This window comes from Mesorhizobium oxytropidicola (assembly GCF_056174625.1).
Map to the genome: position 1 here is coordinate 5,203,592 of NZ_CM149692.1, position 447,941 is coordinate 5,651,532.

Annotated in this window: 421 protein-coding genes, 4 tRNA genes, 40 pseudogenes and 1 riboswitch (1 of these 466 cut by a window edge); of the genes and pseudogenes, 207 read left to right on the top strand and 258 right to left on the bottom strand. The window is 63.1% G+C overall.

Going from position 1 to position 447,941, the window contains the following annotated elements; translation table 11 throughout:
- The first annotated feature begins 194 nt into the window (after window positions 1–194).
- A complete protein-coding gene (rplM, locus tag AC0V8S_RS26200) occupies window positions 195–659 on the top strand; it encodes a 50S ribosomal protein L13 (protein WP_010915638.1) in 465 nt (154 codons plus the stop codon).
- A 1-nt stretch (window position 660) separates the two neighbouring features.
- The gene (rpsI, locus tag AC0V8S_RS26205; RefSeq protein WP_027042360.1) at window positions 661–1,143 is read left to right on the top strand and encodes a 30S ribosomal protein S9; all 483 of its coding nucleotides are present in this window, start codon (window positions 661–663) and stop codon (window positions 1,141–1,143) included.
- Between the two features lie 63 nt (window positions 1,144–1,206).
- Here the strand turns inward: rpsI and AC0V8S_RS26210 are convergent, their stop codons facing one another.
- The 3 genes from AC0V8S_RS26210 to AC0V8S_RS26220 form a co-directional block, all read right to left on the bottom strand.
- Entirely contained in the window at window positions 1,207–2,595 is a 1,389-nt protein-coding gene (locus AC0V8S_RS26210) for an MFS transporter (RefSeq protein ID WP_475434308.1), read from the bottom strand.
- Between the two features lie 81 nt (window positions 2,596–2,676).
- Window positions 2,677–3,735 (bottom strand): glycerophosphodiester phosphodiesterase family protein, encoded by a 1,059-nt coding sequence (locus tag AC0V8S_RS26215; protein ID WP_475434309.1) that lies wholly within the window; start codon window positions 3,733–3,735, stop codon window positions 2,677–2,679.
- 96 nt (window positions 3,736–3,831) lie between these two features.
- A complete protein-coding gene (locus AC0V8S_RS26220; protein WP_475434311.1) occupies window positions 3,832–5,040 on the bottom strand; it encodes an acyltransferase family protein in 1,209 nt (402 codons plus the stop codon).
- Window positions 5,041–5,163: 123 nt separating this feature from the next.
- Here AC0V8S_RS26220 and speB point away from each other — a divergent pair, with 123 nt between their 5' ends.
- From speB to AC0V8S_RS26240, 4 genes are all read left to right on the top strand, one after another.
- A complete protein-coding gene (gene speB, locus AC0V8S_RS26225) occupies window positions 5,164–6,171 on the top strand; it encodes an agmatinase (protein WP_095201550.1) in 1,008 nt (335 codons plus the stop codon).
- Window positions 6,172–6,201: 30 nt separating this feature from the next.
- Window positions 6,202–7,128, top strand: a complete 927-nt coding sequence (argC, locus tag AC0V8S_RS26230; protein WP_183458494.1) for an N-acetyl-gamma-glutamyl-phosphate reductase — start codon at window positions 6,202–6,204, stop codon at window positions 7,126–7,128.
- Window positions 7,125–7,967 (top strand): aminoglycoside phosphotransferase family protein, encoded by an 843-nt coding sequence (locus AC0V8S_RS26235; RefSeq protein WP_183458492.1) that lies wholly within the window; start codon window positions 7,125–7,127, stop codon window positions 7,965–7,967. The genes argC and AC0V8S_RS26235 overlap by 4 nt, the downstream gene beginning before the upstream one ends.
- A gap of 82 nt (window positions 7,968–8,049) precedes the next feature.
- Window positions 8,050–8,373: a hypothetical protein gene (locus AC0V8S_RS26240; protein ID WP_183458490.1), complete on the top strand. Its 324-nt coding sequence runs from the start codon at window positions 8,050–8,052 to the stop codon at window positions 8,371–8,373.
- A 19-nt stretch (window positions 8,374–8,392) separates the two neighbouring features.
- Here the strand turns inward: AC0V8S_RS26240 and AC0V8S_RS26245 are convergent, their stop codons facing one another.
- Window positions 8,393–9,478, bottom strand: coding sequence for a COX15/CtaA family protein (locus AC0V8S_RS26245; RefSeq protein WP_475434313.1), 1,086 nt, complete (start codon window positions 9,476–9,478; stop codon window positions 8,393–8,395).
- 153 nt (window positions 9,479–9,631) lie between these two features.
- Here AC0V8S_RS26245 and AC0V8S_RS26250 point away from each other — a divergent pair, with 153 nt between their 5' ends.
- The gene (locus AC0V8S_RS26250) at window positions 9,632–9,847 is read left to right on the top strand and encodes a DUF2842 domain-containing protein (RefSeq protein WP_023764097.1); all 216 of its coding nucleotides are present in this window, start codon (window positions 9,632–9,634) and stop codon (window positions 9,845–9,847) included.
- A gap of 13 nt (window positions 9,848–9,860) precedes the next feature.
- On the opposite strand, the gene AC0V8S_RS26255 is transcribed toward AC0V8S_RS26250, so the two are convergent.
- Window positions 9,861–10,910 (bottom strand): polysaccharide deacetylase family protein, encoded by a 1,050-nt coding sequence (locus AC0V8S_RS26255; RefSeq protein ID WP_475434315.1) that lies wholly within the window; start codon window positions 10,908–10,910, stop codon window positions 9,861–9,863.
- A 100-nt stretch (window positions 10,911–11,010) separates the two neighbouring features.
- Between AC0V8S_RS26255 and AC0V8S_RS26260 the strand changes: the two genes are divergently transcribed.
- Entirely contained in the window at window positions 11,011–12,240 is a 1,230-nt protein-coding gene (locus tag AC0V8S_RS26260) for a GNAT family N-acetyltransferase (protein ID WP_475434317.1), read from the top strand.
- A 3-nt stretch (window positions 12,241–12,243) separates the two neighbouring features.
- On the opposite strand, the gene AC0V8S_RS26265 is transcribed toward AC0V8S_RS26260, so the two are convergent.
- Window positions 12,244–12,957 carry a GntR family transcriptional regulator gene (locus AC0V8S_RS26265; RefSeq protein WP_475434319.1) on the bottom strand — a complete coding sequence of 238 codons (714 nt, stop codon included), beginning with the start codon at window positions 12,955–12,957 and terminating at the stop codon, window positions 12,244–12,246.
- 58 nt (window positions 12,958–13,015) lie between these two features.
- Between AC0V8S_RS26265 and AC0V8S_RS26270 the strand changes: the two genes are divergently transcribed.
- From AC0V8S_RS26270 to AC0V8S_RS26300, 7 genes and pseudogenes are all read left to right on the top strand, one after another.
- A complete protein-coding gene (locus AC0V8S_RS26270; protein ID WP_475434320.1) occupies window positions 13,016–13,219 on the top strand; it encodes a hypothetical protein in 204 nt (67 codons plus the stop codon).
- A pseudogene (locus tag AC0V8S_RS26275) lies at window positions 13,220–14,309 on the top strand (ABC transporter ATP-binding protein).
- Window positions 14,310–14,343: 34 nt separating this feature from the next.
- Window positions 14,344–15,630: pseudogene (locus AC0V8S_RS26280) on the top strand (ABC transporter substrate-binding protein).
- A gap of 250 nt (window positions 15,631–15,880) precedes the next feature.
- Window positions 15,881–16,792: an ABC transporter permease gene (locus tag AC0V8S_RS26285; RefSeq protein ID WP_183458478.1), complete on the top strand. Its 912-nt coding sequence runs from the start codon at window positions 15,881–15,883 to the stop codon at window positions 16,790–16,792.
- Between the two features lies 1 nt (window position 16,793).
- Entirely contained in the window at window positions 16,794–17,612 is an 819-nt protein-coding gene (locus AC0V8S_RS26290; RefSeq protein WP_183458476.1) for an ABC transporter permease, read from the top strand.
- A gap of 2 nt (window positions 17,613–17,614) precedes the next feature.
- Entirely contained in the window at window positions 17,615–18,361 is a 747-nt protein-coding gene (locus AC0V8S_RS26295; RefSeq protein WP_475438700.1) for an aspartate/glutamate racemase family protein, read from the top strand.
- A 4-nt stretch (window positions 18,362–18,365) separates the two neighbouring features.
- Entirely contained in the window at window positions 18,366–19,202 is an 837-nt protein-coding gene (locus AC0V8S_RS26300) for a GNAT family N-acetyltransferase (protein ID WP_475434322.1), read from the top strand.
- Window positions 19,203–19,218: 16 nt separating this feature from the next.
- Here AC0V8S_RS26300 and AC0V8S_RS26305 read toward each other — a convergent pair whose 3' ends face one another.
- A complete protein-coding gene (locus AC0V8S_RS26305) occupies window positions 19,219–21,501 on the bottom strand; it encodes a GumC family protein (protein ID WP_475434323.1) in 2,283 nt (760 codons plus the stop codon).
- Window positions 21,502–21,757: 256 nt separating this feature from the next.
- On the opposite strand from AC0V8S_RS26305, the pseudogene AC0V8S_RS26310 reads away from it, so the two are divergent.
- From AC0V8S_RS26310 to AC0V8S_RS26330, 5 genes and pseudogenes are all read left to right on the top strand, one after another.
- Window positions 21,758–22,320 (top strand): annotated as a pseudogene (locus AC0V8S_RS26310) (polysaccharide biosynthesis/export family protein).
- A gap of 10 nt (window positions 22,321–22,330) precedes the next feature.
- Window positions 22,331–23,461 (top strand): glycosyltransferase family 4 protein, encoded by a 1,131-nt coding sequence (locus AC0V8S_RS26315; protein ID WP_475434324.1) that lies wholly within the window; start codon window positions 22,331–22,333, stop codon window positions 23,459–23,461.
- An 89-nt stretch (window positions 23,462–23,550) separates the two neighbouring features.
- Window positions 23,551–25,086, top strand: coding sequence for an undecaprenyl-phosphate glucose phosphotransferase (locus AC0V8S_RS26320; protein ID WP_183458469.1), 1,536 nt, complete (start codon window positions 23,551–23,553; stop codon window positions 25,084–25,086).
- Entirely contained in the window at window positions 25,083–26,342 is a 1,260-nt protein-coding gene (locus AC0V8S_RS26325) for an O-antigen ligase family protein (protein WP_183458468.1), read from the top strand. Before AC0V8S_RS26320 ends, AC0V8S_RS26325 begins: the two co-directional genes overlap by 4 nt.
- A gap of 54 nt (window positions 26,343–26,396) precedes the next feature.
- A tRNA-Pro gene (locus AC0V8S_RS26330) sits at window positions 26,397–26,473 on the top strand.
- Window positions 26,474–26,547: 74 nt separating this feature from the next.
- On the opposite strand, the gene AC0V8S_RS26335 is transcribed toward AC0V8S_RS26330, so the two are convergent.
- A complete protein-coding gene (locus tag AC0V8S_RS26335) occupies window positions 26,548–27,033 on the bottom strand; it encodes a YbaK/EbsC family protein (RefSeq protein WP_475434326.1) in 486 nt (161 codons plus the stop codon).
- A 184-nt stretch (window positions 27,034–27,217) separates the two neighbouring features.
- The gene (locus tag AC0V8S_RS26340; protein WP_475434328.1) at window positions 27,218–27,502 is read right to left on the bottom strand and encodes a helix-turn-helix domain-containing protein; all 285 of its coding nucleotides are present in this window, start codon (window positions 27,500–27,502) and stop codon (window positions 27,218–27,220) included.
- A 276-nt stretch (window positions 27,503–27,778) separates the two neighbouring features.
- Here AC0V8S_RS26340 and AC0V8S_RS26345 point away from each other — a divergent pair.
- A pseudogene (locus AC0V8S_RS26345) lies at window positions 27,779–28,356 on the top strand (hypothetical protein).
- A 196-nt stretch (window positions 28,357–28,552) separates the two neighbouring features.
- On the top strand, window positions 28,553–28,756 hold the full coding sequence (locus tag AC0V8S_RS26350) for a hypothetical protein (RefSeq protein ID WP_183465325.1): 204 nt from the start codon (window positions 28,553–28,555) through the stop codon (window positions 28,754–28,756).
- Between the two features lie 221 nt (window positions 28,757–28,977).
- Here the strand turns inward: AC0V8S_RS26350 and AC0V8S_RS26355 are convergent, their stop codons facing one another.
- From AC0V8S_RS26355 to AC0V8S_RS26385, 7 genes are all read right to left on the bottom strand, one after another.
- A complete protein-coding gene (locus AC0V8S_RS26355; protein WP_475434330.1) occupies window positions 28,978–29,280 on the bottom strand; it encodes a hypothetical protein in 303 nt (100 codons plus the stop codon).
- 105 nt (window positions 29,281–29,385) lie between these two features.
- Window positions 29,386–29,925, bottom strand: a complete 540-nt coding sequence (locus AC0V8S_RS26360) for a MerR family transcriptional regulator (protein WP_027042329.1) — start codon at window positions 29,923–29,925, stop codon at window positions 29,386–29,388.
- Between the two features lie 211 nt (window positions 29,926–30,136).
- Window positions 30,137–30,460 (bottom strand): integration host factor subunit alpha, encoded by a 324-nt coding sequence (locus tag AC0V8S_RS26365; RefSeq protein WP_095808290.1) that lies wholly within the window; start codon window positions 30,458–30,460, stop codon window positions 30,137–30,139.
- A 102-nt stretch (window positions 30,461–30,562) separates the two neighbouring features.
- Window positions 30,563–31,534 (bottom strand): beta-ketoacyl-ACP synthase III, encoded by a 972-nt coding sequence (locus AC0V8S_RS26370; protein WP_475434331.1) that lies wholly within the window; start codon window positions 31,532–31,534, stop codon window positions 30,563–30,565.
- 9 nt (window positions 31,535–31,543) lie between these two features.
- Complete coding sequence (gene plsX / locus AC0V8S_RS26375) at window positions 31,544–32,614, bottom strand: phosphate acyltransferase PlsX (RefSeq protein ID WP_096457025.1); 1,071 nt, start codon at window positions 32,612–32,614, stop codon at window positions 31,544–31,546.
- Between the two features lie 113 nt (window positions 32,615–32,727).
- Window positions 32,728–33,276 (bottom strand): YceD family protein, encoded by a 549-nt coding sequence (locus AC0V8S_RS26380; protein WP_183458410.1) that lies wholly within the window; start codon window positions 33,274–33,276, stop codon window positions 32,728–32,730.
- Window positions 33,273–33,821 (bottom strand): ubiquinol-cytochrome C chaperone family protein, encoded by a 549-nt coding sequence (locus AC0V8S_RS26385; RefSeq protein WP_183465242.1) that lies wholly within the window; start codon window positions 33,819–33,821, stop codon window positions 33,273–33,275. Before AC0V8S_RS26385 ends, AC0V8S_RS26380 begins: the two co-directional genes overlap by 4 nt.
- Before the next feature lie 114 nt (window positions 33,822–33,935).
- Here AC0V8S_RS26385 and AC0V8S_RS26390 point away from each other — a divergent pair, with 114 nt between their 5' ends.
- Complete coding sequence (locus AC0V8S_RS26390; protein ID WP_095201576.1) at window positions 33,936–34,451, top strand: outer membrane protein assembly factor BamE; 516 nt, start codon at window positions 33,936–33,938, stop codon at window positions 34,449–34,451.
- Window positions 34,452–34,643: 192 nt separating this feature from the next.
- The gene (locus AC0V8S_RS26395) at window positions 34,644–36,161 is read left to right on the top strand and encodes a glycosyltransferase (RefSeq protein ID WP_475434334.1); all 1,518 of its coding nucleotides are present in this window, start codon (window positions 34,644–34,646) and stop codon (window positions 36,159–36,161) included.
- Between the two features lie 78 nt (window positions 36,162–36,239).
- Here the strand turns inward: AC0V8S_RS26395 and AC0V8S_RS26400 are convergent, their stop codons facing one another.
- The gene (locus tag AC0V8S_RS26400) at window positions 36,240–38,381 is read right to left on the bottom strand and encodes a sodium-translocating pyrophosphatase (protein WP_475434335.1); all 2,142 of its coding nucleotides are present in this window, start codon (window positions 38,379–38,381) and stop codon (window positions 36,240–36,242) included.
- Here AC0V8S_RS26400 and AC0V8S_RS26405 point away from each other — a divergent pair.
- The gene (locus AC0V8S_RS26405; RefSeq protein ID WP_183458404.1) at window positions 38,374–38,601 is read left to right on the top strand and encodes a hypothetical protein; all 228 of its coding nucleotides are present in this window, start codon (window positions 38,374–38,376) and stop codon (window positions 38,599–38,601) included. The two genes, AC0V8S_RS26400 and AC0V8S_RS26405, sit on opposite strands and share 8 nt — an antisense overlap.
- 41 nt (window positions 38,602–38,642) lie before the next feature.
- On the opposite strand, the gene AC0V8S_RS26410 is transcribed toward AC0V8S_RS26405, so the two are convergent.
- The 19 genes from AC0V8S_RS26410 to AC0V8S_RS26500 form a co-directional block, all read right to left on the bottom strand.
- A complete protein-coding gene (locus tag AC0V8S_RS26410; protein ID WP_183458402.1) occupies window positions 38,643–39,392 on the bottom strand; it encodes an ABC transporter permease in 750 nt (249 codons plus the stop codon).
- Window positions 39,389–40,327, bottom strand: coding sequence for an ABC transporter ATP-binding protein (locus tag AC0V8S_RS26415; protein WP_183458400.1), 939 nt, complete (start codon window positions 40,325–40,327; stop codon window positions 39,389–39,391). The genes AC0V8S_RS26410 and AC0V8S_RS26415 overlap by 4 nt, the downstream gene beginning before the upstream one ends.
- The gene (locus AC0V8S_RS26420) at window positions 40,324–41,487 is read right to left on the bottom strand and encodes an ABC transporter permease (RefSeq protein WP_475434338.1); all 1,164 of its coding nucleotides are present in this window, start codon (window positions 41,485–41,487) and stop codon (window positions 40,324–40,326) included. The genes AC0V8S_RS26415 and AC0V8S_RS26420 overlap by 4 nt, the downstream gene beginning before the upstream one ends.
- 55 nt (window positions 41,488–41,542) lie before the next feature.
- Window positions 41,543–42,454: a glycine betaine ABC transporter substrate-binding protein OsmF gene (gene osmF / locus AC0V8S_RS26425; protein ID WP_475434339.1), complete on the bottom strand. Its 912-nt coding sequence runs from the start codon at window positions 42,452–42,454 to the stop codon at window positions 41,543–41,545.
- 179 nt (window positions 42,455–42,633) lie between these two features.
- Complete coding sequence (locus tag AC0V8S_RS26430; protein WP_475434341.1) at window positions 42,634–43,851, bottom strand: MFS transporter; 1,218 nt, start codon at window positions 43,849–43,851, stop codon at window positions 42,634–42,636.
- On the bottom strand, window positions 43,848–44,348 hold the full coding sequence (nusB, locus tag AC0V8S_RS26435; protein ID WP_019857616.1) for a transcription antitermination factor NusB: 501 nt from the start codon (window positions 44,346–44,348) through the stop codon (window positions 43,848–43,850). Before nusB ends, AC0V8S_RS26430 begins: the two co-directional genes overlap by 4 nt.
- Window positions 44,345–44,839 (bottom strand): 6,7-dimethyl-8-ribityllumazine synthase, encoded by a 495-nt coding sequence (ribH, locus tag AC0V8S_RS26440; protein ID WP_096456999.1) that lies wholly within the window; start codon window positions 44,837–44,839, stop codon window positions 44,345–44,347. The genes nusB and ribH overlap by 4 nt, the downstream gene beginning before the upstream one ends.
- A 245-nt stretch (window positions 44,840–45,084) precedes the next feature.
- Window positions 45,085–45,702: a riboflavin synthase gene (locus tag AC0V8S_RS26445; RefSeq protein WP_183458392.1), complete on the bottom strand. Its 618-nt coding sequence runs from the start codon at window positions 45,700–45,702 to the stop codon at window positions 45,085–45,087.
- 126 nt (window positions 45,703–45,828) lie between these two features.
- Window positions 45,829–46,959, bottom strand: coding sequence for a bifunctional diaminohydroxyphosphoribosylaminopyrimidine deaminase/5-amino-6-(5-phosphoribosylamino)uracil reductase RibD (gene ribD, locus AC0V8S_RS26450; protein WP_475434344.1), 1,131 nt, complete (start codon window positions 46,957–46,959; stop codon window positions 45,829–45,831).
- 2 nt (window positions 46,960–46,961) lie between these two features.
- Window positions 46,962–47,441 (bottom strand): transcriptional regulator NrdR, encoded by a 480-nt coding sequence (gene nrdR / locus AC0V8S_RS26455; RefSeq protein WP_013895995.1) that lies wholly within the window; start codon window positions 47,439–47,441, stop codon window positions 46,962–46,964.
- A 79-nt stretch (window positions 47,442–47,520) separates the two neighbouring features.
- On the bottom strand, window positions 47,521–47,850 hold the full coding sequence (locus AC0V8S_RS26460; protein WP_183458390.1) for a GlpM family protein: 330 nt from the start codon (window positions 47,848–47,850) through the stop codon (window positions 47,521–47,523).
- A gap of 30 nt (window positions 47,851–47,880) precedes the next feature.
- Entirely contained in the window at window positions 47,881–48,459 is a 579-nt protein-coding gene (locus tag AC0V8S_RS26465) for an invasion associated locus B family protein (protein WP_475438701.1), read from the bottom strand.
- A 94-nt stretch (window positions 48,460–48,553) separates the two neighbouring features.
- Window positions 48,554–49,867, bottom strand: coding sequence for a serine hydroxymethyltransferase (glyA, locus tag AC0V8S_RS26470; protein WP_095201590.1), 1,314 nt, complete (start codon window positions 49,865–49,867; stop codon window positions 48,554–48,556).
- A gap of 185 nt (window positions 49,868–50,052) precedes the next feature.
- A complete protein-coding gene (locus AC0V8S_RS26475) occupies window positions 50,053–51,696 on the bottom strand; it encodes a Na+/H+ antiporter (protein ID WP_475434346.1) in 1,644 nt (547 codons plus the stop codon).
- Window positions 51,697–51,938: 242 nt separating this feature from the next.
- The gene (locus tag AC0V8S_RS26480) at window positions 51,939–53,192 is read right to left on the bottom strand and encodes a L,D-transpeptidase family protein (protein WP_475434348.1); all 1,254 of its coding nucleotides are present in this window, start codon (window positions 53,190–53,192) and stop codon (window positions 51,939–51,941) included.
- A 335-nt stretch (window positions 53,193–53,527) separates the two neighbouring features.
- The gene (locus AC0V8S_RS26485; RefSeq protein WP_475434350.1) at window positions 53,528–53,809 is read right to left on the bottom strand and encodes a hypothetical protein; all 282 of its coding nucleotides are present in this window, start codon (window positions 53,807–53,809) and stop codon (window positions 53,528–53,530) included.
- Between the two features lie 256 nt (window positions 53,810–54,065).
- The gene (gene ldtR, locus AC0V8S_RS26490; RefSeq protein WP_095201593.1) at window positions 54,066–54,581 is read right to left on the bottom strand and encodes a transcriptional regulator LdtR; all 516 of its coding nucleotides are present in this window, start codon (window positions 54,579–54,581) and stop codon (window positions 54,066–54,068) included.
- Window positions 54,582–54,819: 238 nt separating this feature from the next.
- Entirely contained in the window at window positions 54,820–55,242 is a 423-nt protein-coding gene (locus AC0V8S_RS26495) for a DUF6163 family protein (protein ID WP_095201594.1), read from the bottom strand.
- Complete coding sequence (locus AC0V8S_RS26500; RefSeq protein WP_475434352.1) at window positions 55,239–56,282, bottom strand: enoyl-CoA hydratase/isomerase family protein; 1,044 nt, start codon at window positions 56,280–56,282, stop codon at window positions 55,239–55,241. The genes AC0V8S_RS26495 and AC0V8S_RS26500 overlap by 4 nt, the downstream gene beginning before the upstream one ends.
- A 228-nt stretch (window positions 56,283–56,510) precedes the next feature.
- On the opposite strand from AC0V8S_RS26500, the pseudogene AC0V8S_RS26505 reads away from it, so the two are divergent.
- From AC0V8S_RS26505 to hemB, 3 genes and pseudogenes are all read left to right on the top strand, one after another.
- Window positions 56,511–56,885, top strand: a pseudogene (locus AC0V8S_RS26505) (DUF2066 domain-containing protein); the annotation flags it as partial.
- 112 nt (window positions 56,886–56,997) lie between these two features.
- Window positions 56,998–57,291, top strand: coding sequence for a hypothetical protein (locus AC0V8S_RS26510; RefSeq protein WP_475438767.1), 294 nt, complete (start codon window positions 56,998–57,000; stop codon window positions 57,289–57,291).
- 124 nt (window positions 57,292–57,415) lie between these two features.
- Window positions 57,416–58,447 carry a porphobilinogen synthase gene (hemB, locus tag AC0V8S_RS26515; RefSeq protein WP_475434354.1) on the top strand — a complete coding sequence of 344 codons (1,032 nt, stop codon included), beginning with the start codon at window positions 57,416–57,418 and terminating at the stop codon, window positions 58,445–58,447.
- Between the two features lie 25 nt (window positions 58,448–58,472).
- Here hemB and AC0V8S_RS26520 read toward each other — a convergent pair whose 3' ends face one another.
- Window positions 58,473–59,153, bottom strand: coding sequence for a glutathione S-transferase family protein (locus tag AC0V8S_RS26520; RefSeq protein WP_475438702.1), 681 nt, complete (start codon window positions 59,151–59,153; stop codon window positions 58,473–58,475).
- A 139-nt stretch (window positions 59,154–59,292) separates the two neighbouring features.
- Here AC0V8S_RS26520 and AC0V8S_RS26525 point away from each other — a divergent pair, with 139 nt between their 5' ends.
- The 3 genes from AC0V8S_RS26525 to AC0V8S_RS26535 all read left to right on the top strand — a co-directional run bounded on the left by AC0V8S_RS26525 (window position 59,293) and on the right by AC0V8S_RS26535 (window position 61,545).
- Complete coding sequence (locus AC0V8S_RS26525; RefSeq protein ID WP_475434355.1) at window positions 59,293–60,501, top strand: polyhydroxyalkanoate depolymerase; 1,209 nt, start codon at window positions 59,293–59,295, stop codon at window positions 60,499–60,501.
- A 113-nt stretch (window positions 60,502–60,614) separates the two neighbouring features.
- A complete protein-coding gene (locus tag AC0V8S_RS26530) occupies window positions 60,615–60,713 on the top strand; it encodes a hypothetical protein (RefSeq protein WP_475434356.1) in 99 nt (32 codons plus the stop codon).
- A gap of 184 nt (window positions 60,714–60,897) precedes the next feature.
- Complete coding sequence (locus AC0V8S_RS26535) at window positions 60,898–61,545, top strand: dihydrofolate reductase family protein (RefSeq protein ID WP_475434357.1); 648 nt, start codon at window positions 60,898–60,900, stop codon at window positions 61,543–61,545.
- Window positions 61,546–61,811: 266 nt separating this feature from the next.
- On the opposite strand, the gene ppk2 is transcribed toward AC0V8S_RS26535, so the two are convergent.
- Window positions 61,812–62,732 (bottom strand): polyphosphate kinase 2, encoded by a 921-nt coding sequence (gene ppk2, locus AC0V8S_RS26540; RefSeq protein WP_044550210.1) that lies wholly within the window; start codon window positions 62,730–62,732, stop codon window positions 61,812–61,814.
- A gap of 281 nt (window positions 62,733–63,013) precedes the next feature.
- Between ppk2 and AC0V8S_RS26545 the strand changes: the two are divergent.
- Window positions 63,014–64,055 (top strand): annotated as a pseudogene (locus AC0V8S_RS26545) (aldo/keto reductase).
- A gap of 18 nt (window positions 64,056–64,073) precedes the next feature.
- Here the strand turns inward: AC0V8S_RS26545 and AC0V8S_RS26550 are convergent.
- Complete coding sequence (locus AC0V8S_RS26550) at window positions 64,074–65,045, bottom strand: glycosyl transferase family 90 (RefSeq protein ID WP_475434359.1); 972 nt, start codon at window positions 65,043–65,045, stop codon at window positions 64,074–64,076.
- Between the two features lie 195 nt (window positions 65,046–65,240).
- Here AC0V8S_RS26550 and AC0V8S_RS26555 point away from each other — a divergent pair, with 195 nt between their 5' ends.
- Complete coding sequence (locus AC0V8S_RS26555; protein WP_475438768.1) at window positions 65,241–65,465, top strand: hypothetical protein; 225 nt, start codon at window positions 65,241–65,243, stop codon at window positions 65,463–65,465.
- Here the strand turns inward: AC0V8S_RS26555 and AC0V8S_RS26560 are convergent.
- Both AC0V8S_RS26560 and AC0V8S_RS26565 read right to left on the bottom strand, forming a co-directional pair.
- The gene (locus AC0V8S_RS26560) at window positions 65,443–65,703 is read right to left on the bottom strand and encodes a DUF982 domain-containing protein (protein WP_027028494.1); all 261 of its coding nucleotides are present in this window, start codon (window positions 65,701–65,703) and stop codon (window positions 65,443–65,445) included. The two genes, AC0V8S_RS26555 and AC0V8S_RS26560, sit on opposite strands and share 23 nt — an antisense overlap.
- A 103-nt stretch (window positions 65,704–65,806) precedes the next feature.
- Window positions 65,807–66,472 (bottom strand): GntR family transcriptional regulator, encoded by a 666-nt coding sequence (locus tag AC0V8S_RS26565; RefSeq protein WP_183458360.1) that lies wholly within the window; start codon window positions 66,470–66,472, stop codon window positions 65,807–65,809.
- Window positions 66,473–66,589: 117 nt separating this feature from the next.
- Between AC0V8S_RS26565 and AC0V8S_RS26570 the strand changes: the two genes are divergently transcribed.
- Complete coding sequence (locus tag AC0V8S_RS26570; protein ID WP_475434360.1) at window positions 66,590–67,843, top strand: multidrug efflux MFS transporter; 1,254 nt, start codon at window positions 66,590–66,592, stop codon at window positions 67,841–67,843.
- A gap of 36 nt (window positions 67,844–67,879) precedes the next feature.
- The gene (locus AC0V8S_RS26575) at window positions 67,880–68,239 is read left to right on the top strand and encodes a DUF423 domain-containing protein (RefSeq protein ID WP_475434362.1); all 360 of its coding nucleotides are present in this window, start codon (window positions 67,880–67,882) and stop codon (window positions 68,237–68,239) included.
- A 12-nt stretch (window positions 68,240–68,251) separates the two neighbouring features.
- On the opposite strand, the gene AC0V8S_RS26580 is transcribed toward AC0V8S_RS26575, so the two are convergent.
- Window positions 68,252–68,401 (bottom strand): hypothetical protein, encoded by a 150-nt coding sequence (locus AC0V8S_RS26580; RefSeq protein ID WP_183458354.1) that lies wholly within the window; start codon window positions 68,399–68,401, stop codon window positions 68,252–68,254.
- A 350-nt stretch (window positions 68,402–68,751) separates the two neighbouring features.
- Between AC0V8S_RS26580 and AC0V8S_RS26585 the strand changes: the two genes are divergently transcribed.
- Window positions 68,752–69,828 (top strand): LacI family DNA-binding transcriptional regulator, encoded by a 1,077-nt coding sequence (locus AC0V8S_RS26585; protein WP_475434363.1) that lies wholly within the window; start codon window positions 68,752–68,754, stop codon window positions 69,826–69,828.
- An 11-nt stretch (window positions 69,829–69,839) separates the two neighbouring features.
- On the opposite strand, the pseudogene AC0V8S_RS26590 reads toward AC0V8S_RS26585, so the two are convergent.
- Window positions 69,840–71,103 (bottom strand): annotated as a pseudogene (locus tag AC0V8S_RS26590) (OpgC family protein).
- 201 nt (window positions 71,104–71,304) lie between these two features.
- On the opposite strand from AC0V8S_RS26590, the gene AC0V8S_RS26595 reads away from it, so the two are divergent.
- The 5 genes from AC0V8S_RS26595 to AC0V8S_RS26615 all read left to right on the top strand — a co-directional run bounded on the left by AC0V8S_RS26595 (window position 71,305) and on the right by AC0V8S_RS26615 (window position 76,540).
- A complete protein-coding gene (locus AC0V8S_RS26595) occupies window positions 71,305–71,964 on the top strand; it encodes an alpha/beta hydrolase (RefSeq protein ID WP_183458348.1) in 660 nt (219 codons plus the stop codon).
- 175 nt (window positions 71,965–72,139) lie between these two features.
- Entirely contained in the window at window positions 72,140–73,219 is a 1,080-nt protein-coding gene (locus AC0V8S_RS26600; protein WP_475434365.1) for a toxic anion resistance protein, read from the top strand.
- A gap of 11 nt (window positions 73,220–73,230) precedes the next feature.
- Window positions 73,231–74,802, top strand: coding sequence for a substrate-binding domain-containing protein (locus AC0V8S_RS26605; RefSeq protein ID WP_475434366.1), 1,572 nt, complete (start codon window positions 73,231–73,233; stop codon window positions 74,800–74,802).
- Window positions 74,803–74,816: 14 nt separating this feature from the next.
- Window positions 74,817–75,434 (top strand): 5-bromo-4-chloroindolyl phosphate hydrolysis family protein, encoded by a 618-nt coding sequence (locus AC0V8S_RS26610; protein ID WP_475434368.1) that lies wholly within the window; start codon window positions 74,817–74,819, stop codon window positions 75,432–75,434.
- On the top strand, window positions 75,434–76,540 hold the full coding sequence (locus AC0V8S_RS26615) for a type 2 periplasmic-binding domain-containing protein (RefSeq protein ID WP_475434370.1): 1,107 nt from the start codon (window positions 75,434–75,436) through the stop codon (window positions 76,538–76,540). Before AC0V8S_RS26610 ends, AC0V8S_RS26615 begins: the two co-directional genes overlap by 1 nt.
- Before the next feature lie 3 nt (window positions 76,541–76,543).
- Here AC0V8S_RS26615 and sthA read toward each other — a convergent pair whose 3' ends face one another.
- On the bottom strand, window positions 76,544–77,932 hold the full coding sequence (gene sthA, locus AC0V8S_RS26620; RefSeq protein WP_183458340.1) for a Si-specific NAD(P)(+) transhydrogenase: 1,389 nt from the start codon (window positions 77,930–77,932) through the stop codon (window positions 76,544–76,546).
- 215 nt (window positions 77,933–78,147) lie between these two features.
- On the opposite strand from sthA, the gene AC0V8S_RS26625 reads away from it, so the two are divergent.
- The 3 genes and pseudogenes from AC0V8S_RS26625 (at window position 78,148) to AC0V8S_RS26635 (ending at window position 80,548) form a co-directional block, all read left to right on the top strand.
- Complete coding sequence (locus AC0V8S_RS26625; RefSeq protein WP_183458338.1) at window positions 78,148–78,618, top strand: RDD family protein; 471 nt, start codon at window positions 78,148–78,150, stop codon at window positions 78,616–78,618.
- Between the two features lie 139 nt (window positions 78,619–78,757).
- Entirely contained in the window at window positions 78,758–79,522 is a 765-nt protein-coding gene (locus tag AC0V8S_RS26630; RefSeq protein WP_095201618.1) for an arginyltransferase, read from the top strand.
- 128 nt (window positions 79,523–79,650) lie between these two features.
- Window positions 79,651–80,548: pseudogene (locus AC0V8S_RS26635) on the top strand (DMT family transporter).
- Between the two features lie 35 nt (window positions 80,549–80,583).
- On the opposite strand, the pseudogene AC0V8S_RS26640 reads toward AC0V8S_RS26635, so the two are convergent.
- Together AC0V8S_RS26640 and parC are read right to left on the bottom strand one after the other, a co-directional pair.
- A pseudogene (locus tag AC0V8S_RS26640) lies at window positions 80,584–81,827 on the bottom strand (AI-2E family transporter).
- A gap of 223 nt (window positions 81,828–82,050) precedes the next feature.
- The gene (parC, locus tag AC0V8S_RS26645; protein ID WP_475434373.1) at window positions 82,051–84,303 is read right to left on the bottom strand and encodes a DNA topoisomerase IV subunit A; all 2,253 of its coding nucleotides are present in this window, start codon (window positions 84,301–84,303) and stop codon (window positions 82,051–82,053) included.
- Between the two features lie 338 nt (window positions 84,304–84,641).
- Here parC and AC0V8S_RS26650 point away from each other — a divergent pair, with 338 nt between their 5' ends.
- Complete coding sequence (locus tag AC0V8S_RS26650; RefSeq protein ID WP_183458330.1) at window positions 84,642–85,832, top strand: hypothetical protein; 1,191 nt, start codon at window positions 84,642–84,644, stop codon at window positions 85,830–85,832.
- Window positions 85,833–85,947: 115 nt separating this feature from the next.
- Here AC0V8S_RS26650 and aspS read toward each other — a convergent pair whose 3' ends face one another.
- Both aspS and AC0V8S_RS26660 read right to left on the bottom strand, forming a co-directional pair.
- Window positions 85,948–87,738 (bottom strand): aspartate--tRNA ligase, encoded by a 1,791-nt coding sequence (gene aspS, locus AC0V8S_RS26655; RefSeq protein WP_475438703.1) that lies wholly within the window; start codon window positions 87,736–87,738, stop codon window positions 85,948–85,950.
- A 2-nt stretch (window positions 87,739–87,740) separates the two neighbouring features.
- Window positions 87,741–88,634 carry a DeoR/GlpR family DNA-binding transcription regulator gene (locus AC0V8S_RS26660; RefSeq protein ID WP_475434375.1) on the bottom strand — a complete coding sequence of 298 codons (894 nt, stop codon included), beginning with the start codon at window positions 88,632–88,634 and terminating at the stop codon, window positions 87,741–87,743.
- 58 nt (window positions 88,635–88,692) lie between these two features.
- Here AC0V8S_RS26660 and AC0V8S_RS26665 point away from each other — a divergent pair, with 58 nt between their 5' ends.
- Window positions 88,693–89,382, top strand: a complete 690-nt coding sequence (locus AC0V8S_RS26665) for an MFS transporter (protein ID WP_475434376.1) — start codon at window positions 88,693–88,695, stop codon at window positions 89,380–89,382.
- A gap of 21 nt (window positions 89,383–89,403) precedes the next feature.
- Window positions 89,404–89,979, top strand: a complete 576-nt coding sequence (locus AC0V8S_RS26670; RefSeq protein WP_475434378.1) for an MFS transporter — start codon at window positions 89,404–89,406, stop codon at window positions 89,977–89,979.
- Between the two features lie 18 nt (window positions 89,980–89,997).
- Here AC0V8S_RS26670 and AC0V8S_RS26675 read toward each other — a convergent pair whose 3' ends face one another.
- Both AC0V8S_RS26675 and AC0V8S_RS26680 read right to left on the bottom strand, forming a co-directional pair.
- A complete protein-coding gene (locus AC0V8S_RS26675; protein ID WP_475438704.1) occupies window positions 89,998–91,278 on the bottom strand; it encodes a D-tagatose-bisphosphate aldolase, class II, non-catalytic subunit in 1,281 nt (426 codons plus the stop codon).
- On the bottom strand, window positions 91,278–92,258 hold the full coding sequence (locus AC0V8S_RS26680; protein WP_475434380.1) for a tagatose kinase: 981 nt from the start codon (window positions 92,256–92,258) through the stop codon (window positions 91,278–91,280). The genes AC0V8S_RS26675 and AC0V8S_RS26680 overlap by 1 nt, the downstream gene beginning before the upstream one ends.
- 293 nt (window positions 92,259–92,551) lie before the next feature.
- Here AC0V8S_RS26680 and AC0V8S_RS26685 point away from each other — a divergent pair, with 293 nt between their 5' ends.
- The 4 genes and pseudogenes from AC0V8S_RS26685 (at window position 92,552) to AC0V8S_RS26700 (ending at window position 97,160) form a co-directional block, all read left to right on the top strand.
- On the top strand, window positions 92,552–93,871 hold the full coding sequence (locus AC0V8S_RS26685) for an ABC transporter substrate-binding protein (RefSeq protein ID WP_475434382.1): 1,320 nt from the start codon (window positions 92,552–92,554) through the stop codon (window positions 93,869–93,871).
- 315 nt (window positions 93,872–94,186) lie between these two features.
- Complete coding sequence (locus tag AC0V8S_RS26690; protein ID WP_475434383.1) at window positions 94,187–94,957, top strand: L-iditol 2-dehydrogenase; 771 nt, start codon at window positions 94,187–94,189, stop codon at window positions 94,955–94,957.
- A gap of 31 nt (window positions 94,958–94,988) precedes the next feature.
- Window positions 94,989–96,002 carry a zinc-dependent alcohol dehydrogenase family protein gene (locus tag AC0V8S_RS26695; protein ID WP_475434385.1) on the top strand — a complete coding sequence of 338 codons (1,014 nt, stop codon included), beginning with the start codon at window positions 94,989–94,991 and terminating at the stop codon, window positions 96,000–96,002.
- A gap of 151 nt (window positions 96,003–96,153) precedes the next feature.
- Window positions 96,154–97,160, top strand: a pseudogene (locus tag AC0V8S_RS26700) (LacI family DNA-binding transcriptional regulator).
- 32 nt (window positions 97,161–97,192) lie between these two features.
- Here the strand turns inward: AC0V8S_RS26700 and AC0V8S_RS26705 are convergent.
- Window positions 97,193–98,059, bottom strand: coding sequence for a LysR family transcriptional regulator (locus AC0V8S_RS26705; RefSeq protein ID WP_475434386.1), 867 nt, complete (start codon window positions 98,057–98,059; stop codon window positions 97,193–97,195).
- A gap of 93 nt (window positions 98,060–98,152) precedes the next feature.
- On the opposite strand from AC0V8S_RS26705, the gene AC0V8S_RS26710 reads away from it, so the two are divergent.
- From AC0V8S_RS26710 to rnd, 3 genes are all read left to right on the top strand, one after another.
- Entirely contained in the window at window positions 98,153–99,058 is a 906-nt protein-coding gene (locus AC0V8S_RS26710; RefSeq protein WP_475434388.1) for a DMT family transporter, read from the top strand.
- Window positions 99,059–99,167: 109 nt separating this feature from the next.
- Window positions 99,168–100,409, top strand: coding sequence for an MFS transporter (locus tag AC0V8S_RS26715; RefSeq protein ID WP_475434389.1), 1,242 nt, complete (start codon window positions 99,168–99,170; stop codon window positions 100,407–100,409).
- 78 nt (window positions 100,410–100,487) lie between these two features.
- Window positions 100,488–101,639, top strand: a complete 1,152-nt coding sequence (gene rnd, locus AC0V8S_RS26720) for a ribonuclease D (protein ID WP_475434390.1) — start codon at window positions 100,488–100,490, stop codon at window positions 101,637–101,639.
- Window positions 101,640–101,682: 43 nt separating this feature from the next.
- Here rnd and AC0V8S_RS26725 read toward each other — a convergent pair whose 3' ends face one another.
- The 3 genes from AC0V8S_RS26725 to guaB are packed head-to-tail and all read right to left on the bottom strand — an operon-like array spanning window position 101,683 to window position 104,210.
- Window positions 101,683–102,102 carry an MAPEG family protein gene (locus AC0V8S_RS26725; RefSeq protein WP_183458316.1) on the bottom strand — a complete coding sequence of 140 codons (420 nt, stop codon included), beginning with the start codon at window positions 102,100–102,102 and terminating at the stop codon, window positions 101,683–101,685.
- Between the two features lie 28 nt (window positions 102,103–102,130).
- Window positions 102,131–102,757: a hypothetical protein gene (locus tag AC0V8S_RS26730; RefSeq protein WP_475434392.1), complete on the bottom strand. Its 627-nt coding sequence runs from the start codon at window positions 102,755–102,757 to the stop codon at window positions 102,131–102,133.
- The gene (gene guaB / locus AC0V8S_RS26735; RefSeq protein ID WP_183458312.1) at window positions 102,708–104,210 is read right to left on the bottom strand and encodes an IMP dehydrogenase; all 1,503 of its coding nucleotides are present in this window, start codon (window positions 104,208–104,210) and stop codon (window positions 102,708–102,710) included. The genes AC0V8S_RS26730 and guaB overlap by 50 nt, the downstream gene beginning before the upstream one ends.
- 302 nt (window positions 104,211–104,512) lie before the next feature.
- On the opposite strand from guaB, the pseudogene AC0V8S_RS26740 reads away from it, so the two are divergent.
- A pseudogene (locus tag AC0V8S_RS26740) lies at window positions 104,513–105,895 on the top strand (MFS transporter); the annotation flags it as partial.
- Between the two features lie 97 nt (window positions 105,896–105,992).
- On the opposite strand, the gene AC0V8S_RS26745 reads toward AC0V8S_RS26740, so the two are convergent.
- Both AC0V8S_RS26745 and AC0V8S_RS26750 read right to left on the bottom strand, forming a co-directional pair.
- Window positions 105,993–106,784, bottom strand: a complete 792-nt coding sequence (locus tag AC0V8S_RS26745) for an RlmE family RNA methyltransferase (RefSeq protein ID WP_475434393.1) — start codon at window positions 106,782–106,784, stop codon at window positions 105,993–105,995.
- The gene (locus AC0V8S_RS26750; RefSeq protein ID WP_475434395.1) at window positions 106,781–108,193 is read right to left on the bottom strand and encodes a Ppx/GppA phosphatase family protein; all 1,413 of its coding nucleotides are present in this window, start codon (window positions 108,191–108,193) and stop codon (window positions 106,781–106,783) included. The genes AC0V8S_RS26745 and AC0V8S_RS26750 overlap by 4 nt, the downstream gene beginning before the upstream one ends.
- Before the next feature lie 355 nt (window positions 108,194–108,548).
- Between AC0V8S_RS26750 and AC0V8S_RS26755 the strand changes: the two genes are divergently transcribed.
- Window positions 108,549–109,481, top strand: a complete 933-nt coding sequence (locus tag AC0V8S_RS26755) for a lysylphosphatidylglycerol synthase domain-containing protein (protein WP_475434397.1) — start codon at window positions 108,549–108,551, stop codon at window positions 109,479–109,481.
- 242 nt (window positions 109,482–109,723) lie between these two features.
- Window positions 109,724–109,797, top strand: a tRNA-Gln gene (locus tag AC0V8S_RS26760).
- A gap of 439 nt (window positions 109,798–110,236) precedes the next feature.
- Here the strand turns inward: AC0V8S_RS26760 and AC0V8S_RS26765 are convergent.
- Both AC0V8S_RS26765 and AC0V8S_RS26770 read right to left on the bottom strand, forming a co-directional pair.
- Window positions 110,237–110,437 (bottom strand): hypothetical protein, encoded by a 201-nt coding sequence (locus tag AC0V8S_RS26765; protein WP_475434398.1) that lies wholly within the window; start codon window positions 110,435–110,437, stop codon window positions 110,237–110,239.
- Between the two features lie 8 nt (window positions 110,438–110,445).
- Window positions 110,446–111,012, bottom strand: coding sequence for a DpnI domain-containing protein (locus tag AC0V8S_RS26770; RefSeq protein WP_475434399.1), 567 nt, complete (start codon window positions 111,010–111,012; stop codon window positions 110,446–110,448).
- Window positions 111,013–111,481: 469 nt separating this feature from the next.
- On the opposite strand from AC0V8S_RS26770, the gene AC0V8S_RS26775 reads away from it, so the two are divergent.
- From AC0V8S_RS26775 to AC0V8S_RS26785, 3 genes are all read left to right on the top strand, one after another.
- Window positions 111,482–112,102 (top strand): hypothetical protein, encoded by a 621-nt coding sequence (locus AC0V8S_RS26775; protein WP_475434401.1) that lies wholly within the window; start codon window positions 111,482–111,484, stop codon window positions 112,100–112,102.
- 126 nt (window positions 112,103–112,228) lie between these two features.
- Complete coding sequence (locus AC0V8S_RS26780; protein ID WP_475438705.1) at window positions 112,229–113,908, top strand: hypothetical protein; 1,680 nt, start codon at window positions 112,229–112,231, stop codon at window positions 113,906–113,908.
- Window positions 113,909–113,957: 49 nt separating this feature from the next.
- Complete coding sequence (locus AC0V8S_RS26785; protein ID WP_475434402.1) at window positions 113,958–114,131, top strand: hypothetical protein; 174 nt, start codon at window positions 113,958–113,960, stop codon at window positions 114,129–114,131.
- Window positions 114,132–114,559: 428 nt separating this feature from the next.
- Here the strand turns inward: AC0V8S_RS26785 and AC0V8S_RS26790 are convergent, their stop codons facing one another.
- Entirely contained in the window at window positions 114,560–115,342 is a 783-nt protein-coding gene (locus AC0V8S_RS26790) for a YciC family protein (protein WP_475434404.1), read from the bottom strand.
- Between the two features lie 149 nt (window positions 115,343–115,491).
- Between AC0V8S_RS26790 and AC0V8S_RS26795 the strand changes: the two genes are divergently transcribed.
- Genes AC0V8S_RS26795 through AC0V8S_RS26825 form a run of 7 tightly spaced genes read left to right on the top strand, consistent with a single transcriptional unit; the run spans window position 115,492 to window position 121,417 of the window.
- Window positions 115,492–116,118: a DUF4129 domain-containing protein gene (locus tag AC0V8S_RS26795; RefSeq protein ID WP_183458300.1), complete on the top strand. Its 627-nt coding sequence runs from the start codon at window positions 115,492–115,494 to the stop codon at window positions 116,116–116,118.
- Complete coding sequence (locus AC0V8S_RS26800; protein WP_475434405.1) at window positions 116,115–116,513, top strand: hypothetical protein; 399 nt, start codon at window positions 116,115–116,117, stop codon at window positions 116,511–116,513. The genes AC0V8S_RS26795 and AC0V8S_RS26800 overlap by 4 nt, the downstream gene beginning before the upstream one ends.
- Window positions 116,510–117,307, top strand: coding sequence for a hypothetical protein (locus AC0V8S_RS26805; RefSeq protein WP_475434407.1), 798 nt, complete (start codon window positions 116,510–116,512; stop codon window positions 117,305–117,307). The genes AC0V8S_RS26800 and AC0V8S_RS26805 overlap by 4 nt, the downstream gene beginning before the upstream one ends.
- Window positions 117,294–118,250, top strand: a complete 957-nt coding sequence (locus AC0V8S_RS26810; protein WP_475434408.1) for an AAA family ATPase — start codon at window positions 117,294–117,296, stop codon at window positions 118,248–118,250. The genes AC0V8S_RS26805 and AC0V8S_RS26810 overlap by 14 nt, the downstream gene beginning before the upstream one ends.
- Entirely contained in the window at window positions 118,247–119,551 is a 1,305-nt protein-coding gene (locus AC0V8S_RS26815; protein WP_475434410.1) for a DUF58 domain-containing protein, read from the top strand. The genes AC0V8S_RS26810 and AC0V8S_RS26815 overlap by 4 nt, the downstream gene beginning before the upstream one ends.
- Entirely contained in the window at window positions 119,548–120,567 is a 1,020-nt protein-coding gene (locus tag AC0V8S_RS26820) for a stage II sporulation protein M (protein ID WP_475434411.1), read from the top strand. The genes AC0V8S_RS26815 and AC0V8S_RS26820 overlap by 4 nt, the downstream gene beginning before the upstream one ends.
- Entirely contained in the window at window positions 120,554–121,417 is an 864-nt protein-coding gene (locus tag AC0V8S_RS26825; protein ID WP_475434413.1) for an RDD family protein, read from the top strand. The genes AC0V8S_RS26820 and AC0V8S_RS26825 overlap by 14 nt, the downstream gene beginning before the upstream one ends.
- A 22-nt stretch (window positions 121,418–121,439) precedes the next feature.
- Here the strand turns inward: AC0V8S_RS26825 and AC0V8S_RS26830 are convergent, their stop codons facing one another.
- Window positions 121,440–122,126, bottom strand: coding sequence for a D-lyxose/D-mannose family sugar isomerase (locus AC0V8S_RS26830; protein ID WP_183458288.1), 687 nt, complete (start codon window positions 122,124–122,126; stop codon window positions 121,440–121,442).
- A gap of 187 nt (window positions 122,127–122,313) precedes the next feature.
- Here AC0V8S_RS26830 and AC0V8S_RS26835 point away from each other — a divergent pair, with 187 nt between their 5' ends.
- Entirely contained in the window at window positions 122,314–123,372 is a 1,059-nt protein-coding gene (locus AC0V8S_RS26835; protein WP_183458286.1) for a D-TA family PLP-dependent enzyme, read from the top strand.
- Window positions 123,373–123,406: 34 nt separating this feature from the next.
- Here AC0V8S_RS26835 and AC0V8S_RS26840 read toward each other — a convergent pair whose 3' ends face one another.
- The 10 genes and pseudogenes from AC0V8S_RS26840 to hutI form a co-directional block, all read right to left on the bottom strand.
- Entirely contained in the window at window positions 123,407–125,038 is a 1,632-nt protein-coding gene (locus AC0V8S_RS26840; RefSeq protein WP_475434415.1) for a tetratricopeptide repeat-containing sulfotransferase family protein, read from the bottom strand.
- Between the two features lie 40 nt (window positions 125,039–125,078).
- Complete coding sequence (locus AC0V8S_RS26845; RefSeq protein ID WP_183458282.1) at window positions 125,079–125,759, bottom strand: outer membrane protein; 681 nt, start codon at window positions 125,757–125,759, stop codon at window positions 125,079–125,081.
- 193 nt (window positions 125,760–125,952) lie between these two features.
- Window positions 125,953–126,713: pseudogene (locus AC0V8S_RS26850) on the bottom strand (heme ABC transporter permease).
- A 270-nt stretch (window positions 126,714–126,983) separates the two neighbouring features.
- The gene (locus AC0V8S_RS26855; protein WP_475434417.1) at window positions 126,984–128,756 is read right to left on the bottom strand and encodes a glucan ABC transporter ATP-binding protein/ permease; all 1,773 of its coding nucleotides are present in this window, start codon (window positions 128,754–128,756) and stop codon (window positions 126,984–126,986) included.
- A 372-nt stretch (window positions 128,757–129,128) separates the two neighbouring features.
- Window positions 129,129–137,732, bottom strand: a complete 8,604-nt coding sequence (locus tag AC0V8S_RS26860; protein WP_475434418.1) for a glycoside hydrolase family 94 protein — start codon at window positions 137,730–137,732, stop codon at window positions 129,129–129,131.
- A 288-nt stretch (window positions 137,733–138,020) separates the two neighbouring features.
- Window positions 138,021–138,599 carry a HutD/Ves family protein gene (locus AC0V8S_RS26865; RefSeq protein ID WP_475434420.1) on the bottom strand — a complete coding sequence of 193 codons (579 nt, stop codon included), beginning with the start codon at window positions 138,597–138,599 and terminating at the stop codon, window positions 138,021–138,023.
- A 4-nt stretch (window positions 138,600–138,603) separates the two neighbouring features.
- Window positions 138,604–140,277 carry a urocanate hydratase gene (hutU, locus tag AC0V8S_RS26870; protein WP_475434422.1) on the bottom strand — a complete coding sequence of 558 codons (1,674 nt, stop codon included), beginning with the start codon at window positions 140,275–140,277 and terminating at the stop codon, window positions 138,604–138,606.
- 23 nt (window positions 140,278–140,300) lie between these two features.
- The gene (gene hutG / locus AC0V8S_RS26875) at window positions 140,301–141,113 is read right to left on the bottom strand and encodes an N-formylglutamate deformylase (protein WP_475434424.1); all 813 of its coding nucleotides are present in this window, start codon (window positions 141,111–141,113) and stop codon (window positions 140,301–140,303) included.
- Window position 141,114: 1 nt separating this feature from the next.
- Window positions 141,115–142,653, bottom strand: coding sequence for a histidine ammonia-lyase (hutH, locus tag AC0V8S_RS26880; RefSeq protein WP_475434425.1), 1,539 nt, complete (start codon window positions 142,651–142,653; stop codon window positions 141,115–141,117).
- Complete coding sequence (hutI, locus tag AC0V8S_RS26885) at window positions 142,650–143,879, bottom strand: imidazolonepropionase (protein WP_475434426.1); 1,230 nt, start codon at window positions 143,877–143,879, stop codon at window positions 142,650–142,652. Before hutI ends, hutH begins: the two co-directional genes overlap by 4 nt.
- Before the next feature lie 97 nt (window positions 143,880–143,976).
- On the opposite strand from hutI, the gene AC0V8S_RS26890 reads away from it, so the two are divergent.
- Together AC0V8S_RS26890 and hutC are read left to right on the top strand one after the other, a co-directional pair.
- Window positions 143,977–145,332 (top strand): formimidoylglutamate deiminase, encoded by a 1,356-nt coding sequence (locus tag AC0V8S_RS26890; RefSeq protein WP_475434427.1) that lies wholly within the window; start codon window positions 143,977–143,979, stop codon window positions 145,330–145,332.
- Between the two features lie 5 nt (window positions 145,333–145,337).
- A pseudogene (gene hutC, locus AC0V8S_RS26895) lies at window positions 145,338–146,083 on the top strand (histidine utilization repressor).
- Window positions 146,084–146,224: 141 nt separating this feature from the next.
- Here the strand turns inward: hutC and AC0V8S_RS26900 are convergent.
- Complete coding sequence (locus AC0V8S_RS26900) at window positions 146,225–146,569, bottom strand: RidA family protein (RefSeq protein WP_183458265.1); 345 nt, start codon at window positions 146,567–146,569, stop codon at window positions 146,225–146,227.
- Window positions 146,570–146,791: 222 nt separating this feature from the next.
- Between AC0V8S_RS26900 and aztA the strand changes: the two are divergent.
- The 4 genes and pseudogenes from aztA to AC0V8S_RS26920 all read left to right on the top strand — a co-directional run bounded on the left by aztA (window position 146,792) and on the right by AC0V8S_RS26920 (window position 150,023).
- Window positions 146,792–147,609 (top strand): annotated as a pseudogene (aztA, locus tag AC0V8S_RS26905) (zinc ABC transporter ATP-binding protein AztA).
- Window positions 147,609–148,484, top strand: coding sequence for a zinc ABC transporter permease AztB (aztB, locus tag AC0V8S_RS26910; RefSeq protein ID WP_475434429.1), 876 nt, complete (start codon window positions 147,609–147,611; stop codon window positions 148,482–148,484). The pseudogene aztA and the gene aztB overlap by 1 nt, the downstream one beginning before the upstream one ends.
- 29 nt (window positions 148,485–148,513) lie before the next feature.
- Complete coding sequence (aztC, locus tag AC0V8S_RS26915) at window positions 148,514–149,455, top strand: zinc ABC transporter substrate-binding protein AztC (protein ID WP_475434431.1); 942 nt, start codon at window positions 148,514–148,516, stop codon at window positions 149,453–149,455.
- A gap of 229 nt (window positions 149,456–149,684) precedes the next feature.
- Window positions 149,685–150,023 (top strand): protein tyrosine phosphatase family protein, encoded by a 339-nt coding sequence (locus AC0V8S_RS26920; protein WP_475434433.1) that lies wholly within the window; start codon window positions 149,685–149,687, stop codon window positions 150,021–150,023.
- Here AC0V8S_RS26920 and AC0V8S_RS26925 read toward each other — a convergent pair.
- Window positions 150,020–150,487 carry an Lrp/AsnC family transcriptional regulator gene (locus AC0V8S_RS26925; RefSeq protein ID WP_475438706.1) on the bottom strand — a complete coding sequence of 156 codons (468 nt, stop codon included), beginning with the start codon at window positions 150,485–150,487 and terminating at the stop codon, window positions 150,020–150,022. The two genes, AC0V8S_RS26920 and AC0V8S_RS26925, sit on opposite strands and share 4 nt — an antisense overlap.
- 138 nt (window positions 150,488–150,625) lie before the next feature.
- On the opposite strand from AC0V8S_RS26925, the gene hppD reads away from it, so the two are divergent.
- Both hppD and AC0V8S_RS26935 read left to right on the top strand, forming a co-directional pair.
- Complete coding sequence (gene hppD / locus AC0V8S_RS26930; RefSeq protein ID WP_475434435.1) at window positions 150,626–151,741, top strand: 4-hydroxyphenylpyruvate dioxygenase; 1,116 nt, start codon at window positions 150,626–150,628, stop codon at window positions 151,739–151,741.
- Window positions 151,742–151,802: 61 nt separating this feature from the next.
- The gene (locus tag AC0V8S_RS26935; protein ID WP_183458255.1) at window positions 151,803–151,994 is read left to right on the top strand and encodes a type II toxin-antitoxin system Phd/YefM family antitoxin; all 192 of its coding nucleotides are present in this window, start codon (window positions 151,803–151,805) and stop codon (window positions 151,992–151,994) included.
- On the opposite strand, the gene AC0V8S_RS26940 is transcribed toward AC0V8S_RS26935, so the two are convergent.
- The 6 genes from AC0V8S_RS26940 to hmgA are packed head-to-tail and all read right to left on the bottom strand — an operon-like array spanning window position 151,991 to window position 156,390.
- Window positions 151,991–152,527, bottom strand: a complete 537-nt coding sequence (locus AC0V8S_RS26940) for a DinB family protein (RefSeq protein ID WP_475434437.1) — start codon at window positions 152,525–152,527, stop codon at window positions 151,991–151,993. The two genes, AC0V8S_RS26935 and AC0V8S_RS26940, sit on opposite strands and share 4 nt — an antisense overlap.
- A 4-nt stretch (window positions 152,528–152,531) precedes the next feature.
- Window positions 152,532–152,825: a hypothetical protein gene (locus tag AC0V8S_RS26945; RefSeq protein WP_475434439.1), complete on the bottom strand. Its 294-nt coding sequence runs from the start codon at window positions 152,823–152,825 to the stop codon at window positions 152,532–152,534.
- A 9-nt stretch (window positions 152,826–152,834) separates the two neighbouring features.
- Window positions 152,835–153,848 (bottom strand): fumarylacetoacetate hydrolase family protein, encoded by a 1,014-nt coding sequence (locus AC0V8S_RS26950; RefSeq protein WP_475434441.1) that lies wholly within the window; start codon window positions 153,846–153,848, stop codon window positions 152,835–152,837.
- Window positions 153,849–153,863: 15 nt separating this feature from the next.
- Entirely contained in the window at window positions 153,864–154,205 is a 342-nt protein-coding gene (locus AC0V8S_RS26955) for a hypothetical protein (RefSeq protein ID WP_475434443.1), read from the bottom strand.
- A gap of 2 nt (window positions 154,206–154,207) precedes the next feature.
- Window positions 154,208–155,080, bottom strand: coding sequence for an MBL fold metallo-hydrolase (locus tag AC0V8S_RS26960; protein WP_475434444.1), 873 nt, complete (start codon window positions 155,078–155,080; stop codon window positions 154,208–154,210).
- Window positions 155,077–156,390: a homogentisate 1,2-dioxygenase gene (gene hmgA / locus AC0V8S_RS26965; protein ID WP_475434445.1), complete on the bottom strand. Its 1,314-nt coding sequence runs from the start codon at window positions 156,388–156,390 to the stop codon at window positions 155,077–155,079. Before hmgA ends, AC0V8S_RS26960 begins: the two co-directional genes overlap by 4 nt.
- A gap of 118 nt (window positions 156,391–156,508) precedes the next feature.
- On the opposite strand from hmgA, the gene AC0V8S_RS26970 reads away from it, so the two are divergent.
- Window positions 156,509–156,958 (top strand): MarR family winged helix-turn-helix transcriptional regulator, encoded by a 450-nt coding sequence (locus AC0V8S_RS26970; RefSeq protein WP_475434446.1) that lies wholly within the window; start codon window positions 156,509–156,511, stop codon window positions 156,956–156,958.
- 221 nt (window positions 156,959–157,179) lie between these two features.
- On the top strand, window positions 157,180–158,250 hold the full coding sequence (locus AC0V8S_RS26975; protein WP_475432758.1) for an ISAs1 family transposase: 1,071 nt from the start codon (window positions 157,180–157,182) through the stop codon (window positions 158,248–158,250).
- A 71-nt stretch (window positions 158,251–158,321) separates the two neighbouring features.
- Here the strand turns inward: AC0V8S_RS26975 and tdh are convergent, their stop codons facing one another.
- Together tdh and AC0V8S_RS26985 are read right to left on the bottom strand one after the other, a co-directional pair.
- Window positions 158,322–159,356, bottom strand: coding sequence for an L-threonine 3-dehydrogenase (gene tdh / locus AC0V8S_RS26980; RefSeq protein WP_475434447.1), 1,035 nt, complete (start codon window positions 159,354–159,356; stop codon window positions 158,322–158,324).
- A gap of 51 nt (window positions 159,357–159,407) precedes the next feature.
- On the bottom strand, window positions 159,408–160,595 hold the full coding sequence (locus AC0V8S_RS26985; protein ID WP_183458245.1) for a glycine C-acetyltransferase: 1,188 nt from the start codon (window positions 160,593–160,595) through the stop codon (window positions 159,408–159,410).
- A 308-nt stretch (window positions 160,596–160,903) separates the two neighbouring features.
- On the opposite strand from AC0V8S_RS26985, the gene AC0V8S_RS26990 reads away from it, so the two are divergent.
- A complete protein-coding gene (locus AC0V8S_RS26990) occupies window positions 160,904–162,976 on the top strand; it encodes a putative bifunctional diguanylate cyclase/phosphodiesterase (RefSeq protein WP_475434448.1) in 2,073 nt (690 codons plus the stop codon).
- A gap of 103 nt (window positions 162,977–163,079) precedes the next feature.
- Window positions 163,080–163,784 carry a polysaccharide deacetylase family protein gene (locus AC0V8S_RS26995; RefSeq protein ID WP_475434449.1) on the top strand — a complete coding sequence of 235 codons (705 nt, stop codon included), beginning with the start codon at window positions 163,080–163,082 and terminating at the stop codon, window positions 163,782–163,784.
- A gap of 18 nt (window positions 163,785–163,802) precedes the next feature.
- On the opposite strand, the gene AC0V8S_RS27000 is transcribed toward AC0V8S_RS26995, so the two are convergent.
- Complete coding sequence (locus tag AC0V8S_RS27000) at window positions 163,803–164,231, bottom strand: MarR family winged helix-turn-helix transcriptional regulator (protein WP_475434450.1); 429 nt, start codon at window positions 164,229–164,231, stop codon at window positions 163,803–163,805.
- Window positions 164,232–164,348: 117 nt separating this feature from the next.
- Between AC0V8S_RS27000 and AC0V8S_RS27005 the strand changes: the two genes are divergently transcribed.
- Complete coding sequence (locus tag AC0V8S_RS27005; protein ID WP_475434452.1) at window positions 164,349–164,756, top strand: hypothetical protein; 408 nt, start codon at window positions 164,349–164,351, stop codon at window positions 164,754–164,756.
- 158 nt (window positions 164,757–164,914) lie between these two features.
- Here AC0V8S_RS27005 and AC0V8S_RS27010 read toward each other — a convergent pair whose 3' ends face one another.
- Window positions 164,915–166,960: an oxidoreductase gene (locus AC0V8S_RS27010; protein WP_475434454.1), complete on the bottom strand. Its 2,046-nt coding sequence runs from the start codon at window positions 166,958–166,960 to the stop codon at window positions 164,915–164,917.
- Window positions 166,961–167,020: 60 nt separating this feature from the next.
- On the opposite strand from AC0V8S_RS27010, the gene queF reads away from it, so the two are divergent.
- On the top strand, window positions 167,021–167,482 hold the full coding sequence (queF, locus tag AC0V8S_RS27015) for a preQ(1) synthase (RefSeq protein ID WP_027034682.1): 462 nt from the start codon (window positions 167,021–167,023) through the stop codon (window positions 167,480–167,482).
- An 8-nt stretch (window positions 167,483–167,490) separates the two neighbouring features.
- On the opposite strand, the gene AC0V8S_RS27020 is transcribed toward queF, so the two are convergent.
- The 5 genes from AC0V8S_RS27020 to AC0V8S_RS27040 form a co-directional block, all read right to left on the bottom strand.
- Complete coding sequence (locus tag AC0V8S_RS27020; protein ID WP_475434456.1) at window positions 167,491–168,114, bottom strand: YqhG/Tai3 family protein; 624 nt, start codon at window positions 168,112–168,114, stop codon at window positions 167,491–167,493.
- A gap of 190 nt (window positions 168,115–168,304) precedes the next feature.
- On the bottom strand, window positions 168,305–169,270 hold the full coding sequence (locus AC0V8S_RS27025) for a right-handed parallel beta-helix repeat-containing protein (protein WP_475434458.1): 966 nt from the start codon (window positions 169,268–169,270) through the stop codon (window positions 168,305–168,307).
- A gap of 287 nt (window positions 169,271–169,557) precedes the next feature.
- Window positions 169,558–170,037: a DUF3828 domain-containing protein gene (locus tag AC0V8S_RS27030; protein WP_475434460.1), complete on the bottom strand. Its 480-nt coding sequence runs from the start codon at window positions 170,035–170,037 to the stop codon at window positions 169,558–169,560.
- Window positions 170,038–170,133: 96 nt separating this feature from the next.
- Window positions 170,134–171,783, bottom strand: a complete 1,650-nt coding sequence (locus tag AC0V8S_RS27035; RefSeq protein ID WP_183458230.1) for an ABC transporter substrate-binding protein — start codon at window positions 171,781–171,783, stop codon at window positions 170,134–170,136.
- 32 nt (window positions 171,784–171,815) lie between these two features.
- Window positions 171,816–173,366, bottom strand: coding sequence for a trimethylamine methyltransferase family protein (locus AC0V8S_RS27040; RefSeq protein ID WP_475434462.1), 1,551 nt, complete (start codon window positions 173,364–173,366; stop codon window positions 171,816–171,818).
- Between the two features lie 89 nt (window positions 173,367–173,455).
- On the opposite strand from AC0V8S_RS27040, the gene AC0V8S_RS27045 reads away from it, so the two are divergent.
- Together AC0V8S_RS27045 and mutL are read left to right on the top strand one after the other, a co-directional pair.
- Complete coding sequence (locus AC0V8S_RS27045) at window positions 173,456–174,358, top strand: LysR substrate-binding domain-containing protein (protein WP_183458228.1); 903 nt, start codon at window positions 173,456–173,458, stop codon at window positions 174,356–174,358.
- Between the two features lie 66 nt (window positions 174,359–174,424).
- Window positions 174,425–176,311, top strand: a complete 1,887-nt coding sequence (mutL, locus tag AC0V8S_RS27050) for a DNA mismatch repair endonuclease MutL (RefSeq protein WP_475434463.1) — start codon at window positions 174,425–174,427, stop codon at window positions 176,309–176,311.
- A gap of 236 nt (window positions 176,312–176,547) precedes the next feature.
- Here the strand turns inward: mutL and AC0V8S_RS27055 are convergent, their stop codons facing one another.
- Window positions 176,548–177,441, bottom strand: coding sequence for a DMT family transporter (locus tag AC0V8S_RS27055; protein WP_475434465.1), 894 nt, complete (start codon window positions 177,439–177,441; stop codon window positions 176,548–176,550).
- 91 nt (window positions 177,442–177,532) lie between these two features.
- On the opposite strand from AC0V8S_RS27055, the gene AC0V8S_RS27060 reads away from it, so the two are divergent.
- Window positions 177,533–178,459 carry a LysR family transcriptional regulator gene (locus AC0V8S_RS27060; protein WP_183458224.1) on the top strand — a complete coding sequence of 309 codons (927 nt, stop codon included), beginning with the start codon at window positions 177,533–177,535 and terminating at the stop codon, window positions 178,457–178,459.
- A 38-nt stretch (window positions 178,460–178,497) separates the two neighbouring features.
- Here AC0V8S_RS27060 and AC0V8S_RS27065 read toward each other — a convergent pair whose 3' ends face one another.
- Window positions 178,498–179,085, bottom strand: a complete 588-nt coding sequence (locus AC0V8S_RS27065) for a hypothetical protein (RefSeq protein ID WP_183458222.1) — start codon at window positions 179,083–179,085, stop codon at window positions 178,498–178,500.
- Between the two features lie 126 nt (window positions 179,086–179,211).
- Here AC0V8S_RS27065 and AC0V8S_RS27070 point away from each other — a divergent pair.
- Window positions 179,212–179,444 (top strand): annotated as a pseudogene (locus tag AC0V8S_RS27070) (DUF2093 domain-containing protein).
- On the opposite strand, the gene lpxK reads toward AC0V8S_RS27070, so the two are convergent.
- The 7 genes and pseudogenes from lpxK to epmA form a co-directional block, all read right to left on the bottom strand.
- Entirely contained in the window at window positions 179,441–180,466 is a 1,026-nt protein-coding gene (gene lpxK / locus AC0V8S_RS27075; RefSeq protein ID WP_475434468.1) for a tetraacyldisaccharide 4'-kinase, read from the bottom strand. The pseudogene AC0V8S_RS27070 and the gene lpxK sit on opposite strands and share 4 nt — an antisense overlap.
- A 1-nt stretch (window position 180,467) precedes the next feature.
- Window positions 180,468–181,784: a lipid IV(A) 3-deoxy-D-manno-octulosonic acid transferase gene (gene waaA / locus AC0V8S_RS27080; protein ID WP_475434470.1), complete on the bottom strand. Its 1,317-nt coding sequence runs from the start codon at window positions 181,782–181,784 to the stop codon at window positions 180,468–180,470.
- Complete coding sequence (locus AC0V8S_RS27085; protein ID WP_183458216.1) at window positions 181,781–182,572, bottom strand: lysophospholipid acyltransferase family protein; 792 nt, start codon at window positions 182,570–182,572, stop codon at window positions 181,781–181,783. The genes waaA and AC0V8S_RS27085 overlap by 4 nt, the downstream gene beginning before the upstream one ends.
- Before the next feature lie 5 nt (window positions 182,573–182,577).
- On the bottom strand, window positions 182,578–182,823 hold the full coding sequence (locus AC0V8S_RS27090; RefSeq protein ID WP_095202347.1) for a DUF4170 domain-containing protein: 246 nt from the start codon (window positions 182,821–182,823) through the stop codon (window positions 182,578–182,580).
- Between the two features lie 76 nt (window positions 182,824–182,899).
- Window positions 182,900–183,715, bottom strand: a complete 816-nt coding sequence (locus AC0V8S_RS27095) for a 3'(2'),5'-bisphosphate nucleotidase CysQ (RefSeq protein WP_475434472.1) — start codon at window positions 183,713–183,715, stop codon at window positions 182,900–182,902.
- Window positions 183,702–185,044 (bottom strand): annotated as a pseudogene (locus AC0V8S_RS27100) (TldD/PmbA family protein). Before AC0V8S_RS27100 ends, AC0V8S_RS27095 begins: the two are co-directional and overlap by 14 nt.
- A gap of 155 nt (window positions 185,045–185,199) precedes the next feature.
- Complete coding sequence (gene epmA, locus AC0V8S_RS27105) at window positions 185,200–186,246, bottom strand: EF-P lysine aminoacylase EpmA (protein ID WP_475434474.1); 1,047 nt, start codon at window positions 186,244–186,246, stop codon at window positions 185,200–185,202.
- Window positions 186,247–186,375: 129 nt separating this feature from the next.
- Here epmA and efp point away from each other — a divergent pair, with 129 nt between their 5' ends.
- Window positions 186,376–186,945 (top strand): elongation factor P, encoded by a 570-nt coding sequence (gene efp / locus AC0V8S_RS27110; protein ID WP_210308044.1) that lies wholly within the window; start codon window positions 186,376–186,378, stop codon window positions 186,943–186,945.
- Between the two features lie 17 nt (window positions 186,946–186,962).
- On the opposite strand, the gene AC0V8S_RS27115 is transcribed toward efp, so the two are convergent.
- Window positions 186,963–187,862, bottom strand: coding sequence for an HNH endonuclease (locus AC0V8S_RS27115; RefSeq protein WP_475434476.1), 900 nt, complete (start codon window positions 187,860–187,862; stop codon window positions 186,963–186,965).
- Window positions 187,863–188,034: 172 nt separating this feature from the next.
- On the opposite strand from AC0V8S_RS27115, the gene AC0V8S_RS27120 reads away from it, so the two are divergent.
- A complete protein-coding gene (locus AC0V8S_RS27120) occupies window positions 188,035–188,577 on the top strand; it encodes a dihydrofolate reductase family protein (protein ID WP_475434478.1) in 543 nt (180 codons plus the stop codon).
- A 60-nt stretch (window positions 188,578–188,637) separates the two neighbouring features.
- Here the strand turns inward: AC0V8S_RS27120 and AC0V8S_RS27125 are convergent, their stop codons facing one another.
- From AC0V8S_RS27125 to AC0V8S_RS27145, 5 genes are all read right to left on the bottom strand, one after another.
- A complete protein-coding gene (locus AC0V8S_RS27125; protein WP_475434479.1) occupies window positions 188,638–189,507 on the bottom strand; it encodes a patatin-like phospholipase family protein in 870 nt (289 codons plus the stop codon).
- Complete coding sequence (locus tag AC0V8S_RS27130) at window positions 189,504–190,826, bottom strand: M16 family metallopeptidase (protein ID WP_475434481.1); 1,323 nt, start codon at window positions 190,824–190,826, stop codon at window positions 189,504–189,506. Before AC0V8S_RS27130 ends, AC0V8S_RS27125 begins: the two co-directional genes overlap by 4 nt.
- Window positions 190,827–191,071: 245 nt before the next feature.
- The gene (locus AC0V8S_RS27135; RefSeq protein ID WP_475434483.1) at window positions 191,072–192,460 is read right to left on the bottom strand and encodes a M16 family metallopeptidase; all 1,389 of its coding nucleotides are present in this window, start codon (window positions 192,458–192,460) and stop codon (window positions 191,072–191,074) included.
- 211 nt (window positions 192,461–192,671) lie between these two features.
- Window positions 192,672–193,226: a 16S rRNA (guanine(966)-N(2))-methyltransferase RsmD gene (gene rsmD / locus AC0V8S_RS27140; protein WP_183458194.1), complete on the bottom strand. Its 555-nt coding sequence runs from the start codon at window positions 193,224–193,226 to the stop codon at window positions 192,672–192,674.
- Entirely contained in the window at window positions 193,223–195,289 is a 2,067-nt protein-coding gene (locus tag AC0V8S_RS27145) for a pseudouridine synthase (protein WP_475434485.1), read from the bottom strand. Before AC0V8S_RS27145 ends, rsmD begins: the two co-directional genes overlap by 4 nt.
- Between AC0V8S_RS27145 and AC0V8S_RS27150 the strand changes: the two genes are divergently transcribed.
- Window positions 195,273–195,587, top strand: coding sequence for a hypothetical protein (locus tag AC0V8S_RS27150; RefSeq protein WP_475434486.1), 315 nt, complete (start codon window positions 195,273–195,275; stop codon window positions 195,585–195,587). The genes AC0V8S_RS27145 and AC0V8S_RS27150 overlap by 17 nt on opposite strands.
- The gene (locus tag AC0V8S_RS27155; RefSeq protein WP_095202357.1) at window positions 195,584–196,033 is read left to right on the top strand and encodes a nucleoside deaminase; all 450 of its coding nucleotides are present in this window, start codon (window positions 195,584–195,586) and stop codon (window positions 196,031–196,033) included. The genes AC0V8S_RS27150 and AC0V8S_RS27155 overlap by 4 nt, the downstream gene beginning before the upstream one ends.
- Window positions 196,034–196,073: 40 nt before the next feature.
- On the opposite strand, the gene AC0V8S_RS27160 is transcribed toward AC0V8S_RS27155, so the two are convergent.
- From AC0V8S_RS27160 to AC0V8S_RS27180, 5 genes and pseudogenes are all read right to left on the bottom strand, one after another.
- A complete protein-coding gene (locus tag AC0V8S_RS27160; protein WP_475434488.1) occupies window positions 196,074–196,751 on the bottom strand; it encodes a hypothetical protein in 678 nt (225 codons plus the stop codon).
- Between the two features lie 287 nt (window positions 196,752–197,038).
- Window positions 197,039–200,019, bottom strand: a pseudogene (gene ileS, locus AC0V8S_RS27165) (isoleucine--tRNA ligase).
- Window positions 200,020–200,307: 288 nt separating this feature from the next.
- Window positions 200,308–201,111: a MipA/OmpV family protein gene (locus tag AC0V8S_RS27170; RefSeq protein ID WP_475434490.1), complete on the bottom strand. Its 804-nt coding sequence runs from the start codon at window positions 201,109–201,111 to the stop codon at window positions 200,308–200,310.
- A 130-nt stretch (window positions 201,112–201,241) separates the two neighbouring features.
- The gene (locus tag AC0V8S_RS27175; protein ID WP_475434492.1) at window positions 201,242–201,454 is read right to left on the bottom strand and encodes a hypothetical protein; all 213 of its coding nucleotides are present in this window, start codon (window positions 201,452–201,454) and stop codon (window positions 201,242–201,244) included.
- A 23-nt stretch (window positions 201,455–201,477) separates the two neighbouring features.
- On the bottom strand, window positions 201,478–203,028 hold the full coding sequence (locus AC0V8S_RS27180; RefSeq protein ID WP_475434494.1) for an acid phosphatase: 1,551 nt from the start codon (window positions 203,026–203,028) through the stop codon (window positions 201,478–201,480).
- 142 nt (window positions 203,029–203,170) lie between these two features.
- Here AC0V8S_RS27180 and AC0V8S_RS27185 point away from each other — a divergent pair, with 142 nt between their 5' ends.
- Entirely contained in the window at window positions 203,171–203,725 is a 555-nt protein-coding gene (locus AC0V8S_RS27185; protein WP_475434495.1) for an HdeD family acid-resistance protein, read from the top strand.
- A 1-nt stretch (window position 203,726) separates the two neighbouring features.
- Here the strand turns inward: AC0V8S_RS27185 and AC0V8S_RS27190 are convergent, their stop codons facing one another.
- A complete protein-coding gene (locus tag AC0V8S_RS27190) occupies window positions 203,727–204,707 on the bottom strand; it encodes a bifunctional riboflavin kinase/FAD synthetase (protein WP_475434497.1) in 981 nt (326 codons plus the stop codon).
- Window positions 204,708–204,713: 6 nt separating this feature from the next.
- Window positions 204,714–205,574, bottom strand: a complete 861-nt coding sequence (locus tag AC0V8S_RS27195; protein WP_183458176.1) for a TIGR01459 family HAD-type hydrolase — start codon at window positions 205,572–205,574, stop codon at window positions 204,714–204,716.
- 302 nt (window positions 205,575–205,876) lie between these two features.
- Between AC0V8S_RS27195 and AC0V8S_RS27200 the strand changes: the two genes are divergently transcribed.
- A complete protein-coding gene (locus AC0V8S_RS27200) occupies window positions 205,877–207,862 on the top strand; it encodes a TadE/TadG family type IV pilus assembly protein (protein WP_475434499.1) in 1,986 nt (661 codons plus the stop codon).
- Between the two features lie 116 nt (window positions 207,863–207,978).
- Window positions 207,979–208,611, top strand: a complete 633-nt coding sequence (locus AC0V8S_RS27205; protein WP_027054935.1) for a LysE family translocator — start codon at window positions 207,979–207,981, stop codon at window positions 208,609–208,611.
- 114 nt (window positions 208,612–208,725) lie between these two features.
- On the opposite strand, the gene AC0V8S_RS27210 is transcribed toward AC0V8S_RS27205, so the two are convergent.
- Window positions 208,726–209,550 (bottom strand): DUF2189 domain-containing protein, encoded by an 825-nt coding sequence (locus AC0V8S_RS27210; protein ID WP_096456761.1) that lies wholly within the window; start codon window positions 209,548–209,550, stop codon window positions 208,726–208,728.
- Between the two features lie 294 nt (window positions 209,551–209,844).
- Here AC0V8S_RS27210 and AC0V8S_RS27215 point away from each other — a divergent pair, with 294 nt between their 5' ends.
- A complete protein-coding gene (locus tag AC0V8S_RS27215; protein WP_475438707.1) occupies window positions 209,845–211,068 on the top strand; it encodes a TadE/TadG family type IV pilus assembly protein in 1,224 nt (407 codons plus the stop codon).
- Window positions 211,069–211,147: 79 nt separating this feature from the next.
- Window positions 211,148–211,663, top strand: coding sequence for a CAP domain-containing protein (locus AC0V8S_RS27220; protein WP_475434501.1), 516 nt, complete (start codon window positions 211,148–211,150; stop codon window positions 211,661–211,663).
- Between the two features lie 87 nt (window positions 211,664–211,750).
- Here the strand turns inward: AC0V8S_RS27220 and AC0V8S_RS27225 are convergent, their stop codons facing one another.
- Window positions 211,751–212,218 carry a 2-oxoglutarate and iron-dependent oxygenase domain-containing protein gene (locus AC0V8S_RS27225; protein ID WP_475434503.1) on the bottom strand — a complete coding sequence of 156 codons (468 nt, stop codon included), beginning with the start codon at window positions 212,216–212,218 and terminating at the stop codon, window positions 211,751–211,753.
- 319 nt (window positions 212,219–212,537) lie between these two features.
- Between AC0V8S_RS27225 and AC0V8S_RS27230 the strand changes: the two genes are divergently transcribed.
- The 5 genes from AC0V8S_RS27230 (at window position 212,538) to AC0V8S_RS27250 (ending at window position 218,300) form a co-directional block, all read left to right on the top strand.
- A complete protein-coding gene (locus tag AC0V8S_RS27230; protein WP_475434504.1) occupies window positions 212,538–213,782 on the top strand; it encodes an ABC transporter substrate-binding protein in 1,245 nt (414 codons plus the stop codon).
- A gap of 84 nt (window positions 213,783–213,866) precedes the next feature.
- Window positions 213,867–214,820 carry a carbohydrate ABC transporter permease gene (locus AC0V8S_RS27235; RefSeq protein WP_475434505.1) on the top strand — a complete coding sequence of 318 codons (954 nt, stop codon included), beginning with the start codon at window positions 213,867–213,869 and terminating at the stop codon, window positions 214,818–214,820.
- Window positions 214,817–215,683 carry a carbohydrate ABC transporter permease gene (locus tag AC0V8S_RS27240; protein WP_475434507.1) on the top strand — a complete coding sequence of 289 codons (867 nt, stop codon included), beginning with the start codon at window positions 214,817–214,819 and terminating at the stop codon, window positions 215,681–215,683. The genes AC0V8S_RS27235 and AC0V8S_RS27240 overlap by 4 nt, the downstream gene beginning before the upstream one ends.
- An 18-nt stretch (window positions 215,684–215,701) precedes the next feature.
- Window positions 215,702–217,219, top strand: a complete 1,518-nt coding sequence (locus AC0V8S_RS27245; RefSeq protein WP_475434509.1) for a DUF5060 domain-containing protein — start codon at window positions 215,702–215,704, stop codon at window positions 217,217–217,219.
- A gap of 16 nt (window positions 217,220–217,235) precedes the next feature.
- Window positions 217,236–218,300 (top strand): ABC transporter ATP-binding protein, encoded by a 1,065-nt coding sequence (locus tag AC0V8S_RS27250; protein WP_183458165.1) that lies wholly within the window; start codon window positions 217,236–217,238, stop codon window positions 218,298–218,300.
- A 30-nt stretch (window positions 218,301–218,330) separates the two neighbouring features.
- Here the strand turns inward: AC0V8S_RS27250 and AC0V8S_RS27255 are convergent, their stop codons facing one another.
- The 3 genes from AC0V8S_RS27255 to AC0V8S_RS27265 form a co-directional block, all read right to left on the bottom strand.
- Window positions 218,331–219,866, bottom strand: coding sequence for a DHA2 family efflux MFS transporter permease subunit (locus AC0V8S_RS27255; protein WP_183458163.1), 1,536 nt, complete (start codon window positions 219,864–219,866; stop codon window positions 218,331–218,333).
- Between the two features lie 311 nt (window positions 219,867–220,177).
- The gene (locus AC0V8S_RS27260) at window positions 220,178–221,356 is read right to left on the bottom strand and encodes an HlyD family secretion protein (RefSeq protein WP_475434510.1); all 1,179 of its coding nucleotides are present in this window, start codon (window positions 221,354–221,356) and stop codon (window positions 220,178–220,180) included.
- Complete coding sequence (locus AC0V8S_RS27265) at window positions 221,353–221,826, bottom strand: MarR family winged helix-turn-helix transcriptional regulator (protein ID WP_019857459.1); 474 nt, start codon at window positions 221,824–221,826, stop codon at window positions 221,353–221,355. The genes AC0V8S_RS27260 and AC0V8S_RS27265 overlap by 4 nt, the downstream gene beginning before the upstream one ends.
- A gap of 260 nt (window positions 221,827–222,086) precedes the next feature.
- On the opposite strand from AC0V8S_RS27265, the gene AC0V8S_RS27270 reads away from it, so the two are divergent.
- From AC0V8S_RS27270 to AC0V8S_RS27295, 6 genes and pseudogenes are all read left to right on the top strand, one after another.
- Window positions 222,087–222,695 (top strand): CDP-alcohol phosphatidyltransferase family protein, encoded by a 609-nt coding sequence (locus AC0V8S_RS27270; protein ID WP_183458159.1) that lies wholly within the window; start codon window positions 222,087–222,089, stop codon window positions 222,693–222,695.
- A gap of 36 nt (window positions 222,696–222,731) precedes the next feature.
- Entirely contained in the window at window positions 222,732–224,516 is a 1,785-nt protein-coding gene (locus tag AC0V8S_RS27275; protein WP_475434513.1) for a bifunctional alpha/beta hydrolase/class I SAM-dependent methyltransferase, read from the top strand.
- 13 nt (window positions 224,517–224,529) lie between these two features.
- Complete coding sequence (locus AC0V8S_RS27280; protein WP_475434515.1) at window positions 224,530–225,870, top strand: phosphatase PAP2/dual specificity phosphatase family protein; 1,341 nt, start codon at window positions 224,530–224,532, stop codon at window positions 225,868–225,870.
- Window positions 225,867–226,310, top strand: coding sequence for a hypothetical protein (locus AC0V8S_RS27285; protein WP_475434517.1), 444 nt, complete (start codon window positions 225,867–225,869; stop codon window positions 226,308–226,310). Before AC0V8S_RS27280 ends, AC0V8S_RS27285 begins: the two co-directional genes overlap by 4 nt.
- Entirely contained in the window at window positions 226,307–226,963 is a 657-nt protein-coding gene (locus AC0V8S_RS27290; RefSeq protein WP_475434519.1) for a lysophospholipid acyltransferase family protein, read from the top strand. The genes AC0V8S_RS27285 and AC0V8S_RS27290 overlap by 4 nt, the downstream gene beginning before the upstream one ends.
- Window positions 226,963–227,897 (top strand): annotated as a pseudogene (locus tag AC0V8S_RS27295) (phosphatidate cytidylyltransferase). The gene AC0V8S_RS27290 and the pseudogene AC0V8S_RS27295 overlap by 1 nt, the downstream one beginning before the upstream one ends.
- Before the next feature lie 25 nt (window positions 227,898–227,922).
- On the opposite strand, the gene AC0V8S_RS27300 reads toward AC0V8S_RS27295, so the two are convergent.
- The 9 genes and pseudogenes from AC0V8S_RS27300 to AC0V8S_RS27340 all read right to left on the bottom strand — a co-directional run bounded on the left by AC0V8S_RS27300 (window position 227,923) and on the right by AC0V8S_RS27340 (window position 236,521).
- The gene (locus tag AC0V8S_RS27300; protein ID WP_475434521.1) at window positions 227,923–228,972 is read right to left on the bottom strand and encodes a FecCD family ABC transporter permease; all 1,050 of its coding nucleotides are present in this window, start codon (window positions 228,970–228,972) and stop codon (window positions 227,923–227,925) included.
- Window positions 228,972–229,917, bottom strand: a pseudogene (locus tag AC0V8S_RS27305) (ABC transporter substrate-binding protein). Before AC0V8S_RS27305 ends, AC0V8S_RS27300 begins: the two are co-directional and overlap by 1 nt.
- 47 nt (window positions 229,918–229,964) lie before the next feature.
- Window positions 229,965–230,753 (bottom strand): ABC transporter ATP-binding protein, encoded by a 789-nt coding sequence (locus AC0V8S_RS27310; RefSeq protein ID WP_475434523.1) that lies wholly within the window; start codon window positions 230,751–230,753, stop codon window positions 229,965–229,967.
- Window positions 230,750–231,217 (bottom strand): DUF1636 family protein, encoded by a 468-nt coding sequence (locus AC0V8S_RS27315; protein WP_475434525.1) that lies wholly within the window; start codon window positions 231,215–231,217, stop codon window positions 230,750–230,752. The genes AC0V8S_RS27310 and AC0V8S_RS27315 overlap by 4 nt, the downstream gene beginning before the upstream one ends.
- 22 nt (window positions 231,218–231,239) lie before the next feature.
- A riboswitch (cobalamin riboswitch) is annotated at window positions 231,240–231,445 on the bottom strand.
- A gap of 257 nt (window positions 231,446–231,702) precedes the next feature.
- Complete coding sequence (locus tag AC0V8S_RS27320; RefSeq protein ID WP_475434527.1) at window positions 231,703–232,692, bottom strand: substrate-binding domain-containing protein; 990 nt, start codon at window positions 232,690–232,692, stop codon at window positions 231,703–231,705.
- 71 nt (window positions 232,693–232,763) lie between these two features.
- A pseudogene (locus AC0V8S_RS27325) lies at window positions 232,764–233,814 on the bottom strand (ABC transporter permease).
- A complete protein-coding gene (locus AC0V8S_RS27330; RefSeq protein ID WP_475434528.1) occupies window positions 233,814–235,331 on the bottom strand; it encodes a sugar ABC transporter ATP-binding protein in 1,518 nt (505 codons plus the stop codon). The pseudogene AC0V8S_RS27325 and the gene AC0V8S_RS27330 overlap by 1 nt, the downstream one beginning before the upstream one ends.
- A gap of 22 nt (window positions 235,332–235,353) precedes the next feature.
- Window positions 235,354–236,346: a LacI family DNA-binding transcriptional regulator gene (locus AC0V8S_RS27335; RefSeq protein ID WP_244661624.1), complete on the bottom strand. Its 993-nt coding sequence runs from the start codon at window positions 236,344–236,346 to the stop codon at window positions 235,354–235,356.
- The gene (locus tag AC0V8S_RS27340; protein ID WP_179298087.1) at window positions 236,339–236,521 is read right to left on the bottom strand and encodes a hypothetical protein; all 183 of its coding nucleotides are present in this window, start codon (window positions 236,519–236,521) and stop codon (window positions 236,339–236,341) included. Before AC0V8S_RS27340 ends, AC0V8S_RS27335 begins: the two co-directional genes overlap by 8 nt.
- Window positions 236,522–236,575: 54 nt before the next feature.
- Between AC0V8S_RS27340 and AC0V8S_RS27345 the strand changes: the two genes are divergently transcribed.
- Entirely contained in the window at window positions 236,576–237,409 is an 834-nt protein-coding gene (locus AC0V8S_RS27345) for a GyrI-like domain-containing protein (RefSeq protein ID WP_475434530.1), read from the top strand.
- A gap of 54 nt (window positions 237,410–237,463) precedes the next feature.
- Here AC0V8S_RS27345 and AC0V8S_RS27350 read toward each other — a convergent pair whose 3' ends face one another.
- From AC0V8S_RS27350 to AC0V8S_RS27370, 5 genes are all read right to left on the bottom strand, one after another.
- Window positions 237,464–237,778 carry an antibiotic biosynthesis monooxygenase family protein gene (locus AC0V8S_RS27350; RefSeq protein WP_475434532.1) on the bottom strand — a complete coding sequence of 105 codons (315 nt, stop codon included), beginning with the start codon at window positions 237,776–237,778 and terminating at the stop codon, window positions 237,464–237,466.
- Window positions 237,779–238,033: 255 nt separating this feature from the next.
- Window positions 238,034–238,984 carry a bifunctional helix-turn-helix transcriptional regulator/GNAT family N-acetyltransferase gene (locus tag AC0V8S_RS27355; protein ID WP_475434533.1) on the bottom strand — a complete coding sequence of 317 codons (951 nt, stop codon included), beginning with the start codon at window positions 238,982–238,984 and terminating at the stop codon, window positions 238,034–238,036.
- A gap of 62 nt (window positions 238,985–239,046) precedes the next feature.
- Window positions 239,047–240,192, bottom strand: coding sequence for an alanine racemase (locus tag AC0V8S_RS27360; protein ID WP_475434535.1), 1,146 nt, complete (start codon window positions 240,190–240,192; stop codon window positions 239,047–239,049).
- Window positions 240,189–241,469: a D-arabinono-1,4-lactone oxidase gene (locus AC0V8S_RS27365; RefSeq protein WP_475434536.1), complete on the bottom strand. Its 1,281-nt coding sequence runs from the start codon at window positions 241,467–241,469 to the stop codon at window positions 240,189–240,191. The genes AC0V8S_RS27360 and AC0V8S_RS27365 overlap by 4 nt, the downstream gene beginning before the upstream one ends.
- A 5-nt stretch (window positions 241,470–241,474) precedes the next feature.
- On the bottom strand, window positions 241,475–242,662 hold the full coding sequence (locus tag AC0V8S_RS27370; RefSeq protein ID WP_475434538.1) for an MFS transporter: 1,188 nt from the start codon (window positions 242,660–242,662) through the stop codon (window positions 241,475–241,477).
- Window positions 242,663–242,786: 124 nt separating this feature from the next.
- Here AC0V8S_RS27370 and AC0V8S_RS27375 point away from each other — a divergent pair, with 124 nt between their 5' ends.
- Window positions 242,787–243,413 (top strand): TetR/AcrR family transcriptional regulator, encoded by a 627-nt coding sequence (locus AC0V8S_RS27375; protein ID WP_475434540.1) that lies wholly within the window; start codon window positions 242,787–242,789, stop codon window positions 243,411–243,413.
- Window positions 243,414–243,444: 31 nt separating this feature from the next.
- On the opposite strand, the gene AC0V8S_RS27380 is transcribed toward AC0V8S_RS27375, so the two are convergent.
- Window positions 243,445–244,296, bottom strand: coding sequence for a hypothetical protein (locus AC0V8S_RS27380; protein ID WP_475434542.1), 852 nt, complete (start codon window positions 244,294–244,296; stop codon window positions 243,445–243,447).
- A gap of 86 nt (window positions 244,297–244,382) precedes the next feature.
- Here AC0V8S_RS27380 and AC0V8S_RS27385 point away from each other — a divergent pair, with 86 nt between their 5' ends.
- From AC0V8S_RS27385 to groL, 3 genes are all read left to right on the top strand, one after another.
- Complete coding sequence (locus AC0V8S_RS27385) at window positions 244,383–245,177, top strand: class I SAM-dependent methyltransferase (RefSeq protein WP_475434544.1); 795 nt, start codon at window positions 244,383–244,385, stop codon at window positions 245,175–245,177.
- A 307-nt stretch (window positions 245,178–245,484) separates the two neighbouring features.
- Complete coding sequence (gene groES / locus AC0V8S_RS27390) at window positions 245,485–245,781, top strand: co-chaperone GroES (protein ID WP_010915433.1); 297 nt, start codon at window positions 245,485–245,487, stop codon at window positions 245,779–245,781.
- Window positions 245,782–245,843: 62 nt separating this feature from the next.
- Window positions 245,844–247,499 (top strand): chaperonin GroEL, encoded by a 1,656-nt coding sequence (groL, locus tag AC0V8S_RS27395; protein WP_096456696.1) that lies wholly within the window; start codon window positions 245,844–245,846, stop codon window positions 247,497–247,499.
- 76 nt (window positions 247,500–247,575) lie between these two features.
- Here the strand turns inward: groL and AC0V8S_RS27400 are convergent, their stop codons facing one another.
- Entirely contained in the window at window positions 247,576–248,034 is a 459-nt protein-coding gene (locus AC0V8S_RS27400; protein ID WP_183458124.1) for a VOC family protein, read from the bottom strand.
- A 125-nt stretch (window positions 248,035–248,159) separates the two neighbouring features.
- Between AC0V8S_RS27400 and AC0V8S_RS27405 the strand changes: the two genes are divergently transcribed.
- Window positions 248,160–249,044 (top strand): LysR family transcriptional regulator, encoded by an 885-nt coding sequence (locus AC0V8S_RS27405; RefSeq protein WP_475434547.1) that lies wholly within the window; start codon window positions 248,160–248,162, stop codon window positions 249,042–249,044.
- Window positions 249,045–249,256: 212 nt separating this feature from the next.
- On the top strand, window positions 249,257–249,397 hold the full coding sequence (locus tag AC0V8S_RS27410) for a hypothetical protein (protein WP_475434548.1): 141 nt from the start codon (window positions 249,257–249,259) through the stop codon (window positions 249,395–249,397).
- 2 nt (window positions 249,398–249,399) lie between these two features.
- Here the strand turns inward: AC0V8S_RS27410 and AC0V8S_RS27415 are convergent, their stop codons facing one another.
- Window positions 249,400–250,008 carry a TetR/AcrR family transcriptional regulator gene (locus AC0V8S_RS27415; RefSeq protein ID WP_183458122.1) on the bottom strand — a complete coding sequence of 203 codons (609 nt, stop codon included), beginning with the start codon at window positions 250,006–250,008 and terminating at the stop codon, window positions 249,400–249,402.
- A gap of 98 nt (window positions 250,009–250,106) precedes the next feature.
- On the opposite strand from AC0V8S_RS27415, the gene AC0V8S_RS27420 reads away from it, so the two are divergent.
- The 3 genes from AC0V8S_RS27420 to AC0V8S_RS27430 are packed head-to-tail and all read left to right on the top strand — an operon-like array spanning window position 250,107 to window position 251,994.
- Window positions 250,107–251,117: a zinc-dependent alcohol dehydrogenase family protein gene (locus AC0V8S_RS27420; protein ID WP_475434549.1), complete on the top strand. Its 1,011-nt coding sequence runs from the start codon at window positions 250,107–250,109 to the stop codon at window positions 251,115–251,117.
- A gap of 33 nt (window positions 251,118–251,150) precedes the next feature.
- On the top strand, window positions 251,151–251,579 hold the full coding sequence (locus tag AC0V8S_RS27425) for an OsmC family protein (protein WP_183458120.1): 429 nt from the start codon (window positions 251,151–251,153) through the stop codon (window positions 251,577–251,579).
- A 34-nt stretch (window positions 251,580–251,613) separates the two neighbouring features.
- Window positions 251,614–251,994, top strand: a complete 381-nt coding sequence (locus AC0V8S_RS27430) for a nuclear transport factor 2 family protein (RefSeq protein WP_183458118.1) — start codon at window positions 251,614–251,616, stop codon at window positions 251,992–251,994.
- A 14-nt stretch (window positions 251,995–252,008) separates the two neighbouring features.
- Here AC0V8S_RS27430 and AC0V8S_RS27435 read toward each other — a convergent pair whose 3' ends face one another.
- The 8 genes from AC0V8S_RS27435 to AC0V8S_RS27470 form a co-directional block, all read right to left on the bottom strand.
- Window positions 252,009–252,620, bottom strand: coding sequence for a LysE family translocator (locus tag AC0V8S_RS27435; protein ID WP_475434550.1), 612 nt, complete (start codon window positions 252,618–252,620; stop codon window positions 252,009–252,011).
- Window positions 252,621–252,722: 102 nt separating this feature from the next.
- Window positions 252,723–253,103 carry a YkgJ family cysteine cluster protein gene (locus AC0V8S_RS27440; protein WP_183458114.1) on the bottom strand — a complete coding sequence of 127 codons (381 nt, stop codon included), beginning with the start codon at window positions 253,101–253,103 and terminating at the stop codon, window positions 252,723–252,725.
- 4 nt (window positions 253,104–253,107) lie between these two features.
- A complete protein-coding gene (locus AC0V8S_RS27445; protein WP_183458112.1) occupies window positions 253,108–253,272 on the bottom strand; it encodes a hypothetical protein in 165 nt (54 codons plus the stop codon).
- 1 nt (window position 253,273) lies between these two features.
- Window positions 253,274–253,681, bottom strand: a complete 408-nt coding sequence (locus AC0V8S_RS27450) for a hypothetical protein (RefSeq protein ID WP_199643004.1) — start codon at window positions 253,679–253,681, stop codon at window positions 253,274–253,276.
- Window positions 253,681–253,908: a hypothetical protein gene (locus AC0V8S_RS27455; RefSeq protein ID WP_095202558.1), complete on the bottom strand. Its 228-nt coding sequence runs from the start codon at window positions 253,906–253,908 to the stop codon at window positions 253,681–253,683. The genes AC0V8S_RS27450 and AC0V8S_RS27455 overlap by 1 nt, the downstream gene beginning before the upstream one ends.
- A 358-nt stretch (window positions 253,909–254,266) precedes the next feature.
- Window positions 254,267–254,476 (bottom strand): cold-shock protein, encoded by a 210-nt coding sequence (locus AC0V8S_RS27460; protein ID WP_010915421.1) that lies wholly within the window; start codon window positions 254,474–254,476, stop codon window positions 254,267–254,269.
- A gap of 453 nt (window positions 254,477–254,929) precedes the next feature.
- On the bottom strand, window positions 254,930–255,259 hold the full coding sequence (locus AC0V8S_RS27465) for a YciI family protein (protein ID WP_475434554.1): 330 nt from the start codon (window positions 255,257–255,259) through the stop codon (window positions 254,930–254,932).
- A gap of 45 nt (window positions 255,260–255,304) precedes the next feature.
- On the bottom strand, window positions 255,305–255,958 hold the full coding sequence (locus tag AC0V8S_RS27470) for a glutathione S-transferase family protein (RefSeq protein WP_183458106.1): 654 nt from the start codon (window positions 255,956–255,958) through the stop codon (window positions 255,305–255,307).
- Window positions 255,959–256,169: 211 nt separating this feature from the next.
- Between AC0V8S_RS27470 and AC0V8S_RS27475 the strand changes: the two genes are divergently transcribed.
- Complete coding sequence (locus AC0V8S_RS27475; RefSeq protein WP_183465226.1) at window positions 256,170–256,322, top strand: CsbD family protein; 153 nt, start codon at window positions 256,170–256,172, stop codon at window positions 256,320–256,322.
- 54 nt (window positions 256,323–256,376) lie between these two features.
- On the opposite strand, the gene AC0V8S_RS27480 is transcribed toward AC0V8S_RS27475, so the two are convergent.
- On the bottom strand, window positions 256,377–257,510 hold the full coding sequence (locus AC0V8S_RS27480) for a metallophosphoesterase (protein WP_475438708.1): 1,134 nt from the start codon (window positions 257,508–257,510) through the stop codon (window positions 256,377–256,379).
- 154 nt (window positions 257,511–257,664) lie between these two features.
- Between AC0V8S_RS27480 and AC0V8S_RS27485 the strand changes: the two genes are divergently transcribed.
- Window positions 257,665–258,258 carry a hypothetical protein gene (locus tag AC0V8S_RS27485; protein ID WP_475434556.1) on the top strand — a complete coding sequence of 198 codons (594 nt, stop codon included), beginning with the start codon at window positions 257,665–257,667 and terminating at the stop codon, window positions 258,256–258,258.
- 39 nt (window positions 258,259–258,297) lie between these two features.
- Here the strand turns inward: AC0V8S_RS27485 and AC0V8S_RS27490 are convergent, their stop codons facing one another.
- The 3 genes from AC0V8S_RS27490 to AC0V8S_RS27500 all read right to left on the bottom strand — a co-directional run bounded on the left by AC0V8S_RS27490 (window position 258,298) and on the right by AC0V8S_RS27500 (window position 261,966).
- A complete protein-coding gene (locus AC0V8S_RS27490; protein WP_475434558.1) occupies window positions 258,298–259,419 on the bottom strand; it encodes an NAD(P)/FAD-dependent oxidoreductase in 1,122 nt (373 codons plus the stop codon).
- A gap of 66 nt (window positions 259,420–259,485) precedes the next feature.
- Complete coding sequence (locus AC0V8S_RS27495) at window positions 259,486–261,027, bottom strand: amino acid ABC transporter permease/ATP-binding protein (RefSeq protein WP_475434560.1); 1,542 nt, start codon at window positions 261,025–261,027, stop codon at window positions 259,486–259,488.
- Window positions 261,028–261,123: 96 nt separating this feature from the next.
- Complete coding sequence (locus AC0V8S_RS27500; RefSeq protein WP_475434561.1) at window positions 261,124–261,966, bottom strand: ABC transporter substrate-binding protein; 843 nt, start codon at window positions 261,964–261,966, stop codon at window positions 261,124–261,126.
- A gap of 230 nt (window positions 261,967–262,196) precedes the next feature.
- On the opposite strand from AC0V8S_RS27500, the gene AC0V8S_RS27505 reads away from it, so the two are divergent.
- On the top strand, window positions 262,197–263,285 hold the full coding sequence (locus tag AC0V8S_RS27505; protein WP_183458094.1) for a LacI family DNA-binding transcriptional regulator: 1,089 nt from the start codon (window positions 262,197–262,199) through the stop codon (window positions 263,283–263,285).
- Between the two features lie 12 nt (window positions 263,286–263,297).
- Here AC0V8S_RS27505 and AC0V8S_RS27510 read toward each other — a convergent pair whose 3' ends face one another.
- On the bottom strand, window positions 263,298–263,852 hold the full coding sequence (locus AC0V8S_RS27510) for a TetR/AcrR family transcriptional regulator (RefSeq protein WP_183458092.1): 555 nt from the start codon (window positions 263,850–263,852) through the stop codon (window positions 263,298–263,300).
- Window positions 263,853–264,001: 149 nt separating this feature from the next.
- Here AC0V8S_RS27510 and AC0V8S_RS27515 point away from each other — a divergent pair, with 149 nt between their 5' ends.
- Window positions 264,002–264,784 carry an NIPSNAP family protein gene (locus tag AC0V8S_RS27515; RefSeq protein ID WP_475434563.1) on the top strand — a complete coding sequence of 261 codons (783 nt, stop codon included), beginning with the start codon at window positions 264,002–264,004 and terminating at the stop codon, window positions 264,782–264,784.
- Here AC0V8S_RS27515 and AC0V8S_RS27520 read toward each other — a convergent pair.
- Both AC0V8S_RS27520 and choX read right to left on the bottom strand, forming a co-directional pair.
- Entirely contained in the window at window positions 264,781–265,617 is an 837-nt protein-coding gene (locus tag AC0V8S_RS27520) for an alpha/beta fold hydrolase (protein WP_183458090.1), read from the bottom strand. The genes AC0V8S_RS27515 and AC0V8S_RS27520 overlap by 4 nt on opposite strands.
- A complete protein-coding gene (gene choX, locus AC0V8S_RS27525; protein ID WP_475434565.1) occupies window positions 265,614–266,552 on the bottom strand; it encodes a choline ABC transporter substrate-binding protein in 939 nt (312 codons plus the stop codon). Before choX ends, AC0V8S_RS27520 begins: the two co-directional genes overlap by 4 nt.
- Window positions 266,553–266,635: 83 nt before the next feature.
- On the opposite strand from choX, the gene betI reads away from it, so the two are divergent.
- Entirely contained in the window at window positions 266,636–267,274 is a 639-nt protein-coding gene (gene betI / locus AC0V8S_RS27530) for a choline-binding transcriptional repressor BetI (protein WP_475434567.1), read from the top strand.
- 39 nt (window positions 267,275–267,313) lie between these two features.
- Here betI and AC0V8S_RS27535 read toward each other — a convergent pair whose 3' ends face one another.
- Complete coding sequence (locus AC0V8S_RS27535; RefSeq protein WP_475434568.1) at window positions 267,314–267,679, bottom strand: glycosyl transferase family 90; 366 nt, start codon at window positions 267,677–267,679, stop codon at window positions 267,314–267,316.
- A gap of 797 nt (window positions 267,680–268,476) precedes the next feature.
- Between AC0V8S_RS27535 and AC0V8S_RS27540 the strand changes: the two are divergent.
- Both AC0V8S_RS27540 and AC0V8S_RS27545 read left to right on the top strand, forming a co-directional pair.
- Window positions 268,477–269,249: pseudogene (locus AC0V8S_RS27540) on the top strand (SDR family NAD(P)-dependent oxidoreductase).
- 325 nt (window positions 269,250–269,574) lie between these two features.
- Window positions 269,575–270,075, top strand: a complete 501-nt coding sequence (locus AC0V8S_RS27545; RefSeq protein ID WP_475434570.1) for a DUF805 domain-containing protein — start codon at window positions 269,575–269,577, stop codon at window positions 270,073–270,075.
- A gap of 107 nt (window positions 270,076–270,182) precedes the next feature.
- Here the strand turns inward: AC0V8S_RS27545 and AC0V8S_RS27550 are convergent, their stop codons facing one another.
- Complete coding sequence (locus tag AC0V8S_RS27550; protein ID WP_475434572.1) at window positions 270,183–271,148, bottom strand: LysR family transcriptional regulator; 966 nt, start codon at window positions 271,146–271,148, stop codon at window positions 270,183–270,185.
- A 114-nt stretch (window positions 271,149–271,262) separates the two neighbouring features.
- On the opposite strand from AC0V8S_RS27550, the gene AC0V8S_RS27555 reads away from it, so the two are divergent.
- The 4 genes from AC0V8S_RS27555 to AC0V8S_RS27570 all read left to right on the top strand — a co-directional run bounded on the left by AC0V8S_RS27555 (window position 271,263) and on the right by AC0V8S_RS27570 (window position 274,495).
- Window positions 271,263–271,742, top strand: a complete 480-nt coding sequence (locus AC0V8S_RS27555) for a cupin domain-containing protein (RefSeq protein WP_095202421.1) — start codon at window positions 271,263–271,265, stop codon at window positions 271,740–271,742.
- A gap of 178 nt (window positions 271,743–271,920) precedes the next feature.
- Window positions 271,921–273,318 carry a class II fumarate hydratase gene (gene fumC, locus AC0V8S_RS27560; protein ID WP_475434574.1) on the top strand — a complete coding sequence of 466 codons (1,398 nt, stop codon included), beginning with the start codon at window positions 271,921–271,923 and terminating at the stop codon, window positions 273,316–273,318.
- A gap of 177 nt (window positions 273,319–273,495) precedes the next feature.
- On the top strand, window positions 273,496–273,918 hold the full coding sequence (locus AC0V8S_RS27565) for a DoxX family protein (protein ID WP_183458078.1): 423 nt from the start codon (window positions 273,496–273,498) through the stop codon (window positions 273,916–273,918).
- A gap of 172 nt (window positions 273,919–274,090) precedes the next feature.
- Window positions 274,091–274,495, top strand: a complete 405-nt coding sequence (locus AC0V8S_RS27570; protein ID WP_183458076.1) for a DoxX family protein — start codon at window positions 274,091–274,093, stop codon at window positions 274,493–274,495.
- Window positions 274,496–274,755: 260 nt separating this feature from the next.
- Here the strand turns inward: AC0V8S_RS27570 and ppx are convergent, their stop codons facing one another.
- The gene (gene ppx, locus AC0V8S_RS27575; RefSeq protein ID WP_183458074.1) at window positions 274,756–276,291 is read right to left on the bottom strand and encodes an exopolyphosphatase; all 1,536 of its coding nucleotides are present in this window, start codon (window positions 276,289–276,291) and stop codon (window positions 274,756–274,758) included.
- Window positions 276,291–278,491 (bottom strand): annotated as a pseudogene (locus AC0V8S_RS27580) (RNA degradosome polyphosphate kinase). Before AC0V8S_RS27580 ends, ppx begins: the two are co-directional and overlap by 1 nt.
- Before the next feature lie 229 nt (window positions 278,492–278,720).
- On the opposite strand from AC0V8S_RS27580, the gene AC0V8S_RS27585 reads away from it, so the two are divergent.
- The gene (locus AC0V8S_RS27585) at window positions 278,721–278,966 is read left to right on the top strand and encodes a zinc-finger domain-containing protein (RefSeq protein WP_015318409.1); all 246 of its coding nucleotides are present in this window, start codon (window positions 278,721–278,723) and stop codon (window positions 278,964–278,966) included.
- 19 nt (window positions 278,967–278,985) lie between these two features.
- Entirely contained in the window at window positions 278,986–280,224 is a 1,239-nt protein-coding gene (locus AC0V8S_RS27590; RefSeq protein ID WP_475434577.1) for an FAD-dependent monooxygenase, read from the top strand.
- A gap of 238 nt (window positions 280,225–280,462) precedes the next feature.
- Here AC0V8S_RS27590 and AC0V8S_RS27595 read toward each other — a convergent pair whose 3' ends face one another.
- The 5 genes and pseudogenes from AC0V8S_RS27595 to AC0V8S_RS27615 all read right to left on the bottom strand — a co-directional run bounded on the left by AC0V8S_RS27595 (window position 280,463) and on the right by AC0V8S_RS27615 (window position 285,553).
- On the bottom strand, window positions 280,463–281,128 hold the full coding sequence (locus AC0V8S_RS27595) for a TIGR02117 family protein (protein WP_475434578.1): 666 nt from the start codon (window positions 281,126–281,128) through the stop codon (window positions 280,463–280,465).
- Between the two features lie 98 nt (window positions 281,129–281,226).
- Window positions 281,227–281,976: an amino acid ABC transporter ATP-binding protein gene (locus AC0V8S_RS27600; RefSeq protein WP_031240865.1), complete on the bottom strand. Its 750-nt coding sequence runs from the start codon at window positions 281,974–281,976 to the stop codon at window positions 281,227–281,229.
- Window positions 281,977–282,113: 137 nt separating this feature from the next.
- Window positions 282,114–283,270 (bottom strand): annotated as a pseudogene (locus tag AC0V8S_RS27605) (amino acid ABC transporter permease).
- A 4-nt stretch (window positions 283,271–283,274) separates the two neighbouring features.
- Window positions 283,275–284,462, bottom strand: coding sequence for an amino acid ABC transporter permease (locus AC0V8S_RS27610; RefSeq protein WP_475434580.1), 1,188 nt, complete (start codon window positions 284,460–284,462; stop codon window positions 283,275–283,277).
- A gap of 62 nt (window positions 284,463–284,524) precedes the next feature.
- Window positions 284,525–285,553, bottom strand: coding sequence for an amino acid ABC transporter substrate-binding protein (locus tag AC0V8S_RS27615; RefSeq protein ID WP_095202432.1), 1,029 nt, complete (start codon window positions 285,551–285,553; stop codon window positions 284,525–284,527).
- Window positions 285,554–286,278: 725 nt separating this feature from the next.
- On the opposite strand from AC0V8S_RS27615, the gene AC0V8S_RS27620 reads away from it, so the two are divergent.
- The 5 genes and pseudogenes from AC0V8S_RS27620 (at window position 286,279) to AC0V8S_RS27640 (ending at window position 290,487) form a co-directional block, all read left to right on the top strand.
- Window positions 286,279–287,460, top strand: coding sequence for a cystathionine beta-lyase (locus AC0V8S_RS27620; protein ID WP_475434582.1), 1,182 nt, complete (start codon window positions 286,279–286,281; stop codon window positions 287,458–287,460).
- A 224-nt stretch (window positions 287,461–287,684) separates the two neighbouring features.
- A pseudogene (locus AC0V8S_RS27625) lies at window positions 287,685–288,763 on the top strand (HPP family protein).
- 93 nt (window positions 288,764–288,856) lie between these two features.
- Window positions 288,857–289,543 carry an RNA polymerase sigma factor gene (locus AC0V8S_RS27630; protein ID WP_183458060.1) on the top strand — a complete coding sequence of 229 codons (687 nt, stop codon included), beginning with the start codon at window positions 288,857–288,859 and terminating at the stop codon, window positions 289,541–289,543.
- 105 nt (window positions 289,544–289,648) lie between these two features.
- Window positions 289,649–290,173 carry a DUF4142 domain-containing protein gene (locus tag AC0V8S_RS27635; protein WP_095202435.1) on the top strand — a complete coding sequence of 175 codons (525 nt, stop codon included), beginning with the start codon at window positions 289,649–289,651 and terminating at the stop codon, window positions 290,171–290,173.
- Window positions 290,170–290,487, top strand: coding sequence for a cupredoxin domain-containing protein (locus AC0V8S_RS27640; RefSeq protein ID WP_095202436.1), 318 nt, complete (start codon window positions 290,170–290,172; stop codon window positions 290,485–290,487). Before AC0V8S_RS27635 ends, AC0V8S_RS27640 begins: the two co-directional genes overlap by 4 nt.
- Before the next feature lie 41 nt (window positions 290,488–290,528).
- Here the strand turns inward: AC0V8S_RS27640 and AC0V8S_RS27645 are convergent, their stop codons facing one another.
- From AC0V8S_RS27645 to AC0V8S_RS27660, 4 genes are all read right to left on the bottom strand, one after another.
- The gene (locus AC0V8S_RS27645; protein ID WP_183458054.1) at window positions 290,529–291,401 is read right to left on the bottom strand and encodes a LysR family transcriptional regulator; all 873 of its coding nucleotides are present in this window, start codon (window positions 291,399–291,401) and stop codon (window positions 290,529–290,531) included.
- An 80-nt stretch (window positions 291,402–291,481) separates the two neighbouring features.
- Entirely contained in the window at window positions 291,482–292,597 is a 1,116-nt protein-coding gene (locus AC0V8S_RS27650; protein WP_432421206.1) for a branched-chain amino acid ABC transporter substrate-binding protein, read from the bottom strand.
- 51 nt (window positions 292,598–292,648) lie between these two features.
- Window positions 292,649–293,971, bottom strand: coding sequence for a serine hydroxymethyltransferase (locus AC0V8S_RS27655; RefSeq protein ID WP_210308039.1), 1,323 nt, complete (start codon window positions 293,969–293,971; stop codon window positions 292,649–292,651).
- Window positions 293,972–294,171: 200 nt separating this feature from the next.
- Window positions 294,172–294,807, bottom strand: coding sequence for a CGNR zinc finger domain-containing protein (locus AC0V8S_RS27660; RefSeq protein WP_475434585.1), 636 nt, complete (start codon window positions 294,805–294,807; stop codon window positions 294,172–294,174).
- A gap of 156 nt (window positions 294,808–294,963) precedes the next feature.
- On the opposite strand from AC0V8S_RS27660, the gene AC0V8S_RS27665 reads away from it, so the two are divergent.
- Window positions 294,964–295,662 (top strand): alpha/beta fold hydrolase, encoded by a 699-nt coding sequence (locus tag AC0V8S_RS27665; RefSeq protein WP_475434587.1) that lies wholly within the window; start codon window positions 294,964–294,966, stop codon window positions 295,660–295,662.
- A 67-nt stretch (window positions 295,663–295,729) separates the two neighbouring features.
- Window positions 295,730–296,584: an alpha/beta fold hydrolase gene (locus AC0V8S_RS27670; RefSeq protein WP_475434589.1), complete on the top strand. Its 855-nt coding sequence runs from the start codon at window positions 295,730–295,732 to the stop codon at window positions 296,582–296,584.
- 67 nt (window positions 296,585–296,651) lie between these two features.
- Here AC0V8S_RS27670 and AC0V8S_RS27675 read toward each other — a convergent pair whose 3' ends face one another.
- On the bottom strand, window positions 296,652–297,527 hold the full coding sequence (locus tag AC0V8S_RS27675; RefSeq protein ID WP_475434591.1) for a crotonase/enoyl-CoA hydratase family protein: 876 nt from the start codon (window positions 297,525–297,527) through the stop codon (window positions 296,652–296,654).
- A gap of 79 nt (window positions 297,528–297,606) precedes the next feature.
- On the opposite strand from AC0V8S_RS27675, the gene AC0V8S_RS27680 reads away from it, so the two are divergent.
- On the top strand, window positions 297,607–298,191 hold the full coding sequence (locus tag AC0V8S_RS27680) for a TetR/AcrR family transcriptional regulator (protein WP_475434593.1): 585 nt from the start codon (window positions 297,607–297,609) through the stop codon (window positions 298,189–298,191).
- A gap of 58 nt (window positions 298,192–298,249) precedes the next feature.
- A complete protein-coding gene (locus AC0V8S_RS27685) occupies window positions 298,250–298,966 on the top strand; it encodes a hypothetical protein (RefSeq protein ID WP_475434595.1) in 717 nt (238 codons plus the stop codon).
- Here the strand turns inward: AC0V8S_RS27685 and AC0V8S_RS27690 are convergent.
- The 8 genes from AC0V8S_RS27690 to AC0V8S_RS27725 all read right to left on the bottom strand — a co-directional run bounded on the left by AC0V8S_RS27690 (window position 298,904) and on the right by AC0V8S_RS27725 (window position 304,542).
- Complete coding sequence (locus AC0V8S_RS27690) at window positions 298,904–299,773, bottom strand: tetratricopeptide repeat protein (protein ID WP_475434597.1); 870 nt, start codon at window positions 299,771–299,773, stop codon at window positions 298,904–298,906. The two genes, AC0V8S_RS27685 and AC0V8S_RS27690, sit on opposite strands and share 63 nt — an antisense overlap.
- Window positions 299,774–299,788: 15 nt before the next feature.
- Window positions 299,789–301,015, bottom strand: coding sequence for an anion transporter (locus tag AC0V8S_RS27695; RefSeq protein WP_475434599.1), 1,227 nt, complete (start codon window positions 301,013–301,015; stop codon window positions 299,789–299,791).
- Between the two features lie 129 nt (window positions 301,016–301,144).
- Window positions 301,145–302,179 (bottom strand): glycosyltransferase family 4 protein, encoded by a 1,035-nt coding sequence (locus AC0V8S_RS27700; RefSeq protein WP_475434601.1) that lies wholly within the window; start codon window positions 302,177–302,179, stop codon window positions 301,145–301,147.
- 145 nt (window positions 302,180–302,324) lie between these two features.
- Window positions 302,325–303,113 (bottom strand): GGDEF domain-containing protein, encoded by a 789-nt coding sequence (locus AC0V8S_RS27705; protein ID WP_183458032.1) that lies wholly within the window; start codon window positions 303,111–303,113, stop codon window positions 302,325–302,327.
- A 182-nt stretch (window positions 303,114–303,295) separates the two neighbouring features.
- Complete coding sequence (locus AC0V8S_RS27710; RefSeq protein ID WP_475434603.1) at window positions 303,296–303,517, bottom strand: hypothetical protein; 222 nt, start codon at window positions 303,515–303,517, stop codon at window positions 303,296–303,298.
- A gap of 165 nt (window positions 303,518–303,682) precedes the next feature.
- On the bottom strand, window positions 303,683–303,934 hold the full coding sequence (locus tag AC0V8S_RS27715; RefSeq protein WP_475434604.1) for a hypothetical protein: 252 nt from the start codon (window positions 303,932–303,934) through the stop codon (window positions 303,683–303,685).
- 179 nt (window positions 303,935–304,113) lie between these two features.
- Window positions 304,114–304,190 (bottom strand) — tRNA-Arg (locus AC0V8S_RS27720).
- 46 nt (window positions 304,191–304,236) lie between these two features.
- Window positions 304,237–304,542, bottom strand: coding sequence for an ETC complex I subunit (locus AC0V8S_RS27725; RefSeq protein ID WP_015318428.1), 306 nt, complete (start codon window positions 304,540–304,542; stop codon window positions 304,237–304,239).
- 125 nt (window positions 304,543–304,667) lie between these two features.
- Between AC0V8S_RS27725 and AC0V8S_RS27730 the strand changes: the two genes are divergently transcribed.
- From AC0V8S_RS27730 to AC0V8S_RS27740, 3 genes are all read left to right on the top strand, one after another.
- Window positions 304,668–304,744: transfer RNA gene (locus AC0V8S_RS27730), tRNA-Pro, on the top strand.
- A gap of 123 nt (window positions 304,745–304,867) precedes the next feature.
- Window positions 304,868–305,293 carry a cupin domain-containing protein gene (locus AC0V8S_RS27735; protein ID WP_244661618.1) on the top strand — a complete coding sequence of 142 codons (426 nt, stop codon included), beginning with the start codon at window positions 304,868–304,870 and terminating at the stop codon, window positions 305,291–305,293.
- 82 nt (window positions 305,294–305,375) lie between these two features.
- A complete protein-coding gene (locus AC0V8S_RS27740) occupies window positions 305,376–305,657 on the top strand; it encodes a hypothetical protein (protein WP_183458026.1) in 282 nt (93 codons plus the stop codon).
- Between the two features lie 49 nt (window positions 305,658–305,706).
- On the opposite strand, the gene AC0V8S_RS27745 is transcribed toward AC0V8S_RS27740, so the two are convergent.
- The 5 genes and pseudogenes from AC0V8S_RS27745 to AC0V8S_RS27765 form a co-directional block, all read right to left on the bottom strand.
- On the bottom strand, window positions 305,707–306,090 hold the full coding sequence (locus AC0V8S_RS27745) for a type II toxin-antitoxin system VapC family toxin (protein WP_183458024.1): 384 nt from the start codon (window positions 306,088–306,090) through the stop codon (window positions 305,707–305,709).
- Window positions 306,087–306,344 carry a type II toxin-antitoxin system Phd/YefM family antitoxin gene (locus tag AC0V8S_RS27750; protein ID WP_183465222.1) on the bottom strand — a complete coding sequence of 86 codons (258 nt, stop codon included), beginning with the start codon at window positions 306,342–306,344 and terminating at the stop codon, window positions 306,087–306,089. The genes AC0V8S_RS27745 and AC0V8S_RS27750 overlap by 4 nt, the downstream gene beginning before the upstream one ends.
- A gap of 322 nt (window positions 306,345–306,666) precedes the next feature.
- Window positions 306,667–307,371: a DnaA regulatory inactivator HdaA gene (gene hdaA, locus AC0V8S_RS27755; RefSeq protein ID WP_183458022.1), complete on the bottom strand. Its 705-nt coding sequence runs from the start codon at window positions 307,369–307,371 to the stop codon at window positions 306,667–306,669.
- Window positions 307,368–308,576 (bottom strand): AI-2E family transporter, encoded by a 1,209-nt coding sequence (locus tag AC0V8S_RS27760; protein ID WP_183458020.1) that lies wholly within the window; start codon window positions 308,574–308,576, stop codon window positions 307,368–307,370. The genes hdaA and AC0V8S_RS27760 overlap by 4 nt, the downstream gene beginning before the upstream one ends.
- Window positions 308,548–309,104, bottom strand: a pseudogene (locus AC0V8S_RS27765) (CDP-alcohol phosphatidyltransferase family protein). Before AC0V8S_RS27765 ends, AC0V8S_RS27760 begins: the two are co-directional and overlap by 29 nt.
- A gap of 216 nt (window positions 309,105–309,320) precedes the next feature.
- Here AC0V8S_RS27765 and purM point away from each other — a divergent pair.
- The 4 genes and pseudogenes from purM (at window position 309,321) to AC0V8S_RS27785 (ending at window position 311,996) form a co-directional block, all read left to right on the top strand.
- A complete protein-coding gene (gene purM / locus AC0V8S_RS27770) occupies window positions 309,321–310,430 on the top strand; it encodes a phosphoribosylformylglycinamidine cyclo-ligase (RefSeq protein ID WP_183458016.1) in 1,110 nt (369 codons plus the stop codon).
- Window positions 310,427–311,133 (top strand): annotated as a pseudogene (gene purN / locus AC0V8S_RS27775) (phosphoribosylglycinamide formyltransferase). Before purM ends, purN begins: the two are co-directional and overlap by 4 nt.
- Before the next feature lie 12 nt (window positions 311,134–311,145).
- Entirely contained in the window at window positions 311,146–311,487 is a 342-nt protein-coding gene (locus AC0V8S_RS27780) for a hypothetical protein (protein WP_475434607.1), read from the top strand.
- Window positions 311,487–311,996, top strand: a complete 510-nt coding sequence (locus AC0V8S_RS27785; RefSeq protein WP_475434609.1) for a SixA phosphatase family protein — start codon at window positions 311,487–311,489, stop codon at window positions 311,994–311,996. Before AC0V8S_RS27780 ends, AC0V8S_RS27785 begins: the two co-directional genes overlap by 1 nt.
- A 56-nt stretch (window positions 311,997–312,052) precedes the next feature.
- Here the strand turns inward: AC0V8S_RS27785 and AC0V8S_RS27790 are convergent, their stop codons facing one another.
- Both AC0V8S_RS27790 and AC0V8S_RS27795 read right to left on the bottom strand, forming a co-directional pair.
- A complete protein-coding gene (locus AC0V8S_RS27790) occupies window positions 312,053–312,292 on the bottom strand; it encodes a DUF680 domain-containing protein (protein WP_475434611.1) in 240 nt (79 codons plus the stop codon).
- A 227-nt stretch (window positions 312,293–312,519) separates the two neighbouring features.
- Window positions 312,520–312,753, bottom strand: a complete 234-nt coding sequence (locus AC0V8S_RS27795) for a DUF680 domain-containing protein (RefSeq protein WP_475434613.1) — start codon at window positions 312,751–312,753, stop codon at window positions 312,520–312,522.
- Between the two features lie 481 nt (window positions 312,754–313,234).
- Here AC0V8S_RS27795 and AC0V8S_RS27800 point away from each other — a divergent pair, with 481 nt between their 5' ends.
- Both AC0V8S_RS27800 and AC0V8S_RS27805 read left to right on the top strand, forming a co-directional pair.
- Window positions 313,235–313,903, top strand: a complete 669-nt coding sequence (locus AC0V8S_RS27800) for a response regulator (RefSeq protein WP_475434615.1) — start codon at window positions 313,235–313,237, stop codon at window positions 313,901–313,903.
- Window positions 313,893–315,251 carry a sensor histidine kinase gene (locus tag AC0V8S_RS27805; RefSeq protein WP_475434617.1) on the top strand — a complete coding sequence of 453 codons (1,359 nt, stop codon included), beginning with the start codon at window positions 313,893–313,895 and terminating at the stop codon, window positions 315,249–315,251. The genes AC0V8S_RS27800 and AC0V8S_RS27805 overlap by 11 nt, the downstream gene beginning before the upstream one ends.
- Window positions 315,252–315,259: 8 nt before the next feature.
- On the opposite strand, the gene AC0V8S_RS27810 is transcribed toward AC0V8S_RS27805, so the two are convergent.
- The 6 genes from AC0V8S_RS27810 to AC0V8S_RS27835 all read right to left on the bottom strand — a co-directional run bounded on the left by AC0V8S_RS27810 (window position 315,260) and on the right by AC0V8S_RS27835 (window position 321,369).
- On the bottom strand, window positions 315,260–316,138 hold the full coding sequence (locus tag AC0V8S_RS27810) for an ABC transporter permease (RefSeq protein ID WP_183458004.1): 879 nt from the start codon (window positions 316,136–316,138) through the stop codon (window positions 315,260–315,262).
- Between the two features lie 11 nt (window positions 316,139–316,149).
- A complete protein-coding gene (locus tag AC0V8S_RS27815) occupies window positions 316,150–316,959 on the bottom strand; it encodes an ABC transporter ATP-binding protein (RefSeq protein ID WP_183458002.1) in 810 nt (269 codons plus the stop codon).
- 105 nt (window positions 316,960–317,064) lie between these two features.
- Window positions 317,065–318,021, bottom strand: coding sequence for an ABC transporter substrate-binding protein (locus AC0V8S_RS27820; protein WP_432421270.1), 957 nt, complete (start codon window positions 318,019–318,021; stop codon window positions 317,065–317,067).
- A gap of 241 nt (window positions 318,022–318,262) precedes the next feature.
- Window positions 318,263–319,039: a 4-hydroxy-tetrahydrodipicolinate reductase gene (dapB, locus tag AC0V8S_RS27825; RefSeq protein ID WP_475434619.1), complete on the bottom strand. Its 777-nt coding sequence runs from the start codon at window positions 319,037–319,039 to the stop codon at window positions 318,263–318,265.
- Between the two features lie 8 nt (window positions 319,040–319,047).
- Window positions 319,048–321,141, bottom strand: coding sequence for an ATP-dependent helicase (locus AC0V8S_RS27830; protein ID WP_183457996.1), 2,094 nt, complete (start codon window positions 321,139–321,141; stop codon window positions 319,048–319,050).
- A 54-nt stretch (window positions 321,142–321,195) separates the two neighbouring features.
- Complete coding sequence (locus AC0V8S_RS27835; RefSeq protein ID WP_475434621.1) at window positions 321,196–321,369, bottom strand: hypothetical protein; 174 nt, start codon at window positions 321,367–321,369, stop codon at window positions 321,196–321,198.
- A 128-nt stretch (window positions 321,370–321,497) separates the two neighbouring features.
- Between AC0V8S_RS27835 and AC0V8S_RS27840 the strand changes: the two genes are divergently transcribed.
- Complete coding sequence (locus tag AC0V8S_RS27840) at window positions 321,498–321,644, top strand: hypothetical protein (protein ID WP_475434623.1); 147 nt, start codon at window positions 321,498–321,500, stop codon at window positions 321,642–321,644.
- A gap of 33 nt (window positions 321,645–321,677) precedes the next feature.
- Here the strand turns inward: AC0V8S_RS27840 and AC0V8S_RS27845 are convergent, their stop codons facing one another.
- The 4 genes from AC0V8S_RS27845 to AC0V8S_RS27860 form a co-directional block, all read right to left on the bottom strand.
- The gene (locus tag AC0V8S_RS27845) at window positions 321,678–321,851 is read right to left on the bottom strand and encodes a hypothetical protein (RefSeq protein ID WP_244661617.1); all 174 of its coding nucleotides are present in this window, start codon (window positions 321,849–321,851) and stop codon (window positions 321,678–321,680) included.
- A gap of 307 nt (window positions 321,852–322,158) precedes the next feature.
- A complete protein-coding gene (locus AC0V8S_RS27850) occupies window positions 322,159–323,319 on the bottom strand; it encodes a M20 aminoacylase family protein (RefSeq protein WP_183457992.1) in 1,161 nt (386 codons plus the stop codon).
- 4 nt (window positions 323,320–323,323) lie between these two features.
- The gene (locus AC0V8S_RS27855) at window positions 323,324–324,556 is read right to left on the bottom strand and encodes an allantoate amidohydrolase (RefSeq protein ID WP_475434625.1); all 1,233 of its coding nucleotides are present in this window, start codon (window positions 324,554–324,556) and stop codon (window positions 323,324–323,326) included.
- A complete protein-coding gene (locus AC0V8S_RS27860) occupies window positions 324,553–325,761 on the bottom strand; it encodes a diaminopropionate ammonia-lyase (protein WP_475434627.1) in 1,209 nt (402 codons plus the stop codon). The genes AC0V8S_RS27855 and AC0V8S_RS27860 overlap by 4 nt, the downstream gene beginning before the upstream one ends.
- Window positions 325,762–325,865: 104 nt before the next feature.
- On the opposite strand from AC0V8S_RS27860, the gene AC0V8S_RS27865 reads away from it, so the two are divergent.
- Together AC0V8S_RS27865 and AC0V8S_RS27870 are read left to right on the top strand one after the other, a co-directional pair.
- Window positions 325,866–326,345: an Lrp/AsnC family transcriptional regulator gene (locus tag AC0V8S_RS27865; protein ID WP_475434629.1), complete on the top strand. Its 480-nt coding sequence runs from the start codon at window positions 325,866–325,868 to the stop codon at window positions 326,343–326,345.
- Between the two features lie 81 nt (window positions 326,346–326,426).
- A complete protein-coding gene (locus AC0V8S_RS27870; protein WP_475434631.1) occupies window positions 326,427–327,569 on the top strand; it encodes a flavin-containing monooxygenase in 1,143 nt (380 codons plus the stop codon).
- Window positions 327,570–327,603: 34 nt separating this feature from the next.
- Here AC0V8S_RS27870 and AC0V8S_RS27875 read toward each other — a convergent pair whose 3' ends face one another.
- Together AC0V8S_RS27875 and AC0V8S_RS27880 are read right to left on the bottom strand one after the other, a co-directional pair.
- Entirely contained in the window at window positions 327,604–329,712 is a 2,109-nt protein-coding gene (locus AC0V8S_RS27875) for a molybdopterin-containing oxidoreductase family protein (RefSeq protein WP_475434633.1), read from the bottom strand.
- A gap of 228 nt (window positions 329,713–329,940) precedes the next feature.
- Window positions 329,941–331,817 (bottom strand): annotated as a pseudogene (locus AC0V8S_RS27880) (ABC-F family ATP-binding cassette domain-containing protein).
- Here AC0V8S_RS27880 and AC0V8S_RS27885 point away from each other — a divergent pair.
- The 3 genes from AC0V8S_RS27885 (at window position 331,761) to AC0V8S_RS27895 (ending at window position 333,589) form a co-directional block, all read left to right on the top strand.
- On the top strand, window positions 331,761–332,147 hold the full coding sequence (locus tag AC0V8S_RS27885; RefSeq protein WP_183465324.1) for a hypothetical protein: 387 nt from the start codon (window positions 331,761–331,763) through the stop codon (window positions 332,145–332,147). The pseudogene AC0V8S_RS27880 and the gene AC0V8S_RS27885 sit on opposite strands and share 57 nt — an antisense overlap.
- 312 nt (window positions 332,148–332,459) lie before the next feature.
- A complete protein-coding gene (locus AC0V8S_RS27890) occupies window positions 332,460–332,672 on the top strand; it encodes a hypothetical protein (RefSeq protein WP_475434635.1) in 213 nt (70 codons plus the stop codon).
- A 245-nt stretch (window positions 332,673–332,917) separates the two neighbouring features.
- Window positions 332,918–333,589, top strand: coding sequence for a Crp/Fnr family transcriptional regulator (locus AC0V8S_RS27895; protein WP_475434637.1), 672 nt, complete (start codon window positions 332,918–332,920; stop codon window positions 333,587–333,589).
- A 74-nt stretch (window positions 333,590–333,663) separates the two neighbouring features.
- On the opposite strand, the gene AC0V8S_RS27900 is transcribed toward AC0V8S_RS27895, so the two are convergent.
- The 4 genes from AC0V8S_RS27900 to AC0V8S_RS27915 all read right to left on the bottom strand — a co-directional run bounded on the left by AC0V8S_RS27900 (window position 333,664) and on the right by AC0V8S_RS27915 (window position 336,279).
- Window positions 333,664–334,113 (bottom strand): Ros/MucR family transcriptional regulator, encoded by a 450-nt coding sequence (locus AC0V8S_RS27900; RefSeq protein WP_183465221.1) that lies wholly within the window; start codon window positions 334,111–334,113, stop codon window positions 333,664–333,666.
- Window positions 334,114–334,274: 161 nt separating this feature from the next.
- Window positions 334,275–334,478: a hypothetical protein gene (locus tag AC0V8S_RS27905; protein WP_475434639.1), complete on the bottom strand. Its 204-nt coding sequence runs from the start codon at window positions 334,476–334,478 to the stop codon at window positions 334,275–334,277.
- Window positions 334,471–335,397, bottom strand: a complete 927-nt coding sequence (locus tag AC0V8S_RS27910) for a DMT family transporter (protein WP_475434641.1) — start codon at window positions 335,395–335,397, stop codon at window positions 334,471–334,473. Before AC0V8S_RS27910 ends, AC0V8S_RS27905 begins: the two co-directional genes overlap by 8 nt.
- 45 nt (window positions 335,398–335,442) lie before the next feature.
- Entirely contained in the window at window positions 335,443–336,279 is an 837-nt protein-coding gene (locus AC0V8S_RS27915) for a hypothetical protein (protein WP_183457968.1), read from the bottom strand.
- 112 nt (window positions 336,280–336,391) lie between these two features.
- Here AC0V8S_RS27915 and AC0V8S_RS27920 point away from each other — a divergent pair, with 112 nt between their 5' ends.
- Window positions 336,392–337,351, top strand: a complete 960-nt coding sequence (locus tag AC0V8S_RS27920) for a LysR substrate-binding domain-containing protein (RefSeq protein ID WP_475434643.1) — start codon at window positions 336,392–336,394, stop codon at window positions 337,349–337,351.
- A 29-nt stretch (window positions 337,352–337,380) separates the two neighbouring features.
- On the top strand, window positions 337,381–338,007 hold the full coding sequence (locus AC0V8S_RS27925) for a GNAT family N-acetyltransferase (protein ID WP_475434645.1): 627 nt from the start codon (window positions 337,381–337,383) through the stop codon (window positions 338,005–338,007).
- A gap of 23 nt (window positions 338,008–338,030) precedes the next feature.
- Here the strand turns inward: AC0V8S_RS27925 and AC0V8S_RS27930 are convergent, their stop codons facing one another.
- A complete protein-coding gene (locus AC0V8S_RS27930) occupies window positions 338,031–338,543 on the bottom strand; it encodes a DinB family protein (protein ID WP_475434647.1) in 513 nt (170 codons plus the stop codon).
- Between the two features lie 67 nt (window positions 338,544–338,610).
- Between AC0V8S_RS27930 and AC0V8S_RS27935 the strand changes: the two are divergent.
- A pseudogene (locus AC0V8S_RS27935) lies at window positions 338,611–339,302 on the top strand (glutathione S-transferase family protein).
- An 83-nt stretch (window positions 339,303–339,385) separates the two neighbouring features.
- On the opposite strand, the gene AC0V8S_RS27940 reads toward AC0V8S_RS27935, so the two are convergent.
- On the bottom strand, window positions 339,386–339,718 hold the full coding sequence (locus tag AC0V8S_RS27940) for a DUF2934 domain-containing protein (RefSeq protein ID WP_475434649.1): 333 nt from the start codon (window positions 339,716–339,718) through the stop codon (window positions 339,386–339,388).
- Window positions 339,719–339,935: 217 nt separating this feature from the next.
- On the opposite strand from AC0V8S_RS27940, the gene ndk reads away from it, so the two are divergent.
- On the top strand, window positions 339,936–340,358 hold the full coding sequence (gene ndk / locus AC0V8S_RS27945; RefSeq protein ID WP_010915217.1) for a nucleoside-diphosphate kinase: 423 nt from the start codon (window positions 339,936–339,938) through the stop codon (window positions 340,356–340,358).
- A 61-nt stretch (window positions 340,359–340,419) separates the two neighbouring features.
- Here ndk and AC0V8S_RS27950 read toward each other — a convergent pair whose 3' ends face one another.
- The 6 genes and pseudogenes from AC0V8S_RS27950 to AC0V8S_RS27975 form a co-directional block, all read right to left on the bottom strand.
- Window positions 340,420–341,187, bottom strand: a complete 768-nt coding sequence (locus AC0V8S_RS27950; protein ID WP_475434652.1) for a YbaY family lipoprotein — start codon at window positions 341,185–341,187, stop codon at window positions 340,420–340,422.
- A 96-nt stretch (window positions 341,188–341,283) separates the two neighbouring features.
- A complete protein-coding gene (locus AC0V8S_RS27955; RefSeq protein WP_475434653.1) occupies window positions 341,284–341,763 on the bottom strand; it encodes a molybdenum cofactor biosynthesis protein MoaE in 480 nt (159 codons plus the stop codon).
- A 5-nt stretch (window positions 341,764–341,768) separates the two neighbouring features.
- Window positions 341,769–342,026: a molybdopterin converting factor subunit 1 gene (gene moaD / locus AC0V8S_RS27960; RefSeq protein WP_475434655.1), complete on the bottom strand. Its 258-nt coding sequence runs from the start codon at window positions 342,024–342,026 to the stop codon at window positions 341,769–341,771.
- 1 nt (window position 342,027) lies between these two features.
- The gene (gene pgsA / locus AC0V8S_RS27965; protein WP_013896263.1) at window positions 342,028–342,624 is read right to left on the bottom strand and encodes a CDP-diacylglycerol--glycerol-3-phosphate 3-phosphatidyltransferase; all 597 of its coding nucleotides are present in this window, start codon (window positions 342,622–342,624) and stop codon (window positions 342,028–342,030) included.
- 97 nt (window positions 342,625–342,721) lie between these two features.
- Window positions 342,722–344,790: pseudogene (gene uvrC / locus AC0V8S_RS27970) on the bottom strand (excinuclease ABC subunit UvrC).
- Entirely contained in the window at window positions 344,787–345,551 is a 765-nt protein-coding gene (locus AC0V8S_RS27975; protein WP_475434656.1) for an SDR family oxidoreductase, read from the bottom strand. The pseudogene uvrC and the gene AC0V8S_RS27975 overlap by 4 nt, the downstream one beginning before the upstream one ends.
- A gap of 412 nt (window positions 345,552–345,963) precedes the next feature.
- Here AC0V8S_RS27975 and AC0V8S_RS27980 point away from each other — a divergent pair, with 412 nt between their 5' ends.
- Entirely contained in the window at window positions 345,964–346,620 is a 657-nt protein-coding gene (locus AC0V8S_RS27980; RefSeq protein ID WP_183457952.1) for an outer membrane protein, read from the top strand.
- A 116-nt stretch (window positions 346,621–346,736) separates the two neighbouring features.
- Here the strand turns inward: AC0V8S_RS27980 and AC0V8S_RS27985 are convergent, their stop codons facing one another.
- From AC0V8S_RS27985 to AC0V8S_RS28000, 4 genes are all read right to left on the bottom strand, one after another.
- Window positions 346,737–347,024: a GFA family protein gene (locus AC0V8S_RS27985; RefSeq protein WP_475438709.1), complete on the bottom strand. Its 288-nt coding sequence runs from the start codon at window positions 347,022–347,024 to the stop codon at window positions 346,737–346,739.
- Between the two features lie 14 nt (window positions 347,025–347,038).
- On the bottom strand, window positions 347,039–347,161 hold the full coding sequence (locus AC0V8S_RS27990) for a GFA family protein (RefSeq protein ID WP_475434658.1): 123 nt from the start codon (window positions 347,159–347,161) through the stop codon (window positions 347,039–347,041).
- A 76-nt stretch (window positions 347,162–347,237) separates the two neighbouring features.
- On the bottom strand, window positions 347,238–347,621 hold the full coding sequence (locus AC0V8S_RS27995; RefSeq protein WP_244661614.1) for a TfoX/Sxy family protein: 384 nt from the start codon (window positions 347,619–347,621) through the stop codon (window positions 347,238–347,240).
- Between the two features lie 129 nt (window positions 347,622–347,750).
- Window positions 347,751–348,347, bottom strand: a complete 597-nt coding sequence (locus AC0V8S_RS28000; RefSeq protein ID WP_183457948.1) for a glutathione S-transferase family protein — start codon at window positions 348,345–348,347, stop codon at window positions 347,751–347,753.
- 455 nt (window positions 348,348–348,802) lie between these two features.
- Between AC0V8S_RS28000 and AC0V8S_RS28005 the strand changes: the two genes are divergently transcribed.
- Window positions 348,803–349,249: a hypothetical protein gene (locus AC0V8S_RS28005; RefSeq protein WP_475434659.1), complete on the top strand. Its 447-nt coding sequence runs from the start codon at window positions 348,803–348,805 to the stop codon at window positions 349,247–349,249.
- A 470-nt stretch (window positions 349,250–349,719) separates the two neighbouring features.
- Entirely contained in the window at window positions 349,720–350,031 is a 312-nt protein-coding gene (locus AC0V8S_RS28010) for a transcriptional regulator (protein WP_475434660.1), read from the top strand.
- Between the two features lie 20 nt (window positions 350,032–350,051).
- On the opposite strand, the gene AC0V8S_RS28015 is transcribed toward AC0V8S_RS28010, so the two are convergent.
- The 6 genes from AC0V8S_RS28015 to AC0V8S_RS28040 form a co-directional block, all read right to left on the bottom strand.
- Window positions 350,052–350,666: a LysE family translocator gene (locus AC0V8S_RS28015; RefSeq protein WP_475434662.1), complete on the bottom strand. Its 615-nt coding sequence runs from the start codon at window positions 350,664–350,666 to the stop codon at window positions 350,052–350,054.
- Window positions 350,667–350,742: 76 nt separating this feature from the next.
- Entirely contained in the window at window positions 350,743–350,910 is a 168-nt protein-coding gene (locus tag AC0V8S_RS28020) for a hypothetical protein (protein ID WP_475434664.1), read from the bottom strand.
- Window positions 350,907–351,743, bottom strand: a complete 837-nt coding sequence (locus AC0V8S_RS28025; protein ID WP_475434666.1) for an EamA family transporter — start codon at window positions 351,741–351,743, stop codon at window positions 350,907–350,909. Before AC0V8S_RS28025 ends, AC0V8S_RS28020 begins: the two co-directional genes overlap by 4 nt.
- Window positions 351,740–352,321 carry a TetR/AcrR family transcriptional regulator gene (locus tag AC0V8S_RS28030; protein WP_475434668.1) on the bottom strand — a complete coding sequence of 194 codons (582 nt, stop codon included), beginning with the start codon at window positions 352,319–352,321 and terminating at the stop codon, window positions 351,740–351,742. The genes AC0V8S_RS28025 and AC0V8S_RS28030 overlap by 4 nt, the downstream gene beginning before the upstream one ends.
- Before the next feature lie 283 nt (window positions 352,322–352,604).
- Window positions 352,605–353,057, bottom strand: coding sequence for a hypothetical protein (locus AC0V8S_RS28035; protein WP_475434670.1), 453 nt, complete (start codon window positions 353,055–353,057; stop codon window positions 352,605–352,607).
- 137 nt (window positions 353,058–353,194) lie between these two features.
- Window positions 353,195–353,617 (bottom strand): VOC family protein, encoded by a 423-nt coding sequence (locus AC0V8S_RS28040; protein WP_475434671.1) that lies wholly within the window; start codon window positions 353,615–353,617, stop codon window positions 353,195–353,197.
- Window positions 353,618–353,873: 256 nt separating this feature from the next.
- Here AC0V8S_RS28040 and AC0V8S_RS28045 point away from each other — a divergent pair.
- Both AC0V8S_RS28045 and AC0V8S_RS28050 read left to right on the top strand, forming a co-directional pair.
- Window positions 353,874–354,029 (top strand): annotated as a pseudogene (locus AC0V8S_RS28045) (AraC family transcriptional regulator); the annotation flags it as partial.
- 350 nt (window positions 354,030–354,379) lie between these two features.
- Window positions 354,380–354,544 (top strand): helix-turn-helix domain-containing protein, encoded by a 165-nt coding sequence (locus AC0V8S_RS28050; RefSeq protein WP_475438710.1) that lies wholly within the window; start codon window positions 354,380–354,382, stop codon window positions 354,542–354,544.
- Window positions 354,545–354,571: 27 nt separating this feature from the next.
- On the opposite strand, the gene AC0V8S_RS28055 is transcribed toward AC0V8S_RS28050, so the two are convergent.
- Window positions 354,572–355,420 (bottom strand): 23S rRNA (adenine(2030)-N(6))-methyltransferase RlmJ, encoded by an 849-nt coding sequence (locus AC0V8S_RS28055; protein WP_475434672.1) that lies wholly within the window; start codon window positions 355,418–355,420, stop codon window positions 354,572–354,574.
- Window positions 355,417–356,028 carry a hypothetical protein gene (locus tag AC0V8S_RS28060; RefSeq protein ID WP_475434673.1) on the bottom strand — a complete coding sequence of 204 codons (612 nt, stop codon included), beginning with the start codon at window positions 356,026–356,028 and terminating at the stop codon, window positions 355,417–355,419. Before AC0V8S_RS28060 ends, AC0V8S_RS28055 begins: the two co-directional genes overlap by 4 nt.
- Window positions 356,029–356,420: 392 nt before the next feature.
- Here AC0V8S_RS28060 and AC0V8S_RS28065 point away from each other — a divergent pair, with 392 nt between their 5' ends.
- A complete protein-coding gene (locus tag AC0V8S_RS28065; RefSeq protein ID WP_475434675.1) occupies window positions 356,421–356,987 on the top strand; it encodes a T6SS immunity protein Tdi1 domain-containing protein in 567 nt (188 codons plus the stop codon).
- A 113-nt stretch (window positions 356,988–357,100) separates the two neighbouring features.
- Here AC0V8S_RS28065 and AC0V8S_RS28070 read toward each other — a convergent pair whose 3' ends face one another.
- Window positions 357,101–357,778: a TetR/AcrR family transcriptional regulator gene (locus tag AC0V8S_RS28070; RefSeq protein WP_475434677.1), complete on the bottom strand. Its 678-nt coding sequence runs from the start codon at window positions 357,776–357,778 to the stop codon at window positions 357,101–357,103.
- An 85-nt stretch (window positions 357,779–357,863) separates the two neighbouring features.
- Between AC0V8S_RS28070 and AC0V8S_RS28075 the strand changes: the two genes are divergently transcribed.
- Both AC0V8S_RS28075 and AC0V8S_RS28080 read left to right on the top strand, forming a co-directional pair.
- Window positions 357,864–358,334 (top strand): carboxymuconolactone decarboxylase family protein, encoded by a 471-nt coding sequence (locus tag AC0V8S_RS28075; RefSeq protein ID WP_475434678.1) that lies wholly within the window; start codon window positions 357,864–357,866, stop codon window positions 358,332–358,334.
- A 180-nt stretch (window positions 358,335–358,514) separates the two neighbouring features.
- On the top strand, window positions 358,515–359,672 hold the full coding sequence (locus AC0V8S_RS28080; protein ID WP_475434680.1) for an ATP-grasp domain-containing protein: 1,158 nt from the start codon (window positions 358,515–358,517) through the stop codon (window positions 359,670–359,672).
- A 69-nt stretch (window positions 359,673–359,741) separates the two neighbouring features.
- Here AC0V8S_RS28080 and AC0V8S_RS28085 read toward each other — a convergent pair whose 3' ends face one another.
- The 6 genes from AC0V8S_RS28085 to AC0V8S_RS28110 are packed head-to-tail and all read right to left on the bottom strand — an operon-like array spanning window position 359,742 to window position 365,937.
- A complete protein-coding gene (locus AC0V8S_RS28085) occupies window positions 359,742–360,737 on the bottom strand; it encodes a Rieske 2Fe-2S domain-containing protein (RefSeq protein WP_475434682.1) in 996 nt (331 codons plus the stop codon).
- On the bottom strand, window positions 360,734–361,870 hold the full coding sequence (locus tag AC0V8S_RS28090; protein ID WP_475434684.1) for a GNAT family N-acetyltransferase: 1,137 nt from the start codon (window positions 361,868–361,870) through the stop codon (window positions 360,734–360,736). Before AC0V8S_RS28090 ends, AC0V8S_RS28085 begins: the two co-directional genes overlap by 4 nt.
- On the bottom strand, window positions 361,867–363,123 hold the full coding sequence (locus tag AC0V8S_RS28095) for a F390 synthetase-related protein (RefSeq protein ID WP_475434685.1): 1,257 nt from the start codon (window positions 363,121–363,123) through the stop codon (window positions 361,867–361,869). Before AC0V8S_RS28095 ends, AC0V8S_RS28090 begins: the two co-directional genes overlap by 4 nt.
- Window positions 363,120–363,944: an MBL fold metallo-hydrolase gene (locus tag AC0V8S_RS28100; RefSeq protein ID WP_475434686.1), complete on the bottom strand. Its 825-nt coding sequence runs from the start codon at window positions 363,942–363,944 to the stop codon at window positions 363,120–363,122. The genes AC0V8S_RS28095 and AC0V8S_RS28100 overlap by 4 nt, the downstream gene beginning before the upstream one ends.
- The gene (locus AC0V8S_RS28105) at window positions 363,941–364,951 is read right to left on the bottom strand and encodes an NAD-dependent epimerase/dehydratase family protein (RefSeq protein ID WP_475434688.1); all 1,011 of its coding nucleotides are present in this window, start codon (window positions 364,949–364,951) and stop codon (window positions 363,941–363,943) included. The genes AC0V8S_RS28100 and AC0V8S_RS28105 overlap by 4 nt, the downstream gene beginning before the upstream one ends.
- Entirely contained in the window at window positions 364,948–365,937 is a 990-nt protein-coding gene (locus AC0V8S_RS28110; RefSeq protein ID WP_475434690.1) for a 3-oxoacyl-ACP synthase III family protein, read from the bottom strand. The genes AC0V8S_RS28105 and AC0V8S_RS28110 overlap by 4 nt, the downstream gene beginning before the upstream one ends.
- A gap of 120 nt (window positions 365,938–366,057) precedes the next feature.
- Between AC0V8S_RS28110 and AC0V8S_RS28115 the strand changes: the two genes are divergently transcribed.
- Complete coding sequence (locus tag AC0V8S_RS28115; RefSeq protein ID WP_475434692.1) at window positions 366,058–366,480, top strand: hypothetical protein; 423 nt, start codon at window positions 366,058–366,060, stop codon at window positions 366,478–366,480.
- A 36-nt stretch (window positions 366,481–366,516) separates the two neighbouring features.
- Here AC0V8S_RS28115 and AC0V8S_RS28120 read toward each other — a convergent pair.
- Window positions 366,517–366,678: pseudogene (locus tag AC0V8S_RS28120) on the bottom strand (DNA polymerase III subunit chi); the annotation flags it as partial.
- A 72-nt stretch (window positions 366,679–366,750) separates the two neighbouring features.
- On the bottom strand, window positions 366,751–367,077 hold the full coding sequence (locus AC0V8S_RS28125; protein ID WP_475434693.1) for a hypothetical protein: 327 nt from the start codon (window positions 367,075–367,077) through the stop codon (window positions 366,751–366,753).
- A 566-nt stretch (window positions 367,078–367,643) separates the two neighbouring features.
- Here AC0V8S_RS28125 and AC0V8S_RS28130 point away from each other — a divergent pair.
- A complete protein-coding gene (locus AC0V8S_RS28130) occupies window positions 367,644–368,651 on the top strand; it encodes a UDP-glucuronic acid decarboxylase family protein (RefSeq protein ID WP_475438711.1) in 1,008 nt (335 codons plus the stop codon).
- A complete protein-coding gene (gene galE / locus AC0V8S_RS28135) occupies window positions 368,648–369,679 on the top strand; it encodes a UDP-glucose 4-epimerase GalE (protein WP_475434694.1) in 1,032 nt (343 codons plus the stop codon). The genes AC0V8S_RS28130 and galE overlap by 4 nt, the downstream gene beginning before the upstream one ends.
- Window positions 369,680–369,781: 102 nt before the next feature.
- On the opposite strand, the gene AC0V8S_RS28140 is transcribed toward galE, so the two are convergent.
- From AC0V8S_RS28140 to AC0V8S_RS28155, 4 genes and pseudogenes are all read right to left on the bottom strand, one after another.
- Window positions 369,782–370,198: a hypothetical protein gene (locus tag AC0V8S_RS28140; RefSeq protein WP_475434695.1), complete on the bottom strand. Its 417-nt coding sequence runs from the start codon at window positions 370,196–370,198 to the stop codon at window positions 369,782–369,784.
- A gap of 418 nt (window positions 370,199–370,616) precedes the next feature.
- On the bottom strand, window positions 370,617–371,210 hold the full coding sequence (locus AC0V8S_RS28145) for a DUF995 domain-containing protein (RefSeq protein ID WP_475434697.1): 594 nt from the start codon (window positions 371,208–371,210) through the stop codon (window positions 370,617–370,619).
- 383 nt (window positions 371,211–371,593) lie between these two features.
- Complete coding sequence (locus AC0V8S_RS28150) at window positions 371,594–371,905, bottom strand: hypothetical protein (RefSeq protein ID WP_475434698.1); 312 nt, start codon at window positions 371,903–371,905, stop codon at window positions 371,594–371,596.
- Between the two features lie 401 nt (window positions 371,906–372,306).
- Window positions 372,307–374,181, bottom strand: a pseudogene (locus tag AC0V8S_RS28155) (glycosyltransferase family 2 protein).
- Between the two features lie 605 nt (window positions 374,182–374,786).
- Between AC0V8S_RS28155 and AC0V8S_RS28160 the strand changes: the two are divergent.
- On the top strand, window positions 374,787–375,710 hold the full coding sequence (locus tag AC0V8S_RS28160) for a glycoside hydrolase family 26 protein (RefSeq protein ID WP_475438712.1): 924 nt from the start codon (window positions 374,787–374,789) through the stop codon (window positions 375,708–375,710).
- A gap of 197 nt (window positions 375,711–375,907) precedes the next feature.
- On the top strand, window positions 375,908–376,297 hold the full coding sequence (locus AC0V8S_RS28165) for a DUF995 domain-containing protein (RefSeq protein WP_475434699.1): 390 nt from the start codon (window positions 375,908–375,910) through the stop codon (window positions 376,295–376,297).
- Window positions 376,298–376,392: 95 nt separating this feature from the next.
- On the opposite strand, the gene AC0V8S_RS28170 is transcribed toward AC0V8S_RS28165, so the two are convergent.
- Window positions 376,393–376,842, bottom strand: a complete 450-nt coding sequence (locus tag AC0V8S_RS28170) for a DNA polymerase III subunit chi (RefSeq protein ID WP_475434700.1) — start codon at window positions 376,840–376,842, stop codon at window positions 376,393–376,395.
- A gap of 9 nt (window positions 376,843–376,851) precedes the next feature.
- The gene (locus AC0V8S_RS28175) at window positions 376,852–378,363 is read right to left on the bottom strand and encodes a leucyl aminopeptidase (RefSeq protein WP_183457900.1); all 1,512 of its coding nucleotides are present in this window, start codon (window positions 378,361–378,363) and stop codon (window positions 376,852–376,854) included.
- Window positions 378,364–378,727: 364 nt separating this feature from the next.
- Here AC0V8S_RS28175 and lptF point away from each other — a divergent pair, with 364 nt between their 5' ends.
- From lptF to rsmA, 6 genes and pseudogenes are all read left to right on the top strand, one after another.
- Window positions 378,728–379,930 (top strand): LPS export ABC transporter permease LptF, encoded by a 1,203-nt coding sequence (gene lptF, locus AC0V8S_RS28180; RefSeq protein ID WP_475434702.1) that lies wholly within the window; start codon window positions 378,728–378,730, stop codon window positions 379,928–379,930.
- Window positions 379,927–381,012, top strand: coding sequence for an LPS export ABC transporter permease LptG (lptG, locus tag AC0V8S_RS28185; RefSeq protein ID WP_202353805.1), 1,086 nt, complete (start codon window positions 379,927–379,929; stop codon window positions 381,010–381,012). Before lptF ends, lptG begins: the two co-directional genes overlap by 4 nt.
- Window positions 381,012–383,432 carry an LPS-assembly protein LptD gene (locus tag AC0V8S_RS28190; protein ID WP_475434704.1) on the top strand — a complete coding sequence of 807 codons (2,421 nt, stop codon included), beginning with the start codon at window positions 381,012–381,014 and terminating at the stop codon, window positions 383,430–383,432. The genes lptG and AC0V8S_RS28190 overlap by 1 nt, the downstream gene beginning before the upstream one ends.
- A 90-nt stretch (window positions 383,433–383,522) precedes the next feature.
- Window positions 383,523–384,455 carry a SurA N-terminal domain-containing protein gene (locus tag AC0V8S_RS28195; RefSeq protein ID WP_475434705.1) on the top strand — a complete coding sequence of 311 codons (933 nt, stop codon included), beginning with the start codon at window positions 383,523–383,525 and terminating at the stop codon, window positions 384,453–384,455.
- A 13-nt stretch (window positions 384,456–384,468) separates the two neighbouring features.
- Window positions 384,469–385,485, top strand: coding sequence for a 4-hydroxythreonine-4-phosphate dehydrogenase PdxA (gene pdxA, locus AC0V8S_RS28200; protein WP_475434707.1), 1,017 nt, complete (start codon window positions 384,469–384,471; stop codon window positions 385,483–385,485).
- A 25-nt stretch (window positions 385,486–385,510) separates the two neighbouring features.
- Window positions 385,511–386,349 (top strand): annotated as a pseudogene (gene rsmA, locus AC0V8S_RS28205) (16S rRNA (adenine(1518)-N(6)/adenine(1519)-N(6))-dimethyltransferase RsmA).
- Between the two features lie 170 nt (window positions 386,350–386,519).
- On the opposite strand, the gene gmk reads toward rsmA, so the two are convergent.
- From gmk to fabD, 8 genes are all read right to left on the bottom strand, one after another.
- On the bottom strand, window positions 386,520–387,176 hold the full coding sequence (gene gmk, locus AC0V8S_RS28210) for a guanylate kinase (RefSeq protein WP_095202577.1): 657 nt from the start codon (window positions 387,174–387,176) through the stop codon (window positions 386,520–386,522).
- Window positions 387,177–387,197: 21 nt separating this feature from the next.
- Window positions 387,198–388,088, bottom strand: a complete 891-nt coding sequence (locus tag AC0V8S_RS28215) for a YicC/YloC family endoribonuclease (RefSeq protein ID WP_475434708.1) — start codon at window positions 388,086–388,088, stop codon at window positions 387,198–387,200.
- Window positions 388,089–388,246: 158 nt separating this feature from the next.
- On the bottom strand, window positions 388,247–389,509 hold the full coding sequence (gene mltG, locus AC0V8S_RS28220) for an endolytic transglycosylase MltG (protein WP_475434710.1): 1,263 nt from the start codon (window positions 389,507–389,509) through the stop codon (window positions 388,247–388,249).
- A 102-nt stretch (window positions 389,510–389,611) separates the two neighbouring features.
- Window positions 389,612–390,874: a beta-ketoacyl-ACP synthase II gene (gene fabF / locus AC0V8S_RS28225; protein WP_475434712.1), complete on the bottom strand. Its 1,263-nt coding sequence runs from the start codon at window positions 390,872–390,874 to the stop codon at window positions 389,612–389,614.
- Between the two features lie 34 nt (window positions 390,875–390,908).
- Complete coding sequence (locus AC0V8S_RS28230) at window positions 390,909–391,145, bottom strand: acyl carrier protein (protein ID WP_006203723.1); 237 nt, start codon at window positions 391,143–391,145, stop codon at window positions 390,909–390,911.
- A gap of 199 nt (window positions 391,146–391,344) precedes the next feature.
- Entirely contained in the window at window positions 391,345–392,082 is a 738-nt protein-coding gene (fabG, locus tag AC0V8S_RS28235) for a 3-oxoacyl-[acyl-carrier-protein] reductase (RefSeq protein ID WP_095202578.1), read from the bottom strand.
- 40 nt (window positions 392,083–392,122) lie between these two features.
- Complete coding sequence (gene relB, locus AC0V8S_RS28240; protein WP_475434728.1) at window positions 392,123–392,347, bottom strand: type II toxin-antitoxin system RelB family antitoxin; 225 nt, start codon at window positions 392,345–392,347, stop codon at window positions 392,123–392,125.
- A 60-nt stretch (window positions 392,348–392,407) separates the two neighbouring features.
- The gene (gene fabD / locus AC0V8S_RS28245) at window positions 392,408–393,355 is read right to left on the bottom strand and encodes an ACP S-malonyltransferase (RefSeq protein WP_475434730.1); all 948 of its coding nucleotides are present in this window, start codon (window positions 393,353–393,355) and stop codon (window positions 392,408–392,410) included.
- A gap of 278 nt (window positions 393,356–393,633) precedes the next feature.
- Here fabD and AC0V8S_RS28250 point away from each other — a divergent pair, with 278 nt between their 5' ends.
- Window positions 393,634–395,562, top strand: a complete 1,929-nt coding sequence (locus AC0V8S_RS28250; protein ID WP_475434731.1) for an LTA synthase family protein — start codon at window positions 393,634–393,636, stop codon at window positions 395,560–395,562.
- Window positions 395,563–395,612: 50 nt separating this feature from the next.
- Here AC0V8S_RS28250 and AC0V8S_RS28255 read toward each other — a convergent pair whose 3' ends face one another.
- The 4 genes from AC0V8S_RS28255 to AC0V8S_RS28270 all read right to left on the bottom strand — a co-directional run bounded on the left by AC0V8S_RS28255 (window position 395,613) and on the right by AC0V8S_RS28270 (window position 400,038).
- On the bottom strand, window positions 395,613–397,250 hold the full coding sequence (locus AC0V8S_RS28255) for a pilus assembly protein (protein WP_475434732.1): 1,638 nt from the start codon (window positions 397,248–397,250) through the stop codon (window positions 395,613–395,615).
- 315 nt (window positions 397,251–397,565) lie between these two features.
- Entirely contained in the window at window positions 397,566–398,117 is a 552-nt protein-coding gene (locus AC0V8S_RS28260) for a transposase family protein (protein WP_475434734.1), read from the bottom strand.
- Window positions 398,033–398,632, bottom strand: coding sequence for a helix-turn-helix domain-containing protein (locus tag AC0V8S_RS28265; protein ID WP_475434736.1), 600 nt, complete (start codon window positions 398,630–398,632; stop codon window positions 398,033–398,035). Before AC0V8S_RS28265 ends, AC0V8S_RS28260 begins: the two co-directional genes overlap by 85 nt.
- Before the next feature lie 251 nt (window positions 398,633–398,883).
- Window positions 398,884–400,038 carry an ISNCY family transposase gene (locus AC0V8S_RS28270; protein ID WP_475434737.1) on the bottom strand — a complete coding sequence of 385 codons (1,155 nt, stop codon included), beginning with the start codon at window positions 400,036–400,038 and terminating at the stop codon, window positions 398,884–398,886.
- Between the two features lie 385 nt (window positions 400,039–400,423).
- On the opposite strand from AC0V8S_RS28270, the gene rpsF reads away from it, so the two are divergent.
- The 12 genes and pseudogenes from rpsF (at window position 400,424) to AC0V8S_RS28330 (ending at window position 411,656) form a co-directional block, all read left to right on the top strand.
- Window positions 400,424–400,924, top strand: coding sequence for a 30S ribosomal protein S6 (gene rpsF, locus AC0V8S_RS28275; RefSeq protein ID WP_010915168.1), 501 nt, complete (start codon window positions 400,424–400,426; stop codon window positions 400,922–400,924).
- Window positions 400,924–401,172, top strand: a complete 249-nt coding sequence (rpsR, locus tag AC0V8S_RS28280) for a 30S ribosomal protein S18 (RefSeq protein WP_006203718.1) — start codon at window positions 400,924–400,926, stop codon at window positions 401,170–401,172. Before rpsF ends, rpsR begins: the two co-directional genes overlap by 1 nt.
- Window positions 401,173–401,389: 217 nt before the next feature.
- Window positions 401,390–401,974: a 50S ribosomal protein L9 gene (rplI, locus tag AC0V8S_RS28285; RefSeq protein ID WP_095202533.1), complete on the top strand. Its 585-nt coding sequence runs from the start codon at window positions 401,390–401,392 to the stop codon at window positions 401,972–401,974.
- Window positions 401,975–402,149: 175 nt separating this feature from the next.
- Entirely contained in the window at window positions 402,150–403,442 is a 1,293-nt protein-coding gene (locus tag AC0V8S_RS28290; RefSeq protein WP_475434742.1) for a class I SAM-dependent methyltransferase, read from the top strand.
- 91 nt (window positions 403,443–403,533) lie between these two features.
- Entirely contained in the window at window positions 403,534–403,857 is a 324-nt protein-coding gene (locus AC0V8S_RS28295) for a YnfA family protein (RefSeq protein ID WP_475434744.1), read from the top strand.
- Window position 403,858: 1 nt separating this feature from the next.
- Window positions 403,859–404,837 (top strand): annotated as a pseudogene (locus tag AC0V8S_RS28300) (small ribosomal subunit Rsm22 family protein).
- A gap of 218 nt (window positions 404,838–405,055) precedes the next feature.
- Window positions 405,056–406,546 (top strand): replicative DNA helicase, encoded by a 1,491-nt coding sequence (locus AC0V8S_RS28305; RefSeq protein WP_095202537.1) that lies wholly within the window; start codon window positions 405,056–405,058, stop codon window positions 406,544–406,546.
- Between the two features lie 99 nt (window positions 406,547–406,645).
- On the top strand, window positions 406,646–408,049 hold the full coding sequence (radA, locus tag AC0V8S_RS28310; protein ID WP_095202538.1) for a DNA repair protein RadA: 1,404 nt from the start codon (window positions 406,646–406,648) through the stop codon (window positions 408,047–408,049).
- A gap of 46 nt (window positions 408,050–408,095) precedes the next feature.
- Entirely contained in the window at window positions 408,096–408,758 is a 663-nt protein-coding gene (locus AC0V8S_RS28315) for a CvpA family protein (RefSeq protein ID WP_475434746.1), read from the top strand.
- Between the two features lie 104 nt (window positions 408,759–408,862).
- Entirely contained in the window at window positions 408,863–410,332 is a 1,470-nt protein-coding gene (gene purF, locus AC0V8S_RS28320; protein WP_183457872.1) for an amidophosphoribosyltransferase, read from the top strand.
- A gap of 127 nt (window positions 410,333–410,459) precedes the next feature.
- Window positions 410,460–411,201 (top strand): annotated as a pseudogene (locus AC0V8S_RS28325) (SDR family NAD(P)-dependent oxidoreductase).
- Between the two features lie 236 nt (window positions 411,202–411,437).
- Window positions 411,438–411,656 (top strand): hypothetical protein, encoded by a 219-nt coding sequence (locus tag AC0V8S_RS28330; RefSeq protein WP_475434749.1) that lies wholly within the window; start codon window positions 411,438–411,440, stop codon window positions 411,654–411,656.
- Between the two features lie 49 nt (window positions 411,657–411,705).
- Here AC0V8S_RS28330 and AC0V8S_RS28335 read toward each other — a convergent pair whose 3' ends face one another.
- Window positions 411,706–412,212 carry an OsmC family protein gene (locus tag AC0V8S_RS28335; protein WP_475434750.1) on the bottom strand — a complete coding sequence of 169 codons (507 nt, stop codon included), beginning with the start codon at window positions 412,210–412,212 and terminating at the stop codon, window positions 411,706–411,708.
- Between the two features lie 233 nt (window positions 412,213–412,445).
- Between AC0V8S_RS28335 and AC0V8S_RS28340 the strand changes: the two are divergent.
- Window positions 412,446–413,332: pseudogene (locus AC0V8S_RS28340) on the top strand (DMT family transporter).
- Between the two features lie 59 nt (window positions 413,333–413,391).
- The gene (locus tag AC0V8S_RS28345; protein WP_183457866.1) at window positions 413,392–414,300 is read left to right on the top strand and encodes a DMT family transporter; all 909 of its coding nucleotides are present in this window, start codon (window positions 413,392–413,394) and stop codon (window positions 414,298–414,300) included.
- A 201-nt stretch (window positions 414,301–414,501) separates the two neighbouring features.
- Here the strand turns inward: AC0V8S_RS28345 and AC0V8S_RS28350 are convergent.
- Window positions 414,502–415,366 (bottom strand): annotated as a pseudogene (locus AC0V8S_RS28350) (LysR substrate-binding domain-containing protein).
- Window positions 415,367–415,479: 113 nt separating this feature from the next.
- On the opposite strand from AC0V8S_RS28350, the gene AC0V8S_RS28355 reads away from it, so the two are divergent.
- Together AC0V8S_RS28355 and AC0V8S_RS28360 are read left to right on the top strand one after the other, a co-directional pair.
- Window positions 415,480–415,887 (top strand): tautomerase family protein, encoded by a 408-nt coding sequence (locus AC0V8S_RS28355; protein WP_183457862.1) that lies wholly within the window; start codon window positions 415,480–415,482, stop codon window positions 415,885–415,887.
- Window positions 415,888–416,027: 140 nt separating this feature from the next.
- On the top strand, window positions 416,028–418,250 hold the full coding sequence (locus tag AC0V8S_RS28360; protein WP_475434751.1) for an AMP-binding protein: 2,223 nt from the start codon (window positions 416,028–416,030) through the stop codon (window positions 418,248–418,250).
- 4 nt (window positions 418,251–418,254) lie between these two features.
- Here the strand turns inward: AC0V8S_RS28360 and AC0V8S_RS28365 are convergent, their stop codons facing one another.
- The 7 genes from AC0V8S_RS28365 to AC0V8S_RS28395 form a co-directional block, all read right to left on the bottom strand.
- On the bottom strand, window positions 418,255–419,073 hold the full coding sequence (locus AC0V8S_RS28365) for a CDP-alcohol phosphatidyltransferase family protein (RefSeq protein WP_032929550.1): 819 nt from the start codon (window positions 419,071–419,073) through the stop codon (window positions 418,255–418,257).
- A gap of 3 nt (window positions 419,074–419,076) precedes the next feature.
- Window positions 419,077–419,775 (bottom strand): phosphatidylserine decarboxylase, encoded by a 699-nt coding sequence (locus tag AC0V8S_RS28370; protein WP_475434753.1) that lies wholly within the window; start codon window positions 419,773–419,775, stop codon window positions 419,077–419,079.
- Window positions 419,776–419,900: 125 nt separating this feature from the next.
- Window positions 419,901–421,157, bottom strand: coding sequence for a DMP19 family protein (locus AC0V8S_RS28375; protein ID WP_475434755.1), 1,257 nt, complete (start codon window positions 421,155–421,157; stop codon window positions 419,901–419,903).
- A 148-nt stretch (window positions 421,158–421,305) separates the two neighbouring features.
- Window positions 421,306–421,653, bottom strand: a complete 348-nt coding sequence (locus AC0V8S_RS28380; protein ID WP_183457856.1) for an antibiotic biosynthesis monooxygenase family protein — start codon at window positions 421,651–421,653, stop codon at window positions 421,306–421,308.
- 250 nt (window positions 421,654–421,903) lie between these two features.
- Complete coding sequence (locus AC0V8S_RS28385; protein ID WP_183457854.1) at window positions 421,904–423,787, bottom strand: ABCB family ABC transporter ATP-binding protein/permease; 1,884 nt, start codon at window positions 423,785–423,787, stop codon at window positions 421,904–421,906.
- A 25-nt stretch (window positions 423,788–423,812) separates the two neighbouring features.
- Window positions 423,813–424,160, bottom strand: a complete 348-nt coding sequence (locus AC0V8S_RS28390; protein ID WP_183457852.1) for an ArsR/SmtB family transcription factor — start codon at window positions 424,158–424,160, stop codon at window positions 423,813–423,815.
- 112 nt (window positions 424,161–424,272) lie between these two features.
- Window positions 424,273–425,847, bottom strand: coding sequence for a LysM peptidoglycan-binding domain-containing protein (locus AC0V8S_RS28395; protein ID WP_183457850.1), 1,575 nt, complete (start codon window positions 425,845–425,847; stop codon window positions 424,273–424,275).
- Between the two features lie 114 nt (window positions 425,848–425,961).
- Here AC0V8S_RS28395 and AC0V8S_RS28400 point away from each other — a divergent pair, with 114 nt between their 5' ends.
- On the top strand, window positions 425,962–426,573 hold the full coding sequence (locus tag AC0V8S_RS28400; RefSeq protein ID WP_095204964.1) for an LOG family protein: 612 nt from the start codon (window positions 425,962–425,964) through the stop codon (window positions 426,571–426,573).
- A 109-nt stretch (window positions 426,574–426,682) separates the two neighbouring features.
- Here AC0V8S_RS28400 and AC0V8S_RS28405 read toward each other — a convergent pair whose 3' ends face one another.
- Window positions 426,683–427,567: a LysR substrate-binding domain-containing protein gene (locus tag AC0V8S_RS28405; RefSeq protein WP_475434758.1), complete on the bottom strand. Its 885-nt coding sequence runs from the start codon at window positions 427,565–427,567 to the stop codon at window positions 426,683–426,685.
- A 109-nt stretch (window positions 427,568–427,676) separates the two neighbouring features.
- On the opposite strand from AC0V8S_RS28405, the gene AC0V8S_RS28410 reads away from it, so the two are divergent.
- The 5 genes and pseudogenes from AC0V8S_RS28410 to AC0V8S_RS28430 all read left to right on the top strand — a co-directional run bounded on the left by AC0V8S_RS28410 (window position 427,677) and on the right by AC0V8S_RS28430 (window position 433,131).
- Window positions 427,677–427,967, top strand: a complete 291-nt coding sequence (locus AC0V8S_RS28410) for a muconolactone Delta-isomerase family protein (protein WP_183457846.1) — start codon at window positions 427,677–427,679, stop codon at window positions 427,965–427,967.
- A gap of 145 nt (window positions 427,968–428,112) precedes the next feature.
- Window positions 428,113–429,189, top strand: a complete 1,077-nt coding sequence (locus AC0V8S_RS28415) for a glycosyltransferase (protein WP_183457844.1) — start codon at window positions 428,113–428,115, stop codon at window positions 429,187–429,189.
- 308 nt (window positions 429,190–429,497) lie between these two features.
- A pseudogene (locus AC0V8S_RS28420) lies at window positions 429,498–429,689 on the top strand (class I SAM-dependent methyltransferase); the annotation flags it as partial.
- A 6-nt stretch (window positions 429,690–429,695) separates the two neighbouring features.
- On the top strand, window positions 429,696–431,978 hold the full coding sequence (locus tag AC0V8S_RS28425; RefSeq protein ID WP_475434759.1) for a sulfotransferase family protein: 2,283 nt from the start codon (window positions 429,696–429,698) through the stop codon (window positions 431,976–431,978).
- A 154-nt stretch (window positions 431,979–432,132) separates the two neighbouring features.
- Window positions 432,133–433,131, top strand: coding sequence for a transporter (locus AC0V8S_RS28430; protein WP_475434760.1), 999 nt, complete (start codon window positions 432,133–432,135; stop codon window positions 433,129–433,131).
- Here AC0V8S_RS28430 and rarD read toward each other — a convergent pair.
- From rarD to cysS, 8 genes and pseudogenes are all read right to left on the bottom strand, one after another.
- Window positions 433,106–434,041 carry an EamA family transporter RarD gene (gene rarD / locus AC0V8S_RS28435; RefSeq protein WP_475434762.1) on the bottom strand — a complete coding sequence of 312 codons (936 nt, stop codon included), beginning with the start codon at window positions 434,039–434,041 and terminating at the stop codon, window positions 433,106–433,108. The two genes, AC0V8S_RS28430 and rarD, sit on opposite strands and share 26 nt — an antisense overlap.
- A gap of 83 nt (window positions 434,042–434,124) precedes the next feature.
- A complete protein-coding gene (cimA, locus tag AC0V8S_RS28440) occupies window positions 434,125–435,747 on the bottom strand; it encodes a citramalate synthase (RefSeq protein WP_475434763.1) in 1,623 nt (540 codons plus the stop codon).
- Window positions 435,744–436,709 carry a prolyl aminopeptidase gene (gene pip, locus AC0V8S_RS28445; RefSeq protein ID WP_475434765.1) on the bottom strand — a complete coding sequence of 322 codons (966 nt, stop codon included), beginning with the start codon at window positions 436,707–436,709 and terminating at the stop codon, window positions 435,744–435,746. The genes cimA and pip overlap by 4 nt, the downstream gene beginning before the upstream one ends.
- Window positions 436,706–437,182 (bottom strand): GFA family protein, encoded by a 477-nt coding sequence (locus AC0V8S_RS28450; RefSeq protein WP_475434766.1) that lies wholly within the window; start codon window positions 437,180–437,182, stop codon window positions 436,706–436,708. Before AC0V8S_RS28450 ends, pip begins: the two co-directional genes overlap by 4 nt.
- Complete coding sequence (locus AC0V8S_RS28455) at window positions 437,179–437,670, bottom strand: GFA family protein (RefSeq protein WP_183457832.1); 492 nt, start codon at window positions 437,668–437,670, stop codon at window positions 437,179–437,181. Before AC0V8S_RS28455 ends, AC0V8S_RS28450 begins: the two co-directional genes overlap by 4 nt.
- Window positions 437,671–437,673: 3 nt before the next feature.
- Entirely contained in the window at window positions 437,674–438,060 is a 387-nt protein-coding gene (locus tag AC0V8S_RS28460) for a VOC family protein (RefSeq protein ID WP_475434767.1), read from the bottom strand.
- Entirely contained in the window at window positions 438,057–438,464 is a 408-nt protein-coding gene (locus AC0V8S_RS28465) for an endonuclease domain-containing protein (RefSeq protein WP_475434769.1), read from the bottom strand. The genes AC0V8S_RS28460 and AC0V8S_RS28465 overlap by 4 nt, the downstream gene beginning before the upstream one ends.
- 279 nt (window positions 438,465–438,743) lie before the next feature.
- Window positions 438,744–440,176, bottom strand: a pseudogene (gene cysS, locus AC0V8S_RS28470) (cysteine--tRNA ligase).
- Window positions 440,177–440,593: 417 nt separating this feature from the next.
- Between cysS and AC0V8S_RS28475 the strand changes: the two are divergent.
- The gene (locus tag AC0V8S_RS28475) at window positions 440,594–440,749 is read left to right on the top strand and encodes a hypothetical protein (protein WP_475434771.1); all 156 of its coding nucleotides are present in this window, start codon (window positions 440,594–440,596) and stop codon (window positions 440,747–440,749) included.
- Window positions 440,750–440,874: 125 nt separating this feature from the next.
- On the opposite strand, the gene AC0V8S_RS28480 is transcribed toward AC0V8S_RS28475, so the two are convergent.
- A complete protein-coding gene (locus AC0V8S_RS28480) occupies window positions 440,875–441,687 on the bottom strand; it encodes an SOS response-associated peptidase (protein WP_475434773.1) in 813 nt (270 codons plus the stop codon).
- Window positions 441,688–441,751: 64 nt separating this feature from the next.
- On the opposite strand from AC0V8S_RS28480, the gene AC0V8S_RS28485 reads away from it, so the two are divergent.
- The 4 genes from AC0V8S_RS28485 (at window position 441,752) to AC0V8S_RS28500 (ending at window position 444,094) form a co-directional block, all read left to right on the top strand.
- Window positions 441,752–442,186, top strand: a complete 435-nt coding sequence (locus tag AC0V8S_RS28485) for an NUDIX hydrolase (protein WP_475434775.1) — start codon at window positions 441,752–441,754, stop codon at window positions 442,184–442,186.
- A 62-nt stretch (window positions 442,187–442,248) separates the two neighbouring features.
- On the top strand, window positions 442,249–442,626 hold the full coding sequence (locus AC0V8S_RS28490; RefSeq protein WP_095203264.1) for a TIGR02301 family protein: 378 nt from the start codon (window positions 442,249–442,251) through the stop codon (window positions 442,624–442,626).
- A 350-nt stretch (window positions 442,627–442,976) separates the two neighbouring features.
- Complete coding sequence (locus AC0V8S_RS28495; protein ID WP_475434777.1) at window positions 442,977–443,234, top strand: hypothetical protein; 258 nt, start codon at window positions 442,977–442,979, stop codon at window positions 443,232–443,234.
- Between the two features lie 71 nt (window positions 443,235–443,305).
- Window positions 443,306–444,094 carry a hypothetical protein gene (locus tag AC0V8S_RS28500; protein WP_475434779.1) on the top strand — a complete coding sequence of 263 codons (789 nt, stop codon included), beginning with the start codon at window positions 443,306–443,308 and terminating at the stop codon, window positions 444,092–444,094.
- Between the two features lie 34 nt (window positions 444,095–444,128).
- Here AC0V8S_RS28500 and AC0V8S_RS28505 read toward each other — a convergent pair.
- Window positions 444,129–445,461: pseudogene (locus tag AC0V8S_RS28505) on the bottom strand (dihydroorotase).
- Between the two features lie 75 nt (window positions 445,462–445,536).
- Here AC0V8S_RS28505 and ygfZ point away from each other — a divergent pair.
- From ygfZ to AC0V8S_RS28520, 3 genes are all read left to right on the top strand, one after another.
- The gene (gene ygfZ / locus AC0V8S_RS28510) at window positions 445,537–446,397 is read left to right on the top strand and encodes a CAF17-like 4Fe-4S cluster assembly/insertion protein YgfZ (protein WP_475434781.1); all 861 of its coding nucleotides are present in this window, start codon (window positions 445,537–445,539) and stop codon (window positions 446,395–446,397) included.
- Window positions 446,397–447,032, top strand: a complete 636-nt coding sequence (locus AC0V8S_RS28515; protein ID WP_475434783.1) for an HD domain-containing protein — start codon at window positions 446,397–446,399, stop codon at window positions 447,030–447,032. The genes ygfZ and AC0V8S_RS28515 overlap by 1 nt, the downstream gene beginning before the upstream one ends.
- 63 nt (window positions 447,033–447,095) lie before the next feature.
- Window positions 447,096–447,941 carry the 5' portion of a putative bifunctional diguanylate cyclase/phosphodiesterase gene (locus AC0V8S_RS28520; protein ID WP_475434785.1) on the top strand. The gene runs 1,296 nt beyond the window's last position, so 846 of the gene's 2,142 nt are visible here — the first part of the coding sequence; the start codon lies at window positions 447,096–447,098; its stop codon lies beyond the right edge, outside the window.

Below are 447,941 nucleotides of genomic sequence, written 5' to 3' on the forward strand. Positions count from 1 at the left end.
GTTTTTGCTTATCTTTCTTCGCGATTTGCTTTTTCGCTTGTCTTGACGCGGTTACCGCCCTCGCCTATAAGCCCTCACGAAGCAGCGGCCCGCAAAGGCCGCCGTTTTGTTATTGGCGGCGGGCAAGCGCCTATCGCCAATCCAAGCAACAAGAAACGCCTTCCCCGTGAAGGTCAGAACCGAGAGCAGAAAACATGACAACCTTTTCGCAGAAGCCTGCGGATGTGGTGAAGAAGTGGATCCTGATCGACGCCGAAGGTCTCGTCGTTGGTCGTCTCGCCACTGTCATCGCCAATCATCTTCGCGGCAAGCACAAGCCGACCTTCACCCCGCATGTCGACGACGGCGACAACGTCATCGTCATCAATGCCGACAAGGTGGTGTTCACCGGCAAGAAGTTCACCGACAAGGTCTACTACTGGCACACCGGCCACCCCGGCGGCATCAAGGAGCGCACCGCGCGCCAGCTGCTCGAGGGCCGTTTCCCCGAGCGTGTCGTCGAGAAGGCCGTTGAGCGCATGGTTCCGCGTGGCCCGCTCGGCCGTCGCCAGATGAAGAACCTGCGCGTCTATGCAGGCGCAGAGCATCCGCATGTCGCCCAGCAGCCAGAAGTCCTCGACGTGGCCAAGCTGAATTCCAAGAACAAGAAGGTCGCATAAGATGGCTGAGCTTTCCTCGCTCGCAGAACTGGGCGCCGCTACCGGCAACACGAATACCCAGCCGGCAGCCCCCGTCCACGTCCAGAAGCTCGACAAGTCGGGCCGCGCCTATGCCACCGGCAAGCGCAAGAACGCCATTGCACGCGTCTGGGTGAAGCCGGGTTCCGGCAAGATCGTCGTCAACGACAAGGAATTCGCGACCTATTTCGCGCGTCCGGTCCTGCAGATGATCCTCAACCAGCCGATCATCGCCTCCAACCGTGCCGGCCAGTACGACATCGTCGCCACAGTTGTCGGCGGCGGCCTCTCCGGCCAGGCCGGTGCGGTCCGTCACGGCATCTCCAAGGCGCTGACCTACTACGAGCCGGCACTGCGCGCCGTGCTCAAGAAGGGCGGCTTCCTGACCCGCGACAGCCGCGTCGTCGAGCGCAAGAAGTACGGCAAGGCGAAAGCCCGCCGCAGCTTCCAGTTCTCGAAGCGCTAAGCGCTCCGCAGTTTTGGACAATCGAAAGGCCGCCTCCGGGCGGCCTTTTTGCATTGCGCATCCCTATCCGGCGGAATGGTCGGCGGCGCGGATGAACAGGAAGGCGCAGAGCGCCGAGAACGCCACGGCGAGCGTGGAGGCGAGGAAAGCAATCTGCATGCCCTGGACCGTGCCCAGCGCCAAAGCTGAGCCGAACAACGCGACGCCGATCGCCCCGCCCGACTGGCGCACGGTGTTGAGCACGCCCGAGGCTGTTCCCGACATCGTCGTCGGCACGGACGACAACAGCGCCGTGGTCATGGCAGGAACGGCGAGACCAATGCCGACCGGCAGGAACAGCAGCCGCCACAGCAGCGACAGATAGGACGTGTCGGCCTGGATCAGCGCCATCAGGCCGAAACCGGCCGCGCCAATGAGCAGACCGATCGTCATCGGCAAGCGTGAGCCATAATTTGCCGCGATGCGTCCCGCGGCGACATTCGACACGGTGACCGCCGCCATGAAGGGCAGGAAGGCGAGCCCTGTCATCTCGGGCGAAAAATGCCTTTCCTTCTGGAAGTAGAGACTGAGCATGAAGATCGTGCCGTAGAGCGTCAGGTTGACCGCCAGCCCTACGAGGCTCGTTACAGCCGGGATGCGACTGGCAAACAGCTTTAGCGGAAACATCGGCGCCTTGCTCCGGCTCTCGACCAACAGGAACAGGCTTCCGGCCACCACCGCCAAGATCAATCCGCCAATAACCGGCAAGGAAGTCCAGCCCGACGAGCCTGTTTCGATGAAGGCGCCGGTCAGCGAAAACAGCGTCAGCACGACAAGCCCCTGCCCGGCCCAGTCGATCGGCGGCTTCTCGGCCTTGGGCGCCGTCTCCTGCAGAAACCGGTAGGCCATCCAGATGGCGAGAGCGCCGATGGGCAGGTTGACCAGAAAAATGCTGGCCCAGCCGAGCGACGCGACCATGAAGCCGCCGAGCACCGGCCCGGCCGACAGCGCGATGCCGCCCGCGGCCGTCCACAGGCCGACGGCGCGTGCCCGGCGTGGCTTGTCGGAGGCATAGGCGCGGTTGAGCAGCGCCAGCGAACACGGCATCAGCAGCGCAGCTCCCGCGCCCTGCACGGCGCGCGCCGCGATCAGCACCCAAGGGCTCTGCGCCAGGCCACAGACCAGAGAAGCTAAGCTGAACAATGCCATACCACCGACGAACACGCGGCGGGCGCCGATCCTGTCGCCGAGCGCGCCGCCGGCAAGCAGCAGCGAAGCAAAGGCCAGCGTGTAGGCATCGACCACCCATTGCAGGCCGCCTATGCCCATCGAAAGTGCGGCGCCGATCCTGTTCAGCGCAACATTGACGATGGAGACATCGAGCTGCACCACGACGAAACCGAGACTGGTCGCGGCGACGGTGGCGGCATAGGCGGCGCGGGGCTTGAAAACGATGGTGTCGGACATGCCCATGGGTAACGGTTTGTCGCTGACACCGTTCCGTCAGGAGAGGCCAGCCTGCGACAACCAGGTGGGGATGCCGATCACGGCAAATCAATTGATGCTGGCGGTCGCGGCAGGCTCGACGCGTTCGCCTGTCCCTGCATAAGGCACGCGATAGCCGTTTGCCGCCAGCCAATCGATGGCCGCTTTCGGCTCGTCGGTCTGGATGATGGTGGCGCCGCGATCGGCCCAGAAACCCCAGGCTTCGCGCGGCAGGCTGGCCTGCACCGCCAGTTCATCGCCACGGCCGCCGGCGAGGAAGCCGCCGGGCTTGTTGGCGATGGCATAAGTGTCGGCCCAGATGTGCCAGTTGCCCCGCACCGCAGCCGCGCGCATGCGCGTGCTGAACAGCGCTCCACCGGTCTCGGTCAGCGTTTCGGCGCCCGCCCGCCAGTTGATCAGCTCGATCGCGCGCGGTGAAAAAGCGTGGTCGACGGTCTCGGCGAAACCGGCATCATGCACCGCGTCATCGGCGATGATCGGCATGAACTGGACGCCGCCGCCGATCGCGGCCACGGCCGCCTTGACCGTCGCAATCCTGGTCTGGTTCCAGAGGTTTTCCTTGACGATGACCTGGTCGGCCATGCCGAGATCGCGCGCCGCCGCGATCATACCTGGCAGGTCGCCGACATCGAGCTTGTTGTCGAGATTGATGAGGATGCGGTCCCTGGTCGCCAGCAGCATCTCGCGCAGCGTCGAAACCCTCTCGTCGGTGACCGCGTGGGTGCCCTCGACTACCAGCCGGCATGTCCTGAGTTCGGCCAGCGTATACTTCACCACCTCGCCCTTGCAGGTCGTGGTGCGGTCGAGCCAGCTGTCATGCATGACGACGAGCTCGCCGTCCTTCGAACGCCTGATGTCGACCTCGACAATCTCTGCGCCCATGGCGATCGAGCCTTCGACGGCAGCAAGTGAATTTTCCGCGTAAAGCGTCTTGCCGGCCTGCATGCTGCCGGCGCGGTGCGCGGCCACCATGACATGGTCGCGCCACTGGTTGGCGTGTTCGAAGCGGTCGAGGATTTGTCTGGCGCGGCTTTCGCCAGCCAAGGCCTGACCGGATGCGACCGCAAGGGCGGTGGAAAGCAGAAGGCTTAGCCGGATCGTCCGCATCGAGAATCGCTCCTTGCCAGATCGAAGCCGGGATAGGCGACGCCCGTGACAGGGAGGTGAACGAAGCCGGCTAGCGGATGTTTGCGATATCCATCGTCAGATGCGCTTCGACAGCCGGCGGAACCAGGCCAGGGCCGGCATTTCGACCAGACGCCAGGAGACCCAGGAGGCGGCGATGGTGGCAATGAGCATCAAGACGATCGCCACGGTCCCGGTCCAGCCGGCGCCGAAGCCCGTCGCCGGCGAGCCGCGCAGCACGATGTCGCCGACCAGGCTCAGGCCGAGCTTGTGCTCGACGAGCCCGGCAATGTTGATCAGGCGCGCCTGGACGAAGATATGGACCATGTAGATCGAGTAGGACAGTGCGCCGAGCGTCAGCATGAACGGCGTCCTCAGCAGAGCAGAAATCCAGCCACCCTCATGGGCGAACAGAAACAGCGCCAGCGCAAACACCAGGGGTGCGGCGATGCCGAAATCATTGCCGCCCGCCATCGAGACGAAAAGCACGATGACCGCCACCATGACGATTTCGGCAAGGGTCCAGCTCAGCCGCGGGCCGCCCCTGGCGAGGAGCTGTCGCGCCCCTGCAATGGAATCATGCTGAAACCAGGCCAGCAGGGCTCCGAGCGAGAAGCCATAGAGGCAGCGGATGAAGCCGAAATCGTAGGACACATCCATATGATGCGTGGAGAAGCCGAGCAGGAACAGCGGCGCGGTGACGGCGGCGGCGACAAACCATATCCAGGCACGCGCGCCGGCGATGAAGACCACGCCCGCGAACAGGAGATAGGCGAAGAACTCCGCCGAAATGCTCCAGCTCGGCGCATTCCAGGTCAGATGATCCTCGAAGCCCATCCCTTGCAGCAGGAACAGATTGGCAAACAGGCTTGTCAAATCGAAACCGCCGGTGAAGGGGGCGGCGCCGGCGCCATGCAGTTGCGGCAGCATCAGCCGCAGCAGCTCGAACCCGGCAAAGGCGGCAAGCATGACGAGGTGCAGCGGATAGATGCGGCCAAAACGCACCAAAGCGAAGCGGGCGACCTGTACCGGCTGGCTCAGCCGATTGCCATAGCTGCTGGCGATGACAAAGCCGGAAAGGACGAAGAAGAAGTCGACGAAAAGATAGGACGAACCAACGAGGCTGCTCTGCGAGATCGCGGAAGCGGTCGGGAAATGAAACAGCGCCACCAGCAGCGCGCAGATGCCGCGCCACGAATCGAGAACCTGGAAGCGCTCGCCTGCTATCGTACCGGCATGGGTCGACACCATGGCATCGGACGGACTAAGAAACGCGGCCTGCGTCATGATGGTACAAATCCTGTCTTGCCGTGGCACCCGGGCGGCGCCGTTTCGTCTCCCCAAGCTGTGACTGGCATCTTCCATGCCGGTTCTGTAGTTGTTGCACCCCGATGAAAACGAGGACCAGTAATGGCGACCAAGAACATCGACCACGCCTTCACCGCCCGCTCCAAAACGGGCGGCGCCCTTGAGCCGACCTATTCCGGCGCGCTGTCGTTCATGCGGCGCAAATACACCAAGGACGTGAAGGGCGCGGACGCGGTGGTGTGGGGCATTCCCTTCGACGCCGCCGTCACAAACCGGCCCGGCGCCCGATTCGGGCCGCAGGCTATACGCCGCGCCTCGGCGATCCTCGACAATGATCCGCAATACCCGTTCTCGCGCGATCTTTTCGAGCACCTTGCGGTGGTCGACTACGGCGATTGCCTGCTCGATTCGGGCAACCATCAGAAGACGCCCGGCACGATCGAGCGCGAGGCGGCCAAAATCCTGAAATCAGGCGCCTTCCTTTTGACGCTCGGCGGCGACCATTTCGTCACCTGGCCGCTGCTCAAGGCGCATGCCGCGATCCATGGGCCGCTCGCCTTGGTGCAGTTCGACGCGCATCAGGACACGTGGGAGGACGACGGCAAGCGCATCGACCATGGATCCTTCGTCGGCCGCGCCGTGAAGGAAGGCATCATCGATCCCGACCGTTCGATCCAGATCGGCATCCGCACGCACGCGCCCGACACGTTCGGCATCAAGATCCTCTACGGTCACGAGATCGAGGAGATGCGTGCGTCCGACATCGCCTACGCCATCGTCGACCGCACCGGCGGCAAGAAGACGTACCTCACCTTCGACATCGACTGCCTCGACCCGGCCTATGCGCCGGGAACCGGCACGCCGGTGGCCGGCGGGCCGTCCTCGGCGAAGATCCTCTCGACGCTGCGCCAGCTCAACCAGGTCGATATTGTTGGCGCCGACGTCGTGGAGGTTGCGCCGGCCTATGATCACGCCGATATAACGGCGATCGCCGGCTCGATGGTGGCCATGCAGTATCTCGGCCTGCTTGCGGAGCGAAAGGCACGGCAGGAAGAGATGAACAACGGCAATCACAACGGTGCCGCGGTGAATCACGGTCACGGCATATAGTTTTGAAATATCAGGGAATTTGATCAGGTCATGAAACCGAAAATCTTCATCGACGGCGAGCACGGCACCACCGGCCTGCAGATCCGGGCGCTGCTTGCCGAGCGTGGCGACCTGGAGATCATTTCCATTCCGACCGAGCGTCGCAAGGAAACGGCGGCGCGCGCCGAATTCCTCAATGCCGCCGATATCGCGATCCTGTGCCTCCCCGACGATGCGGCGAAGGAGAGCGTCTCGCTGATCGCCAACGACACCACCAAGGTCATCGATGCGTCGACCGCGCATCGCGTCGCCGAAGGCTGGGCCTATGGCTTCGCCGAAATGGACAAGGATCAGGCCAAGGCGATCGCCATGGCCAAGCGCGTCGCCAACCCCGGCTGCTGGCCGCAGGGACCGATCGCGACGCTCAGGCCGCTGGTCACCGCCGGGCTGCTGCCGGCCGATTTCCCGATCGCCGTCAACGGCATTTCGGGCTATTCGGGCGGCGGTCGGCCGATGATCGAGGATTATGTCGCCAAGGGCGAGGACGCCTCGGAGTTCCTGCCCTATGGCCTCACCCTGCAGCACAAGCATGTGCCGGAACTGCGGGCCTATGCGAAGCTGTCGCATGACCCGATCATGCAGCCGGCGGTCGGCAATTTCGCCCAGGGCATGATCACGGTCGTGCCGCTGCAGCTTGGCAGCCTGGACCATGTGCCGACGGGTGTGGAGCTTCATGCCGCCATTGCCGACCATTTCGCTGCCATCAAGGGCGGCGTGGTCGAGGTGGCGCCCTATGCGCATCTGGAGCGCATGCCGGAGATCGATCCCGAGATCTACAACGGCACCAACCGCATGAAAGTCTATGTCTTTGCCAACGACAAACGCGCGCAGGCGCTGCTGCTGGCGGTCTATGACAATCTCGGCAAGGGTGCCTCGGGCGCCGCCGTCCAGAACATGGACCTGATGCTCGGTCTTTGACGGACGCACCAGCCTTCCCGGCGCGCTGGAAAGTCAGCGCGCCGGAACTCATTGCCGAAACCTTTTCGAGCCGCATCTGGAAGGTTGTTCGCGAAGACGGCTCGCCGGCCATCGTCAAGGCGCTCAAGCCTTTCGACGATGTCGCTGACGAATTGCGCGGCGAACATTTCCTCGCCTGGCGGCGCGGCGAAGGCGCGGTGCGCCTGCTTGGCCGCGACGGCCACAGCATGCTGCTGGAATATGCCGGCGAAACCCTGCTTACGCGGGTTCTCGATGAACAGGGCGACAACGCCGCGACCGCGATCGCGGCTGAGGTGATGGCAAAACTGTTTTCGCCATCCAAACATCCCTACCCGCCCGAACTTCAGCCGCTCAGGGAGCGGTACGCCAGCCTGTTCAGGAAGGCCGCGACCGATCGCGCTACCGGTGATGACAGCCTCTATGTCGAGGCCGCAGCCATCGCCGAGCGACTGCTGGAAAATCCGTACGATATCAGGCCGCTGCATGGCGACCTGCACCACGACAACATCCTGCACGGGCCGCGTGGCTGGCTGGTGATCGATCCGAAGGGCGTGCTTGGCGATCCCGGCTTCGATGCCGCCAACATGTTCTACAACCCGCTTGACCGCGACGCGCTTTGCCTCGATCCCCTCCGGATCGCGTACATGGCAGAAGTCTTTGCCAAGACGCTTGGGCAGTCACCGGCGGCGATACTGGACCATGCCATCGCCTATGGCTGCCTGTCCGCGGCCTGGCACCACGGGGACGACAACGCGGTCGAGGAGAATCGTGAACTGTCGATCGCCGAGGCGATCCGGACGGTGCGGACGCATTTCTGACCTCAGGGAACAGCTGAAGTAATCGATTGTTCACCATGATCGGCTACTGACCATGTCCTGGCGCCCACCCCAAGGATTTGTCATGGTCAGCGCAATCTCGGGTTCCTCCTCCGCAACCCAGTATTCCTCGTCCAGTTCCTCGAGCAATGCAGCCCAGGAGGCCGCGCTCGAAAAGCAGATCCAGGAGCTGGAAGACCAGGCCAAGGCGATCACCGATGAGGTCAAGGCCGCCCAGGTGCGGCAGGACATCGCCGTGGCCCAGGCCAAGCTTGACGCCCTCAGAGCCGCCGACGCCGACAAGGCTGCCAAGGCCGCTCAGAGCCAGTCGACGCCGTCCGCCGCCGCTGTGCGTCAGGCCGAGTTCGACGGAGAGAAAACCACGCAGTCCAATGAATTCTGGATGTGACGGGGCCAGGGGCCCTGCATCATCTCCTAAGCGCGATCTCCTGCGGCAAGGGGTAAGCCCCTTTGGTGCCGCGCCAATGTGCGGCGGCAAAGCCCAGCACGATCAGTGCGAAACCCTGATGGGTGAGCGCCATATGCAGCGGCACATGCATCAGCAGCGTGCCGATGCCGATCGAGGCCTGCACCAGCACCAGCACAAACAACAGCGTCGCACGGCGCGCATGGGTTGAGCCCGGCAGCCGCCGACGCGTGGCGATCATGTGCCAGAGCGCGACGGCGAAGACCGTATAGGCGCCGAGCCGATGCACGAACTGCACCGTCTTCGGGCTCTCGAAGAAATTGCGCCATGCCGGCTCGAGGATCAGCAGATCGCCGGGGATGATCTTGCCGTCCATCAATGGCCAGGTGTTGTAGCTCAAGCCCGCATCAAGCCCGGCGACCAGACCGCCGAGATAGATCTGGATCAGCGCCAGAAGTACGATGAAGCCGGCCAGGCGCTGCGTCGAACGATCGGCCGCAGGCTCGGAATGCGGCGCCAGCCCGCGCGCGACGACCATGGTGGCGGTGAAGATCAGCGCCGCCAGCGTCAAATGCGTCGCCAACCGGTACTGGCTGACGGAAACCCGGTCGATCAGGCCGGAGGCCACCATCCACCAGCCGATGGCGCCCTGCAGGCCACCGAGAAGCAGAATGCCGACCAGCTTTGGCCCGAGGCCACGCTCGATGCGGCGTGTTGCCCAGAAGGCCAGCAGCGGCAAGGCAAAGACCAGGCCGACGCTACGCGCCAGGATGCGGTGCGCCCACTCCCACCAGAAGATCGACTTGAACGCCTCGATGCTCATGCCCTTGTTGAGCTCGGTGTATTGCGGGATCTGCTGATAGCGCTGGAATTCCTCCTGCCACTCGGCGTCGTTGAGCGGCGGGATGACGCCATGGATCGGCTGCCATTCCGTGATCGACAGGCCGGACTCCGTCAACCGCGTGGCGCCGCCGACCAGCACCAGGGCGAACAGCACCAGCACCACGACATAAAGCCAGCCGCGCACGAGCGCCCGGTTGCGCAGGTCGCGGGCAACGTATGGCGCGGCGGCTGAGATAGCAGCCATGATCTTGTCCCGTCCAGTTGAATGTCGCGGATTGGTGAACCATCGCACCGGCACTGGCAAGACTGCGCAGCGCGGCACGCCGTCGCGCCTGATGTCGCGGGTTGCACGTCTCCTGCGTTCGGCCTAAGCGATAGCGATCAACGAGGCCAAGCCATGCCCATTCGCCTGAAAAAGCTGATCGGAATGTTCCTGCTGGTGGCGCTGGTCATCATCTACGCGCTGGTCGCATCGATCTTCGCGGTCGCGCGGCTGTCGGAATCGGGCGCGTTGGTGCAATTCCTGTTCTTCCTGTTCAGCGGCCTGCTCTGGGTGCTGCCGGCGATGGGCATCATCAAGTGGCTGATGCTGGAGCCGCGGGCGAAGCGCTGAGCCTGCCCGTTGATCAGATGGTGACGAGCATCTTGCCGGCATTGGCAAGCGGCGTCGTCACACCCGACAGCATGGTGCGGATGTGGGCGAGGTTCTGGTAGCGGCCGTTGATTGAAATGCGCGGCAAGGCATGCAGGAAGCCGGCATGTTCGGCTCGCAGCACGCCATGGCGGGTCGTCACGGCGGAGGTATAACCGGCGTCGCGGGCAAAGCCGACTTCACGACAGCCGACGGCGCTGGCATAGCCATAGGGATAGGCGAAATGCTGCGGCTCCCTGGCGAGTTCGGTCCGCAACATGTCCTTCACAACGCCGATCTCGTGTCGCGCATCGGCTTCTGAGAGCCGCTTCAGATTGCTGTGGTTGATCGTATGGGCGCCGATCGTCACCAGCGGATGCGCGGCAACAGTGCGGATCTCATCCCAGTTCATCAGTGTCCGCAGGCGCGGAGCATCCGCGTCGACGCCATTTGAAGCGGCGAGATCGCGCAGCACGGTCCGCAGATCTTCCTCGCGGACCTCGGTGGCGAGATAGGCATGCAGCCGGGTTATCGCCTGGGTTTTCCTAGCCGGGGTCGCGCAATCGATCACCGCCGGACCGTTCGAGGTCGCCAGCGTCAGGCGTTCGCTGGCATTGACTATGTCCTCGGCGACATCCCACCACAGGTCGGCGGTGCCGTCGATCAGCCCCGGCGCGACATAGATGGTGATCGGCGCACCGTGCTTTTCCAGCACCGGCAGCGCCTCGGTCATGTTGTCGCGATAGGCATCGTCGGCGGTGATCGTGGCGAACCGGCCGCCCTTGCCGCCTGCCTTGATGCGCTCGACGGCTTCGTCCATCGAGACGAAGGCATAGCCGTCCGCCTTCATGTCGGCGATCACCGCGTCGAGGAAACTCGGCGCAATGTTGAGGTGCCGGTTGACGCTGTCGGGCTTCTCGGGGGTCGCCGTCACGCGGTGCAGCATCAGGATGGCGCCGATGCCGCCGACAAACGGCCTGGCCAGCGGTGCGAGGCCGGTATAGCGCGCGACGTTGAGCGCCAGCTTCCGGATTGCCTCCCCCACCGTCGATCATTCATTCACCTTTTGCGCCTAGGCTGATCCAAGCACGGAACACGCCTGAGCGCCCCCCAAATCGGGATCAATACGCCTTAAGGATTGAGGTATGGTTGACGCAATGGCGTCATTTGACGGCAATCGGCTCGCGGCGACCGAGGCTTCGCCACGCGCCCTGCCGAAGGATGCCGAGGGGCTGTCGGTTTCCGTTGCCGCGGCCGAAGGGCTCGCGGCCTATGCCGGGTTCTGCCGCTCGGCGCTCCATGCACCGGCACAGGGCGCGACATGGATCCTGAACTGGGCCGCTGAGCTCAAGCCCGATCTTGTCGTGGCGACGCTTACGCTCGAAGGCAAGCCGATCTTCGCACTAGCGCTCGAAGTCGTCAGCCAGGGTCCGTTTCGGGTCGCCCGTTTCATGGGTGGCCGCCACGCCAATGGCAATTTCGCCGCCGCCGATCCGCAATGGCTGGCCAGGGCGAATAGCGCCGCCGTCCGCTCGGTTCTTGCGGCTATCGCCAGGGCCCGTCCCGACATCGATCTCATCGTGCTGGAACGATTGCTGCCCGATCTCGACGGCATCGCCAATCCGCTCGCATCGCTCGATCACTTCGCCAGCCCCAATCTTTCGCTGGCCGTCGATCTTGCCGGCGGCTTCGATGCGTTGCTGCTGCGCGCCAGCGGCAAGCGCAAACGCAAGAAGCATCGATCGCAGACGCGAAAATTCGAGGCCGTGGGCAGCCACCGGCGCATCGAGGCACGCACACCGGACGAGGTGGAGAGGTTGCTCGACGCCTTCTTCGAAATGAAGGAGCACCGCTTTCGCAAGATGGGCATCGCCAACGTCTTCGGCGACGATCAGACACGCGCCTTCTTCCGGGGGCTGTTCACGCAAGCCCTGACTGAGGACAAACCCGCTTTCGTGCTGCATGGGCTGGAGGTCGCCGGCAAGCTGCGCGCCGTCACCGGGTCGAGCCGTTCCGGCAAGCGCCTGATCTGCGAGTTCGGAGCGATCGCCGAGGATGATCTCGCGCACAGCAGTCCCGGCGATTTCCTGTTCTTCGACAACATCCAGGAAGCCTGCGAGACCGGTTTTGCGGTCTATGATTTCTCCGTCGGCGACGAGCCCTACAAGCGGCAGTGGTGCGATCTCGAAACCCGGCATTTCGAGGTGCTGGTCCCGTTGACGCTCAAGGGCCGCGTGCTGGCGCAGACGCTTCGCCAGGGCGCGCGGCTGAAGGCCTTCGTCAAGAACAGCCCGACGATCTGGAAGCTGACCAAGATGCTGCGCCGCAAGGCAGCCGGACAGCCAGCGCCCACGGCTGGCGAGGACGAGAGCTAACTTTCAGAAATTGAGAGCTTCCTTGAGCGCCGGCCCCGCCCTGACGCGCAGATCGAGATCGGCCTCGATATGATCGATGTGGTGCAGCATCAGCCGGCTCGCCCGCTCGCAATCGCTGCTTTCCAGTGCACCGACAATTTCCGTATGCTCACTGTGCCCGCAGGCTGACACGCCAGAGCGCCCATAAAGCGCGATGACCAGCGACGAGCGTGCCACCAGCTCCTCCATGAAGCGCTGCAGGATGGCATTGCCGGCGACGGACGCCAGCAACAAATGGAAATCGCCCGAGGCCTTGATCTCGGAGCGTCGCGCATTCGGACCGCGCTCGGCGATGAAGCGGCCTTCCTCGTCGAGTTGCGCCCTGAAGGCGACGATGTCGGCGGCGGTGACGCGCCCGGAGGCGGCAATGGCGATGCCGGGCTCGATCAGCCGGCGCGAGGCGAACACCTGGCGTGCTTCCTCAGGCGACGGGTTGGCGACGAACGCGCCGCGGTTGCGCTCGGTGCGCACCAGGCCTTCGAAAGACAGCATCTGCAGGGCCGCGCGGGCGACAGTGCGCGACACGTCGAACAGCGTGCCGACCTCGCCTTCCGACAGTTTGGTGCCCGGCGCCAGCCGGCGATCGACTATGGCGTCGCGCAGCTGATCGCGGATCGCCTGGGCGCGATCCTGCGTGGCGCTGTCGGTGGCGGAATAGATCTGGTCGGCGATGTTCATGGCGATGATGTTCCCGCACCCTTCTAACGCGACTCATCCTTGTCGTACGAGAGGCAAAGTGGACACGAAGGCAAAAAAGATTGCATACGATTCTTGTGCAGATCGCGCACAATCGCCCATTATTTGTGCAATGCACAAGATGGCCCGCCTGATAGGCAATGCCCAGGAATCCGGATTTTTCAGACAATTCAAATGCTTGGCCGGTCGCTCCGATATTGGCACGCATGATGCATTGGTTAATGCGACCAAAAGGGAAGTCTGAATGTCCAAAGCCGCCGAGATCGACATCGTGTCCGTTTCGAAAATCTATGGAACGACGACCGCCGTCGAGGACATCAGCCTGAAGATACCTGCGGGCACCTATTGCTGCCTGCTCGGCCCCTCCGGCTGCGGCAAGACCTCGACGCTGCGCATGATCGCCGGCCATGAAAGCATCTCGTCCGGCGATGTCCGCCTCGGCAACACCGTCGTCACCGACCTGCCGCCGGCCAAGCGCGGCACCGCAATGATGTTCCAGTCCTACGCGCTGTTTCCGCATCTCGACCTCATCGACAATGTCGCCTTCAGCCTGAAGATGAAGGGCGTCGACAAGGGTGAGCGCCGCGCCAAGGCGCTCGACATGCTCAAGCTGATGCAGATGGAGGCCTATGCGACGCGCCGTCCGGCACAGCTCTCCGGCGGCCAGCAGCAGCGCGTCGCGCTCGCCCGCGCCCTGATCACCGATCCCGAGGCGCTGCTGCTCGACGAGCCGCTTTCGGCGCTCGATCCCTTCCTGAAGATCCGCATGCGGGCCGAGTTGAAGAAGCTGCAGACGTCGCTCGGCATCACCTTCGTCCACGTCACCCACAGCCAGGAGGAGGCCATGGCCTTGGCCGACCTGATCGTGGTGATGAATGAAGGCCGCATCGAACAGGCGGCACCGCCACGCGACGTGTTCGAGCGGCCGGCCACGGCTTTCGTCGCGCGCTTCATGGGCGACCACAATGTCATCTCCGGCCGGGTCACCGGCAGCCAGGACGGCATGGTCACCTTCGGCGTCAATGGCGGCGGCTCGCTCGCCGCCAGCGGTGCACCGCAGGAAGCGGGAGCGCCGATCGACATCGCCATCCGCACCGACCATGTGCGCATCGGCGATGCGCCCTCGCCCGGTCTCGGTTTCACCGGCATTGTCGCCAACATCGAGTATCGCGGCGCCACGGTGAAGCTTTCCGTCACCGGTGCCGGCATCGACGATTTCACCGTCATCGTCGACGATTTCCGACTTCTTCGCCAAACCCGTCGCCATTGGCGACGCCGTACCGCTCGCCTGGGATGCCGAGGATGCGATCGTCCTCGGCCGCCTCCATTCATGACTCCAACCAAGCAAAACAAGACAGGGGAATAGACATGACAGATACGCAAACCAAGACTGGCATTTCGCGCCGCTCTCTGCTCAAGACAGGTGCCGCCGCCGTCGGCCTCGCCGCCGGCTCGGGCGTCATCACAGGCTTCCCGACCATCTGGGCGCAGTCCAACATCACGCTGCGCCAGTTCGGCACCGGCGTGTCGAACCTCAACGCCATCGCCGACAAGTGCAAGGCCGACCTCGGCATCACGCTGGAGATGACGGCAACCGATTCCGACGCCGCCGCGCAGCGCGCCGTGACCCAACCCGACAGCTACGACATCGCCGACATCGAATACTGGATCTGCAAGAAGGTGTTCCCCACCGGCGTGCTGCAGCCGATGGATGTCAGCAAGCTGAAATATTACGACGAACTGGTGCCGCTGTTCAAAACCGGCAAACCACCCCCGACAGCGTGATTGCCCAGGGCACGGCGCCGCACACCGTCGGCTATGTCGAGGCGCAGGAACTCCAAGACCTTTGCCAAGGCGCCGACCAACTGGTTCACCATGGTGCCGACCATCTACAACGCCGACACGCTGGGCATCCGCCCCGACCTCGTCGGCCGCGACATCACCACCTGGGCCGACATCATGGACCCGGCCTTCAAAGGCAAGACCGCCATCCTCAACATCCCGTCCATCGGCATCATGGATGCCGCCATGATCATGGAAGCCACCGGCAACATCAAATATGCCGACAAGGGCAACATGACCAAGGACGAGATCGACAAGACGATCGACTTCCTGATCAAGGCCAAGCAGGGCGGCCAGTTCCGCGCCTTCTGGAAGTCCTTCGACGAGAGCGTCAATCTGATGGCGTCGGGCGAAGTCGTCATCCAGTCCATGTGGTCGCCGGCGGTGGCCGCCGTGCGTTCCAAGGGCATCCCTTGCCGCTTCCAGCCGCTCAAGGAAGGTTACCGCTCATGGGGCGGCGGCCTTGGCCTTGCCGCCCATCTCAAGGGCGCCGAGCTCGACGCGGCCTATGAATACATCAACTGGTACACGTCGGGTTGGGTCGGCGGCTACCTCAACCGCCAGGGCTACTACTCGGCCAACATGGTCTCGGCCAAGAAGTTCATGACCGAGGACGAGTGGGGCTACTGGATCGAGGGCAAGCCGGCCAAGGGCGAGATCAAGGCACCCGACGGCACCGTCATGGAAAAGGCCGGCGCCATGCGCGACGGCGGCTCGTTCGAGGAGCGCATGGGCAAGGTCGCCTGCTGGAATTCGGTGATGGACGAGGACCGCTACATGGTGAAGCGCTGGAACGAGTTCATCGCGGCGTAAGGAAACAAGCGCCCCTCCTCTTCCCCTTCTCCCCTTGTGGGAGGAGGGGGATCGACGCGTAGCGCCGAGACGGATGAGGGGTGTTCCAGCGGAGTGAGACGTTGGTGTTCCCTGGAGCACCCCTCATCCGACCTCACTTCGTGAGGCCACCGCCCCGGGGCGAGCCACGGGTCTCGCCCCGTCCTTCGGACCCCACAAAGGGAGAAGGTGCCCGCTCTGCCCGCACCGCGAACCTGCACCGGGAGAATTGATGACAGTCGCGCTCGAACGCCCCACCATCGCCGCCAGCCCCACCAGGCGAGGCCGCCGCTTTTCGCTCGGCGCCGTCACGCCCTATCTGCAGTCGGCTCCGCTGGCGCTGATCCTCGGCGCGTTCCTGCTTTTGCCCATCATCATGATCGTCGTCGTGTCCTTCTGGGATTACGACTTCGCCGCCATGTATCCGGATTTCCTGACCACCAACTATTCCGATGTGCTGGGCTCCTGGGTCACCTGGAAGACCTATCTCAACACCATCAAATTCGCGGCCATCGTCTGGGCGCTGACCTTATTCATCGGCTTCTGGGTCGCCTATTTCCTCGCCTTCCACATCCGCACGACAGCCATGCAGATGGTGCTGTTCCTGGTCTGCACCGTGCCGTTCCTGACCTCCAACATCATCCGCATGATCTCGTGGATCCCGGTGCTCGGCCGCAACGGGCTGATCAACTCGACGCTGGTGCATCTGGGACTGGTGCCAAAACCCATCGAATGGCTGCTCTATTCCGAATTCGCGGTCGTGCTGGCCATGGTGCATCTCTACACGCTGTTCATGGTGACGCCGATCTTCAACACGCTGATGCGCATCGACCGCTCGCTGGTCGAGGCCGCACGCGATGCTGGGGCCTCCGGCTGGCAGGTGCTGTGGAACGTCATCATTCCGCTGGCGAAGCCCGGCATGGCGATCGGCACCATTTTCGTCGTCACGCTGGTGATGGCCGATTTCTCCACCGTGCAGGTGATGTCGGGCGGCCAGAGCGCATCTGTTGCGCTGATGATGAAGAACCAGATGTCGCTGCTGCAATATCCGGCCGCAGCCGCCAACGCCGTGGTGCTTTTGGTGCTGGTGCTTCTGATGGTCGCCGGCATCCTGCGCATCGTCGATATCCGCCGGGAGCTTTGACGTGAGCCACGAAAAACGCACCCTCGAATTCTACGTGCTCGCGGCCTTCTTCGCGCTGTTCGTGCTGTTCCTCTACGGTCCGCTGTCGGCGATCCTGATCCTCTCCTTCCAGGGCGAGACCGGCGGCCTCACCTTCCCGCTCAACGGCGTGTCGCTGCACTGGTTCGCCAATCTGTTCGAACGCCAGGCGGTTGGCGATTTCGGCGGCAGCTTCAAGCGTTCGCTGGTGCTGGGCCTGATGGTGATGATCGTCACCGTCATCGTGTCGCTGCTCGCCGGCCTTGCCTTCCGGCAAAAATTTCGCGGCGCCACAGCACTTTTCTATCTGGCGGTGGCCAGTCTCGTCGTGCCCTCCATCATCATCTCGCTGGGCATCGGCGTGGTCTTCCAGCAGGTCGGCTTGCGCCCTGCCTGGTATACGTCGGCCTTCGGCGCGCATCTGACCTGGACCTTGCCGTTCGGCGTGCTCATCATGTTCGCCGTCTTCAACCGCTTCTCGCCGGCTTACGAGGAGGCCGCGCGCGATCTTGGCGCCACCTCCTGGCAGACCTTCGTCCATGTCGTGCTTCCGATGATCGCGCCGAGCCTGATCGGGGTCGGCCTGTTCGGCTTCACGCTCTCGTATGACGAGTTCGCCCGCACGCTGATGACATCGGGAACCTTCAACACGCTGCCGCTCGAGATCTATGGCATGACCACCAATGTCACGACGCCGGTGCTCTATGCGCTGGGCACGGTGACCACCGTGTTTTCGTTCCTGGTGATCCTGGCGACGCTGGGTGCCATCCTCTATGTCGGCCGCCGCCGGGCGAGAGCGTGACCGTGCAGATCCTGGTGGTGAACCCCAATACGACGGCCAGCATGACCGAGACCATCGGTGCGGCGGCGCGCGCAGTCGCCGGCGCCTGGACCGAAATCGTCGCCGTCACCTCGTCAACGGGACCAGCTTCGATCGAGGGCTATTATGACGAGGCGCTGGCCGTGCCGGGCCTACTGATGGAGATCGCCGCCGGCGAACGCCGGGGCGCTCAAGCCGCGGTCATCGCCTGCTTCGACGACACCGGCCTCGACGCCGCGCGGGCCATGGCAAACATCCCCGTCATCGGCATTTGCGAGGCGGCACTCAGCATGGCCTCCTTCATCGCCCAGCGTTTCACCGTCGTCACCACCACCGAACGCTCGCGCGTGCCGGTGGAGGGGCTGGTGCAGCGCTACGGCATGGCCGGGCGAGCGCGTGTGCGGGCCGCCGACATTCCGGTGCTGGCGCTCGAGGATCCGGCATCAGGCGCGGTCGGTAAGCTGCGCGACGAAATCGCCCGCGCTGTGGAGGAGGATCGTGCCGAGGCCATTGTGCTTGGCTGCGCCGGCATGGCCGACCTTGCCCACCAGTTGCAGGCCGATTTCGGACTGCCGGTCATCGACGGTGTCGGCGCCGCGATCAAGCAGGCCGAAGCGCTGATTGCGCTCGGCCTGTCGACATCGAAGCGCGGCGCCTATGCCAGCCCGCTGGCCAAGCCCTATCGTGGTATGCTGAAATCGTTCTCGCCCGGAGCTGTCGCCGCGGAGTGAGCACATGAAACCGACCATCCGCACGCTGTCGCTGGGGGAATTGGCCGACCTCATCGACTGGGCGGCGGCGGAGGGCTGGAACCCCGGCCTTGAAGACGCGGCGATGTTCCAGGCGGCGGATCCGGAGGGTTTCATCGGTGCCTTTGTCGGCAACGACATGGTCGCCGCGATCTCGGCGGTGGCCTATGGCCAGGATTTTGGGTTCATCGGGCTCTACATCTGCCGTCCGGACATGCGCGGCAAGGGCTACGGCAAGGCGGTTTGGACCGCGGGCATGGACAGGCTGGCCGGGCGCACCATCGGCCTCGACGGCGTCGAAGAGCAGCAGTCCAACTACCGGAGCAAGGGGTTCAAGCCGGTCTACGAGACCATCCGTTACAGCGGACGCCCTACGGCCTTGCCCGTCGGCGCCGATCGGCCTCGTATCGTGACCGCGCAGCCTGTGCCCGACATCATCGGATATGACGCGCTTTGCTTTCCCGCACCCCGGCGCTCTTTCCTGCAGCGATGGTTGCTGCCGCCTCACCGTGCCCTGACAGCGATCACATCGCGGGGAACGGCCGGCTATGCGGTGGCGCGATCCTGCCGCAGCGGCTTCAAGATCGGCCCGCTCTTCGCCGACGACGCGCAGACAGCACTTGAATTGGTCGGAGAGCTGGCGAGCGTATGCGAGGGTGGCGAATTGAACATCGACGTCCCGGCCACCCAGGTGGATTTCATCGCGGCGCTCGAGGCGGCGGGTTTCGCACCGACCTTCAGCACCACCCGCATGTACAAAGGCCCCCCGCCAAAGCTCGATGCCAACAGGATATTCGGGGTGACGACGCTGGAGTTGGGATAGGCCGAGGGCGCGGCTTTCAGGCCGCGGAGCGCCGTCCCGGCGTGCCCGGCGGTTCGTGGCCAAGCGGCGTCACCAGCGTCAGGTCGGGGTAGCCGCTCTCGATCAGCTTGACCGCGGCTTTCGTCACCTCGTCGTCCGGCTCGAGCATGGACAGGAACACTTCGGTGGCCTCGCCGCCCAGGCGGCTGATGCCTTGCGCATCGGCCGGCCCGCATTCGACCACCACAAGATCATAGGCGGTGGTCAGCGACTGCATGATGATCGGCAGCCGGTCGGCGGCGCGCATGGCGCGAACCGGATCGGCGGTGCCGACGGGAATGACGTGGCAGTCGGAATAGAGATCGGCATGGATGACGTCGCTGAACTGCGCCTGCGAGGCGAGCAGATCGGTGATCCCCGGGAAAAGCCCGCTGTCCAGCATCGGCCGCGAAGCAGCACCCGAGGCGGTGAGGTCGAGCAGCAGGACGCGCAGGCCGGCGTCGGACACTTCGCGCGCCACCAGGATCGCCGACGCGGCCGCCTCGTCGCCTTCGGGCGACACGAATATGGCGCGCGCGGCGCCGCTGGCGATCAGCTTTTCCGCGGCCTTCTCGATGTCGATCTCGCCAAGCACCGAGCGCGGCCGCTCGGCCTCTATAACGGGCTCCGGCTCGGCCACGGATGCGGCCTCTGCGACAGGCTCGGCCTTGGCGGCCGGATCGGGCTCGGCAACGGGCACCGGCTGCACCACCATCTCCGGCTCCGTCACCGTTTCGGGCCATGGCGCCCCGGCGGCACGATTGGCGAACTCACTGGCGACGGCCGGCTCCAGGCGGACGGATGGCTGCGGAACCGCCTGCTCCTGGTAGGCAGTCGGCGGCATCTCCACTTCGTCGATCGGCGCGAAACGGGCGCCCGGGGCTGGGCGCATGGCGCGGCCCGAGAAGAGCTCCTTGAGCAGCGTGAATATAGCCGCCAGCAGAAGCGAAGCCGCCGCAGCCGCGCCAACGATCGGCCCGACCTTGGGGAAGTATGGCTCGGAGGGCACCGAGGCCGGTGAGGAAACCCGGGCGTCGACCGGCACATAGTTGCGGTCCTGACGCGATGCCGCCTCGCGGTAGTTGGTCAGATAGAGTTCGAGCTGCTGGCGCTTGGCGGCCGCATCGCGCTGCAGCGCGTCGAGACCGACCTGCTCGTTGCCTGCCTGTGCCGACGCTGCCTTCAGTTGATTGACGTCGGAGATGAGCTGGCTTTCGCGCGCCTTGGCCGCATCGGCCTGCATCACCAGGCCCTTCATGATCTTCTGGGCTTCGCTGCGGATCTGCGCGTCGAGATCGGCGAGCTGTGACTTCGCGGCGCGAACGCGCGGATGGTTGTCGAGCATCGTCGTCGACAAGTCGGCGATGGTGGCGCGCAACTCGACCTGCCGCTCCCGCAAACGCTGGATCAGGTCGGACGACAGCACTTCCGGCAGCGAGTCGAGCGAGCCGCCATTCTGCAGCGCCTTGCGCACGTTGTCGGCAGTGCCTTCGGCAGCGGCGCGGTTGGCCCGCACCCGCGACAATTCGGTCGACAGCTCGGCCAGTTGCTGGGTGGCCAGGGTGGCATTGTTGCCGCCCATCAACAGGTCTGATTGGCCGCGGTAGGCCGCGACCTTGGCCTCGGCATCCCTGACCTGCTTCGACAGATCGGCGATCTCGGGCGCCAGAAAGTCCGCGGCGGCGGTGTTCGATTCGCTCTTGGCCGCGCCCTGCCCGGCAATATAGGCAGCGGCAATGGCGTCGGGGATGGCGGCGGCGAGCTTCGGGTCCTCGGAGGAGAACTCGATGGCGATGATGCGGGTCTTTTCAACGCCAAAGACGTTGAGCTTCTCGCGCATCTTCTTCAACACGCGCTCGTCGGCCGGAACATCCATCGGGTCGTTCTTCAGCCCAAGCAGGATCAGCACGCGGCTCAGCGACGACATGTTGATCGTTTCGTCGAACTCAGGCAGTCGCCCCAGGCCGAGCTTCTGCGCCACCTGTTTGAGGATTTCGTTGGACGAAATGATCTGGACCTGGGTGGCGACGCCTTGCTCGTCGAGGATCGGCTTGTCGCCGTCATTGTTGCTGCCGGCCGGACGGGTGTAGACGGATTCGCGCGGTGCGATTTCCACCTGCGTCTGGGCCTTGTAGTGCTTGGTCGCGAACGAAGCGAAGGCAAACGCCAGACCCGTCACCACCAGAACGAAGAGCAATATGCGCAGCCAGTTCCTCGCCAGGCTGGCGAAGAGCTGCCTGAGGTCAACGTCGACATCTGCGGCCGCGGACTGAACGGACATGCATCCCTACTCCGAAACTGGGTCAGGGTGCACCGTAAACAACTATGGTAACTCAGCCGTTAAGATCGCGGTAATACTCCGTTAGGGATTACTGCAAGCACCCAAGAAAATCGATAAAAATGGCAAAACCCTTGCTTCGCGCAGCGCTATCGGCCGGCTCCTTTACCGGCCATTAACCCTAACAGGATGATAACGAACCCGATCCCAGATGTTTGCTGCGACGCCGCAGCGGCCAGTCGAAGGTACGTATCCGGTCATGAAAAGCACTGCTTCCCTCTTTCACGCTCTGCTTGCCGTATCGATGCTCGCCGGCTGCTCCAGTTACCGGCCGACGCCGGCCGCCTTCCACGAGGTTCTCGATCAACCCTATCGTCTCGGCGCCGGCGACCGCATCCGCGTCACCGTGTTCGAGCAGGACGGGCTGACCAACACCTACAGTGTCGACCAGTCCGGCTACCTCTCCTTCCCGCTCGTCGGCGCCATTCCTGCGCGTGGCCACACCGCGCAGCAGATGGAAAAGAGATCGCCGACAAATTGCGGCAAGGCTATCTGCGCGACCCCGACGTCTCGGTCGAGATTGATCGCTACCGGCCGATCTTCGTCATGGGCGAAGTGGGGGCTGCCGGCCAGTATTCCTATGTGCCCGGCCTGACCGTGCAGAAGGCCATCGCCATTGCCGGCGGCTTCTCGGCGCGCGCCAACCAGGAAAGCGTCGACATCACCCGCGACATCAACGGCAAGGTGATGACCGGCCGCGTGGTCACGTCCGATCCGCTGCTGCCCGGAGATACCGTCTACGTCCGCGAACGCCTGTTCTGACAGACACCACGTGGCGGACAAGCTCAGGATCGTCCACTGCTTTCGTTCACCCGTCGGAGGAATTTTCCGGCATGTGCGCGACCTGACCGAAGCGCAGGTCGCCGCCGGCCATGTGGTGGGCATCGTCTGCGACTCGACCACCGGCGGCGAATTCGAGGAGCACCTGTTCGAGCAGATGAAGGACATGCTGGCGCTCGGCATCCATCGCACGCCAATGCAGCGCCATGTCGGCCCGGGCGATCTCGCCTCGGCCCGGCGCACCTACAGGATCATCAAGGAATTGCGGCCGGACGTGTTGCACGGGCACGGCGCCAAGGGTGGCGCCTATGCCCGTCTGTTCGGCTCATTGTTGCGGGTATCAAGGTCTCGCGTAGCCCGCCTTTATTCGCCGCATGGCGGCTCCCTCCACTATGACGAAACGACAGCCACGGGGAAGCTGTTCTTCGCGCTGGAGCGCTCCATGGCGCGCTTCACCGATTGCCTGCTGTTCGTCTCGGACTACGAGCGGCGGACCTATCGCAGGAAGGTGGGCGAGCCGCCGATCCCCAACATGCTGGTCTACAACGGACTGCGCGCCGCCGAATTCGAGCCGGTACTCATCACACCGGACGCAGCGGATCTGCTCTATATCGGCATGATGCGGGACCTGAAGGGACCCGACATCTTCATCGACGCCCTGGCCGCCGCCGGTCCCCGGCTTGGCCGCGCGCTGACCGCGGTGATGGTCGGCGATGGTGACGACCTGCCGCGCTACCACGCGCAAGTGGAGCGCCTGGGGCTTCAAGCCCATGTCCGCTTCCTGCCGCCCATGCCGGCCAGGGAGGCCTTCGCGCTGGCGGCGCTCGTCGTCGTTCCCTCCCGCGCGGAAGCCATGCCCTATATCGTGCTGGAGACACTTGCCGCGGCGAGACCGATGATCGCCACCGCCGTCGGCGGCATACCGGAGATCTTCGGTTCCGACTCCCTTGCCTTGATCCGGCCCGATCCGCTCGAACTCGCCGACAAGATGAGCGAGGCGCTGGCCGACCTTGCCGCCTATGGCAGGCTGATGCCCGATGGCGCCGGCCTCAGGGCGCGCTTCGGCGCCGACGTCATGGCCGCCGAAATCGAGAAGGCCTATTTCGCCGCGCTCGACAGGTAACGCCCAGGCCTTTCCAAAGCCATGGGTTGTTTCAAGGGTTTCTTAGCTCTCTTTTGCTAATCACCCTGGGGAAGCTTGCGGACTGTTCCATGAATGAGATCGATCCCGCGCACCGCTTTTCACCCGAAGCGGTGCGTAAATTCGACGGCCCGGCCGATGGCGATGCGCCCGGCGGCATGAACGACGTTGCCCGGCAGGTCGCGTCGCAATACCGGCGCGATACGATGTCGCCGATCATGGTCAGCGGCGTCCTGCGCATGATCGAATTCGGGGTGCTGTTCCTTTCGGGGCTCTGCGTCTATTTCTACTTTGTCGGGTTCTTCAATTACCTCGCCTGGCAATATCCGGTGACGATGGCCGCCGCGTCGTTCCTCGCCGTGGTGCTGCTCGATGTCACCGACTGTTACCAGGTCGTCTCCCTGATGCGGCCGATCGCCAACTTTGGCCGGATCCTGTTGGCCTGGGCCGGCGCCTTCGCGCTGATGGCGTTGACGGCCTTTGCCATGAAGATGTCGGAAGACTATTCGCGGCTTTTGTTCGGCACCTGGTTCGTCGTCGGCTTCGTCCTCCTCTTCGGCCTCAGGCTGGTGATGTCGAGACTGATCCGGCGCTGGGCACGCGATGGACGCATGGAGCGGCGCGCCGTCATCGTCGGCGGCGGCAAGGCGGCGGAAGTCCTGATCCGCTCGGTCGAGAAGCAGCCTTACAACGACATCCGCATCTGCGGCATCTTCGATGACCGCTCAGACAAGCGCTCGCCGCCGATCGTCGCCGGCTATCCCAAGCTCGGCACCATTTCGGAACTGATCGAATTCGCCCGCATCGCCCGCATCGACATGCTGATCGTATCGCTGCCGTTGACCGCCGAAACGCGTGTGCTGCAGCTGTTGAAGAAGCTGTGGGTGCTGCCGGTCGATATCCGGCTTTCGGCGCATTCCAACGCGCTGCAGTTTCGCCCGCGCGCCTATTCCTTCATCGGCTCGGTGCCGATGCTCGACATATTCGACAAGCCGATCAACGACTGGGATTCGGTCGCCAAGCGCGCCTTCGACATAATCTTCTCGCTGATCGGCATCATCGTCTTCTCGCCGGTGATGCTGGCGACCGCGATCGCCATAAAACTCGACAGCAAGGGACCGGTGCTGTTCAAGCAGAAGCGGCACGGCTTCAACAACGAGATCATCGAGGTCTACAAGTTCCGCTCGATGTACACCGACCGGTCGGATCCGACCGCCAAGCAGACGGTGACCAAGAACGATCCGCGCGTCACCCGCGTCGGCCGCTTCATCCGCAAGACGTCGATCGACGAACTGCCGCAGTTCGTCAATTCGCTGCTGGGCTCGCTGTCGCTGATCGGCCCGCGTCCGCACGCGATTGCCGCGCAATCGCACAACCTCCTCTACAACGAGGTGGTCGACGGCTATTTCGCCCGCCACAAGGTCAAGCCCGGCGTCACCGGCTGGGCGCAGATCAATGGCTGGCGCGGCGAGATGGACACCAACGAGAAGATCCGCATGCGGACAGAGTACGACCTCTACTACATCGAGAACTGGTCGCTGCTGTTCGATCTCAGAATCCTGTTCCTGACGCCGGTCCGGCTGCTCAACACGGAAAACGCCTATTGAGCGCGATTTCCCATGAGCTGCCGCGAGCCGCGGTCAACGCGAAGCTGATCGCGCTGATTTCTTCCGCTGCGGTGGTGGTCGGTATCCTTCTGTCCGGCTTCGTCATCAGCGAGCCGGCGCCTTACGAAATCTACATGGCCGGGCTGATCGCCATCTGGGCGCTCTTCGGCTTGCGGATTTCCCGCGCGGCCATGCCGCTGCTGGTGCTGCTGGTGACGATGAACATCGGCGGCATGATTTCGATGACGCAGATGGCGGACCTCGCCTTCACGCCGCTCTATCTCTCCGTGTCGCTGTTTCTTGCCTTCAGCGCGGTGTTCTTCGCCTCCGTCACCGCCACACAGCCAGGCCTCTACCGGCTGATCTTCAATGCCTATGTCGTCTCGGCGGTGGCGACCTCGCTGCTCGGCATAGCAGGCTATTTCCATGCCTTCCCCGGCGCCGAGATGTTCACCAAATACGATCGCGCCGCTGGTGCCTTCCAGGACCCGAACGTTTTCGGGCCGTTTCTGGTGCTGCCCGGCATCTATCTGCTCTATCTGATCCTGACCGGTTCGGTCTCGCGCATGCCGTTGCTGGCGGTGCCGCTGCTGATCATCACATTGGGCATCTTCTTCTCTTTCTCGCGCGGCGCCTGGGGCATGTTCGCCGTCTCTGCCGTGCTGCTCACCGGCTGCCTGTTCCTGCAGAGCGCCAGCGGCAAGTTCCGGCTGCGCGTGGTGATCATGACCATCGCCGCGCTGTCACTGCTGACGATCGCCATCATCGTCATCCTGCAACTGCCCGGCGTGTCGGAGATGTTCTCCAGCCGCGCGCATCTCGAACAGAGCTATGACACCGCCCGCCTCGGCCGCTTCGCCCGCTACGGAATCGGCTTCCAAATGGCGATGGAGCGTCCGTTTGGCATCGGGCCGCTGGTCTTCGGCAAGATGTTCGGCGAGGACACGCACGACATCTGGCTGAAAATGCTGATGGACTATGGCTGGCTCGGCTTCGTGTCGTTCCTGACGCTGGTCGCCTGGACCATAGTGGCCGGGTTCCGCATCCTGCTGCGCGACCGGCCGTGGCAGCCCTATCTCCTGTGCGCCTATGTCGCCTTCATCGGCAATATCGGGCTCGGCACCTTCATCGACATCGATCACTGGCGCCATATGTATCTGCTGCTCGGCCTGATCTGGGGTGCCATCGCGCTGGAATACCGCCATCAGCGGCTGTTGCGGCCGGCATTTCCGGGCGTATCGGCGATCGCGCGATAAACACCGAATTTCGGTTGACCCGGGCGGGGTTATCACGATACATCGCGACCGGTCCGGAGTGTAGCGCAGCCCGGTAGCGCACTTGACTGGGGGTCAAGGGGTCGTCGGTTCGAATCCGGCCACTCCGACCATTTTGAAGCAGGACTTGCCCCCGAAGTCCGCCACTAGATCAGCCAATCCTCGAATCGCCCTTGTCTTGCTGGTTTCAACTCCGGATTAGGTCCGGGCTCAAAGCCTGGCACACATCCACCCATTCAGCGCCGGTAAGCTCAACCATCCGCTGCGGTGCAATCCGCACAGCCGCGTTGGTTGCACCTGCCGCAGGCACCACCTCGTCGAATTCGCGCAGCGACACGTCGCAATAGACAGGCAGCGGCGCCGGCAGGCCGAAGGGGCAGACGCCGCCGACCGGATGGCTGGTAGCGGCGACCACTTCCTCCGCGTCCAGCATGCGCGGCTTGCCGCCGAACTGGCCCTTGAACTTGCGGTTGTCGAGCTTGGCGATGCCGCTGGTCACGACCAGCATGGTGCGCTCGCCGACGCGCAGGCAGATGGTTTTGGCGATCTGCGCCGGCAGCACGCCATGCGCCTCCGCCGCCAGCGTCACCGTCGCCGAGCTCGCCTGCGTGACGATGACCTCGATATCAGGCGCATGAGCGGCGAAGAAGGCACGAACGGAGTCCAGGCTCATTTCAGAAAACCCACGATTCGAAGCCGACGCACGGCAGACGCGATTGGCACGGATTTGGATGCCGCAGGTATAAACACGCGCGATCCATAAATCGGCAAGCCTGGCCTGCCTGAGAACGCCATGGCTTCAACAAGAAACCCGCCAGGCGGGCCTTGGCGGGTTCTCCTGCGTGCCTGGTACTGGTCTAGGCCAGGGGTCGGCCTTGTGCGGCCGGCGTCGGCGTGGCGGAAGCGATGAGAGCGTCCTCGGGCATGCGAAGCGCGGACGCGATACGGCGCAGCTTCGACGGATCGGCCGCCCGGCCGTTCTCCATATCCTCGATCTCATCGACCGACAGGCCGCAGGTCAGGGAAAGCTCTTCCACGCTGTATCCGCGGGTCTCCCGCATGGCTCTGAGGGTGGTGTAATCCGGCCCGATCTCACTGGCTAACGGTTCGGAGAGGGTATGGCTTTTTGCATTGTTGGGCATTGGCAACTCCGGTGGCTGAAAGCGTTTGATCAAAATGGAGTGTTGCCTGAGACGAGCAGGAACATGCCCGCTCAAAAGCGATTTGCCAAGAGCCGAAGGCCGTCACGCTATCGTGAACCGAATGCCTGCGAGGCGCTCTCACCCGCGCCATCAAGTTCTTTTGAACACCCCGGCACCTTTTTGCTCGAAGGTTTCAGCCCACCTGTTCGTTGTTCTGATGCGCTGGCGTGAAAGCCATCCGGTTCCAGCCAGCCCATCCCCAGAAGGATCTTTGCAATGAACGTCAAGACATTCATGGTCGTGCTCGGCACGATCTCCAGCCTTTCCGTTGCCGCCGTGGACGGCGCCCAGGCCGCGGACGCGCTGCGCGTGCGCGGCACGGTGGTCAGTTTCGAGCCATCGCTGCTCACCGTGAAAACCCGCCAGGGCGATACATCGGCGATCAAGCTCAATACCGGCTGGAAGATCTCCAGCGTCGCCAGCGCCTCCGAAAAAGACATCAAGCAGATGGCGGCAGCGGCGCGCTGGAAGTGGTGATCTTCCCAGCCGCCTTGAAAGGCACTGGCGAGGGCGACCGTCCCTGGGACCTGCAGCCGAACAGCCGCATGACCAATGGCACCGTGGCCGATGTTACCGACATAAGCGGACGCGCCGTGACGCTGACCTATGACAACGGGCAGACCAAGAAGATTTCGATCCCCGACGGCACGCCCGTCGTGACCTTCGCCCCGGCCGCGCCGACCGATCTCAAGCCAGGCGCGACGGTCTTCGTTACCGCTCAGCGCGAGGCTGACGGGACGCTGAGTTCCATGCGCGTCGTGGTGGGAAACAATGGCGTGATCCCACCGATGTAGCCAAAATTAGCGGCAAGAGCCGGCTTTCGGCCCTCACAACAAAGTGTCGGGAAGCCGGTTCCCCGGAAACATGCGGGAAACAAAATTCTACAATCGGGAAATACTGACGAAAAAAATAAGGAGCGTAATTCCATTCGCGGCGATCGGGCCATCGACCCGATTTTTAAGATCTGCCGACGAAAGAAGGAAACGATCCATGAAGAAGTCCCTGCTCTCAGCCCTCGGGCTTGCAGTTGCACTCGCTTTCACGGCGCCGGTCATCGGCGCGACGAGCGCGGACGCGGCCCCGATGGCAAAGCATCATCGTCATCATCACCACCATCGTCACCATCACCGCCATCATCACTACTACCACCATCATCACCACCACGTGAAGAAGATGGCAAAGAAGACCTACTAAGCATACCAGACTGCCAACGAGAAGACCGCCCTTCTTGTTCAAGGCTGGTCTTCTCGTGGTTGTGCAATGCCTAGCCCGACATCAAACCGGGCCTGTCGAGGGCTCTGGCGGCTCGACCAATCGGCCTTCCTGCGCCGGCAGCACAAAGGGGTTGTGCGCCTCTACGCCGACGCGCTCCGCACCAGATGCCGGAGCGGCATCGCAAATGACCAGGCCGGGGCCTAGCGCCGGCTGAACAGCAGGCTGGCGACCAGGCCGAGCACCACAAGGCCAACGGCGGCGACCGCGGCGGGGTGATCACGGGCCGATTTCTCGATCACCCTGCCCTGTTTGCGGATTGCCGGCATCGCATCCCGTAAACGCCCGGCAAGGTCGGAATATGTGTCGAGAGCGGCATCGCGACCGTCTTCATAGTAAGCGCCACCCCGCTTCGACACCGCCTTGCGCAACGCCGCGAGTTCCCTCGACAGGGCCGCGACCTGCTTTTCGAGGTCGATGTCCGAAAGGGTCGAAAATGATGCCATCACGCGTTTCCTTGTCTTGCAGAAGGATGTCTTGCAGAAGGAAACGTAACGCCTCACCCGAAGTCGGGTTCCGGTGCCGAGGCTTCAAAGCGCGTCGCGCGGCGGTCAGCGCACCTGGTCAAGCAGGCGCTTGCATTCCAGGAGGTCGAACAGCGCCTCCTGCAGCAGCGCGCGATTGTCACGCGAGAGTTTCGACGCGTCCGGCTGAACCGGACCTTCCTCATCGCTCTTGCCCAGGCCGAAAAAGCGGCGGCTCGGCTTGACCCTTGGCTGGCCAACCAGTTCGTCATCGCCACCGCGCGGCTGGGCTGCCGGCGTCAGCGGCACCTGGTCGGCCTGCTTTCGCTGCGAGATCGCCTCGACCGCGGCCATGTCGCCATTGCCGATGGCGACCAGGAAATGATTGCCGTTTTCGCGCAGCAGCTTCTGCACGCCCTTGATCGTGTAGCCCTGGTCGTAGAGCATGTGGCGGATGCCCTTGATCAGTTCGACATCCTGCGGCCGGTAGTAGCGGCGGCCGCCGCCGCGCTTCATCGGCTTGATCTGATTGAAGCGCGTCTCCCAGAAGCGCAGCACATGCTGCGGCAGGTCGAGATCTTCAGCCACCTCTGAGATGGTGCGGAAGGCGTCAGGGCTCTTGTCCATGGGCGAAATCCTCACGCTGGAGCGTGATCCGGAACGGTATTCAGCGAGATCAGGCTCCAACAAAGAGAAGCCCATTCCATTTGCGTGGAATGGATCAACGCGGAACGCCAATCCGGCCATGCTGCCGAATCGGGCCTTATTTCAGCGGTTTGTGAAACAATATTCAAGCCCGGCGTTATGGCGGGGCCGGTTTTCAACCGTACAATGGCGGCTATTTGCTGCCCTTGGCCTTGCTGTTTTGGTGAGAGCGCAAAATGCGGTTCTTCAAGACGTTCGACGACTTGAAGGTCATCACCCTGCGCGGCAGGATCGGCACCTCTTCACCGGTCTTGGGATTGCGCCCGATGCGCTCGTTCTTGGAGCGGACATGGAATGTCGCGAAGGACGACAGCTTGACCGTCTCGCCACGCACGATGGCTTCGCAGATTTCGTCCAGCACCGCTTCGACGAGTTCGGCGGATTCAGTGCGCGACAGACCGACCTTTCGGTACACGGCCTCCGCCAGGTCGGCACGCGTAAGTGTCTTCCCCCCCATGCGACCGTCCCATCAGTTCAAAACACAAAATCGGCACAACAACGGCAGAGCCTAAGTAATTGATCCGGCAAGGTCAAGGACCGAAACCGAGCCGTTCGGCACTTACCAGCGAACCAGAACAGCGCCCCAGGTGAAGCCGCCACCCATCGCTTCCAGAAGGACGAGGTCGCCCTTCTTGATGCGACCGTCAGCGACGGCCACCGAAAGCGCCAGCGGCACGGAAGCCGCCGAGGTGTTACCGTGCAAATCGACCGTAACCACCACCTTTCGTTCTGCAATACCGAGCTTCTTGGCCGAAGCGTCAATAATTCGTTTATTGGCCTGGTGCGGCACGAACCAGTCGAGATCGTCGGCTGATATGCCGGCGGCCGAGAAGGTTGCCTCGATGACATCGGTGATCATGCCGACCGCATGCTTGAAGACTTCGCGGCCTTCCATCCTGAGGTGGCCGACCGTTCCCGTCGTCGACGGGCCGCCATCGACGAAGAGCTTGTCCTTGTGCACGCCGTCAGAGCGCAGGCTGGCGGCCAGAACACCGCGGTCGGCAATCGTGCCGGCCCCCTCGCCTGCTTCCAGGACCAGCGCCCCGGCGCCGTCGCCGAACAGCACGCAGGTCGAGCGGTCGCTCCAGTCGAGGATGCGCGAGAATGTTTCCGAGCCGATTACCAGCACGCGTTTGGCCAGGCCGCCACGGATGTAGAGATCGGCTGTCGTCACCGCATAAACGAAGCCCGAGCACACCGCCTGCATGTCGAAGGCAAAGCCATGATGCATGCCGAGGCGGTTCTGGATCTCGACCGCGGTGGCCGGGAATGTGTTGTTGGGCGTCGACGTTGCCAGCACGATCAGGTCGATATCGTTCGGCGTCAGCCCGGCATCGGCAAGGGCGGCGCGGGCCGCGGCCTCGCCGAGCGAAGCCGTCGTCTCGTCGTCGGCCGCGATATGCCGCTGGCGGATGCCGGTGCGCTGGGCGATCCACTCGTCCGAGGTTTCGACCATGCCTTCGAAATCGGCATTCTTCATGATGCGGCGGGGCAGCGCGGCGCCCGTGCCGCGCACGACTGATCTGATCAAAGTTCTTTCCTATTCCTTCGCGTCGGTAACGACGTCGGATTTCCGAGATGACAGGGCATGCGGGTTGCGCGCATGAAACAGGTCCAGGTCGGCCTCGATACGGTCAAGCAGATTGTTGCGCACCATGTCATAGCCGAGCTCGATCGCCGCGGCAAAACCATCCGAATCGGCACCGCCATGGCTTTTGACGACGATGCCGTTCAGCCCCAGGAACACGCCACCGTTGGAGCGGCCGACATCCATTTTTTCACGCAGGCGATCGAAGGCGCCCTTGGCGAAGACATAGCCGATCTTGGCCATCAGCGTGCGGCTCATCGCGGCGCGCAGATAGCCTGCGATCTGGCGCGCGGTACCTTCCGCCGTCTTCAGCGCGATGTTGCCGGCGAACCCTTCCGTCACCACCACGTCGACCGTGCCCTTGCCGATATCGTCGCCTTCGACAAAGCCATGATAGTTCATCGAGGCCATGTTGGCTTCGCGCAGCATGCGTCCCGCTTCCTTGACCTCTTCCTGGCCCTTGATCTCTTCGACGCCGACATTGAGCAGGCCGACGGTGGGCCGGGCGATGCCGAAGACGGAGCGCGCCATGCCGGTGCCGAGAATGGCGAAATCAATGAGCTGGTGCGCATCGGCACCAATGGTGGCGCCGACGTCCAGAACCACGCTTTCGCCGCGCAATGTCGGCCACAATGCCGCGATCGCCGGGCGCTCGATGGTGGCCATGGTGCGCAGGCAGAATTTCGACATCGCCATCAAGGCGCCGGTGTTGCCGGCGGAGATGCAGGCGTCCGCAGCGCCCGACTTGACCGCTTCGACCGCCTTCCACATCGACGACTTCCAGCGGCCATGGCGCAGCGCCTGGCTCGGCTTGTCATCCATCCTGACTGCGATCTCGCAGTGGAAGAATTCACTCACCTCGGCCAGTTTGGGAAACTTGGCCAGTTCGGGACGCACGACTTCCTCACGCCCGTAGATGACGAAGCGGATGTCGGGACGGCGGGTGGCGACCGTCATGAGCGCCGGAATGACCACGGCTGGTCCGTGATCGCCGCCCATGGCATCGATGGAAATCCTGATCACGCGGTATTTATCTCACGGTTATGCGGCAGGTCGCTTTAGAGATCGCGAAGGTTCGGCGAAAATAGCGGTTTTGGCTCTTCACACAACCGACTTTTCCATCGCGGGCGAGGTTTTCAGGATTTTCCCAGCAAGGATCGCAGTTTTTGCTGAAATTCATTCTCCACCGCTTCGGTCTCGCCGCCGGCATTCAGCGACGCGCCCGGCTTGCGCGGATAGGGGTCGATTGCCAGTGCGAAGAACTGTTCGGCAAGCGCCCCGACATCGATCGTGTCGCCGGAAAATGTTTCGGGACTGTCGGGGCCGTCCGCATCGAGCAGGATCTCGCCGCCGCCTTCGAATCCCTGCCGCCCAAGCTTGGAATCCTCGGGCAACAACAACGCCTCGACCGGCTCGTCGATATGCGCCGCGACAGGGTCGAGCGTGACGATGCAGGCCTGGGTGATGTCGGCCTCGACGTGGCCGCTGACCTTCACGCCATTGCGCTTCCAGGAGGCCACGAGAAGTTCAGCGCGATAGGCTTCGACCGACAGCAGCCCGTGCTCCTCGGCGAGTGCGGCGCGCTGTGCGGCGTCGGCCTCGATCACCACGGGCAGCCCCTTCTGCGGTAGACGGGCAACATTTGCGAAAAAGGAAACCGGGCTTAGCGGATCAGCATGCTTCATCGATCAACCTCCCTGGCGAGCGGAAACGCCGCCGTGCCGGACACGATTGATTCGGATGGCTGCGCGGCCAGCTGCCGACAGGCGTCGGCAACATAGTCGGCCAATTGCAGCGCCTCCGGCCAGGTGCCGGTATCGGGCCGGATATTGCGGGCAAGAGCCGCGGTCAACCCGTCGCGATCGTTTCTTTCCAGCGCGTCATCATAGGCGGCGGTGCGGCCATAAAACATCTTCGCCAATTTCTTCATGCGCTTGGGCACTCCGACATCACCAATCCCCAGCTCCCGCAGCGAATGATCGACGTCGAGGAAGAACTCGTCGATCAGCACCTGGGCGACCTCTTGCGCCACGCCGTCCTCGCCGCGCAAGCGATGCTGGAACAGGAACATATGCAGCGAAAGCATCTCGAAACGGCCGAGCGGCGTGTCCGGCACATTCCAGTGGGAATAAAATACACTCTGCCGCGCCGCCGCCACGATTTGTGCGTAAAGCGCGTCCGTTATGGCGCGGTTGGCGTGGCGTTCGCGACCAAAAAGGCGCTGGAACATGGGGATGGTCTCCGGAGACCGTTTGTTGAATTGGCCTTGTTGCATCGGCAGGCAAGCTGGTTTACCGGTTTTGCGGCCCAGCGCAAGTTGCGGCGATATAATGGAGAATTGTTGTTGCGCGCGCTGAATTTCAAGTCGACCTTCTCGTCCAGGCCTGCCGGCGCGATCTCGCTGCTGCTCGTCGTTTCGGCGCTTTCGGCGTGTCACACCAACAAGATGATCGGCGACCTCAATCCGAGCGAGACGTTCACGCAAGGCTATGTCTACGACCAGCAGGCCGTCGATTCGGTGCCCGTCGGTTCCAGTCGCGAGCAGGTGCTTCTGGCGCTTGGCACGCCGTCTACAACAGCGACTTTCGACAATGAGGCGTTTTATTACATTTCGCAAACGCGCAAGCGCTATGTCGCCTTCGACAAGCCCAGGCTCGTCGACCAGAAGGTGCTGGCGGTCTATTTCGGCGCCGATGGCCGCGTCACCCAGATCGCCAATTATGGCTTGAAGGACGGCAAGATTTTCGACTTCATCTCGCGCACCACGCCGACTGGCGGCAAGGACCAGAACTTCCTCAGCCAGATCATCAACGGCGCCAGCAAGCTGGCGCCCGGCATTCCCGGCGGCGGCACTCCCTGATCATCAGACCCTGCTTACCTCTAGGGAAAGCAGCACCATCTCAGGCGACCGAAAACCCGTGGGAGCGATCTCACGGGTTTTTGTTTGGCCATGGCAAGCCCGGCTTGCCAGCAATGGGGCAAGCCCGTATCAAATCCCCGGGCTTGGGGTTTGAACATGAGCAGTGGCGAGCGCGTAGCACCGGATGGCTGGATGGCCACGGGAACAGCCGACGGGCAGACCGTGACATCGGACTGGCTTGCCATCAAGCCGCCGGCAATCGACGGCGTCAGGATCAAGGAAATCAGACCGGTCGCGACGTCCAACGGCTATCTTACCGAAGTTTTCCGGGACGAATGGGATCTCGATCAATTGCCTGTCGGCCAGGTCTTCCAGCGCACGATGTATCCGGGTGCGGTGACCGGCTGGCATGCACACAAGGCGACGCAGGATCGGCTTTTCTGCTGTGCCGGCAGTGTGCGCATATCGCTCTATGACGGCCGAAAGGCTTCGCCAAGTTTCGGCACGGTCTGGCACAAGATCGTCGGAGCCTTGCGGCCGGCGATCGTCGTCATCCCGCCAGGCGTCTGGCATGGCGTGACGGCGCTCGGCCGGAGATCGCCCTGCTGCTCAATCTCGTCGACAAGGCCTATGCATACGACGCGCCGGACCATTGGCGCCTGCCGCCGGACACGGATCACATCCCTTATAAACTGGTGTAGCGTGGAGCGATCCGGCCAGTCCGATCCAACCGGGCAGAACGCGCCGCTCGTCTCGGTGGTGATCGCAACCCACAACCGCCCCGCCGCCTTGCGACAGGCATTGCTCAGCGTGCTGGGCCAGACCTTGCAGGACTTTGAAATTCTGGTCATTGGCGATGCCTGTCGCCCCGACACGGCGGCGCTCATCGCCGAATTCGCCGATCCGCGCATCGCCTATGTCGACCTCCCGGTCAATTTCGGTGAGCAATCCGGCCCCAACAATATCGGCTTCGCCAGGGCACGCGGCCGGTTCGTCGCCTTGCTCAACCATGACGACCTCTGGTTTCCAGACCACCTCGCGGCGATGACCGGCTGGATCGATGCGACCGGCGCCGATATCGTCATTGCGCGCGGCGCCATCATCGAACCTGCTCGGATGAAGGGCGATCCTCTCAAGACCTCAATCTACGGGATGGGCAAGAGCGGGTTTTACGATCCCGTCATCACAGCCGGATACGGATCGGCACAGATGGCCAGGCGGGCATCGCTAGACTGGCTCGGCCCCTGGCGCCCCGCCAGCGCGTGCGCCTGCGAAAGTTCACAGGACTGGCTCTTCCGGGCCTGGCGAAAGGGGGCCGTGATCGCGACCCTGCCACACCTGACGGTGCTCAGTATCTTCTCCGGCCAGCGCAGCGGCAGCTACGTCGAAGACACGGCGGTGGAGCAGGAAGAACTTGCCAGCTTCATGCGAATGCCAAACGACCTGCGGGTCAAAGTTCTTGCCGCGGCGACGGCCCCTCGCCCCTTGAAGAAATCCAGCTATCTGAAACGCAGGCTTTGGGCCGCGTGCGGCATCCATCCGAGATCCATCGAGTTTCGCCGCAAATACGGACGTGATTCCTATATGTCCGGCCTGCGCGAGATACGCGGCCTGCCGGCGATGCCTGCGCGAGAACCAGGGTTGGATGATTTGCTGGCCCGCTACCGCAAGCTTGCCGAGAGCGATGGGGACAAGCCGAGCGGTGGCTGAGGCACCGTGCCTGATCCGAGCCAAACAAAACCCGCGGGGATCGCTCCCCGCGGGTTTGATCTAACGGCCAGGCTCCGTTCAGCCGTGCGCGAGCACGGCCAGAAGCAGGAGCGCCACGATGTTGGTGATCTTGATCGCCGGATTGACCGCCGGGCCGGCCGTATCCTTGTAGGGATCGCCAACCGTATCGCCGGTCACCGAGGCCTTGTGCGCCTCGGAGCCCTTCAGGTGCTTGACGCCGTCCTTGTCGACGAAACCGTCCTCGAACGACTTTTTCGCGTTGTCCCAGGCGCCGCCGCCCGAGGTCATCGAGATGGCGACGAACAGGCCGTTGACGATGACGCCGAGCAGCGAGGCGCCGAGGGCTGCGAAGGCCGAGGCCTTTGAACCCGAGATCAAGAGCACGCCGAAATAGACGACGAGCGGCGCCAGCACCGGCAGCAGCGACGGGATGATCATCTCGCGGATCGCCGCCTTGGTCAGAAGATCGACGGCACGCGCATAGTTCGGCTTGGAGGTGCCGGCCATGATGCCCGGATCTTCACGAAACTGCTTGCGCACTTCCTCGACGATCGAGCCTGCCGCACGTCCGACGGCCGTCATGGCAATTCCGCCGAACAGGTAAGGGATGAGGCCGCCGAAGATCAGGCCGGCGACGACATAAGGGTTGGAGAGGTCGAAGGAGACCTCGCCCATGCCCTGGAAGTAGGGATATTTGTCGCCATTGGCGGCAAAGAGCTTCAGGTCGTTCGAATAGGCAGCGAACAGCACCAGCGCGCCGAGGCCGGCCGAGCCGATGGCATAGCCCTTGGTCACGGCTTTCGTAGTGTTGCCGACCGCGTCGAGCGCGTCGGTCGAGTGACGCACCTCCTTGGGCAGGCCCGCCATTTCGGCAATGCCGCCGGCATTGTCGGTGACCGGGCCGAAGGCGTCGAGCGCAACGATCATGCCGGCAAGGCCGAGCATCGTCGTCACCGCGATCGCCGTGCCGAAGAGACCTGCGAGCTGATAGGTCGAGATGATGCCGCCGACGATAACGATGGCCGGCAACGCCGTCGATTCAAGCGAGACCGCAAGGCCCTGGATGACGTTGGTGCCGTGGCCGGTCACCGATGCCTGAGCGATGGAGTTGACGGGGCGTTTGCCGGTGCCGGTGTAGTATTCGGTGATCACCACGATCAAACCGGTCACCACCAGGCCGATCAGGCCGCAGATGAACGTGTTCTTGCCGGTGATGATCATGCCGGCAACGGTGCCGATCTCGCCCCAGCCGACTGTAGCGGAGGTGGCGATGCCGAGGCCGACGATCGACAGCAGGCCGGTCACGATCAGGCCCTTGTAGAGCGCGCCCATGATCGAGCCGTTCGAGCCGAGCTTGACGAAGAAGGTGCCGACAATCGAGGTCAGGATGCAAGCGCCGCAGATGGCCAGCGGATACAGCATCGCAGTCTGCAGAGCGGCGGTACCGCCGAAGAAGATGGCGCCGAGCACCATGGTGGCGACGACCGTCACCGCATAGGTCTCGAAGAGGTCGGCGGCCATGCCGGCGCAATCGCCGACATTGTCGCCGACATTGTCGGCGATGGTGGCCGGGTTGCGCGGATCATCTTCCGGAATACCGGCTTCGACCTTGCCGACGAGATCGCCGCCGACGTCGGCGCCCTTGGTGAAGATACCGCCGCCGAGACGGGCGAAGATCGAGATCAGCGAGGCGCCGAAACCGAGCGAGACCAGCGAGTCGATGACGATGCGGTCATTCGGCTGGAGGCCCATCGGGCCGGTCAGGATCAGGTAGTAGATCGACACGCCGAGCAGCGCCAGGCCAGCGACCAGCATGCCGGTGATGGCGCCCGACTTGAAGGCGATGTCGAGACCGGCGGCCAGACTGTTGGAGGCTGCCTGTGCCGTGCGCACATTGGCGCGCACCGAAACATGCATGCCGATGAAGCCGGCGGCGCCCGACAGGACGGCGCCGATCAGGAAGCCGATCGCGGCGGTGATCGAAAGCAGCCACCAGGCGAGCAAAAGCACGACCACGCCGACGATGGCAATGGTGGTGTACTGGCGCGCCAGATAGGCTTGTGCGCCTTCGCGGATGGCGGCGGAGATTTCCTGCATGCGTGCATTGCCCTGATCGGACGCAAGGACCGACCGTGTCGCCCAGATGGCGTAAAGGACAGAAAGCAAGCCGCAGGCGATGACGGCGTAAAGTATGGTCATTGCCGAATTTTCCTCGATTGCTGGCCCAAAAGAACCCCTCCCTGGGCCGTTGAGACAAAGACCGGAATCCGCGCACGGAATCCACCTCTTCGCATCGGTGTATGCGAAACAGGGCTCGGAACGTCAAGATATTGTTCAGTTTTTGCCCGGCTTTCGCCCAAAAGACAAAAGCCGCGACGACCCTGCCGGCATGGTCCTTCATTTAGATCGATTGAAATGACGCCAGGGGATCATGCCGACAGACCATCAACGTCCCAAAGACTACTCCGCCTCGCGTCCCATCCGCCGCGCCGCATAGCGCTCGACCGCCGACAGCCCGTCATAGATCAGCACGGCAAGGGCCGCGACGATCAGGCCGCCCTGCAGGATGAAAGCAAGATTGTTGGACAACAGGCCGGCGATGATCACCTCGCCCAGCGTCTTGGCAGCCACGGTCGAGCCGATGGTGGCGGTGGCAAGACCGATGACAACCGACAACCGGATGCCGCCCAGGATGATCGGTGCGCTGAGCGGCAGTTCGACCTTGATAAGCCGTTGCCAGCCGGTCATGCCGGCGCCGCGCGCGGCCTCGACGACATTGGCCGGCAGTGTCGTCAGCCCGGTCAGCGCATTCTCGAAGATCGGCAGCAGGCCATAGAGAAACAGCGCGATCAGCGTCGGCCATTCGCCGAAGCCGACAGCAGGCACGGCGAGCGCCAGAACCGCCACCGGCGGAAAGGTTTGGCCGATGTTGACCAGGCTGCGCGATAGGGGCAGGAATTCGGCCCCGGCTGGCCTTGTGACCAGGATGGCGAGCGCAACAGCCACAATGGTCGCGGCCAAGGTGGCGAGCAGGACGGTGCGCAGATGCAGCAGCGTCAAGGTCAGCAGGCTGCCCTGATTGTAGATCACCGGCGCATTGTTCTCGGTCAGCGGCTTCAGCAGCGGTTCGAACCAGACGGGATTGGTGAGGAAGGCGACGAGCAGCACCACAAGGGCAAGCCGCAGCAGCGCCGGCAGCCAGGCTTTCATGCCGGCCTCGCCGCGCGCTTGATCAGCCCGTCCACCGTGATGCGGCCGAGCGGTTTGCCGTCGGCGCCTTGCACCGGCAGCGCCGGCCGGCCCGACCACAGGAGTTCAGCCAGCGCATCGCGCTGGCTGGCATCGCCGGGAATGGCTACGCCATCGGCGCTGCCATTCTCCACGGCGTCACGCACCCGCCCGAGCGACAACAGCCTGAACGGCCTTTCGCTGGCGCCGACCAAGGTCTCGACGAAATTGCTCGCGGGGTTTGCGAGGATCTCGGCGGGTCTGGCGTATTGCACGAGCTTGCCGGCATCCATGACGGCGATCTTGTCGCCCATGTGCACGGCTTCCTCCATATCATGGGTGACAAGGATGATGGTGGTGCCGAAGCGCTTCTGGATCGCCAGCAGATCTTCCTGGGCCTTGGTGCGGATGATCGGATCGAGCGCGCCGAACGGCTCGTCCATCAACAGCACGTTGGGTTCGGCGGCGAGCGCGCGGGCCACGCCGACGCGCTGCTGCTGGCCGCCGGACAGTTCGTGCGGGTAGCGCGGCCCGTAGGCCTGCGGATCGAGCTGATAGAGCGTCATCAGCTCATCGACGCGGGCCTTGATGCGGTCCTTGTCCCAGCCGAGCAGCACCGGCACGGTGGCAATATTCTGCGCCACGGTGCGATGCGGAAACAGGCCGTGCCCCTGGATGGCATAGCCGATGCTGCGGCGCAGTTCGTAACCGGGCACGGAGCTGTTGTCGACACCGTCGAGCTTGATGATGCCTGATGTCGGCTCGACCAGCCGATTGATCATGCGCAGCAGCGTCGTCTTGCCGGAGCCGGAGGTGCCGACAATGACGCAAACCGTGCGTGGCTCGATGACCATCGAAACATTGTCGACGACCGTTGTCGCGTCATAGCGCTTGGTAATGCCTTCGATCTCGATCATGCCGTTTCAACCCTGCGCTTGGTGGCGGTCATTTCGATCACGGCGTCGAGGATGATGGCTGCGGCGAAGGCGAGTGCGACCGTCGGCACCGCACCGAGCAGCACCAGGTCCATCGCCGTCTGGCCAACACCCTGGAAGACGAAAACGCCGAAGCCACCGCCGCCAATAAGCGCTGCGATGGTGGCAAGGCCGATGTTCTGCACCAGCACGATGCGGATGCCAGTGAGGATCACCGGGAAGGCCAGCGGGAACTCGACGCCGAACAGGCGCTGGCGGTCGGTCATGCCCATGCCGCGCGCCGCGTCGTTGGCGGCACGCGGCACGCCGGCGAGCCCGACCACTGTGTTGGCCACCACCGGCAGCAGCGAATAGAGAAACAGGGCGACGAAGGCAGGTGCCGTACCGATGCCGCGAATGCCGAGCGCTGCAGCCCCCGGCACATGGGTGGCGACCCAGCCGAGCGGCGCGATCAGCAGGCCAAACAGCGCGATCGAAGGAATGGTCTGGATGATGTTGAGCACGTTGAGCACGCCGGCCCGCAGCCTTTCGACGCGGTGGCAGAGGATGCCAAGCGGCAAGCCGACGATGACCGCAGCGGCCAGAGAACCGAGCGCCAGCGTCACGTGCTTGGAGCCTTCGGCCCAGAAACTGTCGGCGCGATTGAAATATTCTTTCAAGATCGACAAATTGTCCCAGCTTCCCGACATCAACAGCAGGCCGATCGCCAAAGCCGCGACGACAAGCACGCCAATTCGCGCCAAGGGCGACAGGTTCAGCCTTGTCAGCACATCGGCCAGCAAAAGCGTGAAGGCAAAGATCAGAACCCAGAAACCGGAGGCCGGCGATACCCTGGCAAAGGTGTTGCCGGCCGGTGTGAGGAATGTGCCGGCCACGCCGATCAACAGCGCGAGCGCGACAAGCGTCACCACGCTGGCGGCAAGGCGCAACACAAGCGGTGTCCTGAACAGTGCTATGAGCGCCGCGGCGACGATAATGCCGAACAGCACCGCCCCCGTCGTTGCCGGCAACGCCTCGAGAATCGAGCGCGCCTGCCCCGGAACGATACGGTTGGCGCGGAACGTGGCGAAGGGCGCAAGCAACGCCGCATAGGCCGCGACCGCGGCGATGACCACGCCGAGCTTGTCGAACCGAATGTTCACGCCCTCCCCCGTCGGTCGTCCCGGCGCGCCACGCAAGCGGCGCGCCGGAATCGTCCTACTTCAGGAAGCCGTTCTTCTTCAGGAAGTCCTCGGCAACCCCCTTGACCGGCTCGCCGCCGACCTGCACGCGGCCGTTCAGTTCCTGCAGCGTGACGAGATCGAGCTTGGCGAAGACCGGCTTCAGCAGCGTCTCGATCTCCGGATGCTCCTTGAGCACGGATTCGCGGATGATCGGCGCGGGCTGGTAGACCGGCTGCACGCCCTTGTCGTCCGCAAGCACGACAAGGCCGGACGGCGCGATGCCGCCGTCGGTGCCGTAGACCATGGCGGCGTTGGCGCCGCTAGTCTGGTTTGCGGCCGCGGCGATGGTCGCCGCCGTGTCGCCGCCCGAAAGCGTGATCAGCTGGTCCGGCTTCAGCGTGAAACCGTAGGTGGTCTGGAAGGCCGGAAGGGCTGCAGCCGAATTGACGAACTCAGCGGAAGCCGCCAGCACCACCTTGCCGCCGCCGGTGACATATTTACCGAAGTCCGACAGCGTGACGAGCTTGTTCCCATCCGTCACTTCCTTGCGCAGCGCGATCGCCCAGGTGTTGTTGGCCGGCGCTGGCGACAGCCAGACGATCTTGTTGGCGTCATAGTCGAGCTTCTTGGCCGTCTCATAGGCCTTTGCGGCATCCTTCCACACGGGATCATCGGCCTTCTCGAAGAAGAAGGCGGCGTTGCCGGTGTATTCGGGATAGATGTCGATCTCGCCGGCGGTGATCGCCTTGCGCACCACTGGCGTGCCGCCGAGCTGGATGCGGTCTGTGGTCTTGATGTTGTTGGCGTTGAGAATGAGCTGAATGATGTTGCCGAGCACGCCGCCCTCGGTATCGATCTTCGAGGAGACGACCACCTGAGCACTGGCGGATACCACCGTGACGGCCAGCGCCAATGCCGCGCCGGCGAAAACCTTGACTGAAAACATTGTGAAACCTCTTGCTGTGAACCGGAATGCGGTGGCCGCATATGAGCATGGCTTCAACGGCCAGTCGGGGCACACGGTTTCATAACAATAGGTACAGGCGCAATAATTTTGTTCCGGCGCGGCAAATTCAACCGAAGCAATCCTGACAACATCATGTCAGGTCGACAGCAGTTTAGGGATCAGGCGCTCGCCTTGCGCAGGCTCGTCAGCTTGAGCGCGCCGAGCGCGACGAAGCACAGGACGGTGACCGGCAAGATCATCCAGTTCAGCATCCCCCAGCCCCAGGCGTTGTAGACCATGCCCGACAGCAGCGACGCGCAGGCGACCGAGCCGAACAGGACGAAGTCGTGAAAACCCTGCACCTTGCCCTTTTCCGACGGCCGGTAGCTGGCCGCCACCATTGCGGTGGCGCCGATGAAGCCGAAATTCCAGCCAAGGCCGAGCAGGATCAGCGACGTCCAGAATTGCCACAGCGCCAGGCCCGACAAGGCGACAATGGCGCAGCCGATCAGCAGCAGCAGACCGATGGCGACGATACGCTCGGCGCCGAAGCGATGGATCAGCGAGCCGGTGAAGAAGCTCGGCGCGAACATCGCCATGACGTGCCAGGAGATGCCGAGCGTCGCATCGTCCTCCGACAGGCCGCAGCCGACCATGGCCAGCGGCGCGCCGGTCATGACGAAGCTCATCAGCGCATAGGCGCCGACGGCGCAGAACAGCGCGGCGACGAAGCGCGGCCTGGTGACGATTTCAGACAGGGGTCTGGCATCACCGTCGGCAATGTCAACCTTGCTCGCCGCCTTCGCCGGCAGGCGCAGAAACGACAGGATAATGGCGCCAACCGCGGCCAGCGGCAGGATGGAGGCGAACGACCCGGCAAACATCACCGGCGCGAACAATTCGCGGGTGAAGATGACGATCTGCGGCCCAAGGATGGCGGTGATGATACCGCCGGCCAGCACGAAGGAGATGGCGCGCGCCTTGAACTGCGGCGGCGCGTTGTCGGCAGCGGCGAAGCGGAACTGCTGGACGAAGGCACCACCGATGCCGATCACCAGCAGCGCGAAGGCGAACAGCCAGAAACTGCCATGGAAAAGCGCCAGTGTGGCGACCAAGCCGCCAAGCGCGGTGACGACGGTTCCGGTCATGAAGCCGCCGCGCTGGCCCAGCCAGCGGATGATGGCCGCTGCCGGCAGCGCGCCAAGCGCCACGCCGATGTTGAAGCCGGTGATTGGTGCTGTCGCCAGCGATTTGTCGGCACCGAGCAGGTATTGGCCGGCCAGCGCGCCCATGGAGATGGCGATGGGTGCCGCCGAGCCGATAATCGCCTGCGAGGCGGCGAGGATCAGCGCGGTGCGCCGCGCATCCCTGCCCGCCTCGACAGCGATGGCCGTCACGATGCGTCCTTGCCGCGCCCCTCGCCGCGCACCCGGCGTGACACGCGGTCGAGCACGGCATTGACCAGCTTCGGCTCGTCTTCCTCATAGAAGGCCTTGGCGATGTCGACATATTCGGAGACGATGACGGCCACGGGCACATCCTCGCGCTTCATCAATTCATAGACGCCGGCGCGCATAATGGCGCGCAGCGTCGAATCGAGCCGGGACAGCGGCCAGTCATCGGTCAGCGCCTGGCGGATGACCGGATCGATGGTCTTCTGGTTCTCGACGACGCCGGTCAGGATGGCGCGGAACCATTGGGCATCCGCCTCGCGATAGAGCGCGCCGTCGACTTCCTTGCCAAGGCGAAACGCCTCATATTCGGCGGTGATCTCGAAGACACCGCTGCCGGCGACATCCATCTGATAGAGCGCCTGCACGGCGGCCAGACGGGCGGCGCCGCGCTTGTTGGCATGGCGCACCGCGGGCTGTCCGGGCGAAGCGGGTTCGCTCACGATCGCGCTCCCAATTGTTCCTTGAGCGCGATCATGGTCAGCGCCGCACGCGCAGCAAAGCCTCCCTTGTCGCCCTCAGAGCGCTTGGCCCGCGTCCATGCCTGGGCGTCGTTCTCGGTGGTCAGGATGCCGTTGCCGATGCAGACCGAGTCCTGCACGGACAGGTCCATCAGCGCGCGGCTGGATTCATTGGCGACGATGTCGAAATGGTAGGTGTCGCCGCGGACGATGGTGCCGAGCGCGACGAAGCCGTCATAATTTGTGCCGCCTTCGGCGGCGCCGTCCAGCGCGAAGGTGATCACTGCGGGAATTTCGAGCGAACCTGGAACGGTGACGACGTCGTAGGTCGCGCCCGCTTCGTCGAGCGCGCTTGTCGCGCCGTCGAGCAGCGCGTCGGCAAGATCGTCGTGAAAGCGCGCTTCGACAATCAGCAGATGCGCCTTCGCCTTCGGACGAATGAAGGCTTTGCCGTGTTGGGATGTGCCTGCCATAAAAATCTCCGGGGGTTGCCGGTGACTTAGGCCGAAGCCGGATTGATCGCAAGCGGAAGATGTTACGATGCGACGTTGGGTGACCTATTCGGCTTGGGTCGTTACACGCTTTGTGCGATCGGCCAGGCTTTTTGCCCAAGCGTCAACTTCGTTGTGATCAATCACCCGGCCAGCATCGACATCCGCCAATGCCTCGAGAGTCATCTTTCGACGGTCGGCTACCTCGTCCGTGCTCGGCTGAACCATCAAAGCCCCTCTTTCGCCGCCTCCGCCAGCCGCGCGGCGTAGCGGGCCATGGTGTCGATCTCGAGATTGACGCGGTCGCCGGCCTTGCGCTCGCCCCAGGTGGTGACGGTCAGCGAATGGTGGATCAACAGCACGTCGAAGCGGGTGCCCTCCACCTTGTTGACGGTGAGCGAGGTGCCGTCGAGCGCGACGGAGCCCTTTGGCGCGATGAATTTCGCCAGATGGCGCGGCGCTTCCAGCGTGAAGCGCACCGCGTCGCCCTCGTCCTTGCGCTCGACGATCTCGGCGGTGCCGTCGACATGGCCCGACACGATGTGGCCGCCGAGTTCGTCGCCGATCTTCAGCGCCCGCTCGAGATTGACCTTGCTGCCAGATTTCCAACCCGAGGCCGTGGTCAGCCGCAAGGCCTCTTCCCAGGCCTCGACCTCGAACCAGCGGGCATTCGAGCCGCTGTCGGGCAAAGCCGTGACCGTCAGGCAGACGCCGCCGCAGGAGATCGACGCGCCAATGGCGATGGTTTCGGGGTCATAGGCGGTATCGATGCGCAGGCCGACGCCTTCGCTCAGCGGCTTGACGGCCGCGACGGTGCCGATATCAGTGACAATTCCGGTGAACATCGATGCTGATCCCTAGAGCATGATGCCGAAAAGTGTGAAGCGGTTTTCGGACGACATCATGCTCTATCTCTTTGATTTAGAGCCGGATTCAGATTTCAGGTCGACTCGACCTGAAATCATCCGGCTCTAGAGGTCTCTTACCCACTCGGCGTAGCTGTCTTCGCCGAAGCGCATCTCGCGCAGTTTGCGGAAGCCTGCCGGGATATGGTCAGCATCAACCGGCGATGCAATGCCATCCTCGCCAATCGCCTCCGGCCCCTGGAACAAGACAATGCGGTCGACCAGCTCCTCGTCCAGGAATGCCTTGGCGACCTGGGCGCCGCCCTCGACCAGCACGCTTGCCATGCCGAGCGCCGCCAGGTCCTCGAGAAGTTCCGGCAAGGCGACGACGCCGTCATGGGTTTCGGTACCGATGAAGCGCACGCCGGCGCGTTCGAGTGCGGCGCGACGGTGTGCATCGGCTTCAAGACAGGCAGCGACATAGAGTGGCACGCGGTCGACACCGGAAACCAGCTTCGAGGCTTCCGGCAGTCGGATCTGACGATCGAGGATGATGCGCGCCGGCGAGCGGTTTTCCAGCCCTGGCAGGCGCACGGTCAGCGCTGGGTCGTCTTCCAGCGCCGTGCCGATGCCGATCAGGATGGCATCCGACTCCGCGCGCATCAGATAGACGTCGCGGCGCGCGATCTCGCCGGTGATCGCAACCTGGCCGGCGCCTTTCCTGCCGATCTTGCCGTCGCTCGAAAGCGCAAGCTTCAGCGTCACTTCCGGGCGTTTTCGCAGAGATCGAATCAAATAGCCCGCCATCTGCTCGGCGGCTTCCGCGGCCAGCACCTTCTCCACCACCTCGATGCTGGCAGCGCGCAGGATGGCATAGCCCTTGCCGGAGACGCGCGGATCCGGATCGCTGGCAGCACCCACGACACGCGCAATGCCGGCATTGACCAGCGCGTTGGCGCAAGGCGGCGTGCGGCCGTGATGGGCGCAGGGCTCGAGCGTGACATAGGCCGTGGCACCCCGCGCCAGTTCGCCGGCCTCGGCCAGCGCCTCGGTCTCGGCATGCGGCCGGCCGCCGACGGCGGTGACGCCGGTGCCGACGATCATCGGCCCAGCGCCATCATCACGCACGATGATCGTGCCGACGGAAGGATTGGTCGAGGTCCGGCCGGCGTTCCTGCGCGACAGCCGCAGGGCCGCGGCCATGAAACGACGATCAAGGGCCGCTTGCTCGGCCCCGCTCAGTTGCGATGCTGCCATGCTCAGCCGGCTTCCTCTTCGCTCTTGTCTTCGTCGCCCTTCAACTCGCCCAGCAGCTCATGGAAATCCTTGGCCTCGCGGAAATTGCGGTAGACCGAGGCAAAGCGCACATAGGCGACATCATCGAGCGACTTCAACGCCTCCATGACCAGCCGGCCGACCTCGCCGGAAGCCACTTCCGTCTCGCCGGAGCTTTCGAGCTGCCGCACGATGCCGGTCACCGCGCGGTCGATGCGTTCGGGATCGACATTGCGCTTGCGGACCGCGATCTCGACCGAGCGCAACAGCTTGTCGCGGTCGAACGGCACTTTCCGGCCCGACTTCTTGACCACGACCAGATCGCGCAACTGAACGCGCTCGAAGGTGGTGAAACGGCCACCGCAATCAGGGCAGACACGCCGCCTGCGGATCGCCGCGCCATCCTCGGCGGGGCGCGAATCCTTCACCTGCGTATCTTCGGACTGGCAATAGGGACAGCGCATGAAAAGCCTTGGGTTCGCGAATCTGGTGAGGCGAAAGGCTTAGAGCCTTTCCGGTCGGGATTGAAGCCGTTCCGTTTCTTCAGAGATAGCGAGGCGCGAGGAAGATTGCCAGCGCGACAACCAGCCAGACGGCGATGCCACCGACGACAGCCAGGCGATAGTCGACCTTGTCGATGAACAGCCAGCAGGCGCCAAGGAAGGCAAGATAGGCGGGAATTGTCTTCATCCCGGCAAGGCAGGCATCGCGGAACCCGCCCGGATCACCCTTGGCGCCGACGGCGAGCAACGCAATCACGGCAAAGGTTGGCGCCAGCGGCAGGATCCCGGGCAGGACATTGCCTCGCTTGGACAGCCAGACGATCAGCGCCGTCACCAGCCCACCGACCACGCCCTTCCAGACAATGTCCATCCGCGCCCCTATCCGACCAGTTCGTCGGCATCACGGCGCGACGTCCTTGGTCGGAAAGCCGCAGGACGTTCCGAGGTTGCGGTAGGCCTTGGTGAAGCCGTCCATCGGGATGCTGGCGACAGCCTGCTTGCCGAAAGTCACATCGAGCGAGATGACCTGGCGCATGGCACGCAGCAGCGCGAGACTGGTCTTGGCCTGATTGTCGACCGTCCAGCTCGGACGGCCGATGATGGCATTGTTGGAATAGACCGTCGCTGAAACCTTGACGCCGGGATCGCCGAACGTCGCCGCGATCTTCTCGCCGGTCGGCAGTTCCTTGTTGTCGACAGTGAGCATGATGGCCGGATAGGCATCAGGCGGCAGCGCATCGCCTGTCGAGATCGACAAGGTCAGTGTGCCCGAATTGCCGTTCGCATCGAAGAACGCCGTCGAAGCCGCACAGGTCTTGCTTGTATCCTGGCCGCTGTCGAGCACATCGACGATGGTTGTCCATTTGCCGAAGGTGCTGGTGGCGGGCGTCTCCGGAGCGGGCTGCGTCTGCGCCAAGGCGGACCCGCAAACGGCCAGCCAACCGACAACGCCGAGTGAGGCGAGACAAAAATTGCGCATCATCAAGTCTCCAGTTCCATGCGTCACCCGATTAGGGGTGTCGCAGTGCCGGCGAATAAGAGATGACGCTTCGCGCCCGGTCAATCGAGGATGGTCAACCGAGATACGGGTAGAGCGGAAAACGATCGGTCAGCGCCACGACCTTGGCCTTGACCGCCGCTTCGACCGCGGCATTGCCCTCGTCCGAATTGGCGACCTTGAGACCATCCAGCACTTCGGCGATCAGCTTGCCGATCTCGCGGAATTCGGCCTGGCCGAAGCCGCGCGTGGTGCCGGCCGGGGTGCCGAGGCGCACACCCGAGGTGACGAAAGGCTTTTCCGGGTCGAAGGGAATGCCGTTCTTGTTGCAGGTGATGTTGGCGCGACCAAGGGCTGCCTCGGCGCGCTTGCCGGTGGCGTTCTTGGGGCGCAAATCGACCAGCATCAGATGGTTGTCGGTGCCGCCGGAGACGATGTCGAGGCCCGTCTCCTTGAGGCTCGAAGCCAGCGCCTTGGCGTTGGCGGCGACACTTTCGGCATAGAGTTTGAAGCTCGGCTTCAGCGCTTCACCGAAGGCCACCGCCTTGGCGGCGATGACATGCATCAGCGGGCCGCCCTGCAGGCCGGGGAACACCGCCGAGTTCATCTTCTTGGCGATGTCTTCGTCGTTGCACAGGATCATGCCGCCGCGCGGGCCGCGCAGCGACTTGTGCGTGGTGGTCGTCACCACATGGGCGTGCGGCAATGGCGAGGGATGCACGCCGCCGGCGACGAGGCCCGCAATGTGCGCCATGTCGACCATCAGATAGGCGCCGACCGCATCGGCGATCTCGCGAAAACGCTTCCAGTCCCAGATTCGCGAATAGGCGGTGCCGCCGGCCAGGATCAGCTTCGGCTTGGTCTCATGCGCGGTCTTCTCGATCGCGTCCATGTCGAGCAGATGGTCTTCCTTGCGCACGCCATAGGAGACGACCTTGAACCACTTGCCGCTCATGTTGACCGGCGAGCCGTGGGTAAGATGGCCACCGGAATTGAGGTCGAGGCCCATGAAGGTGTCGCCGGGCTGCAGCAGCGCCAGGAACACCGCCTGGTTCATCTGGCTGCCGGAATTCGGCTGGACGTTGGCGAAATTGCAACCGAACAGCTTCTTCGCCCGTTCGATGGCCAGTTCCTCGGCCACGTCGACGAACTGGCAGCCGCCATAGTAGCGCTTGCCCGGATAGCCCTCGGCGTATTTGTTGGTCATGATCGACCCCTGCGCCTCGAGCACCGCGCGGGAGACGATGTTTTCCGAAGCGATCAGCTCGATCTCGTGGCGCTGGCGACCGAGTTCATTGCGGATGGCGCCGAAAATCTCCGGATCGGCGTCTTCCAGCGTGGTTTCGAAGAAGGACTCGAATTTGTTCGACGCTGCCGCTGCTGTTGCCATGGCTGAAAATCCTCCGGTTCGGGGCAATTTGTTTATGCTTATCGTTGCCCCAAAACCGCTGCACACTTTTGGGCGACACGCATTGCCGCGCCATTAACACAGTTGTTTTCGACCCGCCACGTTTGCGGCGCGAAATTTGCTGGCCGGTTTGCGGCAGAGACGGCAAATCCGGTGCGGCAGGAGCCCTAGCTTCGCGCCTGCCTGCCGTTCAAAAGGGCTTCCGTTAGCGCAATCTCAGTAAACAGCGTCCGCGCCGTGTGGTCGTTGATCTCGCCGCGGCGAAGCATGGCGCGCAAGGCGTCACGCTCGGCGGCAATGCCGGCAAGCCTCAGATCGATTTCCAGCCTGCCTGCCTCGCGCACCTCGGCGCGCGCCTCATCGGCCTCGTCGGACGCCGCGATGCGTCGCCGGTAGGCAGCGACAATGCCGTTGGCGGCGGCGAGCCGGACGCCGGGTACATCGCCCTCCTCTTCATCAGTCTGCGCGATGCTCTCGAGGTGGGCGATGGCCGCCTTCGCTGCGCCGACACGCGCCATGCGCTCCTCGGCATCGCCGGCGTCTTCGCCCGGCTCGACCAGCCCGCGCGCAATCACCGGCAAGGCCAGGCTGGCGATGACCAGGGAGCAGATGATGACGCCGGCGGCGAGGAAGATGACAAGGTCGCGCGCCGGGAATGACGAGCCGTCCGGCAGGGCCAGCGGCAGCGACAATATGCCGGCCAGCGTGATGGCGCCGCGCACACCGGCCACCGAACCGGCGAGCCGCACGCGCAGGCCGAACGGCTCGGCCTTCCGCTGGCCGACGCGCGCCGCAAACCCCGCCGCGATGTCGCCAATCCAGATCCAGACGAAGCGCAGGCCTATCAGGCACAGCGTCAGCAGCAGAACCGTCAGCACCGGCTGCAGAAGCCAATGGCGGCTGGACAGTTCGGGCGGCACCTTGCGGATGATTTCGGGAAGCTGCAGGCCAAGCACGATGAACAAAGCGCCGTTGAAGACGAAGGAAAACGTCATCCAAAGCGAGATCGTCTGCATGCGCGCCGAGACGCCGAGGAAGCGGAATATGCCGGTGCTCCCGGTCAAGAGGCCGGCGGTTACCGCCGCCAGGATACCCGAGGCGCCGAAATGCTCGGCGCCGAGATAGGCGACGAAGGGAAGCAGGATGGTGATCAGCACCTGTGCCTCGGCCGGCACGCCGCCGATGCGGTTCAAGAGTTGCAGCGCCTTGGCGGCGACGAACAATGCCGCCACGCCAGCCAGGATGCCGATCGCTACGGCGTAAACAAAACTCAGCGAGGCGGCGGCAAAGGAGAAACTGCCGGTCAATGCCGCCGCGACGGCGAAGCGGAACATGACGAGGCCCGACGCATCGTTGAGCAGCGACTCGCCTTCCAGAATGTGCATCAGCCGCGCCGGAACGACGTTCCTGTCGACGATCGAGGAGACGGCCACCGCATCGGTCGGGGACAGCACGGCCGCGAGCGCGAAGGCAACGACGAGCGGAATGCTCGGTACCAGCCAGTGCAAGGCATAGCCGAAGCCGACGATGGTGAAGAAGACGAGGCCGATGGCAAGGTCGAGGATCGGCCCGCGCAAGGCGATCAGCTCGCGCTTGGGCGCGCCGAAGGCGTCGCTGAACAGCAGCGGTGGAATGAACACCAGCAGGAACAGCTCCGGATCGATCTCGACATGGATGCCGCGCACCGGCCATGCGAGCGCGGCGCCTATGGCGATCTGCAGGACCGGCAGCGGCACCCGCACCAGCCGCACCAGCGCGCCAGACACGGCGACGAAGACGAGCACGACGAGAATGAAGATGGCGGTTTGCATGGTGCGGTTCCGGCTGTTTGCCGGACCATGCGCAATCGTCGGCCTCGCGTCCAGACAGGCCGCGGCGCGGCGATGGCCGAGACGGCGGTGCGCTTCCATGTCGACAATGCCAGGCGCAAACTCGGCGCCGTCAACCGCGCGCAAGCAGTGGCGCGGCTGGTCAACCAGCGGCTGATTTGACGCCGCCCTCCGCAAACAAAAAGGCCGCCCTTCGGCGGCCTTTCGCTAGAATTATCCGTCGCTTAGAGCGAAGATGTGATCTGGAGCTCGCTGGCGCCGTCTAGCGCGTAGACGTCGTCGCGGAACTGCACGACGCCCGGTCCGGTCGACCAGGCCGAGAGATAGAGGAAGTGCACCGGCACCGGGTTGGTGACCTGGATCGGCGTGTTCTGGCCGGTCTTGATCGCCGCCTCGAAATGCTGGCGGTCCCAGCCGGGCGTGTCGCGCAGGACCCAGGTGACGAGATCGCGCACGTTCTGGACGCGCACGCAGCCCGAGGAATCGAAGCGCATCATCTTGCCGAACAGGCTCTGCTGCGGCGTGTCGTGCATGTAGACGCCGTCCGGGCTCGGGAAGTTGATCTTGACCGACGCCATGGCGTTTTCCGAACCGGGATCCTGGCGGAACCGGTACTTGGCGGCATCATCCGTCGACCAGTCCACATTCATCGGATCGACTTCGCTGCCATCCGGCGCGAACAGGCGGATATGGCTGTTCTTCAAATAGTTGGGATCCTTCCGCATCAGCGGAATGATGTCCTTGCGCACGATCGAGACCGGCGCGTTCCAGTACGGGTTGACGATGATCTCGTTGATCTTGGAATTGACGATCGGCGTCTGACGATCGATCTTGCCGACGATGGCGGTGTGGCGAAGCACGACACGGTCGTTCTCGACGGCTTCGACCTGTGCGGCCGGAATGTCGACCAGCACGTAGCGGTTGCCCAGCGTGCCGGCCTTCTCCTTCAGCCGCTGCAGATTCGTCTGCAACTGGCCAAGCCGTATCTGCGCCGAAACGTTCATCGCGGCGTAGGTGTATTTGCCCATGGAGCCGTCGGCCGGCAAGCCGTGGCGCAACTGGAAACGCTTGACGGCCGAGTCCACATAGGAATCGAAGGCCGTCGAAATGCCGGCGCTCTGCGACAGATCGCCCGCAATCATCAGGCGCTTGCGCAACGGCACCACGTCCGGATCATCGACGCCGAGTTCCAATTTCTTGGTCGCTGGAACCTCTACCCAGCCGCCCTGCCCGACAATGCTCTGATATTGCGCGACCGCCTGCTCGGTGAACGCAACGGTCTGCGGGCTAAAGATCGGCAGCGTCGAGGCCACCTTGCCGCCTTCGCTGGCGCGGGCGTCGAACTGGTCGTCCCAATTGCCGCGGGCCGAGGATTTCAGGATATCCCCGATCACATCTTGCGCGCTCGCACGGCCGGCCACCATGGCGGCGGCGAGCAACGAGGCTCCGGAAAGGAAAAAGCGGCGGCTGGTTCTCATGGACGTTCCAGACATAGGTAGCGGTTCGATCAATTGCTGCGTCGATCATCGGGCGATCTCGCCCGCACTCTAAAATTGGCAATCTTAACAATTAGCCAACCATGGCCCGTATCACGTTGGCAGGAAAGGCACGCAGCGCGATACGGTTGCGGGTGGACGCATGGTCTTCACCACAGCATCACTGCCACCCTCGGTTCCATTGGAATATGGCGGCAACGTGGCCTTGCGCCCAATTTGGGGCGCCCGGCGTGGCGAAATGAAAGGGGCGTGGTTTTTCGGTACCGACCCACGTTGCCAGCGCTGGGACGCCTCGCGGAGGAACAGCTTCGTCCCAGCTAAGGCTGTGAGCTGGTTTTGGCCTCCAGCTCCGAACACCGTTGCAGCACCTGATACTCGGGATATCGCAATATTTTGTTGTCCGGAAGTTTGAGCAGAAGCGCGCGTCGCTTTTCCACGCTCTGCTCATCGTCCGAGCAGGTCATGTCCAGGACGACGGCGTCCAGGCCTCTGAGATTCTGGACTCTGTCGAGCGAGCACCCAACTTCCCACATGTCCACCGACTTGTCGGTGAAGGTCACTCTGGAGTCATTGTTGTCGCAGGGGCTGCTGCCTTCCATGGCGAAGGATCTTCCACCACTCCTGCGCAACGGCCGTTCCCGGTGCCAGCAGGAGCGCCGCGGCGACCGAACAGATTTTGAAGCAACTCCTTCGACCCATCATGCCTCCTTGTGTGGCGACATTAGGCATTGCGAAGGCGAAAGCAAAGCGTGCGGCATCATCAGAAAAAGGGCCGGTGCTTTCGGCACCGGCCCCTGACTGAAGGTCGCTATGTCGGCCGCGCTTCTATGGCGCGGGCCAAATCGTTGCGGCGCCTTACATCCGGTAGGCGATGGTGTCGTTCCAGAAGCGGTCGAGCCGCTGCAAGGCGCGGTTCATCTGCTTGAACTCGTCGGTGTTGATGCCGCCGACCTGTTCGATCGAGCCGACATGACGCTCATAGAGACCAGCGACGACGTCGGCCACCTCGTTGCCCTTCGGGGTCAGCGAAACACGGACCGAACGACGGTCGATGCGCGAGCGCTGGTGGTTGATGAAGCCGAGATCGACCAGCTTCTTCAGATTGTAGGAGACGTTCGAGCCGAGATAGTAGCCACGCGAGCGCAGTTCGCCGGCGGTCAGCTCGGAATTGCCGATGTTGAAGAGCAGCAGCGCCTGGATGGCGTTGATGTCGGAACGGCCGTTGCGGTCGAACTCGTCCTTGATCACGTCAAGCAGACGGCGGTGCAACCGCTCGACGAGCTGCAGCGATTCCATGTACAGGGTACGGATAGCCTCGCGGCGATCGTCGGATACGTTGGCGGTCTTCGCCGCCGGACGCGAATTGATCATTGTCTTTGCCTCTCGTTTGTCGCCCTGGTGATTTTTTGTTTTTCACCTTGATCGCGACACTATCGAATACTCATAAAATTCGACTTAAACGCTAGGGCTAACAAGAGCTTACCGGTAAGAGGTTTCGAAAGAGGCTTAACGAACGGTCACCCGAGCAAGGATAATTAACCTAAAGGCTTAGGCACCTTTCGCGGGGCTCAAATCCGGCGTTTGCCAAGTCGTCAATGCCCTCAACGGCTTAGTGCCGTACGGGGCGTTTCTGCAGCCAGATGACGACGCGAAAGACGATGTAGAGCAGCGCCACCGCCGCGTGCGAGACGACGATCAGCGGGCGATGGCCGAAAAGCTCGGGAAATCCGGCATACATGACGGTCTCGGTGACCGCGCAGATGAACCAGATCACCGGCCCCCAGGAGGCCAGCATCCACAAGCCCGCCGCGGCAAAGGGGAAAAACACGGCGAGCATCACCGCCGCCACTTGCCAATGCACGGGCATCAGGTCGAAGCGCCAGAGCGGGCCTGGGTAGAAGCCGATCAGCTTGATCCAGTAGAGGATGCCGAACAGCAGGCAGTAGCCGGCGATGACGCGCTGGAACCAGGCGAAGATCACCTCGACCGTCGAGGGCTGCAGCACGATGCGTCTCGACGTCACCTCGCTCATAGCGGCAGTTCCCGTTCACCGAGCGGGGCGAAATAGGCCTCGACATCCGCCTCGCCGACCGCATCGAGGCTTGCCGGCCGCCATTGCGGCTTCGATCCCTTGTCGATGATGGCCGCGCGGATGCCTTCGTAGAAATCGTGGCCGGCAAGCATGCGGTTGAGGATACGAAACTCCATCTTCATGCAGTCGTCCATCGACAGGGTCTGCCCGGCGCTGATCTGCCGCCAGGCAACGCGAAGGCTGGTCGGCGAACGCATGCGGATCGTCGCCAGCGTCTTTGCCGCGAACTCGTCGGTGCTTGCCGCCCGATCCAGACTGTGGACGACATCCTGCAGCGACGGCTGGTTGAAATGGCGCGATATCGCTTCCAGCGTCGGCCTGTCGGTCTCCCGCTTTGCCTGGACGAAGAAACCACGCAGCACCGATTCCGGATCGCCGGTCAGCACCAGCCGATCGAGGAAGCTTGCCTGGTCTTCGGCCTTGATGGCGTGGGTGGCCAGCCCCGACCACAGCGCATCGCCATAGCGGATGCGGTTGCCGGTCAGCGCCAGATACATGCCGAAAGAGCCGCCAAGGTCGGGCAGCAGATGGCTGGCGCCGACATCCGGGAAAAAGCCGATGCCGACCTCAGGCATGGCGAACTGGGCATTTTCTGTCATCACCCGGTGCGAGCCGTGAAAGGAAATGCCGACGCCGCCACCCATGACGATGCCGTCGATGAGCGCCACATAGGGTTTCTTGAAGCTGTTGATGCGGGCGTTCAGCCGGTACTCATCGGCAAAGAACTCCACCGGCGGCTTTCCAGCCCGGCCGGCTTCATAGATGTGCAGGATGTCGCCGCCGGCCGAAAACGCCCTGCCCTCGGCCTTGACGACGACGACGTCCACGCCGTCGTCACGCTCCCAGGCACGCAGGGCCTTGCCCAGTGCCTTGACCATGCCATGGGTGACGGCATTGAGCGCCTGCGGCCGCGTCAGCGTGACGACACCGGCTCTGCCTAGCCGCTCGAAGCGGATCTCGTCGCCGCCGCCAAAATCCATCGCCTGAGAATCCCTCCCCCGCGCCTGCGGGACTGAAAGTGCTAAAGGCGGCGCATGGGTGCGTCAATGGCAGCAGCCTGTTGCCGCGGTCTTGGCGGCCGGCCGTGGCCGATGCTACGAAGATCGCCGCCGGTGCAAGCGACGCGCCGATAGTGCGCGCGGACGGCTTCAGGGGGACAGTTGGCCATATCCGGATTTCCTCGTCCCATGCTTTTGACGATCGGGCTTATGATTGTCGGCCTTGCACCGCGCCCGGCAGTCGCCGCCACGCTGGACGAACTCTACCAGTCGCAGACCATCGTCACCGGCCAGGGCGAGGTAAACCGCCAGATAGGCTTCAGGGACTGCCTGGACCGGGTCCTGGTCAGGGTTTCAGGCGATCAGCGGTTGCCGAAAAAGTCCGAAATGGCGGCACTACGTGACAGGGCCGGCGATTTCGTCGACGCCTTCCGCTACCACGACCGGCTGGAGGGCATTCCGATCCATGACGAGCAAGGCACGCATGACCGGCCGCATGATCTGACCTGTCTCTACAAGCCCGCTACGGTCGACAAGCTGCTGGCACAGCTCGGCAGCAGGCCCTGGCTTGGCGAGCGACCGACGCTCGCCGTCTTTCTCACCACCGAGCAGGGCGCTCGGCATTTCGCGCTCAGCGCCGAAGAGGAGCGCGGCAAGACGATGCGCGAGTTCTTTCGCCAATGCCACCAATCTGCTGTTGATGCATGTCGTATTTCCGAAGGCTGCGCAGCTGGCCGACCTGGGCGAAAAAGGGCTGCGCACCGGCGACATGGCAAAGCTGGATCTACTGGCCAGACAGGCCGGGGGCGCGCAGGCGCTCGCCGGCAGCATCGTATGGAGCGACAAGGAATTCGGCTGGATCGCCGACTGGGGGCTCGCCAGCAACGGCAAGACCTATCGCTGGCAGGTGCGTGGCGTCAGCTTCGACGAGGCGTTCCGTGTGGCAATCGGAGGTGCCGCACAGATTCTTTCCGGCAATGGCCAGCCTTGACCGGATAGGCAATGGCGGGACAGCGTCCCCCTCTGCCGGCCTGGCACAATCGTGTCACATTGGTCAGCACCAACGGCTCGTGGTAAAAGCCGCCGAACGAGAGTTTTGGCCGAGAGTTTTGGCAATGAACAAATTCACCCCGACAAAGCCAGCCGGCGCGCGCAGCGTCGACGAAATCACCGGCAGCCGCCGCTTGCGCCGCATGCGCAAGGCCGACTGGTCGCGCCGCCTGGTACAGGAGAACCGGCTTACGGTCGACGATTTGATCTGGCCGATCTTCGTCGTCGAGGGCAGGCAAGTGCGCGAGCCGATCGCCGCCATGCCCGGCGTCTTCCGCCTGTCGGTCGACCTGGCCGTCAAGGAGGCCGAACGCGCGGCCAAGCTCGGCATTCCGGCACTGGCCACCTTCCCCAATGTCGACCTCGGCTTGCGCGACCAGACCGGCTCGCACATCCTCGACCCGGAAAACATCATCAACCGCGCCACCCGCGCGATCAAGGACGCGGTGCCCGGGATCGGCATCATCACCGACGCCGCGCTCGACCCGTTCACCAGCCACGGCCATGACGGCATTTTGCGCGATGGCATCATCGTCAACGACGAAACGGTCGAACAGGTCGCGGCGGCGGCCGTCATCCAGGCGGCGGCCGGCGCCGACATCATCGCGCCGTCGGACATGATGGACGGCCGCATCGGCGCCATCCGCGACGCGCTCGACGCCAATGGTTTTCAGGACGTGGCGATCATGTCCTATGCGACGAAGTTCGCCTCGGCCTTCTACGGCCCCTATCGCGAGGCGGTCGGCACCGCCGGCCTGCTCAAGGGCGACAAGAAGACCTATTACCTCGACCACGCCAATTCGGACGAGGCGGTGCGCGAGGCCGAGCAGGATATCGCCGAGGGCGCCGACATGCTGATGGTCAAGCCCGGCCTGCCCTATCTCGACATCATCCGCCGGCTGAAGGACGAATTCCAGATGCCGACCTTCGCCTACCAGGTGTCGGGCGAATATTCGATGATCAAGGCGGCGGATGCCAATGGCTGGATCGATGGCGAGAAGGCGATGCTGGAATCGCTGCTCGCCTTCAAGCGCGCCGGCAGCGACGGCATTCTGACCTATTTCGCGCCGGAAGTGGCGCGGATGCTGAAGGGGTAGCAGCGCCCTTCTGCTCCCTATCGTTTCAAAACTCCACGTCGAGTTCGATGATATCCTCGGGCTCGGCCAGTGCGTCTTGCGTCCACTCCTGCATCAGTGGCCAGGCGAGGATCGCGTCGCAATAGCCGGCGAGCGTTGCTTCGAGCTCAACCGCGTAGGTGCGAAAACGGGTGCAGACCGGCGCATACATCGCGTCGGCCACGGTCGGCGACGCGCCGAACAGCCAGGGACCGCCATAGGCCTCGAGGCATTCGGACCAGATCGTCTTGATCCGCTCCACATCCGGGCGGGCGCCGGAAAATATCTTGAAGCTCTTGTGCCGGGCCTTCAGGCTCATCGGCAGCGCCGAGCGCAAATTGTGAAAGCCTGAATGCATCTCGCCAGACACCGCGCGGCAATGCGCGCGCGCCACGCGGTCGGCCGGCAGCAGGCCTGCGCCGGGCATGGACTCGGCCAGATATTCGGCGATCGCCAGCGTGTCCCATACCGTCACTCCGTCATGGGTCAGCCGCGGCACCAGCACCGATGGCGACAGAAGCAGCAATTCCTGCCGCTGCTCGGGATCATCGATATCGATGCGCTCTTCCTCGAACTCCAGCCCGGCCATACGGCAAAGCAGCCAGCCACGCAGCGACCAGGACGAATAGTTCTTCGACGAAATCGTCAACGTCGCCGTGGTCGCCTTAGCCACGGGCGCCTTACTCATGGCCACCTTGTTCTTGGCCGCCTTCGTCATGCCGTCGACCCTCCGTGCCCTTTGCCGGCAACAATCCTCTCGCAATGCACAAAATTTTGCACTAGATTTTTTTGCACTGCCACATGGCCGCTGGGAATGGACGTATTCGATGCTGTACCAGGCCTACCAGCTACAGGACGACCTCATCGCCCCGTCGCGTTTCTTCGCCGACCTCATGCACTCGGCGATGGGCGGCATTATCTCAGGCGACAGCGTGAAACAGCGCCTGGCCGCCGGGCTGGAGATGATCGGCCGCTTCAAGCTCACCCATGCGCGGCCGGATTTCGATATCAAATCCGTCAGGGTGGGCAATCGCGACGTGCCGGTCAGCGTCGAGACGGCGCTCGGCCTGCCGTTCGGCAAGCTTCTGCGCTTCGCCAAGGATATCGATACACGCCAACCCCGGGTGGTGGTGATTGCCCCGCTGTCGGGCCATTTCTCGACGCTGCTTCGCGGTACGGTGGAAACGCTTCTGGCTGACCATGAGGTCTACATCACCGACTGGGCCAATGCTCGCGACGTGCCGCCCGCGGCCGGCCGCTTCGGGGTGGACGACTATGTCGACTACATCATCCGCTTCCTGCAGGCGATCGGCCCGGGCGCGCATATCCTGGCTGTCTGCCAGCCCTGCGTTCAGGCGCTTGCTGCCGTCGCGGTCATGTCCGAGGACAGGCACCCAGCGACACCGCGCTCGATGACGCTGATGGCGGGACCGATCGATCCGCGGGAGAGCCCGACCAAGGTCAACGAATTCGCCGTCAGCAAGTCGCTAGCCTGGTTTCAGAATTCCGTCATCTCGCGCGTGCCGTGGCGCCATGCCGGCGGCGGACGCCGGGTCTATCCGGGCTTTCTGCAGCTTGCCGCCTTCATGGCCATGAACATGGATCGGCACACGAAAGCGCACCGCAAACTGTACGACCATCTGGCCGCTGGCGAGACCGCCGAGGCCGAGAAGATCAAGACTTTCTATGACGAGTATCTGGCGGTGCTCGACCTCACCGAGGAATTCTATATCGAAACCATAGACCGCGTGTTCCAGAAGGCAGAGATCGCCACCGGGACGTACACTTTCCGTGGCAGCCTGGTCGACCCGGGCGCGATCCGCAACACCGCGCTGCTCACTGTCGAGGGCGGGCGCGATGACATTTGCGCACTCGGCCAGACTTCGGCCGCGCATGAATTGTGCCGGTCACTGCGTCCGCATCTCAAACGCCATCACCTGCAGGCCAATGTAGGCCACTATGGCGTCTTCAACGGCAAACGCTGGGAGCGCGAAATCTATCCGATCGTGCGCAATCTCATCCTGTCGATGGAATAGCTTTTCATTCGATAACCAGCGGGTTTTGCACTGACAGAACGCGGCGGCTCCGGGTATGACGCGGGCACGGCCGGAGGCGGCCGGCAGCCCGCACCGGCAAGGACTACCGCTACATGAAACCCGACCTGGAACACGAGGATGGGCGGTTGACGGTCGAGGTCATCTACCCGTTCAGCAACCACATCCGCTTCATGGAACTCACCGGCGAATAGCCTGATATCGCGGCTGTTTCGGCGGCCACCAGTGGCCACCCCAGCGCATCAATACGGAACAGTTCGGACGTCACTTGGCGACGTTGTCAGGACGTGTCTGCATCGTGAGGAACACCGCTTGTGATCTGCAATCAGTTTGCTACAAGAAAACCGATTGCAGACATAATTGGTTAGGAGGCCTTCCATGTCCAAACTTCGCGTCAACGCATTCACCTTGTCGCTCGACGGTTATGGCGCCGGTCCCGATCAGGATCTGCAAAACCCGCTCGGCATCGGTGGAGAATCCTTGCACAAGTGGTTTGTCGACACCCGCACCTTCCGTGAGATGGTGCTCGGACAAGATGGCGGCACCACCGATATCAACGAGGCGTTCGCGGCGCGCAGCTTCGAGAATGTCGGCGCCTGGATCCTTGGCCGCAACATGTTCGGGCCGATCCGCGGCGACTGGCCTGACGACAGCTGGAAAGGCTGGTGGGGCGACAACCCGCCGTACCATGTGCCGGTCTTCGTGCTGACGCACCATGAGCGGGCACCCATCACGATGGAAGGTGGCACGACCTTTTATTTTGTGACCGACGGCATCCATTCGGCGCTCGAGCAGGCGAAGGCGGCGGCTGATGGCAAGGATGTGCGCGTTGGCGGCGGCGTCGCCACCATCCGGCAATATCTGCAGGAGAAGCTGATCGACGAGATGCATCTGGCAATCTCGCCTGTGCTGCTTGGCAGGGGCGAGCACCTGTTTGCCGGCCTGGACATGCTGAAGCTGGGCTATCAATGCACCGAGCAGGTGGCGACGGCGCTTGCCACGCATGTGCTGATCAAGCGGGCGTAACGAGAGCTCTTTCTCCCCGTCACTATACGAGGAGAAATGCCCGGCAGGGCAATGAGGGGCGGCGCTGACGTTTGGAAGATTTGCGCTGCCGACGACGCCAGCGATTGCATACTGTTGAAGAATGGCCAGACTCAACTTTCGACGTTGGCGCTGCCCCTCATCCGCCCTTCGGCGTTCGTCGTTCGAAAAGCCAAGCAGTTGGCTTTTCGTCTGCTTCGCAGACCTCTCCTCACCTCCCCGTGAAACGGGGAGAAGGAAGAAACCCCTCAATACTTCTCCGGCACGTAAAGCTCGCGCGGCAGGGTCTGGCGCTCGTATTCGGGGTTGAAGACGCGTTCCGGCAGCGTGATCTCCTCGTGCGGCACCTCTTCATACGGCATCTGCTTGAGCAGATGATCGATGCAGTTCAGCCGCGCGCGCTTCTTGTCGTTGCCCTCGACGATGAACCAGGGTGCCTCAGGAATGTTGGTGCGGGCGAAGGTTTCTTCCTTGGCCTTGGTGTACTGCTCCCAGCGCACGCGCGACTGAAGATCCATCGGCGACAGCTTCCACTGCTTCATTGGATCGTGGATGCGCATCAGGAAGCGCATCTGCTGTTCCTCGTCGGTGATCGAGAACCAGTATTTCACGACAGTGATGCCCGAGCGCACCAGCATGCGTTCGAACTCCGGCACGTCGCGGAAAAATTCCTCGACCTGACCCGCATCGGCAAAGCCCATCACGCGCTCGACGCCGGAGCGGTTGTACCAGGAGCGGTCGAACAGCACGATCTCGCCGCCTGCCGGCAGATGCGGGACATAGCGCTGGAAATACCATTGCGACTTCTCGCGCTCGGTCGGCGCCGGCAGCGCCACGACGCGGCAGATGCGCGGATTGAGCCGCTGGGTGATGCGCTTGATGACGCCACCCTTGCCGGCGGAGTCGCGGCCCTCGAAAATCACCACCAGCTTCTTCTTGTGGTAGGCGACCCACGACTGCAGCTTGATCAATTCGGATTGCAAGGTGATCAGGTCGCGGAAATATTGCATGCGGTCGATCGAAGGCGGATGCGCGTTCTTGTAGATCTTGGCGATTTCCATCGACAGGGCCGGCTCCGACATTTCGAGCTCATAATCTTCGTCGAGCGTGTCTGCGAGCTCGGCTTCGAGCCAGTCCTTGGCGGGAGAATTCTGTCTTAGCTCGGTCATATCGGTCGCTCCGCTTGCAAGCCTTTCGGTTCATGTCCGGCACCCCAAACTGCTGGCCTGCGGCCTGGAATGGAAACACCTTAGCCGAATTCAATATAGGCCGGCGGTGACGGTTTTATTGCAGCCCAAGCGCGATCGCCGTTGCCACAAATCCCGCGAGGTATGATCGATCCGTCGTCCTGGCATGGCGACAAGGCGACCAAATTGTCCTACAAATCCCGGGTCGCATTCCGGGCGGCCCTTCGGCGCCCCCCAAATTCAACACAATCGCGAGGACTGACATGGAATACCGCACCCTTGGCCGTTCCGGCCTGAAGGTTTCGACGCTGACTTTGGGCACCATGACATTCGGCGGCGCAGGCCCGTTCGCCGCGGTCGGCAACAGCGATCTTGCCGAAGCCAAGCGCATGATCGACATGTGCATCGACGCCGGCATCAATCTCATCGACACCGCCAATGTCTATCGAACGGCTTGTCGGAGGAGATTATCGGCGAGGCGCTCGGCGGCAAGCGCAAGAACGACGTGCTGATCGCGTCCAAGGCACGCATGCGGATCGGCAGCGGGCCTAACGACGAAGGCCTGTCGCGCCACCATCTGATCCGTGAGTGCGAGAAGAGCCTGAAGCGGCTGAAGACCGACGTCATCGACATCTATTTCGTCCACCAGTGGGACGGCCTTACCCCGGTCGAGGAAACCATCGCCGCGCTCGACACTTTGGTCAGCCAGGGCAAGGTGCGCTATATCGGCTGCTCCAACTGGTCCGGCTGGCAAGTGATGAAGGGGCTCGCCATCAGCGACAGCCGCCACCAGCAGCGCTTCGTCACCCAGCAGATCCACTACACGCTGGAGGCCCGCGAGGCTGAATATGAACTGCTGCCGATCTCCGTCGACCAGGGACTGGCGTGCTGGTCTGGAGCCCGCTCGCCGGCGGCTTGCTGTCCGGCAAATACCACCGCGACAGCCCGACCGCACGGCAGCTCGCTGGCTGGTCGGAACCGCCGATCCGCGACGAGGACCGGCTCTGGCGGATCGTCGATGTGCTGGCCGAGATCGGCAAGGCCCGCGGCGTGTCAGCAGCACAGGTGGCGCTTGCCTGGCTGCTTGGCCGCCCCGCCGTCTCCTCGCTGGTGATCGGCGCCCGCAACGACGCCCAGCTCAAGGACAATCTCGCGGCCGCAAGTCTGGAGCTCAGCCCGGAAGAACGCCAGCGCCTCGACGCGGTCAGCCGCCCGCCCGTGCTCTACCCCTATTGGCACCAGCAATTGACGGCAAAGGATCGCTTCGGCCCCGCCGACATGGTTCTCGACCGCAGCGTCATCTGACCATGAGACCGAGGCGCGCTAGCCCTCGATGAAGCGCCAGAGTTCGGGATCGGGTTCGATCTGGCCGCTGAGCACGAAATATTTGTAGAGCACGAGCAGGGAGATCGCCTGCTCGTCTCGCTCATTGGAGAATTTCCGGCAATAGGCGTTGGCCGCGGCGATGATGCGCTCGGCCTGCGCCGGATGCCGTTCGAAATAGCGCACCTTCTCGCCGAGATCGGCGAAATCCAGATCAAGCGGCACATAATGGACATTGGCCTCGAGCTGCCGCTCCGCGAACCATGTCTCGTATGTCGGCGGCGGCATCAGGCAGAGCGACTTCGAGTTCAAGATCCATTTGAGGTTGGTCGCCACGTCATTGCCTTCGAGCGAGACGATGTAGCGGTAGCGCTGGTGCTGGCCGATGCTGAGGAAGGGCTTGGCGTATTCGGCCGGCGCGTTGGGCTTGTGCGAGCCGGCATCGCAGAACGGCAGGTCGCGCACCGCTTGCAGAAACCGTGTCCTGATCGGATTGTTGAGATCGCCGCGCCAGACCACGGCCGGCAGCTTGTCACCGAACGAGATGGCGTCGGCCGGCATCTGGAAGTGGCGGAACTTGTCGAGCTTCATGATGACCGCGTTCTGGTCGTCATCACGGATCGGCCGATCCTTCACGATCGTCGGCACTTTCGGCACATTCCTGACGTCGCCGAATTCGATGTCGATGAGCAATCCGGGGTCGAAGTAGCGGGCGAATTCCTTCAGGTCGTAATAGTACATGGTCGGCGTGAAGGGCAGCTTGCTGATGCGCATGGCATTGGCGCTGGGCGCGAAACGATCCTGCAGCTTGTTGTAGTAGTTCAACCGTCGGCGCGCAGCCTCATCGCAAAGCCTCGCCTTTTCCAGGCGAACGGCCAGCCTGCGGCGGAACAGGGCTTGTGGAACGATATCGCGCGCGGCGTTTCGCGCATAATAGAAAACCTTTGCCGACGTTCGCGCGATTGAGGCCATGATTCACTTGATCAAAACAAACAGGCAGCTCTCAACACGCTGGCGCCCGGCGTTTCCTACATCATTGTGGCGCCGATCTGGCAAGCCCCTTCGGATTTCTGAGGCAGCGCCCGCACTGTCGCTTCAGCTGTTGTGTTTGACGGCTAATGCTCCTAGGCAGGGTCAGAGCCGCAAGGCAGGACAAAAGGAGCCGATATGGCGCGAGCACCAAACTACGATCAGGAACGCAAGGAACGCGACCGGCAGAAGGCGGCGAAGAAGGCCGAGAAGCTGGCGGCCAAGGTTGCCCAGCGCGAACGTTCAAAGCCCGAGGGCGAGGTCGAGACCGAAAACCGCGGAATGACGGCAAAAGGCCCGCATATGCGGGCCTTGCCTCAATCCAGGTTGTCGCCCTGCGTCAGGCGGGCGCCTTGTCGCTGACAAAAACGTCCACTTCACGCGCCGCGGCGATGAAGGCGCGGCGGGCGTTCATCGCCGGCTTGTCGCCGGCCAGCGCGTCGTGGCAGGCCTGCAGCGCTGCGCGATGCTTGGGGCTGCGCTTGCCGGGCCAGCTGTTGAGCAGGTAATCGGAAGCCTCACGGGCCGTGCGCAGGAGCTGGGTGCTTCCTGCCGTGACGGACTTGACGGTCACGGGTGTTTCAAATCGGTTGTTTTCCATCGCCGCTCTTACGCCATCGGCATCCGCGAAGCGAGGCCGAAAGTGTGCTTCGCGTCAGACGCCGCCTCTTTTGCCCGCCGAGCGCCCTGCCCTTGCACCTGCGTTAAGCGGCCACGACGGCAAAGCCCCTGGCGCGAAGACCGCGTCGGTCGTTGGCGAGCGACGTCACCAGCCGATCGCGGCTGCCGACGATGTGGGCTGAAAGCCGGCGCGCCGCTTCATCGGCATCGCCAAGGCGCGTGGCCGCCAGAATGGCGCGATGTTCGGCCCAGGCGCGGCCAAGGGCCGCCTCGTCACGCACCTCCAGCCAGCGGGCGCGCGACAGGCGCGTCATGGCATCGCGCACAGCCCTGAACAGGAATTCATTGCCCGACAGGCGCGCCAGTTCGATGTGAAAATCCATGCCGACACGATGCCATTCCTCCCGCGCAGTGCTTTCGTCGCAGGAATCGAGCATCGCCTCGATGACATCGATGGCATTGCCGTCGGCGTGCGTGCATGTCAGCCGCAGCGCCGCGACCTCGACCGCTTCGCGATAGACCGCGATCTGCTCGAGCTCGGCGAGGTTGATGGGCGACACCGTCCAGCCGCGGCCGTCCCTGCCCACCAGCCCCTCGGTCTCCAGCCGCAGCAGAGCTGCCCTGACCGGTGTGCGCGAGGCGCCGAAGCGGCCTTCGATCCAGCGCTCGGTCAGTTTCTCGCCTGGACCGATCTCCAGCCCAAGAATCATCTCGCGCAACTGCCGTTCGACATTCTGCATCTGCGACATCGCGCTTCCTTGTTCCGAAGCCGCATTGACAGCAGCCGGGTTGGAGTTCATGACGGATACCAGTTTGGTATCCCAAAATGGTATCCGCAACAAGCGCGGATATCGGGCAGGCAGGACATGGCACAGGAAGACACCCAACAGAGCGGCTACAACATCCACTGGCGGCGCAATCTCGCCGTCTGTTTCGCCGGCTCGTTCAGCACGCTCATCGCCATGACCCTGCTGCTGCCTTTCCTGCCGCTCTATGTCGAACAGCTCGGCGCGCAGGGCCATGCGGCGATCGTGCAGTGGTCCGGCATCGCCTATGGCGCCACCTTCTTCGCGGCGGCCCTGGTCGCGCCGTTGTGGGGGCGGCTGGGCGACCGCTACGGCCGCAAGGTGATGCTGGTGCGCGCCAGTTTCGGCATGGCGATCTGCATGTCGCTGACGGGCATGGTCGAGACGGTCTGGCAACTGGTGCTGCTGCGCCTGCTGATCGGCTTTGCCGGCGGCTATTCCTCGGGATCGACCATATTGGTGGCCATGCAGACGCCGAAGGACCGCTCCGGTTGGGCGCTGGGCGTTCTGTCGGCAGGGATCACGGCCGGTTCGCTGGTCGGCCCCCTGCTCGGCGGCGCGCTGCCGCCGGTGATCGGCATCCGCGCGACCTTCCTGTTGTCCGGCGGCGTCATCTTCCTGGCTTTCCTGGCAACGACCTTCCTGATCAAGGAGACCACGCGCCTGAAGCCGGCCAAAGCCGCGTCGACGGCAAAGCCGAAAAGCGGCTGGTCGCAGATCCCCGACAAGCGCCCGGTCGTGGCCATGCTGGCGACCGGCATGCTGCTCGCCTTCGCCAACATGTCGATCGAGCCGATCATCACCGTCTATGTGCAGCAGCTCATCGAGGATCCGAGCCGGGTGACGATGGTCGCCGGCGTGGTGATGTCGGCAGCGGCGCTGGGCACCATCCTGTCGGCGTCATGGCTCGGCAAGCTTGCTGACCGCGTCGGTCACTGGAACGTCGTCGTCGGGGCGTTGGCCGTCTCTGCCCTGCTGCTCATTCCGCAAGCCTTCGTCACCAATGGCTGGCAGTTGATCGGGTTGCGCTTCCTGATGGGCCTGGCGCTCGGCGGCCTGCTGCCCTGCATCACCAGTGTCATCCGCCACAACATCCCGGACGGCGTCGGCGGCAATGTGCTTGGCCTGGCAATCTCGGCGCAATATGTCGGGCAGGTTGCGGGACCATTGACCGGCGGCTTCGTCGGCGGCCACTTCGGCATGCGGGCGGTGTTTCTCGGCACATCGGCCCTGATGGCCGGCGGCGCCGTCTACAACTGGATTGTCCAGTCGCGACGCACACGGCATATGGCGCTGGAAGCCAGTGAGTCCTGAGCGGCTCCAGATCGTTGCAAGAGGGAACCAGCCGACATGAATTCCGCCGAACCCAGCCGTATCCTTGTATTTGCCGGCGGTCTTGTCGGTGCGGCGGGCGTGGCGCTGTCGGCTGCCGCCGCGCATCGCGGCGGTGCCTTCACCGGCACGGCCGCGTCGTTCCTCCTGATGCATGCGCCGGTCTTCCTCGCCGTCGGCCTCATCGGCGCGAATCGCTGCCTGCGGATCGCGAGCGTCGTCCTGCTTATCGGGCTCCTGCTTTTCGCGGGCGATCTTCTCGCTCGCGATTTCCTCGGATCGAGACTGTTTCCGATGTCGGCGCCGATCGGAGGCACACTGCTCATCGCCGGCTGGCTGGGGATAGCCATTTCTGCCCTGCTACGCCCGCGCTCCTGAGGCCAAGTAGGATCAATCCCGGGGACGTTCGGTGCGGACCCAGAGATCGCGATTGCGCGCGGCCGGCTTCGTCAGGCGCCGCATCTTCGGCCGCTCGGCGGCCGGCGCGATGCCCCAGTAGTTGCGATAGATGTCCTCGAACAAATGTTTGATGGGATGCATGGTTTTCTCCATTGAATCGATCCAATCGGCAGGCGCAAAAGAAACGCGCCGATCAGCTCCGCTTACGCTTCACAAGGAAGCGAAGGTCACGAATCCATGGGCCGGTCCTGCCCCGGCTGTCGGTACCCGACCCGATGCTCCAGTCGTTGCGATAGATGTCTTCGAACAGATAATCGACGGGATGCATGGCGCACCTCCCCAGGGCCGTTTCGCAGAACAAGTCTGCCGCTTTGGATCGATTCAAACGTAGACCTCCAAGCATTTCCGGTCAAGCAAAATTTGAATCGATCCAACGAAAGTGCTAGATGCAAATCCGGAACGTGCTAAATGCATGTCAGGAGGCACGCACAATGGCGTCACTCACCGCAGGCAATCGAAGACCCGTCCGGCTGGCCGACATCGCCAAGGCGGCAGGAGTTTCGCACGGCACCGCGTCCAATGTCTTCAGCCGCCCGGAGATCGTGCGCGAGGAAGTCCGCGAACGGGTGAAGGCCGCGGCCGAGGCGATGGGCTATGGCGGGCCGGATCCCAAGGGTCGCCTGTTGCGGGCCGGCAAGGTCAACGCCATTGGCGTCGCCACGGCCGAGCCCCTCTCCTACTTCTTCGACGATCCCTTCGCGCGCGTCATGATGGCGAGCATCTCGCAGGCCTGCGATGCAACGGGAGCCGGCATCTCACTGGTTTCGGCCGCCAACAACGAACAGCTCGCCTGGAACATCCAGAGCGCCCTGGTCGACGGCTTTATCGTTTTCTGCATCGAAGGCGGGTCGCGTCTGGTGGAACTGGCACGTGAGCGCAAATTGCCCTTTGTGGCGCTCGACCTGGACTCCGAGGATGGGGCGGTCGCGGCGATCGGCATCGACAATGTCGCCGGTGCCGCCATGGCGGCGCGCCATCTCACCGATCTTGGACACCGCCGCTTTGCCGTGCTGGCGTTGCCCTTTGTCGACGGGAGGACGGGCCTTGTTTCGCCCGAGCAGGTTCAGACCGCCGTGTATGCGGGAACACGCGACCGCCTCACCGGCTATTTCAAGGAGCTTTCGCGGGTCGGCATCAACACATCCAGTGTGCCCGTCTACGCAACCGCCAATGATGCGGCCAGCACAAAGGCGGGACTCGAGATCATCTTCGGCTCTGCCCCCCCCCCGACGGCGATCCTGGCGATGTCGGACAGAATGGCGCTGGCGGCGCTCGAATGGCTGAGCGCGCGCAAGCTGAACGTCCCCAACGATGTCTCTGTCGTCGGGTTCGATGGCGTTCCGGAAGCCGCGGTATCCGAGCCACCATTGACCACTATCGCCCAGCCGATTGCCAAGATGGGCCGTCTCGCCGTCAAGGCGATCCTGGAAAACGACGGCGCGACAAATCGCCAGCAACTGCCCGTCGAATTGATCGTGCGCGCCTCGTCGGCTTCGCCGCGCGGCTAAACCGCGCCCTCTCAGCGATTGACCCTTGCCACGGCGGAGATGCCGAAAGACGCACGGACCGGCGCGACATCCTTTTGCGCCGTGCGGACCTTGCCCGAGCCGCCGATGGTCGACAGCCACTCAAGATAGAAGGCCAGCGCGAACTGCATGGCGATGCCGGCTGATAGCAGCAAGGTGTCGTAGGCAAGCCCGCCCGGATTGATCAGTTTCATCACCTGCGCGACCATGGCGATCACCGTGCCGGCAATGAAGACCGGCAGTGAGCGCTTACCGAGTATCGCCAACGGATGGTCAGGGCTGGTGCGGAAGAGGTTCGACAGCGCCGGCAAGGCGACGATGAGGTAGCTCACCGCCAGGATATGCAGCAGCCGCGGCAGGGACAGGAAGGTCTTGTCGAAGCCGCCGATCACCACCGGCAGCTTGAACCAGGTTATCTGTCCCCACAGCGGGCTGTGCACCCAGACCAGCGCCGTCGCCACATAGGCCGCGGCCGCGCCGACCAGCCAGCGATTGACCGGAATGGCGCCGCCGCGCCTGACATGCAGCATGGCGGCCAAGCCGATGTTGAACAGGAACTGCCAGGACAGAGGGTTCAGGAACCAGAAGCCGGGCTCGGGATAGTTGGGCGGGGCTATCTGCCAGATGCCGGCGACAAGCCACAGCGCAGCGGACGCGACCAGCGCCGCGACGGGCCGGTAGCTGATGAACAGGACGAAGACCGGCGCCATCAAAAGCAGCGCGGCATAGACCGGCAGGATGTTGTTGTAGCCAAGCTGATGGCCGAGCGTGACGATGCCGACCAGCACTTCCGGCGTGTTCTTCATCAACGGCTCGATGTTGATCAGCTTGAGCAGTTCCGGCCGCCTGGTGAACACCGCCACGGCGCAGAACAGGGCGATCACCGCCATCGTCGTGACGATATGGGCGATGTAGAGCATGCCTGCCCGCCGCCACATCTTCAATGTCGCCAGAAGCCGGCCACCCCGGCCGGAACTTCGTTCCATAAGCGAGTGCAACCGAGATGCCGGAAATCAGCACGAATGCCTCGGCCGCATCCGAGAAGCCGAAATTCTTGTAGGTGAAGGCCTCAAAAGCCGTGCCCGGCACATGGTCGACGAAAATGGTGAGCAGCGCTAGCGCGCGCAGCACATCGATACGCGTGTCGCGATCCGAGATACGCGTATCGCGATCTGAGATACGCGTGTCGCGTTCGGGGATACGCAAATTGCGATCCGGGATACGCAAGTTGCGATCCGACAAAGCAGGGGTAGTCATCGACAAAAGGCCTCAAAGCTGGTTGTTCATGTCCAGCAATGCGACCCCCGGCGCACCGCTTCGATTCCTCCCACGCGGAGTGTATCGGCGCAGAAACGGGCTGGAATGCGCCTGGTTCAATCAACTTTCGCGGAGCATGAAAATATTGCGTTTTGAAGCCGGCAAATTGAGCGGAACCTCATATAATCAAGAGGATGCGGGATGACTGGCGACAGCGTTGAAAACGGCCCACTGCTCATGGATCTGGCCTTTCCCTATCGCATCCACGACGCAGGCGGCAACAGCCGTGAATGCCTGTTCCTGCTGCATGGATCTGGTGTCGACGAGACCACTCTGGTCCCGCTGGCCAGACGGATCGCGCCTGATGCCATGATGGTCGCGGCGCGTGGCCGCATTCCCCAGGAGGACGGTTTCCGCTGGTTCGAGCGGATTACCCCGACGCGCTTCGAACAGGAGAGCATCCTCGCCGAAACGGCGGCTTTCGCCTCGTTCGCAAGCGAGGCCGCCAAACGCCATGGGCTCGATCTCGATCGCGCGACATTCCTTGGCTATTCGAACGGCGCCAATCTGGTTTCCAGCCTGATGCTGCTTCATCCGGGCATCGTCCGCAGGGCGGCGCTGCTGAGGCCAATGCCGGTGCTCGACCAGGTACCGGCGACAGACCTTGCGGGAACCCGGACGCTGATCATCGCCGGAGCCGCCGACGAGACCTACGGACCCTTCGCGCCGGCGCTGGTGACGCTGCTCAACCAGCACGGCGCCGAGATCGACGCCCGGATCATTCCCTCGGGTCACGAAATCGGCAATCCGGACGCCGCCATCGTCAGGCAATGGCTGGCGGGATCGGCTGCCATGGCATAGGCAGAGCCGCTTGTGAGCGTCGGGCAGGCTGTTTCGCGGCAGGAAGCAGCAGAATAAGTGTGACAAAAGCAACTATTCACCAAGGAAATGGGCTGTGGCTTCCATTGTCCACAGCGGCGACATATGTCTGTTACATCCGGTCTATCGAGATGCTGTCTACTGAGGGGAGGTCTGCATGGCCGACAAGAACAGCGTCACTTTGCTCGACGACACTTCACAATTGCCTGTCATTGCGGCCAATCCGGCCGAGATCGCCACGATTGAAAACAACATCGACGTGCGCGACCGCGCCGCGATTTCGGTGTTTGGCGACCGCGCCCAGCAGGCTGTCAGCGACTATGCCGACAGGATCCTGTCCCAGTTGCGCAACCGTGACCTTGGCGACACCGGCGACCTGCTGACCGACATCATCATGAAGGCCAAGAACCTCGACCCGGCTTCGCTGAAGGATCAGGGGTTTTTGAGCAATCTGTTTTCCTCGTTCAAGGCGCGGCTCGAACGCTTCAAGGAGAAATACGAGGACGTGGCCGGCCAGATCGACCGCATCGGCCTCGAGCTCGACCGGCACAAGGACACGCTGCGGCGCGACATCGCGGTGCTCGACGACCTGCACGAGCAGACGAAAGACTCCATCCTCAAGCTCGATGCCTATGTGCAGGCGGGCAAGAAATTCGTCGACGACTACCGCGCCAACGAATTGCCGAAATTGAAGGCTGCCGCCGATGCCGGAGGCGGCGATGTTGGTGGTACGCTGGAAGCGCAAACCTATCAGGACGCGGTGCAGGCGCTCGACAGGCTGGAAAAGCGTGTCTTCTATCTGGTGCAGGCGCGCCAGCTAGGCATCCAGCAATTGCCGCAGATCCGCATCGTCCAGTCCGGCGACGAGACCCTGATCGAAAACCTCCAGGCCACCTCGGCGCTGACCGTGCCGGCCTGGAAACAGAAAATGGTCATCCTGCTTGGCCTGACCAACCAGAAATCGGCGCTCGAACTGCAAAAGACCGTGACGGACGCCACCAACGAGATGATCCGCCAGACCTCCAAGATGATGAAGGACCAGGCGATCTCGATCGAGGAGCAGGCGCAGCGCGGCATCGTCGATGTCGAGACGCTGGCGCAGGCCAACCGCGACCTCATCGACACGGTGCAAGGCGTGCTGAAGGTCCAGCAGGAAGGCCGCCAGAAGCGGGCCGACGCTGAGAAACAGATGGACCAGATGACGCTCGATCTGAAGAAAGCGTTGACTCAAGGCTGATCGGAACCGCCATGCCGAAGACGCTGACGTCCGTTCTGCTGCTGGCCTTCGCGGTGCTTTTGGCCGCCTGCAATTCGAGCAACGTCAAGTTCTCGATCGTCTCCGGATCCGAAAACACGGTGCTGGAGCCGATCGTGCAGGAATTCTGTGCCAAACAAGGCGCCACCTGCACCTTCGCCTATGAAGGCTCGCTCGACATCGGCCTTGGCTTGCAACGGCCCGCCGGACTTGACCAGGATGCTGTCTGGCCGGCCTCGAGCGTTTGGGTGGATCTGTTCGATTCCGGCCGCAAGGTGCGCAACCTGACCTCGATCGCGCAGATGCCGGTCATTCTGGGCGTGCGCAAATCCAAGGCCGCGGAGCTCGGCTGGATCGGCAAGCCGGTCTTCATGAAGGACATCCTGGCCGCTGTGAAGGACGGCAAGCTCAAATTCCTGATGACCTCGGCGACGCAGTCCAATTCCGGCGCCAGTGCCTATCTCGCCATGCTGTCCAGCGCGCTTGGCGGCAAGGAGGTGATCGAGCCCGGCGATCTCGACAATCCGAATGTGCGTGAAACGGTGAGCGCCCTGCTGCAAGGCGTCGAGCGTTCATCCGGTTCGTCGGGCTGGCTCGCCGATCTCTATGTCGACAGCGCAAGCAAGGGCACCGTCTACGACGCGATGTGGAACTACGAGGCGACGCTGAAGGAGACCAACGACAAGCTAAAGCAGATAGGCAAGGAACCGCTTTATGCCATCTACCCGGCCGACGGCGTCGCGGTCGGCGATTCGCCGCTCGGCTTCATCGACCATGGGCGCGGCCCGGAGGTCGAAAAATTCTTCACCGACCTGCTCGCCTATCTGCAGTCGGATGCGGTGCGCAAGCGCATCGCCGACACCGGTCGGCGGCTGCCGCTTGGCGGCTCGGCAATCCAGGCCGCGGCCGAACCCGACTGGAATTTCGACCCGGGCAAACTGGTGACGTCGATCCGCATGCCGGAGCCGGCGGTGATCCGCAAAGCGCTCGACCTCTATCAGGAGGCCCTGCGCAAGCCTTCGCTGACGGCGCTATGCTTCGACTTCTCCGGCTCGATGGAAGACAAGGGCGAGAAGCAGTTGCAGGCCGCCGCGCAGTTCCTGTTCACACCGGAAAAGGCCAGCGAGGTGCTGGTGCAGTGGACGCCATCCGACCATATCTTCGTGCTGCCGTTCGACAGCGTCGTGCGCGCCAACTTCGCAGCGACCGGCGATGCGACCGGGCAAGCCCAGCTGCTGGCTGCCGTCGCCGACCAGCACGCCGGCGGCGGCACCGACATGTATGCCTGTGCCCAGCAGGCGCTGCAGCAGATCACCGCGACGCCGGATCTACCAAAATACCTGCCGGCGATCATCATCATGACCGATGGCAGGACGGATGGCAGTGCCGACTTCTTTCTCCAGCAGTGGCGCAACGCGCCGGTGCGCGTGCCGGTGTTCGGCATCACCTTCGGCGATGCCGACAAGAGCCAGCTCGACAGCCTTGCCAAGGCGACTTCGGCGCGCGTATTCGATGGCAGCGGCGATCTGGCGGGCGCCTTCCGCGCCGCTCGCGGCTACAACTGAGATGCGCGGCTAGGATGCGTGGCTTGTTCGGCAACGACTGGAACTGGATCGTGGCGGGCCTTGTCTCGGCGGCGTTGCTGGTCGGGCTGAGCCTGCTCACCCATTTTCCGTTCCTGGTATCTGCGATCATCGCAGCACTTGTCTTTGCCGGGCTGGTGTTCGTGCTGGCGCCACGCCAGCTGTTCGAAGGCCTCGATCTGAACTCGTTCTCCGGCAGCCGGGTGGCGTTCGCCCGCGAGCTTCTGGCACAGGCCCAACCGGCCGCGGATCGGCTTGCCGCCGCGGCAGGCACGATTGCCGACAAGGATATGAAGGCGAAGGTGAAGAACCTCTCCGATATCGCCGCCGATGTGATTTCCAGGGTCGAGGCCAAGCCCGACAGCGCGCCTTCGGTGCGGCGGTTCCTCACCTACTACGTGCCGCAGGCGGCGGAGGTGGCGGAAGGCTATGCGACGCTGGCAAACCGGCGCGCGCCCAGTCAGGCGCGGCTGGCGAATGTCGGCGCTGTGATCACCAAGCTTCAGGACGGATTCGTGCACTATGCCGACAGCCTCGCCGATACCGAACTCGGCACGCTCGACGTAGACCTGCGACTCATTCAGGAGTCGCTGAAAGAGGATATTGGTCGCTGATGGCCATTTCGCGCCGCGCTTTTGGACTGGGTCTGCTGGGTGCGGCGGCCGCCGGCACCGGCGGCTATCTGACACTCAAGGATCGCCCCGAATTCCGCGGCTATCTCGGCAACAAGGCGCATCTGTTCGGCTTCATCGGCGGCGAGAAGCAGGCGTTCCTGGCCGATCCGGATGTCGTCCATGCGCTGGGCGGCTACGGGCTGGAGCTCGACGCGCGTGTTGCAGGTTCCGTCGAGATGGTGCGGGAAGCAGCACTTCTGTCGCAGAAACCGCAATTTCTGTGGCCATCCTCTTCGATCATGGTCGATCTCGCCCGCAAGAGCGGCGTGGCGATCCGCAACGACCAGGTGGTGCTCAACTCGCCGATCGTCGTCTACACTTGGGGGCCGGTGGTCGAAGGGCTGAAGAAGAGCGGACTGGTCACGGTCGCCGCCAAGGGCGGCTATAATCAGCTCGACCTCAAGGCCTTGCTTGACGCCATTCTGGCCGGCAAGAACTGGTCGGATCTCGGCATCGGCGAGCTTTATGGCCGGGCCCGCATCGTCTCCACCGATCCCAACCGTTCCAACTCCGGCTTCATGTTCGCCGGCCTGGTGCTCAGCCTAATGAGCGGCGACGTGGCAACGCAGGAGCTGCTGGCGCAGCACGGCGACCAGGCCAAGGCGATCTTCCGCAGCATGGGCCTGAAATCGTCGTCGTCGGGAAAACTGTTCGATCAGTACATCGCTGGCGGCCTTGGCGCCGAGCCGATGGTGGTCGGCTATGAAAACCAGCTGGTCGAATGGGCGCTCGCCGACCCGGCGCGCTGGCAAAGGGTGCAGGCGGGCATGGGCGCCAAGCCCGAAATCCTCTACCCCCGGCCGACTGTCTACTCGGCGCATCCTCTGATCGTCGTCGATCCCGCGGTCGACCGGCTGCTGGAGGCGCTGACCAGCCCGAAGCTACAAGAGCTTGCCTGGTCCAAGCACGGGTTCCGCGGACCGCTCGGCACCGTTGCGGGTGATGCCGGCGCCATAGCCGGGGTGAGACCGGCGGAAATCGAGGCGGTGCTGCCGATGCCATCAGCCGACGTTATGCTGGCGCTGCTCGCCCAGATGGACAGCTAAGGCTTACCCTCGCCCCATCCGGTTCCATGCATCGAGCCCGGCGATCTTGTAGGCTTCCGCCAGCGTCGGATAGTTGAAGGTGTTGTTGACGAAGAAGTCGACCGTGCCGCCAAGGTTGATGACGGCCTGACCGATATGAATGAGCTCGGTGGCGCCCTCGCCGACGATGTGCGCACCGAGCAGTCGCCGCGTTTCGATCGAAAACAACAGTTTCAGGAAGCCGGTGTCGACGCCCATGATGTGGCCGCGCGAGGTCTCGCGGAAGCGCGCGACACCGACCTCGTAGGCGCCGCCACTCTGGCGCACCTGCTCCTCGGACTGGCCGACGGTCGAGATTTCCGGCACCGCATAGATGCCATAGGGGAATGTTTCCGGCGGTGGCGGCAGGGTCACGCCGAAAGCATGGCAGGCGGCCACCCTGCCCTGCTCCATCGAGGTTGAAGCCAGGCTCGGAAAGCCGATGACGTCGCCGGCGGCGTAGATGTTGGGCACGCTGGTCTGAAACGTCTGCGGATCGACCTTGATGCGGCCTCGGGAGTCCGCCTCGATGCCGACCACGTCGAGGCCCAGGCTGCCGACATTGCCGGTGCGGCCGGCGGCGTAGAGCACGACCTCCGAACGAATGGTGCGGCCATCGGCCAGTTCCACCTCGGCGGCTTCGGGCTTGGAGCGGATTTCCTTCACCGCGCTGCCCAGTCTTATCGTCATGCCGCGATCACGCATCTGGTGGATGAAATCGTCGACGATCTCGCGGTCGACGAAATCAAGGATGGAGTTGCGCGGCTCGACCAGCGTCACCGGCACGTCGAGCGCGGAAAAGATCGTCGCGTATTCGACGCCGATGACGCCGCCGCCAATCACCGTCAGCGTGCGCGGCAGGCGGTCGAGTTCCAGCATCTCGTCACTGTCGAAGACGCGGGTCTTGTCGAAAGGCACGTCGCGCGGCCGGTGTGGCCTGGTGCCGACCGCAATCAGTGCATTGGCGAAGCCGACCTCGCTGTAGTCGCCATTGTCCGATGTCAGGCTGACCTTGTTGGGGCCGAGAAATTTTACCGCCGCGCGGGCGCTCTTGACGGTGTTGCGCATGAACTGGTGCTGCAGCACCTCGACCTCATGATCGAGCGTCTTGTGCAGGCGCTCGATCAGGTCGCCGACGGAAATATCCTGCTTGACCCTGTAGCCGCGTCCATAAAAACCGCGCTCGCGCCAGCCGGAAAGGTTGAGCACCGTCTCGCGCAGCGTTTTCGAGGGGATGGTGCCGGTGTGCACGGAGACGCCGCCGAGACGCCGGCCGCGGTCGACCACCAGCACCGATTTGCCGAGCTTGGCCGACTGCACCGCGGCGCGGCGGCCCGAGGGGCCGCTGCCGATTACCAGCATGTCGTAGTCCATATTTCCCGTCCCCTCGCCTCTGCTTCAGAGTGCTTTTGTTGCGCCGCAACAAGCTAATGCCATCCGCGCGGCAAATTCAACCGAATCGGATCGTGTCTTGCGTCGCTCGATCCCTGCGCTCCGGAAAGCGCCGACCTTGATTCCGACACAGGCCTTCACCATTTCATCATCGAGCGGCCCGCACCCTATGTCGGGCCCTGTTACGAGGAAATGACATGAACGCGCGCGTTCTCGACGGCGAAATCATCAACACAAGGCTCGACGATGTCAGGGCCTACGAAGGCGTGCGCACAAGGCGCATCCTGGCCTTCGTGCTCGACTACATCATCGTCGCGCTGCTCACCATTCCGTTCGCCATATTGGTGTTTTTCCTCGGGCTTTTGACGCTCGGTCTCGGCTGGATGCTGTTCGGCATCCTGGTGCCGGCCGTCGCCATCCTCTACATCTGGAACACGCTGGGCAGCGCCGACCAGGCGACCACGGGCATGAAGGTGATGGGCATCCGCCTCGACCGTCTCGACGGCCGGCCGATCGACGGCCTGACCGCGGTCGTCCATTCCGTGCTGTTCTGGGCCGGCAACGTCATCCTGTCGCCGCTGGTCCTGCTGGTGACCTTGTTCTCCGACCGCAAGCGCACGCTGCACGACCTTCTGCTCGGCACGGTAGTCAGCCGCAGCGGCCGTTAAAGGCAGTTTTCGGGAGCGCTTCCGCCTCGTCGGCGCAAATGTGAAGGCATCCGATTGCGCGTACATTCACAATCCTGTTGAATTTTTCGCTTTCCGCGCCAAAGGTAGAGCGACTCGAAGGAGTGTTTCCAAGACTTAGATGACGCAGCATCCGACCCAGTCGCCGCAGTTCTTCCTGACCGCGCCGTCGCCGTGCCCCTATCTCGACGGCCAGTTCGAGCGCAAGGTGTTTACGCATCTGGTCGGCGACAAGGCATCGGAGATGAACGACCTGCTCACGCAAGGCGGTTTCCGGCGCTCGCAGAACATCGCCTACAGGCCGGCCTGCGAAACCTGCCGCGCCTGTGTCTCCGTGCGCATCCTCGCCCAGGAATTCGTCCCCAGCCGCAACATGAAGCGCGTGCTGCAGCACAATTCCGACCTCGTCGGCGCCATGCACAATGCCGAGCCCTCGACCGAACAATACTCGTTGTTCCGCAGCTATCTCGATGCCCGCCACCGCCGCGGCGGCATGTCCGACATGACGGTGCTCGACTACGCCATGATGGTCGAGGACACCCATGTCGACACCAAGGTGATCGAATACAGGCGGCGCGGACCCGATACCTTCATCACCGGCAAGGGTCAGGGCGAACTCATCGCGGTGGCGCTCACCGACAAGATGGCCGACGGCCTGTCGATGGTCTATTCCTATTTCAATCCCGAATTCGAGGAGCGTTCGCTCGGCACGTTCATGATCCTCGATCATATCGCCCGCGCCAGAGCGATGGGCCTGCCCCATGTCTACCTCGGCTACTGGGTCAACGGCTCGCGCAAGATGAATTATAAGATGCGCTTCATGCCGCAGGAGCATCTCGGCCCCAAGGGCTGGGAGCGCTACACCAACGAAGCGGTTTCACGCTGAGTTTTTCCACGATCCGCGCTTAAACAGTTTCAAGGCAGGAGATGCTGGTCTTTCAGCCGGTAGGCTGGAGAGTGTGCGCCATTGCACCGGTCAGCCGTCGGCCTGCATTTCATTGCGAAAGTTCCTGCATGTCCTCTCACCATGATCATCAGAAGGGTCTTTTCGATAACCGCCATCGGCGGACTGACGCTGACAGTCGACATACCTTTAATCCGCCTCGCCGACGGTGGCGCGTGGACCATCATGCTGCTGCGCACCAGCACCACATTCGTCGCCGCAATGGTCATCTGGTCGATCTGGCGGGCGCTGAGCCGCAACGCCCCGCCACTCATCCCCGGCTGGTCCGGCCTGATCGTGGCGATCTGCTATGGGCTGACCGGGATCACCTTCGTCACCGCCGTCTATCACACCTCGACCGCCGATCTGGTGTTCATCCTGGCCTTCAACACCGTGTTCGCGGGCCTGCTGTCCTGGCTATTCCTGAAGGAGAGGCCGCAGTTGGTGACGATCATCGCCATGTCGATCATGATCATCGGCGTGCTGGTCATCGTCGGCGGGTCGGTCGGCACCGGCAAGCTGTTCGGCGATTTCATGGCGCTGTGCTCGGCCTTCTTCGTCGCCGTGGCCATCACCATCTCGCGCGCCAGCGGCAAGGATATGGGCTTCACCTCGCTCGTCGGCGTCCTTCTGCCGATGGCGCTCGCCGCCTTCATGGTGTCAGGCGAAGGCTTTCATGTGAACGCACCGTGGTGGATCATCTTCAACGGCGCCGTCATCATGCCGATCTCGTTCTTCTGCCTGGCCGCCGGGCCGAAATACATTCCAGGGCCGGAAGTGGCGATGTTCTACCTGCTCGAAACCGTGCTGGCGCCGGTCTGGGTGTGGATGATCTTTGCCGAGGCACCAACCCGCAACAGCCTGATCGGCGGCGGGATCCTGATCGTCACGCTGGTCGCCCATTCGCTCTGGCAGTTGCATGATGGCCGCAAGCGCCGACCCGATCTCGCGGTGCATCATCCCGTCTAAGGCGTATCGATATCTGCGCAAGTTGCGTTCCGGGATCAGGCGCTGGCCTTCTTCGCCACGCCAGATTCCGGCAGGATCTCGATCTGCGGACGAGCCTCGATTTCGGCCGCCGAGTCGGCGGCGATCTCGTCGACCAGTTCCACCTCGCGTAGCCACTCGCGCCAGATGGCGACCAGCAGCGCCATCAGCACCGGGCCGATGAACAGACCGAGAAAACCCATGGTCTTGACGCCGCCGATCAGGCCGAAAAAGGTCGGTAGGAAGGGCAGTTTTATCGGTCCGCCGACGAGTTTCGGGCGCAGCGTCTTGTCGACGATGAACAGCTCGACCGCGCCCACAGGAACAGCACCAGACCGGCCATGGGCGAGCCGCTGGCCGCGAGGTAGATCGAGACAAGAGTGAAGGACAAAGGTGCTCCGCCGGGGATGAGCGCCATGACGCCGGTCAGGGCACCGAGCGTCACCGGCGACGGCACGCCGGCCAGCCAGTAGGCAATGCCCAGCACCAGCCCCTCGCCGATGGCGATGACCGTCATGCCGGTCACCGTCGAGGAAATCGTCGCCGGCACGACGCGCGAAATCCGCTCCCACCGCGTCGGCAGGATACGCTCGCCGAGGCGGTCGACCTGGCCGGCGAAATGCTCGCCGTCACGATAGGCGAAGAACAGGGCGATCATCATGAACAGCAGCGTCAGGAGCAGCCCAAACGCACTGCCGCCGGCGGCGAGCGCGCCGCGATATATGCTACCGATATTGGCGCCGCTGACCAGCTGGATCAGTTCACCAATGCCGCCGGGATGACCAAAATTGGTCGTCCATTGTTCGTTCAGCCAGTCGCCTACGACAGGCATGGTCGCGATCCAGTGCGGCGTCACAGCCCCGTGCCGATTGGTCTCGATCGCCCAGCCGACCCACTCGCGCACCTCGTTGATGGCGTAGGTGCCGGCAAGCGCGATCGGTATCACCAGGAAGGCGAGGATGAACAGGATGGCCAGAGTGGCGGCGATGGTGCGGTTGCCGCCGACGCCGGACAGCAGCCGCTGGTAAAGCGGCCAGCTGGCGAAAGCGATGACGAGTGCGGCCAGCACCGGGAACAGGAAGCCGTGGAAGAAATAGACACCGGCGGCGACGATCAGCACCAGCAGCCAGCGCGCCGCCGACAGCGGCGGAATGACGGCCGAACTCAGTGGCGTCGACAGGCCGAACAGGCGCTGCTGCCGTTCCGGTTTCTGGATCCTGGATTCCTTCAAACGCCCGTCTCTCTCAAACACCCGTCCCATGTATGCACTGATATAGTGCAGCAATCGTGACGATAGTCCAAATGAGTTGGGCAGCATCTCTTCCTTCTCCCCTTGTGGGAGAAGGTGAATCGGCGCGATGGCGCCGAGACGGTTGAGGGGTGTTCCAGCGGAGTGAGGCGTTGGCGTTCCCTGGAACACCCCTCATCCGACCGAGCTTCGCTCGGCCACCTTCTCCCACAAGGGGAGAAGAAAGAGGCACCAGCTAACCAAACTTGCCCGTCCTGGGGAAGCCCTTTGGCACCATACGCCCTGCCGAGGCCCGGGCGCCGATCCATTCGGCGAGTTCCTCGCGCGATCTCGTAAAGGTGCGGTCGGCCGAATCCTGCCAGGACAGGCCGGTTTCCAAGGTGAACGGCTTGAGATCGAGCAGGCCGCCATCCTTGTATTTCTGCAGCCGCACGCCCTTGCCACGGCCCATCTCCGGAATTTCGGAGAGCGCGAACACCAGCATCTTGCGGTTCTCGCCGACGATGGCGAGGTGATCGCCGGTGACCGGGACGCAGCGCTTGGCCTCGTCCGGCGCCTTGACGTTCATCACCTGCTTGCCCTTGCGGGTGTTGGCGACCACTTCCTCCTCCGGCACGATGAAGCCGTTGGCGTCATATGAGGCCAGCAGCAGCTTGCGCTTCGGATCGTGGACGAAAGCGGTGACGATGTCCTGGTCGTTGTCCATGTCGACGATGATGCGGATCGGCTCGCCATGGCCGCGCCCGCCGGGCAGCCGGTCGGCGCCGATGGTGTAGAACTTGCCGCCGGTGGTGAAGACCAGCACCTTGTCGGTGGTCTGGGCATGGAAGGCGAGTTTCAGGCTGTCGCCTTCCTTGAAGGTCAGCGTCGAGAGATCGGCCAGATGGCCCTTCATCGCCCGCAGCCAGCCTTTTTCCGAAACCACCACGGTGACCGGCTCGCGCTCAATCATGGCGTGGGCGATGTCGGTCAAATCGTGTTCGGGCGCATCGGCGAACTGGGTGCGGCGCTTGCCGAGTTCGGTCTCCGGTCCGAATTTGTCGCGGATGCTGGTGACTTCCCACTTGATCGTCGACCATTGCTTGGCATCCGACGCCAGCAGCGCCTCGATCTGCTTCTTCTCGGTGGTGAGGCCGTCGAATTCCTTGCGGATCTCGAATTCTTCCAGCTTGCGCAAAGCGCGCAGGCGCATGTTGAGAATGGCTTCGGCCTGGGTGTCGGTGAGCGACCAGCGGGCCATCATCACCTGCTTGGGCTCATCCTCCTCGCGGATGATCTTGATCACCTCGTCGATGTTGAGATAGGCGATCAGATAGCCGGCAAGGATCTCCAGCCGTCTTTCGATCTCGCCCAGGCGATGTTTCGAGCGGCGGATCAGAACGTCGCGGCGGTGGTCGAGCCATTCCTGCAGCACGCCCTTCAGCGACAGCACGTTGGGCACCTTGCCGCGCGACAGCACGTTCATGTTGAGCGGAAAGCGGCTTTCAAGCTCGGTGAGCTTGAACAGCGATTCCATCAGGATGCCCGGATCGACGGAACGGCTTTTCGGCACCAGCACGACGCGGATGTCCTCGGCGCTTTCGTCCCTGATGTCCTCGAGCAGCGGCAGCTTACGCGCCATCAACAGCTCGGCGATCTTCTCGATCAGCCGCGCCTTCTGCACGCCATAGGGGATTTCGGTGACGACGATGCTCCAGGTGCCCCTGCCCTGGTCTTCCTGGCTCCACTTCGAGCGCACGCGGAAACCACCGCGCCCGGTCTCATAGGCTTCGAGGATGGAGGCACGGCTGTCTACGATGATGCCGCCGGTCGGGAAATCCGGGCCCTGGACGAAATCCATCAGCTTGGCCACCGGCGCATCCCGGTGTTCGATCAGGTGCAATGCGGCGTCGCAGAGTTCAGCCGCATTGTGCGGCGGGATCGACGTCGCCATGCCGACCGCGATGCCGGACGAGCCGTTGGCCAGCAGGTTTGGGAAGGCGCCGGGGAGCACGACCGGCTCCTCGTCCTCTTCATTGTAGGTCGGCCGGTAGTCGACGGCGTCCTCGGTGATGCCGGCGAGCAGTTCGGTCGCCACGTCGGTCATGCGCGCTTCTGTGTAGCGCATGGCGGCGGCGTTATCGCCGTCGATGTTGCCGAAATTGCCCTGCCCGTCGACCAGGGGATAGCGCATCGAAAAATCCTGCGCCAACCGTACCAGCGCGTCATAGATCGACTGGTCGCCATGCGGATGGAACTTGCCCATCACCTCGCCGACGATGCGGGCGCATTTGGCGAAACCCTGATCAGGGTTGAGGCGCAGCAGGCGCATGGCGTGCATGATGCGGCGGTGGACCGGCTTCAGCCCGTCGCGAACGTCGGGCAGCGCCCGGTGCATGATGGTCGACAGCGCATATGCGAGATAGCGCTCTTCCAGCGCCTTCTTCAGATCGACCGGTTCAATGTGATCGCCACCGCCATCTTGAGGCGGCAAAAGCCTTTTTCCCATGGGCTGGGACTAGCCGAGCGGGTGATTCGCGGCAAGAGGCGCACGCCGGACCGGACGACTTGTGCGCTGTTCTGCAACAGGAAACAGCAAGGTCGAGCTTGCCGGCCAACATCAGTCTGTTACATGCCACATCTATTGCGAAGCACGGTAACGCTCTACGGCCCGACCTTCATGCCAAATTCACTGCATTCTGCAATAGCATTCGGATCGGGTTTGCCTTTCGCCGCGATTTTTGACCATTGTGCCGGGACACGCCTTTTTCCCGTCCAGTTCGTCACGGAATGGTGATGGCGCGAAGAATTGAAAAACAATTTCAGGACACTCTCAGGGACCTTGCGATGACAATCAAACGCTCAACTCTCCGGAAATTCGCTCTTTCGACCTTCTTGTTCACACTGCCGCTGAATGCGGCCCTTGCCCAGGACGCCGCGGTCGCCGACCGGCTTAAGGCGGCGCTGGCCGCCCAGGGCGTCGACATCTCCTGGACCGGCGTCACCGGCGACAACACCAGCATGGTGCTGCAGGGCGTTGCCATCAAGCCGGCGGCGGAAAAGGAAGCCCTCACCATCGGCGACGTCAAGCTCGAGGGTGTGACCGCCGCCAATGGCGGCTTTGACATCGGCACCGTGTCGACGTCGGCCTTCGAACACAGCAAGGACGGCGTCACCCTCAATCTCAGCCCCTTCGTCATCCACGACATGACTGTTCCGGCCGACGGCGCTACCGGCCCACTCGGTGCGCTGATGATCTACAAGTCGGCTGAACTCTCCAACATGACGGTCAAGGTTGCCGACAAGACCGCATTCTCGATGGACGGGCTTGCCATCAAGATCACACCGCCCGCGGACGGCAAGGCGATGGAATTCACCGGCACCACCGAAAAGTTCAATGCCGACCTGACGCTGGTCGACGATCCCAAGTCGAAGGAAGTCATCGACGCGCTCGGCTACCAGAACATCGCGGGCAATTTCGAGATAGCCGGCAACTGGCAGCCTTCGGACGGCAAGATGGAGCTGTCGAAATACGACATCTCGGTCGAGAATGCCGGCACGCTCGGCATGACCTTCGACCTCGGCGGCTACACAATGGACTTCGTCAAGTCGCTGCAGGAAATGCAGAAGAAGATGGCCGCGCAGCCGGAAGGCGCGGACAATTCGGCGCAAGGCATGGCCATGCTCGGCCTGCTGCAGCAGCTTTCCTTCAACAGCGCCTCGATCCGCTTCGACGACGATTCGCTGACCGGCAAGGTGCTGGACTATGTCGGCAAGCAGCAAGGCATGTCGGCCAAGGACATCGCCAACCAGGCCAAGGCGATCGTGCCGTTCGGCATGGCGCAGCTCAACAATCCGGAGCTGACGGCGCAGGTGACGGCGGCGGTCAGCAAATATCTCGACGATCCGAAGAGCCTCGAAATCTCGGCCGAGCCGCCGGCAGCGGTACCGTTCGCGTTGATCATGGCGGGCGCCATGTCCAACCCGCTCGACTTGCCGAAGACGCTCGGCGTCAGCGTCAAGGCGAACGAGGACTGATCGAAGCGGCCTCAAGACCAAGAAAAGCCCGGCAGCGATGCCGGGCTTTTTTGTGGGATTATCGAGTCGAAAGAACCGGTTCTGCCGGTTTTTAAAGTACCGCTGAAACTCGCGATCAGCCGTCCTTCTTGGTCGGTGCAACGCGCAGCGCCAGTTCGCGAAGCTGCTGCGGCGAGGCTTCCGACGGCGCGTTCATCAACAAATCATAGGCCTGCTGGTTCATCGGGAACATGGTGATCTCGCGCAGGTTCTTGGCGCCAACCAAGAGCATGACGACGCGGTCGACGCCGGCCGCCATGCCGCCATGCGGCGGCGCGCCATACTGGAAGGCACGGTAGAGGCCGCCGAAACGCTCTTCCACCGTAGCACGGTCCAGCCCGACGGTCTCGAACGCCTTGACCATGGTTTCGGGCAGGTGGTTGCGGATGCCGCCTGAGGCGATTTCGAAACCGTTGCAGACCATGTCGTACTGGAAGGCCTTGATGCCAAGCAGATCCTCGCCGTTCAGCGCATCGATGCCACCTTGCGGCATCGAGAACGGGTTGTGGGCGAAGTCGATCTTCTTCTCTTCCTCGTTCCATTCGAAGAACGGGAAGTCGACGATCCAGCACAATTCGAAGCGTTCGCGGTCGACGAGGTTCAATTCCTCGCCGGCACGCGTGCGCGCCGCACCGGCGAAGGAAACGAACTTCTTCGGATCGCCGGCGACGAAGAAGGCGGCGTCGCCATCGGCAAGGCCGAGCTGCTGGCGGATCGCCTCGGTGCGCTCCTCGCCGATGTTCTTGGCGAGCGGGCCGGCGCCTTCGAGTTTTTCGCCTTCCTTGCGCCAGAAGATGTAGCCCAAGCCCGGCTGGCCCTCGCCTTGCGCCCAGGAATTCATGCGGTCGCAGAAGGCACGGCTGCCGCCGGTCTTGGCCGGAATGCCCCACACTTCGGCCTTCGGGTCGTTGGCCAGGATGTTGGCGAAGACCTTGAAGCCGGAATCGCGAAAATGGTCGGAGACGGCCTGCATCTCGATCGGGTTGCGCAGGTCCGGCTTGTCGGAGCCGTATTTGCGCATGGCGACATCATACGGAATGCGCTGGAATTTCTGCGTCACCGGCTTGCCGTTGGCGAAGGCCTCGAAGACCCCGCGGATGACAGGCTCCATCGTGTTGAGCACGTCGTCCTGCTCGACGAAGCTCATTTCGAGGTCGAGCTGGTAGAATTCGCCGGGCAGACGGTCGGCGCGCGGATCCTCGTCGCGGAAGCAGGGCGCGATCTGGAAATAGCGGTCGAAGCCCGAAACCATGATCAGCTGCTTGTACTGCTGCGGCGCCTGCGGCAGCGCGTAGAAAGTGCCGGGATGGATGCGCGACGGGACCAGGAAGTCGCGTGCGCCTTCCGGCGACGAAGCCGTCAGGATCGGCGTCGAGAATTCGGTGAAGCCGACATCGGTCATGCGCCTGCGCATCTCGGCGATGATCTTGGTGCGCGCCACAATGTTTTTGTGCAGCGTGTCGCGGCGCAGGTCGAGGAAGCGGTACTTCAGCCTGATATCCTCGGGATAATCCGGCTCGCCGAACACCGGCAGCGGCAGTTCCTTGGCCGCCGACAGCACCTCGATCTCGCGGGCGAAAATCTCGATCTCGCCGGTCGGCAAGTTGGCGTTCGTGGTCTCGGGCAAGCGCGCCTTGACCTCGCCGTCGACGCGGATGACCCATTCGCCGCGCACGGTCTCGGCGACCTTGAAGGCAGGCGAATCGGGATCGGCGACGATCTGTGTCAGGCCATAGTGGTCGCGCAGATCGATGAACAGCAGGCCGCCATGGTCGCGCACGCGATGCACCCAGCCCGACAGGCGAACGGAATTGCCGACGTCGCTCTTTCTCAACTGGGCACAGGTATGGCTGCGGTAACGGTGCATTGTCATTGGTAAAGTCCGGGGTGCTGGGTGGCAGGCCAAAGCATCAAGCCCGGCCCAAAATTTGCGCGAAAAGCGCATGAGAGACCGGCTTTGTCAAGGCAAGCGGGCGATCCCGGTGCCCGACATGCCGCCAAGCGTTCAGGCGAAGTGGATTTCAGCGCCCTGGCGTTCGAAATCGGCGAGGATTGCGGCCGGTGCTGTCTTTCGACCACCAGATGGCGGATCGCTTCGGCCCCGGCGACGCGATAAGGCGCCGCAGTGGCCAGCTTGTCGTTGGTGACGGCGATGACGATGCCGACGCTGTTCCTGGCCATGGCCCGTTTCACCTCGGCCTCCGCCGAATCGAACGCCGTCACGCCTCGCGATGCGTCGAGACCGCAGGACCCTAGAATGAACAGGTCCGCGCCAAGCTGCGCGACGGCGGCCAGCGTGTTGGCGCCGACGCTGGCGCCGAGGTGGCGGTCGAACCTGCCGCCGAGCACAATCAGTTCGATCAGGGCGTGGTCTGACAGCGCCGAGGCAACTTCGAGGGAATTGGTGGCGACGGTCAGATCGAGGTCGCGCGGGATGGCCCTGGCGATTGCGGCATTGGTCATGCCGCTGTCGATGAACAAAGTCTGCCCGCGCGCGAGCAACGCCACGGTCGCGCGAGCCAGCCGCGCCTTCTCTTCGACGGCATGGCCGGCGCGCAGGCCGACCGGCGTTGTCGCGAAAGGCGCTGATGCAACCGCGCCGCCATAGACCCGGCGGCAGTGCCCGGCCTTCGCCAGTTCCCTGAGGTCGCGGCGCACCGTGTCTTCCGAGACGCCGAAGTGGCTCGCCAGTTCGCCGGCGAGCACTCTCCCCTCCGCCGCGAGGCGGTCGCGGATAAGCTGGTGCCGTTGATCGGTCAGCATTGCCTGTTTCCTATTTCTTCTTGCACGTTCTTGCATGTTTTGCACGTTTATGCAAGGAATGACCAATCGGGCGGCGGCACAAGCCAGCCTCTCTCCCTTTGAAAGCACCGCGATGCGCTTTGGCCTCAACCTTGCCCCGCAACACCGCGTCTATGCCGGGTTCGCGATCTATTCCTTCGCCATGGGCAACATTTTTCCGCGGCTGCCCGATATCAAGCACGCCATGGGCATCGGCGACGGCACGCTCGGCCTCGCCCTGATCGGAACGCCGATCGGCACGTTGACGGCGCTGTCATTGGCAACGCCGCTGCTCGAGCGCGTCGGCTTCCGCCGCGCGCTGCTCGCTTTGGTCCCGCTGCTGGCGCTTGCCTATACCATCGCGGTGCATGCGCCGGGGCCGCTGGCGCTGTTCCTGATGCTCTTTCCGGTCGGCCTGATGATCGGCAGCGTCGAGATCATGCTCAATGTCGAGGCTGACCGGACCGAGTTCCTGGTCAAGCGCCGCATCATGAACCGCGCACATTCGTTCTGGAGCATCGGCTTTTTCGGCGCCGGCCTGTTCGGAGCCGCACTTGCGCATCTCGGCATATCGCCGCAACTGCATCTGGCGCTGATCGTGCCGATCGTCGCGATCTCGATGGCGCTGTTCCTGGGAGGCTACCAGCCCGCGCCGAGCCGCTTTGCCGGCACCGGCGAGAAGGCACCCGTGCTGGCGCGGCCGACATTGCCGATACTCGTGCTTGTCTAGGTGACGCTCTCGGCAATGCTGATGGAAGGCGCCAGCATCGACTGGTCGGCGATCTATATGCGAACCGTGTTCGACTCAGGCCCCTTCGTCGCCGGTTTCACCGTGGCGCTGTTTGCCTTTTCCCAGGCGACCACGCGATTCTTCGCCGACAGTTTCGTCGACCGCCATTCGCCAAGCGGCGTGGCGCGGGTGCTGCTGTTGATGATGGCGGCCGGCGTGCTGATTGTCTTTTTCTCGCCCGCGCCGTTCTTCTCCATGCTGGGCTTCGCGCTTGTGGGGATCGGCACCAGCGCCCTCTTCCCGCTGGCGATCTCGGCCGCCGCCCAGCGGACGGACCGGCCGGCGGCGATCAATGTCGCGGCGCTGTCGCAGATCTCCTTCGTCGCCTTCCTGCTCGGCCCGCCGCTGCTCGGCTTCGTCTCCGACCATTGGGGCATCCGCTCGGCCTTTGGCTTCGGCATCCCGTTCATCGCTCTGAGCCTGCTGACTGCTGGTTCGCTTGGCCGGCGGCCGGCCGCTGACAAACCCGCCGCGCCGGCGGGTGAGCCGTCCGAACCGACTCGGGACAAAGTACTGGCGCGGGCAGCAGAGGGGTGAATGGCGTCTGCAAAAGGCTCAGGCAGTGTTCCCACGGCAAGCCGCGTCGTAGTCGGCCAGCACCTGGCCGATCGCGTCGTGAAGGATGGCGTTTGGATTCCCCGCCAGCCCGAGCCCGGCCGGCACCATCGGCAGGAACTGCCGCATCAGCGTTGCGGGAATGCTGACGCCGTCGAGCGCCTCTTGCAGACGGCCGACGGCGACGCCGGCGGCGGGGTTGTTCCAGTAGTAGCGAATGCGGTCGCTGTAGCTGTAATGCCGCTGCAGATGGAGGCTTGCTTCATTGCCATGATAGTGGCTGTGCCAATGGCCGGGCGCTGCCAGCATCACGCGTTCCATCGTGCGGGCAAGCGACCTGTCGCCATAGTCCGCGATCATTTCGCTGGCGATCAGGTCAAGCCCGTAAAGCGCCTCGCGCAAGGCAAAGGTCAGGCCCGGACCCACTTTAAGGATCGGAAAGCCGTTGCCGACAAGCGCGGTCAACGCCGCGCGGCTCTGGTAGTCGGTGGAATGCGCCTCGTAGACGAGCGACGGCTCTTCATCGAGCAGTCCGGTCAGTGCCTTCGACGCCTCCGGCCTGTAGGCGACGACGTTCTGGCTGCCGAATTCGACGCCGGGCTGCACGACCACGGCAATGACGCGGCCAAACGCTTCCGCCAGACCCTCGCGGGCAAAGATTTCGCGATGCACCTCGATGGTGCGGCGCGCCGCCGCCGCCTCGGTGGGTCTGAGCTCGCTGATTGCATGATCGACGCCGCCCGGGGCAGGAACCTCGGTGCCGATGATGTAGACCGGCAATGCGCCGCCGGCCGCGCGCGCCGCCTTTTCTGCCGCCTTGGCCAGTCGCGCCGCCCGGGTCGCGATGGTCTCGTCATCCAGCGCCGCCGGCTCGCCGGCACAACCCATCGACGCGTCGAGATGGATCTTGCTGAAACCGGCCCAGACGTAAGCGGTGACCATGGCCTCGGCCTTGCTCATCGCTTGTGCGGCCGGCTCCGCGCGCCACGGATTCGGTCCGAGATGGTCGCCGCCAAAGATGATGCGCTGGGGGTCGAGACCTTCCCTGCTGGCGATCTCCAGCACGAAGGCGACGAACAGGTCCGGGGTCATCCCGGTGTAGCCGCCGAACTGATTGACCTGATTGCAGGTTGCCTCGATCAGCAGCGAGGCTTCCTTGTCGGCGACGGCACGCCTGATCGCCGTCTGGATCACCAGCGGATGGGCCGAGCAGATCGAGGTGATGCCGTAAGGCGACCCGTTTCTGCGCGCGGTGGCGAGAGCTGCAAGCGGATTGGCCATCATGTCGCCCTCTGTGTCCCGGCAATGAAATCGTCAAGCACATCGAAGCCGGCAAGGCCCCCCATGGGCCCACGCCGCGTGACGTTGCGGGCGCCGGCGGCATTGGCATAAAACAGCGCCTTGGCAGGCTCCATCCCCTTGCGCCGGCAGGTCAGGTAGGTCGCGCCGAAACAGTCGCCGGCGCCGGTGGGGTCGACTTCCTCGACCAGGAAGCCGGCACAGTCGATCCTGCTGCCGTCGGCGCCGAAACGGGTAGAACCGGCTGCGCCGCGCTTCAGCACAATCTCGCCGACGCCTCTGGCGATCAGCGCTGCAACTGCCTGGCGTTCGTCATCGACGCCCGCCGCGGCAAGCAGCTCGTCGCCGGAAGGCAGCAGCAGATCCGCATCGTCGACCAGTGCGGAAAATTGCGCGCCGTCGGCGCCGTCGATCAACTCCTTGCGCACATTCGGATCGAAGGAGGTCGAGCCGCCGCGGGCACGCACGGCCTTTAAGGCATAGGCGACGATCTCCTTCAGCCCGGATACGGACAGGGTCGACCCCATGACATGCAGATGACCTGCCTTGTCCGCCAGCTCGCGCGCCTCGGCGGTAAGCCGGATCTGTCCGGCGGCGGATTCGGCAATGTTGTAGACGAAGTCCCGGCCGCCGTCCGGCCTGTAGCGCACGAACGCGCTTCCCGTCGGGTAGCGGTCGCTGACCGCCACAGCCGAGACGTCGACGCCGTCGCGCCGGAGCCTGTCCAAATTGATGGTTCCGAAATCGTCGCGGCCGACGCAGCCGATGAGGCCGGCGGCGCCGCCGAGCCTTGCGACCTGGTCGATGAAGATGGCCGGTGCCCCGCTCGGATAGGGGCCCATCAGCGTCAGCGGCTCGAGGAAGCCCAGACCCCGCTCCGTCGCCATGATCTCGACCAGGATTTCGCCCGCGACTATCGTCGGCCCCGTGGGCTCGGAGGCGATCTCCCTTCGACGGTTCATTTCCTGCAATTCCTTCTCCCCCAGCCGGCGGCGCGCCGACTGCACGATAGCGCCGGTCCGCAGCCGAGGTAAATCGGAGTAAGGTTGAAGTCAACAAAAACTGTACGCATGTCCACTTAATTTGCTTCGCATGCGGCTTTCCATATCACCTCGAACGACGAACTATCATACGCCGAGCGAAGGCACGGAGGCCAGAATCCGACGACGATACGCTTGACTTGGCTTTCCTGTAGCGCAATAAAATATGTACGCATGTTCACTTACACATGCGCATTCGTAAAGGAGGAGACGAAATGCCTATCGGTAAGCGTATCGGAATTCTTGGCCTGTCGGCCGCCGTTTCGGCACTGGCGGCAAATGCCGCCCTGTCCGAGGAGATCACGGTTGCGACGGTCAACAATGGCGACATGATCATCATGCAGAAGCTGTCGCCCGAATGGGAGAAGGCGACAGGAAACAAGGTGAACTGGGTGGTGCTCGAGGAAAACGTGCTGCGCGAGCGGGTCACCACCGACATCGCCACCAAGGGCGGCCAGTTCGACGTGATGACGATCGGCGGCTATGAGACGCCGATCTGGGGCAAGAGCGGCTGGCTGACATCGCTCAACGATCTCGGCGACGATTATGACTATGACGACCTGATCGCGCCGGTGCGCAGCGGTTTGACGGTCGACGGCAAGCTCTATGCCGTGCCCTTCTACGCCGAAAGCTCGTTCACACTCTACCGCAAGGATCTGTTCGACGCCGCCGGCCTGAAGATGCCGGAGCAGCCGACCTATGACCAGATCACGGAATTCGCCGACAAGCTCACCGACAAGTCGAAGGAGCAATACGGCCTTTGCCTGCGCGGCAAGCCGGGCTGGGGCGAGAACATGGCCTTTGTCGGCACGCTGGTGAACACGTTCGGCGGCCGCTGGTTCGATATGGACTGGAAGCCGCAGCTCAATTCGGATGCGTGGAAGAAGGCGATCGGCTGGTATGTCGACACGATGAAGAAGGATGGACCTCCGGGAATAAGCTCCAACGGCTTCAACGAGAACCAGACCTTGTTCGCCTCCGGCCATTGCGCCATGTGGATCGACGCCACGTCCGCCGCGGGTCGCGTCTATGATCCCAAGCAGAGCAAGGTCGCCGACAAGGTTGCCTTCGCCAAGGCACCGGTGGCGGTCACGCCAAACGGTTCGGCCTGGGGCTGGGCATGGAGCCTCGCCATCCCGACCTCGACCAAGAAGGCGGATGTGGCGAAATCCTTCGTCAAATGGGCGACCTCGAAAGCCTATGTCCAGCGCGTCGGCGAGACCGAAGGCTGGGTCGCGGCACCTCCGGGAACGCGCAAGTCGACCTATGCCAGCGCCGACTACCAGAAGGCGGCGCCCTTCGCCGCGACAGTCCTTGCCGCGATCGAATCCGCCGACCCGACCAAGCAGACCAAGGATCCGGTTCCCTATACCGGCATCCAGTTCGTCGCCATCCCCGAATTCCAGGGCATTGGAACCGATGTCGGTCAGGCGATTGCCGCTGCGGTGACCGGTCAGCAGTCGGTCGATGATGCGCTGAACGGCGCCGAGACCGCCGTGGAGAAGACGATGACGGAAGCGGGCTACATCAAATAGCGGGCTCGAGCCACACGACCAGACCAGGGGGCGGAACGTGCGCCGCCTCCTGGCGATCCCGGCCTGTCATACCTCCCGTTGCAGCGGGCCGGGAGGATGCACGGATCGGCCGAGGCAACTCCAGGAAAATTGCGGTGCGGTTTTCCCTCCGGAATTGCGTGAGCAATCGGCAGGTCCGTGCGTTCCTCGCGGCAATCAGGGCAAAAGAGCCTGACGGCTTGCGCCTGGAATTGCGAAAAAGCCCAGCCATGCGCCGGACGCCGGCTGACCGCAACGACACCGTTTTCGAACAGTCAGGAAAGGCTGGAACTGGACATGAAACTGAAGAGCAAGACGGCCCTGATCACCGGTGGCGCGCGCGGCATTGGCCTCGGCTTCGCGCAAGCCTATGCGCGCGAAGGCGCCAAGGTTGTGATCGCCGATATCGACATCGAACGCGCCACGCGGGCGGCCACCGCGATCGGTCCGGCGGCCAGCGCCGTCAAGCTCGATGTCACCGACCTCGATGCGATCGAAAGGGTGGCGGCGGAGGTCGACCAAGCGTCCGGCGGAATCGACATCCTCGTCAACAATGCGGCCATCTTCGACATGGCGCCGATCACCGATATCACCGAAGCAAGCTACGACAAGGTCTTCGATATCAATCTCAAGGGACCGCTGTTCATCATGAAGGCGGTGGCCAATCTGATGATCAAGCGCGGCCGCGGCGGCAAGATCATCAACATGGCCAGCCAGGCCGGCCGCCGCGGCGAGGCGCTGGTGCTGCTATACTGCGCCTCCAAGGCAGCGATTATCTCGGCGACGCAGTCGGCGGCGCTGGCGCTGGTCAAGCATGGCATCAACGTCAATGCCATCGCGCCCGGCGTCGTCGACGGCGAGCACTGGGATGTCGTCGACGCCCACTTTGCCCGCTGGGAGGGCCTGAAGCCGGGAGAAAAGAAGGCGGCGGTGGCAAAGTCCGTCCCGATCGGCCGTTTCGCAAACCCCGAGGATATTGCGGGGCTTGCCGTGTTCCTCGCCTCCTCCGACAGCGACTACATCCTGGCGCAGACCTATAATGTCGACGGCGGCAACTGGATGAGCTGAAGCCCGTTGCGCAAGGTCAAGGGAGACTGAGATGAAAGCCATACGATTTGCCGCGGCCGGCGTCGCCGGCATGGCGGACCTCGAAATGCCCCGCATCAAAGCCGGCCATGCCTTGGTCCGCGTCCGTGCGGCCGGGCTTTGCCACACCGACATCGAGGTGCTGCATGGCCGCTACGGCGTGGGCGCGTTTCCGCTGGTCCCCGGTCATGAATATGCCGGCACTGTCGAGGCGGTCGCCGACGATGTCGTGACGGTCAAGCCCGGCGACCGGGTCGCAATCGATCCCAACATACCGTGCGGGCATTGTGCCGCCTGCCGGAAAGGCCTGACCAATCTGTGCGCCTCGCTGAAAGCCTATGGCGTGACCGAAAATGGCGGCTTCGCCGAGTTCAGCCTCGTGGCTGTCGCTCATCTGCACAACATCGGCGATCTCGCCTTCGATACGGCAGCACTTGCCGAACCGCTCGCCTGCGTGCTCAACGGCCTGGGTAGCGCCGGCGTCGAGGCGGGCAAGACCGTACCCGGCAATGCGCTGGTCTTCGGCGCCGGTCCGATCGGCCTGCTCATGGCGCTGTCGCTCAAGGCCAAGGGGGTGGGCAGCGTGGCGGTCGCCGACATCAGCGAACAGCGGCTTGCCTTCACCGAGGCTCTCGGACTGGAACCGTTGGTATCCGGATCGCAGGAACTCGCCGCAAGAGCGCGCGGCTTCGATTTCGTCGCCGATGCCACCGGCGTCGCCAAGGTGGTCGAAGGCATGATCGGTTTCACCGCCGATGGCGGCACGGCACTGGTCTTCGGCGTCTGCGCGCCCGATGCCAGGATCTCGGTCGCCCCGTTCGAGATTTTCCGCCGGCAGATCAGACTGGCGGGGTCGCATTCGCTGAACCGCAACATCCCCCAGGCGCTCGACATCCTTAAACGCGACGACGGCACGATGGCACGGCTTGTCAGCCACCAGCTGCCGCTTTCCGAACTGCTGCCGTTCTTCGCCAAGAGCAGCGGCGACCCGGCGACGATGAAAGTACAGTTTTCAGCTGAGTCGTGATCTCAATGAGTACAGCCGCGCCCGGGGCCACAGGCAGATTCCTCATTTGGAAAGCACATCCCTCCTCCTTTCCGCGAAAAGGTGACTCAAGTAGACAGTGACGACAGCATTTCGAACAAGGAGCCCACGGATGGTAAAGACGATAAGGACGATGGAGGACTTCTCAGCCTTTGTCGGCCTGTCTCGCACCACCGTTTCCAAATATTTCAACGATCCCGGCTCGGTGCGGAAAACACTCGAACCGTGATCGAGGCCGCGCAAAAGAAATCCGGCTTCCGGCCGAGCATGTTCGCCGTCAATCTCAACCGCCGCCGCAGCAACATTCTCGGCGTCATCATTCCGAATTCGACGGATCCGTTCTACATGGCGCTGACGCGTCGCATCGAAACGATCGCCAACGAAGCCGGATTCCTGGCATTTGTGCTGTCCTCCGACGGGCACGCCGAGATGGAGGACCAGGCGATCCAGACATTCAGGTCGATGAACATTGCCGGTGCCATCATCGCGCCGCTCGGCGTGCAGTCCCATCACCGGATACTCGCGGAACTCGGATCAAGCATCCCGCTGATCTATGTCGACTCGCCGCTTGACGAGACCTCCTCGTTCGTCGGCACCGACAACAGGCAGAGTTTCAGGCTGATCGTCGACTATCTCTGCCGGTCCGGCGAACCGCCCTGCTACTTCGCCATGCCGTTGGTCAATAACAACGCCTCGGCCAGACAGGAGGCCTATATCGAGGCCATGCAGCAGTTCAAGATGATACCCGAAATCGTGCCCGTCACTGATGCGCGGTCATGGGATTTCGAGAAGTTCGGCTACGACGAAGCGCTTCGCATCCTGAAGGCGGAGGGCTTTGCCACCAAGACAGTGCTTTGCGCCAATGACCGTGTCGCCTTCGGCGTCATCGCGGCCGCCTATCATCTGGGCCTGAAGGTGGGCCACGGCCCGGACTGCGATTTGCGGGTCGCGGGACACGACGACCATCCGCTGTCGCGCTACGCCTGCCCGCCGATCACGACCGTTGCGCAAAACTACAATGAGATCGGCCGCCTGGCCATCGAACTTCTCCTGCAGAGGCTGGATGAAGACTCCTCGGCCAAACCAGGCAGCGGGCGCATCCTGCTCAACGCCGAACTCATGCTGCGAAGCTCGGCCTGAGCGCTCTCGGCGACCTTGAAGGCTGGCGAATCCTATGAACCCAACGCTGACAGCCGCAGGCGCTGTGCGAGGTGATCGACCACCAATGCAGTGCCGGCGGAAGATTTTGCGGCCCGATGAAGGCGTATCTCGGCCCCGGGCAGATGCGGCACATGTCGACCCGGATGGACGCCCCGCAAGCCGGGTGCAAGCATGCTGCCTTTGACCACGGTGATTGCCAGGCCCTGCTCGACGATTGCCTCCGTGGCGGCGAGGCTCGGGCTGACATAGGCGAATCGCCATGGCCGGCCTGCTGTGTTGAGTGCCTCGACGGCCCAGGCGCGAAACAGGCAATCGGGATAGGACAAGGCAACGGGCAGCGGATCGGTCTCCTCGACGGCACGGGTCGCAGCAGCCGCCCAAATCGCCCTTTCGCGGCATATCAGATCACCCTCGACCGTGCCTTCCGGATGCATGGCGATGACCGCGTCGAACGATGAACCGAGCCGTTTGAGAAGCAGAGCCGTGAGACCGATCTCCATGTCGACCTGCACCAGCGGAAATCGCTCGGCAATGTCGGCGAGGAGGCGCGGCAGGATCTTAGTGCCATAGTCCTCCATGACCCCGATGCGAACGTGTCCAGCCACCCGCTGATTGGAAACACGTGCAATCGCCTGCTCATTGAGGGCAAGGATGCGGCGTGCATCGGTCAGAAAGCCCTCCCCGGCGGCCGTCAGTTCAACGCGAGCGGTCGAGCGGCGAAACAGGGCGGTGTCGAGGCGTTCCTCGAGACGTTTGACCTGCAGGCTGACGGCGGCCTGCGTTCGATTGAGCTGCTCGGCGGCGCGCGTGAACGAAAGGCGGTCGGCAACAACGACGAAGGCGCGCAGCAGGTCGGGATCGAGGCTTGGGGTGTTCATAGCGAAACATTATCAAACTCATTGAGCTTATTCGATTCCTTTCGATCCGCCTGCCCGATATCGCTGACACCGAACTGGCAGAGGTCGGGAACAATGGAAATTCTGGGCGTGCTCGCGGCAATTCTCTCCAGTGCTCTTGGCGGCACGGCGGTTGGCGCAACGCGATATCTTGCAGGCACGCTCGATCCTCTCACCATCGGCGCGGTCCGTTTCGGCGGCGGGTTTCTGGTCCTGGTCGCCGTGGCGCTGATGCGGCGGGACAAATGGCCACTGAAGAGCGACTGGCCCGGCGTCGGCGCATTGGGTGTCTTGTTCTTCGGCCTGTTTCCTGTGCTCTTCAATGGAGCCCTTGTCTACACGACGGCGGCACGCGGAGCCCTGGCACTGTCGACACTGCCCCTGCTCACCATGCTTGCCGGGGCGGTTCTGAGGATCGAGACGCCGACCATGCGCAAGATCGTCGGCGTCCTGATTGCCATGGCTGGGGTGGCCATCGCACTCGGCACCAGCCTGGCGACCGCTCCCCCGGGTGCATGGCGCGGAGACCTGCTCATGGTCGCCGCCGCATGCTGCATGGCGCTCTACAATGTCTGGTCGCGACCCTTTCTGTCCCGCACAGCGCCGATCCCGTTCGTGGCGTTTGGCATGGGCGTGGGTGCGGTCTGCCTGTCGGCCCTGGTGGCGTCGAGCGGAGGGTTCGCGCGGCTTGCCACGCTTGGCACCCCTCAGTGGATCGCGGCCGGTTATCTGGCCATAATCTGCGGCGCCTTGATTTTCTTCCTGTGGGCCTTCGCGCTTGGACGCGCGGCGCCGACACTGGTTGCCGTCTCCGTTGCGGTCAATCCGGTCACCGCATCGATCTTCGGTGTCGTCTTCCTGGGCGAGCAGGTGAGCGCGAAGCTGATTATTGGGCTTATCGCGGTCCTCGCCGGAATAGCGATCACATCGGGAGCAGGGTTCGGCTCAAGACATCGGGAGGCCCGGCGCCGGCCTTCCTGAACCAAATTCAGCTGGATACACCGATCATCCCTGTTGGCATGGGGAATTGCGCTGGCATTGACCAAAGCGATGGTTCAAGAAGGGATCACCGATCCGTGATTGCTTCTTCATGTCGTCCATCCGCCCGCTGATCCCGCTCCTTCTCGCCGCCGGCATCCTGCTCGGCGGCAATGGGCTGCAGGGCACGCTGATTGCACTGCGCGGCGCGCAGGAAGGGTTTCCCGCTTCCGACATCGGCCTGATGGGCACCTTCTATTTCGCCGGCTTTCTGCTCGGTTGCCTGGCCATCACCCGCATCATGAAGGCGGTCGGCCATATCAGGGCGTTTTCGGCACTTGCCGCGATCGCCTCGGTCGGCACTCTGCTTTTGGTGCTGGTCCTCGATCCGGTGATGTGGTGCGCGGTGCGCTTTGCCGGCGGCTTCTGTTTCGCCGGGCTGTTCACCATCGTCGAAAGCTGGCTGAATTCCGGCGTCACCAACAAGGACCGCGCCCGCGTGCTGGCGATCTACCGGATGGTCGATACCGGCTCGGTGACATCAGCCCAGTTCCTGATCCCTGTCTTCGGCGCCGGCGGCTTCACCATCTTCGCCATCATGTCGATCATGATCACACTGTCGCTGGTGCCGGTCTCGCTCGGCGACCGTTCCAACCCGACGCCGCCGGAGGAGGTCAAGCTCGACCTGGCGCGCGTCTGGCGCATTTCGCCGCTCGGCTGCTTCGGATGCATCGCCGTCGGCGTCACCAACAGCGCGTTTCGCACGCTGTCGCCGGTCTATGCCGAACAGATCGGCATGTCGGTCGCCGATGTCGTCACCTTCGTCAGCGTCGGCATCTTTGGCGGTGCCATTATCCAGTATCCGCTCGGCTACCTCTCCGACCGCTGGGACCGGCGCCGGGTGCTGTTGATGACGACCTGCTGCGCGATGCTTTCCGCTTTGGCGCTGGTGTTCATCGCCGGCAGCAATCCGCTGCTCAACTTCATCATCATCTTCATCTTCGGCTGTTTCGCCATGCCGCTCTATTCGCTGTCGGCGCCGCATTCCAACGACCGCGCCGACACGGGCGAGTTCGTGCTGATCAATGCGGCGCTGATGCTGTTCTACTCTTTCGGCGCCATCGGTGGCCCTTTCGCCGCCTCCACCGCGATGCAGCATTTCGGGCCGAGCTCGCTGTTCGTGTTCAGTGCCACCGTCTACGCGATCTTCATCGCCGTCATCCTCTACCGCATGCAGGCGCGGTCCGGCGTGCCCGTGGGCAAGCGCAGCCGCTTCACCGCACTGTTGCGCACTTCTACCATTTTCGCGCGGCTGGCCAGGCGGAATGGCGATTCCGATGACCCGGGAAGCTGATGATGGAGGCGCCAAAGCTTGACGAAAGCCTTCCCGGCTGAAATCTAGGAAGACCTTACTCCTGCCAAAAGCGATTTGATGCACGTCATCACCACCCAGAAAGAACTCGAGACCGTTCTCGCCGCTTTCGAAAAGTCGGATTTCGTCACCGTCGACACCGAGTTCATCCGCGAAACGACCTTCTGGCCAATCCTGTGCCTGATCCAGATGGCGGCGCCTGGCGTCACCGCGCTGATCGATCCGCTGTCGCCCGACATCAACCTGGCGCCCTTCTTCAGGCTGATGGCCAATGAGGCGGTGGTGAAAGTCTTCCATGCCGCCCGGCAGGACATCGAAATCATCGTCCATCTCGGCGATCTCGTTCCGCATCCGGTGTTCGATACGCAGGTCGCGGCAATGGTTTGCGGCTTCGGCGACAGCGTTTCCTACGACCAGCTCGTGCAGCGCATCACCGGGGCGCGGCTCGACAAGTCTTCGCGCTTCACCGACTGGCGCCACCGGCCGCTGTCCGACAAGCAGCTCGACTATGCGCTGGCCGACGTTACCCATCTGATCGAGGTCTATCAGCACCTCAGCGCCGAGTTGGAGCGGGAAAACCGCGCCCACTGGCTGAACGAAGAGATGGACGTCCTGACCTCGCGCGAGACCTACGATCCGCACCCGGAGGACGCCTGGAAGCGGCTGAAGATGCGGCTGCGCAAGCCGCAGGAACTGGCGATCGTGCAGGCCGTTGCGGCATGGCGCGAGCGCGAGGCCAGGGAACGCGACGTGCCGCGCGGCCGCGTGCTCAAGGACGATGCGATCTACGAGGTGGCGCAGCAGGCACCGCGCGATGCGGCCGCCCTTGGCAAGCTGCGCACCACGCCAAAAGGCTGGGAGCGCTCCTCGACGGCGACGGCCCTGCTTGGAGCGGTCAATGCCGCACTTGCCCTGCCCAAGGAGCAGATGCCGAAACTGCCGAAGAATTTCCAGCCACCGGAAGGCTCAAGTGCCGCGGCGGAACTGTTGAAAGTGCTGCTCAGGATCGTCGCTGAAAAGCAGGGCGTAGCCTCGAAGGTGCTGGCTTCCAGCGACGACATCGACCGCATCGCGGCCGAGGGCGAGGATGCCGATGTGCCGGCGCTGCAAGGATGGCGGCGCGCCGTCTTCGGCGAGGCGGCACTGAAGCTGGTGCGCGGCGAGATCGGGATAAAATTCGACAAGCGAAAAATAGCGGTGTTCGATTTGTAGCTTCTTCCTTCTCCCCTTGTGGGAGAAGGAAGAACTGCTCTGCTCAGACCGCTCCCAGCAGGTGCAGCGCGAACCAAATCCAGGCCAGCGCCAGCACGGCCGCGCCTGCGAAGAAAGTGCGGCTGCGCAATCGCAGATTGTTGCTGGTCAGGTGCACCCAGGCGTGGAAATAGCGCGAGGCGACGAAAATCCACATCAGCGCCAAGGTCAGATAGTTGACGCCGTTGGTGACGTGGAGCGTCAGGCACAGCACATAGAAAAGCACCGGCAGTTCGAACTGGTTGCAGAGATTGGCGGCAACGGTGACGCTGGATGCAGGCTCGGTCGAACGCGTTTTGAACTGGCCGACCTTGGCCTCGCCCGACTTCACCGCGACGAACCGGCGCCGGCCCATCACGACGTAAACGATATAGACCAGCAGAACTTGCGCCAGAACAGGCCAGAAGATCGCGGTCTGGTTCATGGTGTGCCCCTGTCCTGCTAAACCTTGATCACCCCTGGCGCGGCTTCTGGCCCACCAGGGCAAGAATCGCGATGACGACCAGCGGGATGGCGAGAAGCGCGAATTTGGTGACGATCAGCACCGAAGCCAAAGACAGCGAATCCGGGTTGGCCGACAGGAAATCGGACAGAAGCCGCGCCACGGCGATGTTCTGGGCATAATCGGCAAGCGTGTAGGGCAGCACCAGAACAAGCGCGACGATCGACTGCACCTGCCCCGGCAGCGTGCGGAAAGTCTTCAGGCGCCGGCCGGTGGCCAGGATCAGGCTGACCAGGGTCAGCGACAGCAGCGCCGGAAACAGGAGATCGAAGGTCAGATAGTGCCAGACCAGAATGATCTCGCCGCCGCGCCGGCCGAGCGCCGTCAGCCAGGCCATGCCTTCGTCGGGGGTGAAACCGAAATAGCGCATGTCGAGCGACGGCAGGCCGCCGCTCAACTGACGGAAATAGAGGAATTCCAGCACCGTCATGGCGATGAAGACAGCCGCCGACAGGAAACACAGTGCGGCCGCGTGACGGGGCAGCCGCAGGATCGTCGCGATCAGGCTCCGCCCGAGCCCGTATTGTTCAGGCTCCGCCGGGATAGTTCGGGCTTTCGCGGGTAATCGTGACGTCATGGGCGTGGCTTTCACGAAGTCCGGCGTTGGATATGCGCACAAAAGTGGCGCGGTCGCGGAAATCGGCAAGATCGCGGCCACCGACATAACCCATAGCGGCTTTTAGCCCGCCTGCAAGCTGGTGCAGCACGCCAGACACAGGTCCTTTGTACGGGACCTGGCCTTCAATGCCTTCCGGCACCAGTTTGAGGGTGTCGCGCACCTCGGCCTGGAAGTAGCGATCGGCCGAGCCCCGCGCCATGGCGCCGACCGAACCCATGCCGCGATAGGCCTTGAAGGAGCGGCCCTGGTGCAGATAGACCTCGCCCGGGCTTTCGTCGGTACCGGCCAGCAGCGAGCCGATCATCGCGGCGCTTGCCCCGGCAGCCAGAGCCTTGGCGAGATCGCCGGAATATTTGATGCCGCCATCGGCAATCACCGACACACCCGATTTGTGCGCCGTCTCGACCGCCGACATGATGGCCGAAAGCTGCGGCACGCCGACACCGGCAACGATGCGGGTGGTGCAGATGGAGCCCGGGCCGATGCCGACCTTGACGGCGTCGGCGCCGGCGTCGATCAGCGCCTGCGTGCCTTCGGCGGTGGCGACGTTGCCGGCCAGGATGCGAACCGAATTGGAAAGCTTCTTGGCGCGGGTGACCGCGTCCAGTACGCGCTGCGAATGGCCATGCGCTGTGTCGATCACCAGAAGGTCGACGCCGGCCTCGATCAGACGCTCGGCGCGCTCGAAGCCGTCGTCGCCGACGCTGGTGGCCGCCGCCGCACGCAGGCGTCCCTGCGCATCCTTGGTGGCGTGCGGGTTGAGCTGCGACTTCTCGATGTCTTTGACGGTGATCAGCCCGACGCAATTGCCCTGCTTGTCGACGACGACAAGCTTCTCGATCCGGTGCTGGTGCAGAAGCCGCTTGGCCTCGTCCTGGTCGACATTCTCCTTGACCGTGATCAGGTTCTCACGGGTCATCAATTCGTAGACCTTCTGCGCCGGGTCGGAGGCAAAGCGCACGTCGCGGTTGGTCAGGATGCCGACGAGCCGGCCAGTCTTGTGGCCGCCCGTGCCACCATTTTCGACCACCGGAATGCCCGAGATGGAATAGGTGCGCATCAGCGACAGCGCGTCGGCGAGCGTCGCGTCCGGACCGATGGTGACCGGATTGACCACCATGCCGGACTCGAATTTCTTCACCTGCCGCACCTGCTCGGCCTGCTCGGCCGGCGTGAAATTGCGGTGGATGACGCCGATGCCGCCGGCTTGGGCCATGGCGATGGCAAGACGCGCCTCGGTGACGGTGTCCATCGCGGCGGAGAGGATCGGCACGTTGAGATCGATGTCGCCGGCAATGCGGGTGCGGACATCGGTTTCGCCAGGCATGACTTCGGAATGACCCGGCTGCAAAAGCACGTCGTCAAAGGTCAGCGCCAGCGCGCCGGTGGACGTTTCGATGATTTTTGCCATGGCCAGCCCTTTAGAATGCGGAAAAAGCGCTGGACCAGGATGGACAGCGCCGACTCGTTCTTCCCTTTCAGGATTGGCGCTGGCTGGTAACACGTCGCGACGCGGATGAAAAGCCGATCGTTGCATTGCACAACAGCGTCTTCGATCATTTGATTGTGCCACCCGTGGTTGCGGTCGCACAAAAGTGACAGCAAATTAACACGACATCGGTGGCCAGCCGTGATAACCGCCCCCACATATCGGCTCATTCCCCTTTTCTAAACGAGAATTGGCCGCAAAGAAAATTTGAAACGGTCACGCTCGTGAATCGCACCATTCCGCTGATCCTGGCGGTCGCCCTTTTCATGGAAAACATGGATTCGACCGTCATCGCGACATCGCTGCCGGCGATCGCCGTCGACATCCATACCAGCCCGATCGCGCTCAAGCTGGCGCTGACCGCCTATCTGGTGTCGCTGGCGATCTTCATTCCGATCAGCGGCTGGATGGCCGACCGCTTCGGCGCCAAGAACATTTTTCGCGCCGCGATCGCGGTGTTCATCGTCGGCTCGGTCGCCTGCGCCTTCTCCGGTTCGCTGCCGGCCTTCGTGGTGTCGCGCTTCCTGCAAGGCATTGGCGGCGCCATGATGACGCCGGTCGGCCGCCTGGTGCTGGTGCGGGCGACGCCCAAGAGCGACCTGGTCGCCGCCATGTCGTGGCTGACCGTTCCCGCACTGGTCGGACCGCTGGTCGGACCGCCGATCGGCGGCTTCATCACCACCTACTTCACCTGGCACTGGATCTTCCTGATCAATGTGCCGATCGGCCTGATCGGCATCTGGCTGGCCACACGCTTCCTGCCGGAAACCGAATCGATGGAGACGCCGCCACTCGATTTCATCGGCTTCGTGCTGAGCGGGGTGGCAGCATCCGGCGTGGTGTTCGGCTTGTCGGTCGTAAGCCTGCCCTATCTGCCGCCGGCGACCGGCTTCATCACGGTGGCCGTCGGGCTGCTGTCAGGCGCGCTCTACCTGATGCATGCGCGCCGCGCCAAAGATCCGCTGCTGGCGCTCGAACTGTTCCGCAATCAGGTGTTCCGCTCCTCCGTGCTGGGTGGCTCGCTGTTTCGCATCGGCATCGGTGCAGTGCCGTTCCTGCTGCCGCTGATGTTCCAGATCGGCTTTGGCCTGACGCCGTTCCAGTCCGGTATGATCACCTTCGTCTCGGCGGTCGGCGCCATCGGCATGAAATTCGTCACCGCGCTGATTTTTCGCGTTGCCGGCTTCCGCCGCGTGCTGATCGTCGGCTCGCTGGTCGCCGCCGCATCGATCGCCATCTACGGCCTCTTTACCCCCGAAACGCCTTATGTGCTGATGCTGGCCATATTGCTGGTCGGCGGCTTCATCCGCTCAATGTTCTTCACCGGCGTCAATGCGCTCTCCTATGCCGAGGTGTCGGCCGAAGACACCAGCAAGGCAACGCCGATCACGGCAGTGTTCCAGCAATTGTCGATCGCGCTCGGCGTGGCACTTGCCGGCGGCATCCTGGAAGTCTCGACCTCGATCCATGGCGGACCGCTGACGCTGGGCGATTTCCATATCGCCTTCTTCATCGTGGCGGCGGTATCGGCGGCGGCGTCGCTGTCGTTCATGCGGCTGGCGCCCGACGCCGGCAACGCCGTCTCCGGCCATGGCCGGCTGACGACGCCCAAGACTCTGGAACCGGCGAGATCGCCGGGGAGTGAGGCGACCCTGCTTAGGCTTAGGCTTAGGCTTAGGCTTAGGCTTAGGCTTAGGCTTAGGCTTAGGCGTCCCCCGGCCCTTCGCTATGGCTCCGGGCGCTCGAGTCCTTCGGAACGTCCACTGGACGTTCCGATCCGCCTGACGGCGGACCGGACTGTCGCCCCTTAAAATCCTTGGCCAACAGATAAAGCTCCACCGACTCGTCCCGGGAAGCCGGCGGTTTGACGTGATGCACCGAGCGGAAATTCTTCTTGAGCATGGAGAGCAGTTCGTTTTCGGCGCCGCCTTGGAAGGTTTTGGCAAGGAAATGGCCGCCCGGCTTCAGGACGGACAACGCGAAATCGGCCGCCACCTCGCACAGATGCATGGTGCGGATGTGGTCGGTCCGCTTGTGGCCGGTGGTGGGTGCGGCCATGTCGGACAGCACGATATCCGGATCCCCTCCCAGCGCCTCGGCGAGCTTCTGCGGCGCATCCGCGTCGAGGAAATCCATCAACAACACCGGCGCGCCGGGCACGGCATCCATTTCCAGATAGTCGATGCCGACGACATGCGGATGTTCCGCCGTCGATTTCGTGCGCGCGGCCGCGACCTGGCACCAGCCGCCGGGGGCAGCGCCGAGATCGATCACCTTCATGCCGGGCTTTAGCAAATGGTGTTTGTCGTCGATCTCGATCAGCTTGTAGGCCGCGCGCGAACGGTAGCCGTCAGCCTTCGAGCGCTGGACATAGGGATCGTTGATGTGGCGCTGCAGCCAGCGGCGCGACGATTCCTTGAGGCCGCTCTTTTTCTTGATCCGCGTCTTCAGCACGCGAATGCCGGCCGATCCTGGGTTTTCCGGTTTCTTGGTCATGCCCTGCCACGCCCATCGTTGCGCCAGACGCCGTCATCGGCCATCAGCTCGCTCAATATACCTTCGCGCAGGCCACGGTCGGCGACGCGCAGCCGCTCCGACGGCCAGACCGCGCGGATCGCTTCGAGGATAGCACAGCCGGCCAGCACCAGATCGGCGCGGTCCGCACCGATGCAAGGGTTGGCGCAGCGCTGCTGGAAATCCCAGCCGACTAGTCGCTCCACCATGCGGTCGACGCTGTCGCGGTCCATCCACAGCCCGTCCACCCGACGCCGGTCGTAGCGTTCCAGATCGAGATGAACGCCGGCCAGCGTCGTCACCGTGCCGGAAGTGCCGAGCAGATGGAAATTCGGGCTGGCCTTGAGGTGGCTCAGCCGGTCGCGACCATCGAAAGCGGCCAGCCGGCCGGCGACGTCGTCGACCATGGCGGTGAAGATGTCGCGCGTCACCGTGCGGCCGCCAAAGCGCTCGGCCAAGGAGACGACGCCGACCGGCAGCGACGTCCACGACACGATGTGGTTGGCAAGCCGCGGCGAACGGCGGCCGGTAAGATCGATCAGCGCGATCTCCGAAGAGCCGCCGCCGATATCGAACAGGACGACGCCCTGCGTGTCGCGCTCGACCAGCGAGCCGCAGCCGGACACCGCCAGCCGCGCTTCGGTCTGACGGTCGATGATCTCGAGCTTCAGGCCGGCCTCGCGCTCGACGCGTTCGAGGAACTCGACGCCGTTCTCGGCTGAGCGGCAGGCTTCGGTGGCGATCAGCCTGGCCTTCCTGATCTTGCGGCTGCGCAATTTGTCGCCGCAGATTTTCAGCGCGTCGACCGCTCGGTCCATCGCCGGCTGGCCGAGCCGGCCATTGGCGGTGAGCCCCTCACCCAGCCTGACGATGCGGGAGAAGGCGTCGATGACGCGGAACTGGCCGTGCCGCGTGGGAACGGCAACCAGCAGCCGGCAATTGTTGGTGCCGAGGTCGAGTGCGGCAAAGACCGGAAGTTCGTGCACCGGAGGCCGGCGCGCGCCCTGTTCGGGGCGTGGCGTTGGAGCGGCAGGCGAGATTGCCGGCGCCGTTGGCTGCTTCGGCTCCAAAGCCGGGGCAGCGGCTTTACCTGCCGATCGATTGTCCTGGGGAGACTCGTCGCGCGCAAAAACCTTGCGCCCGCGCCTTCGCTTGCGCCGCTTCTTGGGCTTGCCCTTCTGGTGATGGGTCGCGTCGCCCGCCTGGCCGTCGGCGGAGCGCGGCTCCGTCGGGCGACGTTGCTGCCAACCGGCTGTCCCCGGGCCCGATGGCCCTGGGGAAGCGCTGGACGCGCCCACCTCCGACGCGCCTGCGCCGGTGTCGCGGTCTTCCACTGTCGTTCCTTCCGGCGCCGCGCGAACCGATGACGGACGCAGCAGGCGCTTTGGCATGTTTCAAGTTGCCGCCAGACTAACAGTGCCGTGCCCGATCACCAAGAGCCGCACGCTGAATTTTGCCGGCTGGGGCGCGAACCGCCTTTTCGCCCCGCCGCGTAATGTAGCCGCAAGGCTGGATTGATAGCGCAATGCTGGCGAAGATAACTCTCGTCGAAGCCGATGCCTCAACGCTTGCCGTTGCGGCGCTTTCGCTGCAGGAGGATCTTGCTGGCCGCCGGCGCGACAAGTGTTCGCTGTTGAATAGCCGGCTTCAATGAGGCATTTCTGAAATGAACGGAAGTCACCGGGCAGCCGGCCTCCCACCATCCAACGAAAAGGAAGCGGACACGCAACGCATGGCAGTCGGGCAATGAACTGGAGACGCTATTTCTGGCCGGTGGTCGGCTTAGCCGCGGTGATCTTCTCGCTGCTGCTGCTCTGGCACGAACTGCGCGGCATTTCGCTCGACGATGTCTGGGATGGGCTCGCCGCCATTCCAACCCGCGGCTGGGTGCTGGCGGGGCTGAGTTCCGTCATCGCTTATGCCGCGCTCGCCGGCTACGACCACATCGCGCTGCTGCATATCGGCAAGCGTGTGTCGTGGCTGTTCGTGACGCTGTGCTCCTTCACCACCTATGCGCTGTCGCACAATATTGGCGGCTCGGTGTTTTCCGGCGCCGTCATCCGCTACCGAGCCTACGGCACCAGAGGGCTGACCGGCCAGGATGTCGGCGTGCTGGTGGCGATCTGCTGGATCACCTTCGTGCTGTCCAGCCTTCTAGCCGGCGGTCTGGTGCTGGTGCTGGAGCCGCAAATCGTCGACCGCTTCACAGGCGCCCCGCATCACGGGCTGGTGATCGCCGCCGGCCTTGCCATGCTGATTCTCATCAGCGCCTACATCTTCGGCAGCGCGCTGCATCTGCGCCCGCTGAAGATCGCCAGCTTTCAGCTGCACTATCCGGCACTGCCGATCGTCGCCAGGCAATTGCTGATTGGCCCGATCGAACTGATTGCCGCCGCGGCGATCATCTTCTTTGCCCTGCCCGAGATGCACAATCCCGGCTATTTCGTCGTGCTCGGCGTCTTCCTCGTCTCCTTCTCGGTCGCTCAGATCTCGCATGCGCCGGGCGGGCTCGGTGTGTTCGAGGTGGTGTTCCTGGCCGGCCTTTCCGACATGGAGCCGGTCGGCGTGCTGGCGGCGCTGCTGGTGTTCCGGCTGTTTTATCTCATCATCCCGCTGATTCTCGGACTGGGCGTGGTGCTGTTCTTCGAACGCTCGCAGTTCAGCCGGACGGAGAGCTGAGGCGCACCCGGCGGCTTCTCCCCGTTCACGGGGAGTCGAGGAGTGGTCCGCACAGCGGACGAAAAGCCAACTGCTTGGCTTTTCGAACGACGAACGCCGGCAGGCGGATCAGGGGCCACGCAAACTTTTCCGATTGGCCATTTTGAACCGCAGAGCAGGCTTGACTATTTTCCGCTGGCGGCTACAAGGCAGCGCTCAAGCGGCTCAGCCGTTCGGCCCGCGCGATCCATGATCGCGCCTGCTGGGGAATAGGTTAACGGTAGACCCACGGACTCTGACTCCGTTAGTCCTGGTTCGAATCCAGGTTCCCCAGCCAGTTGATCCCATAGGCTTTTCGCCCTTTCCTCAGAATATTTTTGAACGAACGGGGATGGATTTCGGGCAGTCTGAAACGCTTCATGGGCGTCAACCGGGCGACCTCATCGCCGACGCAGTCATTCTCGAATGGCGCCTAATTCGATACAGCCTCAAGAAATTGCGTCGCTAGCGCGTTGCTGGCGAAGCGTCCGATTTCCTCGTAATCGGGGCGGTCTTCTGCACTATCTGGAGATCTTAAGACTACAAAAGCTGCCGCATCCGGTATAATGAGACACGTGAGGTCTTGACTTTCAACTGGCGCAGCATGACGAGCGCCGCAATTCGGACAGTCGTCATCGCACATGCATGACCATTCGTCTACCCAATGTTCGCCGCACCTATAGCATTCATAATGATTTGCGTACCAAGACATTTAGGCATGTCCCTCCGCTCGGCCTTCAACAGTTCTCTTTCCTCACGCGATATCGCCCGCGGGCCAAAAACTCGAGATATCCGTTGTCTCTAAGCAATTGCAATTGCTGACGGATCTTCGGTCTCACATTTCTGTTGTTCGGATACAGAGCGCTCAGCTTCCTTTCGAACGCGTAGATTTGCTCGATATCGAAATCAGTCGAGCCGATCATATCGACACATCTCATTATTTCAATTAGCCAACCACGAGCATCTGCCCTTTCCTCACGCAAAAAAAGGGTGTGCTGCCATTTAGCGACGACGTCGTCTTTAGGGATCGGGATGCTGTTCCTAACCACAAATATCGGCCCGCATCCGGGATGCGGTTCAGCAAAATATTGGAACCGACCCAACCCGCTCTTCTCGCTGTCGACGCGAGTGGGCTCCTCTTCTCGATGATGTCTGGTACGAAGAAATGCTTTGGGACAACGCAAACATGCCTTACCGCTTGTTGCCTCAAATCATAATTCAGCAATATCAAATTGGGATTGGTAGCTGATGCCAATCTGTCGATCTTGGTAAAATAGGCTCCGTCGGCAACCTTCGCGCCAAATGGCTTCTTTTGGCTTTTCAGTTCGAATTGATCATTGCACGTGCGGCAGAAAAAGTCGGCAACAGGCAAATTAGCGGGGAATTTTTCCAAGCTCGAGTTTCCGCAGTTAGGGCAATAAATCCATTGTGAAGCCCACTGCTCGGTCCAAATTCTGGCTTGTTGTGATGCACTTTTAAATTTTGCTTGCGTCTCTTCGAACCCGAATTTCATTCGCGGTAAAACCATCTTTTAACGAGCGCCTAGAGCTTACAGTTTCGCAATTGACGATCAAGAATTTCTTGGCAGCGCAGCCCGTTTTAGCCTATCTCCATGGATGATATATGAGATTTGTCGAGTCGCTCACAGATAACAAGCAGTCAATTTTGTTGATAAATCCAGCTACTCGCTCGCTACAGCGCTCGCGAGCGACCTTGCTACCGCCGAACTACATCACGTTCCAGGACACGAACGAAGGAGCGTTGCTTCGAGCAGGTCGAGTTGGTGCGCGCCAATGCGGCTGGCGCCGACCAGATCGAACGGCGGTTGATCGAGGCACTAGGCTCTCGCTTCCAGAAGCAGTATCGGGTGAGCCCGTCGAAATTCGAACAGGGGATGACGACTGCGCGGCCGAGAAGATCCGTGGCCACTGGTGCGCTCCACTGGCTAAGCTCCGCACAAGTTTCCTGTACGAGGCGGCGTAATGGTCACTGACAGCCAGTTCATTGTCGAAAGCATCAGCCAAGGCTGCGTGACACTCTCCGATGGCGAATTCGTCATCGACAGGCTGGTGAAGTATGTCGGCAACGGAAGGATCCGGTGGCATGTCGAGTTTCGCGGGCATCGCGTCGAGTTCACAACCGGCCAGCTCAAAAAGCAGCCTGCCTTCCGCAGGAAGATGCTCGAACAGGCCGGTGTGCTGCCGCCCCAGCGTGCGGGGGCCAGCTACAGGCGTTGGGCACTCGATCTGAGGAAGAATGCCATCGAGCTTCCCTGGCGGGATCGGCCGGTTGATGCCGGTTTCGCCATCGACAGCCTTGTCAGTCTCGGAGGCGACCGCTGGACGGTTGACTACCAAGGCAAGGTCATCAAGTTCACGACGACCAAGCTCCGCCGGCAGACCAGTTTCCGCAAGCGGATGCTGCTGAAGGCCAAGGTGCTGCCGCCCCAGCTTGATCCGGTTGCCTATCGGAAGTGGGTGGACTGGCTGATCCAAAACGCCACAGAGGCTGCACCGCAGGCCAGCGATGCCTTGATGAGCGAGAAAAGTTGGCTTGACGACCTGCCCGAGCTGGCCGGCTGGCAAAACGATGGGACCAACTAAGGCGGCTGGTGCGCCGGCGGTGCCACTCAAGACGTTTGCCATGCCTCCAGATTTCGGCACACATTCCATGGCTAGGGAATCTGACCACGGCTTGGCTCGCGGCCGACAAGACTTTGAATGGAAGACATGGACCGCTTCAATCTCGGCACCTATCGCCGCCCCATCTCCACGCGCTCCACTGAGACCCAGCGCTGGTTCGATATCGGGCTCAACTGGTGCTACGGCTTCAACCATGAGGAAGGCATCAAGTGCTTTGAGAGAGCGCTGGAGACCGATCCGGACTGCGCTTTCGTGCATTGGGGCATCGCCTATGCCGCCGGGCCTTTCTATAACCTGACCTGGAAGGAACATGGCGAGGCCGAGGCCAACAGCGCGACCAAGCGCTGCTTCGAGCATGTCCAGCTGGCACGGGCCAATGCGGCTGGCGCCAGCGATGTCGAACGCCAATTGATCGAGGCGCTGGCCCACCGTTTCCAGAAACCGCACAGAGTGAGCCCGCAGGAATTCGAGCAGTGGGATGATGCCTATGCCGCCGCGATGCGGCAGGTGTACCAGGATTTTCCCGACGACCATGATGTGATGGCGCTGCTGGTCGAGGCGCTGATGATGCGCACGGTGCGGCGACTGTGGAACCTCAAGACCGGCGCGCCGGTGCCGAATTCGGACGTGCTCGAAGCTCTGGACGTCTGCGAACGGTCGATCCGGCTCGCCGACGAGGCCGGTGCCGCACAACATCCAGCGATCCTGCATCTGCACATCCATTTGCTGGAAATGTCCACCATGCCGGAACGCGGCTTGCGCTCGGCCGATCGGCTTGGCGAAATGTGCCCCGATGCCGGGCACATGAACCATATGCCGGGGCATATCCACGTGCTGTGTGGCGACTATGAGAAGGCGAAGATCGCCAGCGAAAAGGCGGTCCGCGCCAATGACCTCTATCTCGCCTATGCCGATGAGCCGACCTATTACCTGCTCGGCTGCTGCCACGACCTGCATCTGATGATGTTCACCTGCATGTTCCTTGGCCAGTATCGGCCGGCGCTATGGGCCGCCGATAAGGTGCGCAGCCTGGTCACGCGCGACGTGGTCGCCATCCAGGACCGGCCTAAGCTCACGCAAACAGTGGAAGGCTATCATGCGATGAAATCGCATGTGCAGGTACGCTTCGGCCGCTGGCACGAGATCATCGACGAACCGGCGGTCGACGAGCCTGGCCTCTATGTGCTGACGGCAGCCATGCAGCACTACGCCAAAGGCGTCGCGCATGCGACGCTGCGGCAATTCGCTGAAGCCGAGCGCGCGCGTGAGCGGTTCCATCGGCATGTGGCGAACATTCCGGCCGAGAGGCGTTTCCTCAGCAATCCGACCCGCGCTTCGCTTGCCGTCGGTGCCGCCTTGCTCGACGGCGAGCTTGCCTACCACCAGGGCCGGCATGAGGAGGCCTACGCCCATTTGCGGCAAGCGGTCGAACTGGACGACAACCTCTCCTACACCGAGCCATGGGCGTGGATGCACCCTCCCCGCCATGCGCTGGCCGCGCTGCTTCTCGACCAGGGCCATGCCGAGGAAGCCGAGCAGGTCTATCGCGACGATCTCGGCCTCAGCGGCAAGGTGCAGCGCTGCGCCCAGCATCCGGACAATGTCTGGGCGCTGCACGGGCTGGTGGAATGTTTGAGGCGGCGCGGCGAGAGCGAAGAGCTGCCGGTGCTGCAGGCCAAGCTCGCCACAGCGCTGGCCAAGGCGGATGTGGCGATCAGTTCGTCATGCCTGTGCCGGACGAGCGTGCAGCGCGGCTGCTGTCATTGAGATTCCGATCTGAGGATGTTTCTATCCGAACCCGACCTTCAGGAGATGGATGCCCGAGCCGTCAGGATTTTATGGCCGCAGTGTGGGCAGTCCTCGCTTGATCGCTGAAGTGCGCAGCCTGCACGCATTTCTCGATCAGGCGAAGGAAGCGGCATCAGCCGATCATGCCAGGCTCAATGGACGGCTTTCCTCAATTAACGCAGAGCAGTCGATCTCATCATGAAATTGGGCGCATGCGTCAGGCGCAAGCCAGGATGCGTAACACCGAAGCCGCTTGAGCCTGGCTGTTTTCTCGAGCCGCGCCAGGCGCTCATCTTCGGCTGGTTGGGCACGAGGCGGTCTTTTGTTCCGCTCGGCGGGGTCTTGCATATCGACTCTCCTCGGTCGGCCTATAAATAGGCCCGCTCAATGAGGGAGTTGGGCCACTCACCGGAAGGATAGAACCACCTGTTGCTCCGGGGGCCGCACTCCACCTGGGCTGGATGCCACCACAGGCGCGAACGAGAGTCGCCATCCATTTTGATGAAGCTGCCGCAAATTGGCGTCGGACTTGGTCTATCCTCAAACCCTCAAGCCTCGTCGCCCCTGATCCAGTTCGTCATGCCTGTGCAGAGCGTGGGCTGTCGCCTCTCGGGCGAATGGCGCCATCCGCTACGAGAATATCTTCGCCAGTTCGTCGATGCTGGCGCCTTCCTTGACCTGGCGCAATTCGACATAGCTGACCGCCGCGGCGATCGACAGCACCATGGAGACCACGGTCTGCACCAGCGCAGCGCCCAGCTGGGCCAGAATCCCGCCAAACAGGACGAAAACCAGCAATATCCCCCACTGGATGACCATCGCGATGATCATCAGGATGAGAAACAGGCCAAACAGCGACCAGCGGTTGCCCTTTGTCAGGGCACGGCTGCGCGACATCGAACCGAACACGCCCCGCCGCTCCTGGATCAGGACCGGAACCGACATCGACCATCCGAGCCACAGGATGATGCCGGGCACGATCAAGGCCAACATGGCAAGGCCGGCGCCAAGGGCGACGAGCAAGCCAATCGCCAGCGTCGGCAGCAGGAAGCGGATCGCAATCTGAATGCAATCGCCGAAGGACGGCCGCCTGCCGTTCAAGTCCTCGATGGTCGCCCGGACCAGCGATGACTGAAGCAGCAGCGTGAGAACGAAGGAAACCAGCCCGGCGACAAGGCTGAGGTAGGAATTGCGAAACATCGCGTGCGGATCCGCCATCGCGGCTGGATCGCCATGCAACATCGCGTCGATCTGCGGCTGGGTCCACATTCTGACAAGCAGCGTCGGCACGCCCGCGAACAGCGCGGCAAGGCCAAGGCAAAGCCCGACGTTGCGGCCGATGACGGCAAAGGTGTTGTTGAACACCCTGCCGATCTCGAACCGGCTGGGTTGTCCCAGTGTCGCAGTGGTCATGGTGTTTCCCCCCGGTCACCGCCGCATCCAAACGGCCGCCATAGAAAGTAAATCTGCCAAGATTAGAAGGCTTCGTCCAGTGGACTTGCAATTGTGCAGGCGTATTGCCAGTGTCGAGGCCGAACCGCAGGTTGCAGGGGAGCGAGCGGGTGAGAGTTGCACAGCCGGTAGACGCCGAATGGCTGGCCAAGGTGCACAAGCAGCTGCTTGCGGACGATTCGATCCAGTTTGGCCTGCCGACGCTGGTGCAGCCCATGCCGCCGGCATGGCTGAGGCCTTTCCTGGACGCATTGGCGAAGATCGGCCCTTACATGATCTATCTGTTCTGGGGCGCGGTGATCATCGGCATCGCGGTCATCGTGCTTCTCGTCGCCCTCGAAGCGAAGGGGGTGGCGTGGCGGCTGCCGTGGCGACGCGCGCGCAAGGAAACCGAGGCTGAAGAGGCGTGGCGCCCGGACGCCGCGGCGGCGCAGATCCTGCTGTCCGAGGCCGACGCGCTCGCCGCGCGCGGCGACTATGACGAGGCGGTGCATCTTCTGCTTCGCCGCAGCGTTGCCGACATTGCGGGACGGCTGCCCGACTTCCTGCGTCCGTCGCTGACGTCCCGCGACATCGCCACGGCCCCATCGCTACCGTCGCGGGCGCGCCAGGCATTCAGCGAGATCGCACGCATCGTCGAGGCCGCCCTGTTTGCCCGCCGGCCGGTCGGCGCCGAGGGCTGGCAGCAGGCGCGCGGCGCCTATGAACGCTTCGCCTTCCGGGACGCCTGGGCATGAGCGCGCCGGCGGCGGAGGCAGCGCAGGAACCCTTCAACCGCAGGACACTGTTCTGGGGCATTTTTGCCAGCCTGCTCGCGGCGGCGGGCTTTTTCCTGCTGTCGACCTACGCGCCGGACTTCCGCCAGCCGGAAGGCGGCGCCACGCCGCTCTCCAAGGGCGGCACCGGTTATGCGGGCCTTGTGGAATGGGTGAAACTGACCGGTGGCCTGCCCTACATGGTGAAGACCGAGAAGGACCTTTCAAGGAATATCCTGCTCATCGTCACCATCTCGCCGGAAAGCGATCCGGAGGCGCTCAAGAACATCATCGATCTTCGGCAGGACCTGCCGACACTATCGTGCTGCCCAAATGGCAAACCTTGCCGCTGCAAACGCACGAAGGATGGGAGATGAAGATAGAGCGGCTGCCGGACTCGGTCGTCAACGACTGGCTGGGCCGCATCACCAAGGCAAAGCTGGGCGAAGGCAAAAGCACGGCCAGCAAGCTCGACATCGAAGGTCATTTGGTTGCCGCGCCCGACAACCTGCAGTGGATCGCGGACAGCAGTCCATTGATCTCGGCTGGCGACGGCAAGGCCGTTCTCACCGAACTGGCCGACAAGCCCTTCTACATCCTGACGGATCCCGATCTAGTCAACAATGCCGGGCTCAAGAATCCCGCAATGGCGGCGGCGGTCTTTGATCTCCTGGCCTCGCTTGACGATATCGGAGTCATGTTCGACCTGACACTGCATGGCATCGGGCAGAAATACGATCTGGCGAAACTCCTGGTCGAGCCGCCCTTCCTGGCGCTGACGCTGTCGGTGCTGGCGGCCGCCGCGCTTGCCTTCCTGCATGGGCTCGGCCGGTTCGGACCGCCGCGCACCGAGGCCCGGGCGATTGCCTTCGGCAAACAGGCGCTGGTCGATACCACAGCGATGCTCTTGAAGCGCGCCGGGCGGATCGAGGAGCTCGGCGACCGTTATGCGGCGCTGATGCGTGCGCGTGCCGGCGCATTGCTCGGCGCGCCGCAAGGCTTGCCTGGCGAAGCGCTCGACCGCTGGCTCGATTCCCGCGACCGCGGCGAAATTCAGGGTTTCAGCCGCCGCTTCAAGACCGCGAACGAAGCCAGGACTCTGGCACAAATGCATGAAGCAGCGCAGGAGCTGCATGACTGGACGACAAGGAGGCTCGGTGAACGTCGATGATGTGAAGGCCCTGGCGACCGCGATCAGGGAAGAAGTGGCGAAAGCGATCACCGGGCAGCACGACACGGTCGATCTGATGCTGACGGCATTGTTCGCCGGCGGACACATTTTGCTGGAAGGCCCGCCGGGAACCGCCAAGACCATGACCGCGCGATGCTTCGCGCAAGCACTTGGCGTCGCCTATGGCCGCATCCAGTTCACGCCCGACCTGATGCCTGGCGATATCGTCGGCTCCAACATCTACAATTTCCAGAGCGGGCAGTTCACGCTGACGCGCGGGCCGATCTTCTGCGACCTTTTGCTTGCCGACGAAATCAACCGCACGCCGCCGAAGACGCAAGCCGCACTCTTGGAAGCCATGCAGGAACATGCCGTCACTTTCGACGGCACGACGCATGCGCTCAGCCAGAACTTCATGGTGGTGGCGACGCAGAACCCAATCGAGCATCAGGGCGTCTATCCCCTGCCCGAAGCCCAGCTCGACCGCTTCCTGTTCAAGCACAGGGTAAGCTATCCCGATGCACAGGAGGAACGTGCCATCATCGTGCATCACGGCGGCGGCTCCGCCTCGCACGACATCAAGCAATACGGCATCAAGGCGCAGACCGACCGGAAAACGCTGGAGGCCGCACTTGCCACCGTCGGCAATGTCACGCTGGTCGACGATATCGTCGGCTACATCGCGGCCCTTGTGCGCGGCACGCGCGAAAGCCCGGATCTGGAGGTTGGCGCCAGTCCTCGCGCCGGCGCCATGCTGGCGCGCGCCGCCCGCGCCAGGGCAGCGCTCGACGGCCGTGCCTATGTCATCCCCGACGACGTCAAGGCGCTCGCGGTGCCGGCGCTGCGCCATCGCGTGATCCTGTCGCCGGCGGCGCAGATCGACGGGCGGCTGGTGGAGCAGATCGTCTCGGACCTTGTCGACCAGACGGCAGCGCCCCGTTGATCTACCCGAGCGGCAAAGCGGTTTGGGCAGCCGCGGCGGGTGCCATCCCCGCCTTCCTGATCGCGCTTGCACTGCCCTCCTTCTGGTATCTCGGCCTGTTGTGGATCTGCATTCTGCTCGCCTTCCTGGCGGTCGACGCGGCGGCCGGGCGCGGACGCGCCTCGCTCAGCGCCAGTCTTTCGGCACCGCCGCAGGTCGGCGTCGGCGGGCGTTTTACCGTGCATGTCGCGGCCAGCCTCGGCCAGCGGGCGCGTATGTTGCAAGCGCGTGTCGGGCACGATCAGCGTGTGGAGCCAGTCACCCGCACAGGCGGCGCGTTGCCGGCGAACGGCGGCACGCTCGACCTCGAATTCACGGCACGCAGGCGCGGCATTGCCAGTTTCGACCGGCTGTGGCTGCGCTGGCGCGGCCCATTCGGGCTGATCTGGAACCAGGTCGTCCTGCCGATGGACCGCAAGGTGGCGATACTGCCCGACGTCAGCAGCGCGCGCGACGAGGCGATCACCTTGCTGCAGCGCTCCGCGCTCGCCGACGGCCACGCGCAAAGGCGGGCCGGCCAGGGCCGCGAGTTCGAGGCGCTGAAGGACTATCAGCCAGGCATGGGCCGGCGGATGATCGACTGGAAGCGCAGCGCGCGCCACGGCAAGCTTCTGGCGCGCGAGTTCAGGGTCGAGGAGAACAACAACATCGTGCTGGCGATCGACAGCGGGCGACTGATGTGCGAGCCGGTCGACGGTGTGCCGAAAGTCGACCGGGCAGTAACGGCAGCGCTGTTGTCGGCCTTCATTGCGCTCAAGGGCGGCGACCTCGTCAGCCTGTTCTCCTTCGATGCCAGGCCGCGCGTCTCGAGCGGCGCGGTGCGTGGCTCGGCGAGTTTCATGATGATCCAGAAGCGTGCGGCCGAGATCGACTATTCCAGCGAAGAGACCAATTTCACCCTGGCGCTCACGACATTGGCGGCCAAGCTCGACAGGCGCTCGCTGGTCATCGTCTTCACCGATTTCGTCGACCCGATCAGCGCGGAACTGATGCTGCGCACCGTCGGCCGGCTGAGCGAGCGGCATCTGGTTCTGTTCATGCTGATGAAGGATGTCGAACTGGAGACGCTGGCCGACATGCAACCTACAAAGCCCGAGGATGTGGCCCGCGCAGTCACCGCCGGCGGCCTGCTTCGGGAGCGGCAAGTGGTGATCGGGCGGCTGCGGCTGCTTGGCGCGCATGTGATCGAGGCCGACCATCAGCGGCTCGGCCCGGCGTTGGTCGAGCGCTATATCCAGCTCAAGGAGGAGAACCTCTTATGACGCTGCCCGCCGGCACCGATGCCGTACGCCAGTCGCTGGCAAGCTTCCGCCAGGAGCGAGAGGCCGACTGGAAGGCGTTCGAGGCGCTGCTGGCGCGCGTCGAGAAACGCGCGCCGCGCACACTTTCGGAAGACGAGCTGCTGTCGCTGCCACTGCTCTACCGCTCGGCACTGTCCTCGCTCTCGGTGGCGCGCGCAACCTCGCTCGACAGCGCGCTGATCGCCTATCTCGAGGCGCTCAGCCTGCGCGGCTATTTCTATCTCTATGGCGCACGGCGCGGTCTGAGGCAGCGTGTCGGCGATTTCTTCCTGCGCGACTGGCCGGCGGCAATCCGCGATCTGTGGCGGGAGACCTCGGTGTCGGTCGGGCTGACGGTGATCGGCGCGATTGCCGCCTACTGGCTGGTGGCCTCCGACAGCCGCTGGTACGACGCCATCATTGCGCCCAGCCTCGCCGGCGGGCGCAATCCGGACTCGTCGGCCGAGACGCTGCGCGGCGTGCTTTATGACAGCGGCGGCGACCATTTCCTGTCCGGCTTCGCCGCCTATCTCTTCACCCACAACACGCAGGTGGCGATCCTGGCTTTTGCACTGGGCTTCGCCTTCGCGGTGCCCAGCGTGCTGCTGATCCTGATGAACGGATGCATGCTGGGCGCGCTGTTCCAGGTCTACGCGGCCAAGGGGTTGGGCTTCGAGCTCGGCGGCTGGCTGTCGATCCACGGCACGACGGAATTGTTCGCCATCGCACTGGCGGGCGCGGCGGGAATGCGGATCGGCACGCGCATCGCCTTCCCCGGGGAACTGACCCGGATGGCGGCCGCGGCCCAGGCCGGACGGGTGGCGGCGACCGCCATGGTCGGCGTCATGATAATGCTTCTGTTTGCCGGCCTGCTCGAAGGCATCGGCCGGCAGACGATCACCAGCGATGCGACGCGCTACGCCATAGGCGGCGGCATGCTGGCGTTATGGATCGCCTATTTCTACCTGTTCCGGATGGTGCGGCATGGCAACGACTAGGAACCCTGCCGCGCTAACGAGGCCGCTGATCACGCCGGAAGGCGTCGATCTCAGGGTCAAGCTGGCCGACGCCGGCACACGGGCTGCGGCCTTCCTGCTCGATGTGGTGATCATCGTCGCCGCCGCCGTTGTGGTTACCCTCGTCGTCATCTTTGGCCTCGGCGGCCTTGGCGTGAAGGAGGCGGAGCCGCTCTTCATCGTCTGGATGATCTTCATCTTCCTGCTGCGCAACGTCTATTTCATCGCCTTCGAGGCGGGTCGGCGGGCCGCGACGCCCGGCAAGCGGATCGTCGGCGTGCGGGTCGCCTCGCGCAGCGGCGCGGGTCTCACCATCGATCAGGTCATCGCGCGCAACCTGATGCGCGAGATCGAGGTTTTCCTGCCGCTGTCGATCATCGCCGCGCGCGGCGGCGCCGGCGTCGCCGACACGCTGTCGACGATTTTCGGCCTGGTGTGGGCGCTGCTGTTTTCGCTGTTCCTGCTGTTCAACCGCGATCGCTTGCGCATCGGCGACCTGCTAGCCGGAACCTGGGTGGTGGAGACGCCGAAATTCAAGCTGGTCGAGGATCTTTCGCAGCGCCAAGACCCGATCGCCAAGCGCTTCCATTTCAGTCCGGTGCAGCTCGACGCCTATGGCATCGCCGAGCTGCACAAGCTGGAGGAAGTGCTGCGCCGCGACGACTATTTCGCGATGAAGGCGGTTGCCGAGACCATCGGCGGCAAGATCGGCGCGAAGATCGAGCCTGTCGATTCAAAGGCCTTTCTGACCGCCTATTACGGTGAGCTGAGGGCGCATCTCGAGCGCAAGCTGCTGCTTGGAAACCGCAAGGCGGATAAGTACGCGCGGTAGCGCGTGGCCAATTTGACCTGCCTCACCCCAGCCACTTCTCATAGTCGGCCACCAGCAGATGCACCGGGGCGACATCCTCATCGATGTTGGAGAAGCGGCCGATCGGCTCACGGAAGACGTTGTCGGTGAGATCGTCGTTGACGGTCGACACCTCGCCGATCAGCACGTCCTTGCCCTCGGCCCAGAAGGCATGCCAGACGCCGGGCAGCAGCGTGACGCTCTGGCCCGGGTCGAGCTTCAGCAGACCGCCCGCCGGCAGCCGGTGGATGGTTCCGTCGACCGGCACCGACACCTCCGCCTTGGGGTCGATGCCGCCGTCGCGATCGTGCATGAACAGTTCCAGCACCAGCTTGCCGCCACCACGGTTGATGATGTCCTCGGCCTTGATGTTGTGGCGGTGCATCGGCGACAGCTGGTCCTTGCGCGAGATCATGATCTTCTCGGCATAGAGCATGCCCATGCCCTTCTTCATGTCCTCGTAGCGGCCGTTGCGCACAGTGAACAGGAACAGGCCGAGTTCGTTGAACTTCTCCTGACCGTAATCGGTGATGTCCCAGCCGAGACGCGAGGTGAAGATCGCCGAAGAATCGACCTGGCGCGCCTTCATTTCCTCCGGCGACCAGTAGGCGAAGGGCGGCATGACGTAGCCGAACGAGCGGATGAAAGCGTCGGCTTCGCGGATGATGTCGTTGATGGCGGAGCGTTTCATGATGATAGTCCTTCGTGTCGACTTTTTCGACAAATCGCATAGCCGAACGCCGCTGCGGTGTCGATCCATCTTGCCGCCTGCCTCGCCCTTGGCAGCGCACGGATGGCCCACCGATCCGGTCCGCTGGCTGCGTGACATCACGCGCTTTCAAGCTCATAAACCCTGCGAATTCTCACAGGAATAGAAGATGCCCACCGTCCACGACCTCGATACGCCGTCGATCCTGATCGACGCCGCGCGCGCCGAAGCCAATATTGCCCGTGCGCAGGCCCATGCCGACAGAAACGGGCTAAAACTCAGGCCGCACATCAAGACGCACAAGCTGCCTTACTGGGCGAAGAAGCAGGTCGCGGCCGGTGCCGTCGGCATCACCTGCCAGAAGATCGGAGAGGCCGAGGTGATGGCCGATGCCGGGCTGTCCGACATTTTTCTTCCCTACAACATTCTTGGCCGCGCCAAACTGGAACGGCTGAAGGCGCTGCACGGCCGCGTCACCCTGTCGGTGACCGCGGACAGCACGGAGACGCTGGAAGGACTCGCAGCGATTTTCACCGATGCCGGCCACCCCCTGCCGGTGCTGGTCGAATGCGACACCGGCATGGGCCGCTGCGGTGTGCAGACGGCTGATGAAGCTCTTGCGTTGGCGAGGCTGATCGACAGGGCTGGTGGTCTCACCTTCGGCGGGCTGATGACCTATCCGGCGGCCGGCCGCGCGGTCGAGGCCGAGGCCTGGCTTGCCGGCGCCAAGCAGGCGCTGGCCGCTTCGGGTCTCGCCTGCGAGCGTATCTCCAGCGGCGGCACGCCGGACATGTGGCGCTCCGCCGATGCCTCCGTCGTCACCGAATATCGCCCCGGCACCTACATCTATCTCGACCGCTATCAGGTCGCCAAAGGCGTCGGCACTCTGGATGATTGCGCGCTGACGGTGCTGTCGACGGTGGTAAGCCACCCGGCGGCGAGCCGCGCCATTCTCGATGCCGGCAGCAAGGCGCTGTCCTCCGACACGCTCGGGCTAAAGGATTTTGGCGAGCTGCTCGGCGCTCCCGACGCAAGGGTCACCGGGCTTAGCGAAGAACATGGCACCGTCACGCTTTCCGGTGACACGCAGTTGCGCATCGGTGAGCGCGTGCGCGTGGTGCCAGACCATTGCTGCGTCGTCACCAATTTGTTCAATGAGGTCAACCTGATCGACGGCGACAACGTGCTGGAGACACTGCCAGTGGCAGCGCGTGGGCGGATGGGGTGAGCATGATGTTGTTCAGGCCGAATCGCGGCTGGGATCAGGACTGAAGCACCGGCCCCAGCGCGACCTTCAACGGATCGAGGGCGTCACCGTACAGCTTCCAGCGCTCGACCGAGGATGAATAGATTGGCTGGCGCACCTGCCAGCGGCTCGGCGTTCGCACTGTACGCTCGGTTTCGTGGAAACGCAGACAGGCATCGTCCCACTCGACCCCGAGGAATCGGATCAACCCACGTGCGCGGTTTTCGAAATCCGCCACCGTTTCTTCATAGGGCATGTCATGGATAGCAAGCGGAATGACCTTTGCCCAATGGCGCATCAAGCGTTCATATTGCCGGTAATACTGCCCAAGCTTGGTCAGATCGGCATTGTAGCCATGCGCTTCGGAAAAATTATGCATGAAGCAGGAGGTGCAATTGTCCATCGGATCGCGGCGGCAATGGATGATGCGGGCATTTGGCAAAATCAGGCTGACAAAGGCCAGGAGCTCGAAATTATGCGGCATTTTGTCGACGACAAGTCGCGCCTTGCGGTCGCGCCTGTTGAGATCGTCCAGATATTTCGAGCCAAGCTGGCTCGCTTTGGCCGGCGTGAGCGTTGCCATGGCCTTGGTGAAAATCGCCGGGTCGAGTCGGTCGAACCCGAGTTCACTGGCCAAGGCGCGAATGTTCGGCAATTCACCGACACCCTGGATATCGCGATGACTGGCGCATATCTGTTCTGTCAGCGTCGTGCCCGAACGCGGCATGCCGACGATGAAGACGGGGCGCCGCGATGGATTTCCAAATTTCAGCCGCGCTTCGAAGAAGCCGGCATCGAAATTATCGATGAAACTGTCGTATAGCTGTGTGTGCCGGGCAATGTCGAAATCATTGCCCGAGATCGCCTTGGCGTCAGCGAAATGACGGATGGCCAAACGGTATTCGCGCTGGTCGTTGAGCATCTTGCCAGCGGCATGATGTAGGACTACCCGCTCGCGCTCGGTCGTCATCGGCAATTCCAGGCGAGCCCGCACCAAGGCCAGGGCTGGATCGTCCTTGACCGCCCGGCGCGCCAGCGCCAGCCCGGCCAAGGCCTCGACATTCGCCTGGTCGATGGCGAGAGCGCCGCTGAAGCATTCGACCGCCTCGGCCTGCCGGCCCATATCGGTGAGCAGATCGCCGAGACCGACAAGCGCTGTCAACGACCGGCCGTCGACCGCAAGCGCCCGGCGATAGAAACCCTCGGCGATGTCGCCCTCGAGCTCATTGCGGTAGGATCGGCCGAGATTGCACATCGCCTCGACAAGCCGGCCGTCAAGCTCGATCGCTTTCCTCAGATGCTTGCGCGCACGCTCGACATTGCCGGCGAGGTTGTAGGCATTGCCGAGATTGTTGCGGAAGATGGCGTTGTCGGGCTCCAGCTTGACCGCCTTTTCCATATAGTCGAGCGCAGTTGCATTGTGCCCGGCCTCAATGGCCAGAGTGCCCATCAGATTGAGCGCCATGGCATTCTTGGGCTGCGAGCGAAGCACTGTCTGGTAGCAGTACTCGGCTTCGCGAAACAGCTTGCGTCTCTGCTGATCAATGCCGCGCTGCAATGTGCGCTCCGCCGGCTCACCGGCGGACGGAAACGATATCGGGGTCAGTGCCGGCAGCCCCAGAGGTTGCCGGCGCGGCAGGAGTGGCATGCGTCAAATTCCGGTCGCGACTTGCGACACACTCACCAAATCAGAACTTGAACGTGACGCCAAGCTGCACGTTGTGAGAATACAACTTGGCGTCCTTGAATACGTCGGAGTCGCCTACCCTGTCGTCAAGGTCAACGCCGGAAGTGGCCTTGAAGCGATAGCCGAAATCGAGGTCGATATTCTGTGTCACAGCGTAGGTGACACCCGCACCCACCTGACCGGCAAATCCCCAACCGCCATGCCCATATCCAAACGTGTCCCCAAAAGGCGCGTCGGCGGTAACATAAGCGGCACCGAGACCACCACCGACATAGAGCTTGGCATCGCCATAATGCGCGACATCGGCCCAGACGTTGGCGAGAAGATAGGTGGCCGAGATATTGCCGGAAGCAGGACCAGAGCCCGACCTCAGGCCGTTGCTGTAGCTGTACCCACCTGCCTTATAGCGTGCATAGGACACTTCACCCTCGACTCGGAACGTGTCGTTGATGCGCCGACCGACAACGCCGCCCAACACGAATCCGGTCTTGGCATCGACCGAAACGTCATAGGAATAGTAGTGACTCTTCACATTGTTGGGGAAACTGGCGCCGCCGAAGAGCGTAATATACCAAAGATCCTGCGCCGCCGGGATGTCAACGACCGCGTCGGCGGCGTGTGCGGAACTCCAGCCAAGCGCCAGCGCAATTGCGGAGACGCCCGTCAGAAAACGCAGCTTCATTACGGAATCCCTCTCGCCCAATCACCGGTTGACGGTGTATTTCTGCGGTTGAGATGTCAATAAAACAGGCATGTTCTTGTGGAACTTTCAAGGGCGCCTGTTGCCGCCTTGCAACATTGCAGCATTTGCTAATTAATTTCCGGCACGCGCGGCTGCCGCCGCGGTTCAGCCAGTAAACAACATCAGTGAGCCGTCAAATCGCGCGCTCGGCCTGCCGCGCTGCCACACGCCGCATGGCGATGACCCGGCGGCGGCGGATTTCGGTGCGCATCGCCATCAGGTGCAGGGCGAAGAACAGCATCGTGAAGCCGGCAGCCATGACCAATAGCGGCCATAGCAGGCTAGGATCGATGGTCGGGCCGCCGAGGCGGAACACCGAGGCAGGCTGGTGCAGCGTGTTCCACCAGTCGACCGAGAATTTGATGATCGGGATGTTGATGAAGCCGACCAGGGTGATGATGGCGGCGGCCCAGGCGGCGCGGCTGGCGTCGTCGAGCGCGCGGGTCAGCGCGATAATGCCGAGATACATCAAGAACAGCACGAAGACAGAGGTCAGGCGCGCATCCCACACCCACCAGGTGCCCCACATCGGCTTGCCCAGATCGAACCGGTGATCAGCGCAAGTGCGGTGAAGACCGCACCGATGGGAGCCGCCGATTTCAGCGCGACATCGGCCAGCGGATGGCGCCAGACCAGTGTGCCAAGGGCTGAAACCGCCATCAGCGTGTAGCACATCATGGCGAGCCAGGCGAAAGGCACGTGGATGTACATGATGCGCACGGTGATGCCTTGCTGGAAATCCTCAGGCGCCGCGAAGCTCATATAGAGCCCGATGGCGAGGACAAGAGCGGCGATCGCCGCCAGCCATGGCACGACCTTGTCGGCCAGCGCGACGAAGCGTGTCGGGTTGGCAAGGTCCATCCAGCCGGTCAGGCGTGAAGTCGTGTCGCTCATGCGACTTTACATAGACCGCCGGCGCCATCGGGGCAATCGAGCGGCGGTGTCGCAAGCGTGGAAGCGCCTTTCCTTCTCCCCTTGCGGGAGAAGGTGGATCGGCGCGTCAGCGCCGAGACGGATGAGGGGTGTTCCAGCGGAGTGAAGCGTTGAAGACCATAGTCTTCCGGCCAATTTGGATGCGGGTGCCAAGCTGGAACACCCCTCATCCGACCTCGCTTCGCGAGGCCACCTTCTCCCACAAGGGGAGAAGGAAGAACCGTCATCTGCTTACGCGGCCTCGCCCTGGACGGACCGGCTGAGGCGGCGGACTTCTTCGTCGTTGAGCAGGCCGCCGGCGCGCAGCAGGCTGGCGAAGCGGCCGTTGCGCAGCGACAGTTCGGCGAAGCCGCCCATTTCGACCACCCTGCCCTTGTCCATGAACACGACCAGATCGGCGTCGCGAACGGTGGTCAGGCGGTGGGCGATGATGAAGGTGGTGCGGTCGCGCCTCAGTTCGTCGATCGCTTCCTTGACGCGGTCCTCGGTCTCGACGTCGAGCGCGCTGGTCGCCTCGTCGAGCACCAGGATCGGGGCGTCCTTGAGCACGGCGCGGGCAATGGCGATGCGCTGACGCTCGCCACCCGACAGCTGGCCGCCACGTTCGCCGACCACCGTGTCGTAGCCATTGCTCTTGGCCAGAATGAAGTCCTGCGCGGCAGCCGCGATTGCCGCGGCATGGATCTCGTCATTGCTGGCTTCGGCGCGGCCGACACGGATGTTGTCCTCGATCGAGCGGTTGAGAAGCCCGGCATCCTGGAACACGGTGGCGATCGAATGGCGCAGCGACTTGCGGCTCACGGTGCGGGTGTCGATGCCGTCGATCAGGATACGGCCGCTGGACGGCGAGAAGACGCGCTGCAGCAGGTTGATCAGCGTGGTCTTGCCGGCACCCGTCGGTCCGACGATGGCGACAGTCTGACCAGCCTGGACCTCGAAGGACACGTCGCTGACGCCCTGCCCCGAATTGGCGAATTCGAAGCCGACATCCTCGAAACGGACATGGCCGGTGACGTTGGTGAGATCGCGCAGGCCATCCGGCTCGGCGGTATCGGCGGCCGAGTCCTCGAGCTTGTAGAACTCCTCAAGCTTGGCGCGGGCTTCCGAAATCTGGTTGGCGAAAGCCGACATCTGGTCGAGCCGCGAGATCAGCAGCGTGGCAAAGCCGGTGAAGGCGATGACATCGCCGATGCGCAACTGGCCATGGGTCACCAGATAAGCGCCGATCAGAAGCACCACCATCATCGAGATCGTCGACGACAGACGGTTGAGCGCATTGGCGATAGCCCACCAGTCGAGCACCGGGTTTTGCGCGTCCAGCAGGTTCTTGACATAGTGGCGCAGCGTCTCGGCCTCATGACCAAGGCGGTTGTAGCTCTGGAGAACGGCGACGTTGCTGACGGAGTCCGTCACATGCGCGAACACCTTGTGATAGTGGCGCTCAACGGCCGCCTGGCCTGCCTTGGTCCGCTTCATCACCAGCCGGCCGATGCAGACATAGAGCACGCCTAGCACGAGCAGCACCATCGACATGCGCACGTCCATGGCGAGAGCCGTCGGCACCAGCAGAACCAGCGCCACCGCTGTCGACAGATGCTGGCGCATGAATTCGAGCCACAGGCTGAACAGCGTCTCGACCGCGCGCAACAGCGTGTGCAGGGCGTTGGAGGTGCCGCGCTGGTGGTGCCAGGCGAGCGGCATTGTGATCACGCGCTCGAAGGACTCGCAGAGCACTTCGCTGCGGCGGGCATGCGCGAAACGGTCGGCGCCGCGCGAGACCAGAACGACGGCCAAGACATTGAACGCGCCGAGGCCGGCCCAGACGGCGAGCGTCGAAAACACCGAACCGTGATCGGAGATAGCGTCGATAACCCGGCCGAACATGATCGGCTCGAGGATGGCAACCATGGCCAGCGCGACATTGGCGCCGCAAATCAGCGCGACGCGCTTCTTGTCGGCGGCCAGATACCCCAGCGCTCTCCAATAGATCTGCAGAAGTGACACTTCAGCTACTCCGCCAACTCTCTATTGTGCCCAATACCAATATTGTGCACTGCACCATTCCTTGACACGTAACGGTTGATGCGTCGCAAAACAATGCCCGTCTATCGCTTCCGTTCCCATTTAGCGAACAAAACATGACGACGATGCGAAATCTGACGTGATCACCTAACGGTTTGAGATAAAAGGTGAAATGCCAGCCTTGCGGCAAAATCATGGCAGGAGCCGAGCACTGCCACATTTTTAATCACGACCGTATTGCAAGGCTTAATCGGGAGGCATCTTGCCGGCGCAGTGGCGGATCGCGCGCAAGTAACGAGACGCAGGGTCGCGCGTCCCGAAGGACGCGCGAACAAGCAACCCAAGCTGTTGATTTTACCCCGGTATCTTGACCACGATCTCGGTCTTTGTGCCGGCTTTGGGTTCGAATGAAGCGGACTTTGTTTTCGAACCATCGACTTCTAGCGAGATCGTCTTGGTCTTTTTGTCGCGAATGACGTGAACCTTGATCTCTGCACCCAGCATCTTGAGCGTGGCGTGGTAGCCATCCCAGTGGCTGGGCAGTTTGGGCCGGAACGTGATCTGCTTGCCGCGCCGTTCGATGCCAAGGATGCCTTCGACCGCCGCACGGTAGAGCCAGCCCGCCGAGCCGGTGTACCAGGTCCAGCCGCCGCGCCCGCCCTTGTCGTCTCCGGCATAGATATCGGCGGCGACCACATAGGGTTCGACACGGTATTGCTCGGCCGAAGCCTCGTCGGATGCGTGGTTGACCGGGTTCAGCATCGAGAAGCAGCGATAGGCTTCGTCGGTCAGCCCCATCTCGGCCAGCGCAATGACGAACCACGTCGCCGCGTGCGTGTACTGGCCGCCATTCTCGCGCACGCCCGGCGGATAGCTCTTGATATAGCCGGGGTCCTTCTGCGTCTTCGAGAAGGGTGGCGTGAACAGCTTGACGATCTTGAGCTTGTCGTCGACGAGCAGGCTGGTCGCCTGCTGCATCGCCGTCGTCGACCGCGCCGGGTCGCCCTCGCCCGAAAGCACGCTCCAGGACTGGGCGATGGAGTCGATCCTGCACTCCTCGGAGGTGCGCGACCCCAAAGCCGTGCCGTCGTCGAAACTGCCGCGCCGGTACCATTCGCCGTCCCATGCCGTGCTCTCAAGCGCCCGCTTCAGCGCCTCGGCATGCTTTGCCCAGGCCTGCGCGCGCTTGCTGTCGCCTTCGCTCTTGGCGACGGCGGCGAAGTCGCCAAGCGTCTTCAGCAGGAACCAGCCCAGCCATACGCTCTCGCCCTTGCCGTGCTCGCCGACACGGTTCATGCCGTCGTTCCAGTCGCCGCCAAGGATCAGCGGCAGGCCGGCGGGGCTGCTGCGCTTGATGGCAAGGTCGAGCGCACGCGCGCAATGGTCGTAGAGCGACACCGTCTTCTTCAAGATTTCCGGGGTGAAGAAGGCATCATGCTCGCCCTCGCCCAGCGCCTGTCCATCTATGAAGGGCAACTGCTCCTTCAGGATGGCGGCGTCGCCGGTCACACTGAGATAGCGCGCCGTGGCGTGGGCCAGCCAGACCACGTCGTCGGAAATCATGGTGCGCACGCCGGCTCCGGTGCGCGGCAGCCACCAGTGCTGCACGTCGCCCTCCGGGAACTGCCGCCGCGCGGCGTTGAGGATCTGGTCGCGCGCCAACGTCGGATCATGCGCCAGCAGCGCCAGCGTGTCCTGCAACTGGTCGCGGAAGCCGAAGGCGCCGCTTGCCTGATAGAAGGCCGAGCGGGCGCGGATGCGGCAGGCAAGGCTCTGGTAGGGCAGCCAGTGATTGACCATGGCATCGAGCGTCTTATCCGGCGTCTCGACCTGAATGGTATCGAGGAACGCGCGCCACTCGCGCTCGTTGTCGGCCAGGCGCTGGTCGAAATCCTTGCCCCGGTGCGTCTGCACCAGTGCGCTCGCCTGCGCAGGGGTGTCGGCATCGCCGAGCAGCCAGAGCAGCGTGACGTCGCCGCCGGCCGGGATCTCGACATCGCGGGCGATCGCCGCGCAGGGATCGTCCCCGGCCTCGACACGGCCCGACAGCGCCGCGCCGGTCAGCACCGCCTGCGGCAGTTCGCTGGACCCGTGCCGGCCGAGGAATTCGGAGCGATCCGTCGTCACCGAATGAACAGCGGCATCGGCGGCGAGGAAGGCCACCCGCTCGCTGAAATCGAGCCCGTAGGGGTTTTGCGCCAGCAACGCGCCGGTCGCCCCGTCGCGCGACGGCACGATGGTAGCGGCCGTGCGCGAGCGATGCCCGCCAAGCACCCATTCGGCATAGGCATAGACGCGCAGCCGCGCCGGCACCGAGCCGGAATTCTGAATGCGCAGCCGCGTGATCTTCACCGGATCGACGGGGTCGACCACATGGGTCAGGTCCATCGACAAGGGCCCACGCTTCGAGCGGAAGGTGGAGAAGCCCTGACCATGCCAGGCTTCGTAGGTCATCGAGGGATCGCGCACTACCGCGGCGATCGGCGAGAACGCCTTGCCGCTGGCCTGATCGTAGATATAGACGCCCTCGCCCGGCCGGTTGGAGACCGGATCGTTCGACCACGGCGTCAGCTGGTAGTCGCGGCTGTTGCGGCTCCAGGTGAAGGCGGCGCCCTCGGCGGACGTATGGAAGCCGAACGAGGCGTTGGACACGACGTTGATCCAGGGCTGCGGCGTGGTGCGCCGGCCGGCCAGACGGACCACATAGTGCCGTCCGTCGCCGTCGAAACCGCCAAAGCCGTTCCATTGGCTGAGGCCGGTGCCATCGGCACTGACATCCGCCACGGCCTGCGAGCCAAAGGCATGCGCCGTGTACGCCGGCGCTGGAATTTCGCGCAGCGTCGGCAATCCGGTGGGCAGCAGAGTGTCGCGCGCCTGCAAGGCAGCCGCTTCGGCCCGCTCGATCTGGTCGAAGATGGTGCCGTTGCGTGTATGCAGCACCACCCGGGCGACGGCGAGCAGCGTCTTGTAGGTGGTCTCTTCCATCAGGTCGCGGCGCACCGCGAAAATGTGCTGGCGGGGGCCAAGTTCCTTGCCACGCAGACGGCTGTTTTCGCATAGCGTCTCGACCGCACGCTGCAGGTCCTGGACGTAGGACGAGGCCTGTTCGTTGACGACGACGAAGTCGATCATCATGCCTCGGGTGCGCATATACTCCTGGAAGCGCAGCGCCTGGGCAACGATCTCCAGATCGGCGACGTCGCCGATCCTGACCAGGAAGATCGGGAAATCGCCCGAAATGCTGGTCGGCCACAGGCTCGACTGCTTGCCCAGTCCCGAAGCGATGGATTCGGCCGGCAGGCGCAGGAACGCGTCGGGATAGATCAGATAACGCGCCAGTTTCTGCACATTGGCGGCGTCGGTCAGGCTGAGGCCCATATGGCGGGTCTGCACCTGGCTGCGCGTCCAGGCAAGCATGGCCTGGCGGGCAAAGCTCTCCTGATGGTCGAGGCGGTTTATCGCCTCTTCCAGCTCGGGGCGGTTGGCTCCGACCACGGTCCAGAAGGTCAGCGATATCTTCTTGTTGGCGGGCACACGCACCTGACGGCGCAGCGAGGCGATAGGATCGAGCGTAAAGCCGGAATGGCCACCGAGCCTGGCGCCCGGATCGAAGGCGGCGGCATCGACGATGGAGCGGCCACGGCCGATGAAGGCGCGCCTGTCGGTCTCGGCCTCGGCATCGCGCGCCGGTCCGGACGGATCGGTGACGAAATGCGCCAGGGTGATGTCGGGCTCGCTGGTTTCACGCTTGCGGCGCGTGGCGAAGATCGCGCCGTTGTTGGCGGCGATTTCGGTCTCCACGAACATCTTCGAGAAGGCCGGATGCGCGTTGTCGGAGGCCTCCGAACCCAGCACCAGCTCGGCAAAGGACGTCACCTCGATGTGACGGTCGGATGTGCTTTCATTGTAGAGCGTGATGCGACGGCCTTCGCCATTGCCTTCGGAAACGACGATGCATTCAACCTCGGAGCGCAACGTGCCGACCGATTTGACGAAGCTCGCCTTGTCGTCGGAGAACAGGGTCTGCGCCTTCTCCTCAGGCGCGCGCTTTGGCTCCGCCGTCGCCGACCACCAGTCACCCGTGCTGACGTCACGCAGGAAGATATAGGATCCCAAACGGTCCTCGACCGGGTCCGGCTGCCAGCGGGTCACTGACAGATCGCCCCAGCGGCTGTAGCCGGAGCCTGTCGCGGTCACCATCACCGAATAGCGGCCGTTCGACATCACATTGGTCGAACGCAACGCCCGCAGGGGATCGAGCACAATGCGGGTGTCGGGGCTCTCGGTCTCGGTCTCGTCTTTCGCGCGCTCGTCCGCTTCGGTCCTGACGGTCGCGGTCGGGATGTCGCGCGGCGCCCTCTCCTGCAGCAAGAGTTCGGCCGATTCAATGACCGGATCGCTGTGGAAACGGTCGCGCAGGCGGCCCTCGAAGATCGCGTCGGCGACCGCCGCGATCGACATGCCCGAATGGTGCGCATAGTAGTTCAGAACGACCGCGTGGTTGGTGCCTTCAGGCACGCGCTGCGGCGTGAAATCGACAGCATCGTAATAGCCATGCGGGCCAAGCGCACCGATCTCGCGCAGACGCTCAAGATTATGCACGGCTTCACGCGGGTTGAACTGCGCCGCCAGTATGGTGGCGTAAGGCGCGATCACCGTGTTCTGGCCAAGGCCGCGCTTCAGCCCAAGCCCGGGCACGCCGAAATTGGTGTACTGATAGGTCAGTTCCCGGTCGCGGGCGTTGTAGGCCGCTTCCGAAATGCCCCACGGAACGTTTTTCTGCCGGCCGTACTGCATCTGGCGCTTGATGATCAGCTTGCTCGTCTGGTTGAGGATCGAGCCTTGCGGCTCCTTCATCACCAGCGGCGGCATCAGATACTCGAACATCGAGCCCGACCACGACATCAGCGCGCCCTGGAACCCGATCTCGACGATCGGGCGGCCGAGCCGGAACCAGTGCTCGGTCGGCAGGTCGCCCTTGGCGATGGCGAACAGGCTGGTCAGCCGCGCCTCGGAGGCGAGAAGGTCGTAGCAGCTTTCGTCGAGCTGGTGCTCCTCGACGCGGTAGCCGATCGACAGCAGCTTGCGTTCCGGCCGCATCAGGAAGGCGAATTCCATCTCGAAGGCGAAACGGCGCGTACGCTCGCGCAAGGTCAGGAGCTTGGCGCGCAGCGCCTCGACGGCGTTGTCGTCGCTGTGGGCGTCGTGAACATGCGCCTCGCAGGTAGCCTCGAGCCTCGCTGCCCAGTCGACGATGACATCGCTCTGCGCCGACGCCGCCTCGGTGTGGATAGCGGTCGCCAGCTTGCGGATCTCGCCCGCCAGCACGGCGAGGTTGATGGTGCGGATCGAGGCCATCTCCGGCTGCGCCTTGATCGTTTCGACGGCGCGCCGCATGCCGTCCAGACGGTCGACGAGACGCTGGCGCAGCGGTCGGAGCTGCCGGCGGTCGTCGGGCAACTGATCGAGGCTTTCGCTCAGAATGGTGACCGTGTCGAGAATGCCTTCGAAATCGCCCTGGAGGTGCACGGAAGGCGCTTCCGCCCACTCGGCACAGGCAGCCGCCACCGCCACCAGGTGGCCAGCGAGATTGCCGCTGTCGACGGCCGAAATATAGAGCGGGTAGAGCGGCTTCAGCGTCGTGGTGTCGTACCAGTTGAAGAGATGGCCGCGGTGGCGCGGCATGCTCTCGATGGTCGTCATGGTGGCGTCGATGCGGGTGATGGCATCAGACAGGCTGATCCAGCCGAAATCACGCGCCGAAACGACCGACAGAAGATAGACGCCGACATTGGTCGGCGACGTGCGCGGTGCCACGACGGGTGCCGGGCTTTCCTGGAAATTGTCCGGCGGCAGATTGTGATGCTCTTCTGTGACGAAGCTCTCGAAATAGTGCCAGGTGCGCCGCGCCACGGTGCGCAGCGCATGGATGTCGGCCTGCGATATGCGCAGCCGGTCCTCGGTTTCGGCCGAGCGGCTGATCCAGCTGGCGATCGCCGGTGAGCCGATCCAGAACAGGGCGAAGAAGAAGGCGACGAAGGCACCGGTGGAATCGGCCAGCACCGGAATGGCGAGGCCGACGAAGCCGATGATCACGGCGCCGTACATCATGCCGTAATAGGAGCCGACATCATTGTCGCCGGCCTTGTGCGCCTGCGAGGCGGTGCGCCATTCCAGGAGGTTCTGGCGGCTGACGAACAGCCGGTAGAGCGTGCGCACGATGGCGTCGCCCATCATCCAGGCGTTGTGCGCCATCAGCACGATCTTCAGCGCCACCATGGCGGTGCCGAAGGCGACGTCGCGTGCAAGGGCCGAGAAATGGCCGCGCGGCGTCTGGTCGCCGCTCTTGGGCAGGATGGCGTTGACGACGTCGAAGGTCGGCGCCATGAACAGGCTGAGGATCAGCAATGCCTGCCATTGCGCGGCCTGCGTGAAGGGCAGCAAGGTCCAGCCGGCAATCGCCGCCATCACCCAGAAGATCGGCGTCAGCGAGCGGCGCAGATTATCGACCATCTTCCAGCGCGACAGGGCCGGAACGCCGGAGCGCGGATCGAGGATGAAGCCCAGCAGCTGCCAGTCTCCGCGTGCCCAGCGGTGGTGGCGCGAGGCGTCGACCGAGTAGCGGGTCGGGTAGTCCTCGACCAGTTCGACGTCGGTTACAAGTGCTGCGCGCGCCAGCGCGCCTTCGAGCAGATCGTGGCTGAGGACGGTGTTTTCCTCGATGCGGCCTTGCAGGGCGGCCTCGAAGGCATCGACGTGGTAGAGGCCCTTGCCGGTGAAAGACCCATCGCTGAAGACGTCCTGATAAAGGTCGGAGACGGCGAAGACGTAGGGGTCGAGACCGCGATTGGCCGAGAACACACGCTGGAAGAACGAAGCCTCGTCGCCTGATGTCAGCGACGCGGTGATGCGCGGCTGCAGGATCGTGTAGCCGGCGGTAACAACGCGTTTGGTGGCGTCGAAATGCGGGCGGTTGAGCGGATGGCAGAGCTTGCCGACAAGGCTCGCCACCGCATCGCGGGTGGTGCGCGTGTCGGCGTCGAGCGTCATCACATGGACGACTTTTTCCGGCAGCGGCACTTCGAGCGGCAGGAAAGTGGTGTCGCTGTCGCCACGCAGCAAAAGGTCAAGCTCATGCAGCTTGCCGCGCTTGCGCTCCCAGCCCATCCAGGCCCCTTGAGCCGCGTTGAAGAGCCGGCGGCGGTGCAGGATGTAGAAGCGCGGCGCGCCTTCGGAGGGATAGCGGGCGTTGAGACGGGCGATCTCGGCACGGGCATATTCGAGGATCTCGGTGTCCGCCGCGTCGATCTCGATCTTGCTGTCGGGCCAGTCCGACAGCAGCGCGAAATGGATCTCGTCCACCAGATTGGCAAGGTAGTGCACTTCGAGGTTGCGGATGTTTTCCTCGACATCGTCACGCGACCCGATCAGCGACGGCACCACCACCAGCGTGCGCGCCTCGGGCGGCACGCCGTGCCTGTAGTCGTAGCCGATCAGGCGTGTCGGCTTGAGGAACAGCGAGACCACTGTGTTGAAGAAGGCCAGCGCGCCCTCGCTCGCCGGCACGGCAAACAGCGCCAGCATCAGGACGATCGAGGTTACCGACAGGCCAAGATTGGCCAACGCATTGCCGGTGAGGACAAGAAGCAGGGCCGTCAGGGCGAAGACCGGCAGGACGATGCCCAGCCATCCGGTCTTGGCGAAGGCCCGCTTGACCGTCTGGCTGATCGTCGGCCGATAGCCGATCGCTTTTTCCAGCTCCAGACGGCGCGGGCCGACGAGGAAGAAGCCGACATCGGTATGCGCAGACGGAGCTGGAGCGGAATCGTCGCCATCGCCAGCCGATGCGTGTTCGCCGGCGGCGTGTTCACTGGCGGCTTGACCGGCCAGTTCGATCGCTTTTTCGGCGACGCGGTATTCCGACAGGTTCGAGCGGCGCGCCAGTTCCTCGATCGCGGTGCGGTATTGGTCGCGCGAGAAGAAGTCGAGCGCGGCGAAATCGGTGCGCTCGCGCAGCACTGTATCGATGCGGCTGACGCCTTCGAACCACACGGTCCAGTCGACGTCGTTGATAAGGCGCAGGCCGCGGATGATGTTGCCGGTCGTCACATTGCCGCTGGACAGCGTGTGATGCTCGGAGATGATGATCTCCTCGGCATCGGAGCCGGTCTTTTCGAGCTCGCCTTCCAGCCATTCCAGGGCCTTGCCGGCATTCTGCGATCCATCGCGCAAGCGATAGAGAAGCTGCGTGGCAAAGGTGGTGTCCTGCGCATGCGCACTGAAATTGGCCAGGATCGCCTGCCGGTCAGCGCTGTCGTCGGTCGCCAGAACCTTGTCAGCCACATCGTTGGATATCTGGCGCATCTGGCGGGTGCGATTGACCCTGACAGCCAGCCGGCGGAGATTTTCGATCAGCACGAAGCGCAGCAGCGACGGCAGCGCCCAGAGTTCACCGATCTTCAGCGGCTCGACCGACTGAAACCCCTGGACGATCGCCTTGAACATGGTCGCCGAGACGGAACTGTCCGAATGCGCCACATAGGTCCAGGCCAGCGCCAGAGCGCGCGGCACGGTGCCGCCACCGGGCAGTTTCAGCGTCGGCAGCTGGCGATAGAAGCGGCGCGGCAGGTCGCGCTTGACCTGGAAAATGGTCTCCTCGACCAGATAGTTGTTGTCGAGCAGCCATTGCGCGGCCGGGGTGATGGTTTCGCCCTTGGCCTGCGCAGCATTGGTCGACCGGTAGACTTCGAGGATCTTCTTGGCGCTGTCGCGGATGCGGACCTGGAAATCGAACGGGATGAGGCCAAACAGGTCGGTGAGATCGCCCTTCGCCAGGCTTTCGCCGAGCAGCCGGAGGCGCTCCTCCGGCAGGAATGTCGATCGTATCGGCTCTTCCGTGATGGCCGGAAAGCTCGCGCTTGTCTTCTCGATCTGGGCAGGATTCGTCTGAATATTCATTGAAAATTCCGTAAGCGGGCACTCAGCGGCGTCACCGCCACGGCAATGGCCCTAAAACCGGTTCAAATGCAATTGGTTGCATCAACCCCTATGCCGAAAGTTTGTTTCCGCACCACGACAGGGCGTCATCTTTCGACCAAACTCAAAGACGAGCGCCCCTCACTCCCGTCGGTATCGATCGACGGAGAGGATTCGGGCTTTTTCGTGATGCCAGCAAGAGCTTACGCTATATTTCGCCGGCATTGCGATCATGTTTGGAAACAGGCGGTAACCGTTGGCGCGAAAGCGTCAGCCTGCGGTGGTTATGCGGACCACGAACAGCGTCGTATCCCGAGCCGGCTCAACCCGCAGGGCTGAAGCATCCGGCCCGAGCAGCAGCGTGTCGAGCAGGCCGAGGCGAATTGACCCAGCCTCGGGGAAAACAGCGTCGCCCTTGTGGCAAAGGATGAGGGTCGAACCGGCGCGGGTTGCGATGTCCACAGGCCGCGAAATCGCCAGACGCTCGACCGAATGCAGCATGCGGCCGCGGCGCGTCATGACGTTGAGGTCGGTGATCGGGCCGGCGATCAGCGCGGCACTGGTCGGCAGGTCGGCTGGAAAGGAAAATGGCTGGGAAACCGGCGTCAGCCGGGCCGCAGGTTGGCCGGCGACATCAAGCACTACGCCATCGCCTTCCAGCACCGACAGCGTGCGATCGATGCCGGCAAAGCTGGAGAACGGTCCGCTGCCCTCGACGCGGGCCATCGAGACGCGCCAGTCGAACGCGTCGAGACCGGCGCCGTCGGGCGAGACGGCGATCTCGGTCGTCGTGCCGACACCGTTCTTCCAAGGCATGACGCGGTAGTCGGCGGCACGAAGGATGCGCATGATGTCAGCCGAGAATGCCGGGCAAATTGAGCTGGTGCTCCTTGGCGCACTCGATGGCGATGTCGTAGCCGGCATCGGCATGACGCATGACGCCGGTCGCCGGGTCGTTCCACAACACCCGCTCCAGGCGCCTTGCAGCGTCCTTCGTGCCGTCGGCGACAATGACCATGCCGGCATGCTGGGAAAAGCCCATGCCGACGCCGCCGCCATGGTGCAGCGACACCCAGGTGGCGCCCGACGCGGTGTTGAGCAGCGCGTTGAGCAGCGGCCAGTCGGACACGGCGTCCGAGCCGTCCTTCATCGCTTCCGTCTCGCGGTTCGGCGAGGCGACCGAACCGGAATCGAGGTGGTCACGGCCGATGACGACCGGCGCCTTGAGTTCGCCCTTGGCCACCATCTCGTTGAAGGCGAGACCCAGCCGGTGGCGATCGCCAAGACCGACCCAGCAGATGCGCGCCGGCAGACCCTGAAAGGCAATGCGCTCGCGCGCCATGTCCAGCCAGTTGTGCAGATGGGTGTTGCCGGGGGTGAGTTCGCGCACCTTGGCGTCGGTCTTGTAGATATCCTCCGGATCGCCGGAGAGCGCGGCCCAGCGGAACGGACCGATGCCGCGGCAGAACAGCGGGCGGATATAGGCCGGCACGAAACCCGGGAAGGCGAAGGCGTTCTCGAACCCTTCGTCCTTGGCAACCTGGCGGATGTTGTTGCCGTAGTCGAGCGTCGGCACGCCGGCGTTCCAGAACGCCACCATCGCCTCGACATGTTCACGCATGGAGGCACGGGCCGCCTTCTCGACAGCCTTCGGGTCGCTGACACGCTTCTCGCGCCATTCGGCCATGGTCCAGCCCTTCGGCAGATAACCGTTGATGGGGTCGTGCGCCGAGGTCTGGTCGGTGACCATATCGGGGCGGATGCCGCGTCTGAACATTTCCGGCACGATTTCGGCCGCATTGCCGAGCAGGCCGACCGACTTCGCCTCGCCGGCCTTGGTCCAGCGCTCGATCATCTCCATCGCTTCGTCGAGCGTCTCGGCCTTCTCGTCGACATAGCGGGTGCGCAGGCGGAAATCGATGGAGTCCGGATTGCATTCGATGGCGAGGCAGCAGGCTCCGGCCATGACGGCGGCCAGCGGCTGGGCGCCGCCCATGCCACCGAGGCCGCCGGTCAGGATCCACTTGCCCTTGAGATTGCCGCCATAATGCTGGCGGCCGGCTTCGACGAAGGTCTCGTAGGTGCCCTGCACGATGCCTTGCGTGCCAATGTAGATCCACGAGCCGGCCGTCATCTGGCCGTACATCATCAGGCCCTTTTTATCGAGCTCGTTGAATTTATCCCAGGTCGCCCAATGCGGCACCAGATTGGAGTTGGCGATCAGCACGCGCGGCGCATCCGCGTGGGTGCGAAACACGCCAACCGGCTTGCCGGACTGCACCAGCAGCGTCTCGTCCTCGCCAAGCGTCTTCAGCGAGGCGACGATGCTGTCAAAATCGTTCCAGGTGCGCGCCGCCCGGCCGATGCCGCCATAGACGACCAGTTCGTTGGGGTTTTCGGCAACCTCGGGGTCGAGATTGTTCATCAGCATGCGCAGCGGCGCTTCGGTCGTCCAATAGCGGGCGTTGAGCTTGTCGCCGCGCGGCGCACGGACTTCGCGAATGTTGTGGCGAGGATTGTTCATCATTGTCCCTTTCGGATGGCGGCGCGTCAGCGCCCTGCCCAGTCAATGGCGATTTGAAGGATTTTGGTCAGTGTGGCGCGGATCGGCGCGGCAAACTCGGCGTCATAAGGAACCGGCCAATTGTCCGGCTCGCCCTTGGCCTCGGGCTCGCGCAGATAGCCGCGATCGGCGAGTTCCATCTGCAACGCATGGTAGCCGCCTTGCGGATTGCCGAAGTAGCGCGTGATCCAGCCACCCTTGAAGCGGCCGTTGATGACATAGCTTTCACCGCTTTCAGCCATGATCTGGCCGACCAATGCCTGCAGCGTCGGGTCGGCGGTCTGGCCGTCATTGGTGCCGAGATTGAACACCGGCAGGGTGCCGTAGAACAGGCGCGGCAGCACCGAACGGATCGAGTGGCAATCGTAGATGACGATTTTTTCGTGCAGGCCGCGCAGCCTGACGGCCTGGGCCGCCAGCATTTCATGGTAGGGCACGAAATAGGATATGCGGCGCTGGTCTATCTCCGCCGGCGTCGGCTCTTCGCCGGGCAGGTAAAGCGGATCGCCGTCGAAAGTCTCCGTCGGGCAAAGGGTCGTCGTTGTCTGCCCCGGATAGAGCGACGCGCCGGAAGGATCACGGTTGACGTCGATGACCGTGCGCGAGATCGACGTATGCACCACCGTCGCGCCAAGGCCGGCGGCAAAATCGTAGAGATTGTCGATCCACCAGTCGCAATCGCGGCGGCCGAGCCAGGGCGAGACCAGCCGGTTGTCGATTCCGGCGAGATCGGTGCCGGTATGCGGGATCGACACCAGCAGAGGTGCCGTGCCTTCCGTCACTGTCAGCCAGTCGGTCATGTCAGGCTCCCGAGATCGAAGGCAGTGTTACCGCGCCGGCCGCCTTGATCGTCGCACCGCTGCGCACCATGGCGATCGCCTTTTCCATGTCGGGGTGGAAATGCCGGTCATTGTCGAGATGCGGCACTTCGGCCCGGACCAGCTTGCGTACCGCTTCCAGCGCGTTGCTCGACGCCAGCGGCTGGTGGAAATCGCAGCCTTGCGCGGCCGCCAGCAATTCGATGCCAATCACCGCCGTCGCGTTCTCGACCATGCCGATCAGCCGGCGCGCGCCGTGCGCGGCCATCGAGACGTGGTCTTCCTGGTTGGCGGAGGTCGGGATGGAATCGACACTGGCCGGATAGGCCTTCTGCTTGTTTTCCGAAACGAGTGCCGCCGCCGTCACCTGCGGGATCATGAAGCCGGAGTTGAGGCCGGGCTTGGGCGTCAGGAAGGCTGGCATGCCGGACAGCGCCGGATCGACCAGCATGGCGATGCGGCGTTCCGAGAGCGAGCCGATCTCGCAGACGGCAAGCGCGATCATGTCGGCGGCGAAGGCCACCGGCTCGGCGTGGAAGTTGCCGCCGGACAGCGCGGTGTCGTCCTCGGCGAAGATCAGCGGATTGTCAGTGACGCCATCGGCTTCAGTGCCGAGCGTGTCGGCCGCCTGGCGCAGCACTGTTAAAGCCGCGCCCATCACTTGCGGCTGGCAGCGCAGGCAATAGGGATCCTGCACGCGTTCGTCGCCGACACGGTGGGATTCGCGGATGGCGCTGCCGGCCATCAGATTGCGCAGCGCGTCCGCCGTCTCGATCTGGCCACGGTGCTTTCTCAAGAGATGAATGCGCGGATCGAAAGGCGCGTCGGACCCCTTGGCGGCATCGGTCGACAGCGCGCCGGCAACCAACGCCGACTGGTAGAGCACTTCGGCCTCGAACAAAGCGGCGAGCGCATAGGCGGTTGAGAACTGCGTGCCGTTGAGCAGCGCCAGGCCTTCCTTGGCGCCCAGCGTCACCGGCTCGAGGCCGTGCGAGACGAAGGCGACCTTGGCCGGGAAGCGGCCATGCGGGGTGAAGCACTCGCCGACGCCGATCATCACGGCCGTCATGTGCGACAGCGGCGCGAGATCGCCGGAAGCGCCGACCGAGCCTTGCGCCGGCACCACCGGGATGACGTCGTTGGCGAGCATCGCCTCCAGCAACTCGATGGTTTCAGAGCGCACACCCGAGGCGCCCTGCGCCAGGCTGGCAAGTTTCAGCGCCATCATCAGGCGGGCAATTGCGACCGGCATCGGCTCGCCGACGCCGGCGGCATGAGACAGCACGATGTTGCGCTGCAGGGTCTCGAGATCGCTTGCCGGGATGCGCACGCTGGCCAGTTTGCCGAAACCGGTGTTGATGCCGTAAACTGGTTCGCCCTTGGCGACGATCCTGGCAACGGCCTCGGCGCTCGCCTTGATCTTTGGGCGGCAGGCATCGTCCAGCTTCGGCACGGCGCCACGGTAGATGGCGCGCCAGTCGGCCAGCGTCGCGTTGCCGGGCTTCAAGGTCAGTTCGGTCATTGTCCTCTCCAGATGCGGGCATGGAGCGGATTGAAGCCCATGCGGTAGACGAGTTCGGCGGGACGCTCGATGTCCCAGATCGCCAGGTCGGCGGATTTGCCAGCCTCCAGCGTGCCAGCTTTGTCGAGAAGGCCAAGCGCGCGCGCGGCCTCGCGGGTGACGCCGGCGAGGCACTCATCGACGGTCAAGCCAAAGAGCGTCGCTGCCATATTCATGGTGAGCAACAGCGAGGTGAGCGGCGAGGTGCCGGGATTGCTGTCCGTCGCCACCCCCATCTTCACGCCATGGCGGCGAAACAGTTCGACCGGCGGCTTCTTGGTTTCGCGGATGAAGTAGTAGGCGCCGGGCAGGATGGTCGCCACCGTGCCGGCCTTCGCCATCGCGGCAGCGCCCTCCCCGTCCGTATATTCAAGATGATCGGCCGACAGCGCGCCGTAGCTGGCGGCAAGTGCTGCGCCGTGCAGGTTGGACAGCTGGTCGGCGTGAAGCTTGACCGGCAGGCCCAAGGCCTTGGCGGCATCGAAAACGCGCGCCATCTGATCCGGCGAGAACGCTATGCCTTCGCAAAAACCGTCGACCGCATCGGCCAGTCCTTCGGCGGCAACCGCCGGAACAATCTGCTTGGCGACCAAATCGATAAAAGCGTCCTTGTCGCCCTTGGCCTCGGGCGGCAGGGCGTGTGCGGCCAAGCACGTCGTGCGGACGGTGACGGGGCGCTCATTGGCCAGCCGGCGGGCGGCACGCAGCGACTTCTTCTCATTGTCGAGATCGAGGCCGTAGCCCGATTTGACCTCGACCGTCGTGACACCTTCGGCCATCAGCGCATCGAGGCGCGGCAGCGTCTGGGCAACGAGCTCATCCTCATTTGCTGCGCGCAACGATTTGACCGAGGACACAATGCCGCCGCCGGCCCGGGCGACTTCTTCATAGGTGGCACCGGCCAGCCGCATCTCGAATTCGTTGGCGCGGTTGCCAGCATAGACAAGATGCGTGTGGCAGTCGATCAGGCCGGGCGTGATCCATCGGCCCTCGCAATCGATGATCTCGGCGCCCTGCCCTGCCGAAGCCGGCATCGAGGCCTCTGCGCCGGCATATACAATGACACCGTCGCGCGCGGCGATCGCGCCTTTCTCGACAATGCCGAGGCCAGCCACACCGTCGGCCATGGTCGCCAGGCGCGCATTGCGCCAGACACGAAGGCCGCTCTTCTTGTTTGCTCCACCCATCATCTTTTCCATTTGAAAGGATGGCGATTATGTATATACATATTGAAACGCGACGCAAGTGGTATCGTCGCTCAGGCATGCAGATTTGGAGACGGACGTGACGGCGATCTTTGCGGAACAGGCGCTGCTGCCCGAGGGCTGGCAAGGCAATGTCAGGATCGCGCTCGATGGTGGCCGCATCGCCACCGTCGAAGCAGACGCAACGCCGCAGGCCGGCGACGAGCGCCACGCCATTCTCGTGCCCGGCATGCCCAATCTGCACAGCCATGCCTTCCAGCGCGGCATGGCCGGGCTTGCCGAACTTCGCGGCCCTTCCGCCGACAGTTTCTGGAGCTGGCGCGAGGTGATGTACCGCTTCGCGCTGTCGATGACGCCCGACCAGGTCGAGGCGGTTGCCGCACAGCTCTATGTCGAGATGCTTGAGGCCGGTTTCTCGCGCGTCGGCGAATTTCACTATCTGCACCACGACCGCGATGGGAAACCCTACGCCAATCTCGCCGAGATGGCCGAGCGCATCGCCGCCGCCGCGGGCGAAACGGGTATCGGGCTGACACTGCTGCCGGTGTTCTATGCGCACTCCTCCTTCGGCGGTGCCGCGCCGAACGAGGGCCAAAGGCGATTTATCAACGATGTGAATCGGTTCTCCCGGCTTGTTGAGAAGAGCCGCGAATCGGTTCGCGCGTTGAATCAGGCCGTCGTCGGCGTCGCGCCGCACAGTCTGCGCGCCGCGACGCCAGAGGAACTGAACCAGGTCGCTGCTTTGGCGCCGAATGGGCCGATCCACATCCACGTCGCGGAGCAGGTGAAGGAGGTCGAGGACTGCGTTGCCTGGTCCGGCGCGCGGCCGGTGGAGTTTCTGCTGGCCAACGCCGAGGTCGACCAGCGCTGGTGCCTGATCCATGCTACCCATATGACTGATACCGAAACCATCGGTATGGCGAAGAGCGGCGCCATCGCCGGCCTTTGCCCGATCACCGAGGCCAATCTCGGCGACGGCACGTTTGCCGCACCACTGTTCACCGAGCATGGCGGCCGCTTTGGCGTCGGCTCCGATTCCAACGTGCTGATTGGCCTGCCCGACGAGTTGCGCCAACTGGAATATTCGCAACGCCTCGCCCACCGCGCCCGCAATGTGCTGGCGGTAGCCGGCGGCTCGACCGGGCGTGCGCTGTTCGACGCCGCACTCGACGGCGGCAGCGTCGCGCTCGGTGCCGGCGCTTCCCAGATCGCCGTTGGCGCAGCCGCCGATCTCGTCTCGCTCGACGCCAACACCCCCTCACTAGCCGGCAAGACCGGCGACGCGATCCTCGACGCCTGGATCTTCGCCAATGGCAGCAAGGTCGACTGCGTCTGGGTGCATGGCAAGAAGCAGGTCAGTGGCGGCAGGCATGCGAAGGGCAGGGCTATCGCCGAGCGATTCCGCAAGGTCATGACCGCGCTGTCGCAGAACTGAAGCCGATGAGCCTGATCGAGACAGATGACATTGATGGTGGCGAGACGGTCTCGCTGCATCAGCGCATCCTGTCCGACATCCGCGAAAAAATCCTGTCCGGCGCCTGGGCGCCCGGCCATCGCATTCCGTTCGAACATGAGCTGACGACCGAGTACAATTGCTCCCGCATGACGGTGAACAAGGCCTTGTCGCAGCTGGCCAAGGCCGGGTTGATCGAGCGGCGGCGCCGTTCAGGCAGCTTCGTGCGCCGACCGCAGTCGCAGGCCGCGGTGCTGGAACTTCACGACATCAGGATCGAGGTCGAAGCGCTCGCCCTGCCCTATCGTTACGAGCGGCTGGAGCGCCTGAAGCGGCGCAGCAACGCGGAGGACAGAGCGCTGCTCGGGCTGTCCGCCGCAGGGTCGGTGCTATGGATCGAAGGCTTGCATTTGCCGGCGAACGGCCATTCGCACTGGAGCAGCGGCTGATCAATCTTTCGGCGGTTCCGGAAGCCGGGGACGAAGAGTTCAGGGAAATCGCCGCCGGGCCCTGGCTGATCGGCCGCGTGCCGTGGAGCGAGGCCGAACACCGCATCCGCGCCATGGCCGCCGATGAGACCGTTGCCGATGCGCTCGACATCGATCCCGGCGCGCCTTGCCTTGTGGTCGAGCGGCGGACATGGAGTGCCGAGCATCCCGTGACGCATGTCCGGTTTATCTATCCGGCCGAGAGCCACACGCTGGTGGCGCGATTCGCTCCGTCGCAGGGGTAGCGCCTCTTACCCTCCCCCTCGTGGGGAGGGTCGGCGAGCCGACGTTGCGAAGCAAGGTTGGCGAGACGGGGTGGGGGACGGCGCCGACCCCCACCCCGCTGCTTTGCAGCGACCCTCCCCACAAGGGGGAGGGTAAAAAGCTCAAATCGCCGCCGTGACAATAATCTCGACCAGATATTCCGGTCCTGCCAACTTGGCTTCGCCGGTGGCGCGGGCGGGGGTGTGGCCCTGCGGCACCCACTTGTCCCATTCCGAATTCATCTCGGCGAAGGTGCCCATGTCGGCCAGCCAGATGATCGCCTGCAGGATCTTGGTCTTGTCGGTGCCGGCCTTGGCCAGCAATTCGTCGATGGCCGCCAAGACATCGCGGGTCTGCGAAGCGACGTTGCCGCCGGGCTCGCCGACCTGGCCGGCCAGATAGACGGTGTTGCCGTGGATGACGATTTGGCTCATGCGCGGACCAACATCGATGCGACGAATGCTCATGGGAGGTTCCTTCCTGTTATGGGTGGCGACTGTTTAGAGTTGGCTTGGGCTTCGGGCAAGGCCGCCGGGGCCAAATCCCCTTGGACCAGCGAGTGGCGAGATTCACGGCAAGTTGAGCCGCCGGTCGCAATTCCGCCCGATTGGCTTGTTGACTAATGTAATAACATCACATATCCACTCGAGCCCTGCCTGCAGCCGGGTTTCGCTGCTCCACGGAACGACATGACCCAGACCTGCCTGACATTCCGTGACCTGACGCTGGGCTATAACAGCCACCCGGCGATCCATCATCTCGACGGCGCGATCCGCAAGGGTTCCTGACGGCGGTGGTCGGTGCCAATGGTTCCGGTAAATCGACGCTGATGAAGGGCATTGTCGGCGTGCTGAAACCGATGGCCGGCGAGGTCGTTCGCGCACCAGGCGTGCGCGCCGCCTATCTGCCGCAGCAATCGGAGCTCGACCGCTCGTTTCCGGCGCGCGTGGTCGACCTGGTCTCGCTCGGCCTGTGGCCCAAGCGCGGCATGCTCGGCCGCTATACCAAAGAAGATCGCGATTCCGTCAGCCAGGCGCTGATGGCGGTCGGCCTTGGCGGCTTCGAGAAGCGGCCGATCGACACACTGTCGGGCGGTCAGCTGCAGCGCACGCTGTTTGCCCGGGTGCTGCTGCAGGACGCCGACCTGATCCTGCTCGACGAGCCGTTCAACGCCGTCGATTCCAAGACGGTCGGCGACCTCATCGCCTTGATCAAGCGCTGGCACGGCGAGGAACGCACCATCATGGTCGTCGTCCATGATCTCGATCTGGTGCGGCAGAATTTCCCCGAGACCTTACTGCTCGCCCGCCAACCGATCGCCTGGGGCGAAACGCGCGAGACGCTGAAGCCGGAGAACCTGTTGCGCGCCCGCCGCTTCCACGAAGCCTGGGAAGAGAATGCGCCCTGGTGCGAGCCGGACGAGCACGCCCATGATCATGGGCACGATCACGATCATCACGGCCACGATCACGACCATCACCACGGCGCCGGACCGAGGGCTGCCTGATGGACGCGCTCTACGGTCTGTTCATCGCACCCTTCGCCGATTTCGGTTTCATGCAGCGGGCGCTGTTCGGCTCGCTGATGCTGTCGCTCGGCGCCTGCCCGATCGGCGTCTTCCTGATGCTGCGGCGCATGAGCCTGTCGGGCGACGCCATGGCGCATGCCATCCTGCCGGGGGCGGCCGCCGGCTTCCTGTTCTACGGGCTGGAAATCCTGCCGATGACCATTGGCGGCCTGATCGCCGGCATCATCGTGGCGCTCGGCGCCGGCGCCGTCTCGCGCTTCACCATCCAGCGCGAGGATGCCTCGATGGCGGCCTTCTATCTGATTTCGCTCGCCATCGGCGTGCTGATGGTGTCGATCCGCGGCTCCAGCGTCGATCTCATGCATGTGCTGTTCGGCACGGTGCTGGCGCTCAACAATGAGGCGCTGACGCTGATCGGCGGCATCGTCGCAGTGACGCTGGTCAGCCTCGCCATCTTCTGGCGGGCGCTGGTCGCCGAATGCCTCGATCCGCTGTTCCTGCGCTCGGTGAGCCGGATGGGCAGCCCGGTACATTTCATCTTCCTTGGCCTGGTCGTGCTCAACCTTGTCGGCGGCTTCCAGGCGCTCGGCACGCTTCTGTCGGTCGGGTTGATGATGCTGCCGGCGGCAGCCGCCCGCTTCTGGACGGTGCGCGTCGAGCCGATGTGCATGCTGGCCGTGCTGATCGGCTTTGCCTCCTGCATCGCCGGACTGCTTTTGTCCTATCACGCCTCGCTGCCGTCCGGTCCGGCCATCATCCTGTCGGCCGGCGTCGTCTATTTCGCCTCGATCCTGTTCGGCACGCGCGGCATTTTGCGTGCGCGCATCATCCATCACCGTCACAGAACGGCCTGATCCCCGCCCCTCGAAAGGAGACCCCGCCTATGCTGAGATCCATCCGTGCCGCCCTGGCGATGAGCGTTATAACATTAACTGCCTTTAGCGCATCGTCGGCTTTCGCGGCGCCGCTGAAAATCGTCGCCAGCTTCACGGTCATTGCCGATTTCGCCAAAAATGTCGGTGGCGACCGTGTCGACATCACCACCATCGTCGGCCCGGATGGCGACGCCCATGTCTATGAGCCGAGCCCGGCCGACGCGGTCGCCATGGCCAAGGCCGATATCGTTCTGGTCAACGGCCTGCATTTCGAAGGCTTTTTGCAGCGGCTGGTCGATGCCAGCGCCACCAAGGCCTCGATCATCACCTTGACCAATGGCGTGACGCCGATCGACTTCAAGCCTGAGTTCGCCGACGCCGACGCGGCCGAAGGTGCCGGCACTGGTGGCGGCAAGACCGTCACCGATCCGCACGCCTTCCAGTCGATCGCCAATGCCAAAATCTATGTGAAGAACATCGCCGAAGCCTTCTGCGCGGCCGACAGCGATGGCTGCGTCAGCTACCAGACCAATGCCGCCGCCTACACCAAGAAGCTCGACGCGCTGGAAGGCGAAGTGAAGGCGGCGATCCAGTCGATCCCCGAGGCGAAGCGCGTCGTCATCACCTCGCATGACGCCTTCGGCTATTTCGAGCACGAATACGGCCTGACCTTCCTCGCCCCGCAAGGCATTTCGACCGATTCCGAACCGTCGGCGGCCGATGTCGCAAAGCTGGTCGAGCAGGTGAAGCAGGACAAGGCGGCTGCGATCTTCGTCGAGAACATCACCAACCCGCGCCTGATCGAACAGATCGCCAGCGAGACCGGCATCAAGGTGGGCGGCACGCTCTATTCGGATGCGCTGTCGCAGCCCGATGGCCCCGGCTCGACCTATATCGACATGATGCACAACAACATCCGCCAGATCAAAGGCGCCATTCTCGGCAGCTGAGAAGCTGCCGTGCCCGGAAAGGCGGAGCCAGTCTCCGCCTTTTTTTGGCCGAAGATTTTCAGCCCGAACTGTGGCGCGGCCTGCCCGATCCATTCCCGGCCTGGGCGGCCTGAGTTGGAATCCTCACCGGAAACGTCTATCTCTGCGGAAGGATTTCCGCCGGCGGATTGCCGGCCGCGTCGGGGAGTGGCAAGACTCCTCAGACAAATCAGATTGCGAGGATGCTGCCATGGAATACCGCGAAATCAGCGACGATTATTCGGTCTCTGGCCAGATCCAACCCGAAGACGTCGCCGCCATCAAGGAAGCCGGCTTCAAGAGCGTCATCTGCAACCGGCCGGATGACGAGCAGCCCGGCCAGCCTTCGGCCAAAAGCATCGGCTCGGCGGTCGAAGCCGCCGGCCTCGCCTTCCGCTACATCCCCGTGATCAGCGGCCAGATCACCGCCGAGAATGTCGAGGACCAGGCCGAGGCGCTGGAAGCGCTGGAAGGCCCGGTGTTTGCCTATTGCCGCTCGGGTGCGCGCTGCACGAATCTTTATGGGCTGATCCAGCAGTCGAAGGGCTAAATCGGCAGCGCGCCGGTTTCTTTCAGCGTTTCGAGAACGATCGCCGTCTTCACATGCTGCACGGATTCGTGTGGCAGGAGCACGCCGTTGACGAACTCCGACAGCGACTTCAGATCGGGCGTCACCACTTTCAGGATGTAATCCATTTCGCCGGTCAGCGCATGCGCCTCCTGCACCTCGGGCAGCCGCGCCACCAATTCGCCGAAGCGCCTTGCGTTGTCGCGGTTGTGGGTGGCCAAGGTCACTGAGATGACGTTGACCAGCGAGAAGCCGAGCTTGTCGCGGTCGAGCACCGCCCGATAGCCCTTGATATAGCCGTCCTCCTCCAGCCGCTGGCGGCGGCGCGAGCATTGCGATGCCGACAGGTTCACCCGCTCCGAGAGATCGTTGTTGGTCAACCGCGCATCGCTCTGCAGGAGCGCCATTATCTTGCGGTCAAACTGATCAATGCGCGCCTCATCCATGGTTTTATCTCTCATCATGCATGTTTCACGCATGACATGATCATTTCAAGCGTTTGAATGCAAGCACCATGCGCCGGCTCCGCGCTATGATGGCGTCAGATGGCCTTTTCGAGCCGAGCCAGCTTCTGGAGCAATATTATGGGTCCCTTCCCGCACGACGCCCCGCCCGCCACGATCAGCAAGGACAACCCCGCCGGCACGGACGGTTTCGAGTTCGTCGAATTCGCGCATCCGGAGCCGCAGAAGCTGGCCGAACTGTTCACCCGCATGGGCTATGTGGCGGTGGCCAGGCACCGCAGCAAGGACATCACCGTCTGGCGCCAGGGCGACATCAACTATGTCGTCAATGCCGAGCCGGGATCGCATGCGATGAAGTTCGCCGACAAGCATGGCCCTTGCGCGGCGTCGATGGCCTGGCGGGTTGTCGATGCCAAGCATGCGTTCGACCACGCCGTTGCCAAGGGCGCGACGCCTTACGAAAGCGACGACAAGGCGCTCGACGTGCCGGCGATCGTCGGCATCGGCGGTTCGCTGCTCTATTTTATCGACGCCTACGGCAAGAAGGGCTCGGCCTACGACGCCGAGTTCGAATGGCTCGGCGCGCGCGATCCGCGGCCGCAAGGCGTCGGCTTCTATTTCCTCGACCACCTCACCCACAATGTCTATCGCGGCCAGATGGACAAATGGTGGGATTTCTACCGCGAGTTGTTCGGCTTCAAGCAGATCCATTTCTTCGACATTGACGGCAAGATCACCGGCCTGGTCAGCCGCGCCATCACCTCGCCTTGCGGCAAGATCCGCATCCCGCTCAACGAATCCAAGGACGAGACCAGCCAGATCGCCGAGTACTTGAAAAAGTACAATGGCGAAGGCATCCAGCACATCGCTGTCGGCACCGACGAAATGTATGCCGCCACCGACAAGCTTGCCGACAACGGGCTGAAGTTCATGCCGGGCCCGCCGGAAACCTATTACGATATGTCCTATGACCGTGTGAACGGCCATGACGAGCCGATCGAGCGGATGAAGAAGCACGGCATCCTGATCGACGGCGAAGGCGTGGTCGACGGCGGCATGACCAAGATCCTGCTGCAGATTTTTTCCAAAACCGTGATCGGCCCGATCTTCTTCGAATTTATCCAGAGGAAGGGCGACGAAGGCTTTGGCGAGGGCAATTTCCGCGCGCTGTTCGAATCGATCGAGCAGGACCAGATCAAGCGTGGCGTGATCAAGATGGACGGCAAGGCGGCCTGAGCTACACTGGTTTGCGGCTCGATCGGCTTTGATCTAAGCTCAGATCACAAGAGGTCGAGCCGTGAACGTCTCCATAACCGAAGCCAGAGCCAAACTGTCGGAACTCGTAAGGCGCGCGAAAGCCGGCGAAGAGATTGTGATCACCCGGCACGGCAAGCCTGTAGCGCGTCTTTTGCCTCCGCCGGCTCAGCTTGGCCCTCAACCACGCATCGGCTCCGCCTCGGTCTCGGAAGGGCCGATTACCTACAACTAGAGCCCCAGCCGCTCGACCTCTTCCTTCCTCACCTTCAAATCATAGTCGAGCAGGAACTCGTCGAGTTGGGGTGGCGTGACCGAACTGCCAGAGAGCATCGCGTGTACCTGGCCCCGGTGATGGATGTCGTGCAGGAAGACATGGGCGAGGATGTCGCCGATCTTTTCCGGGATCATGCCATCCTCGCGCCGGTCGGTAATCACGCGGCGATCGAGATCGGTCTCCGACAGGCCATGGCAGAAAGCGATCAGACGCCGATCCGCCGCGGTCTGGGCGGCAAACAGGGCCTGTGGCGCATCGAACGGCACGAAGTCATCGTAGGCGGCCGCACCGACACCGCCCTCTTCGAGAAAATCGAGATAGAGATGATCGACCGCAAGGACATGGTTGAGCGTCGCCTTGATCGACGGGAAGAAGCTGGTGCGCTCGGCTTCGAACTCACCGGGCTTGAGCGCCAGCACGGCACGATAGAGCCGGTCGTTCGACCATAGATTGTTTCCGGCCATGCGGCGCAGATGATCCAGCAGGGTCATGCGGTCATCCCCCTGACCGCACCAGATGCAAGCCTGCCGCCATAATCGCGAATCCAGCAAGAACGATCAGCAGGAACCCGTTCATGCGCCGACGCATGGCCTGCGTTTCCTCGTCCCGCGCGACTTTCATGTTGGTGATGGTGTGGAACATCATCGCCTTGCGCGGGTAGCCGCTGCGGTTGGTCAGGTCCGGTGAGCGCGCCTCAATGCGATAGCTCAGCCGGATCGCCAGGATGAAGACGACCAGTATGGCGATCGCCCAGACGCCGGCCAGCAGGTAGAAAGCCTCGCCCGTCATTTCGTCCCCCTATCCCGCGTATTTCTCGACCTTCTGCTCGATGGCGCCGAAGATCGAATGGCCTGTCTTGTCCTTCATCTCGATGCGCACCGTGTCACCGAAGCGCAGGAACGGCGTTTTGGGCTCGCCACTCTCAATCGTCTCGATCATGCGCAGTTCGGCGATGCAGGAATAGCCGGCGCCGCCGGCCAAGACCGGCTTGCCCGGCCCGCCGTCGAGCTTGTTGGAGACCGTGCCCGAGCCGATGATGGTGCCGGATGTCAGCGGCCTTGTGCGGGCGGCATGGACGATCAGCGCCGGAAAATCGAAGGTCATGTCGACGCCGGCATTGGCGCGACCGAAGGGCTTGCCGTTGAGATCGGCAAGCAGCGGCAGGCTGACCTTGCCGCCGTCCCAGGCATCGCCGAGTTCATCCGGCGTCACCGCGACCGGCGAAAAAGCCGAGGACGGTTTCGACTGGAAAAAGCCGAACCCCTTGGCCAGTTCCGGCCCGGTGAGCGCGCGCAGCGTCACATCGTTGACAAGCATGACCAGCCGGATGGCGGCGCGCGCCTCATCGAGGCTTGCGCCCATAGGCACATCGTCGACGATGACCGCGACTTCCGCTTCCATGTCGATGCCGAAGGCTTCGTCGGCCATGCGGATCGGATCGCGCGGCGCAATGAAGGAGTCCGAGGCGCCCTGGTAGATCAGCGGATCGGTCCAGAAACTCGCTGGCATCTCGACGCCACGCGCCTTCCGCACCAGCTCGACATGGTTCACATAGGCGGACCCGTCAGCCCATTGATAGGCGCGCGGCAGCGGCGAATGCGCGTCGTGCTCGTGAAAGCGCGCGGACGGCACCGCATTGTTCTCCAGCGATTCCGCGATTGTGCCGAGATGCGGCGAGACCCTGCGCCAATCGTCGAGTGCCGCCTGCAACGTGCGCGCCAGGAATGAAGCATCGGTGCACTGCGTCAAGTCGCGCGAGACGACGACGAGTTTCCCGTCGCGCGTCCCGTCCTTCAATGTGGCAAGCTTCATGCATCCTCCCGATCATTATTCGTAGTGTTTGCCGAAATAGAGAATTCTGGCCGCAGCCTTCCAGGGATTTTCATCCGCCAGGAATGCCGGGTTATGTCGCCCATTGTCTTCGACGCCGGCGACGGCCGATTCAAGAAAATCGGCTATCGAATTGCTTTCCCAGCCATTCCAGCTCGAGTAAGGACCCGACGGCTGCAACGCTTCCTTGCGATCGGCGTCCTCACGATCCTTGCGCAACGCGTCGATGAAGCGGACAAAGGACGGCAAGTCCTGCACGCTGTCGAGGGCCGAGGAGAGCAGCGCCGAGGACGTCGCCGCGGATTTATCCATCTCGTCCCAAAGCTTGTCGTCGGCCATCGTCACTCCCGAAACCCCACAACAAGGCCGTCGCGCGCGATCGTCAAGTCGCCGGCCCACGATTTCCTGACGGCGGCCTCCCAGTCGGCCTCGCCAATCTCGGCATCGTCGGCGGGAATGAGGTGGTTGAGCACAAGTCTCTTCACGCCGGCATCGCTGGCGATGCGCCCGGCCTCTTCGGCAAAGCTGTGGCTGGCGAGCAGATGTTGCCTGAGCCGCGCGCCATTGCCGGTTCTGGCAACCAGTCGTTCGATGCCCTCCTCCAGCATGGCTTCATGGACGAGAAGGTCAGCCCCCTTGGCGAAATCGGCGAGCGGCGGAAAGAAAGCCGTATCGGCGGAGAACACCACGCTTCTGCCGCCCCGCTCGAAGCGCAGGGCAAAACAGTCGGTCACCGGCGGATGATCGACGCGCAACGCCGTCACCTTCAGGCCACCTTGCACGACCACCTGCCCCTCGCCGAATTCGTCGATCGAAACCAGTTCGCGAATGTCGGGCCGGCCCTCATCAACGATGCGGATTTCAATGTCGAATTCCATCGCCTGGCAGAAGCGCCGCCAGTAGTGACCGATGCCGGCGGGCCCGAACACGTTGACCGGCGTCGCCAGCCCCGCCGTCCAGGCTGTATGGATCAGCGGCCCGAGTTCCAGCACATGATCGGAATGCAGATGGGTGATGAAGATCAGGTCGAGTGCCTTCAGGCTGATGCCGGCATCGACCAGGCCGCGCGTCACGCCAAGCCCGCAATCGACGACGATGGTTCGCCCTGCGATTTCAAGCAGCGACGAACTCGGCCACGGCCCGCCCGGCCGCAGCGCCGGACCGCCCTTGGAGCCCAGCAGCACCAACCGATCCGGCGTGGGCCCGCCGCTCAAGACCAGTCGCCCTCGGGCGTGCCATTGAAGCGCTTCTTCAGGTCGGCCCAGCAGTCGATGTAGTTGTCCTGCCTTGTTTCCAGTTCGGCGCCGTAGCGGGTCAGCATCTGCGGAAAGCGGGTCTCGAACATGAAGGCCATTGTGTTGTCGAGCTTGACCGGTTTCAGCTCCGCACGCGAGGCCTTTTCGAAGCCAGGCGCATCCGGGCCATGGGCCAGCATCAAATTGTGCAGGCTGATGCCGCCGGGCACGAACCCTTCCTCCTTGGCATCGTACTGGCCGTGGATCAGCCCCATGAACTCGCTCATGATGTTGCGGTGATACCAGGGCGGCCGGAACGTATCTTCCGCCACCAGCCAGCGCGGCGGAAAGATGACGAAGTCGATGTTGGCGGTGCCTTCCTCGCCGCTTGGCGCGGTCAGCACGGTGAAGATCGACGGATCGGGGTGATCGAACAGGATGGCGCCGACTGGCGAAAACGTCGCCAGATCATATTTGTAGGGCGCGTAATTGCCATGCCAGGCGACGACATCGAGCGGCGAATGGCCGATCTCGGTGACATGGAAATTGCCGCACCATTTCACGATCAGCCGGCACGGCGTCTCCTTCTCCTCAAACCAGGCGCAAGGCGTCTTGAAGTCGCGCGGATTGGCCAGGCAATTGGCGCCGATCGGGCCGCGATCGGGCAAGGTCAGCTTGGCGCCGTAGTTCTCGCAGACATAGCCACGCACTTCAGCGTCGACCAACTCAACCTTGAAGACGAGGCCACGCGGCAAAACGGCGATCTCGCCCGGTCGAAGCTCGATGACACCCATCTCCGTCACCAGACGCAGGGCGCCGACCTGCGGGACGACCAGCAGCTCACCGTCGGCGTTGAAGAAATGATCGTCGACCATCGATGTGTTGGCGACATAGACGTGTGCGGCCATACCCGTCTGCCCGAGCACGTCGCCGGCCGTGGTGATGCTTCGCATACCCTGGATAAAGTCGGTCGGCTCCGTCGGCATCGGCACCGGGTTCCAGCGATACTGGCCAAGCGTCAGTTCGTGGTCGCCGACGTTGGGCGCGGTCTTCCACAGGGGATAGCTGGCCGCCTTGAACCGGCCGGTGTGTTTCACGCTTGGCCGGATGCGGTAGAGCCAGGAGCGCTCATTGGTGCCGCGCGGGGCGGTGAAGGGCGAGCCCGAAAGCTGCTCGGCATAGAGGCCGTAGGCCGGCCGCTGCGGCGAATTCCGCCCCTGCGGCAGCGAGCCGGGCATGGTCTCGGTCTCAAAATCATTACCGAAGCCCGGCATGTAGGAATGGGCCATCCGATCCTCCCTGACCCCGGCCACAAGCTTCGCGAAGCTAGCCTGCCGGCGATATTGACCAAATTGGTTTCATTTGTAACCATCGAAAATGTAACTATCAATGGCCACGGCGCGCGTCATGGAACCCGACATTCTGGAGCTGGAAAGCTTCCTGCCCTACCGCCTCTACCGGCTCGCCGATGCCGTCAGCCGCGAATTCTCCAGGATTTACCGGGACCGCCACGGCCTGACGCGACCGGAATGGCGCACGCTTTCAGGCCTCGGCCAGCGCGGCACGATGACCGCGACCGAGCTCGGTGAGCAGTCGGCGATGCACAAGACCAAGGTTTCGCGCGCCGTGGCGGAGCTGGAGCGGCGGCGCTGGCTGACGCGCACGCCTGACGAGATTGATCGCCGTGTGGAGCACCTTGCGCTGACCAAAGCGGGGCTTGCCGCCTATCGCGAGATGGTTCCGCTAGCGAAAGCGTTTGAAAGGGAGTTGCTGGCTAGGCTGAGTGCGGCGGAGCGGGCGGCGATTGTCAGCGGCGTAGCAGCACTGGAGGGTGCGTTGGAAGGGAAGTACAGCTGATAGGCTGGAGGGACAGCGCCCCCTCTGTCCTGCCGGACATCTCCCCACGAGGGGGGAGATCAGCGGTTCCAGCGCATGGCTCGTCCTGCAACGTTGGCGATTGGCGAAAGCCGGCGTGGCATCTGATCTCCCCCCCTTGTGGGCAGGGGAATCGCATATGGCGATTTTGGGCTTGAAGTTGGTTTGAGAAGGGATTCTTCGGGAAGGCAGTCCAGCGAGGAGTGACTGCCATTACCAGCCTTGAGAGCTATTTCGGTACGGTGCCTGATCCGCGCGCGGCCAACGCCACACATCGGCTTGGCGACCTGATCGTGATGATGATCGCTGCGAGCCTGTGTGGCGCGACCAGCGCAACGGAGTTTTCGTTGTTCGCGCAAGAGCGCAAACAGGCGCTGTCGCGCTTGATCGACTATGAGGAGGCGCCTAGCCACGACACCTTCTCGCGGCTGTTGCGCCTGCTCGATCCGGAGGCCTTCGGACGGGCGTTCGCCGCCTTTGCCGCAGGCTTTGCCCAGGCACGTCAGGGTGTGGTCGCACTTGATGGCAAGGCGCTGCGGCGGGCCTATGAGAAAGGCCTTGCGGCCAGCCCGCCCCTGACGGTGTCGGCCTTTGCCAGCCAGACGCGGCTGTGTTTGGCGGCGGTCTCGCCCGGCGACGAAGACAATGAGGTCGAGGCTGCCCTCAAGGTCGTCGAACTCATTGATCTTACTGGCCGATTGGTCACGGCCGATGCCCTCCACTGCCACACGCGCATGGCCAAGGCCATCATTCAGCGCGGCGGCGACTATCTGCTCGCACTCAAGGGAAACCGCCGGCATTGGTTGGCTCGGGCCAATCAACAACTGGCCCAGACCACTCCCGCCGTCACTGAGCGGACCGAGACCAGCCATGGCCGCAACGAATGGCGGCAGGCAGAGGTCGTGGTGGCGGCTGAACCAATGATGCCGGGGCACAAGGCCTTCATCCGCATCACCAGCCGGCGCGATCAGGCCGAGCCGCTGACGCGCCTGTTCATGGCCTCAACGCTGCTGTCGCCACAGCAGGCGATCGACCTCACCAGAGCCCATTGGCAGATCGAGAACGCACTGCACTGGATGCTCGACGTTCATCTGCACGAGGACCTCAGTCGTGCCCGCAAGGACAACGCTCCCGCCAACACCGCCCTCATCAACCGCATCGCCAGAAATATCCTTCAGGCCGCCGACATCGACAAAGTCCCCATTAGCCACCGCATCAAGAAATGCGCTTGGAATGACGACTATCTCATCCAGGCAATCGCTCATATGCGATAGCCCTGCCCTTGTGGGGGAGATGTCCGGCAGGACAGAGGGGGCGCCTCGCGCCAGTCTCTCCTATCGGCAAGCTACCAATCCATCACCACCTTGCCCGAGCTGCCGCTCCGCATCGCATCGAAACCGGTCTGGAAATCGTCGATGCCAATCCGGTGCGTGATCAACCCACTCACATCGAGCGGGCCCTGAATCAGCGCGATCATCTTGTACCAGGTCTCGAACATCTCGCGGCCATAGATGCCCTTGAGATGCAGCATCTTGAAGATGACCTTGTTCCAGTCGATCTCGAAGCCGGTCGGGGCGATGCCGAGGATGGCGATCTTGCCGCCATTGTTCATGGTGTCGATCATGTCGCGGAAGGCGGGCGCGGCGCCCGACATTTCCAAGCCGACGTCAAAACCCTCGGTCATGCCGAGCGCCGGCATGACATCGCGCAGCTTTTCCTTGGAAGCATCGACGACATGCTGGACGCCGAGCTTCTTCGCCAGCGCCAGCCGCACCGGGTTGATGTCGGTGATCACCACCTTACGCGCACCGACGCATTGGGCAACGAGCGCGCCCATGATGCCGATCGGCCCGGCGCCGGTGACCAGCACATCCTCGCCGACTAGGTCGAAGGACAATGCCGTGTGCACCGCATTGCCCAGGGGATCGAAAATCGCCGCGATCTCGTCCGGCACGTCGTCGGGAATCGGCACGACATTGTGCTGCGGGATCGCCAGATACTCGCCGAAGGCGCCGGGACGATTGACGCCGACGCCCAGCGTGTTGCGGCAGAGATGCCCTCGCCCCGCACGGCAGTTGCGGCAATGGCCGCAGACGATGTGGCCTTCGCCCGACACGCGCTGGCCGACCTTGTATTCGGTGACGGCGGCGCCGAAATCGGCGACGGTGCCGACGAACTCATGGCCGGTGACCATCGGCACCGGCACGGTCTTTTGCGCCCACTGGTCCCAATTGTAGATGTGCACATCGGTACCGCAGATCGCCGTCTTCTTGATCTTGATCAGCACGTCGTTGGGGCCGATTTCAGGCACCGGCACCTCTTCCATCCAGATGCCCGGTTCGGCCTTGGCCTTCACCAGCGCCTTCATCATGTTCGACATTCTTTTGTCCCTTGAATCTTTTGATCCTGATCGCTTTTTGGTGCCGGCTGGTCAGGAAATCACGCCCAATTCCCTGCCGACCGCGCCAAAAGCCTCCACCGCACGGTCGATATCGGCAATGGAATGCGCCGCCGACATCTGGGTGCGGATACGCGCCTGGCCCTTGGGCACCACCGGGAAGGAGAAGCCGATGACGTATATGCCGCGCTTCAGCATGCGCGCCGCCATCTCCTGCGCCAGCGTCGCGTCGCCCAGCATCACCGGGATGATTGGATGATCGGCCCCGGCCAGTGTGAAGCCGAGCTTGCCCATCTCGGACCTGAACCGCGCCGCATTGGCATAGAGGCGCTCGCGCAAGGCGTCGCCATTGCGGATCAGCTCGAACACCTTGATCGAGGCGCCGGCGATGGCCGGCATCAGTGTGTTCGAGAAGAGATAGGGCCGCGAGCGTTGGCGCAGCCAGTCGACCACCTGGCTCTTGCCTGAGGTGTAGCCGCCGGAAGCGCCGCCGAGCGCCTTGCCGAGCGTGCCGGTGATGATGTCGACCCTGCCCTCGACACCGCAATGCTCCGCCGAGCCGCGGCCGTTTTTTCCGACGAAGCCGACCGCATGGCTGTCGTCGACCATGACCATCGCATCGTATTTGTCGGCAAGGTCGCAGACGCCTTTGAGGTTGGCGATGATGCCGTCCATCGAAAACACGCCGTCGGTGGCGATCAGCCGGAAGCGGCAATCCCTCGCCTCCTTCAGCCGCGCCTCGAGATCGGCCATGTCATTGTTGGCGTAGCGGAAGCGCTTGGCCTTCGACAGCCGCACACCATCGATGATCGAGGCGTGGTTCAGCGCATCCGAGATGATCGCGTCTTCCTCGCCGAGTAGCGTCTCGAACAGACCGCCATTGGCGTCGAAACAGGAACCGTAGAGGATGGTGTCTTCCAGGCCGAGGAAAGTGGAGATCGTCGCCTCGAGCTGTTTGTGTTCCTCCTGCGTGCCGCAGATGAAGCGCACCGAGGCCATGCCGTAGCCATAACGGTCGAGCGCCTGGGTGGCGGCCTTTCGCAGGTCGGCGCTGTCGGCGAGGCCGAGATAGTTATTGGCGCAGAAGTTCAGCACTTTCTCGCCGCCGACCTCGATCTCAGCCGACTGCATCGAGGAAATCACCCGCTCGGACTTGTAGAGGCCGGCCGTTTTGAGCCCGGCAAGCTCGCTGTCGATATGGGAGAGGAATGCTGCGGTCATGATCGAGCCTCGTTTGACGTGGGCAGACTGTCGTCCCGCCTGCGCAAAAAATCCATCGTAAAAGCGACCGGATCGGGTGGCCGGGCAGCATCAATGAGGCGCCGTGGACATCGCCCATGCGACCGGCCGGGAACACTCGGGGTAACGAATGGTCAAATGCAGGCCGGCGGCGAAAGGAGGCGATAACCATTTCGCGATCTTTCCGCGTCTGCCCCTTGCCGGAAGGCTACCGGTTTCCAGTCCTGTTAACGTTTGCAGTTCAATGGTGCTCATACAGGAATCCGTTGGCGAGAGGGCCGCCCCCGAACATGTCGCAGCAGCCGGTGCAGACCGTTTCAGGCAAGCTTGTTCTGCTGATCAAGGCCGGCTATTGGCTGGCGCTGCTGATCATTGCCGCCATGGTGGCGGCCTCCTTCGTGCTGCTGCAGCAGACGATGGCGACGCAGCAGCATAACCACACCTTGCTCGATATCGTCAGCACGCAGAAGACGTTGTCGCAGCGCATCGTCTTCCTGGCCAGTGCAACGGGCGTCGCCTCGCGTGACAAGCAGCCGGCGCTGGTCAGCGCGCTCAAGCAGGCCACAGCCGAGTTCGAGACCAACTACGATCTGCTGCTCAAGCAGACAGGCGCCGATCCGCAATCGCCGGCCAAGCTCGATCCGAAGTCGATCGAGAGCGTGCTTTTCGCCAAACCCTTCCATCTCGACTATTTCTCGGTCGGGTTGATCGCCAATGGCGACCGTCTGATCTCCGCCCTTGAATCGCAACTCAACCATGTCGACAATGAAGGCTACAAAGGCGGCGCAGAACGCGTCAACCTCGATGCCTCGGTCGCCAATGCCACCTTGTCGGGCTATGCGGCACTTGGCCAGCGCATCAGCGCCGAGGCCGACGAGCGCTCCGAAAAGCTGCTCGCTCTTCACCGCACGCTGTTCTACGCCACGCTCGGCGTCATCCTGCTGGTGGCGCTGTTCATCTTCAGGCCGATGTCCAACGCAATCCTGCGCAAGACGCGCGAACTGGTCGATGCGCGCAATTCAATGGCCTTCATCGCGGTTCATGACGGCTTGACCGGCCTGCACAACCGCACCTTCCTGACCGATCATTTCGACACGCTGATCAAGGGCGCGCACCGGCGGCGCGAACGCCTGGCCGTCGTCCAGCTCGACCTCGACCGCTTCAAGCAGATCAACGATACGCTCGGCCACGCCGCCGGCGACTATGTGCTGGTCATCACGGCACAACGCATGCGCGATTCGTGCCGGGCGTCGGATCTGTGCGCGCGGCTCGGTGGCGACGAATTCGTGATGATCCTCAATGGAGCGGGCAGCACCGAGGACATCAACATGCTGGCGCGGCGCATCCTGGCGCACATCAACGAGCCGATCGTCTTTCAGGGCACCACCATTCTTCCGGGCGCCAGCGGCGGCATCGCCGTCTATCCGATCGATGCCGACAACGCGCAGGACTTGCTCGTCCATGCGGATCTGGCGCTTTACTCCGCCAAGAAAATGGGCGGCGGCAACTTCTCGTTCTTCTCGGAGGAACTGCGCCGCGAGCTCGACTACCGCAAACAGCTCGAACACGACATCAAGGTCGCCATCGCCGAGCGGGCATTCCAGGTCTATTTCCAGCCGCAGGTCTCCTTGACCGATGGCACGATCAGCGGCATCGAAGCCCTGGTGCGTTGGAACCATCACGAGCGTGGCATGATCTCGCCAGGCGAATTCATTCCGGTCGCCGAGAAATGCGGCTTCATGCCGGAGATCGGCCGCATCGTGATCAGCAAGGCGATCAACGAGGCAGCCGAATGGAACCGTGCCGGGATTGCCTTCGGCCGGCTTGCCGTCAATGTCTCGGGCACCGAATTGCGCGAGCACGATTTCGATGCGTTCCTGTTCGAAACGCTGGAAAAGGCCGGGCTGCCGCCACAGAAACTGTCGCTGGAAATCGTCGAATCCGTTATCCTGGACGACGAGAAGACCGGCATCGCGGCGAAGCTGCGTCACATCCGGGCGGCAGGCGTGCATCTGGAACTCGACGATTTCGGCACCGGCTATGCATCGCTCAGCCACGTCAATCCCAACGAGATCGACCGGCTCAAGATCGACCGCCGCTTTGTCCAGAACATCCATGAGAATGGCGACAACTCGAAGATCGTGCGCGCCATCACCGAGCTCGCCCGCGGCCTCGGCATCTCCATCGTCGCCGAGGGTGCTGAAACCGAGGCCGAACTCGACTCGCTGATGGCGATCGGCTGCGACCAGGTGCAGGGCTATTCCATCGCCTTCCCGATGCCGCAGGACAAGGCACTGGAATGGCTGACCGCCCGCATGCCGAAGAAGGCCAAACTGCGGGTCTTACAGGGCAGCCTGGCGTAGCGGACCGGCTTGACAACCAGCCGCTGAAATGGCGGCCTGTCGCCAGTGCAACCGGATCGTGCGGCTTATGACATTCTTTCGGTTTGTCTTGGCGGCCATGTTGATGTCCGCATGGCCGGCCCATGGGGCGGATCGCACCATCTATCTCACCTTCGACGATGGCCCGCTGAACGGCACCGGCAACATCCTCGACGTGCTGGCGGCGGAACAGGTTCCGGCAACGCTGTTCATGGTCGGCATGCATGCCGAGGCCAGTGCGTCCAACAAGGCGCTGGTGCGGCGCGTCAAGGCGATGCCGCTGGTGACGATCGGCAACCACAGCTACAGCCACGCCTATAATCACTACCGGCACTTCTACGGTGACACGGAAGGCGTGGTTGCCGACATGCTCAAGGCGAATGCCGTGCTGGGCCTGAAGCCCGCGGTGCATGCGCGCCTACCGGGGCGCGACGTGTTCCGGCTGCCTTCGATGTCAAAGGACGACAACTCGCTCGGCCCCGCGCAAGCCGGCCGCGAGGATCCCGACTACGAGTTCGTCGCCGCTTCCGGCTTCTATCTCTATGGCTGGGACCATGAATGGGTGCACAAGGACAGCGGCGAGCCGGTCCAGAGCGTCGACCATCTGGTCACCGAGATCGACCACCTGTTCGGCTATGGCCATTTCGCCGAGCCGGGCAAGCTGATCCTCCTGATGCATGACGAGATGTTCCAGGACAGTTTTGACGGCAAGACGAAGCTCACCAACCTGATCACCGCGCTGAAGCTGCGCCACTACGCCTTTGGAACGATCCCGAGCTATGACAACTGAGCCAACGGCCTGGTATTCCTAGTTCTCGAGATTGTCGCGCAATGCCGCCAGCACCTGCGCAAACTCCGCCAGACGCTCGTCGGGCAGTCCTGTGCGAAGCCGCTTGTCGAAGGCAAGCGCGGCCTGTCGCAATTTTTCGAACAGTGCTTCTCCCGCTTCCGTCAATTCGACCAGATGGACCCGGCGGTTGACGGGATCGCGGCGGCGCGTCAGCAGGCCCTGTGCTTCCATCGCGTTGAGGTGGTGGGTCAGCGTCGCGCCCTGGATGCCGATCATGCCGGCGAGTTCGCGCTGATTGGCGAGCTCGCTCGACTTGACAGACAGCAACGTGAGCCAGACCGGCAATGTGCCGCCCGCTTCGACCAAAGCGGCGTCGAAGGCCTGGGCGACAAGCTTGGCGGTGCGGCCGAGATTCATGCCGACTGGCGGGCGTTCAAAAGGCGTCATTGCCCGACACTAGCCGGTCTCTCCGGCACATGGAACTGGCTCCCGTTTATACATTGACATCTAATCATTCGATATCTAACTATGTATACAATGACGAACGAGAGAGGAAATCCGGTCATGCAATATGTCTACATCGTCGTCATCGGTCTTCATGTCCTGGCAGGCGTATTCTGGGCCGGCACCACGGTCACGCTGGCGCGCGATCCCGAGATCCGGGCCGAGCGGTTCATCCGGCCACAATTGGGCGCCGCCGTCATGGTTTTCCTGACCGGGGCGCTGCTGTGGTATTTCTTCCACGGCGCCTATTTTGGCTCGACGGAGATGGTCCTGGCGCTCGGTATTCTGACCGCTTTCGCCGCCGCCGGCGTACTCGGCGCCATGGTCAGGGCGCCAAGCCGGCAGCTTGCCGGCGCGAGTGCTGAAACCGAGACACAACTGCGCGCGAGAATGGCGACGGGCGAACGCATTGCCGCGCGGCTGCTCGCCATCACGGTGCTGTGCATGGCTGTCGCCAGGATGTTCTAAACATCGCCCGCACCGCAAACTCAGAGATCGCACGTTAGCAGGCGATGAGCCAATGACGTGCGGGCGCGCGGCCAGGTCGGCATACACGGGCTCTCGTACTGCAGGTCCGACCGCGCGCCACTAACGCCACAATTGCGCCAGCCTGAGCAAGCCGTGGATCAGATGCGCAAGCCGAACCTTATCCCGTCATAGATAGCGGCGTGGATGTTGCGCGAGGCGACCGCATCGCCGATGCGCAGCAACACGAAGCTCGCTCCTGGATTGCGTGCCGGAAAGATGTCGCCGCCGCCGACCAGACGTTCGTAGTCGATCGCGCCGCCATTCTTCGACAGCGGTTTCAGGCTGAGGTAGAGATCGTCGAGCGGCGCCGTGCCATGCTCGACCACTACCTGGTCGACCCGGCGCTCGCCGCGCCAGCCATCGGCAAAGTCGGAAGCGAGTTCGGCGACCAGCTGATTGCCTTCGCGCCGCACCGAGCGCAGGCGCGTGTTGATGGTGACGGTGACGCTCTTTTCCTGGAAAGCGCGCATATACGGCACGTGGTTCATGCCGCCCATTTCGGGGGCGAAGAAACGCTCCGGCGAAACCAACTCCAGCTTCGAGCCCGCATTTGCGATCAACTCGGCCGCGCCCATGCCCTGATGGCCGCCATTGTCGTCGAAGAGCAGAACGTTATCGGCCGGCTTGACGCTGCCGGCCATGATGTCCCAGCTCGAGGTGACGAGATTGTCGCCCGCCGTCAGCGGCGGGTTTTGCGGCAGGCCGCCGGTGGCGACGATAACCACATCGGGAGCCAGCGCCAGAACATCATCCTTTTCCGCCCAGGTGTCGTAGCGGATTTCGACGCCGAGCCGATCGAGCTCGGCCAGCCGCCAGTCGATGATGCCGATCAATTCCTTGCGGCGCGGATTCTGTGTCGCCAGCCGCACCTGGCCGCCCGCTTGTGACGAGGCCTCCAGGATCGTGACGTGATGGCCGCGCTCGGCTGCGACACGCGCCGCCTCCAGCCCGCCGGCGCCGGCGCCGACGACGACGACTTTCCGCTTCGGCCCTTCGGTCTTGACGATGATGTGCGGAATCTCGGCCTCGCGGCCGGTTGCCGCATTATGGACGCACAGCGCTTCACCGCCCTCATAGATGCGATCGAGACAATAGGTGGCGCCGACACAGGGGCGGATCTCGTGCTCGCGGCCTTCCATCACCTTCTTGATGATGTGGGGGTCGGCGATGTGCGCACGGGTCATGCCGACCATATCGAGCTTGCCGGTAGCGATCGCATGACGCGCGGTGGCGACATCGGAAATGCGCGCCGCATGGAAGGTCGGGAACTTTGTCGCCGCCCTCACCTCGCCGGCGAAATCGAGATGTGGCGAAGACCGCATGCCGGTCACCGGAATGACCTTGGTCAATGCCGCGTCGCTCTCGATCGAGCCGCGGATGATGTTGAGGAAATCGACCTTGCCGGAGCCGGCCAGCCGCCTGGCGATCTCCACGCCCTCTTCCCTTGACAGGCCTTTCTCGAAGTCCTCGTCGGCGACCATGCGGATGCCGACGACGAATTTCTCGCCGACCGCCGCGCGCACGGCATCCAGCACCATGTTGGTGAAGCGCAGGCGATTGTCGAGTAAGCCGCCATATTCGTCATCGCGATGATTGGTGGCCGGCGACCAAAAGCCATCCATCAGATGGCCGTAGGCCTCGAACTCGATGCCGTCGAGGCCGGCGGCCTGGCAGCGTTGGGCGGCCGACGCATAGTCGGCGACGATGCGTTCGATGTCCCAGTCCTCGATGGTTTTCGGAAAAGCGCGGTGCGCCGGCTCGCGCACCGGCGAGGCCGACAGCACCGGCAGCCAGTCAGCCTTGTTCCAACCGGTTCGGCGGCCAAGATGGGTGATCTGGATCATCACCTTGCAATCATGCTCGTGGCAGGCCTCCGTGAGTTCGGCCAGCCACGGCACGATGCGATCGTCATAGACATGCAGATTGCCGAAGGCGGCCGGGCTGTCGCGCGAAACGATGGCCGAACCGGCGGTCATGGTCAGCGCCATACCGCCTTTGGCCTTCTCGGCATGGTAGAGCCGGTAGCGTTGCTTCGGCATGCCGTCCTCGGAATAGGCCGGCTCGTGGCTGGTCGACATCACCCGGTTCTTCAGCGTCAGATGTTTGAGCTGGTAGGGCTGGAGAAGCGGGTCGTTGCTGGTCATCGTCTTCCTGCTGTTTCAAATTGTGCTAAAGAGCGGCAAAAATTGAAAGAGATCCCGCTCATGATCGATACCAAAACCCTTACCCAGCTCGGCGCGCACGTCGAGACGCCACAGAGCCCCGAACAGGCAGTCCTGGAGACCGTGCCGTTTACGCGCGGCGACGGTCCGCCGGCGATCGTGCGCTTCACCTGCCCGGAATTCACCTCGCTGTGCCCGGTGACCGGCCAGCCGGATTTCGCCCATATCGTCATCGACTACGCACCCGATGCGGCCCTGGTGGAATCGAAATCGCTGAAGCTGTTCATGACCTCATTTCGCAACCATGGCGCCTTCCATGAGGATTGCACCGTCATGATCGGCCGCCGCATCGTGGCAGCAACCAAGCCGCTGTGGTTGCGCATAGGCGGCTATTGGTATCCGCGCGGCGGCATTCCGATCGATGTGTTCTGGCAAACCGGCGCGCCACCGGAAGGCGCTTGGCTGCCCGACACCGGCGTCGCCCCCTATCGCGGCCGCGGCTGATACGGCGCTCATTCGCACTGATATTGGCTGAGCGCCCACTCGCCGGTCACCGAAAACAGGTCCGATATCTTCCAGTCGCCGTCGACCTTCTTGAGCTTCCATTCAAGACGGTGCGGGTTGCCGGCAATGACGAAGGCGACGACGACCTTGGCCTGGTCGCCATTGATCGATTCGAGCGTCTTCAGGCTCTTGTCGATCTCGGCCTTGTCGTAATCGGCATTGTCCAGCGCCATGTTGGGGTCGAGGCACTCGCCCTGCCCGGATTTGCGCAACGCGTCGCTCTTGTCGAGCACGGTCTTCGCCGGATCGATGAAATGGCTGCGCTGCGCCGGATCGACCTCCAGGCCAACCTGATCGTAGAACGGCCGCACCACTGCCGTCGGCGATCCCGGTTGGATGGGTGCTGCAGGTTCGCTGGGCGGCCAGGCGACCGGCGGCGTTGCCGGCTCCGCAGCGCCGCCCGGCGCATTGGCGGGAGGTGCCCCGCTGTCGGCAGGAGCGCTAGCCGAGGGCGCGCCGTCGGCGGGAGCGTTTGCCGGGGGCGCGCCAAACAACCCTTGCGCAGCCACGCCACATAAACCCGACGCCAGTGTGAAAAAAACCGAGAATGCCAGAAGACAGGTACGGGCCATAACGTCACCAAGGCTTTGGCCAGTCATGCCTTTCGATGGGCATGCATTCGATTGGCTGGACATCCAGCCACACAACCTTCGGGCCTGATCCAGAACCATGCAGAGTTTGTTGGCGTAGACAAGGCCACGCTATCCGAATTGCTCGCCTGGCGCGATCGATATCGCGCCAGGCGAGCCACATCAGGTCATTTCAGTGCAATGGAATGACGGGCGGATTTGGCCCATCACTGGTGTTGCCGTTGATCTCGTTGTTGCCGTAAGAGTTAATTACGCCGCCATTGTTGATCGCCGTGCCAGTGGTATTGCCGCTGATCGTCGAGTTGCCGACCCGCAGCGTGGTGCTCGGTCCATCGGCCCGAAGGCCCCCGTTCGCCCCGTTGTTGGCCGCGAGAACGCGATCAACCATGGTGATGATTGCCGCACCTCCGGCCGAATTGAACAAGCTGATGCCGGAGTTTGTGTTGCCGGACACATTGCTGTTGACGACGCTTATGTTGATCCCACCGGTGCTGCCGGTGCCGTCGGCCTTCACCCCGGCAAGATTGTTGTTCTCGATCGAAGAGTTTTCGATGGTGACCTTCGCGGATCCGGTGCCGGTCGGCTGGACATGGATGCCGTCATTGTTGCCGGTGATCGTGGTGTTGTTGACATAGAGCTCAGCCGCCACGGACGGAGCGAAGTTGATACCCATGCCATTCGGCGCGGCACCGGTGTTGTCGCGAATGACGCAGTCCTCGACAAACAAGGCGGCGCCGACAAGAAACCGCACCCCATTGAGGCCGGGCGAAGCCGGCGTGCTGTCGATATCGAGACCACGAAGAACGACAACGTCAGTGGCCAACGCATTGACGATGACGCCATTTACCCCTGCGTTCAACACACCTGCCTCAACGTCCTCGCATGCGATGGTGATCGATTTGGTGATCGTCACGGTGCCAAAACCACCTGGATCGATGCAGTTGATTTCACCGCCGGCGGCGGTCTTGGAAATCGCGCCGGCGAAAGTCTTGCAAGGCGCCGTGCGGCTGCAGGGATTGGCGTCGTCACCAACGCCGGAAACCCATGTCCGGGTTGCCTGCGCGGAAGCCGGCGTCGCGATCACCGCCATCGCCAAAGCGAGAAACAGCGAAGATAATAGGTAACCTAGAATTTTCATGATCATTCCCCCTAAATGGAACAAGAGATTCGTTCACAACCAAGCGGAGGAAGTTTAGCCGTTGCTCTCTCAAAAGCAACGCGACCTCAAAACCGGACCACCAATTTGTATTTCTCGTGAGCGCGGCGATGCGCCAAGCTACGCAGCCGTCTTCACACTTTTGTTACATCGCCTTCACACTACAGTCGAAGTGCTTGACGTTCCACGAAATTTAGCAGGCCTCGCGCAAGCAGCGACGTGAACCGGCTGATTCGACGCCCCAGTTGGAGCAGCCGAGCCTCACGGCATTACTCCGGATCTTGGCTCGCCAGGCATTCGAGTTGGCTCAGCGTCCAGTCGCTGGTCTTCGAGGCAATGTCCGATACCTTCCATTTGCCATCGAGCTTCTTCAGCGACCAGTGCATTTCACGCTGCGCATCGTCTCCGTCCGAAAAAAGTTTGAAGTTCGCCACCACCTGCGCGGTGTCGCCATCCACCGTCTCGGACAATTTCAAGGTCTTGGAGACGGTCTTCTGGTCGAAATCCTGCGCATCCAAACCGGGATCGAAGTCGATGCAGGCGACCTGATCGGGATTCTTCTTGGTCGCCTGGTCGTTGAGATCGAACAGTTTCGTCACCGGCTCGGTGAAGCGATCCCGGTATTGTGCGTCAGCCTCGAATTTGACCGCCGGAACATAGAAGAACTTCACGGCGTCGGACGCCGGTCCGGCCAAGGCGGCCGCGGGCAAGGCTGTCGATAGGGCGGCAAGCAACACTGTCCGTCGCATGCAGAATCTCCGCTTTCGGTGGCTTGAATCAATCCACGCCACGCATCCTGCATACCGGCTTTTTTGCGGCTCATGAAGCCCCTGCCCGGTCTCCTTTCAGCCGTCCAGCCAGACGTTCTGGAAGTCCATTTCGTAGGTCTGGTGCATCCCGTAGTTCTTCACCTTCTTGTTCATGTGGCAGTAGAGCTTCTGCCAGAACGGCTGGATGATGACGCCGGAGTCCTGCAGGATCTGCTCGACATCCTTCATCACCTCCTTGCGCTTGACTGGATCGGCCAGCGAAAGCGCCTGCTTCAGCTTGGCGTCGAAATCCGGGTTGGCATAGGCCGTTTCGTTCCACGCCTCACCCGAGCGATAGCCGAGCGCCAGCACCTGCACGCCCAGCGGACGCATGTACCAGATCGTCATCGAATAGGGATATTTCGTCCAGTCGTTCCAGAAGGTCGAGCCCGGCAGCACCGTACGCTTGACCTTGATGCCGGCGTCGCGCAACTGACCGGCGATCGCATCGCCGGTGTTCTTCTGCCATTCGTCTTCTACGGTGATCAGCTCGTGCTCGAAGTCGGCCTGTCCGGCTTCCGCCATCAGTTTCTTGGCGGCCGCCGGATCTCGGGTCTTCTTGGGCAGCGGATAGTATTCGGGGTGGATCGGGGCGACATGGTGGTTCTCGCCAACCGTGCCGAGCCCGGCGTAGCCCAGCTGCATGACGGCATTGTTGTCGACGGCCATCTGCAGCGCATTGCGCACCCGCTGGTCGTCATAGGGCTTGTGGGTGATGTTGGTGCGGGCAACGAGCGTGGTCGCCGTCGCGACCTCCGATTTCACCAGACCCATCTTGTCGAGGGGGTCGATGAAGTCGGCCGGCGTTTCGAAATCGAGGTCGATCTCGCCGGACTCGAAGGCATTCAGTGTGGCGTTGAAGTCAGTGCCGTAGTCGATGAACTCGACGCTGTCGAGTGGTGCTTCACCACCCCACCATTTGCCGTTCTCGCGGCGATTGACCACCGCCTTCGAACCCACTGCATAGGACACCAACTCGAAAGCCCCGGTACCGATCGGCTTCTTGATCGGATCGGCGCCATCCTTGTCGAAGTCGCGATGCACGACCAGCGCCGGATAGTCGGTGAAGCCGGGTATGATCGCGATGTCGGGCGCGGAGAGCTTCAGCTTGACGGTGTGGTCGTCGACCTTGGTGATCGCACCGTCCTTGGCCTTGCCGCTCTTCGGATCGATCAGAGCGCCGACGCGCGCGGCCATGGAATTGCCGGAGGCACCCTTCTCACACCAGCGGTTCAGATTGGCGACCACGTCGTCGGCGTTGAAAGCATCGCCATTGTTCCAGGTGACGCCCTTGCGCAGATGCAGCGTATATTCGGTGGCGTCGTCATTGATGTCCCAGCTTTCAAGCAGCACCGGCTCGAAAGTGAACTGGTGCGTGTAGCGGACGAGCGGCTCCAGCCAGGTCCGGGTGACGTTTGCCATTTCGGTCCAGTCATATGTGCGCGGATCCTTCTGCGCCTTCACCGACATCGCGACGTGCAGCGTTCCGCCCTTCTTCGGGTCGTCGGCCAGCGCCTTTGTCGGAGCGGCAAGACCGATCATGCTGTAGGCGAAAGCCGTCGACGCGCCGAAGGCGCTGGCCAGCGCCAGGAATTCGCGCCGGTCCATGTGGCCTGCACGCGTCTCTTTCGCCATTGCCTCGATAGCGCCCGGCACGCGGTCGCCATTGCTTCTGAAGAGCGTCATGTTTTCCTCCCTTAGTAGTTCCGTCAGGTCTTCTAACTAACGCTGTCCGGCAGTATTTCCTCTCGCCGCGCGATCAAATCCTTGAGACCCTCGGCAATACCCTCATCGAGCTTCGGCTCCTCGTAGTCGGCGAGCATGTTGCGCGCTTTCTCGCGGCCGCGCGTGTCGTGGTCCTTCGCCCCTTCGGCGTTCCACTGTTCGTAGGAATTGAAGTCCATGATCGAGGGCATGAAGAAGGCGGACTCGAAATGTTCGAGCGTGTGCTGGGTGCCGAGGAAATGGCCCTGCGGCCCGACCTCGCGGATCGCCGCCATCGCTTCCTTGAAATCGTCGAAGGACAGCCCGCCGGCATATTTGTACCAGCCGACAAGCTGCTCGCAGTCGGTGGCGAATTTCGAATAGCCGCAGGTGAGCCCGGCTTCCAGCCATCCGGCGGAATGCCAGATGTAGTTGGCGCCCGATAGGATCGCGGCATGCATGAGCATGTTCGATTCGTAGCCCGCTTGGGCGTCGTTCAGCTTCGAGCCGACATGGAAGCCCGAGGTGCGCCACGGCAGGCGGTATTTCCGCGCCAGCGCCCCCATCAGATACATCATCTGGGCGGCCTCCGGCGTGCCGCCCATCGGCGCGCCGGTCTTCATGTCGACGGTGACCATGAACTGGCCGTAGAGCTGCGGCGAGCCTGGGCGGATGAGCTGGGTCAGCGCCACCCCGGCGAGCGCCTCGGCGTTGACCTGCGCCACCGCGCCGACGGCGGAAGCCGAGGTCGAAGCCCCGCACAGCGCGAAAGGCGCCAGGATCAGCGGCTGATTGTGGCTCGCGTAGACCCGCATGGCGTCGATCATGGTGGCGTCCCAAACCAGCGGCGAATTGCAGTTGGTGATCGCCACCAGCACAGGGTTGTCGCGCACGAACTCCTCGCCGAAGACGATGCCAGCCATCGCCATGGTGTCCTCGGCGCGCTCCTTCGACGTCACGATGCCCATGAACGGCTTGTCGGAATGCTTCAGCGCCGAGTGGATGATGTGCAGATGCCGTTTCGGCACCGCGATTTCCATCGGCTCGCAGATGACCGAGCTCGAGGAATGCAGCGCCGGCGCCATGTAGGCCATTTTGTGGAAATTGTTGAGGTCGGCGAGCGTGCCGTAGCGGCGATTGTTGTCGAGGTCGCGGACGTAGGGCGCGCCATACATCGGCACGAAAATCGAGTTCTTGCCGCCGACGCGCACCGTGCGCTCGGGGTTGCGCGCATGAAGCGTGAACTCAGACGGAACCTTCGAGACGAGCTCCATCAGCAGCGCGCGGTCGATGCGGACACGCGTCTCCCTGACATCGGCGCCGGCAGCCTTCCAGAGCTCGATCGCGCCGTCGTCGCGGAATTCGCAGCCCACCTCCTCGAGGATCTTGAGCGATTCCTCATGGATCAGTTCCACCGCCTCGTCCGGAACCATCTGATAGACCGGGATCTTGCGGACCAGGGTCGGAAAGGAAGCTATCGGCGCGCTTCTGAGCGCCTTGCGGCCAAGGCGACCACCACCGCGGCGGTGGGTCTGTTCGGTCAATTCGACGGCTGGTGCGTTCATGGAGCCTCCTTCTTCCCGCCACCCACGTTAGCGGCCCGAAATATAGCTGTGACGCTGGAAAATCCTGATCTCTTGTATAAGCTGCACTTATGCGAAGCCTGCGCCACCTCCTGCCCTCCGCCGGCAGCCTGATCATCTTCGAGGCGGCCGGCCGGCTGTCGAGCTTCACCGCCGCCGGGCGCGAGCTCGGCATGACGCAGGCGGCCGTCTCCTACGCGGTGCGCGGGCTGGAAGAACAGCTCGGCGCCAAGCTGTTCCAACGCCGCCATCGGCAGGTCAGCCTGACGGAGGCCGGCGAGCGCTTCCACGCCGATGTCTCGCTTGGCTTGTCGCACATCCGCAAGTCGGCCGAGGATCTGCGTCTGCAGGCGACAGGCGGCCATGTGACGCTTGCCGCGTCGACCGCCTTCGGCTCGTTCTGGATGATGCCGCGCCTGCAGCAGTTCCGCGACGAATTGCCGGGCATCGATCTGCGCATCCAGACCGCCGACCGCGACCTCGACATCATCGCAGAAGGCATTCCGCTGGCCGTGCGCGGCGGCGAGCCGCGGGACTGGCCGGACTACCATTCACTGCCGCTTGCCGATGAGGAGATCTTCCCCGTCGCCGGCGCCAGCTATCTGGCCAAGTTCGGCATGCCGAGGACGGTCGGGGACCTGGCCACGCACCGTCTCATCCATCTCGAGGAGCCGTACCGCGAGGCGGCCAGCTGGGATGAATGGTTCCAGTCAGCCGGCGGCAACCTGGGCGACACCGCGCGCGGGCTGCGCATCAACGACTACGGCCTGGTGATCCAGGGCGTGATGGAGGGTCAAGGCATCGCACTCGGCTGGCGGCACCTCGCTGAACGGCTGCTGGCGACGGGACTGCTGGTGCAGGTGACGGATCATGTGCTCAAGACCGGCAAGGCCTTCTATATCGTCTGGCCGAAGAACCGGGAGCTGAGTGAGAATGCCCGCAAGGTGCGGGATTGGCTGGCGGCGCAGGCATAAAACCGTTTCACGGTTCACCGCAGTTCGCCCTCGCCCGCACGACACGAATCCGCCTATACTGCCGTCATGCCCATTCGCCAGCTTTCCGAAACGATGATCAACCAGATCGCCGCCGGCGAAGTCATCGAGCGTCCGGCGAGCGTGGTCAAGGAGCTCGTCGAGAACGCGCTCGATGCCGGCGCGTCACGCGTCGAAATCGTCACGTCAGGCGGCGGTCTGAACCTGATCCGCGTCACCGATGATGGCTCCGGCATCCCCGAGCCGGAGCTGGCGCTGGCGATCGCGCGCCACTGCACCTCCAAGCTCGCCGAGGATATCAACGACATCCGTTCGCTCGGCTTTCGCGGCGAAGCGCTGCCGTCGATCGGCTCGGTGTCGCGGCTGTCGATCCGGTCACGCACGGCTTTGGGCGATAGCGCCGCCGAGATCGGCATCGAGGGCGGCCGCGTCTTGCCTGTCAGGCCTGCGGCCGCCAACCGCGGCACCACGGTCGAAGTGCGCGACCTGTTCTTCGCCACGCCGGCGCGGCTGAAATTCATGAAGGGTGAGCGCGCCGAAAGCTCGGCGACCAGCGATGTCGTCAAGCGCATCGCGATTGCCTTTCCGACGGTACGTTTCACTTTGGCCGGCTCCGACCGCTCGACCCTGGAACTGCCGGCGACCGACGACAGTCCGGAAGGCAGCCTGCGCCGCGTCGCCCAGGTGATGGGGGCCGAGTTTCCCGACAATTCCATCGCCATCGACGCGATGCGCGAAGGCGTGCATCTGACCGGCCATGTCTCGATCCCGTCCTTCACCCGCGCCAACGCGCTGCAGCAATATGCCTATGTCAATGGCCGACCGGTGCGCGACAAGCTGATCGCCGGCGCCATCCGCGGCGCCTTCGCCGATGTGCTGCCGCGCGACCGCCACGCGGTGACGGTGCTGTTCCTGACGCTCGATCCGGCCATCGTCGACGTCAATGTCCACCCAGCCAAGGCCGATGTGCGCTTCCGCGACCCGGGCCTGGTGCGCGGGCTGATCGTCGGCGCCATCCGCCAGGCACTGGCCGACGCCGGCATCCGCTCAGCCACGACCGGAGCCGCCGGCATGATGGCGGCGTTCCGGCCAGGCGCCGCCTCCTATGATCATGGCGGCCCTGCCAACGGCCATCGCAGCTATGAAGCAGCGTACCGTGCGTCCGGCTCCGCCGGTTTCGACCCCTCGCGCTCGCCGCAACGGCCGCTCGACATGCAATTCGGTTCGGGGTTCGAACGCGCCGGCGCAAGGCATGGCGGCTTTGGTGAACCCGGCCAGGCGGCGTTCGATACCGGCCCGCTGGCCAGCGCCGATGCGCGCGCCGGGCAGAGCGAGGCGGCCGAGACGCTGCTTGGCACGGTGCTGGGTGCGGCGCGCGCCCAGGTGCATGAGAACTACATCGTGGCGCAAACCAGGGATTCGCTCGTCATCGTCGACCAGCACGCGGCGCATGAGCGGCTGGTCTATGAAGCCTTGAAGAACGCCCTGCATTCGCGCCCCGTGCCTTCGCAGATGCTGCTCCTGCCCGAAATCATCGATCTGCCGGAAGAGGATGCCGAGCGGCTGGCGATGCACTCCGAAACGCTCGCCCGCTTCGGCCTCGGCATCGAGCGTTTCGGCCCGGGCGCCGTCGCCGTGCGCGAGACGCCGTCGATGCTGGGCGAAACCAATGTCCAGCAACTGGTGCGCGATCTCGCCGACGAGATCGCCGACAACGACACGGTCGAGACGCTCAAGGAGCGGCTGGACAAGATCGCCGCAACCATGGCCTGTCATGGCTCGGTGCGTTCCGGCCGGCTGCTCAAGGCCGAGGAGATGAACGCGCTGCTGCGCCAGATGGAAGCGACGCCGGGTTCCGGCACCTGCAACCATGGCCGCCCGACCTATATCGAGCTCAAGCTGGCGGATATCGAGCGGTTGTTCGGGCGAAGATAGTGGAGGACCGTAGGGCGCAGACCCCCACCCCGCTGCTTCGCAGCGACCCTCCCCACAAGGGGGAGGGTGAGGAAGCGTCCTACTGCCGCCCGACAGCGCTCTTGTGGAGATGCCGCAAAGCTGGGCTCCCTACCTCCCCCTTGTGGGGAGGTCGGACCGAAGGTCCGGGTGGGGGGCCGAAAGAGCCGCTTTGGGCGGCTCTTTTCCAAGTCAAGGAATGACTCCAACCCTCTGCTTCACCGCTTCAAATTCACCACGATGACACCACCGAGCGCCAGCGCGCCGCCGAGGATGCCAAGCAGCGTTGGCACTTCGCCCAGCCAGAAGAAGCCGATCAGGGCCGACATCGGCGAGACCAGATAGAGGAAGTTCGAGGCGCGCGCCGCCGGCAGGCGCGACAGCGCCGTCGCCCAAGCGGCATAGGCGATCAGGCTCGGTACGATGCCGAGAAAGATCACGGCGCCGAGGCCGGCTGTGTTGGCAACGGCAGCCTGTGCAAAGCCGCTTGGCAGAAAGGGTGACAGGCAAAGTGCGCCAAGGATCATATTCGAGGCTGAGATGGTCAGTGGATGATGGCGGGCAAAGAGCGGCTTCTGGACGATCGTGTTGACAGCCGAACACAGCGCGGAGCCAAGCACCAGCAGCGCGCCGGCATTGAAGTGCAGGCCATTGCCGTCGGCCACAGCGATGATGCCGATGCCGGCGAAAGAAATGGCCGTGCCAAACCAGGCCCACCCTGAGAAGCGCTCGCCGAGCAATGCCATCGCCATAATGGCAGTGAAGATCGGGCTGACATTGATGATGAAGCCGGCGGCACCGGCCGAGACGGTCAGTTCGCCGAAATTGAGCATGACGGTGTAGAGTGCGACGAAAATGGCGCCGCCAAAGGCGAGGCGCCACAATTCGTCGAGCCTGGGCAATGCCGGACGCTTGACGGCAAGAAAGATCGCCGCCGGTACCGCGGCGATGGCAAAGCGTAGCGCACCGAGTTCCAGGGGACCGAAGGCGGCGAGGCCGGCACGAATGGCGGGAAAGGCGGACGCCCAGCCGACCACGGTCAGCGCCACGGCGATGGCAGCCGTGGTGTCCATCCGCTGTGTCTGATTCAACGTGCCCGTCATCGCGCTCATCTCACTGTCCTCGTGTTCTTCCAACCTGAAAGCCACAAAACGCCTTTTCCCGCTTGTTGACAAACGACCAAATCGAGGATCAGCTGTGACTATGGATCACAGCTCAGACACAATGGTGCCGCTCGAAACCCTGCGTGCCTTTGACGCGGCGGCGCGGACCGGCAGCTTTTCGGCGGCTGCCGAAAAGCTCAACATCACCCACGGCGCCGTCAGCCGGCAGATCGCCAAGCTCGAGGACTGGCTCGGGCTGAAAGTGTTCGATCGCGGCGCGCGCGGCGTCTCGCTGACGATCGAAGGCAACCGGCTGCATCTGCGCACGTCTGAGGCTTTCGCGCTGATATCGAGCCATTCCGACCGCTGGGTCGAGCCGCGCGGCACGGCGGTGGTGCGGCTGACCTCGATCCCCTCAGTCAGCGGACTTTGGCTGATGCCGCGCATGGCGGCATTGGAGAGCAATCCCACCAAGCTGCGCATCGTGCTCGATGTCGACATCCGCCAGGCCGACCTTGCCGATGAAGGCATCGACCTGTCGATCCGCTGCGGCCGCGGCGGCATTCCGGGCCGTGTCTCGGTGCAGTTGTTCGAGGAGCATGTCTTCCCGGTCGCCTCACCGGAACTGGCACGCGAAATCGGCCGTGGCGACCCGGCCCGGCTGCTCAAATTCCCGCTGATCAACGATTCCGACGCCTCCGGCTGGCGTGCCTGGTTCGCGGCGCAAGGCATGGACTATCGCCCGCGCCCGCAGGACCGGCGATTCGAGGACTATAATCTGGTGCTGGATGCCGCCGCCTATGGGCTCGGCATCGCATTGGCGCGTCCGCCGCTGACCGGGCATCAGCTGCAGTCGGGCCGCATCACCGCTGTCGACGAGCGTACCGCGCTCAATCCGGTGTCATACTGGCTCGACCGGCCGCTGGGACGGCCACGCGCAGCCGCCGCCGACCTCGCCCGCCGCATTGCGCAGCAGGCCGGATTGGCGCCGGACAAGATCGAGGCATTCATCGAAGCCGAGCGATAGGCCTCATGGCCCCGCCCAAGATCAGTCGATTCAGAGGATCAACGAAGCAACAGCAGAACGAAGCCAACGGTCAAGATTCCCAATAAACCGAACGTTATCGAAACAAAGCCGATCTTCATCAACAGACGTTCGGGATTCGGCGCCGCACCGTAGGATTGATTGGCGGGCCTATGCCGTCCCGCTGGCGTTGCCAGGGCGGCGTTTTGCGGGACCGGAGGCTGCGGCGGGATAAACGACAGCAGGGACACCCCCGCGGCCCTGGCGGGCGCGTTGTCGTTGGCCGTCGCCGAAGGCGGCGGCACGGCGCCGCGCTGTGTTTCGGTTTCGGGCGCTGCTTTCCTCGCTACGACCGTTGCCAGAACCGCCTCGTCCCGCGTGTCGAGCTGGGCCTGATAGGCCTCGACGATGCCCGACGAAGCAATCTGCTGCGATTTGACGGCCATCGGCGCCGCGGGCATCGCCAGCAGAGCGGGCGCCGTGCGTTGAGCGAACAGAGAGGGCGCGGCCGGCTGGACCAGTTCCCTGACCAGCGCCGTCCTGACCGGATCGGCTTTCGCCAACGGCACGGGTTGCGGCGTCATCGCCTCCTTCAGCAAGGAAGCCAGGCGGGCGGAAGAAATATCCATCATGCCCCCGATAAAAGCGCTTTTCTCACCTGTCGTAGTGCCTCAGCATTGTCCGAGGCTTGTCGCATGCTTGACCTGGCCGGCGATTTGTGGCGATGAAATCTGCATGAACCTTGGCACCACCGCATGATGAACCGTTTCGAAGGCCCGGGCGGCAAGGAAGCCCGCATCCGCTATCTCGATGGCGATTTCCAGGTCACCAGCCCCGGCTCGTTCGTGCGCTGCGCGGTGACCGGGAAAACATCCCCCTGGACGAGTTGAAATACTGGAGCGTCGCCAGGCAGGAGCCTTACGCCAACGCCACCGCCTCGCTGCGCCGCGAAATCGAGATGCATCCGGAGCTGCGCAAGCGGAGCTAGCCTCTCAACTTGCGCTGCCGCCAGGCATCGAGCGTTTCTTCGATGATTCGCTCGGGAACCTGGTCAAGTTCGAAAACCGTGCCGATTTCCAGCACCTCGAGTTTGTCGAGAAAATCCTGTGAGGCGCCATGGCGCAACCGGGCGGCGTCCTTGGCGGTGGTGATGAGGCCGAGGCCTTCGGCGCGTGCCGTCGCCGCCAGTTCGGCAAGCTCGTCCTCGGCATAGAAATGATGGTCCGGAAAGGGTTTTGAGAGAACCACCTCGCCGCCGGCCGCCCGCACCGTGTCGAAGAATTTGTCGGGGTGGCCGATACCGGCGAAGGCGAGGAACCGCTTGCCGGCAAGCCCTGTCTTGCTGCTTGGCTCCGTGTGCGCCTCGAAGATCGGCCGGCCGGCGCGCGCTGCCTGGCGCACCACGGCGTCGGCGGCGGTGCCCTCGCCCATCTTCAGCAACCCGCTGGTGAAGACCAGCTGGTCGACGATTTTTGCCCTGAGCGGACCGCCCGGAATGACACGGCCATTGCCGATCCCGTAGCGGGCGTCGACCACGATCAGCGCATAGTCGATGTGGATGCGCGCGCTCTGAAAACCATCATCCATGATCAGGAAATCGCAGCCGTGTTTTTCTAGCAGCAGCCGGGCGCCGGCGGCACGGTTCGGCGTCACCGCCACCGGGGCATGTTCGGCCAGAAGCAGCGGCTCGTCGCCGACATGCTTGGCGGCATCGTGATCGGCATCGACGACATGCGGCTCGGCGAAGGAGCCGCCATGGCCACGCGACAGGATACCGGGCTTCAGCTGCATGCGCTTGGCCTGTTGCGCAAGCGCGATGGCAACCGGCGTCTTGCCGGTGCCGCCGACGGTGAAATTGCCGATGCACAGAACCGGCGCCTCGATCTTCTCGCGCCGGGCCCGCCGCATGCCGCGGCCGGCGACAAGCGCATAGACCGCCGACAGCGGCGACAGCGCCAGGACTTTCCAGTCCGGCTCTTCCCACCAGAATGGTGGTGCTTCGGAGGCCACGCTAGCGCCCGTTGGCGCCCTTCAGGCGCGACTTGACGACCAGCGGCTGGATATAGGGTTCGAGCGATTTCAGCGTGCGCGCCAGCGCACCGCGCATCTCATCGACGGTCGCGATCCCCGCCGCCATCATCTCATGGCGCGCGACTTCGTTGGTCAAAAGGAAATTGACGGCGCCGGCCAGCATGTCGCGATCGCGCACCAGCTTGGCGCCGCCGCTGTCGATCAGGCGCTGATAGGCTTCACGGAAATTCTGCACATTGCGGCCGGCAAGAACCGCCGTGTCGAGCATGGCCGGCTCGAGCGGATTCTGGCCGCCCTCGGAGGTCAGCGAGCGGCCGACGAAGGCGATTTCGGTCAGTCGGAGATAGAGCCCCATCTCGCCGATCGTGTCGCCGAGCAGGATATCGGTGTCGGGCCCGATACGATCGCCCTTGCTGCGCCGCGCGACCTTCAGCCCCATGCCGGAAATCTGCGCGGCAAGGGTTTCTGCGCGATCGGGATGGCGCGGAACGACGATCGTCAGCAGGCCGTGGTGACGCTTGTGCAGCGTTGCGTGGACTTCCGCCGCGACCACTTCCTCGCCGTCATGGGTCGAGATCGCCGCCCAGGTCGGGCGGCCGCCGATCTGCCGCTGCAAACTGGCCAATACCCGTTCGTCGACAGGTGGCGGGTTGGTGTCGACCTTGAGATTGCCCGACACGGTGACCGGGCGAGCACCAAGCGCGCGAAAACGCTCGCCGTCGACATCGGACTGGGCAACGACATGGGCAAGGTTCTCGAACAACGCCTCGGCGATGTTGGCGCGCTTCTTCCACGAGGTGAACGAGCGGTCGGACAACCTGCCATTGACCAGCACCTGCGGCACATGGCGCGCGCCAAGCTCGAGGATGGTCATCGGCCAGATCTCGGATTCGGCGATGATCGCCAGGTCCGGCCGCCAGTGGTCGAGGAACCGGCTGACCGCCGGCTTCAGGTCGAGCGGCACATATTGGTGGATGATGCGGTCGCCGAGCCGCTCGTCGGCAACCTGGGCCGATGTCACCGTGCCGGTCGTCAGCACGATGTTGACGCCATAGTCGAGGATGCTTTCGACCAGCGGCACGACAGCTATGGTCTCGCCGACGCTCGCGGCATGGATCCAGATGACAGGCCCTTCGGGGCGCGGGCGGCCGGCGACGCCGTAGCGCTCGCGGCGACGGTTGCGGTCCTCCTTGCCGCGCGAAGTGCGCCAGGCGACATAGGGCCCGACCAGCGGATAGGCCGCAGCACCGGCGAAACGGTATGCCGTCAGCATGGCGCGCGCCCAGCGACCGCTCATCGCCGGCCATCCACGAGACGGTAGGCCTCGGCCGTCGCGGCATTGAGGGCGGTGGTCACTTCCTGGCGCTTGCGCTCCATTTCGGCGTCGTCGGCATCCGGCGCTACGAAGATCGGCGCGCCGATGGTCACGGCGGAACGGCCGAACGGCAGGTTGATGGTGGTCTTGTCCCAGCTCTTTTCCAGCACCTTGCGGCGGCTGGTGGCAATGGCGACAGGCAGCAGCGGCCGGCCCGAGAGGCGCGCCAGGAGAACGATACCAAGCCCTGCGTCGCGTGGCGTACCGTGCGGAATGTCTGCGATCATGGCGACGTTCTTGCCTGCGGTGAGCGACTTTTTGAGGGCGATGAGGGCCTTGGCCCCGCCCTTGTCGAGATGCCTGGCATTGTCACGCCCACCGGAACCGCGCACCGCCTCGATGCCGAATTTCTCCAGCATCAGCGCGTTGAGCTCGGCATCAGCGCTGCGCGACACCATGGCGACCAGCGGTTTGCGCTTGGGATAATAGGCCGGCGTCAAAAGATGCTGGCCGTGCCACAAGGCGATGATGCCGGGCTCGAATTCGGCATAGGCGCCGCCCGAAAAGCGCGCCGATCCGGCAACCAGAGGGCTGGTCAGGCGAACCAGCCGCACGAACTGCGCGAGCAGGCTGGCAATGGCGTTCTTGACGAATCGCGACTGCGCCAGCGGTTCGCGCACCTTGCGCCAGAACGCCTTGGTCGCGCGGCTGCCGCCCCTGCCCGTGGGCGCGGCCTCGCTGGCTGGCCCTTTCGCCAGGTCATGCTCCATCGAAGTCAACCGACAGCCTTGTTGTCGGGATCCAGCAGACGGTGCAGATGAACGACGAAATAACGCATATGGGCATTGTCCACGCTGGCTTGCGCCTTGGCTTTCCACGCCGTGTGCGCGGATTGATAGTCCGGATAGATGCCGACAATGTCGAGCCCGTCGAGATCGCGGAACTCGGTGCCGCCAAGCTTCTTCAGTTCGCCGCCGAACACCAGATGCAAAAGCTGTTTCTTCCCGTCTTCCGCGGTCATGTCGGTCCTTCACATATTGTGAGTTTGTGACAGGTCTAGACCAAAGCCGCCGACTTTGGAACCTGCGAATGTGCTTTCACGCATCCAGCCCGGCAATGACATCGACGAGCACAGCCAGCAATTCACCGCTGCCGGCGGCGAGAGCGCCATGGCGGGTGACTTCACCGGCATAGAGCGGCGCGCGGCCATGCGGGTCGAGCAGATGGCCGCCGGCCTCGCGCAGGATAAGATCGGCGGCGGCGATATCCCAGTCATGGGCGTTCGGCTTGACGAAGGTGGCGTCGAGCGTGCCATTGGCGATCATCGCCAAGCGGTAGGCGAGCGAGGGGCTGTAGGGCGCTCGTGTTAGCCGCTTCTGCCAGCCGGCCGGCACCAGGTCGATCAGCTGCTTCAACCCGGAAATCTCGGCCTTGTCGCCAAGCGTGCGCACCGCGATGCGCTTGCCGTTGCGGAAGGCGCCCTGGCCGGGCAGCGCCCAATAGGTCTCGTCCATTGCCGGGCATTCGAGCACGCCGGCGAGCGTGCGACCATGTTCAACGACGGCAACGCTGACGCACCAGGTGCGCTGTCCCTCGAGGAAGCCGCGCGTGCCGTCGATCGGATCGACGACGAAGGTGCGGCGCGCCGAAAGCCGCGCCGGATCGTCGACCGTCTCTTCCGATAGCCAGCCATAGTCAGGCCGCGCCGCCAGCAGCGTGCGGTGCAGATAGGCGTCGGCCGCATGATCGGCCTCGCTGACCGGCGACGTGCCGCCCTTCATCCAGACCTGCGGGCTGTTGCCGAAGTACTGCATGGCGATGACACCCGCCTCGCGGGCGGCGTCGCGCAGCAGCGGCAGATCCCCAATGGCGCCGGAAGGGGCACCGGCGGCGGTCAGCTCAGGCTCCGGCAAGGGTCATGCCTTCGATCAGAAGCGTCGGCGCGGCGGTGCCGAAATTGCGGTCGAGGTCGTTGGCCGGCACCATGTTAAGGAACATGGTCTTCAGGTCGAGGCGATTGTGACTTCGGCGACCGGATAGGCCAGTTCGCCATTCTCGATCCAGAAGCCGGAGGCGCCGCGGCTGTATTCCCCGGTCAACATGTCGACGCCCTGGCCGAACACTTCGGTGACATAGAAGCCGGTCTTGAGCGACTTGATCAGGTCCTGCGGTGAGCGGTCGCCCGGCTCGATGGCGAGATTGGTGGAGGATGGTGAAACCGAGGAGCCGCTGCGCGATCCGCGCCCGTTGGTGACAAGGCCGAGTTCGCGCGCGGCCGAGGTCGACAAGAACCAGTGCTTGAGCACGCCCTTTTCGACCATGAGAAGCTTCTCGCCCTCGACGCCTTCGCCGTCGAACGGACGCGAGGCCTGGCCACGAGGCCTGAGCGGCTCGTCGGTGACCGTGATCGCGGCGGCGGCCACCTGCTTGCCCATCATGTCGCGCAGGAACGAGGTTTTGCGCGCGACGGACGCGCCATTGATGGCGCCGGCAATATGGCCGGCGATGCCGCGCGCCACGCGCGGGTCGAACACCACGTCGATCGGCCCGGTCGCCGCCTTGCGCGCGCCGAGGCGACACACGGCGCGTTCGCCGGCCTTGCGGCCGATATCATCAGGCGCATCGAGATCGGCAAAGTGCTGGCGCGAGGAGAATTCATAGTCGCGCTCCATGCTGGTGCCCTCGCCGGCGATGACACTGGCCGAACGCGAGAACCGCGAGCCGACATAGTGGCCAAGGAAACCGTGCGAGGTGGCCAGCACCATCCCGCCCAGTCCGGCGCCGGCGCTGGCGCCGGCCGAATTGGTCACGCCCTTGACGGCAAGCCCTGCCGCTTCCGCCGCAAGGGCCGCTTCCTTCAACTGGTCGGCCGTCACTTCGGTGGCGTCGAACAGATCGAGATCGCGCGTTTGCCTGGCCAGCAGCGCCGGATCGGCCAGACCCTGATAGGGATCCTCAGGCGAGACTTTCGCCATGGCAACGGCGCGCTCGGCCAGTGCGCGCGGGTCGGACGCTGCGGTGGCCGAGACACTCGCCACGCGCTGGCCGACGAAGACGCGCAAAGAGACGTCCTCCGCCTCGGACGATTCGGTGGCCTCGACCTTGCCGAGCCGCACCGACACGCCGGTCGAACGGCCGCGCACGGCCACCGCGTCGGCGGCATCGGCGCCGGCCTTTTTGGCGGCCTCGACCAGTGCCGCGACGCGGTCGGTCAGTTTCTTAGCGTCTGATGTGTCGGCCATGCCTGTGATCCTGCTTGCCGCGGCCAGCTTGCGGCCGCGCCCACCCATCTATTGTCCCGATCCGGCTTGTGCAATGGCGAAGGCCGGAAACAATGGAGTGATTGCCTGTGGCCCAAGACGGGCAAAAGAAGGGCGGCGCGAGCGTTTTGGTTGTCTCAGGACGCGGCCACAGGCGTCCAGATGACATCCTCGATCCTTTGCGCTCCGGTCGCCAGCATCGCCAAGCGGTCGAAGCCGAGCGCGATTCCGCTGGCCTGCGGCATGATGGCAAGGGCAGCGAGGAAATCCTCGTCCAGCGGATAGCGCTCGTCATAGATGCGCTCTTTCTCGTCCATCTCGAGGACGAAGCGCCGGCGTTGCTCCTCGGCATCGGTCAGTTCGCCAAAGCCGTTGGCGAGCTCAACGCCGCAACAATAGAGCTCGAAGCGCTCGGCGACACGAGAATCCCTCGGGCTTGGCCGGGCAAGTGCCGCCTCGGCGACCGGATATTCGCACAGGATGGTCGCGCGGCCGATGCCCAGATTGGGCTCGATCTTTTCCACCATGACGCGGCTGAACAGGTCGGCCCAGCTGTCGTCGGGCGCGGTACGCAGGCCGGCTTTGGTCAAGGCGGCGTAGAGCGCATCCCGGTTGGTGCCGCCATCGGCGGCGACGGTGGCCAGGAGGTCGATGCCGGCATGACGGGTAAAGGCGTCCGCCACCGTCAGCCGCTCCGGCTCACTGAGCGGATCGCAGTCGCGGCCCCGGAAGGAAAAGCGTGTCGCCCCAGCCCTCGTCGCGGCCAGCGCCAGCAGATCGGCGCAATCGCGCATCAGGCTCTCATAGGTCTCGCCCACCCGGTACCATTCGAGCATGGTGAATTCGGGATGGTGCAAAGCGCCGCGCTCGCGGTTGCGATAGACCGGACCGAGGCTGAAAATCCTGACTTCGCCGGCGGCGAGCAGCTTCTTGCAGGCGAATTCCGGCGAGGTGTGGAGATAAAGCGGCGCGCGCGCGCCGTCCGGCCCGACCGCCTCGGTGGCGAAGGCCGCCAGATGCGCCTCATTGCCGGGCGAGACCTGCAGCGCCGCCGTTTCCACCTCGATGAAATCATTGCGGGCAAACCAGTCGCGCAGCGCAGCGGTGAGGCTGTTGCGCAGCATCAGGCGCGGGCGGCGGTCGGCGTGAACGTCAGGCGTCCACCAGGGCGAAGCGGCGGTCATGAGCGGATTGAAGGCGTGCTGGCGCACCCCATGTCAGTTTGCAGCGGGGGCTGGCGGTTCGCGCCAAGATGCGCTACCAGCGCCGCACAAGCCGGCAAACGCCCGTCAACTCTCGCAGGATTTAAAACCGTGGTGAAAGTCATCGCCAGTTCGCTCCGCAAAGGCAATGTCGTCGACAAGGACGGCAAGCTTTATGTGATCCTCTTTGCCGAAAACATCCACCCAGGCAAGGGCACGCCCGTGACGCAGCTCGACATGCGCCGCATCGGCGACGGGGTGAAGGTTTCGGAGCGCTACCGCACCACCGAGCAGGTGGAGCGCGCCTATGTCGAGGAGCGCGAGCACACCTTCCTCTACGCCGACGGCGAAGGCTTCCACTTCATGAACCCGGAAACCTACGACCAGGTGGCGGTGACGGAAGCCGTGGTCGGCGACGCCGCCCCCTATCTGCAGGAAGGCATGCCGGTGCAGGTCTCGCAGTTCAACGGCATCGCGATTTCCCTGGTCCTGCCGCAGCGCGCTACCTTCGAAGTGGTCGAGACCGAACCGACGACCAAGGGCCAGACGGCCTCGTCCTCCTACAAGCCCGCCGTGCTTTCGAATGGCGTGCGCACCGCCGTGCCCCCGCACATCGCGCCCGGCACCCGCGTGGTGGTGATGACGGCGGATGGGTCTTATGTGGAGCGGGCGAAGGACTGAGAGGCGTCAGCGAAGCATTACTGCTTGAAGCAGTGCTCGCGATGCCATTGCAGGAAGCGAGGGTGCGGGCGTTCGAGTTGTCGGCGAGGCGGAAGCGCGCGGCGGGTCTTGTTTATGAACCCTTGCACGCTTTCGAGGTCGTTGACCTGCCGCGAGATCAGGATTTCCAGATCGTCGGAGAGACTGATTAGTCCGCGATCGAACATCCAATGCGCCGTACCTGACAGCGCGATCCCATTGCCGACGATATCAGGCCCGTTCTTTTCGACGGGTCGAATATGGGCCGCAGAAACTTCTGCTCGACCGCCACCATTTATCAGCTTGAGACCCGTGATCGCGCAGCGCTCATCGTAGGCGCGTAGGACGATGCGACGGAAAATACGGTCCCGCACGATTCGCGATCCGATGTAATTTATGCGGTCACGGCTGTGCTCGAATTCGAATGGCGCCTGCTCTTCCTCAAGACCAGTAGACGTGGCGATCACGTCAACGCGTGGCAGCAACAACTCATTCATGTCCAAACCCAGGTCGATAATGCGATTAAAATCGGCTGGACTGATTGGACGAACGGCCGATTGGGCTCGGCCGGAAATCTGTCCCTGCTCGTTCAGCAAGCCTCGCTCAATGGGACCATTATTTGCGTTGAATGGAACAGAATTGACGAAATCCAGATATGTTCCAGGCTCGATCAGAGCGAGAAACATATCAGCCAACGCAGGATCGGGAATGACATTTCGGACTTTGGCTACAGCGTAATAACCACGGGTATCGTTTACCTTACTGGGCTCGTAGTAGATCACCCAGTGGCCGACGCATGCTTCGACACGGCGCAGATACGGTCGAGGAAACTGATACTGCTCGGCGGGGCGGTCGTTGTATTTCGAATCTGGTCGATGGATGAAGACCCCGAATCCCATGATCTTCCTGTAATTTTGGGGATATCCGCTGAGATGTAGCACCAAAATTCGATCTTAGAAGCTTAGTTTAGGCCTGAGAGACTCCTTCTCTGACAAAACCACCCCCGATTTTTCAGGGAGCCTGTAGCAAAAGGCCCATGCGGGTCGTCCTTTGAGCGAAGAGGAGAACGTCATGAGAAAACTCATCGTCACCGAATTCATCAGCGTCGACGGCATTGCCGAGGTCGAGAAATTGCCTGGCGTGACCTGGAATGACGAGATGAACAGGGTCAAGGAGGATGAACTTGCCGACAGCGGCGCCATGCTTCTGGGGCGCAAGACCTATGAGATTTTTGCGGGCTCATGGCCCAAGGAAACCGGTGATTTTGCCGACCGGTTCAACGCGCTGCCGAAATATATCGCGTCGACCAACCTAAAGGCATTCGACTGGAAACCAGCCGAATTGCTCACAGGCCCCCTGCCAGAAGCAGTGAGGGCGCTGAAGCAAGGAAGCGGCGGCAACATCTATGTGCATGGCAGCCTCAGCGTAGCACAGGAATTGCTGCGCCATGGGCTGGTCGACCGCGTCAGGTTGCTCAGCTATCCCGGCGCTGTGGGCCAGGGCAAGCCGCTGTTCCCGCCGGGTGAACAGGTGCCGCTCGAACTGATTTCGGCCACGCCGTTCAGCAATGGCGTTGTTGCGCTGGAGTATGCACCGGTGGCGGCGAAATCGTAGTTGGCTTGCGGGCATGGATGACAGCAGAACTCGACACAATGTGCTGCCGGTGTCCAATGCTCAACTGGCCTTCTTCCCTCGCCTCCCCTTGATGGCAGCGCCATTCCGCGCCTCAACCACCCGCTCCACCTCGCGCTTCAGCTGATCCTTGATATCCGCCGTCTCGTTCATCAAAGCGTCGATCTTCAGGAAATCGAGAACGCGGAATTTTGACACGGCCGGGCGGACCAGTATGTCGGGGCGGCATTGTTTCAGCTTGTTGGCGATGATCGACTGCATCATCAGCTGCGTGGCGCCGAACATCAGGTCGACGGAGGTGGGCTGCTTGCGGTCGGCCTCTTCCGGCGCGCCGACCACGTCGACGCCGATGATGATATCGGCGTCGTTCTCGATGAGATCGAACGGCACAGGGTTGTAGATGCCGCCGTCGATCAGCAGCCTGCCGTCGCGCATCACCGGGCGGAAGACGGCGGGGATGGCGGCCGAAGCGGCAAGGGCGGAGTGCAGGTCGCCGTCGTCGAACACGGCAAGCTTGTGGCCGAAATAGTCGGTCGCCGTCACCTTCAGCGGGATTTTCAGCTCGCTGAAGGTTTCGGGAATGGCCTCAGGCAGAAACGCCTTGAGGATGCGCTCGACATTGAACTGGCTGACCCGGATGCCGTTTTGCATGGCTTCCGCGATCGTGCCCGGCCGGGCGCGCCACATGCGGCTCGCCACTTCGGCGCGGCGGCCGAGGATCGAGCGGGCATAGTCGTGGATGTCCTTGCCGGTCATACCGGCGGCCATGCCGGCGCCCATAATGGCGCCGATCGACGAGCCGGCGATCGCCACCGGCTTGATACCGAGTTCGTCCAGCGCCTCGACGACATGGATATGCGCCAGCCCGCGCGCGCCGCCGCCGCCGAAAGCTATGCCGAAGGTCGGGCTCATCCCTTGCCGGCCCCGGCCAGCGGCGGCCCGACCACCATGATGGTCGGCTCGGCGATCAGCAGCTTTTTCGCCACCGCCTTGACCTGGTCGAGCGTCACCGCGTTGATGTAGCCGGCGCGGCGCTGCATGTAGTCGATGCCGAGGTCGTCGAGCTGCAATTCGACCAGCGTCGCGGCGATGGAACTCGACGAGTCCAGATTGGCGATGGCATAGGCGCCGATCAGGTATTTCTTGGTTGCCGCGAGCTCCGCCTCGGTGGGGCCGTCCTCAGCCAACTGCCTGGCGACGTCGCGGACAATGCCGAGCGTCTCGGCCACACGGTCGGAACGCGTGCCTGTGGTGACGATCAGCGCGTCGGCATGGTCCTGGTTGACCAGCGAGGAGTTGACGCCATAGGCCAGCCCGCGCTTTTCGCGCACCTCCTGGTACAGGCGCGAGGTGAAGGTTCCGCCGCCGAGGATCTCGTTCATCAGCACGGCGGGGAAGAAATCCGCCGACTTGCGCTTAACCCCCGGCCAGGCGAGCTGCAGCGAGGTCTGCGGCAAATCGTAATTGACCTCGAGACGCTGCGCCAACTTCGGCTCGACATCGGCGACAGAGGTGAGCACCTGGTCCTTCGGCAGGTCGCCGAACACCATGTCGAGCTTCTTCTTCAGGGTCTCGGCATCGATGGCGCCGACCACGGCGACATGCAGGCCGCCGCGCGCGAACACCGCCTTGTGCAGGGTTTTCAGATCGTCCTGCGTGATCGCGGCGATGCTCTGCCTGGTGCCCTGGTCGGAGCGCGAATAGGGATGGTCGCCATAGATGGCGCGGGCCCATTTGTGCTGCGCCACCGTGTCGGGATCGTTCTCGTTGGCGATGATGCCGGACAGGATCTGGGCGCGGATGCGGTCGATCGGCGCCTGGTCGAAGCGCGGCTCATTGACCGCCAGCCGCAACAGGTCGAAGGCCTCATTGCGCTGGTCGGACAGCATGCGCATGGAGCCGTAGATGCCGTCGCGGGTTTCCTCGAAACTCATCTCGGCGCCGGCATCGTCGAGCCTGATCTGGAAGGCTTCCGAATCGAGAGGGCCGGCGCCCTCGTCGAACAGGCCGGTCATCAGATTGGCCAGCCCTTCCTTGCCCACCGGATCCTGCGTCGAGCCGCCGCCAAAGACGAAGCGGACGGCGACGATCGGGACCGAATAATCCTCGACCAGCCAGGCAGTGATGCCCTTTGGCGAGGTGACCTGCTGGATATCCATGGCGCGGGCGGCAAGTGCCGGCAGGACCAGGAAGAGGATGGAGAGGAAGAGGGTTGCGAGGGCGGTCGCCACGCGCGGTCTTCCTTCTCCCCTTGTGGGAGAAGGTGGATCGGCGCGCAGCGCCGAGACGGTTGAGGGGTGTTCCAGCGGAGTGAGACGTTGGTGTTCTGCCGCAGTGCCCGGGTCGGTTGAGACGTTGCGCCAAGCTGGAACACCCCTCATCCGACCGAGCCTCGCTCGGCCACCTTCTCCCACAAGGGGAGAAGGGGGAGCCTGGCGGGGAGAAGTCAACGCGCCGCTAAACTGGTTCGTCATCATCAATTCCCCGCCTGTTGCTGCGGCAAGAGATAGCCGGTCGTCGAGCGGGCGAGCACCAGATAGCGCGCGGCGACGGCCTTGACCTCGTCCGCCGTGACCTTGCGGATGCGGTCCGGCCATTGCTGCACATCCTGCACATTGCCGCCGGTGGCCAGTGTCGAGCCGTAGATTTCGGCCATGGAATCCTGCTTGTCGCGGGCAAAGACCATCGACCGGACATAGCGGTCCTTGGCTTTTTCGAGTTCATCCGCCGTGACGCCGCCGCTGGCGATGCGCGCCACCTCGGCGTCGACCGCGGCCTCGACATCGGCCAGCTTGGCGTCACCGCGCGGCGCGCCGTAGACGGTGAGATTTGTGTCGTCGAGCATGGTGCCCTGGAAATACGCACCGGCGCTGGAAGCGATGCCTTGCTGGACCACCAGTGCCTGGTAAAGGCGGCTGCGGTTGCCGCCACCGAGAATCTCGGCCAGTAGGTCGAGCGCTTCGGCCTCGCCCGGCTTGCCGGTGTGGTAGGATGGCACCACCCATTGCGTCGAGAAACTCGGCACGCTGACGCGGGCGTCGGTGAGCGTGACGGTGCGCTTGGTGTTCTGCTCCGGCTCGACCGGGCGGATGCGCGGCGGCAGGTCCGGCCCGCGCGCCACCTTGCCATAGGTTTTTTCGGCCAGCGCCTTCACCGCCTCCGGCTCGACATCGCCGGCCACGATCAGCACGGCGTTGTTGGGGCGGTAGTATTTGTCATAGAAGGCGGTGGCGTCGATGCGGTTCAGCTGCTCCATCTCCTGCATCCAGCCGATGACGGGGATGCGATAGGGCTGGTTCTGCCAGAGCGTCGCATCGACTTCCTCGTCGAGCACCGCCTGCGGATTGTTGTCGATGCGCGAGCGGCGTTCCTCCAGGATGACATCGCGCTCGGTCTTGATCACGTCGTCGGTGAGGATGAGGTTGCGCATGCGGTCGGCTTCAAAACCCATCATCTGCTCGAGCGCCGACGGCGCCACCGTCTCGTGGAAAGCGGTGTAGTCGTAGGAGGTGAAGGCGTTGTTGGAGCCGCCAATGTCTGAGACCGCGCGGTCGAACTCGCCGGCCGCGTGATGGGTCGTCGCCTTGAACATCAGATGCTCGAAGAAATGCGCGATGCCGGATTTGCCGGGCGGTTCGTCGGCGCTGCCGATCTTGTACCAGACCATATGGGTGACGATCGGCGCGCGGTGATCGGGTATGACGACCACCTCCATGCCGTTGTCGAGCAGGAAATCCGTCACCTTGAACTCGGCCGGCTTGGTGTTGGGCGAAACAGTGCTGTCGGCCAGCGCGGAGCCGTTCAGCGTGAAGGCCAGCGACGTTGCCAGCAGTGTTCCGCGCAGCCATTCAGCCTGAAATGTCATCAATGGCTCCGGTTCGTAGAGCAGTTGATCGTTTCACGGAAACGCCGAACTGCTCTATCTCTGTGTTCTGATGCAATTCCGGACGGAAAACCGCATAGCACTTTTCCTGGAATTGCTTGGGTACGACGATAGGCAAGGTGCTGGCGACAAGCAAAGTGAATTGTTGTTGCCGGCAAAGGCGGCGGCAAAGAGGCCGCGCAACGCAGGCGTGTCAGGCAGCCTCGATGAAACGGATGATGGTCTCGCCATAGTTGCGCTCATCCAGCACCACAAAGCCTGGGCCCGGTTCGAAGGGAACCATCGCCGTCTCCTCGACAACGCACAGCGCGCCGGGCCGCAGCCAGCCGCCGGCCTTCGCCGACTGCAAGGCGCGCTCGCCCAGGCCCTTGCCATAGGGCGGGTCGGCGAAGACGAGGCCGAACGGCGCCAGCGTGCCCGCCTCGCCAAGGCCAGTGGCATCGCGGCGAAAAATCTTGGTACGGCCGGTCAGGCCGAAGGCCTCGACATTGTCGCGGATCAGGCCACGGCCTTCGGCCGATTCCTCGATGAAGACGCCATAGGAGGCGCCGCGCGACAGCGCTTCCAGACCAAGCGCGCCGGTGCCGGCAAACAGATCGAGCACGCGCGCGCCGTCCAGTTGTTCGGCAAAGCGATGCGCCAGCACGTTGAAGACGGCCTCGCGGGTGCGGTCGGTCGTCGGACGGATGGCGCTGCTGCGGGGCGTCGCCAGCGGACGCCCGCGAAACTCACCGCCGACGATTCTCATCGTGTCCGGGGGCCTTTGGGGCCGCCGCGCGGCCGCTCGCCGCCACCGCCGCCGCCGGAACGCTCGCCACGCGGCTTGCCGAACGGTTTTGCGCCGCCCGGTTTGCCGTCGGGCTTGCCATAGGACGGTTTGAACGAGGCCTTGCGCGCCTTGGCCTCGGCCGCCTTGGCGGCATCGGCTTCCGCCCTGCCCTTGCCGATCGGCCGGGCACCTGGTGCCATCCAGACATTGGCCTTGCGCTGGCCGGGCGGCTCTATCGGCCGCTGCTCGCGCTCGGATTTCTTGCCGCCGCCACGAGGCTTGTCGCCGAAGCCACCGCGCGGCTTATCGCCGAAGCTGCCGCGTGGCTTGTCGCCAAAGCCGCCGCGTTCGGGCCGGGGCCCGCGTTCGCCAAAGCTCTTTTCCGGCCGCTCGCCCCTGTCGGGGCTGGTCGACAGTTTGCCGAGCGCCTCGTCGCGGCTGCCTTCGCGGCGCTTGCGGTTCTTGATCAGCCCGCCCTCGCCGATCGGCCGGCGCTCGCCGTCGCGCGTGAATTTCGGCCGCTCGGGCTCCGGCTCGCGGATTTCGGTGCGCCGCACCGGCTTGTTGGAAAACGGCTTGGTTATCTCGGCGTCGAAATTGGCGCCGGATTCCTCGACCAGGCGCTCGCCAAGCTGGTCGCGCAGCACGCGGCCCTTGATCTCCAGCACATGGCCTTCGGGAAGATCCTCGAGCTGGAACGGGCCGTAGGAGATGCGGATCAGCCGCGTCACGTCGAGGCCGAGCGCGCCGAGGATATTCCTGACCTCGCGGTTCTTGCCTTCGCGCAGGCCGATCGTCAGCCATGCGTTGGTGCCCTGCTCACGGTCGAGCGTCGCCTCGATGGCGCCATAGAAGACGCCGTCGACGGCAATGCCTTCGCGCAGGCCGGCGAGCGCGCTTTCCTCGACCTTGCCGTGGACGCGCACGCGGTAGCGGCGCAGCCAGCCGGTGGCCGGCAGTTCAAGCACGCGCGACAGGCCGCCATCATTGGTGAGCAGCAGCAGGCCTTCGGTGTTGATGTCGAGCCGGCCAATGGTCATCAGCCGCGGCAATTCGGCCGGCAGCACGTCGAACACAGTCTTGCGACCCTCGGGATCGCGGTTGGTGGTGACGACGCCGGCCGGCTTGTGGAACAGGAACAGGCGCGTGCGTTCGATCGGCGGGATCTCCATGCCGTCGAGATGGATGATGTCGCCAGGCATGACATTGAAAGCCGGCGACGACAGCGCCCGGCCATTGACCTTGACCCGCCCGGCCGCAATCAATTCCTCGGCGTCGCGGCGCGAGGCAAGGCCGGCACGCGCCAGCCGCTTGGCGATGCGCTCGCCGGCCTCTTCCGTCGCTTCTGCCGGACGCGGGCGCGGCTTGAAACCGCCGCCCGATGCCCCTTGCGGACGATCGCCGAAATCACGCTTGGGGCGATCACTGAAGTCGCGCTTGGGCCGGTCAGCGAAGTCACGCTTAGGGCGATCACCAAAATCACGCTTGGGACGGTCGAAACGCTTTTCGCCGCCCTCCACCGCCGCAGCAACCGGACGGTCACCGCGTGGAGCGTGGGGTTTGCGCGGCCCTTCGCGCTTCTCGTAGGGCTTGCGCTCGCCTTCGGCCGCTGTCGGACGGTCGCCGCGTGGAGCGTAGGGTTTGCGCGGTCCTTCGCGCTTTTCATAGGGCTTGCGTTCGCCTTCAGCCGCCATCGGACGGTCGCCGCGTGGAGCATAGGGCTTGCGCGGTCCTTCGCGCTTCTCATAGGGCTTACGATCGCCTTCGGCCGCCATCGGACGGTCGCCGCGCGGCGCGTAGGGCTTGCGTGGCCCTTCGCGCTTTTCATACGGCTTGCCGGCGGGGCGTGGCCCCTTGCTGAATGGCTTGTCGCCACCCTTGAAGTCGCGCTTCGGGCGTTCGCCCTCGGCGGCCATCGGCCGATCGCCGCGCGGCGCGTAAGGTTTCTTGGCGCCGAAGGATGGCTTGCCAGCGCCCCGCGGAGCCGCAGGTTTCTTGCCCGGGCCTTTTTGGCGCGGAGATTTCTTGTCGTTGTCGTCCATGTGGCCTTTGTCCGTTTGCGCTGCTACAGCGTGGCGCATCCTTTCGGGCGCGCAACGAACGCTGGTGCACTTTGATTTGGCGCATGATCATTTCCGAAAATCGAGTCCGATTTTCGGGTTGATGCGCTCCATAACAGGATCGCCACAGTTTGTCAGGGAAAAGTGGAAACCGGTTTTCCCGGAAAAACAGGATCATCAGAGTTTGTCAGCGAAAAGTGGAGACTGGTTTTTCCGGAAAGACAAACGAAAACCAAAAGCCTGGAGTGGCGAGGAGATAATCGGAATGGAAATCGCGTGAAGCGACCGGATTTCATGGCGCTGGCGCTGAAGGAAGCCGAAGCGGCAGCCTTGCGCGGCGAAGTGCCGGTTGGCGCCGTCATCGCCAGCGGCAGCACGGTCGTTGCAAAAGCCGGCAACCGCACCCGCGAGCTTGCCGATCCGACGGCGCATGCCGAGATGCTGGTGATCCGCGAAGCCTGTGGGAAACTCTCGGCCGAGCGGCTCACCGGCCACGATCTCTATGTGACGCTGGAACCTTGCGCTATGTGTGCCGGCGCCATTTCCTTCGCCAGGTTGCGCCGGCTTTACTTCGGCGCCGCCGACGAAAAGGGCGGTGCGGTCGTCAATGGCGTACGCTTCTTCGCCTCGCCGACCTGCCACCATGCGCCAGACATCTATCCGGGCATGGGCGAGACCGAAGCGGCCCTGCTGCTGAAGGATTTTTTCAGGGAACGTCGCGACTGAACCACGCAGTGCCCTCCGAAAATGGGCACTGAGGCCGATCTTACAGGGACGGCAACCAGTCGAACCAGCCGCCCTTCTTGCCTTCCGCCTCTTTCTTCAGGCGGCGTTCCTTCTTGTATTCGTCCTCGCCGAGTTCGTTCTGCGGCGCCGTGTCGGACGCGACGCGGTAAGCCAACGGCGGCTCGCTCAGATATTTGCGGGTGTTGGGGTCGCCCTGCTTGCTTGCGGCAAGACGACGCTGAATTTCGGCGGCGCGGCCCTTGTCGGAGTCCGCGGGCGTCCATGCCGGCGGGTGGCTGGAGCCTGAATCCGCCATCGCCTTTTTTACCGAGGCTGGATCAGTCTGCACATCGTCGACGATCTCAGCCTGATAGCTCGGATCATTCTGGTGGGCGGTCGCGTTGGCGCGCAGGCGGGCTCGGCGCTGCTCGGGCGATTCGGGCCATTGGGCGCTTGCCGTCTCGATGCTTTCCTGCGGTGCAGGCAGCGCGTCCTTCTGTCCAGGAGCGGGCTTCACCAAGGTGGGGCGAGGCTTGTAGTCAATCGGATCCTTGTGCTTCGGCGCAAAGGAGACGGCGCCGGTGAGATCGCCGGCCAGCTGTTCGGCGGCGGTCTTGTCGGTTCCATAGGTCGGAGAGCCCATGCAGCCAGACAAAGCGAGGCCCGATGCGACAAGCGGCGCCAGCAGCGCAAGGCGCGCGTTATATCTCTCGGTCATGCCAAAAAGTCCCACTCTAGACAGCCTCTCGATCGCCACCGGTCTTATGACCGATCCCCATCGTCCAAGCACTTGCGACGGAAATCCGGCGACAATTTGTCTTCCGGAGTTTCGCGTGTTTACCTCAACCACTCGTTAAGGGCAACGCACGGGCGGATTTGCACCGCCCGGCGTGGCATTTGTGCACTATTGATCGGTGCATGTCGTTTTCCCAAAACCGCGGCACACTTTTGGGCGACATGCACTGTTGATCGGGTGCATGTCGTTTTCCCAAAACCGACATGCACTTAAAGCCGGCTGAGCGCCTTCAGTTCATGCAGCACGGCGGCATCGCGCGCCGAGACATCGGGAAATGCAGGATCCTGTCCGACATCGGCCGTGTAGCGCCAGGAACGCGCGCATTTGACCAGGCCGCGATCCTCCGCCTTCTCGACGACCACGGCGACGCCCTTGACATCGTCGAGCGCGAAGGCGCCTTTCGGCGCCTCGCCATGGGCAATGACGAGATCGCTGGTGATCGCCATCTCGGCCATGTCGACGTCCGCTATCGCCGCCTCGAGCGCCGCGTCGTTGATGGTGACGACCGGCACCGCCTCCAGCGAGGAGCCGATCACCTTCTGGGCACGCGCGATCTCGAGCGCGCCGGTGACGACGCGGCGCACCTGCCTGACCTTGCGCCATTTTTCCGCCAGCGCCTCGTTCTTCCAATCCGCCGGGATTTCCGGGAACTGGTCGAGATGCACCGAAACGGCATCGGGATGTCGGTCGAGCCAGGCCTCTTCCATGGTGAAGGGCAGCATAGGCGCCAGCCATTTCACCAGACACTCGAACAGATGGCGCACCACCTGAACCGAGGCCTTACGCTTCACGCTCGACGGCGCGTCGCAGTAGAGCGCGTCCTTGCGGATGTCGAATAGAAGGCCGACAGCTCGACCACCATGAAATCGATGAGCGCGCGGGTGATGCGCTTGAACTCGAAGGCATCATAGCCCTGGCGCACCACCTCATCGAGTTCGGCCAGCCGATGCAGCATCAGCCGCTCCAGCTCCGGCATCGCGTCCAGCGGCACGGTCTCGCCATCGTCATGGGCGAGCGTGCCCAGCATCCAGCGGATGGTGTTGCGCAGCTTTCGGTAGGCGTCGATGTTGGTCTGCAGCACGTTCTTGCCGAGCCGCTGGTCTTCCCAATAGTCCGTCGTCACCACCCACAGGCGCAGGATGTCGGCGCCGGATTGCTTGATGACGTCCTGCGGCACCACCGTGTTGCCGAGCGACTTCGACATCTTGCGACCGTCTTCGTCCATGGTGAAGCCGTGGGTGACGACGGTGTCGTAAGGCGCCCTGCCCCGGGTGCCGCAGCTTTCGAGCAGCGAGGAATGGAACCAGCCGCGATGCTGGTCGGACCCTTCGAGATAGACGTCAGCCGGCCACTTCAGGTCAGGCCGGTCTTCCAGCGTGAAGACATGCGTCGAGCCCGAATCGAACCAGACGTCGAGGATGTCCATCACCTGCCGCCACCGGGAGGCATCATGGTTGCCGAGGAAGCGCTCCTTGGCGCCGGCGGCGAACCAGGCATCGGCGCCCTCTTCCTCGAAGGCGTCCATGATACGCTTGTTGACCGCCGCGTCCTTCAGCACGTTGCCGTCCTCATCGGCGAAGACGGCGATCGGCACGCCCCAGGCGCGCTGGCGCGACAGCACCCAGTCAGGGCGCTCCTCGATCATGGCGCGGATGCGGTTCTGGCCGGCGGCCGGCACGAAGCGCGTGTCGTCGATGGCCTTCAACGCGCGGCTGCGCAGCGTGGTGCCGTCGCCGAGATCCTTGTCCATGTAGACGAACCACTGCGGCGTGTTGCGGAAGATGACCGGCTTCTTCGACCGCCAGGAATGCGGGTAGCTGTGCTTCAGGCGGCCGCGCGCGAACAGCGCGTTGCGCTTGATCAGCTCGTCGATGACCGCCTGGTTGGCGTTGCCCTTCTTGCCGTTGTCGTCGATCACACGCGCAGGTCCGCCCTCGCGATCGGGACCGAAGCCCGGCGCCTCCTTGGTGAAGAAGCCCGCATCGTCGACCGTGAAGGGGATCACCGTGTCGACGCCACGTGCGCGCAGCTGGGGCGCGGCGTCCATCCAGGCGTCAAAATCCTCGCGGCCATGGCTGGGAGCGGTGTGGACAAAACCGGTGCCGGCATCGTCGGTCACATGATCGCCGGCAATCATCGGCACCGGGAATTCGTACCCGCCGCCAAGGCCCTTGAAGGGGTGCGAAAGCACAAGATTTCCAAGCTGTTCGGCGCTGATGCCGTGAAGGCGCTTCAAGGTGACCTTGGCCTTGGCCTGGCTATCCTCGGCCAGGGCGTCGGCAAAGATCAGCTTCTCACCCGGCTGCGGGCCAAACGCGTTCTCGGCCGCCGTCACCTCGTAGAGCCCGTAAGCGACACGCGGCGAATAGCTGACAGCGCGGTTGCCCGGGATGGTCCAGGGCGTCGTCGTCCAGATGACGACATGGGCATCCAGCAAATCCAGCGACCGCCCGCTCAGGTCCGGATTGAGTTCCGCAGGCTGCCCGTCCACGACACTGGCAAGGACTAGATTGGCCACTGGAAACTTCGCCCAGATCGTATCGGACTCATAGTCCTGATACTCGATCTCGGCCTCGGCCAACGCGGTGCGCTCGACGACGCTCCACATCACCGGCTTCGAGCCGCGATAGAGCTGGCCCGACAGGGCGAATTTCAACAGCTCGCCGGCGATGCGCGCCTCGGCATGGAAAGCCATCGTCGTATAGGGGTTCTTGAAGTCGCCGATGACGCCGAGCCGCTGGAACTCGCCGCCCTGCACCGTGATCCAGTGCGCGGCAAACTCGCGGCATTCCTTGCGGAACTCGTTGACCGGCACCTCGTCCTTGTTCTTGCCCTTGGCGCGGTACTGCTCCTCGATCTTCCACTCGATCGGCAGGCCGTGGCAGTCCCAGCCGGGCACGTAGTTGGAGTCATAGCCACGCATCTGGAACGAGCGGGTGATGACATCCTTGAGGATCTTGTTCAGCGCATGGCCGATATGGATGTTGCCGTTTGCGTAGGGCGGGCCGTCATGCAGCACGTATTTCGTGCGGCCGGCGGCGCTCTCGCGCAGCTTGCGGTAGAGGTCCATGTCTTGCCAGCGCTTGACCAGCACCGGTTCCTTCTCGGGCAAGCCGGCGCGCATCGGGAAATCCGTCTGCGGCAGGTAAAGCGTCTTGGAATAGTCGATCGTTTCAACAGTGTCGGTCATTGATCTGCCATCTGCGTAGCCCGTCGGCACAAAGCCCGGGCGTTGAAGTCTTTGGTTGACGCCTATCGTTTTCCCAAAACCGGACCCACTTTTTGGGCGATATGCGTCGATGTTCTGGAAAAAGCGCGAGGGCGCACGCGAAACTCCCGGCGGCTCCGGCGGCGCTCAGGCCACCCGGAACACCGGGCCAGTAATTCGTATCGCGATCGCGAAAAGGCGCGAAAAGCTCATCATGGCGTGGCTTTTAGCGGAGATAGGCGCAGGAATAAAGCGTCTCGTTCGATTCGCCTACATCTTGAAGTCGAAGCGATAGGTGGTCGACACGCCGACCATGAACTGGTTGCGGTCGCCGCGCTCCCTGACCAGGCTGGAATCGGCCGCCGGGCCTTCCAGGCGTGAATATTCGCCGAATAGGCTGGCGGTCATCGGATCGGTCACCTTCCAGGTCACCGCGCCGCCGAGACCGACGGATTTCAGGCCGCCTCCGGGATTGTACTGGCTCAGGCCCGAGGCCACGGCCTCCTGTGCGTTGACGCCATAGTAAGCGTCGAAATATTTGGCCGAGGCAAAGGACACGCGCGGGCCACCCGAAATCCTGACGGTTGGCGTCACATCATAGAAGGCGTCGGCGGCGATATCGGCGACAAAGCCGTTGTGGGCACGGATGCCATGCCGCAATTCGGCACGCGCGCGCATCCAGTCCGTCGGATAGAATTCGAAGAAGCCGCCGACTTCGCCGCCCCAGCGAACCGGGTCGAGTCCCTTCAGTTCGTCGTCGCTGCTGCGCGAAAACAGGAACTTGCCGGTCAGGCCGGCGCGGACGCTGCCGTCATCGACCAGCGCCAGCGAAATGTTGTCGTTGCGCGAGGTGAAGCGTGCCTGGGGGCCTGCCTTGCCCAAGGAGATGATGGGCTGGGCACTCAGCATGTACTGCTTGCCGCCCTCGAAATTGGGCGCGACCAGGCCGGTGGCGCCAACCGTCAGATACCAGTCGCCGGACAGCCAGCCGAAAGCGCCGTCGCCAGCCTCGGCCGCGGAGGCGCCCAGCAAGGAGGCAGTCAGAAGCAGCGGAATCGCTCGGACAATACGCATCGATACCCCTTACGCGAAACACGCCGGAACAAACACCCGGCATCGCTCAAGCCATGGCGCCAGTTCGGTAAAATTTGACTTAACATCCATAACAGTTGCGTCGGCCAACCTTGTGTCCGGCCGCGCAGGATCAGGTGCGGCGCGGCGCGGTCGGCAAGTCCAGCAGCCCTCTCACGGTCTTGCTGCCCTTGCCGGCAATGCGCGCCAATCCGTCGTCACCCACCTCCACCGTTGCACCGTTGGCAAAGCTTAGCGACCAGCCGTCGCCCTTGGCGTTGCGGCGGCGGTCGATAAGCTCGATGCCGGCAGCGGTGACAAGGGCGACGATCCCGTCAACGTTCATCGTTTTCCTGCGGACACGGGCCTTCAATTGAGGTCGAGCCCGGCGGTAAGATCGCCGAGCGGTGGTTCGCCGTGCGCGGCGACGGCCCTGTCGCGAACCACGATGCCGTGCAGCACCGGCAGTTCGAAGCGCTCGGTGATGAAGCGCAGGATCGAAGTCGTGTCATAGGGCGTCTGATCGACATAGCCGTGCTTGGCGAAGGGCGAAACGATGATGGCGGGGATGCGTGTGCCCGGCCCCCAGCGGTCGCCCTTGGGCGGAGCGACGTGATCCCAGATGCCGCCATTCTCGTCATAGGTGACGACGACCAGCATATGCGGCCATTGCGGGCTTTTCTCCAGATGGGCGACGACGTCGGCGATATGGCGATCTCCGGCCTCGATGTCGGCATAGCCGGAATGCTCGTTGAGATTGCCCTGTGGCTTGTAGAAGGAGACCTGTGGCAGGGCGCCGTCGTCGATCGCCTGGATGAAGCTAACGCCGCCCAGCCCGCCGTCGCGCAAATGTTCGCGCCTGGCAGCGGTGCCCGGCGCGTAATTGGCATAATAATTGAACGGTTGGTGGTGGTACTGGAAATTCGGAATCGGCGAGTTGTTGCCGTGGTCGAGCGTGTACTGCCAGGCGCCCGAATACCATGCCCAGGTGATGTGCTTGAGGCTAAGCATGTCGCCGATGGTCGGCTCCGTCTGGGGCGGCAGCGTGGTGGGCTTGGCCGGATCCGCAAGGAGCGGATCGCCGCCAGGCGCCGGATCGGTGCCGCTCGGTTGGTAAGGCGGCTGCATCGTGTTCACCGCGTGGAAGTCCGGCGTCAGATTGCCATCGGAGACAAATTTCGGAATGCCGTCGCGCGCCGATTTCGGCGAATTGTCGGCGATCTTCAGCGCTGTGCCGCTATCATCCGTTACCGAAATCGACGGTTTGGCCGGGCTCTTGTCGGCATCGGCGTAGTAAGGCGCGCAAGCGCAGATCAGCCATTGGTGGTTGAAAAACGAGCCGCCGAACCCACCCATGAAGAAATGATCGGCCAGCACGTATTTCTGCGCGACCGACCACATGTCGGTCTTGGAAGCGTCCCAATTGCTCATCGGCATGGCACCTGAATCGGCCCAGGCAACGAACATGTCGTTCTTGCCGCCGTTGATCTGCATCTGGTTCTGGTAGTAGCGATGCCAGAGATCGCGCGTTGTGACGCTGAGCTGCACGTTGAAACCCTTCGCGTCGTTCACGGTGAACGGCGCGTTTGGAAGGTGCTCGGTCATCGCCTGCGTCACCGGCGGCGTGACGCCCTTGGCGGTCAGCCCGTCCCACACCGGCGGCAGTTCGGACAGCACCGAGCCGTCACGGTCGCGCTGCTGTAGGCTTTCCTGGCTGGCTTTGTCGATGCCTTCGGCACCGGGAAAATGGCCATAGAGATTGTCGAAGGCGCGGTTCTCGGCGAAGATGACGACCACCGTTTCTATCTTGGTGATGCCATCCGGCGGATCGCCGGGCTGCGCTGCGAATGCGGAAGCCGCAGTGGCAGCGAGCAGGGCGAGAGTTGAGGAAAACAGGGCGAGCCCATGGGATCGCTTCATTGTCATACCTCCCTGGTGCAAAGGGGGATGACACCAGCTTCGACGCGCCTTTGCAATAGCCACCGCGCTGGACGGGTAGTGCCATTGGGATTATCTTCCTTCAACCGCAGGATGCGCGGCCAGATGTGGAGGGAGATGGATCATGACCTTGCACGGCGATACACTGAAGAACGCGATCGGGGAGACCCGGGCGAAGTGGGGATGGTTTGTCGGACTGGGCGTGTTGCTGCTGATCCTCGGCGGCATTGCCTTTGGCAATCTGTTCATCGCCACGGTGGCTTCCGTCTATGTCGTCGGCTGGCTGATGCTGGTGGCCGGCATCATAGAGATCATGCATGCTTTCGGGGTCAAGACCTGGAGCCGCTTCTTATACTGGCTGCTCAGCGGACTGCTTTACGCGGTCGCCGGATTTTTCGCTCTCGACAATCCGCTGCTGGCCTCGGCGGTGCTGACCTTCCTGCTCGCCGTTGCGCTCGTCGCCTCCGGCGCGCTGCGGGCTTGGGTCGGCTACAGTCACCGCCCGGAACAGGGCTGGGGCTGGATCGTCGCGGCAGGCATCATCAGCGTGCTTGCGGGCTTGATCATCGCCATGGGTTGGCCGGTCAACAGCCTGTGGGTGCTCGGACTGTTCCTGGCGATCGACCTGATCTTCCAGGGCTGGACCTTCATCGCGGTCGGCCTTGCGCTGAAGAAGTAGCTCAGAACGCCACGGAAGCGTCCAGACCGGATAGCGGCTTGACGCCGGCAAGCAGCGCGCGTGCTTCGGCTTCATCGCGCTTCATCTGCACCACCAAGGCATCGAGTCCATCAAATTTGATCTCGCTGCGCAGGAAGCCGAAGAACGAGACCTGGCAGGTCTCGCCATAGAGATCGCCGGAAAAATCGAAGACGAAGGTTTCCAGAAGCGGCGCGCCATTGTCATCGACAGTCGGGCGGCGGCCAAAGCTGGCGACACCGTCATGCAGCGTGCCGTCGGCGCGCCGGAAGCGGACGGCATAGATTCCTTCCTTGAGGGTGGCTTCCGCGGGAAGCCGCATATTCGCCGTGGGAAAGCCGAGCGTTCGTCCGAGTTGCTGGCCGCCGACGACCTCGCTTTCCACAGTGAAGCGATAGCCGAGCAGACCGGCGGCCTCGGCCACCTCGCCATTGCAGAGCAAGGCCCGGATCCGGCTCGATGAAACCACCTCGGCGCCCTCGTCGCGAAAGGCGTCGACAAGTGTGACGCCAAAGCCATGGCGTTCGCCGGCCGCCATCAGATAGGCCGGTCCGCCCTGGCGATCCTTGCCGAAATGGAAATCGAAACCGGTCACGGCGTGGGTGATGCCGAGCGTCCTTTCCAGCACGTCGGTGACGAACGCTTCCGCCGACAGCGAGGCGAAGTCGCGCGTGAATGGCTGCTCGACGAGTGCGGCAAAGCCCAGCAATGACAGAAGCCGCGCCTTCATCGGCGGCGGCGTCAGCACGAACAGCGGCATGTCAGGCCTGAAGACCTTTCGCGGATGCGGTTCGAAGCTCAGCACCAGGGCCGGCACGTCACGCCGCACAGCCTCGGCCAGCGCCCGTTCGAGCACCGCCTGATGGCCACGGTGGACGCCATCGAAATTGCCGATCGCGACAACGCCGCCACGCAGGTTGGCGGGCAGCGGCGCGGTTGCCGAGAGATGCTGGAAGGCTACCATTGCCACCTACTGCAGTCTGACCATGACGGCCACCGGACGATAGCCGTGCCGTTCCAGGAAGAGCCCGAGTTTTGCCGGGTCCGGCCGGGATGCATCGCCGTAGTCGCGGGCATGAATGCCGCCGGAAACATAGAGAACGTCGAAACCATTGTCGGCCGCGCCCTTCACATCGGTCATCATCCCGTCGCCGATGGCCAACACCTGAGAACGCTCAACCGGCCGGCCAAGCACCTCCGCCACCTCCTTCATCGCAACGTCGTAGACGGGCGCATAGGGCTTTCCGGCGATCAGCGTGCGGCCGCCGAGCTGGGCATAGTCGCGCGCCAGGGCACCGGCGCACCAGATGATCCGTTCGCCGCGCTCCACCATGATATCGGGATTGGCGCAGATGAACGGCAGGTTTCTGGCCCGCAATCGGCGCAGCATTTCCGCATAATCCTCAGGCTTCTCGACCTCGTCATTGAACAGCCCGGTGCAGACAACGCCGGCGGCTTCGAATTCCTCGACGAGATCGACATCGAGGCCGTCATAGAGGGTCAGGTCGCGGTCGGCGCCGATGTGGAAAACCTTGCGTGGCCCCTCCGCGATCAGGTCACGGGTCACGTCGCCCGAGGTCACCACACGGTCGTAGGCTGACGGCGGAACGCCGATTGCGCTCATCTGAGCCACGACATCGGTGTTGCGGCGGGGCGAGTTGGTAATGAGGACAACGGGAATACCGGCTGCCCTTGCCTTGGCCAGCGCCGCCGCGGCAGCGGGAAAATGCCATTCGCCATTGTGCACCACGCCCCAGACATCGCAAAGAATTGCCGAATAGGCTTTCGAGACGTCTTCGAGCGAGCCGACGATTTCAGGCGAATCCGCCATGCCGTTTCCTTCAATATGAGCGTTGCGAGTGCCCCGGCCGGACGGTTCGCCGCAGCGGGTTCGAATTATCCGAACCGATCCATGCTGTCACCAGCTTTCACGCATCGTCAGTTGATCGGCAAGTTCCCCTGACTAAGCAGGGCGTTTTGTGTTGAACCGCATCGCGGCCGCTGCCCTCGCATTGGTTAGCGGTTGGTGAAGCGCCAACCAAGCAATAGAGCGGTTTCCCAAACCCGTCCTTCAGCGTTTTGTGAAAAGTTGGCGTCAAATCGAGAATCCGCCGGCGGGGGCCGCTGCAAGACATGCATGAAATCTGGCGCCAGTTCCGCCGCGACAGACGCGGAAACTATGCTCTTATGACAGTCGTGGCGATGGTGCCGTTGATGGGCGGCCTGGCGATCGCGGTCGACTTCACCGAAATGAACCGCGAAAAGCAGATGGTGACGAATGCGCTCGATGCCGCCAACTTCGCCACGGCGCGCCGGCTGACGGAAGGCGCGACCGACGACCAGTTGAGAGCCTATGCGCTCGATTTCTTCAATGCCAACCTGAACGATGTCGATCCCGCCAGCACGACGCTCAACGTCACTTTGCCGAGCAACACCAGCGGCGGTGGCCTGCTCACGATGACGGCGCAGCTTGCCTACAAGCCCTATTTCTATCCTGCCTTCGCCCAGATGGTCGGCAAATCCGCGACCGATGCGAACCAGAGGATCAGCTTCAACGTCACCTCCCAGGTGCGGCTGAAGAACACGCTGGAAGTTGCCCTGGTGCTCGACAATTCCGGATCGATGACCACACTCGGCACCGGCTCTGGACAAAAGCGCATCGATCTTCTCAAGACTGCGTCGAAGCAGCTGGTCGACACGCTGGCCCAGCAGGCGGTCATGATCAAGCAGGTCGACAAGCCGGTGCAGTTCGGCCTCGTGCCCTTTGCCGCTTCGGTCAATGTCGGCCCCGGCAATGGCAACGCGTCGTGGATGGACACCGAAGGCCTGTCGCCGGTGTCGAACGAGAATTTTGACTGGTCGACGCTGAATGCGGCCAACAAATACGCCCAGCAGACCAACGGCATCTGGTACAAGCGCGGCACTGGCTGGGGCACCGAGGAAGGCCAGATGCTGACCCGGTTTTCGCTGTATCGGGACATGAAGGTCGTCACCAACCACGAGCGTGTCGTCAACAGCAAGCGGGTGGTTTGCGACGAGTACAATTCGAACAACACCTGCAGACGCAGCCACGACGAATATGACTACATCGATTCCTACGGTCCGTTTGCCAGCTGGCAGGGCTGCGTGGAGGCCCGGCCCTACCCCTACAATGTCAACGACACCCCGCCATCCGGCGGCTCGGCCAACACGGGCATAGGCGTCGGCGATCCGGCAACGATGTTCGTGCCGATGTTCGCTCCCGACGAGCCCGGCAATCACTGGAAGCTCACCCAGGACCCCGACGAAGCCGCCCCGGTGACCTACGGCGCGGTGAACAGCTGGTGGAACGACGATCCTTCGAGCAGCACCGGCCAAACGCGGCTGCGTAACATGGCCAAATATTTCCAGCCGCGGCCGATCGATGCGCCGGCGCTGCCCTCCGGCAATGGCCCGAACTACAGCTGCACCACCAACCCGATCACGCCGCTGACCGATGTCAGCGTCACCGATGGGGCCACCGCGATCAAGGCCGCGATCGACCTGATGCAGCCGAATGGCGGCACCAATGTTCCCGAGGGCCTGGCGTGGGGCTGGCGGGTGGTCTCAAGCGGCGAACCGTTCACGCAAGGGCGCCCGGAAACCGAGAAGGGCAACGACAAGGTGGTGATCGTGCTGACCGACGGCGCCAACACCTACTACACACCCTCCTCGCTGGGCTATTCAGATCCCGCCAACTCGAAATCGACCTATGCGTCCTACGGCTATCTCAACCCCGGCTATAACGGCACCTCGGTCGGCCGCATGTTCATGGGCACATCGAGCGCCATCGGTCAGCTCGACTATTCGAACGGCAATTACACCAACGCACTCAACGAACAGATGGCAACGCTCTGCAACAACGCCAAGGCAGCCAACATCATGGTGATGACGGTGGCGCTCGACCTGTCGACGACCAAGGCAAGCGACAAGCTGGCGATCGATGCGCTGAAATCCTGCTCGTCGGACTCGCGCTTCCGCAAGGACCCGACGGATCCGACCAAGCCGGTGAAGCTGTTCTGGAATGCGACGGGCGCCAGCCTGTCGAACGATTTCAAGGAAATCGGCAACGAACTGTCGAACCTGCGGGTAGTCGGCTAAAGCCGTCTGGCGCAACGCCTGGCGCCGCCAAGCCCTTGCAGGCGCGTGCGATCACGGGCACAGAGGAGCCGCTCGCGGGATCGCGCATCCATCGCGGCACGCTTAGGGGACGAACAATGCCCGATACCGCCAATCATATCGCCTTCGCGCTGGTCTGCCTCGGCATGGTGCTGACGCCAGGCCCGAACATGATCTACCTGATCTCGCGTTCGCTGTCGCAAGGGCCGAAGGCCGGACTGATCTCGCTTGGCGGGGTCGCGGTCGGCTTCCTGTTCTATGTGGTGTCGGCGGCGTTCGGCATCACCGCGCTGCTGCTCGCCGTGCCCTATGCCTATGACGCGCTGCGCTTTGCCGGCGTGCTCTATCTCTTGTGGCTTGCCTGGCAGGCCGTGAAGCCTGGCGGACGTTCGCCGTTCCAGGTGCGCGACCTGCCGAAAGACCGGCCGCGCAAGCTGTTCGCCATGGGGCTGATGACCAATCTGCTCAACCCCAAGGTGGCGGTGCTCTATCTGTCGCTGCTGCCGCAATTCATCAGCATCGGCAAAGGCCACGTCCTGTCGCAGCTCTTGGTTCTGGGCGCGACGCAGATCTCAATCAGCCTGACCGTCAATGCCATCATCGCGGTGACGGCCGGCTCGATCGCCACCTTCCTTGCCGGGCGGCCATTGTGGCTGGTCATCCAGCGCTGGATGATGGGAGGCGTGCTGACGGCGCTGGCGCTGAAGATGGCGACCGACGCTCAGCGCTGAGCCCTTCCGGCAGAGCATGGTCCCAAAACCGGTTCCCACTTTTGGGGATCATGCCTTAGTTGAGCATGATCTTTTCCCAAAACCGGTTCCCACTTTTGGGGATCATGCCTTGGCCTACATCGGCCGGCGGATCGGCCGGATCTGTGCCGGCTCGACCACCTTGCGGTAGAGGTGCCAGGTGGCGTGGCCGAGGATCGGCATGACCACAGCCAGTCCGGCAAACAGCGGGATGGAGCCGATCACCAGCAGCACCGCAACCAGCAGCCCCCACAGCGCCATCTGCAGCGGGTTTGCCATCACCGCCCGGGCCGAGGTTTCGATTGCCGAGACGGCACCGACATCACGGTCGAGCAGCAACGGAAAGGCGATCACCGTTGTGGCCAGCACCACTACGGCAAAGACAAACCCGGCCGCGTTGCCAAGCAGAATCAAGGTCCAGCCCTTGCCGGTCGTCAGCACGTCGCGAGCAAAGGCACCGATCGAAGCCGGCGGCTGGTCGCCGAACAGGCTGGTGTAGATCGATTGCGCGGTGAACAGCCACAGCAGGAACAGCGCAAACAGCATGATGCCGATGACCGCGATCGACGGCAGCGCCGGGGAACGGCGCACATCCAGCGCATGGCGCCAATCCGTGTTCATGCCGAGTTCGCGCCGGCGGCTGATCTCGTAGAGCCCGATCGCGGCAAAAGGCCCGACCAGGGCAAAGCCTGACATCAAGGGATAGACGAGTTGAATGGCGTTGGAACCCGACGACCATTGGGTGAGGATCAGGCCGACAATCGGATAGATCAGACACAGAAACACGTAGTGGGACGGTTTTGCCCAGAAATCCTCGGCGCCGAGCTTGAGCGCGTCCCAGAGATCCGTCGTGGTGATGCGGCGCACCGTGGGCTGCACATGCATCCCATACGCGTCCGCCATGACATGAAAGCCGGCCATAACCATCCTCCCGTGTGTCGGGGGCGGTCACGCGGTGAGGCCGCCCGTAGCTGCCACTGCAAGAACGAGAGTGACGATAGCAGATCTGGCGCCGGTTGTCGCCGCGTCAATGGCTGGAACCAGTCGTTGTCGTGTTCATCTCCGGCTATTGCCCCTCATTGAGCGTGCCGGACGGCCTTCGTTTGGCGAGCCACCTCGCCTCATTTCAGAATCTATGCATTTTAGCTATTGCTTAAATTACTCATAGAGACCCCAAGCGTATCACCTAGGCATTGCAAACCTTGGCGGCGGACGATGTTTACATTGAGGGGCTTCTGGCCTTCGAAGCGGGGCAACTTTGCCATGGCGACCGCCATAGCGATGCTGCCGATAATGGTTGTCGTGGCCGGCACGATCGATCTGACGGGCACGAGTGACGACGCCGCGCAATTGCAGAACTCGCTGGACGCGGCAGGGCTTGCCGTCGGCACGAAGTACCTGCCCAGCATGGCCGCGAGTGATGTCCAGGGACTTGGGCTGACATTCTTCGCGGCCAATTTGAGCCTCGCCGACCAGCAGGAATATTCCGACAGCGTCTCCGCTTTTTCGACAACCGCCAGCGGCGACCCGAGCGCCTATTACATCTCGCTTTCATCCAGCATCAACCATCCGAGCTTCATCAATGGCGCGGCCCCCTGGCCAGCTCACCGCTCGGCCACGGTCAAGATGAACCCCGGTGCGCAGGCCTGTGTGCTGGCGCTCGATCCACATGCGTCGTCAGCCGTAAGCCTGCAGGGCTCGACCAATGTCTCTATGACCAGCTGCGTCATCGCGGCAAACTCGGACGCGTCCGATGCCGTCAGCAGAGGCGGTTCCGCACAGGTTTCAGCGGGCTGCGTCTCGACCGTCGGCGGCACTTACGGGCTTTCGCCGCCCAGTGCCAATCTTACCTGCGGAGCCCCGCTCGAACATCAATATGCATCTTTCGATCCTCTGGCGGACGTCGTCCCTCCCCCCTACACATTGTGCCTGCCGGTCCCGAACGGCAAAACCTATACGCTGTCGCCCGGAACCTATTGCGACAAGACGTTGTCGGGAAACATCACGCTCAATCCGGGCGTCTACATCTTCCGTGGCGTCACCATAAAGCCCGGCGGCAACGGCAGCCTGACCGGTCAAGGCGTGACCCTGTTCCTCATGGAGGGCTCACAGATCACCATAAATGCCAATGAACAGGTGAACCTATCGCCACCCACCAGCGGTCCCTACGCCGGCATCACCATATTCGAGAACCGCGGCAACACATCGGCCTTGACGCTGAATGGCGGTGCAAATTCCGTGATCAGCGGTTTCGTCTACGCGCCTGACGCGGCGGTTTCCTTTGCCGGCAACTCAGATATGAGCGGTCAGGGGGACTGTCTGAGGCTTGTTGGCTTGACCGTGCAGATGACGGGAAACTCATCCATCAAAACCGACTGCTCGGCCGTGTTTGGAAATCGCGAAATGTATGCCAGCCGGATGATCACGCTTGTCAAATGAGCGGTTAGCCTCTCATTTCCATCCCAGATTCTGCCGCCCTGCCCGGCAAAAGCCATGATCGCCATTATGTCAGGTGGGCATGATGATCGCGAAAACTGCAAACTCCCCGATCCCGAATCCGAACAGGCACACGTTGCTCATGGTAGCTGGCCTCGCGGCCCTTGCCGTGCTTTCCGCCTGCAGCACCGTCTCAGTCCCGACGGGCGAAGGCGCAGGCGTCTCTTCCTCGGCCACTGCCACTCTGGCGGGCCTGCGCGCCACAGCCGGGCTCGGCCCGCTGACGCCGGACACCCAACTCGAGCAGGCGGCGCTGCAGCAGGCCGGCTACATGGCGTCGCGGGAGCGCATGAGCCACACCACCGGCTGGGGCAAGGATTTCGCCTCGCGCATGAAGGACAATGGCGTGCGGGGAGCCGCGGCCGAGAACATCGCCGAAGGCCGCTTCGACCAGCAAGAACTGTTCGACATCTGGATGCATTCGCAGGGCCACCGGCGCAACATACTCGATGCGGATTTCAGCCGCTTCGGGCTCGCCTATGTCCGCGACGGACGTGACCCCAACCTGCGCTATTGGTCGCTGGTTCTCGGCAGGTAGCGTCACACACTTTTGGGCGGCATGCATTTTCCTGTTTGATGCATGTCGTTATCCCGAAAACCGCTACGCACTTTTGGGCGACATGCATTACTTCGTCGTCGCCTTGAATTTTTCCATCAGATAAGGGCCGGAGCGCACCGGTGCGTATCTCGGCGCCTCGCCATCGGCAAGACAGGCGTCGAGCACCTTGATCTCGGCATCCCAGTTCGGCTGGTGGAAGAAGGCCATGGACTGGCGCCGGTCCCTGCCGCCCTGATCGGCAGGCGGATTGACCACACGATGCACGGTGGAGACCCAGCGGTCGTTAGTCCAGCGCGCCAATCCCTTGTAGGGCGCCCTCGCGCGCTGCTTCTGCTGCGGCGGCAGATCGAAGAAGGCACGTGCCTTTGACCATGCCGCGTCGATCACCGCCTGCGGAATGCCGTGGTTGGTCACAGCCAGGAATCCGGTGTCGCGGCAGATGCGGTCGACCTCGGCGCCGAGCGTCTTTTTCTCCCGCGCGCCCGCGTTTTCGAACCGCTTGAGGTCGAATACCGGAAATGTCGCCTGCATCATTCTCGCATCCAGATGGTCGCCCGCCGGGACGATGCAGTCGGGTTCGGCAATAGGCTAGGACCAACCGACCTGTCCGTCCTAGTCCATATGCGCCAAAGGCGCGACCCCCGACCTGCGATACTTGGCCTTGGGCAAGTAGCCGCCGACCAAGCGGCCGCACCGATCTTTGCAGAGCCTGCGTTCCGGCGCGTGCCGCCGATACCGAAGATGTCGAGCACCACTCTTCATCTCATTATACCAGTTGACATGATGATTAATATAACTAGGGTCGGCTTCGCAGGCTCAGCGCATCTTGAGGGAGCCCGACGAGGAGGAAACTATGCAAACGTCGAGGAAAATTCGGCGCATAGCGCTTTTGAGCGGTATCGCCATGATGGTCGCCGGCGCGGCGTCGGCCCAGGAGATCAAGGTCTGGACTTTGACCTTCGCCAACGATTCCGCAAACAAGGCCTGGTCTGACATCGTGAAGGAGTTCGAGGCCGCCAATCAAGGCGTCACCATCAAGGTTGAGGGCCGCGGCACGGATGAACACAAGTCGGCGCTACGCGTCGCCTCAGGTTCCGACCAGGGACCAGACATCTATTTCATGTGGGGCGGCCTCGGCCTTGGCGGCGAATTCGTCAAGGCGGGACTTAGCTTACCGCTCGACAAATACTACGCCGAATACAAATGGGACGACGAACTGCTCTCACCGGCGCTTTCCTTTTCCAAGCAGTATGAGGGTGGCAGGCACGGCGTACCCTACACATTCCACGGCGAGGCGCTCTACTACAACAAGGCGCTGTTCGAGAAGGCCGGCATCACCACGGCCCCCGCGACCTATGATGAGCTCATCGCCGACGCCGAGAAGCTCAAAGCCGCCGGCATTCCGGCGATCACCTTTGGCGGAACCGTCAACTGGCACGTCATGCGTCTCATGGATATGATCCTGGAAACCAAATGCGGCGTCGAGAAGCATGACCAGCTGATGAGCATGCGGGTGAGCTGGGCCGACGAGGCCTGCGCCACGGCCTCCTTCGAGGAGTTCCACAAATGGACATCGAATTACACGCTGAAGCCGTTCATGGGCATCGATCAGGCGCAGTCGTTCAATCTCTTCCTCGGCAATCGGGCCGCCATGATGCTTGAAGGCGACTGGCTGGTGGGACAGCTCAAGGGCGAAAACCGCACAGCCGATTTCGGCCTATTCGCGTTCCCGACCGGCACCGACCGCCTCTATGGCTTCGCCGAGTACAACTACATTTCGACCAAGAGCAAAGTTCCCGACATCGCCGCCAAATTCCTGAACTATCTGGAATCCACCGACGTGCAGCAAAAGCACCTTGGCGACTTCGGCTCGATCTCGGTCAACAAGAACGTAAAGTACACGAGCACCGAACCGCTCGACCAGAAATGGATCGAGATTTTCGGCAAGTTCCCGTCGACATTCGTCAATGGCGACCAAGCCTTCCCGCTCGATGTCACGACCGAATATTTCCGGGTCATCAACGAGGTTGCCAGCGACAATCTCGATCCCAAGGCGGCAGCTGCCGAGCTGCAGAAATTCATCGGCAACCGCAGCTGACATTGAACCTCGCGATGGCCGGCCCCACAAGCCGAAGGCCGGGGCCGGCCAGCCGATTTTTTCGCACCGCTCCTGGGACGATACATGGCTGTGAACATTTCCGCCGCCGATCGCCATGCGCGAATGCCGACCCGGTCAGGTCAGCTTCGCCGGAAACTGCAGGATCCGACCCTGCAGGGACTGATGCTGCTGGCGCCTGCGGTGCTGGCCTACGCAGTCTTTGCCTTCTACCCGATGATCGACGTCATCCAGCTCAGCTTCATGAAATGGAATGGACTGAACGCGGACAAGCATTGGGTGGGGCTCCACAACTACCGCTACGTGCTGCACGACGATCCGGTGTTCTGGGTCGCCTTCAAGAACACGCTGATCTGGACGTTTCTGTCGGTCATCTTCCCGCCGCTGATCGGCTTTGGGCTGGCGCTCGGCCTCAACCAGAACATCCCCGGTCGCTCGCCGCTGCGCGCTCTGTTCTACATGCCCGTGATCATCGCGCCGATCGCGGTGGCAACGATGTGGCGCTGGATGTTCGACCCTTTCTTCGGGCTGTTCAACAGCCTGCTCTCCGCGGCCGGATGGGCCAACCTGATCCAGGATTGGCTGGGTGACCGCAGCGTCGCACTCTATTCGGTCTTCATAGGCTATGTCTGGGAGGTCGCGGGCTTCTCGATGGTGTTGTTCCTGGCCGGGCTGCAAGGGGTCTCACAGACGCTGATCGAAGCCGCCCGCATCGATGGCGCAGGACGCTTCCAGCTGTTCCGCTACGTGACGCTGCCGGCGCTGAGGCCCACCATCACCATCGTCCTGATCCTGTCGCTGATCAACTCGCTGAAAGCCTTCGACATCGTCTACGGCATGACCGGCGGCGGACCGGCGCAATCGACGCAGATGCTGGCCATGTGGGCCTATACACAAGCCATGCAACTCGGTGACTTCGGCCGCGGCAGCGCCATTTCCGTCGTGCTTCTGCTCATCACCGTCGCCGTCGTCATCCCCTACCTGCGCTGGACGCTCAAGCGGCAGGAGGCCTATCAATGAGCGGCGGCGCCAGCCCCTTTCGCCAGGCCGGCGCGGAGCGGGTGGATCCGCTGCTGGTGGCACTGTGGATCGCGCTGATCATCGTCGCCATGATCTGGATCGCGCCGTTCGTATTCATCATCTTTACGTCGCTAAAATCGAACGCGACGGTGATGGGGAGCGGCGCGTTCTCGCCACCGACCAGCATCGCCTGGGAGAATTTTACCAATGCCTGGCGGCGCGGCGATTTCGGCACAACGGTCGTCAACAGCACCATCATCACCGTCATCAAGGTGCCGCTCGGGCTGATGATATCGGCCATGGCCGCCTATTCGCTGAGCCGCATCCAGATCCGGGGACACAAGGTGGTCTTCCTTGCCATCGTGTTCGGCACGATGATCCCGTTCCAGGTGATGCTGGCGCCGATCTTCAAGCAGGTGAACAGCTTCGGGCTGATCAACACCTATGTCGGCATCATCCTGCCCTATCTCGCCTTCGGCGTCCCTTACCAAGTGTTCATCCTGCACGGTTTCTTCAAAGACGTGCCGAAGGAACTGAGCGAGGCGGCGCTTATCGACGGCGCGTCGCATTTCACCGTGTTCCGGCGCATCTTCCTGCCGGTGTCGCTGCCGGTGCTTGCGGCGCTGCTGATCCTCGACTTCGTCGCCACCTGGAACGAATTCGCCATGGCACTGGTCATCCTGCAGGATCCGGATCGCTGGACGCTGCCGCTTGGCCTGATGTCGTTCCAGAGCCAATTCGCCCGCGACTACGGTCAGCTCAACGCGGCGATCGTGATGACGGTGCTGCCGGCGGCGATCGTCTACCTCATCTTCCAGCGCTACTTCGTCTCGGGGCTGACATCGGGCGCGGTCAAGGAATAACAACGCAAGGAACCACGCATGGCCGACGGCACGACAGTCGAGAAATGGGACATATTCGAGATCGAACTGAAGGGGCCCGCGGGTGGCAATCCCTTTGCCGAGATCGAGTTCTCCGCCAGTTTTTCGCAAGCCAGCCGCAGCGTCGCGGTTCCCGGCTTCTACGATGGCGACGGCACCTATCGCATCCGTTTCATGCCGGACAATGAAGGCAGCTGGAGCTACGTCACGCACTCCACCATTCCGTCACTGGCGGGCAAGAGCGGCGCCTTCGAGGCAACGGCACCTTCGTCCGGCAACCACGGCCCGGTGCACGTGCGCAACAAATTCCATTTCGCCTATGCCGACGGCACGCCCTACTTCCCGTTCGGCACCACTTGCTATGCCTGGACGCACCAGCCGCTCGACATGCAGGCCGAGACGCTGGCGACGTTGAAGACGGCACGTTTCAACAAGTTACGCATGGGCGTCTTCCCGAAGGACTATCCCTTCAACACCAATCCCGCACTGTATGCGATCTTCGAGACCGGGCCGGACGGCAAGGAAGACTTCGACCGGCCGAACCCTGTTGCATTCCGCCATTTCGAGACGCAGGTCGGCGCGTTGCGCGATCTCGGCATCGAAGCCGATATCATCATCTTCCATCCCTATGACCGTTGGGGTTACGCCAACATGAGCGCGGCCCAGGATTTCCGCTATGTCGCCTACCTCGCCGCACGGCTTGCCGCCTACCGCAACGTCTGGTGGTCGTTGGCCAACGAGTACGATTTCCTGCTCGACACCAAGCCGATGGCGCAGTGGGACCGCTACTTCCATATCCTCGAGGAAAACGACCCCTACCAACATCTGAAATCGATCCACAATGGTGAGCAGTCGATGAATTTCGACCACCGCAAGCCATGGGTCAGCCATGTCTGCATCCAGAACTGGGATGTGAAACGCACGCCCGAATGGCGCGACGCCTACGGCAAGCCGGTCGTCAACGACGAACCTGAATATGAAGGCAACATCGTCTTCCCCTGGGGCAACATCAGTGCCGAAGAACTGGTGCACCGCTTCTGGCTCACCGTCATGCGCGGCGGCTATGCCGGGCATGGCGAAACCTACATGCACCCCCAGGATCTAATCTGGTGGGCCAAGGGCGGCCGGCTTCACGGCGAGGCGTGGAAGCGGATCGGCTTCCTGCGCAACCTCATCGAAGAGGACGTCAGCAATGGGTTGGAGCCGATGGGCCACAACGGTGCCTGGCCGTGGAGTCGGGTCTCCGGCGCCAGAGACGGCGATCTTCGCTACATCTATCTTGGCGAGCATCAGCCGGTCATCTGGTCGACCGGCCTGCCGCTGGAAGATGGCGACTACGACGTCGATGTGATCGACGCCTGGGAGATGACCGTGACGCCGGCGAGGAAAGTGGCGGCGCCGATCCCGCATCCAACACGCCATGGCTCGGTCGTGCGCGGGGGCAAGGCGGACGCTGCTTTCGGGGTCGAGTTACCCGGCAAGCCATATCAAGCCATCCGCGCCAGGCCACGGCGCTAGTAAACGGGGCTACAAGATGTCTTCTGTCCAGATCGTCGACGTGAAGAAGTCCTATGGTGCGACCCCCGTGATCCATGGGGTCAGCGTCGACATTGAGGATGGCGAGTTCGTCATCCTCGTCGGCCCTTCGGGCTGCGGAAAATCGACCCTGCTGCGCATGATTGCCGGGCTCGAAACCATCTCGGGCGGCGAGATATCGATCGGCGAGCGAGTGGTGAATCATCTGCAGCCGAAGGAACGGGACATCGCCATGGTGTTCCAGAACTATGCGCTCTATCCGCAGATGACCGTCGCGCAAAATATGGGTTTCGCCCTCGAACTCGCCGGCGCCAAGAAAGCCGAGATCAAGGAAAAGGTAGACACGGCGGCATCGATCCTGGGGCTGCAGCCGCTGCTCGCGCGCTATCCGCGCCAGTTGTCGGGCGGCCAGCGCCAACGCGTCGCCATGGGCCGCGCCATCGTGCGCGATCCCAAGGTATTCCTGTTCGACGAGCCGCTCTCCAACCTCGACGCCAAGCTGCGCGTGCAGATGCGCTCCGAGATCAAGGCGCTGCACCAGCGTCTCAAATCGACCATCGTCTATGTCACACACGACCAGATCGAGGCGATGACGATGGCCGACAAGATCGTCGTGCTCAATGGCGGCAGGATCGAGCAGATCGGCTCGCCGCTCGACCTGTACGACCGGCCGGTCAATATGTTCGTCGCCGGATTCCTTGGATCGCCGGCGATGAATTTCATCGAAGGAACAGCGCGCGACAATCCTCATCCCGGCCTCGAACTGGACGACGGATCGATTATCCCGCTGTCAGCCATTCCTGCCACAGCCGCAGGGCGGCGCCTCGTGCTGGGCGTGCGTCCGGAAGACATTCACATCGACAGCGCAACCGGCGCAGCGGCCAGGGTAATTGTCGTCGAGCCCACGGGCGCGGAGACGCATCTTTCTGTCGAAATGGCGGGCCACGAACTCGTCTGCGTGCTGCGCGAGCGCGTCATTTTGAGACCGGATGAGACCGTCATGCTTTCCCTGCGAAAGTCGACCGTGCATTTCTTCGACCCGGCGTCGGGGAGCCGCATTTGACCGCAGGCACCGCGGCGGCGGCCCGAGGGCCTAGTCCATATGCGCTGCAGGTGCGCCGCCGCCGGCCGGCGCAGCCTTCGGCTTGCGCAGCAGGAAGACGAACGGGATGGCGAGCAGTGTCATCACCATCAAGATTTTGAAGTCATTGACGTAGGAGATCATCATCGCCTGGAGATTGACCATGCGATCGACCTCCGACAGCGCCATCGGATCGCCACCCGCGGCCGCTGGCGAGACCGCCCAGAGGTTAGGATTGAACGGGTTGATGAAGGCGGAAAGCTCGGCGTGGTTAATCTGCGTGTTGCGCACCAGCAGCACCGTCACGACCGACACGCCGATCGACGAGCCAAGATTGCGCACCAGGCTGAACAGCGCGGTCGCGTCGGTGCGGTAGCGTGCGTCGAGCGTGGCGAAGGCAACCGTCGACAGCGGCACGAACACCATTCCCATCCCCAGGCCCTGGATGACGCCGGAGCTGATGATCAGCCAGTTATCCATCTGCGGGGTGAAGCTCGCCATGGTGTAGAGCGACTGAGCGGTCAGCAGAAAGCCGATGACGACGAGAATCCTGGCGTCGATCTTGCCCATGAGCCGCCCGACGACGAGCATCGAAACCATCGTGCCGATACCGCGCGGACCTATGACGACACCGATGGTGATGGTCGGATAGCCGAAAATGGTCGACAGCATTGGCGGCAGCAGCGACATCGAGGCCAGGATGAGCACACCCATGACGAAGATGAACGCCAGGCCGGTCACGAAATTCTGGTCGAGGAAGATCTTCGGATCGATGAAGGGATGTTCCGCCGTCACTGTGTGAATGATGAACACCCAGAAGCCGGTGATGGCCAGGCCGAGTTCGATCCAGATCTCGACCGAGGAAAACCAGTCGACCTCGCCGCCGCGGTCCAGCATCAGCTGCAGCGCGCCGACGCCGAGCGATATCATGGCAAAGCCGAAGAAGTCGAAGCTGCGCACCCGCCGGGCAACGGCCGGCAGATAGGCCGCCATGCCAAGGAAGGCGACGATGCCGACCGGCAGGTTGATGAAGAACACCCAGCGCCAGTTGAAATTGTCGGTCAGCCAGCCGCCTAGCGTCGGGCCCAGGATCGGTCCCAGCATGATGCCGGCACCCCAGATGGCCATGGCCTGGCCGTGACGCTCCTTGGGGTTGATGTCGAGCAGGAATGTCTGCGACAGCGGCACGATGGCGGCGCCGAACACGCCTTGCATCAGCCGGAACAGCACAATGGTTTCAAGGCTCCATGCCAGGCCGCACAGCATGGAGAAGATGGTGAAGCCGACCACCGCCGTCAGGAACAATTCCTTGCGGCCGAAACGGTCGGCGAGCCAGCCGGTGACCGGCGTCATGATGGCGGCTGCCACGATATAGGATGTCAGCACCCAGTTGATGTTGTCCGGGGAGGCACCGAGATCGCCGGTCATCGTCGGCAGCGCGACGTTAGCGATGGTGGTGTCGAGCGCCTGCATGATCGTCGCCAGCATGAGCGCAACCGTGATCAGGCCGCGATGCGGCACTTCCTTGAAAGGTTCTGGCGTGCTCATGATGCGGAACTTCCAGCAGGTAACAAAAACGTGTACATAGGGTTTCCGGGCGGCAACGCCTTCCGTTGAGAGACCCTCATCGCGGTGGGACGCGATTATCGATGTGGGGGTTACATCGATCGAAAGTCTCTGATGAGCGGATGCCTGCCGCCCGGAAACATGAGGACCGAAGGGTCCGTGACGAAGATTTTCAGATTTCGGCCTGGCCGCGACGCGGCCCGAACCAAACGCTGATCCTTCCCACTCCTCCCATCAGACCAATCCCTGCTATCCACTTCCACCCGCCTGGCCGCCGCGGGCTTCCGCTGACTTTACTGCGCGGGCTCGCCAGCCGTGGCGTGACCGAATATTGCGGGAAAACCGCGGGCGACGCCGGTGTCGACGGTGACAGAGGCGCTCATGCCGGTCCGCAGCGCCATTTTGGCGTCGGGATCGGTCAGCTCCAGGCGCACCGGAATGCGCTGCGTGACCTTGACCCAGTTGCCGGTGGCGTTCTGGGCGGGCAGCAGCGAGAATTCAGCACCCGTTCCCGCACCGATCGCCTTGACCGTCGCTTCGAAGGTCTTGCCCGGATAGGTGTCGACGACGATCTCGGCCTTCTGACCTGGCCTCATGTTGGTGAGCTGGGTTTCCTTGAAATTGGCATCGATCCAGGTGTCATCGGTCTCGACCAGTGAAAACAGCGGCGTGCCGGAGCCGACATACTGGCCGACCTTGAAGGACGAGGCTTGGGAGATCACGCCATCGGCGGGCGCCTTCACCGTAGTCCGCGCCAGGTCGTAGGCGGCCTTGTCGCGCGCGGCGAGCGCGGCCATCACGGTCGGATGCTTGTCGGTTTCGATGTCGGGGTTGCCGCCGAGTGCGGCCTTGGCGCTGATGATGCCTTGCTGGGCGACGGCGACCTGCTGCTTTGCCTTGTCGAGGTCGTTGCGGGCTTCATCCAGCGACGATTTGGCGTTGATGCCCTTCTGCGCGAGATCGGCGGCGCGGTCATATTGCGACTGGGCGTAGTCGACCTCGCTGCTGGCGGACTTCTCCTGCGCCGTCGACTGGCTGTAGGCGGCGCGCAGCTGCTCGACGTTGAGGCGCGCCGCGGCAACCGCGGCGTCGGCCTGGGCAAGCGCGATCCGGTAAGGCTCGGGGTCGATGGTGAACAGAAGATCGCCCTGCTTGACCATCTGATGGTCCGCTATCGCAACCTGGACGATGCGGCCCGCCGTGTCCGAGGCGATCGACACCTTGGCCTGCTGCAGATTGGCGTTTTCCGTTTCCTGATAGCGTCCACCGGTCACCCAGACATAGCCGCCGCCGATAATCAGCGCCGCCGGCAAGGCAAACATCAAGAAGAAGCGGCCCATGCGGCGCTTCTTCTTCGGCGCCGGGACCGGCTCCATGGGAGGAGCGACCGCAACAGGAACGGCAACCGGTTGGGCCGGCGCCTCCATCTCCACCTTGGCGGCGTTTTCGTCTATCTTGGCTACCGCGTTCATGCTGCTGCGCCTTTCGTAGGCTCGACTTTTTCCGAGGTATCGCCGTCCGCCAGATTCTGTGCCATCGCATCGAGCGCCCTGATCAGGACGCGACGGTCCTCCGGAGAAACGCCGACAAGCGACTCCTCATAGACTTCGCCGGCGAGGCTCTTGACCTCGGCATAGGCAGCGCTTGCCTTGGCGGTCGGGAAAATCATGCGCACGCGGCGGTCGGCGGCGTCGGCGCGGCGCTCGATCCAGCCGCCCTCTTCCATCCGGTCGACAAGGCGCGAGACACTGATCGGCTCGATTTCGAGCAGTTCAGCGAGCCGGGCCTGGGTGACTCCCTCCTCCTTGGCGACACGCACCATGAGGCGCCATTGCGCCGAGGACAGGCCAAGCCCACTGGCGCGCGTCTCGAAACGCTTGCGCATCAGGCGTTGCACGTCGTGGATCAAAAATCCCAATCTGTCGATGCCATCTGAAACCATGAGCGGTATATATAATAAGCGTGCTTACTATTCAAGCGGCTGCGTCGCCCCGGAAGCCGGCAAATGTGCATGGCATGATCATGGTTAGCGACTGGTGAGGGCCGTGACCCGAGATGGGGTACGCAGCGACCGAGCATCGCCAGGCGACGTTCAAATACCGGCCCCATCAAGGCCGCGAGTACCCGTTTGGGCGCTGCGGCCGCTGGTCGCGTATGACATATTCATGTACAGCCGCAAGTCAGGATCGGGGGATCGACGCCATGCCGACGCTTTACGCGCTCAAGCCGGCTTTCCAGGGAAGACTGCGGCCGCTGGTCAACCGGCTGGCGGCAATCGGCGTCACCGCCAACAGCATCACCATACTGGCGGCCCTGATGTCGATCGCGGCAGGAGCGGCCATCGCGATCCTGCACGAATGGCGCTGGCCGCTGCTGCTCATTCCCGTGGTGCTGTTCGTGCGCATGGCGCTCAACGCCGTGGATGGCATGCTGGCGCGCGAACATGGCCAGGCTTCGACACTCGGCATGTATCTGAACGAGATTTGCGATGTCGTTTCGGACCTGGCGCTGATCCTGCCTTTCGCCGCCTTTACGCTGTTCAGCGCATGGGGCGTCATCGCTTTCGCCATCACCGCGGTGCTGACCGAGTTCGCCGGTGTGCTCGGCATCGCCGCCGGCATCGGACGCAACTATGCCGGGCCGTTTGGCAAGAGCGACAGGGCGCTGGCGCTGGGCGTGGTGGCGGTCCTGTGCGCCGCCGGGCTGTGGCCATCATCCATCGCGGCGTTTGTGTTTCCGGCCATGGCAACGCTTTCACTGCTGACCGCCATAAACCGGATACGCGCCGGTCTTATTGGCAGCGCCAGCTGAGCACAGGGGCTCGCCATGCCGCCAGAGGGAAAGACCATGATGCACGGACCGATTGCAGCGGCTGCCGAAAACCTTGGCCGGCAGGCACAAGAGCGTGTCTTCCACAGCCATGACGGGACCGAGATCTTCTACCGGTTCTGGCCGGCGGCCTCCGCCGATGCCAACGGCGCGGTGGTGCTCTTCCATCGCGGCCATGAACATGGCGGCCGCATGGCCCATCTCGTCGACGAACTGCGGATGCCGGATCACGCCTTCTACGCCTGGGATGCCCGCGGCAACGGCCGTTCATCCGGCGAACGCGGCTATGCTCCGTCCTTCTCGGCGCTGGTGCGCGACATAGACTGCTTCATGCGCGAGATCGCCGCCAGGGACGGCTTCGCCATGCAGGACATTGCGCTGATCGCGCAGTCCTTCGGCGCCGTGCTTGCCGCCGCCTGGGTGCACGATTATGCGCCGAAACTGCGCGCCATGGTGCTGGCCTCGCCGGCCTTTTCGGTCAAGCTCTACGTGCCCTTCGCCAAGGAGGGCATCGCGCTCTGGCAAAGGCTCAAGGGCCGTTTTTTCGTCAACTCCTACGTCAAGGCGAAATTCCTGACCCATGACCCCGTGCGCATCGCCTCGTTCGAGAGCGATCCGCTGATCACGCGGCCGATCGCCTCCAACATCCTGGTCGAACTCTACCAGCACGCCGCCCGTATCGTTGCCGACGCCCGCGCCATCACCGTGCCGACGCAGCTTCTGCTTTCGGGAAGCGACTGGGTGGTGCGCCACGGCCCGCAGCACGAATTCTTCGTCAATCTCGGCAGCCGGACCAAGGAACGCCATGTGTTGCCGGGTTTCTTCCACGACACGCTGGGCGAGCGCGACCGGGCGCAGGCCCTTGACCTGATCCGGCCGTTCCTGGCCAGGCAGTTCACGGCGCCTGACGCACCGGTCGACCTGAAGCAGGCGGATATTGCCGGCTATACGCGCGACGAGGCAGACCGGCTTGCCTCGCCGCTCGATCTGTTGTCGCCCAAGGGCCTCTATTGGGCCTTCAGCCGCGCCTCCATCCGCATGGGCGCCTGGGTCTCGTCGGGCATGAAGGCCGGTGTCACCACCGGCTTCGATTCCGGCTCGACGCTGGACTATGTCTACGAGAACGAGGCGCGCGGGCTGCCGCCGCTTGGCCGCTTCGTCGACCGCATCTTCCTGGAGGCCATCGGCTGGCGCGGCATCCGCCAGCGCAAGCTGCATCTGGAAGAACTGATCGGCGCCGCGCTGGCGACACTCAAGGCCGCCGGCCGGCCGGCGCATATTCTCGACATCGCCGCCGGCCACGGCCGCTATGTTCTCGATGCGATCGTGAAGAGCCCCGACCAGCCGGCAAGCGTGCGCCTGCAGGATTATTCCGACCTCAATGTCGAGCTTGGCCGCAAGCTGATCGCCGAGCGGCAATTGTCGGCCAGCGTCTCGTTCCGGCGCGCCGACGCTTTCGATGCCGACATGCTCGCGGCGATCGATCCGGCGCCGGACCTCGCCATTGTCTCCGGCCTCTACGAACTGTTCTCCGACAATGCGATGATCGCCCGCTCGCTTGGCGGACTGGCCCGCGCCATGCAGCCGGGCAGCCTGCTCCTTTACACCAACCAGCCCTGGCATCCGCAGCTCGAGATGATAGCACGCAGCCTGACCTCGCATCGCGGCGGCCAGGCCTGGGTCATGCGGCGGCGCACGCAAGGTGAAATGGACCAGCTCGTCGAAGCCGCCGGTTTCGAGAAACTCGACCAGCGCATCGACCAGTGGGGCATCTTCACCGTCTCGGTCGCACGGCGCCTGTAGGACCAACCCAGGCATGCCGACTGACCCCGACGCTTCGCAATCTGCAGCCATCGTCGCCGCCGAACCCTACAGCCGGGTGGTCGTCAGGGCGGCTTTGTGGCTGGCGTTCCTGGCGCCGTTCTTCTACCTGACCTATGGCTTCGCCAACTGGCTGGCGTCGCGGCGCGACGATGTCGGCAGCATCGTGTTCGCCTGGGAGCACAGCATCCCGTTCGTCGCCTGGACCATCGTGCCCTACTGGTCGATCAATCTGTTCTACGGCCTGTCGCTGCTGCTCAACGACAACCGGCAAGGGGTCGACCGCCTGGCCGGCCGCTATCTCACCGCGCAGATCGTCGCCGTCACTTGCTTCATCCTGTTCCCGCTGACCGCGACATTCGTGCGGCCGCAAACGACCGGCCTGCCGGGCTTCATGTTTGCCGTGCTTGGCGGTTTCGACAAGCCATTCAACCAGGCACCCTCGCTGCACATCGCCCTGCTGGTGATCATCTGGGACCATTGGCGCCACCGGCTCGGTGGCTTTCTGCTGCCGCTCTGGCATGGCTGGTGCTTCCTGATCGGCGCTTCGGTGCTGACGACCTGGCAGCATCATTTCATCGATATCCCGACCGGAGCGCTGCTCGGCTTTTTCGCGCTCTGGCTGTTTCCGCGCGGCGGCGAATTGCCGTTTTCGGGCTTCCGGCTGACCAGCGACGCGAAAGCCCGCCGGCTGGCGCTGTTCTATGGACTGGGCGCCTTCCTTGCGCTGGCGGGCGCCGCACTTGGCGCGCTCTTTTCAGCCGTCGCGCTCATCTTCCTCTGGCCGGCCCTGGCGCTGGCCATGGTTGCCTTCGCCTATGCCGGAGCCGGCGCAAAAGTGTTCCAGAAATCCGTGGATGGCAGCATCACGCTCGCAAGCCGCATCCTGCTCTTGCCTTACCGTCTCGGCGCCAGGGCAAACATATGGGCCTGGACGCGTGATCTTGTTCCGCAGGTCGCGGTGGCCGACGGCGCCTTTCTCGGGCGCTTTCCCAGTGCAAGCGAGGCCAACGGCTTCGGCACGGTCATCGACCTCGCCGCTGAACTTGAAAGGCCGGCGGGAGCGACGTGCCGCTGGATCAGCTTTCCGATGGTCGACCTGTTGCCGCCGCCCGTAATGACGCAGCAACAGGTGGCCGGCGCGCTGGAGAAAGCGCGCCGCGACGGCACGGTGCTGGTCTGCTGCGCGCTCGGTTTCCAGCGCAGCGCCTGCGTTGTCGCCGAATGGCTGGTGGCGACCGGCAGGGCCAGGACACCGGCCCTGGCCCGCGAGATGCTTAAGGCCGCCGGCCGGCCGGTTCATCTGGTCGAGACCACCGAGCGGGCGGCATCATGACCGGCAATGCCTATCAGGAAAGCACCGATCGCTTCGCTCGCATGCTGATGCGGCAGGCCGCGTGGCCGGCGGCGGTTGTCGTGGCCGCGAACGTGCTGGCGCCCTTGGCCGCCTCGGCGCGCGGCGCCTTCGAGACCTTGCCCGCGGCCCTCGCGCTGTCGCTCACTGCCGTGAGCGCGGTCGCCGTGCTGGCGCTGTCGGCTTTGCTGGCATTCGATGCGCTGCTGTTCCGGCTGATGGCCAGCCATGACGACGAGGCTTCCGCTGGTGCCGCGGTGGATGACATGCTGGCGCGCATGCGCCTGAAACCGCTGCCGTCCTCCACACGTTCGCTGGACGAGCGCATGGCCGGTACCCGCCGTTTGCTGACCAGGCAACGCGTAGCCTTTGGCCTGTTCGTGGTGATGCTTTTCGCAGCCGGATTTTGGGCGCCGCGATGAGCAGGCTTGCGCTGAAGACCCTGCTGCAGACGGTAACCTCCGTCGGCCTCTCGGCATTGGCCTGGGTGGTGACCGGGGTGCGTCCGATCTGGAACGGCAGCCAGCCGTCGGACCGGCAGCGCATCTATTTTGCCAACCACACCAGCCATGGCGACTTCATCCTCTTGTCGGCCTGCCTCAGCGAAAAGGAGCGCGCGATCACCCATGCCGTGGCTGCCGGCGAGTATTGGGGAAAGTCGCGGCTGCGCCGCTTTATCGCCGAGGACATGCTGTCGTCCGTGCTCATCAACCGGCAATGGACGAAGCCCGAGGAAAACCCGATCGAGATCATGCTGTCCGTCCTCGACCAGGGCCACTCGCTGATCCTGTTTCCCGAAGGCACCCGCAACATGACCGAGGAGCCGCTGCTGCCCTTCCGCTCCGGGCTCTACAATTTGTCGATGGCGCGGCCGGAGGTCGAACTGATCCCGTGCTGGATCGAGAACATGTCGCGCGTGCTGCCCAAGGGCCAGTTCCTGCCGGTGCCGCTTCTGTGCCGCGTCGTCTTCGGCGCGCCGGTGACGGTGGCGCCGGGCGAAGAGCGGCGCGCCTTTCTCGACCGAGCCCACGCCACGCTTCTGGCGCTCAACCCGCGTCCCGAACGAGACGATTGATGCGCCACGACATCTCGATCCTGATCATCGGCCTGCTGGTGGTGCTGACGACTGCCAGCATCGTCGCCGCCATACTGTCGGCGCGCGCGCCGAAGCCGCTCAGTTCGACGCTGGTCAATCTCACCCAGCGCATCAACGCCTGGTGGGTGATGGTGGCGCTGATGACGGTCGCCTTCTTTTCGGCCGCTACGGGCTGACCATCCTGTTCGCGCTGATCTCGTTTGCGTCGCTGCGCGAATTCGTGACGCTGACGCACACGCGCCGCAGCGACCATTGGGTGCTGCTTGGCATGTTCGGCATCATCATCCCGTTTCAATACTGGCTGGTGTGGACCGCCTGGTACGGGCTCTTCGTCATCTTCATTCCGGTCTATTGCTTCCTGCTGATGCCGGCCATCACCGCGTTGCATGGCGACACCGAGCGCTTTCTCGAGCGGATCGCCGCGCAGCAATGGGCTGTCATGATCTCGGTCTATTGCGTCAGCCATGTTCCAGCGCTGCTGACGCTCGACGTGCCGGGCTTCGAAGGCCGCAACCTGTTGCTGATCGCCTTCCTGATCATCGTCGTGCAAGGCAGCGACGTGCTGCAATACATCTTCGGCAAGCTGTTCGGAAAACACCGTTTCTCGCCAACCGTATCGCCGTCGAAAACCTGGGAAGGCCTGATCGGCGGACTGGTGTCGGCGAGCCTGCTCGGCGCGCTTCTGTCGTTCGTGACGCCGTTCTCGCCGCTGCAGGCGGCTTGTGTCGCCTTCGTCGCCTGTTCGATGGGTTTTCTAGGCGGGTTGGTCGCCTCGGCCATCAAGCGCGACCAGGGCGTCAAGGACTGGGGCCATCTCATCGAAGGCCATGGCGGCATGATGGACCGTACCGACAGCCTGATCTTCGCCGCCCCGATCTTCTTTCACATCGTGCGCTATTTCTGGACGGTCTGAACCGGCAAGCTCTGGCCTAGCGCGCTCAGAGCCGGTTTCGCACGACCAGCGTGACGACGAAGAAGGCACCGAGCGAGCTGGTGATGATGCCGATGGGCAGTTCCTGCGGCGGCAGCAGGGTTCGCGCCAGAAGGTCGCTGGCCAGCAACAGCACCGCGCCGAACAACGCGCAGCTGGCGATCAGGCGCAGATGCAAGGGACCGGCCAGCGGCCGCGACAGATGCGGGATCATCAATCCGACAAAGCCGATGACACCGGCGACCGAGACGAGAATTGCCGTCGAAAAGGCGGCAACGAGAAACGTCGTCCTGCGCATCCGCGCCACCGGCACGCCAAGGCTTTCTGCGGCACTTTCACCGGCCAGGAAGGCATCCAGCCTGCGGTGGTTCCACAGCCCGTAAACCGCAATAGCGCCGGCTCCCAAGGCGCCCAGCCAGACATTGTCCCAGCGCGCCAGACCGAGCCCGCCCATCGTCCAGAACAGCACCGAATGGGCGGCGCGCTGGTCGCCGGCAAAGACCAGATAGTTGGTCAGGGCGGTGAACAGGAAGGAGACGGCAAGGCCGGCGAGGATCAGCCGTTCCGGCCCCTGCCCCCGCACCCGCGCGACCAGCAGCAGGACAATGCCGGCGGCCAGTATACCGCCGGTGAAGGCGGCGACCGGCAAGGTCCAGATGCCAAAACTGTCGCCGAACACGGTGATGACGGAAACCGCACCGGCAGCGGCTCCCACCGACAGACCGAACAGGAAGGGATCGGCAAGATCGTTACGGGTCACCGTCTGCAGCAAGGCGCCTGTTATGCCGAGGCCGCCGCCGACACAGACCGCCAGGATGGTGCGCGGCAGCCTGAGATCGACGACGATCTTGCCGACCGGGCCCGACACCTGGTGCCCGTTCAGCCCGACGGCATGGCCGAGCGAGGCGATGACGTCGGTCAGCGGGATCAGTGTCGATCCATAGGCGATCGACATGAGCACGAGGGCGACGACCGCCACCGCGCCCGCTGCCATGGCCAGCGCAAATCCCTTGTGCCCTGAAAGCGCGCCGGATTTATGCCCCGGGGCAAGAAGCATCAGAACGCTTCCGGATGCATCGCCTTGGCGATCTTGGCGATCGCCTCGATGTTTGCCGGTCCGGGCGTCAGTTCAGCATAGCGGAGCGCCACGAAGCGCTCGTTCTTGACCGCGTCCGTCTCTTTCATGGCCGGATGCGCTTTGAGGAAATCGAGCAGTTTCTTGTAGCCGCCGCCATCCTGGTAATCGAGCAGGATAAGGAATTGCGGATTGCGCGACGCCACCGTTTCCCAGTCAGTATTGCCCCAGCTGGTGTCCATGTCGGCCATGATGTTGTCGCCGCCCGCGGCAGTGATCATGGCGCTAGGAATAGCGAATTTTCCGGCGGTGAACGGCTTGTCCTCGCCTGAGTCATAGAGGAACACCCGCGTCCCCTTGGCATTGCCGACCTTGGCGGTGATATCGGCCAACTGCGCCTTCCAGCTGGAGACGGCTTTTCCGCGTCCGCCTCCTTGCCGAAGATCTTGCCGAGCTTTTCGACGTCGCCATAGAGCAGGTCCATCGAGGCGGCGGGGCGGTTCTTGTCGAGATGGACGCAGCTTTCGGTCAGCACCAGCGTCTTGATGCCGTGCGGGGCGAGCGTGTCGGGCGTCACGTCGCCGCCCGGCTTCATGCCATAGTACCAGCCGGCGAAGAAGAAATCGGGCTCGACGGCGACCAGGTTTTCGAGCGTCGGGTATTTTGGCGCCAGTTCCGGGATGGACCCCTGCTCGGCCTTGAATTCGGGGCCGACCTTGTACCATCCGGTGATGCCGGTAGGCCGACGATCGATGGCTGCAACTTCAGTGCGAAGGCCATCTCGGCCATGTTGAGATCGTGGATGACGGCGCGCTTGGGCGGCGCGTCGAAGGTCAGAGGCTTGCCGCAGCTGTCGACGGTGACCGGGAAGGCGAAGGCCGTCGAGGCCAGCAGCGAGAAGACAAGCGACAAGACGAGACGTTTCACGGATTTTGCTCCTTGATTGAACAGTATCGGATGAAGGATAGGTTTGATCAGGACAGCGGCGCGGCACGGTTCGGAACATCGAAGACCGTGAGTTCGCGGTCCTCGGTGGGATGGCGCAGGCGAAACACGTCGACGCCGAAAATCTCGCGGATCAGCTGTTGGGTCAGCGCTTCGCGCGGTGCAGCCAGCGCATGCAGCCGCGCTTCGTGCATCACCGCGACCCTGGTGGCGAAGGGTGCCACCAACGCCAGATCGTGCAGCACCGCGATCACCGTCATGCCGAAGCCGGCCACGAGTTCGAGAAGCTCGCCGCGGGCGCGCGGGTCGAGATGGTTGGTCGGCTCGTCGAGGAACAGCACTTTCGGTTGCTGTGCGATGGCGCGCGCAAGCTGGGCGCGCTGGCGTTCGCCGCCCGACAGCGAGCCGATGCTGCGGCCAAGCAGCGGCAACAGGCCGGTTCGGCCCAGCGCGTCGACGACAATGTGGCGTTCCTCGCTCTTGCGCCTCAGGCCCGCATGCGGAACGCGGCCGAGTTCGACATAGTCGATCACCGCCAGCCTCGGGTCTGGCTGGTCGGTCTGGCCGACGACGGCGATGTGAAGCGCGCGCTCGGCGGTCGAGATCCTGTCCAGGTGGCGCCCGCCAAGCTTCACCTCGCCCGCAGTTGGCCTGAGCATGCCCGACAGCATGCGCAGCAGCGTGGTCTTGCCGGCGCCATTGGGGCCGATAATGGCAACGCGATCGCCTGATGCCACCGACAGGCTGACGGCGTGGACCAGGTCGCGGCCATTCGCCATCGCGCAGAGGTCGTGCGCTTCGAGAAGCGGCATTGTCATCGGCTGTCACCCGCAAACTTGGCCGGGCCGGGGATACGGGCCAGCGTCTTGCCCGCCAGTCGCGGCGGACGTTGTCCGGAATTGCACCAGCCGTCAGCGAGCGAGGCGTATAGCCTTGCAAATCGCACGAGATCACCGGCGTCGGCCTCGGCGTCGATGGAGCCGAAAAGATAGGAAGCCTTGCCCGGCGCCTGGAAGGCCACCGTCAGCGGCCGCGCGCAGCCCGCCATGCACTCGACGCCTTCGATCGTGAAGCCATGCGCCACGGCGGGTTCATGATGGGCCGAGAGCCGGGAGCGCAAATCGGCGCACAGGCTTTCGCCCGACCTGATGCCGGTCGGGACGTCACGGCAAAGCGTGCACACGATGATGCGATGATCGATGGAGCCGTCCAACTTTCCGTCACTTTCCAAAACTGGCGACGGAAGGATGTTGGCGAGCCGGCCGACAAGACCGACGTCCACGTTTCCTCCCGGCACACCCCGTCCGGTCAACTCAGTGATGGCAGGTCTCCTGGCTCGCGGGTCTCGGCGCAATCCTGCCTTCCCAGCCTTGCCGGCCAGTGGCATTTCGGATCTTGCTCACCGCTTACAGTTGCGGGGGCAGCCACGGTCTCGACCTTTGAGGGTCTCACCGTGTTCCCTTTTCACCCCTTGCCTTTCGGCGCGGGGACCATCACCGGGCAATCGTAGTTTTGCCCCGGACGCATCGCAACGATTCTTTTCGACCGAGCCTGTCACCATCGTGGCACCAGCAGCCTGCGACCTCGTCAGAGAAGGCGCATACAACATCTCCGTCTGTTATGTAATAACAGAACTGTTAAAGACATATCCTCTGCCGCTGTCAATCCCTTGCCACCACCCTTCGAGTGCCGGAGAAGGTTGCGAACGTAGACAGGGCGGGTTCGCGTGAACCCGCCCTGGATCGGATGGTCTACAGGCAGACGGGCTTACTTCCCCGCCAGCGCCTTCGCATTCTCAGCCGTGATCGCGGTGGTCTCCACCGTTACCGTCGCGTCCACCGAAGTGGCGCAGTCGAGCAGTATCTTCTTCGACATCTCGATCGCTTCCTTCGCACCCGTCGGATAGGTGAAGGTCGCCGCCCAGTCGCCCTTGGCGACGGCCTCGATGCCGCCGGCCGGGCCTGGCAGGCCGTCGGTGCCGATGATCTTGACCTGCTTGCCAGCTCCCTTGGCGGCAAGCAACGCGCCGGCCGCCATCATGTCGTTCGAGGCGTAGAGCACCTTGATATCGGGATGCGCCTGGAGCATGGCCGAGAAGGCGGTCTGGGCTTTGTCCGGCACCCAGTCGGCGGCCTGCTCGGCCACGACCTGGATCTTGGCATTCTCCTTGACGCCGTCCTTGAAGCCGTTCAACCGCTCCACTGCCGGCGTCGAGCTCGGCAAGCCTTCCAGCACCGCCGCCTCGCCGCCGTCCGGCAGCAAGGTCTTGGCGGTGTATTTTCCGGCTTCGAGCGCGATCTTGTAATTGTCGCCGCCGATGAAGGCAGTGTAGTCCTTGCCGGGATCGCCGACCGTCTTGCGGTCGAGTTCGATGACAGGGATGCCGGCATCCATGGCGCGCTTCACTGCCGGCGTCAGCGGTGCCGCCTCGAAGGGCGAGATCAGCAGCAGATCGACTTTCTGGGTGATGAAGTTGTCGACCTGCGAGGTCTGCGTGTTGACGTTCCCGGCGCCGTCGGCGATCTGCAGCGTAAAGCCCGGCACCGCCTTGGCGGCCGCCGTCAGCTCGTCATTGACGTGCTGGCGATAGGGCTCGGCATTATTGGCCTGCGAAAAGCCGATGATGAACTGGCCGTCCTTGGCGCAGGCCTTGACCAACGGTTCGGCAGCCTGGGCGGCTCCCGCGATGCATAGGCCGGCGCCTGCCAGAAGCACGGCATGAAGCGTGCGCCTCGTTCCTTTTCTCATGGTCTTCATACTCACTCTCCTCCTTGTCGGGCCGGGGGGCCAGATCTTGGTTTGACTTCGACTTTTGTGCCGTCTTCCTCCTAACGACCCAAACCCTCGCGGCGGCGAACGAGGGATTGAAGCACTGCCGCCAGCACGATGATCGCGGCGGTCGCGAGCAACTGCATGGCGGGCGTGATGTTGTTGAGCTGCAGGATATTGGCGAGCGCGCCGAGCATGATGGTGCCGGCGACGGTGCCCACCATCGAGCCGGCGCCACCGAACAGGCTGGTGCCACCGATGACCACGGCGGCGATCGCGGTGAGTTCGTAGCCCATGCCGTCATTGGCGCTGCCGAAATTGAACTGGCCGGCATGCACGATGCCGGCAAGAGCGGCGGCAAAGCCGGTGATGGCATAGACCGAGATCTTCACCATCGATACGGGCACGCCGGAAATACGCGCCGCGCGCTCATTGCCGCCGACGGCAAAGACATAGCGGCCGAAGCGCGTGGTGTTGAGCACGATCGTCGCGATCGCGGCAAAGACGATGAAGACGATGGTGGCGACCGGCACGGTGTTGTTGAACAGCCGCTCGCCGAGGATCGCAAACACCGGCGGTGCCAGGCCCGGCCCGTCGCCATAGGAAATGTTGATGTACTGGTTGCCCGACACGACCAGCGCCAGGCCGCGCGCCGCCTGCAGGCCGGCGAGCGTGACGATGAACGGCTCCAGCCGGAACCCGGGTGGAGATGGTGCCCTGGATCGCGCCAAAGACGATGCCCATGACGAGCACCGCGAGGATGGTGGGAATGAGCCCGAAACCGCCCGAGATCATCATCGATGCCGTGACGACGCTGGACAGGCCGAGCACCGCGCCAACCGACAGGTCGATGCCGGCGGTGATGATGACGAAGGTCATGCCGATGGCGATGATGCCGGTCTCCGACACGGCGCGCACGATGTTGGCGATGTTGTCGGGGTCGAGGAACAGGATCTGGCCATGCCGGCGCGGTGAGAAGATGATGCCGCCGATCGCCACCACGACCAGGCCGATCAGGCTCTGGAAGCGCACCACCAAAGCGAGCGGATCGCGATGCACCGGTGCCGCAGCAACCGGACCGCTTGCCTCCGAGATCTTCTGTTCAGACATCAGGCCTCCCTGCCATTTGCCGCGTCAAGCACCGTGTGCTCGTCGACGCCGCCGATGAATTCCGCCACGTTGCGCCCTTCGCGCAGCACCACGATCCGGTCGCACAGACCGATCAGCTCCGGCATCTCGCTGGAGGCGACCAGGATGCCGAGCCCTTGCGCCGCCAACTGCCTGAGCCGCGCGTAGATTTCGCCCTTGGCACCTACGTCGACGCCGCGAGTCGGCTCGTCGAGCAGCAACAGCCGGGGATTGCCGAGGATCTCCTTGGCCAGCACCACCTTCTGCTGGTTGCCGCCGGACAGGGCGCCGACAGCGATGTCGGGATTCTTCGGCCTGATGTCGAACTGGCCGAAGGACTGCTTCACCGCATCCGCCTGGCGGCGCGACGACATCAGGCCGAAGGGTGAGATGCGGCGGATGACCGACATGACCAGGTTGAGGCCCACCGCCATTCTCAGCATCAGCCCGCTGCCACGCCGGTCGTCGGTGACGAAGGCAATGCCGGCGTTGCGCGCGGCCTTGATGGAATCGAGTTTTACGGGCCGGCCGTCGATGGCGACCTCGCCTTCCCAACGGCCGGACAGACCGGTGCCATAGAGCGCACTGAGCAGCTCGGTACGCCCTGCCCCCATGATCCCGGCCAACCCGACGATCTCGCCGGCCTTGACCTCGAGGGAGACGCCAGCCGGCGGCTGCCATCCAGCGCTTTCATGGGCGAGCCTGAAGCGCGCATCGCGCAGGCTGAGCAACGTCTTGTCGGCCGCCCTTGACCGTTTGGGATAAAGCTCGTCCAGCGGCCGCCCGACCAAAAGCCGGACCAGCTCGGCCTGTGGGGCGTGCGGCTCGGTGACGCCGGCGACGCGGCCGTCGCGCATGACCGTCACCCGGTCGGCGATCTGCGGCACCTCTTCCAGGCGATGCGAGATGTAGACGATGCCGACGCCGCTGGCGGCGAGCTTGCGCATGATGTCGAACAGCCGGTCGACCTCACCCACCGTGAGCGCCGCCGTCGGCTCGTCCATGATGAGCACGCGCGAGGCGTAGGACAGCGCCTTGACAATCGCCACGACCTGGCGCTGGCCGATCGACAGGTTCGCCACCATGCTGGCCGGGTCGATGGCCAACTCGATGGCTTCGAGCCGCCTACGAGCCTCGCTACGCATCGCCGGCACGTCGAGGAAGCCGCCAGGCCGCATCAATTCGCGGCCGAGGAACAAGTTGGCCGCCACGTCGAGCGTCGGCACGAGGTCGAGCTCCTGGAAAATGGTGGCGATACCGGCCGCCTGCGCCTCGCGCGGATTGTTGAAGGCGACCGGCTTGCCGTCGATGTGGATGGTACCTTCATCGGGCGTGTAGACACCCGACAACAGGTTCATCAGCGTGGATTTGCCGGCGCCGTTCTCGCCGAGCAGCGCATGGATCTCGCCGGCCTTCAGGCCGAAGTCGACACCGCGCAGCGCCTGAACGCCGCCGAAGCGTTTGACAGCACCGGTAACGGAAAGCAGCGGCGCGCTCATGCTGACCTCATGGGGGCTGACCTCATGGGGCCGGCCTCGCGCAGGACTCTCGGACCTGCAGCGCCGCCTGCAGCCGTACTGCCTGCGGCTCCAGGCCGGTCGATGCGATGCGGGCGCACAGCAAGGCTGCCGCCTGCCGTCCGATCTCGGTGCAGGGCTGCGCGACCAGCGTCAGCCGCGGCTCGAAGCAATCAGCCCATTCGAAGTCGTCGAAGCCGGCGAGCGAGAGGTCTCCCGGTATTGAGAGGCCGCGTTCTCGAATCGCCCGCACCGCTCCGATCGTCGTCATGTTGTTGCCCGTGACCAGTGCGGTGGGCGGCGACGGCAGGGACAGGATCGCATGGGTCGATGCCGTCGCGCTCGCCGTGTCGACATTATCCGGCGAAACATAGTGCGGCAGGCATTCAAGTCCATTGGCGGCCAGCGAGGCGCGAAAGGCCTCGATGCGTTCGCGCGTCGTCGCCAGGCCCGGCTGGCCGGCGATATAGCCGATGCGTTTGTGGCCGAAGGCGGCGACGTGGTCGATGAGTGCGCGCATCGACGACTGGTTCTCGACACCGATCTGGTCGAAGCGCTCGTCGGCGAAACGGTCGATGAGCACGCAAGGCAGCTTCTTCTCGGCCAGGTAGTCGATGGCCCGCTGCGGCGCGCCCGACGGCGCCAGGATAACGCCGTCGACCCGCCGCTGGTGGAAGGCGCGCACCACCGAAAGCTCGCGGTCAGGGTCTTCCTGCGTGTCGGACAGGAACACCATGAGGCCGAGGCGCGCGCATTCGGCCTCCACTGCGCAGATTATGTCGGTGAAATAGGGGTTGGAAATCGCCGAGATCGCCAGGCCGACGCTGTTGGTCGAGGCCACTTTCAGCGACCGCGCCAGCTCGTTGGGCTGATAGCCCATCGCGGCGATTGCATCATTGATGAGCCGCGCCTTCTCCGGCGAGACAAAGCGGGTGCGGTTAATGACATGCGAGACGGTCGAAACCGACACGCCAGCGCGGCGCGCGACCTCAGCCATTGTCGGCATGGCGGCACAAACGGAGTGCTGGCAAGCGCTCCTCCCTGATGATGCGTTCCAGTCCGCTCTCATTGGCTTTGGCGGATTTTGATGAAGCATAATGCCATCGAAACGTTTGCGCAATCGCTTCGATGGCTTTCCCGGCCAAATCTAGGTGCTGCGCAATTTCGATCAAACTGGCGGCGTGGCGAGGTGGCAATATGATCCGGCCGATGCGAGAAGGAGAGCCATGAACCCGACCGAGAAAGCGCTGTGGTTTGTCGAGAGCCATCTGCCGGAAGCGATATCGCTCGACGATGTAGCCCTAAGCAGCGGCGTGTCGCGCTTTCATGTGACGCGCGCCTTCGGTGCCGCCACCGGCCGGTCGGTCATGGGCTACATGCGTGCGCGCCGGCTGACCGAGGCGGCGCGCAAATTGGCCGGCGGGGCGCCCGACATCCTCTCGGTGGCGCTCGATGCCGGCTACAATTCGCATGAGGCTTTCACCCGGGCCTTCCGCGACCAGTTCGGCACCACGCCGGAGCTGGTGCGCGCGCAGGGTTCGACCAAGACCCTCGACCTCGTGGAGCCGATCCTGATGGACCAGTCCTTTCTTGCCAACCTCGAACCACCACGCTTCGAAACCAGCCGGCCGTTCCTGATCGCCGGGCTCGGCGAACGCTACAGCTGCGAGACCAGCGCCGCCATTCCGATGCAGTGGCAGCGCTTCGGCCCCTATATCGGCAACATCCCGGGCGAGACCGGCGACGTTGCCTATGGCGTCTGCGTCAACGGCGACGACGCCGGCAATTTCGACTACATCGCCGGCGTCGAGGTCTCGGACTTTTCCGACCTTCCCAGGGAATTCAGCCGCGTGCGCATACCGGCACAGAAATATGCGGTGTTCGCGCACCGCGAACACATCTCGACCATCCGCCGCACCGTCAACACGATCTGGAACAAATGGCTGCCCGCCTCCGGGCACGAAATAGCGGACGCGCCCGAATTCGAACGTTATGGCCCGGAGTTCGATCCGCGTAGCGGCAATGGCGGGCTGGAAATCTGGATACCGGTCAAGTCATAGGTGCCGAGCAGATCGTACCCCGGCATGTGGCCAAGGCACGGTCCGCCGCTCCGTCTACTCCACGGTGAATGCGACCTCATAGAGGCCTGGATGGGCCTGGCCCAGGGCCTGGTTGCGATCGAGAAAGCCGTTGCTGCGCAGATGCTCGAAGACCCGCCGCATGGCTGCCTGATCCTGCGCCTGGGCGTAATTGACGACACGCGTGCCGTCGAGACTTCGGTGCAGGCTGGCGGACATCCAGCCGGGAACGCCGCGGCAACTCATTGCCGCCTCCCGCAGCAAGTCGATCAACGCCTGCTGTCCGCCTTCGGGCACGGTGAAGACATTGATCTGGGTGATGACGCCGGTGTCGGCGCGAATGATGGGCATTCTCTCTTCTCCTTCGTTGGCGCTTGGCAAACGAAGGAACGCCGATCAGCGAAAACCCCGAACGCCAAGCCGGGCGTAAAGCACGCCGTGGGCTTGCCGTGGGTTCCCATATGGGATGGGAACGGAGCTTCCAGCTGGTGGAAGGGAGCGGGCTTACCGTTTGCCGCTCCAGGGTCCTTTTCGACCCGTGTTCCATAGCATCGGCGCAGGCCGCCAACAACCGCGCATCATGGCACGGATGCCGGGGAAGGCTATCTAGAGGTCAAGATTCCAGGTCTGGCCAACCAGATCCTTGCCGAAGGAATGGTGAGGCTCTTCCTCGATCAATTTGAAACCGGCCACCTGGTAGATGTGGCGGGCGGCGGTCAGGATGTCGTTGGTCCACAAGGTCAGCGTCTTGTAGCCTTTCGCACGGGCAAAGCCGATGCATTCCTCGACCAGCCGCTTGCCGATGCCAAGGCCGCGCGCCGAAGGTTCGACATAGAGCAGGCGCAGCTTCGCCACCTCGGGCGACTTGCGCACAACGAAGACCGAGCCGACGACCTCGCCATCGCGCTCGGCGATCCAGCTGCGTTCCCATTTCGGATCGAAGGATTTGACGAAGGCCGCCAGGATTTCCGCGACCAGCGCCTCATAGGTTTCGTCCCAGCCATAGTCCTGCGCGTAGAGCATCCCTTGCCGGCGGGTGATCCAACCGATGTCGCCGACCTCAAGCGGCCGCAACAGATAAGGGATTTTTGGCTCGGCGCTTTCGCCGAGCAGCGCCTGGACCGTGCGCATGGACTTCACCAGCCGGTCCTGCTCGGACGCCGGTAGCCGATCGAGCAAGGCCGCGACCTGGTCGTGCGAATCCTTGTTCAGCGGCGCGAAGGCATTCCTGCCTGCCGGCGTCAGCGCAATCGACGATTGCCTGGCGTCCGAAACCAGCGTCGACCTGGAGATGAGGTCGAGGGCCTCGAACTTCTTCAGCAAGCGGCTGACATAGCCGGCATCGAGACCGAGATCGCGTCCGAGGTCGGTCGCGGTCAGACCGTCGCGATGCGCCAGTTCGTAGAGCACACGCGCCTCGGTCAGCGAGAAGGCGCTTTTCAGCAGCCCTTCGTCAAGCAGTCCGATCTGACGGGTGTAGAAGCGGTTGAAGGCCCGCACCGCATCGATCAGCTCTTTGTTGGGCGCATCGTTGTTAGGCTGATGGTGAATCGTCATGGGGCATCTCCGGTCCGCACAAGATCAACCATTTACTTGACTAAGTCAATTATCCGAGTTGATCACATCGTCGGCAAAACCGGCCAGCGATCAACGATCTCGCCGCCGGAAAGCACCGCGATCGGCCCGAATTGCTGCAGCACGGCCTCGCTCTGCGTCGGTCGCAGGAAGGCGTAATCGCCTGGCCTGGCAGTGGCATCGGCAGGCAGGCCCATGAATTGCTGGTTGGAAGACAGGCCGAGCAGGCCGTTCGTCTTCATGCCTTCGGGAAACATCGGTTCTGCCATCCATTTGCCGCCATAGAGGTAGCAGCCCTTGCGTGGAAACCGGCCGAGCGCCTGCAGCAGGCGGGAAACGGCCGGCGGACCAGGCAGCATAGGCTCGACCACCTTCAGGATCGGCGTCGCGATGAACGCCGCCGGCTGGAAACCGTCGAGGCCGGGCGTGTCGAAATCGCTGGGCAGCACGAAGGCCGACCCCATCGACACTTCATTGGCAGCGCCGCCGTGATGGAGCAGCGCGGTCTTGCTGCCGCCAATGTTGAGAATGCCTCGCTGGTCCGCACTCAGGCGCGCGACGAAAGCGGCGGCCCGTTCCGAGGCCTGCGCCAACGCTTTCGCCGAACCGCCGAACAGGCCGGGAATATGCGGCGCATGCGCCTCATAGGCCATGACGCCTTCGCAATGCAGCCGTTTGTGGACTGCCAGCGTGCTTAACGCTTTCGACAAGGTCTCCGGGCTGGCGAAGCCGCCACGATGCAGCCCGACGTCGATCTCGAAGGCGACGCGCAGGTCGATATCGAGTTCGATCGAGAGAGCGCCATACTCCGCCAGTCTTTCCTCACTGTCGATCAGCCAGCAGACACGCGACCAATCGGCGTCACCCTTCGCCAGCACCGCCCTTGCCGCGCTGACCGGCATTGGTTTGCCATACAGGAGATCCGCGTCCGGAAACGCTTTCAGCACCGCCGCGCTGATCGGCGGATGGAAGGTCATGAAGCGATCGGTTCCAAGCGCCTTGCCGATATGCGAAAGCAGCGGCAGGCAAGCGAGCGACTTGTCGACCAACCGCACGGCAAGGCCCGGATCAAGCCTCGCTTTGACCAAGGCAATATTGCCATCCAGCCGGTCGAGGTCGAGCAGCAGGCAAGGTTGGAAGATGCCGGCTTGTTTTAGCGCCTGAGAAAGCGTGGCAAAATAGGCGCTCATGGCTCGATGCCGAACAGGCCGGCCATATAGGGCGAGACGAAGCGGTTTTGCGGATCGATGTCGCGGCGCACCGCCATGGCATCGTCCCAGCGCGGGTAGAGCTTCTTGAAGTCCGCCGCTTTCAGGCTGTGCATCTTGCCCCAATGCGGCCGGCCGCCATATCTGCGGAAGATCGGCTCGGCCGCTCGCATAAAGGGTAAGGGATCGTTCGCGGCATCATGGTGGATGGCGATTGAGCAAGTCGGCCTGTTGTAGAAGGGCGAGAGCCAGAACTGATCGGCCGCGACGCTGCGCACCTCCATCGGGAAATAGACTTCCGGAAAGTGCTTTTCGGTCAGCTCGATGATTTCGGCCAGCGCCTTCGGCCCTTCCTCGAACGGAAGGTGATATTCCATCTCGTTGAATTTGGTCTGGCGGTCGCTGGCATAGACGTTGAGCCAGTCCTGCACATAATCCTCGGACGGCACTTTCGCGACCGCGCCGAGGATCAGCCGGCGGCGCAGCGACGGCAGCCAGGCAAGCCCGGTGCGCAGCCGGCGCAGTGTGCGCAAGGAGCCCTCGTCATCCTCGGTCGGGCGCGCGGTGGTCGCCTCGGTGCTGAAATCGCTGGCGATGAACTGCGCATAGCCGGAGAACGGAATGTAGTAGAATTCGGCCGAGCGATGCGCGGTCATCATCTTTTCGAAGTCGCGCAGCATGTCGGCGATCGGCAACACCCATTTGCGGCGGCGCAGCCGGTAGGTCGCAATGTTGTTCAGCGTCACTTCGCTCAAGACGCCGAAGGCACCGAGCGCGACGCCAATGGCGTGGATCGTGTCCTGGTCCCCTGCCCTGGTGAAGTCGCGAACCTTGCCAAGACCATCGACGATCTGCACGGTCTCCAATTGCGTGTGATAAGCGCCGAGCGTCGGTCCCGAGCCATGGGTAGCGGTTCCCAGCGCACCGCCAATCGCCTGGCGGTCGATGTCGCCCATGTTGGGCAGGCCTTGGCCGATGCCTTGCAGGATGTGCATCAGCGAACCGAGCCGCGTCCCTGCCCGTACGCGCGCCTGATGCTTTTCAGCGTCATGCGAAACCAGCCCCTCCAGCTTTTCCAGAGACAGGATCGTGCCCTCGGATTTCACCAGCGGTGTGAAGGAATGACCGGCGCCGACGACGCGTATCGGGCCGGGCGCGGTGCGAATGAGACCGCCGAGTTCGCCGGCATCGGCGGGACTGGCGATCAGCCGCGGTTCGGCAGTGACAAAGCCCGACCAATTGCTCCAGATGTTCGACATGGCGCTCACGCAACAACCCGGCGACGTCGCGCCACGAAGACAAACAGGCCAAGCAGCGCCACGCTGGCCAGGGCACTGCCGGCGGCGAATTCCGGCACCGGGCGAAAATCCTTGCCGTCGATGAGCAGCGACGCCGCGACCGGCCCGATCGCCAGGCCGAAGAGCTGCGCGGCCGGCACCAGCAGCACGGCGGTGCGGGTGTCATCGGCCGTGATCGCCAGCCGGATCTGGTAGGGCACGATGAACAGGAGGATGAAACCCATGACCAGGGCGGCGACCCAGAATGTCGTAAGGCCAGGTCCACTGGCGAGAACCAGCGAACACAAAAGCGCCACCACACCGATCACCACGATGGCAATGCGATAATCGATACGCGCCTCGAACACGGTCGCCGTCATCGCGCCCAGAACCTGCACCGCGAGGCTGGCCGAGACGATCAGGCCGACCGTGCGGCCATCGATGCCGAACTGCGCGCCAAGCGGCTCAAGAAAGGCCCAGACGGAGCCGAAGAACATGAAGTAGCAGAAGACGCACAACAGTGCGGTCATCGAAGGAACCGTCAGCACATTGGCCTGGTTCTCGTCCTTCGGCAGATCGGCGTAGTCAGCGGGGACGATGAAAGCGATCACGAGCGACAGGACGCAGACGACCGCGAGAATGAGAAAGCCGCCAGCCGATCCGGCGGCCGGGATGACATAGAGCGCCAGCAGCAGGGCAAGCGCGCACTGCGCCAGCGTCTGCATGGTGACGAAATAGCCGCCGATTCGTTCGGCCCGCCGCGATCGCGCAATCAATTCGGTGGCGACCGCCACAAGGCCGCCTTCGGCAAGGCCGGCCAAAGCGCGTGCAGCCATCAGCGTATTGGCGCCAGCGGCATAGGCCGTCCAGACATTCGCCAGCGCCAGCAGGACGAGGAGGATTGCACTTTTCCAGCGCATGTTGCGGGCCGACAGCAACATCGCCACAACAGCTGAACCGAGCGCGATGGCGATCATCTCGGCGGTGGCGACCAGCGCCAGCTCATCGCCGCTGACATGGCCCTCGGTGTAGAGAGCGCCGAGCAGGACGGGCTGGAGACCCAGAATGAGCAGGCCGACCGAGCCGATCCACAGGGCCGAGGCAAGCTGTCCACCGGTCGGATTGCCGACCAGCCAGTCGCCGTCGCCCACATGACCGGTGCTTGTCGAAGTCAAAGGCGCCTCCCAACGTCCTTGCCGCACGGCAAAAAAACTGACACTCTGTCAGCATTTCAGAAACTGATACTTGATCATATTTTTTGTCAACCAGAATTTGGCAGTTCGTGCGAAAGACCGGTGCATGACGGAAGCAAGGCGAACAGCGACCGAACCGAGGCGCAAGCCCAAGCAGGAGCGCAGCCGTGAGCGCATCGAAGCCATCCTGGCGACGACCATGCGGCTGATCGGCGAGAAGGGCATCGATGCCGTCACCATGAAGGAGGTCGGCATGTTGGCAGGCGGGCCGATCGCCACCGTCTACCACTACTTCCCCAACAAATCGGCGATCCTGGCAATGCTCTACGAGCGGTTCTCGGAGGTCAGCCGCGCGCGATTGACTGCGATCATCGCCGATGTCCGCGAAGCCAAGGACGTCATCGTTGCGGCCGACCGGCTGCTTGACGACTACCTCAGCCGTGTTGCCGGCGATCCGGCCATCCAGGATCTGCAGAACGCCATCCAGGCCGACAAGGCGCTCAAGAATCTCGACATCGCCGAAACCCGCCATCAGGCCAGGATGTTCTGTGATCATGTCATCGCCTTGCTCGAGCCGGGCAAGCACGAGCAGTTCGAACGCATGGTTCTCTTGATCTTCCAGCTCGCCGGTGGCGTGGTGCGGCTGGCGCTTGCGGAGGGCGAGGCGGAAAGCCGCCGGACCATCGAGGATTACCGGTCGATCATCCACACCCAGTTGCGGCTGTTTCTTTAGGCCGGCGCAATGACGATCGGTCCCTTGCGACCTATCTCGCCTGGCGGATGAGGCCTTCGAAGCCGTCAGCCAGTTCGGCAGCGCCGGCCGCGAACATTTTCACCAGGTTCTGGGGACGGCCGGGAGTCTTGTTGGCATCGAGCAGGATGGCCCTGCCCTCATGCATGACGAAATCGAATTTCCCATAGTCGAAGCCGAGTTCACGCCGCCGCTGGCGCATTTCGTCGGGAACCGGGACGGTCTCACGCCGGATCGTTTCCGACGCCTTGACCAGGCTGTTCGGCGAGACGTAGCGGGTGCAACGCTCGCGCTCTCCGCAAAACACCCAGAAGCGCGCGGCAAAACCGTCGGGTTCTCTTTCCGGAATGAATTTTTCCACGACCAGATCATCATTCTCGAAGACGCCATCCGGAACCTCGCCAAGGGATCCATAGACCTCATAGGGCCGCAGGGTCGGCAGATGCGGAAAAGGCGGCGGTCTGCCGGCGCGCTTCGATCGCCGGTTGAGGAGCGTCTCCGGAATGCCCAGATTGTTGAGGTTGCTTTTGACGATGACCGGGCCTTGCCACGCATCGCCTTCCGATAGCAGGGCCCCGCTGATCCGCCGTTTGGAGATGTCGGACGCCCCGACATTGAGGCAGATCGGAAAACGCTTGGCATAGTCGACATGGTCCGCGGGCGTTACTGTCGCATCGACATGCAGAACCGCGATATCGGCATCTTGTGTCTTTGCCGGACCCTGTTGAATCCGGACCGAATGGCCACGCCTTTTCAGGTCCTCCAGAACATCGAAAAGCAGATAGGGGCTGCCCCTGCGCAACAGAAGGTTGCGCTTGCCCAGGAACCGGTCATGCTCATGCGTTATGACGACTATGCGCGACACGGCTTTCCCCTTGGCTTCAATGCCCGCTTCTATTAAGCGGCTCTAATCGATCGATGCCAGACTTTCCTGGGCTGCAACGGGTTTGAATGACAAATCATTGGGATAACTATCATCGGCACTGGAAGCTTTTGGACGCCCCGCTGCGGCCGACCGCGGAAACGGTCAGCATATTCGATCGCGAACTTGATCTCGGAAATGCCGATGTCCTTCTGCTCGGCGTGACGCCTGAACTGGCAGTCCTGGGCAGGTCGATGTTGGCGATCGATCAATCGGCAGCCATGATTTCCGGCGTATGGGCCGGCGACAACGCTTCGCGCAGGGCGATGGCGGGAAACTGGCTCAGCCTCCCCCTGGAGCGGGCAAGTTTCGATGCAATCATCGGCGACGGATGCCTCTCGGCGGTCGATTCCAGGGCCGCACGCCATGCACTGTTCGGCGAAATCGCAAGGGTGCTGAAACCCGGCAGGCGTGCGGCGATCCGCGTTTTTGCGCGGCCGGAAACGGCGGATGACCTGCACAGCATCGAAGCTTTGGTTCTGGCCGGCGGGGTCGAGAATTTTCACGCGCTCAAATGGCGCATCGCGATGGCCTGCACGACGGACGACGGCGATTTCACAATCAAAGTGCGAACGATCCGCGACACATTCGACAGCCTGTTCCCCGACCGCGAAGTTCTTGCCGCACGAACAGGATGGAGCATGACGTCGATCAACACAGTCGACGTTTATGCCGGCTCAGACATAAGCTACAGCTTCGCGACGCTGGCCATGCTGATCGACGAGGCGAGCACCTGGTTCGGCGACGTACGCGTCGTGCCGAGCGGCTCCTATCCCCTGGCGGAACGCTGCCCCCTACTGGTGCTTGGATCTCCCAATGCTTGATTTGGAGACTCGTGGGATCGGGCTGCCTTCGAAACATTGACTTCCGATTGACAGGGCGGCATTCGAGCAGCGTTCGACCGGCAGCCCCTATTTTGCGCAATCGCACAGCTGCACGAGAAAAATTTCCTGCGATTGCCCCTTCCCGCGCGCCTTGACTCTCGCAGGTCGGCGGCCTATTTCAGCGCCACGTTAGCACTCGCCCTCGGTGAGTGCTAACCACAGCTCCGGCGCCGCCGGGCGTTGTAGGTTGTCCGGTTTCACCGGACGGAGGAACTGTTTCTCACCGTTCTCATTCGAGGAAGAAAAAATGGCAAAGTCGAAGTTCCGCCCGCTTCATGACCGCGTGGTCGTTCGCCGGGTCGAATCCGAATCCAAGACCGCCGGCGGGATCATCATCCCGGATACGGCGAAGGAAAAGCCTCAGGAAGGCGAGATCATCGCCGTCGGCTCCGGCGCCCGCGACGAAAGCGGCAAGCTGGTCCCCCTGGACGTCAAGGCTGGCGACCGCATCCTGTTCGGCAAGTGGTCGGGCACCGAAGTCAAGCTCAATGGCGAAGACCTTCTGATCATGAAGGAATCCGACATTATGGGCATCATCGGCTGATCATCGGCCTCACCGTCAACTGAATTCCGGGCTTACCCCAAGCCCCTGCCAGGAGCTTAAAAATGGCTGCTAAAGACGTAAAATTCTCCCGTGATGCCCGCGAGCGCATGCTGCGCGGCGTCAACATCCTCGCCGACGCGGTGAAGGTGACCCTCGGCCCCAAGGGCCGCAACGTCGTCATCGACAAGTCGTTCGGCGCCCCGCGCATCACCAAGGACGGCGTCACCGTCGCCAAGGAAATCGAGCTTGAAGACAAGTTCGAGAACATGGGCGCGCAGATGGTCCGTGAAGTTGCTTCGAAGACCAACGACATCGCCGGCGACGGCACCACGACCGCGACCGTTCTGGCGCAGTCGATCGTCCAGGAAGGCCACAAGGCGGTTGCCGCCGGCATGAACCCGATGGACCTGAAGCGCGGTATCGACCTCGCCGTCAGCGAAGTCGTCACGGCGCTCGGCAAGGCTGCCAAGAAGATCAAGACCTCCGAGGAAGTTGCCCAGGTCGGCACGATCTCGGCCAATGGCGACGAGTCGGTCGGCAAGATGATCGCGGAAGCGATGCAGAAGGTCGGCAACGAAGGCGTCATCACGGTTGAGGAAGCCAAGACCGCCGAGACCGAACTCGAAGTCGTCGAAGGCATGCAGTTCGACCGCGGCTACCTCTCGCCCTACTTCGTCACCAACGCCGACAAGATGGTTGCCGATCTCGAGGACGCCTACATCCTGCTCCACGAGAAGAAGCTCTCCAACCTGCAGGCGATGCTGCCGGTTCTCGAGGCTGTCGTGCAGACCTCCAAGCCGCTGCTGATCATCTCGGAAGACGTCGAAGGCGAGGCCCTGGCCACGCTGGTCGTCAACAAGCTGCGTGGTGGCCTGAAGATCGCCGCCGTCAAGGCTCCGGGCTTCGGTGATCGCCGCAAGGCCATGCTGGAAGACATCGCCATCCTCACCGGTGGCCAGGTCATCTCGGAAGACCTCGGCATCAAGCTCGAGAACGTCGGCCTCAACATGCTCGGCCGCGCCAAGAAGGTGTCGATCTCCAAGGAGAACACCACCATCGTCGACGGCGCCGGCAAGAAGGCCGAGATCCAGGGCCGCGTTGCCCAGATCAAGCAGCAGATCGAAGAGACCACCTCGGACTACGACAAGGAGAAGCTGCAGGAACGTCTGGCGAAGCTCGCCGGCGGCGTTGCGGTGATCCGCGTCGGCGGTGCGACGGAAGTCGAAGTCAAGGAAAAGAAGGACCGCGTCGATGACGCCCTCAACGCGACCCGCGCGGCCGTGGAAGAAGGCATCGTTGCTGGCGGTGGCGTGGCCCTGCTGCGCGCTTCGGCCAACATCAAGGCCACCGGCGCCAATGCCGACCAGGCTGCTGGCATCAACATCGTGCGTCGTGCGCTGCAGGCTCCGGCCCGCCAGATCGCCTCGAACGCCGGTGCGGAAGCTTCGATCGTTGCCGGCAAGATCCTTGAGAACAAGGGCGCGACCTTCGGCTACAACGCCCAGACCGGCGAATATGGCGACATGATCGCCATGGGTATCGTCGACCCGGTCAAGGTTGTCCGCACGGCTCTCCAGGACGCGGCCTCGGTCGCCGGCCTGCTCGTCACCACCGAAGCCATGATCGCGGAGGCTCCGAAGAAGGAGTCGGCTGGCGGCGGCATGCCTGGCGGCATGGGCGGCGGCGGCATGGGCGGCATGGGCGGCATGGACTTCTAATCCAGCCTACCCGGCTTTTGCATACGAAAGGGCGGCAGCGATGCCGCCCTTTTTGTTTCTGGTGGGCATGTCGCCCTCAAACGACCTCGGCGAGTTCGATCAGATTGCCGAACGGGTCGGCGAAGAAAGCCAGCTTGCGGCTGATGTCGTCGAGCTTGAACGGCTCGGTGACGATGGTGACGCCGCGCTTGCGGAGTTCGGCGACCGTCGCTTCGATGTCGGCCACGTTGATGCAGAAATGATGATAGCCGGAATAGCGCAGGCTGTCGGCGAGATCCTTGTAGGCCGGCGCATCGATCGGCAGCGGATCACCGCCGCCCAGCAATTCGATCATGAAATGATCGTCATTGGCCGGCGCCAGATAGGCGAGCTGCTCGTCGGCGAATGACCATTCGCGAACGACACGGAAATCGAGCTTGTCGACATACCAGCTCTTGGCGATCTCGTAGTTGGGGACGCGCAGCGCCACGTGATGACCGCGCATGTTGGCAAAGACCGAAGCGGTGTTTTTGGCGGGCATCGGGAAGTCAGTCATCTCAGTCTCTCCTTTTGATCGTGAGCCGCGGAGTGGTTGCCTGCGGCGATGAGGAGAAGATGGCGCAATTCAATTGCGCGCATTAGAGTGACAATTCTATCGATACTCCTGAGTGAAAATCATCAATGCGAACGACCGACCTCTCTGAACTTGCCGCCTTCGATGCAGTGGCCCGCCACCGCAGTTTTCGTCGGGCGGCGGAGGAGCGCGGCGTCACGGCTTCGGCGATCAGCCATTCAGTCAGCAATCTCGAGGAGCGCGTCGGCATCCGACTGCTCAATCGCACCACGCGCAGCGTGTCGCTGACCGATGCGGGGGCGATGCTGCAAGCGCGGCTGGCACCGGCCTTCGGCGATATCGGCGCGGCACTCGATGCCCTCAATCAGTTCCGCGACACGCCGTTCGGCAAAGTGCGCATCAACGTGCCGAACTCGATCGCACCTTTCGTGCTCGGTGGCATCATCGGACCACTCATCACAAACAATCCCAATCTCGAGATCGAGATCGCGGCGACCGACAGGCTGGTCGACATTGTCGAAGAGGGCTTCGACGCAGGCATCCGGCTGGGCGAGAGTCTTCGGGAAGGGATGATCGCCGTGAAGGTCAAGCCGCGACTGCGCTTCGCGGTGATCGGCTCGCCAGACTATTTCCGCAACCGAAAGATCCCGCTTACGCCGCGCCATCTCGGCGATCATGTCTGCGTGCAGAACATGTACCCAAACGGCACGCACTACCCCTGGGAATTCGAGCTGAAGGGCGAGGCGATTGTCTTTCATCCGAGTGGCCCGATCGCACTCGACGACCATGAGCTGATGGTGCAAGCCGCGCTATCTGGTGTAACGCTGGCCTATGTCTGGGAGAACCGGGCCGAACGCGACATCCTCAACGGCAAGCTGATCCGCTGCCTGGACGAATGGTGTCTCCCTGAAGATTGGCTCTACCTCTATTATCCGAGCCGGCGGAACATGTCGGCCGGGCTGCGCGCTGTCATCGACGCGATGAAGGCATGAAACAGAAAACGATGGCGGCCATCGGGTTCTGCGCCGCCAGATCGTGCAGCTGCCTCTTTCTTGAGCAATTTCCAAGCAAAATCAGTAACTTCGATTGCATCTTAGCAGCGCCGCGCGATTTGTCGGACAATATTTTTTAACACATTCACGATTACTAAAGAGCGTGAGCACGGCGGGGTTGCTCCAACGTGTGGCGTGTCGGGTAACCATGGATGCAATTTCTCCGGCGTTTTTTTCAGAGCCGCGACGGCAATGTGCTGATCATCTCGGCACTGGTGATGCCGGTGCTGACGTCGCTGGCGAATGGCCCGAACCTCAGCGCCAGCGCATGCTTCCCGAACCAGGGGGCCTGACTTCAGACAGCGGCGTCCGCGCGTCGCCGCACCTCGCCGGCAAGCACCGCGGCTTCGATCAGCGCCGCGACCTCGTCGGCCACCGCCTGTAGCGGGGCGCGGTCGCGGGTGGCGCGGGCGATCACCATCAGCCCTTCCAGCGACGATTCCACCAGCAGCGCCAGAGCGTGGGCACGGCGTTCGGGCACCCCTGCCCGCATGAAGGCCTCGCGCAGCAGGCCTATCCACTGCTCGAACGCCGCGCGGCAGATCTCGACCAGGTCCGGCACGTCGTTCGGCGCGTCGAGCACTACCGGCGCGATCGGGCAGCCGAGGGAGAACTCGTTCTCCTCCAGCATGCGGCCCACCGACTGGTAAATGTGATGCACGGCGACCGCCGGATCGTGTTCCGCCGCCAGCGCCGCGCCAAGACGTTCCGTCACGCCGGCCACGCTGTCGCGTGTCACCTCGATGACCAGCTGGTCCTTGCCGCCTGGAAAATGGAAGTAGAGCGAGCCGCGCGGCGCGCCGCTGGCGCTCAAAATGTCGTTCAGTGATGTGCCGTGATAGCCGCGCCGCCGCAAAAGCAGCGCCGTCGCTTCGATCATGCGGGTGCGTGTGTCTGTCGCCATGTCAGCCTCTGTCAGGAACACGCATTATAGGCCTTGCTCCGAATATGACAACCGGTCTACATAATATGTAGATCGGTCTACATACGTTGGAGGCAACAATGCAGCACTACCGACTTGAGGGTTTTGGCGGGATCGAGAAGCTGGCAACGCGCGAAGAGGCAATCCCCGAGCCCGGCGCGCATCAAATCCTGGTGCGGGTGCACGCCGTGTCGCTTAACCGCCGCGACGCGATGATCCTCAAGGGCACATACCCGCTGCCACCCCGCGCGGGCATCGTTCCATTGAGCGACGGCGCCGGGGAAGTGGTGGCGATCGGGGACAGCGTCACGCGCTTTGCGGTCGGCGACCGTGTCACCGGCAGCTATTTCGCGCGCTGGATCGACGGCCGGCTTCATCCCGAAATCATCGACCAGCTGGGCTGCACGCTGGACGGCATGCTCAGCGAATATGCGCTGCTCGACGAGCAATGGGCGGTACGGTTGCCCGAGCATCTCTCCTGGCAGGAAGCCGCGACCTTCACCTGCGCCGGATTGACGGCCTGGAGCGCATCGACCGGAGCGGAGATTCCGCAGCCCGGACAATGGGTTCTGACGATCGGCTCAGGCGGCGTTGCGCTGTTTGCGCTGCAGTTCGCCAAGATGCTTGGCTGCCGCGTCGCCGCCGTCACCTCGCGCGCCGAAAAGACTGACCGGCTGCGCGCGCTTGGCGCCGATATCGTCATCGCGGCCACTGAGACCCCGGAATGGGGCATAAAGCTGCGAGAGGCGACCGGCGGCATCGATCTGGTGGTGGAGACAGGCGGTCCGACGACCTTCGCGCAATCGCTGATCGCAAGCTCCCTTTATGGCCGCATCGTTGTGCTGACCGTTCAGGATGCCAAGGGCAATTCGATCGAGATCCCGGGTGCTATATATCAGCGCAGCCTCGCCACCATTGGCCGCGTGTTCGTCGGCAACCGCAGTGGGCTGGAGGCGATGCTGGCCGCAGTCGGCAAGCACCAGCTGAAGCCGATCCTCGACAAGATCTTTCCGTTCGCCGAGGCGCGCGAGGCCTATCGGCATTTCATGCAGGGCGATGTCTTCGGCAAGGTCGTCATCGACGGCGCGTGATCCCGCATTCCATCAACCAGAGGAGAGCAAGCAATGACTGTTCGCGATGCATCGGCCGACTGGCGCGGCACACTCAAGGAAGGATCCGGCCGGCTCAGGCTGGGCAGCGGTGTCTTCGAAGGCGCCTACTCGTTCCCGTCCCGCTTCGAGAACGGCCCCGGCACCAACCCGGAGGAACTCATCGCGGCTGCCCATGCCGGCTGCTTCTCGATGGCGCTGAGCGCCATCCTCGGCAGCGAAGGCCACACGCCCGACAGCATCCGCACCATCGCGAAGGCGCATCTCGGCGCGACCGCAGCCGGGCCGACAATCACCCGCATCGAACTGGACACGGAAGCCAGCGTCGCAGGCATTGCCGCCGAGGATTTCGAGCGGCTGGCGCAAAAGGCCAAGGCGGCCTGCCTGGTCTCGCGGGCGCTGGCCGGCGTCGCCAGCATCACGCTCAAGGCAGCGCTGACCTGACACCTCGACGACTGAAACGGAAGGAGCAAGTCCCATGGAACTGATCATCGACAGCACCGCTGTCGCGCGCTCCGGCGAGACGGCACAGATAATGCGACGCTTCAACGACGTCTTCCAGCACCACGACCCGTCGGCGCTTGCCGATCTGGTTGCTGAAGACTGCGTGATCGAGAACACCACGCCGGCGCCGGACGGCGCGCGCCGCGCCGGCAAGGCGGCTTGCATCGAATTGTGGTCGGCGATCGCCACCCAGCCGGGCACGCGCTTCGACCTCGAGGAGACCTTTGTCGCCGGCGACCGGGCGACGATACGCTGGCGCTACTGGATGGCCGACCACACCTCCGTCCGCGGCGTCAATCTGATGCGCGTCCAGGACGGCCGCATCGTCGAGGCGATGGGCTATGTGAAGGGATAGTCGGCCGATCGTCGCTACCGATCAGCCAATGCCAGCTTGGCGCCGAGCATGACGAAGGCGCCCGCAAACGTCCTGCGCATCCAGGTCAGCAGCATCGGCCGCGAGGCGACATGGCTGCGGATCGAAGCGGCGAAAATGCCGTAGCCGACGAAAACCACGAAGGTCAAAAGCATGAAGACGGAGCTGAGTTCCAGCATCTTCGACAGTGCATTGGACTCGGTGGTGCTGACGAATTGCGGCAGGAAGGCGAAGAAGAAGATCGACAGTTTCGGATTGAGTACGTTGACGAGGATGCCGGTGGCGATCACCTTGCCGGCCGAGCGCGGCGCGACATTGTCCTCGACGCTGAGGCCACCTTTCTCCTTCAGCGTGTTCCAGGCCATGTAAAGCAGATAGGCGACGCCGAGATATTTCAGCGTCTCGAAGGCGACGGCGCTGGTGTGCAACAGCGCCGCAAGACCGGTGATGGCGGCTGCCATATGCGGGATGATGCCGAGCGTGCAGCCGAAGGCGGCAATGATAGAAGCCCGCGCACCGCGCGAAAGTCCGGCGCTCAGCGTGTAGAGAACGCCGGTGCCGGGCGAGGCCACGACGATCAGCGACGTCAACAGAAATTCGATACTCACGATGATTTCCTCCAGCGGCCTGCCCGGCCGGGAAAGTATCGGGCTGCGGGTCGGCGCACAAGCGGGCTGATCGGCGTACTCCCGCATAGGATAGATTGGCAGCTACACCGGCAATCTGACCGCCCGACGGGCCATCAGGCACTCCTCGTCGCCAGGCATACAGGCGCGGCAGACATCCGGGCGCAATTCGTAGACGCCGCATGCCGTCGACTTGCCGACTTCGCCGGACAGGGCCGAACAGCGCACGCCCTCGCAGCGCATGCCGGACAGGTCGGCCGCTACATATTTTTCTGGGATGCGGTCGAGTTGCGCGTCATCCTCGGTGGAGAAGCGTGGCCATTCGGCCGAATAGGAACAGCACGCACCACAGCTCTGGCAGTCGAAGAGCGGAGCGGTCCCGTGTTGCGACGACGAAAGGTTTGCGGCAGCGGCCAGGGCGAGCAGCCCTGGCGCGGCAGGATTGCGATCGGCGTCCTGCGGCAAGGCGCTATTTCTTCTTGCCTGTCTTGCGCGCTGGCGCTTCGACCGGCGACTTGAACAGATCGGTCGCGGCTTCGGCAGGTTCGCCGGCCTTCGCGGCAACCGGCTTCGCAGGCTTTGCAGCGGGAGCCGGCGCAGCCGGCTGGTCCTTGGCGGAGAATTTGATGGCCATGTCAGTCCTCGTCGGCGAAGCGCGATGATGGTGCGCGCGGATTGCGCAAGCGGCCGATCAGTGCCGAAACCGCCGTGATGTTCATTTCCTCGGGCGACCAGTTCCTGGCTTCCGCGATGTGATGCGGCGCCAGCTCACGATGCGTGCTGCCGCTGTAGGCGGCGTCCTGGTAGGTCACCCGCTCCTGGGTCTTTTTGTCCTCGCGGACATATTCGATCAGGTAGTTCGGGGCTTCGGCACGGCCGCGCACGCCGACGCGCACCTGGGCATCGCCATGGGCGCGCCTGCAGCGTTCGAGTTTTTCCAGCACGCGCCGGACATATTCGACCGGCTTGTCCAAGGTTTCGACCATGTCGGCGATGGTCGCATCGGCCGCGATCGGCGTTGGCGGTACGCGCTTGGTGGCCATCAGCGTTTTCCGGCTCGTTTCGGCAGCGCCGCGAGCGCTGCGGCCGCCGCCATCTCGTCCGCCTCCTTTTCCAGGCGCAGTTCGCGCAAGCGGGCGGTCTTGGCTTCCCGCGCCTCGCTGACGGCATCGCGCTCGGATAGGATGCGGCCGAGCGACATCGACTGGGTCTGCGTCTTGCTGAACAGCGACACCGCCGGATCGGCGGCGGTCTTCGGATTGGCGGTCAAAATCTTTCTCCTGTCAGGAGCCTGGTGCCGATAGGGCGAGACCGGGTCTTCGGTCAGGACCACGCACAAAGCAACACTGCATTGGGGCAATACGGCAGCGGATTCAAATTGCTAAGGCGTTCCTTAGCACGTTCAGCCCGACGCGCAGCGCATTTTCGGCGGCAACAAGCGTAAAATGAAAAAGGCCAGGCACCGCCTGACCTCCATAGGAGCACCGCGCATCCAATTGGATGCACACGGCAAACTCCCCGTGCGCGTCATGGGCCGTGGAAACTCACGTCTCCGCGGCCATGCGCTCGAATTCGCCATTCACCAGTGCCAGTACATCCGTGGTCACCGGGACGGCTGAATTCTTTCTTCAGGCCGCCTTCAACTGGTCGGCGGACATCTTGCCCGACTTGTTGTCGCGAACCATCTCGTAGCCGAGCTTCTGGCCCTCGACGATGTCGCGCATGCCGGCGCGCTCTACGGCCGAGATGTGAACGAAAACGTCGGCCGAGCCGTCGTCAGGCTGAATAAAACCAAAACCCTTGGTGGCGTTGAACCATTTAACTGTGCCGGTGCTCATAAACGAACCCTTTCCATGGCAAATATTCGTTAATCGCGGTGCGAACGCACAACGATTTTTGTCTCGATTTTTGATGGGGAAGTTCGTCAAAGGCACGCTTGCGTGCGCGGATAACAAAAGTCGGTCAAACAAATATCGACATGTTTCTTTTAGACTGCTTTTGGCGCCGAGTCGAATTTCTGGTTTTCCAGCGAACAGAATTCAATTCTGGGTTGCTCGAGGCAGCGGCCTCAACTGACGAACCGGCTGAAAGACCGCGCGTCAAAAAAGCACCGAGCCCGGAACCAATTCAGCGCCAGCGCATTTTAACGGTGTCAGCAATTTTGGAGAGCAATCTCAGGAATGCTGACAAAAGGACGCCTCCCGCACAATAACCGGTGCGAGGGGCGTTCTTGTATCTGATGGATGCCAGGAGGTCGTGGCCGGAGCCGGCCCCGTGGCCATGCCGGCCGCCTACATGATCGTGCTGATCATCGGCAGGATCTCATAGCGAAAGCCGCGGCCTGACTTTGCCACTGGATCGCCATCGGTCACCGCCTTTGCCTCGGCCTCGCTGCCGACACGCAGGATCAGCAGGCCCCAAGGGCCGGCCGGATCGGCGACCGGGCCGGCCATGATCATCACGCCCTCGCGCAGCTTGCCGCGCAGGTAGTCGGCATGCCGGCCCATCAGTTCCCTCTCCTCCTCCGTCATGGTGAAGGCGAAATCCGGCCGCGGCGGAATCAGCCGGCAATGGAAGATTTTTGTCGTTGCGGTTTCATGCGGTGCTTTGTTGCTGGCCATCGGTCCTCCTCCAGGAGCGAAACCTTATTGCCGCCCTTGCTCGGCTTATTCGTCGGGGCCGGGTTCGGGCCATGTTTCCCCGGCCGCCTCCACATACCAGTGCCGCATCGCCGGCATTGCCAGCACGGCGTCGACATAGGCCCTGGTGTCGGGCGCGAGCTCGCCGCCATAGGTGTCGAAGCGGGTGACGACCGGCGCATACATGGCATCGGCCGCGGTGAAGTGACCGAACAGGAACGGGCCGCCCTTGCCGTATTTCTCGCGACACTCGCGCCATAACGCCTCTATGCGGGCGCGCTGCACCTCGCCTTCGGCGTCGAGCGGCTTGTGCCCCTTCGGCCGGCGCAAATTCATCGGCCAGCCGTAGCGGACCTCACGAAAACCGGAGTGCATCTCGGTCGCCGCCGCGCGTGCCAGCGCACGGGCGCCGATATCGGCCGGCCAGAGTTTTTTCTCGGGAAACAGATCGGCAAGATATTCAAGAATGGCAAGGGTTTCCCAGATAATTCTGCCCTTGTGATTCAGGACGGGCACCTGACCGGTTGGCGACACTTTCGCCAGATTGGCAAAGGTCTCGGGCGTGCGCAGCCGCACAAAGCCCTCCTCGAACGGGATCTCCAGATGCCTCATCGCGACCCAGGGCCGTAGCGACCATGAGGAGAAGCATTTGTTGCCGATGTAGAGTGTGAATTCCGCCATTTTTCTCCCCGTGCGCACGATCGGTCGGCGCGTATCCACAGCCTAGCCTGCCTGCCCAGCCGCCGGAAGCCGCCTCGCGCGTTTCGTCTGCTTCCGGTTGGGTGCCTGGAACCTAAATGATGCCAGTCCGTTTATCCGCGCGGATGAATTCCCCGGAATTCAAAGACTCCCAGGAGATGCGAAAGTGGTGAACAGGGATCAGGTTGCTGGTATGGCCAAGCAAATTAAAGGCTCGGTAAAACAGGCGGCCGGCAAGGCGACCGGCAACAGGCGGACCCAGATTGAAGGCATGGCCGACAAGGTCGCCGGCAAGGTGCAGAAGGCCTATGGCGACGTGAAGGACAAGGTCAAGAAGGTGTTCTGATCGCGCATCCAGAAACGCTCCTATCGGAAAAGGCGGCCGCCAAGGCCGCCTTTTTCACGTGCTCCAGCCCTTGCTGAAAGCGTTGGTGAAGATGACCTCGCCATGGTCATCGGTCGCCTCGCCTAACACGACGTCCATGCCATCGCTGGTCACCCTGGCCACGGCGAACCCTCCCATATAGGCGGCCTTCGGCTTGAACAGGTCGATCCCGTCACGACGATAGATCAGCGAGGCGTCATGCTGATGGCCGTGGAAGATGCCGACGACATTGTAGCCCTTCAGCGCAGCCAGCAGCGCTTGCCTGTCGGCCTCGCTCCACCAGTGCGGCGCACCGGAGCCATCGTCGTCGTAGGTTTTCTTGGCGGGATTCCACCGCTCCGTCGAAAATGTGTCCCAGCCATAGTGCTGGAACAGGATGACCGGGCGGCCGTCCGCCGCGTAGGTCGCCAGATCCTGCTTCAGCCATGGCAGGCTGCTCTCGGCGCCATGGCCGGTGTCGCCGGCAAAACGATGCGTCTGGACGAGATGCAGGCCGCCCCAGTCCCATGAATAGCAGTCGGTGTCGACATCGTAGTCGGTGGCCGGCACGGGCGGCTTGAAGAAGACGCCGGCGCGGTGGTTGACCTCGACATAGTCGCGCAGCTCGCGCCGGTACCAGTCGACATGGTGCGGCGGGCCGTTCTGGTCGAGATCGTGGTTGCCGAGCCCGACATAGACCGGCATGTGGACGCGATCCGGGCCGACGCCTTGGCTGTAGCGCTGGCTGAATTGCAGCAATTGCGTGCCCTCGCTTGGCTGGGCGATCTGGCCGCCGCCATCGTCGGTGATGTCGCCGCCGACGACAAGGCCGAGCGGCATGCCGATCCGGTTGCCGGCCGAACGCAAGCCGGTGGCGATGCCGTTGATCTCGGCCGGCCAGTCCTTGTCGCCGATGGCGTTCATTGCCGCGACGTTGCGCAGCAATGCGGCGTCGGTCTTGCCCTCCTGCTGGCAGTTGGGGCTGAGGCCGCTCGCCATGCGGCAGGCATGCACATCGGCGATGAACAGGAAGGTGGCGTCGATGGGCTGGATGCGCTGCCCGGTCTGGCTGAACGCCGGGCGTGACAGCGCACCAGCCGCCGCAAGACCGGCAGCCTGCACCAGAAAGCTGCGTCGTGAAAACAATTTTGGCGGCCGGTGATCCATCATCGGCGGAATTTCAGCACAAGCGACGTCCGTCGGTCCAGTTTCGGCAATATCGCGACGGCCACGAATCGCGACTGCCTTGACCATCGACATCGCAATGAACGTCTGCCACGTCTACCTGCGCTTGCATTTGATTTGGAAGAAACGGGGGAGCGTCATGAAGAGCGCGTTTATCGGCATGGCATTGGCGGTTTTGCTGCCGGCAAGTGTTGCGTTTGCCGGTCCATGCGTCGATGCGAAGTCCGCGAAAAATGGGTTCATCCTGGCGCGGCCCGGCATCAAAAGCGAGTTTCGGCCCGTGGCCGGCGGGATGACCTCCGTCACCAACACCTACGAGTCGCAATCACCGCAAAAACAGTTCCTGTTTGCCGGCCTGATCGAGGTTTTTCGCGACAGCGACACCGGCCGGCTGGCAATGATCCCGTTTTCCGATCTGCGAAAACTGTTTCCGCTGAAGACGGGAGCCAGGAGCACGATCGAGTTTGTCGAGTTGTCGCCGGACAAGCAGCCAAAGGCCACCACGACGCTGACCCTGGTCGTCAAGGGCAAGGAGACCTTCAGCCTGGGCGACTGCAAATACAACGTGCTGGCTGTCAACGAGACCTTCAAGAACGGGGCCGGCGAGACGCTCGATGCATTCACAGCGCTTTATTCGCCTGACCTGCAGGCTGCTCTCGCCCGACGCTATGATGAAGGCAGCAGCGCGCAATCGGTCAACGGCTACGAGACGATCAAGCCGCTGGCCGAATAGACGGTCTATGGTGCGCAGGAAGCCTTTGGACTGGTCTGATCAAAAGCGGCTTGGACGGAAGTTCGCAAGCAGCGGATGCTCAGTGCCGCTGGCGATCTCGCCGGCAAGCAATTCGCCAGCGATCAGGCCAAGCGTTGCGCCGCTGTGGCTGAAGGCGACGTAGTATCCCTGGATATCCTTCAACTGGCCGAAGACCGGCTCGCCGTCTCCGGGGATCGGCTTGGGGCCGACACCGTAGCTCTGCAATTCCAACTTTGGATGCCCCTCAAGAACCTTCGAGGCTTCGTTGAGAAGCCCCTGAATGGTCGAAGCCTTTACGCTGTATGTGCCATCCGGATTGACGACCACCTCTTCTTCCGACCAGGCGGAATCGAGTGCGAGGGCTCCGTCCGGCGTCGGCCGGATGGCGACGCGCGGCGTGTTGAGCACGGCCCGAAGCGGTAAGCTCACCGGCTTGGTCCTGACGAGCAGCGCGATCGGCGTCCCATCGGCAATATACCGGCCGGAGTCCGCAACCATTCGCGGCACATTGGCGCCGGTCGCCAGGAGTACCGCGTCGGCAGCAAGGCTGATGCCGATTGTCGTGGTGACGCCGGTGGCACGACCGTCGACGACCGTGACCGCAGCGCTTCCGGCATCGGTGACGACTTGCCCGCCACGCTCGACGAATTCCGCGATCAATATCTCGATCAGCGACGGCAGATCGACCCAGCCCTCGCCCGGATTGAAGATCGCGCCTTGAGGCGTGACGGCGCTTGCTGCGACGCCCGGCACGGCTGAAGCTATGGTGCCCGCGAACAGATGTTGCGCATCATAGCCGAGGGCTTTTTCATGAGCGAAGACATCGGCGATCTCGTTCGAGGCATTGTCCGCATCCCATGTCAGACCACCGTCGAAACGCAGCCAGGCGGCATCCGGATATCTCGCCGACAGCGTCCGGTAGCGGTCGATACCGATCATGCGCAGGCGATGATATTCAGCCGAGCGCTTGCGCGCTGAATTGAGCCAGGCGAGCGAACGGCCGGAAGCTCCTTTGGCGACCGGCCCATCATTGACCAGAACGGTTTGGATGCCGAGCCTTGCCAGATGGACGGCCGAGGAGACACCGAAAATGCCGCCCCCGACAACAACGACCTTTGAGACGGAATGTGCTGTAGCCATGGGATATTCTTTCACGGGTGGAGGTTGGATTGGGCGGCCATCTCAGGGGTCATGCGGATGGTGCGATCAAAGCACTTCGGCAAGGAAGTGCTTCAGACGCGTGCTTTTCGGCGTATCGAAGATCGCGGCAGGCGTGCCGACCTCGATGACGCGGCCTTCATCCATGAAGACGACCTGATCGGCGACCTTGCGGGCAAAGCCCATTTCATGAGTCACCACGACCATTGTCATGCCGCGCCGGCCGAGATCCGCCATGAGGTTGAGCACACCCTTCACCAGTTCGGGATCGAGAGCGCTCGTCACTTCGTCGAACAGGATAACCTCAGGGTCCATCGCCAGTGCACGAGCGATTGCCACACGCTGCTGCTGGCCACCGGATAGGCTACCGGGACGATGGTTCTTGCGGGCAGCCAGCCCGACATCGGCAAGGCGTGCGTCGGCGATGCGCTCTGCTTCCTGTGTCGAGAGGCCTTTTACCTTGGTCAGCGACAGCATGACGTTTTCCAGGGCTGTGTGGTCGGGAAACAGGTTGAACTGCTGGAACACCATGCCGACCCGCCGGCGCAGTTTTTCCGGCTTCATCGCCAGGATGCTCGCGCCATCGAGCAGCACGTCACCGCCCTTGGGTTCGACCAGGCGGTTGAGACAGCGCAACAGGGTCGACTTGCCCGAGCCTGACGGGCCGATGACACAGGTGACCGTGCCCGGCTTGACCGCCAGGCCGACGCTTTTGAGAACATCGAGATCGCCGTAGGCCATGTCGAGATCGGTGATGGCGAGGCTGCCGCCCTTGAACCGGGGTAGCGCCGAACTGCCTTCAGGGCTGGCCTCGGAGAGTGGGCTGCCGGTGGCGCTCTCCAGTTCGCTCACTTCGGCGAGACCGCTGGTGACGAGGCCGGCTTTTTGCTTTCCGACCCGCAGCGAGTTGTCGATGTAGTTGACCACATGGGTCAACGGCACGGTGATAACGAGATAGAACACGCCGGCCAGAAGCAATGGCGAGAGGTTTCCAGTGACCACCGCCTGGTCCTGGCCGACACGGAAAATCTCGCGCTCCGACGCGAGCAGACCGAGGAAGTAGACAAGGCTCGAATCCTTGACGTTGCCGATGAACTGGTTGACCAGGGCCGGCAAGACGCGGCGGATGCCTTGCGGTATCACGATCAGGCGCATGCCCTGGCCGTAGCTCATGCTGAGCGCCCTGCAGGCCTCCATCTGCCCGCGCTCGACGCTCTGGATGCCCGAGCGGAAGATTTCGCCGATGTAGGCGCCGGCGATCAGGCTGAGGGCGAGAATGCCGAGCGGATAGGGTGACGGCCCGAAGATTTCACGGCCGATGCGGGCAAAGCCCTGGCCGATCAGCAGAATCGTGACGATCGCCGGAAGGCCACGGAAAATATCGGTGTAGACCCGGGCGGGAATGCGCAGCCAGCGCGATTGCGAGATGCCCATGACCGCCAGGATCATGCCGAGTATGACACCCAGTACCGTGGACGCGGCCGCGAGGATCAAGGTGTTCTTCAATCCGATGGTGATCATGCTCGGCAGCACGTCCGCCATGGCCTGCCAGTCGAGGAAACTGCGCCGCAGGTTTTCAAGCCAGTCCATTCGCCCGCCTTTCGGTTGCGCTGTCCGCATCGTCCGCCATCAAGGACGGCAGAGTAAGGTCCGGCCGCCAGCACAAAGGCCGGCGGCCGGGCGCGGTCACTTCTTGGGGAGATACTGGTCGGGCATTGGCGAACCGGGGAACCACTTCTCGTAGAGCGTCTTCCAGGTGCCGTCCTGCATGGCCGCGTGAAGGGCGGTGTTCAAGGCACCACGGAACTTGTCGTTGCCCTTGCGCAGCACGAAGCCGGCCGGCGCGTCAAAGGAAGGAATATTGACCGCGATCTTCAGGTTCGGATAGCGAACGCCATAGTCCTTGGCGGCCTCGTAATCGAGGAAATGCGCGTCGACGGTTCCGTTGTTGAGCGCCGAAACGGCGGAGTTGTTGTCGGGGAATTTGACGAGATCGGTTCCGACAAAGTTCTTCGCCGCGTAGATTTCCTGGAGCGTCCCCTGCACGACGCCGAGGCGCTTGCCCTTGAGCCCGTCCGCCGACGTGATCGCCTTGTCGGCGGTAAGCACGGAGAGATAGCCGGCAAGATACCCGTCGGAAAAGTCGACGGTCTTCTTGCGCGCTTCCGTCGTGCCGATTGCCGCGACCGCGACGTCGAAGCGTTCGTTCGCAACCGAAGGCATCAGCGCCGAGAATTCCTGGCCGGTGAAGATCACCTGGTCCGGCTTGAATCCAAGGCGGCTCGCGACGTTGCGGAACAATTCGATGTCGAAGCCGGTGAACGTGCCATCCGCCTGGGTGAAAGCGTAGGGTTTGGCATCGCCCATCGTACCAACGCTGATGACTTTCGCATCGATAAGACCATAGGGATTGTCATCCGCGGCGGCTGCTCCCGAAACCAACCCGGCGCCAATGCACGCGGCCATAAGGACCATTGCGCCGGTCCGGACCGGTGACATCAACGACTTGAGAATTCCTGTCCTGCTCATGTCTTCTCTCCACTTGAAGGTCTGTTCTTGTTGGTATTACGTCGAGCCCGCACCCTCGCACCTGACATCGCCCGCCATCGCGACCGCGGCATGCGCGAGCCGTTTCGCCATGCTTCTCGACTCGCAATTTTCTAAAAGAGACCGGTCTCTTATTGATTGAGACCGGTCTCTTTGATAATCGTTATCGCCAGATTGACCTTCCGTCAACAACTCTTGTAGTCGTTCATCCGATGAAAAGAACCGCGCCCAAGACCCCGTCGATAACGGTCAGCGATGTCGCCCGCGCGGCAAACGTATCGAAAGCGACAGCCGCGCGCGTGCTCGGCGGATACGGCGTCGTCAGCGATATGATCCGTGCGGACGTCATGGCCGCAGCCAAGGCACTGGACTACCGTCCGAACGAGCTGGCTCGCAGCATGACGACCGGCCGGTCCGGCATCATCGGAGTGGTTGTCGGCGACATCGAGAACCCGTTCTTCAGCCTCGCGGTGCGCGGCATCAGCGACGCGGCAAGGGCAGCCGGGTTCAACGTCATTCTGGCCAACTCCGGCGAAAGGATCGAGGTTGAAAAGGCAGCCGTGCGGCTGTTGATCGGCAAGCGCGTCGACGGGCTGATCGTCACGCCGGCGGAATCGCGTGACATCTCACACCTGCGCGACATCCATCGTTCAGGCCGGCCGCTTGCCCTGCTTGACAGGGCGCTGCCCGATCTGGACGTCGATACCGTCACCGTCGACGATCGCGGCATCGCCATGCGGGCGACCCGCATTCTTGTCGACGCCGGACACCGCAACATCGCCTATGTGACCGCTGTCGACGCCGAAGGGCATGAGTACCGCGATCTCGGGCAAATCTACACCTCGTCGGTCCGCGAGCGCATCGACGGTTTCCTCACCGTCTGCCGGGATGCAGGAATTGATCGGCCAGAACGTTATGTCCGCCTTGGTGCAACAAGCCCCATCGAAACGCGCAGGGTTGCCGACGCGATGCTGTCCGGGCCGGACCGGCCGACGGCGATCCTTGCCTCCGACAGCGTCATAGCACTGGAGATATTCAGGGTGATCCGCGAGCGCGGCTTGCGGGTTCCCGAGGATATTTCGCTGATCACCTTCCATGATGCGGACTGGACGAGCGTGACAACCCCACCCATTACCGTCATCGACCAGCCCGTCTACGCGCTTGGCAAGAGTGTCGCGGAATTACTTATCAGGCGCTTGAAGGGAGATCCGCGCCCGGCGGAAAGGCTCATTTTGCCAACATCGATCTTCGAGCGCGGGTCCGTTGGCCCGCCGTCAAACGCCATAGCCAAGCGCGCGTAGCGCGGCTGCGGCTCAGGCTTCGCCGAGAGCCGCGAGACAGTCGCGCAGCACGGTCGCGTCCTGCGCTGTCTTGGCCATCGACATGGCGCCGGAATAGGTGGCGACGGCAAGTGCCGCAAAATGCCGGGGCTCGGTGCCTTGCTCCCTGCCCGCCTGTTGGTCGGCCGTGATCTTGTCGGCGATCGCCTGGCGCCATGCTCCAAATATGCCGGCCAGGGCAGTTCGGAAATCGGGATCGGCGAGCGACAATTCATGCGCCAGATTGTTGAGCGGGCAGCCGCGCACGAAACCCTGCTGCTCCAGTTCCGCCGCCACGGCCTCGAACACGGCCCGCACCCCCTCTCGCGCCGAAGCCGCCGTCTTTACCGGCGCGATCCATGTCTCCTCGACTGCCGCCGCCACGCGCTCTTCGATTACCGCCAGCGCCAGCGCCTTCTTGGTCGGGAAATGATGATGCAGCGCGCCGCCACTGACGCCTGCCGCCGCCATCAGGTCGCCGAAGCTGGTCGCGTGATAGCCGCGTGTCTGAAACGCGACCTCGGCGACATCGAGGACTTTTCGGCGCATGCCCTCGGGGTCGTTGATACGGTTTCGTGGCCTTGGGCCTGATCGAATGGTTATCTCTGCTGACATTGCACGACAATAGCAAGTTGACAAAACAGGACAACCGGTTTGTTTATAAACAGGATGATCACCCTGTTTTTGGAGACCAGTTGATGAACCTGCCCCTGAACGTCGCGCCGCAGGCTGCAGCGCTCGCCTCACCTGTCGTCGAATTGCGGCAGTACACGCTGAAGACCGGCAAGCGCGACACACTCATCGACGTCTTCGACGGTAAGTTGATCGAAGGCCAGGAAGAAGCTGGGATGACCATCATCGGCCAATTCCGCGACCTCGACCGCCCGGACATGTTCGTCTGGCTGCGCGGCTTTGACAGCATGGACACGCGCAGGGAGGCGCTGGCCGCTTTCTATGACGGCCCGGTCTGGGTGGCGCATCGCGATGCCGCCAATGCGACGATGATCGATTCCGACGATGTGCTGCTGCTGAAGCCGGCATGGCCGGGTGCCGGCTTCGACCTCTCGGGCACGCAGCGCGTCGCCGTGGCCACTGGCGAAAAGCCAATTCCAAACAAGCCGCTGGTTGGCATTGTTGTCATCCAGATTCATCATCTCAGGCCCGGAGCGGAGACCGGCTTCGCCAGTCGCTTCGCGGCCGAGGCGGCACCTATGATGAAGGCGCCCGGCGTCCATCTCCTCGCTGCCTTTATCACGGAGCATGCCGAAAACAGTTTTCCGCGCCTGCCAGTAAGGGCCAGCGAAAACGTCTTCCTTTCCGTCACCCGGTTCGACAGCACCGAGACGCATGCCCGCCACGAAGTCGCCCTCGCCGCCGCGCCGGCATGGCAGGCCTATTGGCAGGCCGCTCAGCCTGATCTGACCAAACCAACGGAGACTTTGCGACTGTCACCCACGTCGCGATCCCTGGTCGGGCGTTAGATTTCGAATGCCTCGATGATCGCCCGCGCGACAAAAGCCGGGTCCTCCCAATGCGGGTTGTGGCCACACGTTTCGGCACGCACGAGGCTTGCCCCCGCCAGGCAACGCAACAGCGCCTGCTGATGCGCCTCGCCGAACAGCGGGTCGCACGCGCCGGCAATGATCAGCGTTTGGGTCCGCACGGCTTGCGCGACATTGATCAGGTCAGCCCGGCAAATCTCTTCCAGAATGGCCCGCCAGCGCGCCGCGGGCATTGCCGAGGCGTCCTTCGCCAGGCCGGCGAGAAACGGCTGGGGTACGCCGGGCCGGCAGGCATGCCACCAGTCATAGAACGGGTCGGCCGGTAATATCGGGTCGCGCAGAGCCTGGACACCCGCGACAAGCGGGTGATCGTGCGCGAAATCGGGTTTCAACGTGCCGGCCAGGACCACCAGTCCGCCGATAAGCTCGTTATGCCGCGCAGCCAGGGCGATGGCGACCATAGAGCCCAGCGAATGGCCGACGACGACAGGCCGGTCGAGCCGCAGATGCTGGGTCAGGCCGGCAATATCGTCGGCAAAGTCGGCAATGCCGAAACCCCTGCCCGCTTGTGACGCGCCGTGGCCGCGCAGGTCGGGCATGATCAGCCGGCGGCCGGCCAGATGCGGCGCCAGAAGCGAAAAACTGCGGCTGGTGTCGGTGAAGCCATGCACCAGAACCAGCGCCGGCTCGGCGCCCGAAATCTCGACATAGGCGATCTCGAGGCCGCCGGAATTGATGGATTGTTTGCGGCCGGCCCAGGCGTCCTGCTCCGCCCAGGCATCCGGGGCCGCTTCCAGCGCGACCGACGTCACAGGCCGAGCTTCTCCTTGACCGCGGCAAGGCCGGGCTTGCCGTCGAAGGTGGTGACGCCGGCGAGCCAGCCATCGAGGCGGTTCTTGTTCAGCGTGATCGCCTTCAGCGCCCCGTCCTCCGGCTTCATGCCGTCATTGATGAGATAGCCCATGCCGACATTCTCGAAATCGATGTCGAAGGCGAGATTTTTGAGGAATTGCGCGACATTCGGACATTGCTGCAGATAGCCCTTGCGCACCTGCGTCGTCACCGTCGCGGCGCCGAAATTCGGGCCGAAGAACTTGTCGCCGCCGGTCAGGTACTTGAAGTCGTACATGGTGTTCATTGGATGCGGGGCCCAGCCCTGGAAGACGATGAACTGCTTCTCCGTGATCTCGTAGCCGACTTCGGAAAGCATGCCGGCTTCACTCGACTCAACCACTTGCCAGCCGTCGAGACCGAGCGACGGGTCGGCGATAGCGTCCATCATCAGCTGGTTCGAACCGGGCTCGATCCCGTACATTTTCTTGCCGAACCTGTCGGCGAATTTGTGCAGGTCGGCAAAATCCTTGACGCCGGCATCCCAGACATAGGTCGGCACGGCGAAGGTGTATTTGGCGCCTTCGAGATTGACGCGCACATTCTCGACCGAGCCATCCTTCTTGTAGGGCTCGTAATAGGTGACCATGGCCGGATCCCAATAGCCGAGGAACAGGTCCAGGTCGTTGTTCTTCATGCCTTCGTAGATGACGTTGATGCCCAGCACCGAGCTTTGCGGCTGGTAGCCGAGCGCACCGAGCAAGACATTTGCGACGCCGGTGGTGAAGGCGAGATCGTTCCAGCCCGGCTCGGCCATTCGCACCGCCCTGCACTGCTCGGCCTCGGCCGCTTGGGCCGCATGAGCGCCCAGCATCAGGGCTGCAAGACAGACGCCATTAGCAAGCATGCGGACCATTTCGATTCTCCTCATCATCGCTAAATTGACCAATTGGTCTTTTTATTGTCCCACTGGTCAATTCTTGATCTAGGCGGACGAAAATGTCAACGTGGATTCGCAATGCCTGGATCAAAGCCGTGAAACTCAAGCGTCTCAGTGACATACGCCGCAAGGAGTTGCGGCAGGCCGCCTTCGCGGTGCTGGAGCGCGAGGGTATTGCCGGTGCGACCCTGGAAAAGGTGGCCGCGCATGCCGGCGCCTCCAAGGGCATCGTGCTGCACTATTTCCGCAACAAGCAGGAATTGTTCGAACATGCGATGCGCGAGGCCAACGCCGTGCTGCGCGACGCGGTGGTCGCCCGGCTTCGCCAGGCACGCACGCCGATGGAGCGGCTCGACGCGGTGATCGATGGCAATTTCGAGGAGCATCTGTTCCTGCCGCCTCTTTGCCATGCCTGGCTTTCGCTCTGCGCCGAGGTGCCGCGCGACGAGAAGCTGGCGCGCATCCAGAAGGTGCTGCACGCGCGCATGCGCTCGAACCTGTTGTCCGGCCTGCACGGCCTTGCCTCGCCGGGTGACGCCGACGATATCGCGCTTGGCGTCACCGCGCTGATCGACGGGCTTTGGCTGCGGCTCGGCCTGGAGCCGGGCAGTGTCTCGCGCGAACAGGCGATCCGCCAGGTCAAGGATTTTGTCGCAGCCCGACTGGCCATGCGCCAGCCTGCGACCGCTGGCGCGTAAGCCAGCCCGAATTTCATACCACCTAGCAGGCGCGGGCTATCAGGCAGGCCAACCGCTCGCGCGCTTGCGCAGCTCAAGACCGGATTTCAAATTGCCACCGGCGGCGATGTGATCCCCCAGAAGCTTCGCCCATGCTGCCACCGCGGCCGCGCGGGTCAGGCGGGTCTGCGCAAAATACCGTGCCTCAGCGGCTATTTCGATTTCCAGCTTCGGATTGGCGCGCAGCCATTCGATGCGTTCGGCGAGATCAGACATGTCGCGCGCCACCGGGACGTAGTGGCGAAACGGTTCGATATCGTCGAAGAACCATTCGCGCCACGGCCGATCCTGCAGCAGCACGACGCGTTTGGTGTGAAGCAGCATCTTGAAGCGGCCGCTGTAACCCGCCCCTTCGACATCGATCATGTATCTGTAAGTGGCGACCTGGTCTTCCATCGTCCTGAATTTGGTGGAATACCGATTGGTGGCGACATCGTAATTCGCCTCCGGTGTCATACGCCTCGATGAGATCCGGGCGGGCCGCCGCAACATCGACGATCCTCTTGCGGGCACAGTTCATGCAGCGGCCCGCCCAGAACAACCTGTTGTCGCGCGGCGGCTCTTCTGATGCGGCTGCCATCGCCAGCGTCTTCTGGTCATAATCGTCGAACTTCGCGTCCGGCCAGCCATCGAAAACGAAATCGGGCGCCGCCACCTCGCCATAGCCATCGGCCTGAGAGAAGGCGAAACGCGTGCGAAAATAGCGATGCCTTCGGCGCGACGGCGTATCGCCGAGAAGCATATAGAAGGGCGGCAAGCTGCGGACGCCCAGGGAAGCCAACGCCTCGGCTATCAAGGTCAGCACCTGCACGTGCCTTTCAAGCCAGGCGGCACGGGAGCGCACCTTGAGCCTCCCGCCTTCGAAAACGGCAGTATATCTCGCCGCGGTTGAGGCCGGGCAGAAAGCGCCTGCCGACCTCGACGACGTCGACATCCATCGGAAGCACCTTCAGACCGGTGTTGAGTGGTGCCATTTTAAAAGACGTCTCGCCGCGACCAGTTTCGATCAACGCGGCTATCCTGTTGGCGCGGCGGATGCAAGGGACAGACGATCCCAGCGTCGGCCCCAGGCGAAGTTCATACCGTGGGATAGGCCGGCGACTTGACCCGGGCGTTGGCCATGCGGTGCTCTGGCATTGGCCAAGACGATTTCGGAGCGCCCGATGAGACTTCAGGACAAGCGCACGCTGGTGACCGGCGGCTCGGACGGCATCGGCCTGGCGATCGCCGAGGCATTCCTGCGCGAGGGCGCCGATGTCCTGATCGTCGGCCGCGACGCCGGCAAGCTCGAAGCCGCGCGCCGGAAGCTGACGGCTCACGGTCCGGCTGGCGCCGTGGAGACGGTATCGGGCGATCTTGCCACCAGCCTCGGCATCGCAGCAGTTGTCGGGCACGTGAAGAGACCGGCCGGCCGCTCGACGTTCTCGTCAACAATGCCGGTGTCGCCTACCTCGTGCCATTCGAGACCGTCAGTGAGGCGCAGTTCCAGCACTCGTTCGCGCTGAATGTGACGGCGGCGTTCTTCCTCACCCAGGGGGTGCTGCCGCATTTCGGTGCCGGTGCATCCGTCATCAACATCTCCTCCTATTTCGCCAACAAGATGATCCCGAAGCGGCCATCCAGCCTCTACTCCCTGTCCAAAGGCGCATTGAACTCGCTGACCAAATCGCTCGCTTTCGAGCTCGGCCCGCGCGGCATCCGCGTCAACGCCATCGCACCCGGCACGGTCGACACCGCCATGCGGCGCAAGACCGTCGACAATTTGCCAGCCGAAGCACAGGCGGAGCTGAAAGCCTATGTCGAACGCAGCTATCCGCTGGGGCGCATCGGCCGCCCCGACGACCTCGCCGGGATGGCGGTTTATCTCGCCAGCGACGAGGCCGCGTGGACGAGCGGCGGTATCTTTGCGATCGACGGTGGATATACTGCGGGATGAGCGCTGGCTGTTGCCTTGCGTGAGACCAGACAGGTGCGGCGCGTTGTTGCCCGGACCGGGTAAAATCCGGCCATCAACCAAACAGCTGTTTCCCCGCTGCCGAGCGCAGCCCCGTCGGCAGAAATAAATACCAAGCTCTATTTATATATATACCATTTCATATCAATTAACCATCCAACTAATCGGTTCGCCGTACTCACTACTCCACCAGAATATCTTTAGTAACTTTTTACATAGTCAATGAATATTGCCCTTACTACGGATGGGGATTTAGATGAATCTTTTGTTTGGATTTTCCGGGCGCATTGGGCGTGGGCAATGGTGGTTGGCCCAGTTCGTAGTGCTGGCCCTGTTGGTGGTGACCGTCGCCGCCCTCGTCCATGTCGGAGGTGCATCGGCAGGGCATAGGCTCAGAGCGTTTCCTTCGGACGGGCTAAGTGCCAATCTGGTGCTGCTCATCGGCGCCGCGCTTTCGGTCTGGGTCAATTTCGCCGCAACGATCAAGCGGTACCATGATCTGGACAAATCAGGCCGATGGTCCCTGCTGTTGTTCCTCCCCTATATCGGCGGGCTGTGGGTGCTCGTCGAGTGCGGCTTTTTCTCCGGCTCGGACGGCAACAACGACTATGGCCCGCCATCCGGCGCGGAGGACTCGAGGAGCGATCTCAACGCCCACATTTCACGTATGACGGCCGAACGCTCTGTTCAGCAGCAATCGCGATCCACCAGGCTGGAACAGCAAGCCGGCAGGATGGATTCCGCACCTCCGACATCGCAAACGAGGCGTCCCACAGGTCCAACGGGATTTGGCCGCCGCGGCCTTTAGGTCAAGGAAAAGAGTTCCGCGCACATGCAGCGGGAAGCTACACCTCGACCAGCGGCGGCATTTTTTGCGATCGAAGGCCGTTATACGGCGGGTGAATTGCCTGGCCGCTACGGCGCGACAATTTGACCGGCGGCGCTTTCCACAAATCCAAGAGCGTCGACAACTTCCAGGATCTGATTGCGAATCCAGCGATGAGGTGGCTCGTCGTCGTGGCGTGCGTGCCAGTACATCCTGATTTCAGGAACAGCAATGGGAAGTGGCGGTTCAAACATGGCGAGCGGCAGGGTCTTGGCCGCCCAAACCGCGAACTGCCTGGGAACCGCGGAAAGGTAGTTTCCGTTTGCCACGGCCGACGCGACGGCCTGAAAGTGCGGCAGTGCCAAGCTGACACGACGCTTTCGTCCGATCTTGCCGAGCGCCTCGTCGGTGGAGCCCGACATCGAGCCGTCGATCGAGCGAAGAACGTGGGGCAGTTCGCAGAAAAGCTCAAGCGGCAGCAGCTCGCCATCTGCAATCCCCGCCTGTCTGATCGCAGCGTTGTCCCGCGCCGCAATGATTGCGAATGGCGAATGGAACAGCGGCACGCTGGAGACCCAGTCCAAGACCTCCAGCGGACGTTCCAGTGCCGCATCGATTTCATCATCCTGGAGCAGCCGCGAAACATCGCCGCGCGCGCTATCGAGAAACCTCAACGACACACGCGGCGCGATAGCCGCGACGCGCGCCGCCAGCGTCGGCATCAGCAGCATGGAAAAGAAATCCGCACCCATGAGCGTGAAGGTTCGCTCGAGCTCCGCCGGATCGAACGACTGCGCCGAATGGAAGGCGCGTTCGATCTCGCGCAGTGCCAGGCGCACCGGCTCCGCCAGGCTCTCCGCGCGCGGCGTCGGCACCATGTCGTTGCCGTGCCGCACGAACAGCTGGTCGTTGAGAGCGTGGCGCAAGCGATTGAGCGCCGCGCTGATGGCCGGCTGGCTGAGGCCGATCTGCTCACCAGCGCGCGTCACGCTTCTTTCCCGCAGCAGCGCGTCGAGCACCCTGACGAGATTGAGATCGAGGCCATTCAAATTCATCGCATCAATTCGCCCCATACGATCATTGGATTTCCATCGCCGGCATGTCCCTGGTTAGGTCGTTGTCGGCGCCGCCCCCGTCGGCAAAAAGCGACCCAAAAGGAACAGAGAGCCATGACAATGACCTCCGGGACAATCACAGGCAAGGAACTCTTCTGGTTCAACAACACGCTCGTCGCGATCCACGTCTCGTCGGCGGCGGGAGAGGACGGCATCTGCGTCGTCGAACATCGCATGCCATATGGCGACTCTCCACCGCTGCATGTGCATCGGCACGAGGACGAGGTGTTTCATATCCTGGGAGGGGTCATGCGCTTCACCATCGACGGCCACGAGTGCATCGCGGGCGTCGGCGAGACCGTCATCGCGCCGAAAGGCCTGCCGCACACCTACCGGGTCGAGTCGCCCGAAGGCGCGCGCAGCCTCACCGTCACGCGCGGCTCCGATTTCGAGACGATGCTGCGTCGGGCGAGCCGTCCGGCAGAACGGCCGGAACTGCCCTCGCAGATGGAGCCAACGCCGGAGATCATCGCGGCACTGGTGCAGCTCTGCGCAAGCAATGGCATCGACATTGTTGGCCCACCCTTAGCCTGACAAGAAGCAAGCCAACTCTCCCCTTCGGCAACATCTCCTTCCCGCGCACGCGGTTGCGCCGCGGGAGCGAGGTGCGTTCCTTCAACCGATTTGCATCCTCACCGTCCGCAATCTCTGCTTGAAGCCATTTGTGCAACGCGATACGCCCTTGCCCAAATCGACAGACCGGAGACTTGCCGTGAGCACGCCAAAGACCAGAACCGAAACCGATACGTTCGGCCCCATCGAGGTTGCCGCCGACCGCTATTGGGGTGCGCAGGCGCAGCGTTCCCTGGGCAATTTCAAGATCGGCTGGGAAAAGCAGCCGGCTTCGATCGTGCGCGCGCTGGGCATCGTCAAGCGGGCGGCGGCGGAAGCCAATATGGAGCTGAAGCGGCTCGATCCCGCGATCGGCAAGGCGATCATCGCGGCCGCGCAAGAGGTCATCGACGGCAAGCTCAATGATCATTTCCCGCTGGTGGTCTGGCAGACCGGCTCCGGCACGCAGTCCAACATGAACGCCAATGAGGTGATCTCCAACCGGGCGATCGAGATGCTGGGCGGCGTCATGGGGTCGAAGAAGCCGGTGCATCCCAACGACCACGTCAACATGAGCCAGTCGTCGAACGACACCTATCCGACGGCCATGCACATCGCCTGCGCCGAGCGCATCGTGCATGATTTGCTGCCGGCGCTGAAGCACCTGCACAAGGCGCTGGACGCCAAGGCCAAGGCCTTCAACCACATCATCAAGATCGGCCGCACCCACACGCAGGATGCCACGCCGCTGACGCTCGGCCAGGAATTCTCGGGCTATGCGGCGCAGGTCGCCTCGTCGATCAAGCGCATCGAACTGACGCTGCCCGGCCTGCAGGAATTGGCGCAGGGCGGCACCGCCGTCGGCACCGGCCTTAACGCGCCCGTCGGCTTTGCTGAAAAAGTGGCCGATCGCATCGCCGCCATCACCGGCATCGCCTTCGTCACCGCGCCGAACAAGTTCGAGGCGCTGGCGGCACACGATTCCATGGTGTTCTCGCACGGCGCCATCAACGCGGCGGCCGCCGCACTGTTCAAGGTCGCCAACGACATCCGCTTCCTCGGTTCGGGCCCGCGCTCGGGCCTCGGCGAATTGTCGCTGCCGGAAAACGAACCCGGCTCGTCGATCATGCCGGGCAAGGTCAACCCGACACAGTGCGAAGCGATGACGCAGGTCTGCGTGCAGGTGTTCGGCAACAATGCGGCACTGACCTTCGCCGGCAGCCAGGGTCATTTCGAACTCAACGTCTACAACCCGCTGATGGCCTACAATTTCCTGCAGTCGGTGCAGCTGCTCGCCGACGCTTCGGTCTCCTTCACCGACAATTGCGTCGTCGGCATCGAGGCCCGCGAAGACAACATCAAGGCGGCCCTCGACCGTTCGCTGATGCTGGTGACGGCGCTGGCGCCCAGCATCGGCTATGACAATGCCGCCAAGATCGCCAAGACGGCGCACAAGAAGGGCACGACTCTTCGCGAGGAGGCGCTGGCCACTGGACTGGTCAGCGAGGCCGACTACGACCGGCTGGTGCGGCCGGAGGACATGACGCATCCGGGCTAAGGTGTTTTTAAGCGGGAGAATTTACTCCCGCCACCGCATCAGCCGACACGAATTTCGCGCTTCTTGCCCGATCATGGAAATGCATCTACTGTGAACAATGTGTCGCCGGATAGGTGACTTTGGTGAACAGTCGGCATCGTCTATCTCTGGGTCATTCAACCCATTCGGAGAGCCACCATGTCCATCAACACTTCCACCGCCGGCGCCGGCACCGCGTCCAACAGCTCTGTCACCATCCTCCTCGGCCGCATCCTGCTCGCGGTCATTTTCCTGCTTTCCGGTTTCGGCAAGCTCACCGCCATTTCCGGCACCGCTGCCTATTTCGGCGGCCTCGGCCTGCCCCTTCCGACCGTGACGGCCGTGGTTGTCGGCCTGATCGAACTGCTCGGCGGCCTCGCCATCCTCGTCGGTTTCCAGACCAGGATCGCCGCCTGGGTGCTCGCGGTCTTCACCATCGCCACCGGGCTTGTCGCCCACACCGGCTGGGCCGACCAGATGCAGATGATCCAGTTTCTCAAGAACCTCGCCATCACCGGCGGCTTCCTGCTGCTCGCCTCGTCGGGCGCCGGCGCCTATTCGATTGACGCCAAGCGCGGCTGAATCTCCCTCCCAAGCCCGCCTCCCAAAGCTTGACAGAAGCGGCGCGGAATTTTCCGCGCCGCTTTTTCGTTGTCTGGAATAGCGGGCGCGCCGGTTTCGGCCGCCGCCGCGCAGGCGTAGACTGTGCGGTGGCCGGCTTGAGCCCAACCGGGCGCCGGCAAGGGAGGTGGCCATGACCCGCAACGCATTGCTTCTGGTTTCGCGACTGCTGTTTGCCGTGCTGTTCGTACCGTCGGGCTTCCAGGCGCTCGCCAACATTGCCGGTACGACCAGTTATTTCGCCGGCCTCGGCCTGCCGCTGCCGGCGCTCGCCGCCTGGGGCACGGGCCTGTTCGAACTGATCGCCGGGTTTCTGATCCTCATCGGCTTCCAGACCCGGATCGTGGCGCTGCTTCTGGCGGCCTTCTGCGTCGTGGCCGGTTTCATCGGCCATCACGGCCAGGGGGCCGACGACGCGACGCTCGCCTTCCTGCACCAGCAGATGCTGATGAAGGACATTGCGATATCAGGCGGCTTCCTGGCGCTGGCGATGGCCGGTGCGGGCGCCTGGTCGGCCGATGGGCGCGGCGCGGTTTGATATCTTTGCTTAACGCGCCCGAGCTGGTCGACCCCCACTCCGTCTCGGCTTCGCCGAGCCACCTCTCCCCCGATCGACGGGGTAGAGGAAAGGCGCCAAGCTTTTTCCCCTCAACGCTCGTCCAGCAACGCTCCCTTCCTTTCCCTCCGGAGGGGGAAAGGTGGCGCTGCGAAGCAGCGACGGATGGGGGGAAGCCGCTCGTCAATCGCGAAGCCGCTGACAAGTGGCGCAATTGAGTTGGTCTAATATCGCGGCCGCGCCTACTTCACCGAAACGCTCGGTCCACCCTCTACGGCCAGCACCAGGCGCCGGTTGGTTATGCGTGCCAGCTGCGCCAGCCGGCCGGCCGGCCGCTCACCGTAGAGGTCGGAGAGCGACGCCGGCAGTACCAGCGCCAGCACGCCATTGGCGCGCTGCTCCCATTTCAACCTGGGCATGATGCCGGGCATCGAGGCCGTCAGCAGATAGACGACGCGCATCATCGCCGCCAGCACGCGGGCCCGCTCGAGGTAGCGCGGCGTCGCCAGCGCCTTGATTTCCGGCGCGATGGACTCGTTGAAGATGCCGTCATGACGATAGGCATTCGCCAGCGCCAAAAAGGCACGGCCGGGATGGTCGACACCGAAGAAGGATGCGTGCGCAATGATGTTGAGCGACTGCCTGCCGCGATATTCGGGATGCGCGCGCCAGCCTATGTCGGCCAGCAATGCGGCGGCGTGGCGGTAGCGCGCCTCGTCCTCGGTCTCGTCGATGCCGAAGGCGGCAAAGGATTTGGCCGTCCAGTCAACCAGCTCATGTGCATGGGTGACCGAGCGCGAGCGCAAACGGGCGAGTTCCTCGGATGCCGAGATCAATGGATCGGCTTTCTGCTCGGCTTCGTCGAGCAGCGAATAAAGGAAGCCTTCGCGCACGCCGAGTGCCGAGACGATGATCTTCGACGGCTGCATCGCCGCCATGATCTCCTGCAGCACGACAGCACCGTAGGGCAGCAGCGAGCGGCGGTTCTTCGAAACGCCCTCAATACCCTTGACCTTCTCGATCTCGGCTTTGGCCACCTGCTTGAGAAAGTTCGTCGCACTGTCGGCCGACATCTCGTAATGGTGCATGACACCGAGCGGGTAGTTGTTCATCTCCATGTGCAGCCGGGCGAGGTTTCGCCAGGTGCCGCCGACGGCATAGAAGGCCCTGCCCTGCCCGCCCTTCAACAGCTTGGCCCGCGCCAGTTCGTCACGCGCGATCTTCTGCGCCTGGGTGAGCGAGTTCTTCGCCATATCCTGCAGGCGCAGGCCACCCAGCGGCAGCGTTATGCCGTCGCCAATGGCTTCGCCGCTGACGTCGACCAGTTCGAGACTGCCGCCGCCCAGATCGCCGGCGATGCCATTGGCTGGATGGAAGCCGGAAATGACACCGAGCGCCGAATAATAGGCCTCCTGCCGCCCGCTGATGACGCGGATTTCGGTCTTGAGCACGTCCTCGGCGCGGTGGATGAAATCGGGACCGTTGATGGCCTCGCGCGCGGCGGCGGTGGCCAAAACATACATATGCTCGGAGCCAGCCTGGTCGGACAGCGCGCGAAAGCGGCGGAACTCTTCCATCGAGCGGGTCACCGCTTCGGGGTCGAGCTTTCCGGTCGAAACGATGCCGCGGCCAAGACCAGCCAGCATCTTTTCGTTGAACAGCATGGTCGGCGAGCGCGCCAGCCCCTCATAGACAACGAGGCGGATCGAATTCGACCCGATGTCGATGATGGACAGCGGTCGGCGGTCCTGCAGCCGGCCCTGGGAATCAGACAGCATCAGGTGGACGCTGCGGCGTTCTTCTTGCGGCGCTTGAACTGCGCAATGCGCTTGGGCGCATGCGACTTCAGCGCGTCACCCGTCCGGACAGGCTCGGATTGGTCATGAAATATTCCTGCGCGTTGAACGGTTCCTCGCCCTCTTCCAGCACGACGCGCCGGGAGGTTCCATCAGCCAATACGTCGAAACTTTGCTGATTGTCCATGATGTTGCCCAGCATGATCTGGCCCAAAATCTGTTCATGCACAGTTGGATTGGTGATCGGCACCATGGTCTCGACACGACGGTCGAGATTGCGCGGCATCAGGTCGGCCGAGGAGATGTAGACGATCGCCTCGTCGGAAGGCAGGCCATGGCCGTTGCCGAAGCAATAGATGCGGCTGTGTTCGAGGAAGCGGCCGACGATCGACTTGACCCGGATGTTTTCCGACAGGCCCGGCACCTGCGGCCGCAGGCAGCAGATACCGCGCACGACGAGGTCGATCTCGACCCCAACGCGGCTGGCATCGTAAAGCGCGTCGATGATGATCGGGTCGACAAGCGCGTTCATCTTCATCCAAATGCGCGCCGGCTTTCCTTCCAACGCATGGGCGACTTCGTCGGAAATGTGCTTGAGGATGCGGCTTCTCAGCGTGAATGGCGAGATCGCGATCCGCATTTCATCGGTCGGCTCGGCATAGCCGGTGATGAAGTTGAACAGCTGGGCGACGTCGCGCGCGATTGTCGGATCGGTGGTGAAGAAGGACAGGTCGGTATAGATGCGCGCGGTGACCGGGTGATAGTTGCCGGTGCCGAGATGCACGTAGTTGCGCAGCTTGCCGTCCTCGCGCCGCACCACCAGCGACATCTTGGCGTGGGTCTTGAGCTCGAGGAAACCGAACACGACCTGCACGCCGGCACGCTCGAGGTCGCGCGCCCAGCGGATGTTGGCCTCCTCGTCGAAGCGGGCCTTGAGCTCGACAAGTGCGGTCACCGACTTGCCTGCCTCGGCCGCGTCGACCAACGCGCGCACGATCGGGCTGTCGTTGGAGGTCCGGTAAAGCGTCTGCTTGATCGCCACCACTTCGGGATCGGCCATCGCCTGGCGCAGGAACTGCACAACGACGTCGAAGGATTCGTAGGGGTGGTGGACGACGATGTCCTTCTCGCGAATGGCGGCAAAACAGTCGCCTCCATGCTCGCGGATGCGCTCGGGAAAGCGCGGATTGTAGGGCGTGAACTTCAGATCCTCGCGGGGAATGGCAACGATTTCGGAGATCTGGCTGAGCGCCAGCGGGCCTGTGAGTACGCTGATACGGCTCGACGAGACACCGAGCTCGCCGGCGACGAAATCGCGCAATTCGCCAGGCATCAGCTTGTCGAACTCGATGCGGATCACCGAACCGCGGCGGCGGCGCTTCAGCGCCGTCTCGAACAGGCGCACGAGATCTTCCGACTCCTCCTCGACCTCGATATCACTGTCGCGGATGATGCGGAAAGTGCCGGAACCCTTGACCTCATAGCCGGGGAACAGCTTGCCGATATAGAGGCCGACCGCCTCTTCCAGCGGGATGAAGCGGACATGGTGCTTGCGATCCGGCAGGCGGATGAAGCGCTTCAGCGCCACCGGCAGGCGCAAGAGCGCGCTCATCTCCTCGCCATTCTTGCGATGGCGCAGCTGCAGCGCCATCGAGAAGCCGAGATTGGGAATGAACGGGAACGGATGCGCCGGGTCGATCGACAGCGGAGTGAGCACCGGAAACACCTGGTCCTGGAAATGCTCTTCCAGCCAGACCTTCTCGTCCTTGGTCAGTGCATCTCGCGCAATGCTCTCGATGCCTTCCTTGTTGAGCAGCACGGTGAGCGCCGAAAGGCTCTTCTGCTGGTCTTCCTGCAGCCGCTCGACCTCGCGCAGCAGCTGTTCGAGCTGCTGTTCGGGCGTGCGGCCGTCAGGGCTTTTCAGCGTGATGCCTTCGCGCACCTGGCCGGCGAGGCCGGCGACACGCACCATGAAGAACTCGTCGAGATTGGCTGCCGAGATAGACAGGAAGCGGACGCGTTCCAGCAGCGGGTGATGGGTGTTCAGCGATTCCTCGAGCACGCGGCGATTGAACTGCAGCCAGGAAAACTCGCGGTTGACGAAGCGATCCGGGTTACCGCCCTCTGAACTGGCCGTCTCGACGTTGACGAATTCGCTCTGCACCGGCTTCAGTTCATTCATGGTTCCTGCCCGTAACCGTTCCTTTTGCAGCGCCGCCACATGGCGATGGACGCTCTAACATGCCTTTGTGACGCATGATCGGTCGCGGAATCGCTTTGCGTCCGCGGTCACACACTTAACCGGCTCAACTTATCCTCTGACAGGCTTTTGCGACAGTTTCATTTCATCGATCTTGCAAAGAGACCTGTTATGATCCAGATGCATGAGAGACTGCGTTAGGGAGACGACGATGGCAGGCGGTTCCATTCCCCATTTTCAGAACGATGCGGGCCATCCGGCGATCGACATCGGGGTCAAGGAATTCATGTGCACGGGCGCCAATCCGCCTTTCGACCATCCGCATGTGTTTCTCGACATGGGCGACGATAATGAAAAGGTCTGCCCCTATTGCTCCACGCTCTATCGGTACTCGCCGAAACTGAAGGCGACGGAAACGCTGCCGGCCGGCTGCCTCTACATCGACCAGGCCGCCTGATTCTTTCGCGACAGAGCTGATGGACGACACGCGCTCCCGGCAAGTCGTCATCGCCGGGGCGGGCGTCGCCGGGCTGACCGCGGCCATTGCCTTCGCCGAACGCGGCTACCCTGTGCAGGTCTTCGAACAGGCACAGCGCCTCGAAGCGGCGGGCGCCGGCATCCAGCTTTCTCCCAACGGGACGCACATTCTTCGCCAGCTCGGCGTGCTCGACCGGCTGCTGCCGGCGGCAGTGCGGCCGGAAGCCGTGGTGCTGAAGGAAGCAAGGACGCTGCGTCAACTGGCGCGGGTGCCGCTCGGACAATCGGGTGAAAACCGCTGGGGAGCTCCCTATCTCGTCGCGCACCGCGCCGATTTGCAGAACGCCCTAATGGCGCGTGCTGCCGAAATGCCTGACATCCATCTCACCACCGGGGCGCGTGTCGGCAAAGCTTCCGCCGGCCCCCATGGCGTCACGGCAAGCGCGGAGATCGGGGAAGAGACTGCCGAAGCGCATGGCTTGCTGCTGATCGGCGCCGACGGCGTGTGGTCATCGGTGCGCGGGCTTGCCGGTTCGGAAAGCGGAGCCGTGTTCGCGGCCAGCCGTTTTTCCGGGGAACTGGCATGGCGCGCAACCGTGGCGGCCGACAGCCCCGCCGGACAGGCCTTTGCCGCCATTGGCGCCGTCGACTGCGTCACCACCTTCCTCCACCCCGGCTTCCACATGGTCGCCTATCCCGTCAGCAAAGGCAGCGCCTTCAACCTCGCCGCCTTCACCAAGGGCGAGCGCATCGCGGAAGGCTGGTCGGGCCTTGCCGACCCCGCCATCCTCAGCGGAGCCATGCGTGGAACCGCGCAGGCGCTGGGAAAGCTTGTCGCCCTGGCCGGCCCCTGGACGGCCTTTCCGATCCATACCGTCCAACAAAGGCGGTGGACCAGCCCGCAAGGCATCGCGCTGATCGGCGATGCCGCACATGCGATGACGCCGTTCGCGGCACAGGGCGCGGCGATGGCGATCGAGGACGCCGCGATGCTTGCCACTCTGGTCGCCGACTTCCCCGCCGATCCGCGACAAAGCCTCATCATTTGGGAAAATCTCAGGCGACCGCGTGTGGAGAAGGTGCTTAAGCGCGGCGCGCTCAACCGCCTCGCCTGGCACGCCTGGGGACCAGTGGCACTGGCCCGCAACCTGGTGCTGGCGGCACGGCCGGCGGAGAAGCTCGCGGCCGATCTCGACTGGCTCTATGGCTGGGAGGAACCAAAGGTCGTTCGGCGGTAGAGCGTCGAGACAACAAAGCCCGATAGGCTGGCGGGACAGCGCCCCCCTCTGCCCTGCCGGGCATCTCCCCCACTTGGGGGGAGATCGGCAGCTTTGGCCCCGGCGTCCATCTTGCAAACGTTGGAGATTAGCGAAAGCCGACGCCACATCCGATCTCCCCCCCTCGTGAGGGAGATGTCCGGCAGGACAGAGGGGGGGGCGCGAAGGAACGAGGCGTTGGTGTTATCTGCGCGACCTACTAATTATACAGCCTCAACGACCACCCCAGCGACACCGGCAGTGGGTTCCACCAGCCGGTCCGCAGGCCAGCGGTACGCAGCGCGGCGGCGGTCCAGGTGTTGCAGCCGGCCAGTGCGTTGAAATGGCCGTTGGCTTCGAAGAAGCCGTCGAATTTGGAATAAGCGGCATTCTGGATATGGATCGGACCACTCGGTCCCTGCTGAAAACTGGCCTCGATGAAATCGAGCAGCGCCGCGAACTGGTCGTCACCAATGTCGAAGCCGGCGACATCGGGATGCGGTTCGACGATATCGCCGGCGACATCGACATGCATGACCGACGCGTCGAGCGTCAGCGCTTTCATCACCGGAACGGCTTTGAGCTCGGACCAGGTCGGTGTTTCCAGATAGAAGGCGCGGCCACCCCAGCCAAAGACGATGTAGCGCACCTCGGGGATGTCTTCCGGGATGCCGGCTTCGACCAGAAAATGAAAGCGCTGACGCACGGCATTGTCCACCGGGATGGCGATGTCGGTGTGGATCGGGTTCTTCAGCACCAATATGTGCCGCGTGCCCTGGCCCGCCGACGCCGCCGGCCAGAGCGGGCGTGGCACCAGCGTGCCGAGGGCGGCTGCAAGCACGATCGCGGCCAGCACTGTGGACAGGAACCGCAGCACTTTTCTCATCGATGACGCCCCCCGCTCTGCCGCCAATCGCATCGGCCGATCCATAAGAAAAGCCCGGCCGCATTGCGGCCGGGCTCTTGCGCTCGGTGTGGAACCGCTCAGTGCAGGATCTGGCTGAGGAACAGTTTGGTGCGCTCGTGGCGCGGATGGTCGAAGAATTCTGCGGGCGTGTTCTGCTCGACGATCTGGCCCTGATCCATGAAGATCACCCGGTTGGCGACCTTGCGGGCAAAGCCCATTTCGTGGGTGACGCACAGCATGGTCATGCCCTCTTCGGCCAAGCCCACCATCGTCTCCAGCACCTCCTTGATCATCTCCGGGTCGAGTGCGGAGGTCGGCTCGTCGAACAGCATGATGCGCGGGTTCATGCACAGCGAGCGGGCGATCGCCACGCGCTGCTGCTGGCCGCCGGACAGCTGGCCCGGATATTTGTTGGCCTGCTCCGGGATTTTCACCCGCTTGAGGAAATGCATGGCGATTTCCTCGGCCTGCTTCTTCGGCGTCTTACGCACCCAGATCGGCGCCAGTGTACAGTTCTCCAGGATGGTCAGATGCGGGAACAGGTTGAAGTGCTGGAACACCATGCCGACCTCGCGGCGCACCTCGTCGATCTTCTTCAGATCGTTGGTCAGTTCCTTGCCGTCGACGATGATCTTGCCCTTCTGGTGTTCCTCCAGCCGGTTGATGCAGCGGATCATGGTCGACTTGCCCGAGCCCGATGGGCCGCAAATGACGATGCGTTCACCGCGCATCACTTTCAGGTTGATGTCCTTCAGCACATGGAACTCGCCATACCATTTGTGCATGGCGATGATGTCGATGGCGACATCGGTGGTCGAGATGTGCATCTTGGCGGCGTTGACCTTGATCTCTTCCGCGCTGACGGCATTTTCGGTGGCCATGACAGGGTCCCCTTGTTCTTTTATCTTTGGTTATGATGCATGTCGTTATCCCAAAACCGCAACTCACTTTTGGGCGACATGCATCAGCGTTTGTGGCCAGTGTCGAGCCGGCGTTCAGTGTACATTGAATAGCGCGACATGCCGAAGCAGAACAGCCAGAAGACGAAGGCGGCGAACACCAGGCCGGACCTGGCCGTTTGCGGTGTCGCCCAGTTGGCGTCCGAGAAGTTCTGCTTGACGACACCAAGCAGGTCGAACATCGAGATGATGAGGACCAGGCTGGTGTCCTTGAACATGCCGATGAAGGTGTTGACGATGCCGGGAATGACCAGCTTCAGCGCCTGCGGCAGCACGATCAACCCCATTTTCTGCCAATAGCCGAGGCCGAGCGAATCGGCGCCTTCATACTGGCCCTTGGGGATCGCCTGCAGGCCGCCGCGCACGACTTCAGCCATATAGGCGGCGGCAAACAGCGACACGCCGATCAGCGCCCGCAGGAACTTGTCGAAGGTGACGCCCGCCGGCAGGAACAGCGGCAGCATGACACTGACGAAGAACAGCACGGTGATCAGCGGGATGCCGCGCACCGTTTCGATGAAGACCACGCACAGCGTCTTGACGATCGGCATTTTCGAGCGCCGGCCGAGCGCCAGCACGGTGCCCAGCGGCAGCGACACGGCAATGCCGACAAAGGACAGGCTCAGCGTCACCAGCAGGCCACCCCAGCGCGAGGTCTCGACATGCGGCAAGCCGAACGCACCGCCGATCAGCAGGAAAAACGAGACGATCGGCAGCACCAGGAAAAGCAGGATGGCGTTCAGCCCCTTGCGTGGCACGCGCGGGATCAACATCGGCACCAAAAGCGCCACGAACAGGATGGCAACCAGGATCGGCCGCCAGCGTTCCTCGATCGGATAGGTGCCGAACATGAACTGGCCGAACTTGGCATTGACGAAAGCCCAGCAGGCGCCGCTCCAGCCATCCGGCTGAATGCCGCCTTGTGCGACGGTCGCACAGACGGTGCGGTCCGGCCCGGTCCACTGGGCGTTGATGAACGCCCAGCTGATGACCTGCGGCAGCACCCAGGCAACGATGGCGATGCCAAGGATGGTCATGATGGTGTCGCCGACCGTGCCGACCAGGTTCTTGCGCACCCAGGCCATCGGCCGCGGACGCTGGCCGGCGCGGGCTGCGCCAGGGCCATTTCGGTGCGCACCCAGGACATATCGTGTTCCTGCATGGCTCTACCTCTCCACCAGCGCCATCTTGGCGTTGACCACGTTCATGACGGCCGAGGTCACCAGGCTGAGTATGAGATAGGCGATCATCATGATCAGCACGCCTTCGACCGCCTGTCCCGTCTGATTCAGCACTGTACCCGCCGTTGCCGTCAGGTCCGGATAGCCGATGGCGATCGCCAGCGACGAGTTCTTGGTCAGGTTGAGATACTGGCTGGTCAGTGGCGGAATGACGATGCGCATGGCCTGCGGCACGACAACCAGCCGCAAGATCGACCCGGATCGCAGCCCAAGAGCAGCGGCCGCCTCGGTCTGGCCCTTGCTGACACCCCGGATGCCGGCGCGCACGATTTCGGCGATGAAGGCCGCCGTGTAGCAGGACAGCGCCAGATAGAGCGACAGGAACTCCGGCTTGACCTGAAAGCCGCCGGTCAGGTTGAAGGTCGATTGCTTCGGGAGATCAAAGCTCAGCGGAAAGCCGCTCAGCACGTAAGCGAGCAAGGGCAGGCCGACGATCAGCGCTACCGAGGTCCAGAACACTGGAAATTGCTGACCTGTCGCCATCTGCCGCTGACGCGCCGTGCGGGCGACGAACCATGCCATGGCAATGCCGACAAGCAGAGCGACGAAGATCAGCCAGGAGCCCTCGCCCCAGACCGGGCGGGGAAAGTAGAAGCCGCGCTGGTTGAGGAAGGAGCCAAAGGGCAGATGATAGCTGTCACGCGGTGCCGGCAGCACGGCGAGCACGCCGGAATACCAGAAGAAGATGACCAGCAGCGGCGGGATGTTGCGGAAGACCTCGACATAGACCGTGCAGATCTTCTGGATCAGCCAATTCTGCGACAGGCGGCCGATGCCGATGACGAAGCCGATGATGGTGGCGGTGATGATGCCGGCGACGGCGACGATGATGGTGTTGATCAGGCCGACAAGGATGGCGCGGCCATAGGTCGAGTCCGAAGTATAGGCGATCGGCGTATCCGAGATGTCGAATCCGGCGCGTCCCCTGAGGAAACCGAAGCCGGAGGCGATGTGCAGGCGCTGCAGATTGTCGATGACATTCTGCACAATCCACCAGACGGAGCCGAACAGAACGATGACGACCAGCGTCTGGAAGAAGAGACTGCGGACTTTCGGATCATTGATGAAGGAAGCCCCGCTGGGCCCTTCGCGAATAACTTCCTGCGATGCCATATGACCGTCCCCTGGAAAGAGAAACCGGAAGGCAGATATCTGCCTTCCGGATCACATTTCGGTCAGCGGATCGGCGGAGCGTATTGCAGGCCGCCCTTGGTCCACAGTGCATTGATGCCGCGGGCGATCTTGAGCGGGCTGCCCGAGCCGACATTGCGGTCGAACATTTCACCATAGTTGCCGACGGCCTTGACGATGTTGACGACCCAGTCGTTGGAGACGCCGAGATCGGTGCCGATCTTGGTGTCCGCTTCCTGGCCGAGCACCCGCTTGATCTCGGGGCTCGGGGAATTCTTCATCTCGTCGACATTGGCCTTGGTGATGCCGAGTTCCTCGGCGTCGAGCAGCGCGAAATATGTCCACTTGACGATGTGGTACCACTGGTCGTCACCCTGGCGCACGGCCGGACCGAGCGGCTCTTTCGAAATGATCTCGGGCAGCACGACGTGATCGGCCGGCGCACCCAGCGTCAGGCGGATACCGTAAAGGCCCGACTGGTCGGTGGTGTAGACGTCGCAGCGGCCGGCGTCATAGGCGGCGTTGACCTCTTCGAGCTTTTCGAAGACGACCGGATTGTACTCCATCTTGTTCGCCTTGAAGTAGTCGGCGAGGTTGAGCTCGGTGGTGGTGCCGCTCTGTACGCAGACGGCGGCACCGGAGAGCTGGAGCGCCGAATTGACGCCCGGCAGCTTCTTGGCGTTGATCATGAAGCCCTGGCCGTCATAGTAGGTCGTGCCGACGAAATTCAGGCCAAGTGCGGTGTCGCGGTTGATCGTCCAGGTGGTGTTGCGCGACAGGATGTCGACCTCGCCGGACTGCAGCGCGGTGAAGCGCTCCTTGGCGCTGAGCGGCGTGAACTTGACCTTGGTGCCGTCACCGAAGACGGCGGCCGCGACAGCGCGGCAGAAATCCGCATCGATGCCTTGCCAGTCGCCCTTGTCGTCCGGCGCTGAGAAGCCGGCGAGACCGGTCGAGACACCGCACTGGATGAAGCCCTTCGCCTTGACGGTGTCGAGCGTCGTCGCCGACGCGGCCGACGCCATAAGCCCGAGCGTAGCGGCGCCAAGAATGCCGATAGCAATATGTTTCATGACCCACAGACCCTTTTCTCTGTTTTTCAGGCAAACCCTGATTCTTTTTCCCGTGTGAACGCAGCTCCCATTCCAGCCCATTCCCCGGAATTCCACATCGTAACCGACGCGCCGCCTCCCATTCACGAACAGCATCGAAGGCGATAATTCTCGTGAGGTCAAGGAAAATGACCGAATCCGAACGTGTTTGAAAATCGATTGCCTGAAATGCCCGAATTGCAGACAAACGCGCCCGCAATTTAGTCACGGCGCGAATAAAGTCGGCAAAGCGTATTCAACGCAAAATGCGGGCCAGCGGCGAAATCCATCCCTGGCACCAGCGTTGCGTCACTGATCTGGATACGGAATGAATTGGCACGCCCGAAGACTGTCATCAGACATGTGCTGTTAAAACGCGCGAGAAACGAGCCAGACGCCGGCCGCCGCCATCAACACGCCGGAAATGCGCGGAATCAACGGCCCGGTCGTGACTGTCTTTCCCAGGAGAACGAGGATGGCGATGCCGGCGAACCACAGACCTCCCCTAGCCGCTGGCAAGGCCAGGTGCCGCGTCGCTCGCTCGCGCACTGCCGCGCCCGGCCAGCCGCTTTCACGACCTGACGGCGACGCCGGTCCGCGAGAGAATTGGCATATTCGAAGTCCATCCCTGGCGGACGGTGGGCGGTTGCACGGTCCCTGACACCGCACTATGGCTAGCGCCTTGTCAAACAAGGCGAAGACGAAGAATGGCTAAGGACGGCAACGAGCAGGTTTCCGGAAAAATGGGCATCAACACGCGGCTTGCCCATTCGGGCAACAACCCGCACGACTATTTCGGCTTCGTCAATCCGCCTGTCGTGCACGCCTCGACGGTGCTGTTCCGCGATGCCGCGACGATGGCGGCGCGCGATCAGAAATACACTTACGGCACACGCGGTACGCCGACGACGGACGCCCTTGCCCATGCCATTGACGCGCTGGAGGGATCCGCCGGCACGATCCTGGTGCCGTCGGGCCTGGCGGCGGTGACCATTCCGCTGCTCGCCTTCTTATCGGCTGCCGATCATCTGCTGATCGTCGATAGCGTCTACCATCCGACCCGTAATTTCGCCGACACGATGCTGAAGCGGCTCGGCGTCGAGGTGGAATATTATGATCCGCATATCGGCGCTGATATCGCAGCCCTGATCAAGCCCAACACCAAAGTGGTGTTCACGGAATCGCCGGCCTCCAACACATTCGAGGTGCAGGACATACCGGCGATCGCCAAGGCGGCGCATGCCGCCGGCGCCATCGTGATGATGGACAACACCTGGGCGACGCCGCTCTATTTCCGGCCGCTCGACTACGGCGTCGACATCTCCATCCACGCGGCGACGAAGTATCCGGCCGGCCATTCCGACGTGCTGCTTGGTACGGTCTCGGCCAATGAGAGCCATTGGAAGCAGCTCTTCGAGAGCTTTTGCACGCTTGGCTGCTGTGCAGGCCCCGATGATGTTTACCAGGTGCTGCGTGGCCTGCGCACGATGGGCGTGCGGCTGGAACATCACCAGCGCAGCGCGCTTGCCATCGCATCGTGGCTCGAAGGCCAGAAGGGCGTGGCGCGCGTGCTTCACCCTGCCCTTCCCAGCCACCCGGACTACGATCTGTGGAAGCGCGATTTTTGCGGTTCGAGCGGCATCTTTTCCTTCGTGATGGCCGGCGGCGGCCAGAAGGAGCAGCACGCCTTTCTCGACGCGCTGCAGATCTTCGGGCTCGGCTATTCCTGGGGCGGCTATGAGAGCCTTGCGGTGCCGGTCTGGCTCAGCGACCGTGTCATTGCAAAAGGCCCCTATGACGGTCCGTTGATCCGCCTGCAGATCGGCCTTGAGGATGTCGACGACCTGAAAGCCGACATCCTGCGCGGGCTGGCGGCTGCCGCCGCCTGACGGCGCATACGGGCTGGCTGCCGGGCAGAATCAGCAGAAGGGCGCAAGGCTCTGACGCTGATGACAAAGTGCGAGCCGTTCGCAGCATCCCAGCGAGGCGTGGCGCGCAATATTATTCTCTTGGCCGTCGACTTGGCGGATTTGTTTGACTTTCAAATCCATGGGTTCGGCTGCATTGCCTGCTGCACGGCATCGTCAGCAATCCATTTATCACAAAGCATGCCATGGCCTTTCCTCTTTTTGTCCCCATCCTTGCCGGCGCGACGCTGCGTGAACGCATCCTGGCGTGTATCGGAGCCACGATCGGCATCGCGCTGACCGGCGTGATCAGCGGGCTGGCGATGGGCGGCGGCCCGCATGTGGCCCTGCTGGTGGCGCCGATGGGCGCCTCCGCCGTGCTTCTCTTCGCCGTGCCCGCGAGCCCGTTGGCGCAACCCTGGTCGATCATCGGCGGCAATTCCATATCGGCGCTGGTCGGTGTGACCGTGGCGCATTTCATCCATGATCCGGTATTTGCCTCGGGCCTTGCCGTGGCGCTCGCCATCGCGGCGATGTCGTTCACGCGCTGCCTGCATCCGCCAGGTGGCGCGGCAGCATTGACGGGAGTGCTTGGCGGGCCTGCCGTTGTCAGCGCGGGCTTCCTGTTTCCCTTCGTGCCGGTGGCGTTGAATTCGATCATCCTGGTCACGCTGGGTTTCCTTTTCCACAGGCTGGCGCGGCGCAACTACCCGCATGTCGCCGCACCCGCCGCCAACAGCCACGGGACCGCCGATCCGCCGGCGCAACAGCGCGTCGGCTTCCGGCCGAGGATATCGACGCGGCGCTGACCACGCTCGACGAAACCTTCGACATCGACCGCAACGACCTCGAACGGCTGTTGAGACAAGTCGAGCTGCAGGCCATGGTGCGCTCGCACCGGACCCTGCTGTGCCAGGACATCATGTCCCGCGACGTGATTTCGGTGTCCGACCAGGCCACGGCCCACGAGGCGCGACAGCAACTGCTCGATCACAACATCCGCACCTTGCCGGTGGTTGACGCGGATGCCCGGCTGGTCGGGGCCGTCGGCCTGCGCGAGCTTACGAAGGCCACCGATACGGTGAAGGGCGTGATGTCGAAGGCCGGCACCGCCTCGCCCGACACGCCGGCGATGAGCCTGCTTCCCGTGCTGACCGACGGCCGCAGCCATGCCGTGGTCATCGTCGACGGCGAGCGGCGCATTCTCGGCCTGATCACCCAGACCGACCTGCTGGCGGCGGCCGCACGCGTGCAAGCCGCAGACAAGGGATTGGCGGCGGCTTAGAATAGCGAAGCCAGGTGCCGAAATCCGGGAACCTTTTTCAGGCAGGTGCATCCAACGTACAGTCAAGTGCCTGTTCGGGGAGATCCGGTCGCGATGAGCAAGCTCGCAATGCCCGTCAAAATGCCTGGGGTGGCCGAGGCCCCTTCCGGCGACGTGCTGCTCGTACAGCGAGCACTGGCACGTGAGGCGGGCGCCTTTCGCGTCATCATCAAGATGCACAACCAGCGGCTCTACCGCATCGCGCGCGGCATACTGCGCAACGACGCCGAAGCCGAGGACGTCGTCCAGGAGGCCTATGTCCGCGCCTTCGCCGGCCTCGCCGCATTTCGCCGCGACTCCTCGCTCGCCACCTGGCTGTCGCGCATCGTCATCAACGAAGCGCTGGGCCGCCTGCGCAAGAGGCGCCGCACCGTGGCGATGCCCGAAAACCCGGAAGCGCAGATCATCCGCTTTCCCCTCAACCCCAGCGACGACCCGGAGCGGACGATGGCGCAGCGGCAGATTCTGGCACTCGTCGAACGGGCGACCGACAGTCTGCCCGACATCTACCGCATGGTCTTCGTGGCTCGCGTCATCGAGGGCCTGAGCATGGAGGAAACCGCCGATCTGCTTGGCGTGCGGCCGGAGACCGTCAAGACAAGGCTGCACCGGGCGCGTACCTTGTTGCGCAAGGCCCTGGACGACGAGATCGGCCCGGTGCTGCTCGACGCCTTTCCCTTCGCCGGCCGCCGTTGCGAGCGGCTGACCAAGGCCGTGATGGGACGGCTGGGTTTCGAGTGATCTTGTTCTGATTTTCGGGAACGTTTCTCCCGGCCGCGCATCCAATCAGCGTCAACTGAAAATGTAAGCCCGGCGCCTCAGCGCGGCCGGGCGAAGGAGGATGCCATGTTCACCCGATATACCGCCGCCCTTGCCGCCCTGCTCTTCGTCAGCGCCGCCCCTTTCGCGCAAGCCGCGGACAAGCCGACCGATCCGCAGATCGCCCACATCGCCTACACTGCCGGCGTCCTCGACATCGAGGCGGCCAAGCTGGCGATCAAGACATCGAAGAACAAGGAGGTCGTCGCCTTCGCCAAGGACATGGAGCGCGACCATGAGGCGGTGAACAAGCAGGCGCTCGACCTGGTCAAGAAGCTCAAGGTGAAACCCGAGGACAACGCCACCAGCCAGGCGCTGAGCAAGGCGGCGGAAGAAGAACGCGCCAAGCTCGCCAAGCTGAAAGGGGCAGCCTTCGACAAGGCCTATATCGAGAACGAAGTCGCCTATCACAAGCAGGTCAACGGCGCGCTCGAAACGCTGCTCATTCCTTCGGCCAGCAATGCCGAGCTGAAGAGCCTGCTCGAGACCGGCCTCAAGATCTTCCAGGGGCATGAGCAGCATGCCGAACATGTCGCCGGCATGCTGAAATGAAAGCGGGTGCCTTGATCCGTCTGTCATGGCTCGCCGCCCTGGCGCTTACGGTGGCGCCGGCGGCCGCCGCAACGATAGAGGTCACCATCGACAAGCTCGTCTTCTCGCCGGCAACCGTCGAGGCGAAGGTCGGCGACACGATCGAGTGGGTGAACAAGGACGTGATTGCCCATACGGCCACCGTGAAGGGCGGCTGGGAGGTGATGATCCCGCCGAAGAAATCGGCAAGCCTGACAGTGAAGGCGGCCGGAGCGGTCGACTATTTCTGCCGCTTTCACCCCAACATGAAAGGCCGCTTGGTGGTGGCGCCCTGAGACTGAGAGATCGACGGCGAAAACCGCTTCGCCGTCGATCGCTATCCCGAGCTGGTCAACTCTGCCTGCGAAAGCAGCCATTCGATCATTTGCGCTGCTTGGGCAGGTGGCCGGTCTGGAGCCAGCACTTCGAGGCTGAGGCCACTCTGGACACGCTGGGAAAACGGCGCCACGAGCGCGCCGGACGCCAGGGCGCGAGAGACCAGCACTTCATGCCCCATCAGCACGCCGGCGCCATCGATAGCGGCCTGAAGTGCAAGGCTATAAAGCGAAAACTCCGATCCGGCATCGATCGATGGGCCTTTCATGCCGACACTGTCAAACCAAAGGTTCCAATCACCGGTCCAGGTGGTGTCCCACAACAAGAGCTGCGAGGCGAGATCCGCGGGCGTTTTCAGTTGTGCGGCCAAGCCGGGAGTACAGACCGGAAACAGGACATCGTCGCAAAGCTTGAACGAACGGCTGCCGCCGGCTCTTTGCCTTGTCAGGAAGATGGCGAGGTCGAATGGTTCTCGCCTGAAATCCGGCGGCTCCTCGAGCGCGTGTATGGATGGACGAAGAGCCGGCAAGGCAGCGCGCAGAGCCGGCAAGCGCGGGGCCAGCCACAGTTGGGCAATGGACGGCAGCGCAGCGATACTCACTTGCGATTTCGGCGCCCAGATGCGCAGTTCCTGAACGGCAAGGCCCAAGGCGTCAAACGCAGTGGAGAAGGCCGGGATTGCCGCGCGTCCCGCTTCCGTCAGATGCAGCCCCTGCGCATGCCGGACAAAAAGTGGCGAACCAAGCCATGCTTCAAGGGATTTGACCTGGTGTGACACGGCCGCCGGCGTGACACCGAGTTCATCCGCGGCCTTGGCGAAGCTCTCATGCCGAGCGGCGGCCTCAAAGGCCCGCAAGGTGTTGAGGGGCGGCATTCGAGGTCGCGGCGGATTTACGGCCATTGCCCGACATTCCAGGACAGCGTCGGCGGCCGGTGGCCGCCGACGCGATGTTTCTATTTGAGGGCGACCGGGATCAGCTTGCCGTCGACCGTCTTCCACTCGAATACGACGAACCCCGGCTGCTTGATATCCCCCTTCTCGTCATACGAGATCGAGCCGAGGACCGTCGCGATGGCGGCGCCGGAATGGAGGTATTCGGCAGCGGCCTTCGGATCATCGGCCTTGGCCTTGGCGATGGCCTCGGCAAGAATCTGCGTTGCCGCGTAAGCGTAAAGGGTCACCGCTTCGGTCGGCACGTTCCTGGCCTTAAGATCGGCGACGGCGTCCTTGGCTTCCGGGAATGTCGCCGGATCGGGGAATGACGTCATCAGGGTTCCAGCAGCACCGTCACCGGCTATGGCGCCGAATTCGCTGTTGCTGATGCCGTCACCGCCCATCAGGATCGCGGCGACGCCCTGATCGTGCATCTGACGGACAATGAGCCCGGCCTCCGTGTGCTGGCCGCCATAATAGACGAGATCGGCACCCGATTGCTTGATCTTGGTCACCAGCGGACTGTAGTCCTTCTCGCCCGGGTTAACCTCCTCGTGGAGGGCCTCCTTGCCGCCACCGGCATTGTAGGCCTTGGTCATTTCATCGGCGAGGCCTTTGCCCGCAGTCGACTTGTCGTCGACGATGGCGATCTTCTTGTCCTTGAAACGGCCGAGAATGAAGTTGGCGGCGATCGAGCCCTGCTGATCGTCGCGGCCGCATGCCCTGAACGCATTCCACAGACCGCGCTCGGTAACCGTCGGATTGGTGGCTGTCGGCGTCACGAACAGGACGCCATTTTCCGAATAGACTTCGGAGGCCGGAATGGTGACCCCGGAATTGTAGTGCCCGACGACATAGTGGACGCCGTCGGCGACAAATTTGTTGGCGACCGAAACGCCCTGCTTCGGGTCGGAGACGTCGTCACCGACCGATACGACAAGCTTTTGTCCGAGAACGCCGCCATTGGCGTTGATGCGTTCGACCGCGGTTTCGACACCGACGCGGTACTGTTCTCCATAGGCGGCGTTCGGTCCCGACATCGGACCCGCGACGCCGAACACGATATCCGCCCTCGCAACGCCGACAGCGGCAGCCGTGATTAGGGCAGCAGTCATCATCTGCACGATCATGCGCATTTCATTCCCCTGTTTTTAGAGTGGCGGGCATTTGCCCGCGGGTTCTGGCCGTCAGTTCACAAAATGAAGTTTGTTGAACCGACGCCGGAATGCCGTGACATCAGCGGCGACCTGTTCGATGGCGTCGTTGCCGCGCAGCCCCCTGGCGATAAGCGCCGCGAGTTCCGGCATGTCATCTTCGGTCATACCCCAACGAACGATCTCGGGTGTGCCGAGGCGCAGCCCATTCATGTCGCCGTCAACCGTATCTACGGGAAGGCCGATGCCGCAGCTCAGAATGTTGGCCAGCCGCAGTTTTTTTGCCGCGGCCTGACCGCCGCCGAATTCGGCTGCCTTGATGGCGAACTGGTGCGATGTCGTGTAGCCCTTGCTCGTCGAAAACACCGGCAGACCGCGATCCGCAAGGCTATCGGCCAGGGCCTTTGCGGTCCGCGCCATAGTAGCTGCATAGGCTTTGCCGTGGTCTTTCCAGTCCAGAAGCGTGATTGCCAGCGCCGCCGACTTGGCGGCATCGAAATTGGCCGTCATGCCAGGAAATGCGATCTTGTCGAGTTTTTCGGCGACGGCGGCATCGTTGGTGACGATCAGCCCCGATGCCGGACCGCCGAGGCTCTTGTAAGTACTCATCGTCATCAGATGAGCCCCCTCCTGCAGAGGCTGCTGCCAAGCGTGCCCGGCAATCATGCCGCATAGATGCGCGGCGTCGAAGAGGACCAGCGCGCCGACCTCGTTGGCGATCGCCCTGATTTCCCGAATGGGATGTGCCAGCAGATTGAGGCTGCTGCCGATCGTGATCATTTTCGGCTTTATCGACTTGGCCAGGTCGCGCAATTTTCCGACATCGACGGTGTAGCCGTCAGCATCAACCGGAGCCGTGTGAATATCGAGGCCGTAAAGGCCGGCGCAGCCTGCCATGTGGTGGGTAACATGGCCACCGACCGCCGGCGAAGGGACAATGATGCTGTCGCCTGGCCGGGCCGCAACCATGAAGGCGTAGAGATTGGCGATCGCGCCGGATGGCACGCGGATCTCGGCATATTTCGCGCCGAAGACTTCCGCCGCGAGTTCCGCCGCGATGACTTCGATCCGCTCGACACCTTCCAGGCCCATTTCATATTTGTCGCCGGGATAGCCAAGCGATGGGCGCGATCCGAGGCCCGAGGCGAGCGCTGCCTCGGCCTTAGGGTTCATGACATTGGTCGCCGGGTTGAGGTTGATGCAGTCGCTCTCGTGGATCGAGCGGTTCAGCTCAATACCCCCGGCGATTGCCGCCATGACGGCATCGGTCGTCTGATGACTAGTTTGCTCTGCCAGTTGCTGGGCGAACATTTCGCAATGTGAGGGGACCCAGGACCTGCGAGCGAGAGCGACCAACGATGCCTCCATTGCCTTCGCCGACAAATCGGCTGCGAATGACGACGAGGATGACGCTGGTGATTGCCTGGGCGCAAACGAGTAGTTCTAGCGCCTAGGCTTAGGAAAAATAAGCCTACTATGCCTCGGCTGTCTGGAGAACGGAGGTTTTTCTTCCGGCCTCGTCAGGTCGCGTGATATTTGTCCACGAGCCGTCGCGGCTAATCGTGATGTGCTTTGATGCGGTGGCGATGCGCTGCCTGCTTTGCCCGGTTGCCGCACTGCGCCATGCTGCACCAGCGGCGTCGATGGCCGCGCGTGTGGTCGACGAAAAGCAGCGTGCAGGCCGGACCCTCGCAGGCTTTTACATGTGAGAAATCCTCGCTGCAGACGAACCGCGCCAGCGCCTCGCCGATCGGCAGCAGAAGCGCCTCGGGCGTGCGCCACTTGCGGGCCGTCTGAAGCTGAAAAGGGATCTCATTGCCCACAGACATGTCTTTACCGGCAAGGACGGGGGCGATCCGCGTGAAAATCTCGTCGCGCTCGAGCAGGCGGTTGAGCGGCTCCAATTGCGCAAGATCCCGAGCGGCCAGCGGACGCCCCTTGTGTTCACGTACGAACCCACGGAACCATTCCCTGAGATGCCGCGCCTGATCGGCCACCTTGTCGAGTTCGCCCGGGAGAGCGTGCGTGCGAACGTTGTCGAGCGCCTCGGGCGGCGCCAGCCGCGCTTGCTCAACCCAATCCAGCAACCCCTCGCCGTCCTTGATCCAGTCGACAGGGGTATCGACCGGCGTTGCGATCGAATTGAGGAAATCCAGGCCGAGCGCGTCACCGACAAAGATCGCAGGGGTCATCATAACTCCAATCGCGCATCGGCCCGCCGAGCGACCTGAACACAAATCAGTGATAACCCCTTCAAGCCCGATTGACAAGTTACGTTCATACCCCGTAACCCTTTTAAACAACTTAGGCAGGTTACCAACCAACTCGACCCGGAAGGAGACGCCGCCATGCCCTCGAACAATGTCAGTGTCGTGCTCGTCCATGGCGCCTGGGCGGACGGGTCGAGCTGGGCCAAGGTCATCGCGCCGCTCGTGGCGCAGGGCTTCGACGTGATTGCCGCGCCCCTGCCGCTGACGTCATTCGCCGACGATGTGGCGGCACTCGACCGAACGCTGGAGCGCGTCGCCGGGCCTGTCGTGCTCGCCGGCCATGCCTATGCCGGCGCGGTGATCGGGGCGACACGCAGCGACAAGGTGAAAGCGCTGGTCTATGTCGCCGCACTTGCGCCCGACGAAGGCGAGACCGTGGTGGACGTCTTCTACCGCGCAACACCGCACGCCAAGGCGCCGAAGCTGGCGCCGGACGATCATGGCCTGATCCACCTGCCGGACACTGCCTTTGCTTCCGCCTTTGCGCAGAACGCATCGGTCGACGAACTGGCGGTGCTGCGGGCGGTCCAGCGGCCGATCTCGCCGGCCTGCATCACCGTGCCGATGGCGCGGCCGCTGTGGAAGGACCGGCCGGCTTGGTTCCTGATTGCCGAGCAGGACCGCATGATCGTTGCAGAGACACAGCACTTCATGGCCAAGCGCATGAACGCCCGCTTGCGCGTGTTGCCGGCCGATCACACGCCAATGGCCACCGCGCCCGATGCCGTCGTCGACATCATCGTTGAAGCTGCGCGTGCGGCCGAGGCGCAAGGCTGAGCCCGGCGGCGGGTTTGCCGCCCTCGATCTCAATAACCTTCTCAATGCCCATTTTTCGGTTACAGCAATGGAGAGAACCATAACCGCCAACCGCAACGCCGATGTCGACGGCTTCAACATCTTCTATCGCGAGGCCGGCACGCCTGGCGCGCCAAAGCTGCTGCTGCTGCACGGCTTCCCGAGCTCGAGCCATATGTTCCGGGATCTCATTCCGCTGCTTGCCGACCGCTTCCATATCGTCGCGCCCGATCTGCCGGGATTTGGCCGCTCCGACATGCCGCCGCGCGAAAAATTTGCCTATACGTTCGACCACATTGCCGAGATCGTCGACCGCTTCACCGAGGTGGTCGGCTTCGACCGCTACGCCCTCTACGTCTTCGACTATGGCGCGCCGACCGGTTTCCGGCTGGCGTTGAAGCACCCCGAGCGGATCAGCGCGGTCATCTCGCAGAATGGCAACGCCTATGAGGAAGGCCTCGGCGAGGACTGGAACCCGATCCGCGCCTACTGGCGCGACCCCTCGCCGGCCAACCGCGAGGCGCTGCGCCCCGCCTTCAAACCGGAGGCGATCGCCTGGCAGTACACGGATGGCGCGCCGGCGGATCTGGTCTCGCCCGACGGCTATTCGCTGGACAGTTTCTATTTCGGCCGGCCGGACGCCGAGGAAGTGCAGCTCGACCTGTTCGGCGACTACAAGAGCAATGTTGCCCTCTATCCCGCCTTCCAGGCCTACTTCCGCACCCACAAGCCGCCGTTCCTGGCGGTGTGGGGCAAGAACGACCGATTCTTCCTGCCGCCGGGCGCCGAGGCGTTCAAGCGCGACATGCCGGACGCGGTGGTGCGTTTCCTCGACACCGGCCATTTCGCGCTGGAAACGCATGCCAACGAGGTCGCCAAAGCGATCCTCGACTTCCTGCGCTGACGCGAAAAGAGGAGACTTGCCTCAGGGCGAAGGGACGGCCGTAGCGACGCCCCCCCGACATGGCACCTCATCTCGACGCCTTGGCCTCCCCCATGGCCTGGTCGAGCCTCAGTGAGGCGCGCCTTGCCTCGTCCGGCCTTGTGATGTGCGTCCAGGAGCCGTCATAGCTGGGCTTGCGCCGCTCGATCCAGGCGCCAAGCCCTTCCCTGAGATCGGCTGTCGGGACCATGCGGGCGAACTGTTCGGCCTCGACCAGCAACCCTTCGGCGATGCTGAGGTTGATACCGCGCGCCACCGCGGTGAGGATGCCGGCGAGCGCTGCCGGCGAATGCGTGATGATGCGGCGGGCAAGATCGTGCGCCGCCGGCATCAGCTCGCTATGCGGCACGACCTGATTGACGAGACCAAGTTCGAGCGCCCGCGGCGGCGGAAACCAGTCGCCCGTCAAAAGCAATTCCAGCGCGCGCTTGCGCCCGGCGAGCCGCGGCAGGCGCTGCGTGCCGCCGAAGGTCGGCGGCATCGCAAGGTTGATCTCCGGCTTGGCGAACAGCGCGCGGTCGCTGGCGATCGCCAGCGGCACGGCCTCGGTGATTTCGCAGCCGCCGCCGAAGGCAATCCCGTTGACCGCGGCGATGATGGGCTTGCGGAAGGCCTCCAGCCTTGCCGTCAGCCGCTGGCCGCGGATGACGAAGTCGCGCAGCGCGACATCCGCACCGCGAGCCACGCTCGCCGAGAATTCGTGGATATCGCCACCCGCCAAAAACGCCCGCTCCCCTGCTCCGGTGAGGATAACAGCCCGGATGCTGCCATCGACTTCAATGTCGTCGAGGACCGCGAGCAGGCGATCGATCAAGCCATAGTTCAGCGCGTTGAGCCTTTCCGGGCGGTTGAGGGTGAGGACGCTCACCCCGTCACGGGTCTCGTTCAGGACAAGATCGGCCATTGTTCTTCCTTTCCAGCTACGACGGAAAGGGATCATGCTTTCGATTGCGTGTATATTCACTAGTCGGTATACATGCTTCATGCCTGAAGCCGCCAGCCCAACCCGTAAACGTATCGTCGATGCCGCAACGAAGCTGTTCTATGCCGAGGGAATCGGTCGTGTCAGCGTCGATGCCGTTGCCGAAAAGGCAGGCCTCACCAAGCGTACGCTTTACTACCACTTCAAGAGCAAGGACGACCTCATCGCTGCCTATCTCGACGGCCGCGACCAGCCCAATCTGCGGCAGATGGCCAGTTGGTTTGATGCCGCGGAGGGCGGCGCGGACCGCAAGGTCGAAGCGATCTTCAGCAATCTGGCACGGGTTGCGCGCCATCCGAAATGGAAGGGATGCGGTTTTTTGCGCACGGCCGCGGAACTCGCCTCGATGCCCGGCCATCCGGCGGTCAAGGTCGGGTCGCGCCACAAGTCGAATTTTGAGACATGGCTGGCTGGCGAATTGTCCGGGCACGACCTTGAGGAGCCGCAAGCCTTGGCCCGCGAGATCGTGCTGCTGATAGACGGCTGTTTTTCGATCATGCTGATCCATCGCAATCCCGACTACATCGAAGCAGCAGGACGAGCCGCTGCCACGCTTGTTGGGGCGAGATGCCGTAACAAGGACTGACCAACCGCGCTTGGAGCGTGGCCGGCAAGCATGGTATCGCAGGTGCCAGGAGGCGGCGATGCGTGTCATTTTCCGATGTGATCCAATGTTGGTTGAGCATTTGCCACGCCCGATCCTGGCGCGCAGCGCTCTGCCGGATTGGCTGCGTGCAATGCCCGCCACGGCCTACTCTGCGATCCATGGTCGCGACATTCGCACGCTCAAGCAGTGCCCACCGGTGGTCGACGCGATGACCTATGGTTTCATGATCTTGCTGCCATGCGACGTCGTCGTCGACAAAGGCACTTTTTCCTGGGACTGGCAAATTCCAGAACCGGCCACAGAGAACCATCCCAGAGCGCCGCTGAGCTTTCACACGCCGGGGCAGCTCGCCGGAAGCCCGTTTGCCACGCCCAGCCAAGCCGCCCTCAAATTCAACAGCTTCTGGACCATCGAGGTCGAGGATGGCTGGTCACTGTTCGCGACACATCCTGTCAATCGCCAGGATCTTCCCTTCAGGCTGGTGACGGGCCTGGTCGACGCCGACCGATTCAGCGACGCCGGCATCAATTTCCCGGCGGTCTGGACGGAGCCCGAATTCTCCGGCGTACTCCGGAAAGCAACTCCGGTCGCGCAATGCTTTGCGGTTCCGCGCGCCGCGCCGCAGCTGGAATACGAGGTGTTTGACGAGAAACGGCAGGCATCCTATGCGCAGACGGTCGCGGATGTCCTGTCAACGCCCGGCGTCTACCGCAAGCGGTTTCGCGCCAGGCGGGGGCGCGCCACCGGCGAGTGAGCGACGCAGCGCTTCCTCATCGAGCCACAGCCTGCCGCTCGGCGCCGATGTGAGTGCCATGGCGATCACGCCAAACGTGGATGGGCGCAGACGATAGGCGATCGAATACGCCGCCATGGCCCCGTCGAGGTCGCCGGTTTCCTGCAAGACGACGCCCAGATTGACGGCAGCCTCCGGCGCGTCCGGGCTCATCTCCAGCACCCGTCGATAGGCCTGAGCAGCACCGCCGAACTTGCGCATGTCCTGGCGCACCAGCCCGAGGTCAAACCACGCAGCCGGATGCCCACCGCCGGCGACGGCGCGTTCGAGGAAGGCTTCCGCCTCCAGAGACTCGCCGCGTTCCCGCGCAAGGTGCCCCAGGCGTGCCATTGCCTCCTTGGATTTCGGCTCCCTTTGCAAGACAAGTGTCCAGCACACACCAGCCGCTGAGGCATCACCTGCCTGATCGAGGGTACGTGCCCGCTCGAGCAGGATCTCCGCCTGCGATGATTGCCTTGCCGCGCGGTCCAGATGCTGCAACGCCGCTTCGAGCCTGCCTTGGGCCCGGGCAATCCGACATGCGAGAATCAAGGCTGGTACATTGTCCGGACGAGTGGCAAGGCTCGCTTCGATGCGCGCACGAGCCTCCGGCAAGTCGGCCCTCGCGAAGAGGACCGCGGCCATCAGATGGCAAAGCGCCGAATCGCCCGGGTGCTGCTTTAGGCCCAACTCGCACAGATCCACCGCCTGGCCATGATTGCCGGAATTGAAAGCGGCCACAGCCCGGCGGATCAGATCTCCGCTATCGCCCTGACTGGTGCTGACCACGAAATTAAGCTCCCTCTAGAACCCGAACGCCAGCCACGCGGTACCGACCATGAGCGTGATCAGTGTCAGCGGCAAGCCGACCTTGAAGAAGGCACCAAAAGACAGCGGCGTGCCGGCAGCCTTGGACTGCTCGGCGACGATCAGGTTGGCGACCGAGCCGAGCAGCGTGAAATTGCCGGCAAGCGTCGAGCTCATCGCCACCACCAGCCAGGCTCGTTCGGGGTTTTCCAGTCCAGGTATGAAGGGGCGCAATGCCAACACCGCCGGCACATTGCTCATGATGTTGGAGAGCACCGCGGTGAAGCCGGACAGGCGCCAGACGTCGTCCAGGCCGAGATTCTTGGCCGAGGCGATGAGATCAGGCGTCAGCAGCGTCCTTTCGGCGCCAGCAACCACCACGAACAGACCGGCGAACATGAACAGCAGGGGGCCATCGATCTCACGGTAGATGCGGTCCGGCTTGATGGCGCGGGTGAGCAGGAGGATGGCGCCGCCGATCAACGCGGCCTTGGCAACGGGGACGCCGGCGAAGAAGGCGACAGCCAGCCCGATGCAGACGATCACGGCCTTCAGCACCTGGCCGCGATGCATGCGGCCGCGCGAGACATGCGGCGTCAATTCAGCGGTGCGGGTGAATTCGGCGCGATAGACGATGCGCACGATGACGATGACCGCGACGAGGCCGAACAGGGCGACGGGCGCGAGCGCCGCCGAAAAGGCGGGATAGGAAATGCCCGAGAGCGCGCCGATGACCATGTTCTGCGGATTGCCGGTGATGGTTGCGACGCTGCCGCAGTTCGACGCGGTGGCGGTGGCGATCAGATAGGGGATCGGGTTGCGGTTGATGACGCGGGTGACGTGGACGACGATCGGCGCCATCACCAGGCAGATGGCATCGTTGACCAGGAACGCTGACAGCACGCCGGTCAGCAGCGTCACCATCACCAGCAGCATGAAGGGCGCGTGCGCGTGCTCAATGGCGATGGCGCCCAGGCCACGAAAGGCGCCGGAGACTTTCAGATGCGCCACCACGATCATCATGCCGAGCAGAAGCGTGATGGTGTCGAAATTGATGGCGCGGTAGGCATCCTCCATGCTGATGGCGCCAATGGCGATCATCGCGGCGCCGCCAAGCAACGCAATGCCCGCGCGGTCGAGACGCAGGCCGGGGATGCGGCCGACGGCGACGCCGGCATAGGTCAGGACCAGGATCAGCAGTGCGGCGGAACCCGTGAATGTCATCGGTAGGAAGCCCCGCTCGATCTGGTGGCGCCGATGCGGTCCGACCGTTGGTTCTTTTGCATGTCAACTTTGGCGATGTCGAGATTGATGACAGACGGAGTGGGCAAACTGTCGTTCCGGGCGGTATCGCTAACGTCGATAGAAATCCAGCCGCTGTTGCAATGCCTGCGGCGAAAACAGTCGCTCAACGGTCTGCCGCGCCTTGTGGCCCACCCTCACCCGCAGTGCCGGATCGGCTTTGAGCTCGGCCAGGATTTGCGCCGCCTGCTGCGTCGTCTCGAACAGAAAACCGTTTTCGCCGTGGCTGATATGGTCGGCATAGCCGCCATGCGAATGGCAGACCACCGGCAAACCGCAAGCCATCGCCTCGAACACCACGCGGCCGAACGTCTCCACATGCGAGCCGGTGCGATAGTAGAACACGTCGAGCGTCGGCAGGAACTGCTCGGCGGCAAATTGGCCCTGCGGCAGGAGTTGGAGGCGCGGATGCGGCGCGAGCCTGTCCTTGAGCGGCATGCCACCCTGGATCCGCACCGCAACGCCATCGGCCAGCAATGCCTCGTAGACCGCCACATCGTCGGCATGATGCTTGTCCGCCGTGTCGCGGCTCAGCCGCCCCACCGTGAACGCGCCATCAGGCCTTGCCGGTCGTGGGGAGAAACGCCCGATATCGATCGGCGACGGATGCACGACGCCTTCGACCTGCAGCATGCGCTTCTGAAAGTCGGAGATCAGCACCAGCTCGGCGTCGGGCCAGCCCAGCAGGCGTGGCATGCCGGTCGTCAGCCCGATGATCTTCGGATGAAAGGTGTTGAAGACATAGATCAGCCGGCGCGGCCGCCGGATCAGGTAAGGCCAGATTTTGTTGCGCCAATGCGCGCCGAGGAAGACATAGGTGCCCCCATCCGGCACCTCGCGCCTTGCCGGCGAAACACGGCGAATCGGAAATTGCCGCATCAGTTCGTCGGAGACGCGCGAAGAGGTTGCCCAAAGACGCACCTGTTGGTCGGCACTCAACAGCCGATACAGGTCCAGGGTTTCGCGCTCGCTGCCGCCGAACGGATTCTGAAAGCCGTTGAACAAATGGATCATGATCGCCGCGCTTGCCTGGCCCGGGCCGTCCCGCCACTCGTTCGCCGGCACCGAAACAAGTCGTGACTGCACCGGCGCCCTGATGACCGAGAAGATCAAGAAAGCAGGAATGTCTGTGGCGATGCCTCATACATCGCCTCAGCCGGAGGAAGCACACCGACAAGAAAGCGTCAAGGAAAGCGGTCGACGTCAGCCATCACGCGCAGCAAGGCCGCGGTCAATGCACCGTGGCGACGCTGGGTTGAGACACCAGGGCGGCTTCCGCGGGGTCAAAACTCACCTGATCGCGGCCATTCGACTTGGCGGCATAGAGCCGTCTGTCGGCGGCGGAGAATATCGCCTCATAGGTCGTCGGCCCGCTGAAGCTGGTGCCGCCGATCGAGACGGAAAGCGGACAGGCGCGGCCGCCGGGCGAAAAGTCCATCTCGCGAATCCGCCGGCGGATGCCTTCGGCAACCAGCCAGGACTGCGAGGGGTCGACACCGGGAAGAAACACGCCAAACTCCTCGCCGCCGATGCGGCCGACGATATCGCTGCCGCGCAATTGTCCCTTGATTGCCTGCGCGATCAGCTTGAGCGCCTGGTCGCCGCAGTCATGGCCGAGGCGGTCGTTGATCGACTTGAAGTGGTCGGCGTCGATGATCAGCAGCGCGCCGGAACGGGCATCCTCCTGCTTACGGGTCTGCTCGAGATAGGCCTCGACCAGCATCGAGAAGGCGCCGCGGTTCAGCACCGCCGTCAGGCTGTCGGTCGCGGCAACGATGCTGAGATCACGCTGGGCTATGGCCAGCTGGCGGATCTTCCACATCAGAAAAAACAGAAACGACCCGCCCAGCACCAGGGGCAGCAGCAGGTCCGTCATTTGTGCCCGCCAGACGGCCTCGGGCGAGAGATAGGGGAAATTGAACGAATCGACGAAAAACGCCACGGCAATGAAGAATGCCGTGCCGGCGGCGGTGACAGCGATCACCCTGCCCCAGCTGGTCGGTGACAGGTCGAGCTTCATCCCATTTCACTCCGTTAGCCGCCTCTACTATGACGTGCCAACGCAAACAAAATGATAAGACTTTCCTTTCAATTCGAGACCAGAGGACCGGAACACGTTCCGCCTATGCGGCAGCCGTGCTCCGGCAATGAAAGCAAGCTTGCTCGCTGAATTTTCGCGCGAATTAGGGGAAATCCCGAATGTCAGCGATTGGGTGACGGTCCTCCCGCCTCAACGACGAAGGATGGCGCGATCAGGTCGTCGGCATCCAGTCGTAGGGAGCCGTCGCCCGCCCCCATGATGGCTGCGACCTTGTGGAAGGTCTTCATTTCATAATCGGAAATTTCGGCATGCTGCATTCTGGCCTTGAGTTCAGCGATACGCCTCCCCAAGGCAGGGGACGTTCCAATTTCACGTTTCGACATGGCCTCGTTTTCTCCTCCCCCAACCCGTTCTTGTTTGCCCTGCCCATTCGCCGGCCGCACATTGCCTTTTATGAGCCTCCGCGAATACAAGGCCCCGAACGCTTGGTGTGCGCTAAGGTTCCAACTTTGGCGGATCACGAAATAATTACGGATCGCCCCACCGGCTCAGTCCTGTTGCCCGGCTATCAGCACTATCGTCGTAACAGAATTCCGCGCCTCAACCCGCTCCAGACACCGATCCGGAATGTTCGGCCACGTCGCGGCGGCGCATTCCTTGTCAGTGACGGCAACGGGTTCGCTGTGCCGCACGTCGGCAGCTTGAGTCGCCGTCGATGCGAAAAGAACCGTCTGCGTTATCAGAGCCGAGAAAACGGCAACCTGGAACAGCACGGCGGCGAAGGCGATCTTCTTGAGCATGCGAGGCAACGCGCTTGCAGGCGTCAGGTTCCCGCCGGTCATGTTTTGCGGCGAAAATCAACACCGTGCTGACAAGACAGCAGCCATCCCGCGAGAACGAAAAGGGATGAAAAGTTGGAACTCGCGTCAAAATCGAGTTGGAGCTTTTCAGCCAGGTGACTTCTAACTACTTGATTTAATGGCGATCCCGACAGGATTCGAACCTGTGACCATCGGCTTAGAAGGCCGGTGCTCTATCCAGCTGAGCTACGGGACCGCTGGCCGGCCAAGGGGCCGGCTGGATATCTGGCGCTGGCCGCCGTTCAATGCGTCCAGGGCGTTCTGCGGTCATAGCGGAAATTCTCCGCATAGGAAATCTGGCGGCGCTTGGTCTCTTTGGGCTCCTCGACACGGAAGGCAAGCCCTTCCTTCTCGGCGTAAGCCACGGCCTCTTCGCGCGTATCGAAGGTCAGCCTGATCTGGCTTCTCATGTCTCCAGACGTCGTATAGCCCATCAAGGGATCGATCTTCTTGCGCATCTCGGGGTCGAATTCCAGCACCCAGTGGCCGGTCTTGGCCTTGCCGGACTGCATCGCGGTTTTGGCTGGGCTGAAAATGCGCGCGGACATGGCCACCTCATGGTTGTGCAAGGCAGCATCGCCGCCCCTTCGCCCGTCATTACTGCGCAATGCGCATGGCGGCAAGGTTTTTGCACTTGCCATGTAACACCGAAATGAATAGGCAACAGACCGTTCGGAGTGTAGCGCAGGCTGGTAGCGCATCTGGTTTGGGACCAGAGGGTCGGGAGTTCGAATCTCTCCACTCCGACCATCTCTCTCGAAAATGCGGTATCGATAGCCATTGGCGTGGCCGCCTGACCATCTTGCGCGGCTCCGGTCGCGGGCCTTGCCGCGACAGTTTTCCGGTGCGAGTTTGGCAGCCAATGACAGGCCGGTGATCACCCGCAAAGGCCAGGAGAGCAGCAAGACCAGCCAGTCCGGTGGCATGGCGCTGGTGACCGGGGTGGGGCCGCAACACACCTCGGCAACGAAATTGTGGTTCGGCAAGGCCAGCAACGCGCCCGGCTTTCGTTCGCTGCCGCATCATCATGGCGAGGCGGAAACCGGCGCCTATCTGCTGTCCGGCAACGCCCGCATCTATTTCGGCAAGGACTACCAGGAGTTCGTCGAACTCTCGGCCGGCGACTTCATGTTCGTGCCGCCATTCCTGCCGCATCTCGAAGCCAATATGAGTACGACGGAAGAGCTGTGGTGGCTGGCCTGCCGGACCCCTGAAAACATCGTGATCAATTTGCCCGACGTCGATGACGCCCAACTCGCCGGCTATCGCCGCGCGGCAGATTTCTCCGAGAAGGCTTGATTCCAGTATCCGGGTTTCACCATTTCAAGTTCGCATCCGTCGACATTGCCGGCTTACACTCCCGCAAAACGGGGAGTAGCCGATGCTTGGGATCGATGCGTGGGTGTCGCTGTTCGGGCCAGCTTATTTTGCTTATGCGGGCGTGACGGTTCCGTTCATGGTGGCGTGGGCGATCGCTTGTGCGGCGCTGGCGGCATGGAACAATCGCGAGAGCCGCAGGCAGGCCAAGCTAGCCCCAGGCACGATCGCCTCCCGTTCCTGGCCAGTCAGTATCGGGATTTTTGTGCTGGTCGCAGCCTGCTACGTCGCCGCTCATTCGGCTGTCTATCTGCTGGTCCGGCATTTCGTCAGACTGTGGCTCTGAGATTGACCAAGCTCTCCGACCGACGCCGACATCTCCTGGCGCGCGATGTTCAAAGCACACCTTCGATGTCGGTCTTGGAAAAATCGCCTCCTACATACAACAACCGGCAAGCATGCTCCTTCGCCACTTCATAGGAGAAACAATCGCCGAAATTGAGTGCGGCCGGGCGGATGCCCTTGCCCCATTGCGCATAAGCATCCGCGATGCGCCGGGCCGAGGCCGGCGTCACCGCCACCACCTCGAAACCAAGTCCGTCAATCAGCCCGGCCAGCTCGGCGGCGATGCCGCGATGGGCCGCGACGATCAGCGCCTCGGCGACAGTGCCGGCGGAAATCACGAGGTCGTTCTCGGCTTCGAGCGCGGCCATGCAGGCGTCGGCCTGCGGTTCATCAAGCACGATCGCCATCAGCGCGGACGTGTCGACAGCGATCATTCGGGCATGCCGTCATCGCCATAAAGGAAATCCTGGCTGCGGGCGGCGGATGGCCCGGCCTTCGCTTTGGCGGCCCCAGCCGCTCGCGCCGCTTCCATGAGCGCCCGACGGCCTTTCCTGTCGGGCATTGGCTTGATGGGAACCAGCCGCACTGCGGCATGGCCGTGACGGGTCAGAATGACCTCGTCGCCTGCTTCCGCACGGCGCACCAGCTCGGTCAATTGTCCCTTGGCATCGGTAACGGATACCTGCATCAATCGCTCCACATGGACTATGTAATGGTCCATATCTTGGTCAAAAATAGACCATTGAATGGTCCGCTTCAAGAGTTTCAATGATGGAAGCGATGCGTGTCTATGCCCGCTGCCGCGGCACGGGCGATCGCTCGATACACCTGAAGGTAAGCTCGCCGGGCGAGAACCCCAACCGCCTCATGCCCGACGAGCCTACAACCTGATTTGGAACGCAATCAGGACCGGGGTCAGCCGGCAAGCTGGTGCAGCAAGATCGATGCCAGCTTTTATTTCCCGAAATGGGACACGGCACTCCGTTTGTCGGGCTGACTATCGAGGCACTCTAAATCTCGAACGCGCCCTGCCCTTCGTCCATGGCGTTGACCGTTTCGGCGGCAAGCGCCCGGGTGATCGGCGTCTTGCGCTCGAGCGCGGTGCGGTCCAGCCGCTCGACCACGCGCATGGCTGTCGCCAGCGAGCGTTCGATACGCCGCACCAGATACTGCACGACATGCGGTTCGACCTCGACCTGGCGGTCGGCGAACAGTTTGGTGATCACACCGGCGAGCAGGAGGTCGTCGGGCTCGTGGATTTCGACGGTCGCCGCCGCCTTCAGTCGCGAGGCCAGATCGGGCAGCGAAACACCCCAGGCCGAGGGAAAGCGCCGTGCGGTCAACAGCAGCGTCGAGCCGGCGCCACGCACCGCATTGATCAGATGGAACAGGCCTTGTTCGTCGATTGCGCGCGCATCGACATCGTCGATCAGCGCCGGCCGGGCGCCGAGGTTCGCTATGCTGTCGCCAATACGCCTGGCATCGACACCCACAGCGTTGGCACGCGCGCGCCAGATGGCGGCCAGATGCGTCTTGCCGGAGCCGGCGGGACCTGCCAGCACCACCACCGGTGAGGGCCAGTCCGGCCAGCGGTCGACCAGGGCCGCCGCCTGGTTGTTGGTGCCGGAGACGACGAGTTCGTCGCGCGAATAGCCGGTGCCGTGGCCGAGATCGAGCGGCAGCTGGCGCGGCGGATCGGTTCGCTGGGCGGTCACTTCAAGCGACGCGGTTGCGTGCGGTGGCCGCCGCCGCGATCGGCCGGCAGCGGCGGCGCGGGCTCCGTCGCGTGGCCCTTGTAGAGCGGCGATTCGAGATAGCGGGCGATGGCAAAGCGCACCAGAACGGCGACGGCGGCGGAAGCCGGCACGGCAATCAGCAGGCCGACAAAGCCGAACAGCGCGCCGAAGGCGAACAGCGCGAACATCAGCCATACCGGATGCAGGCCGACACTTTTGCCGACCAACCTGGGCTGCAGGATGTTGCCTTCGATGAACTGGCCGATGAAGAACACCACCGCAACGGCAGCGATCATCGTCCCGTCCGGCCAGAACTGGACGAAGGCGACGCCGACGGCCAGCACCAGACCGGTCAGCGAGCCGACATAGGGGATGAAGGAGATCAGACCGGCAAACAGGCCGATGAGGATGGCGAAGTTCAGCCCGGTCAGCGTCAGGCCGGTGGCATACATGGCGCCCAGCACGAGGCAGAGCGTGCCCTGGCCGCGCACGAAGCCGGCGGTGGCGGTGTTGATGTCGCGCGCAATGACGCGCACGGTCGCGACATGGTCGCGCGGCACCCAGCTATCGATGACCGCCACCATGCGGTCCCAGTCGAGCAGCATGTAGAAGGCGACCACAGGCGTCACCACGAACAGGCTGACCACCGAGACCAGCGCCATGCCGGAACTCCACAGCGAGGTGAAGACCGTGGTGATCAGGCCAAAACCGGAAGTCAGCAGCGAATTCAGCCCGTCGCGCAAGCCATTGGCGTTGACGCCGAACTTCTGCTCCAGCCATTTCGGATCGAAAGAGGTGATCAGGCTCTGCAGCCGGGTCAGATATTCCGGCAGTTTGCCCGCGAAATCGGCCATCTGCGTCGCCAGTACCGGAATGAGGATGACGAAGGCCAGCACCAGCACGATGAGGAAGGTGATGAGGATGACCACCGTCGCCATGAAGCGCGACAGGCCGAGCCGCTGCAGCCGGTCGGCGACCGGGTCGAGGAAATAGGCCAGCACCATGCCAGCGACGAAGGGCAGCAGGATGTCGCTGAAGATATAGAGGAAGAGCGCAAGTCCGGCGACGCCGGCCAGCCAGAAGAAGATCTGGCGGCGAAACGCTGAGCCCGCGGCAAGATCGGCGGCCGCAGCCTCGATCACCGCCGCTTCTTTCTCAGATGTCCGGATTGGAGCCTTCGCCATAGCCGCTCATATGCCTCAGCCAAGCGACGAGATAGGCTGCGGCCGAAGCCACGGTCAAGACCCGGACAGCAATATGAGGGCTGGCCGCAGAGGGTCGAGATGCACGGCAAAGGCCAGTTCCCCCAGCACGACCGCCGCCAGCACGATCTGGATGGCGGTATTGGCCTTCGACACCAGAAACGGTTTTATCTCGACCGGATGAGCCATGACGGTGGACAACAAAACCGCGCAGACGATCAGCGCGTCGCGCGACACCATGGTGACGACCAGCCACAGCGGCAATTGTCCGATGAAGCCCATGACGACGAACACCGAAACCAAAAGCAGTTTGTCGGCCATCGGATCGAGATAGGCGCCGAGCCTGGACTGCTGGTTGAAACGGCGGGCGATGAAGCCGTCGACGCCATCCGAGACGCCGGCAATGACGAAGCCGGCAAAGGCCCAGTCCCAGCGCGCCTGCAGCATAGCCAGCATCACGGCAGGCACCAGGACAAGGCGCAGGATGGTGATCAGGTTGGGGATGGTCAAATGCTCGGCCCGTCCTCTCAGGCCAGGGATAGATGATGGAGATGGAGAGGCGCCGCAAGCTCCGTGCCGCGCAATTCGGCTGTCATGGTGTTCGCCGCGAATGTCGGAAAATGCTATCCACGCTTTTGTCAGGCCAAAAGGCGCTCGGTTCCGCCGTTATCCTTGCGGACCGAAACCGTTCATGCGAAGAGCCCGCAAACGAGCAGGAAAATTGCGATGAGCAAGCGCGAAACAAGCCAGCCCAAAACGGGCCAGCCCAAAACGAGCAAGCGCAGGAACGGGCTCACCTATGCCGAGGCCGGCGTCGATATTGATGCCGGCAATCTCATGGTCGAGAAGATCAAGCCGCTGGTGCGTGCCACGCGTCGGCCGGGTGCGGATGGCGAGATCGGTGGTTTCGGCGGCTTGTTCGACCTCAAGGCGGCCGGCTTCAGCGATCCGGTGCTGGTTGCCGCCAATGACGGTGTCGGCACCAAGCTCAAGATCGCCATCGATGCCGGCAAGCACGATACGATCGGCATCGACCTCGTCGCCATGTGCGTCAACGACATCGTCGTGCAGGGCGCCGAACCGCTGTTCTTCCTCGACTATTTCGCCACCGGCAAGCTCGACCCCGATCAGGGCGCAGCGATCGTCGGCGGCATTGCCGAAGGCTGCCGCCAGGCCGGCTGCGCGCTGATCGGCGGCGAGACGGCGGAAATGCCGGGCATGTATCACGGCAAGGACTATGACCTCGCCGGCTTTGCCGTGGGTGCCGCAGAACGCGGCCAGCTTTTGCCCACGGACGACATCGTCGAAGGCGACGTGCTTTTGGGCCTCGCTTCCTCGGGCCTGCATTCGAACGGTTTTTCGCTGGTGCGCCGCATCGTCGCCGCAAGCGGCCTTTCGTGGAGCGATCCGGCGCCGTTCAACGACGACGCGACACTGGCCGAGGCGCTGCTCGAACCGACCCGCATCTACGTCAAGTCGATCCTCAAGGCCATTCGCAACACACATGGCATCAAGGCGCTGGCGCACATCACCGGCGGCGGTTTTCCCGAAAACATTCCGCGCGTGCTGCCCAAGGATTTTTCGGCCGAACTCGATCTCGAAGCCATCGACGTACCAGCGGTGTTCTCGTGGCTGTCCAAGACCGGCGGTGTGGCGCCCGAAGAGATGATGCGCACCTTCAATTGCGGCATCGGCATGATCCTGGCGGTCGCCTCTGGCCAAGCGGCGCAAGTCGCCGCCGTGCTGCAGGAAGCCGGCGAGACGGTAACGCCGATCGGTCGCATCGTGCCGCGCCGCGACGCCGGCGTCATCTATCGGGGTTCGATCGGCCTATGAGCAGAAAACGCACGGTCGTCCTGATCTCGGCCGCGGTTCCAACATGACCGCGCTGATCGCGGCGGCCAGCGACCCGGCCTTTCCAGCCGAGATCGTCGGCGTCATTTCCGACAAGGCTGATGCCGCCGGCCTCGGCGTCGCCAAGGCGCGCGGCATCGCCACGCAGGTCATTTCGCGTGCCGGCCATGGCAGCAAGCAGGCGCATGACGCGGCGATCGACGCGGCGCTCACGGCCTTCAACGCCGAGATCGTGGCGCTGGCCGGCTACATGCGCATCCTCTCCTCCGGCTTCGTCCAGAAATGGCAGGGCCGGATGATCAACATCCACCCTGCCCTGCTGCCGGCATTCAAGGGCCTCGACACCCATGCGCGCGCGCTGGCCGCCGGCCTGCGCATCCATGGCTGCACCGTGCATTTCGTCACGTCGGAAATGGATGACGGGCCGATCATCGCCCAGGCGGCCGTGCCGGTGATGGTCGGCGACAATGCCGATACGCTGGCTGCTCGAGTACTGAAGGCCGAGCACCGGCTCTATCCGCTGGCGCTCGGGCTGGTCGCCGAAGGCAAGGCGCGCATGGAAGCCGGGCGCACGGTGCTTGCCCACTTTGCCGACGATGCCGACAACGGCACGTCGGTGGTGATGGCGCCCGATCCGCTGCGCGAGGAAGCCGATCTGGAGCATCTGGCGCGGATTACGCCCTGAGGGCCGAGGCCAATGGACGTTTTCGACAGTGCGATCCGGACGAAAGGCGACCTGGCCGGGGTCTTTGAGTATGACGAGGCCGGAGACCCGCAAAACGCCACTGCGTATTTTTACCTCTATCGAGCACAAGGCGACGAGTCAGGCTCCGTCGTTGATGCAATTCATATACGATCGGGCGCATGGACCATCAGCGGATCGGATATCGTCGTCCGGTGGGATAAGGATGAGCGGCGCGTTGGGCTGTTTATCTTCGGTGCCCTTTCCGCAGCTTTCGATACCCAAGCCGGCACTAAGCACGGCGGCGGATATGGCAAGGACTTTCATGCCGACATTCCATGGCCGGACTCAAATTGATGAAACAGCTTCTTCTCCTGCGCCATGCCAAATCGAGCTGGGACGACCCTGCTCTCGATGATTTCGACCGACCGCTCGCGCAACGCGGATTGAAGGCGGCCCGATTGATCGGGCGGGAGCTTGCAGCGCGCGACTGGCTGCCGGATCAGGTGCTGGTGTCGTCGGCGTTGCGCACTCGCGACACCTGGCGGCTGGTCGCGGCGGAATTGCCGACGCATCCCCGGGTCGTGTTTGTCGATGCGCTCTATGAGGCTTCGGCGGCGGGTATTCTGAGCCAGATTCGTCTGGCCGAGCCGTCGAGCGGTTGCCTGGCGGTGGTCGGCCACAATCCGGGCTTGGGGGATCTGGCGAAACAGCTTGCCGGCTCAGGCTCGGAGACCAAAGCACGCAAGAGGCTCGAGGAAAAGTTTCCGACCGCAGCCCTCGCGCGCTTCGTCTTCGATGGCGACTGGTCTGGCCTTTCGTCCGGGCGGCTGACGCATTGCCTGCGTCCAAAGGATCTGAGCTAGAGCAATTCCATGCCGGGCGGCTGCAGGCCAAGCCCGTCGTACGCGCGCTGGAAACGTTAGTTCCCCCAGATACCCTGGCCGGATTCCGGCCAGTCGGTGGTGGTCTTCATCCTGGCGTCGGCTGCCTTGTGCCCGGCCATGTCCGTGTTCTTGACCGCGCCGGTAACGGCGTGATCGACGCCGGCAACCGAAGCAATCGGCTGGTTGGCATTATCGGAGCCATAATGGTCACTGCCGGCAAAGGCGCTGCCGGTGACGACGAGGATGGCGGCGATAGCGAGAGCAATCCTGTTCATTTCAATCTCCTGGTTCTTCTGTTGGGCGGCGTCTTGGGAGGACGGTTCCGCTAAGGACAAGACCCCGGTGGGTCCGGTTTTATTCCTGGAGGTGGACGCTTTTCTGCCGGGTGAGACGACCCGCTGCTCAAACCGATGCCAGCCGGTGCCTGCCCTGCTGCGCAAAAAACAAGAGCGACGGGCCAAGCCCACCGCTCTTTGTTGTCGAGGCCTGCTTGAGCGTTGGCTTAGTTGCCCCAGATCCCCTGACCGGATTCCGGCTGGACCGAATCGGGCGTCAGCTTGAAGCCGTGGTGCTCGACCGGTTTGCGGGTCGAAGCCGTGTAGCTGTGGTCGATGTTGCTCGAGTGCGTGGTAACAGCCGGCTGGTTGACGTTGTCCGAGCCATAATGGTCGCTGCTGGCGAAGGCGCTGCCGGTGGCAACGAGGATGGCAGCTGCGGCAAGTGCGATCTTGGTCATTTAAGTACTCCAGTATTTCTCTTTTCAGTCCGTCTAGTGGCGTGCCCTTGGGAGGAATTTCGCGTCGCTCGGACAGGTCGGAAGTGGGTTTTTCGTTCGTCGACTTCCAATCACGAAGATGTTCCATCACGCACCGAATCCAGACCTTGAACTTCGGCCAGAAGGTCAGGCAAAGACTATTTTATTTATTAATATCATATGGTTATATGGAAACATCCAGCGAACGATGCGGCGATTCACCCAGCCGGCATCCATCATCCGCTCACGGTCCGTCAACATAACTTGAACCGACCGGTTCGATTTGTGGGTGAAAATAGGCCGACCTGAGCCTGTAAGGATCTGCTGTTACCCCTAGCCGCGAGACGCGCATTTTTCTTGCGTTGGGATCGATACTGTCGCTCATTCAAGAGAGATCAGGGGTGCCGCGGCCGATCACGCCCAAAGCGATCCGCTGGGAAATGGATCCGGACTGCCATAGAAGATGCGACTGCTGCTTGTCGAGGACAATCACGAACTGGCCGACTGGCTGGGCAAGACCCTGCGCCAGGCGAATTATGTCGTCGACATCGTCCATGACGGCGAGGATGTCGAGCATGCGTTGGCTGCTGGCGACCACGCGCTTGTCATCCTCGACCTGGCGCTGCCGCGCATGAGCGGCCTGGAGGTGCTGCGCCTGCTGCGGGCACGCGGTAACCGGGTGCCGGTGATCGTGCTGACCGCCAATGCCAGCCTCGACGGCCGGGTCAAGGGCCTCAATGAAGGCGCCGACGACTATCTGGCCAAGCCATTCCAGATCGAGGAGCTCGAGGCCCGTATCCGTGCCCAGCTGCGACGCGCCAATGACCGCACCGCACCTGTCGTTGCCTGCGGCGATCTCGTTTTCGACACCAACACAAGGCTGTTTTCGCTCGCCGGTGAGACGCTGGCATTGACGCCGCGCGAACATGCGGTGCTGGAGCAATTGATGGTCAAGGCCGGGCGTACGGTGAGCAAGGCAGCGCTTTCGGCGGCGATCTACGACTTCGAGACCGACGCCGATCCCAGCGCCATCGAGATCTATGTGCATCGTGTGCGCAAGAAGCTCGAGGGGTCGCGGGTCCGTATCGTCACGTTGCGCGGCCTCGGCTATCTCTTGCGCCATGAGGATTAACAGTCTCCGCTTGCAACTGCTGGCTTGGGTGGTCTTGCCGCTCGTTGGGCTCGTCACCATCAATCTGTGGACCAGCCACCGCAACGCGCTAGCAACCGCGGACCTTGTCACCGACCGCATGCTGATGGGCTCGGCGCGCGCTATCGCCGAACGTGTCGCCGTGGCCGACGGCGTGCTCGACGCAACAATACCACCGGCGGCGATCGAGATGTTCGATACCGGTGATCGCGACAGCGTCTACTACCATGTCAAGGCTGCCGGAGGGCGGCTGCTGACCGGCTACCCGGACCTGCCTGAGGCACCGAAATCCTCCGACACTGAAGCTACCTATCGCGACCATCAGCTGCGGCTGCTTACCTACAGCCATACGGTGGTCGGCGCCGGAGACGACTCGCCGATATCAGTTACCGTTGGCGTCACGCTTGCCGGACACGACGCCATGGTCCGGCGCCTCTGGTTTGGCGCCTTTGCCCAGCAGCTGGCGCTGGTGGCGATTGCCGGCTTGTTCGTTCTGCTGGGCCTGCATCGCGGCCTTGCGCCGTTGATCCGGCTGCGCGACGCGGTGCGCTCGCCCAGCCGCAGCGATCTCGACCCGGTCGAAGTGCCGGGTGCCCAAAACGAGATCCGCCCACTGATCGATGCGCTGAACGCCTATATGGAGCGGGTGCGAGCGCAGATGTCGGCGCAGCGTCGCTTCATCGCCAATGCGGCGCACCAGTTGCGCACGCCACTGGCACTGCTGTCGACGCAAGCGAGCTATGCGCTTCGCGAAACTGTCCCCGACGCGCGCCAGGAGGCGCTGGTGGCGCTGCAGGCAAGCTCCGGCAAGCTGGCGCGGTTGGCCGAACAATTGCTCACCCTGTCACGGGCGGAACCAGGCAGCCGGCGGCCGCGCGCCGACCGCATCGACCTGACCGACGCCGCCCGCCATGTGCTGGAGGCTCAGGCGCCGGTTGCAATCGCCCGCAACATCGATCTTGGCCTGGAAGAGGCCGGCCCCGTGCCGGTCATCGGCGACGGCACCATGCTGCGCGAGATGATCGTCAACCTCGTCGACAACGCGCTGCGCTACTCCTCATCGGGCGGCAGCGTCACGGTGAGGCTGGCGGCCGTCGCTGGCGACGCCGTGCTGACGGTCGCCGACGACGGACCCGGCATCCCGGTGGACGAGCGGGACCATGTGTTCGAGCGCTTCTACCGCATCGCCGGCTCGACCGAGGAAGGCAGCGGGCTTGGCCTCGCCATCGTGCGCGAAGTCGTCGAGAATGCCGGCGGTCGCGTCACCCTCGGGGATAGCGCGACCGGCGGTCTGGTGGTTGAAGTGCGGCTGCCGCTGGCGAGCGGCTAGCGTATGGCTCACTGCGTCTCATTCAGTGGCTGGGGGCGCCATTTTGCGAGGCGGCTCTCGACCATCGTCATCAGGTACTCGGCACCAAGCGCCACCACCATGACGATGACGATCGCAGCGTACATGCCGGCGGCGTCGAAGGACCCTTTGGCGATGTTGATCAGCAGGCCGATGCCGAAGCGCGCGCCGACGAACTCGCCGACAATCGCGCCGATAATGGCAAAGCCGAAGCTGACATGCAGGCTGGCGAAGATCCAGCTCATCGCTGACGGGACAATCACCGAGCGGGTCAGTTGCCAGTTGGATGCGCCGAGGATGCGGGCATTGGCGATCATTGCCCTGTCGGCTTCCCGCACACCCTGAAAGGCATTGTGGAAGACGACGAAGAATACCATCACGAAGGCAAGCGCCACTTTCGAGGCGAGGCCGAGGCCGAGGATCATGATGAAGATCGGCGCCAGAACCACGCGCGGAATGGAATTGATGACCTTGATGTAGATCGAGAAAATGTCGGCGGCCATCCGGTTGCGACCGAGCGCGACGCCGATGATGATACCGGCGACCGAACCGGTCGCGAAGCCGATGACCGACTCCTCCATGGTGACATAGAGATGATACCAGAGCGGCCCCTCGGACGTTCCTTCCGTCGTCCATTCATAGAGCCGCTGCGCGATCGCGCTCGGCATCGCGTAGAAGAACGGATCGATCCAGGCCTCGCGCGCGGCGACTTCCCAAAGGCCGAGAAAGGCAAGGAGGATGGCGACCCGCCAGAACATCACGGTGCGGCGGCGATGCGTAGCCGCCTTCGCGGCGGCAGCTTCGATTTCGGCGTCTGATGTGCCAGGCTTGAAAGCCCCTGCTCTGATGTCGATGGCGGCATCGGTCATGGCTTTCCTCCTCAGGCTGCCGCACGCGCATAGCTGGTCTCGACCTCTTCCTTGAGGTCGGCCCAGATCGTGCGCGAGTAATTGATGAAGCTCTGCTCGTAGCGGATATCGGCGACGACGCGCGGACGCGGCAGATCAATCGTGTAGACCGATTTTACCGTGGCCGGCCCGGCGGTCAGGACATAGACCTTGTCGGCGAGCGCAATCGCCTCTTCGAGGTCATGTGTGACGAAGACCACGGAAGCCTTTGCCTGCGACCACAGCCGCAGCAATTCCTCGTGCATCAGCACGCGCGTCTGTACGTCAAGCGCCGAAAACGGCTCGTCCATAAGCAGGATCTCCGGGCCGTTTATGAAAGTCTGGGCCAGCGCCACGCGCTTGCGCATACCGCCGGAAAGTTGGTGCGGATAATGGTGCTCGAAACGCGACAGGCCGACGCGCGCCAGCCAGTCGCGCGCCGCGGCCGTGGCGTCCGACTTCGCCCTGCCGCGAAAAAGCGGGCCGGCCATCACATTCTCGATCACGGTTCGCCAGGGGAACAAAGCATCGCTCTGGAAAACAAAACCGATGCGCGGGTCTATCCCCTTGACCGGCGCGCCCATGACACGAACCTCGCCGGCACTTGGGCTTGCCAATCCAGTGACCAGGTTGAGAGTGGTGGATTTACCGCAACCGGTCGGGCCGACGACGGCGACGAATTCGCCGCGCTCGACGGTCATGGTGAAATCGCGTAGCGCCGTCAGCGATTTGCCGGTGGGCGAGAGGAAGCGACGGCTGACATTGATCAGCTCAATCGCTGGTGTGGTCTTTTCAGGGGCCATGGTGGAACTCCAGATACGAGCGGGCGCCGCCGTCGGCCAGGGCCGCCGGACATTAAGAGCTGACGATTGCCGGCGCGATGTCGCGCATCGCGCCGGCTCGGCCTGCTACTTGGCGTTCTTGACGAATTCCGAGGTGTAGGTCTTTGAGAGGTCGATCTGCTTGCCCTGCAGTTCCTTCTTGAAGGCTGAAAGAACCGTCAGCACCGTCTCCGGCCCACCTGCAGGCATGATCCCGTCGGGGGTGAACATTGCCTTGCCGGCATCGAGGGCCTTCACGTAGCCTTCCTTGTCGCCGACATAATAGTCCTTCGGCATCTTGTCGGCGATCTCGGCGCCGCTATGCGTGTTGATGAACTTCTGCGTCTTGACGAAGGCATTGGCCAGCTTCTGCACGATGTCCTTATGCGCTTCGACCCAGTCGGTCTGCATATAGAGCGAGGCAGCCGGGTAGGTACCGCCGAGCGCGGCCTTGGTGCCCTCCATTGTGCGCATATCGATAAGAACGGTCGCTTCGCCGGTTTTCAGCAGGCGGGTGATCGTCGGCTCGGTCGTCATGCCGGCCTGGATCTTGTCCTGCTGCATGGCGGCGATGAAGGTGGTGCCGGCGCCAACCGGAACCGAGGTGAAATCCCCGAGCTTCAAGCCGTTCTTGACGGCGAGATATTCCGTAAGAAAATTCGTCGATGAGCCCAGACCGGTCACGCCCAGGCTCTTTCCCTTGAAGTCGGCGGGTGATTTGATCTCCGGATGTTTCGTCGAAACCAGCTCGACCTCGCCCGGCGCCTGACTGAACTGGACGATGGATTCGACGAATTTGCCCTTGGCCTGCAGATCGATGCAGTGATCGTAGAAGCCGACAACCCCTTGCACGGCACCGGCGAGCATCTCGTTTTCGGCGTCGACGCCGGCCGGTTCATTCAGCAACTCGACGTCGAGGCCCTCGTCCTTGAAGTAGCCGAGCGCCTCGGTCAGCTTGGCGGGCAGATAAATCTGTTTCTCGTAACCGCCGACCATGATGGAGATTTTTTCGTCGGCGCGTGCGGATGGCGCGGACAAGGCCATGGTGGCGACGAGTGCGGTTGTGGCGGCTGAATCAAGCAGAATTCGCGCGAGCGACATGGCCTCTTCCCTTTGTTCGTTTACCGCGCCCCTCTCTCCCATCGCTTTTGCGCGACAATATGGGGACGCCAGTCAACAGTTATGGCACCAACCTTTCATCCAGCTTTCAAGGAAAAGCTGAAAATCAAAGCTTACGGATTGGTAAGCCGCGGCTAGCGAACATGCCGCGACAACGCACGCCTGCTCAATCGTTCAGCCCAAGAACGTCGCGCATATCGTATTCGCCGGGCGAGCGTCCCGCCACCCAAAGTGCCGCGGCAATGGCGCCACGGGCGAACATGATGCGGTCGCCGGCCGCATGCGACAGAGTAACAAGCTCGCCTTCGGCACAGAAGCTGACGCTGTGCTCGCCGATGATGCTGCCGCCGCGAACCACTGCAAAACCGATCTCGCCGGCCGGACGCGCACCGGTGACGCCGTCGCGAACGCGCCTTGCGACCGCGTCCAGTTCGACGCCGCGTCCACCGGCAACGGCCTGGCCCAGCATCAGCGCGGTGCCCGACGGCGCGTCGATCTTGTGGCGATGATGCGCCTCGAAAATCTCTGCATCCCAATCTTCGGCAGCGAGTGCCCTCGCCGCCTGCTCGACCAGCCCGACCAGCATGTTGAGCCCGAGCGAAAAACTGCCGGAGCGGACGATGGGAATCGTTTTCGCGGCGTTGGCGATTGCCGCCAGTTCGGCGGCATCGAAACCGGTCGAGCCGATCACCAGGGCCGGTCCGCCGCGCTTCGCACAGAAGCTCGCCAGATCGGCGGAGGCGGCCGGTGTGGTGAAATCGATCACTACATCGGCCAAGGCAAGCGCCTCGTCGCGGCTCACCAGCCCATCGCCCGCATTGCCTGGCCGGTGGAAGCGTGCAACGAGCGCCAGCCGCGGATGGGCCTGCACAGCCTCCGCCATCTGGCGGCCCATGCGTCCCAGCGCGCCGGCGAGGGCAATCCGGATCGGCGGTTGGGACATAATTTCAGCTATTTCCACATGCCGCGCATGCGCGCGCCGATATCGACGCGCACTTCCGGCCGGGGCGCCCTGCCTTGCGCCGCTTGCGCGCTCGGCCACAACACCTGCTGGAACGCGGCGAGGATCGAGGCCGGGATGAAGCGGGTGCGCGAGGCATAGAGGTGGCGGTCGCCGCGCGCCGCCTGGCCGTGCGGAAAGAAACGCTGCGGCATGACGAGGTTGAGATTGTCCTTGGCCCGCGTCATCGCCACGTAGAGCAGCCGGCGCTCCTCCTCGATATCCTCCTTGGTGCCGACACCGAGATCGGCCGGAATGCAGCCATCGACCGTATTGAGCACGAAGACATTCTTCCACTCCTGGCCCTTGGCCGAGTGGATGGTCGACAGGATCAGATAATCCTCGTCGCGATGCGGCGGTCCGGCCTGGTCGCTGGTCGCGTCCGGCGGATCGAGCGTCAGTTCGGTCAGGAAGCGTTCGCGCGAGGCGTAACCCGAGCCGATCTGCTCGAGTTGCAAAAGGTCGGCGCGCCGGGTGATCGCGTCCTCGTGGATGCGCTCCAGATGCGGCTCGTACCACAGCCTGACCTGCTCTAGATCGGCCGGCCATTTGGCGCCGGCCCGCAGGCCGGCATAGAGCGAGACGAAGCCCGGCCAGTCATCCGCCGCGCGCTGCGGCGGCCGCCAGCCGGCGAGGCCCATCGCCTCATCCAGCGCCGTGGTCATCGTCTCGACAATCTGTCCGGCAGCTGAAGGGCCAATGCCCGGCATCAGCTGCAGCACGCGGAAACCGGCGACGCGGTCGCGCGGGTTTTCGGCAAAGCGCAGCACCGCCAGCACATCCTTGACGTGCGCGGCATCGAGGAATTTCAGGCCACCGAACTTGACGAAGGGAATGTTGCGCCGCGTCAGCTCGATTTCGAGCGGCCCACTGTGGTGCGAGGCGCGAAACAGCACCGCCTGCGATTTCAGCGCCGTGCCGGCCTCTCGCTCGGCGAGGATCGTGTCGCAGACGAAGTTGGCCTGCTCGACCTCGTCGCGCACGGTTACCAGCCTTGGCTTGTCGGTTGATTTGCGCTCCGACCAAAGGTTCTTCGTAAAACGCTCCGAGGCCTCGCCGATGACCGCATTGGCGGCGGCCAGAATGGTCTCGGTCGAGCGGTAATTGCGCTCCAGCATCACCACATGGGCGGCCTGCGCGAATTGGTTGGGGAAGTCGAGGATGTTGCGCACCTCGGCGGCACGGAAGGAATAGATCGACTGCGCATCGTCGCCGACCACCGTCAGCCCGGCGCCGTCGGGTTTGAGTGCCATCAGGATCGAAGCCTGCAGCCGGTTGGTGTCCTGGTATTCGTCGACCAGCACGTGGTCGAAACGCCCGCCCAGATGCGCCGCGATTTCCGGCTCGGCCGCCATCTGCGCCCAGTAGAGCAGCAGATCGTCGTAATCGAGCACGTTCTGCGCCTGCTTGGCCTCGACGTAACCGGCGAACAGCTGTTTCAACTGCTCGGCCCAGCCGGCACACCAGGGGAAGGCGGAGCCTAGCACTTCGCCGAGCGGCGCCTGCGCGTTGACGGCGCGCGAATAGATGGCAAGGCAGGTGCCTTTGGTCGGAAAGCGCGCCTCCGTCTTGGAGAAGCCGAGTTCGTGGCGCACGAGATTCATCAGGTCGGCCGAATCCTCGCGGTCATGGATGGTGAAGGCCGGATCGAGGCCGATCTCCAGCGCATAGTCGCGCAACAGCCGCGCACCGATGCCGTGAAAGGTGCCGGCCCAGGTCAGCGCATCGGTGATGACCGCGGCGTCACGGCCGAGCACCTCGCCGGCGATGCGCTCGACGCGCTTGGCCATTTCGGAGGCGGCGCGCCGCGAAAAGGTCATTAGCAGGATGCGGCGCGGGTCGGCGCCCTTGACGATCAAATGAGCGACGCGATGTGCCAGCGTGTTGGTCTTGCCCGAGCCGGCGCCGGCAATGACCAGCAAGGGACCGGCGATCCTGCCGTCGCCATGCTCGACGGCCTGACGTTGGGCGTCATTCAGCCGCGCGAGATAGGCGGGCTGGGCAGTCGATTCCACAAAGGTCGAATCATGGGCGGCGAGGTTCATCGCCCATCAAGCATCGTTTCCGCTTTGTTCGCAACAAAGAAGCGGCACGACGAATTAGCGCCGGGGATCGACACCCATGGCCGCCGATTGGCGGCGCAGAGCGTCGCGGTCACTTCTCGATGCGGGCAGCAACAGGGGATCGATGTCGCCGGGCACGTCATCGGTCATCCTGCGCGCGAGGCGGTAGGTGAGAAAGGCAAAGGTGCCGGCCAGAAGCAAACGGATCATGCTGCGGTCTCCTCTAAGAGAGATCAACCGCAGGCATGGCGTTTTGTTCCCTCAACGCTGGTTCGCAACCAAACCAACATCGCCTCGTTTTGAAACTGGAGGCTCGTTGTAGATTGGAGGCGGTAGCGATGAAAAAGCTAGGATTAATCCTCGTTCTGGTGGCTTTGGCTGTCTCGGCCTGCGACAACAAACTGCCACCGACCAAGGCTCCTGGTGCCGAACAAAGCTCCTACGCCGACAATCCTGTCATGAACGCAGAGACTGTCGGCAAGTAAGGTGTTCGGTGCAACGAGGTTGCAGTCGGAACCTCATGGCATTGCCGCGATGCATTCCTCAAGGCGCTCGAGCCGGAACTTGGCGTTGCGCAGTTCGTGCCCAGCTTCCTGTCGCTGCTGACGGCCCCGGGACGCGGACGCAGCCGTCAGGTTTCTTTCGAGTTCGGCGATGCGCGCACGCACCTGCCGCGCCTCGTTCTGGCGCAACGCCTTTATCCAGCTTCGCCCGTGCATCCGTCTTCCCGCAACCACCCCAAAGACCGGCGGCTTCTATGCCAGCAAGACCCTAACTTCCGGCAAGTGCGAATATTCTAAATTTAATGAGCTCTAATTTAGCAGCCAAGCGTCTCAACGAAGAAGGCCGGCGCCGCTTGGGAGGAGAAGGCGCCGGCCAAGCGGATAAATCAGGTCCGCCGCACAACATAGGTTAGCTGAGTCTTGCCGCTGCGTCATCCGGGATCGCGGATTTCGGCCTTTTCCGGGCGTTTTCCCCGCAAAAGCGCCGACAGGGCTGTCAAACCCCAAGCCGTTGCCTGGCGATGGCGACATGGAAATTCGTGCCGAACACCAGTCCGTCATCATTGAAGTCGTAGCTGGAATTATGGAGGGGTGCCGAGGCCTCGCCATTGCCGAGGAAGACGAAACAGCCCGGCACGTGGTCAAGAAAGCGAGCGAAATCCTCCGACGCTGTCATCGGCTCGCGGGCAATTGCGATATTGCCGGGTTCGAAAACGCTCCTGGCGGCGGCGAAGGCCGCGTCGACCAGTTCGGCGTCGTTGCGCAAAGGCACAAATTCTCTGCTGTAGTTCACCTCGGCGGCAACGTTGTAGGCGGCAGCGGTGCCCTCGGCGATGATGCGCATCTGGCGTTCGATCGCGGCGCTGACCTCGGGGCGGAAGCTGCGCGCATCGCCAAGGATGCGGGCAAGACCGGGTAATGCATTGCGGGTGCCGTCGGTGATCAATTCGGTCACCGAAACCACCGCTATGTCGGCCGGGCTCAGCCGGCGCGAGACGATGGTCTGCAGATTGGTGACCAGCGCGCAAGCGGCGACCAGCGTTTCGTTGCCCGAATGCGGCCGCGCCGCGTGGCCGCCGAGGCCCCTCAGTACGATCTCGAAGTTGTCCTCGGCCGACATTATCGGGCCGGCTCGGGTCTCGAAATGCCCGACAGGCAGGCCGGGCATGTTGTGCAGGCCAAAAATCTCGTCGAAGGGGAAGCGCTGCATCAGGCCATCGTCGAGCATGGCCAACGCGCCCCTGCCCCACTCCTCGGCCGGCTGGAAGATGAAGCGCACGGTGCCGTCGAAACCGCCCTCGCCGGCGAGCAGCTTTGCGGCACCGAGCAGCATGGCGGTGTGGCCGTCATGGCCGCAGGCATGCATCACCCCGGGATTGCCGGAGCGGTATGGCGCGGCCGATTGCTCTGCTATGCGCAGCGCATCCATGTCGGCCCGGAGCGCAATAGCGCGGTTGCCGGTGCCGCGCTTCAGCGTGCCGACGACACCTGTGCCGCCGACACCCTCCGTGACATCGTCGAGGCCGAATTCGCGCAGCTTGGCGGCAACGAAGGCCGCGGTGCGTGTCTCTTCGAAGCCGAATTCCGGGTGTGCATGCAGGTCGCGCCGCCAGGCGGTCATCTCGCGCTTCAGCGTTTCTGGATCGAGTTCAGCCATGTCTTCAGCCTTCGAGTTCGGCAAGTTCAGCGATGACATCAAGCAGGATGTTGGCGCCGGCAACAAGCTCAGCATCTTCGGTGTGCTCGCGCGGACTGTGGCTGATGCCTCCGGCGCTGGGCACGAAGATCATCGCCGCCGGCGCGGTGCGCGCGATCATCTGCGCGTCATGGCCGGCGCCCGAGGTCAAGCGCCGCGAGGCAAGCCCGCGCTTCCTTGCGGCGGCCTCGATCAGTTCGACGACCCGGCCGTCGAAGACAACCGGCTCGAAGCGCGCCAGCCTTTCGACCGTCACCGTGATGCCCTCGGCGACGAGCTGTTCCAAAAAGGCGGCCAGTGCCGCCTCCTGCGCCTGCAGGCGCTGCTCGTCGGGATCGCGCAGATCGACGGTGAAGACCGCGCGCGATGGAATGACGTTGATGGCGTTGGGCTCGAAGCGCATCGTGCCGACGGTGACAACCGTTGGCGAATTGGACGCCGCCGCCTTGTCGTGCAGAAAGGTGATCACGCGTGCCGCGGCATATCCGGCGTCGCAGCGCATTGACATCGGCGTGGTGCCGGCGTGGTCGGCGACACCCTCGAGGGTGATGCGCTGCCAGGAGATGCCTTGCAGGTTCTCAACCGCGCCGATCGGGATGCCTTCGCGCTCCAGAACCGGCCCCTGTTCGATATGCAGTTCGACATAGATGTGCGGCTTGAGAAAACCGGGTTCGCGCTCGCCCGCATAACCGATGCGGGCCAGTTCCTGCCCGAGCGTGCTGCCGTCGGTCCCGACAGCGGCGAGTGCCGCTTCGACATCGACGCCGCCGGCATGGACCAGCGATCCCATCATGTCGGGAGAGAAGCGCACGCCTTCCTCATTGGTGAAGGCCGCGACAGCGAGCGGGCGCGACGGCGAAAGGCCAGACGCCTTCAGCGTCTCGATCACCTCCAGCCCGGCAAGCACGCCGTAGCATCCATCATAGATGCCGGCGTCGATGACCGTGTCGATGTGCGAGCCGATGAGCAGCGGTGCCCTGCCTGCATTGCCGGCATTTTGCCAGATGCCGAAAATGTTGCCTATGCGGTCGATGGCGACATCGAGCCCGGCCTGGCGCAGCCAGCCGACGAAGAGGTCGCGGCCCTGTCTGTCGGTGTCGGAGGCGGCCAGCCGGGTCAGCCTGCCTTCGCCGTCGCGGCCAATGGCGCCGAGTTCACGGATCCGGCCAAGCAGGCGCTGTGCATCGACCGCGATCATGATGTTGCCTCGGCAGCGAGCTTGCCGGTCAGCACATCGGCCGGGCTCATCCCGACCAGCTCGGCATAGCGATGCGGGTCGGTGGCGCCTTCGGTGTTGATCACCAGCACGCGGGATCTGCCGTCGAGGCCAAGATCGCACCTGTTTTCGGCCATCGCCCGGATCAGTCCGGCAAGGCCGACGCCGCCGCTCTCGCCGGCGACGATCAGCGGATCGCTCCCGGCCGGCCGCGCCAGCCGTTGCATCACCGCGATGGCGTCGTCCTCGTCCACGGTCATGAAGGCGTCGGCGGCGCGCGCCAGCACACGCCAGGCGACTTGCGAGGCTTCGTAGCATTCAAGCATGGCCATGACAGTCGGCTGGTCATGGGCCACCTTGACCACATGCCCTGCCCGGGCAGCCGCGACAACGCAGGCCGCGCGTGCCGGCTCGACGACAATGAAGGTTGGCCTGGCGTCGCCGAGCACGATAGCGAGATGGCCGGCCACCGCGGCAGCAATGCCGCCGACGCCTGCCTGGACGAAAACGTGGGTCGGAGATTCCCGGAGTTGGCGAAGCGCTTCACGCACGATCGCCGTATAGCCCTGCATGACGAGGCCGGGAATGCGCTCGTATCCCGGCCACGACGTATCCGACACCACGGTCCAGCCTTTCTCGGCGGCGACCTTGGCTGCCTGCTTGACCGAATCGTCATAATTGCCGTCGACGCGGACCATCTCCGCGCCATAGCGGGCGATTGCCGAGATGCGCTCGTCGCTGACACCGGCATGGACAAAGATCACGGCCCTGGCGCCGGCAAGCGCGGCGCCTTGCGCGACAGAGCGGCCGTGATTGCCGTCGGTGGCGCAGGCAAAAGTCATCTTTGCGGCGACCGAGCGAACATCGGACCTGTCAAGATCCTCGACATCCATCGTACCGCCAAGCCGTTTGCTTGCCTCCTCCAGCACCAGGCGGAAGACAGCATAGGCGCCGCCCAGCGCCTTGAAGCTGCCGAGGCCGAGACGAAAGCCCTCATCCTTGACATGCAGCGCAGCGAGGCCGAGTTCGCCCGCCAGCGCCGGCAGCGCGTGCAGCGGGGTCATCACGTGATTGTCACGATGGGCAAGAAAGCGCTCGACCGTGTCGGCACCAGCAATCCCGAGAGTTTCGGCATCGGCCGCATCGAGCGGCTTGCCGTGCAAGGCATTGCGATTGGGCAGGAACACGGGTGATCTCCTTGGTACTCAGCGAGACCATATTGCAGGACAGGCGCAAAGAGCGCTGTAATTGGGCCTCCGAAATGCAAGTTTGTTTCACCGGGATACCGCCATTGCCTCCATCGCCGCCCCCGCTCGACAATTTCGATCTCGCCATCCTTGCCATCCTGCAGCGGGACAACACCACGCCGCAGCGGCTGATCGGCGAAGCGGTGAACCTGTCGGCACCGGCGGTGCAGCGCCGCATCAAGCGGATGGAACAGACCGGCGTCATCGCAAGCAATGTCGCCATCATCGAACCCACGGCGGTCGGCCAACCCATCACCATCTTCGTCGAAGTGGAGCTGGAGAGCGAGCGCACCGAATTGATCGACGCGGCCAAACGGCAATTCTCGGAAACGCCGGAGGTGCAGCAATGCTATTACGTCACCGGCGAGGCCGACTTCATCCTCGTCATCACCGTGGCCGACATGGGTGCCTATGAGGCGTTGACGCGAAAACTGTTTTTCGGCAGCAACAATGTCCGGAAGTTTCGCACCTTCGTCGCCATGGACCGTGTCAAGGTCGGGCTGACGGTGCCGTTGCAGGATTGAGCCTTGCCGGCAGGCAGGCTCCCGTCCGGCCCTGCCCTGTTTTCGACATTCTTCGGACGCGAATTGAGCTGGGAGGCGCGCTTGGACGATATCACACCAGTAGCGATCATCGGTGCCGGACCGGCGGGCCTAGCAGTTGCCGCCTGCCTGCGGCAGGCCGGCGTCGACTTCATCATCATCGAAAAAGAGCAGCAGGCCGCGCCCGCCTGGCGGCGCCATTACGAGCGCGTCCACCTGCACACGACCAAGCGCTATTCGTCCCTGCCCTTCGTGCCCTTCCCGAAGCACTATCCGCGTTACGTGCCGCGCGCTCTCTTCGTCGACTATCTCGATTCCTATGGGCAACGCTTCGACCTCAAGCCCCGCTTCGGAGAAACGGTGAACGCGATCATCCGGGCGGGTCACGGCTGGCGTGTGGACACGACATCCGGCCCGTTGCGCGCCAAACATGTGGTGATCGCGTCAGGCTACAATGCCGAGCCCTCACGGCCCCGATTTGCCGGCATCGACAGCTTCACCGGCAAGACATTGCATAGCGCCGACTATCACAATGCCACGCCCTTCGCCGGTCAGTCGGTGCTGGTCATCGGCATGGGTAACACTGGCGCCGAGATTGCGCTCGATCTGGCGGAAAACGGCGCGCAGCCGACGATTTCCGTGCGCGGCGGCGTTCATATCGTGCCGCGTGAACTGTTCGGCGTGCCCATCCAGATCGTCGGCATGGCGACACGCTTCGGTCCGCAACGCCTCAATGATTTTCTTTTCCCGGTCATTCTCGACCTGGTGCTGGGCAGGCTGGAAAAATATGGGCTCAAACGCCCGGGACAGGGATTGCTGGAACAGATCGAGATTGCGTCGCGCATTCCGGTGATCGACGTGGGTACCATCGGCAAGATCCGCGAAGGCGCTATCAAGGTTGCGCCTGATATCGCCGAGATCTCGGAACGCGGCGCGCGGTTTGCCGACGGCAAAGACGGCGAATTCGACGCGATCATCTTCGCCACCGGTTACCGGCCGGGCTATGCCAGATTTCTCGAGCCCGGCATCCAGCCGGACCGCAGCGGCGTTACCCCCAAAGCTTCGGATCTCGGCCTCTACCTCATCGGTTTCCACAATGCCGTCACCGGATTGCTGCGCGAAATCGGCATCGAAGCCCAAGCAATTGCCGATGACATCCGGCACCGGCTGAACAGGAAAAAGGCGGCCGAAATCCTGCCGGTATAGCCGGCCTCCAGACGACTGACACGCTTCGCCCGGCTCAACTTGCCTTGCGCAGCCAAACCTTGTTGTCGTGGAAGGCAGCGCCGCCATAGGGCGCCGGCGCATCGGCGCCAGTCAGCACGTTGATGCCCTCGCCGCGTTCATGCGCGCTGTTCGGCCAGATGCCCTCGGCGATCACCACGCCGCGCTTGATGCCGTCGAAGAATTTCGCGTGCAACACCAGGTCGCCGCGCTGGTTGCCGACTTCGACACGGTCGCCATCGGCAAGCCCGAGGTCAGTCGCATCGTCGGGATGCAGGAGCAGTGCCGGCCGGCCTTCCTTTTCCTTCGACACCGGCGTCTCCGCAAAGGTCGAGTTGAGGAAATTGCGCGCCGGCGAAGTCGTCAGCCGGAACGGATGCGCCTCGTCGGCCACTTCGATCAAGTCGACATGGTCGGGGAACTCGGGCAGCCGTTCCACCGGTCCGAACAGGCCCATGCTCTTCGGCGGCCGGTTGGGCGCCGCCTGGCCGGTCCAGTCGGCGCGGAAACGGAATTTTCCATCCGCATGGCCAAAGCCCTTGATGAAATGCGCGGTCTCGAAATCCGGCTGCAGATCGAGCCATTTTTGCTCTTTCAAGCTGTCGAAGCTGCCCAGCCCGCGCTTGCCGAGAATGATGTCGATATGCTGCTGCTCGGTCAGACCAAAGCCCGGGCGGTCTGCGACCCCCAGGCGCTCGGCCAGTTGCTCGATGACGAAATGGTTGCTACGCGGCCCTTCCGGCGGCTCGATCAGCTTCGGTCCGAGCGTAATGTGCTGGTTGCCGCCGCCCTTGTAGACGTCGTCATGTTCGAGGAACATCGTCGCCGGCAGCACGACATCGGCAAGCTTGGCCGTGTCGGTCATGAACTGCTCGTGCACGCAAGAAAACAGGTCGTCGCGCAGGAAACCCTGCTTCACCAGCCGCTGCTCGGGCGCGACGTTCACCGGATTGGTGTTCTGGATCAGCATCGCCGTCACCGGCGGTCCGCCATAGAGCGCGTCGCTGGCGCCGGTCAGCACTGGGCCGATGCGCGAATGGTCGAGGTAGCGGATCGAGGGATCGCGCATCCTCGAGCCTTCCAGCACCTCCTGGTTGAGCTTGAAGATGCCGGAATTGGAATGGAAGGCGCCGCCGCCCTCATACTGCCAGCTGCCGGTGACCGCGGCGATGCAGGACGCGGCATGCATGTTGACCGCGCCGTTGCGCTGGCGGGCAAAGCCATAGCCGAGACGGAAATAGGTTTTCTTGGTCGTGCCAACCAATCGCGCGAAGGCTTCGATTTCAGCGACGCCAAGACCGGTAATCGCGGCGGCCCATTCCGGCGTACGCGTCTTCAAATGCGCTTCCAACCCCTTCGGGTCATCGGTGTATTTTTCGAGATAGGCGCGGTCGGCCAAGCCTTCCCTGAACAGCACATGCATGACCGCGCAGGCCAGCGCGCCGTCGGTGCCGGGCCTCAGGACCAGGCCCATGTCCGCCTGCTTCATCGTCGCGTTTTCATAGACGTCGATGACGACGATCTTCGCGCCACGCTCCTTGCGCGCCTTGATGGCGTGGGTCATCACATTGACCTGGGTGACCACGGCATTGGTGCCCCAGATCACCACGCAGTCGGATTTCGCCATTTCGCGCGGGTCGGGTCCACGCAAGGCGCCCGCCCCCATCATCCAGCCGGTCCAGGCCAGATTGGTGCAGATCGACCCGAAGAAGCCTGAATATTTCTTGGCATGACGCAGCCGATCGATGCCGTCGCGCTGCACCAGCCCCATCGTGCCGGCATAGTAATAGGGCCACACCGTCTCCGAGCCGTATTTCGCTTCGGCGGCGATGAATTTTTCGGCGACGAGGTCGAGCGCGGCCTCCCAGCTCGCTTCCTTCCAGACGCCCTCGCCCTTGGCGCCGGCGCGGATCAGCGGCTTCAGCAGCCGGTCGGGGTGGTGGACGCGGTCGGCATAGCGCGCAACCTTGGCGCAGACGACACCGGCCGTATAGCTGTTGGACTTGGCGCCATGGACGCGGCCGATGCGGTTGCCATCGAGCAACTCGACCTCGAGCGCGCAGGTCGACGGGCAATCATGCGGACAGGCCGAATGGCCGATGCGGAGCTTGGCGTGCTGGTTCATGGGAGATGTCTAGCGGGTTTCAAAGGGCGCGTGTAGGGCCAGATGATTAGCCAATCTCCCCACTTGTGGGGGAGATGTCCGGCAGGACAGAGGGGGCGCGAAGGATCACGACCTATCTATTCGTCCCGAAGCCGGCGGTAGGTGATTGCAAAAAAGTCTGACAGGTTGGCGGGACAGCGCCCCCCTCTGCCCTGCCGGGCATCTCCCCCACGAGGGGGAAGATTGGCCCTACTCCGCAGTGCCTTCCTCGTATTCGGCCGACATGGTCAGCCACTTCTCCTCGTGGCCAGCCAGTGTCTGGGCGAGTTGCGAGCGCTCCTTGGCCAGGCGTGTCGCGGTCGAGGGATCCTTTTCGTAGATCGCCGGATTGGCCAGTTCGTCCTCGATGCCGTCGATGCGTTTGCGGATTCGGTCCATCAGCGCTTCTGTGGCGCGGATTTCCTTGGCTAGCGGTTCGAAGGCGGCACGGCGCGCTGCCGCGTCGCGGCGGCGGTCGGCCTTTGACGCCTTGTCCGCCTCGCGCTTGCCGCGGCGATCGCCGGACACACCGGTGACCAGCGTCTTGTAGTCCTCCAAATCGCCATCATACGGGTTGACCGCGCCGTCCTTGACCAGCCACAGCCGGTCGGCGGTCGCCTCCAGGAGATGGCGGTCGTGCGAGATCAGGATCACGGCACCCGGAAATTCATTCAGCGCACGGATCAGCGATTCACGGCTGTCGATGTCGAGATGGTTGGTCGGCTCGTCGAGGATGAACAGGTTCGGTCCCTCGAACGCCGACAGACCCATCAAAAGGCGTGCCTTCTCGCCGCCGGATAGGTCCTTGGCGGGCGTATTCATCTTCTCGGTGGTGAGACCAAATTGCGCGACGCGGCCGCGCACTTTCGATTCCGGCGCCTCCGGCATCAGCCGGCGCACATGCTCATAGGCGTTTTCCTCGGGACGCAGATCGTCGAGCTGGTGCTGAGCGAAGATCGCCACCTTCAGCCCAGGCGCCACCGTCATTGTGCCGCTCTCCTGCTTCAGCCGGCCGGACAGCAATTTGGCGAAGGTCGACTTGCCGTTGCCGTTGGCGCCAGCAGCGCGATGCGGTCGTCGGCGTCGATGCGCAGCGTCATCTTCTTCAGGATCGGCTGGCCCTCGGTGTAACCGACATTGACGTTGTTCAAGGCAACGATCGGTGACGCCACTGTCTTCACCGGCTCTGGGAAGGAGAACGGCCGCACCGAATCGTTCACGATGGCCGCTATCGGCTTCATCTTTTCCAGCGCCTTGATGCGCGACTGCGCCTGTCTCGCCTTCGAAGCCTTGGCGCGGAAGCGCTCGACGAAGGATTCCATGTGCTTGCGGGCGGCTTCCTGTTTGACGCGGCCCTTTTCCTGCAATTCCTTCTGCTCGGTATACTGGCGCTCGAACTGGTCATAGCCGCCGCGCCAGAAGGTCAGCTTCTTCTGGTCGAGATGAACGATCGAGTTGACGGCACGGTTGAGCAGGTCGCGGTCGTGCGAAATCAGAAGCACGGTGTGTGGGTATTTCGACACATAGTTTTCTAGCCACAACGTGCCTTCGAGGTCGAGATAGTTGGTCGGCTCGTCGAGCAGCAGAAGGTCAGGCTCGGAAAACAGCACGGCAGCGAGCGCCACGCGCATGCGCCAGCCGCCGGAGAAGGACGAGGCCGGACGGCGCTGCGCGGCATCGTCGAAGCCGAGGCCGGCCAGGATCGTGGCGGCGCGGGACTCAGCCGAATGCGCATCGATGTCGGCCAGCCGCATGTGGATGTCGGCGATGCGGTGCGGATCGGTGGCGGTCTTTTCCTCTTCGAGCAGCGCCGTGCGTTCGAGGTCGGCCTTGAGCACGATCTCGATCAGCGGCTCCTCGGTTCCCGGCGCTTCCTGCGCCACCTGGCCGATGCGCGTGTTCTTCGGCAGGCTGATCGAGCCTGTCTCGGAGGGAAAATCGCCGGTGATGGCCTTGAACAGCGTCGTCTTGCCAGTACCGTTGCGGCCGACAAGGCCAGCCTTGGTGCCGGCCGGCAAGGTCAGCGAGGCATGGTCGAGAAGCAGGCGCCCGGCCATGCGGAGCGAAAGGTCGTTAATGATCAGCATGGCCGCGCTTTTGCACCGGACACCAACGCTTCGCAAGACCTTGCAGGCCGGTTGGCCGCACAAGGCCTGAAGACGAGCGGGAGCGATGGGCCGAATTGGAAGCCCTGTCCGCGAAAATTCGCGCCTATCCTCAACGACCGCCGGAGCAGCCCGCACAGGCTTGATGGTGAAACGCGCCGGTGCTTATCGCCGGAGATCCTTGATGACCTTGCGGTCAACAAAATCAGAGGAATAGGTGATCGCAGCGTGTCCACTTCGGGCCAAGAGCCGACAACAACTGACTTTCTGGAATTTTCGATCTTTTCTTATGAAAAATCTACCCGCGATTGATGTAGCCCCGCTTTGAATTGCAACAAGTACTGCCTTCTTTCTACAGACAAAGGCTCAAGGTGAAGTCTATTAGCACCCCCATCCGCGCTAGGGTGGTCAATATTGAACAGACGGCCACCCAGCGTGCATCCTACGCTTCGCGCGCTGACGAAACCCGACTGCCCCCCAACCACAGTTGGTTACGACAGCAGGAACCCCGGCCGGGGATTTTCAGCACGGCAGAGGAAACGGCTCGGTATCAATCAGAAGCGGGAAGGCTGCCAAAACTCCCATTAGGACCCGGATAAACCAAGGCGGCATGGAGATTCGAGGATGCCCACGCTTCCCCTGGCGCTCAAGATCGCAGATGTCGTTTCCGATGCCCAGCGGCGTCGGCACAGGCTGGACATAGCAGCCGTTGCCAGCCTGTTGCTCGACGCCCATCCCGAGGCCGGCCACAGTCTGACGGAAATTGCCGACACATTGCGAGAGGAAGTCGCATCCCAGGGAATCTTGGCGCAGGGAGCTGTTGCGATGTCTCGTTAGCGTCGCGCCTCGCGGTCCGCTTCCTTGTGGCGTGCATGCCTTGCCTATGAAAGCCCCGGCCGGGGACTCGTCAAGGCGTCCGAAGATCGAGTGAGAGGAAGACCCGAGTGACGCCGACCGCATTTGGATAGCCTTCGCAGCGAGCCGCGTCTGGTCAATATTGACCGGTCCCGCGAGATATTGGATTCTGTTTCATCGAGGCTGAGGCCTCGTCAGCATCGTGATGTCAGTGGATGGGGTCATTGATGGAAGGAAAATCAGATCAGCCGTTCGATCCGCAGGCTTTTCTGGCGAAAGCCGATCTTGGGCGCACGATCACACGTTATGGACCCCATCAGAAAATATTCTCGCAAGGCGATGCCGCGGCTTCGGTCTTCTACATCAATGAGGGTCAGGTAAAGATCAGTGTCCTGTCCGAACAGGGAAAGGAAGCTGTCGTCGCGATAATGGGGACCAACGATTTCTTCGGCGAAGGTTGCATGGCCGGCCAGACGCGGCGCATGGCAACGGCGGTTGCGATGACGGATTGCGAGATCATGCAGATAGATAAGAAGGCGATCATGCGCGTCATTCACGACGAGCCGGCCTTTTCGGAAATGTTCATCGCCCACCTTCTGACACGAACCATCCGCGTCGAAGAGGACCTGGTCGACCAGCTTTTCAATTCGAGCGAAAAGCGCCTGGCACGGGCACTTCTCCTGCTGGCAAATTTCGGCAAGGAAGGAAGGCCTGAACCCATTCTCGGCAAGGTCAACCAGGAGACGCTAGCCGAAATGATCGGCACAACGCGGCCGAGAGTCAGCTACTTCATGAACAAGTTCCGCGACCTTGGATTCATCGAATACAATGGAAAACTCGTGGTGCACAGTTCGTTGCTGAACGTGGTTCTGCACGATCAGCCGCAGATAAGGCGGTAAACCCGGAAGGCAGAGCCGCTTTCCGGGTTCCATTGGCTGTCGCGTCCAGGCCGGCTGGCCGGGTCGCTTTGCGCTCAGCCAGCCGCCTTGCGCTTCGCTCCCTTGGCCACAGAGGCCGGTGCTGCTGCCGGTTTGCGGCCAAGCCCTGTCGACTTTGCCAGCGCCGAACGGGTCGCCGAGTAATTCGGCGCGACCATCGGATAATCCGGCGGCAGACTCCATTTGGCCCGATAGTCGTCCGGGCTCAAACCATAGTCTGTCCTGAGGTGTCGCTTGAGCGACTTGAACTTCTTTCCGTCCTCCAGGCAGACGATGTAGTCGGGAAACACCGACTTCTTCGGATTTACAGCCGGAACAAGGCTCGGACTCTCCACGACAGCCGCACCTGCCAGTTTTCGAACCGATGCGCTGACGCTGGCAATCAGGTCAGGCAGGCCGGAAGCCGGAAGCGGATTGTTGCCTACATAGGCCGAGACAATATCGGCCGTTAGCTCGATAACGGTCTTATCCTCGATATTTGACAATTCTTTCACCCTATTTGCGACAAAGTCACCCACCCCAGCGAAGACTTTTGTCGATGTATCTCTTTAACCGCGTCCCCCAACGGACCGCCAAGTTCCAAAACGAATCAAGACTTGACGTCAACTATTTTTATGGAAAATCGACGTCGTGCAAATTAGAAAATCTAATACTTCGACGCGGCAGACTTGGTTATCCGGCCATCGGCCAATATCTCAAGAATACGTTTCCAGCGGGCACAGCGCCCGAAATCCTTCTGTTCAATCGCCTTTTCGGCCTTCATTGCCGCATAAAGCGGTGCCTCGGCGCCAAATTCCTTGAGGAGCCAATGCGCTTCTTGCCTGGCGAGACGTTCATTGTCGTCAAACATAGTCTTGCGCCTCCGACCGTTCCAGACCGACCGCGATACAACTGCCGATGACGAGGACGGCGCCGGCAATGGCGGTCGTCGTCAGCCGTTCGCCGGACAGGGTCAGCAGCAGCGTCGACGCGATCGGCGTGAGATAAGCGACGACCGCGACCTTGCCGCTGCCTTCGAGCTTCAAGGCGCGCGACCAGAAATAGTAGCCCAGTCCCATCGGGCCGGCGCCGAGATAGAGCCCAAGCGCCAGATCCACGCCGGCGGGCCAGGCAACGCCCTCGTGTGCGGACCACAACAGCGTCAAGGCGACGCCGACCAGCGAGGAAGGCAACAACAGGCGATCCGGCGACGTGGCGAGCCGTCCCACCATCACCGAATAGAACGCCATGCACAACGCGGATCCGAATGCGGCTAGATAGCCGACGAGATCGCCCTGGAACCAGCTGCTCTCACGCCCTCCCGAAATCACCAGCGCGACGCCGACGAACCCAAGGGCAGCGGCAAGACCCAGCAAAGCTGGACGCCGCGGATTTTCGAAGACGATCACAGCGGCGGCAACCATCAAAGGCCAAGTATAAGCCACGAGGTTGGCTTCGATCACCGGCATCGAGGCGAAGGCGATGTATTGCAGCACCATGGTGCCGACCAGACCGATGAAGCCGACCGCGAGAGGCGCGAATGCGGCTCTGGCCGCAACCGGCGGAGCTCCCTCCCGGTTCATGAACCGGATCAGGGCGAAGACCAGTGCAGCTCCGGCAAATTGCAGGAACTGCACCTGCGATACCGGATGGGTCGCCAGCAGAGATTTGCCGACCAAGGCATTGGTCGACCACAAAGCCACCGCGCCGGCAGCAAAGACCAGCGCGGATATCGAGCCTGATCCATGCCGAAAGGATCGGCATGGGGCTCTATCTCTGTGTTTGACCATGATCTCGTCCGAGAACCGGTTCCCACTTTTCGGGATCATGGTGCGCTACCATGATTCCCTGGCTCCGCCCGGAACCTGTGCTTCGGCAACCGGGGCGGGCGTGGGATGCTCCGCCTCGAACCGGCGATAGGCCGGCAGCTGGTTGGTCCAAACGTCTTCAGCCAGTTCGTTGACCCATTCGCGGTCATGGTCATTGTCGGCGGCAAGATAGAACATGCGGTTGTCGTCGACATACGGCTTGGCCACCGAACGCTGGTTGAGCACCAGGGTGACGCGCTCGCCATACTGGATCGGCGCCGTGCGATGCAGGACGCCAAGGAACTGCCCGAGCGTCGCGTAATTCATCTTGTGATCGATGCGCATGATGCGGTTGCGCGGAATCTCGCGGCCGGATTCGAGGATGGCGCGGCCGGTCTCGGAATCGTCGCAATAGATTTCGAGATGGCCGCCGACCAGCGGATTGCTGATCGACAGCGGAATGAGCTCGGTGACCGGAACGCCATCGCAATGCCATTCGACGGCACCATCCCTTGGATTCATGAAGGTGACGGTGGAGCCGACGATCGACAGCGGATAGGGCTCCAGCTTCGTGCCCATCATGTCCGACAGCCGCTCCAGGCGCAGCTTGTCGTGCAGCAACTCCTTGATTTCGGGAATGAAACGGTCGGCCCCGGTGATGAAGGTCAGGTCGAGGTGCTTGTGCACGGCATGGCTGTCCTTGAGCTTCAGGGCGGCCTCCTCGATCGCGGCAAGCAGTGCCGGGTCATAGCCGTGCAGGTACTGCGCAACGCCGAAACTCGATATTTTCCAGGCGGTCTCATGGCCGATAATGGCCTCGCGGCTCATCGCATAGCGCAGTTCGGGTATGGTATGTGCGTTCATTGTACTTCTCCAAGTGGGGGGCAAACACTTGGTTAACAGTCGATTAAATTAGCCCCCCCTGTAAAATTAGGAATGCTGGTGCTACTGTAAGCCCAGCTTAAGGTCGAAACCCGTGCGTCTGCTCAGTCAGGTCAACCTCAATTCGCTGAAAATCGTGGAGAGTGCTGCGCGCCACGGGAATTTCACGCGCGCCGGCGAAGAGCAGTTCATCACCGCTTCAGCGGTCAGCCAGCGCGTCAAAAGCCTGGAGGATCAGCTGCGCTTCAAGATCTTTCAGCGCGGCGGCAATGCGGTGTCGCTGACGCCGGAAGGCGAGACCTATGTCTCGCGCGTTCGCGAGGCGCTGGAGCGGATCGTCGCCGCCAGCATGGAGGCGACCGGGCAATCGCAGGAACATGTGCTGAAGATATCCGTGCTGCCGACCTTCGCCGCGCGCTGGCTGTTTCCACGCCTGCCGGAGTTCCAGCGGCAATTCCCCGATATCGTGATGAGGGTTTCGACCTCCTATGCGACGCATGAGTTCACGACCTCCGATTTCGATCTCGAAATCCGTTATGGCGACGGCCACTTCAACGGGCTGCCATCCGATCTGCTGTTTAGGGAAGACCTGACACCGGTGTGCAGCCGCAAGCTGTTCCATGAGGTTCTCGGCCACAAGCCGGTGTCAAGGGTGACGCCGGACGACCTCAAACACTTCACGCTGCTGCATTCCGACACCTGCACCCAGAACTGGCAATCCTGGCTTGGTTTCGCCGGCGCCAGCTTCGTGCTCAGCGAAACCAAAAGCATCTATTTCGACTCGTGCATGATGTCTTACGAGGCGGCCAATGCCGGAATGGGCTTTGCCGTGGCCAACCGTGCCTATATGGCCAGCGACATACGAGCCGAGAGGCTGATTGCTCCTTTCGCCGTCCACCATCCAAACAGTGCAGGCTGGTATTTCGTCTCCCCCAACAAGAGCCTTGCCGCACGCAAGGTGCTGCTGTTCAAACAATGGGTCATGGCGGAAGCAGCCTTGACCCAACGCCAGTTGGATAGCGAAATCCGCGACCTGGCTTCCGAAGCTGTCTGAATTTCGGATCAGCCCCCAATTGTCCCCCGATGACCGCCGGTCAGAAAATTGAGGGCCAGCGGTTAATGGACGTCCAATCCATACAACCCGCCCTGGTCGGCAAAATTGTTGAACTCAAGCCGCTTCAGCCGGGGCATTCGCGGGGTCTTCTGTGTGCAGCCGCGGACGGTGAGCTGTGGAACCTGACGGCCACCGTGGTTCCCGGGCCAGCCACGATCGATGACTATGTAGCCTGCGCCCTGGCTGGACGGCGGGCCGGGACTGTCATGCCTTATACAATCGTCCTGCGCGGCACGGGAGCGATCTGCGGGACTACGCGGTTCTGGAAGATCGATCGCATGAACAGAAAATTGGAGATTGGGCACACGTGGCTCAGCGCTTCGGTTCAGCGATCAGGGGTCAACACCGAAGCAAAGTACCTTCTCCTGGTCCATGCCTTCGAGGTCATGGCGTGTGTGCGGGTGCAGTTCACCACCGATGAACTCAATGACGCATCGAGAGCGGCCATTCTACGGATAGGGGCAAAGCAGGAGGGGATCGTTCGCAATGAGCGGATCATGCCGGACGGCCGGAAACGCAATTCCGTGCGGTTCAGCATCATCGATTCCGAATGGCCTGATGTGAAGGCCATGCTTCTGCAGAAGATGCGGCGATAGTCGACGCAGGCCGCTTGCCTGGATCAGGCGAAAGCCCTGCCCTCTTCGGTGCGCTGGAAGTGCGCCAGATCGAGCGGCACGGAAGGACGGCCCAGAACCGTAAGGATCATATGCGCCTGGCCGCGATGGTGGGTCTGGTGGTTGAAGACATGCGCCAGCGCGGGCGCCAGACGCTGCGAGACGGTCCGCATGTCCGACACCGTCATATAGGTGAAGCGTCCCGACAGCGCCTTGTCGCTCAAGCCGCCGAGCCAGTCGATGATCCGCCGGTCCTCCGCCTCGCGCGCCATCCTCAAATTGGGCAAGACCCGGTGCAGGACGACATCCAGCGCCGTCGGCGCATCGCCTTCGCCGGTGAAGCGCTTCATCCAGATGCGATCGGCGGCGAGCAGGTGGTTGAGCGTGCCCATCAGCGAGCCGAAGAAGGCGCCGACATCGCGATTGAATTCCTCATCGTCGAGATCGGCGGCGGCATCGTAGACGCGGCCATTGGCCCATTGATTGTACGCCGCAAACATCATGAAGTGCTGTTTCATCGTTTCTCCCGCCGCCCCGTTTCGGGATGTCGCGAGCGATACCTAGACCGCAAAGGGACCCGCGCCAATGACCATTCTGCTTTATGATCTCGTCGGGCGCGATGAGAGCCGTCCGTTCAGCCCGCATTGCTGGAAGGCAACGATGGCGCTGGCTCATAAGGGGCTCGATATCTCAACCGCGCCGACGCGTTTCTCGAGGTCCCCGGCATCGAGGGCGGCGCTTCGAAAACCGTTCCGGTGATCCGCGACGGCGACAAGGTCGTCATCGATTCCTTCGCCATCGCGCTCTATCTCGACGAAGCCTATCCGGATCGGCCGACGCTGTTTGGCGGCGAAGGCGGCAAAGCGATGGCGCGCTTCATCGAACGCTGGTCGCAATTGACCATCCATCCCTATGTCACCACCGCGGCGCTCATCGACCTCCACACCATGCAGGACGAGGAGAACGCTGCCTATTTCCGCCAGAGCCGTGAGCAGCGCCTGGGCAGGCGGCTGGAAGACGTCGTCGCGGCGCGCGACGCCGGGTTGGCGGCGTTTCGGGCTTCGCTTGAGCCGCTGCGCTCGATGCTGAGCTACCAGCCCTTCATCGGCGGCGCTTCGCCATTGTTTGCGGACTATATCGTCTTCGGCGCGCTGCAATGGGCGCGCATCGCCACGCCCTATCATCTGCTCGAAAACAGCGACGTCGTGGCGCAATGGTTCGGCCGCTGCCTCGACCTGCATGGCGGACTGGGGCGAAAGGTTGCCGCGGCGGCCTGACGGCCGCAAAACGCCTGCCCTGCCCGCAAGGCAGCTTGAGCGCCGTCAATCCGTGGCGAAAATCAGCTGCGGAACAGCGGGCCTTACTTGGCCGCCTTCTTTGGTTTGCTGGTCTTCGGCTTGCTGGCTTTCGTGGCAGCCTTTTCTTCCTTGGGGGCGGCTTTTGCCTTGCCGGCGCCAGATGCTTTCTTGGCCGGCTTCTTCCCCGCATCCTCACGATCGATGTCGGCTGCCGCCTGGTGCCAATGGCGTTCGTGGTGGCCGGCCGGTTGCCCTTCTTCCTGCCAGATCTGATGTGCGCGGTTGCGAATGCGCTCCTGACGATCGTCTGTCATGGTCATGTTGTCTCCATTCGGGCCGACTTCAGCGCGGCGCCAAACACGACTATAGCAAGCAAAGCGCTGCTGTGCAGCCATCTGATCTTGCCTCCTGGCTCGCCTTGTCGACACCAGCCTTGCATAGAAACACGCACTGTTCCGGCCCTTCGCTGCCGCTTCGGGCGTTCGTCACTCGGAAAGCCAAGCAATTGGCTTTCCGTCCGCTTTGCGGACCGCTCCTCACCCCTTGCTCTGGCTCCGGGCGGCTTGTATAGAGCCCGCCACTCTCAATTCCATTCTCAGACAAGGACGACCCATGGCGCTCGAACGCACCTTTTCCATGATCAAGCCGGACGCAACCCGGCGCAACCTCACCGGCGCCATCACCAAGATGCTCGAAGACGCCGGCCTGCGCGTCATCGCATCGCGCCGCGTGTGGATGAGCCGCCGCGAGGCGGAAGGCTTCTACGCCGTCCACAAGGACCGTCCGTTCTTCGGCGAGCTGGTCGAATTCATGTCGTCGGCGCCGACGATCGTCCAGGTGCTGGAAGGCGAGAATGCCATTGCCAGGAACCGCGAAGTGATGGGCGCCACCAACCCGGCCAACGCCGCCGAAGGCACCATCCGCAAGGTGCACGCGCTGTCGATCGGCGAGAATTCGGTGCACGGCTCCGACGCGCCGGAAACCGCCGCGCAGGAGATCAAGTATTGGTTCTCGGACACCGAGATCGTCGGCTGAGCCGATATCATCAGTCCGATTTGGAAAGGCCGGCGCTTCGCCGGCCTTTTTCATTTGGCAATCAGCTCGCGGCGCTGAAGCGCAGGATTTCGCGGCCGTCCTTGTCTGATATGGCAAGCTTGCCGGCATCGACCTTGTAGGACGCCGCCTTGGCCAAGGCATCGAACAACGCCTTTTCCTCGGCCATCACCTCCGGCGCGCAGGCCTTGTAGGTCGAGCCGATCTCGCTGATGGCGATCGCCTGCCCATCGACCTTGGCGGTGGCGAAATAGGTGTTGCAGGGGCCGCTGCCGCCGGCCTTGCCGGCCTCACTGACCCTGAACGTCGCCTGCGGCGCGGTGATGGCGCCGATGCCATCGACATAGTCGACCACCCAGAGCTGGCCAAAGACGGAAGCTCCCGCCGGCCCGGTGCCTGACGCCACCATCTTGAGCATGATGGTCTGCGTCGCATCGGTCAGCGGATCGACCTGATGGCGCACATCGGAGATGAACATCAACTTGCCGTCGACGATGATGCGGGCCTGCAGTGCATAGGTGATTTGCGGCTGGATCACAGACGGATCGAACTTGATCTCGAAGCTGATCGGCACCTGGCCAGCCGGCTTCACAGTCTGCTCGCCGATGATCTTGGCCGGCGCATCGGCCAGCGAGACATCGGCAAGCTGGACGGAAAGCACGGCGCTGGGAGGCAGGGCGATGCGCTCGCGATAGATCACCTCGCCCCTCACCGCCTTTTCGGCGGCCACGGACAGTTCCGGCACCGCCAGGATGCCGACGACCAGAGGCACGAAACCGAAGACGAAGAACTCCGCGAGCCTGCCCAGCATGACCACCTCCCTTGCCCCGGTTTGCCTATCCCCGGGCTGATCAACCTTACCCAATTGGCCAAAGGATTGCGGTCAATGCATGGCTGCGACAGGGATTTATTCGGAGGGCGATTTCCAGCGCTTCGCCGCATGGGTGTCGGCCTCCTTGGCCTCGACCCAGCCGCCCTCGGAACCATCGGTGCGGTGCTCCTTCTTCCAGAAGGGTGCCCGTGACTTCAGATAATCCATGAGGAAGTTCGCCGCCTCGAACGCCGCCTGGCGATGCGCCGAGGCGGCCACCACCAGCACGATGTTCTCCCCCGGCGCGATCTTGCCATGGCGATGGATGACGGTGAGGCCCTGCAGCGGCCAGCGCTGCACCGCCTCGGTGGCGATGCGGCCGATCTCGGCCTCCGCCATGCCAGGATAATGTTCGAGTTCCAGTGCCGAGAGCGCGCCCTGCTCGTCCCGGCAAAGACCGGAGAAAGTGACCACCGCGCCAATGTCGGCGCGGCCTTGCGTCAGCCCGGCGATCTCGGCGGCGACGTCGAAATCCTGGCGCTGGATGCGCACGCTCGGCACCAGGACGGCCGACATCGGTATCAGCCCCCGGTCATCGGCGGGAACAGGGCGATCTCGCGCGCGCCCGCTATCTTCTCGCCGTGGTCGACATGTTCCTGGTTGATGGCAACGCGGATCACGTCGGGATATTGCAGTGCGTGCTCGTAGCCTTCGCCGCGCGATTGCAGCCAGCGCAAGAGGTCGGCGACCGTCTCGATGCCTTTGGGCAATTCGACGTCTTCCTCCGACGTGCCGATCCGTTCGCGCACCCAGGCAAAATAGATGAGGCGGGTCGTCATCTCACTCGTCCATAATGTGCTTGAGGCCGGCGCGGAAATAGTCGTAGCCGGTGTAAAGCGTGACGAGTGCCGCGATCCACAGCAGCACCAGGCCGGTCTGCGTGGTCAAGGGAAAGATCTTGTCACCGGCCGGCCCCGCCAGCAGGAAGGCTATGGCGACCATCTGGATGGTGGTCTTCCACTTGGCAAGCTGCGTCACCGGCACCGAGACCTTGAGCGCCGCCAGATATTCGCGCAGGCCCGAAACCAGGATTTCGCGGCACAGGATGATGATCGCCGCCCACAGCGACCAGCCGGCAATGCCGGCGTGGCGGTCGGTGTCGGCCGCCAGCAGCAAAAGGCACGTGGCGACCAGCAGCTTGTCGGCGATCGGATCGAGCATCTTGCCGATGTTGGAGGTCTGCTGCCAGGCGCGGGCAAAATAGCCGTCGAAATAATCGGTGATGGACGCCAGCAGGAAAATGACCAACGCCGACCAGCGGGCGAAGTCGCTCGATTTCAGATGGCCTTCGAGAAAAAAGCATAGCACGACCAGCGGCACCGCGATGATGCGGGCGTAGGTCAGCATGTTGGGCAGGTTGAACGCGCGCTGGGCCATATCTGGTGGACTCTTTCTGCCTGCGTACTCAAATCAGAAGGCAATGTAGGGGGTCAACAGGCCAGATTCGACAGGCCAGCTGAAACTGCCGAATTTTCTAACTTTCGTGGAAATGATTGTAGACCAGTTTGGCGACCTGTTCGGAAATGCCGTCGACTTTCCTGAGGTCCTCGATGGCCGCACGGCTGACCGCCTTGGCGGTGCCGAATGCCAGCAGCAGCGCGCGCTTGCGGCCCGGGCCGATGCCGGCAATCTCGTCGAGCGGGCTCTTGACCATCTCCTTCTTGCGCCGCGCCCGGTGCGAGCCGATGGCGAAGCGATGGACCTCATCGCGCAGGCGCTGGACGAAATAGAGGACGGGGTCGCGCACCGGCAGCGAAAACGAGTCCTTGCCCCTGACGAAAAAGCGCTCGCGGCCGGCATCGCGGTCCTGCCCCTTGGCGATGCCGATCGCCACGACGCGGTCCTCGATGCCGAGATCGGCGAGAATCTTGCGCACCGCCGTCATCTGACCCTGGCCGCCATCGATCAGGATGACGTCGGGCCAGGCCGGGAAGCTGCCGGAGATATCGTCTTCGATATCATCGGGCGCCTCGCCCGCTGCCGCATCGTCGGCCACGGCAACATCGCCATGCTCCTTGAGCAATCGCGAAAAACGCCGCTCCATCACCTCGCGCATCATGCCGAAATCGTCGCCCGGCGTGATCTCGGTCGAGCGGATGTTGAATTTCCGGTACTGATTTTTTACAAAACCTTCCGGTCCCGCCACGACCATGGCGCCGACCGCGTTGGTGCCCATGATGTGCGAGTTGTCGTAGACCTCTATGCGCACCGGCGGCTTGGCCAGGCCGAAGGTCTCGGCGAAACCGGCAAGCAGGCGCCCTTGCGTCGAGGTTTCGGCCAGCCTGCGGCCCAACGCCTCACGGGCGTTCTGCAGGGCGTTGTCGGTCAGATCCTTTTCTCGCCGCGCTGCGGCACCGAGATCGCCACCTTGCGGCCAGCGCGGGTCGAGAGTGCCTCCGCCAGCAATTCCTGGTCCTCGACGGTGTGCGACAAGAGGATGGCACGCGGCGTCGGCTTGTCGTCATAGAACTGCGCCAGGAACGAGCCCAGCACTTCGGCGGCCTCCAAGGCAGGATCGGCTTTCGGGAAATAGGCGCGGTTGCCCCAGTTCTGGCCGGTGCGGAAGAAGAACACCTGGATGCAGACCTGGCCGCCTTCCTGATGGATGGCGAAGACGTCGGCCTCGTCGACGGTCGCCGGATTGATGCCCTGATGGCTCTGCACATGCGACAGGGCCGCCAGCCGGTCGCGATAGATGGCGGCGCGTTCGAAATCGAGGTCTTCAGACGCCTGCTGCATGGCGGCCGAAATCTCGGTCTTCACCTTCTGGCTGCGGCCGGACAAAAAATCCTTCGCCTCGGCGACCAGTTCGGCATAGCCCTCATGCGAGATTTCGCCGGTGCAGGGGCCGGCGCAGCGCTTGATCTGGTAGAGCAAGCACGGCCGCGTGCGGTTCTCGTAAAACGAGTTGGTGCAGCTACGCAGCAGGAAGGCGCGCTGCAGCGAATTGATGGTGCGGCCGACGGCGCCGGCCGAGGCAAAGGGGCCGAAATAGTCGCCCTTGCGCGACCGCGCGCCGCGATGCTTGTAGATGCCGGGCGACGCGTGGTCGCCGGTCAGGAGAATATAGGGGAACGACTTGTCGTCCCGCATCAGAACATTAAATCGCGGCCGCAAGCGCTTGATAAGATTAGCTTCGAGCAGCAACGCCTCGATCTCGGTGCGGGTGACGACGAACTCCATCGTCGACGTCTCGCGCACCATGCGGCCGATGCGGTTGGTGTGGAACCGGCCTTGCGCGTAGTTGGTGACGCGCTTCTTCAGGCTGCGCGCCTTGCCGACATAGAGCACGTCGCCGGCGGCATTCATCATGCGGTAGACGCCGGGCGCATTGGGCAGCCGCTTGACCAGCGTCTGGATCACCTCGGCGCCGACCATGCCTTCGGCATCGCCGGCATGCGGCGTCCAGTCGATGGCCGTGAAGGCGACATCCGGGCCGGCCGGCTCGACGATCTCCTCCAGCGCCTCGTCCTCGAGGTCGATATCGGGAGGCAGATCGTCGGCGCCGCCGCGCGCCTTGTTCTTGGGATCCAGAGGACTCATTCCGTCATGCCTGTCACATCGGGCGTCTGCCATGCAAGATGCTGGCCGCCATCGAGCGCGATCATCTGACCGGTGACCGAGCGCGCATCCCAGAGATAGCGGATAGTGGCGCCGAATTCCGACAATTCCGGGCCGCGCTTCAGGATCAGACCGGCGAGCTGTGCGTCAAAGTCGGAATCGTCCTGGCGCACATTTTTCAGCGTCGGGCCAGGACCAATCGCGTTGACACGAATGCGCGGGCCGAGCGCCTGCGCTAACATCTGCGTCTGGGTCCACAAGGCCGACTTGGACAGCGCATAGGAGAAATAGCGCGGAGTCGGGCGCCAGACCCGCTGGTCGATGATGTTGACGATCAGCCCGTCGCGCCCTTCAGGCAAGGAGCGGGCGAAATTCTGCGCCAGCAGCGCCGGGGTTTTCACATGAATGGCAAAGTGGCGGTCCCAGGCCTGCCAGTCGAAATCCTCAACGGAATCATCGACGAAGAGCGACGCGTTGTTGACCAGCAGCGAGATTGGGCCTAGCGCGGCTTCAGCCTGGCCGACGAGGTCGCTGACGGCGTCCATGTCTGTCAGGTCGGCGCTTACCACGGCGGCGTGACCGCCGGACAGGTTGATTCCTGCGGCCAAGGCATCCGCCTCATCGCTCGAGCGATTGGCGTGGATGGCGACCGCAAAACCATGGCTGGCAAGGTCTTCGACGATTGCCTTGCCGATCCGTTTCGCCCCGCCCGTCACCAGCGCCGCGGCAGTGGCTTTGCTCATCTGCTGTCAATCCTCAATTTCGGCCCGAAAACACGACGCCGACGAAATATGGCCCTGCATGCGTTAAACGGCATTCGCACCTGGGGCAGCATTGTGGCGAAACGCCCGGTTCGGCATGCCGACTCGTCTTGGAGTCGGACCCGCCGGACCGCAATATAGGACGCAGGACTCCTTGCACCAAGCGGTGTGCAGCGCAGCATGAAATGGCTGCTGACATTTCGCTGTTGCGAAGATGCAACGTCAAGGTTCCGCCTCATTCGCGCCGGGTAATGACCCAAGTTCAGGTTCGCTTCAGCCGCATTTTGACACGACATTTGGAACCGACGAACGCCAGATCCGTTTCACCCCCCGGACGGGTTGATGGCGATCGTGAGAACAAGCCTGTGTCCTGTGGCTTAAGGAGTAAAGAACAATGCAAGCCAATCTCAAATTCGCACGGCCGTTGGCCGTTGCGCTCGGGCTCTTCGCCCTCGGTGGTACTGCCTATGCCGCAGACGTCGTCCAGGAAGAGCCGCCGGCACCCGCACCGGTTGCCGAACTGCCCGTCGCATCCTGGGCCGGCCCCTATGCCGGTATCAATCTTGGCTATGGCTTCAGCGGCCGTACCAAGGAGAAGGATCAGGGCTTCGAAACCGACACCAAGGGTTTCGTCGGCAGCGTCTTCGGCGGCTATCAGTGGCAGCAGGAGAACTTCGTGTACGGCGGTGAAGCCGAACTCGGCTACAACGGCGTCAAGGGTGACGACAACGGCATCCACTCCAAGGGCGGCTTCGAAGGCTCGCTGCGTGCCCGTCTCGGCTACGCCGTGACCCCGGAAATCCTGCTCTATGGCACCGGCGGTCTCGCCGGCAAAAGCCTGAAGGTGGAAGATAGCGATCTCAACGCCAGCGACCGCGCCACCATGCTCGGCTGGACAGCCGGTGTCGGCACCGACATCAAGCTGACCGACAATGTGTTCGGCCGTGTCGAGTACCGCTACACCGACTTCGGCAGCAAGAGCTTCGACGGTATCGGCAAGGTCAAGGCCACCGACAACCGCGTCACCTTCGGCGTCGGTATGAAGTTCTAAGTCGTTCAAGCCACGACACGAAAAAGCCGGGCCTCGCGCCCGGCTTTTTATTGCCTTTGCCGGTTTCGAGAACTTTGTGCGAGACGGCAACAAACTGGACCGTGCAGGTTCCGCCCTCAGGGCGTCTCAGCAGAACCCTCCGGAGCTTGCTGAAAACCCCGATGGGCGGGAAGCGACCGCAGCCGGTCGAGCCATTTCATCCGCGAGCCAATGAAGACTTGCGCGTCTGGTTGATATTCGCCCAGATCGGTCATCGTCGCGGCGTGGACGTGAACCTCCGAAGGCCATCTCCCAGAGCGGAAATAGAGCCTTGTGCCGCAGGTCGGGCAAAATCCCCGGAACGTCCCGGGGCTGCTCTCATAGTGCACGATATCACCGGTCCAGTTCAGGTGCTCCCGCCTCATCCCCAGGAAGGCCGTCAAGGGGGAGGACGTGGCGCGCGCTGGCAGTCAACGCAGTGACAGACCAGATTGCGCGTGGTGTCTCCGGAGTAGGTCCAGCCAACCGCCCCGCACATACAACGCCCCGCCAGAAACGCCATTTGCCTCCTCCCGCCAGCTTTGCCGGTGAGCCCACCTGCCGACACCAACCGACGCAGACTAGGCCGCGCGACCGGCTTACGTATGCCGCTTTGCGACCTTGGCTGGCTTCGATTTCGGCGGCAGCGTCTCGACGAAGGTCAGCGCGCGATCGAGCCAGCCGGCGAGATCGGTTTCAGTCGCCGTGCCTTCCGGCGCAACATGGACGTAGCCCTCCATCGAACGCCCACCCATCTCCATCGGTCGCGCATGGGGACGCGTTGCCGCCTCCGCATGCGCGGCCTTGCCGACGCGAACCAACAGCCCGCGCTTCGAGGTTCCGATAAGCATGTTGCCGTTGAGCATGAAGCAGGTGCCGCCGAACATCTTCTGTTCGGTGAAGGCGTGCTGACCGAGGGCGGCGCGCAGGCGCTCGACCATGGGATCGGAGGCCGCGCTGGTTTTGATGACTGACTTTGCCATGCTCGCCACTCCGCAATTGCGTGGTTACAAGCAAGCACGGAAGCAGGCGGCGGTTCAAGGTGGAGAGTGAGGCGCGAGCTGTCACGCTGGCCTTCGCCAATCGCCAACCTTGAAGACCAACGCGTTACTTCACGCAGGAACCGCCGGCTTCAGCTCCGGAAACTTCTCGTCGAAACGCGCCGCCCAGCGGGTCAACCGGCCACGGCCCTTTTCCCATTTGCCGGCGAAACGCAGGGAGAGATAGCCGAGGCAGGCACGCAACGCCATCTGACCGGCGGTGATCTTCTTCGGCAGTTTTGGTGGGTTGGCATTGAGCAGATCGAGCGCGGCTGTGATCTTCGCCCACTGTCGGTCGAGCCAGGGCTGATAGACCATCTCCTCAGGCCGGGTGCGGCGCTCATAGACCATCGACAGCGCACAATCGCAGATACCGTCGGCCAGCGCCTCCAGCACTTCCGCTTCCAGCCGCTTGTCGGGATTGCGCGGGAACAAGGCGTTCTTCGAAATCCGGTTGAGGTGCTGGGTGATGGCGCGGCTGTCGTGAATCGAGCGGCCATCGTCGAGCATCAGCACCGGGATCTTGCCGAGCGGATTGGCGCCGATCAGCTCGGCCGGTTTGTCCTCTGTCTTGACCGGCACCAGATCGATCGCGATCCCGGCATAGGCCGCGGCCATCCTTACCTTCGAGCTGTAAGGAGAGGTGGATGCGTAGAGCAGCTTCGGCATGATCGGTTTCCTGTTTGCAGGCGTCCAGTGTTGACTGGACGGGCGCTTGCGATCAACCGCCAGAACGCAGAAAAACAGCAGCCAGGTAACCGGTTGCGGTTTCCGCTCCAGATATCACGGACAAACTGGTACGCTGGAAATACGAGCGCGCGCGGACCGCAGGCTGACGGGATTTCAAACCTGCATCCGTATCGCACCAACCCCAGGCATCGCGCCGGGGCCTTCGCCGACCGCAGCAAGGAAACAATCCAAAGGGCAAGCGAGGCAGCCAACCGCCGCCTCGCTTTGCTTGCCCCTCGGTCCCATCCCGATGTTCAGCCCTCAGGGCTGAACCCGCCGCCGACTTGTTTTCGATCCAGTGCGTCAGAGCGTCCTTGCCGAGCCCCGAAGGACACGCGACGCCCCAACGACCGGTCTACTTCTTGGCCGGAGCCTTCGCCTTCGCAGGCGCTGCCTTGGCCTTCGGCGCGGCGGCTTTCTTCACCGCAGGCTTTGTCGCGGCCGCTGCTGCTTTGACAGCCGGCTTTGCCGCTGCCTTAGCGGCGGGCTTTGCCGCAGCCTTGGCAGGCGCTGCTTTCTTGGCCGCGGGTTTTGCCGCCGCCTTGGCTGCAGGCTTCTTCGCCGGTGCTGCCTTAGCGGCGGGCTTTGCCGCTGCCTTGGCGGGCGCTGCCTTCTTCACTGCGGGCTTCGCCACAGCCTTGACCGCTGCCGGCTTCTTGGCCGGTGCTGCTTTCGCGGCAGGCTTCGCCGCTGCCTTCGCAGGCGCTGCTTTCTTCACTGCTGTTGCGGCCTTCGCCGCGACTGCTTTTGCGGGTGCTTTCTTTGCCGGTGCCTTGGATGCCGGCGCTTTAGATGACTGCTTAGCCATGTCATGCCCCTTCACGTTATGCCGATGGCCGTGAATGACCCCGGCGCGCAATGCATATCTGACTCGCGGCTCGCTAGCCAGCGAAGCAATGGTATGATTTTCTCAGCTTAAATTTTCGTTGAGATCGAGACGCGATCACGCTCATCATCGCAGAAATCCGCTGTTGATCTTCTGATGTCATCAGCAATTTCACTCCGGCATTCTGGATGCGAAGCCATCATGACGCTGCGAAGATTAGCGGGCCGCTTCGCGCGTGATCTTCGGCTGCGAATATCGTGACCTACCACCTCATCAAGGCGATCATCTTCCCGCAGGCGAACGGTCCATGCGGATCACGAGCGCGACACGACGACCGATCTGAAGATCACCTTGTCAAGCATACTTCCTCAGACTGCTGACAAGTTGACAGAATACTCTGCATGATAGAGTATTCTGCACTACCGCTGTCCGAGATTGCCGAGTCATATGGCGACGGCTCAAGGCTTACCGCATTGGAGCGCACTGATGAGCGCCGACGACATCATCCATCAGAGGACACGGCTGAGGATCATGGCCATCCTGAACACGCTGGAAAGGCACGAGGCGCTGGAGTTCAGCCAGTTGAAGGCCATCATCGAAACCACTGATGGAAATCTCGGGGCGCACATCGATACGCTCGCCAGAGCGGGCTATGTCGATGTCGAGAAGCTTTTTGTCGGGCGGCGGCCGCAGACCCGGATCAAGGCAACAACGGTTGGGCGGCGGGCCTTTCGCGGCCACATTGCTTATCTTCGCAAGCTCATCGACATGGCCGAGCCCGCGCGACGCAGGAAATAGCACTGCGGTTGAGCTGTCCCTCAGCGCGTGGCGACCACGGCAACGCCGGCGCCGATCATCACGCCGCCCGCCGCGCGATTGACCCGTCGCACGATCCTGGGCGTGCGCAATAGATTGCGGGCGCGGCCGGCGAGAACGACATGCCCGCCGATCACCACGATCTCGACAGCCAGGATCACCGCGACCAGGATGCCGAGATGGGCTGATGTGAGCGAGGCTCCGACGACGTTGGGCAGCAGCGCCACATAGAACAGCGGCATCTTCGGATTGCCGAGATTGAGCGCGATGCCCGTGGCAAAGATCGTCAAGAGCCCGCGCCGCCCGGAGACGGGCTGCAGCTCCGGCACGACGGGCACGGCCGTCCACAGCTTGATGCCCATCCAGATCAGATAGGCTGCTCCGCCATAGCGAAGCACGGTCATCACGATCGCCATCTTGGCGGCGATGATCGACAGGCCGAAGGCAGCGAGCGTCAGGAAGATGAGGATGCCGACCACTGTGCCGGCGCCGTAGGCGATGCCCGATGCGGCGCCGCTGGAGATCGTGCGGGCGACGATCGTCATGTTGTCGGGGCCAGGGCTGGCGGCGAAGACGAAGAAGGCGGCCGCGAAGGCAAGGATGGTGGCAAGGTCCATGAAGGCTCCCGAAAGTGATGCGTTGCTCTCGGGTGTTCAGGTTAGCCGATTTGCCTGCCGGCGATAGCCCGAAAGTTCAGGGCCTTCGTGACACCAGCAGTGCAGCCGCGGCGGATACCGCGCCGAACAGGCAGGTGCCGCTCCAGCCCCACGCCGAATAGGCAAGTCCTCGAGCCCCGAGCCGAAGCAGGCCATTGTCGATGGCAGTGGCGCGTGTGCCGGCAGGCGCATGCATTTCCGTCACGATTGATAACCCAGGCAGATGGCACCGAGCGCGACGACGGCGCAGGCGCCGACGCGCCGGGGCGTCAGCGTCTCGCCGAGAAACAGCCGTCCAATGAACGCCGCGAAGACGACGCTGGTCTCGCGGATCGCGGTGATCGGGCCGGCAGGCCCAAGCGCGAAGGCCGCCACCACGACGCCATAGGCCAGAAGCGCGAACAGGCCGCCGCCCAGTGCCTTCCACGTCTCCGGCGCCCGCGGGTCGACAGCGAGCCGGCCACGACTGGCGACGAAGGTCGCCGGCAGCAATGCGCCATAGGCCAGCAGGACCCAGGCCGTGTAGGCGCCGACATTGCCAGCCGCACGAACACCGATTGCGTCGACCGTCGCGTAGGCGGCGATGATTGCTCCCGTTGCCAGCGCATAAAGGATCGATGTCGTGGCGGCTCTTCCGCGTCCGAGCGAGAGACCCATGATGCCGCCACCGACCAGGGCAACGCCGACGGTCTCCAGAACGGTGAGCTGCTGGCCGGCGAGCAGGAAGCCGCCAAGGGTGACGAGCAGAGGCACGCTGCCGCGAACAATCGGGTAGACCTGTCCCAATTCGCCATATCTGTAAGCCGCCACCAGAAACACGCTGTAGCCGACCTGCAGGCAGGCCGACAGCGCGACATAGGGCCAGGCCGACGTGGCCGGAAAACCGTTGAAGATGGCCAGTGGAATGGCCAGCGCCGTGCTGGAGAAGCTCATGACGGTGACGGTCCACAACCTGTCGGCACCGGTTCGCAGGAAAGCATTCCAGCTTGCGTGCAGGATCGCTGCGAAGAGCGCGAGTCCGATGACCAGCGGGCTCATTGCGGCCTGCGCGAAGCGGAGATGATGTCCAGGGCAGCCTTGCGGGCGTCGCGGATGGCCGCATCCCCCTGCCCCATCTGTGCCATCAGGGTCGCGCCTTCAATCAGCATCAACAATGTGGCCGCCACGCTCTCGGCCCGCCCGCGCGGCATCACCTGCGCAAGGATCGACCGCATGCGCTGCCTCAAGCCATTCTTCTGCCTGGCGACAGCCTCGAACACCGGATGCCCGGGATCGCCGAATTCGGCCAGCGCATGCGCGAACAGGCAGCCATGAAAATCCGGCCTGCGGAACCAGTGCCCGTGCCAGTCGAAAATCTTTGCGATTTTCTGCTCGGGCGTGATGTTCTTCTCAGCAAGCCGGTCGAGCTGATCGTCGAACCGCCTGGCACGATAGTCGAGCACCGCGACGATCAGCTCGTCCTTGCTGGGGAAATGGCGATACATCGTCATCTTGGCCACGTCGGCCTCGGCGATGATGCGGTCGATGCCGGTGGCATGAAAGCCGGCGCGCTTGAACAGCGCGTAGGCGGTTTCGACGACATGCTGGCGTTTGTCGGAGACGGGTGACGGCGTCATAGCGCGTACCAAGTGGTGAGACAGGTCTGTCTCACGTTTATGCGACGGATCTCGCCCTCTGTCAACACGGCATGAAAAACGCCTGCGGCCGATCGAGCCGCAGGCGCTAAAGGAAATCGAGAATTTTGGAGGACGACGCTTAGGGTGTGTTGAGATTCAGGTCAGGCCGAGTCGAAAACGGCAGATCCGAGAACCGGAGCGGAGCGTACTTAAAGTACGTGAGCACCGGAAGCGCACGAAGCTGCCGTTTGCAGGCCGGCCTCACCTGAATATCAACATACCCTTAGCGCAGAACGCGGCAGCGGCCGTTATAGACCATCCAGCGGTCGAAGCCCGAGACGCAGAACTCGACATTGTCGCCAATCGAGGCAAAGCCCTGCCCTTCCTCGATCAGGTACCAGATGGTGCGGGCGCGCCCATCGGAGAGACTGACAGTTGCGCCGCAATAGCGACGGCCTATCGGCCAGGTGTCGTTGGCCGGCAGATAGCGGTGCTGGTGGATGCGCTGGAAATCGGTGATCTGCACATCCGGCAGATGCGGCACGTGATGCACCTGGTAGGAGAAGCGGCTGGTGATCTTGCTCAGCACCCAGGGCTGGCCGCAGACGCCGCCATCGTCGTCGGCATAGACGCCAAGGTCGGCCGCCTGCACTGCCTGGGTGACGCCGAGAGGCGCGGCAAGCGGGGTGCAGAGCGAAATCAGGGCAGCAAGAGCGGATTTGGCGAAGCGAGTCATGGCATCCTCTCAAGGTCGATTGCGCGCACTGTGCGGATTCGCTTGGCGCCGGTCAAGCGGTTGCCGAAACAATGGTTTCCAGAAACGATCTGGAGCGTCTACCAACGTACCTAGCGGCTACGCGTTCCTCTCCAGTATCAGTCCTCGGGAAGAAAGGCAGGGTTGAAGACGACTTCCCAGAGATGGTCATCCGGATCCTGGAAATAGCCGGCATAGCCACCCCAGAACGTATCTTGCGCCGGCTTGACGAGGCGCGCGCCAGCGCTGATGGCCTGGGCCATCACGGCATCGACCTCGGCCTCGCTGGTGACATTGTGACCGATGGTGAACTCTGTCGGGCTGCGGCCGGTTTGGGCGATGCCGGCGTCAACAGCGATGTTGGAGCGTTCAAAGATCGCGAACTTCAAGCCATTCTGCAGATCGAAGAAGGCGACGGCGCCGTGCTCGAACTCCTTGCCGATGATGCCTTCGGTCGGAAGACCGAGTCCGTTTCGGTAGAATTCGAGCGACCCTTCCAGACTATCGACACCAAGCGTGATGACACTGATGCGAGCTTTCATTTTGGGTTCTCCTTTCTATATTCGGGACTTGCACGATGTGGGTTTGCCATGGCGGGAGCGGCACGCCTTGAAGATTTCGGCCAAAATGGCTGAGGCCCGGACCCGAGTGGCGAGCCGCCGAGAAGACCAAGGGCCGAGCAGACTGACGAAGGCTGAAGGGATGGAAGCGGTACTGGCGCAGACCACCGGCTTTTTCCAGGAACGGCCCGCAGGGAGGCGACTGGGTGCCGCTTTCGCGTCCGTCTGGGTCCACCGCATGCGCGACCAGGACGCTCCACCTGTTGTGATAACCCCGGATGCGACGATCGACCTGCAGTGGATCGACGGCCGGTTCCGGGTCGCGGGACCGGACCGGGAGCCGCAGATCGAGATACTGCCGTCTGGAGCGACGATTGTCGGATTCAGATTCCGGCCAGGGGCGGCCGCCGGCTGGCTGGGCGTGCCGGCCAACCAATTCGTCGGAGAACGCCTTGACCTCAGTGAGCTCTGGGGCACGAAGGCACGCCATCTGGCAGGTCGCATCCAGGCCACGACCGATCTGGCCAATCTGGTGGGACAATTGGAGGAGGCAATCGGCGCACACGCGCAAGACCAGCGAGCGCCCGATGTTGTCATGGGCTTTGCCTTTGACGTTATCGACCGGGGTCTGCCAGCCGACAAGCCGCTGGTGCCTTTCCTCTTGCGCTCCCTGCATATGAGCGAACGAACGCTGCGGCGGCGTTTCGAGGAAAGTTCGGCTACGGCCCGAAGACGCTTGACCGGATCCTTCGCTTCCACCGCTTCAGGCGTCTGCGGCAGGCATCCGGCGATACCTCGACCGCGATATTGGCGATCGAGGCCGGCTATGCGGACCAGGCCCATTTGATACGCGAAAGCAGGCGGCTATCCGGCATCACGCCGTCGGTGTTGGCTGCCACCGGAGTGTAGCAGCGCCTCCGCCGACGCCATGCCCACCTACTCTCCCGCCAGCCATTCCAGCGACCAGTGCGCCGGCTTTTCCACGGCGAGCAATTTGTGCAGGGTTGGCAACACCGTTCGCAATTCGCCTTCCAGTGTGAAGGGCGGGTTGATCACCACCATGCCGCTGCCATCGAGGCTGGGCTCCAAAGAGGCCGGCCTGATCTCGAATTCTATGTCGAGGATTTTCGGGATGCCGGAGTGCTTCAGCGCTTTCCTGAAGGCGATCACCGCCCGGCGGTCCTTGATCGGATACCACAGCGCATAGATGCCGCCGGGCCAGCGCCTGTGTGCCCTGATGAGCCCGTCGACGAGGCGATCGAACTCGCCCTCCTCCTCGAAGGGCGGATCGATGAGCACCAGGCCGCGCTTCTCCTTCGGCGGCAGATGCGCGCCAAGCGCCAGCCAGCCGTCGAGCTCGATGATGCGGGCCTGAAAATCACCGGCAAACAGTGTCCTCAGCTTCGCGGCATCCTTGGGATGCAGCTCAATCGCCGACAGCCTGTCCTGCTTGCGCATCAGATGCCGCGCGATCAGCGGGGAGCCCGGATATTTCTGGATGCCGCCCTCGGGATTGAGTGCCCGCACGGCCTCCAGATAGGGCGTCAGCAGCGCGCCCGCCTTTGCGTCGAACGAGGCATCGATCAGCCGGCCGATGCCTCCTTGCCACTCGCCGGTCTTCTGCGCCTCGAGTGACGACAGATCGTAGCGGCCAATGCCAGCATGGGTGTCGACGACGCGAAACGCCTTGTCCTTCTGTTTGAGATAGTCGATCAGCCGCGTCAGCACGACATGCTTGACGACATCGGCGAAATTTCCGGCGTGGTAGGCGTGGCGGTAGTTCACTTGGGCCCCCTGCCCCAACGCGGCGGCGGTGGTTGTGAGTTCGGGTTGTCCGGCCGGCCGCCACCAGAACGCAAGGACAGCAGGAAGCCGATCAAGCCGATCGCCATCAGCGAGAAACCGACCGGCCGCGCACGCCGGTCGGTTTCGCCGACACCGGAGCGCAGGACAAGATCGACCGCCCGCATCGGAATGTCCTCGGCATCGCCCGGGCCGACGGTGAAGACATAAGGGCCGGAATTGACGGTGGCGATGACGCCGGCCTCGTCGCGAAAGATCTTGTCGGGCAGCTGCGGGCTGACCTGGCGCGGGTTGTCGACATGGTTGAAATGCAGCATCGAGGCAAGCACCGTGCGGCCGTTGCTGGCGGCGGTCAGCGTCAGCACCGTGCGCTGCTGCGAAACGATACGTTCGGCCCGCGCGGTCAGGTCGACCAGCACCCGCACCGGCGCATCGCGGCCTGCGAGCGACACGGTCAACGGCTTGAAGCGGCCTTGCTCATAGACCCGCCATGTGCCGATCTCGCGGCCAGAAAAATTGGTCATCGCCCAGGGATAGAGAAGGCCGATGCCTGTGCCGGCGAGCAGGATCAGGACAAACAGAAAGCGCATTTATATCACCAGAGAGTGTCGTAACCTTGCCAATAGCGCCCTAACGGCAAAAAGGCGATGGAGAGATGCAAGACGCAAAACTTGCGTGGAGTCGCTATTAAGGCCGCCGGCACAGGCACTCTTCATCAGCCTTAAAACTCTTCACAAATGACCGCGATCGACAGCGCGGCCGGGATTGAGACGCAACGAGCAGACAGATAGACCTCTATCCCCCAAGACGAATATGAACGCGAGGCAGGGCATGTGCTTGTGGTAATTCGTTGCCGACTCAACACACTTGAATTATCATTTTCCGCACGAGGGATTTTGCTGTCATTGGCGTTGTGAGCCGGCATTGATTGTTTGCGACCTGATAGCGAATTTTCCAACCAACTTCTTTGTTTCGGTGACCGGTGGGCAATCCTCTCTCAAGCCTTATTTCCTCGTTGTTTGGGAGGGGCCGCGCTCCTCAAGCCACAGCCTTGATAAGAGGTGATTGGCCCCAGGATCTCCAGTTCCTTTTCATCGAGCCTTCGAGCAACGATGTCGCCGAGGCGCTCGACTGCTGGAAATGGATCGGCCTGGAAGGCTTGGAACCAACAGCGATTTCGACGTTCGGTGATATTTTCTTTCGCGCGGCCGACGGATCGATCCATCACCTCGACATGATCGACGGTCGCCTGAAGCCGATCTCCGCAAGTTGGGCCGAATTTGGAGATTTGGTGCAGGACGCCGATAGTCAGAACGACTTGCTGCTGGCCGGTTTCGTGACCGCGGCGCGAAAGAACGGCCTGATCCTCGGTGCCGGCCAATGTTATGACTTTCAGAAGCCGCCGGTGCTTGGTGGCGAAATGAGCAGCGGGAATATGGAGAAAAATTTCTTCGTGGTGAAAGTCCATATCGCAGGGCAGATTCACCGGCAGGTCAAGGACTTACCGCCAGGCACGAAAATCAACAATGTGACGATCGGCGATCGTTGACGCCTCAGGCCTTACGCTCTCAGCGGCGGCCTGACCTCTGCTGCCAATAACTCACGGCATCGGCCGGCAGGATCAGCACAAACAGAAAGCGCATTCAGACATTCACCTTGCAATCATGCCTTGCCGGACAACTGGCCTGCATCGGCACCGTCGCGCAGGCGTTCCATCTCGTCCAGCAGCATGTCGAGGCCAAGTTCGAATGTCTTGTCGAATTCGGCGGTGCCGAAAAAGCGCCCGGCGGCCATGACATTGGGAAAATCCCGGGCCAGTTGCTCGTCGCTGACCGTGTTCACCGCCGACGGACCCTTGGCATAGCCTGCGTTCTCGTCGAGCACAGCGCCCATTAGATAATAGCCGACGGCACGGAACAGCCTGGCGCTGAGTTCGACGTCGAAGCCACCATCCCTGAACAGGCCGATAATGCCGTTCAACCAGGCAAGGCAGGTCGGCGAGTTCATCCGGTAGGTGACAAAGAAGGCAGCATAGGCCGGATGGTCGCGGCCGATGCGGCGAAAATCTTCTATGGCGATGCGCATCCTTTGCCGCCACGGCAGGCTGGCGTCGGGCATTTCAAGCGCACCGACCAGCCGGTCGACCAGCGCTTCGTGCAAATGCGCCACCGAAGGAAAGTGGTGGTAGATGCTCATTGCCTCGCAGCCGAGTGCCGCCGCCAGCTTGCGCATTGAAAAGCCGGCGAGCCCCTCCGTCTCGATAACGTCGAAGGCCGCGTCCTCGATCATTTCGCGCGACAGGCGCCCGCGTGCTCGCTTTTTCTTGATTGGTGAGTCCATGGCGCCGCTTGACAACTTACGCTGTAAGGTTCATTTTCCATATCACCTTACATCGTAAGGCTAACAAAGACCAGAGGAGAATGTCATGTCTGCCTATCGCATTCTTTCATGCGTGCCTTCTTCCATACGCCACACCTGCCTGCTCGCCGCTGCCGGCTGTGCGCTGACACTGGCCGCGGCACCTGTCCATGCGGACGACTATGATGCAACCCTCAAGGACATCCAGTCGACCATGGGCGGCGTGCCGAGCTTTGTGAAGCAGTTTCCCAAGGCCGGTCTGCCCGGTGCATGGGCCGAGGTCAAGGCCATCGAACTCAGCGACAAGACGGCGCTGCCGCCAAAGGTCAAGTCGCTGATCTCGCTGGCGGTGGCGGCGCAGATTCCGTGCAACTATTGCATCTGGTCGGACACGCAAGACGCCAAACGCGCCGGCGCCACCGACGAGGAAATCCAGGAAGCCGTGGCCATGGCCGCGCTCACCCGCCACTGGAGCACCATCTTCAATGGCATGCAGGTCGATTTCGACACATTCAAGAAGGAAATGGGCGGGCAGTGATGCCTGGCTAACCCCTGGCCAGCGGCATGGCCCGTCGACGGCGGGTCATGCCTGAACAAAGTACCGCATGCCGTCAGCGCTGATGACGACTTCGCCATCTCATATCGGCATTGCCAACACCTGGGATTTCGCGCAACGCTCGTCGTGCCCGATTTCGAATGGCGCATGAGCTGATACCCCATGGCGAATAGCACGGTGCTGATCACCGGAGCCCGAGCACCGGTGGCGCTGCATCTGGCGCGCCTGCTTCACGGCGCCGGGCGGCGGGTTATCCTGGCCGACAGCCCGGCCCGCCCTATCGCAGCCGCAAGCAAGTCATGCGCGCTCTATCACCGCTTGCCGCCGCCACGATTTGCCGCGCGCGCCTATGGCGAAGCCGTGGAGGCGCTGGTCCGCAGCGAAGGCATCGAGCTGGTCATCCCGACTTGCGAAGAGATCTTCTATCTCGGCCAGCTCTGGCGCGACCGCGCCATGTCTGCGCGACTGTTCGCGCCCGACATGGCGCTGCTGGCACAGGTGCATGACAAGCACGCCTTCATACGACTTGCAGAAAGCCTCGGCCTCGCCGTACCGGAAACGACATTGCTGCAGAGCAAGGATGATTTGCAAACCGCACGCGGCCGATCGCGCGAACTGGTGTTCAAGCCAGTCTGGTCGCGTTTTGCCGGCCATGTCCGGCTGCGCCCATCACCGGAAAAACTCGATGCCATTGAGCCGTCACCGGCAATGCCGTGGGTGGCGCAACGCTTTGTCTCCGGCGACGAGATCAGCGCCTATGCGGTGGCGCTGAATGGCGACCTCAAGGCGCTGGGGCTCTATCGTTCGCTCTATCGCGCCGGCAAGGGCGCCGGCATTTATTTCGAGCTGGTCGAGGATCCCGCCGCCCGGCGCTTCGTCGAGATCTTCGTCGCCGGCACCGGCTGGACCGGCCAGATATCATTTGACCTGGTGCGCGAAAAGGATGGCCGAGTGCTGCCGCTGGAGTGCAATCCGCGTGCCGTGAGCGGCTTGCACTTCTTCCGTGATCCACGGCGTTTCACTGAGGCCATGCTCGAAGATGGCCGCGAGGTGAAACCGGACGTCTCCGCGCCGCAGACAGTGCGGCTGGCGATGTGGATCTACGGATTGCCGGCGGCCCTACGATCCCTGCGGATCGCGCGCTTCAGCCAGGCGATGCGCGCGGCCGACGAACTGCTCGACTGGCCCGGCGACCCCGCGCCGAAGCGGGCGCAATGGCGCGCTCTGGCCGAGATCGCCGGCACGTCACTGCGCCAGCACATAAGCCTGCAGCAGGCGTCGACGCGCGACATCGAATGGAACGGACCACTTCAGGACTGATCCTCGTCGAATCAATAGATGGACCTATCCCGTTGTTCAGGAACGGTCTTTGTAAATATCGATCAAGAGCTAAAGCTCGATCTGGTGAACGCGAGGCGCCGCAGCAGCCGATGGCATATTGCCTTCCATGATGGCCGCTATGTCGCGACGCAGGAAATCCAGCGGTCCGATTGCCGGCAACGCCTCCGGTGGCAGACGCGCATTGTCGCTCGCCGATTTCAACACCTTGCGATCCTGCTGCAGGGCAATGTTGAACAGCGGTTTGAAGGCGAGCGCCTTTAAATGACCGATCCCGCCCTGGCGCTGACCGATCAGCCAGCCGACACCCTCGACGGTCCGCTCATCAGCCTGGCGCAGGTGGAAGGTCGTCGCCAGCACAAGCCCGTTTGTGCCCCAATATTCCAGTTCGGCGATACCGGGATGGCGAAAGCGGCCGATGGTCTTGGTGCGCGCGCCTTCCAGAAGCCGGCTGATCAATCCCTGCTGGCGCTCTTCACCGGTATAGCAGGCTTCGACCCAGCCCTCGCCACCGGACACCTCGACATGAACCAGATGCCGTTTGGCACTGAGCCCGCGCAGCAGGCCCTTGTGGGTGAAATGCGTGTGGGTGGCGTCAAGGATGTTTTCCGCCGCGTCGATGACCGTCGACTGCGTCGAGGAGCGCACGCGCCGCACGATCACATCCTGGCCCTGCATGCAGTGGAGATAAGGTTCGCCCTCGGGGGAGCCGACCGCGACGAAGACGACGCCGTCGCGCTCGATCGCGCGATAGCGCCGCACCCGGTAATGCGGCACCGCGCCGACATGGCCGGGAATGACGGTGCAGTGGCCATCACCGTCAAAGCGCCAGCCATGATAAGGACATTCGATCTCGCCCTCGACGATCCTGCCGGTCGACAATTCGACCAGCCGGTGCGCGCAGCGGTCGAACAGGGCCGAAATCCCGGTGGTCGAGCGGAACAGCACCACCGGCGCGCCATCCAGCAGGACACGCTTTGGTTTGCGCCCGACATCGGTGGACAGTGATACCGCCTGCCAGTGGTCTTTCTTCACAGGCTGACTCACAGCTCAAATCTCCGAAGCAGCGGAATGCCGACCCATGTCAGCACCGTTTCCATGATCCGCACCGCAACGCGACGGCGAAGCGGCAGATGCCTGACGTAGACGGCATTGTATTCGATCGCCGGCACCGCGCCGCGACGGCGTTTGAAACCGGCCGCACCGGCGCTCATGTTGAAGGACAGGCCGCGCGCCGTGGCATGATCCTGCGCCATCGCCATCATCATGCGGTAGAGCCCATCGCCGATCGGCAGGCTGGTGTCGTAGCCGACGATGGGCTGGGTCAGCGTCCGGCCATTTTCGAACAGACCGGTGACGGCGACGATCCTGCCGTTGGCGTCACGCAAGCCGGCAAGTCTGAGGATGCCTCGACGGTGCATCTCGCCGATGTAGCGGGCTGTATAGTGCGGATTGAGCGGCGTGTATTTGTCGAGATAGAGCATGGCGTAGAGCTCTTCGCTCCTGACGTAGTCGGCTTCACTGAAGTCGCGATCGCCGACAAAGCGAAAGGGCGTCGAGCGCAGTCGGCTGCGGTCGCGTTTCATGTCGCGCGTCGTCGACGGCGCCGCGCTGCGATCGGCGAAGATATAGATCTGCCGCGCCGCCAGCATACGAAAGCCTTGCGCCTTCAGCGCCACGATGGTCGAGGGGTCGGCGATATCGTTGAGCGATCGGATGACAATGGCGCGATCGGGAAAGCGCGTGGTGAGTTCAGTCCGCATCTCGGCGATGGCGGCGCGTTCGAGCCGTGGCACCGGATTGGTCGAATAGAGCCAGTTGTTGACCTGCACCTGATGGTCGAGGCCGCTTGCCTTCACCAGCGGCGCACAGGCACGGACCAGCGCGCGAACCGTGCGCTGCAGCAATGGGCTCGAAGCAAAGTTGCGCGTTTCGTCGATGGCATAGTCGATATAGGCGCTGGACGGGCAGCAGATGTAGCAGTTCGGCGCCTCGCTGGCGTCGTTCAAAGTCAGCGGAAAGGTGCGCCCGGCGATCTCGAAAGCCTCGACCCTGACCGTCAGGTTGCGCACGAGATCGCGGGCCGGCACCTCGTTGAAAAGCTCGACCAGGGCTTCGACCTGGCGCGGACTGTTCTCGACCCGATCGGCTTGGCTTTCGTCGATGTTTCCAAGACTCACGGCCCCGCCCCCAGCCGGCATTCGACGCGGCGCAACTTGCGGCCGGTTTCCAGCGGCAGCGGTGCACGAACGAGTTCCACTGCAACGATTGCCTGGCGCGCGGCAAGCAGCGCGCGCACCGCCCCCAGGGCAGCCTGCGCCGCGTCGTTGGCGAGGCCCGACGCCAGCCGCAACTCGACCCCCTCGGCTGCCGTCTGGATCAGCCGGAAATCGTCGATACGGCGATCGGCCCCCAGCACCGCGTTTCGCAAAATATCTGGCGTAACCAGGATTGGTCCATGCATCGAAACCAGCCGGAAGACATCGTCCATGCGGCCGACAATCTCGTCCACCGTGCGCAGCGGCGAGCCACAGCGGCAAGGCCCCTTGGACAGACGCAGCAAATCGTTCATCCGATAACGCGCCATGATCTGCGTCTGCCGGCGGAAGGCCGTGACCAGCGGCGTGACCAGGCCATCACCGACCGGCTCGAACTCGAAATACACCGAATCTTCGGCCAGATGCAGCCCGCCTTCCCGGCACGTGACCGCGAACAGTCCCTCCGTTCCCATGTATATCTGGTCGAGCGGCAGCCCGAAATACGCCTCGATGACCGGCCGGTCGACCGGATCCAGCGTTTCGGCGGCAGCAAAGACGCGGACCGGCGCCAGCCTGAAATCCTCCGTCGCGACGTGGCGCAATATCTTGGGCGGCGCAATGATCACCGTCGGCGCAAAATCCTCGAGTGCATCGCGCCAATTTTCCGGACCAAGCCTGAGATCGAAGAAGCCGAGTTCGACGCGCCGGGATTGGCGCGCGCTGTCATAGAGTCCGCTGTTCTGCGGCAGGATCACGGCCACGCGCTGCCGGCGCCACAGAAGGTCGGGAATGGCTTTGGCCAGGATCGTACCCAGCCAGCGATATTTCTCGGCCTCGGAAATGACGAACAGGCCGCGATTGCCCGATGTACCCGTGCTGGCGCCAACAGTCAGATCGCCGAGGCGGCCATCCGAGGAAGCAGCGGCCCAGGCATCGCTGGCCGACACGCCACCGATATTGAAGCGCTCGAAATTCGCCATCAGCAGTGCCTTATCGGTCACCGGCAGATCGTCGAGACGGCGCGGCGGCTTGCCGTAGAAAGGCGCCAGCGGCAGGTCGCGGTCGAGCCAGCGACGCAAGGCGCGGGCCTGCCAGCGTTCGAAATTCTTGCGGCTCTTGCGCGACACCCATCGAGTGTGGGCGAACGAGCCCAGCGCTTCAGCGAACCCGCTCATACGCTCTCGCCATCCAGATCGTATGATTTCGGCTCCGGATCATGGCAGAACATCACCTCGCCGCCGTCCGCCAGAAAACGGCGCAGGACTTCGCTGGTCGGCTCGATGGCGGCGAAGTCTTCGGCCAGCAGGCTCGCGGGAAAGCCGGGCGTACGTCTCTGCACCAGTGCCGCGAGCAGCCATTGCACGTCGACGGCGTAAAGCAGAGGCCGCTCCATTCCGGCGAACAACAGGCCGAACTGCCCGTCGGCATGACCGGGCAGATCGACCGCAACCACGCTGCCGTCGCCGAACAGATCGGCACCGCCGGGAATGGCGCCACGCGGCGCGATCCGTGCCTTGGTCGACAGCCCGTCGAGGCGGGTCTCGAAGTCGATCGGAAACAGCTCGGCGAAGACGCCATGGCGCAGATTCTGCCACGCCGTGCGCGCCTTCAGCCGCGACCAGGCGGCATCGCTGGCAATGAAACGGGCATTGGGAAACTGCGACAGGCCGGAAATGTGGTCGGCATGGAAATGGGTGACGATGACAGTGCGCACATCTTGCGGGGTGAGGCCGAACCGCGCCAGCACCGGCAGCGGTTGCTCGGCCGCGTTGAGCTGGGGCTTCAGTATCGCGCCATAGAGGCGCAGTGCAGTGCCACGGTCGGTGCCGCTGGTCACTTGCGGCGTATAGCCGGTGTCGATCAGCACCGGGCCGGCCCGCGGGTGGATGATGATGCCATAGCGAACACGCAGCCGGACGCTCCGCCAGCTGCCGCCGCGCAGGATCAGCCTTTCGGCGGCACTGACCCAGGCGCTGTTGGCGAAGACAATCTTCACGCTGCCGCCCTCCCTGCCGCAAACCGGTTTTCCGCCGCCTTGCCGAATGTGCGGTCAAGCCCTTCCTCGAATGACACTTTCGGCGCCCAGCCCAGCATCCGCACAACTTTTGAGATATCGAGGCTTTGGGCATAGGCGAACAGGCCGAGGCCGTAGCGTGTGACCGGCGGTTCGGGCCGGCCCGGCAAGCGCAGCGCCACCGCCTCCATCGCACCCGCCGCCAGCATGGCCGGCCACAAGGGCAGTTTTCGCCACCGCACCACCACGCCGGCGCGCGCGCAGGCGGCTTCGGCGATGCGGCGCACCGGCAGCGCCTCGCCACCGGAAACATTGAAAATCTGGCCGTCGGCAGAGCTGCCGGCCTCGAGCGCCGCGACCACCGCATCGACGACATCGTCGACATGGGTGAGGTCGATGCGCGCCTGGCCGTCGCGAAACAGCGGCAGCGGCCGCCGGGCCGCTGCAAGCAGGCGAGGCAACAAGGCGCGGTCGCCAGCCCCGTATATGCCGCGCGGCCTTAAGATGACCGGGCTAATCCCGGACGCAGCCAGCACGATCTCCTCCCCTTGCCGCTTGGTCAGCGCATAGGCATTGACCGGCTCCGGCAAAGCCATGTCCTCCGGCACGCCGATCTGGTCGCGAAAGGCGAAGCAGACCGAGGGGCTGGATATATGGACGAAGCGGCGCACGCCTTGCCGATGCGCAAAATCGACGAGATTGCGGGTTGCCGTGACGTTGGCCGCCTGAAAATCCGCCAGCCGGCCGAACGGCGCCGAGAGCGCCGCGCAATGCACAATGGCACCGAGTTCCCCGAATGCGGCCCCGGCATCCGCATCGAATGGCTGCGACAGATCGCGGCGGACAACCGCATGACCGGCGGCTTCGAGCGCCAGGCAGCGCCCGACATCGCGACCTTGCGCGACCACCTGCATGCCGTCCGCCGCCAACCGGGCAACGATATGCGCGCCAAGAAAGCCGCTGGCGCCAGTGACGAGCACGCGCCTCATGCCTGCAGCGCCATGCCGCCGAAGGACACGCCGGCCGAGGTGCCGAGGAAGAGTACCTTGGCGCCCGGCGCGATGCGCCGCTCGCGGCGCGCAATGTCGAAGGCGAAGGGGATCGAAGCGGCGATCTGGTTGCCATAGCGCGCCGCGATATCGACAAGCTTCTCCCGGGCAAAGCCGGTCTGACGCGCCATATGGACCAGGGCAAAGGGGCTGGCCTGATGCGGCACGACGAGGTCTACCTCTTCATGATCCCAGCCCGCGCGTTCCAACAGGTCAGTCAGGAAGCCGTTGAAATGTCGCGATGTGACGCGAAACAGCTCCTTGCCATCCATGTGGAACAGAGCGTGGCTTGCGAATTCCTGCGGCTGGCGATGGAAGTCGAAACGAGTGCCGCCGGAACCTATACCACAGGCGTCATAGGCTGAGGGATAGGTGCGCATCAGGCTGGCTACCATCTTGCCTTCTCCGGGCATCGACCGGCACAGAATAGCAGCTGCCGCGCCGTCGCCGAACAGGGCAGCGATTTCCGGCTGGTCTTTCCAGGGCAAGGCGCGCGAGGCGACCTCCGATGAGAATATGAGCGCCCGTTTGCTTTGCCCGGCCTCGATCATGCGGCCGGCAGTCTCGAAGGCGGTCAGGAAGCCGAGACAAGTGCTGTTGACGTCGAAGGCCGCCGCCGAACCATCGACCATGCCCAGCCGCTGCATCACCAGCGGCGCGGTCGATGGCAGTGGCTGGTAAGGCACGCCGCAGCCGCCGATAACGAGATCGATCTCACCGGCCTCGGTCCCGGCATCGGCGAGCGCCAGACGGGCCGCCGCGCAAGCGAGATCCACCTGCGATTCCGCATCGCAGACATAGCGTTCGACGACGCCGGTGGCGGCCTCTAGCTGTCCATGGCCGAGCCCCAATTTTTCGTCGAGCGTGCGCGACGTCACGCACGTTGCCGGCACGGCACGCCCGGTTCCAATGATCTTGATCCGCATTCTCAGCCCGCCGCGTGAGTTGCTCTTCTTCCAACTCATAGATCGATGCTAACAATTTATGGTGATATTCCGTCAATCGTCGTCGACGATGAAGTTCTTGAATGAAGCAGGTCTCCGCCCTTGCAAACCTCGACCGGTCTTGCGTTGGTTTTGCTGCTTGGCGGAGGCACCTCTTGCCTCGCCAACACCGATTTCCTGAGAGTTTCGGTCGAGTGCCCAAATCCAGGCGGCAGCGGGATTCTCCAGACGATCGATGAAAAGCCCAATGGAAACCAGTCGCGTGTCTCGACATCCTACATTGACGGGCAGGTAGACAGGATCACCGTGTCTTATTCGGGAGATGGATCGAACTTCCGTGACCGGTTCACACTCAGTCGTTCGACAAGTACCGGAACGAAAGAGTTTCCGGCGTTTCGCGCGTTCGAAGACCGTGCCAACGAATTGCTGAGGTTCTTTTGCCAGGCCGATCCGGAAACGAGGCAGCGGTATCTCGATTTGCTGCAAGCCAACCGGCAGTTGCTTATCGAGGAGAAGAGCCAGTAACAACCAAGCGAGGCGACGATCATTTGCCGACGTTTCTCAGACCTTGCGCTCCCAGCGCCGATCCGGCGTCGGCTGCCAGCAGGCTACGGCCTGGCCGGCGTGCTCCATCGTCTTCCAGTGTCCCCTGGCCGCCTCGACCTGGGCCGTGTCATGGCCATTGAATAGGAACACGACACGCTCGTAACCGGCAAGGTAGGGCGACACCATGCCGGCGTGCCGTTCCGCGCAGATACGCGATCGCGCAATGGACGGCGCTCTCTACCTATGCGCTCAATGCCATTGCCGATGTTGTGGCATGGAATGGACAGATGCGCGCTTTCCGGCAAAAATGACCGTTGATCCGCGCCGTGCGAATGAGAGGCCTTTATGCGCAGAGCCTGCGAGCAGTGCGATGGAAAGAGATCGCAATTGAAACTCGCCTCCACGAAGCGGCTTTCCGTTCAACTTTTGGCTCTTGGTTTTCTTTCCGCTATAACTGGTTGCGATGCGTCCTCTTTTCATAAGGAAATTTTGGCAAAATATTTTCACCGTGACGTTTATATTTGCAGCCCGAGCGGCTTTGGCCAGCAATCCAGTTGCACTCTGAAAATTTGACATCCGCAAGGGTCGCCCGAGCCCGTCTTCATTTAAGTATATTTCCTGGGATATAGGCCGAGATGCGCACTGATGTGGCGACCTCGGCATTTCCCAATGCCCAGCCCCTGACAGGCCGTCACATGGCCGATCCAAACTGTTGATTTGTAAAGAGCATCCTCCTCAGACGCTCACGGTCCGGCGTTGCGAGTCGAACCCAGCCCGACGATTAACCATTCGCCAACAGCCATAGTTAAGAAACTACTAATTTAGTTGACTATAATCCCTACAGGTATATTTTTGGCGTGTTGGGATGTGCAATTTGGGCGAGCAATCGACGATGATGGCACTGGGCACGTGATCGCGATTTTGGGGCGCAGAGACGGATGAGCGGCAGCACGTAAAGCGTGCGGCACCGACCCGGCGAACCCAGAGAATAATTAACGCACATCAATGACGGCGAATCCGCTGATGCGGAGGGTTTGTCACGTTTCTGAAGGCGTAGCTGGGCTGTTATCCCGGCTCGGCGGTAGCGTGCGCGTTGCGTAAGGGGCAAGCATGAACAAGGTCATCAAGGTTCTGAAACTGGGATCCGGGATCGGTCAAGAGAGCCGAACCAAAAACGACGTCGCGCCCTGGTTGCCGGGGGCGCGGGCTTCCTGGGGTCGCATCTGTGCGAACGCCTGTTGCGGGATGGGTACGACGTCGTCGTGCTGGACAATTTCCACACCGGCAAGAGATACAATCTCAACGCCCTTCTGCGCGATCCAAGATTCACCTGCATCGAGCATGACATCGTCGATCCACTGCCCGTGGATCTTCAAGTCGACGAGATCTACAACCTTGCCTGCCCTGCCTCTCCGCCGCACTATCAGGCGGACCCGATCCATACGTTCAAGACAAGTGTGCTCGGTTCGCTGAACCTTCTGGAACTCGCGCGCCGGAACAATGCCAAGATATTCCAGGCCTCGACTTCGGAGGTCTACGGCGACCCGTTCGTGCACCCACAGCCCGAGAGTTATTTCGGCAACGTCAACACGCATGGACCGCGCTCTTGCTATGATGAAGGCAAGCGTTCGGCCGAGACTTTGTTCTTCGACTATTCGAGGACATATGGCCTCGATATCCGCGTCGCCCGCATCTTCAACACCTACGGTCGCCGCATGCAGCCCGATGACGGGCGCGTGGTCTCGAACTTCATCGTCCAGGCATTGCGCGGCGAAGACCTGACCGTCTACGGCAGCGGCCTGCAAACCCGCTCCTTCTGTTACGCCGACGACCTGATCGAGGGCTTCATGCGCCTGATGAATGCGCCGCGTGCGCCCGCCCATCCGGTCAATCTCGGCAACCCCGGCGAATTCACCATCATGGAACTCGCGACGCTGGTCGTCGGCTACACCAACTCCAGATCGAAGATCGTGCATCGGCCATTGCCGATCGACGATCCGAGGCAGCGCAAACCGGATATCTCCTTCGCCAGGGACAATCTCGGTTGGGAGCCGAGGATCAACCTGGCCCAGGGCCTGGCGCACACCGTCGACTATTTCGACACCTTGCTCTACGGCAGCCGGATGATCACAGGGGCCGCGGCCTCATGAGCCGACCAGCGATCCTGGTGACAGGTGGGGCGGGCTTCATCGGCAGCCACACCTGCAAGCTGCTGGCCGCCGCCGGCTATCTGCCCGTGGCTTTCGACAATCTGTGCCGCGGCAACCGGAAGTCCGTCGCCTGGGGTCCGCTTGTCGTGGGCGATATCCGGGACCGGGATGCGCTGCAAGCGGTGATCGGGACATACAGGCCGACGTCGGTCATCCACTTCGCGGCGCTGGCCTATGTCGGGGAATCCGCTCACCAGCCGGCCGATTATTATTCGACCAATGTGACCGGCACCATCGCCGTGCTCGACGCGGCACGCGCGCATGCCATCGACAACATCATCTTCTCCAGCAGCTGCGCGACCTACGGCGTGCCGGAAGCGTTGCCCATTCGCGAGACTTCCTCGCAAAATCCGATCAGCCCTTACGGGCGCACCAAGCTGATGGGAGAACAGATCATCGGCGACTATGCGTCCGCCTATGGGATGAAATTTGCGATCCTGCGCTATTTCAATGCCTGCGGTGCCGATCCCGACGGCGAGCTCGGCGAGTGGCATTCGCCGGAGACGCATCTGATTCCCAGGGTGCTGATGGCGGCGTCTGGCATGATCGACGAAATCGAGGTCTTCGGCACGGACTATGACACGCCGGACGGCACCTGCGTGCGCGATTATATCCACGTCGGCGACCTTGCCCGCGCCCACCTGAAAGCCGTCCAACACCTCGAGGGCGGCGGACACAGCCTGGCGGTCAACCTCGGTACTGGGTGGGGCGTATCGATCAAGGAGATCATACAGGCGGTCAGCCGGATAACCTCAAGACCGGTTCCGGCCGTCTTCAGGGCCCGGCGCCCGGGAGATCCGGCCGAGCTCTATGCCGATCCGGGCAAGGCGCGCGCGTATCTTGGTTTTGTGCCGCAGCTCTCCGACCTCGACACGATCGTCAGGACGGCGGCGCCATTCTTCGGGCTGCAGACGAAACCGGTGAAACTGCCGCCAAGCCCGGCGGCCGCGTCCGTCGCGGCTCGCTAGAGCGTTTCACCGTTTCATGGAAACGGCGAACCGCTCTAACTCTTTGTTTTGACGCAATTCCAGACGGAAAACCGCTCACACTTTTCCTGGAATTGCTCTAGATCAGAGATAGCGCGGGTGGCAACTTGCGAGTTGGCCAAATCCGCTGGGGCTGCAGATGTAAGGCGAACTGCCCAGCAACGCACCGTCATCGCCCGGATTGAAAGAGACTTTCACAGGCCCCGGCGTATGGACTTTGATCCGCTGTGGCGATGTAAAAGCGTAAGCACTTTCAGTCGTCCGTACCGTCATCAGAATCTGAGGCTCGCTTCTAAGCGAATGCACCGTGGACATGGTGTAGACCGGCTGGGCCGCGGGCTTGCTGCGGACCGGATGGACCACAGGCTTGATAAAGACCGAATTGGTTTCGGTCGCGTCCAGGCCCTGACAGCCCGCAACCGCAGAGATCATCGCCACAGCTGCAACAATAGATACTATATTTTTGCTTGGGCCAAATACGCCGATTGCGGATTTGTTCATCATGTGTCCCTTGTTATCAAGTATAGGCCAAGGACGCATCGCGACATACCATGCCTTCGTCGCTTCTACGCCACGTGGGCAACCACTCGCACATCACGCATGAACATTAGACATCACTAATTATTAAATTTCATCAAAACCCTATGGTAGGCCCACCGTCTCGTCGTCCGTCAGTTGCAACTGAATGCGATCAATCGGCGGTCGGCGCGCCGACCGCTCAGCCGAACCGCTTGATGGTTGACCATAAGCGATTCGCAAGTTCCCTGACAGGCGCCGGGCAAAGCAGCCCGCTGTCAAAACAGGAAGGATTTGGGGGCTGCTCAACCCGTCGCGATGGGGCCAGGAGCGAAACGCACAATCGCTGACTGCGTCGACGCTCATGCAAGGCACCACCAGCTCAACATGGCTGGAATACGACCTAATTGTTGGAATCAATCAGCTTGCGGGTCTCTTCGAACTGCGCGCCCTTGGTGTCGCCCACTTCGAATTTCCGATACTCGTCTGAAGGGTCCTCAGGGGTTCGTTTGAAACTGTACCATACCCCATCCGGATCCTTGCGTTGCTCAATGGTCCCACCCTCGATGCGGTGGCTGTAGCAGGTGCGTTGCTGCTTGCCCTTGTAGCTCTTGGACCGCCAGGCGACGTCCATGCACATCTTGCCGTCTTTGGTCACCAGCCACCTGCCCTCGGCGACAGAGGCTGAATCCTGCCCCGACGTCCAGGCCCGGAGGGGGCGACCGGTCTTTCCAAAATAGGCCGCTCCGTCTTTCCACAGCCATGTGCGGTCGGTGTAGAGACGCTGCAGCTCGAAAGCCGTCGGCACGGTGGCGGCGGCTTCCGCAGGCTTGGGGTTCTTTTCGTTGGCCGCTTGAGCCGCTCCGAAAAGCGCCAACTGGCCACAAACGACCAGCAGAGGCACAAGCCAGGCGCGCCTGGCAGGCTGGCCGCGTTCCCGCTCCATGCGAGCCCAAGGCAATCCGGTCGAAACTGTCGGCGCAATCAACGGTCGCATACGGTTTTCGCATCCCGATCCAGCGTAGCGCCGACACGATCGTGGCCGAGGACGCGCCACCTCGGTGCGTTCTCCCATCGATGCAGCACCGGGTTTCCGGGCGCGGTCAGCAGCTTGGCTTACGCGCATTAACAGCTGGGCAAAGATCGATGTCAACCTTTTGCGCCGCAGCGAGGCGCTTCAGACCGAGAGGCGACAAGCCCACGGAACCACGGCCGATGTGAGACTTCGACGTCAAGCCACGAGGGCCGATCGAAGACGGTTCGAAGGCGTTTGTCGATTGGTATCGGCGCGAATGGAAATCCGGGCGTAAGGGGTGGCTGGCGCGGCCCCGCGCCGCCTCACCTCTCACGCCCGGATCCCAGTCCCCCGCCGAACTCTTTTTAGCGCGCGCGGCAAGTGGCGCGCTGGCCAAATCCACTCGGACCGCAGATCCAGGGGGAATGACCGAGGAACGGGCCACCATTGCCTGGTTGGAAAGAAACCTTCACTGGCGCCGGCGCGACGATCCTGGCCGGTTGCGGTCGTACGAAGGCCGCGTAGGCCGTCTCGGTCGTGCGCGTCACGCTGGTCGTCTGCATAAGGCGCTTGCGGTTGAACACATGACCGCGCGTCTTCCCGACGTAGTGGATCTTCTTGCCGGGCGCATGCACCGCGGGCTTGCTGGCGAGTGAGCCGGTCGTGGTCGCGTCCATGCTCTGGCAACCGGAAACCATCGAGATTAATGCAAAAGCAGCTATAGACCAGGCATTTTTCTGCCTTTGGCAGCCAAGCCCCTGATGAATTTGTTCATCATCTATCCCCTGTCGATAAATGCAAATCGATTGGACGCAGAGATATTTTTCTCTGGTGTCTTCCGCGCCGCGTGAACAGCCAACCGCCACTCACATCATGTTCGAATATTAGAGGATACTTATTAAAATTCGCGCAAACGGCATGGTCAGTGCCGCCTTTCAGCGCTCGATCGGATATTATTAAAATTTGATCATATTCGCTCGTGCCTGAGGCTACGGCGGGTCGCTGGCCGGCAATCGAGACCGTCAATCAAGGTGAATGCAGTTCGGGAGAAAGTCTTACGGGTGGATGAGTTTGGGCATCAGCGCCGCGTTTCCCAACCAGGGTCGAAGTAGAAGTTGCGGGCTCCGATGTTGCCCTGGCCAGCACCGGAAACCACATAGGCGATGCGGACGATGCGAAAGCCACCGGCACCCTGCTGCAGCCCGTAGACGCCCTCCATGCCACGGTCGTAGAAACCCATGGCCGGCACGACGATCGCCAACAGGGCAAGCGAAGCCTGCAAGGCGAGTTTCGTCACATTGGCGCGCAGCGGGATCTTGTTCTCGATGACGTGCCTGACGACGATGACCGTCACCAGGAACCCGTAGAGGAAGGCGTTGAGGGCGGCGAACCAGTAGAAGCCGGTGGCGTCGAAGGGGTGGTCAACGAGCAGGACGGGCAGCGCCGCACCGATGGCCAGCACCACATAGGGCGCGAAGGTACGAGCCGGCAGAAGATGCTTGGGGCCGCTGCCCTTGGGCGTGACGCGGAAATCGACGAACGATTTGGTCAAATAGTCGCGCACCGACGACAGCGTGCCGGCCAGTACCCAGGGCCAGCGCGCGAAGAAGAGGAACAGCGTGCCTTCCCAACTGATCGTCTTGGCCGTGATCGGCCGCGACACGCCAAAAGCCTTCAGCATCATCACCAGACCGACCAGGGCGACCGCGTTCGGCACGTAGTAGAACAGGAAGTCGAGATACATGACATTGGCGAAGTTGCGCCCGGTGGACAGCGCATAGATCGGCATGACGTACATCAGCAACGCAAAGACGGCGAATAGCGGATACCAGAGCTGGCAAAAGAGAAACTGGAACCTCAACCGCGGCGAGAGCTTGGCCAAATATGCGGGCGAATACTCGAGCAAGATCGTCATCAGGCTCCGCGACCACTGGAATTCCTGGGTGACGAGATCGGCGAAAGTCTGCGGTCCATCGCCATGCGCGATGGCGTCGATCGCATGCACGCCGCGCCAGCCGGCCGCGTTGATCAGCATCGAGGTGGAATGATCCTCGGCCAGTTCCGGACCGAGACCGCCCGCCTGCTTCAGCGCCCTGGTTCGCACGGCATAATGTGAGCCGATGCAGAGCGGCGCCCCGCCGCCGGTATGGCCGGACTGCAAGGGTCCGTGGAACATCCCTTCCGGAAACAGCCGGCCGCGCGCCGACCAGCTTTCGGCGGCATTGTTGTCGCAGATGCTCGGCGCCGACACATAGCCGACCGTGGGATCGGCGAAGGGATAGAGGATTTCCCTGAGATAGGTCGGTGTCGGCACATGGTCGGCGTCCATCTGGGCGACGAAATCGTAACGCTGGTAACCATAGTGGTCGTAGAAGAACGCCAGATTGCCTTCCTTGCAGCGGGTGCGGCGCGGCCAAGTCTTGCGGTGATAGTCTTCCCTGCCGCGCCGCGTCGAAATCAGCACGCCGTGAGCATTGCACCAGGCGATCGTGTCTTCGGAGGGATCCTCGTCGGCAAGCCAGGTATCATGCGGGTAGTCTTGCGCCAGCATCGCCTCCAGCGTGCGCGCAACCACGGCAAACGGTTCCGAGGGGGCCTTGGTGACAACCATCGCGACCCGCGAACGCTTCGGGAGCGTATGAAGTTTGGACGGTTTTTCGACGCATGCACGTTCAGGAGAAAATACAACGGCATCAGCGTGAGCCACAGCAGAATGGCTGTCGCGAATACATATGGTCCGATATGCTCAACATGCTCGGGCCTGAGCCACCAAGACCAGAAGAAGCCGAGCGTGACGAACCAGAAAGCCAAGGCCAGCCTGAGCAGCCATTGCTGGGTGGCCGACAGCACCGGCACGAGATAGGGCCGCTTCCCGCGCCGAGCCGGCCAGGGCCGCCTCGGCTTGCCGTGCCCGTCTGTTCGTATGGCCGACTATGCCTACGTCTATACTCATCTGCTTACGCGCCGCCACTTCGGGCTTCAGCCAAACCGCGGTTGAAAACCCTCACATCCCGGCTGTAGAATCAGCTTCCGTTCTCTTAGAGTCAACTAAATTAAGTGTTGCTTAACTATGCTTCTTGAGCATTGGTTAACCTAGCCCCCAGAGCCGCGAGGGCATCTCACAGAAGAGCCGCCAGAGGGCGACTCCGGAATGGAGAGCCGGCAAAATTTTCAGCACGGATGAGATCGAGCCAATTCGAAGAGAATCCGGCAGACTGGCATGTTAACCATGCCGAGCGAGTCATGGTTAAGCAACCGTTAATTGTACTTGACTCTTAGCTGCGACCGGCTCTTAAATTAGCCAGGGATAATATATCGGAATTTGACGCGAATTTGTGAGTATCGCGGCGAACCGTCTCTCTTGAGCTCCTCGTGTCGGCGCCTTGAGAGATGATTTCATGGCAGGAATTTGTGCTTAACATTCCCGCCAATAGTCGCTCCGAAATCCCGCAGATTCCGCCAATAAAGCCGATCGGGTGTGGATGGTCGTGTCGATCAGTCGTCGACATGCGGGCGAAGCTTCGACTTCCGCAGGATGTCGAAGCTATGGAGATTATCATGAAAAATACCGCAGTAAGTGCGTTTGCAATGGCGTTGGCCTTGGGCGGCAGCCCGGCGCTCCCGACTTTGGCGGGCGCCGGCTCCGAGGCCGCGACGGATCCCGTTCATACGAGCAGCGCCGCTTCGGCGTTCGGATCCTATGACCCCTACGGAGACTTCGGCGCCGACAAGAGTGCCAGCATCGAGGAGCTCTTCCTGCCCTGGGAAGACGTCGACCTGACGAGCCTACCGTTAGCCGATGCCTATGCGCTTCAGCGAAACCGGTCGCTGTTGATCACCATCGAGCCTTGGACCTGGTCGAAGGACTGGCGCATCACCCCGAGCGAACTGCGCGACGGCATATTGAGCGGCAAATATGACGCAAACATGCAGGCAATCTGCAATCTGGTGGGAGCCATGAAGAGCCCCGTCACCATTCGCTGGGCGCAGGAAATGGAGGACACCAACGGTCGCTTCACCTGGGCCAACTGGGCACCCAAGGACTGGATCGCCGCCTATAAGCGCGAGGTCGATCTGTGCCGCAAAGCTGCACCAGCCGCCAAATATATGTGGTCCCCCAAGGGTGAAGTGGGTCTGGAGAAATACTACCCTGGCGACGACTATGTCGACGTCATCGGGCTGTCGGTGTTCGGCCTGCAGAAAAAGGACAATGACGAGGCCGGTCGTGATCGTACGTTCGCCGAGGCGCTGAAGCCCGGATATGACCGCGTCGCGGGTTTCAACAAGCCGGTCGTGGTGGCGGAACTCGGCTATGTCGGGAAGCAGGAATATGTTTCGCAATGGGCGGCCGATTCCCGCAAGTCCTATGCGGAGTTTCCGGCCCTGACGTCGGTTGTCTACTTCAATCAGAAGGAAGTGTGGCCATGGTTGGGTGGCTATGGGCTGCCCGATTGGAGGGTTACCCAGCACGTCTTGCCCTAGACCTTGTGCACCAGGGGCAAATGCAAGCGTAAAAATTGGGTGTGGCGTAGAGTTGTAGGGGTAGGGTCGTGAAACGAGTGTTGGGGAATTCCATTGGAACGGCACTTGCCTGTTCCATAGCGCTCTTGGTTTGCCAGGTTCCGGCGGTAGCCAAGACAGCGGCGCAAGTCGCCGAACTGGCCAAGCAGGCTGAAGCGGTGCCCGACGAAGGCATCTACCAGATGTATCAGAACCGCTCGTGGCTCTGGGGCCAGAACGGCGCTGGATTTTTTGCCGTGCAGGGTCGTCAGTTCAGCGCCTGGACTTCGGACAAGGGCAAGCTGGGCTACGGTGACGGGATCTGGTTCATTCCTGGAGGAGGCAAGCTTTGCTTCCGGGCGAAATGGCATGGCGCGGGAGGCGACTCCAACGCCCTCACCTGCTTCGAGCATCGCCAGGCCGGCAAGGTGCTCTACCAGCGCAAATTACCGGATGGCGACTGGTACGTCTTCAGAAGCTCGCATCGCAACTCGGCGGACGAGTTCATGAAATTGAAATACGGCGACGATGTCAGCCGGAAACAGAAACGGATCGAGGCAAGCGACTAGCTAGAGCCTTCTCATCCGCACCAAATCGCTGGTTAACGCGCCGCATCGATACGGATTCACGGGGCGCGTTTTAGATTTGTGTTCCATGCAGGATGCTAAGCCTTGCGCTCCCAGCGGCGGTCCGATGTCTGCTGCCAGTAGGTCACGGCATGGCCCGCGTCCTTCATCGTCTTCCAGTGCCCCCTCGCCGCCTCGACCTGGGCGGCGTCATGGCCATCGAACAGGAACACGGCACGCTCGTAGCCGGCAAGGTCTGACGGTACCGCGCCGTCGACCAGGAATCTTATTTTGGCTTCGTTGGGATTGCCGTGGCCGGTGGTCAACAGGATGGGCTGTTCGCCGGGATAAGCCTCGCGATCGGTCGCGTGCGCCAGGAAGGAATCGTCGCGGAAGGTCCACAGATGCTGGTCGAGCGCGTCGCGGCGTTCCTCGGTGCCGGTCTGCACCACGGCGCGCCAGCCACGATCGACGCTGCGCTCGAGCAGGCCCGGCAGCGCATCCTCCAGCGTCGATTCGGTCAGATGATAGAACAGCACGTCGGCCATGGATTAAGGTCAGCTCTCGTAGTGATCGCGCACCAGCCGGTCGAGCAGCCGCACGCCGAAGCCTGAGCCCCAGGACTGGTTGATCTCGTTCGATGGCGAACCCATGGCCGTGCCGGCAATGTCGAGATGAGCCCAGGGCGTGTCCTTGACGAAGCGCTGCAGGAATTGTGCGGCGATGATGGCGCCGCCATAGCGGCCGCCGATGTTCTTCATATCGGCGTTCTTGGAATCGATGAGCTTGTCGTATTCGGCGCCAAGCGGCATGCGCCACAGCCGCTCCTGCGTCGCCTGCCCCGCCGCCGCCAGCCTTTCCGCCAGTTCGTCATTGTTGGAGAACAGGCCGGCATAATGCAGGCCGAGCGCGACCATGATGGCGCCGGTCAGCGTCGCCAGATTGACCATGAATTTCGGCTGGAAGCGGTCGTTGCAGTACCACAGCGCGTCGGCCAGCACGAGGCGACCCTCGGCGTCGGTGTTGAGCACCTCGATGGTCTGGCCCGACATCGAGGTGACGATGTCGCCGGGGCGCTGGGCATGGCCGTCGACGGCGTTTTCGACCAGGCCGATGATGCCAACGACATTGGCTTTCGCCTTGCGCGCGGCCAAGGCGTGCATCAGCCCGGTTACCGCGGCGGCACCACCCATATCGCCCTTCATGTCCTCCATGCCCGAAGCCGGCTTCATCGAATTGCCGCCGGTGTCGAAGGTGACGCCCTTGCCGACGAAGGCGATCGGGCTGTCCTTGGGTTTGCCGCCGCTCCACTGCATGACGGCCATGCGCGCGCCACGTGGCGAGCCTTGTGCGACGCCGAGCAGCGAGCCCATGCCAAGCTTCTTCATCTCCTTTTCGGTCAGGATCTCGACCTTGACGCCGAGCGTCTCGAGTTCCTTGGCGCGGGCCGCGAACTCGATCGGCCCCAGCATATTTGCCGGTTCGTTGACGAGGTCGCGCGCCAGAAGCACGCCGTCGATCACCGCCTCGGCATCCGCGAAGGCCTTCTTGGCGCCTGCCGGGTCGGCGGTGTGGATGGTTACCTTGACCGGCTTCTTCGGATCGGCCTTGGCGTCATCCTTGTCCTTCCTGGTCTTGTACTTGTCGAACGAATAGCTGCGCAGGAGAATGCCTGCCGCAAGGTTGGTGGCATCCTTGCCATCCGCCGAGGCGCCGACCAGGTCGAGCACCACGGCGACGTCAGTTGCCTTGCGCAACGACGCTGCGATGGTGCCGCCCAGTTTCAGCCAGGCATATTCATCGAGCCCTGCCGCCTTGCCGGCACCGACCGCGACCAGCCTGTCGAGTGACGTTCCTTCCGGTGCCAGAATCTCGACGACGCCGGCGAACTTGCCGGTGAACTCGGCCACCGGAAAGGCCCGTTCCAGCGTCTTGCCGGGATCGTAAGCCCTGGCCGCGTCGCTCAGGCCGCCATCATCCGCCGACAGCACGAAGACCGTGCCCTTCCTGCTTGCCGCTGTCTGAGGCGCGGCGAATTTTGCAAAGGCGATCGACGGTCTCGGGTTCATCATGTCCTGCTTTCGGGGATTGCGCGATGGTAAGCGAAGCGGTTCGAAGCGATCCGCGACATTTGGTCGTTTTCCGGCATTTGGCAAGACATTGCCAAAATGGCTACCCATATGACAGTTGGAATCGATGGCGATTCGTCGCGGCACGGCCCCGCTTCATGCCGCAACCTGTTGTTAACCATCGATGTTTTCCCTTTCTTATCCATTCCCTCCGACACTCCGGCCCATTGCGGCACGCGACGTGGGACGGGAACCGGATCGCCTGCCTGATCGAGCCTATCGGAGCCAGTTGTGCGGGCGCCGCCGGGCGGCTACCCTTAGCGTGGTGGCATGATGCCGTTCGAGAAAATCGAGTAAAGCCTTCATGAAGGTCGTTGAACGCTACATCATGCGCCGCGCTTTCGTGGTCTTCCTGGCAGCGCTGGTCTGGACGCTGGCCATCGTGTGGACCACGCAGGTGCTGGCCAAGATCGATCTGGTTACCGACAGCGGCCAGTCGTCTCTGACCTTCTTTGAGGTCGCCGCCCTCATTCTTCCCTCGATCATTCCGATCGTCGTGCCTTTCGCATTGGTGGTGGCGGTCGCCCAGACACTCAGTGTCATGAATTCGGATTCCGAACTGGCCGTCGTCAACGCCGCCGGCGCCTCGCGCTGGACGATCGTGCGGCCAATCATGCTGCTGGCCCTCGCAGCCAGTGTTTTTTCTTTTGCCGTCGACAATGGCATCGACCCCTATGCACGGCAGAAGAACCGCGCCCTGGTGGCGGAGTCGCGCGCCGACCTGTTGTCGCTGATCATCCAGGAAGGCACTTTCCGCAAAATCGAGGACGGGCTGTTCCTGCAGATTGGCGAGCGGCTTCCCAATAACAAGCTGGGCGGCATCTTCGTCGCCGATTCGCGCGAGGAAGGCGTCAATCTCGTCTATTACGCCAAGACCGGTAGCGTCGTCGAACGCGGCGGCGAAAAGGTGCTGATGATGAATGACGGCGTCATCCACCGCAAAACGCTGACCGGCGACCTCAGTGTCATTCGGTTCACGTCCTATGCCTTCGACATGTCGGCCTTCATGGCGGCGGCCTCCGAGGTGACGCTTTTGCCGAAGGACCAGACAACCCAGTACCTGCTCAATCCGAGCCCCAACGACAAGAATTTTCAGCAAAACCCGCAGCAGTATCGGGCCGAGGTCGACCAGCGGTTTTCGGAATGGCTGTATTCCATGGTGTTCGCGCTGATCGCGCTCGCGGTGGCCGGCGATGCGCGCTCGCATCGCGAGGCGCGCGTCAATCCTTTGATCACGGCCATCACCATCTCGCTGTTCGTGCGCTGGCTGGGTTTCTTTGCCGCCAGCAAGGCCGATGAGATCCCGCAATATGGCTATATGGTTTATGGCGTGCCGATTGTGGCCTCGGCGGTGGCGATCTGGTTCATCGTGTCGAACCGGACTATGGAACTGCCGGTGGCCTGGGCGGACTGGATCACGAACCTGGCCGGCCGCATCGGTGACGGCTGGAACGCCCTCAAGCTGCGTTGGTCCAGGCGCGGCACTTCAGGCCAGGAGATCGGCTGATGGGCTGGACGCTGGGCCGTTACTTCTTCTTCCGCTACGTCACGATCACGATCTGGTTCTTCCTGGGCCTGTTGGCGCTGGTGTTCCTGATCGATTTCACCGAGCTGTCCGGCCGCACCACCGGCCTGCCCGGCTTCACCTACGGAACGGCGGTGGCCATTTCGGGCCTTCGCATGCCGATGATCATGCTGCAGACGGTGCCGTTTGTCGGCCTGTTCTCGGCAATGGCGACACTGGTTTCGCTCAACCGCCGCTACGAGCTGGTCATCGCGCGGTCCGCCGGCGTTTCCGCCTGGCAATTCCTTTTGCCATGCTGCATCGGAGCGTTGCTGTTCGGCTTTGTGTCGGTCGGGCTCATCAACCCGCTCGCCGCGCATGCCTTCTCGCTGTCCGAGCAGATCGAAACCCAGTTGCGCTCCGGCAAATCAAATACGGTTTCGGCCGATGCCGCGCCCTGGATTCGCCAGAAAACCGGCACCGGCGACACCATCATCGGCGCGCGGGCCATCCTCAACCAAGGCCTGGAGATGTCCGACGCCGTCTTTTTTGTCCTCGACCAGCAAGGCAACATCGTCGAGCGCAAGGATGCCGCGCGTGCTTACCTGCGGGATGGCTATTGGGATTTGCAGGATGTGAAGACCTTCAGGAACGGCACCATCCAGCCCGCGGCAAGCGATCGTGTGCCGACCAATCTGAAGCCTGAATTCGTGCAGGAGCGGCTGGCGCGCCCGGAGACCATTCCGTTCTACGACCTGCCTGGAAAAATCGAGGTTGCCCGTTCCTTCGGCCTCAAGGCAAATGCGTTTGCCATGCAGTTTGATTCGCTGGTGGCGTTGCCGTTCCTCCTCGTCGCCATGACGCTGATTGCGGCAACAGTTTCAATGCGATTTGCGAGGATGGGACAATCGGCAACGATGATTCTGGGTGGCGTCGTTGCCGGGTTTCTGCTTTATGTCGTTTCGGTGCTGGTGAAGGCATTCGGCGTGGCGGGGTTCGTGCCGACCGCCATAGCCGCCTGGGTGCCGGTCGTGGTAGCTATGTTCTTCGGGGTGACTTTCCTGCTATACAAGGAAGACGGCTAGTGAGGGAGGCGTTTTTGCCCAGCAACAGGCAGGCCAATTTGGCGCGCCTCTATGCGGCGAGCGCCTTGGCGTGCCTGCTTGCCTGCGCCGTGCCATTGCCCGCGTTCGCGCAGGAAGTCGGCAAGATGGCGACCAATGTTCCGTCCGGCTCGCAGATGCTGCTGGCGGCCGACACACTGGAGTACAACAACGACAACCAGACGGTGACCGCCGTCGGCGGCGTGCAGATCGACTATGGCGGCAACCGCCTCGTCGCCCAGAAGGTCGTATATGACCGCAACACCAAGCGGATGGTTGCCACCGGCAATGTTGAGATCGTCAACAGCGACGGCACCAAGATCAATTCGCAGCATATCGATATCACCGACGATTTCGCCGACGGTTTCGTCAACGCACTGCGCGTTGAAACCATCGACAAGGCCTATTTCGCCGCCGAAAGCGCCGAGCGCATGGGCGGCGTGCTGACCACATTCCACAATGGCGTCTATACCGCCTGCGAACCGTGCGAGGACAAGCCCGACAAGGCGCCGACCTGGCGCGTGAAGGCCAGGAAGATCATCTGGAACGGCGAGAAGAAGACGGTTCGCTTCGAGAATGCGAATTTCGAGTTCTTCGGCTTCCCGCTCGCCTACCTGCCGGCGTTCGAGATCGCCGACCCGACGGTGAAGCGCAAGAGCGGCTTCCTGATCCCGGGGATCAGCTACAACAGCCACCTGGGATACAGCGTCAAGGTTCCCTATTATTTCGCCCTTTCGCCGACTTATGACCTGACGGTGACGGGAAGCGGCTACACTAAGCAGGGCTTCCTCGGAGAGGCCGAGTGGCGCCAGCGCTTCAACAATGGCGCATACAGTTTGAAGATCGCCGGAATCCAGCAGCGGGATCCGGATGCCTTCATCGACAGCGCCGGGCGCAACGTCGATTCGGGCGCGGCAGGTGATGCAAACAAATTCCGCGGCATGATGGGCACGCAAGGCCAGTTCGCCATCAACGAACGCTGGAACTTCGGCTGGGACGTGCTGCTGCAGACCGACAAGGACTTCTCGAGCACCTACAACATCGACAAGTACAATGCCGGCGTCCATCAGTCGACGGTCTACCTGACGGGGCTCAACGGCCGCAACTACTTCGATGTACGCGCCATGCACTTCGACGTGCAGGAAAATACACTCAACAGCAATATTGCCGCGCGCAGCAACCAGCAGCCATGGGTGCTGCCGTCGCTCGACTACGCCTATATCCCTGACGCGTCGGTGGCTGGCGGCCAATTGTCGCTCAACGTCAATTCGCGCGTCCTCCGCCGCAACGAGCTCGACCAGACCTATTTCACCCCTTACGATGCGAGCTCAGGCACGCAGCGCGTTCGTGGCATCGAAGGTGAATCCGGCCGTCTTACCGCCGAGGCCGAGTGGAAGCGGACATTCGTCACCGACGACGGACTGGTGCTGACACCATTGCTGGCGTTGCAGGGCGACGTCGATTACCTCAATGCGTCATCTGGTTCGTTGGCCGCCATCAACCAGATGGCAACGAATTTGGGCGAGCGGGACGATATGCGCTCGTCGTTTGCCCGTTACATGGCAACCGCGGGCCTCGAAATGCGTTGGCCGATGCTGTTTTCGCTGGCCAGCGGATCGAGCCATGTCATCGAGCCGATGGCGCAGTTGTTTCTGCGTCCCAACGAACAATATGTCGGTGGCCTCGCTGTTCCCAATGAAGACGCCCAGAGCATGGTGTTCGACGCGACCACCCTGTTCGAACGCGACAAGTTCTCCGGCTACGACCGCATCGAAGGCGGTTCGCGCGCCAATGTCGGCGTCCGCTATTCCGGCTCCTTTATCAACGGCTGGGGCACCAATGCCATTTTCGGCCAGTCCTATCAGATTGGCGGCGAGAACTCCTTCGCCGAGCCGGATCTGGTCAATGTCGGCGCCTATTCGGGCCTTCAGACCACCAAGTCCGACTATGTCGGTCTGTTTGGCGTCAACAGCCCGAACGGATTCGCGGCCTCGGTCAGCGGCCGCTTCGACGAACAGACCTTCGAGATGCGCCGCGCCGAGTTCAAGGCCGCCTATTCAGGCCTGCCGGTGTCGCTCAGCGCCAAATACGCCTTCATCCAGGCCCAGCCGCTCTACGGCTTTACCACCGACCGTCACGAGGTCACGCTGGGTGCGTCGACGCACCTTGCCCAGAACTGGCGCGTGTTCGGGACAGGGACCTATGATCTGCAGGAAAGCCTGTTGGTCAAGGATGGGGTCGGCTTCGCCTACAACGATTCCTGCTTCACCTATCTGATGACGTACTCGCAGTCGCGTGACCTGAACACCAGGGAAGTGACGCAGAGCATCGGCTTCAACCTGTCGTTCCGCACCCTCGGCGACTTCGGCTCGTCGACCAGCGCAATCGACACCATCCAGTAGCCGGCGAGACATCGTTTCGCCGCATAGGGCTGGCACGGATTCGCGCACCCGGGAGAGGACGAAATTGGGCGGAACCGGGATAGAATTGGGATGCTAATGATGAGGAACTACCTCTTTTCAGCAGGGTTCGCGCTGCTTGTGGCGGCGACATCCGTGTCGATGACCGTCATGACGCCGCCGGCTTTTGCCAGCGAGATCAAGTACGTCGTCAACGACATACCCGTCACGTCAGGCGATATCGCGCACCGCGCCGCCTTTTTGAAGCTGCAGCGCAAGAAGGGCGATGCCGCCCAGGAAATGATCGACCAGACGCTGCGCCTTGCCGAAGCCAAGCGGCTTGGCATCCGTATCAGCGACGCCCAGGTCGAGGCCGCCTATCAGCGCTTTGCCACCAACAACAAGATGCAGCTCAGCCAGCTTGATGGCGTGATGGAGAAATCCGGCGTCGGCAAGGACCATTTCAAGGAGTTTATCCGCGCCCAGATGGCCTGGAACCAGGCCTTGAGTGCGCGTTACCGTTCCGGCGAAGGCGGCAGCGTGACCGAACAGGACGCGGTCCGGCGCATGCTCGACAAGGGCGGCGCCAAACCGAGCGCCACCGAGTACATGCTGCAGCAGGTCATCTTCGTTGTGCCGGCCGCCGAACGCAGCGCGACGCTGGCCAAGCGCAAGCGCGAGGCCGATGCCATGCGCGCCCGCTTCAACGGCTGCAACACGACGCGCGAATTCGCCAAGGGCCTCATCGACGTCACCGTTCGCGATCTGGGCCGGGTGCTGGCGCCGCAATTGCCGCCGGACTGGGCCGAACAGATCAAGGCGACCAAGGTCGGTGGCGCCACCGTCACACGCGAGACCGAGCGCGGCGTCGAGTTCATCGGTATCTGCTCATCGCGCGAAGTGTCGGACGACAAGACAGCGCAGATGGTGTTCCAGAGCGAAGGCTCCAACGACAAGGCGGCCGACGATCTGAGCAAGAAATATGTCGACGAGCTGAAGGCGAAAGCCCGTATCGTCAAGCGCTGACGTGAAGAGCGCGATGACCGCGCTGGCGCTGAGCGTCGGCGATCCCTCCGGCATCGGCCCCGAAATCGCCATCGCCGCCTTCCTGGCGCGCGAGGCAGTCGGCCTGCCCGCCTTCTATCTTTTGGCCGATCCGGCGCTGATCGCCTCGCGGGCGAGGCAGCTGGGCGTGTCGGTGCCGATCGTCGAGACAACGCCAGTGCAAGCGGCGCAGGTTTTCGCCCATACCTTGCCCATCGTTCCACTGGCGGCCCATTTCATCGACAGCCCCGGCCGGCCGGATCCGGCCAATGCGGCCGGCACCGTCGAGGCCATCGACCGCGCTGTCGCCGCCTGCCTTGCCGGCGACGCCGCAGCCGTGGTCACCTGCCCGATCGCCAAGAAGCCGCTCTACGACGCAGGGTTCCGCTTTCCCGGCCACACCGAGTATCTGGCGCATCTGGCGGCGCGGCACAGCGGTGTCGACGCAATGCCGGTCATGATGCTGGCGGGTCCCGACCTGCGCACGGTTCCTGTCACCATCCACATCGCTCTGGCCGAGGTGCCGAAGGCACTGACCACCGAGCTGATCGTCGCGACCGCGCGCATCACCGCGGCGGACCTCGCCAACCGCTTCGGCATCGCCAGGCCGAGGCTTGCCATTGCCGGCCTCAATCCGCATGCCGGCGAAGGCGGTTCCATGGGCCTGGAGGATGAGCGCATCGTGCACCCGGCAGTCGACATCCTGCGTGCCGAAGGCATCGATGCTTTCGGCCCGCTGCCGGCCGACACGCTGTTCCATGCCCGGGCGCGGGCAGGCTATGACGCAGCACTTTGCATGTATCACGACCAGGCATTGATCCCGGCCAAGACGCTGGCTTTCGACGAGGCGGTCAACGTCACGCTCGGCCTGCCCTTCATCCGCACGTCGCCCGACCATGGCACCGCTTTCGATATCGCCGGCAAGGGCGTTGCACGACCGGACAGCCTGATCGCGGCGCTGAAGCTCGCCAGAAGGCTCGCCGACACCGACGCAAAGGCCGTGGCCGCATGAGCGCTGCCGTTTCGGGCTCGAACGCATGAGCATCGATGGGTTGCCACCGCTGCGCGACGTCATCGAGCGCCATGGGCTCCAGGCGAAAAAGGCGCTTGGCCAGAATTTCCTGCTCGACCTCAATTTGACCGGCAAGATCGCACGCAGCGCAGGCGACCTGACAAACACCGCGGTGATCGAGGTTGGTCCAGGGCCCGGCGGCCTGACAAGGGCGCTGCTTTCCAACGGCGCCCGCCGGGTCATCGCCATCGAACGCGACGAACGCTGCCTGGCTGCCCTTGCCGAAGTCTCCGCTCATTATCCCGGCCGGCTGGAGGTGATTTCCGGGGACGCGCTGAAGACCGACTTTGCCGCCCTCGCCTCCTCGGCTGCCCAAGACGGCGGTCAGGTGCGGATCGTGGCCAATCTGCCTTACAACATCGGCACAGAGTTGCTGGTGCGGTGGCTGACGGTTCCGGACTGGCCGCCTTTCTATGCTTCGATGACGCTGATGTTCCAGCGTGAGGTGGCCCAGCGCATCGTCGCCGCGCCCGGCAGCGATGCCTATGGCCGGCTCGGCGTGTTGGCCGGCTGGCGTACGCAGGCCAGGATCGCCTTCGACGTGCCACCCAGGCCTTCACGCCGCCGCCGAAGGTCACCTCGTCGGTGGTGCATCTGGAGCCACGTGCGACGCCCCTGCCCGCTGATGTGAAAAAACTCGGCCGCGTCACCGAAGCCGCCTTCGGCCAACGCCGGAAGATGCTGCGGCAGAGTGTGAAAAGCCTCGGCGGCGAGGCCTTGCTCGAACGCGCGGGCATCGATCCGACCCGGCGCGCCGAAACGCTCAGCGTCGAGGAATTTGTGCGACTGACCAATGCGGTGTGAAGCGCCGCTTCTTCCTTCTCCCCTTGTGGGAGAAGGTGGCCGAGCGAAGCTCAGTCGGATGAGGGGTGCTCCAGCTTGGCAATGACGGTGATCCTTCACCCACCCCTCAACCGTCTCGGCGCTGCGCGCCGATCCACCTTCTCCCACAAGGGGAGAAGGAAAAAGAGGCCCTACTCCGTCTTCTCGTCCAGCAAACCGGAGACGAAATCGAACAGACCGGGCCGGCGGTCGCGCCGCAATCGTTCGGCGACGACGATGCCGCGCACTTCCGCGAAGGCGCGGTCGAGATCGTCGTTGACGATGACGAAGTCATATTCCTTCCAGTGCTCGATCTCATTGCGGGCGTTCTTCAGCCGCGTCTCGATCACCGCTTCCTGGTCTTCGGCGCGGCGCTTCAGCCGCGCCTTCAATTCCTTCATCGACGGCGGCAGGATGAAGATCGAGACGATATCGGCGCGCATCTTCTCCTTGAGCTGCTGAGCGCCTTGCCAGTCGATGTCGAACAGCATGTCGCGGCCTTGCGCCAATGCCAGTTCGGCGGGCTCGCGCGGTGTCGCATAGCAATTGCCGTGCACTTCCGCCCACTCCAGCAGCGCGTCGGAATCGCGCAGCCGCTCGAACTCGCGCATGGTGCGGAAATGGTAGTGAACACCCTCGATCTCCGAGCCGCGGCGCGGTCTGGTGGTGACCGAGACCGACAGTTCGAGGCTGGAATCGCTTTCCAGAAGGTTGCGCGCGATCGTCGACTTGCCGGCGCCCGACGGCGACGACAGCACAAGCATCAGCCCCCGGCGGCGGATGCGGGACCCCAAATCCCTGGGAACCATCGGTTCCTTGGCAACCATCGGCTACTCCAGATTCTGGACCTGTTCACGAAACTGGTCGACCACGGCCTTCAGCTCCAGCCCGATCGCGGTGACGGCGGCGGCGTTCGACTTCGAGCACAGCGTATTCGATTCGCGGTTAAATTCCTGTGCCAGAAAATCGAGCTTGCGGCCGACGGCGCCGCCGCCCCCAAGCAGGGTCCGGCCAGATGCGACATGCGTTTTCAGCCGGTCGATCTCTTCGCGAATATCAGCCTTGGTGGCGAGGAACGCCGCCTCCATGTGCAGCCGGCTCGCATCCAGATTGGCGGACGCGTCCATCAGCAGCCCGACCTGCTCGGCGATGCGTTCACGGATCGCCGCCGTCTCGCGTGACGGGTCCGCCTCCGCGCGCAGCGTCAGTGCCTCAATGGCGTCGATGTGGCCGGACAGCAGCAAAGCCAGTGCCGCACCCTCGCCTTGCCGTGCTTGCTCCAGCCCTTTCAGCGCCACCTCAAGCGCAGCCATGATGGCGATGTCGAGCGCGGCGCGCGCCTCTTCGGTTTCCACGGTTTCAGGAATGTCGAGCACGCCGCGCAGCGACAGCAACCCGTCGGCCGTGGCGGGGGCAACGCCGAATTGTTCCTGCAGCCGCTTGGCGAGACCCGCAAGGTCTTTCAGAAACGCCTCGTTTACGACGGGTTGCGCCTGCGCATCGGCGGCGCGGCCGATGGTCAGCGTCGCCTGGAAATTGCCCCGGGCGAAACGCTTCTGCAGGGTTTGCCTCACCGCCGGCTCCAGCCGCTCGAAACCTTGCGGCAGCCGCAGCCGTACCTCGACGCTCTTGCCGTTGACGGACTTGACCTCCCAGGCGATCGAAGTGCCGTCATGCTCGGCGACGGCACGCGCAAATCCGGTCATGCTCTGCAAATTCATGTCGCCCTGCACACCCCTGGCGCATCACCCCGAAGCCAGTTTCCGGACAGGGGCAAATGCTGCTTAAAAATGACCACGCCGTGGGTGCGTCGAAATCGGACGCGTGGCGTTTCTTTCAAATGTCAGGCTGCCGCCTTCCGGGCAACGCCTTTTTTATCTTACTGGGCGTCGCCCGCATCGCCGCCGGCATCGCCATTATCGCCACCGGTGCCGTCGCTGCCATCGGCAGGCTTGTCGGCGGCAGGCTTATCGGGAGTGCCATTGGCACCAGCGGCAGCCTTGGCCGCGTCATCGGCCTGCTTCTTCTGCAACGCACGATAGCGGGCGACGTTCTCATTGTGCTCGTCCAGCGTCGCGGCAAAGACGTGCCCGCCCGTGCCGTCGGCGACGAAATAAAGATCGTCGGTCTTCGATGGATTGGCCACGGCCTCAAGCGCGGCACGGCCCGGATTGGCGATAGGCGTCGGCGGCAGACCATTGATCAAATAGGTGTTGTAAGGCGTCTGCTTCTGGATGTCCGACTGGTAGATCGGGCGGTCAGCGGGCTTTCCCTTACCGCCGAACAGACCATAGATGATGGTCGGATCGGATTGCAGGCGCATGCCCTTGGCCAGCCGGTTGAGGAAGACGGCGGCGACGCGCGAACGCTCGTCACCCTTGCCGGTTTCCTTCTCAACAATCGAAGCCAGGGTGACGAAGTCCTCGATATTGGCGAGCGGCAGGTCCGGGGCGCGCCGCTGCCATACCTCGTCGACCAGCTTCTTCTGATCGGCCACCAGCTTGTCGATCATCTGCTGGCGCGTCGCGCCGCGCGTGAAGCGCAGCGTATCGGTGGCAAGGCTGCCCTCGGGGGGCGTTTTCGCCGGCATGTCGCCGCTCAAGGCGGGTTCGTCGGCGATACGCTGCAGGGCCTGGTCAACCGTCAGCCCTTCCGGAATGGTCAGCGAGTACATCACCGACTTGCCGCTCTTCAAAAGCTCCATGATGTCGCGCATGGATGCCCTGGGCTTGATCTCGTATTCGCCGGCCTTGAGTGCGGAATCGTTGCCGAAGGCGCGCACGCCGAGGCGGAAGACGCGGGCGTCGCTGATCAGTCCGCGACGCTCAAGCTGGTCGGCGATGTCTGCGACGCCGGTGTTCGGCTTGACCAGGAAGGTGTCGCCATTGGCCGAGGGACCGGCTTCGGTGAATTCCTGCTTGCCGAAGTAAAGCGCCGCGCCCGCCGCCAGAACCATCAGCATCACCAAGGAGATGACGAAGTTCATGAACACGACGACCTGGCTGCGCGAAGCGCGCGAGCGCTTCGGCGGCGGCGTTCCGGCTTCCGGCCGCAAGGCCTCGCTGGCTGTCTTCGGCACGATCGGCCCGGTATTCGCCGGCCTTTGCCCGAATTCTCCGTTGCCCGACGGATTTGTGTTCATCTTGCCCTACCGTTTGATCGCCCAACGAATCCCCTGCGGCAGAGTAGGGGCGAATATGGCAAAATTGACGGCACACCGAAGCTTCGCCCGGCAGCCGGACGATCAGCCATTGTAGCGCTGGAACACAAGCGAAGCGTTGGTGCCGCCAAAACCAAAGGAATTGGACAACGCCACGTCGATCTGGCGAGAGCGAGGCTTGTTCGGCACCAGGTCGATCGCGGTTTCGCGCTCGGGGTTGTCGAGGTTGATGGTCGCCGGCGCGACATTGTCCCGGATAGCCAGGATCGAAAAGATCGCTTCGGCGGCACCCGCCGCCCCCAGCAGATGGCCGATCGACGACTTGGTCGACGACATCGAAATCTTCGACGCGGCATTGCCGACAAGTCGCTCGACCGCGCCGAGTTCGATCGTGTCGGCCATGGTCGAGGTGCCGTGCGCGTTGATGTAGTCGATATCCGCGGGCGTAAGCTTGGCCCGGTTCAACGCCGCGGTCATGCAACGGAAGGCCCCGTCGCCATCTTCCGCGGGAGCCGTGATGTGATAGGCATCACCGGTGAGGCCGTAGCCGGTCACCTCGGCGTAGATTTTCGCCCCGCGCGCCTTGGCGTGCTCGAGTTCTTCCAGCACCACAACACCGGCGCCCTCGCCCATGACGAAGCCGTCGCGGTCGCGGTCATAGGGACGCGACGCCGTCTGCGGCGTGTCATTGCGGTCGGTCGACAGAGCCCGGCAAGCGGCAAAGCCAGCGATCGACAGCCGCGTCACCGGCGCTTCGGCGCCACCGGCGACCATGACGTCGGCATCGCCCCACATGATCAGCCGGGCCGCATCGCCAATGGCGTGCGCGCCGGTCGAACAGGCCGTGACGACGGCATGGTTCGGGCCTTTCAGCCCGTGCCGGATCGAAACCTGGCCGGAGACGAGATTGATGATCTGGCCTGGGATGAAGAAAGGGCTGATGCGGCGCGGACCGCGCTCCTTGAGGATCATCGCGTTCTCGGCGATGCCCTCGATGCCGCCAATACCCGAACCGATGAGCACGCCGGTGGCGCATTGCTCCTCGTGGGTCTTGGGCTCCCAACCGGAATCCTTCAGCGCCTCGTCGGCGGCGGCAATCCCGTACAGGATGAAGTCGCCGATCTTGCGCAATTCCTTCGGCTCGAGCACGGCCTCGGGATTGAAGGTGGCATTGCTGCCGTCGCCACGCGGAACGACGTGGGCGATCTTGCAGGCAAGATCCTCCACCTCGAACTCGGTGATGCGCTTGGCGGCGCTGCGGCCGGTCAGAAGTTCCTTCCAGCTGTGCTCGAAGCCCATGCCGAACGGCGACAACAACCCAAGGCCCGTGACGACGACACGCCTCATCGCAGGTCCTCCCCGGTGATGACTGCTGAAAGCGTCAGGCCGAAGCCTTGTCGATGTACTTAACCGCGTCGCCGACGGTCAGGATGGTCTCGGCTGCGTCGTCGGGAATCTCGACGCCGAATTCTTCTTCGAACGCCATGACGAGTTCGACCGTGTCGAGGCTGTCGGCGCCCAGATCATCGATGAAGCTCGCCTGCTCCGTCACTTTGTCGGCATCGACGCCAAGGTGCTCGATGACGATCTTCTTGACGCGCTCTGCGGTGTCACTCATTTGGGGCATCCTCGTCTTTTGTTTGTCTGTCTTCGTTAGCGGGCAGAATGCCGCTAATCAAGCTGAAAGATGGTCCTGCCGGAAACGCAACGGCTACAGACCGGTTTTTGCCCGAACCGCCGGGTTGCGGGCCGCATTACACGAAAAATGGCGGAGGTCCAAGGCGAAATGGTCTCTTTTCACAGCCCCGCTGTATCCGTCAAATCATGGCCATGCCGCCGTTGACATGGATGGTCTGGCCGGTGACGTAGGCGGCTTCATTTGAGGCGAGGTAGGCGACCGCGGACGCCACTTCAACGCTCGTGCCCATGCGGCGCGTCGGAATCGCCGCCATGATCGCCTCTTTCTGCTTGTCGTTGAGCTTGTCGGTCATGGCCGATTCGATGAAGCCCGGGGCGACGCAGTTGACGGTGATGTTGCGGGTGGCGATCTCCTGCGCCAGCGATTTGGAGAAGCCGATCATGCCGGCCTTGGAGGCACAGTAATTGGTCTGGCCGGGATTGCCGGTCACGCCGACCACCGAGGTGATGTTGATGATGCGGCCATGGCGGCGGCGCATCATGGGGTGGGTGAGTTCGCGGGTCAGCCTGAACACGGCGGTCAGGTTGACCTCGAGCACGGTGTCCCAGTCGGCATCCGACATGCGCACGAACAGCCCGTCCTTGGTGATGCCGGCATTGTTGACCAGGATATCGACACCTTCGAGCTCGGCCTCCGCCTTCTGGCCAAGCGCCTTGACCTCGTCGCGGTTCGACAGATTGGCCGGGAACAGTTTGACCCGCTCGCCAAGTTCGCCTGCCAAGGTCTCCAGTTTCTCGATGCGGGTGCCGTGCAACCCAACAATGGCGCCTTGCGCATGCAGCACGCGAGCAATCGCCTCGCCGATGCCTCCCGATGCGCCGGTGACGAGCGCCTTGCGGCCGGTCAGTTCGAACATGTCTCTTCCTTCTCTCAAGTCGGACAGCCGTGGAGTTTGGCTATCTGCAGACGTCGCTGTTCCAGAAGTCCTCGGCTTTCAAAATGCCTTCTTCGCCGCTTCTGATCCGCACTAGCACCTCTGCGGCAAGGTAGTAATCCTCTACATTCTCAAGGCCCCGCTCAATGAATTCGCGGAGATAGTAAGCCTTGCTGCGGCCGGTTTTAGCCGAAAGCGAATCCAGCCGTCGGTCGATTTCAGAAGAAAGACGGATCGATGTGGGCATGCCGCACCTCGTTACGATGCATGTATGTGGCCACGCGCCGGTGAATTCAAGTTGGGCAGGTCAAGCAAGTGCGGCCAGCGCGGCCTCGACGTCGGCCGGCGTGCCGACGGCTGATGCCGCGATGTCGCGGTTGATACGCCGGGCCAGGCCCGACAGCACCTTGCCGGCGCCGATCTCGTAGAGTGTCGCAACGCCGTTCGCGCCGAACCATTCCACCGTTTCGCGCCAGCGCACGCGGCCGGTTATCTGCTCGACAAGGCGCCGCGCGATCTCGTCGGGATCGCTGGTCGGGGTCACGGTGACGTTGGACAGCACGGGCGCCGCCGGCGCATGCTTGGTCACGCCGGCCAGCGCCTCGCGCATGACATTCGCCGCCGGCGCCATCAGCGCCGAATGGAAGGGCGCCGAGACCTGCAGCATCAGTGCCCGCTTGGCGCCCTTTTCAGTGCATAGTTTCGCCGCCAGTTCGACCGCGGCCTTGGCGCCGGAGATGACCAGCTGGCCGCCGCCATTGTCGTTGGCGATCTGGCAGACTTTGCCAGCCCCTTGCGCGGCCTCGGTGCAAGCGGCTTCGACATCCGCCTGCTCCAGTCCGATGATCGCCGCCATGGCGCCCTCGCCGGCCGGTACCGCCGCCTGCATGGCGTTGCCGCGGATGCGCAGCAGCCGTGCGGCATCGGCAACGGAAACAAAACCAGCGGCGGCAAGGGCTGAATATTCGCCCAGCGAATGGCCGGCGACATAGGCGACCTTGTCCTTCAGCGAGAAACCGCGCGCTTCCAGCGCCCTGATCACCGCCAGTGACACCGCCATCAGCGCCGGCTGCGCGTTGGCCGTCAGCGTCAACGTTTCTTCCGGACCTTCCCAGATCAGCTTCGACAGGTTTTCGCCGAGCGCGTCGTCGACTTCCTGGAAGACCCTGCGCGCCTCGGGAAAGGCGTCGGCGAGCTCTTTGCCCATGCCGACAGCCTGGCTGCCTTGTCCCGGAAAGGTGAATGCGACGGCCATGCGAGGGCTCCCGAAGACTGGTTTTACTTGCCTGATAACACGAATTTTCCCTGCCTGTGGCGCAAGGCAGGCCGCCAAGTCAAGCCCGGTTCAACCTGGTGCCAGCTCCGAGCTGCGCGCCGAGTGCCTGTTCCAAAAGGCTTTTCGGCGATCACTCCTGATGAAAACCGCTCACGAATCGTTTGCTGGCTCTTCTTATTTCCGCCACAGGCGCTAGCTTTGCGTGACAATTATATGACAATCGCGTGACTTGGGTTGTCGCCGGGTGGGAAGTTAAAGTGGCAAAGAGTTCGAAACGCGCCAGCAAAGCTGCGCCGCAATTCCTGGAAGACGATCCGTCCACCGGCTATCTGCCGGGCCGGAGATGGCCGGTCGTCCGCTATGGGCTGATCAGCCTGGCGATCTCGGCCATCCTGGTGTTTGCCATCGAATTGATCGTGCGCGGTGATGTTGCCGGTACCGTTTCCTTCTTCCTGCAGCCGCTCAAGCCGGGTTGGACGACCATCGTCGTGTTCGCGCTGATCCTCATCGGTCTCGATGCCGTGCTCGGACGCAGCCATCAAAGCCTGATGATCGTCGCGCCGTTGACGCTGTCGCTGGCCTTTGTCGGCCACCAGAAATCGCATTATCTGGGCGACCCGCTCTACCCCACGGATTTCCTCTACTCCCGCCAGATCGTCGCCCTGCTGCCGCTGCTTGTGCGTGACCGGCCGATGACGGCGCTCGCCATGGTCGTCGGCATCGTCGCCGGCCTGTCGCTGCTCGTCTATGGCTGGCGGCTGTGGCGCCGCAAGGTTCCAGCACTCAGCCGCAAGGGCCGCCTTGCCCGGCTGACGCTGGCCGTGCCGCTGCTCGCCTTCTTCGTCTCGATCATGGATTACGCCACCTTCTCCTGGACCAGGGACCGGCTGCAGATCATCCCGATCATGTGGGACCAGAAGGAAAACTACGCCTCCAACGGCTTTGCGCTCGCCTTCGCGCTCAACGTGCCGATGGCGCATGTCTCGGCACCGCCGGGCTATACGGATAAGGCGATCGCGGCGATCGAGAGGCCGCAGATGACAGCCACTGTGCCCGATGAAAAGCCCGACATCATTGTCGTCATGAGCGAATCCTTCTGGGATCCGACCAAGCTGCCCGGCGTCACCATCACGCCGGATCCCATTCCCACCGTGCGGGCATTGCGTTCCGGTTCGATGTTCTCGCCCGAATTCGGCGGCATGACCGCAAACATCGAATTCGAGGCGCTGACCGGCTTTTCCAACGCCTTCCTGCCGGCCGGCAGCATCCCCTACCAGCAATATGTGCGCACGCCGACGCCTTCGATGGCGACTTTCCTGAAGAGCGAGGGCTACAGGGCGCGCGCCATCCATCCGGGCACCAACTGGTTCTGGAACCGTGGCGCGGTCTATGCCGATTTCGGTTTCAACGATTTCAAGTCGGAAGAGACGCTGCCGCCCATGGAAAAGCGCGGACCGCTGGCATCGGATGCGGCGATGACGGACGAAATCATCCGCGAAGCCGACGCCAGCGACGACCCGGTGTTCTTTTTCGCGGTCAGCCTGCAGAACCATGGCCCCTATGAACCGAACCGCTATTACAACCCGACCCACGCGGTGCAGGCGCCGATCAGCCAGTGGGCACGCGACTCGCTGCTGAGCTACGCGGAGGGTTCAGCCGACGCGGACCGCGGCCTTGAACGGCTGATCGAATGGGCCAAGAAGCGTTCCCGCCCCACCGTGATCGCCTTTTTCGGCGACCATCTGCCGCCGCTGGGGCCGGTCTATGTCGAAACCGGCTTCCTGAAAGACAATGTCGCGCCACGTAAGGAAGCAACGCCGCAAGACGCACTGGAGCATCATCAGACTCCGCTGATCATCTGGTCGAACCGCTCCGGTTCGGTCGAGAACCTTGGCGCGGTGAGCCCGGCCTTCCTGCCTTATCATATCCTCACCACCGCAGGGATTACCCATCCCTACTACACGGGGTTTCTGGGAGAGATGCGTGAACACTACCGCGTCGTCGACCGCAACCTGCTGCTGACGCCGGCCGGCGAGGCCACGCCTGACTGGTCGCGGCAGAAGGAGATCGACCCGGCGATCCGCGATTTCCGGCTCATCCAGTACGACATGATGTTCGGCAAGCGCCATGCCGCGCCCGACTTTTTCCCCGAAACGGTCGACAAGGTCGTCGCCCACACAAGTTGAAGGCCTCGATCCCGTTTGAGACGTGACCACGCCATACGGGGATTGAGTGCTCAATTGGTCAACTGCAGCCTTGAGAACTTGTTGGCGATCTGCTGGAAGACGTCCGGCAGTTTGGCCGGATCATTGACGGCATAATAGCCGCTCGGGTCCGAAGCGCACGCACTGTAGAGCGTGCGGTTGGCGGCGGTGTCGGACTGCAGCACCATTGTGTAGATTTGCACACCCTGGTTCTTCAACTGCGTGCACACGCTCTTGGTCCAGCCATCGACATTGCGCGCCGCCGCCGTCTGGTTGTCCGACCCGAAGCGACCCCCAGCCAGATAGCCATAGGATGTGTAGTCGGATTTGGTCGGCTGGTTGCTGGCGCCATAGACGACATTCTCACCGTCGGTGAGCAGCATGACGATCTTGCTGACGCCTGCCGTTTTGAACGGCGCACCGTCGGTATAGGGCGCGCCGGGTGATAGCACCCGCATGCCCCATGACAGGCCCTCCGAGACGTTGGTGCCGGAACCGTTCCACTCCGTCATCTGGCTCGCCGCCTTGCGCAATTTGTCGAAATCGTCGGTCAGGGGAACCACGGGGGTCGGGCAGGAACGGTTGGGGCCGACGGTGATCGCGCTGCCGGTCTCGGTGACGATTTGGTTCGTCGACGCGACATATTTGGCGACCTTTTCCAGGTCTGCGGCCAACAGTGCGTCGACCACGCCGCCAAGCAGGCCGCTGAGGTCGATACCCAGTATGTTGACGCCTGGCTCGGCGAGCTTGACCTTATCGATGGTGTCGTCGAGGTACGAGTTGTTGTAGCCGGTCGCCGAGTTGCCGTAGGAGCCAGACCGCCTGGTGGCAGGCGCCGGATCGTCGGGAGCAAAGTAAGGCACGAACAGCGTGTCGGGTCTGTTCGGATCCGGTGGCGTATCAGAAATATTATAGGTGCCGGGGCGCGCCTCGACGCAGCCTTTCCAGCCGGTGTCTTTCCATCCACCCATCAGCCCCAATTGCTTGAATAGCGCCATGTGGTTCGGCCGCTTGCCGTCGATGACGGGGAAATTGATGCCGTTGGTCGAGGACTTGCCGTCCATGTCGATCCAGGACGGATCGAACTCGTCGCCATTGACGTTGACTGCCGTCACGAAGGGAACCAGCGAGGCACGCACCTGGCGCGTCGGCGATTTTGTCGACTCGAGCGTGTCCAGCAAGGACTTCGTCGCCGTCCTCAGTGCCGTCATGCGGGCACCGGCCATCGAGCCGGTATTGTCCAACACCAGCACGACTTCGAGCTGGTTGTTCGATTCGACGGCCGAGGCGTCGACGACGATGTGCTTGTTCTGGCCGAACAGGAAAGCGAAGTTCAAATTGACGTCCGCCGAGGCAACCGCCCTGGTCTTGACGAAGTTGACGCCCCTGTCGACGGTCAGCGTCGCCTGCGCGTTGGCGAGTTCGCCATGTCCGGCGATGTTGGCCTGAAAATAGCGGTCGAAGGCGTCGTTGCGGGTAATTTCCAGATCACCGAGATGCGAAGAGGCGAGGTTTGCGGCGTCGAGCGCATTCTGCAGGTTGCTCTTGGCCCGCATGATGGTGGACACGTCGACCGCGAACGCCACCGCCGACAGGATGGCCGGCAGCCCGAGCCCCATCAGCAGCGCGAAATTGCCGCTCTTCGAGCGCCAGAACCTGTTGAGAAGCATCCTTACCCCCGAAATGCTTACCCGCTTGATCTGCGCGGATTGCCCGGGCTTTTGCGCCTTCCATGATGAATCGACCGTTGACGGCAGGGCTCAACCCTGCACAACCTGACATTGTGGTTAAGGGCCGGTTGCAGGGAACGCGCCAGGCCATACCGGCGCTGCCGCCTGATTTTGCGGCGCCCTGCGACATCGGGAACGCCGCTTGCCCTGTCGGTAGCTAATCAAGTTGTCCGGTTTGGTAGCACATTATTTGTCCGCTTCTGTTTTGCGTCGAAGCGGTTCACGCGGCTTGCCTGATGCGGCAAGTTTCTTCGATTACGGCGCCGTCCGGCGTGTATCGAGCAATGCGGCGCGGCCCATGGAAGACCGCAAGCGTCCCATCCGGATAGTGCCTGATCTTGACTTGGCTTTGACGAAGTGATGTCGGATCGGGCTATGCGGCAGCTGCAATCGCAGTCGCGCGAAGGCGACCGTGTTGTCGCGGGCAACGACGCGCTCCTCCTCGATGCACAGGATCTGGGACAGTTGCTGCGGGTCGACGGCAACAAAGGCGCTGTCTTCAACCGCGGCCGGCCTGGCGAAGCGGGCATTGTGAGCCGGCAGATAGGTCTGTGCGATGAAGCGGTTGGCGGCCTGGATATCCGCAATGCCGGCCAGGGCCAGTTCCTTGGGCAACCGATCCTGCAAGGTCGCGAACATCCGCTCGGAGCGCCCCCTGGCTTCGGGCGAATAAGCCGGGATATGCTCGATGCCCAGATGCCGCAGCGCCCGTCCGACTTGGGTCAGCCGGCTCTTGTCGACCGCCTCGCCGGCCTTGAGCGTGACGAAATAATGGCTGCCACGATCGGTGTAGAGGCTTGACGGCAATCCCTTGGCGACAAAGGTCTCCAGAAGTCCCTGAAAGCTCGACGCCGTGCCTTCCTCCCAATCAGGAAGGCCGAATAGATCGTGCTCGTCGCGTCGTCCATCGTCACGATCAGGTCGAGCATAGGCTGGCTGTCCAACCAGGCATGCCGGCTGCCATCCTGATGCAGCATCATCCCCTCGCACGGCTTCCTTTCGCGCTTGCGCCGGTGAGCACCGCGCCGCTTGGCCCGTTCAACCAAGCCTGCCGCGTGAAGCTGCGTCTTGATGAAGGTATAGCCCCAGCTGAAGTTGTGATCGCGCAGCAGGTGCTCGTGGAAATGCTTCACATTCCAGCCAAGGTAGCGATGACGATAAAGCTCCAGCATCTCCTCGATCGCTTCCGCAGGCACCCGACGGGTCGAAAGCTTGCCTAACCGTCGATCGAGCAACCCAGCTTCCCCAGCCTCTTCATAGCGGTCGCGGTAACGCCGGAATTGCCGCTCCGACATCCCCAACAACTCACCAGCCTCCAGCATCGAAAGATCGCCGCCATTCCAACGGCTCAAAACGTCCCGAAACTTCTGCATTCTCCGGCCCTGTAGCCATGCCGTCCGTCTCATCCTCAGCCTCCAGCGGGCTGACAATAAAACCGGACAACTCATGTGCTACCTAATCCGGACAACTCATCTGCTTACGACAGGAACGCCGCTTGCCCTGTCGGTAGCTAATCAAGTTGTCCGGTTTGGTAGCACATTATTTGTCCGCTTCTGTTTTGCGTCGAAGCGGTTCACGCGGCTTGCCTGATGCGGCAAGTTTCTTCGATTGCGGTGCCGTCCGGCGTGTATCGAGCAATGCGGCGCGGCCCATGGAAGACCGCAAGCGTCCCATCCGGATAGTGCCTGATCTTGACCGTGGCTTTGACGAAGTGATGTCGGATCGGGCTGTGCGGCAGCTGCAATCGCAGTCGCGCGAAGGCGACCGTGTTGTCGCGGGCAACGACGCGCTCCTCCTCGATGCACAGGATCTGGGACAGTTGCTGCGGGTCGACGGCAACAAAGGCGCTGTCTTCAACCGCGGCCGGCCTGGCGAAGCGGGCATTGTGAGCCGGCAGATAGGTCTGTGCGATGAAGCGGTTGGCGGCCTGGATATCCGCAATGCCGGCCAGGGCCAGTTCCTTGGGCAACCGATCCTGCAAGGTCGCGAACATCCGCTCGGAGCGCCCCCTGGCTTCGGGCGAATAGGCCGGGATATGCTCGATGCCCAGATGCCGCAGCGCCCGTCCGACTTGGGTCAGCCGGCTCTTGTCGACCGCCTCGCCGGCCTTGAGCGTGACGAAATAATGGCTGCCACGATCGGTGTAGAGGCTTGACGGCAATCCCTTGGCGACAAAGGTCTCCAGAAGTCCCTGAAAGCTCGACGCCGTGCCTTCCTCCCCAATCAGGAAGGCCGAATAGATCGTGCTCGTCGCGTCGTCCATCGTCACGATCAGGTCGAGCATAGGCTGGCTGTCCAACCAGGCATGCCGGCTGCCATCCTGATGCAGCATCATCCCCTCGCACGGCTTCCTTTCGCGCTTGCGCCGGTGAGCACCGCGCCGCTTGGCCCGTTCAACCAAGCCTGCCGCGTGAAGCTGCGTCTTGATGAAGGTATAGCCCCAGCTGAAGTTGTGATCGCGCAGCAGGTGCTCGTGGAAATGCTTCACATTCCAGCCAAGGTAGCGATGACGATAAAGCTCCAGCATCTCCTCGATCGCTTCCGCAGGCACCCGACGGGTCGAAAGCTTGCCTAACCGTCGATCGAGCAACCCAGCTTCCCCAGCCTCTTCATAGCGGTCGCGGTAACGCCGGAATTGCCGCTCCGACATCCCCAACAACTCACCAGCCTCCAGCATCGAAAGATCGCCGCCATTCCAACGGCTCAAAACGTCCCGAAACTTCTGCATTCTCCGGCCCTGTAGCCATGCCGTCCGTCTCATCCTCAGCCTCCAGCGGGCTGACGATAAAACCGGACAACTCATGTGCTACCTAATCCGGACAACTCATCTGCTTACGACAGGAACGCCGCTTGCCCTTGCCTTATCAGTGGATTGCTGTATAGACGCCGCCAATCTGCCGGTCCCAGCTGGGGGCTGAACGGAGGGCCGGAGGTTTTATCAAAAGCCTTCGTGTGAAGCCGGAAGTGCTTCCGCCTCCCGTGTCTCCGCTCTCGACCGTCTCGTCATGCTCCTTTCTTCCCCGCCCCTTAACCGGGACCAGTGGGTCAGAGAAGTTGCAGAGGCTTTTGCCGCCGGGAACCGGGAGAGAAACGAAGAAAGGCACGAAGACATAATGGCTCTTTACGAACATGTGTTTCTTGCCCGGCAGGACCTCTCGCAGCAGCAGGTCGATGCGCTTGTCGAACAGTACAAGGGCGTCATCTCCGCGAATGGCGGGTCCGTCGGCCGGGTCGAGAACTGGGGACTGAAGTCCCTCACCTACCGGGTCAACAAGAACCGGAAGGCATACTACACGCTCATGGACCTCAACTGCCCGCCGGCAGCGCTCAACGAGATGGAGCGCCAGATGGGTCTGTCCGAGGACGTCTTGCGTTTCCTGACCATCAAGGTCGAGGCGCATGAGGAAGGTCCGTCGGCCATGATGCAGAAGCGAGAAGAGCGCTCCGAGCGCGGCAGCTTCGGCGACCGCGACCGTGGCGATCGTGGTCCGCGTTCGTTCGGCGACCGTGATCGCGGTGACCGTGGCGATCGTCCGCCGCGTTCGTTCGGCGACGCCGGTGGCGATCGTGGTCCGCGCCGTCCGCGCGAAGGCTTTGAAGGGGGTGCAGAATAATGGTCGACATCAACCAGATCCCGACCCGGCGCCCGTTCCATCGTCGCCGCAAGACCTGCCCGTTCTCCGGCGCCAACGCGCCCAAGATCGACTACAAGGACGTGCGTCTGCTGCAGCGCTACATTTCCGAGCGCGGCAAGATCGTGCCGTCGCGCATCACCGCCGTCAGCCAGAAGAAGCAGCGTGAACTCGCCAAGGCGATCAAGCGCGCCCGCTTCCTCGGCCTGCTGCCCTACGTGGTCCGCTAATTCTCTCGAACGGGCGGTTCGCCGCCCGTTCCTTTCACCGGCCATGACGGGCATGACCGGTTCAGCCATCAAATCCCGAGTTGAGGTTAAAAGCCTCTAACTGCCGCGACAGGCAGGACAGCGACACCGGCGCTCAAGGCGCTCAAGCTTCCTGACCTGTTCCAGAGAATTCGGCGCCTGCCCTGCGGACGGACGCCCAACCAAAAGGAACAAAACCATGGAAGTCATTCTTCTCGAACGCGTTTCCCGCCTCGGCCAGATGGGCGATACCGTCAAGGTCAAGGACGGCTTTGCCCGTAATTTCCTGCTGCCGCAGGGCAAGGCGCTGCGCGCCAACGAAGCCAACAAGAAGAAGTTCGAAGGCCAGCGCGCCCAGCTCGAGGCCCGCAATCTCGAGCGCAAGTCGGAAGCCAGCCAAATTGCCGAAAAGCTCGACGGCAAGAGCTTCATCGCGGTCCGTTCGGCCGGCGAAACCGGCCAGCTCTACGGTTCGGTGTCGACACGCGACATCGCCGATCTGGTGACGGCGGAAGGCTTTTCGGTCAACCGCAACCAGATCCTGCTCAACCAGCCGATCAAGACCATCGGCCTCACCAATGTGGCGATCGCACTGCATCCGGAAGTCGAAGTCACCATCACGCTCAACATCGCGCGCACGGCCGATGAAGCCGAGCGTCAGGCCAAGGGCGAGACACTGACCACCGCCGAAGCCATCTATGGCGACGACATCAACGACAATGCGCGGCCGGAAAACTTCTTCGATCCGAACGCCGAGTTCGAAGGCGGCGAAGACAACGCCTGATCGCGTACGACAAGCGAGGGAGCAGCGCTCCTATCACTTTGTCGTCATCCAGCCTTTGTGGACCAATGCCCGGGCCTCTCGCCCGGGCATTTTTGTACCAAATGGAACTTTGCGAACCCCTATATATTGTTGCAGAATTAAGGCAGCCAGTCTGACCGTGAGGGGACATTTGGTTATGAACATCCTGCTGAAGCGCGTTCTCGACCGCCTGGTGCGCACGGGCAATCTCAAGGTAACCGGGCCCAAAGGCTCGACAGTCATCTTCGGCGACGGCAGCGGCGAGCCGGTGCATATGCACATCAAGACCGCGCATGCCGAGCGCGCCATTAGCTTCGATCCGATGCTGGCGGTGCCTGAAGCCTATATGGATGGCGAACTCGACATTCTCGAGGGCGGCGTGCTGGGTGTGATGCGCATCGCCTTCCAGAACATGGGCAGCGGCGGCATCGACGCGACATGGTCGAAAGCCATCGAGGGCCTGCGCCACGCCTTCCGCCGCCTGCAGCAGATCAACACCGCTTCGCGTTCGCGCCGCAACGTGCAGCGCCACTACGATCTGTCTGGTGATCTCTACCGGCTCTTCCTAGACGAGGACATGCAGTATTCCTGCGCCTATTTCGAACAGCCGGACATGACGCTGGACGAGGCGCAGGCCGCCAAGAAGCGCCATATCGCCGCCAAGCTCAGGCTGAAGGCCGGCCAGACCGTGCTTGACATCGGCTCCGGCTGGGGCGGGCTTGGCCTCTATCTGGCCAAGGCGTTCGACGTCGACGTGCAGGGCGTGACGCTGTCGACCGAACAGCATGGCGTCGCCACCGACCGGGCGCATGCGCAAGGCCTGGAAAACCACGTCCATTTCGAGCTGAAGGATTATCGCGAACTCAACGAACGCTTCGACCGCATCGTTTCGGTCGGCATGTTCGAACATGTCGGCGTGAACCACTTCCGCACCTTCTTTGACAAGGCGGCGACGTTGCTGAAGCCCGATGGCGTCATGCTCCTGCACACGATCGGCCGCTCCGGCGTGCCGTGGGCGACCAGCGCCTTCATCCGCAAGTATATTTTCCCGGGCGGCTATATCCCGGCCATGTCGGAGGTGCTGCCGGCGATCGAGAAGTCCGGCCTCGTGGTCACCGACGTCGAGATCCTGCGGCTCCACTATGCCGACACGCTGAAGCACTGGGGCCAGCGCTTCGCCGCCAACCGCGACAAGGCCAAGGCCATCTACGACGAGCGCTTCTGCCGCATGTGGGAATTCTATCTGGCCGCTTCGGAAGCCGCCTTCCGCTGGCAGGATCTGGTCATCTTCCAGTTCCAGCTCGCCAAGCAAAACGACACGCTGCCGGTGACCCGCGACTATATGGCCAAATGCGAAAAGGCGCTGGAAATGCGCGACATGGGCCGCCGCGAAGCGGTGCCCGTCGAGAAGCCCGTCAAGCCTGCCCGCCGCCGCAAGGTGGCGGAATAGAGACGAACGTTCGCAGGCTTTCGCCATTGGCGCTTGCCATTCCCGGCCCCTGCCCTGAAAAAGGCCTCGTGATCGTCGCGAGGCCTTTTTCATGACCTATCTCCTCTATGCCGCGGCGGCGTTGGCCGAGATTGCCGGCTGTTTTTCGGTATGGGCCTGGTGGCGGCTGGAAAGATCGCCGCTGTGGCTGGCGCCGGGCTTCGTCTCGCTGCTTGTCTTCGCCTGGCTTCTGGCGCTGGTCGACACCAACGCCGCGGGCCGCGCCTATGCCGCCTATGGCGGCATCTACATCGTCGCCTCGTTAGCCTGGCTGTGGCTGGTGGAAGGCGTGCGGCCCGACCGTTGGGACCTTGCCGGTGCTGCGCTCTGCATAGCCGGCGCTTCGGTCATCCTGCTCGCACCGCGAGGAGCATAGTGTGGAACTGCCACCCTCTCTTCGACAAGCTGTCGATCGTATCCTGGAAAAAGTACCGCTGCCGGAACTGAAGCAGGCGGCAAAGACACTCTCCGACCGCTACCGCGCCGAACTGCGCGACGGCCGCCTGCACATGGCGCAGGACATGGCGGTCAAGGCCTATCTGGCGACGCGGCTGCCGGCGACCTATGCCGCGGTCCGCGCCAGCCTCGATGCGCTCAACGAAGCGCGGCCGGATTTCACGCCGAAAATCCTGCTCGATGTCGGCGCAGGTCCTGGTACGGTGCTTTGGGCCACCAGCGCGCTCTGGCCCGATCTCGAACAGGCCGTCTTGCTGGAAGCAAGTGCCGGCGGTGCGCAAGGTCGGCGAGACGCTAGCCGCCGATGCCATCACGGCCCGCACCGTCTGGCGGGCCGGCGACGTCACGATAGACCTTGCCGACCTTCAGCCGGCGGACCTCGTCACCTGCGCCTATGTGCTGGACGAGATCGTGCCGGCATCGCTGCCCAAAATGGTCGACCGGCTATGGCAGCTGACGACAGACACATTGCTGATCATCGAACCGGGCACGCCGGCGGGTTGGCAGCGCATTCTGGCGGTTCGCGCGCAGTTGATCGCGGCCGGCGCGCATCTGCTGGCGCCTTGTCCGCACAAGGCGCCCTGCCCGCTCACCCCGCCTGACTGGTGCCACTTTTCCCGCCGCGTCGCCCGCTCGCGCCTGCACCGGCTGGCCAAGGACGCTGATGTGCCTTGGGAAGACGAGAAATTCATCTATGTCGCCGCGTCGCGCCAGCCGGCCGCCTCGCACGCCGCTCGGGTCATCGCACCGCCGAAATCCGGTTCCGGCAAGGTTCTGCTCAAGCTTTGCCAGGAGGACGGCACGGCCACGGAGCAACTGTTCACCAAGCGTGACAGCGCGGACTTCAAGCTGGCCCGGCGGCTGGACTGGGGCGACCGGCTGGACCCAGGCAGCACGTGAACGACCGATTGTTCTTGCTTCGTTCCAAGGCTTCGCATAAGAATCGCAGCTTGCCGAGTCAACCGGAATCGGGACACAGGAACACTGTCCTGTGGACGGTTTGTCGTTCCTGTGAACAACGGGCATCAAGGCTGTTTGGTCGAGCGGTGATGCAGAAAGGTCAGCACGGTTTCGTCTCGTTCTGATATCGAAAGGCCGGGATCTAGATCGGGGACATCATGGCAGAGGCAGCGCGGAAATTCGGCGTGGCGGAGCAACCGCTCTATCGCGAGGCGCCGAACAATATCGAGGCCGAGCAGGCGCTGCTCGGCGCGATCCTTGTCAACAACGATGCCTTCTATCGTGTCTCCGACTTCCTGAAAGCCGGCCATTTCTACGAGCCGCTACACAGAAAAATCTTCGATGTCGCGGCCGAGCTCATCCGCATGGGCAAGGTGGCGACGCCGATCACGCTAAAAACCTTCCTACCGGCCGATGAGAAGGTCGGCGACATGACGGTGGCGCAATATGTCGTGCGGCTGGCGGTCGAAGCCGTCACCGTGGTCAACGCCACCGATTATGGCCGCGCCATCTACGACCTGGCGACACGCCGCGCGCTGATCACCGTCGGCGAGGACATGGTCAACATCGCCTATGACGCGCCGGTCGACATGTCGCCGTCCGAGCAGATCGAGGACGCCGAGCGCCGGCTGTTCGAACTGGCCGAAACAGGCCGCTACGATGGCGGCTTCGAGAGCTTCACCGACGCGGTCAAGACCGCGGTGGACATGGCCAACGCCGCCTATATGCGCGACGGCCATTTGTCGGGCCTTGCCACCGGAATGCGCGATCTCGACCGCCGTATGGGTGGCCTGCAATCGTCCGATCTGATCGTTCTTGCCGGTCGCCCTGGCATGGGCAAGACGTCGCTCGCCACCAACATCGCCTTCAACGTCGCGGAGGCCTATGTGCCGGCGCAGCAGGCCGATGGTTCGTTCAAGGCCGCCAATGGCGGCGTGGTTGGCTTCTTCTCGCTCGAAATGTCGTCCGAACAGCTGGCGACCCGTATCATTTCCGAGCAGACGGAAATCTCTTCGTCAAAAATCCGCCGCGGCGAAATCACCGAAATGGATTTCGAAAAGCTGGTCGCCTGTTCGCAGACCATGCAGAAGATCCCGCTGTTCATCGACCAGACCGGCGGTATCTCCATTGCCCAGCTGTCTGCCCGCGCGCGTCGCCTGAAGCGCCAGCGCGGCCTCGACCTGATCGTCATCGACTATATCCAGCTGATGCAGGGTTCATCCGCCAGGGCCTCGCAAAACCGCGTGCAGGAAATCACCGAGATCACCACGGGCCTGAAGGCGCTGGCCAAGGAGCTGGCGGTGCCGATCATCGCGCTGTCACAGCTGTCGCGTCAGGTCGAAAGCCGCGACGACAAGCGCCCGCAGCTCTCCGATCTGCGTGAATCCGGCTCGATCGAGCAGGACGCCGACGTCGTGATGTTCGTCTACCGCGAGGAGTATTACCTCAAGAACCGCGAGCCGAAGCTTGGCACCGAGGAATACGTCAAGTGGGAAAACGAGATGAACGAGATGCGAGGCAAGGCCGAGGTGATCGTCGCTAAGCAGCGCCACGGCCCGACCGGCTCGGTGACGCTCGCCTTCCATGGCGAATTCACCCGCTTCTCCGATCTGGCGGAAGAGCACCATATTGCGGAGAGGTTTGAGTAGCCTCTTGCCACCTGTCGCAACAGAAAAACGGGACCAAGGCGCTCTGTGGCGCCCGCCAATCTCTCAAGCGTTTTCGATCCCCTCCTCGGGTCACGCCTGATGGCCAAATCGCGCGTCCAGTTCATCTGCCAGAACTGTGGATCGGTGCATCAGCGCTGGGCCGGTAAATGCGATGCCTGCGGCGAATGGAACACGCTGGTCGAGGAAGGCACGTCCGGCGGCATCGGCTCGGGGCCGGCCAACACACGCAACGCCCGCAAGGGCCGCGCGGTGGTGCTAACCACGCTTTCGGGCGATATCGAAGACGCGCCGCGCATCATCTCGGGCATCGGCGAGCTCGACCGCGCCACCGGCGGCGGTTTCGTGCGCGGCTCCGCACTACTGGTCGGCGGCGATCCCGGCATCGGCAAGTCGACGCTGCTCACCCAGGCTGCGGCCGCTCTTGCCTCCAAAGGTCACCGCATTGTCTATGTCTCGGGCGAAGAAGCCGTCGCGCAGATCAGGCTGAGGGCGCAGCGGCTCGGCGTCGCCGACACGCCGGTGGAACTGGCAGCCGAGACCAATGTCGAGGACATTCTTGCCACGATCGCCGACGGCAAGCGGCCGGATCTGGTCATTCTCGATTCCATCCAGACGCTGTGGACCGATCTTGCCGATTCGGCGCCGGGCACGGTTACCCAGGTGCGCGCCGCCGCCCAGGCGATGATCCGCTATGCGAAATCCACCGGGGCTGCGATCGTGCTGGTCGGCCATGTCACCAAGGAAGGCCAGATCGCCGGCCCGCGCGTGGTCGAGCATATGGTCGATGCCGTGCTTTATTTCGAGGGCGAAGGCAATCATCACTTCCGCATCCTGCGCACGGTGAAGAACCGCTTCGGGCCGACCGACGAGATCGGCGTCTTCGAAATGTCGGACAAGGGCTTGCGCGAGGTCGCCAATCCATCCGAGCTGTTCCTCGGCGAGCGGCATGCGAAATCGCCGGGTGCCGCCGTTTTCGCCGGCATGGAAGGCACGAGGCCTGTTCTGGTCGAGATCCAGGCGCTGGTGGCACAATCCTCGCTCGGCACGCCACGCCGCGCCGTCGTCGGTTGGGACGGAGCTCGCCTGTCGATGATCCTGGCGGTTCTCGAAGCCCATTGCGGCGTGCGCTTTGGCCAGCACGACGTCTACCTCAACGTCGCCGGTGGCTACCGCATCAGCGAGCCGGCGGCCGATCTCGCGGTCGCCGCCGCACTGGTTTCCTCGCTCACCGGTCTTGCCCTTCCGGCCGATTGCGTCTATTTCGGCGAAATCAGCCTTTCGGGCGCTGTGAGGCCGGTTGCGCATGCGCAGCAGCGCCTCAAGGAAGCCGAAAAGCTGGGTTTTGGTAGCGCGGTTCTGCCCTTGGGCAGCGAGGAACTTGCTGGAGGGATCGGGGCCGGCGCTTTCCAGCCCACCGAGCTTGCCGACCTCGTGGCACGCATAGCCGGCTCACGGCGCAGCCGTGTCGACGATGAAGAGTGACGCGGCTCGCCGAGCCGTGAAAAGAGATCGGAGTGGGGCGAAAGACATGCCGATTACGCTGCTAGACGGAATCCTGGTCGGCTTCACCCTGGTCTCGGCGATGCTCGCCATGGTTCGCGGCTTTTCTCGCGAGGTCCTGTCGGTCGTCTCATGGGCGGCGGCGGCAGCGGCGGCTTTCTTCTTCTACAAGCCGGTCCTGCCCTATCTGAAGCCCTACATCGAGAATGAGAAGATCGCCATGGCGGCTTCCGCCGGCGTTGTCTTCATCATCGCGCTGATCGTCGTCTCGGTCATCACCATGAAGCTCGCCGACTGGATCATCGATTCGCGGATCGGCGCGCTCGACCGCACGCTCGGTTTCCTCTACGGCGCCGCGCGCGGCATCCTGGTCGTTGCCGTGGCGCTTTTGTTCTTCAACTGGCTGGCCGGCGCCAAGGCTCCGGCCTGGGTGACGGAGGCCAAGTCGCGGCCGCTGCTGGAACAGATCGGCGCCAAGCTTGAAAGCCTGCTGCCCGAGGATCCGGAAAACGCCATCCTGAAAAAGCTCAATCCGAATCAGCCGGCTGCCGAGACGCCGGCAGCGCCTGACGCACCGGCGGCGGATGCCCCTGCCGGCGGCGATGACGCCAACGCACCAGCGCCCGACGACAACGACGCCGCCCCTGCCGACAACACGGCCAAGCCGGCACCGGCAGCACCGGCGAACTGACGCTCGAAACAGGCGTCGGAGCGGACGATGGTGTGAACGACTGCACGGCGCGCGTTGCTTTCGACGCGAACCCGCACTATATGGCGATTTTAGCGGAGCTTAAGATGGCAGACGCAGACGACGTGCTTTCCGCCGAGGCCGACGACCATTTCCACGACGAATGCGGTGTGTTCGGCATTTTCGGCCGACAGGACGCGGCGGCAATCGTCACACTCGGCCTGCATGCGCTGCAGCATCGCGGCCAGGAAGCAGCCGGCATCGTTTCCTACGATGGCAGCCAGTTCCATGTCGAACGCCATGTCGGGCTGATCGGCGACACCTTCACCAAGCAGCGCGTCATCGACAGCCTGCAAGGCAACCGCGCCATCGGCCACACGCGCTACGCCACGACCGGCGGCGCCGGCATGCGCAACATCCAGCCCTTCTTCGCCGAGCTCGCCGATGGCGGTTTTGCTGTCGCCCACAACGGCAATTTGACCAACGCCATGACGGTGCAACGAGCGCTGCAGAAACAGGGCGCGATCTTCTCCTCCACCTCCGACACCGAGACGCTCCTACACCTGGTTGCGACCAGCAAGGAGCGCGACCTCAACTCGCGCTTCATCGACGCCGTGCGGCAGGTCGAGGGCGCCTTCTCGCTGGTGGCGATGACCGCCAAGAAGATGATCGGCTGCCGCGACCCGCTCGGCATTCGGCCGCTGGTGCTCGGCGATCTCGACGGCGCCTGGATCCTCGCCTCCGAGACCTGCGCTCTTGACATTATCGGCGCGCGTTTCGTGCGCGACCTGAAACCCGGCGAGATGGTCGTCGTCACCTCCAAGGGCATTGAAAGCCTGTTCCCGTTCGAGCCGCAGAAGACCCGCTTCTGCATCTTCGAATATGTCTATTTCGCCCGGCCGGATTCCTCGGTCGAAGGCCGCAACGTCTACGAAGTGCGCAAGCGCATCGGCGCCGAACTGGCACAAGAGAACCCGGTCGAGGCCGACATCGTCGTGCCGGTGCCGGATTCCGGCACCCCGGCGGCGATCGGCTTCAGCCAGGCGGCAGGCATTCCCTTCGAGCTCGGCATCATCCGCAACCACTATGTCGGCCGCACCTTCATCCAGCCCGGCGATTCGATCCGCCATATGGGCGTCAAGCTGAAGCACAACGCCAACCGCCGCATGATCGAGGGCAAGCGCGTGGTTCTGGTCGACGATTCGATCGTGCGCGGCACCACCAGCCAGAAGATCGTGCAGATGGTGCGCGACGCCGGCGCCAAGGAAGTGCATATGCGCATCGCATCGCCACCGACCAGCGCCTCCTGCTTCTATGGTGTCGACACGCCGGAGAAGTCGAAGCTTCTGGCGTCACGCATGTCGGTGGAAGAGATGGCCGAGTTCATCCGCGTCGATTCGCTCGGCTTCCTCTCGATCAACGGGCTCTACCGCGCCGTCGGCGAGGCCAGCCGCAATGACGACCAGCCGCAGTTCTGCGACGCCTGCTTCACCGGCCAGTACCCGACCCGCCTGCTCGACTTCGAAGGCCACGACAATGTGCGCACGCTGTCGCTGCTGGCGAATAACGGGGCGTAGGCTAGAGCAGTTCACCGTTTCACGGAAAACGGCGAACCGCTCTAACTATTTGTTTTGACACAATTCCGGACGGAAAACCGCTTCACACTTTTCCTGGAATTGCTCTGGACCTTACGGAAATTCTCGCATGACCCTCGACCTTACCGGCCGCGTTGCGGTCGTCACCGGCGCCTCGCGTGGCATCGGCTATTTCATCGCCAGGGAATTGGCCGCCGCCGGCGCGCATGTCATCGCGGTTGCGCGCACGGTCGGTGGGCTGGAAGAACTGGACGACGAGATCAAGGCAGCCGGTGGCCAGGCGACGCTGGTGCCGCTCGATCTCGCCGATATGGCCGGCATCGACCGGCTGGGCGGCGCCATCCACGAGCGCTGGGGCAAGCTCGACATTCTCGTCGCCAATGCCGGCGTGCTCGGCGTCATCTCGCCGATCGGCCATGTCGAGGCAAAAACCTTCGAGAAGGTGATGACCATCAACGTCACCTCGACCTGGCGGCTGATCCGCTCGGTCGACCCGCTGCTCAGGCTTTCGGATGCCGGCCGCGCCATCATCCTGTCCTCCAACGCGGCGCATTCAGCGCGCGCGTTCTGGGCGCCCTATGCGGCATCGAAGGCGGCGGTCGAAAACCATGATGCGCTCGTGGGCACACGAGACGCAAAGCCTGCCGCTGCGCGTCAATGCCGCCGACCCCGGCGCCACCCGCACCGCCATGCGGGCCCAGGCCGTGCCCGGCGAGGATCCGGAGACGCTGCCGCATCCTTCCGAAATCGCCAAGCGCATCGTGCCGCTGGCGAGCCCCGAGCTGAAAGAGACTGGACTGATCTTCCAGGCCAAGCACAATCGTTTTGTTGCCTACCGGCAACCGGAGTAGCAGCATCCTTTTGCCGGAAGAATTCGGGCACTCCCGACGTTCTTCGAATGTTTTGCGACAGACCGAGCCGATAGGGCCTCAAAATCTGGATGCAAAATCCGCCGGATCATCACGCGGCTGTGATCTGGGGGGAAAGGCCGGGTCGCGGTCATGCTTTCGTCATTTCCAAGGAGTTGTTAGGATCGAACGACTCCCACAACAACGAGCGCCCTGCTGGGCAGAACAAGGACATCCCCATGGCTACGACCGCAGCGTTGGTCTGGTATCTGGTAATCGCCGGCCCGCAGGGCGGCATGGTGGTGCTGCCCAGCACTTTCGACAAGCGCGAGCAATGCACCGCCGCCATCACCGAATATCAGAAGCAGCCGACACCCCCCGGCTGGTCCATACAGTGCGTGCCGAGCGCCTCGCCCTTCACCGACGAAGGCGATGCCGAGACGCCGTCGGCACAGTAAGCATCCGTTACAACAAGGCCCGCAGCTGCCGGCTGCGGGCCTTGTCATTTCAACGCCGGGCGCTCACCGTCAGCTCCGGCTTCTGGTTGATGGTCTGGAACACCACGCAATAGCGCTCTGTCAGCTTCAGCAGCGAATCGATGCGCTCCTGCGGCTCATCTGTGTCGAGAGCGAAATTGAGCCGGATGGCACGAAAGCCGACTGGCGCATCCTTGGCGACACCGAGCGTGCCGCGAAAATCGAGATCGCCTTCGGCTTCCACCGTGGCAGCGCCGAGCTTGAACTCGAGCGCCGTCCCCACCGCCTTCAATGTCACGCCGGCACAGGCCACCAGGGCTTCCAGCAGCATGTCGCCGGAGCAGAGCTCGAGCCCCGAACCGCCGGTTGCCGGATGCAGACCGGCGATCGCGATGGCCCTGCCCGTCTCCACCTTGCAGGCCACCGACTGGTCGTCGATCGAGCCTTTGGCGCGAAGCGTGATCAGCGCCTGCGAGGCGTCATCGCGGTAAGCCTGCTTCAGCGGCGCCTGCATGGCCTTCAGTTCGGTTGCATCCATGTCCGTTGTCTCTTTCGGTTTTTGCGGCCAGCGAGCAGCGTGGCTTTGTCAGATATAAGTGCCGATCGCCTAACCTAAGCAAGACCGCTAGTTCCTGCCCCAACGCAAGCCCAGGGCTGGCGTAGCGCTGTGCCAACTTTCGACCGTATAGCTTGGCAAGAGGGCCTGATTTCCTGGCCATCGCATTGATCCACGGCATTTCTGTCGCTTCCCGTAACACTGGTCCCGCGCCTATGGCCGACATCGCCATTCTCGAAACACGCGAAAGGGTTTTCGCTGGAATCCTGCTGACCGGTGCTGCCTATCTGCTGTTTTCGACGCAGGACGCCTCGATCAAACTGCTGGTGACCGGCATGACGGTCTGGCAGATCATGTTCTTCCGCAGCATCACCATTCTCAGCGCCTGCGCGGCGATCGGCGGGCGGCAACTGTTTGCCGACACGGTGCGCTCGCCGATCGTGCGGCCCATGCTGGTGCGCAGCGCTTTCACGCTTGCCGCCTGGCTCTGTTACTACAACGCCGCGCGCAGTCTGCAGCTCGCCGAACTGACCACCGTCTATTACGCGGCGCCGATCATCGTCACCGTGCTTTCGGTGTTCCTGCTCGGCGAAAAGGTGCCAATGCTGCGCTGGCTGGCGGTTTTGATCGGTTTTGCCGGCGTCTTCGTCGCTTGTGACCCGACCCATCTCGGCCTGTCCGTGCCGGTGCTGCTGGTGCTGGCGGCCGCTCTTTTGTGGGCTATCGCCATCGTGCTCCTGCGCAAGACAGCACTTGCCGAACGCTCAATGATCCAGCTGCTCCTCAACAATTTCTATTTCCTGCAGTTTTCGGCGGTGCCGGCGCTGTTGTGGTGGCATACGCCTGATCTGACCCAGCTGCTGCTTCTCGCCAGCGTCGGCGCGCTTGGCGGCCTGGCGCAATATCTTCTCTTCGAGGGCATGAAGCGAACGCCGGCATCGATCCTCGCCCCTCTCGAATACAGTTCGCTGCTGTGGGCGTTCGCGCTCGGCTTTGCGATCTGGGCGACGTGCCGCGCCGCGAAGTGTTTCTCGGTGCCGCCCTGATCATCGCCGCCGGGCTGCTGATCGTCGGCGGCGAGCATTTCCGCAAGCGGCTGTGATGGGGATGCGCTTACTGCTGACACTACGATGTCAGGACCTGACGAGGTAGGCTGCGGGCATGACTGACATCCCAGCCACCACAGCCGAAACCACCGAGCGCACGCTCGGCATCATCCTGGTGTCGTCATCGGCCGCCGTGTTCGGCCTGACCGGCGTGCTGACGAAGTCGATCCATGCAGATCCGCTGACGATTACCTGCTGGCGCGGCTTTGTCGGTTCAATCCTGATCAGCCTCTATGTGCTCTGGCGCCGCCGCCGGTCGGGCAACCGCGACACGCTCCGCCTTGGCTGGCGCGGCTGGCTGCTGGCGGTGGAAGGCGCGCTGGCCAGCATCGCCTTCATCTCGGCGTTCAAATTCACCTACGTCGCCAATGTCGCGGTCATCTACGCAACGTCGCCCTTCATTGCCGCCCTGCTCGCCTGGGTGCTGGTGCGCGAGCCCTTCCGCCTGCAGACGATGCTCGCGGCCGCCGTATCGCTGTGCGGCGTGGCGATCATGGTCTGGTCGGGCTTCGGCACCGGCAATCTGTTCGGCGACGGGCTGGCGCTGCTGATGACGGCCGGCAGCGCGCTCTACATGATCATGGTGCGCGCCTTCCGCGACACGCCTGTGGTGTGGGCGGGCGCGGTTTCGGCCTTCCTGCTGTTCATTGTGGGCTGGTTCATCACCGATCCTTTGGCGGTTTCGGCAAGGGATGCTGTTCTGCTCGTCACCTTCGGCGCATCCTTCGCATTGTCGTCGATCCTGTGGACGGAAGGCGCGCGGCTGATCCCGGCGCCCGAATCCGGCCTGCTCGGCTCGGCGGAGGTGCCGTTCGCGATCCTGTTTGCCTTCCTGTTCCTGGCCGAGATCCCGCCTGTCGCCAGCATGGTCGGCGGCGTCATTGTGCTCGGCGCAGTGTTCGCCCATGCCGGCCGCGACTGGCTGGCGGCCCGCTCGCAGAAGGCAGCGTCAAATATTTCTTAAAAAAATGACACAGTCACGGAACCATCATCCGAGTCAGACATTATTGGTGCGACGGGCCACCCCCCAAGTCCCCCGAACCCCTCGGCCCGTCCTACTCCCAAGCCGACCGCAAGGTCGGCTTTTTCTTTGCTAACAGGCCCGCCGCAAGGTCGGCTTTTTCTTTGTCAATCGGCTGTGGACGAGGCTCCGCGCCATGCCAGATCAGCCAGGCGGCCCGGGCAGGGCCAGGTTGCCGCTGAGCAGCGCCGCCAGATCGCCCGGCGGAAGCATCGGCTCCAGCACGCAGCCGGATCGCGAATTCGGCCATAGGAACCGGCGGCAGGCCAAGCTCGCGCGGCGCTTCGACAATGCCGGAATGGGCAAAGCGCGGGGTTCGCAGGGTCAGCGCAACGCCGGCATTCACGGCTGTACGCAAGCCGGCCAGGCTGGCACTGCCGGCAGCGATGCGGTAGCGGCGACCGGCAGCATCGAGCGCTGCGAGTGCGGCCTCGCGAAACCCGCAATAGGGATCGAGCAGCGCCAGCGGCAGCTCTTCCTGCCGCGAGGCCATTCCCTTCTGTGAACACAGCCAGATCATCGGCTCGCGCAAGACGCCGACCTCATCCGGCGCCGCCGTCTGGCGCATGACGATCGCCAGATCGAGGCTGCCGGCCTGCAGCGCCTGCGCCAGTTCGGCCGAGCGGCCGACCCGCAATTCGATCCTGACGCGCGGATGGCTGGTGGCGAAGGCACGCAGCAGGTCCGGCAGGCCACTGTCGGCGAAGTCCTGCGTCGTGCCGATGGCGACGCGCCCGGCAGCCCGTGCCCCCTTCAGCGCCAGCCACGCCTCGCGATGCACGGCAAGGATGCGCCTAGCATGGCCGACAAGGTCCTCGCCGGCCGGGGTCAGGCCGCGGCCCCTGCCCTGCGGCGCCAGCAGCGGCTCGCCGACGATCTCCTCCAGCCGCTGCATCTGGGCGGTCACCGCCGAAGGTGAACGGCCGACGCCGGAAGCCGCCTGCGCCAGCGAGCCGCTGTCGACGAAAGCGAGGAAGGTTTTGAGCAGATCCGGATCGAGCGTTTGCATAATTCGAAGATATCGAATCTTTAGTTGAAAACAATTCGATTTTTTTGATCTGGAGATGATGACATGGTCTCTCCAACGGCAACCACGCCGCTAAAAAACCAAGGAGAAGAAAAATGCCCATCATCAACATCAGCGTCACCGGCAAGCCGGACGCCGCTTTGTCCGCCAGGATTGCCAGGGAAATCACCGAGATCACCGCCACGCAATTGCGCAAGGATCCGACGATCACGGCTGTCGCCGTATCCTATATCGATCCGCAGCACTGGTTCGCCGGCGGCAAGTCGCTGGCCGAACATGGCACCAACACGTTCTGGCTGGATATCAAGGTGGTCGACGGCACCAACACCAAGCTCGAACTCGAGGCCTATCTCAAGGCTCTCTTCGACGCCTTCGGCCGCCTGCTGGGCGGCGTGCACGAGGAAAGCTACGCCTTCGTGCATGAAGTGCCGGCAGCCGCCTATGGCTATGGCGGCAAGACGCAGGAGTTCCGCTTTATCAGCGGACGGCTGAAGGCGGCGTGAGGCCCTTGTTCCTTCTTCCTCCCGAGGGAGCAGGAACACCGTCTCTTCCCACATTGACCTAGCGCCCACTTGCGCTACGCTCTGCGCCGAGGCGGCCACGGAAGAGCCGCGATGACAAAAATCGTTGGGAGAGACGCGGCATGATCCTGACACTGGCGCTGCTTGCTGGTCTTGTTTTCGCCTGGCTGCTGATCGGCGTGGTGGAAAAATTCCGCCTTGGCCTGCGTTTCAGCCAGGCGATGCTCTATGTGCCCTTCAAGCTCGCCTACCGGATCAGCGACAACCGCATCGGGATCGCACGCAATGCGCAGGCTCCCGTTATCTACGTCATCTCGCACCAGTCGCGCTTCGAACCGGCGCTGATGCTGTCGCTGTTGCCGGACGACACGCTGCACATTCTCGACGAGGTCTCGGCGCGCTCACCCTGGCTCGAACCATGGCGCGAGCTTGGCCGCACCATCGCCTTCAATGCCGAACATCTTTTCGTCAGCCGCCGGCTGGTGCGTGTGCTGAAGGGCAAGGGCCGGCTCGCCGTCTATCTGCCGGACGCGGTCGAGCCTGACGTCAAGACGTTCCGGCTGTTTCGCGCCGTCACCCGCATCGCCATGCAGGCCGACGCCCGCATCGTGCCGATCTTCGTCGCCGGCGCGCGCAGCCTGCCCGTTTCGCTGACGCCGGCCGACAAGGCGCCGCGGCACTGGTTTCCGCAGCTGTCGATCAGTGTGCTGGAACCGATGACCATCGCCGAACTGGTGGCACGCAATCCGGACCAAGCCTCGAACACCAATGCATTGTTCGACCGCGTCGCCGAGGCGCGGCTTTTCGGCACCGACCTCGATCGCGGCCTGTTCCTGGCCATGCGCGCTGCCGCAGCTAGGGTCGGCGCCTCGCACCCGATCATCGAGGATGTCATCTCGGGCGCGCTGAGCTACCGCAAGATGTTCATCGGCGCCCGCGTGCTGGGCCGACGCTTCGAGGCGGCAACGGCGCCGGGCGAAGCGGTGGGGATAATGCTGCCCAACGCCAATGGCGTCGTGCTGTCGTTGGTCAGCCTTCTCTCAGCGGGCCGGGTGGCGGCGATGATCAATTACACCGCCGGGCCGGCGAGCGTCACGGCATCGGTAAGCACGGCTGTCATCCGCACCGTCATCTCCTCCCGCGCCTTCGTCGAGAAGGCCGATCTCGCCGATATCGTCGCGGCGGTCGAAAAGGGCGGCGCCAGGCTGCTGTGGCTGGAGGATCTGCGAGCAAGCGTCACCGCGCTGGACAAGCTTGCCGCAGCCTTGCTGTGGCGCTTGCCGCTGCAGCCGCAGGATGCGGCCAAGCCGGGCGTGATACTGTTCACCTCGGGTTCGGAAGGCACGCCCAAGGCGGTTGTCCTGTCGCAAAAGAACCTGCTCGCCAATGCCATGCAGGCAGAGGCGCGCATCACCATCTCGCCGGCCGACATCCTGCTCAACGTACTGCCGGTGTTCCATTCCTTCGGCCTGACGGGCGGCACCATCCTGCCGCTGGTCACCGGGGTAAAACTGTTCCTCTACCCCTCGCCGCTCCACTACAAGATCATCCCCGAGATCGCGCGCAAGGTGAAGCCGACGATCATGTTCGGCACCGACACATTCCTCGCCAACTATGCGCGCACCGCCAAGGATGGCGACTTCTCCAGCCTGCGCTTCGTCGTTGCCGGGGCCGAGGCGGTGAAGCCGGAAACCCGCCGCGTCTATCGCGATCGCTTCCAGGCCGAGATCATCGAAGGTTTCGGGCTGACCGAGGCCGCTCCGGTGGTTGCCGTCAACACCGCGATCCATGGCCGCGACGGCACGGTTGGGCGGCTCTTGCCGGCGATGCGTATGAAGCTTGAGCCAGTCGAGGGCATCTCGGATGCCGGTCAGTTGTGGCTCGACGGACCCAATCTGATGATGGGCTACATGACCGCGGACCGCCCCGGTGAGCTGCAGCCGCTGACCGGCTGGCACGACACCGGCGATATCGTCGCCGTCGACCGCGAGGGCTTCATCACCATCCGCGGCCGCGCCAAGCGCTTTGCCAAGATCGCCGGCGAGATGGTGTCGCTGGGCGCGGTCGAGATGCTGGTGCAGTCGCTGTGGCCGGAAGAACGCCATGCGGCGGTGGCGGTGCCGGACAAAAGGCGCGGCGAGCGTATCGTGCTGGTCACCACCGCCGACGATGCCAATCCCGAAGAGCTGCGCCAGTTCGGTAAGAAGGCCGGGGCCGCCGAATTGATGGTGCCCAACGACATCGTCAAGGTGGAGGAAATCCCGGTGCTGGGGTCCGGCAAGACCGATTATGTCTCGACCAGGAAGCTGGCGATCGACAGGCTGGGGCTGGGCGTCGCGGCGTAAGGTTCTACCCTATGTCCGAAGGCGGCACCTTCTCGCCCTCGAGCTTGGCGCGCTTGGAGTAGGCGCGCACGGAGAACGGCAGGAAGATCAGATAGCCCGCGACCGACGCCGTCAGCGTGTACCAGGGATAGGTCATCAGCAAGAGAATGTAGAGCACGACGGCCAGAATGACTGGCAGCACCCTGTCGCCAGGGATCTTGATGCTCTTGCCGGAATAGACAGGCAGCCGGCTGACCAGAAGGAAGGCGACCAGGATGGTGAAGCCGGTGGCGACGAAGGCGGCCGGGCGGCTTGGCTCCAGCCCGAGCCGCAGGAAAAACAGATAGAGCGGCAGCATCACCAGCACCGCGCCGGCCGGCGCCGGCACGCCAACGAAATATTCCGACTGCCACAGCGGACGCTCGGCTTTCTCGTCGTCGAGCACGTTGAAGCGGGCAAGTCTCAGCCCGCAGGCGATGGCGAACAGAAGGGCTGCGATCCAGCCCGGCGAGCCGGCGCGGTCGAGCAGGAAGGCGTAGAGCACCAGAGCAGGTGCAACACCGAAGTTGACGATGTCGGCGAGCGAATCCATCTGCGCGCCGAATTTTGAAGTCGCCTTCAGCATGCGTGCGAGCCGACCGTCGATGCCGTCGAGAAAGGCAGCCAGCAGCACCATCACCACCGCCGTCTCGAAGCGATCCTCGAAGGCAAAGCGGATGCCGGACAGGCCGGCGCAGATGGCAAGCACGGTGACCAGGTTGGGCAGCACCATGCGCATCGGGATCTCGCGGATGCGCGGACCGCCGCTGGCATGAGCCTCGAACTTCTTGAACGGCGCGCCCAAGGCTCAGGAAATCCGCACAAGAGGAGTGCCGGCGACACCACCGAACTCGGCGAGCACCGTTTCGCCGCCGACCGCCGTCTGGCCGACGGCGACGCGCGGCGTCGCGGTCAAGGGCAGGAAGACATCGACGCGCGAGCCGAAGCGGATCAGGCCGAAACGCTCGCCGGTGCCGATCGAGCCGCCAGCCTCGGCCCAGCAAACGATGCGCCGCGCCACCAGGCCGGCGATCTGGACGGCAGCCACCGTGCCATTGGGGCTTTCGATGACCAGGCCGTTGCGCTCGTTCTCGGTGCTGGCCTTGTCGAGTTCGGCGTTGAGGAATTTTCCCGGCCGATGCTCGATCTTGGCGATGCGGCCGCGCACGGGCGAGCGGTTCACATGGCAGGAAAAGACGTTCATGAACACCGAGATGCGGGTCATCTCGACATTGCCGAGGCCAAGCTCGCGCGGCGGCAGGGCCGGACCGACCACCGAAATGATACCATCGGCGGGGCTCACCACCAGGCGGTCGTCGACCGGTGTGACGCGCTCGGGGTCGCGGAAGAAATAGACGCACCAGGCGGTCAGGATCAGGCCGATCCAGAACAGGATCGAGGAGAAATAGCCAAGGAAAAGCGTCCCCGCGCCGAAAGCGGCGATGAAGGGATATCCCTCGCGATGGATCGGAACGAAGGTATTCTTGACCGAGTCGAGAAGGCTCATAGGGCTTGGGGCAGGTCCCTGTTTCAGGTTGCGCCTCAATAGCGGAAAGCCCCCCTGCCCGCAACGCAACAATGGGAGGATGGGTGTGGCGGCTGAGGGCGGTATGATGAATGCGAGCTGAGACTCTACTCTGCGGCAGCGGAGCGATCAAAGTGCGCGTCGAGTTCGGGCATCGTAGCCTCCGCGAGTTTTTCGTAATCCTCGCCACTTAAGAGCACACTGCCATTCGGCGAAGACAGGGAGAGGAAGCTCCGGTCAGACGCCAGCACCACCCAGTTCACCACAGGCCCTTCCGCCGTTTGCACCACCGAGTTAGCTGAAACGATGGCACCCAGCGGATCGAACCCGGCCTTGCGCAGCAGAAGGTCGACAGCGACCGGAGCATGATTTTGCTCAGTCAGCTGGATTGCTGCCTCAATCTCCGACTCCTCAGCGCGCCCAAGCCGTGGCCCGACCCTCGGTGCATCAGCTCCCAACAGGCTCTCACCCGCGCGTATGATCGGAGGATCGTCCGGGGGAATACACTCGTAAACGGTAACGTGTGCCTTTGTTGCTGCGCATAGCCGGAGCTCATCCGCGCTGGTGCGGAGTTGAAAGACCATTTGCTTTTCGCCCTCGACATCCAGCATCCTCGCCATCCCAAACCCCCGTTTGATCTCCGACGGCGACGCCTTAGCGCAGGCGAGGCCGGCACCGACGTCACGCTGGCTCAACATCTGGCTCACCAGTTTGCTGACCGACTCATGAAGAAGCCTACTTTCACGCTGGGGGTTGGCCACAACGAGTCGGTCGATCGTATCGTCGTAGTTGTCATCATCGACAATCTGCAGATCGGCCCAAGACGTGATCCAACGCGCGAGCAAATCCTCCATCGGCGCGGCTTCATCCGCTTCGTAGAATGCGTCATCGAGCGTATCCAGGAAATCGTCGCGGCCACCCTCGAAGCCCGTTTGTTTCGCTGCTTCATCAGGATTGCGGGCAACCCAAGCTGACATCTTTTCCAAGGTCGCCAACTGCCTCGTTGCCCCGCAGGCGCTGAGTCCGGCTCTGGCGTTGGCAATCGTGGTGTCGATTTCCCTGCCCGCATTGTGGATAAACTGACTGTGGCCGCCGTTCTTTACCTCCGAGGAGTACCAGTCCGCATGAAAGACCTGCATCGCCTTGGGGTTGATCTCCGGATGACGGTAGAGCCCTTTGGAAACGATCGTCACCGCGAATTGCATGACAGCTAAGACAAGATCAAAAGGCTTTTCACTAGCCTTCTCGACCTTCGAACGAGGCACCGTGATTAGAGGTACGAGGAGATTGACCCCTTTATCTTCCGAAGCGGGTGGCGTCTTCTCGGACGCCCCTTTGGACTTGCGCGAGAAAAAGCCAAACATCGAAATGTTTCCGTAATTCAAAAATCGGTTGTTATTGCCCAGACAATATCAGTTGTTGTTGAGGATAAAAGCCCCAGCTCATCTATCGGGATAGAGCGGGGAACGCCCGCGCCAGACAGACGCTGGGCGTCGTTGCGCTGAATGAGCGTTAAAGTTCCGGCACGCGCTGATAGTTGGCGATGTCGGCCCGCACGCCCAGGCGCGCGATCGTCTCCTGCGGGTTGAACGCGATACGCTCATGCGCGGCCTTGACGATCGGCACGACCTTGTCGACGGCCGCCTGGCTTTCCCATTCGACGATCGTCACCAGGTTGAATTCGCCCGGCCCTGAAAATTGCTCGAGCAGGAAATCCTGCACGAAACCCTGCTGCTGGCGCAGCAATTCGTGTGTCGCCCTGACCTTGACGAGTATCTCTTCACGGGCGGCGGCCGGGACGACGAACTTGTCCACCCTGAACACGCTGCCGCCGTTAACAGTCTGATTTATGTCGTTCATTTCGATTGTTCCGTTCCTGGATGATGGTGTTTTCGGGCTCCAGGAACGGCGTACAATCTCAACTTAAGTTGAGGTCAAGCGGATTTTTACCTCTTCCTTCTCCCCTTGTGGGAGAAGGTGGCCTCGCGAAGCGAGGTCGGATGAGGGGTGCTCCAGCTTGGCGAGGACGGCACTCCGTCACCCACCCCTCAACCGTATCGGCGCTAGCGCGCCGATCCACCTTCTCCCACAGGGGGAGAAGGAAAAGGCGCTACGACACCTCCGATGTCCGCCGGCGAACGATCACACCGAGCTCGTCGCCCTCGCGGGCAAGGCGCAGCCGCTCCTCGGCTTCGGTCGCCTCGCGCTGGCGGTCCCACATCGAGGCATAGAGGCCATGCTTGCGCATCAGCTCGACATGGGTGCCACGCTCGGCGATCTGGCCGTCCTTGAGCACGATGATCTCGTCGGCGGAAATCACCGTCGACAGGCGGTGGGCAATGACGATGGTGGTGCGGCCCTTGCTGACGAGATCGAGCGCGGCCTGGATCTCCTGCTCGGTGTGGCTGTCCAGCGCCGATGTGGCCTCGTCGAGCATAAGGATCGGTGGTGCCTTCAGGATGGTGCGGGCAATCGCGACGCGCTGTTTTTCGCCACCCGAAAGCTTCAGCCCGCGCTCGCCAACCATAGACTTGTAGCCATCGGGCAGCTTCTCGATGAACGGTCCGATCTGGGCGAGTTCGGCTGCCTTGCGCACCTCCTCTTCGCTCGCGCCGACGCGGCCGTAGCGGATGTTGTAGGCGATGGTGTCGTTGAACAGCACCGTGTCCTGCGGCACCATGCCAAGCGCCGCGCGCAGGCTGTCCTGGGTGACATCCCGGATGTCCTGGCCGTCGATCAGCACCTGGCCACCCTGCACGTCGTAGAAGCGGAACAGCAGCCGCGAAATGGTCGACTTGCCGGCCCCCGACGGCCCGACAATGGCGACCGTCCTGCCGGCCGGCACCTCGAAGGAAACACCTTTCAGGATCTTGCGGTTCGGATCATAGGAGAAATGCACGTCGCGGAATTCGACCTTGCCGGCGCCGACGGTGAGCGGTTTTGCATCCGGCTTGTCGACGATCTCCTGCGGCACGTCGAGCAGGTCGAACATGTGCTCGATGTCGGTCAGGCCTTGCCGGATTTCGCGGTAGATGAAACCGATGAAATTGAGCGGCACGGAAAGCTGCACCAGCATGGCATTGATGAAGACGAAATCGCCAACCGTCTGCGTGTGGGCCTGCACCTCCAGCGCCGACATGCACATGACGACGACCGTGCCGAGGCCGAAGATGACGCCCTGGCCAAAATTCAGCCAGCCGAGCGAAGTCCAGGTCTTGGTGGCGGCGACCTCATAGCGCGCCATCGAGCGGTCAAAGCGGTCGGCTTCCATGGCCTCGTTGGTGAAATACTTGACGGTCTCGAAATTGAGCAGGGAGTCGATCGCCTTCGTGTTGGCGTCGGTGTCGCTGTCGTTCATGTCGCGGCGGATCGAGATGCGCCAGTCGCTCGCCTTGACCGTGAACCAGACATAGAGGCAAACGGTAGCCGCCACCACAGCCACGTATTTCCAACCGTAGGTGAAACCGAAAATGCCGGCGGTCAGCGCGAATTCGAGAATGGTCGGCGCCGTGTTGAGCATGATGAAGCGCACGATCGTCTCGATGCCCTTGGTGCCGCGCTCGATGATGCGCGACAGGCCGCCGGTGCGGCGTTCGAGGTGGAAGCGTAGCGACAGCTGGTGCATGTGAACGAAGGTGCGGAAGGCGAGCTGGCGCACCGCATGCTGGCCGACGCGGGCAAACAGCGCATCGCGCAACTGGTTGAAGCCAAGCTGAACCAGCCTCAGCACATTGTAGGCGATGACCAGCATCACCGGGGCGAGCAGGAAGGACGGCAGCGGCGGTGGCGTTTTGGAGCCTCCCGCCAGCGCATCGGTCGCCCATTTGAAGAAATAGGGACCGGTGACCAATGTCAGCTTGGCGACGACCAGCAGCAGTGTCGCCCAGGTGACGCGCGCCCTGAGATCGGCGCGGTCGGCCGGCCACATATAGGGCCACAGATTGCGCAATGTCGTGAGCGTTGAGGTGTCGGCGGAGACGGTTTTTTCGACCACTTTTCTTGCCTTTTGGGTGAGAGGGTCAGCGGCCGGAGCAGCAGGAATTGACGAGCGTGCTTAGCGATGCCGATAGGTTGGCGAGCGCGGCATGATCGACCGCATAGCGCGAGCGCTGGCGGTCAGGCTCGAAGCGGACCAGGCCGGCCTCGACCAGGATCTTCAGATGCTGGGACACGGTAGACTGCGCCAGATCGAAACGATCGACGACCTCGCGGCAGCAGCAGGAATTGCTGGCCGACAGGTGCTTCAGGATCTCAATCCGTGCCGGGTGCGACAACGCCGCAAAGCGCGCAGCGACAGCGCGACTGTCGGAGATGCAGTCGGGTAGAACGCTGGCAGCGCGATCTGGTTCAAGGGTGGATTCTGTCATCGTTCATCGGCGATAGACGATGAACGAGTTTACGGCAAGCTGCCCGTATGGGCAGAGCGCTAGAGCTGTCTATCTCCCCCACAAGGGGGGAGATTAGCCAATCACCGAAGACCTACTGCTTCTTGGTCGGCGCCGTCGTCGCCTGCTCGCCCATTGCCTTGAGGTCGGCGGCTTCGCCTTCCTTGGACTTTTCCGGGACCTTGAACACCTGGCCGGGCCAGATGCGATTGGGATCCCTGATCTGGTCCTGGTTGGCGAGGTAGATGGTCGAGTAGCGCACGCCATGGCCGTAAACGCGCCGCGATATCCGCCACAACGTGTCGTTGCGGCGGATGATGACGGCGCCGTCGGCATGTTCGAGCTTGGGTGACACGACCTCCGGCACATCGCCTGGCGGCGTGGCCGCAGCGACAACGGCCGGAGCCTCGGTGGCGGGCGCAGCCGGCGTTGCCGGTGCCGTCTCGGCCGGAGCGGCGGCAACGGCCGGAGCTGTCGCCGGTGCAGCAGGAGCCGGAGCGGCAGGCGCTTCGGCGGCTGCAGGTGCGGCCGGCTTGGTCTCTGCTGGCTTGGTCCCGGCAGGCGCCACGGCGGCGACCGCTTCACCCGGTTCGCGCTCGAACGGCACGGCGGCGCGGGCCACAACCGTCACGCCGTCGGCATCGAGGCCGTCGACATGGATGGTGTAGCTGCCGACCGGAATGTCGCGCTTCGCTTCGACCAGGAAATGACCGTCCGGCGATGTCTGCGCGTCACCGAGCAGGATGTCGTTGGCATAGGCGCGCACCTTGCGGCCCGGATCGGCGAGGCCGGCGACAAAGATCTTGTTGCCGTCGATCTCGACCGCCTCGACGACGATCTTGGGTTCGGCCACGGCTGCCGCGGGCGGCGTTGCCGGAGCCGGTGCCGCCTCGACGACGGCCGGCGCTGGTGTGGCCGGCGCCGGAGCAGCAGTCGCGGGCGCTTCGGCGGCCGGACCTGGCGCCGGGGCAGCCGGTGCGGCAGCCTGGTCGCCGGTGGCAGGTGCTGCCGGTTTGGTCTCGGGCGCGGGAACCGTCAGCAGTTCGGCCGGCTTGCCCGGCTCTTCGACCATGGCCAGCACCTGGCCGGCGGCATTCTTGGGAACCGAAACGACGGCGGTCTGCACCGAGACGGTCACCACCGTGCCGACCGCCGAACGCAGGGCAATTGTGTAGTCGCCAGGCTTCAGCGGATCGTCGAGCACGATGACGAAAGCGCCATCGGGACCCGCCACGGTCGAACCAAGCACGGTCGTGCCGCTGAGGATCTCGACCTTTGAATTGGGCGTTGCATTTCCGGCAATGACGATCGAGCCATTGCTCTCGACGCGCACGACATCGAAAGTCGGCGCGATCGGGCCGGCCGCTGCGGGTGCCGCCGGAGCCGCCGCATCGGTTGCGGGCGCTGCCGGAGCCTCCGTCGCAGGTGCTGCTGGAGCTGTCGTCTGGGGCGCCGCGGCGGGAGCAGCCGGCACCGCAGGCGCTGGCAGCCGCCCTTCCGTGCCTGGATCAGCCGGTTTCGGCGCCTCTGGTGGCGTCAAGGCCGCGACTTTCGCCGGCGGCGTTGGATGAAGATACGGGTCGAGTGCGCCCGATACATAGGCCGTTCCCGCGGCCGCGACGGTCCCACCCGCCGCGAACAGGAACGCCTTCAATGGATTAATTGCCATACTTCCCTACCCCTTAGCCACCTAACGCCGGTCTAGCGTGTTTTGCCAAAGCCGACAAGAAAAAGCCCACCCCGGGCTTGACCACGCTTTCAGACCCAATCACCAATCATCCGTATGAACACGATTCGATCCGTCTGCGTCTATTGCGGCTCGTCGCCGGGCCGCGATGAAATCTATGCGAAGGCCGGACACCTGCTTGGGCGCTCAATTGCCAGAGCGGGCCTGCGGCTGGTTTATGGCGGCGGCACCAAAGGCATTATGGGCGCAGTCGCCGAAGGCGCGCTCAAGGCCGGCGGCAAGGTGACAGGCATCATTCCCCGCTTCCTGATCAACAAGGAAGCAACAGAAACCGCGCTCGACCGGCTTGATGAACTCCTCATCACCGACAACATGCACGAGCGCAAGCACAGAATGTTCGAGAAATCCGACGCCTTTGTGGCGTTGCCCGGCGGCATCGGCACAGTCGAGGAGATCGTCGAAATCATGACCTGGGGACAGCTCGGCCATCACCGCAAACCGATCGTCTTTGGCAATATCAACGGATTCTGGGACCCGATGCTGTCGTTGCTTGATCACATGGCGGCAGAGGGCTTCATCCATACTGCAAAACGCGTTCAGCCATTGGTGATCAACGATCCGGAAGCCATCGTCGCCGCCATCATGGTGGCAGGCTCCTCCGTCGACGCCCCGACCGAGGGCGTGCAGTCGGTGATAGACAAAATGTAGGGGAATAAGGGAGTAGGGCAGTACGGCAGTAGGGAAAGACATGCCCTACTGCCCTACTGCCCTACTGCCCTACTGCCCTACTGCCCTACTGCCCTACTGCCCTACTGCCCTACTGCCCTACTGCCTTCCGCAAATCCGCTATCACAGCACGCCGATCCTGCCGCCGCCAGGCGAGATGGATCGCCACGCTGCGCTTGAACCAGGGAAGGTCGCGGAAGACGATTCCCGACGGCGCGGCGCTTCGCAGGCTCTCCTGCACCGTGGCCAGGCCCAGTCCGGCGCTGACCAGGCCGAGCGAGGTCAAGGGATCAGCCGTCTCATAGGCGATGTCGGGCACGAAGCCGGCCTCGATGCAAGCGGCCAGGAACTGGCCGCGGTTGGTGTCGGCGGGCTGGCGCACCACGGTGATCCAGGTGCGGCCGTCGAGATGATGCGGGCGGATGTCCGACAACTGGACAAGCGTGTCATCTTCGGGGATCGCCAGCACCAGCGGCTCGCGGCGGACCAGAATCGAAGCAATTTCGGGATAGTCGGCCGGCGGTGGCGAATAGACCAGGCCGAGATCGAGCGTGCGCTGGCGCAGCCACTCGAACTGCGCGGCAGAGCGCAGGCTCATCAGGCTGAGATGCAATTGCGGCCGCTCACGGCGGAATTGCCTGAGCATGTCGGCGACCAGGCCGGCATGCACCGCGCCCTCGACATAACCGATGGCGAGACGGCCGACCGCGCCGCTGGCCAGGTTGCGGCCAAACTCCTCCACGCGCCGCGCATTGGCGAGCAGCGCGCGGGCCTCCGAGAGGAAGGCGCGGCCCTCGGCATTGAGATGAACCCGCTGCTTTGCCCGTTCGAACAGCGCGACGCCCAGCTGCTGCTCGAGCTGCATGACCTGCCGGCTGAGCGGCGATTGCGAAATATGCAGCAGTTCGGCCGCACGGCCGACATTGCCGGTTTCGGCGACGGTGACGAAGTAGCGGAGCTGTCGCAGGTCGAACATTTTTATCCCGGGCTCAACGTCCTTTCAGGTCTTAACTTTAGCCTAATCAGTCTTGGACAGTCTGACCAGCCAGAAGGGATAGTCCGGCATCCCAACCAAGGAGACCGACATGCAGTTCTTTGCCCTTCTCACCCGCAACACCGCAAAGTTTGGCGACGCCGACTTCGCACCGCTTCTGCCCGGCGAGGCCGAGCAGCGGCGCACGCTTTACGCCGAAGGCGCGGTGCGCCAGGTCTGGAACCGTGGCGACATTCCCGGCAGTGGCCTGATGTTCGAGGCCGCCGACGACGCCGAAGTGCGCGGCCATCTCGCCACTTTGCCGCTGATAAAGGCCGGCATGATGGACATCGCCGCGATCGTGCCGCTTAACCCCTACCCCGGGTTTGGGCCGAAGCGCTGAACCACATCGGACGGCGCGGTCGGCGGCGCTCAGCGCCGGCCGCGGCTCGGGCGGCAATTTAGAGCCTCACGGGCGCTCCGGCGATTTCCATTTGCGGAGAATCTCCTGGTTGGTTATCGGGGAGATGGGCAAGGGGGATTGAACGGTGGCGGACAGAACAGGCGGCGACGCGGATCGCGTTCCACGCGCTTCCGTCGTCATGACCGTCTATACGGACCAGCGCTTTCTCGACGCCGCGGTCAACAGCATCCTGATCCAGGATTTCGACGATCTCGAACTCATCATCGTCGATGACGGAACGGGCCAGGACGCGGTCTTCCGGGAACTGGCGCGTCGCGATCCGCGCATCCGGCTGGTCATCAATCCGACCAATCTCGGCACCGCCGCTGCCGCCAATCGCGGCATCGAGGCGGCCCGAGGCGAGATCATCCTGCGCCTCGACGCGGACGATATCGCCGAGCCCGCGCATGTCGGACGACTGGTCGCGGCCCTGGACGAGGATCGCGAACTTGGCCTCGTCGGACATGCGGTAACGCTGATCGACGAAGCCGACCGCGTCGTCGGCGCGCAGCTTATGCCCGAGACGGATCTGGAGATCCGCTGGACGATCCTGTTCCACAATCCCTTCTACCATTCGACGATCGCCTACCGCCGTGGCTGCTTCGAGGCCGCCGGGCGTTACCGAATCGATGAACTGGTCTCGCAGGACCACTATCTGTGGTTCGACATGCTGCCTTTGTGCCGGGCGCGAAATCTTGCCGAACCGCTGACGCGCTACCGGCTGAACGCACTTGGGCTGACCGCGACAAACGCAACGAATGCCCGCAATCGCACGCATCCGATCCGCCAGGCATCATGGGCGCGCCTCGGCCTGACCTACGACCTTTATGACGATGCTTTCGCCCAGGACCTCACCCAGTTCATCCGGGGGAACGTGATCGCTACCGACCGACGCGCCGCCGCCTACGGCAAGTTGCTCGGCGTACTCAAGGCCTTCCTTGCAGCGTCACGGCCCTTCAGACGCACGGAGGATGCGATTGCGGCGAGGCAGCTGGCCCATGGCATCGTCGCGCGCATGCTCGCCAGCCCGCCGCCGGGTCTCACGGAGATGCTGCGCGTCTGCTATCTGTGCTGGCCGCTCGACTGGCGCGCCGTAGCCGGTGCAGCGACAAGGCGACTGGCGATCGGGCTCAAGGCGTGGTTGCGCAAAACAGGCCGCTGAGTGAACTGGTGCTGGACCAATTGACGAGGAACAGATTTCTGGAAACCGAAGGTGCCGTCTCTGCCGTAAAGAGTGAGAATTATGGACCTTGATTATTCTGCCTGGTTTGCAGGCAAAAGCCTTTCGACCGACTGGACCTCGCGCTTCTTTCCCCTCTGGGCCACACTGTTCCAGTCGCGCCGCGACGAGGCTCTCGAGGTCCTGGAGATCGGCTCCTGGGAGGGCCGGTCGGCGATCTTCTTCTCAATTATTTCGGCAAATGCCGGCTCACATGCATCGATACGTTCGGCGGCAGTCCCGAACACACCCTGCGCCAGAAATGGAGCGACCAGCTTGCGCATGTCGAGCAACGCTTCGACAGCAATCTCGCCGCGTTCGGCAAACGGGTCGAAAAGATCAAAAGTCCCTCGTCCCAGGCATTGGCCCGCCTTATCACCGACGAGCGGCGCTTCGACCTCGTCTACGTCGACGGCAGCCATCACAGTGCCGATGTCCAGGCCGATGTCGTGTTCTCCTGGCCGATGGTGCGGGATGGCGGGATCGTCATTTTCGACGATTACGAATGGACGTTCTTTGCCGATGAGGTCGAGCGTCCAAAACTCGGGATCGACAGTTTCCTGTCGGTGCAATCAGGCCAATACCGCGAGCTGTACCGAGGTGAACAAGTCATCATCCAGAAGATCGGCGTCGCCAGGAACGAACGCCCGGCAATTCCGTCTCCTGTCCCGCGCCAAGAACCCGTCACCGAAGCCAAAACCGATGGATCTGAAAACGACGTCGAGTTCGTGCTGATTGCCGAGGCGGGCATTCTTGAAGCACAGGCGTTGCTGCTGTGCGAAAGCATAAGGTGTTTCGCCGGCTCTTATTCGCGGTCCCCGATAACGGCGGTCTCGCCGAGAAGCAGCCGTCGCCCCTCCGCGTCGACGATAGACCGGTTCGGGCAACTGGGAGTGGACTATCTGCCGATCGAAATCGACAGCCCCTGCCCGCAATATGGCCCTTCATACCGGGTCCATTCGCTTGCTCATGTCGAAAGACGGACCGGGCCACCAGTCATCATCATGCTTGATAGCGACACGATATTCATCGCCGAGCCCGACTTTTCGTTGGGCACATGCTCCGCCGCTGCCCGCCCGGTGGACAGCAAGGGGATGTGCACGACAGGCCCTGGCGACCCATTCGACGCTTACTGGCGGCAGCTATGCGTCCTTACCGATGTCGACTACGAGCACCTGCCGATCGTGCGCACGAGTGTCGACGGCCTGGCTGTGCGCGCCAGCTACAATGGCGGGCTCATCGCCGCAAAAAGGGCGAGCGGCCTGTTTCAGCGCACGGAAGATATTTTCAGGAAGCTGGTGGCCGCCAACATGAAACCATGGGCCGGCGCCGAGCCAACCTACGGCACCGGGACCGGCATCCTGCAGGGGGAGGCCACGGCCTTCTGGGGCACGAGCCAGGCTGCTTTCTCACTGGCGGCGACCGCCGGCAACCATTCCGTGCGGCTTTTGCCGGCCACGCATAATTTTCCGCTCCACAACTTCAACCCGGCCACGGCGCCTGACCCGGCCCGGCTGGTTCATATTCACTATCATGGGCTGTTCAACGAGGGCTCCGCTGCCGCGAACCCGATCCTGGACGGAACGCTGGCGCTGCCCGCGGGAATAGCCGAATGGCTCGAAGCCCGACTGCCGTTGCGGCAAGAGCCGCCGCCGGCCGCGCAGATGTCGAACCGCGCGCGCCACTCCCGGAGAAAAGCGATCCTCGTGCTTGGGATGCATCGCAGCGGGACCTCGATGCTTGCTGGCACCATCGCCGCATTGGGATCGGCCCCTCCCAAAAAGCCATTGCGCGCGGACGGCAACAATCCCAGGGGATATTGGGAAAGCACCCCGCTCAATTTCGCCAACGACGAACTGCTCGCAGCGGCAGCCTCCTCGTGGCATGACTGGCGGCCGCTCGATCCGCAATGGCTGCAATCACCGGCGGCGGAGACTCACCGCCACAAGATCAAGGCGATCCTGGCAAGCGAGTACAGCGATGAACCGCTGTTTTTCGTCAAGGATCCCCGGATTTGCCGGTTCATTCCGTTCATGTCGTCGATCCTTGCCGAGATAGAGGTCGAGCCGGTGGCTTTGCTTCCGCTCCGCAATCCCCTCGAGGTCGCTTACTCGCTGCAGCGACGGGATGGATTGCCGTTGGCGAAATCCCTTTTGCTCTGGCTCAGGCACGTGCTCGAGGCGGAACATCATTCGCGGCACATGCCACGTTGTTTCATACGCCACGAACAATTCCTGATCGACTGGCGACATCATGTCGAGCGTGCGGCGGACAAGACCAGCATCGCCTGGCCGACACACTCCGACCAAGCGGAAACCGAGATAGGGCGTTTCCTGACAGCGGACCTGCATCATGAACGGGCAACAGCCGGGGAATTGCAGAACCATCCGGATGTGACACCGCTGATCCGTACTGCCTACGACATTCTATGTGCCATGGCGGACGACGGCGACAGCCAGAAATTGCGCGATGAGCTGGACCTGATGCGGGCGAAATTCGATGATGCCTGCGATGTCTTGGGGGCCGCGGCGGCGGCCGAGTCCGACCATTTGCGCGGCGAGCGCGACGCAATCAACCGCGCCTATCGTGAGCTCGGCCTCGAACGGGACGCACTGGTGCACGATCGAGACAATCTCCTTGCCGAGCGCGCCGCACTGCTCGCGTCGCCCAGTTGGCGACGATTGACAGCCCCGTTGCGGTGGATGCGAAGTCCATCCAAGCGTCGAAGATGACGACAATTGTTGCATCCGGCCAATGCCGCCGCTCGACACTGTGATCCGCTGTCAAGAAACCGTCACACGGAACCGGGTTCGCGCGTGCTAGAAATTGCGGCCAGGCGACCGCTAATGCGGGCGCCGCACTTGAAACCTGCATCTGGCACTGCCCATGGATACCGCCCTCGCCCCGGAAGGCACCGACCTGTCGCCTTACCTGCCCGATGAGCACGGGCTGTTCTTCATCTATCATTTCACCGCAGAAGGCGTGCGGACCAAGGACGCCAGCGCCGCGCACTGGACATGGCGCAGCTACCAGATCACCGATCTGCACGCCCGCCAGGAAATCGCCGCCGAGAAGGCTCTACCGGCCCCGGCGCGCGATGCTTTCCTCGCGCCCAGCCATGGCTGCCACGTCGACTACGAGGATGGCTGGCTCTTTGGCGACCTGCCGGACCTCAGGCACGATTTTTCAGAGGCGCGCGGACTCGTCCATTTCCGCTTCGCCTTCAACGACACGATGCTGATCGGCGCCCGCAAGCAGCCTCTGGAGTCGGTCGACGCGGTTCGCAAGGCGGTGGAGAATGGATCGCGGAAATTCCGCTCGCCAGCGGACCTGATCGAGGCGGTCATGGGTCAGTCGCTCGACGGCATGTCGGCCGAGCTCGGCAAACTCGGCGACGCACTCGACGGCATCGAGGATCGCGTCGTGCGCGATGCGTGGCATAATGAACGCCAATCGCTGGTCGAGGCGCGCCGGCAGCTGGTTGTGATCCATCGGCAGATGGCGACGCTCACCAACCTGTTTCGCCATCTCGACCATTCGCATCGCGACGAGCTGCCCGACCTGATCAACGACATGGCGGCCCGACTCTCGCACCGGGCGCTCACCCTCTACAATGACGGCGAGCAGTTGCAAGCGCGCACAAGGTTGTTGCAGGACGAGCTGATGGCCAAGCTGACCATGCAGTCGAACCAGCTCCTCTATGTTCTCTCTGTCATGACCGCAGTGCTGCTGCCGATGACCATCATCTCGGGTCTGTTCGGCATGAATGTCGGAGGGCTGCCACTGGTTGATACGCCAGCGGGCTTCTGGGTGGTGACGGCTGTGTCGGTGGTTATCGCTTTGGCCACCTACCTGTTCGTCAGGCGGCTCGGCCGCGGGTTGTAGCGGCGGCTCGGCGGGCCGTAACCAGCATCGACCAGGAATACATCGCCAGCGCCGTCCAGATCAGGGCAAAGGCAATGGCCTGTGCCGTGCCGAACGGCTCGTCGAAGATCAGCACCGCGATCAGGAACACCATGGTCGGCGCGATGTATTGCATGATGCCGATGGTGGAGAGGCGCAAAAGCTTGGCACCGAACGCAAACAGAAGCAGCGGCACCGATGTGACCGGACCGCAGCCGATCAGCAGCGCCGTGTCGGTGCCGGTGCTGGAGACGATGTGGTCCTGCCCGGTCGCGATCAGGTAGACGATGTAGCCGAGAGCCGGCACGGACAGCAAAAGCACTTCGAGCAGAAAGCCCTGGCTCGGGCCGATCGGCAGCGTCTTGCGGAAGAAGCCGTAGGCGGCGAAGGAAAACGCCAGCGCCAGCGACACCCAGGGCAGCTTGCCGCCCTCGATTGTCAGCACCGTGACGGCGACCGTCGCCAGCACCACCGCCGCGATCTGCAACCGGTCGAGCCGCTCGCCAAGCAGCAGCGCGCCGACGACAACGCTGACCAGCGGGTTGATGTAATAGCCAAGCGCGGTCTCGACGGTGCGGTCGACCGCGATCGCCCAGACATAGATGCCCCAGTTGACCGAGATCAGTGCCGCCGTCAGCGCCGCCATGCCGATGGTGCGCGGCGAGCGAATTGCCGCCTTGAAGTCCGCCGTGCGGCCGGCCCAGACCAAAACCGCCCCGGCGATCGGCACGGACCAGACGATACGGTGGGCAATGACCTCGGCAAGCGGCAGATGCGCCACCGCCTTCATGTAAAAGGGCAGCAAACCCCACAAGAGATAGGCGCCCAACGCCAGCAGGAAGCCGCGACGGGCTCTAGACTCTGCGTCCAGGGTAATTGCTTCAGTGACCATGGCCCGACGCTATGGCCCAGTAAACTTGGCAAGACCATCACAAAGTTCTGATGGATCAATGGACTTTCGCTGATGGTTCAACCTTATTCGGCGGCAACCAAGCCAGCCATTTCGCGGTTCTTCATCAGCTTGTAGATGATCGAATCCATCAATGCCTGGAAGGAAGCGTCGATGATGTTCTCCGACACGCCGACGGTCCACCAGCGCGCGCCAGTGCCGTCATGCGATTCGATCAGAACCCGGGTGATGGCCTCGGTGCCGCCATTGAGGATACGCACCTTGAAGTCGGCGAGCTCGAGGTCGACGATCTCGCTCTGGTACTTGCCGAGATCCTTGCGCAGCGCGATGTCGAGCGCGTTGACCGGACCATGGCCTTCCGCAACTGACATCTTCTCCTCACCGTCGACCTCGACCTTCACGATGGCCTCGGAGACGGTCTTCAGATTGCCATTGGCGTCGAAGCGGCGCTCGACCATGCAGCGGAACGAGGTGACGTTAAAGAATTCCGGCAGGCCGTGCAGCATCTTGCGGGCGAGCAGCTCGAAGGACGCGTCGGCGCCCTCATAGGCATAGCCCTCGGCCTCGCGCTCCTTGACGACCGCGATCAGCGCATCGAGCCGGTGATCGTCCCTGGGCACCTCGATGCCGCGCCGCTTCAGCTCGGCGAGGAAATTGGCCTTGCCGCCCTGGTCGGAAACCATGACGCGGCGGCGATTGCCGACGGATTCCGGGGGCACATGCTCATAGGTCGCCGGTTCCTTGGCCAGCGCCGATGCATGGATGCCGGCCTTGGTGGCGAAAGCCGAGGCGCCGACATAGGGCGCCTGTGCTTCCGGAGCACGGTTCAAGAGTTCGTCGAAGGCACGCGACAGACGCGAAATGCCGGTCAGCGCCTCGGCCGAAATGCCGGTCTCGAAACGATCGGCGAATGCCGGCTTCAGCGCCAGTGTCGGCACGATCGAGACCAGATTGGCGTTGCCGCAGCGCTCGCCAATGCCGTTCAGCGTACCCTGGATCTGCCGCACGCCGGCCTCGACCGCGGCCAGCGAATTCGCAACCGCCTGGCCGGTATCGTCATGGGCGTGAATACCCAGACGATCGCCCGGTATGCCCGAGGCGATGACCTTGCCGACGATGGCGCGGACTTCCGAAGGCTGCGTGCCGCCATTGGTGTCGCACAGCACCACCCAGCGCGCGCCGGCCTCGTATGCCGTCTTCGCACAGGCCAACGCATAGTCCGGATTGGCCTTGAAGCCATCGAAAAAGTGCTCGCAATCGACCATCGCCTCCTTGCCGGCGGCGACGGCGGTTTCGACCGAAGTCCTGATCGACTCCAGATTCTCCTCATTGGTGCAGCCGAGCGCCACGCGGACATGGTAGTCCCAACTCTTGGCGACGAAGCAGATGGCGTCCGATTTCGACTGTACAAGCGACGCAAGGCCGGGATCGTTGGACGCCGACACCCCCGCCCGCTTGGTCATGCCGAAGGCGACGAATTTGGCGCGTGCCGTGCGTTTCTGCTGAAAGAACGCCGTGTCGGTCGGATTGGCGCCGGGATAGCCGCCTTCGACGTAGTCCATGCCGAATTCGTCGAGCAGTTTTGCAATCGCGATCTTGTCCTCGACCGAAAAGTCGATGCCTGGCGTCTGCTGGCCATCGCGCAGTGTGGTGTCGAAGAGATAGAGGCGCTCGCGGGTCATGGTCATTTGCCTGCAAATTTGTCCGTCGCGCGGATCAGCCGGTCGAGGATGCCGGGCTCCGAATAGGCATGGCCGGCGCCCTCCATCAGATGGAAATCGGCCTTCGGCCAGGCCTTGTGTAGCGCCCAGGCGTAGCGCGCCGGACACGGCATGTCGTAGCGGCCATGGACGATGGTGCCGGGAATGTCCTTGAGCTTCCAGGCATCGCGCAGAAGCTGTCCCTCCTCCAGCCAGCCGGCATGGACGAAATAATGGTTCTCGATGCGAGCGAAGGCGACGGCATAGTCGTCCTCGCCAAACCTGCCGCTGGTTTCTGGTTCGGGCAGCAGCGTGATGGTTTCGCCCTCCCACAGGCTCCAGGCGCGGGCTGCTTCCAGCTGCGCCTTGCGGTCGGACCCGACCAGCCGCTTGCGGTAAGCGGCCATCATGTCGCCGCGCTCGGCCTCGGGGATCGGCGCCAGGAACCGCTCCCACTTGTCGGGGAACATTTCCGAGACGCCAAACTGATAGTACCATTCGAGTTCGGCACGGGTCAGCGTGTAGATGCCGCGCACCACCAGCTCGCTGACGCGATCGGGATGCGTCTCGGCATAGGCGAGCGCCAGCGTCGAGCCCCAGGAGCCGCCGAACACCAGCCATTTATCGAAGCCGGCCATTGCGCGCAGGCGCTCGATGTCGGCGACGAGATGCCAGGTGGTGTTGGCCTCCAGCGAGGCATTCGGCGTCGATTTTCCGCAGCCGCGTTGGTCGAACAGGATGACGTCGTAGAGTTTTGGGTCGAACAGCCGCCGGTGTTTGGGCGAGATGGTGCCACCCGGCCCGCCATGTAGGAACGCGGCCGGCTTGGCGCCCTTGGTGCCGGAACGCTCCCAATAGACCATATGGCCGTCGCCGACATCGAGCATGCCTGAGTCGAACGGTTCGATCTCCGGGTAGAGGGTGCGCAAGGAAGTGCTGTGAACAGTCATAGTTTCAGGCCCTGTTGCGGCCAGTTGGCCGTTTCGTGATCGGGATGCTGGAAGGAGATGATCTGCTCCTGCCTGGCGTAATAGTCGGGATCCTGGTGGACCGGCTGGTCGAAAATAGTTTCCACCCAGGGCAGCCGGGCCGCATAGTTGACCTGGATTTGCGGCGCCAGATCCGAGCGGTCGTCGAAGGCGCCGATGGCGATCTCGAGCCCGCCGGGCTGGCGGTAGGTCAGCGGCGTGCCGCAGCGGGCGCAGAAGCCACGATCGATGTTGACCGACGACTGGAAATAGCTCGGTTCCTCATGGGTCCATTCGACGCCGTCCCTGGGTACCGTCACTAGCGCGCCGAAGAACGAGCCGAACTGTTTCTGGCACATGCGGCAATGGCAGATGGACGGGCGCCCGAGCGCCCCCTTGATGCGAAAGCGCACGGCGCCGCACTGGCAGCCGCCGGTTCGGACAGTCTCGGTCATGGTCTTTCCTCCGGCGGCCATTGGTCGGTGTCGTGATCGGGATGCTGGTAGGAGACAAGCTCGGCGAGATAGGGAGCCGACCCCATATCCGCCATCGTGTCCTCGCCCGGCAGTTGCGGAATGGTGTCGACATAAGGCAGTTTTGCCTCCGTACCCCATTGAATGGTCGGCGCGATACCCGCCGGATCGTCGAAAGCGGCGATCGCCAGCGCCATGCCGTCCGGCGCCTCGAAGGTCAACGGCGTGCCGCATTCGGCGCAGAAGCCGCGCCAGGCGGCATTGGAGGAACGGAAACGCTTGGGCTCGCCGCGTGTCCAGTCGACCTTGGCGTCACGCACCGAGACCAGCGGCAGGTAGAAATTGCCGCTTGCCTTCTGGCACATCCGGCAGTGGCAGACCGACGCGTCGCCAAGCGTGCCCTCGACGCGGAAGCGCACCGCGCCGCACTGGCAGCCGCCTGAGTAGACCGGCCGGTTGTCGAGGCTCATGGCTCACTCCGGATCATGGCAGACGGCCTCGACATTGTTGCCGTCGGGATCGAAGATGAAGGCGCCGTAATAGTTCGGATGATAGTGCGGGCGCAGACCCGGTCCGCCATTGTCCTTGCCGCCGGCAGCAAGGGCCGCCGCATGGAAGGCGTCGACTTCGGCGCGGCTGCGCGCGGTGAAGGCGACATGCTGATGGGCCTTGGGCTTGTCCTTGCCTTCCTGCAGCCAGAACACCGGCCGATCGCGGCCGTAGCCACCGACCTTGGCGCCACCGGTATATTCCAGCGGCACCATGTAGAGCAGAGAAGCGCCCAGCGGCGCCATCGCCTTGTCGTAGAAAGCCTTCGAAGCGTCGAAATCGGCGACGGTTATGCCGAGATGGTCGATCATGGAAATGCCTCCCTTGCTGGTTCATTTGCCGGCACTTCGGCGCCGGCCAGGCCGGCCTCGATCACGATGTGCTGGCAGACATTGTCGATATCGCGGATGATGTCGTCGTTCCAGAAGCGCAAGATGGTCCAGCCGCTCGCCTTCAAATAGACACTTCGTGTCTCGTCGTACTGAAGATGTTCTGCATCAGCATGCTGGCTGCCATCGACCTCGACAATGAGGCGATGAGCCGAACACGCAAAGTCCACGATATAAGGGCCGATCAGCACCTGTCGCCGAAAGCTCATCCCCATCAGTCGGTGAGCACGCAACTCGTTCCAGAGCTTCAGTTCGGCATCTGTCATCATTCGCCGCATCGATTTGGCGTTTCTGCGCTGGCGGGATGGAACGAGGTCGTGACCCATCAAACACCCTTTCGCCGGTGATTAGCGAAATCGGCGACGACGGCTGATCTCCCCCCTTGCGGGGGAGATGTCCGGCAGGACAGAGGGGGTGCTGTCCCGCCGGCCTATCAATTGGAGACCGCTGCCCTCTCAAGAAATGATCGGAGCGAAGGTGGACAAACGGAAACGTCGGCGTTCCTTCACACCCCCCTCTGTCCTGCCGGACATCTCCCCCGCAAGGGGGGAGATCGGCCGCCACCAGCGCCTCCGCCAAAATTGCAAAGGTACTCGGCGCCACCCTCACCGCTTCACCTCCCAGGTGGTGATGCGTTCGCCGGTGTCCGGATCCTTGCCGTCCTTCAACTGTACACCTTGCGCCAAAAGCTCGTCGCGGATGCGGTCGGCTTCGGCCCAGTTCTTGGCGGCGATGAGAGCGAGGCGATTGGCGATTGCCTTGGCGACCTTGTCCTCATCCACCTCTGCCGAGGCGACATCGAAGCCAAGAAACAGCAGCGACGCCTTCAGCGCAGCGGCGGCTTCGTTGCCGTCCGCTGCCTCGCCTGCCAACTGCGTCAGCACCTGGAAGGCCGCGTAGGTGGCGAGATCGTCCGACAGAGCCTCCACCACCTGCGCCGGCAGTTGCCCGGCCGTCGGCGCCAGATCCGCCGCGCGTTTCCATTTGCGCAGCGTGTTCTCCGCCTCCTCCAGCTTGCGCACGGAAAAGTCGATCGGCTCGCGATAGTGCGTCATCAGCATCGCCAGCCGCAGAACCTCGCCCGGCCAGCTGCGGCCGCCGAAGGTCTCGGTCTCAAGCAGCTCATGGATCGAGTAGAAATTGCCGAGGCTCTTGGACATCTTCTGCCCCTCGACCTGCAGGAAGCCGTTGTGCATCCAGACATTGGCCATGACTGATGTGCCGTGGGCGCAGCGCGACTGGGCGATCTCGTTCTCATGATGCGGGAAGATCAGGTCGAGGCCGCCGCCGTGGATGTCGAAAACCTCGCCGAGATAGGCCGCCGACATGGCCGAGCATTCGATGTGCCAGCCCGGCCGGCCCCTGCCCCATGGCGAATTCCAGCCCGGCTCTTCCGGCGAAGACAGCTTCCACAGCACGAAATCGCCGGGTTCTTCTTGTGCGCGTCGACGGCAATGCGGGCGCCGGCCTGCTGCTCGTCGAGATTGCGCTTCGACAGTTGGCCGTAGTCCGGCATCGATGCGGTGTCGAACAGAACTTCGCCTGCGGCGACATAGGCATGGCCGCGTTGGATCAGGCTTTGAATCAAGGTGATCATGTCGGCCTTGCCGTCGGCGCGGGGCTCGACGAATTCGGTGGCGCGCGGCTCCACAGTTGGCTCCAGGCAGCCGAGCGTGGCGACGTCCCTGTGGAACTGGTCGGCGGTCTTTTCGGTCACCCGCCGGATGGCTTCGTTGAGCGACAGCTTTCCGGCGGAGATTTCGCCGCCGAAATCGCGCAGCGCACGCGCGTTGATCTTGTCGTCGACGTCGGTGATGTTGCGCACATAGGTGACATGTTCCTGCCCATAGAGATGGCGCAGCAGGCGAAACAGCACGTCGAAGACGATGACCGGCCTGGCATTGCCGATATGGGCGAAGTCGTAGACGGTCGGGCCGCAGACATACATGCGCACGTTGAGCGCATCGATCGGAACGAAATTCTCTTTCGTGCGCGTCAGCGTGTTGTAGAGGCGCAGGCCCTGCGATGCGTCGGACATTCCATGCCTTCCCGTTTCAGAACTTTTTATCTGGATGGAGCCAGCCGCGCGCCGATGCGCAAATCAGGCTCCAGCCTGCTGGCCGGGGCGTTTGTCCAATCTGGGGAAAGATGAGGCGAAAACGTCCGGACCAGCGCGAGGCTAGCCAATAATGCAAATGCCACAAATGGCGAAAGACGTTTTCATGCGCGGCTTTATCGCCTCGACCAGTGTTGCCGTCAAGTCGCTGCTTCCGAGAAAAACGCCGTAAAGGTTGGCAAACGCGTCGCCCGATCACGCGGAATCAGGCAGTGAAACATTTTATTAAACATGTCGGTACAGTCATGAAACATTCGCCGGCTAGATCACCAAGCGTCACGATTTGGTCGGATTCAACGGTCAAACGCGAACACGAAAACGTTACCTGGGAAGAGAAACATGCCTCGAAGCAAGCAAGAAGCCACCCGCGCCAAGCAACCGGCGCTGGCCAACCACTATCGCGCAATCGGTCCGGCCGCGATCGTCGCCGCCCTTCTTCACACCGCAAAGAAGAAGAAGCCGGCACCGAAGATCGTATCGCCCCGCGCAGCCTGAAGCGGTGCGCGACCGGCGCCAAAGGCGCCGGATATGAGGCGCTCATATACGCCTCGAACAGTATCCAATCCTTCGTTTGAGCATGATCTTTCCCGAAAACCGGGGGCCACTTTTCGGGATCATGCTCAAAACAACGTCATCTGACTGTCGTCCGCGCCAGGCTTCTGGCGCCTGGCCTTCTCGGGCTCCGGCCCGATCTCGCCCCTCGCCTGAATCTCCGGGCCGGTGTTGGCGACCTTGTTGACGAGGTCGGAGACGGGGATAGCCTCGAAGAAGTCGAGTTGCGCCGGCCGCAACAGGTCGGCGACATCGCGCGGCTCGAGCGTGCGGCAATCCAGCCAACGGGCGAAATCCCTGGGACCGATCACCACCGGCATCCGGTCGTGGATATGGGCGATGTCGGCATTGGCGTTGACCGTCAGGATGGCGCCGGTGTCCATTTCCGAGCCGCCCGGTTCGGCATAGATCTCGATCAGGCCGGCAAAGGCAACCAACCCGCCATGCCTCGGCCTAATCCAGTAGGGTTGCCCCCTCTTGCCCCCGCTCTGCCGCCATTCGTAGAAGCCCGACGCCGGCACCAGCGCGCGGCGATGGCGCATGGCGGCCTTGAACGATGCCTTTTCGATTGCCCCTTCCGAGCGCGCGTTGAACAGCAGCGGAAACTCCCTGGTGTCCTTGACCCAAGCGGGAATGAGCCCCCAGCGCACCAGCATCGGCTGCCGGTCCGGCAGATCGGAGCCAGGCGCGCGCGGCGCGCCGGCGGTCGCCATCAGCACCGGCTGCGTCGGCGCGATGTTGTAGCGTGCCGGGAAACCCTCAAGCTCGGCCAAGCCCAGAAAGGCAGCGGTCTGGTCCGGCGTCGCGGTCAAGGCAAAACGTCGATTGATGCCCTTCGAATGGTTCGGGTTGAAGGTGGCGATGGAAGCGGCGTTGCGCAACCGCTAAAGCTTCCTCATGCTGGGCGGTCCACAACAGACCCGCCATCAAGCCCGATCGGACACCATGAACGAACAGCGCAAGACACTTCCGGCCGTCTCGGTGGCCGTCGTGCGTGGTGACACCGTGCTGCTGGTCAAGCGAGCGCGGCAGCCCTCACAGGGGCTGTATGCTTTTCCGGGCGGCAAGGTCGAGGCCGGCGAAACACTGGAGGATGCGGTACGGCGCGAGTTGCTGGAAGAGACCGGCTTACGTGCCACCGGTTTCCGCCCGCTTAGGGAAATCCATATCGACGGCAGGGACGACTTACATCCAGTCGACTACCGCCTCACGGTCTTCGGCGCTGCCTATATTGGCGGCGAGGCCGTGGCCAGCGACGATGCCGAGACAGCCGCCTTCTACACGCTGCGCGAGATGGCGGCGTTGCCGCTTGCCGGTTCAGTGTTCGCGGTGGCGGAAGGTCTGCTTGGCCGATCTGCTGGTTCCCCTGAAAGCCGCTGAATTCCTCAACCGCCGCGCCGGAAACGCCTTGCAGGCGACAAATTGTTTGGCCACATAGACTTATGAGCCGCGCTCCTTTTCTTGTCGCTTTATGCCTTGCCGTCAGCACGGCCGTGGCCGTGCGGCCGGCGTTCAGTGCCGAGTCGCCGTTCGAGCCGGGGCTGATGCGGCTGGCGGAGGTTCTGGGCTCGCTGCATTTCCTGCGCAATCTGTGCGGCGAGAAGGGCGACCAATGGCGTGGCGAGATGGAAAAACTGCTCGATTCGGAAAATCCGGACCCGGAGCGTCGCGCCCGCTTCATCGCCAGCTTCAATCGCGGCTATCGTTCCTTCGGTGGCACCTATACGCAGTGCACTGCTTCGGCCACCGAAGCCATCAGCCGCTACATGAAGGAAGGCGAGACGCTGTCGCGCGATATCGCCTCGCGCTACGGAAACTAGGCATCCGTCAACAGATATCCGGCTCGTCGCTGGCCATGTCGATCAAATCCGGCTTGTACCGGTCTGTGTCTTGGTGCAATCCTGATGTTGCGCTTCTGCAACAGCGTTAATCAAACGTTACCGCGCGAATGCGAAATTAACTCAAACTGAAGGTTTTCGCCCCGCAGGCCGGTCTAATCGGCTAAGTTTGATCCGGGTTGAAACGCAGCTTCGCCAAATACAGCCGCCTCTGTAAAAGACGATCAAATAAATGTCGTATTTACAGATACTTACTTGAGGCTGCGTGTAACGGAACAGATCAAGCCTGATCCGCACGGATGGATCGCCGCTTGAAAGGGTGGACATCGCTTATGGAACAAGCTGCCAACGACATCGACGCGCTGGTCAGGGAAGAGAAGCGCCTGACGGCGGTGGAGAGCCACAGCGAAGCCTGGGCGGAAGGCCTTTCGGCCGGCATCGAGCCCGAGATCATTGCCGAGGCGGCGCTTGAGACCGCATTCGGCGAAATGCTGCGCGCCAACGGCGAGACATCGGCCCTTGCCCTGCTCGACCGCATGCGTGAAAAGGTGATTGCTGGCGCCTTCCAACCCGAGCGGCTGCGGCACTGAACCGACATCCGGTTCTTTGACGATCGAGTGCCGTTTGGGCATCATGCCCGGGAGCCAAGGAGATACGGGCAGTGAATTTTCCGATGTCAGGCGGGCCGAAGGGCCTGGTCCTCTACATCCGCCTCGCCACTTGCTGTGCCACGATTGCCTTTGTGACGTGCCTGGCAAGCAGCCCGGCCTATGCGCTGAGCGAGATCCAGCGCGAAGAGCTTCCCTCGCCTGTCACACCGTCGACGAATGACGACGTTTCGCCCGGCGGCGCGATTCCCATGCCTGACCCGGCGGGAACGCCGCCTTCGACCGGCCAGCAGCCGACCGCTCCGGACGCCGCGGAGCCCGAGAGCCCATCCGATGGCGGCACCAACAGGCCGCGAGTCGATCCCGAAGCGCCCTTGCCCGAGGTGGTCTACGATCTCAGCAAGCTGCCCGAGCCCGTGCGGCGCATGCATGATTTGATCATCGAAGCCTGCAAGAGCGGCGACATCGAAAAGCTCCGGCCCTTGATCGGCAAGGGCGACAGCATGACCCAGCTGTCGCTGGCCGACATCGACGGCGACGCCATCGCCTTCCTCAAAGGGCTGTCCGGTGACCCAGATGGCCAGGAGATCCTGGCCATTCTGGAGGAAGTGCTCAGTGCCGGCTATGTCCATGTCGACGCCGGAACACCGCAGGAACTCTATGTCTGGCCGTATTTCTTCGCGCTGCCGCTGGACAAGCTCGACGCCAAACAGCGGGTCGAACTGTTCAAGATCGTCACCGCCGGCGATTTCGACGACATGAAGCAGTTCGGCGCCTATATCTTCTACCGCGTCGGCATCACGCCGGCCGGGCAGTGGACGTTTTTCGTCGCGGGGGATTGAGCGGGCTCACCTCCGCAAGGAAGAGTAAGCAAGGCTATCCCGGCAGCGCCTCGGAAAACTCCACCGCCCTGCCCTGCCCAGGCGTGACGATCTCGCCCTCCCACATGATGCGGCGGCCGCGAATGACGGTGCCGACAGGCCAACCGGTCACTTCCTTGCCATCATAAGGCGTCCAGCCTGCCTTCGAACCGGCCTGCGCATTGGTGATGGTCTCGCGCCGTTTCATGTCGACGACAGTGAAGTCGGCGTCGTAGCCGGCGGCGATGCGGCCTTTTCTGGCCATGCCGAAGATGCGCTGCGGCCCGTGGCTGGAGAGATCGACGAAGCGCTGCAGGGTCAGCCGGCCGGCATTGACGTGGTCGAGCATGATCGGTACCAGCGTCTGCACCCCGGTCATCCCTGAGGGCGAAGCCGGATAGGGTTTGGCCTTCTCGGCCAGCGTGTGCGGTGCGTGATCGGAGCCGAGCACGTCGACAATGCCTTGCGCGATGCCGTGCCAGACACCGTCGCGGTGGCGGGAGGCGCGCACCGGCGGGTTCATCTGGATCAGCGTGCCGAGCCTGGGATAATCGTCGGCGCTCAGCGTCAGATGGTGCGGCGTCGCTTCGCAAGTCGCCACATCCTTGTGCTGTTCGAGGAACAAGATCTCCTCGGCGGTCGAGATGTGCAGGACATGGATACGGGCGCGAGCGTCGCGCGCGATGCGCACCAGGCGTTCGGTGCAGCGCAAGGCGGCGATCTCGTCGCGCCAGACCGGATGCGATGACGGGTCGCCCTCGATGCGTTCGCCAAGGCGCTCGCGCAGACGGAACTCATCCTCGGAATGAAAGGCGGCACGGCGGCGGGTGTTTCGCAGGATCGAGGCGACGCCTTCGTCATCTTCGACCAGCAGGTCGCCGGTGGACGAGCCCATGAAAAACCTTTATTCCCGCCGCACCCGGCAACCGCTCGAGCTCGCCGACATCCCCGGCGTTGTCGCGGGTGCCGCCGACCCAGAACGCGAAATCGCAATGCATGCGGCCGGTGCCGCGCCGAACCTTGTCGGCCAGCGTTGCCTCGCTGGTGGTCAATGGATTGGTGTTGGGCATCTCGAACACCGCGGTGACGCCGCCAAGCACCGCCGCCCGCGAGCCGGTTTCCAAATCTTCCTTGTGCTCCAGGCCCGGCTCGCGAAAATGCACCTGGCTGTCGATGACGCCCGGCAGGATGTGCAGACCGCGGCAATCGATCGTCTCGCCGGCCGAAGCCTGGCGGAGATCGCCTATTGCGGCGATGCGGCCATTCTTCACGCCGATGTCACGTGCCCCCTCGCCATCATGGTTGACCACTGTGCCGCCTGTCAGGATGAGGTCGTAGGTCATGGCCATGCTCTCTTGCGGGGGGAGTGTCAGCGGCTTACGTAATGGCCAACCGTTTTGCAAGATCAGGCTTTTATCCTCCCCATGCCCTTTGCCCTGCTGAAAGACCGCGCGCTCATCTCCGTCTCCGGTCCGGATGCCGAGCACTTTCTACAAAACATCCTGACCACCGATCTCGATACGCTCGGCGCCGGCGAAGCCAAGCCCGGCGCGCTGTTGACGCCGCAAGGCAAGATCCTGTTCGACTTCCTGATCTCGCGTGCCGGCGAAAACGCCTTCCGGTTGGAATGCCGGGCCGACATTTCAGATGATTTCATTCGCCGGCTGATGCTCTACAAGCTTCGCGCCAAGGTCGAGATTGCCAAGTCGGAACAGGCGCTTGTCACTGTTGCGTGGGGAAAAGAGTCAATCGCCTCAGAAAATGATTCAACCGCGGTTGCCGACAGGCGCTTCCCCGATGAAAGCGTCACCCGCTCCTATGCCGGCACTGCGGACGCCGGCGACATCGCTGCGTGGCACGCCTTCCGCATCGCCCACGGCATTGTCGAGAGCGGCGCCGATTATGCGTTGGGCGACGCCTTCCCGCATGACGTGCTGCTCGACGAGACCGGCGGCGTCGGCTTCAGGAAGGGCTGCTATGTCGGCCAGGAAGTCGTCTCGCGCATGCAGCACCGCGGCACGGCAAGGCGGCGCGTGCTGATCGTCCGAGCCGAGCTTCCCCTGCCGGCGACAGGCACCGAGCTCACGGTTGGCGGACGACCGGTCGGCACGCTCGGCTCGAGTGCGGGCACAACAGGGCTTGCCATTGCCCGTATCGACAGGGTCAAGGCGGCACTCGACGCCGGCCAACCGATCCTGGCCGGCGATGTGCCGGTGACGGTGGCCATTCCCGCCTGGGCCAAATTCAGTTTTCCGCAGGAAACCGTCAGCGCGGAGGAAGCCTGATGGCGGCAGACCGCACCGGTGCGCCGCCACGCGCCTGGCAGCGCATGCTGTCCGGCCGCCGGCTCGACCTGCTCGACCCCTCGCCGCTCGACATCGAGATTTCGGATATTGCCCATGGGCTCGCCCGCGTTGCCCGCTGGAACGGCCAGACCAGCGGCGAGCATGCGTTCTCGGTCGCCCAGCATTCACTGCTGGTCGAGTCGCTGTTCAACGATCTGGTGCCGCAGGCTTCGGCCAGTGACCGGCTCGCGGCTCTGCTGCACGATGCGCCTGAATATGTCATCGGCGACATGATCTCACCGTTCAAGTCGGTCATGGGCGGCAGCTACAAGGACTGCGAGTTGCGCCTGCAGCGCGCCATCCATCTGCGCTTTTCGCTGCCTGCCGAACCGGCCGCGGCGCTGCGCAGGGACATCAAGCGCGCCGACCAGATCGCCGCCTATTTCGAGGCGACGCTGCTTGCCGGCTTCTCAACCGCCGAGGCAACCGAGTTCTTCGGTCGTCCGCGCGGTTTTTCCGCCGAGCGCTTCGACTTCACGCCACGCTCGGTAACCTGGGCGCAGAACGCATTCCTGAAGCGATTTTCGGCGATCGAAAAGTCGCGACACCCAGTTGCGACGTCGGCGGTAGGGTAGAGAACGCTAAATTAACCGGAAGCGGCAACAGTGTGGTGTTCGATCACACCGCAGGCGCGCCTCATGCCCGTCGTGGATGTCAAGGATGGTTCGATCGTCCCCGAGCGGGCGCCCGAAGGCGTGGAGCGCCCGCGACGCATGGAAGACGAGCTGCGCGACCAGAACGAACGCTTTTCGGCCGCTGTCGAGAACATGTCGCATGGCCTGTGCATGTTCGACGCCGACGAGCGCATGATCATCTGCAACGGCAACTACCTCAACATCTTCTGCCTCGACGCCAGGCTGGTACGACCGGGCATCCGCTTCCTCGACATCCTGCGGCACAGCGTCGACATCGGCATCGCCTCGCAAAGCGCCGAAGAACTCTATGCCATCCGCAAACCCTATATCGACCAGGCGAAGCCCTCGACCTACGAAGAGACGCTGTCGGATGGTCGCATCATCAACATCTCGCATCGCCCGCTGGCCCTGGGCGGCTGGGTCTCGATCTACGAGGACATCACCGAACAGCGGCGCGCCGAGCAGGATCTCAAGGAGCAGCATCGCCGTTTCGACGCCGCACTCGCCAACATGTCGCAAGGCCTGCTGATGTACGACGCCGACGGCAAGATGATCGTGCGCAACCGGCGTTATCTGGAACTCTACAAAGTCACCGCGGCGGACTTTCCGCTCGGAACGACGCATCGCGACGCGCTCGAAAAATTGCTGGAACTCGGCATCTATCAGCAGATCGACGTCGACAGCGAGGTCGCCAAGACCGAAGCCTGCCTGTTGGCGGCAAAACCGCATTCGGCCTATCGCTATCTTACCGACGGCAGGACGGTTCTGGTCACACGCCAGCCGATGAGCGGCGGTGGCTGGGTGGTGACTTTCGACGACGTCACCGAACGTCGCCGCACCGAAGAGCGC

Excerpts from the sequence above, each read along its gene's own strand:
- rplM (WP_010915638.1), top strand. The coding sequence starts at position 195 with ATGACAACCTTTTCGCAGAAGCCTGCGGATGTGGTGAAGAAGTGGATC.
- rpsI (WP_027042360.1), top strand. The coding sequence starts at position 661 with ATGGCTGAGCTTTCCTCGCTCGCAGAACTGGGCGCCGCTACCGGCAAC.
- AC0V8S_RS26210 (WP_475434308.1), bottom strand. The coding sequence starts at position 2,595 with ATGGGCATGTCCGACACCATCGTTTTCAAGCCCCGCGCCGCCTATGCC.
- AC0V8S_RS26215 (WP_475434309.1), bottom strand. The coding sequence starts at position 3,735 with ATGCGGACGATCCGGCTAAGCCTTCTGCTTTCCACCGCCCTTGCGGTC.
- AC0V8S_RS26220 (WP_475434311.1), bottom strand. The coding sequence starts at position 5,040 with ATGACGCAGGCCGCGTTTCTTAGTCCGTCCGATGCCATGGTGTCGACC.
- speB (WP_095201550.1), top strand. The coding sequence starts at position 5,164 with ATGGCGACCAAGAACATCGACCACGCCTTCACCGCCCGCTCCAAAACG.
- argC (WP_183458494.1), top strand. The coding sequence starts at position 6,202 with ATGAAACCGAAAATCTTCATCGACGGCGAGCACGGCACCACCGGCCTG.
- AC0V8S_RS26240 (WP_183458490.1), top strand. The coding sequence starts at position 8,050 with ATGGTCAGCGCAATCTCGGGTTCCTCCTCCGCAACCCAGTATTCCTCG.
- AC0V8S_RS26245 (WP_475434313.1), bottom strand. The coding sequence starts at position 9,478 with ATGGCTGCTATCTCAGCCGCCGCGCCATACGTTGCCCGCGACCTGCGC.
- AC0V8S_RS26250 (WP_023764097.1), top strand. The coding sequence starts at position 9,632 with ATGCCCATTCGCCTGAAAAAGCTGATCGGAATGTTCCTGCTGGTGGCG.
- AC0V8S_RS26260 (WP_475434317.1), top strand. The coding sequence starts at position 11,011 with ATGGTTGACGCAATGGCGTCATTTGACGGCAATCGGCTCGCGGCGACC.
- AC0V8S_RS26265 (WP_475434319.1), bottom strand. The coding sequence starts at position 12,957 with ATGAACATCGCCGACCAGATCTATTCCGCCACCGACAGCGCCACGCAG.
- AC0V8S_RS26285 (WP_183458478.1), top strand. The coding sequence starts at position 15,881 with ATGACAGTCGCGCTCGAACGCCCCACCATCGCCGCCAGCCCCACCAGG.
- AC0V8S_RS26300 (WP_475434322.1), top strand. The coding sequence starts at position 18,366 with ATGAAACCGACCATCCGCACGCTGTCGCTGGGGGAATTGGCCGACCTC.
- AC0V8S_RS26305 (WP_475434323.1), bottom strand. The coding sequence starts at position 21,501 with ATGTCCGTTCAGTCCGCGGCCGCAGATGTCGACGTTGACCTCAGGCAG.
- AC0V8S_RS26320 (WP_183458469.1), top strand. The coding sequence starts at position 23,551 with ATGAATGAGATCGATCCCGCGCACCGCTTTTCACCCGAAGCGGTGCGT.
- AC0V8S_RS26335 (WP_475434326.1), bottom strand. The coding sequence starts at position 27,033 with ATGAGCCTGGACTCCGTTCGTGCCTTCTTCGCCGCTCATGCGCCTGAT.
- AC0V8S_RS26340 (WP_475434328.1), bottom strand. The coding sequence starts at position 27,502 with ATGCCCAACAATGCAAAAAGCCATACCCTCTCCGAACCGTTAGCCAGT.
- AC0V8S_RS26350 (WP_183465325.1), top strand. The coding sequence starts at position 28,553 with ATGAAGAAGTCCCTGCTCTCAGCCCTCGGGCTTGCAGTTGCACTCGCT.
- AC0V8S_RS26355 (WP_475434330.1), bottom strand. The coding sequence starts at position 29,280 with ATGGCATCATTTTCGACCCTTTCGGACATCGACCTCGAAAAGCAGGTC.
- AC0V8S_RS26360 (WP_027042329.1), bottom strand. The coding sequence starts at position 29,925 with ATGGACAAGAGCCCTGACGCCTTCCGCACCATCTCAGAGGTGGCTGAA.
- AC0V8S_RS26365 (WP_095808290.1), bottom strand. The coding sequence starts at position 30,460 with ATGGGGGGGAAGACACTTACGCGTGCCGACCTGGCGGAGGCCGTGTAC.
- AC0V8S_RS26380 (WP_183458410.1), bottom strand. The coding sequence starts at position 33,276 with ATGAAGCATGCTGATCCGCTAAGCCCGGTTTCCTTTTTCGCAAATGTT.
- AC0V8S_RS26385 (WP_183465242.1), bottom strand. The coding sequence starts at position 33,821 with ATGTTCCAGCGCCTTTTTGGTCGCGAACGCCACGCCAACCGCGCCATA.
- AC0V8S_RS26395 (WP_475434334.1), top strand. The coding sequence starts at position 34,644 with ATGGCCACGGGAACAGCCGACGGGCAGACCGTGACATCGGACTGGCTT.
- AC0V8S_RS26405 (WP_183458404.1), top strand. The coding sequence starts at position 38,374 with ATGGTCATTGCCGAATTTTCCTCGATTGCTGGCCCAAAAGAACCCCTC.
- AC0V8S_RS26400 (WP_475434335.1), bottom strand. The coding sequence starts at position 38,381 with ATGACCATACTTTACGCCGTCATCGCCTGCGGCTTGCTTTCTGTCCTT.
- AC0V8S_RS26410 (WP_183458402.1), bottom strand. The coding sequence starts at position 39,392 with ATGAAAGCCTGGCTGCCGGCGCTGCTGCGGCTTGCCCTTGTGGTGCTG.
- AC0V8S_RS26415 (WP_183458400.1), bottom strand. The coding sequence starts at position 40,327 with ATGATCGAGATCGAAGGCATTACCAAGCGCTATGACGCGACAACGGTC.
- osmF (WP_475434339.1), bottom strand. The coding sequence starts at position 42,454 with ATGTTTTCAGTCAAGGTTTTCGCCGGCGCGGCATTGGCGCTGGCCGTC.
- ribH (WP_096456999.1), bottom strand. The coding sequence starts at position 44,839 with ATGGCAGGCACATCCCAACACGGCAAAGCCTTCATTCGTCCGAAGGCG.
- AC0V8S_RS26445 (WP_183458392.1), bottom strand. The coding sequence starts at position 45,702 with ATGTTCACCGGAATTGTCACTGATATCGGCACCGTCGCGGCCGTCAAG.
- ribD (WP_475434344.1), bottom strand. The coding sequence starts at position 46,959 with ATGGCAGCATCGCAACTGAGCGGGGCCGAGCAAGCGGCCCTTGATCGT.
- nrdR (WP_013895995.1), bottom strand. The coding sequence starts at position 47,441 with ATGCGCTGTCCCTATTGCCAGTCCGAAGATACGCAGGTGAAGGATTCG.
- AC0V8S_RS26460 (WP_183458390.1), bottom strand. The coding sequence starts at position 47,850 with ATGGACATTGTCTGGAAGGGCGTGGTCGGTGGGCTGGTGACGGCGCTG.
- AC0V8S_RS26465 (WP_475438701.1), bottom strand. The coding sequence starts at position 48,459 with ATGCGCAATTTTTGTCTCGCCTCACTCGGCGTTGTCGGTTGGCTGGCC.
- glyA (WP_095201590.1), bottom strand. The coding sequence starts at position 49,867 with ATGGCAACAGCAGCGGCAGCGTCGAACAAATTCGAGTCCTTCTTCGAA.
- AC0V8S_RS26475 (WP_475434346.1), bottom strand. The coding sequence starts at position 51,696 with ATGCAAACCGCCATCTTCATTCTCGTCGTGCTCGTCTTCGTCGCCGTG.
- AC0V8S_RS26480 (WP_475434348.1), bottom strand. The coding sequence starts at position 53,192 with ATGAGAACCAGCCGCCGCTTTTTCCTTTCCGGAGCCTCGTTGCTCGCC.
- AC0V8S_RS26485 (WP_475434350.1), bottom strand. The coding sequence starts at position 53,809 with ATGGAAGGCAGCAGCCCCTGCGACAACAATGACTCCAGAGTGACCTTC.
- ldtR (WP_095201593.1), bottom strand. The coding sequence starts at position 54,581 with ATGATCAATTCGCGTCCGGCGGCGAAGACCGCCAACGTATCCGACGAT.
- AC0V8S_RS26495 (WP_095201594.1), bottom strand. The coding sequence starts at position 55,242 with ATGAGCGAGGTGACGTCGAGACGCATCGTGCTGCAGCCCTCGACGGTC.
- AC0V8S_RS26500 (WP_475434352.1), bottom strand. The coding sequence starts at position 56,282 with ATGGATTTTGGCGGCGGCGACGAGATCCGCTTCGAGCGGCTAGGCAGA.
- hemB (WP_475434354.1), top strand. The coding sequence starts at position 57,416 with ATGAACAAATTCACCCCGACAAAGCCAGCCGGCGCGCGCAGCGTCGAC.
- AC0V8S_RS26520 (WP_475438702.1), bottom strand. The coding sequence starts at position 59,153 with ATGAGTAAGGCGCCCGTGGCTAAGGCGACCACGGCGACGTTGACGATT.
- AC0V8S_RS26525 (WP_475434355.1), top strand. The coding sequence starts at position 59,293 with ATGCTGTACCAGGCCTACCAGCTACAGGACGACCTCATCGCCCCGTCG.
- AC0V8S_RS26530 (WP_475434356.1), top strand. The coding sequence starts at position 60,615 with ATGAAACCCGACCTGGAACACGAGGATGGGCGGTTGACGGTCGAGGTC.
- AC0V8S_RS26535 (WP_475434357.1), top strand. The coding sequence starts at position 60,898 with ATGTCCAAACTTCGCGTCAACGCATTCACCTTGTCGCTCGACGGTTAT.
- ppk2 (WP_044550210.1), bottom strand. The coding sequence starts at position 62,732 with ATGACCGAGCTAAGACAGAATTCTCCCGCCAAGGACTGGCTCGAAGCC.
- AC0V8S_RS26550 (WP_475434359.1), bottom strand. The coding sequence starts at position 65,045 with ATGGCCTCAATCGCGCGAACGTCGGCAAAGGTTTTCTATTATGCGCGA.
- AC0V8S_RS26555 (WP_475438768.1), top strand. The coding sequence starts at position 65,241 with ATGGCGCGAGCACCAAACTACGATCAGGAACGCAAGGAACGCGACCGG.
- AC0V8S_RS26560 (WP_027028494.1), bottom strand. The coding sequence starts at position 65,703 with ATGGAAAACAACCGATTTGAAACACCCGTGACCGTCAAGTCCGTCACG.
- AC0V8S_RS26565 (WP_183458360.1), bottom strand. The coding sequence starts at position 66,472 with ATGTCGCAGATGCAGAATGTCGAACGGCAGTTGCGCGAGATGATTCTT.
- AC0V8S_RS26570 (WP_475434360.1), top strand. The coding sequence starts at position 66,590 with ATGGCACAGGAAGACACCCAACAGAGCGGCTACAACATCCACTGGCGG.
- AC0V8S_RS26575 (WP_475434362.1), top strand. The coding sequence starts at position 67,880 with ATGAATTCCGCCGAACCCAGCCGTATCCTTGTATTTGCCGGCGGTCTT.
- AC0V8S_RS26580 (WP_183458354.1), bottom strand. The coding sequence starts at position 68,401 with ATGCATCCCATCAAACATTTGTTCGAGGACATCTATCGCAACTACTGG.
- AC0V8S_RS26585 (WP_475434363.1), top strand. The coding sequence starts at position 68,752 with ATGGCGTCACTCACCGCAGGCAATCGAAGACCCGTCCGGCTGGCCGAC.
- AC0V8S_RS26595 (WP_183458348.1), top strand. The coding sequence starts at position 71,305 with ATGACTGGCGACAGCGTTGAAAACGGCCCACTGCTCATGGATCTGGCC.
- AC0V8S_RS26600 (WP_475434365.1), top strand. The coding sequence starts at position 72,140 with ATGGCCGACAAGAACAGCGTCACTTTGCTCGACGACACTTCACAATTG.
- AC0V8S_RS26605 (WP_475434366.1), top strand. The coding sequence starts at position 73,231 with ATGCCGAAGACGCTGACGTCCGTTCTGCTGCTGGCCTTCGCGGTGCTT.
- AC0V8S_RS26610 (WP_475434368.1), top strand. The coding sequence starts at position 74,817 with ATGCGTGGCTTGTTCGGCAACGACTGGAACTGGATCGTGGCGGGCCTT.
- AC0V8S_RS26615 (WP_475434370.1), top strand. The coding sequence starts at position 75,434 with ATGGCCATTTCGCGCCGCGCTTTTGGACTGGGTCTGCTGGGTGCGGCG.
- sthA (WP_183458340.1), bottom strand. The coding sequence starts at position 77,932 with ATGGACTACGACATGCTGGTAATCGGCAGCGGCCCCTCGGGCCGCCGC.
- AC0V8S_RS26625 (WP_183458338.1), top strand. The coding sequence starts at position 78,148 with ATGAACGCGCGCGTTCTCGACGGCGAAATCATCAACACAAGGCTCGAC.
- AC0V8S_RS26630 (WP_095201618.1), top strand. The coding sequence starts at position 78,758 with ATGACGCAGCATCCGACCCAGTCGCCGCAGTTCTTCCTGACCGCGCCG.
- parC (WP_475434373.1), bottom strand. The coding sequence starts at position 84,303 with ATGGGAAAAAGGCTTTTGCCGCCTCAAGATGGCGGTGGCGATCACATT.
- AC0V8S_RS26650 (WP_183458330.1), top strand. The coding sequence starts at position 84,642 with ATGACAATCAAACGCTCAACTCTCCGGAAATTCGCTCTTTCGACCTTC.
- aspS (WP_475438703.1), bottom strand. The coding sequence starts at position 87,738 with ATGCACCGTTACCGCAGCCATACCTGTGCCCAGTTGAGAAAGAGCGAC.
- AC0V8S_RS26660 (WP_475434375.1), bottom strand. The coding sequence starts at position 88,634 with ATGCTGACCGATCAACGGCACCAGCTTATCCGCGACCGCCTCGCGGCG.
- AC0V8S_RS26665 (WP_475434376.1), top strand. The coding sequence starts at position 88,693 with ATGACCAATCGGGCGGCGGCACAAGCCAGCCTCTCTCCCTTTGAAAGC.
- AC0V8S_RS26670 (WP_475434378.1), top strand. The coding sequence starts at position 89,404 with ATGGAAGGCGCCAGCATCGACTGGTCGGCGATCTATATGCGAACCGTG.
- AC0V8S_RS26675 (WP_475438704.1), bottom strand. The coding sequence starts at position 91,278 with ATGGCCAATCCGCTTGCAGCTCTCGCCACCGCGCGCAGAAACGGGTCG.
- AC0V8S_RS26680 (WP_475434380.1), bottom strand. The coding sequence starts at position 92,258 with ATGAACCGTCGAAGGGAGATCGCCTCCGAGCCCACGGGGCCGACGATA.
- AC0V8S_RS26685 (WP_475434382.1), top strand. The coding sequence starts at position 92,552 with ATGCCTATCGGTAAGCGTATCGGAATTCTTGGCCTGTCGGCCGCCGTT.
- AC0V8S_RS26690 (WP_475434383.1), top strand. The coding sequence starts at position 94,187 with ATGAAACTGAAGAGCAAGACGGCCCTGATCACCGGTGGCGCGCGCGGC.
- AC0V8S_RS26695 (WP_475434385.1), top strand. The coding sequence starts at position 94,989 with ATGAAAGCCATACGATTTGCCGCGGCCGGCGTCGCCGGCATGGCGGAC.
- AC0V8S_RS26705 (WP_475434386.1), bottom strand. The coding sequence starts at position 98,059 with ATGAACACCCCAAGCCTCGATCCCGACCTGCTGCGCGCCTTCGTCGTT.
- AC0V8S_RS26710 (WP_475434388.1), top strand. The coding sequence starts at position 98,153 with ATGGAAATTCTGGGCGTGCTCGCGGCAATTCTCTCCAGTGCTCTTGGC.
- AC0V8S_RS26715 (WP_475434389.1), top strand. The coding sequence starts at position 99,168 with ATGTCGTCCATCCGCCCGCTGATCCCGCTCCTTCTCGCCGCCGGCATC.
- rnd (WP_475434390.1), top strand. The coding sequence starts at position 100,488 with ATGCACGTCATCACCACCCAGAAAGAACTCGAGACCGTTCTCGCCGCT.
- AC0V8S_RS26725 (WP_183458316.1), bottom strand. The coding sequence starts at position 102,102 with ATGAACCAGACCGCGATCTTCTGGCCTGTTCTGGCGCAAGTTCTGCTG.
- AC0V8S_RS26730 (WP_475434392.1), bottom strand. The coding sequence starts at position 102,757 with ATGACGTCACGATTACCCGCGAAAGCCCGAACTATCCCGGCGGAGCCT.
- guaB (WP_183458312.1), bottom strand. The coding sequence starts at position 104,210 with ATGGCAAAAATCATCGAAACGTCCACCGGCGCGCTGGCGCTGACCTTT.
- AC0V8S_RS26745 (WP_475434393.1), bottom strand. The coding sequence starts at position 106,784 with ATGACCAAGAAACCGGAAAACCCAGGATCGGCCGGCATTCGCGTGCTG.
- AC0V8S_RS26750 (WP_475434395.1), bottom strand. The coding sequence starts at position 108,193 with ATGCCAAAGCGCCTGCTGCGTCCGTCATCGGTTCGCGCGGCGCCGGAA.
- AC0V8S_RS26755 (WP_475434397.1), top strand. The coding sequence starts at position 108,549 with ATGAACTGGAGACGCTATTTCTGGCCGGTGGTCGGCTTAGCCGCGGTG.
- AC0V8S_RS26765 (WP_475434398.1), bottom strand. The coding sequence starts at position 110,437 with ATGAGATGTGTCGATATGATCGGCTCGACTGATTTCGATATCGAGCAA.
- AC0V8S_RS26770 (WP_475434399.1), bottom strand. The coding sequence starts at position 111,012 with ATGAAATTCGGGTTCGAAGAGACGCAAGCAAAATTTAAAAGTGCATCA.
- AC0V8S_RS26775 (WP_475434401.1), top strand. The coding sequence starts at position 111,482 with ATGGTCACTGACAGCCAGTTCATTGTCGAAAGCATCAGCCAAGGCTGC.
- AC0V8S_RS26780 (WP_475438705.1), top strand. The coding sequence starts at position 112,229 with ATGGACCGCTTCAATCTCGGCACCTATCGCCGCCCCATCTCCACGCGC.
- AC0V8S_RS26785 (WP_475434402.1), top strand. The coding sequence starts at position 113,958 with ATGCCCGAGCCGTCAGGATTTTATGGCCGCAGTGTGGGCAGTCCTCGC.
- AC0V8S_RS26790 (WP_475434404.1), bottom strand. The coding sequence starts at position 115,342 with ATGACCACTGCGACACTGGGACAACCCAGCCGGTTCGAGATCGGCAGG.
- AC0V8S_RS26800 (WP_475434405.1), top strand. The coding sequence starts at position 116,115 with ATGAGCGCGCCGGCGGCGGAGGCAGCGCAGGAACCCTTCAACCGCAGG.
- AC0V8S_RS26805 (WP_475434407.1), top strand. The coding sequence starts at position 116,510 with ATGAAGATAGAGCGGCTGCCGGACTCGGTCGTCAACGACTGGCTGGGC.
- AC0V8S_RS26820 (WP_475434411.1), top strand. The coding sequence starts at position 119,548 with ATGACGCTGCCCGCCGGCACCGATGCCGTACGCCAGTCGCTGGCAAGC.
- AC0V8S_RS26825 (WP_475434413.1), top strand. The coding sequence starts at position 120,554 with ATGGCAACGACTAGGAACCCTGCCGCGCTAACGAGGCCGCTGATCACG.
- AC0V8S_RS26830 (WP_183458288.1), bottom strand. The coding sequence starts at position 122,126 with ATGAAACGCTCCGCCATCAACGACATCATCCGCGAAGCCGACGCTTTC.
- AC0V8S_RS26835 (WP_183458286.1), top strand. The coding sequence starts at position 122,314 with ATGCCCACCGTCCACGACCTCGATACGCCGTCGATCCTGATCGACGCC.
- AC0V8S_RS26840 (WP_475434415.1), bottom strand. The coding sequence starts at position 125,038 with ATGCCACTCCTGCCGCGCCGGCAACCTCTGGGGCTGCCGGCACTGACC.
- AC0V8S_RS26845 (WP_183458282.1), bottom strand. The coding sequence starts at position 125,759 with ATGAAGCTGCGTTTTCTGACGGGCGTCTCCGCAATTGCGCTGGCGCTT.
- AC0V8S_RS26860 (WP_475434418.1), bottom strand. The coding sequence starts at position 137,732 with ATGAATATTCAGACGAATCCTGCCCAGATCGAGAAGACAAGCGCGAGC.
- AC0V8S_RS26865 (WP_475434420.1), bottom strand. The coding sequence starts at position 138,599 with ATGCGCATCCTTCGTGCCGCCGACTACCGCGTCATGCCTTGGAAGAAC.
- hutU (WP_475434422.1), bottom strand. The coding sequence starts at position 140,277 with ATGATGAACAATCCTCGCCACAACATTCGCGAAGTCCGTGCGCCGCGC.
- hutG (WP_475434424.1), bottom strand. The coding sequence starts at position 141,113 with ATGACCGACTGGCTGACAGTGACGGAAGGCACGGCACCTCTGCTGGTG.
- hutH (WP_475434425.1), bottom strand. The coding sequence starts at position 142,653 with ATGACCGAACTGACCTTGAAGCCCGGCAACGCGACGCTGGCCGACTGG.
- hutI (WP_475434426.1), bottom strand. The coding sequence starts at position 143,879 with ATGGGTGGAGCAAACAAGAAGAGCGGCCTTCGTGTCTGGCGCAATGCG.
- AC0V8S_RS26900 (WP_183458265.1), bottom strand. The coding sequence starts at position 146,569 with ATGAGCATTCGTCGCATCGATGTTGGTCCGCGCATGAGCCAAATCGTC.
- aztB (WP_475434429.1), top strand. The coding sequence starts at position 147,609 with ATGGACGCGCTCTACGGTCTGTTCATCGCACCCTTCGCCGATTTCGGT.
- aztC (WP_475434431.1), top strand. The coding sequence starts at position 148,514 with ATGCTGAGATCCATCCGTGCCGCCCTGGCGATGAGCGTTATAACATTA.
- AC0V8S_RS26920 (WP_475434433.1), top strand. The coding sequence starts at position 149,685 with ATGGAATACCGCGAAATCAGCGACGATTATTCGGTCTCTGGCCAGATC.
- AC0V8S_RS26925 (WP_475438706.1), bottom strand. The coding sequence starts at position 150,487 with ATGGATGAGGCGCGCATTGATCAGTTTGACCGCAAGATAATGGCGCTC.
- hppD (WP_475434435.1), top strand. The coding sequence starts at position 150,626 with ATGGGTCCCTTCCCGCACGACGCCCCGCCCGCCACGATCAGCAAGGAC.
- AC0V8S_RS26940 (WP_475434437.1), bottom strand. The coding sequence starts at position 152,527 with ATGACCCTGCTGGATCATCTGCGCCGCATGGCCGGAAACAATCTATGG.
- AC0V8S_RS26945 (WP_475434439.1), bottom strand. The coding sequence starts at position 152,825 with ATGACGGGCGAGGCTTTCTACCTGCTGGCCGGCGTCTGGGCGATCGCC.
- AC0V8S_RS26950 (WP_475434441.1), bottom strand. The coding sequence starts at position 153,848 with ATGAAGCTTGCCACATTGAAGGACGGGACGCGCGACGGGAAACTCGTC.
- AC0V8S_RS26955 (WP_475434443.1), bottom strand. The coding sequence starts at position 154,205 with ATGGCCGACGACAAGCTTTGGGACGAGATGGATAAATCCGCGGCGACG.
- hmgA (WP_475434445.1), bottom strand. The coding sequence starts at position 156,390 with ATGGCCCATTCCTACATGCCGGGCTTCGGTAATGATTTTGAGACCGAG.
- AC0V8S_RS26970 (WP_475434446.1), top strand. The coding sequence starts at position 156,509 with ATGGAACCCGACATTCTGGAGCTGGAAAGCTTCCTGCCCTACCGCCTC.
- tdh (WP_475434447.1), bottom strand. The coding sequence starts at position 159,356 with ATGTCGAACATGATGAAGGCGCTGGTGAAGGCCAAGGCCGAACCGGGC.
- AC0V8S_RS26985 (WP_183458245.1), bottom strand. The coding sequence starts at position 160,595 with ATGACCGCAGCATTCCTCTCCCATATCGACAGCGAGCTTGCCGGGCTC.
- AC0V8S_RS26990 (WP_475434448.1), top strand. The coding sequence starts at position 160,904 with ATGTCGCAGCAGCCGGTGCAGACCGTTTCAGGCAAGCTTGTTCTGCTG.
- AC0V8S_RS26995 (WP_475434449.1), top strand. The coding sequence starts at position 163,080 with ATGTCCGCATGGCCGGCCCATGGGGCGGATCGCACCATCTATCTCACC.
- AC0V8S_RS27000 (WP_475434450.1), bottom strand. The coding sequence starts at position 164,231 with ATGACGCCTTTTGAACGCCCGCCAGTCGGCATGAATCTCGGCCGCACC.
- AC0V8S_RS27005 (WP_475434452.1), top strand. The coding sequence starts at position 164,349 with ATGCAATATGTCTACATCGTCGTCATCGGTCTTCATGTCCTGGCAGGC.
- AC0V8S_RS27010 (WP_475434454.1), bottom strand. The coding sequence starts at position 166,960 with ATGACCAGCAACGACCCGCTTCTCCAGCCCTACCAGCTCAAACATCTG.
- queF (WP_027034682.1), top strand. The coding sequence starts at position 167,021 with ATGATCGATACCAAAACCCTTACCCAGCTCGGCGCGCACGTCGAGACG.
- AC0V8S_RS27020 (WP_475434456.1), bottom strand. The coding sequence starts at position 168,114 with ATGGCCCGTACCTGTCTTCTGGCATTCTCGGTTTTTTTCACACTGGCG.
- AC0V8S_RS27025 (WP_475434458.1), bottom strand. The coding sequence starts at position 169,270 with ATGAAAATTCTAGGTTACCTATTATCTTCGCTGTTTCTCGCTTTGGCG.
- AC0V8S_RS27030 (WP_475434460.1), bottom strand. The coding sequence starts at position 170,037 with ATGCGACGGACAGTGTTGCTTGCCGCCCTATCGACAGCCTTGCCCGCG.
- AC0V8S_RS27035 (WP_183458230.1), bottom strand. The coding sequence starts at position 171,783 with ATGACGCTCTTCAGAAGCAATGGCGACCGCGTGCCGGGCGCTATCGAG.
- AC0V8S_RS27040 (WP_475434462.1), bottom strand. The coding sequence starts at position 173,366 with ATGAACGCACCAGCCGTCGAATTGACCGAACAGACCCACCGCCGCGGT.
- AC0V8S_RS27045 (WP_183458228.1), top strand. The coding sequence starts at position 173,456 with ATGCGAAGCCTGCGCCACCTCCTGCCCTCCGCCGGCAGCCTGATCATC.
- mutL (WP_475434463.1), top strand. The coding sequence starts at position 174,425 with ATGCCCATTCGCCAGCTTTCCGAAACGATGATCAACCAGATCGCCGCC.
- AC0V8S_RS27055 (WP_475434465.1), bottom strand. The coding sequence starts at position 177,441 with ATGAGCGCGATGACGGGCACGTTGAATCAGACACAGCGGATGGACACC.
- AC0V8S_RS27060 (WP_183458224.1), top strand. The coding sequence starts at position 177,533 with ATGGATCACAGCTCAGACACAATGGTGCCGCTCGAAACCCTGCGTGCC.
- AC0V8S_RS27065 (WP_183458222.1), bottom strand. The coding sequence starts at position 179,085 with ATGGATATTTCTTCCGCCCGCCTGGCTTCCTTGCTGAAGGAGGCGATG.
- waaA (WP_475434470.1), bottom strand. The coding sequence starts at position 181,784 with ATGAGCGGTCGCTGGGCGCGCGCCATGCTGACGGCATACCGTTTCGCC.
- AC0V8S_RS27085 (WP_183458216.1), bottom strand. The coding sequence starts at position 182,572 with ATGGAGCATGACCTGGCGAAAGGGCCAGCCAGCGAGGCCGCGCCCACG.
- AC0V8S_RS27090 (WP_095202347.1), bottom strand. The coding sequence starts at position 182,823 with ATGACCGCGGAAGACGGGAAGAAACAGCTTTTGCATCTGGTGTTCGGC.
- epmA (WP_475434474.1), bottom strand. The coding sequence starts at position 186,246 with ATGACCGCCGCTTCGCCCTGGTGGACGCCTGACGTTCACGCCGACCGC.
- AC0V8S_RS27115 (WP_475434476.1), bottom strand. The coding sequence starts at position 187,862 with ATGGGATTCGGGGTCTTCATCCATCGACCAGATTCGAAATACAACGAC.
- AC0V8S_RS27120 (WP_475434478.1), top strand. The coding sequence starts at position 188,035 with ATGAGAAAACTCATCGTCACCGAATTCATCAGCGTCGACGGCATTGCC.
- AC0V8S_RS27125 (WP_475434479.1), bottom strand. The coding sequence starts at position 189,507 with ATGAGCCCGACCTTCGGCATAGCTTTCGGCGGCGGCGGCGCGCGCGGG.
- AC0V8S_RS27135 (WP_475434483.1), bottom strand. The coding sequence starts at position 192,460 with ATGACATTTCAGGCTGAATGGCTGCGCGGAACACTGCTGGCAACGTCG.
- rsmD (WP_183458194.1), bottom strand. The coding sequence starts at position 193,226 with ATGAGAATCGTCGGCGGTGAGTTTCGCGGGCGTCCGCTGGCGACGCCC.
- AC0V8S_RS27145 (WP_475434485.1), bottom strand. The coding sequence starts at position 195,289 with ATGGACGACAACGACAAGAAATCTCCGCGCCAAAAAGGCCCGGGCAAG.
- AC0V8S_RS27160 (WP_475434488.1), bottom strand. The coding sequence starts at position 196,751 with ATGACCGAGAGATATAACGCGCGCCTTGCGCTGCTGGCGCCGCTTGTC.
- AC0V8S_RS27170 (WP_475434490.1), bottom strand. The coding sequence starts at position 201,111 with ATGCGTATTGTCCGAGCGATTCCGCTGCTTCTGACTGCCTCCTTGCTG.
- AC0V8S_RS27175 (WP_475434492.1), bottom strand. The coding sequence starts at position 201,454 with ATGAACGTTGACGGGATCGTCGCCCTTGTCACCGCTGCCGGCATCGAG.
- AC0V8S_RS27180 (WP_475434494.1), bottom strand. The coding sequence starts at position 203,028 with ATGAAGCGATCCCATGGGCTCGCCCTGTTTTCCTCAACTCTCGCCCTG.
- AC0V8S_RS27185 (WP_475434495.1), top strand. The coding sequence starts at position 203,171 with ATGACCTTGCACGGCGATACACTGAAGAACGCGATCGGGGAGACCCGG.
- AC0V8S_RS27190 (WP_475434497.1), bottom strand. The coding sequence starts at position 204,707 with ATGGTAGCCTTCCAGCATCTCTCGGCAACCGCGCCGCTGCCCGCCAAC.
- AC0V8S_RS27195 (WP_183458176.1), bottom strand. The coding sequence starts at position 205,574 with ATGGCGGATTCGCCTGAAATCGTCGGCTCGCTCGAAGACGTCTCGAAA.
- AC0V8S_RS27200 (WP_475434499.1), top strand. The coding sequence starts at position 205,877 with ATGCATGAAATCTGGCGCCAGTTCCGCCGCGACAGACGCGGAAACTAT.
- AC0V8S_RS27205 (WP_027054935.1), top strand. The coding sequence starts at position 207,979 with ATGCCCGATACCGCCAATCATATCGCCTTCGCGCTGGTCTGCCTCGGC.
- AC0V8S_RS27210 (WP_096456761.1), bottom strand. The coding sequence starts at position 209,550 with ATGGCCGGCTTTCATGTCATGGCGGACGCGTATGGGATGCATGTGCAG.
- AC0V8S_RS27215 (WP_475438707.1), top strand. The coding sequence starts at position 209,845 with ATGTTTACATTGAGGGGCTTCTGGCCTTCGAAGCGGGGCAACTTTGCC.
- AC0V8S_RS27220 (WP_475434501.1), top strand. The coding sequence starts at position 211,148 with ATGATGATCGCGAAAACTGCAAACTCCCCGATCCCGAATCCGAACAGG.
- AC0V8S_RS27225 (WP_475434503.1), bottom strand. The coding sequence starts at position 212,218 with ATGATGCAGGCGACATTTCCGGTATTCGACCTCAAGCGGTTCGAAAAC.
- AC0V8S_RS27230 (WP_475434504.1), top strand. The coding sequence starts at position 212,538 with ATGCAAACGTCGAGGAAAATTCGGCGCATAGCGCTTTTGAGCGGTATC.
- AC0V8S_RS27235 (WP_475434505.1), top strand. The coding sequence starts at position 213,867 with ATGGCTGTGAACATTTCCGCCGCCGATCGCCATGCGCGAATGCCGACC.
- AC0V8S_RS27240 (WP_475434507.1), top strand. The coding sequence starts at position 214,817 with ATGAGCGGCGGCGCCAGCCCCTTTCGCCAGGCCGGCGCGGAGCGGGTG.
- AC0V8S_RS27245 (WP_475434509.1), top strand. The coding sequence starts at position 215,702 with ATGGCCGACGGCACGACAGTCGAGAAATGGGACATATTCGAGATCGAA.
- AC0V8S_RS27250 (WP_183458165.1), top strand. The coding sequence starts at position 217,236 with ATGTCTTCTGTCCAGATCGTCGACGTGAAGAAGTCCTATGGTGCGACC.
- AC0V8S_RS27255 (WP_183458163.1), bottom strand. The coding sequence starts at position 219,866 with ATGAGCACGCCAGAACCTTTCAAGGAAGTGCCGCATCGCGGCCTGATC.
- AC0V8S_RS27260 (WP_475434510.1), bottom strand. The coding sequence starts at position 221,356 with ATGAACGCGGTAGCCAAGATAGACGAAAACGCCGCCAAGGTGGAGATG.
- AC0V8S_RS27265 (WP_019857459.1), bottom strand. The coding sequence starts at position 221,826 with ATGGTTTCAGATGGCATCGACAGATTGGGATTTTTGATCCACGACGTG.
- AC0V8S_RS27270 (WP_183458159.1), top strand. The coding sequence starts at position 222,087 with ATGCCGACGCTTTACGCGCTCAAGCCGGCTTTCCAGGGAAGACTGCGG.
- AC0V8S_RS27275 (WP_475434513.1), top strand. The coding sequence starts at position 222,732 with ATGATGCACGGACCGATTGCAGCGGCTGCCGAAAACCTTGGCCGGCAG.
- AC0V8S_RS27280 (WP_475434515.1), top strand. The coding sequence starts at position 224,530 with ATGCCGACTGACCCCGACGCTTCGCAATCTGCAGCCATCGTCGCCGCC.
- AC0V8S_RS27285 (WP_475434517.1), top strand. The coding sequence starts at position 225,867 with ATGACCGGCAATGCCTATCAGGAAAGCACCGATCGCTTCGCTCGCATG.
- AC0V8S_RS27290 (WP_475434519.1), top strand. The coding sequence starts at position 226,307 with ATGAGCAGGCTTGCGCTGAAGACCCTGCTGCAGACGGTAACCTCCGTC.
- AC0V8S_RS27300 (WP_475434521.1), bottom strand. The coding sequence starts at position 228,972 with ATGCTTCTTGCCCCGGGGCATAAATCCGGCGCGCTTTCAGGGCACAAG.
- AC0V8S_RS27310 (WP_475434523.1), bottom strand. The coding sequence starts at position 230,753 with ATGACAATGCCGCTTCTCGAAGCGCACGACCTCTGCGCGATGGCGAAT.
- AC0V8S_RS27320 (WP_475434527.1), bottom strand. The coding sequence starts at position 232,692 with ATGAAGACCATGAGAAAAGGAACGAGGCGCACGCTTCATGCCGTGCTT.
- AC0V8S_RS27330 (WP_475434528.1), bottom strand. The coding sequence starts at position 235,331 with ATGAGCGCGCCGCTGCTTTCCGTTACCGGTGCTGTCAAACGCTTCGGC.
- AC0V8S_RS27335 (WP_244661624.1), bottom strand. The coding sequence starts at position 236,346 with ATGGCTGAGGTCGCGCGCCGCGCTGGCGTGTCGGTTTCGACCGTCTCG.
- AC0V8S_RS27345 (WP_475434530.1), top strand. The coding sequence starts at position 236,576 with ATGAACCCGACCGAGAAAGCGCTGTGGTTTGTCGAGAGCCATCTGCCG.
- AC0V8S_RS27350 (WP_475434532.1), bottom strand. The coding sequence starts at position 237,778 with ATGCCCATCATTCGCGCCGACACCGGCGTCATCACCCAGATCAATGTC.
- AC0V8S_RS27355 (WP_475434533.1), bottom strand. The coding sequence starts at position 238,984 with ATGACGATTCACCATCAGCCTAACAACGATGCGCCCAACAAAGAGCTG.
- AC0V8S_RS27360 (WP_475434535.1), bottom strand. The coding sequence starts at position 240,192 with ATGAGCGCCTATTTTGCCACGCTTTCTCAGGCGCTAAAACAAGCCGGC.
- AC0V8S_RS27365 (WP_475434536.1), bottom strand. The coding sequence starts at position 241,469 with ATGTCGAACATCTGGAGCAATTGGTCGGGCTTTGTCACTGCCGAACCG.
- AC0V8S_RS27375 (WP_475434540.1), top strand. The coding sequence starts at position 242,787 with ATGACGGAAGCAAGGCGAACAGCGACCGAACCGAGGCGCAAGCCCAAG.
- AC0V8S_RS27385 (WP_475434544.1), top strand. The coding sequence starts at position 244,383 with ATGACAAATCATTGGGATAACTATCATCGGCACTGGAAGCTTTTGGAC.
- groES (WP_010915433.1), top strand. The coding sequence starts at position 245,485 with ATGGCAAAGTCGAAGTTCCGCCCGCTTCATGACCGCGTGGTCGTTCGC.
- groL (WP_096456696.1), top strand. The coding sequence starts at position 245,844 with ATGGCTGCTAAAGACGTAAAATTCTCCCGTGATGCCCGCGAGCGCATG.
- AC0V8S_RS27400 (WP_183458124.1), bottom strand. The coding sequence starts at position 248,034 with ATGACTGACTTCCCGATGCCCGCCAAAAACACCGCTTCGGTCTTTGCC.
- AC0V8S_RS27405 (WP_475434547.1), top strand. The coding sequence starts at position 248,160 with ATGCGAACGACCGACCTCTCTGAACTTGCCGCCTTCGATGCAGTGGCC.
- AC0V8S_RS27410 (WP_475434548.1), top strand. The coding sequence starts at position 249,257 with ATGCAATTTCTCCGGCGTTTTTTTCAGAGCCGCGACGGCAATGTGCTG.
- AC0V8S_RS27415 (WP_183458122.1), bottom strand. The coding sequence starts at position 250,008 with ATGGCGACAGACACACGCACCCGCATGATCGAAGCGACGGCGCTGCTT.
- AC0V8S_RS27420 (WP_475434549.1), top strand. The coding sequence starts at position 250,107 with ATGCAGCACTACCGACTTGAGGGTTTTGGCGGGATCGAGAAGCTGGCA.
- AC0V8S_RS27425 (WP_183458120.1), top strand. The coding sequence starts at position 251,151 with ATGACTGTTCGCGATGCATCGGCCGACTGGCGCGGCACACTCAAGGAA.
- AC0V8S_RS27430 (WP_183458118.1), top strand. The coding sequence starts at position 251,614 with ATGGAACTGATCATCGACAGCACCGCTGTCGCGCGCTCCGGCGAGACG.
- AC0V8S_RS27445 (WP_183458112.1), bottom strand. The coding sequence starts at position 253,272 with ATGGCCATCAAATTCTCCGCCAAGGACCAGCCGGCTGCGCCGGCTCCC.
- AC0V8S_RS27450 (WP_199643004.1), bottom strand. The coding sequence starts at position 253,681 with ATGGCCACCAAGCGCGTACCGCCAACGCCGATCGCGGCCGATGCGACC.
- AC0V8S_RS27460 (WP_010915421.1), bottom strand. The coding sequence starts at position 254,476 with ATGAGCACCGGCACAGTTAAATGGTTCAACGCCACCAAGGGTTTTGGT.
- AC0V8S_RS27465 (WP_475434554.1), bottom strand. The coding sequence starts at position 255,259 with ATGGCCAGCAACAAAGCACCGCATGAAACCGCAACGACAAAAATCTTC.
- AC0V8S_RS27470 (WP_183458106.1), bottom strand. The coding sequence starts at position 255,958 with ATGGCGGAATTCACACTCTACATCGGCAACAAATGCTTCTCCTCATGG.
- AC0V8S_RS27475 (WP_183465226.1), top strand. The coding sequence starts at position 256,170 with ATGGCCAAGCAAATTAAAGGCTCGGTAAAACAGGCGGCCGGCAAGGCG.
- AC0V8S_RS27480 (WP_475438708.1), bottom strand. The coding sequence starts at position 257,510 with ATGATGGATCACCGGCCGCCAAAATTGTTTTCACGACGCAGCTTTCTG.
- AC0V8S_RS27485 (WP_475434556.1), top strand. The coding sequence starts at position 257,665 with ATGAAGAGCGCGTTTATCGGCATGGCATTGGCGGTTTTGCTGCCGGCA.
- AC0V8S_RS27490 (WP_475434558.1), bottom strand. The coding sequence starts at position 259,419 with ATGGCTACAGCACATTCCGTCTCAAAGGTCGTTGTTGTCGGGGGCGGC.
- AC0V8S_RS27495 (WP_475434560.1), bottom strand. The coding sequence starts at position 261,027 with ATGGACTGGCTTGAAAACCTGCGGCGCAGTTTCCTCGACTGGCAGGCC.
- AC0V8S_RS27500 (WP_475434561.1), bottom strand. The coding sequence starts at position 261,966 with ATGAGCAGGACAGGAATTCTCAAGTCGTTGATGTCACCGGTCCGGACC.
- AC0V8S_RS27505 (WP_183458094.1), top strand. The coding sequence starts at position 262,197 with ATGAAAAGAACCGCGCCCAAGACCCCGTCGATAACGGTCAGCGATGTC.
- AC0V8S_RS27510 (WP_183458092.1), bottom strand. The coding sequence starts at position 263,852 with ATGCGCCGAAAAGTCCTCGATGTCGCCGAGGTCGCGTTTCAGACACGC.
- AC0V8S_RS27515 (WP_475434563.1), top strand. The coding sequence starts at position 264,002 with ATGAACCTGCCCCTGAACGTCGCGCCGCAGGCTGCAGCGCTCGCCTCA.
- choX (WP_475434565.1), bottom strand. The coding sequence starts at position 266,552 with ATGGTCCGCATGCTTGCTAATGGCGTCTGTCTTGCAGCCCTGATGCTG.
- betI (WP_475434567.1), top strand. The coding sequence starts at position 266,636 with ATGTCAACGTGGATTCGCAATGCCTGGATCAAAGCCGTGAAACTCAAG.
- AC0V8S_RS27535 (WP_475434568.1), bottom strand. The coding sequence starts at position 267,679 with ATGATCGATGTCGAAGGGGCGGGTTACAGCGGCCGCTTCAAGATGCTG.
- AC0V8S_RS27550 (WP_475434572.1), bottom strand. The coding sequence starts at position 271,148 with ATGAATTTGAATGGCCTCGATCTCAATCTCGTCAGGGTGCTCGACGCG.
- AC0V8S_RS27555 (WP_095202421.1), top strand. The coding sequence starts at position 271,263 with ATGACAATGACCTCCGGGACAATCACAGGCAAGGAACTCTTCTGGTTC.
- AC0V8S_RS27565 (WP_183458078.1), top strand. The coding sequence starts at position 273,496 with ATGTCCATCAACACTTCCACCGCCGGCGCCGGCACCGCGTCCAACAGC.
- AC0V8S_RS27570 (WP_183458076.1), top strand. The coding sequence starts at position 274,091 with ATGACCCGCAACGCATTGCTTCTGGTTTCGCGACTGCTGTTTGCCGTG.
- ppx (WP_183458074.1), bottom strand. The coding sequence starts at position 276,291 with ATGCTGTCTGATTCCCAGGGCCGGCTGCAGGACCGCCGACCGCTGTCC.
- AC0V8S_RS27585 (WP_015318409.1), top strand. The coding sequence starts at position 278,721 with ATGGCAGGCGGTTCCATTCCCCATTTTCAGAACGATGCGGGCCATCCG.
- AC0V8S_RS27590 (WP_475434577.1), top strand. The coding sequence starts at position 278,986 with ATGGACGACACGCGCTCCCGGCAAGTCGTCATCGCCGGGGCGGGCGTC.
- AC0V8S_RS27595 (WP_475434578.1), bottom strand. The coding sequence starts at position 281,128 with ATGAGAAAAGTGCTGCGGTTCCTGTCCACAGTGCTGGCCGCGATCGTG.
- AC0V8S_RS27600 (WP_031240865.1), bottom strand. The coding sequence starts at position 281,976 with ATGCACATCTCGACCACCGATGTCGCCATCGACATCATCGCCATGCAC.
- AC0V8S_RS27610 (WP_475434580.1), bottom strand. The coding sequence starts at position 284,462 with ATGGCATCGCAGGAAGTTATTCGCGAAGGGCCCAGCGGGGCTTCCTTC.
- AC0V8S_RS27615 (WP_095202432.1), bottom strand. The coding sequence starts at position 285,553 with ATGAAACATATTGCTATCGGCATTCTTGGCGCCGCTACGCTCGGGCTT.
- AC0V8S_RS27620 (WP_475434582.1), top strand. The coding sequence starts at position 286,279 with ATGGCTAAGGACGGCAACGAGCAGGTTTCCGGAAAAATGGGCATCAAC.
- AC0V8S_RS27630 (WP_183458060.1), top strand. The coding sequence starts at position 288,857 with ATGAGCAAGCTCGCAATGCCCGTCAAAATGCCTGGGGTGGCCGAGGCC.
- AC0V8S_RS27635 (WP_095202435.1), top strand. The coding sequence starts at position 289,649 with ATGTTCACCCGATATACCGCCGCCCTTGCCGCCCTGCTCTTCGTCAGC.
- AC0V8S_RS27640 (WP_095202436.1), top strand. The coding sequence starts at position 290,170 with ATGAAAGCGGGTGCCTTGATCCGTCTGTCATGGCTCGCCGCCCTGGCG.
- AC0V8S_RS27645 (WP_183458054.1), bottom strand. The coding sequence starts at position 291,401 with ATGCCGCCCCTCAACACCTTGCGGGCCTTTGAGGCCGCCGCTCGGCAT.
- AC0V8S_RS27650 (WP_432421206.1), bottom strand. The coding sequence starts at position 292,597 with ATGCGCATGATCGTGCAGATGATGACTGCTGCCCTAATCACGGCTGCC.
- AC0V8S_RS27660 (WP_475434585.1), bottom strand. The coding sequence starts at position 294,807 with ATGACCCCTGCGATCTTTGTCGGTGACGCGCTCGGCCTGGATTTCCTC.
- AC0V8S_RS27665 (WP_475434587.1), top strand. The coding sequence starts at position 294,964 with ATGCCCTCGAACAATGTCAGTGTCGTGCTCGTCCATGGCGCCTGGGCG.
- AC0V8S_RS27670 (WP_475434589.1), top strand. The coding sequence starts at position 295,730 with ATGGAGAGAACCATAACCGCCAACCGCAACGCCGATGTCGACGGCTTC.
- AC0V8S_RS27675 (WP_475434591.1), bottom strand. The coding sequence starts at position 297,527 with ATGGCCGATCTTGTCCTGAACGAGACCCGTGACGGGGTGAGCGTCCTC.
- AC0V8S_RS27680 (WP_475434593.1), top strand. The coding sequence starts at position 297,607 with ATGCCTGAAGCCGCCAGCCCAACCCGTAAACGTATCGTCGATGCCGCA.
- AC0V8S_RS27685 (WP_475434595.1), top strand. The coding sequence starts at position 298,250 with ATGCGTGTCATTTTCCGATGTGATCCAATGTTGGTTGAGCATTTGCCA.
- AC0V8S_RS27695 (WP_475434599.1), bottom strand. The coding sequence starts at position 301,015 with ATGACATTCACGGGTTCCGCCGCACTGCTGATCCTGGTCCTGACCTAT.
- AC0V8S_RS27705 (WP_183458032.1), bottom strand. The coding sequence starts at position 303,113 with ATGAAGCTCGACCTGTCACCGACCAGCTGGGGCAGGGTGATCGCTGTC.
- AC0V8S_RS27710 (WP_475434603.1), bottom strand. The coding sequence starts at position 303,517 with ATGTCGAAACGTGAAATTGGAACGTCCCCTGCCTTGGGGAGGCGTATC.
- AC0V8S_RS27715 (WP_475434604.1), bottom strand. The coding sequence starts at position 303,934 with ATGCTCAAGAAGATCGCCTTCGCCGCCGTGCTGTTCCAGGTTGCCGTT.
- AC0V8S_RS27725 (WP_015318428.1), bottom strand. The coding sequence starts at position 304,542 with ATGTCCGCGCGCATTTTCAGCCCAGCCAAAACCGCGATGCAGTCCGGC.
- AC0V8S_RS27740 (WP_183458026.1), top strand. The coding sequence starts at position 305,376 with ATGCTTGGGATCGATGCGTGGGTGTCGCTGTTCGGGCCAGCTTATTTT.
- AC0V8S_RS27745 (WP_183458024.1), bottom strand. The coding sequence starts at position 306,090 with ATGATCGCTGTCGACACGTCCGCGCTGATGGCGATCGTGCTTGATGAA.
- AC0V8S_RS27750 (WP_183465222.1), bottom strand. The coding sequence starts at position 306,344 with ATGCAGGTATCCGTTACCGATGCCAAGGGACAATTGACCGAGCTGGTG.
- AC0V8S_RS27760 (WP_183458020.1), bottom strand. The coding sequence starts at position 308,576 with ATGGCGAAGGCTCCAATCCGGACATCTGAGAAAGAAGCGGCGGTGATC.
- purM (WP_183458016.1), top strand. The coding sequence starts at position 309,321 with ATGAGCAAGCGCGAAACAAGCCAGCCCAAAACGGGCCAGCCCAAAACG.
- AC0V8S_RS27780 (WP_475434607.1), top strand. The coding sequence starts at position 311,146 with ATGGACGTTTTCGACAGTGCGATCCGGACGAAAGGCGACCTGGCCGGG.
- AC0V8S_RS27785 (WP_475434609.1), top strand. The coding sequence starts at position 311,487 with ATGAAACAGCTTCTTCTCCTGCGCCATGCCAAATCGAGCTGGGACGAC.
- AC0V8S_RS27790 (WP_475434611.1), bottom strand. The coding sequence starts at position 312,292 with ATGAACAGGATTGCTCTCGCTATCGCCGCCATCCTCGTCGTCACCGGC.
- AC0V8S_RS27795 (WP_475434613.1), bottom strand. The coding sequence starts at position 312,753 with ATGACCAAGATCGCACTTGCCGCAGCTGCCATCCTCGTTGCCACCGGC.
- AC0V8S_RS27800 (WP_475434615.1), top strand. The coding sequence starts at position 313,235 with ATGCGACTGCTGCTTGTCGAGGACAATCACGAACTGGCCGACTGGCTG.
- AC0V8S_RS27805 (WP_475434617.1), top strand. The coding sequence starts at position 313,893 with ATGAGGATTAACAGTCTCCGCTTGCAACTGCTGGCTTGGGTGGTCTTG.
- AC0V8S_RS27810 (WP_183458004.1), bottom strand. The coding sequence starts at position 316,138 with ATGACCGATGCCGCCATCGACATCAGAGCAGGGGCTTTCAAGCCTGGC.
- AC0V8S_RS27815 (WP_183458002.1), bottom strand. The coding sequence starts at position 316,959 with ATGGCCCCTGAAAAGACCACACCAGCGATTGAGCTGATCAATGTCAGC.
- AC0V8S_RS27820 (WP_432421270.1), bottom strand. The coding sequence starts at position 318,021 with ATGGCCTTGTCCGCGCCATCCGCACGCGCCGACGAAAAAATCTCCATC.
- dapB (WP_475434619.1), bottom strand. The coding sequence starts at position 319,039 with ATGTCCCAACCGCCGATCCGGATTGCCCTCGCCGGCGCGCTGGGACGC.
- AC0V8S_RS27830 (WP_183457996.1), bottom strand. The coding sequence starts at position 321,141 with ATGAACCTCGCCGCCCATGATTCGACCTTTGTGGAATCGACTGCCCAG.
- AC0V8S_RS27835 (WP_475434621.1), bottom strand. The coding sequence starts at position 321,369 with ATGATCCGTTTGCTTCTGGCCGGCACCTTTGCCTTTCTCACCTACCGC.
- AC0V8S_RS27840 (WP_475434623.1), top strand. The coding sequence starts at position 321,498 with ATGAAAAAGCTAGGATTAATCCTCGTTCTGGTGGCTTTGGCTGTCTCG.
- AC0V8S_RS27850 (WP_183457992.1), bottom strand. The coding sequence starts at position 323,319 with ATGGCTGAACTCGATCCAGAAACGCTGAAGCGCGAGATGACCGCCTGG.
- AC0V8S_RS27855 (WP_475434625.1), bottom strand. The coding sequence starts at position 324,556 with ATGATCGCGGTCGATGCACAGCGCCTGCTTGGCCGGATCCGTGAACTC.
- AC0V8S_RS27875 (WP_475434633.1), bottom strand. The coding sequence starts at position 329,712 with ATGAACCAGCACGCCAAGCTCCGCATCGGCCATTCGGCCTGTCCGCAT.
- AC0V8S_RS27885 (WP_183465324.1), top strand. The coding sequence starts at position 331,761 with ATGGTCGAGAAGCAGGCGCCCGGCCATGCGGAGCGAAAGGTCGTTAAT.
- AC0V8S_RS27890 (WP_475434635.1), top strand. The coding sequence starts at position 332,460 with ATGCCCACGCTTCCCCTGGCGCTCAAGATCGCAGATGTCGTTTCCGAT.
- AC0V8S_RS27895 (WP_475434637.1), top strand. The coding sequence starts at position 332,918 with ATGGAAGGAAAATCAGATCAGCCGTTCGATCCGCAGGCTTTTCTGGCG.
- AC0V8S_RS27905 (WP_475434639.1), bottom strand. The coding sequence starts at position 334,478 with ATGTTTGACGACAATGAACGTCTCGCCAGGCAAGAAGCGCATTGGCTC.
- AC0V8S_RS27910 (WP_475434641.1), bottom strand. The coding sequence starts at position 335,397 with ATGGTCAAACACAGAGATAGAGCCCCATGCCGATCCTTTCGGCATGGA.
- AC0V8S_RS27915 (WP_183457968.1), bottom strand. The coding sequence starts at position 336,279 with ATGAACGCACATACCATACCCGAACTGCGCTATGCGATGAGCCGCGAG.
- AC0V8S_RS27925 (WP_475434645.1), top strand. The coding sequence starts at position 337,381 with ATGACCGCCGGTCAGAAAATTGAGGGCCAGCGGTTAATGGACGTCCAA.
- AC0V8S_RS27930 (WP_475434647.1), bottom strand. The coding sequence starts at position 338,543 with ATGAAACAGCACTTCATGATGTTTGCGGCGTACAATCAATGGGCCAAT.
- AC0V8S_RS27940 (WP_475434649.1), bottom strand. The coding sequence starts at position 339,718 with ATGGCTGCACAGCAGCGCTTTGCTTGCTATAGTCGTGTTTGGCGCCGC.
- ndk (WP_010915217.1), top strand. The coding sequence starts at position 339,936 with ATGGCGCTCGAACGCACCTTTTCCATGATCAAGCCGGACGCAACCCGG.
- AC0V8S_RS27950 (WP_475434652.1), bottom strand. The coding sequence starts at position 341,187 with ATGCTGGGCAGGCTCGCGGAGTTCTTCGTCTTCGGTTTCGTGCCTCTG.
- AC0V8S_RS27955 (WP_475434653.1), bottom strand. The coding sequence starts at position 341,763 with ATGTCGGCCGTCCTGGTGCCGAGCGTGCGCATCCAGCGCCAGGATTTC.
- moaD (WP_475434655.1), bottom strand. The coding sequence starts at position 342,026 with ATGACGACCCGCCTCATCTATTTTGCCTGGGTGCGCGAACGGATCGGC.
- pgsA (WP_013896263.1), bottom strand. The coding sequence starts at position 342,624 with ATGGCCCAGCGCGCGTTCAACCTGCCCAACATGCTGACCTACGCCCGC.
- AC0V8S_RS27975 (WP_475434656.1), bottom strand. The coding sequence starts at position 345,551 with ATGAGCAAAGCCACTGCCGCGGCGCTGGTGACGGGCGGGGCGAAACGG.
- AC0V8S_RS27980 (WP_183457952.1), top strand. The coding sequence starts at position 345,964 with ATGCAAGCCAATCTCAAATTCGCACGGCCGTTGGCCGTTGCGCTCGGG.
- AC0V8S_RS27985 (WP_475438709.1), bottom strand. The coding sequence starts at position 347,024 with ATGAGGCGGGAGCACCTGAACTGGACCGGTGATATCGTGCACTATGAG.
- AC0V8S_RS27990 (WP_475434658.1), bottom strand. The coding sequence starts at position 347,161 with ATGGCGTTTCTGGCGGGGCGTTGTATGTGCGGGGCGGTTGGCTGGACC.
- AC0V8S_RS27995 (WP_244661614.1), bottom strand. The coding sequence starts at position 347,621 with ATGGCAAAGTCAGTCATCAAAACCAGCGCGGCCTCCGATCCCATGGTC.
- AC0V8S_RS28000 (WP_183457948.1), bottom strand. The coding sequence starts at position 348,347 with ATGCCGAAGCTGCTCTACGCATCCACCTCTCCTTACAGCTCGAAGGTA.
- AC0V8S_RS28010 (WP_475434660.1), top strand. The coding sequence starts at position 349,720 with ATGAGCGCCGACGACATCATCCATCAGAGGACACGGCTGAGGATCATG.
- AC0V8S_RS28015 (WP_475434662.1), bottom strand. The coding sequence starts at position 350,666 with ATGGACCTTGCCACCATCCTTGCCTTCGCGGCCGCCTTCTTCGTCTTC.
- AC0V8S_RS28025 (WP_475434666.1), bottom strand. The coding sequence starts at position 351,743 with ATGAGCCCGCTGGTCATCGGACTCGCGCTCTTCGCAGCGATCCTGCAC.
- AC0V8S_RS28030 (WP_475434668.1), bottom strand. The coding sequence starts at position 352,321 with ATGACGCCGTCACCCGTCTCCGACAAACGCCAGCATGTCGTCGAAACC.
- AC0V8S_RS28035 (WP_475434670.1), bottom strand. The coding sequence starts at position 353,057 with ATGACTCGCTTCGCCAAATCCGCTCTTGCTGCCCTGATTTCGCTCTGC.
- AC0V8S_RS28040 (WP_475434671.1), bottom strand. The coding sequence starts at position 353,617 with ATGAAAGCTCGCATCAGTGTCATCACGCTTGGTGTCGATAGTCTGGAA.
- AC0V8S_RS28060 (WP_475434673.1), bottom strand. The coding sequence starts at position 356,028 with ATGCGCTTTCTGTTTGTCCTGATCCTGCTCGCCGGCACAGGCATCGGC.
- AC0V8S_RS28070 (WP_475434677.1), bottom strand. The coding sequence starts at position 357,778 with ATGGACTCACCAATCAAGAAAAAGCGAGCACGCGGGCGCCTGTCGCGC.
- AC0V8S_RS28075 (WP_475434678.1), top strand. The coding sequence starts at position 357,864 with ATGTCTGCCTATCGCATTCTTTCATGCGTGCCTTCTTCCATACGCCAC.
- AC0V8S_RS28080 (WP_475434680.1), top strand. The coding sequence starts at position 358,515 with ATGGCGAATAGCACGGTGCTGATCACCGGAGCCCGAGCACCGGTGGCG.
- AC0V8S_RS28095 (WP_475434685.1), bottom strand. The coding sequence starts at position 363,123 with ATGAGCGGGTTCGCTGAAGCGCTGGGCTCGTTCGCCCACACTCGATGG.
- AC0V8S_RS28105 (WP_475434688.1), bottom strand. The coding sequence starts at position 364,951 with ATGAGGCGCGTGCTCGTCACTGGCGCCAGCGGCTTTCTTGGCGCGCAT.
- AC0V8S_RS28110 (WP_475434690.1), bottom strand. The coding sequence starts at position 365,937 with ATGCGGATCAAGATCATTGGAACCGGGCGTGCCGTGCCGGCAACGTGC.
- AC0V8S_RS28125 (WP_475434693.1), bottom strand. The coding sequence starts at position 367,077 with ATGTCAAATTTTCAGAGTGCAACTGGATTGCTGGCCAAAGCCGCTCGG.
- galE (WP_475434694.1), top strand. The coding sequence starts at position 368,648 with ATGAGCCGACCAGCGATCCTGGTGACAGGTGGGGCGGGCTTCATCGGC.
- AC0V8S_RS28140 (WP_475434695.1), bottom strand. The coding sequence starts at position 370,198 with ATGAACAAATCCGCAATCGGCGTATTTGGCCCAAGCAAAAATATAGTA.
- AC0V8S_RS28145 (WP_475434697.1), bottom strand. The coding sequence starts at position 371,210 with ATGCGACCGTTGATTGCGCCGACAGTTTCGACCGGATTGCCTTGGGCT.
- AC0V8S_RS28150 (WP_475434698.1), bottom strand. The coding sequence starts at position 371,905 with ATGGACGCGACCACGACCGGCTCACTCGCCAGCAAGCCCGCGGTGCAT.
- AC0V8S_RS28160 (WP_475438712.1), top strand. The coding sequence starts at position 374,787 with ATGAAAAATACCGCAGTAAGTGCGTTTGCAATGGCGTTGGCCTTGGGC.
- AC0V8S_RS28170 (WP_475434700.1), bottom strand. The coding sequence starts at position 376,842 with ATGGCCGACGTGCTGTTCTATCATCTGACCGAATCGACGCTGGAGGAT.
- AC0V8S_RS28175 (WP_183457900.1), bottom strand. The coding sequence starts at position 378,363 with ATGAACCCGAGACCGTCGATCGCCTTTGCAAAATTCGCCGCGCCTCAG.
- lptF (WP_475434702.1), top strand. The coding sequence starts at position 378,728 with ATGAAGGTCGTTGAACGCTACATCATGCGCCGCGCTTTCGTGGTCTTC.
- AC0V8S_RS28195 (WP_475434705.1), top strand. The coding sequence starts at position 383,523 with ATGCTAATGATGAGGAACTACCTCTTTTCAGCAGGGTTCGCGCTGCTT.
- pdxA (WP_475434707.1), top strand. The coding sequence starts at position 384,469 with ATGACCGCGCTGGCGCTGAGCGTCGGCGATCCCTCCGGCATCGGCCCC.
- gmk (WP_095202577.1), bottom strand. The coding sequence starts at position 387,176 with ATGGTTCCCAGGGATTTGGGGTCCCGCATCCGCCGCCGGGGGCTGATG.
- AC0V8S_RS28215 (WP_475434708.1), bottom strand. The coding sequence starts at position 388,088 with ATGAATTTGCAGAGCATGACCGGATTTGCGCGTGCCGTCGCCGAGCAT.
- mltG (WP_475434710.1), bottom strand. The coding sequence starts at position 389,509 with ATGAACACAAATCCGTCGGGCAACGGAGAATTCGGGCAAAGGCCGGCG.
- fabF (WP_475434712.1), bottom strand. The coding sequence starts at position 390,874 with ATGAGGCGTGTCGTCGTCACGGGCCTTGGGTTGTTGTCGCCGTTCGGC.
- AC0V8S_RS28230 (WP_006203723.1), bottom strand. The coding sequence starts at position 391,145 with ATGAGTGACACCGCAGAGCGCGTCAAGAAGATCGTCATCGAGCACCTT.
- fabG (WP_095202578.1), bottom strand. The coding sequence starts at position 392,082 with ATGTTCGAACTGACCGGCCGCAAGGCGCTCGTCACCGGCGCATCGGGA.
- relB (WP_475434728.1), bottom strand. The coding sequence starts at position 392,347 with ATGCCCACATCGATCCGTCTTTCTTCTGAAATCGACCGACGGCTGGAT.
- fabD (WP_475434730.1), bottom strand. The coding sequence starts at position 393,355 with ATGGCCGTCGCATTCACCTTTCCGGGACAAGGCAGCCAGGCTGTCGGC.
- AC0V8S_RS28255 (WP_475434732.1), bottom strand. The coding sequence starts at position 397,250 with ATGCTTCTCAACAGGTTCTGGCGCTCGAAGAGCGGCAATTTCGCGCTG.
- AC0V8S_RS28265 (WP_475434736.1), bottom strand. The coding sequence starts at position 398,632 with ATGCTGGAGGCTGGTGAGTTGTTGGGGATGTCGGAGCGGCAATTCCGG.
- AC0V8S_RS28270 (WP_475434737.1), bottom strand. The coding sequence starts at position 400,038 with ATGCAGAAGTTTCGGGACGTTTTGAGCCGTTGGAATGGCGGCGATCTT.
- rpsF (WP_010915168.1), top strand. The coding sequence starts at position 400,424 with ATGGCTCTTTACGAACATGTGTTTCTTGCCCGGCAGGACCTCTCGCAG.
- rpsR (WP_006203718.1), top strand. The coding sequence starts at position 400,924 with ATGGTCGACATCAACCAGATCCCGACCCGGCGCCCGTTCCATCGTCGC.
- rplI (WP_095202533.1), top strand. The coding sequence starts at position 401,390 with ATGGAAGTCATTCTTCTCGAACGCGTTTCCCGCCTCGGCCAGATGGGC.
- AC0V8S_RS28290 (WP_475434742.1), top strand. The coding sequence starts at position 402,150 with ATGAACATCCTGCTGAAGCGCGTTCTCGACCGCCTGGTGCGCACGGGC.
- AC0V8S_RS28295 (WP_475434744.1), top strand. The coding sequence starts at position 403,534 with ATGACCTATCTCCTCTATGCCGCGGCGGCGTTGGCCGAGATTGCCGGC.
- AC0V8S_RS28305 (WP_095202537.1), top strand. The coding sequence starts at position 405,056 with ATGGCAGAGGCAGCGCGGAAATTCGGCGTGGCGGAGCAACCGCTCTAT.
- radA (WP_095202538.1), top strand. The coding sequence starts at position 406,646 with ATGGCCAAATCGCGCGTCCAGTTCATCTGCCAGAACTGTGGATCGGTG.
- AC0V8S_RS28315 (WP_475434746.1), top strand. The coding sequence starts at position 408,096 with ATGCCGATTACGCTGCTAGACGGAATCCTGGTCGGCTTCACCCTGGTC.
- purF (WP_183457872.1), top strand. The coding sequence starts at position 408,863 with ATGGCAGACGCAGACGACGTGCTTTCCGCCGAGGCCGACGACCATTTC.
- AC0V8S_RS28330 (WP_475434749.1), top strand. The coding sequence starts at position 411,438 with ATGGCTACGACCGCAGCGTTGGTCTGGTATCTGGTAATCGCCGGCCCG.
- AC0V8S_RS28335 (WP_475434750.1), bottom strand. The coding sequence starts at position 412,212 with ATGGATGCAACCGAACTGAAGGCCATGCAGGCGCCGCTGAAGCAGGCT.
- AC0V8S_RS28345 (WP_183457866.1), top strand. The coding sequence starts at position 413,392 with ATGACTGACATCCCAGCCACCACAGCCGAAACCACCGAGCGCACGCTC.
- AC0V8S_RS28355 (WP_183457862.1), top strand. The coding sequence starts at position 415,480 with ATGCCCATCATCAACATCAGCGTCACCGGCAAGCCGGACGCCGCTTTG.
- AC0V8S_RS28360 (WP_475434751.1), top strand. The coding sequence starts at position 416,028 with ATGATCCTGACACTGGCGCTGCTTGCTGGTCTTGTTTTCGCCTGGCTG.
- AC0V8S_RS28370 (WP_475434753.1), bottom strand. The coding sequence starts at position 419,775 with ATGAGCCTTCTCGACTCGGTCAAGAATACCTTCGTTCCGATCCATCGC.
- AC0V8S_RS28375 (WP_475434755.1), bottom strand. The coding sequence starts at position 421,157 with ATGTTTGGCTTTTTCTCGCGCAAGTCCAAAGGGGCGTCCGAGAAGACG.
- AC0V8S_RS28380 (WP_183457856.1), bottom strand. The coding sequence starts at position 421,653 with ATGAACGACATAAATCAGACTGTTAACGGCGGCAGCGTGTTCAGGGTG.
- AC0V8S_RS28390 (WP_183457852.1), bottom strand. The coding sequence starts at position 424,160 with ATGACAGAATCCACCCTTGAACCAGATCGCGCTGCCAGCGTTCTACCC.
- AC0V8S_RS28395 (WP_183457850.1), bottom strand. The coding sequence starts at position 425,847 with ATGGCAATTAATCCATTGAAGGCGTTCCTGTTCGCGGCGGGTGGGACC.
- AC0V8S_RS28400 (WP_095204964.1), top strand. The coding sequence starts at position 425,962 with ATGAACACGATTCGATCCGTCTGCGTCTATTGCGGCTCGTCGCCGGGC.
- AC0V8S_RS28405 (WP_475434758.1), bottom strand. The coding sequence starts at position 427,567 with ATGTTCGACCTGCGACAGCTCCGCTACTTCGTCACCGTCGCCGAAACC.
- AC0V8S_RS28410 (WP_183457846.1), top strand. The coding sequence starts at position 427,677 with ATGCAGTTCTTTGCCCTTCTCACCCGCAACACCGCAAAGTTTGGCGAC.
- AC0V8S_RS28430 (WP_475434760.1), top strand. The coding sequence starts at position 432,133 with ATGGATACCGCCCTCGCCCCGGAAGGCACCGACCTGTCGCCTTACCTG.
- rarD (WP_475434762.1), bottom strand. The coding sequence starts at position 434,041 with ATGGTCACTGAAGCAATTACCCTGGACGCAGAGTCTAGAGCCCGTCGC.
- cimA (WP_475434763.1), bottom strand. The coding sequence starts at position 435,747 with ATGACCATGACCCGCGAGCGCCTCTATCTCTTCGACACCACACTGCGC.
- pip (WP_475434765.1), bottom strand. The coding sequence starts at position 436,709 with ATGACTGTTCACAGCACTTCCTTGCGCACCCTCTACCCGGAGATCGAA.
- AC0V8S_RS28450 (WP_475434766.1), bottom strand. The coding sequence starts at position 437,182 with ATGACCGAGACTGTCCGAACCGGCGGCTGCCAGTGCGGCGCCGTGCGC.
- AC0V8S_RS28455 (WP_183457832.1), bottom strand. The coding sequence starts at position 437,670 with ATGAGCCTCGACAACCGGCCGGTCTACTCAGGCGGCTGCCAGTGCGGC.
- AC0V8S_RS28460 (WP_475434767.1), bottom strand. The coding sequence starts at position 438,060 with ATGATCGACCATCTCGGCATAACCGTCGCCGATTTCGACGCTTCGAAG.
- AC0V8S_RS28465 (WP_475434769.1), bottom strand. The coding sequence starts at position 438,464 with ATGGGTCACGACCTCGTTCCATCCCGCCAGCGCAGAAACGCCAAATCG.
- AC0V8S_RS28475 (WP_475434771.1), top strand. The coding sequence starts at position 440,594 with ATGCCTCGAAGCAAGCAAGAAGCCACCCGCGCCAAGCAACCGGCGCTG.
- AC0V8S_RS28485 (WP_475434775.1), top strand. The coding sequence starts at position 441,752 with ATGAACGAACAGCGCAAGACACTTCCGGCCGTCTCGGTGGCCGTCGTG.
- AC0V8S_RS28490 (WP_095203264.1), top strand. The coding sequence starts at position 442,249 with ATGAGCCGCGCTCCTTTTCTTGTCGCTTTATGCCTTGCCGTCAGCACG.
- AC0V8S_RS28495 (WP_475434777.1), top strand. The coding sequence starts at position 442,977 with ATGGAACAAGCTGCCAACGACATCGACGCGCTGGTCAGGGAAGAGAAG.
- ygfZ (WP_475434781.1), top strand. The coding sequence starts at position 445,537 with ATGCCCTTTGCCCTGCTGAAAGACCGCGCGCTCATCTCCGTCTCCGGT.
- AC0V8S_RS28515 (WP_475434783.1), top strand. The coding sequence starts at position 446,397 with ATGGCGGCAGACCGCACCGGTGCGCCGCCACGCGCCTGGCAGCGCATG.